This window comes from Aliiroseovarius pelagivivens (assembly GCF_900302485.1).
Classification (GTDB): domain Bacteria; phylum Pseudomonadota; class Alphaproteobacteria; order Rhodobacterales; family Rhodobacteraceae; genus Aliiroseovarius; species Aliiroseovarius pelagivivens.
Genome location: NZ_OMOI01000001.1, coordinates 1,983,244 through 2,444,616, shown reverse-complemented (window position 1 = coordinate 2,444,616; position 461,373 = coordinate 1,983,244). Strand labels below are relative to the sequence as shown.

The window sequence follows — 461,373 nt, the reverse complement described above, 5'->3', positions numbered from 1 at the left end:
GGCGGCTATACAATTCTCATGGGCAAGACAGATATGCAGCAATTCAGCGGGTTTCTGACGGACCGGGGATCGAAATATGCGGTCTCGGGCGGGCCGGTGAACAGCCGCGCCGATGTGAAAGCATTTCTGAAGACCCTGACCCGCGACAAACGCTATGCCAAGGCCACGCACAACACTTGGGCGGCGATCCTGCCAGAAGAGGGCGGTGTGAAGGGCGACGATGGCGAGGCCGGCGCGGGAATGGTCATTTTGCGGATGCTGGAACGTGAAGGCGTTACGGGACACATCATCGTGGTAACCCGCTGGTTTGGAGGCACCAAGCTGGGCGGCGATCGGTTTCGCCGGGTGCAGGACTCAGTGCATCACTACCTCGAAAACGCGACGCTTGAGGGCGACACATGCTGAAGAAGCATCTGCATCGTTTCTGGATGACGTGCGTGTGGTCCTGGGCCGGATGGCGCGCCGCATGGCGGACAGAAGCGTCGTTGCGGCAATGGACGGTCGTCTGCCTGATCTCGTGTTCCACGGCGCTGTGGTTGGATCTGAGCCGCGGAGAAACCGCGCTGTTGCTGGCACTCAGCTTGCTGGTCGTTGCGTCCGAGCTGATCAACACGGCAATCGAACGCACCGTGGATCTGGTCACCCGAGAAGAACATGACCTTGCGCGCGAAGCCAAGGACACAGGCAGCGCCTTTGTCGGGCTGACGGCGATTGCGTGTGGAGTTGCGTGGCTGGTGATCTTGTTGGGGTGATCAGTCCTAGCCGATCTCGGTTTCTTCTTCCAGATGCAGCTTCATGTCGATCAGAACATGCTGAAGCGCCAGTGTTTCACGCAAAAGGCGCTTGGCCTCATTGATCGTGATGATGCCGTCTTCGATGGACTGCTGGTATTCAGCCATCAACATCGCAAAGCGCTGTGATAGGGCAATCACGTCGCTGTTTACCCCGCCTTCGGGCGAGTTCTTGCGGTCGGAATCATATGAAAGAGTGATCCCCCGAAGCTCGGACAAAGCGCTGGTGACGTGCGGATAGCGCGCGGCCTCTTCCAGTGCGGCAACGGCGTCGATGGGCATGAAGCGATCTGCGTGCTCGTCGCTGTCGGAATAGTAACGTCCCAGAGTGGCCTTGGATTTGCCCGTGGCAGCACAGGCGGCTTCCAACCCGACGTCTTTGACGAGGGCCTCTGTATGTTTCTTTAGATAGCTTCCAACACCAGCCATACTCTTATTCCTTTGTCTTCCCTGCATACGTGTGGGGAATTCCACACCTCTTTTCCCATTATTTTTGCGGTAAGGGAATGGCTTATTTCAGAAGTGTAGCGAGTTATCTTTTGCTGTTTGCGAGTAAGAGAGTTTTGACAAGTGCCCGATGCCACGTGCGTCGGTAGGAAAAGACCCGCAGTGCTAGCGCTGCGGGATGCAGGCCAATCGCCTGCAAGAGAAAGCTGGATGTGTCGGTTTACGATTGTAACGGTCAATTCCATCCCCGGGCTATGCCCTCTGACCATGTGTGTGTTCGCGTCCGCTTTCTCCTTTTCTATGCTCTCCACGATAACATGTAAGGTTTCACTGCTACGGCTGATTGTAGGTGAAACGAACGGTTGAACCGTGTCCCGTGGGCGCGTAATTCAGAGATATGGCAAAGCTCTATTTTCACTATTCGACCATGAACGCGGGGAAATCGACCCTGCTTCTTCAGGCCAGCTATAACTATCACGAGCGGGGGATGCAGACCTATCTGATTACCGCGCAGCTTGATAATCGCGTAGGCGAGGCACGAATTGGCAGCCGGATCGGGATCGGCACGGAGGCAGACACATTCGCCGAGGGCGAGGATCTGTTCGACAAGATCGCGCGCCGGCAGGCAGAAGGCCCCTGTGCCTGTGTGTTCATTGACGAAGCGCAGTTTCTCAGCCGCGAGCAAGTCTGGCAATTGGCCCGCGCCGTGGATGATCTGAGAGTGCCGGTCATGTGTTATGGGCTGCGGGTGGATTTTCAGGGCAATCTGTTTCCGGGGTCCGCCGCGCTGTTGGCCCTTGCAGACGAGATGCGCGAAGTGCGCACGATCTGTCACTGCGGAAAAAAGGCCACGATGGTCGTACGGCAAGACGATCAGGGGCGCGCTTTGACTGATGGCGATCAGGTGCAGATCGGCGGGAACGAGACCTATGTGTCCCTGTGCCGCCGCCACTGGCGCGAGGCGACCGGGGGCTGAGTTTTCCAGTAAGATTATGAGATCAGACGGGTGTCGGCAGCGTCTTTCCGTTTGCGTAAGCGTCGACATTGTCCATCGCCAGCATGCCCATATCCGTTCGTACTTCGAGCGTTGCAGTGCCCAGATGGGGCAGCAGCGTCACGTCTTCGCGGTCGGTCAGGGCTTTGGGCACTTTGGGTTCGAACTCGTAGACGTCTAGACCGGCGCCCGCGATCTGGCCCGTTTCCAGGGCGTCGATCAGGGCGGCCTCATTGACGATCTCGCCGCGCGCAATGTTGATCAGGAGTGCATGGGGCTGCATCGCGTCGAACGTGCTTTTGTCGATCAGGTGGCGCGTATCGGCCCCACCCGGAACGGCGATGACAAGGATGTCTGCCACATGGGCGACGTCCTCGATGCTGGCCAATTGCTGCGCGGGCAGGTCCGGCGTTTTGGGGGAGCGGTTATAGAACACCACGTTCATGCCGAAACCGAAATGACAGCGTTTGGCGATGGCCTGACCAATGCGGCCCATACCGATGATGCCGACGGTTTTGCCGGACACGTGCATGCCCAGCAGCTGAGTTGGGTGCCAGCCTTCCCACGCGCCGCTACGTAGCATCCGTTCGCCTTCGCCTGCGCGCCGGGCGGTCATCAGGATGAGCGTCATGGCGGTGTCAGCGGTGGCGTCGGTGACGGCGCCGGGGGTGTTGGTCACCTGAAGGCCGTGCGCTTTGGCCGCGTCCACGTCGATATGGTTGTAGCCCACGCCGAAATTCGCCAGCAGCCGGGTGCGGATGTTTCCCGCATCGGCGAAGATGTCGGCCGTATAGAGGTCGCCCAATGTCGGCAAGACGATGTCATAGTCCTGTAGGCCTGCAATCATCTCGTCCCGCGTCATCGGGGTCGTGATGTCGCGCACCGTGGTGTCATAGGCGTCGAGGGCGCGGGTCAGAACCGGATCGGGCAGAGGGCGCGAGATGAAAAGCTTCATCAGAACATTCGCGCGCCGTTGGGGACGGATTTGTCGGGGGTCAGAAGCACGACTTCGCCGTCCGGGTCGGGCAGACCCAGAACCAGAACCTCGCTGCGCATCGGGCCGATCTGGCGGGGCGGGAAGTTCACCACGGCCAAGACCTCTTTCCCGATCAACGCTTCGGGGTCGTAATGCGCGGTGATCTGGGCCGAGCTTTTCTTTTCACCAATCTCGTCCCCGAAATCGACCCACAGCTTGATGGCGGGCTTGCGGGCCTCGGGGAAGGGTTCGGCGCGCACAATGGTGCCCTTGCGGATATCGACTTTCATGAAGTCATCAAACGAGATCTCAGCCATTGGCAAGCTCCTTGGAACGGTCGGCGGCGGCTTTTACCGCGCGGGTTAGAAGGTCGGGAAAGCCCATGTTTTCGTCCATTAGGACAGATAGGGCCGCAGCGGTGGTGCCGCCCGGGCTGGTGACATTGATGCGCAGTTGGGCGGGGTCGTCATCAGCTTCTTCCGCCAAAGCCCCAGCGCCGCCCACGGTGGCTTTTGCCAATTGCATGGAGAGCTCTTCGGACAGGCCCTGTTTGACGCCTGCGGCGGCCAGCGTCTCGATTAGATGGAACACATAGGCGGGGCCAGAGCCAGAGACCGCTGTGACGGCGTCCATCTGATGCTCTCCGTCCAGACGGACGACTTGCCCGACTGCGGACAGCAGCGCTTGGGCCAGATCCATGTCGACTGCAGATGCATGATCATTGCCGCAAATCGCGGTGATTCCGCGCCCGATGGCGGCAGGGGTGTTGGGCATGGCGCGGATGATCGGGGTCTGGTCGCCCAGCATATCTTGATAGGTGGAGATCGGCGTCCCCGCGGCGACCGACAGGAACAGGGTTGTTCCGTTGCCAAGGGCTTTCAAGGACGGCAGTGCCTCGGCCATCATTTGCGGTTTCACGGCAATCAAAACGATGGCGGGGTTTTCGGGAAGCTGCGTGTTCAGGTTCAGCCCGTCCAGCGATTGTAGCCAGTCCGACGGGTAGGGGTCGTTTACCCAGACCGAGCTTGTGGGCAGTCCGTCCGACAGCCAGCCTTCCAGCATGGCCGATCCCATCTTGCCGCAGCCCAGCAGCACCAGACCGCGCGATTTTACCTGATCCATCATGTTGATGCCCCATCCCGTTTCCTACTTGGATGCGAGATTAGAGCGCAGCACGGTCGGCGCAAGCCGAAACCGCGCCGGTAGGCGCGGCTGGCATAGTGAGTGGTGGGGTTAGGCTCGGCCGTAAGCCTCGGCGATGGCGACCTGCAGGGCGTCTTCGACGCTGCGGTCAGTCCATGCGACCAGCTGAAACGCGGGATAGTAGCGTTCCGAAGCCGACACAGCCGAGGCGATCAGGCGGTCGATCTGCTCGGGGCCCGCAAACTGTCCGCCAGTCAGGGGCAGACCGTAACGCCAGACCATCAGGCGCTGCTCTTCCCAATAGGTGAAGGCACCAGTCCAGCATTGGTCATTGATGCGGTTCAGGACATCATAGATGCGCGGCAGGCTGTCTTCGGGCGGCTCCATTTCGAAGGTGCAGATCAGGCGTAGGGTTTCATCGTATGGCGACCAAGCCAACGTGATCGAGTATGTACGCCACTGACCTTCGACGGCCATGGCAATCTGGTCTTCAGCGACACGGTCAAATTCCCATGCGTGGTGTTGCGCGATGGTTTCGACGATGTCGATCGGGTGAAGATCTTCGCTTTCGATGTACTGCTCGGTTGCGGCCATGATATGCCCCCCTTGGTTTCAGCATTTGTGGCGGGTTCGTGGCAGCGACCGTTAATGGCTACAAATGCTTGATGCCTGTACAAGGTTCAGCGTTCTTTGCGCCTTGCCTTACTAGATATGGTGTCACCCGCATTGCTCTCTGTAAAGTGAAACTTTGCCTGTTAAACGAGTTGTCCACAGAAAACTTTTGTTTCTCCACAGGTTAACGGATTGTGGGTGGGGTGGCAGTTTCAGGCCACCTTGGGGGCATGTGCTTGACCTTGTGGGCCAGAACCCCCAGTTTGGCGCAAATCTTACCCCGTCAGGAGCCCCAGTTGCCCAAGCGAACAGCCCCGTTTTCCCGTTTTGAATGGCAGATCGCGTGGCGGTATCTGCGCGCGCGCCGTGCCGAAGGTGGCGTCAGCACGATGACGTGGATCAGCCTGATCGGGATCACGCTGGCAGTCGCTGCGTTGATCATTACGCTGGCTGTGCGTACCGGATTTCGGGACGAATTTGTCGACACCATTCTGGGCGCCAATGCCCATGTCGAGGTCTATGCCCAAAGCCGGATCACTGCGAATGGCGGGTTGGATCGCACCATTTCAAACTATGAAGTCTGGGCTGACCGGATCTTGACGGTTCCGGGGGTTGTCCGTGCTGCGCCTTTGGTCAAGGGGCAGGTCATGGCGAACCGGGGCCAGTATAATGCAGGGGTCGAGGTCTTCGGGATCGCCTATGAGGACATCCTGACCATTCCGCGCATTGTTGAACCGGAAAGCTCGGCGGGCGCGCTATCTGACTTCGAGCGGGGCGTTGCCATCGGGTCGGGTGTTGCCGCTGAGCTGAATGTTGGGATCGGCGACAAGATCAAGATCATCTCGCCCAATGGGGTGAAGACCGCTTTCGGTACCAGCCCGCGCGTGAATGCGTATGAGGTCACCTATATCTTTACCGCTGGTCGCTGGGACATTGACCGCACCCGCGTCTATCTTCCCATCGCCGAGGCACAGAGCTTCTTCAACCGCGAAGGGCTGGCGGACGAGATCGAAGTGATGGTCAAAGATCCGGAAGGCATCGACGAATTGCTGTTGCCGATCATGGAGGCCGTCGAAGACCCCAGTGGTGTCTGGACATGGCGCGACCGGTCGGGCGCCTTCCTGCGGGCACTGGATATGGAGGACAACGTCATGTTCATCATCTTGTCTGTGCTGGTGCTTATTGCCTCGATGAACATCACGTCCGGCCTGATCATGCTGGTGAAGAACAAGGGGCGCGACATCGGTATTCTGCGCACGATGGGGCTGACGGAAGGGTCCATTTTGCGGGTGTTCTTCCTGTGCGGGTCGCTGACGGGAATTGTCGGCACAATCGCGGGCGTGATCCTTGGTTGTCTGTTTGCCCTGAACATCGACACTGTGTTTGCGGTGGTGAACTATTTCTCGGGCGGCGGCGTCTGGGATCCGTCGATCCGGGGCATCTATCACCTGCCCGCAAAGTTGGAGTTCTGGGATGTCGCTTCAGCTGTTGGCCTGTCGCTGACCCTGTCTTTTGTTGTGACCCTGTTCCCGGCGCGAAAAGCCGCGCGGATGAACCCGGTGGAGGCACTGCGCTATGAGTGACACGGTTCTCAGCCTCTCGGGCATCACCAAGACCTATAATGAAGACACGCCCGGAGAAATCCGCGTGCTGCGCGGCGCGAACCTGTCGATTGCCAAGGGCGAGGTTGTGGCGCTGGTTGCGCCCTCGGGGTCCGGCAAATCGACGCTTCTGCATATCGCCGGGCTGCTGGACGCGGCAGATGCGGGCGAGGTGTCGATCAACGGGCAGAAGATGGACGGCCAATCCGACCGTCGCCGCACCGCCACTCGGCGCAACGAAGTGGGCTTTGTCTATCAGTTCCACCACCTACTTCCGGAATTTACCGCGCTGGAAAACATCGTCCTGCCGCAACTGGCGAATGGCGTGGGCGAACGTGCCGCACGCGATCACGCGTTGGAGCTGATGGCCCGCGTCGGCGTAGACACCCGCGCCAGTCACCGCCCCGCCGAACTGTCCGGTGGCGAGCAACAGCGCGTCGCCTTCTGCCGCGCGCTTGCCAACCGGCCAGCGCTGCTTTTGGCGGATGAGCCGACAGGGAACCTGGACCCAGATACTGCGGAAACTGTCTTTTCGGCGTTGATGGAACTGGTGCGTGACACCGGTCTGTCGGCGCTGATCGCAACGCATAACCTTGAGCTCGCCGCGCGTATGGATCGCACCTTGCGTCTTGAAGGCGGCGAAATCCTCTAGCCGCTCGCACCCTCTGACAATCGCGTGAGACCCGATTGCACGCCCGCGCGGGATCGGCAATCTGGCAGGCGTAGTAATGTCCTGCCGGAGCTTCCAATGCGTATCCTGACCGCGACCCTTGCCCTGATCCTGACGGCCTCGATGGCCGCCGCAGGTCCTGTGAATTTCAATTCATGGCGCACGCATTGGTTTGCCTTCTTTTCGAAAGTCACATTCGCCGCGTCCGAGGGCGCGATTGGCGTGACGGCGGATGGATCGGTGTCGATCACCTATGACCGACTGGCCCCCAAGGATTGGGACGCACGCAGGGCCAGTTGGCGTTGGGCGGTGGACAGTTCGGTTCCGGCAACGGATCTGCGCCAGAAGGGCGGCGATGACCGCAACCTTGCACTCTACTTCGCGTTCCTGCCGAAGGCCGAGGCCGAACGTCTTCAAGGCACCCGCAGCCTGCGCAAGCTTCTGAACCATCCCGAGGGCCGCGTGCTGGTCTATGTCTGGGGTGGCGATCACGCGCGCGGGGCCGTGCTTGGCTCGCCCTATTTGGGGTCGCGCGGCAAAACCATCGTGCTACGCCCCTCTGGCACCGGATCGCATTCCGAAAGCGTCGATCTGGCGGCAGATTACCGCCGCGCCTTCGGGTCGAACCCCGAGGCTCTGGTCGCTTTGGCCCTGTCGGCGGACAGCGACGACACGGATGTGGTCATGCAGGGTCAGGTCAGTAATCTCGGTTTACAGTGACCTAGGGTTGCACGTGGGCGCAGGCGTGATAGAATCGCGCCAAAGCAAGCCTTTAGAAAGGCAACAGGGTTCCCAAATGTACCGCGCAGCACCTCTTCTTCTGATCCTTCTCGCTGCTTGTCAGCCCGAAGACATCTTTCGCACCAACCCAAAGCCCGATGTTCAGGACGTGTCCGAACTGACCGGGGCCGAGATCTATGCGGAAAACTGCGCGACCTGCCATGGTGATGACGCCAAAGGCGGCATCTATCCCAGCGCCCCGGGCCTGACCACATTGACCGCCAAACACGGCGGCAGCTTCCCGACCCGCTATGTCATGTCGACCATCGACGGCTATGCCAAAGGCACCCAACGCGGCCCCATGCCCGAGTTCGGCGCGCTTCTGGAAAGCGAGATGGAGGTCTGGGTGGATGAGAAGGGCGTGATGACGCCGACGCCGGCTGCGCTGGTAAGACTGGCGGAGTATTTGGAGAGCGTGCAGGGGTGACCTGCGCGTGGCTTAGCCTAAACACGCACCCTTCCGCTTGCATGTCATGTCAAACAGAGGGCCACGCCCGACCCTGGGTGGGTACTCAGGGTGGCGAGTTCAGTAACACGCGGATTGGTGCTTGACGAATTTGCTTCTCTATCAGAGGTTGCCTCCAATTGGAGGTAATTCTATTGAGTCAAGTTCAAATTCGCTTCGACGTACCAAGGCACTATGTAAGTGTTGATGCGTTTGTAGCATCTGCCAAGGCAACCCAGCGCACTCTTAACGCTCTTAACCAAGAGCTATTCGATAACCGGCTTGACTTAGAGCTGGTAGTCTTCGCGCCCGAGGCTGGAAGCGTCCGTCAGATACTGAAGGTCGTAGTGAAAGGAGCTGCTTACACGTATGGATTCCTTTGGTCCATCGTACAGGTGTTGGAAACGGATCTAGCAAAGGACGTAACCAAAGAACTCACAGGTAAGTACCCCTCTGAGTTAGTGTCGGAAATTGCTAGAGACTATAAAATGAAACTGGCTGCTGCTAACAGTGAAAGAGAACGCAAAGAGATCGAGGCGGAAGCTGTGGAAATCATGTGTTCTCAAGTATCGGGAGTTCTTGCCGATGCGTCGGCGTCTGCTTTGGTTGCCTCCCGCAGAACGCTCGAGAAGTTACCAATGTCGGATCAAGCCAAATTTGAACTAATTGATTCTCAAGCAGAACTTTTTGAAAAAGCAATATCCGATCAATCTATCTCGGCCATTGAAATTGAGGAGAGAGATCTGACTCCTGTAACGAGGAATGCTTTTCCTGAAAGAGCTATTCGCCCGCGGCGACCAAAAACTGAGCCTGAGGATATCAAACGTTGGCGTGTTGCAACGGATACTTTCACCGTGACCTCTCCTCAATTGGAAGAAGAAGATCAGAAGGCGCGTAAGTGGAAGGGTAAGAACTCAGCAGACAAAGTGGTCCTGTTCACAGTGGATGACAAAGAGTTCTGGTATCGTTTCCATCGAGGCGAAATCAGTTTTGGAGAAAACACTACTCTTACAGTTCAAGCTGCCACGCTGGTTGTCGATGGAAAGGTTCGGAGTACAACTGTATTGCGCGTTCTAAGTTTTGAGGGGCAGAAACTTGCAGAACCAATTGATGAAAGCGGACTTAAGGCTATCCTCGGTAGTCTTGACGAACAAGCAAGCGCCTCCGATTCCCGATCACTTTTCGACTAATATCTAAACATCCAACTCCTCCACGAACTTCGCGTTCTCCTGAATATATTGGAAACGAAGTTCGGGTTTTTTGCCCATCAGTTGCTCGACCAAGGCGGCGGTTTCGCCGGGTTCGTCCTCGTCAATTGTCACGCGGATCAGCTTGCGGGTCGCGGGGTCCATGGTGGTTTCTTTCAGGTCTTTTGCGTCCATCTCGCCCAGACCTTTAAAGCGACTGACGTCGATTTTGCCTTTTCCGCCCAAACCTTTTTCCAGCCACTCGTCGCGCTCTGCCTCGTCCAGACAATAGACACGGCGCGCGCCCTGTGTCAGGCGGAACAGGGGCGGGCAGGCCAGATACAGGTGGCCACCGTCGATCAGCGGGCGCATCTGGGTGAAGAAGAATGTCATCAGAAGCGAGGCGATATGCGCCCCGTCGACATCCGCATCGGTCATGATGATGATCTTGTCATAGCGCAGGTCATCCAGATTGAACTTGGTGCCGGTGCCGACGCCCAATGCCTCGCAAAGGTCGCGGATTTCGGCGTTGGTGCCGATCTTGTTCGAGGCGGCCCCCAGCACGTTCAGAATTTTACCCTTGAGCGGCAACAGCGCCTGATTTTTGCGGTTGCGCGCGCCCTTGCCCGAGCCACCCGCCGAGTCACCCTCGACGATGAACAGTTCAGTGCCTGCGCGGTCCTTCGAGGTGCAGTCGGTCAGCTTGCCGGGTAGGCGCAGCTTCTTGGTGGCGGTCTTGCGTTGGGTCTCTTTTTCCTGACGGCGGCGCAGGCGTTCTTCGGCACGCAGGACAAGGAAGTCGAGGATCGCACCGGCGGATTTCGTGTCCGCAGCCAGCCAGTTGTCAAAGTGATCGCGCACCGATTGTTCGACCATCTTGGCGGCGGCCTCGGTCGACAGGCGGTCCTTGGTTTGGCCAACGAACGCAGGGTCCGCGATGAAACAGGACACCAGCGCGCAGCCACCCGTCAGAAGGTCGTCGCGGGTGATGTTCGCGGCCTTCTTGTTTCCCACAAGCTCGCCATGCGCCTTGATGCCTTTCAGGATCGCGGCCCAGAAACCGGTGACGTGCGTGCCGCCTTCGGGCGTGGGAACGGTGTTACAATAGGACTGGATGTAGCCATCGCGCGACGGGGTCCAGTTGATCGCCCATTCGACATAGCCGGGTTCGTTGAAGCGGTCGCGAAATTCGACTTTTCCAGCGAAAGGCTGGTCGGCATAGATCGACGCGCTGCCCAGCGTTTCCTTCAGATAGTCCGCCAGACCGCCCGGGAAGTGGAACGTGGCCTCGGTCGGGGTTTCGCCATCTTCGATATGCGATTTCCAACGGATCTCGACGCCCGAGAACAGATAGGCTTTCGAACGCACCAGCGTGAACAACCGCTTGGGTTTGAAGCGGTGCTTGCCGAAAATCTGTTCGTCGACATGGAAGGTTACTTCGGTGCCGCGCCGGTTGGGGGCTGCGCCGATTTTCTCGACCGGTCCCAGCGGGATGCCGCGCGAAAAGCTCTGTTCGAACAGCTCTTTGTTCTTGGCAACCCTTACCACCATCGAATCCGACAGCGCGTTCACGACCGACGAGCCAACACCGTGCAGGCCGCCCGAGGTCTGATATGCCTTGCCCGAGAACTTACCGCCCGCGTGGAGCGTACACAGGATGACCTCAAGCGCGGATTTGTCGGGAAATTTAGGGTGCGGATCAATCGGAATACCGCGCCCGTTATCGGTGATGGTCACGGAATAATCCGCGTTCAGCGTGACCTCGATACGGTTGGCGAAACCCGCGACGGCTTCGTCCATCGAGTTGTCCAGGATCTCGGCGACCATGTGGTGCAGCGCGCGTTCGTCGGTGCCGCCGATATACATGCCGGGACGTTGACGCACGGGCTCCAGCCCTTCCAGCACCTCGATTGAGGAGGCGTCATAGTCGTCGGGGCCTTGGCCGGCCAGAAGGTCGTTGCTCATGTATTCGGTCGCCTTGAACGCTGCTCGGATTTCTTTTTGTTGGGGCATTATGTCAGAGCCGTCGGGAAGGGGGAAGAGCACGCTTTCCATTCGGGCAGAATTGGATGGGCGGAAGGCGATTGTGAAAGGCCCGCGCGATGACCAACTGCGCTTGGTTCCGGCAAAGAACGGCGCGATGGACCTGACAGACGGGATCGACCGCGATCACCAATCACCGCACACGTGATCACAACGTTTTCAGGCCTTCGCAGATGTCGCCAAAGCGGCTTAGCTTTTGAAAGGATCCGTTGGATAGCCGACGCCAGCCAAGTAAAGCCCTTGGGGTGGGCTGACCGGACCGCACGCCGAACGGTCACGCGCGCCCAACGCTTTTGTCACATCATCCGGTGACCATGACCCAGCCCCAACCTGTTCCAACGTGCCGATAAAACTGCGTACTTGATTGTGCAGAAACGATCTTGCCCGCACATGAAAGCGAAACTCTGTTCCATTGGGCAGTTCGATTTCTTCCACACGCAATTCATCAAGCGATTTCACCGGGCTTTCAGCTTGGCAAATGGTGGACCGGAAGGTGGTGAAGTCGTGCCGGCCGAGCAATCTGTCTGCACCAGCCTGCATCGCACCCGCATCCAGCTTGCGCTTCACATGCCACGCCAACCCGCGTTCGTGGGTCAACGGTGCGCGGCGCGAGATTAGCCGAAACAAATACCGCCGTTCGCGCGCAGAGAAACGGGCGTGGAAATCGTCCCCGGCAACGACGCACTGGTTGATGGCGATACGATGATTGCGCAGATGGTAATTCAGTGCTTCAGACAGGCGAAAGGGTTGCCAGTCCTGCGTCAGATCGACATGCGCAACTTGCGCCAGCCCATGCACGCCTGCATCGGTGCGCCCGGCGGCGACAATCGTGTGCTCGGCTGGCTCTAGCTTCGCCAAGGCAGCCTCAATCGCGCCCTGAATGGACGGGTGTTCCTTCTGGCGCTGCCATCCGACAAAGCCAGCTCCGTGGTATTCAACTTTTAACGCATATCTGGGCATGACCCCGCATACCCCGCTGCTCTCGCACAGACAAGTTCTCTCCGCGTGCATTATCTTGCCTGGAATATTCTTGGGTGAGGCCGCAGGCCGAGGGGCAACGCCCCCTACCACGGGGATAATCTGCCCAAACCTCCCCTCTGGCGAAATGCGCCCTGCGAACCTATCTTTAAGTCGAGCAGTGAAGGAGACAGCCGTGGGGCTTGGCGATATTGCAGACAGTGTCACCCGCCAGATCGAGGCGATTGGCGACGCCACAAGCGAGGCGCTTTTCGAGCCGGTGATCCGGCTGGGCGTAACGGGGCTGTCGCGGGCGGGCAAAACCGTGTTCATCTCGTCTTTGGTGGCCAACCTGATGGACCGTGCGCGGATGCCGGGTCTGGTTGCGGCGTCGGAAGGGCGCATTCAAAGTGCGTTCCTGCAGCCTCAGCCTGACGACACGGTGCCGCGTTTTGACTATGAAACACACCTGTCGGCCATGACCGGCCCCGCGCCGCATTGGCCTGACAGCACCCGCGCCATTTCCGAGCTGCGTTTGTCGTTCCGCGTCCAGCCTTCGGGCCTGCTGGGTGGCCTACGCTCGGCGCGCACGGTGCATTTGGATATCGTGGATTATCCCGGCGAATGGCTTTTGGATCTGGCACTGCTGGACCTCAGTTATTCCGATTGGGCCGCACAGGTCTTGGATCGCATCGATACCCGCGAACAAGCGCAGGGCTTTCTGGCGAAAGCTCGCACCGCGGATCCGACCGAGAAGCTGGATGAAGTGCAAGCCAAGGATCTGGCCGCCTCTTTTGCTGATTACCTGAAAGCCGCGCGCGAGGATGGCTATAGCGACTGCACCCCCGGGCGTTTCCTTCTGCCCGGCGACCTCGAGGGCAGCCCCGCGCTGACCTTTGCACCCCTGCCGAAACCCGACACGATCCCCCGCCGCAGCCTGTGGCGCGAGATGGAGCGCCGGTTCGAGGCCTATAAATCCCGCGTGGTGAAACCCTTCTTCCGCGACCACTTCTCGCGTATCGACAGGCAGGTTGTGCTGGTGGATGTGCTGGGCGCGATCCATTCCGGTCCTGCGGCGCTCGAAGACCTGCGCCGTGCCATGGCAGAAATCCTGACCGCCTTCCGTCCCGGCACGAACGGGTTCCTCAGCACACTTTTGCTGGGCCGTCGGATCGAGCGAATTCTGTTTGCCGCGACCAAGGCCGACCACCTGCACCACAGCCAGCATCCCCGCTTGACCGCCATCACCGAGGCTCTTTTGCGCGATGCCCGCGATCGCGCCGACTTTGCCGGAGCGAAAACCGCCGCAATGTCGCTGGCTGCTTTGCGCACGACGACCGAAGAGCGTTTGGACCATGATGGGCAGAGCCTGGATTGCGTGCGTGGGCAGCTATTGGATAGTGGCAAGACGGCGGCGTTCTATCCCGGAGCACTTCCCGAAGACCCAGCACAGCTTTTGAAACCCGCGCGCAGCGGCGACACGAAATGGCTAGAGGCCGATTACCAGATCATGCGCTTCGCCCCGGCGGCGATCTCGCTGAAACCTGGTGAGGGCCCGCCGCATATCCGACTGGACAAGGCCGCCGAGTTCTTGCTGGGGGATCGGTTGTGATCATCGCACCGGCCAATACATCTGACGTGCCCGCCATCGCCAACATCCTGACAGGCTGGAACGCATCGACGCATTGGATGCCCCGTGTGCATTCGCGCGCCAGTGAAAAGGGGTTTGCGCAAATGCTGGTGGACAATGGATGGACTTTGGTCGCGCGGAATGATGAACGCCTTCTGGGTTTTCTGTCGCGCGATAAGCGGAAAATTCACGCGCTCTATGTGTCTGTACATGCACGTGGAGGCGGCGTTGGAAAAGCTTTGCTGGATCAGGCTAAACAGGCCAGTGACAGCCTGTCGCTTTACACGTTTCAGGACAACGATGGCGCGCAAAGGTTTTATCTGCGCGAAGGGTTTTCGGAAGTTTTCCGTACCGATGGCGCGGGCAATGACGAAGGCCTGCCAGACATCTGCTATGAATGGAGGCGCGCGTGACAAGCGACCGCAAACAAGGCCCCGTGTTGATCGAGCTTGAAGACGGCCCGACGACATCTCCGGCAGAAGCCCCGCCCGTGCCCGATGTGACCGGGCCGAACGCGTCGGGTACCGCAATGCAAGGTGCGATTGCCATGGCCGGGCGCAAGCCGTCGCGGTTAATGCGGTGGTTTTGGTCGCTGCTTTTGTCGATTCTTGGCTTTGTTCTTTCGGTCGCGGCCTATGATTTCGTCACCGGACTGATCACGCGGAATTCCTATCTGGGCTATGCGGCTTTGGGCCTGACCGGAGCTTTCCTACTGGTGCTACTGATCATTGCTCTGCGCGAATGGATTGCCTTTGCGCGGATGCGTCGGGTTGATGCATTGCACCATGCCGCCGAACAAGCCCGCGCACATGATGACCTGACCGAGGCGCGTGACGTCATGATCCGTTTGAAGCGGTTGTATTATGGGCGCGACGACATGCGCTGGGCACTAGAACGCTTCCACGAACGTGAGGACGAGGTGTTCGATACAGACACACTGTTCACCTTGGCCGAGGCCGAGCTGATGGCCCCGCTGGACCAAGCCGCGTTGAAAGAAGTCGAGGCCGCCGCCCGCCAAGTCGCCACCGTCACCGCCATCGTACCGCTGGCGCTGGCCGATGTGGCCACCGCCCTGACCGCCAATATCCGCATGATCCGCCGCGTGGCCGAGATCTATGGCGGGCGCTCTGGCGCGCTGGGCAGCTGGCGGTTGACCCGTGCAGTGATGGCTCATCTTGTTGCTACCGGGGCGGTTGCGGTGGGCGACGACATGCTGGGGTCTTTGGCGGGGGGTGGAATGCTGTCCAAACTCTCGCGTCGCTTTGGCGAAGGTGTGGTGAACGGTGCCCTGACGGCCCGCGTCGGCGTCGCAGCACTTGAGGTCTGTCGTCCGCTGCCCTTTGGCGACGGTAAACGCCCCGGCGTCACGGGAATTGTCAAACGCGCGTTGGCGGGATTGTTCGGGAAATAGGTGCGTTAGCCCAAACTTGGCACGTCACTGGTTGGCCGCGTCATATCCTCGACCCCCATGCGCAATCCGCGCCCGATCCGGTGGACCAGCGCAATCCATGCGCGGGCGGTGTCTGCGGGCAGGGTCTGGGTGGCGACCTCCTCAAACAGGGCAATCCACGGGTCGAAATGCTCGGGTCGGACGTTGCCGGCCTGCATGTGGGCGCGCATCGGATTTCCGTCATAGCCCGGTTCGCGCAGGATCGCGCCGCGCCAGAAACGGGTGATCAGGGCAATATGTGTGTCCCATTCCGCGTCCGTTGTCCCGACATGCCCGTTGAAGATCGGCCCAAGTTGGGGGTGGACCCGGATGCGTGCATAAAACCGCGCCATAACCGCATCGATTTGCGCAGGCGAGATATCGAAAAGTTGCAGCGGGTTGGGCGTGTGGGACATGGGAACCTCTTTCCTGACCGAAATAGTCGGTTCACCCGTCCGAGCCAAGCCCTCAAACGCGGAAAATTCAGCGCAGCCTGCCTGTCCTTCATGGCTTTACGCCACGCCCCCACGGGCCTATAACGCGCCCATGATGCACGCCAAAGCGATCATTATTCGAATTATATGCCCGGCGCTCTGATCCAGACGAGCCGCCGGGACAAGGCGCATGAACCTGCGCGCCGCCCCCTCTTCGACATTGACGACTTATCCTGAAAAGGACCGGACACATGTGTGCCGATACACCCGAATACAAAGATACGCTGACCCTTCCCGTGACCGATTTTCCGATGCGCGCGGGCCTTCCCAAGCGCGAGCCTGAATGGCTGGCCCGGTGGGAGAAAATTGGCGTTTATGACCGCCTGCGCGAAACCGCTGGCGACCGCGAGCCGTTCATCCTGCATGACGGCCCCCCCTATGCGAACGGCCACCTGCATATCGGTCACGCGCTGAACAAGACCATCAAGGACATGATCGTGCGCTCGCACCAGATGATGGGCCATGATGCACGTTATGTTCCCGGCTGGGACTGCCACGGTCTTCCCATCGAATGGAAAATCGAAGAGCAGTATCGCAAGAAGGGCAAGAACAAGGACGACGTCGATGTCGTCGACTTCCGTCAGGAATGCCGCAAGTTCGCCGAAGGCTGGATCGATATCCAGCGCGACGAGTTCAAACGTCTGGGCATCACCGGCAAATGGGAAAACCCGTATCTGACGATGGATTTCCACGCCGAGCGCGTGATCGCCGAGGAATTCATGAAGTTCCTGATGAACGGCACGCTGTATCAGGGCTCGAAGCCCGTGATGTGGTCGCCGGTTGAAAAGACCGCACTGGCCGAGGCCGAGATCGAGTATCACGACCACAAGTCGCACACGATCTGGGTGCCGTTCTCGTTTGCCAACGCGACGGGTGATCTGGCCGAGGCGCGTGTCGTGATCTGGACGACGACTCCTTGGACGATCCCGTCGAACAAGGCGGTCGCGTATAACAACAAGATTGCCTATGGCCTTTATCGTGTTGATGCGACCGAGGAAGAAAGCTGGACCGCAGCCGGTCAGCTCTACATCTTCGCCGACGCACTGGCCGAAGACGCGCTGGGCAAATCCCGCGTAACCGAATTCTCGCGCGTGCGCGACGTGGCTGCAAGCGAGCTGGCTGGCCTGATCTGTAAGCACCCGTTCAACGGTGCCGACGGCGCTGACGGCTTCTGGGACTACGACGTTCCGATGATCGACGGCGATCACGTGACCGATGACGCGGGTACGGGTTTCGTGCACACCGCGCCAAGCCACGGTGCCGACGACTATGAAGCGTTCGTCGCCCGCAACTGGATCGACCGCATGACCCACAATGTGGGCGAGGAAAGCGAATTCCTGCCGCATGTGCCGTTCTTCGCGGGCCTTCAGGTCTTTGACCGCAAGGGCAAGGAAGGCAAAGCCAACAACGCCGTGATCGCCAAATTGGTCGAGGCCGGCGGCATCATCGCGCGTGGCCGCGTGACGCACTCTTACCCACACTCGTGGCGCTCGAAAGCGCCGATCGTGTTCCGCAACACGCCGCAGTGGTTTGCATCCGTCGATAAAGAAGTCGGCGACGGGCAGGACGAGATGGGCAAGACCATCCGTGAACGTGCCCTGAACTCGATCGACCAACTGGTGCAGTGGTGGCCGCAGACCGGTCGTAACCGCCTGTATTCGATGATTGAGGCACGCCCGGATTGGGTTCTGTCGCGTCAACGTGCTTGGGGCGTTCCACTAACCTGTTTCACCAAGAAAGGTCTTCTGCCGACCGACGAAGGTTTCCTTCTGCGCGATCCCGCCGTGAATGCGCGCATCGCCGAGGCATTCGAGGCTGAAGGCGCAGATGCGTGGTATGCTGACGGTGCAAAAGAGCGTTTCTTGGGCAACGATCACAACGCGGATGAGTGGGAGCAGATCTTTGACGTGCTCGACGTGTGGTTTGACTCTGGCTCGACCCACTCGTTCGTGCTTCGTGACCGTGAAGATGGCACGCCGGACGGCATCGCGGATGTCTACATGGAAGGCACCGACCAGCACCGCGGGTGGTTCCACTCGTCGCTGTTGCAGGCCTGCGGTACCAAGGGTCGTGCGCCCTACAAGAACGTCGTAACCCACGGTTTCACGCTGGATGAGAAGGGCATGAAAATGTCCAAGTCGCTGGGCAACACCATCGTGCCCGAAGCTGTCGTGAAGCAGTACGGCGCTGACATCCTGCGTCTGTGGGTTGCCCAGACGGATTACACGGTCGATCAGCGGATCGGGCCGGAAATCTTGAAAGGTGTGGCGGACAGCTATCGCCGTCTGCGCAACACGATGCGCTTCATGCTGGGCAACTTGCATGAGTTTGACGAGGCCGAGCGTGTGGACGTGGCAGACATGCCCGAGCTGGAACGCTGGGTGTTGCACCGTCTGGCAGAGTTGGATCACGTCGTCCGCGACGGCTATCGCAAGTTTGACTTCCAGGGCGTGTTCTCGGCTGTGTTCAACTTCGCGACCGTGGACTTGTCGAGCTTCTATTTCGACATCCGCAAGGACGCGCTGTATTGCGATGGGGCCGACAGCCTGAACCGCCGCGCCGCGCGCACCGTGCTGGACATCTTGTTCCACCGCCTGACCACATGGCTTGCCCCGGTTCTGGTCTTCACCATGGAAGACGTCTGGCTAGAGCGCTTCCCGGGCGACGAAAGCTCGGTCCATCTGGTGGACTTCGCCGACACGCCCGCCGATTGGCTGGACGAACCGCTGGCCGCGAAATGGGCCGGCATCCGTCAGGTGCGCCGCGTGGTTACCGCCGCGTTGGAAATCCAGCGTCGTGACAAGGTGATCGGCGCGTCTCTGGAAGCCGCTCCTGTTGTGCATGTGCGCGACAAGGACGTGCTGGCGACGTTGAAGTCTGTAAACTTCGCGGACGTGTCCATCACAAGCCAAGTGCAGCTGACCAACGACCCGCTGCCCGCCGAAGCTTTCCGCGTGCCGGAAGTCGAAGGCGTGGGCGTTGTGTTCGAAAAAGCCTCGGGCGAGAAATGCCAGCGTTGTTGGAAGATCCTGCCGGATGTGGGCAGCCACGATCACGCAGGCACCTGTGGCCGTTGTGACGACGCGCTGTCCTGATCGACCCGAAACAGCATGAAACGGAACGCCCCGGCCATTGTGCTGGGGCGTTTTCTTTTGCACCATGCCGACATGAATATTGCGGTGGTGGATAGCCCGGTTGGGCGTTTGGGAGTTGTGGAAGAGGGCGGCAGTATTGTCCGGCTGGTTTGGGATGCTGAGCCTGAAGGCGAGCAAACGCCGGTGCTGACTGAAGCGCAATCTCAGCTCACCGCGTATTTCGAAGGTCGACTGACCAAGTTTAACTTGCCGACTTTGGTTCATGGCAGTGATTTTCAGCGCGCGGTTTGTGATGCCATGTCTGCCATTCCCTTCGGTGAAACGCTGACATACGGCGACATCGCGAAACTGACGGGCAATTCGGCTCAGGCGGTCGGCAACGCTTGTGGCGCGAACCCGATACCGATCATTATCCCCTGTCATCGGGTGATGGGGGCAGGCGGTAAACTGGTCGGGTTCTCCGGTGCTGGTGGGGTCGAGACGAAAGTTCAGCTGCTGCGCCTTGAAGGTGCCGCAGGTTTGCTTATCTGAGAAGTTCTGCCTGCTGGTCATTGCTGGAAAAACAAGGCAAACAGGCAGCGACACTGGGGGACAACATGGCAACCATCCTAAACGTCAGCGGCGTGACCAAGACCTATGAAGGCGGGCACCAAGCGCTGAAAGGCGTCGATCTTGAGATCGACGAGGGCGAGATCCTTGCCCTTCTCGGTCCGAACGGAGCCGGGAAAACAACTCTAATATCAATTATTTGTGGGATTTCGACGCTCACCTCAGGGTCGATCACTGTCGCGGGCTTCGACCACATGAAAGACTTCCGCGAAGCGCGCAACCTGATCGGGTTGGTGCCACAGGAAATCAATCTGGAGCCGTTCGAGACGGTCATGAACTCGGTTCGCTTTTCGCGTGGTCTCTTTGGTAAGCCACGCGACGATGCGCGGATTGAGGAAATCCTGAAGCTTCTCAGCTTGCATGATAAGAAAGACAACCGGATCATGACGCTGTCGGGCGGGATGAAGCGGCGCGTGCTGATCGCCAAAGCGCTGTGCCATGACCCCAAAATTCTGTTTCTGGATGAACCCACGGCGGGCGTTGACGTCGAGTTGCGTAAAGATATGTGGGAGATCGTCGGCCAGCTGAAAGAGGCTGGTGTAACGGTCATCCTGACCACCCACTATATCGAAGAAGCCGAGGCGATGGCGGACCGGATCGGTGTGATCTCGAATGGGGAAATCCTGTTGATTGAAGAGAAAGACGCGCTGATCAAACGGCTTGGCCAGAAAGAACTTCTGATCGAGTTGGATGCGCCGATTGAAGCCGTGCCTGAAGCATTGGCGGACTATCCGTTGACTGTCTCGGATGGCGGTGGGCTGGTTTACACCTATGATGCGCAGGCGGGCAGCACCGGGATCACTGGATTGCTGGCAGACCTGCGCGAAGCGGGGCTGCATCTGGCGGACCTATCGACACGCCAAAGCTCGCTTGAAGACATCTTTGTCGATCTGGTGAAGGAGGACGTGGCATGAACTGGAATGCCATTGCGGCCATCTATCGTTTCGAAATGGCACGCACCTTCCGCACGTTGGTGCAGTCGGTCATCTCGCCTGTGCTGTCGACTTCGCTTTATTTCATCGTGTTCGGCGCGGCCATTGGATCGCGCATCGATCAGGTCGAGGGCGTAAGCTATGGCGCGTTCATCGTGCCGGGCCTGATCATGCTGACGGTGCTGACGCAAAGTACCTCGAACGCGTCTTTCGGGATCTATTTCCCCAAGTTCATCGGCACGGTTTACGAATTGCTTTCGGCGCCAATCTCGTTCTTCGAAATCGTCATTGGCTATGTCGGCGCGGCGGCAACAAAGGCGTTCATGATCGGTATGATCATCCTTGTGACCGCGCATTTCTTCGTCGACTTGACCATCGCGCATCCGGTCTGGATGCTGCTGTTTCTGGTTCTGACCTGTATCAGTTTCGCCCTTCTGGGCTTCATCATCGGGATCTGGGCGGGCAATTTCGAACAACTGCAGCTGGTGCCGATGCTGGTGATCACGCCACTCGTGTTCCTTGGAGGCTCGTTCTATTCGATCTCGATGCTGCCACCTGTGTGGCAGACGATCACGTTGTTCAACCCAGTGGTCTATCTGATCTCGGGCTTCCGCTGGGCGTTCTTTGGGCAAGCCGATGTGGCGCTGGGGTGGTCCTTTGCAGCGATCATTCTGTTTATGTCGGCCTGTCTGTTCACCATCGGCTGGATCTTCCGGTCGGGATACAAATTGCGCAGTTGATGCGCAGAGATGCCACAGGTGGGAAAAAGCGTGATCGCGTCACCCTTGTTTGAAGTGAATGGGCCATCTACATGACAGCCATGATCGAACATCTACCTTTTGTGAAGAAGTCACCCACGGTGGCCGTCATACGCTTGTCGGGTGTGATTGCCACCGGCACACGCGGACAGTTGAATGATGCCGCGATGGCCCCGGCCATCGAACGCGCCTTTCGCAAAGGCAAACCGTCTGCGGTGGCTTTGGTGATCAACTCGCCCGGCGGAAGCCCGGTGCAATCCAGCTTGATCGCCGCGCGCATTCGCCGTCTGGCCGCCGAAAAAGAGATCCCTGTCTATGGGTTCGTCGAGGATGTGGCCGCCTCGGGCGGATATTGGCTGGCGACGGCAGCAGACGAGATTTATGCAGACGAAAGCTCGATCCTTGGGTCGATCGGCGTGATTTCGGCCGGGTTTGGCTTGACCGGATTGATGGAGAAGGTCGGGGTCGAGCGTCGCGTGCACACGGCAGGCAAGTCGAAATCGATGATGGATCCGTTCCAGCCCGAAAAACCCGATGATGTGAAGCGCCTGAAAGCCTTGCAAGAAGACATTCACACAGCCTTCAAAACGCAGGTCGAATCCCGTCGCGCTGGCAAGCTGCCCGAGGGCGAAGATCTGTTTACCGGCGATATCTGGTTGGGGCGTGCAGCCATCGAAAAAGGGTTGGCCGACGGGATTGGGCATCTGGTGCCGACTATGAAAGATAAATACGGCGACAAGGTACGTTTCCGTGTCTACGGCCCGCGTCGGGGGTTGCTTGGACGGTTCGGGATGCGTCTTGTTTCTGACACCCTGCTTGGCATCGAGGAGCGCGCGGAATACGCCCGTTTTGGTCTCTAATGGTCATCAAGATTGTTGTTCTTTTTCTGGTCGGGATGGGTGTGCTGGCCATGTTTGGCAAGTTGCGCTATCCCGGTCAGCAACGCATCGAAGCGATGAAATGCCCCCGTTGCGGGCGCTATAAGCTGGGGAAATCCCCATGTGACTGCAAGGGAAAGGGCTGAGCCTTGGATCTGATTTTTGCCTCGCTTGGCCTTGTGATCCTATTGCTTGCGGGCGACAGCCTTGTGCGCGGTGCCGTGAACATGTCGCTGCGCCTTGGTGTGCCTGCGATGATCGTGTCTTTGACCATCGTGGCGTTTGGTACGTCGGCGCCCGAGCTGCTGATCTCGATCCAGTCGATTGCCGAGGGCGTGCCCGGGTTGGCGATGGGGAACGTGGTCGGATCGAACACAGCCAACATCCTGTTGGTTCTGGGTGTGCCCGCCTTGCTTGCTGGGCTGTCCACCAAAACTTGTGACAGCCGGAAAAGCTATCTTCAGATGATGGGGGCCACCCTTCTGTTCATGGTCCTTGCCTTTGGCGGCGAGATCTCGTGGCCTCAGGGGCTGGCGTTGCTGGCAGCATTGGGTCTGATCCTTGGGTCCGCCTTCAAAGAGGCGATGCGCCACCGGTGCGCGGTCAAGGCCGGGCTGGAAGAGGATTGCGACGACGACGAAGATGTCGAGGGCGCCGACCCCGACATGCCTTGGTGGAAAGTCATCATGTTCCTGTTGCTGGGGTTGATCGGTTTGCCGCTGGGTGCGGACCTATTGGTGGATTCTGCCACCAGTATCGCCCGCCACTATGGCATCTCGGAGACGGTAATCGGTCTGACGCTTGTCGCGCTGGGGACCTCGCTGCCCGAGCTTGCAACCACGGTTATGGCCGCGTTGCGCAAGCAGGCTGAGGTGGCCTTGGGCAACGTGATCGGGTCGAACATGTTCAACCTGCTGGCCATTATCGGTATAGCCTCGCTTGTCGGCCCGATCCCGGTCGAGCCGGGTATCCTGCAGTTTGATCTGTGGGTCATGCTGGGGGCGTCGTTGCTGTTGGCACCCTTCGTCTTCTGGAAATGGCATATGGGCCGCGTCTGGGGCATTCTTTTGGCGGCGCTTTATATCGTCTATGTATTGATTGTTCTGGGGAGCGCCTAATGCAGGTCAAACGCGCATTGGTAACCGGGGCAGGGGCGCGACTTGGGCGTGCGATGGCCGTCGAACTTGCCCGCCATGGCTTTGATGTTGCTGTGCATTACAGCAGCTCGGCTGAGGGTGCCGCGCAGACCGTGGCCGAGGTCGAAGCTCTGGGCCAGCGCGCCGTTGCCCTTCAGGCGGACTTCCTGAAGCTGAACGAAGTTCAGGCGCTGGTGTCGCGCGCTGCCGAGGCTTTGGGCGGCCCGTTGTCTGTTCTGGTGAACAACGCCTCGATTTTTGAGTATGACCGCATCGGCACCGTGTCGGGTGACAGTTGGGATCGCCATATGGCATCGAACCTACGCGCGCCCCTGTTTCTGATGCAGGAGTTTTCTCAGCAGGCCCCAAAGGCCGCGACCGACGAAAAGGGCGAACAGTTGTCACAAGCCCTTATCGTCAACATGTTGGACCAGCGCGTACAAAAGCTGACGCCCGAGTTTATGACCTATAGCCTTGCGAAGCACGGGCTGTGGACATTGACGCGCACGGCGGCTCAGGCTCTGGCTCCGCATGTGCGGGTCAATGGGATTGCGCCGGGGTCCACGATGATCGGGGAACGACAAACGCAGGACCATTTTGACGCGCAGCGCTCGGGTTCAATTTTGAAGCGCGGACCCAACCCCGAGGACATCACCGCTGCCTTGTCCTATCTTCTTACTGCACCTGCTGTGACCGGACAGATGATAGCCGTGGATGGCGGGCAACACCTTGGCTGGCAGACCCCGGATGTCATAGGAAAACCCAGCTAAACCTGACCTTTCGTCGGGGATTACCAGCCTGCCCTAGCGGAAGTTGTGCACCTGTGAAGCAATTCCATCCCTAGATCTGTATTTTTCGCAATGATTTCACATGTTTACAGAAAGTACATATTTCTTTTGTTTGAAAACAAAGGGTTATGGGTGTGCCTAAAAAATAGGCAGTTCGAGGAAAGCGGCTAAAAACAACGAAAAATCCCATGAGCAGACAACATGTCCTCAGACTTATCCACAGATTCTGTGGGCATGTTTTCTCTTGTATCCGAAACGATAAGATTGCAGCGGGATAGAGAATCAAGAAAGATGCCCCATGACGCGCGATAAGCAGGACACATCTCAGGTTGAGACGCCGGTTCAGACCGGACACGAGGTGATCCAGTCTTACCTGAAAACGCTTGATAATTCGCCCGGCGTTTATCGGATGCTCGATGCCAAGGGGCGGGTTCTGTATGTCGGAAAGGCACGCAGTCTGAAAAAGCGTGTGTCGAACTATGCCAAGCCGACGGGGCATAGCGCGCGGATTGCGCGGATGATCAGCCAGACAGCCTCGATGATGTTTCTGACCACGCGGACTGAAACCGAGGCGCTGCTGCTTGAACAAAACCTGATCAAGCAATTGAAGCCGCATTTCAACGTTCTTCTGCGCGACGATAAGAGCTTCCCGAATATCCTTCTGACCGGGCATGAATTTCCACAGATCAAGAAGCACCGCGGCGCGCGCAAAGAGAAAGGTCAGTATTTTGGCCCCTTTGCCAGCGCGGACGCGGTGAACCGGACGCTGAACCAGCTGCAGAAAGTATTCCTGCTGCGCAATTGTACGGATGCCACGTTCGACGCGCGCTCGCGCCCATGTTTGCAGTATCAGATCAAACGCTGCGCGGGACCGTGTGTGGGCAAGATTGATGCCGAAGGCTATGGCACGCTGGTGCAGGACGCGGTGGATTTTCTATCGGGGCGCACGACAAAGATGCAGGAAAACCTTGCGTCCGAGATGCAGGCGGCCTCGGAATCGATGGAGTTCGAAAAGGCCGCCGTCTTGCGTGACCGGATCCGCGCGTTGACGCAGGTTCAGCAAAGCCAGGGGATCAACCCGCGCGGCGTGACCGAGGCCGATGTGATCGCGCTTCATATGGAGGGCGGTCAGGCCTGTGTGCAGGTCTTCTTCATCCGCGCCAATCAGAATTGGGGCAACCGTGATTTCTATCCGCGCACCGGCGCGGGGGCCGGGACGGGCGAAGTGTTGCAGGCCTTCGTCGGGCAGTTCTATGACCAGAAAGACCCTCCGCGGTTGATCCTTCTGTCGGACCCGTTGGATGAATTGGACCTGATGGCCGAGGCGCTGACCGAGAAGCTGGGACGCAAAGTGGAACTGTCGGTCCCCCAACGCGGCGAGAAGTCCGAGCTGGTCGCCAATGCCCAACGCAACGCGCGCGAGAGTCTTGCCCGCAAAATGGCGGAAACCGCGACGCAGGCGCGGCTTCTGGATGGCATGGCCGAGGCATTCGGTCTGGATGGACCGCCCCATAGGGTCGAGGTCTATGACAACTCGCATATTCAAGGCGCACATGCGGTCGGAGCGATGATCGTGGCTGGTCCCGAAGGGTACATGAAAAGCCAGTATCGCAAGTTCAACATCAAGGGCGATGACCTGACGCCGGGCGACGATTTCGGGATGATGAAAGAGGTTCTGACCCGCCGCTTCAAACGTTTGTTGAAAGAAGATCCCGACCGCGAAGGCGAGCAGTGGCCCGGCCTTCTGTTGATCGACGGCGGCGCCGGGCAGGTCAGCGCCGTACACGAGATCATGGAAGAACTGGGGGTCACCGATATTCCGATGATCGGCGTCGCCAAGGGTGTGGACCGCGATCATGGTAAGGAAGAGTTCCACCGTCGTGGCCAGCGCCCCTTTGCGCTGAAGCGTAATGATCCAGTGTTGTACTTCGTGCAGCGCCTGCGTGACGAAGCGCACCGCTTTGCCATCGGCACCCACCGCGCCAAGCGCGCCAAAGCTCAGGGAGCGACCCCGTTGGACGAAGTACCAGGCGTCGGCGCCACCCGCAAACGCGCCCTGCTACAGCATTTCGGATCGGCCAAGGCTGTTGGACGCGCCGGGCTTGAAGATTTGAAGGCGGTAGATGGGATTTCAGAAACTCTTGCAGAAACCATCTATGGCTTCTTCCATGACAAGGCCTGACACGGTATTGAAAACACTATGAAATGGACTTTGCCTAATATCCTGACCCTGTCGCGGTTAATTGCAGCCCCGGCCGTGGCGATCATGTTCCTGTATTTTTCGCGGCCTCTGGCGGATTGGCTTGCGCTAATCTTGTTCCTGACGGCGGCGGCAACGGATTGGCTGGATGGCTATCTGGCGCGCAAATGGAAGCAGGAAAGCAAGATGGGCGCGATGCTCGATCCCATTGCCGACAAGGCGATGGTTGTGATCGCGCTGATGGTGATCGTCGGCTACTCGGATGTCTATTGGACGCCTTGGCTTGTGCTGCCTGCCACGGTGATTCTGTTTCGCGAGGTTTTTGTCTCGGGGTTGCGCGAGTTCTTGGGGGATACGGCGGGCACGTTGAAAGTGACCAAGCTGGCCAAGTGGAAAACCACCGCGCAGATGGTGGCAATCGCGGTCTTGTTCTCGCGCGGGATATTCGAACATCATTTTGGCATGGGATCGTTCGGAATGGACGCGGATCTGGTCAATCAAATCTTGATGGGCGAGGTTGAAGACGTGAATGGGCTTCGTGGCTATTTCCATGCAACCATCTGGTCAGGACGAATTGGTCTGTGGCTGTTGTGGATTGCAGGCCTGCTGACGCTGATCACCGGCTGGGACTATTTCCGTAAGGCACAGCCCCACCTGAAAGAGGACAATTCATGATTGACGTGATGTACTTCGCTTGGGTGCGTGAACGGATTGGCGAGCCGCGCGAACGGGTTGAAACTTCTGCGACAACGGTTGCCGAACTGATCGACGAACTGCGTGCCCGCGAGCCCCGCTATGCCGCGGCCTTCGAAGACTTGTCGGCGTTGCGCGTTGCTTTGGATCAGGAGCTTTCGGAATTCGATGCTCCGCTCGACGGCGTGCGCGAGGTGGCGTTTTTCCCACCGATGACAGGTGGTTAAGATGACCGTTCGCGTTCAAACTGACAGTTTCGATCAGGGGGCAGAGCTTAACGGCTTTGCGCAGGGTCGCAGCGATCTGGGCGCGGTTGTCAGCTTTACCGGCGTGGTTCGGGACGAGGCCGGCACGCTGGATCGGATGGAAATCGAGCACTATCCCGGCATGACGGAAAAGGCGATAGCGACCATCGTGGACGAGGCCACGCGCCGCTGGTCATTGGCGGATTGTCTTGTGATCCACCGCCACGGCCCGCTACGACCCGGTGATCAGATCATGATGGTGGTCACAGCCTCGGCGCACCGTGTGGCGGCCTTTGAAGCGGCAGAGTTTCTGATGGATTATCTGAAGTCCCGCGCGCCATTCTGGAAAAAAGAATTCACCAAGGATGGCGAAACCGATTGGGTTGACGCCAAAGTAAACGACGAAGAAGCCCTGAAGCGCTGGAAAGAGTGAAACGTGTTTCACATCCGGCAGGGTATTGCGCAGCAATGCCCGAGAGGTTGAAAGAGTGAAACGTGTTTCACGTCCGGCAGGGTATTGCTTAGCCGCTTAGGCTTTTTCTGGAATGATCTGCTGCGCGATCCCTGCTCCCAGCAGGTAGATCGACGTTACAACCAATCCCCAATGCGCCCAGCTTTCCGGGTGGAAATCGACCCAAGCCGCCCAGCCTGCAAAACCAGTCCACGCCAAGGCCATCGGTAGGCTGACAGAGCGCCAGCGCTCGGTGCGCACGGGGTGGATGAACTTCAGGGGCAGGAACATGGCGATCGCAATGGCGGTCACCAGCGCGGTCATGACCCAGAAATTAGGCTCGGTCGCGAACAGCACCAAGATGACCATGTTCCAGCAGCCGGGGAAGCCCGAGAAGCTGTTATCTTTGGTCTTCATCCGCGTATCTGCGAAGTACACGACGCTGGCAAAGGTGATCACGATGATCGCGAACCAGCCGGTCCACCCGTGCATGAGGCCGGACTTGAAAAGCGCATAGGCGGGGATGAACACATACGTCAGATAGTCGATGATCAGGTCCATCAACACGCCGTCATATTGCGGCGCGTTGACCTTGACCTGATACCTGCGTGCCAAGGGGCCGTCGATACCGTCTACGATGAAGGCAACCACAAGCCACAGGAACATCAGTCCCCATTTCTCGTCTACGGCGGCCAGCATTGCCAGCATGGCGAAAACGGCTCCGGTAGCGGTCAGCAGATGGACGAGCAGGGCTTTGGTCTGGATATTCATCCGCGCTTTGTGCCGGAAAACCGCTCAGGTGGAAAGGCGAAAAACTGTGGCGTGTCTGGGCGTGTGTCAGGCGCGAGGATGGGCGGCGTTATAAACTTCGACCAGCTTCGATGTATCAAGCGCCGTATAGCCCTGCGTGGTTGACAGGCTGGCATGGCCTAGAAGCTCTTGAATGGCGCGTAGATCTCCGCCCGAGGCCAACAGATGCGTGGCAAAGCTGTGGCGCAGCGCATGGGGCGTGGCGGTGGCCGGCAGCCCCAATTGCAGGCGCACCTGCTGCATCATCAACTGCACCTGTCGCGGGTTCAAAGCCCCGCCGCGCACGCCTCGAAACAGCGGAAGTTCCGGGGCTTCGGGGTGGGGGCAAAGAGTGCGATATGCCTCGACCGCGTCGCGGGCCGCAGGCAAAACGGGCACCAGCCGTTCCTTGTTGCCCTTGCCGCGAATGCGCAGAACCTCGTTCAGGGGCGCGTCGGCACCCGTCAGGCTCAGAGCTTCGGATATGCGAAGTCCACAACCATAAAGAAGGGTCACGACCGCAAGGTCTCGTGCGCCGACCCAGTCGTGTCTCGATTGCAAGGGGGCGATATCACGCACGGCCTGTGCGGCGTCCGGCGAAAGTGGGCGGGGCAGTTTCTTTGCAAATTTAGGGCTTCGTGTGGACAGGACGGCTGTTGCGTCAAACCCATCTTGTTCGCTTAGCCAGCTATAGAAGCTTTTGACCGCGGACAAAGCCCGGGCCAAACTGCGCGTGCTGACGCCGCGACCGCGTTCGGATGCCATCCATGCCCGCATGTCGCTGATCGACACACGCGCTAACGCGCCGCGCCCGGCCTCGCCGTCCAGATGGGTGGCCATAAAGGCTAGAAATCCACCGATATCGGCTCGATAGGCTTTGATCGTGTTCTCGGACGCTGCATCAAGTGCCCGCTTCTGGTCCAGAAACAGGATCAGCGCGTCCCGTGTTCCGGGGGGGATATGCAACGAGCCCCCGCCACTCATGACAGCCAGCGGCGCATCGAGCGTTCAAAGACGCCACCGAAAAATTCCAGCAGATCCGTGCCTTGTCCGGGGCGAAATTGGGTCAAGTCTTCGGTGCCCATGACCAGCATGCCGGGCAGTCGGCCTTCGCCCAGATCCAAGACGATGCAGGCTTCGGACCGAATCCAGAAACCGCAATCGCCGTAGATATCGGGGTCTTTTTCTTGCACTTGTCTTAGGAAGACTTTGCGCCGGTCAGGGCCGGCCGCTTGCCCCAGATAGTCTTCGATAAACCCAGCAGGTGTGGTGGAAATGACGGGCCCCAGTCGGCTGAGCGCGGCATCCGTCGCATCCTGCACGGTTTCCAAAACAAGGCGTATGCAATCGAGTTTCAGGGTCTCGGTAACATCGCCATCAAGATCTTGCATGAAGGCAGCAAAGTCGGCGGGGTCCAGCATGCGCAACACGGCACGGTGGATCAGCGCCACACCCGAGACATTTTCATAAGCCGCCGCGATAACCGAGCGGTGCGTGTCTTCAAGTCGGTCCAGCCGATTGCTCAGCCGGTCCATGGCCGCGCCGCGCAGGTCGACGATATTCGTGCCCATCTGACGTTCATGCGCGGTGACCAAGGCGTTCATGATGTCTTGGTCGTTCAAAATAATCTCGGGTTGCGCGATCAGATGCGCGCGCAGATCGTCATCCAGTGCCGGGGAACTGCTCATGGCTGCCTCGATGTTTCTTTTCGTTTTGTCGATATTACATCAATCGGCCGCGCAATGGGCGAAAATTGGACCTGCGGCAGAAATAGAAAAGGGGGCCGTGGCCCCCTCGTCACATGCATATGTGCAAGACCTGCTTACAGGATCTTGATGTCTGCGGCTTTGATGTCGGCCAGGAAAGCGTCCAGACCATTGTCGGTCAGGACGTGTTTCGCCATCGCCTGAATGACCGAGGGCGGAGCCGTAGCAACGTCCGCGCCAACCAAAGCGGCGTCTTTCATGTGGTTCACGTTGCGGATCGAGGCGGCCAGGATCTGCGTGTCGAACAGGTAGTTGTCATAGATGGTGCGGATGTCTTCGATCAGCTCCATGCCATCAAGGTTGATGTCGTCCAGACGGCCGATGAAGGGCGAGATGAAGGTCGCGCCAGCTTTCGCTGCCAGCAGCGCTTGGTTGGCCGAGAAGCACAGGGTCACATTCACCATGGTGCCTTCATCCGACAGGGTTTTACAGGCTTTCAGGCCATCCCATGTCAGCGGCACTTTGACGGCGATGTTGTCGGCGATCTTGGCCAGCTTGCGGCCTTCAGCGATCATCGTTTCGGCGTCGATGGCGGTGACTTCAGCCGAGACGGGACCGTCTACGATGTCACAGATCTCTTTCGTGACCTCGATGATGTCGCGGCCCGATTTTTTGATGATCGAGGGGTTGGTGGTCACACCGTCTACCATGCCAAGGTCGTTCAGTTCCTTGATGGCGTTGATGTCGGCGGTATCTGCAAAGAATTTCATGTGCGCGTATCCTGCGGAAGTTTGCGTTTGCGCTCTCTTACCCCATGGGCGCGCGAGCAGAAAGCCCTTATGCTAAGTCCGACGACTGGGAATCTGACCTTATGAGTGACATCGAGCAGTTTCCAGCAGGTGCAAGGGTCGGCGTGCTGACCGCCCAGCCGCTGGACCGAATCCTGACATATCGCGCGCCCGAAGGGGGCTGCGTGCAGGGCGACTATGTCGAAGTGCCGCTTGGCCCGCGCAAAGTGTTGGGTGTCGTCTGGGGACCGGGCGAGGGGGGCTTTGACGCCTCAAAGCTACGCGCCGTGATCCGGGTGCTGGACGTCGCACCCATGCGATCCGAGATGGCCGAGTTCCTGACCCGTGTGGGCGACTATACCCTGACCCCGATGGCGCAAATGCTGCGCCTTGCGACCCGCGCGCCGGGGCTGTCTGACCCGCCCTCGATGCGCAAGGTGCTGAAGGCCTCGGGTCATCGTCCCAACCGCCTGACCGATGCACGCGCCAAGGTGATGGACGTGCTGATGGACCAGCCCGGCGTTGGGTTCACGCAGAAAGAGCTGGCCGATCTGGCGGGCGTCAGCGGGTCCGTTGTGAAAGGCTTGGTTAAGCTGGGCGCGATCCGCGAAGAAGATACGCCGCGCGATATGCCTTATCCGCGGCTTGACCCCTCACTCCCCAGTAAAGAACTGACCGAAGATCAGGCCGCCGCGGCCAAACAGCTGACCGATGGGGTCCGGGGAGGACGCTATGGAACCACGCTTCTGCGTGGCGTCACCGGCGCGGGTAAGACAGAGGTCTATCTGGAAGCCGTTGCCGCCTGCCTGCGCAAAGGCCGGCAAGCACTGGTGCTTCTGCCCGAGATTGCCCTGACCGCCGAGTTCTTGAAACGGGTCGAGGAACGCTTTGGCGCCCGCCCCGCCGAATGGCATTCCGGCGTCACTATGACGGAACGCCGCCGTTGCTGGCGGATGGTCGGACAAGGGGACGCCTCGCTTGTGGTTGGCGCGCGGTCTGCGCTCTATCTGCCGTTCCGCGACCTTGGGCTGGTGATCGTCGACGAAGAACATGACAGTTCATACAAACAGGAAGACGGGGTGCTATATTCCGCGCGGGATATGGCGGTGATGCGGGCATCCATTTGCCATGCGCAGGTGGTGCTGGCCTCGGCAACGCCGTCGCTGGAGACTTGGGCTAATTGCGAGGCGGGTAAGTATAAACGCATCGAGTTGACCAGCCGCTATGGTCCCGCCGTCATGCCTGACATGCGCGCGATTGACATGCGGCAGGAAGATCTACCGTCGCAAAGCTGGATCTCACCTACGCTGAAAGCAGCCGTGAATTTGCGCATTGCAAAGGGAGAGCAATCGCTTCTGTTCATCAACCGTCGCGGCTATGCGCCCGTCACCATCTGCCGTGCCTGCGGACACCAGATAGGGTGCGATCACTGCGACGCACGCATGGTGGAACATCGGTTCCAAAAACGTCTGGTCTGCCACCAATGCGGCGAGACGAAACCGATGCCAGACGCCTGCCCAGAATGCGAAGTCGAGGGCAAGCTCGCCCCTGTTGGTCCCGGCGTTGAACGTCTGGCCGAAGAGGTTCGTGAAAGCTTCCCCGATGCTCGTGTCGCGGTGTTGTCATCGGACCTGTTCGGGTCCGCGCGGGCCTTGAAAGCGCAGATCGAGCTGATCGCCGAGGGCGGGGCCGACATCATCATCGGCACGCAGCTGGTTGCCAAGGGGCACAACTTCCCCAAGCTAACCTTGGTCGGGGTGATCGACGCCGACCTTGGCCTGCAAGGATCAGACCTGCGTGCCGCCGAACGTACCTTCCAATTGATCCGGCAAGTCGCGGGACGGGCAGGGCGGGCGGAAACGCCGGGCGTGGCGCTTCTGCAAACCTTCCAGCCCGAACACCCGGTGATCCGCGCCATCTTGGCGGGAGAAGAAGAGCGGTTCTGGCGCGCTGAGGCCAGCGAACGCCAAGCCGCTGGCGTGCCGCCTTACGGTCGTCTTGCGGGGATCGTCCTGTCCTCGCCCGATATCCAAGCCGTGTTTGATCTGGGGGCCGAGATGGCCCGAAGGTCCGAGCCGCTTCACCAAATCGGCGCGCAGCTTTTCGGACCCGCCCCAGCCCCTATCGCGCGTGTCCGTGGCCGCCACCGCGTGCGTTTGCTTGTGAAGGCCGAGAAAACCGCCCCCATCCAAGCTGCGCTTAAACGCTGGCTCGCTCAGTTCCAGATCAAGGGCGATATGCGGGTGTCGGTGGATATCGATCCGCAGAGTTTTTATTGAGCCACGCTGTGCGTTTTCCTTGCGGAAGGGCAATTTCACCGCGCGATAACGTGAAACATGATGGGCACCATGGGCAGCGTCACGATATACGGCACCACGAATGCAAAAATGCAGAGCCAGGCTTTCCCGTACTCGCCGGGTCTTGGCGCCTTTACGATCAGGGTGACGCCGCTTGCTGCAAAAAGCAGGCCCGGCAGAAAAAGCAGAAAAAGGGCGTCCTTATCAAATGGCATACTGAGAGCAGGCTGAAGCAGCATACCTCCCAGAACGAATTGTATCAGTGCAGCGCCTACGGCGATTGGGCTTTTCATTCTGGAAGTACATGCGACTGGCAATACCTGTGTCAAGAATGGCACTGCCCAGTGGATGAACGGAGCGCTGGTTAAGCTCTGCCTACCTCCCCAGCTAATCCCTCCAAGTTCGCCTCAATCACTTTGCCCATCATCGGCTTCATCATCAGCTGCCCAAGCAGCCAGCCCAGAGGGCCGTATTTGACCCTAAAATCGGTGGACCAGACGACTTTGGTCCCACCATTTGCGGTCGGCTCGATCCTGATCTCGGCTTCCAGCGCTTGCAGGGGTATTGGGTCCAGTTCTGATCCGGTGACGCTATAGCCCTTGCCGGGTGTCCAGCTTGTCACCTCTTCCACCATCGCGCCGCCATTGTCGAAATGACAGCGACGTCGGGCGCCTATACCAATACTGCCGGCTGTCAGGGCGTCCACACGCGTAACGGCTGGCGCGATTTCGTCGATATGCATGAAGCGGCCGAGCATGGTCCAGATGGCCTCGGGGGTGGCGTTGATGTCGCGGGTGCGTTCTACGTGTAGCATGTTGGCTCTCCCTCTGATGTTTGAGGCAGTTTACCGGAGGGCTCCTGACAGCATCATGTCAGGAGGATTGGCAGGATCGCATGTTGTACACGTCGATGGCGGCATCTCTCAGGCGGAGCGGTTCTTGATCAAACGGAGTATGCGGGTGTCGGTGGATATCGACCCGCAGAATTTTACGGAGTGAAAGCTAAGCTCAAGTGCTGAAATTCGGTGATTTGGCGGATGGATGATACACTCCCCGTATTTCATTATGGTGAGAGGGAATATGTCGATACATCTGATTGGTTTAGCGCTGCTCATGGGCGCAATTATTTCTATTTATCTTCCGATGATTACACAAACTGCAAGAATTCTGGGGTCCGGGCCGATGGCCAATGTCCCATTCTTCGCAATTGCGCTGGCGTCGTCGATTGCCATCGCCGTTGCAACGGGAAGCCGGGCCGAGCAGTTTCAGAAAATTGGCACCTTGCCCCTTTGGCTGCTGACCGCTGGGGTAATGAGCGCGGGTATGATCATTGGATCAAGCTACCTTATTCCGAAGATCGGGATCGGCGCGTTTTTTGTCCTACTTGTCTCGGGGCAAGTTTTGGCAGGAATGGTGTTTGGCTATTTCGGTATGTTCGGCGTGCCCGCAAGTGCGCTGACATGGGGAAAGGTCTTGGGCGCACTGCTTGTGATTACGGGCGTGTATCTGGTGACCTTTCGCTAAGCCTTTTGGGCTTCGCACATATACGAATGGCATCATCAGGCCAGCTGCTTGAAGCTGGCCTGTACGGCATTATTCCGCAGCCACTCCAACTGCTCCGCGTTGATCCACCAACGCATCTGTCACCATTGCCCCAATCCACATGCACAAAAGCGCAAGCCATGCAGTGCCGACGAAGATGGAGCCTCCGGTGACGCCGGCGCCGATTGCGCAGCCACCGGCCAGCATCGCGCCGAACCCCATCAGGACCGCACCTGTCATCGAGCGGCGCATGTTTGCCTCGTTCTCGAACCCCTGGAACTTGAATTCCTTGGTCAGCCAGCTGGCGGCGAAGGCCCCGATCACCACACCGGGTACAAGGCCCACGTCGAATTCAAGAACTGGGTTTGAGACAAGGAAGAACATCAGTGTGTTTGCGGACGGACCCGAGAATGTGGCCGAAGTCACAGAAACTGGCTCGAATGCGGCAAGTGACAGTTGATAGGTCAGGACCCAGCCAAGGGCGACGGCAAAACCGACACCCGACCCAAAGATCAGGCGGCGCGGGCCAAGACCTGCCTTGCGGGCAATCACAAGGGCCAAAACAGCAGTGAGAAGTCCAAGGGCCAGACCGGCCCAGTCAGGTGCGCCGACCATGGTCAGCAAGTTCACATTCGCCCCGCCATCGGTCATCCATAGGCGGGCAAGATAGTCGCGCGTCGGCGCCAGCCAGCCATGTAGGCTCATCTGGGCGACTACGGCGAAGATCAGGCCGGATACGACGGACCGCAGGTTTCCCGTTGCCGCCAGAACCAGCAGTCGACCTGAACAGCCGCGCGCCAGAACCATGCCGACACCAAACAACAAGCCGCCGATGATCGCGCCCGACCAGCTGCCGGTGACAGCCATCATACGCGCGTCCTCGGGGCGCATCAGGCCCAGCATCGTTGCACCCTGCACCCAGACAAGCGCGGTCGAGAAGGTCAGAAGCCACACCGCGACCGAGCTGTCCATCATGCGCCGTGCGAATTCGACCGCGGCGGCGCGCAGGCAAAAGCGCGAGCGCTGGGCCGAAACGCCAAACACGATGCCTGTGATCAGGCCGAACAATGCGGCGGTCGGGTTCTCTCCGATGCGGTCGATCAGGGGGACGATGTCCATTGGGGGCTCCTTCAAGTTGGCGCAGTTTTAGCGTCATCGGCGCGCGCCACCTTGACCTATGTCAGAAACGCATCTGCATGCGTGAATACGTTTATCACTCGCAAAACCCCAAGTTCAGGCGTAAGGCAGGCTTATGAGACACGTAATTATGCCCCTTGCCGATGCCCGCGATTTGCCGATCTGGCGTCGCCCCATCTTTCTTTTGATGCTGATGGCAGCCGGGATGCCGATTGCGTTCTTCACGTGGTCGGCCCTTCTGAACAACTTCGTGATCGAGGCCGCCGATTTCACGGGTGTCGAGATCGGTTGGCTGCACACCGTTCGCGAGATACCGGGCTTTCTGGCCATCGGCGTCATTGCCCTGTTGATGCTGTTTCGCGAACAGGTGCTTGGCGTTGTGTCTTTGGGCATGCTGGGCGCGGCGACCGCGATCACGGCCTGGTTTCCAAGTTTTGGCGGTATTCTGACCGTCACCATGCTCAGCTCGATCGGGTTTCACTATTACGAAACGGTGAACCAGTCGCTTCAATTGCAGTGGATCGACAAGAAAAAAGCCCCGCAGATGCTGGGCTGGATCATGTCCATCGGGTCGGCGGCGGCGCTGGTCAGCTATGGTCTTTTGGTGCTGACGTGGAAGACCTTCGATCTGAGCTATAACCTTGTCTATATGATCGCAGGTGGCACCACGCTTGCCATCGCAGTCTTTGCCTTCTTCGCCTATCCGCAGTTCGAAAGTCCCGAGCCTCAGCTGAAGCAGTTCGTGTTGCGGCGCCGGTACTGGCTGTACTATGCGCTGCAATTCATGGCTGGCGCACGGCGTCAGATCTTCATTGTTTTCGCCGCCTTCATGATGGTCGAGCGTTTCGGCTTTGAAGTGCACGAAGTGACGGCGCTGTTCCTGATCAACTATGTCGCGAACATTTTCTTTGCTCCCCTCATGGGCAAGGCCGTGGCCAAATGGGGCGAACGTCGCGCGTTGGCGTTCGAATATGTCGGCCTGATCTGCGTGTTCCTGGCCTATGGCGGGATTTACTATTTCGGTTGGGGAGTGGTTTTGGCCGCGACGCTTTACGTGCTGGATCATTTGTTCTTCGCGCTGGCCTTCGCCCTGAAGACCTATTTCCAGAAGATCGCAGATCCGCAAGATATCGCCCCCACGGCGGCGGTTGCCTTTACCATCAACCATATTGCGGCGGTCTTCCTGCCAGCGCTTCTTGGATATCTATGGGTGGTATCACCCGGTGCGGTGTTCGGGCTGGCAGCAGCAATGGCGAGTGTTTCGCTTGCCTTGGCCCTCTTGATCCCGCGCCACCCCGAAAAAGGCAATGAAACGATTCTGACCCAAAGGTTGGCGCGCGCACCGGGATAAGCGGGAAACTGCGTGTCCTGACAGGGTCGGATTTTCCTTACTCGCCGGATCATCTGCAATCTGACACAGTGATCGCGTTCGCCTTATGGTGGGCGTTGGTTTTGTATCCTGTTTTTATTCAAGAGATCTGATTTGAGCACCAATCTAGAGTTTTACTCGCGTTTCGATGCGATCGACATCGACTATGCCCTGCGCGCTCTTTCTGCTGAACGGCGGCGGCGCGCAGATGGGTGGGGCAGGCAGGTCAGAACGATTATCCTGATCGCCGCGTTCGTGGGTATTTCAGCCATTGTCGCGTTCGCCAGTGATGCAAGCATGTGGACCTTTCTGTCCTTCATGTTGCTGATGGGCGCCGGACTGCTTGTTATCCGGCACAGCCAGAAGTCATATCAGAAGACACTCAGCAGATCGCGCATGCGCGAAGGGGTCGCACGGATCGTAGTGTCTCCGCTGGGGATGCGTGTTTCGCATCCGGGCTACGAGGTGCTGATCTCGTGGAGCCATATGGAAGGCGTGCTTGTGACCGACCAAGGTATGCTGCTGTTGATCGACGCCTATGATTATTGTCCGATCGAGAAAACGGCCTTCAACAGCGACGCACATATGAAAGAGGTCGCCGCCCAGATCGAGGCATGGCGCAGCACGGCAAGTGCAGACGCGCCACTGCCCGACGCTTGACCCGCCTAGATCAGGGCGCTAGGGCACAAGGGCTTGTTTGAAAGGACACAACATGCCCACCTGGACCGCTTTGACCACCCTTGATGGACAAGATGCCGCCGAAGCCCTTGGGGCCGCGATGGAAAACCTTGTGCCGGAACCCACGGGCGTAGGTGTGTTCGAAATTGAAGATGACAGCGGCATTTGGGAGGTCGGGGGCTACTTCGTCGAAGAACCCGATGCGGCAGGTCTTGCGCTTTTGGCGGCCATGCATGGTGCCAATGATTTCACCGTGTCCGAGTTGCCCGAGGTCGATTGGGTCGCGCATGTCAAACGCGAACTGGCTCCGGTCGAGGCAGGACGCTTTTTCGTTTATGGCAGCCACGACGCTGCATCCCTGCCAGACGACAAGATCGGGCTGCTGATTGATGCGGCGATGGCTTTCGGAACCGGGCATCACGGCACCACTTTGGGCTGTCTGCGCGCTTTGGATCATCTGGTGCAGGACGGCTTTGAGGGTGAAAACGTAGCGGATATTGGCTGCGGCACGGCCGTTCTTGCTATGGCGGCGGCCAAAATTTGGCCCAATCCCGTGATCGCAAGCGACATTGACGAGGTTGCTGTGGATGTTGCCCGCGCCAATGTGTCGGCCAATGCGCTTGAAGACCGTGTGGCTTGTATTGAAGCTGCAGGGTTTGGAGCAGACGATATTTCATCGAAGGCTCCGTTCGATCTTGTTTTCGCCAATATTTTGAAAGGCCCCTTGATCGGATTGGCTCCGGATATGGGGCAAAACATCGGTCAAAATGGTTATGCGATCCTATCGGGGATTCTTAATCCTCAGGCTGATGAAGTGCTTGAGAGCTACAATCAAAACGGGTTCGATCTTGTGAAACGTGATGAGATTGGGGACTGGACCACATTGATTTTGCGGAAAAAGTGATGAAATTGTGGCGGGAAACAATAGGTTTCCTAGCATTTGCCACAAATTTGCTTTAATCTGACAATTGCTGCTTAATTATTAATGGGCTCTGCAACTAGGGGAAGTTGACCATGGCCGAAACTCAAGTAAGAGATTTTCGAAAACGCGTACGGCAAATTGATCGCCGTCATACTAAACTAGCTCGGGGCTATGTCCACTTGGTGGAACGTGACGGGCTTCTGGTTCCACAGGAAACACATTTGAAAAGTCACAGCTTTCCGCTGCGTGCGATTCTGCTCGTTCTTGTCGGATTTGTTCTGTTCAAAGGGATACTTGTCAGTCAGGTCGGTCTTTCAAGCTACACGACGCGGCTGGAAAGCCTCGCCGAAGGTGGCGCGATCGAGAAAGCTGGCGCCTGGCTGATGCAGATTGATCCGTTCACGCTGGCTGTTGCCGAATTCGTCGTGGGTCTATTCTGAACGAACCAATTGGTTCCTTCTAATCAAGTTGAAAACCCATCCGGAGAGCTCCGGGTGGGTTTGCTTTTGTGCCCTTATCCGGGCTTGTAAGAGCCTCGCGACATTTTTCGCCGCTTTTAGGCTCGAAAAAAGGCGACATCGTTGTTATCTGGTCTGTCGAATGAACAGCCGTAAGCTGTGCGACCGGTGGGAAGCCCGCCGTGCCGTGCGCGACACGCCAGAAAGGAAGAGGCCACATGGCGAAGATCACCTATATCGAGCACAACGGAACCGAACATGTCGTGGACGTTGCCCCCGGCCTGACCGTCATGGAAGGCGCCCGCGACAACAACGTCCCCGGCATCGAAGCAGATTGCGGCGGCGCCTGCGCCTGCTCGACCTGCCATGTCTATGTAGACAACGCTTGGATCGAAAAAATCCCTGCGAAGGATGCCATGGAAGAAGACATGCTGGATTTCGCGTTCGAGCCCGACGCGGCGCGTTCACGTCTGACTTGCCAGATCAAAGTTACCGATGAACTTGATGGCCTTGTCGTTCATATGCCTGAAAAACAGATCTGATGCGCGGCGTTAAAGCCGCTCTCATTTCCTTCTGTCTGGCCGCACCCGCTGCGGCCGACATTGCCTCCGCGCGCTATACCGAACCGACGGACCGCTATGGGCATGGTGCTGTGCCCGGCGGAGAGCACGGCGCGCTTGAAGTCACGCTGAACGACGGTACCCGTGTTTTGGCGCGCGTTTCCGGAGGCGTCTTCGAAGACACAACCCCACGCCTGCACGACTTTGACGGCGATGGCGCCCCTGAAGTCGTGACGGTTTTCAGTGGTGACAACACCGGCGCGATGGTCCGCATCTACGGGTTGCACGACGGTTCACTGACCATGCTTGGCAGCAACGCCCCAATTGGCACCCGCCACCGCTGGCTGGCCGTGGCCGGGATTGCCGATTTCAATGGCGATGGAGAAGCCGAGATCGCCTATGTTGACCGCCCCCACCTTGCGCGTCGTTTGCGGCTGGTGACCGTGGATGCGACACAAACGCCGTTCACCTTCAAAGAAATCGCGTCTGTGGGGGGGCTGACCAATCACAAATATGGCAGCCCCGACATCGAAGGCGGCGTGCGCATCTGCCCTGACCAAGCGCCCGTGGTCGTCACCGCCAGCGCCAACTGGTCTCGCGTGATGGAAGCGCGCCTGATCGATGGAGAGTTCGAGATCGCCCCGATCGGCAAGTACAACGATCCAAGCAGCCTAGCCGCAGCACTTCGCTGCGACTGACCTAATTTTCTTACCAGAAATATCCTGGGGGAACGTGTCCCCGATAGGGGCGCGTGGGGGCAAAGCCCCCTACAAGCTCACGACTCGAACCAAACGCCGCAATATTAAAGCGCGCGCCAGCCAATGTCCGAGCGGTTGAAGCCCTCTGGCCAGTCAATGCCCTCGATCATCGCATAGGCCCGGTCGCGGGCTTCTTGCAGGCTGTCGCCGCGTGCAGTGACGTTTAGAACGCGCCCACCCGAGGCAGTAATCTTGCCGTCTACTTCGGTCGTGCCCGCATGGAACACCATGTTTTTCGAATCTTCCGGCAGACCATCCAACCCGTTGATCACCGAGCCCTTTTCATAAGATCCCGGATAGCCATTCGCGGCCATCACAACGGTGATCGCATGATCGTCGGCCCAGTTCACCTGCGCTTCATGCAGACGCTCCTCTGCACAGGCCAGCATCAGGTCCAGCGCCTGTGCGCCAAGACGCATCATCAGAACCTGACATTCCGGATCGCCGAAGCGCACATTGTATTCGACCAGCCGTGCTTGTCCGTCCTTGATCATGAAACCTGCATAAAGCACGCCCTGATATGGCGTTCCGCGTTTGGCCATTTCGTCCACGGTTGGCTGCACAATTTCGCGCATGGCGCGGGCCGCGATCTCGTCCGTCAGAACCGGGGCGGGCGAATAGGCACCCATGCCGCCGGTGTTCGGTCCCGTATCACCATCCCCCACGCGCTTGTGGTCTTGCGCAGTGCCGATGGGCAGCGCGGTCTTGCCGTCGCAGAGGATGAAGTACGAGGCCTCTTCGCCCTCCATGAACTCTTCAATCACCACTTCCGCGCCCGCACCGCCGAAGGCACCGCCAAACATGTCGTCAATCGCATCCAGTGCGGTTTCAACGTCCATCGCGACAATCACGCCTTTGCCTGCGGCCAGACCATCGGCCTTAACCACGATGGGTGCACCCTGTTCGCGGATGTAAGCCTTGGCGGCATCGGCGTCGGTGAAGTGGCCGTAAGCTGCGGTGGGCGCATTCGCCGCGTCACAGATTTCTTTGGTGAAGCTTTTCGAGGCTTCCAGCTTTGCGGCCTCGGCAGACGGTCCAAACACCTTGATGCCCGCCTCGCGCAAACGATCCGCCACGCCCTTCGCCAAAGGCGCTTCGGGGCCGATGATTACGAAATCGATGGTGTTTTCCTGTGCGAAGGTCGCGACAGCGCCGCCATCCTCGATATCCAGTTTTGCGCATTCCGCGATTTGGGCCATGCCCGCGTTGCCCGGCGCAACGATCAGCCGGTCGCATTTCGGGTTCTGCATCACCGCCCATGCTAGCGCATGTTCGCGCCCGCCACTGCCGAGAATGAGGATGTTCATGGATGCTCTCCCTATGCTAGTTGTGAGGGAAATACAGAAGCAGTGAGGCAACGACAAGCATGCAGAGCGAAAACCTTTGGCGCGCCATCCAAGCCCATCAGTTTGACGTCCCCGGTGCCGATCTTCCATTTTCCCGAAAACTGGCAATAGCCGAGAAATGGAGCGACGAATTCACCCTTGGTGCGATCGAAGAATACCGCCGGTTTTTGTTTCTGTCGCAGCTCTCGGATAAACCTGTCACGCCGTCTGAAGTGGTCGATAAAGTTTGGCATTTGCACATGACCTATACGCGCGACTATTGGGACGTGCTGTGCAAGACGGTTCTGGGTAAGCCACTTCATCACGAGCCGGGTATGCAAAGCACGGACAGCGCGCGTTTCGCCGATCAGTTCAGCCATACCAAGGCGCTCTATCATGCGACGTTCGGAAACCCGGCTCCGGACGCGTATTGGGCGCCACCGCCCCCGCCGGGCGCGTCGAAGTTCCGCATTGCTATGGCGAGTTTGGTTTCAGCAGGGGTGGCTTTAGCTGGCGTCATAACCGGCGACCCTGTTTATATCACCATGAGCTTGGTCTTCGCTTTTTGCGCGTGGTTCTATATTTCTGGCGTTCTTATCGCGGGCAAACCGATTGCTGCTCATATGAAAACGGGGAACAACCCGACTGGTTGCGCAACAAGCTGCGGAGACGGCGGATGTGGAGGAGACTGAGATGGACCTGATCGACGATCCCCAGCCGGGTGAAAATGCACCGGAGTTTACCGTTTCCGAAATCTCCGGCGCGGTGAAAAAAACCATCGAGGGTGCGTTCGGTCGCGTCCGGGTACGCGGCGAAGTCGGCCGTGTGATGTTGGCGCGTTCGGGTCACTTGTATTTCGACGTGAAGGACGACCGCTCGGTCATTGCCGCGGTCAGTTGGAAGGGCCAAGTCAGCCGCCTGTCGATCATGCCGGAAGAGGGCATGGAGGTCATCGTCTCGGGCAAGATCACCACTTTTGGCAACCAGTCAAAGTACCAGATCAACGTGGATGACGTCGTCGTCGCGGGCGAAGGCGCGTTGATGGCGATGTTGGAAAAGCGCAAGAAAGCGTTGGCGGCCGAGGGTCTTTTTGCGCCTGAACGCAAGAAAAAGATCCCTTACCTGCCCGAAGTGATCGGGGTTGTGACCTCGCCTTCTGGGGCTGTTATCCGCGATATTCTGCACCGGTTGCGTGACCGCTTTCCCCGTAAAGTGCTGATCTGGCCCGTCGCGGTGCAAGGTGATGCCTGTGCACCGCAAGTTGCGGCGGCCATTGAAGGTTTCAATCGCATGACGCCGGGCGGAGCACTGCCACGCCCCGATTTGTTGATCGTTGCGCGCGGCGGTGGCTCGATCGAGGATCTGTGGGGCTTTAACGAAGAGAGTGTCGCGCGGGCTGTGGCGGCCTCGGACATTCCGTTGATTTCAGCAGTGGGACACGAAACCGACACGACGCTGATCGACTTCGTGTCCGACTTGCGTGCACCGACGCCCACGGCTGCTGCGGAACACGCTGTACCGGTGCGGCTGGAGCTTTTGGCGTGGACGGAAGAACAAGGCACCCGCCTGACCCGCGCGTTAGAGCAGGGCGTCAATCAACGCAGCCAGCGCCTGCGTGACCTGTCTCGCGCGTTACCCCGCGCGGATAGCTTGCTGGATGGACCGCGCCAGCGACTGGATACGGCGGGTCTTAAGTTGCCTGTTGCGCTGACCCAGATGACACAAGCGCGGCGGGTGAAGCTAAGCGAAGCTTCTGCCGGTCTACGTCCGCGGGCATTGACTGCACGTCTTGCGCCGCTGCGGGATCGGTTGAACATGGCGACCACGCGCCTTGGCCCGGGGTTGTCGCGTGGTACAGCGCAGCATCGACGCGACCTCGACCGCTTGGTCGCGCGTTTGGATGCTGGGCGCATTGCACAGGCCAATCAGCAGCGAAATCAAGCGCTTCAGGACGCATCTGCCCGGCTGGACAATGCCTATCTGTCAGCGGTGTCGCGTCAGAAAGACCGGCTGGCAGCACTTGAGCGGATGCGCCAGACACTCGGTTATACCGAGACCCTGAAGCGCGGTTACGCAGTCGTGCGTGGCGACGGCGATGTGGTGACGACACAGGTCGCGGCCAGCAAAGCCTCGGCGCTAGAGATCGAGTTCGCGGATGGCCGTTTGACGCTGGATGGATCCGCGTCGGCCCCTGTCACAACAGCTCCGACAGCCAAACCTGTCCGCAAAGCAAAGCCCAAGAAAGACGCCCCGGATCAAGGGTCACTTTTCTAAGCTCTAAGTCTTATTTCTTGCGTGGACCCGGTCGGCCTTGTGGTTTGCCGCCCGCGTTCCAGTCGCGTGACCCGCTGCCACCAAAGCTTTTGCCAGTCGGGCGTTGCCCGGGTTTCCCGCCGGGTTTCCCACCAGAACGCCCAGTGCCCTTGAATGCGGGCTTGGCGCCCGGTTTGCTGCCATGTTTCCCGCGCGGTATTTCAGCACGCTTGCGTACCGGGGTTTTCTCTGGTGCTTCCATGCCCAGCTGTTCACGCACGACACGCTGGCGAATCTCTTCAACCTCGCCGGACTTCAATTCGCCCAGTTGGAACGGGCCATAGCTGACGCGCAGCAGGCGGTTCACCGACAGGCCGATGGCTTCCATCGCGCGGCGAATCTCGCGGTTTTTGCCTTCACGAATACTGATGGTCAGCCACGCATTCGCCCCTTGTTGCCGATCCAGAGAAACCGACATGGGTTGGAACCGTTCACCATCAACGGTGATTCCCTTGCGCACGGGCGACAGCATGTCGTCCGTTGGCTTGCCCTTTACCCGTACGCGGTATTTGCGGGTCCACCCGGTCGAGGGCAGTTCCAGCTTGCGCTTTACGCCGCCGTCATTGGTCAGAAGCAACAGCCCTTCCGAGTTCAAATCGAGCCGCCCAATGCTCATCACACGCGGCATGTCTTCGGGCAGTTTGTCGAAAACGGTCTCGCGGCCCTTTTCGTCCTTCGCCGTGGTCACCAGCCCGGTCGGCTTGTGATAGAGCCAGATGCGCGGCGGCTCGGGCTCGGCCACGGGTTTGTCGTCCACAAGGATCTTGTCCTTGGGCGTCACGTTCAGGGCTGGGCTGTCGATCACCTTGCCGTTTACGCTGACGCGTCCGGCTTCGATCATGCGTTCGGCTTCGCGGCGGCTGGCAATGCCTGCACGCGAGAGAACCTTGGCGATCCGGTCGCCAGCTGGGGTGGGTTTATCCGTCATACCCCCGCATACCTTGCGCCGTCGGAAAGGGGAAGCCTTGGCAATCGCAGGCGGGCCGGGCATGAAGGGGCATGACACGTTTTAAAAGCCATATGGAGACGGCCTTGGCCGAGGCCCGCGCCGCCGCCACACGCGGCGAGGTGCCTGTGGGGGCCGTGTTGGTCTCGCCTGAAGGTGAGGTGATTGCGCAGGCCGGAAACCGCACCCGTGAGCTGAACGATCCCACCGCACACGCCGAGATCCTTGTGATCCGCGCGGGCTGTGCCAAAGCGGGATCCGAACGCTTGCCGGGCTATGACCTTTACGTCACGCTTGAGCCCTGTCCGATGTGCGCCACAGCCATTTCGGCGGCGCGGATCAGGCGGGTGTATTATGGCGCGGCGGACCCGAAATCGGGCGGAGTGGCGCAAGGCCCGCGCATCTTCAGTCATCCGCAATGCCATCACGTACCGGAAGTCTATGACGGCCTTGCCGCCGAGGAATCCGAGGTGCTTTTGAAAACCTTCTTTGCAGCAAAGCGGGATTGAGCCCCGCCAATGGCCCGCACGGCTTGCAGCCTGACGCCCCGCGCGATAAATGACGAGGCAACGCGCAACGGCGCACACACATCCGGAGACACCTTATGTCGATTGATATCGAAACCGCGCGCAAGGTTGCGCATCTGGCCCGCATCAAGGTCGAAGACGACCGCCTGCCGGAGCTGGCCGAGAATTTCAATGCGATCCTTGGGTTCATCGAGCAATTGAATGAAGTAGACGTGGAAGGTGTCGAGCCGATGACCTCGGTCACACCGATGCGTCTGAAGCGCCGTGAGGATGTGGTGACGGATGGCGGTATGCCGGAAAAAATCCTGTCCAACGCACCGGATGCCCGCGAAGGCTTTTTCGCGGTTCCCAAAGTTGTCGAATAAGGGGGCAGGGATATGACTGAGCTGAACAAACTGACGATTGCCGATGCCCGTGACGCGCTGCGGAAGGGTGATGTGACCTCGACCGAAATCACCGAGGCCTGCCTGACCGAAATCGAAGGCGCCGGTGCGCTGGGTGCTTTCGTGCACAACACCCCGGATCTGGCGCGCGAGCAGGCGAAAGCCGCTGATGCGCGTCTTCAGGCTGGCGACGCGCCCGCCATGTGCGGCATCCCGCTGGGCATCAAGGATCTGTTCTGCACCAAAGGTGTGCCTTCGCAGGCGGCTTCTAAAATCCTTGATGGGTTTAAGCCGGAGTACGAATCGACCGTCAGCCAGAACCTGCTGGATGCGGGCACTGTGATGCTGGGCAAGTTGAACATGGACGAATTCGCCATGGGCTCGTCCAATGAAACCTCGGTTTACGGCAACGCTGTGAACCCGTGGAAAGTGGATGACCGCGACCTGACACCGGGTGGCTCGTCGGGTGGCTCGGCTTCGGCTGTTGCGGCTGACCTGTGTTTGGCGGCAACTGGCACGGACACCGGCGGCTCGATCCGCCAGCCTGCAGCCTTCACCGGCATTACCGGCATCAAGCCCACCTATGGGCGTTGCTCGCGCTGGGGCATCGTGGCCTTCGCATCCTCGCTGGATCAGGCCGGCCCGATGACCAAGTCGGTGCGCGACGCGGCGATCATGCTTGAGGCCATGTGCGGACATGACGCGAAAGATTCGACGTCTGCCGATATTCCGGTTCCGGATTTCGAAGCCATGCTGACCGGCGACATCAAGGGCAAGAAAATCGGGATCCCGAAAGAATACCACATGGAGGGCATCCCCGCAGAGATCGAAAAGCTCTGGGCCGATGGTGCTGACATGCTGCGCGACGCAGGTGCCGAGATCGTCGATATCTCGCTGCCGCACACGAAATACGCGTTGCCGGCTTACTATGTGATTGCGCCTGCTGAAGCCTCGTCGAACCTCGCCCGCTACGATGGTGTGAAATACGGCCACCGCGCCAAGCTGGACGCCGGTGACGGCATTGACGAAATGTACGCTAAAACCCGCGCTGAAGGCTTCGGCGACGAGGTGCAGCGCCGCGTAATGGTCGGTACCTATGTGCTGTCGGCGGGTTTCTACGACGCATACTATAACCGCGCTCGCCGTGTGCGCGCGCTGATCAAGAAAGACTTCGACGATGTGTTTGCTGCGGGTGTGGACGCGATCCTGACCCCGGCCACGCCGTCTGCGGCCTTTGGTCTGGGTGAAATGAAGGACGCAGATCCCGTGAAGATGTATCTGAACGACGTCTTTACTGTGACCGTGAACCTTGCTGGTCTGCCGGGCATTTCGATCCCCGCTGGTCTGGATGCTCAGGGTCTGCCCCTTGGACTGCAGCTGATTGGCCGTCCGTGGGAAGAAGGCGACCTGCTGAATATCGCCCACGAAATCGAGGCACGCGCCGGCTTTGTGGCGAAGCCCTCGAAATGGTGGTAAAACGCGCCTGATTGGCGTGACATCAACCCTAAGGAGCCTGCGATGCGCATCACTGTTGGACTTGCCCTTCTTGGCCTGATGGCGGGGTGTGTGTCGCCTCTGCCGGATAGCCGGTCACCGGATGGTTTGGCGGGGCGGGCTGCTGCGGTGAATGCCGACGGGCAACCCCTGTCAGCCTTCGGGGACGGCAGCTCGGTAGATACAACGCCAACCATGGCATCCGAAGCCGCCGGGATTTCCGATGAACAGGATTTCGCAGCCGTGTCCGCGCGTGAAAGCATCGAAAGCGATGCCGCGCGTTTGGAAGGGTATCGCGCGAACTACCAGCAGGTACAGCCCGAGGCCGTTCCGGATCGGCCGTCCGGGAATTCGGCTTCGATCGTGCAGTTTGCTTTGTCTACGACCAACTCGGTCGGGCAGCCTTTGTATCAACGCTCGGGGCTGTCGGGTGATGCGCGTGCGCGACGGAATTGCTCGCGCTATACCTCGGCAGACTTTGCCCAGATTGCGTTTCTCGAGAGCGGCGGCCCAAAGCGGGACCGCTATGGAATTGACCCAGACGGCGACGGTTTCGCCTGTGCATGGGATCCGGCACCGTTCCGGGCCGCGCGCGGAGTGGCCGCGACGCCAACCGTGACGACCGAAAGCGTAAGTGCAGCCGAGCTGGAAGCAATCGGCATCACAACAGAACCGGCCACCGTGCCGGCTCCGACGCAACCAGCACCGGTCGCGCCTCCCGCTCCTGCGCAACCTGTTCCTTTGCCCGGTAATACGCTGAACATCTCGACCGAGTGATGCAGCCTATTTCGCACCCGTCCCCGAATTTCGGCCCGCGCCGGGATGGGCTGATGCCGTCTTTGATCGTTCTGCACTATACGGCTATGCCGGACCCGCAAGAGGCCTTGGAGCGCCTGTGCAGCCCCGAATACGAGGTGTCTGCGCATTATCTGATCCATCGCGACGGGCGGCTGTTTCAGATGGTTCAGGAAGACATGCGCGCCTGGCATGCGGGGGCAGGGTCTTGGGGCGGTCACGAGGACATCAATTCCCGCTCCATTGGGATCGAGATGGACAATGACGGGGCATCCCCGTTTTCCGAACCCCAAATGGCGACGCTTGAGGCGCTGCTGCCGGGGATCATGACGCGGTGGACAATTGATTCTACTGGAGTGATTGGTCACAGCGATATGGCCCCTTCGCGGAAATCTGATCCCGGACGGCGGTTTGACTGGGCACGTTTGGCGCGGCAGGGATTGGCGGTCTGGCCTGAAGGCGGGGCTGACGAGGTGAACCCAGAACGGTTTCTGAAGCTGCTTTCGCAATTTGGCTATCCCGTCGCCGATGGGGTGGACCCGTTGCTGGAAGCCTTCCGTCTGCGTTTCCGCCCTTGGCATCACGGGCCTCTGGATGCCTGTGACATGGGGATTGCAGCTGACCTTTCCCGACGCTTCCCCGTTGACCGGCCCGGTCTCATCGCCTAAGTCCGATTCTGCGCGGATGGCTGGATGACCGCGGGTGACTGTTGGGGCGTGCCCCTTCGTGACGCGAGGAAAGTCCGGACTCCACAAGGCAACGGTGCCGGGTAACGCCCGGCCGGGGAAACCCGAGGGAAAGCGCCACAGAGAACAGACAGCCTGCGCATGCGCGGGTTATGGTGAAACGGTGGGGTAAGAGCCCACCGCGCTTCTGGCAACAGCGGCGGCACGGCAAGCCCCACCGGGAGCAATGCCTAATAGGGATCGCGCGGGGGTAACCCCAGGGGTGTCTTGCCCCGAGCAGATCCGGGTTGGCAGCTTGAACCTGTTGGTAACAGCAGGTCTAGAGGAATGGTCATCCATGGTGGCAACACCGGGACAGAATCCGGCTTACAGGCCATCCGCGCGTATTAATTCTTCGGCCAAACGGGTTTTTCGCCCCAAGCAGGAGTTTAGCAGCAAGAAAATCGTATGGGCTGGGGGATTCCTCTGCTTTGCGGTTGACTCGGGTTGGAATGGCGCTAAAAGGCGGGTTCCAGAGATTTACGCCGGGCGGCATGCGCCCGCCCGATAGGAGCTGTTGTTATGGCGAAGCCGACCACAATCAAAATCCGCCTGAACTCGACTGCGGATACCGGCCACTTCTATGTGACCAAGAAAAACGCACGCACCATGACCGAGAAAATGGTTGTCAAAAAGTACGACCCGGTTGTGCGCAAGCACGTTGAATACAAAGAAGGCAAGATCAAGTAAGATCGCCATTCTTTGGGTAAAGAGCCGTCCCTTTGGGGCGGCTTTTTTCGTTTGTAGCTACCTGTGCAGGATTTGCGCTGCCACTTTGCGGCCTAGAAGGTAATAAGCATTCGGTCCCGGGTGGAACCCGTCTGCGGCCATCATCTCGGGCGTCAGCGGCACATCGAAGGGCATGTAGTCCACCCCCATGGATGCCGCTTGCTCGGCAAGTGCGTGGTCAAAACGGCGGGCTTGGAGCCCTAGAACCCAGCGCAGTGGGTTGGGAAGCAGCGGGAAGCGATCGATCGGAGGAATTCCGGTGGCGATCACGCGCTTCGCACCCCATTTTTCGAAAAGAAGTGTGTAAAGTTCGGCCCGGCAGGCCAGCAACCGATACAGCGGCATTTGGCTAGTCACGTCGTTCACGCCTAGAACCACCAGCACGATATCGGTCTGCTCGGGCTTTTGAGATTTCAACAGGGGCAGGGTGGTGCGGGTCGTCGATCCTGTCCGGGCCAGCAGGCGCCACCTGACGTGATACGAGGTGCCAAGCGCACTGACGAGCTGCCCTGATAGGGCCTCGGTCTGATGGGGGGCACCAACCCCTGAGGCAGAGCTGTCGCCTACGATCATGAGCGACAGGTTGGGACCGGTCCCCTGCGCCCCGAAGCGATGTCCGGGCGGCTCGGGAAGCGTGGTTGCTGTCTTCCGTACCTTCAGCGCCTGCGCGGTCAGCAGCGGGCTTAGGATGAGCTTCGCAATGTTTTCAAACAACCAGTTCATAGGCTTACCTTAGCGCAACAAAAAAGGGCCGGTCACTAGGACCGGCCCTGAAAGCACGTCAACGTGTTCCGATTACTCGCGGTTACCAAGGAACTGCAGCAGGAACATGAACAGGTTGATGAAGTCCAGGTACAGGCTGAGTGCGCCCATGATCGCGGATTTCGCCAGCCATTCGCTGTCCATAGCGTGGGCGTGTGCGATGTAGTCGGTCTTGATTTTCTGGGTGTCATAAGCGGTCAGGCCAGCAAAGATCAGAACACCGATCACCGAGATGGCGAAGTGGATCATCGACGAGCCGATGAAGATGTTCACGATCGACGCGACGATGATGCCGATCAGACCCATGATCAGGAAAGCACCCATCGGTCCAAGGTCGCGCTTGGTCGTGTAGCCATAAAGGCTGAGACCCGCGAAGGCGATGGCGGTGACCAGGAAGGTCTGTGCGATGGAAACACCGGTGAAGATCACGAAGATATAGGCCAGCGACACACCCATCACAGCCGAGAAGGTATAGAAGAACAGCTGAGCGCCAGCGGCGGACAGGCGGCTGATCATTGCGCCAAAGGCGAAGACCATGATCAGCGGGGCAAACATCACGATGTAACGGGTAAAGCCGGTGAACAGCGTTTCCATCATCGCGGCATTGTTGCCAACAGCCCATGCGGCGGCGAAGGTCAGAAGCAGACCCACCGACATGGTGCCGTATACTTTGTTCATGTGGGCGCGCAGCCCTTCGTCGATCGCGGCGCGTGTACCCGCACCTGCGCGAATCGTGTCAAACTCAGCCATTGAGACCTCCAAGCAAACTTATTGATGCGGAATCCCAAAAGAAAACCGCCCTTGACCGATATATTGGCAAGGGCGGCGCAATTTTCAAGTGTTTAACAGCGTGAATTGATCACTGTTGCCAATGCGAAGGCACATCCCAGATCGGGCGGCTGGCTTCGCGTTGCGCCTGTTCACGTGTCAGGCCCAGATCATCCAAGCGATGGGCGTCCAGCTGCGACAGAGCTGCACGTTCGCGGCGGATTTCCACAGCGGTCACAATCCATGTCAGTAGCGAGAAGTTGCGTTTCGCAACGGGGGCATTGGTACAGGTTACAGCGGTCATCTCGTCTCTCCTTCGTGATTGCGATGAATGATGTGTGTTGCATCAAATTTCGTGATTGTTATGGTTGATCGTGAGGGATAAGTAAAATGAATGATTTTGTAATGAATCATCACAGGAGTTGATATGCCGCGTAATCTTGATCTGACCGCATTGCGCAGTTTTGCGACCGTCGCAGATGCCGGTGGTGTCACCCGTGCAGCCGGACTTTTGCATCTGACGCAATCAGCGGTGTCCATGCAGCTGAAACGTCTCGAGGAAAGTCTGGGGCGTCCGTTGCTGGACAGATCTGGGCGGGGCGTGTCCCTGACCGCAGATGGCGAGCAGCTGCTGGGATATGCGCGCCGCATCTTGCGTCTGAATGACGAGGTTTACGCGCGCCTGACCGATCAGGCATTTGAGGGCGAGGTCGTTCTGGGGGTGCCCGCCGACGTCGTCTATCCAGCGATTCCCAAGGTTTTGCGCCAGTTCCACGCGGCCTATCCACGGATGCGGGTTCAGCTGATCTCGTCTTATACCAGCCGGTTGAAGGCGATGTTCGCGCGGGGGGAATGTGACGCTATCCTGACCACGGAAGAGGACATGGATGCTGGTGGCGAGACCCTAACGGCCCTTCCATTGGTTTGGGTTGGTGCACCGGGGGGGCAGGCGTGGCGTCAACGCCCATTGCGCCTGGCATTCGAGCACAACTGCATCTTCCGCAAAGGGGTGCAGCAGGCGTTGGACGAGGCAGGCATCGCGTGGGAAATGGGGGTCGAAAGCGATTCGACCCGTACCATCGAAGCGTCACTGTCTGCGGACCTCGCCGTTCATGCGGTGATCGAAGGCACAGTGCGCAGTGATCTGGATTTGGTCGATCATGGCGGCGCGCTGCCGGACCTCGCGGTGACGCAAGTGAACATGTACGCCGCCAAAAGCAGCAATCAGGCGATGGACGATCTTCTGATCATGATCCGGCGTGCCTTTGACGAACTGTAAGGCCCTCGGTGGGGCCTAGCTGTTCGGCCCCATCGTGACCACGACCTTGCCGGTGGATTTGCGACTGCGCAAAAGCTCTAGCGCATCCTCGGCCTGTTCAAGCGGCAGGGTGTGACTGACATGAGGGTTGATCTTGCCCTGCGCATACCAGTCCAGAAGCTGGCGCAAACTATCGGTCAGAACCTCAGGTTTGAACTTCAAATAGCCACCCCAGTACAGCCCGATTGTGGTGATGTTCTTCACCAGCATGTGGTTTGGCTTCAGGTTAGGCATGTTGCCTGAGGCGAACCCGATAAACAGAAACCGCCCATCGGGTTTCGTGGCGCGGAACGCAGCCTCGCCTTGTTCGCCACCTACAGCGTCATAGACCACATCTGCACCGCCAAGGGCCTTCACGGCCTCGCGGATGTCTTCGGCGGTGCTGTCTATGACGTGATCCGCCCCTGCACGTTTGCAGATCTCAAGCTTGTCAGCCCCGCGTGCGCAGGCAATGACCCGTGCGCCCATCACTTTGCCGATCTCGACAGCCGTCAAGCCGACGCCGCCCGCGGCGCCGAGCACCAGCAAGGTCTCGCCGGGCTGAAGGCGTGCTTTGTAATCCAGCGCAACATGGCTTGTGCCATAAGCGATCTGGAACGCAGCGGCGTCTTCAAAGCTCATGTTGTCGGGCAAAGGAAGGCACCGATCCGCAGGAAACACGCCTTCGTCGGCCAGCCCATCTTTGCCTGAGAACACGACAACGCGCGTGCCGGCGGCAGGGCCATCAGTATCTGGTCCAAGTTCGGTCACGATGCCTGCAGGCTCCATCCCAAGAGAAAACGGGACGTCCGGCGTGTCCTGATAGCTTCCTTTGGTCATCAGAAGGTCGGCAAAGTTTAAGCCGCAGGCGCGGATATCCACGCGCGCCTGACCGGGGTCGATGGGCAAGGGCTGCATGTCTGTCAATGCAGGGCGTTTGCCCAGTTCTGTAACGCGAAATGTTCTCATGGGGCCTCCTGATGGTGATGTAGCGCGGTAATAAGGAAAAATCGAGAGGGTCACAGCCGCAACTTTGCCCAAGCCGATTAACGGGTTAAATTGCAATGCTTTCTTGAATATGTTAGGGAGCACTTGTGCGCGGGCTATGCGGGGTTTCACCCGCAAGGGTGGTGAGCGGCTTTCTGCACTCGCCGTCCCTTCTTGTCTCTAGTGCTCGATTGTATCTTTTTCATTCGCTGACGCGGCGAGTGTTGCGTAGGAATTATGTAAGGCTGCTTTGCAGCTTGTTAACGAGGAGTTGTTGGATGAAGCATCCTGTGGATATCCATGTAGGCAAACGAGTACGCCATCGGCGTTGGATGGTGGGCATGACCCAGCATCAATTGGCCGAGAAAGTCGGCATCAAGTTCCAACAAATTCAGAAATACGAGACCGGCATGAACCGTGTGTCGGCGTCTCGACTTTGGGACATGGCTGCAGCCTTGTCCGTGCCCGTCAACTTCTTCTTCGAAGGGTTGGAAAACCACGCGAATGAAGTGGATGATGGCGCCGTGCCGAGCGATATCCTTGCCGACAAGGAAGCGCTGGAGCTGGTGCGCAGCTATTACGCTATTCCAGAAAACCAACGCCGCCGCTTGTTTGAACTGGCGCGCGTATTGTCAGATGTCGCCTGACGCTTGACGTGACTTGGGCATCGCTGGTACCGCGCTTATGACAGCATAGGGGATCGGCGATGCAGACGTTGGACGCACACACTCAGACTGACCTTATTCGCGTTGCAAACGCTTTGGCAGATGCAGCGCGTGAGGCGGTTCTGCCATTCTTCCGATCATCAGATCTGACGGCGGACAACAAGCTTGCAGAAGGCTTTGATCCGGTCACGGAAGGGGATCGGGCGGCCGAGAAAGTCATGCGTGAACTTCTGGCGGAGCTGCGCCCCGAGGATGCGATCTTTGGCGAAGAGTTCGGTGCGAAAGAGGGCACCAGTGGCCTGACGTGGGTGTTGGACCCGATTGACGGCACGCGTGGCTTTCTGTCCGGCACGCCCACATGGGGCGTGTTGATTGCTGTCGGGCCAGACACCGGCCCGCAGCTGGGCATCATCGACCAACCCTATATCAAAGAACGTTTCCTTGGCGGCTTCGGTGAAGCATGGGTCGAAGGGCCACTGGGTCGGCGCGATTTGAAGACCCGTACAACCTCGGACCTGTCTGATGCGATCCTGTTCACCACATTCCCAGAAGTCGGCACCGCCGAAGAAGGCGAGGCGTTTCATGCAGTGTCGCACCGGGCCAAGCTGACGCGCTATGGCATGGATTGTTACGCCTATGGGCTGGTCGCCGCCGGACAGATCGACATGGTGATCGAAGCAGGTTTGCAGTCCTACGACGTTCAGGCTCCGATTGCAGTGATCGAGGCCGCAGGTGGGATCGTGACCGACTGGCAGGGCGGTCCGGTGCATCAGGGTGGCCGTGTTGTGGCTGCCGCCAATGCAGACCTTCACGCGCAGGCGCTTGAGGTGCTGTCGAAGGTCTGAGGCCAGACCGTCCAGACAGATGCTTACCTGATTTTCTTGCCCCCGGCCCAGACCGCTGCAATTGCCCGGTCGTCTCCCATCATGATGGTTGGGAAGACTGCTTCCCAAATGCTTTCGGCCCGCGCTGCGCGTTGGGCGATCCCGGGGGTTGATGCCAGATCGACCGCGATGATGTCGGCCTCGTATCCCGGGGTCAGGCGGCCAATCTTGTCCTCCAGATGGATCGCCGCGGCAGACCCTGCGGTTGCCAGCCACCACAATTGCGCCGGATGCAGCGCTGTGCCTGAGAGTTGCCCGACCTCATAAGCTGCGGCCATGGTGCGCAGCATCGAGAAGCTGGACCCGCCACCGGTGTCAGTCGCCAGTCCGATCCGATGCCCCTGAGCCATCAGCCCCTGCATGTCAAATAGCCCTGACCCGATGAACGTGTTTGACGTCGGGCAGTGAATAAGGCTGGCGTCCAGTTCACGAATCCGGTCGCGTTCGCGTTCGGTCAGGTGGATCGCATGACCCAGCAGTGCACCTTTGCGGACCAGCCCGAATTTTTCGTACACATCCAGATAATCCCGCGCATCAGGGAAGAGATCCGCAACCCACGCGATTTCCTCGTGCTGTTCGCTGATATGGGTCTGCATCAGCAGGTCTGGACGCTCGGCCCAGAGCGCCCCCAATGCCTCCAGTTGTTCTGGGGTCGAGGTCGGCGCAAAGCGCGGCGTGATCACGTAGGACAGCCGGTCTTGCCCGTGCCAGCGTTCAAGCAGGGCTTTGCTGTCGTCATAGGCCGTCTGTGCGGTGTCTTGCAGATTGTCCGGAGCGTTGCGATCCATGCAGGTCTTGCCGCCAAGCACCCGCAGCCCGCGTGTCTGGGCTGCCGTGAAATAGGCGTCAACGCTTTCGGGATGAATTGTGCAATAGCTGACCGTCGTGGTGGTGCCTGCTGCTGTCACAAGATCAAAATAGGTCTCGGCGATCTGGGTGGCGTGGCTTGCGTCGCCAAACCGGCTTTCCTCGGGAAAGGTATAGCTGTTCAGCCAATCGATCAGCCGTTTACCCCAAGACGCAATAATGGCGGTCTGGGGATAATGAACATGCGTGTCGACGAAGCCGGGCGACAACAGCGCATCACCCATATCGGTCACACTGGCATCGGGGTGCTGGGCGCGCAGGGCGTCTGCTTCGCCTACATCTGCAATCACACCATCCTTCACCAACACAGCGCCGCGCTGGATATGCGTCGCCGCATCCTCGGGGCGCCCCTGAAACGGAGTATCGTTGAATTGAAGAACCTGTCCCAAAAGCAGTTCCATAGGAACCTCCTTGATCGCCGCCGTTTACGGTAGGCTGCGAAAATCCCCGGTTCAATGCCTTTCTGCTGGTTCACTTGCGGGATGGCTTGGCCTATGGTCAGCCCAAACATCGGACGGAGGGCGCGCGATGCTGGATGATCAACATAACGATAACGCGCCCGAAGAAGGCGACTACGAACTCGATCGCGAGATTTTTGGCCCGGTCCGAAACGCGTTGGCCGCTGAAGACGGTCCAGCGCTTCTGGCCATTCTGGATCCACTTCACGCCGCTGACATCGCCGACCTTGTCGAGCAGCTTCCAGAAGACGAGCGCGACACATTCGTGCGCCTCTATGGCGACAAGTTTGATGGCGAAGTGCTGTCTGAATTGGACGAGCGCCTGCGCGAGGATGTTGTCCACGCCATGGAACCCGCTGTTCTGGCCGAGGCCGTGCGTGTTCTTGAAACGGATGACGTTGTTGACCTGATCGAGGATCTGGACGACCCGCAGACCGAAGCCGTTCTCGAGGCGCTGGACGACGACGACCGGGTGGTGGTCGAACAGTCGCTTTCCTACCCCGAGGAATCAGCTGGCCGTCTGATGCAGCGCGAGCTGGTCGTGGCGCCCGATCACTGGAACGTTGGTCAAACCATTGATTTCCTAAGGTCTCAGGACGATCTTCCAGAACAGTTCTATCACGTGATCTTGGTCGATCCGCGCATGCGCCCGACGGGCTATGTCACGCTGGGCCGCCTGATGGGCAGCGCGCGTGAGGTGCCGTTGACCGACATTACTGAAGAAAGCTTCCGCACGATCCCCGTCCTGCAGGACGAAGGCGAGGTCGCCTATGCCTTCAACCAGTACCACCTTATTTCGGCCCCTGTTGTGGACGCGGATGAACGTCTGGTCGGTGTGATCACCATCGACGACGCGATGGCCATTTTGGATGAAGAGCACGAAGAAGACATCCTGCGACTGGCGGGTGTGGACGAAGAAAGCTCGTTGTCGGACAAGATTGTGGACACCACCAAGCGGCGCTTCCCGTGGTTGGCGGTGAACCTGGTAACGTCAATCTTGGCGTCGCTGGTGATTGCCCAATTTGACGAAGTCATTGCCCAATTTGTCGCTTTGGCAGTGCTGATGCCGATCGTTGCTTCGATGGGCGGCAATGCGGGTACGCAATCCCTGACCGTAGCCGTGCGCGCGATTGCCACCAAAGACCTTACATCCGCGAACTTGTGGCGGGTGATCTGGCGTGAAGCCGCCGTTGGGTTGGTCAACGGGATCATCTTTGCTGTGGTCATGGGGGTCGTCGGTGTCATTTGGTTCAGCACACCGCTTCTTGGTGTCGTGATCGCCGTGGCGATGGTCGTGAACCTTGTGATCGCGGGGCTGGCAGGCGTTATTATCCCAGTGGTGCTGGACCGAATGGATATCGACCCGGCACTGGCCTCGGGTGCGTTCGTGACCACGGTGACGGATGTCGTGGGGTTCTTCGCCTTCCTTGGCCTTGCCGCCGTATTGCTGATCTGACGACCCTGACTGGATCCCGACATGACCGACCTGACTGCAGTGAAAGCGGCCGCCCGCAAGGCGGCTTTTGCCCGCCGGAAAGAGGCTCATTCCGAAGCGCGTTCTGCGCTGGGCGTGGCCCATCTGATTTCGGTGCTGAGCGACCACAAAGGCAAAGTGATGACGGGCTATATGCCCATCCGGACCGAGATCAATCCGCTGCCCGCGATGGCAGCCATGGCGGCGTGGTCTTCGATTGGCGTGCCTTACATCGAGAGTCAAGGGCTGCCCCTGAAATTCGCCAGCTGGCGTCCGGACAGCGACATGGTGGACGGTCCGTTTGGTGCGCAAGTGCCAGCTAAGCTTGAGTTCATCACACCCGAGGTGGTCGTCGTCCCGCTGGTGGCGTTTGATCGCAAGGGTGGGCGTCTGGGCTACGGTGGCGGTTTCTATGATCGCACGTTGGAGGGGCTGCGGGCCCAACGGCCAACTTTGGCCATCGGATATGCCTATGGCGCGCAACAGGCCGAGGATTTGCCCCTAGAGCCTACGGACCAACCGTTGGACGCGATTGTGACCGACGAGGGTGTGATCTGGTTCTGACCCCTCCGTGACTGCAGGGTAGTTTGCGCCAAACGCTTGCCCTTGGGACGAAAGCCGCCTAGGGCTACGTCCCATGAAAATACTCTTTCTTGGTGACATCATGGGGCGCGCTGGACGGCGCGCGGTGACGGAGCGGCTGAAGACGCTGCGGAATGACTGGAAGCTCGATTTCGTCGTGGCAAATGGCGAAAACGCTACCAGCGGGCATGGGCTGAATGCCGGACATGCGAAAACGATTCTTGATGCGGGCGTGGACGTGATCACCCTTGGGGATCATGCGTTCGATCAACGCGATATGCTGAGCTTCTGCGAGCAGGAAAAGCGTATCATCCGCCCCTTGAACTTTGCAAAAGATTGTCCCGGTGTTGGCGCGCGGGTTTTTACAGATGTGCGCGGACGCAAAATCCTGGTCACGCAGGTGCTGGGACAGGTCTTTATGAAGCGGGCTTTTGACGATCCGTTCTCGGCCGTTGATCTGGTTCTGAAGCGTCACACTCTGGGTGGGGCGGTGCAGGCGTCTTTGGTTGATATCCATTGCGAAGCGACCTCCGAGAAGATGGCCATCGGTCATTGGTGCGACGGACGCGCCAGTGTGGTTGTGGGCACGCATACGCATATCCCGACAGGTGACGCGCAGATTCTGTCCAAAGGTACGGCGTTTATGGCGGATGCCGGGATGTGTGGCGATTACAACAGTGTGATCGGCATGCAGAAGGAAGAACCTATGCGCCGGTTTGTGACTGGCATGGCAAAGGGTCGCTTCACCCCCGCCGAAGGCGAAGCCACGTTGTCGGGGCTGTACATCGAAACTGATGATCGCACGGGCAAGGCCACGCGGGTTCAAATGGTGCGCAACGGCGGACGGCTTCAGAACGCATCCCCCTTGGATGCCGGTTAAGACTTTCGTCAAATTCCGGCTGATCGAAAAACCGTGCTTGCCCATGTCACATGCGCAGGGCAAAACTGGTCCAAGCGATTAAACGGGGACATTGCATGGGTTTATTCGAGTTCAGCGCCACCACACAGGCGGTGATTGCCCTGATGACAGTGGGCGGGATGTTCATCCTGTTCTTGCGAGAAAGCTTCCCAACCGAGGTCGTCGCCATTGGCGGTGTCTCGATCATGCTGGTCATGGGCATTCTGGACTATGAAAGCGCGCTCGAGGTGCTGTCGAACCCAGCCCCATGGACCATCGCAGCGATGTTCATCGTGATGGGCGCGCTGGTACGGACCGGAGCGCTTCAGTGGTTCACACAGATTGCCGAGAAGCAGGCTGAACACAGCCCGATGCTGGCGTTGTCGTCCCTTATGGGTTTCGTCGTGATCTCGTCCGCTGTTGTGTCTAACACACCAGTGGTCGTGGTGATGATCCCAGTCTTTATTCAGCTGGCCAAGAAGATCGGCAAATCGGCCTCGAAACTGCTGATCCCGCTCAGCTATGGGGCCATTCTGGGGGGCACACTGACGCTGATCGGGACCTCGACCAACCTTCTGGTGGATGGTGTGGCGCGTGAAGGTGGCCTTGAGCCGTTCACGATCTTCGAGGTCACTCCTTTGGGTATCGTTCTGGTCATCTGGGGCATGTTTTACCTGCGTTTCATCGCGCCGAAGATCCTTCCGGACCGCGACAGCATGGCCACGCTTCTGTCTGACAGATCCCGCAAGAAGTTCTTTACCGAGGCGGTGATCCCGCCGGAATCCAACCTGATCGGGCGCGAGGTGAACGGTGTGCAGCTGTTCAAGCGCGAAGGCGTGCGGTTGGTCGACGTGGTGCGCGGCGATACTTCGCTTCGCCGCAACCTTGAAGGCGTCACTCTTCAGGTCGGTGACCGCGTCGTTTTGCGGACAGCAATGACCGAGCTTCTTAGCCTTCAGCGCGACAAGAGCCTGAAGCGCGTTGATCAGGTGTCTGCGGTAGAAACGACCACGGTCGAAGTGCTGATCTCGCCTGGATGCAAAATGGTCGGCAAGCAATTGGGCAAGCTGCGTCTGCGTCGCCGTTATGGTGTTTATCCGCTGGCGGTGCACCGCAAGAACCAGAACATTGGCCGTCAGTTGGATGAACTGGTGGTGCGTGTGGGCGATACACTTCTGCTTGAGGGTGCCCCCGAAGACATCCAACGTCTGGCTCAAGACATGGATCTGGTCGATGTGACCGCACCGTCGGATCGTGAATATCGTCGAGGCCATGCGCCGATCGCTGTGGCCGTTTTGATCGGACTTGTGGCGCTGGCGGGATTTGGCGTTGCTCCGATTTTCCTGTTGGCCGTCTTGGCTGTGGCCGTGGTGCTGCTGACGCGGTGTATCGATGCGGACGAGGCATTCGGGGCCGTGGATGGGCGTCTTCTGGTGCTGATTTTCGCTATGCTGGGCATCGGGGCTGCGCTGGAGAACTCGGGCGCGGTGGCATTGATAGCCGAAGGCATTGCGCCACTGTTGGGCAAACTGCCGCCCTTCCTGATCGTCTGGGCGATCTATCTGCTAACCTCTGTCCTGACCGAGCTTGTGTCGAACAACGCCGTGGCGGTGGTGGTCACACCCATCGCTATTGGGCTGGCAACCGCGCTGGGCTTGGACCCGCGCCCTCTGGTCGTGGCGGTGATGGTGGCGGCGTCAGCCAGTTTTGCGACCCCGATTGGCTATCAGACCAACACGCTTGTCTACGGGCCGGGCGGGTACAAGTTCTCGGACTTCCTGAAGGTGGGCATTCCCTTGAACCTGTCGGTTGGCATTCTGGCCTCGGCCCTGATCCCGTTCTTCTGGCCGCTGTAAGTGGCGGCAGCCTTTCCAGAACGCGCGACCCTGCTGTTGCTGGGGCGTTGGGCGCTGAACTTCGATCTGGATGGTCAGGCGCAGGACTGGGCGGACCAGGTTCTGTCTTGGGCGGCGACGGTTGAGGCAGGCGCTCCGTTTCAGGTCGTCGCAGCGCGCGCCATCGAAAGCGGCGCGCTCTATACGCTGTCCAGCTTGCCCAGCCCAGCCCATTGGGGCGAGTTGTCTGACTTGATCCGGGACGCAGTGCGGGATTTACACCTGTCCACACCGGACACTCCAGACAGTGCCACACGTTGGCTGGCGCGGGTGCATCTGGGGGATGTTTTGGCCGCCGGGGGTGATGATTTCGATGCGCTGAAAAAGGTCTCGCGCCTGTGGTTTGATCATGGGACGCCCGATCTGCACCAGTTCTACCTGTTCAAACACGCGATCCGTGACGTGATGCGGGATGGACAGCAATCCCACATTCCGGGCCTGACCCGGGACAGTTGGCAGGGCGATCTGGTCCGGACCATCACGCGCTGGATGCAAGAGACCCCAGCGCCCAACCTGTTTTCCGATCCGCTATAGCGGCCAGAACACCAAGATCGCGGGGATCGACACGGCCACGACGAGGATCTCGAGCGGTAGACCCATGCGCCAGTAATCTCCGAACTTATAGCCGCCAGGGCCAAGAATCAGTGTGTTGTTCTTGTGCCCAATGGGGGTCAGGAAGGCGCAAGAGGCGGCGATGGCCACGGCCATCAGGAACGGATCGGGATTTTTATCCAACGCCTGTGCCATCTGAATGCCGACGGGGGCTGCGACGATGGTGGTGGCAGTGTTGTTCAGAACGTCTGACAGGGTCATGGTCACGATCATCAGCACGGTCAGGACCGCCCACGCGGGCAATCCTTCGGTGATCCCCACCAGTGCCCCTGCAATCAGCTCAGTCCCGCCAGAGCTATCCAGTGCGGCCCCCAAGGGAATCATGGACCCCAATAGGACCACCACCGGCCATTCGATGTGGGTGTAAAGCTCGGACAGAGGGATGATCTTGGCCAGCACGTACCCGATCACGACAAGTCCCAGGGCCACCGGCAGATAGATAAGACCAAAGCTTGCGGCAGCGACGGCAGCCGCGAACAGGCCGATGGCCAGCCAGACCTTTTCGTCTCGTGTGACGGTCAACCCGCGTTCCGCCAAGGGCAGGCAGCCCAGCCATTCGGTGACGTCCGCCTCGTTGCCCTGCGGGACCAGAAGCAGCAGGATGTCACCCGGATGAACCTCGGTCTTGCGGACCTGCTTGGTGATTTTCTGACCGGCACGCGAGATGCCCATCAGGACCGAGCTTTGTCGCCAGTTTAATCCGATCGATTGCGCGGTCCGACCAGCAATCCGGGCGTTCTCGGGGACGACGACCTCGATCTTTGACAGGCCTTCGCCTTCGGCTTTCAGCTTCTCTTCGCGATGCTCTTCCGCAAAGGCCAAGCCAAGTGCCGCACGGAATTCGTCCAGCGCCTCGGGCGTGGCTTCCAGTACCAGAGCGTCATGGGCCTGAAGCATGGTGCCGCGCTGGGTGCCATAGCGGCGCGAACCGTCACGCACCAGACCAAGGATGGCGACATCGTTCTTCTCGGCGTCCTCCAGAAGTTCCTTCAGGCGCTTGCCAATATGCTTGGAGCCTTCGGGCACGGTCAGCTCGGCCACGTATTGGCTGAACTCGTCCATTGGGTTGGATCCGTTTTTATCCGCGTCTGGTTGCGGGATCAGGCGCCAGCCAATCATGGCCACGAAGATCAGCCCTGCGATCGCGGTGACGCCGCCCACGGGGGCAAAGTCGAACATCTTGAAGGGTTCGCCCAAGGCGTCTTCGCGGATCGAGGCGATGATGATATTGGGGGGCGTGCCGATCAGCGTGACCATGCCGCCAAGGATCGTGGCAAAGGACAGCGGCATCAGGCTGAGACCCACGGGGCGCGCGGCTTTGCGAGCGGTCTGGATGTCGACGGGCATTAGAAGGGCAAGGGCGGCGACGTTGTTCATGAAAGCGGACAGCACGCCGCCGATGGCGCCCATTAGCGCGATATGCGCGCCTAACGACCGCGAGGCGTCGACCAGTGTGCGCGTGATCAGAAAAACTGCTCCGGATCTGACCAGACCTGCTGACACTACCAACACCAGTGCGACGACCAATGTGGCCGGGTGCCCGAAGCCAGAAAACGCCTCTTTCGTGGGGACAACGCCAAGGACGACCCCCAACATGAGGGCGGAAAACGCCACAATATCATATCGAAAGCGGCCCCATAGCAGCAGCCCGAACACAGCACCGAAAAGCGAAAAGAGAATGATCTGATCTGTCGTCATGCCCAAGGAGTAACCCGTGGGCGGGGTCGCGTCACCCGTAGATTACGGGGAAAAGCGTGGCAACAAGCAGCAGAGCCATGGTGATGTTAAAGGCACGCAGCCGTGCGGGGTTGGTCAGGATCACGCGGATTTTCTGCCCCAGAACGGTCCAAGTGGACACCGAGGGCAAGTTCACCGCGCCAAAGATCACGGCCACCATCAAGACGGCCCCCATGTCGCGCGTCGGAGCGTAAACACTGATCGCGGTCAGGGCCATCGCCCAGGCCTTCGGGTTCACCCATTGAAAGGCCGAAGCTTGCAGGAAGGTCATCGGCGTGCCGCCCGCCTTACCCGTACCCGGCTCGGACGCGCGGACGATTTTCCACGCGAGCCACAAAAGGTAGGCCACGCTACCCGCTTTTAGAATTGTGTAGCTGACAGGATAGAGATCAAACAGCTGCATCAGCCCCGCGCCAACCAGCACGACCATCAGTGTGAATCCCAGCGCCACGCCCAGCATATGCGGGATGGTGCGGGCAAAACCGAAATTGGCACCCGATGCCATCAGCATCAGATTGTTCGGTCCCGGCGTGATGGACGAGACGAAAGCGAAAGCGACAAGCGCAAGGATGAGGTCATAGGTCATTGCGGGATTATTGCTTAAGCTTTGCGACGAGTGATTGCAAAGTTGCGCATAAATAGGATAACTCTGCAATTAATGATGAAGCATGACCAAATAAATCAGAGAATATTGCGTGAATTGTCGAAAGACGGTCGTCTGCCCAATACCGAGCTGGCCGAGCGGGTAGGGCTGTCACCCTCGGCCTGTCTGCGACGCGTGCAAGAACTGGAGCGGCAGGGCGTGATCACCGGCTATCGGGCTGTGCTTAACCCGGTCGCGATGGGCGTGGGTTTTGTGGCGTATGTCACGGTAGGCCTGAAGGACCACACCAAAGAGGCGCAGGAAGGGTTCGAACGGGCCGTTGCGCTGTTTGATGAAGTGCGTGAGTGTCACAACATCACCGGCACCGTCGAATACCTGCTGAGGGTCGAAGCCGAAGACCTGATTGCTTACAAACGTTTCCACACCGACAAGCTGGGCACGCTGCCGCAGGTGCATCAACTGGTGACACATGTGGTGATGGGCTCGCCCAAGGACGAACGGGCTTAGCGCGCGTCGCTAAATCCATCAATGACGCGCTTCATTAATGCAATGAGTTGGGTTTGCTCGTCTGGTGTGAGCACAGCCAGCGCCTGAGTGTTGCTTGCCTTTGCTGCGGCCTGTGCGGGCACGCGCAAGGCCTTGGCTTTTTCGGTCAGCCAAATCTGTTGCGCCCGTCCATCACTTGGATCCTTAACCCGGCGCACGAGCCCGTCGCGCTCCATCCGGTTCAGTGTGTTGGCAACAGTGGCTTGTTCCAAATCCAGCCGCGTCACCAGCTCTTTTTGCGTGCGTCCGTCTTTTTCCCATAGCTCAATCAGGATGGGGAACTGGCCCCATGTCAGACCCAGATCGGTAATGTTGCTCTGAAGGGTTTTGGCGAACAGCCGAGCCATATGATTAACGAGAAAACCGGCGGAGGTGTTTTTGCTGAAGTCCATACCGAAGATTACACTTGTATAGCGAGCTATGCAATAATATATAGTAAGCTATATAAAATAGAATCAGGAAAGGAAACGCCATGAAAACGAAAATCCATGCCGCCGCAGGAAGCATCGCCTTTCTGTGTGTTCTCAGCTTTTGGACCAGCTCTGTCACGGTAGAGGTGTTTGGCAGCCACGCCGCGATTGCGATGGTCAAGCAGATGATCGTCTACGCTCTGATCGTGATGGTGCCCGCGATGGCCATAGTCGGCGCAACCGGGATGTCGTTGGGGGCCAAACGCAAAGGCGCGTTGATCGAGGCGAAGAAAAAACGCATGCCAATCATCGCGGGCGCGGGCTTGTTGGTACTGGTGCCAGCTGCGCTTTATCTGAACTACAAGGCCAGCAACGGCGCGTTTGATACGATGTTTTATGTGGTTCAGGGCATCGAGCTTGTTGCTGGCGCCATGAATCTGTCTCTGCTGGGGCTGAACATCCGTGACGGACTGAAGATGACCGCCAAGCGTCGTCAGATGAAGGCACGTGCCTGAATTCGAACTGAATGGGCCACGTTTCCATCCAGCTTGCCTTGCCACCTTGAACCTCCGGGCTGCCTTGCGGTATTGAACATGGCAACTGACAGATAGAACCGACACAGCAGACGGAGGTCGCCATGGCTGGCCACTCAAAATGGGCAAACATCCAGCACCGCAAAGGTCGCCAGGATAAACTGCGCTCGAAGCTCTTTTCGAAACTCGCAAAAGAGATCACTGTAGCCGCCAAAATGGGCGACCCTGATCCCGACAAGAACCCGCGTTTGCGCCTGGCTGTGAAAGAAGCCAAGTCGCAATCGGTTCCGAAGGACGTAATCGAACGCGCGATCAAGAAGTCTATGGGTGGTGACGCCGAAAACTACGACGAGATCCGCTATGAGGGTTATGGCCCCAACGGTGTGGCCGTCATCGTCGAAACCATGACCGACAACAAAAACCGCACCGCGTCGACTGTGCGTTCGACTTTCTCGAAGAACGGCGGAAATCTGGGTGAAACCGGATCGGTGGGCTTCATGTTCGACCGCAAAGGCGAGGTGATCTATGGCGCCGATGCCGGTGACGCTGACACGGTGATGGAAGCGGCGATCGACGCAGGCGCCGAAGATTGCGAAAGCGATGAGAATGGCCACCGCATCACCTGTGCCGACACCGATCTGAACGATGTGTCGACCGCGCTGGAAACCGCATTGGGTGAAAGTGAATCGACCAAGCTGATCTGGCAACCGAACATCACGACCGAGCTGGACCTTGAGAACATGCAAAAGCTGATGAAGCTGCTGGATGCGCTTGAGGATGATGACGACGTACAACGTGTCACCACCAATTTCGAAGCCTCGGACGAGGTGATGGCGCAGCTGTAAGCGCGACGTCAGAAAGAATTCAGACCCCGGTGCAGTCTCTCTGCGCCGGGGTCTCTTGTTTTTGGATCCAATCCGGTGTCTTGTCGCCAAATGAGCAGCGTACAGACATCACAACACCGCCCCGGGCACGGGATCGCTTGGATGTTGGCCGCAGGCCTGTTCTTCGTGATGATGAACGCGCTGGTGAAATATGTCGGGCAAGAGCTGCCATCCTCGCAGGCTGCGTTTCTGCGCTATGTTTTCGGATTGATCTTTGTTCTGCCTGCGCTTGGTCAGCTTGCCAAAGCGCGGTTCTCGGCGCACGTTTGGCAGCTTTTTCTAGCGCGCGGCGTGGTGCATACCGGGGCCGTACTGTGCTGGTTTTACGCGATGACCCAAATCACCGTGGCCGAGGTCGTGGCGATGAACTACCTCACCCCGATCTATGTGATGCTGGGGGCCGCGGTTTTTCTGGGCGAAAGCTTCTCGACCCGTCGGATGCTGGCGGTTGCTGCGGCATTTCTTGGGGTGCTGATCATCCTGCGTCCGGGTCTGCGCGAACTGGGGGCGGGACACATCTCGATGGTGTTCACAGCAATCTTTCTGGGGATTTCGTATTTGATTGCCAAACGGTTGGCCCAAGACGCATCAGCGGGAGTTGTGGTGGCAATGATGTCGATCACGGCAACCATCGGTTTGGTGCCTGCCGCGATCATGGTTTGGGTGCCGCCCAGCTTGGTGCAGATGGCATGGCTGGCCGTGGTCGCATTCTTTGCGACGGCCGGCCACTATTCCATGTCCCGTGCGTTTGCCGAAGCCCCGGTATCGGTCACCCAGCCTGTGACCTTCCTGCAAATCATCTGGGCCGCCGCGACCGGCGCAATCTTCTTTGCCGAACCGGTCGATTTCTGGGTGGTTGTCGGCGCCGGTGTGATCATGGCGGCGGTCACCTACATCACGTGGCGCGAGACAATTTTGAAACGCCGCGTGACGCCAAATCCGAACGAGCCGAAAACGTAATAGGGCGCCCGCTACGGACGCCCTTTCACTGTGCGTTTAGGTCTGGTTAGTCTGACCAGCTGACCCCTGTCAGATCATTTGCCTGCGTGGGCGCATTTTCCCACAGACCATTGATCTTCGCATTTGCCACACCGGTTTTCGCCAGCTGGAACAAATACCCGTTCACATAGTCATCCGCGATGACCTGCTGAGCTTCCTTGTTCAGCTCGGTACGCATGGCCGGATCTGATGTGACCGAGAGTTTCTCGATCAGCGCTTGGAAACCTGCGTTGTCATACTGGAAATAGTATTCCGGGCGGGCGTAGATATTGATGTCTGCGGGTTCGGTATGGCTGACGATGGTCAGGTCAAAGTCCTTGCCCTTGAACACCTGTTCGATCCACTGGGCCCATTCAAGGTTCGAGATCTCGGTATTGATCCCCACATTACGCAGCTGAGCAGCAATGATTTCGCCCCCGCGGCGGGCATAGGCGGGGGGCGGCAGCATCAGGCGCAGGGTTAGGTCCGTCGCTCCGGCCTCGGCCAGCAGCGCTTTCGACATTTCGGGATCAAAACCGGATTGGCCGGTCAGATCCACATAGTCCGGATTGTGCGGGGCGAAATGGGTGCCGATGGGCGTGCCATATCCGTGCATCGCGCCGTCAATGATGTCCTGACGGTCGATTGCATGAGCGATGGCTTTGCGCACACGGACATCTGCCAGCGGGCCGGATTTGTTGTTGGTGGACAGAATCGTCTCGCCCTCGGTAGAGCCAACGATCACGTTGAAACGTGGGTCCGCTTCGAACTGGGCCAGCGTTTCAGGCGCAGGGAAGTTCGGGAAAGCGTCCACGTCTCCTGCCATCATGGCCGCAAAGGCTGCGTTCGGGTCCGAGATGAACTTGAACGTGGCATTGGCCAGCGCGGGCGCGTCGCCCCAATATGCGTCGTTGCGTGCGATCGTCACGTGGTCGCCCTTGGCCCATTCCACAAAGGAAAACGGGCCGGTGCCTACGGGGGCGGTCGCTGCAGTGTCGATGCTTTCAGGCGCGACAATCACGGCATCGCCCCATGCCATGTTGAAGGCGAAATTGCCGTTGGGGGCAGACAGCTTCACCGCGACCGAAGTCGGGCTTAGGGCAGTTACGCTTTCAATATCCTTGAACAGCGCTTTCTGCGCGTTGGTCGAGTCTTCCGCGCGCGCACGATCCAGCGAGAAGACAACGTCGTCGGCATCCATCGTGGTGCCATCATGGAAGGTCACGCCCTCGCGCAGGGTGAAGGTATAGGTCAGGCCGTCGTCGCTGACGTCCCAAGCGCTGGCCAATCCGGGCAGCACCGCACCATCCGGGCCGAAACGGGTCAGGCCTTCGTAGATGTTGGCATAGACCACTTCGTCAATGGCAGCAGCTGCCCCGGCAGTGGGGTCAAGATTTGGCGGCTCAAGCACCATGCCGAGCGTGATCGCGTCGCTTCCAGCCAGCGCGGTCGTTGCCATCAGCGCCCAAGCGCCTGCGGTAAGTTTCAGGTTGGTCATCTTGATCCTCCTTACCCGTTTCGCGGGATACTGCGCCATGAAACGCGGGATTGCGGATCAAGGCAAGGGAAAGACGTCCCGTCATTCCCCTTTGATTTTTCTGCGCCGCAGCAATATATTCACCCCTAGCGAAGAGGATCAGGGAGGGGAAACCATGAGCGCCTCAGCAAAAATCAAGACGCTGACACCGTCAGAAGTACGTGCCCGCAAAGGGGGCACGCCGCTGGTCGTGCTGACGGCCTATGCGACACCAACCGCACAGATGATGGACGCGCATTGCGACATCGTTCTGGTGGGGGACAGCGTCGGCATGGTCGTACACGGATTGCCGGATACTCTGGGTGTCACGATGGAGATGATGTGCCTGCACGGTGCCGCCGTGAAGCGTGGCTTGGAGCAGGCCATGATGGTCGTCGACATGCCATTTGGCTCGTACGAAGAAAGTCCGGAACAAGCTTTCCGCAGCGCCGCACGCTTGATGCGTGAAACCGGGGCTGCGGCAGTTAAATTGGAAGGCGGCGTGTCGATGGAAGAAACCATCCGCTTCCTGACCAGCCGCTCGATCCCGGTCATGGCCCATGTTGGCTTGACCCCGCAGGCGATCAACACGCTGGGCGGCTATGCTGTGCAAGGCCGTGGCGAGGATCGCGACCGTGTGATGGCTGACGCCAAAGCGGTGGAAGATGCTGGCGCGTTCTCGGTTGTGCTCGAGAAAGTGCCGGAAAGCCTGGCGAACGAAATCACCGACGCTGTGTCGATCCCGACCATCGGCATCGGGGCGTCGGCGCAATGTGACGGTCAGGTTTTGGTCGTAGACGACATGCTGGGCTTGTTCACAGCCTTCAAACCGAAATTCGCCAAACGCTATGCGACGTTGGGCGTGGACGGCGAGAAAGCCATTGCCAAATATGCCCAAGAGGTGCGAGACCGCAGTTTCCCGGCGCCAGAGCACGTCTTTGCAGATGAGGTCAAAAAGAAATGAAGATCATTCGTTCCAAGGACGATCTGCGCACGTTGCGCCGCAGCTGGATTTTTAAAGGCGAACGGGTGGCTGTCGTGCCGACCATGGGCGCGCTTCATGCCGGCCATCTGTCCTTGGTGGACGAGGCGAAGAAACATGCAGATCGCGTGATCGTCACGATCTTCGTGAACCCCAAACAGTTCAACAACCCGGAAGATCTGGACAAGTATCCCCGCACGGAAGAGGACGACGCTGAAAAGCTGGCGCCTTACGGGATTGATGCGATCTATGTGCCTACGCCGGATCAAATCTATCCTGATGGGTTTGCCACCAATGTGCGCGTGACGGGTCTGACCGAAGACCTTGAGGGCGCACATCGCCCGGGTCATTTCGATGGCGTGGCAACCGTGGTGTCCAAGCTGTTCCTGCAATCGCGCGCGGATGTGGCCTGCTTTGGTCAGAAGGACTATCAGCAGATGCTTTTGGTGCGTCGTCTGTCCGAGGATCTGGACATCGAGACCGAGGTGATCGGCTGCCCCACAGTGCGCGAAGATGACGGGCTAGCCATGTCGTCGCGCAACGTGCGCCTGACCAAGGAAGAGCGCGCCATTGCGCCCGCATTGAAAGCCGAGATGGACCGCGCGGCGGACGCCATTCGCCGGGGTGCCGAGCCGCGTGTAGTTCTGGACAGCGCCAAGGCGCAGATTGAACGGGCGGGTTATAACACGGTCGAATATCTCGAGCTGCGCGACGCCGAGACCTTGCAGCCTGTCAAAGACCTCTCCCGTCCTACGCGCCTTCTGGCCGCGGCGATGCTGGGGGATGTGCGGTTGATCGACAATATCGCGGTCTAAGACGCGTCGACCTTAGACAGGTAGCGACAAGCAAAAAGGGCGGCCTGAAGGCCGCCCTTTTGTAAATTGTCTGCGCTGATTAAAGCTGGCGCTCGACCATCATTTTCTTGATCGACGCGATTGCCTTGGCCGGGTTCAGGCCTTTCGGGCAAGTCTTCGAGCAGTTCATGATCGTGTGGCAGCGATACAGCTTGAAGGGGTCTTCCAGCTGGTCCAGACGCTCACCCGTGGCTTCGTCGCGTGAATCAATGATCCAGCGATAAGCGTGCAGCAGCGCGGCCGGTCCAAGATACCGATCGCCGTTCCACCAATAGCTCGGGCACGAGGTCGAGCAGCTGGCGCACATAACGCATTCATACAGACCATCAAGCTTCTTGCGGTCCTCAATAGACTGCTTCCACTCTTTCGCGGGGCGGTTGGTCTTGGTTTCCAGCCACGGCATGATCGAGGCGTGCTGCGCATAGAAATGCGTCAGGTCCGGGATCAGGTCTTTCACCACCGGCATGTGCGGCAGCGGATAGATCTTCACGTCGCCCTTGATCTCGTCCATGCCATAGATACAGGCCAGCGTGTTGATCCCGTCGATGTTCATCGCGCACGATCCACAGATGCCTTCACGGCACGAGCGGCGGAAGGTCAGCGTCGGATCAATCTCGTTCTTGATCTTGATCAGCGCGTCCAGAACCATCGGGCCGCACTTGTCCATGTCCAGGAAATAGGTGTCCACACGGGGGTTTTCGCCATCATCCGGGTTCCAGCGATAGATCTGGAACTTGCGGACATTGCTGGCGCCCTCGGGCTTGGGCCATGTCTTGCCGACGCGAACGGTCGAGTTCTTAGGGAGCTTGAATTGTACCATCTTCTCGTCTCCTTAGAACGTCCGCGCTTTGGGCGCGATTTTCTTGAGGTTGATGCCGCCTTCTGCCTCGGTGGACAGCGGTTCGGTGACAACCGGGCGATAGCTAAGATCAACCTTATTGCCTTCAACGCGGCTGACAGTGTGGACACGCCACTTCTTGTCGTCGCGTTCTGGGAAGTCCTCGTGCGCGTGGGCGCCGCGGCTTTCTTCGCGGGCTTCTGCGCCGTGGATTGTCGCCAGAGCGTTCGGCATCAGGTTCGCCAGTTCCAGCGTTTCCATCAGGTCCGAGTTCCAGATCAGCGAGCGATCGGTCACTGCCAGGTCGTCCATCTTGGCGGCCACGGCGGTCATCTTCTCGACGCCTTCTTTCATGGTCTTGGCGGTACGGAACACGGCGGCGTCAGCCTGCATCGTTTTCTGCATTTCCAGACGCAGATCGGCGGTCGGGACCGCGCCACTTGCGTTGCGCAGACCGTCGAAGCGATCAAAGGCTGCATCAACCGATGCTTGGTTCAGAACCGGGTTGGCGCTGTCTGCGTCTACAACCTTGCCAGCGCGGATCGCGGCGGCACGGCCGAAGACCACAAGGTCAATCAGCGAGTTCGAGCCAAGGCGGTTTGCACCGTGTACCGACGCACAACCAGCTTCCCCCACGGCCATCAGGCCAGGCACGACGCCAGTCGGATCATCTTTGGTCGGGTTCAGCACTTCGCCCCAATAGTTGGTCGGGATGCCACCCATGTTGTAGTGAACGGTCGGCAGAACCGGGATCGGCTCTTTGTTCACATCAACGCCGGCGAAAATTTTGGCGCTTTCCGAAATGCCGGGCAGGCGTTCGGCCAGAGCCTCGGCAGGCAGGTGGTCAAGGTGCAGGAAGATGTGATCCCCTTCTGCGCCAACACCGCGGCCTTCGCGAATTTCCATCGTCATCGAGCGGGAAACATAGTCGCGCGGGGCAAGGTCTTTATACTGGGGCGCATAACGCTCCATGAAGCGCTCACCTTCCGAGTTGACCAGATAGCCACCTTCGCCACGAGCACCTTCGGTGATCAGGCAGCCCGAACCGTAGATGCCGGTCGGGTGGAACTGAACGAACTCCATATCCTGCAGGGCAAGACCCGCACGGGCCACCATGCCACCACCGTCGCCGGTGCAGGTGTGGGCCGAGGTGGCCGAGAAATACGCGCGGCCATAGCCGCCCGTGGCCAGCACAACCATCTTCGCGTTGAAGACGTGCATGGTGCCATCGTCGAGTTTCCAGCAGACAACACCCTGACACTCACCGTCTTCCGACATGATCAGATCGATGGCGAAGTATTCAACGTAGAATTCAGCGTTGTTCTTCAGCGACTGGCCGTAAAGCGTGTGCAGGATCGCGTGACCGGTACGGTCAGCGGCGGCGCAGGTACGCTGTACCGCGGGGCCTTCACCGAATTCGGTGGTGTGGCCGCCGAACGGGCGCTGATAGATCTTACCTTCTTCGGTACGCGAGAAGGGAACGCCGTAATGCTCCAGCTCGTACACCGCTTTGGGTGCCTCGCGGGCCAGGTATTCCATCGCATCCGTGTCGCCCAGCCAGTCCGAGCCCTTGACGGTATCGTACATGTGCCACTGCCAGTTGTCCGGGCCCATGTTGGACAGGGACGCGGCGATGCCGCCCTGTGCCGCAACAGTGTGCGAGCGGGTCGGGAAAACTTTGGTCACACAAGCGGTGCGCAGACCCTGTTCGGCCATGCCAAGCGTGGCCCGCAGACCAGCGCCACCGGCGCCGACCACGACCACGTCATATTCGTGTGTTTCGTATTCGTAAGCTGCCATTTTGGTTGCTCTCCGGTCTTAAAAGGCGATGCGGCCAAGGCCATAAAGGCCAAATGCCAGAACTGTGTAGGCCAGCGCGGTGCAAGCGATTACCAAAACCTTCTTGGTAACGCCGCGCGAGTAATCCTCGATCACGACCTGAATGCCATGACGGAAGTGAACCATGGCGGTCACGAAGGTCATTGCGGCAATGATCGCGGGGAAGGGGCGCTGGTAATAGGCGATTGCTTCTTCATAGGGCAGGCCAAGGGCGCAGCCAAATGTCAGAGCGAACAGCGGCATCAGGATCAGAAGACCAACGGCCGAGATAGCCTGTCCCCAGAAGTGTTCCGTGCCAGAACCCGAAGAGCCTTTGCCCACGGCGCGTTTGCGGTCGGTCATATAATGCATAACGGGCTCCTTACACGATCAGGGCGACAAGGATCGCCAGAACGACGGACCCGACGATGACGCCGATGCCCATTTTCTCTGCGGTTTCGACTTCCAGACCAAGACCAATGTCCCAGATCATGTGCCGAAGGCCGGAGAGTGCGTGATAGCAGAGCGCCCAGAGCGCAAGGAACATGATTACGTCCCCGACGAACGAGGTCATCAAACCGTTCACAAAGTTGTAGTAATCTGCACCCAGCGCTGCGGCAAAGAACCACCATGCGACCAAGATCGCAGCACCCAGCAGGGCTACCCCGGTGATCCGGGCGAAGATCGAGGTGATGGAGGTCAGCTGCGGGCGGTAAACTTGCAGATGCGGAGAAAGAGGGCGGTTGCCTCTGTTCACGTCGGCCATGGCGGCCTCCTTCTGTCTGTTTCGACTTTGCGACAGGAATAGCGCCTTTTGCGGCACAGAGTCACGCAAGAAGCGACCGGTAAGTCGGGAATTTTGCGCTAACGGGGGTGTTTTTGAGGGCTTGTGATCACAGTTTTCGGGTATGTGATCACAGATCGGTATGCAATTGTATCCCGACTTTTATAGTCGGGAAATAATCAGCTCGGGTAAGATTCTGACTTGAACGCGATGTCAGAGCGTAACATCTGAAGCCCCAGCATCAAGTGCGCTCTGTGCAAAGCGGTCAAATCTTAACGGTGATGCTGAACGCTTTGCAATGTTGCAGAGGCGGGAAGGTCTTGTTGTATCCCCGCCGTCTGCAGAAGGTTTATTTAGGCATCAGCACCCAATAGTCGAGATCCAGCATGACCTCGGGCAGGTACTTTCCGTCTTCGCCCTTCAGCGCGAATTCAGGCGCACCATGCTTGACCGCAACCAGACGCAGACGCACTGCGCCAACGCCCGGGGCATCGGTGTCGGCCTTGTCCAGAACTTCGGACCACGCACGGATTGTGTCGCCTGAGAAGCAGGGGTTTGCGTGCGCCCCGCCGTTCAGACCAACGATCATCTGGGCGTTGGCCAGCCCGTTGAACGACAACGCGCGCGCCATCGAGATCACGTGACCACCATAGATCAGGCGCTGTCCGTCCGGGCGGAAAGTGGCGTCGAAATGCACTTTCGCGGTGTTCTGCCACAGGCGGGTGGCCAACATGTGTTCGGCTTCTTCGACCGTGACGCCATCGACGTGGTCGATTTTCTCGCCCACCTCATAGTCACCCCAGCGATGCGGTTCGCCGGCCAGCGTGAAGTCGTACTCCTCGAACGACAGACCTTCGGGGATCGACAGGTCGCCCACCTCCAGCACGCCTTTCAGCTCGGGGATCACGGTTTCGGGCGCGGGGGCGTCCAGATCGCCTTTGCGCACCATCACCCAGCGGACATATTCCATCACCGGCTCGTCCATCTGGTTGAACCCGCGCGTGCGCACCCAGACCACGCCCGATTTCCCGTTCGAGTTCTGTTTCAGCCCGATCACCTCGGATTGCGAGCGCAACGTGTCGCCGGGATAGACCGGCTTCAGCCAGCGTCCCTCGGCATAGCCAAGGTTGGCCACCGCGTTCAGCGAGATGTCCGGCACGGTCTTGCCAAACACAACGTGGAAGGCGATCAGATCGTCAATGGGCGAGCCTTCCAGACCGCAGGCCCCGGCAAATTCGTCCGAGGAATAGAGCGCATGGCGGGCAGGATAGAGCGCGTGATAGAGCGCGCGTTCGCCCTCGGCCACGGTGCGTGGCACGGCATGGTCGATCACGTCGCCCAATTTGTAGTCTTCAAAGAAGCGTCCGGGATTGGTTTTGGCCATCAAAGCTCTCCAAATGTCGGGGCGGGCGCAGAGCTGGCCCGCCGGTGGTCTGTAGGCCCGTTCGTGCGGGCAAATGGGTTACCCGCCGAACGGGGTCGGGCCGATCAGCCCGTGGATATATCCGATGATCGCCAACAGAACGATCGAGGCCACAAAGAACATCGCGTCCTTGGCGATGGTGCCTTTCGGGTTCGGTTGCCAGTCGGGTTCCGCGCGGTTGATCACAATGATTTCCAGTACGGCCCAGATTGACAGAGCCCCGAACAGGATCATCGAAGCAAGATCCGGGTTCACGACGATGTGCGCCACGGCCCAGATGATGAAGCCGGTCAGCATCGGGTGGCGCATCTTGTAAAAGAGCGCGCCTTTTGATGGGCCGGGGCTGGTGAAATAGAGCGCGAACAGCACCATCAGGTTGTTCACGTGTCGCAACGCCGGCGGATAGTCGAGAAGGTCATGGCTTTCCATCACGCGATATCCGATCACCATGAACACGATGCCGATCAGGATTAGAAGTGCCGAGACCCCCTTGGCCCGCGAGCCCATAGTTTCATGGGCGCGGGGAAGGGCGCGTTTCCAGAAATGTCCGACATACCACAGGGCTAGACCGGCGATGAGCAACGTCATGGCGAGGTTCCTTTAAATGGGCCTCAGCCCTCCATCGCGGCGATGGCGTCGGCTTTGGCGAGAATGGATTTTGCCGTCTCAACATGCAGGTTTTCGACGATCTTACCATCTACAACTGCGACGCCCTGACCGGAAGCTTCGGCTTCCTCGAACGCAGCGATCTGACGTTTGGCCAGATCGATCTCGGCCTCAGAGGGGGCGAAGGCGGCGTTTGCGATGTCAAGCTGGGCGGGGTGGATCAGCGTTTTGCCGTCCATACCCATGTCTCGGCCTTGATCGCATTCGGCTTTCAGACCTTCGTCGTCTTTGAACGCGTTATAGACGCCGTCAACGATCACGACCCCGTGGGCCTTGGCGGCGATCAGGCACATATGCAGGCCGCCCATCATCGGCAGGCGATCGGCGCGGAAGCGGGTGTTCAGCTCTTTCGCCAGATCATTGGTGCCCATGACAAAGCCCTTCAGGCGGGGGTGGGCAGCGATCTCGGCGGCGTTCAGCGTGCCGATGGGGGTTTCCATCATCGCCCACAGATCCACGTCGGGGATCAGCGCGGCCAGCTCGTCCAATTGGGCGGCAGAGCCAACTTTCGGCATCAGGATCGCGTCAATATCTGCGCCCACGAAGGCAGCAACATCGTCTTTGCCCCATTCGGTGTCGAACCCGTTGATGCGGACGATCTTGGCACGGTTGCCATAGCCGCCTTTGTCAAGCTCGGCTTTCAGGATGGCGCGTGCCTCGACTTTGGCGTCGGGGGCAACGGCATCTTCCAGGTCGAAAATGATCGCGTCAGCGGCAAGGCCGCGGGCCTTTTCCAGCGCACGCTCTTTCGAGCCGGGGATGTAGAGGACGGAACGATAGGGGCGTGTGGTCATGATTCTGTGTCTCCGCAATATTGTTGCGCAAGGGATCACATTTGCGCACCAATTCGCAAGGCATACTTTGCCGCGATGCAGAAAATTTACACTTGCTTCATGGCTGCGCCGGTGTTTGCGCGGCGCGTTAACCAGTTCTTTGGCCTCAATGCGCAGGCTTTTCACTGAGATGCCGAATGACGGGAGGGCCCACGGTTGGCCACTGACGCAATGGGATGCAGATCGGCACCAGAGAAAACACGGCCCTGATGCCGCCGGTGCGCCGGTTGGCCCGGCAGAGCGGCCCAATTGAAAGGACAGATCCATGAAACAGGACATTCTGGCCCTTGGACTTGGTGTCGGCGCGATCCTTCTGTCAGCTGGACAATTGCAGGCGCAGGGCACGGCCCGTTGCGCCGAACGCGACGCTGTGGTGCAGCGCCTAGCCGAATCCTATGGCGAAACGCGACAATCTATCGGGCTTGCCTCGGATCGTCAGGTGGTCGAGGTCTATGCATCGCCTGAAACCGGAAGCTGGACGATTACGGTGACGATGGCGAATGGTATGACCTGTCTGGTTGCCGCTGGACGTGGATTTGAGCGTTTGGATGAAGAATTGACGCCAGCCCGTCTGGGCGATCGGGTTTAGGTTAACCCTTCCCAGATCAGCTTGGTTCCAGTCAGGATCAGGAACAGATAGGTGAAGCCAAAAAACAGGCGTTCGGACATCTTGTGGTGCAGATGTACCCCGATCCAGACGCCCAGCACGGCAAAGGGGATCAGCAAAAGATCTGCCTTTGCCGTTTGCCAGGTGAAGATCCCTAAAGCGAAATAGGGGAAAAACTTCATCAGATTGATCGCCCAGAAACAGATCACGGTGGTGGACTGAAACGTGGTTTTGTCCAGCCGTCGGGACAGAAGGTACACCGCTGCCGGGGGCCCACCCGCATGGCTGATGAAACTAGTGAAACCTGCGATCATCCCCCAGAACGCGCCCAACTGGCGCGACATGGGATGTGCCGCCGGGGCGATCAACCCGTTCGCGCGTGCCAGCTGGAATGCGACAAACCCCACAGCGATCACTCCGATCAACAATCGAAACACATCCGGGTTGGCAATCGAATACAGCGCCGCCCCAATGGCGACGCCGGGCACTGCGCCTAGAACCAATGCCCAGGCAGAGGGCGCGTCCCACTTGCGCCAATAGGGCTTCAGTGCGGTCACATCCATCAGCATCAGAAGCGGTAACATCAGGCCAATGGCCGCCCCGGGTTCCAGAATCAGCGCAAGCAATGGGGTTGCCGCAAAGGCGGCTCCAGACCCGAAGCCACCCTTGGAAATTCCGGCAAAGATCACTGCTGGAATGGCAAAGGCAAAGAAAGTGAGGTCTAGAACCTCGGGCATGTGACATCCTTCAAAAGGCTGGAAAATGGGCGCTTTAGCGCTATCGCGTGTCGCATTCTGTTGCAAGTCATCTGTGTCGCCGCAGCGCAGCGCCCTTGCGCGAAAGGCACTTTCAGACTAGGCATGCGCCCGAAAACAACTGATCGGAGATCACACTCATGGCCAGAACCAAGATTGCGCTTATCGGTAGCGGCATGATCGGGGGCACCCTTGCTCACCTTGCTGCACTGAAAGAAATGGGCGACGTTGTCCTTTTCGATATCGCGGACGGCATCCCCCAGGGCAAAGCACTCGACATCGCGGAAAGCGGCCCCGTTGAAGGGTTCGACGCTGCTCTTTCGGGCACCACGTCCTACGAAGACATTGCTGGTGCAGACGTCTGCATCGTCACCGCCGGTGTTCCGCGCAAGCCGGGCATGAGCCGCGATGACCTGCTGGGTATCAACCTGAAAGTCATGAAATCGGTTGGCGAAGGCATCAAAGAGCACGCTCCGAACGCATTCGTGATCTGTATCACCAACCCGCTGGACGCCATGGTTTGGGCGCTGCGCGAGTTCTCGGGCCTGCCGCACAACAAAGTTGTTGGTATGGCTGGCGTTCTGGACTCGGCACGCTTCCGTCACTTCCTGTCGGTCGAATTCGACGTATCCATGCGCGACGTCACCGCCTTCGTTCTGGGCGGCCACGGCGATACCATGGTTCCGCTGACCCGCTACTCGACCGTTGGCGGCATCCCGCTGCCGGATCTGGTGAAGATGGGTTGGACCAGCCAAGAGAAACTGGACGCCATCGTTCAGCGCACCCGTGACGGTGGCGCCGAGATCGTTGGCCTGCTGAAAACCGGTTCGGCTTACTATGCCCCGGCTGCTTCGGCGATCGAAATGGCTCAGGCTTACCTGAACGACCAGAAACGCGTTCTGCCTGCTGCTGCCTACGTTGATGGCGCTTACGGCCTTGACGGTTTCTATGTGGGTGTTCCGACTGTCATCGGTGCCAACGGCATCGAAAAAGTCATCGACATCGAGCTGAGCAAAGACGAGCAAGCCATGTTCGACAAATCAGTTGATGCGGTGAAGGGTCTTGTCGAAGCCTGTAAAGGCATTGACAGCTCGCTGGCATAAGGCCAGAAATCATACCGTTCGATTACAAGTTGCGCCGTTCAAATTGAGCGGCGCAATTTTTTTGGAGTAGGAGCGCATCGTGTCAGACCCCCAAGGAAATGGCTTCATCTTTGCCGCAACCGGCGAAACATATGTCAATCTTGCGCGCCGCGCTGTCCGCAGTTTGCGTCAGGTGATGCCGGATGCTCAGGTGGATTTGTTTACCGACGCTGATCTTGTCGACCCGGCCTTTGATCGCATCCACAAGCTATCCGACAGCTATTTTCGTCCGAAAATGGAGGCACTACGACGTTCGCGATTTGAACGGACGGTCTATCTGGACTGTGACATCGTGGTGTTGATGGATGTGTCCGAACTGTTTCACTTGCTGGATCGGTTTGATCTGGCATCGTCCTATGCGTTCGCGCGTGATGGTCGACGGCTTGTTCAGGACGGAACGATGCCACGCAGCTACGGTCTGCTAAATGCGGGCGTTGTTGCCATCCGAACGAACGAAAAGACCAAGGAACTTGTTGCGGATTGGGACAGAACCGTCCGCGAACGCGACGCCAACATGGATCAACCGACCTTTCGTGAACTGCTGTGGAAGTCGGATGTGTCAGTGTTTGTACTGCCACCGGAATACAATCTGATCGCGATTTGGACGCTAGACAGCTGGAAGCCCAAACAGGGTGCCCCTCGCATTCTGCACAGCCAGAGACTTCACAAGATCGCGCTGGGAGATCCGGAAACGCCTTTCACGCTGAAAGAAGCCTTGAAGCACGACCGGCATCGTAAGCACCTAGAGCTTTTGCTGGAATGCGATAGCGGGGTCGGGACGCGAGAAGTAGGCAGGTTGCCCACACCAGCAGAAGCAATGGCTGAAGAACTGCTTGAATTGAAGGCAAGGCGGAGCACGCTGACTTCTTTGCTTCGCAAGTTTCGCGCTTGGTTCCGAGGCTAGTTGAAGCGACGCGTCTGATTGCGGATTTTGCCAATTGTCTCATCAAGGGCGCTTGCGAGATACGCATCAAACCGTTCTGCTGAGAAGTCGGTTGTCCGGCCCGGCGCATGTGCGGCGACGGAAGCACCCAGATCAAGTTGGCAGGTCAAAAGGGCGCCTTGTGCGTCCAACATCTCGCGCTGTTTGTCGGAAAGATGAAAGATCTCGTTGTGAAGCGCCAACCCTTCGGTCAGCGGGTCAGGCGCATCCATCACACGTTCTATGCCCGCCCTGCGCCGGTTGTGAAGCGATTGAAGCAGCGCCTTGCCTTGTGCCGCATAGCGAAGCGACTTTAGCAGCCAATGACGGGCCGTCATTCCATCAAAGTGCAGGATACACGCATTTGCTGTGGTGTGGCCGGGTGAAACTTCGCCCCCGAATTCTTCTTTGACGGCGTGGATGGCGATGAACTTTCGGTCTGAAAGTCGCGCCATGGCTTTCCCGGATGTATGGCCCGAAAGGCCGCTTTGAAGATACCGGCGCGCGGGGCCATAGATGCGTTCGATTGATGAGGTTGAAAGGCCAGATGCGCGAAACACCCCGTCGAATATCCCAGCTTCGGGCGCTATCCACGCCCGTTCCAGATTTGGGATGTGCAGCCATGCCCCGGCGCGCGCAAGATCTCTTTCGATCCCATAAGGCGCCCACAGAAACTCATCGGCGTCCACGTGCAGCAGCCAGTCGGTGCGTTGTTGTTGCGCGATGAAGTTGGCATTCAACGTCTGCCGACGCGTTTGCCATGCGGGGCGATCTGGCTGACCCAACGCCGTCCAATGGGCAGAGTCACAAAGGGTGACGTCCACACCGGGAATGGATTTCATGACCTCTGCCGCTGGATCTGTAGGGTCGTCAAAGAAAAGGTGAACCGTCTTTGCGCCCATACTCAGGTGATGACAGGCAAAGGCCAGAACAAGCGAAAGCGGTTCGCGCACGGTTGAAACAACGGACCAGTTGGGAACAGGCATTCAGGAATACTCGGTGCAAAGGACGTCCAATTCTATCATCGTGGCCAAGTTACCAGCAATGGCAAAGCGTTGAGAGACGGGTGATTGCTGCCGAGATGGGATTGGACTAAAGCGGGGGCATACTGTCCAAGCTTTCGTAAGGAGCCTTACGTGACCCTACTTTTCCCAATGACCGCCGATGACGGATTTGTCTTTGCTGCGACCGGTGCTCAATATCGTGGGCTGGCTCAGCGGGCGGCACGGTCGCTTCGGGCGGTGATGGGGGATGATATCCAGATCGACCTTTTCGCGGATGCGGCGGTGGACGATCCTGTGTTCAATCAGGTCCACATTCTGAAATATGTCGGCACCCGTCCGAAAATGGAGGCGCTGCGCGAAAGCCGCTTTGCCCACACGGTCTATTTGGATTGTGACGTGGTCGCGGTGGCGGATTGCTCGGACATGTTCGCGCTGCTCAGGCAGTTCGATTGTATCGGGGCGCATGATCAATACGGCAATGGCACGGTGCCAATGCATCAGCCAACACAGGATCTGCCCACCGGATTTCGCCAGATCAACAGCGGAGTTATGGGGATCCGAAAGTCTGACAAGACGCAGAATTTTCTGCGCAGCTGGGAACAGCGCATGACAGGCGAGGGCGAACGTTGGGACCAACCGGTCCTGCGAGAGCTTCTGTGGAACAGTGATTTGCGCGTCTGGATCCTGCCGCCAGAATACAACCTGATGCACACGGGTTATATGCCGGCGATGGGCAAGCGGATGGCTGCTCCGCGCCTTCTGCACATTACCACCTTGCACGAAATCATCGGCATCGAAGAGAAGACGGACCAGCCCTTTGATTTGACCGAACTGTTGGGGAAAGGTGCGTTGACGGCGCTGCATGACCTGCTGGGCCGAGATCGCACTTTGGGGGCCGCCCCATCCGCGCGTGACCGGATCGGAGACCTGCTGCGCCGCTATCCGAAGGTCGAAAAACGGGCACGCTCGATCTGGCGTCGCTTGCGATAGATCAAGATTCGCAAACAGGCTGATTTGCCGAATGTTAATGATTTGTGATCACACATTTTGAGGTGTGATCACAAATATAGCGACTTCACCAAAAATTCGCCCGATTTTGCAAAAAACGTTTTTGCCTAGCGCTTCACCTGTGCATTTTGTCCAAGACCCAATGGACCAACTGGATAGGATGATTTCATGAACATTCATGAATACCAGGCGAAGGCCCTTCTGAAATCCTACGGCGCCCCCGTTTCGGACGGCCGCGTAGTATTGAAAGCAGAAGATGCCAAGACCGCCGCAGGTGAACTCGACGGACCGCTTTGGGTGGTCAAAGCCCAAATTCACGCAGGTGGCCGCGGCAAAGGTTCCTTTAAGGAAGCTGACGCTGGCGAAAAAGGCGGCGTACGTCTGACCAAATCGGTCGAGGAAGCCGCTGAAGAAGCCAAGAAGATGCTGGGCCGCACCCTTGTGACCCACCAGACCGGCCCCGCCGGCAAACAGGTTAACCGCATCTACATCGAAGCCGGTTCCGGCATCGAGCGCGAGCTTTACCTTGCTCTGCTGGTAGATCGCCAAACCTCGCGCATTTCGTTCGTATGTTCGACCGAAGGCGGCATGGACATCGAGGAAGTGGCAGCCGCCACTCCCGAAAAGATCCTGAGCTTCTCGGTTGATCCGGCAACGGGCTACCAAGGTTTCCACGGCCGCCGCATCGCATTTGCGCTGGGCCTGGAAGGCGCACAGGTTAAGCAGTGTGTTGCTCTTATGGGCAAGCTCTATAAAGCCTTCACCGAGAAGGACATGGAGATGCTCGAGATCAACCCGCTGATCATCTCGGACAGCGGCGACATCAAAGTTCTGGACGCCAAAGTTGGCTTCGACGGAAACGCCATCTATCGCCACCCGGACATCGCCGAGCTGCGCGACACCACCGAAGAAGACCCGAAAGAGCTGGAAGCGTCGAAATACGACCTGAACTACATCGCTCTGGACGGTGAAATCGGCTGCATGGTGAACGGTGCTGGTCTGGCAATGGCCACCATGGACATCATCAAGCTGTACGGCGCTGAACCGGCCAACTTCCTTGACGTAGGTGGCGGCGCCACCAAAGAGAAAGTGACCGAAGCCTTCAAGATCATCACCTCGGACCCCAACGTGAAGGGCATCCTTGTGAACATCTTCGGCGGCATCATGCGCTGTGACGTCATCGCCGAAGGCGTGGTTGCAGCCGTGAAAGAAGTGGGCCTGCAGGTTCCGCTGGTCGTACGTCTGGAAGGCACCAACGTGGAAGCCGGTAAAGACATCATCAACAACTCGGATGTTGATGTGATCGCTGCCGACAACCTGTCGGATGGCGCAGAGAAAATCGTGAAAGCGGTGAAAGGCTAAGACAATGGCAGTTCTTATTGACGAAAATACCAAGGTCATCTGTCAGGGTCTGACCGGCTCGCAGGGTACCTTTCACTCGGAACAGGCCATTGCATATGGCACCAAAATGGTCGGTGGTGTTACGCCGGGCAAAGGTGGCCAGACGCATCTGGACCTGCCGATCTTCAACTCGGTTCACGAAGCCAAGCACGTCACCGAAGCCAACGCTTCCGTGATCTACGTGCCGCCCCCGTTTGCTGCTGACTCGATCCTGGAAGCGATCGACGCAGAGATGGAACTGATCGTCTGCATCACCGAAGGCATTCCGGTGCTGGACATGATGCGCGTTCAGCGTGCTCTGGAAGGCTCGGCCTCGCGTCTTGTGGGCCCGAACTGCCCCGGCGTGATCACCCCCGGCGCCTGTAAAATCGGCATCATGCCCGGCCACATCCACCAGCGCGGCAGCGTTGGTGTTGTGTCGCGCTCGGGTACGCTGACTTATGAAGCTGTGAAACAGACCACCGATATCGGTCTGGGCCAGTCGACTGCAGTTGGCATCGGCGGCGACCCCATCAAGGGCACCGAGCACATCGACGTGTTGGACATGTTCCTGGACGACGATGAAACTCAGTCGATCATCATGATCGGCGAGATCGGTGGTTCGGCAGAAGAAGAAGCTGCTGAATTCCTGGCCGAACAGAAGAAAAAAGGCCGCTGGAAGCCGGTTGCTGGCTTCATCGCTGGCCGTACGGCACCTCCGGGACGCCGCATGGGCCACGCTGGCGCGATTGTTGCCGGTGGTAAAGGTGGCGCGGAAGACAAGATCGAAGCCATGCGTGCTGCTGGCATTGTGGTGGCAGACAGCCCCGCGACGCTGGGCGAGGCCGTGCTGGAAGCGATCGGCAAGTAAGACTTCTCTCGCGCGCCCCAAACCCTTGGGGCGCGCGTTTTCAATTTCTCAGGTGACCCAATGAACGACCAGAGCCCCAACGACATCTTCCATGCATCAAGCTTCATGCAAGGCCACAATGCCGAGTATCTGGAGCAGCTCTACGCCCAGTATGTGAAAGATCCCAGCGCGGTTGACGCCGCTTGGCACGCATTTTTCGCAGAGCTTGGGGATGATGCCCGTGACGTAACCGCCGAGGCCGCTGGTCCCAGCTGGGCACGTGGTGATTGGCCCCCGATGCCGGATGGTGACCGGGTTCATGCGCTGGACGGTCAATGGCCAGAAGCCCCTGCCGAAGAAGGCAAGGCTGCTGCCAAGAAGATCGAGGCGAAGGCTGCAGAGAAGGGCGTGAGTCTATCCGATGATCAGATGAAGCGCGCTGTTCTGGACTCGATCCGCGCCCTGATGCTGATCCGCGCCTATCGTATTCGTGGTCACCTTGTTGCGGATCTGGATCCGTTGGGCATGCAGAAGCCCACACCTCATCCCGAACTGGATCCCGCATCCTATGGCTTCACCGAAGCTGACATGGATCGCCCGATCTTTATCGACAATGTTCTTGGGCTTGAGGTCGCGTCGATCCGTCAGATCCTCGACATCGTGAAGCGCACCTATTGCGGCACCTTTGCACTGCAGTACATGCACATCTCGAACCCCGAAGAGGCCGGCTGGCTGAAAGAACGTATCGAAGGGTTCGACAAGGAAATCCGGTTCACGCAGGAAGGTCGTAAGGCAATCCTGAACAAGCTGGTCGAGGCCGAGGGCTTCGAGAAATTCCTGCACGTCAAATATATGGGTACCAAGCGTTTCGGCCTTGATGGCGGTGAAGCCCTGATCCCGGCGATGGAACAGATCATCAAGCGCGGCGGACAGCTGGGTTTGAAAGACGTGGTGATCGGCATGCCGCACCGTGGTCGTCTGTCAGTTCTGGCCAACGTGATGCAGAAGCCGTACCGCGCGATCTTCAACGAATTCCAGGGCGGCAGCTTTAAACCCCAAGACGTTGATGGCTCGGGCGATGTGAAATACCACCTTGGTGCTTCGTCGGACCGCGAGTTTGATGACAACAAGGTACACCTGTCGCTGACCGCGAACCCCTCGCACCTTGAGGCCGTGAACCCGGTTGTGCTGGGTAAGGTCCGCGCCAAGCAAGAACAGATGAACGACGTGGATCGCGATCAGGTTCTGCCGATCCTTCTGCACGGCGATGCGGCCTTTGCAGGTCAGGGTGTTGTCGCTGAAGGCTTCGGTCTGTCGGGCCTTGTTGGTCACAAGACCGGTGGCACGATGCATATCGTGGTGAACAACCAGATCGGCTTCACCACCGCACCGCATTTCAGCCGTTCGTCGCCCTATCCGACGGATATTGCCCTGATGGTGGAAGCGCCGATCTTCCACGTGAATGGCGATGACCCGGAAGCCGTGGTGCACGCTGCCCGCGTTGCGACCGAGTTCCGTCAGAAATTCCACAAAGACGTGGTTCTGGACATCTTCTGCTATCGCCGGTTTGGTCACAACGAAGGCGACGAGCCGATGTTCACCAACCCGATGATGTACAAGAACATCAAGAAGCATAAGACGACGCTGCAGCTTTATACTGAACGTCTGGTCAAGGATGGCCTGATCCCGGAAGGTGAAATCGAGGACATGAAAGCGGCCTTCCAGGCCCACATGAACGCCGAATTTGAAGCCGGGAAAGACTATAAGCCCAACAAGGCTGACTGGCTGGATGGGCGTTGGTCGCACCTTGATCGCAACCGCGACGAATACCAGCGCGGCAAGACTGAGATTTCGACTGAAACCTTCACCGAGGTTGGCAAAGCTCTGTCGACTGCGCCGGACAACTTCCCGATGCACAAGACCGTTGGGCGTCTTTTGGACACCAAAGCCAAGATGTTTGAAAACGGCACCGGTTTTGACTGGGCGACCGCAGAAGCATTGGCCTTTGGCTCGCTTCTGACCGAAGGCTTTCCAGTGCGCCTGTCTGGCCAAGACTGTACGCGCGGTACGTTCTCGCAGCGTCACTCGGGTCTGATCAATCAGGACAACGAGGAACGCTACTATCCGCTGAACAACATCCGCGAGGGCCAGGCCCACTACGAAGTTATCGACTCGATGCTGTCGGAATACGCGGTGCTGGGCTTTGAGTATGGCTATTCGCTGGCCGAACCCAACGCGCTGGTGATGTGGGAAGCCCAGTTTGGCGACTTCGCCAACGGTGCTCAGATCATGTTCGACCAGTTCATCTCATCGGGTGAATCGAAATGGCTGCGTATGTCCGGTCTGACCGTTCTTCTGCCGCACGGTTTCGAAGGGCAGGGACCGGAACACAGCTCGGCCCGTCTGGAGCGTTTCCTGCAGATGTGTGGTGGCGACAACTGGATCGTGGCGAACTGCTCGACTCCGGCCAACTATTTCCACATCCTGCGCCGTCAGCTGCATCGCGGCTATCGTAAGCCTCTGATCATGATGACGCCGAAATCGCTTCTGCGCCACAAGCTCTGCGTGTCGGACGCCAAGGACTTCACCGAAGGTTCCAGTTTCCACCGCGTGCTGTGGGATGATGGCGACCGTGACAATGGCACCGGTCGCTCCGAGGCCAAGCTGGTCAAGGACGACAAGATCAAGCGCGTCGTGATGTGCTCGGGAAAGGTCTACTACGACCTGCTGGAAGAGCGCGACAAGCGCGGCATCAACGACGTCTATATCCTGCGTCTTGAGCAGTTCTACCCGTTCCCGGCCATGTCCTGTGTCAAGGAACTGGAGCGCTTCAAGCAGGCGGAAATCGTCTGGTGTCAGGAAGAACCGAAAAACCAAGGTTCGTGGACTTTCGTCGAACCGAATATTGAATGGGTGCTGACCCGCATTGGCTCGAAGCACACGCGTCCGGTCTATGCTGGTCGTCCGGCTGCGGCCTCACCTGCAACGGGTCTGGCATCGACCCACAAAGCACAACAAGAAGCGCTGGTTGATGCTGCGCTGACTATTGAAGGGAAATAAACCATGAGCATTGAAGTACGTGTCCCCACGCTGGGCGAAAGCGTGACCGAAGCCACGGTCGCAACATGGTTCAAGAAACCCGGCGACGCCGTTGCTGTTGACGAAATGCTCTGCGAGCTGGAAACCGACAAGGTAACTGTCGAAGTGCCGTCGCCTGCCGCTGGCGTGATGGGCGAAATCGTTGCCGCAGAAGGTGAAACCGTTGGCGTTGACGCGCTGCTGGCCATGATTGGTGAAGGCGAAGGGGCGGCTCCTGCTCCTGCCGCTGCTGAGGCAGCTCCGGCTGCCGCACCTGCTGGTGACGCAGGTCAGGCTGTGGACGTGATGGTGCCTGCGCTGGGCGAAAGCGTATCGGAAGCCACTGTATCGACTTGGTTCAAACAGGTTGGTGATGCAGTTCAGCAGGACGAAATGCTGTGCGAGCTGGAAACCGACAAAGTATCCGTCGAAGTACCTGCACCTGCCGCTGGCGTTCTGGCCGAGATCCTGGCCCCGGAAGGCACCACTGTTGACGCCTCGGCCAAACTGGCTGTTCTGTCCTCGGGCGGCGCTGTAGCTGCTGCGCCTGCTGCGGCCCCGGCTGCTGCGGCTGCCCCTGCGGCGGCTGGCAAGGACGTGGAAGACGCACCGTCGGCCAAGAAAGCCATGACCGAAGCTGGTCTGAACCCTGCTGACGTTCAGGGCACTGGTCGCGATGGCCGCGTGATGAAGCACGACGTTGCTGCCGCTCTGGCCGCACCGAAGGCTGCAGCCCCCGCTGCTGCTCCGGCTGCCCCGCGCGCTGCTGGCGATCCCGCCCGCGAAGAGCGTGTGAAGATGACACGTCTGCGCCAGACCATCGCGCGCCGTCTGAAAGACAGCCAGAACACCGCCGCCATGCTGACCACCTATAACGAGGTGGACATGACCGAGACGATGGCTCTGCGTAAGGAATACAAAGACCTGTTCGAGAAGAAGCACGGCGTCCGTCTGGGCTTCATGTCCTTCTTCACCAAGGCATGCTGTCACGCCCTGAAAGAAGTTCCGGAAGTGAACGCCGAAATCGACGGCACCGACATCGTTTACAAGAACTATGTAAACATGGGTGTCGCGGCAGGCACGCCCACGGGCCTTGTCGTTCCGGTGATCAATGATGCGGATGCGATGTCCTTCGCCGAGATCGAGAAAGCCATTGCTGAAAAGGGCCGTAAAGCCCGCGACGGCAAGCTGTCGATGGACGAAATGCAGGGCGGTACCTTCACCCTCTCGAATGGTGGTGTCTATGGCTCGCTGATGTCCTCGCCGATCCTGAACCCGCCGCAGTCGGGTATCCTTGGCATGCACAAGATCCAAGACCGCCCGATGGCGATCAACGGTCAGGTGGTAATCCGCCCGATGATGTATCTGGCGCTGAGCTATGACCACCGCATCGTCGACGGCAAAGGCGCCGTGACCTTCCTGGTACGTGTGAAAGAAGCACTGGAAGATCCGCGCCGCCTGTTGATGGATCTGTAATGGACCTTGGCGCACCCGAAACCGGCCTGACAGATCAGGCTGCGGTTCGAGTGCGCCACCTTCCAGATTCTGGCGAACGCAACAAGTTTACGACCTGCCCGCTTCAGCGTGCTTTAGTCACCATTCACAAAGGGAGTTTCTGAGCATGGCAACCCATATTCTCTGGCAAGCCGATGTAGCGGATTTCGACGCGTGGTACACGGTTTTCAAGAAAGACCGTTTCAACCGGAAAGCAGTCGGTATCCGCGAGCTTCATGTTTGGCGTGATCCAGCACAAGACAACCACGCGGTTGCACTTTTTCAGGTCCTTGATCTTAAGCGGGCCCGCGCGTTCTTCGAGTCAGAAGAACTTGCCATGCATATGGAGCGTGATGGCGTGATCAATGTGAGTGTGAAACTGCTGACGCCGGTTTAACGGCGAACCGCGGCGGTTTTAAGCTTCAATTCGAATACGCAAGTTGCGCAGATACGGCAGTCGGCCAGCGCATGGCGAAGAAAGAAGGATAAAGAGATATGGCAGACTATGACGTAATCGTAATTGGCGGTGGCCCGGGTGGCTATGTATGCGCCATCCGTTGCGCTCAGCTGGGCCTGAAAACTGCTTGTGTCGAAGGGCGCGAGACGCTGGGCGGCACTTGCCTGAACGTGGGCTGTATCCCCTCGAAAGCGCTGCTGCACGCGTCGCACAGCCTGCACGAGGCCGAGCATAACTTCGCCAAGATGGGCCTGAAGGGCAAAAGCCCCTCGGTCGATTGGAAAGAGATGCTGGCCTATAAGGACGACGTCATTGGTCAGAACACCAAAGGCATCGAGTTCCTGTTCAAGAAGAACAAAGTTGATTGGCTGAAAGGCTGGGGCTCGATCCCTGCCGCTGGTCAGGTCAAGGTGGGTGACGAGGTGCACAACGCCAAGCACATCGTGATCGCTTCTGGTTCTGAACCGTCGAGCCTGCCGGGTGTTGAGGTCGATGAGAAAGTCGTCGTGACTTCGACTGGTGCACTTGAACTGCCGAAGATCCCTCGCAAGATGATCGTGATCGGTGCGGGCGTGATCGGTCTGGAAATGGGCTCGGTCTATGCGCGTCTGGGGTCGGAAGTGACCGTGGTCGAATTCCTCGACGACATCACCCCCGGCATGGACAAAGACATCCAGAAGACCTTCCAGCGCACGCTGAAAAAGCAGGGTCTGAACTTCATCATGGGTGCCGCCGTTCAGAACGTGGATGCCAAGAAGACCAAGGCGACCGTGAACTACAAGCTTCGCAAGGATGACAGCGAACATGCGATCGACGCCGACGTGGTGCTGGTTGCCACTGGCCGCCGTCCCTTCGTGGATGGTCTAGGTCTGGAAGCCGCTGGCGTCAAAATGACCGAGCGCGGTCAGATTGCCACCGACCACTGGAAAACCAGCGTTCCCGGCATCTGGGCCATTGGCGACGTGACCGAAGGTCCGATGCTGGCCCACAAAGCCGAAGACGAAGGCATGGCGGCTGCGGAAAGCATCGCCGGTCAGGCTGGCCACGTGAACTATGACGTGATCCCCGGCGTGATCTACACCTCGCCCGAGGTTGCTTCGGTTGGCAAGACTGAACAAGAGCTGAAAGAAGCTGGCGTTGACTATAAGGTCGGCAAGTTCAGCTTCATGGGCAATGGTCGTGCAAAGGCCGTGTTCATGGGCGACGGGTTCGTGAAGATCCTGGCCGATAAAGCGACTGACCGCGTACTGGGTGTCCACATCATGGGCCCAACCGCAGGCGAGCTGATCCACGAAGCCTGTGTGCTGATGGAATACGGCGGATCGGCTGAAGATCTGGCCCGCACCTGCCACGCCCACCCGACCTTCTCGGAAGCGGTACGTGAGGCGGCATTGGCCTGCGGTGACGGCGCGATCCACGCGTAAAATCCGCCCCTATGACGATTTAAGAAAGCGCCCTTTGCGGGGCGCTTTTTTCTTTCCGACAGAAATAATCGGAAAAGTGATCCTGAAGTGTGATGCGTTCGTACCTATCTTAGCGAAAGGTGCATCAACAGGAAAATCACATGAAAAAAGTACTAGGTCTCGACCCAACTCTTGCGGCCGGCATTACGCTTGCCATGGCTGCGTTGGCCGGGCTCATTTTCGAAAACACCCCAGTTCTGCAACCGATCTACGATTCAATGCTAACGACGAAAGCCACGTGGGCAATCGGAGAGCTTGCGGTCTCGAAGCCACTGATCCTTTGGATCAATGACGGGCTTATGGCGGTGTTTTTTCTGCTTGTTGCGCTAGAGATCAAACGAGAGATTAAAGAGGGAAGCCTGTCGAGTTGGCAACAGGCATCGCTTCCCGTTTACGGCGCCATTGGCGGCATTACGGTGCCCGCTTTGATCTTCCTAGGGGTCGTGGGGATCGAAAGTATCGAGGCGAAAGGCTGGGCTATCCCTGCTGCGACCGATATCGCCTTTGCGCTTGGGGTGCTGAGCCTTTTTGGTGATCGCGTTCCCGCGCACCTGAAGACGTTCCTTCTGACATTGGCTGTGGTCGATGACCTTGCCGCGATCGTGATCATCGCACTGTTCTATACATCGAACCTGTCGGTCTTCGCGCTGTCCATTGCAGCGCTCTGTCTAAGCGCTTTGGCCGTCATGAACCTGCGTGGCGCGTCCAACCTGACAGCTTACCTTCTGGTGGGGTTCGTGTTGTGGTTGGCCGTTCTGAAATCAGGCGTGCACGCGACCTTGGCGGGTGTTGCTCTGGGTTTTGCAATTCCCTTGGCCCCGAACGCGAAAGGCAAGTCGCTGGCAAGAAGCCTTGAGCATGACCTGCACCCGATTGTGAGTTTTGCAATCTTGCCGCTTTTTGCCTTCGGCAACGCCGGCGTGCCGCTGACAGGGCTGTCATTGGAAACACTCATGGCGCCGTTGACGCTGGCCGTTGCTGCTGGGCTGTTCTTCGGCAATCAAATCGGGATTGTCGGAGTGGTATTCCTGGCCGAGCGGATCGGTCTGTCAAAACGGGCCGAGGGGGTCACTTGGCCCATGCTGTATGGCATCGCATGCCTTGCAGGGATCGGCTTTACCATGTCGCTATTTATCGGGGGGCTCGCCTTCGACACGCTCGAGCAGCAAAATATGGTGCGCCTGGGTGTTCTGAGCGGCTCGCTGATGTCTGCGCTCTATGGCTCATTTGTGCTGTACAGTGCGACGGCTGCGTCTGCTACCCGACAAGCATCTTAAGGCCCTGTGTCACATCCGTGCGGACGGCCAGACGCAGGGCAGGCTCGTCCCCGGCTGCGAGGGCAGACAGGATCATGCGGTGATGGCGTTGCAGGTCGGTGCGCTGGCCGCTTGCGTAGAGCGCGCGCATGGTGGGTCCAAGTTGCAGCCAGACGGTCTCTGCCATGGCCAGAATGGCCGGAGCCTGTGCCCGCAAATAGATCGTCCGGTGAAATTCCAGATTTGTCCGCAGATAGCCGCTCGCATCCTGATTGGCGACGCATTCCGACACACGGGCGTTGATTGCGCGCAGGCGGTCGATCAGGGTCATATGGGCACGGGGCAGGGCGCGTGCGGCCAGTTCAGGTTCTAGAAGCGCGCGCAGCGCGGTCAGTTCCTCGATCCGCTCGGCTGACAGATCCGGCGCGGTCACCCGGCCTGAACTGGACAACGTCAACGCACCTTCGGCCGCAAGCCTGCGCACCGCCTCTCGTGCCGGTGTCATCGACACGTCGTAGTCGGCTCCGATGCCACGGATGGTCAGGCTTTCTCCCGGATCCAGCTCGCCATGCATGATGCGCGAACGTAGGTGGCGATAGACACGTTCGTGCGCGCTGGTGTTGTCTGGCGTAGGGCGGATCTGGCTTTGCATGAGGATAATTGTGATCACAAAATGCAGAAGCGTCAATCGCGAAAGCGATACCGATGCAATTCTGTCCCGTGATCCTTCAACCATTTCCGCGGGGCTTGGTAGTTCGGAAAGATCGCTTCGACTTGTGCCCAGAACAAGCGGGAATGATCCATGTGAACAAGGTGCGACACTTCGTGTGCGGCGACATAGTCAAGAACCTGTGGAGGCGCCATGATCAGGCGCCAGGAATAGCTAAGATTGCCGCGCGAACTGCACGACCCCCAGCGTGAACGAGTATCCCGCAAAGTGATGCGCCCATAAGGTCGCCCAACCTTAGCGGCATAGGTGTCGCTGGCGGCAACAAGTGCCGCACGCGCTGTTTCCTTCAGAAACATCTCAGCCCGGATCGCATCGCGCTCGGGTGACTGCGGAGGCAGCAACATGCTGTCGCCTGAAATCTCGACCACCCGGGCCTTGCCACGCTCCAGCGTCAGAGGCGCGCCGCGAAAGGGAAGGGTGGATCCAACGCCCGGAACCTCACTGGGCGCGGTCTGTGCCAGATGGCTCCGGATCCAGTCTAGCCGTTCGGTGGCAAACTGAAGCGCCTCGTCCTTGTTGGCACCAAAGGGGGCTGTCAGCGTCACGCGTCCGTCCAGCCGGGATACGCGCAACGACAGCCTGCGCGCGCGTTTCGACGCCCGAAGCTCGATCACTACAGGTTCGGCCGCCCCCAAAGTCAGGGTCGTGTTCTCTGTCAGCCGACTGCGTGAATTTCGAAACAACATGCCCTTCATTGAGGCCTGATTGCGCCCAAGGTCAACCCTTCGCTGCAAAAGGCTTTGACACCCTTGCAGCATTGTGGCAGTTGCCTGAAATCTCAGATGAGTCAGTATGAACGGAAAGGGTTTCAAATGCCCAAAGCTGAATGGGGCGTCAAGCGTATATGCCCGACGACCGGAAAACGCTTTTACGACCTGAACGCCGATCCGGCGGTTAGCCCCTATACGGGTGATGTCGTGAACCTGGAGACCGGTAAAGGGTCGCGCACAATGGTTGCCGACAAAGAAGACAAAGCTGTCATGAAGGACGATCTGGTCGACGACGCAGATGCCGTTCTGGAAGATGACGACGCATCCGATGTCGATCTGGGCGATGATGTTCTGGACGACGATGATGACGAAGAAGTGTCGCTGGAAGAAATCGCGGATATGCCCGCGGAAGAAGACGAGTAAGCTTCAATAATTTTTTGCAAAGGCGCGTTTTTTGGGTTGAACCCCTTCGCGCCTTTGCATAAATACCGCGCACAGACAGCAGCTTTGTTGTCACGGATGGGGCCTTAGCTCAGTTGGTAGAGCGCTTGCATGGCATGCAAGAGGTCAGCGGTTCGACCCCGCTAGGCTCCACCAAATCTCATTCCCAGATTTGATAATGGTTTGAAACGGTTGCGTGGTATCCGCCTACCGTTCGCGCATTGTGTCACCAGTTTGCATGCAGTCCTGTGTCACCCCTGTGTCACTCGATTGGGTGGGCAACGGGCTGGTTATAGCCCAAGAGCGATCAGAATAATACTTGGGCTGAGTTCGTGAGATGGTTGCTCACGGCCCATACCGGACATTCGTTTTGGTATATGACGCCGCAGCGCAGCTTCACTGAACCAGTCATTCGCTGCGGATGTTCTTTCGGGAGGTGGCATGCTCAGGACTTGCGGGACAAAGCCGACATCCGCGTCTAAACGACGAACGTCCGCTCCTGAAGTCACTTGAAAAATGGACAGGCCTCATTGAGTAGTCGACGCGATCAGTGCCTCTGCCAAGGCGACCTCTAACGCAGAAACAAGGTCAGTCGCATCATCGAGAACTCCCACATCAGAATTGATCTGAAAGGCGATGGTGAGGTCATGGTCGGCGTAGTGCCTGACGCTCGAGACGTAGCCCGGAATCCAGCCGCCATGCCCAAAGACTGGGCCATGTGGCGTATCTTGATAGATGGCAACACCACTGCCGTAAATTATTCCGGGCGCGTCCGGGTGAACCGGAACACCGTCAAGCAATCGGTCAAGATACTCGGACTCCATGGCTGCCCCATAAAACAGGGCGTGCCCCCATTTGGCGAGGTCTGCCGAGGTCGATGCAAAGCCTCCACCCGTCCATTCTATGGCTGGGTTCCAAACCAGACTCCCACTCTCGTCCATCGTGCGCGGCGCAAGGCCGAACGGATTGCTTTCCTCCGTGTAGCCGACGGCCAGACCCTCGATCCTTGGAGCGCTGGACGGGTTCGTTCCTGTCAAATCCAGCGGTATGAGGAATCTCTTGCGGGCAAGGTCGAATACGTCCTCGCCAGTCGCCGCCTCGATCACCAAGCCAAGCAAAAGATAGCCAGTATCGGTGTAAGCCCATGCCGACCCTGCCTCGAATAGCGGGGGTTCGTCCAGAATGAATGCGATGATCTCGTCCGGCTCAAAGGGCGTTCGCAACCCCAGGGCAATCAGCGAAGCAGCGACATCTTCCATATGAACGTGGTCCGGCAGGCCGGCACTGTGGGTCAAGAGTTGACCGACGGTCATGGTATCCGCATTTGGGAGGCGATCAAACCACGGAAGATGGCCGAGGTGGTCAGAGACAAGATCGGCACGGCTTAGCGCTCCTTCCGATTCAAGCGAGAGCGCCAAAGCCCCCCAGATCGTCTTTCCGATGCTCGCCGCCAGCATTCGGCTTTCTGTCGTCATCGGGACACCGGCCTCGACGTCCGAAAGGCCGATGGCAAGCGTCTCAATGTGGCCATCCGCCTGTGAGAACGCGACAGTTGCGCCGGGGAAGCCGTAAGTCTGTTGGAAGTCTTCAAGCAGACCCTGGACCCTTTTGCGTGTGTTGTTTTCTGTTGCGCTTACCGGAAGGGAGATCACGAAAGGCAGGACGAAAAGCGTGACGATTTGTAATAGAAGGCGTTTCATTGACTCGCTCCCCCATTGTCAGGAATGACCTCCGTCACAGAACCGGCACGGTGAAGCATGGTCTCTCGATTCCACCACACCACGACGACAGTGACCGCAACCAAAATCCAGGTATCAAAAGGTTGTGCATCCGGCCAAATTGGAAGGATCAACTGCCAATGGAACAGCATCGGCCAGAGAAGGCTGCCGCGGGACATGTTGAAGATTGGTGTGACAAGAACTGCAAGGGTGATGTTGCCGACGAGAAAGGGAAAGAAGTTCCACCCGGCAAAGACGGTGCCGGACAGAAAAAACGCTGGCAGGTGCCAGATCCCCCAAAGCGTGCCGATGATCACACCGGCCCAGAGCGGTGCCATGCGCCGTTGCAGAATTGGCTGTGCAATCCCCCGCCAGCCAAATTCCTCGATTGGTCCGAGAAAGAGCATCATCAGAGTGAGCGCGCCGACGGCGCCGACCCCTTCTGGTGGGAGCGGCGCAAAAAACGGCCCGCCTTTCATCAACGACCCCATCATGAAGACAAGCGGTATGCCGATCAGGATAAAGACCACCCAAGGCGGCGACCCCCGCCACATGAAGAGCCGTGACAGAAAGGCTTTAAGGCCCACCAATCCCCCAAAAAAGAGAACAACTGCAAAGGCTGAGATAGCCGGCGCCCATGTAGCAAGAAAGAAGAACGGGTGTGATCCGCTGATCTCGCCGAAAGTTGCAGCGGCCCAGTCAGGCGCAAGGATGTAGCCACCAACGAGCCCCCAGGTAATCGCGAACGTCAGAGCGTAGAAACCGATGATCGCGCGGGATGGCACCTGAACGGTGTGAGTTTGTGAGGCAATATCTGCCATGGGAATTTCCCCCGTGATAGAGTTGAAGCAGGGCAAGCCGGGGCGCTTTTGGCCCTCGAATTGCAAATAAGAACAGCCTTCCGATCCGCAGGATGCGGCACTGGAAAACCTTGAGTGTTTCTTTGCTCATGCCTCTACTCCACGGTCCGGATCGGATTCATGAAGTCAAAACTCCCCGGCTTGGCGCCGAGTGCTTTTTCTATGATTGTTTGCATCACCAAGCGCCTTGCACGGAGTTCGGTCTCGGAGAACCCAAACATGCTGCCGTCGGTCAGGAACTGCGCACCAGTGAAAAGAAATTGGATCGTTTCAAGTGGCCTATCGACCTCGAAAACACTTTCACCAACCCCCTGTTCGACGATCTGCGCCAGAATCGGTGAGAGTTGGAGAACGGTCTGAATGTTGGTGAGTTCGTGAAGCTCGCGGTTCTCTGGAAGGTGCAGCATTTCGGCGACTTCAAGGCTGCCGTCGTCGCCGATGTGGCTGTTTCCCAAGAGAGCTTCCATCTTCTGCATTGCTGTCAGTGAGGGTTCGTCAGCAATGCCTTTGGCAGACTCGACAATTTGGGCGAGGGTTTTGTCAACGATTGCTTCGAGGATGTCCGGCTTGGACTTGAAATAGTAATAGAAGGTCCCTTTTGCGACGCCGATCTCGCGAATGATCATCTCCACCGAGCATTTGGCATAGCCATGCTCGCGAAACAGCCGATCCGCTGTTTCGACGATTTCGGCGCGCCGTTCTTCAGGGGCTTTGACGATTCGTGCCATTATGATCCTCCGTTGGTCACTTGTTACTGACCGACCGTCAGTCAGTCAAGAGCAAGCTTAACTTCGAAGACTGCGATCTGACGCAGAATGGTCGTTCAGATTGTCGGTTGTATTCGTGAATCGGGCTCTGAGTTGGCTTGCGGCATTGCAGAGCAAGACTGGGCAGAGACGTCGCCTGAATGTCGACTTCCAACTCTACGGCACGTTGAAAACGCATGCAGCGACGGAACGGGGCCGGGCGCGCGTGCGGCAATTGTAGGCACTTGGTTTTGGTCGTCAGTGGACCAACGGTCTTGGCCGCTTTGGGTTATGGGAGCGTCATGGAATGCGTCTCGGAGAGGGGGCGCTGCTACACGCCGCCAATTGATCGAATGTGGTTCCAGACCTCATTGACCCCCTCGCGGATCTTTAAGTTGGTGAATTGCGTGGGCAGGTTTGGGCGCATCCGGGCCGCGTCGCGGTCCATCACCTCAAGGCTTGCGCCGACATGTGGGGCCAGGTCTGTTTTGTTGATCACAAGGATGTCCGAGCGCGTCACGGCGGGTCCACCTTTGCGGGGGATTTCCTCGCCCGCGGCCACGTCAATCACATAGATCGTGAGATCGGCAAGTTCTGGGCTGAACGTGGCGGACAAGTTGTCTCCGCCGCTTTCAATCAGCACGATTTCCACATCCGGATGCCGCTCAACCATTTCTGCCACGGCCGCCAAATTGATCGAGGCATCCTCGCGGATCGCTGTATGCGGACAGCCTCCGGTCTCGACCCCGATGATCCGGTCCGAGGGCAGGACCTGCATTCGCACCAAGGCCTCGGCATCTTCCTGCGTGTAGATGTCATTGGTGATGACACCGATCGAATGTGTATCCCGCAGCATTTCGGACAACGCAGCGGTTAAGGTGGTCTTGCCGGCACCCACTGGGCCGCCGATGCCGATGCGAAGTGGGCCGTTCGGGCTGGTCATGAGCGAAAGATCCTTGAGTACTGGGTTTCGTGTTTCATCGCGGCGATGTCAGACAGGAAGGCGGTTGCGCCGAGGTGATCCAGATCGCCATGCGCGGTTTCTTGGGCAAGGTCGGGCAGGGTGAGGGACAAGCGGCGCAGCATGGCTTGGCCAGCTGTTTGGCCAACGGGCAACAGCCGCTGACCAGCCGCGACCAAATTGGACAGAAAGGCCTGCAGATACATTGTTTGGGTTAGCGCAAGTGGCAATCCGTTCCGTGACGAGGCCGCCCCAAGCGCAACAGGATAGGTAAGACCGGACAGGTCACCGCCCCAGATGCCACTTGTAATCAAGGCAAAGCTTGCACCTTGCTGGGTCGTTTCCAAGAGGCGCTCCTTGGACGCCGCGAAGGCGCGCGCGATCTCGTCAATCTCGGCGATCATATCGGCGGTTTTTGCTCGCCAGGCGGCTGCCAGAATAAGGGTGTCGGACCGTCCTGCGCCGTGCCACATCACGCCTTCCAGCCAAGCCTCAAGACTGGGCGCATCCGTGACCCAGCCTTGACCGGCGGCGGCTTCAAGCCCATGCGAATAGGCAAACGACCCCACGGGATAGGCCGGGGACAGCCACTGTGTGAGGGTTAGGAATTGCGTCTCAGTGGGCGTGGCCATGGGTCCGTCCGTGGCCATAAGCGCCGCCTTCGGGCGTGAAAGGCTCGACGACGTCACGCAGGGTCGCGCCGAGCTGCTCCAGCATGTCGCGCAGGACGTGATCATGTTGGATCAGCAGGCGACCGTCTTCGATCTGGCAGGGGGTGTGGCGATTACCGATGTGCCACGCCATACGGGTCAGATCGCCCGTGACTTCCATCAGTGCTTCGCTGGCCGGGACAATCTCGATCAGGCGGCCGTCATCCAGTTGGAACGCATCACCACGGTTCAAGGAGGCCGTCTGGTCCAGATCGACAAGAAACTGGATACCGCCATTGCTGGTCAGCACTTTGCGGCGCAGGAACCGGGCATCATAGTCCAGCGTCACATGGTCGTCGCCATGATGGCTTTGCGTCACGGTGCGGGTGGTGGGAAATTGCATCAATTGCTCCTTAGAACATGAAATAGCGCTGGGCCATGGGCAGCACTTCGGCGGGTTGGCAGGTCAACAATTCACCGTCCGCGCGCACCTCGTAGGTTTCGGGGTTTACCTCCATCACCGGCGTGGCATCGTTCAGAAGAAGATCCTGTTTGCCGATGTTGCGCGTGTTCGTGACGGCAACTGTCTGCTTCGCTAGGCCCAGCGTTGACCGAATGTCGGCGCTTTGTGCCGCCTCACTAACGAAAGCCACTGCCGAATGCTCAACCGCGCGGCCATACGCGCCGAACATGGGACGGGAATAGACCGGTTGGGGCGTTGGGATCGAGGCATTCGGGTCACCCATCTGGGCCATCACAATAGTTCCTGACATCAGGACCATTTCCGGTTTCACGCCGAAGAACGCCGGATCCCACAGTACCAGATCGGCTCGTTTTCCTTCGGTGATCGACCCGATTTCGTGGCTGATCCCGTGCGCGATGGCCGGGTTGATCGTGTATTTCGCGATATAGCGGCGGACACGGAAGTTGTCGTTGTCGCCAGTTTCCTCGGCCAGCCGACCGCGTTGCTTCTTCATCTTGTCGGCGGTCTGCCAGGTGCGGATCAACACTTCACCGACGCGGCCCATCGCTTGGCTGTCGCTGGCAATGATCGAAAAGGCACCCATATCGTGCAGAATGTCCTCGGCGGCGATGGTCTCGCGTCGGATACGGCTTTCGGCGAAGGCGACGTCCTCGGGGATGGATTTGTCCAGATGGTGACAGACCATCAGCATATCCAGGTGCTCTTCCAACGTGTTCACCGTGAAGGGGCGGGTGGGATTGGTCGAGCTGGGAAGCACGTGGTCTTGACCGCAAATCTTGATGATGTCTGGCGCATGGCCACCGCCCGCACCTTCGGTGTGGAACGCGTGGATGGTGCGGCCTTTCATTGCCTTTACGGTGTGTTCGACGAACCCACTTTCGTTCAGCGTATCGGTGTGGATCATCACCTGCACGTCCATCGCATCGGCCACCGACAGGCAGCAATCGATGGCGGCGGGCGTTGTGCCCCAATCCTCGTGCAGTTTCAAGGCGCAAGCGCCGCCCAATACCTGTTCCTCAAGCGCGGCGGGCAACGAGGCGTTGCCCTTGCCCGCGAAGGCCAAGTTCATGGGGAACGCGTCGGCGGCCTGCAGCATCCGCCCGATATGCCAAGGGCCGGGCGTGCATGTGGTGGCCAGCGTTCCATGAGCTGGGCCGGTCCCACCGCCCAGCATCGTGGTTAGGCCGGAATGCAGCGCATCATCAATCTGCTGTGGGCAGATGTAATGAATATGGCTGTCGAAACCACCAGCGCTCAGGATGCGGCCTTCGCCTGCGATGGCCTCGGTGCCGGGGCCGATGATGATGTCGACACTGGGCTGCGTGTCCGGATTGCCCGCCTTGCCAATCTTGTGGATGCGCCCGTCCTTCAATCCCACATCCGCTTTGTAAATGCCCGAATGGTCCACGATCAGCGCATTGGTGATGACGGTGTCTACGGCGCCCTCTGCCCGTGTGGCTTGGGATTGTCCCATCCCGTCGCGGATCACTTTACCACCGCCGAATTTAACCTCTTCGCCATAACTGGTCAGGTCGCGTTCGACCTCGATCACAAGGTCGGTATCAGCCAGTCGAAGCCGGTCGCCCGTAGTGGGACCGAACATAGCGGCATAGTCTTGGCGTGAGATTGTGGCGGGCATGGTGGGTTAGTCCTTGGATTTGGCTTTCGAGGTGAATTCGGGCACCTCGGGTTTTGATGGCGCGCGCGAGCGGCGGGATTGGCTTGGCTTGCTGTCGCTCGCGGCAGCTTTTGCGGTCGGTTTCCGCTTGGAGGGGGCAGCATTGGATTTGGTTTTGTGTGTAGCCACCTTCGCTTTGGGTGCTGATGGCTTGGCCTTGCGGGCGACGGTTTTGGACGCGGGCGCAGGGGCTTTGGTTGCCTCAGCTTCAGTTTTGACTACGGGCGCTTTCGTTTTAGGAGTCACAGGTTTCTTCGCGGGCGCAGTCACCTTTGCCTTTCGCGGCACAGGTTTGGCGAGAGGGGGCGTCACCATTGCTTCGGGCGCCAACAAATGGATCATCGGGTTGGCATTAAGCATTGTGAAGTAAGCTGCCTTTAGCGCCTTTTCTTGGCGGGCCAGAACCGATTGCGTAAAATAGAGGGCCTCGAACGTGGCACCTACTGAAATTGCTGCGATATTCATTGTGGTCTCCATTGGTCGATTGGTGGTTACAGATCTCCCATGATCTGTTGGTTGAAGCCGAAGACGCGGCGATCTCCGGCCATTGGAACAAGTTGCACTTCGCGCCGTTGGCCCGGCTCGAAGCGAACTGCGGTGCCGGCGGCGATGTCCAAACGATGGCCGCGCGCCGCCTGTCGATCAAAGTCCAGCGCGGGGTTTGCTTCGGCGAAGTGATAATGCGAGCCGACCTGCACTGGGCGGTCGCCTGTGTTGGCCACCATCAGGGTGATCGAAGATCGATTGGCGTTCAGGGTTAATGCGCCCTCGGCAGGGAAAAGTTCGCCGGGGATCATGACAGTTTCCAGACGACTGCAATCAACAGGACTGACAGTACAAGGCCCAGCAGGTCCGCGGCGTGAAAATGAAGAAAGTCATCGCTGTGGGCGAGGGCCGGCGTGGCGACGAGACTAAGGGGAAGAGCATATTTCATCGTGTGCTCCTTTCAACGGATTGGGTTGTGAACGGTCACCAGCTTGGTGCCGTCGGGAAAGGTCGCCTCGACCTGAACGTCGTGGATCATCTCGGGGATGCCTTCCATGCATTGGTCGCGGGTGACCACATGGGCGCCTTCCTCCATCATGTCGGCGACCGAGCGGCCATCGCGGGCCCCTTCGACCACGGCGTCGGTGATCAGGGCGATTGCCTCGGGATGGTTCAGCTTAACGCCGCGCGCCAACCGTTTGCGGGCGACCTCGGCTGCCAGCGCAACCAGTAGCTTGTCTTTTTCTCGGGGGGTCAGGTTCATCTTAGATCATCCAGCATCTGGGCAGTTGGTTGTGTGTCAGGCGGTTTAGGATCGGGATCAGACTTTGCCGCAGCTTGTGGCTGTCGGTGGCAAGGATACGGCACACTAGAAGGTCGTCCCCGATCACGGTTGCGCCGGCGTGGTCAGGCAGCATTGCGCGCAAAGGATCGATCTGCCCCTGCGCGTCGGGCGCGACATAGGCCAAGAAAGCCATCGCGCGCGCGCCATTTGCGATATGAGGGCGATCCAGATGCGCGGCCATATGCCCGTCAAATCGGGTGGCATCCAGAAACAAGGGCTGGTCATCGCGCCGGAGCTCGATGCGATCACGCAGGCGCAGGTCTTTCAGCTCTTCACCCATTGCCTGGCGACCGAACACGATCGGCTCGACAACAAGTGCCTTCGCGCCATGGGCCAGATTGACCGAGAGCTTGCGATCCAGAGCACTGCGGTCAAACACGATGGTCTCTTGCGGGACCCAATTGAGACATGCGCCGGGCGCGACCTGCAGATCCGTCCGCATCCGCCCGAATTCTGTCGGCTGGGCGCGATAGGCCCGTTCCGAGGCTTGGGTGGTCAGCGTCAGACTGCATCCCAGTGCAACTTCAGCTGAGATCTGGAAGCTGTCACCGCCGGTGATTCCGCCCGCTGTGTTTACGACGACGGCCTCTAACACATCAGATTTGGGGCGCGGGAACAGGCAGCGCAGAGACCCTGACTGGCGCAGACCGTCCAAGACGGACCCGCGTGGTCCCGGCTTGACCGACAGGGACACACGACCAATTGCGCGCGGTTGAACCGGCTTGGCCGTCGGGGTGGATATAGGTGTGGACAGGGTTATAGCGGGCCTCATGTGGCTGGCGCCGGTATTGGCGCTTCCCCACTTTCTTCCGAAGGGCGCGCGCGCGATTCCACAAAAATCCGCTGACGCTGCACTGCAAAACTACAATTGCCCGGTTTTTAATGTTCTCTGCCGTGCTCAGCCAAAAAATTAAGCAGTCGCATGCAGGGCACGGAAAAATCATGGCCTAGGGATTGCGTTTTTCGCCGCAGCGCAGAATCGCTATTCATGTCCGCCGAGAGCGATCTTGGGAAACGGGTGTGTGACGACCAGACGAATTGCAGCTCGGAAAGGTCGCCACACGGGTGCAACAGAAGTTGCGGGGACTGGGTACGGAAAGATGCGCGTTGACGCAAGCACCCCCGACCCCCTCCGCCTGGAGAAATACATGACTATTCTGAGAACCACACTGACGACCACTGCCGCAGTTGCCGCGATGACCGTTGCGGCCCAAGCCGCCGACTGCCCGGTCAAGGTCGGAGTTTTGCATTCGCTGTCGGGCACGATGGCAATTTCGGAAACGACGCTGAAAGACACGATGCTGATGCTGATCGAGCAGCAGAACGCCAAGGGTGGCGTGCTGGGGTGCGAGATCGAGCCGGTCGTCGTAGACCCCGCCTCGGACTGGCCGCTGTTTGCCGAAAAGGCGCGTGAGCTTCTGACCGTGCATGATGTCGACGTGATCTTTGGCAACTGGACATCGGTGTCGCGCAAATCCGTGCTGCCAGTGATCGAAGAGCTGAATGGCCTGCTGTTCTACCCGGTTCAGTACGAGGGCGAGGAAAGTTCGAAAAACGTGTTCTACACCGGTGCAGCTCCGAACCAGCAGGCTATCCCTGCAACCGACTATTTCCTGGAGGAACTGGGGGTCGAGAAATTTGCTCTGCTTGGCACAGACTATGTCTACCCCAGGACCACCAACAATATTCTAGAAAGCTATCTGCAGGATAAGGGCATTGCTGCTGACGATATCTTCGTCAATTACACCCCGTTTGGCCATTCCGACTGGTCGAAGATTGTGTCCGATGTGGTTGCATTGGGCGCGGACGGAAAGAAAGTCGGCGTAATCAGTACTATCAACGGCGATGCCAACATCGGCTTCTATAAAGAATTGGCCGCGGCCGGCATCTCGGCGGATGACATCCCGGTCGTCGCGTTCTCGGTCGGCGAGGAAGAGCTATCGGGTCTGGATACCTCAAACCTGGTCGGCCACCTGGCCGCGTGGAACTATTTCCAATCCGCTGAAAGTGACGCCAACACCGAATGGGTCGCCGCATGGAAGGCGCGCATGGGCGAAGAACGTGTCACCAACGATCCTATGGAAGCACACTTTATCGGCTTTAACATGTGGGTGAATGCGGCCGAAGCCGCTGGCACCACAGATGTGGATGCTGTGCGCGGCGCCATGTACGGGCAGGAATTCCCGAACTTGACCGGCGGCACTGCTGTCATGCTACCCAACCACCATCTGGCTAAACCGGTTCTGATTGGCGAAATCCTGGAAGATGGTCAGTTTGACATCATCAGCCAGACCGAAGAAGTGCCGGGCGATGCCTGGACCGACTTCCTGCCTGAATCCGCCGTTCTCAAGTCCGATTGGAAAGAGCTTGGCTGCGGGATGTACAACACCGAGACCGCAAGCTGCGTTCAGATGAACTCGAACTATTGATCGCAACTGTCCCGGAGGGGTTCTCTCCTCCGGGGCCTTGAGGCATGAGCATTATGAAACGTCCCCTCCTAGCTGGGCTTCTGGTCCTGCTGACCACTCTGTCCGCCTGGGCGCAGAGCACACCGGTGCAGGATATCCTGCAGCAGCACAGTGACTTGATCGTGAAAAGCTCGCGCAAGACGATTGAGCCCGCGATCCAAAGCGTCGCCGCCAGTGGCCTTCCACAAGCACAAGATGTGATGCAGGCCTGGCAGGCAAAGAAGATGTGGATGCGCACCTCTGACGGGCTGTTCTTTCGCGCAGATAAGCTGGATGCAACGACATATCGTCTGTTCGATTTCGATACGGGGGCCGTGGTTGGGGACAGTCCGAAATCGGACCTGAAACAGATCAAACCCAACAGTGGTGTCCGCGCATTGATCGCAACTGCGCTGGTGCGGTTCCAGCTGATGGATCCGGACCCGGTGCTGCGCGCCGAGGCATTGTCGGCCATTGAGCGTGCGCCAGACGGAAAGCTTCTGGAGCCCTTGCGTGCCTCGATCGACAGCGAGAGAGATATGGTCTTGCAAGCCCGAAAGATCAGGATCGAAAGACTTCTGACGATTGCCTATGACCAAGATGAACCGACCCGGATTGCCGCAATTAACGAAGTGTCAGACGACCTTGGCCTTGATGTGCGCGCGACCCTGAACCCGCTGGTCACTACAAAGCTGACAGCCTTTGCCGGGGATATCCCGGACACTGTGAATGTCGCACGCATAATAGAGCCAGGACAGGATGCCTTGTCTCTGGACGTCGCCTATGGGCTGCTGGTCGCGGAGGGTATGGCCCCTGCGCAGGTAATGCGGGATGACATCCGCGCCGCCCTGTTAGAACACAGTAATGGCACCCGCGTCGGAGGCATGCCGGTCGCACAGTTGGATACTGATGCTGCCCGGTCCCGCGCGTATACGGCCTTGATTAACGCCGGTCTTGTTCCGCCATTGGTCAGTGACACCGATGTTGCGACAAGCCTTGCCGCCCATAGATTTGCCGAGATCTATGACGAACCCTCTGCCGCGATCACCACCGCGGCCCAGGACGCTCTGGATCGCATCACCACACGGGTCGCTGCGGGTCAGGCCATTGATCTGACACTAGACGCGCTGTCGCTTGCCTCGATCTATTTTCTGGCTGCAATCGGCCTTGCGATCACCTTCGGCGTGATGGGGGTCATCAACATGGCCCATGGCGAGTTTATCATGATGGGCGCTTACACGGGCTACGTTGTGCAGCAAATGGTTCCGAACCACACCGTGTCAATCCTGCTGGCCGTGCCTTTGGCATTCGCCGTGACCTTCGTGGCCGGTGTCGCGATGGAGCGCCTTGTCATTCGATGGCTTTATAACCGCCCGCTGGAAACGCTGCTGGCGACCTTCGGCATCTCGATTGCGCTGCAACAGTTGGCCAAGAACATTTTTGGGACACAGGCCCGTCCGCTGACCGCGCCGGGTTGGCTGGATGGGGCATGGGTGCTGAACGACGTGGTGTCGATCAGCTATATCCGTATCGCGATCTTCGTTCTGGCGCTGATCTTCCTTGGCGTTTTCCTGTTCATCATGCGCCGCACGCGCTTGGGTCTGGAAACCCGCGCCGTGACGCAGAACCGGTCGATGGCGGCCTCGATGGGAATCAACCCGGAACGCGTGAATATGCTGACCTTCGGCCTTGGATCGGGCATTGCAGGTATTGCAGGCGTGGCTATCGGCTTGTTCGCCAAGGTCACCTCGGAACTGGGCAGCGACTATATTGTGCAAAGCTTCATGACGGTTGTTGTCGGCGGGGTCGGCAATATCTGGGGCACGCTGGCCGGGGCCACAATGATCGGCTTCTTTCAGAAAGGGGTCGAGTGGTTGAATCCCTCGAACACGCTGGCCGCTCAGACCTACATGATCGTCTTTATCATCATCTTCATCCAGTTCCGCCCACGGGGCATCATCGCCCTTAAGGGCCGCGCGGCGGGGGACTAAGCCATGCCGAATACCTTTCTGACACGCACCCCCTCGAACATCATCTTCCTGATCGTGCTTGCCGTGTTCGCGCTGGGCGTGACCGTTCTGGCCGAGGGCTCGGGTATCGGGTTCATCTCGACCAGTTTCGTGAAAACTCTGGGCAAGACACTGTGCCTTGCGCTTGTCGCCGTGGCGATGGATCTGGTCTGGGGTTACACCGGCATCCTGTCCCTGGGGCACTTCGCGTTCTTCGGGCTGGGGGGCTATATGATTGGCATGTGGCTGATGTATGCCCGCACGCATGGGATCGTCGTCAGCTCGATGGCCGATGCGCCAATCCCACCCACCGAGAACGAGATCGTCGATGCCATCGGCAACCAGATCTTTGGCGTGGTCGGGTCCAGCGAGTTTCCTTTGGTTTGGGCCTTTGCCGACAGCTTCGCGATCCAGATTGTTCTGGTGGTCGCCGTGCCCGGATTGCTTGCACTTGTCTTCGGATGGCTCGCTTTCCGGTCGCGCGTGACCGGCGTCTATCTGTCGATCCTGACCCAAGCGATGACCTTGGCGCTGGCGCTGTATCTGTTCCAGAACGACAGTGGGCTGCGGGGCAATAACGGCTTGTCCGGGCTGCAGAACCTTCCGGGACTGGATCATGTGCCGCAAGCCCAGATCTCGATCTGGTTCTTCTGGGCCTCGGCCGTGGCACTGGCGCTGGGCTATGTGTTCGCGGCGTGGCTGGTCTCGGGCAAGTTCGGATCGGTCATGCGCGGCATCCGGGACAACGAAGCGCGAGTGCGCTTTCTGGGCTACTCGGTCGAAGGATATAAGCTGTTCGTCTTCACGGCCACCGCGATGATCGCAGGCGTGGCCGGCGCGCTCTACTATCCGCAAGCGGGTATCATCAATCCCGCCGAGATCGCACCCATCGCATCCATCTATCTGGCCGTTTGGGTCGCCATTGGCGGGCGCGGGCGGCTTTATGGAGCTGCCATCGGCGCGGTGTTTGTCAGCCTTGTGTCTTCGTGGTTCACGGGTGGACAGGCGCCTGATCTGAACCTTGGATTTTATACGCTGAAATGGGTCGATTGGTGGCTGATCGTACTGGGATTCAGCTTCGTGCTTGTGACGCTCTTTGCGCCAAAGGGGGTCGGAGGACTGGTCGATCTGTGGACGGATCGCAAAAGCCCCGACCGTCACGGGGCCGATCTGGGCCCCGATGCTGGTGCACTACGAGAACAGGAGGCCAGCCAATGAGCCGTCTTCTTGAAGTCTCGGGCGTGTCGGTCAGCTTCGACGGGTTCAAAGCGATCAACAATCTTAGCTTTGCCATCGGTGACGCGGAAATGCGTGCCATCATCGGGCCGAACGGCGCGGGCAAGACCACCTTCATGGACATCGTCACTGGTAAAACGCGACCGGACGAAGGGCGCGTGACCTGGGGCGAGCGTAATATCTCGCTTCTGGGAATGTCCGAAGCCCGGATTGCCCGCGAAGGGGTAGGGCGCAAGTTTCAGAAACCGACTGTGTTCGAGGATCAGACCGTGAAGGAAAACCTGCTGATGGCGCTTCAGGCCAATCGCAGCCCCTTCACCGTAATGTTCTATCGCGCAAGCGCTCGGGATCTGGCCCGCGTCGATGAACTGGCCGAGGAAATCGGCCTTTCAGATGCGTTGAGCCGAAAATCGGGAGAGCTGAGCCACGGACAGAAGCAATGGCTGGAGATCGGGATGCTACTGGCGCAAGAGCCGCGCTTGTTGCTGGTCGATGAACCGGCCGCAGGTATGACGCCTGCAGAGCGCGAGCATACGACTGAAATTCTGGTTGAAGCGGCCAAGACCCGGGCTGTGGTCGTGGTGGAGCATGACATGGAGTTCGTGCGCCGTCTGAACTGCCGCGTCACTGTGCTGCATGAAGGGTCGGTGCTGGCCGAAGGCAGTTTGGATCACGTGACCGCGAACCAGCAGGTCATCGACGTTTATCTGGGGCGCTAATCATGTTGAATATCGAAGATTTCACTCTGCACTATGGCCATTCGCAAATTCTGCACGGCGTGTCCTTGGACGCACAGGCCGGGGCCGTTACCTGTGTCATGGGCACGAACGGCGTGGGGAAGACCAGTCTGATCCGCGCGATCTGCGGGATGCATGCCCGGTCTGGGGGGCGCATGGTTCTGGACGGGGAAGACCTGCCGCCAATGTCTGCCCACGCTCTGGCCAAGAAGGGTGTCGCCGTGGTGCCGCAGGGGCGCGAAATCTTTCCGCTTCTAACCGTGCGGGAGAACCTCGAAACCGGGTTTTCGTGCCTGCCCGCCGCTGATCATCGCATCCCGGACGAGGTGTTCGACCTGTTCCCGATCCTCAAGGATTTTCTGGACCGGCGCGGCGGCGATCTGTCCGGCGGGCAACAGCAGCAACTGGCCATCGCGCGGGCAATCATCACCCGTCCGAAGCTTCTGTTGCTGGATGAACCGACCGAAGGCATCCAGCCCAATATCATCCAGCAGATCGGCGATGTCATTCGCCTGTTGCGGGGCAAAGGGGACATGGCGATCGTGCTGGTCGAACAGTATTTCGATTTTGCCTATGACCTTGCTGACAGCATCGTCGTGCTGCGTCGCGGAGAGGTCGTATTCTCGGGCCGCAAATCCGACACGAGCCGGGCGGAACTGTTGCCGCAAGTGTCCGTCTAACCTCTGCTCAATCAACAGGCAAACCCGTTACAAATGCGTCGTTTGCAATGTTTTTTTTACCAATCGGTCTAAAAATAATGGGGCGCGTCTGGACCCCGATCTCGGATGCTCAACAATGGGCAAAACCCTATGTGAAATCACAGGAGATCAATGTGTTTCTAAGAACTGTTGCTGCCATCGGTGCAAGCCTTGTCCTCAGCGCCACGGCTCAAGCCGAGACGCCCCTTCCGTTTGCGTTGGATTGGAAATTCGAAGGTCCGGCTGCCCCCTATTTCGTCGCGATCGACAAAGGCTATTTTGCTGACGCTGACCTGTCGGTCGAAATCACTGCCGGATCCGGGTCGCTGGATGCGATCCCAAAGGTGGCAACGGGTGCGTTTCCGGTTGGTTTTGCGGATATCAACAGCCTGATCAAGTTTCTTGATCAGAACCCCGGCGCGCCGGTGACCGCTGTGATGATGGTCTATGACAAGCCGCCCTTTGCCGTGATCGGCCGGAAGTCATTGGGCGTCGAAGCGCCTGCGGACCTCGCGGGCAAAGTGCTGGGCGCTCCTCCCCCCGATGGGGCTTGGGCACAATTTCCTATCTTTGCGGCTGAAAACGGTCTGGATATGGATGCGATCACGGTCGAGCCCGTGGGCTTCCCGACCCGCGAACCCATGCTGGCAGGAGGCAACGTGGCCGCGATCACCGGATTCAGTTTCTCGTCTTTCCTGAACCTTGTCCGTCTGGACGTGCCCGAGGACGACATCTCGACCATCCTGATGGCGGACTACGGCGTAGACCTTTATGGTAATGCGGTCATCGTGAACACCGAATATGCCGCCGCGCACCCAGACGAGATCAAAGGATTTCTGGGCGCGATCGCCAAGGGGTGGATGGATGCCATCGCGGATCCCGCTGGCGCGATCACCAGCCTAATAGAACGCAACCCGGCTGCCGACCCCGCGTTGGAACAACGTCGTCTGCAACTGGCAATCGATGCGAATGTTGTGACCGATTACACGATGGCAAACGGTATGGGCGGCGTGGATAGCGCGCGGTTTGCCAGTGCGCTGGACCAGATCGCCACGACGTATGAATTCCAGTCTGCCCCCGAAGCGGCATTGTATTTCACCGATGCATACCTGCCCGAGGGTGGTTTTCCGCTGCAATGACTGGAGCGGGCCGCGCGGGGGAACCCGCGCGGTCCACCATTGAAGGCAAGCTTATGTATCCCATGATCAAGATTGAAGGTGTGCGCCACGCCTATCAGACACCCACGGGGCCATTGCCGGTGCTCGACGGGTTAGAGATGTCGCTGGACGAAGGCGGGTTTGTTGCCGTGGTCGGCCCGTCAGGTTGCGGCAAGTCCACACTGACCCGGTTGGTGTCAGGCCTTATGAAACCCGACGAAGGCCGCGTGATGCTGCATGGCGAGGTCGTGGCCGGACCACGGTCCACCGTGGGCATGGCGTTTCAGAACCCGGTCCTGTTGGAATGGCGCTCGATCCTGCAAAACGTGATGCTACCACTGGAGATCGTGTCGAATTCGCTGTCGAAATCTGACCGGGTCGAACGCGCGCGCTATCTGTTGTCCTTGGTCGGCCTTGAGGGGTTCGAGGACAAGCGCCCCTCGGAACTGTCTGGCGGGATGCGGCAGCGGGCTTCGTTGTGTCGGGCGCTTGTGCACAAGCCCGAGGTGCTGATCTTGGACGAACCCTTCGGGGCACTTGATGCGTTCACGCGCGAGGATCTGTGGCAGACCATGCACAAGGTCAAGGAACAAGAGCCCTTCACCGGGGTGTTGATTACCCACGACCTGCGCGAGGCGATATTCCTTGCCAATCAGGTCATCGTGCTGTCGGGGCGGCCCGCGCGCACGCAATACGTCCTTGATGTACCAGATACCGGCCCGCGGGATCTGGAACATCTTTACACACCCGAAGCCGCCGAGATGCTGGCCACCTTGCGCCACCAGATCGAGATCGCGCAAGGTCGCGCATCATTGGATCAGGAGGTCGCGTGATGTCACTGCGCAGTGCATTTGTCCCCGCTACGGCTTTGATCGTATTCCTTCTGTTGTGGGAGGGGCTGGTCTGGGTCAACGGTTGGCCCAACTATAAGATGGCCTCGCCGTCAGATTTGAGCCCAGCCTTCACCAAGCATTGGGACTTGTTCCTTGTCATGAGCTGGCAAACCCTATGGCGGACCGTGGTCGGGCTGCTTTTGGCCATTATCGTCGGTACCGGGCTGGGAATGCTGATGGGGTTCTCTCGCCTGATGCGCGATGCGCTTTATCCCTTGTTGGTTGGGTTCAACGCCATCCCGAAAGCAACTGTGGTGCCAATCGTTGCGTTGATGTTCGTGGGTCAACATGACTTCAACACGGTGCTGATCGCCTTCATGATCAGCTTCTTCCCAATCGCCGTATCGGTCTCGATTGGATTGTCGACGCTGGAACCTGAATACCGCGACATCCTGCGGTCGCTTGGGGCCAGTCAGGCCACGATCTTTTGGAAAATCGCGCTGCCGAAAACCTTGCCCGAGTTCTTCGGTGCGTTAAAAGTTGCAGTCACCTTGGCCTTCATCGGTACCAACCTGATGGAGATCGTAAGCCCCCACGGTCGTGGCTTAGGCGCGCTGTTCGATAGCGGCAAGACAAACTCGGATTATCCGCTTATGTTCGCGGTGCTGGTCATGTTGGCGTTCTTGGGAATTGTGCTGTTCTATGTGGTCGTTTTCCTTGAGCGAATTTTTGCAGGCTGGGCAGATAGGTAGCGGAAATTCTAGCGCAAGTTTTGGGTGCTGGTTTTTCAGAAGCGCTGAGTTTCCAATTCTATCATCGGTCACAATTGTCTCGCACATTTGGAGCTGAACCTGTCCGATCTTTGACCGCCGATGGCAAACTATGAATTGTCACCCTCCGGTCACCACTTCCAAACTCAAAGACTTCCGACAAAACTGCATGAAAGTGCACCTTTCGTTAGTTTCGCCAAACTTCCAGTGAGCCTTAACTTTGGTTCAATTCCGTCCACTTCCCTTCAACCACCTCAACTGGCCTGACAAACCAATCTCGCCCATGGCATGCAAGAGGTCAGCGGTTCGAGCCCGTTAGGCTCCACCAAAACGCTCTCCTAGATTTTATAATGGTTTGAACCGGTTAGACGGTATCCGTCTACCGTTCGCGCATTGTGTCACCATTTCGCATGCAATCCTGTGTCACCTCTGTGTCACTCATTTGGGGGCCCTCGAGCTGGTGCAGCTTCGAGACGTGACACTTGAATGACCAAGGATTTCATGTTCGCGTGGTGACAGTGCTCGCACGATGTAGCCGGTTACCTCGATAAGGTCTCAGGATTCCTTCGAAGAGTGTTCGAGTGAGATCGTGGATTTCTTGCAAGGCTATCGGAGCTTCAAAGACGCCAAGCAAGAGGTCAATTCTTGACGGTTAAAGAGGGAGGCGTATTCGCTGAGCCGGCAGGAAGCGGGCGCACCTGTACATGCTCGCGAAGGATCACGGTCTTTCGAAGCGCGAAGATTTCAAGTTGAGCCGCACCGTCGTTTTTACAGCGTGGCGCAGATTCTGCGCTAGATATGGGGCAGTCATTCTAGCCTAACTGAGAGAAGTTCGAATTAGTCCGGCGGCACAATTCAATCCGCCAACCCGGAGAAGCGGAGACCCAAGTTCGGTGTGTAAGACAATCCGTGACCTTCAGGGCTATAACCCAGAGTTCGCAATGGCCGGTCGGGCAGATTGCCATTCATTGCATCCCAATCCACATATTTGTCGAAATCCGCCATGCGCTCGCGCAGTTCTTCTAGTGCAAAATCCGATCGCATGCCTCTCAACATGTCGCCTGGGTCAAGGATATGTCGTTGCATCTGGGGTGCCAGGTGCGCAAATTCGGGCTTCAGGACAATGACCATACCGTCGTCCAGCGGGACCACCTCCAGTGCGTTGGCCGAATTGGGATTGGTCGATGGTCGGAACCCGAAATTGTCCGCTTTCAGGTCACTCACAACGATCCCTTTGGCATTGAGAGGTCTGACGAAACTGTTCAGGGCCGCTTTGCGTTCTGCACCAATTCCCTGTCCGGCCGCTTCTAAAGCGTTGGCAGTATCGTTGAAGGAGTCTGGCCCACGTTCCAAGACGCTCAATCGGCCACCCGACAGAGGCATTTCTCCATTCAGTTGGGATCCGGGGGCGATGGAATACCGTTTGTGCAGCTCTGGAATTGGAACGACGCCGGACATGCGTTCGCGGCCAAGATCGTCAAGGTGATTTGCGACGGGATCCCATTGACTTGTTTTAAGAACATTGGGCTTCTGATCCGCCCCAAATACCGTTGAAGTTGCTCCCTGACCGATCTGTGCCTTACTCGGCACCTCAACTTGGCGACCGCCATGTTGGAAAAGATAATTACCGTCCGCATTGCGGGAGATGTGAACTGGCTGTGGATCGGTGGGGACAATTGCTGGTCTGGGCGAGCCTTGCAGTGAGCGGGCGAGCTCTTCCGGCGACAATCGTGCGGTGGCGTCTTCCGTTGCGCCTGCCCCCGGTAGAGTAGTTCGCGCGGGTTGGGGCGCTAGGGGTGTTTCACCAACGGCGGAAGGCTGCGCTGCAGTGCGTACTTCTGTAAGCGTCTTGATCAGCGGTGCCTCGGCTCCGGCCATTTCCTCGGGCGTAAACTTTTGCGTGGCTGGCGCGCTTTTCGAGGCTGCAGGCGGTGTGGCCTGTGCCGCAGCCAATTCCTCTGGAGTAAATTGTTGAGTGGGCGCGCGTTTGGTTTCGGCTGCTTGCTGGGCCGCCTTTTCAGCTGCCGTCATCCGAACGGTTGGTGCTTCGGGCGAAGGCAAGCTATCGGGTGACATACGTGCCGTTGGAGCTGTCTTTGCAGGCAAGGATTGGTTTGGGGTCGGTGATAGCGGTGCCTCGGCCCCGGCCATTTCTTCGGGGGTGAATTTTTGCGTGGCAGCGGGATCTTTGCCCGTAATTGATTGCGCAGCAGCAACGTCTTCCGGTGTGTAGCGCTGCGTTTTCGCAAGGGGATCGGCCTGTGCTGCGCCATCTGCGGCCAGTCTCTTGTCAAGCTCCGCACGACTGTAGCGACCGGCTTGTCCACGCTGTCGCGGTTGCGTGGCGAGCTCCGCCGGGTTCATGGGCGCTTCAGACGCGAGGGCATTCGCTTGTGCACCGCCAGCATCGGGCGCACGGGGGGGCGTAGGGGAGGCGGTGGCCGCGCTGGGCGGTGGCTGATTCATGTAGCGATCGATGGCGGCGGCCCGGTTTTCCGGAGGCACGCCCATTTCTGCGAAATAGTTGTTGAGCCCCTTGCGCAGACCTTCTTGGTTGATCGCCCCGTTTTCATAGAGCTTTGCGGGATTGACCCCCGATTCAAAAGCGCCAGCGGCGATTGCTGCATCCTTGTCGCGCGCAGCAGCACGTGAACCGAAAACGCGCGCCAAATGCGGGTCGACGCCTGCAGCTTCCAGTGCGTCCTGAGCCTGACGTGATGGCGATGCTGTTCTAAACTTTGGTGGTTCGCCCGGAGGCAACGGGCTGGCGCCAGATGTTGGAGGAACATGGGTGGTCGTTTTGGATGGGTCCAAGGGCGGGGGCTGCGTTGCGTCGACGGAAACGATGCCTTGATCCGGATTGGTTGTCGTCTTGAGCGCATCACCACTTGCATCGGCCCCGTCATCCAAAAGCCGACCGGCAGTACCAACTTCATCAGATGCGCTGCTTGCAGTGCGCCCGAGGTCACCGGTAGTCTCTGACAGTCGCGCAGCATCAGCAGCGGTGTTTCCCTGTCGCGCAAGATCACCAACTGTGTCGGCAGCGCGGGTTGCATCACCGGCTTTGTCGAGCACCCCTAGCCCTCGCGCGGCTTGACCCGCACGGGCGAGGCCTTGGATAACGACTGCCTCACCGCCCACGATCATCGTGCCTCCTTTGGCGCCAAGTCGCGTCGCTTCGCGCATGCCGCGTTCACCTTGACCGGCAAGGTTTTCGAATTTGCGCCCCAGTTGATCGCTTCCGGTTTCAGAGAGTTTCTCTAGGTTTTCATTGAAGTTTTCGAAATAGCCCCGCTCGTTCAGTCGATCATCGGCGCCACGTGTTCCCAAATCCTCGATCTTGTCTCCAAACCTGGAAATCTTTTCGGTTGTATCGCCCTCGAACCCATCAAACCCGTAGAATTCGGCATTGAGGTCAATGGCTCCTTTGCCGATGTCATATGCGCCGCGCAGCCCTTCCTCGACCGCTTGGCCAATGCCTTTGGCGGCGGATGGGCCGTATTTGATTATGTTCTCAAGCTGCTCTTCGTCTGACATTGTGAGGACGTCAGTGAAAGCTTCACCAGCTATCTCGCCAAGCGAAGGCTCTTTGGCGATGTTGCCACTTAAAGTGCGCGCATCTTTTTCAGCTTGGCTTTGGTTTTGTGCTTCCTGAGGCTCGCGGGCGAATTGTTGATCCGGAAATCTGGCCCTAATCACCTCATCAGGATCTCCGCCTGCGGCGATAATCTGGTCGTCCAGCTCGCCCTCATTTGTCGGACCAATGCCATCCTTGCGGTTCTGTTCAAAAGCGCGGTTGTGGTCTTTCCAGCGGTTATGCTTGATCGCGACCATACGCTCGAGCCAGGTATCATACGCATAAAGATACCGATCGCGGTCTTCTTTCAGTTTGGCGATTTTGTCGGCTTTGTCGGGATCGTCACCCGCCTGAAGCGCGGCTATCTCGTCGTCGTATCTCTTGAGGTTCTTTTCATAGGCCAGCATTCCTTTTTGAATTTTCTCATCCTGCTTGACCCACGCAGCGGCTGTGTCGATTGCCGCTTCGCGACGGCGTTTTTCTTCTGCGGCCAACAGCTTCGGATCTGACTTGATCGCGTCCATATGGCGCTTGTGCTGCGCGCCGGCGAGCTTGTCTAATTCGGCGTCATAGTCGTCTTTCGCGCGGCGATGGGCGCGCGATATCGCTTTCAACTCGCGATCACAGGTTCCTTTCGCGTTCTTCAGATTGTTGAGATGTTCGTCCGCTCTGAAAAACTGGGCGACGACATCAAGAACACCGCCGTTTGCATTTATCCGTTCCTGCGTTTTGATTTTCGCAGCCACTCGATTGCACTCGGTCTTTTTGTCTCGCAATGCATTGGCTGTGCGTGCAACCAGATCTGCTTTTTGCACGAACGGAATACACGCCCGCGGAAGCGTGGCGCCATCTGTAATCGGAGGTGCGATGAATGTATCATCTTCACCGCGCACATTGAGGGGGATCGTGTATCCTGCCCCCCCCGCCATCAGTTGCGAAAGGGCAGGGCCAGTCACTTGAAACGGCGGCGATTTGCGTAGTGCTTCAAGGTTGCTTCGCATTGTGCCTTCTACGCGTTTGGCATCAGCGGCGCTAAGCGCTTTCGATGACTGGTAGTCCGGGCGACCAACAGGAACTGTGTGGATCTCTGGAGGGTTCCCGGGTCTTAGAAGCCTGCGAAGCGGTACGGTCGCGGTCACTTTCGCATCTGCAATGGACCTAGTGCTTTCAGCCTCAGGGTCGGCGACCTTGTCGGCTTCGGTACTATTTCCCAGCAGAACAAGACCGTTGTCAGATGTGTCGCGGTTCGGATCGATCGTTTTTTCTAGGGTCTGGAAGCCCGGCTCGCCTGCTTGTTCACTGGGCGTAAAAGGCATCAGCTCCGCGTCCAATGACTTTATGGGCTCGGTTACATTGCATGCCAACGCTCCCGTTATGCCGCCGCCGCTGCATGGGTTGTCCGCGGGTCCGCCATTGGTCCAGTCATTGGACAGGTCGATGTTTTCCATGGACGCTGTCCTGCTATCAGATGCAAGGCCAGGTTTTACTTTGGCGTCGTTGACCACATAGGTTAGCGATGCAGGCCCGAGATCGATAAAGCCACCGATCAAGTTGCAATCTGGCGCGGGTGAGTTTTGTGATGCGGCAGGTGCACCAATCAGAGATATCAGCAGCGCCGTAGCAAGCGTGTGGCGTTCGGACGTGAACAACCGAGACACCAAACGGCGATCACGTTCGTGTGGTGCGTCACATGCTTGTCCCATCTGCTTTCCTCTCTCTAAGTCTGAGCTATGCCCTAGCTTGCACTGCCACGAGATCATCTACTGAAATGAAACCTCTCCGAAACGAACCCTGCTTTCAAATGCGAAGGGGGAATGATGAAGGGGGAAGCTGATCGTCCAGGCATTTGTTGGCTCGCCATCCACATCCTTTGTTTCGAAGAATACGTCCAGAACAGCATCCGTTGCGCTTATATCTGCAGTCTTGCCGGAATATGCGTGGATCCCATTGGACAGGGTGCCGACGAACTCAAGCGGATGGGCGTCAGTCCCATTTCTGAATTCCACTTTCTTGATCATCTGAATGGCCCCGCCTTCGGCATTTGCCTGAATCATTTCAGGATCGCGCGCAATTATTGCCCCCAATTCACCCTCAGTATGCCCGGTTGCCTGTACAGAGATTCCGAACAGAACGCTCTGTGATTCAGGTTCGATTTGAATGCGAAGGTCAACAAGGCCCAAAGCCCAAACTTGCCATGTATCCGCGGCATCGATTTTGAAAGGCTGCATGAACATGCGTCGCATCGCATTGCCGGTATAAGGACCGGGATCATAGTAACCGCTTGTCGTGGCGACCCGTCGGTAGGCCAGATAGTTCTGGACGCCCGGCTCGGACTGTACGTCGCGGAGCGCGGTATCGACCCATTGATCCGGCGCTGGATCAAACAGCCGACTATAGATGAAGGGAATGTCCAAGCTTAAATTCTGTTCGGCTGCGATGGCGAGATCTTGAGACGCAAAATGCCAAGGAAGTGGAAAGACCTCTGAACCATTGAAAAGCGTGGTTTCGACCAGGTCCAACGCGCCGGCTTCGAGGTGGCAATTTGACATTCCCGACGACAAAGCTGTTGAAGCCCACCAATTCGGACGAATGTGGTCTATCCAAACCGCATACTGCAGAAACTCGTTGTAGATACGATCGAGAAGATCAGGGTCCGGAGACCTGCCACTCAGCGCCTGACAGACCATTTCGGTCATCTCAGAAAAGTTGTACTCTCTTCCACTCTTAAGGAAAAAACCAAGAAGCTCGGACGGATCGCGAAGTGCCGGAGCGAGTTCCATCAGGTAGTAACTGTTGACCTGAATTGGAAATGAAAGCGCGTGAGGAGATGTCGACTGCCCGGTCGCTGCGTAAAAAAGCGCCTCGTCGATTGCGTCATCTAGCTGGACATGAACAGAAGAAGGTTGGCGGTCTTTTCCTTCAAGGTATCTAATTTTCTCTTCGCGATAAGCCGCAACGATTTTCAGAGATAAATCATGAAGGTCAGGACTGCCGAACCGTAGCAATGTTGAAAAGGCCCGCGACTTGTCCCATTCATCAAACGAAGGCGAGAAGTCATCCGTTGGTAAAGCATACAAGAGAGCCTCTAAAGCCGGCCGGTACCCTTTCGCGGCGAGTTCATTGACAACAAAGGGGTACAGATCGCCATCCGCACCATTCATGTATTGATCGAACAGGGCGGCCGATCGGCCTGTCGCAAGGGTGTTTAGCCGCGCTTCGATCACAATGGCGGTCTTGGCCAACGGTCTCCATGCGTAGGTCACGCCTTTTTCTTCAAGTGAAGCTGCCTTGGTGAGAAGCATCTCGGCATCATCCAACGTTCCAATCGCCGCTAATCCATCGAGCGCTGGCTCCAGAACCCGCAACGTCAGACTGATTGTATGAGACCGCACATCACGGTCTAATTCCTTGAGGTTTTTTCCATCCAGGAGCGTCACGATTTCACTGTAAGTGCGATTTGCGATCTGCCGGAGCTCTTCAAGCGCTTCCGCTCTGTCTTCGGAGGTTAGCCCGGGCCGAGACACTGCAATGACTTCTTCGTCGTGGTAATAGGGCCAGCGCGACAGCAGCATTGAAGAGATTTCGTCAGGCGCGCGCAGTTCGAAACCGTCGGTGCGATAGTGTTGCTCATCCTTGGTGAAAACCCCGAACGGTCCCGGTTTGTAGGCCGCGGTTAGATAGGCCTTCGGTTCGTCTGCGGTCAGTTCAATCGTTTCGCGATCCCCATTCGCTCTTTCAAGTACATACGAGCCAAAGCCTAGATCCATCGGCAGATCGGCAGCAGTAAGCTCTATCATCCATTCGACTTCGCCTGACGACTTGTCTAGTCGCCCCAAGTCACCCAGAGCGACAGAAGGAGCAGGCAACACAACAGCCCCCACTTTTCGGCCAAGCAAATCAAGGCCAGACTGAGCTTGCGCAATCGTGCTTGTGGTTAGAAAGGTTACCAACAGGCCGAAAAATAGCTTCATATCGCCGTTCCAAATGAGTGAAGTATCCAAGAAAAGTAGCTGAGGCCGGGGAAATTGTCACCAAAATTGGGGCGCGAAGCACCACTACACTGGCACTGCTAGGGGGGCATTGCACATGTTGCGGGGGGCTAAGGGCGAGACTGGAAATTGCTCGAGGCCGAAAAACGCGTTAGGGTCACAACTATCAACAACACTTCCCGAAGGCTCTTATTTTGACGCGACCTGCGAAGTTTTCGATATTCTCGGTGACACGCCTACTGGCGATTTCGATCTTGTTTTCGACCAATGCATCGGCACAGGTCACCGACTGTTCCACGCTGAGTCAAACCGGTTGTCTAACCTCTACAGAGTGTATTCTTGCGCAAGATTTGCCTGGAAAGGCGTATCAGTGCAAAGCACCCTGGGACACCTGCCAAATTGGATTTGCGCAGGAAGTGCTCGATGATAGCGGCCATTTCGCCCTTCCAAATTCTTGGAGAATTGCTTCTGAGCAGTGCGAAGCGCGCGAAGGGTGCACATACGTTTCTTCGGGGGCTTGCTATTGTCCACCGGGCCTCTCGTGCATTTGCGGAGGCGGTCCACCGCCGGACTGCAGAACGACGGGGTCAACCTCGCTAACCCCGCCCTCAGGTGAATTTGTCATTGTGGACATTCGATCGGTAGCTGGTGTCGCAACGACACAGATTCAGACACCTGAAGCGATCGGAAAAACCATACGTCTGGGCGCCGACGCCCTTTCGATGGACGGGCTTGGATGCGACGAATGGAAAATCGAAACCATAGCATCACCGATGAATATGTGGGATCCGCTTCTGGCCGATGTCCTGCTTGGCCCCGCAGACGACAAAGTTCTTGATTGGGACAAGCGGACCCTGAACGGGTGGAGTTATGTCTGCGAGGGTGAGCGCTTTTTGGAACTCCTTGAAGTCGACAGCCGGGTTTTGGTGATTTCCTGGGCAAACGGCTCGCTGAACTTGATTGCCGAAAAGGCACTGAAGCCCGAGCAAATTGAACAGATACAAAAGGCCCTGATAGACGCGAAACTCTATTCGTCGGACCCTTCAGGAGTTCTGGACAAGGAGACACAAGACGCCATCAGCCGCTGGGCTGAAGGTCACATGTCCTCTGATGCTCCTTACCGCTTCTTCAGAACGACGATTACCGAAAACCTGCTTCACCTTATGGGGGTGCCTGATGAGTAGTCGATCCGTGTCAGAAAAATCGGTTTGAGACGGGCAGGGTGATGAACGCAACCGGAGCATCATTTGGCGAGCTGACCGCGATCGGCGGCAGTATAGCGCCGCGCTATTGGTCGGAAGAAGGCCTGGGCTGAGAAGCGCATTCGCCCTAATCGCCACCCTTTCTGGAAATCCACAACTTGGTTCAAATTCGTCCACTTCCCTTCCGTCACCTCAACTGGCCTGACAAACGTATCTCGCACATGGCATGCAAGAGGCCAGCGGTTCGACCCCGAGGTACTGAATGCTGCAGCTTGCATGAAGGGCAGAAGGAACGATGTGAAAACCGCTCTCTGGATCATCTTGGTTTTGCTTTGATGAAACGGGTTGGCGGCGGTTGGTCTTTGATGTTCTGAGGCAAGACCCGTGCCGTCAAATCAGGCGCCGATCAGTCGTATCTCGGCGGCACGGGCGTGGCCTTCCATCCCCTCCATGCGGCTAATACGGGCCGTCCGCTGCGCCAGTTCATGTGATGCTTCGGTGTTGCAACGTTGCCAGGTCACCGTCTTGGTGAATTTGTGAACCGACAGCCCGCCGGTATAGCGCGCAGCACCGCTTGTCGGCAGCACATGGTTCGGCCCCGAAGTTTTGTCGCCGAATGAGACCGTCGTTTCTTCACCTAGGAACAGGGATCCGTAGGCGCTGAGCTTGTTCAGCCACCAGTCAAGATCGTCCGCTTGAACCTGAAGATGCTCGGGTGCGTAGCGGTCAGCGATGGCGGCGGCCTCTTCCCGGGTGTCGCACAGGATAACTTCGGCCCGGTCTTCCCAGGACGTCCGGGCAGCCGAAGCGTTGGGTTCGGGCAATTCGGCGATCAACGCGTGCACCCGTTCAAGAACGCCATTCGCCAAATCGCGCTCGGTGGCGATCAGCCAAACCGGGCTATCGACACCATGTTCGGCCTGACTGACCAGATCCCAGGCCACGGTTTCGACAGAGGCGGTGTGATCGGCGATCACCAGAGAGTCTGTCGGCCCGGCGAACATGTCGATGCCAACTTCACCAAACAACATGCGCTTGGCTTCGGCGACATAGGAATTGCCTGGACCGACCAGAATATCAGCGGGTTTTCCGCCAAACAGCCCTTGCGCCATTGCGGCAATGCCTTGCACTCCACCAAGGTTCAGGATCAGATCGGCGCCAGACAGATCCATCGCATAAACAATGGCATCCGGGATGCCGCCTTCGCGCGGCGGCGAAGCGGCGGTGATATGTGGAACTCCGGCAACCTTGGCCGTGGTGATCGTCATCAAGGCACTGGCGATGTGGCTGTAGCGTCCACCAGGCACATAACACCCTGCACTGGATACGGGGATCTGCTTCTGCCCTGCAATCAGTCCCGGAATAACCTCGATCTCGCATTCCTGAATGGTTGCCTGCTGTGCTTGTGCGAAGCGTCGTATGTTGTTGTGCGCAAACTGAATGTCCGCCTTCAGATCTTCTGGCACCCGGGCGCAAGCGGCGGCGCGGTCCGCGTCGGACAGGACGATGTCACCTTCCCAACGGTCGAGGTCCTTGGCATAGCGGCGCACGGCCTCTTCGCCGTCGCGTGCGATGTTGGTCAACATTATTCTGACGATATCGCGGATATCGTTGTTTTCCGTTGCAGGACGAGGGGCAGCTTTCTTCAAGTATGTGACGGTCACAGGGGTACCTCGTTTGCAGTGGTATGGTCATGGATCGCATCCGCCAATACGTCGACAGTGTCGATAATTGGAAAGTCTTTCGGCAGATCGCGTGCGATAAGAGAAAATTCAGAACAGGCGACAAACAAGAGCGTCGCACCTTTGGTGGTAAGTTCATGGGCGGCCTCGCCGAGGGTTTGGCGTGCCTGCGCGGTCGGACCCTTTGCTTTGATCTCGCGAATGATCGAAAGCATCCGTTGGCCATCTTCGGGCCAGACGGCCTGCATACTGGCTTTGTTGAGCGCTTCGTCGAAAACCCCCGCAGATTGCACGGCCGGAGAGGCAAGAAATCCAATGCTCTGCCCGGGTTGCATACGCGACGCGGCTTTCACAACAGAAAGGTCAACCATGTTCAGAAATGGGATCGACACCGCCGAGGTCACGGCTTGCGCATAGTGATGGGCCGTATTGCAGGGCATGGCCAGTGCTGTTGCTCCTGCCGCTTCAAGGCGTTGCGCCATCGCGCCAATGCACGGACCGGGGTCCTCTCCGGTTTGTTCGATCAAATGGGCGATGCGCGACGGAACATGCGGGTTCATGTCGATCAGCAACGGCAGGTGATCAGAATCATCTGTGGCCTCGACCGTTGCCAGAACGCGCTGTTGTAACAAGATCGTCGCTTCTGGTCCCATACCGCCAAGAATGCCGACCACGCGTTTTGCTTTCGATCGGTTCATGCGGCCACCGTTTCGGCAACGTTGCCGAGGATCGAGGCAACCAAGGCGCAGTCCTCTGTCGAAAAAGTCAAAGGCAGGCGCATGTCAAACAGCGTGGCCAGTACTGCATCCGTGCGTGGCAAGTTCTGTGGCGTGACGTAACGCCAGCTGCCATGGGCCGAAGTGAAGCCTGATGGGTCTTGTCCACCGAACCACTTTAGGTCGACCCCGCGCGCGGCGGATTCAGCTAGCAGGGTCTGGCACTGTGCATCGGTGAAATCGGGTACGCGGAACTGGATCGACGACCCGACCGGCTGTTCCTGGATTGGTCGCGTGATCGGCGTGATGCCTGGGGCGCCGCGCAGGCCGCGTTCAACAATCTGGTAGCGTTCGTTCCAGCGCGTGATCGACTGATCCAGCACCGCCAGCTGCGGGCGCAGGATGGCGGCGCGCAGTGCGTCCATGCGGGCCGAGCAATTGGGCATGTCCAAACGGGCGGCGGCAAACGCCTCTGCGTCCGGACCTGCGCCGTGGCGTTCATACTGCATATAGCTGCCCGACAGGATTGTCGCCCGTGCCGCAAGGGCTGCGTCATCGGTTGTTAGCAACCCGCCCTCACCGGAATTCATATGTTTATAGGTCTGGGTCGAGAAACAGGCCATCTTGCCGAAATTGCCCGACCGCCTGCCATTCCAGCTTGCCCCCATCGTATGAGCGCAATCCTCGATCACGAGAACCTTGCGGGCGTCACAGATCTGCACAAGGCGATCCATGTCACAGAGATGCCCACGCATATGCGACAAGAGCAAAACCCGAGCCCCGCTTGCCTCGATCTTCTGCTCCAGATCGTCAAAGTCCAGTCGTAGGTCTTCGGTGATTTCCACAAGAACCGGTTTGCCACCAACAGCGGCAATCGCACCCGGGACAGGGGCCAGAGTGAAAGCATTTGTCAAAACGGGATCGCCCGCAGACACACCACAGGCGCGTAAGGCGATTTGCATGGCCTGACCACCGGATGTGACCGCCAGACAAAATCCACAACCCTGCCAATCGCGATACTCGGATTCCAGCGCTGAAACCTCTCCGATTTCGTCTTCGGTAAGATTATAGCGATGCAGCCGACCAGTCTGCAAAACGGCCACCGCGGCATCCACAGCACCGGCAGGAAGAGCTTCCTGCTGCGTGAACGAGCCTGTGAATTGAGATGCCACGGTGACCATATTCTTACAGGCTGACCCAGCGATTTGTGTTGTCGAAAGCAAAATCGTAACCGCCCAGAGCAGCCGCTCCGCCGGTGTGCAGGAACACGATCCGTTCGCCATCAAATGCGCCCTTACGGGCAAGGTCGATCAGACCAGCTGCCCCCTTGGCCGAGTAACAGGGATCCAGCAAGATGCCTTCAAGCTCGGCGAACATCCGGATCGCCTCGATGCCGCTTTCGGTGGGAAGGCCATAGCCTTCACCAACATAATCGGTGTTGGCCATGACATCCTCGCGCGACACGACGCCCGGACAGCCCAGTTTTTCCGCAGTCTTGCAGGCCAGATCAAAAACCATCTGTTCCTGCTTTTCTTGCGGCGCACGGGTGCCGATGCCCAAAACAGGAATCTGTGCATTCATTGCGCACATGCCCGTCACCAGCCCAGCTTGTGTGCCGGACGATCCGGTTGCATGAACCACGCGATCAATCTTCATTCCGGCGTCATTGGCCTGTGAGACCAGCTCGAACGCACAGTTCACATATCCAAGCGCGCCGGTCGAGTTGGACCCGCCGCCAGGAATGACATAGACTTTGTGCCCCTTGGCGCGCATCGTCTCGGCGGCGCGCTCCATCTCGGCGGGCATATCGTGGCCACCGGGGAATTTCTCGGTCGTGGCGCCGTGCAGGTGGTCCAGCAGGACGTTGCCGTTGGTGTTGTAGTTTCCATCCTGATAGCCGGTCCGATCTTCCAGCAGGATATGGCATTTCAGACCCAGCTTTGCTGCAAAGGCTGCGGTTTGACGCCCATGGTTGGTCTGCGTTGCCCCTTGGGTCATCACCATGTCAGCGCCCTGTTCCAGCGCCTCGGCCATTAAGAATTCAAGCTTGCGGGTCTTGTTGCCGCCGGTTGACATGCCGGTGCAGTCATCGCGTTTGATCCAAAGATCAACGCCCAACTCTTTGGATAGACGCTTCATCGGTTCGAGCGGTGTGGACAAGTGGGCGAGGTGGACGCGCGGGAAGCGGGACAGGTGCATTTTGAGTTCCTTGAGTGTGTGTCACGGATTTGTCTTGAGTGGCTGTTGCTTAGCTTCGCATCAGTGCGAAGCTGGGGTCGTAGGGCGACGGCGTTATGACAGTAGCCGTGACGCGATCTCCGCACAGGTCCAGATCCATGGTGCTGCCTTCCGCTGCGAACGACGGCTCGACGAAAGCATAGGCAAGGTTCATGCCCACACGATGGCCCCAGTCGCCCGAGGTGATGGTGCCGACCACCTTGTCGCCTTGCATCAACGAGGCGCCGCCATGTGCTGGGGCGTGGGTCGTGTCGATCTTAAGGGACACCAGCTTCCGGTTCGGGCCAGAGGCATGACGCTTTTGCAGGGCCTCTTTGCCGATGAAATCCGCGTCCTTGTCCAGCTTTACGAAACGATCCAGCGCAGTCTCAAACGGATCGAACTCGGTCAGCAGGTCCGCTTTCCAGTGCATGAAGCCCTTTTCCATACGCATCGAGTCAACCGCGCGGGCGCCGAACAGTTTCAGACCGTATTCTTCGCCCGCAGCCCGCAGGGTCAGATACGCGGCATAGAGCGAGGCATTCGGAACGTGGATTTCATAGGCCAATTCGCCCGAGAAGCTGACGCCCATGACGGTGGCAGGCGAGAATCCGATAAAGCACTCGCGCACCGACAGCCACGGGAAGGCATCTTTGGACCAGTCTCCGCGCGCGCAGGCGGACAGGACTTTGCGGGCATTGGGGCCCGCCAGAACAAGAATAGTCTGGTCATTGGTCAGCGATTTGATCTGAACGTCTTCGTCCGCGTTTACATGCTGGGTCAGCCAATCCATGTCGTGGAATTCGGCGGCAGCGGCCGACCCAAACCAGATACGCTCGGGCCCTCGATCGCTTTTGGGCAGGTTGGCAACGGTGGCTTCGCCTTTGACCATGCCGTGATCGTTCAGCATGTAGCCAAGACCAACCCGGCCGTCGCGTTTGGTCACGTTTCCGCAGAACATGCGGTCAAGGAAGCTGTGGCGATCCGCACCGGTGATTTCAAATCGGTTGAAGCCGTTGACCTCGCACAGGCCGACATTTTCCTGAACGTTTTTGACTTCTGCCCCAACGATGTCAAAAGCTTCGTCAAAGTTGAACGACAGTGTCGGGTGAAAGTCGGAAGTGGGCTTGATGTAGTCCATCCGCTCCCAACCGTTGACCACGGTGAATTCCGCGCCTTCGGCGGCAAGGATCGGGGTTAACGGCGTGGTTTTCGCGGGGCGACCGGCGGGGCGGTGTTCATGAGGGAAGTGGAAGCGGAACTCGTTCTGGTAATCCTCGATCGCTTTCAGCGACGTCAGCTCGACATTCGTATGGCCGGTAAAGCGGCGCGGGTCGATGCACCACGTGTCATAGCAGGCTTCCCCATGGACGATCTGTTGCGCCAGCAGCCAGCCATGACCGCCGCCTTCGCCGAGGCCCGCGCGCAATCCGATGATGCAGAATGCGTTGCGTTTGCCGGGGATCGGGCCAACCAGCGGGGCGCCGTCGATCGTATAGGTGATCGGGCCGTTGACGATGGCGCGGATACCGGTTTCTTCCAGCGCAGGCATACGTTCGAAGGCGCCGGCCAGAACGTCCATGACGCGGTCCAGATCGTCGGGGCAGAGCGCGTTTACGAAATTTGGGTCGATCCCGTCCATACCCCAAGTCTTGCAATCCTGTTCGTAGAACCCGACCAGCAAACCGCCTTTTTCCTGACGGCTGTAATAATCCGAGATCGGGCAGCGCAGCAGCGGCATGCGGTGGCCAGCCTCGGCAATGGCCGGAATGTCCTCAGTCAGAAAGTACTGGTGCTCCATCGAGGCAACGGGGTGGTGAACACCCATCATCGCACCGACTTCATTCACACGATACCCGCAGGCATTCACAACGATGTCACAGTCGATATCGCCATGTTCAGTGTGCACGGTCCACGTGTCATCCTTGTGCTGGGTTAGGGCGGTGACGGGCGTGTTGCGATAAACCTCGGCCCCGGCCTTGCGGGCGTGGAAGGCCAGCGCCTGACACAGCTGCGCAGGGTCGATGTCACCATCCAGCGGATCCCAGAGTCCCCCCAGAAGGTTGGTGGTGGAAATTAACGGGTGGCGGCGGGCACATTCTTCGGCGTCGATCACCTCGAGATCTACGCCCATGCCGCGGGCCATGGACGAGAAATGGCGGTAGCCCTGCATCTGCTCTTCGGTGTTGGCCAAACGGATTCCACCATCAGCGTGGTGATAGTTGATCGGGTAGTCCGGGTTCTCGGACAGCTTTTTATAGAGGTTGATCGAATGCGTCTTCAGCCCGACCATTGTCTGGTTTCCGCCGAAGTTTGTGACCTGTGCAGCCGAGTGCCAAGTGGTGCCGCTGGTTAGCTCGTTACGTTCGACCAGAACGACATCGCTCCAGCCTTCTTGCGTCAAGTGATAGAGGGTAGAGCAACCAGCAATGCCGCCGCCAATAACTACAACCTTGGTCCGCGATTTCATACCAGGAGCCTCCAAATTCTCGGAGCTCCATTGGATAGGACGATTGCGGAATTTCACAATCCGGTAGTAACTAATCCCATAAAATCGAAACCAATATTTGAATGCATCAGTCTCTTGTCGGCGGCGGCTTTGCCACTGGCCCAAAGCCTGGCAACTAACTAGATATGCTCAGGCCTCTGTTATCATTGCTAAAAGCAGGTTTTGAGTTTCACTTTCATCCTGTGTACAAGCTGGAATGCGGCTTCCATCAGACCAGATTTCCAAGTTGCTAGGGTTTTCAGATTTGTTCGTCTGCATCGGTTAACAACTGAAAATCATGTAGCAGCCAGGGCGTGCTGGCTGTGACCTGCTCAACGACATGACGTGACAAGAGCCGGCGGATCGTATCCGCGATCAGAGTGGCCAATTCATGGGGGTAGAACTCTGTCGTATAAAGCGAAATCGTACGTGCGAAGTTTTTCCTTGGAAATGGAAGAAGTGTTATCCGGTCGTGAAACCGTTTGGCACGTACATATTGAGACGGAGTGGTGATCGCCCAGCCGATTTCCTCAGCAATCATGCCCATTATTGACTGGTTGCTTTCCAGTTCAAACCGGTTCTCCAGCGAAACCTTGCTGCGCCGTAGGTGGGTTTCGATCAGGTTTCCGATAATCTGTTCTCGTGAATAGCGCAAAAAGGGCAATCCGGACCCGTCTTGCAGCAAATCCTCGGCGGGGGTTTTGTTCGATTTTGGCACGGCCAGAACAAACGGATCGCGCAGCAGTGGGTATTCAATCAGCCCGGGCAGGTCGTGGGGGGGGCGTGTCGCCACACCGGCATCCAGATTCTGTTTCTGAAGCAGCTCAAGAATTTCGAGACTTGGACGCGTATAATGTTTGAAGATACATTTGGGCATTGCCCTCATCAAAAACTGCATCAACTCGGGTGCGACTTCGCTTTCAAAGTCGTCTACAATTCCAAGGCGCAGATTTTGAGCTTCGATCAAATTGCCCGACGCCAGTTCTATTTCCCCTCGACGGATCAGTCGCAAACCTCCGTCAATATAGCGAAGAAATATAGTTCCAACTGGTGTAAGGACCATCGGGCGGCGTGTATGATCCAGAAGGCTGACACCAAGATCGTCCTCTAAGCGGCGCAAATGGTGTGAAACGGTGCTGATAGAAAGCCCAGTGTCAGCAGCAACTTTGCGGACAGACCCGGACTTGGCAACAAGTTGAAAAATTTCGAGGCCCCGAAGGCTCAGTTTCGTTAGTTGCATGATCGGCCTTTCGAAGTTGATTTTAGGCGAAGCTAGCAATTCGAATAATTAGAAACTACAATTTAATTATCTTGGAGAAGATCTCTTTTCAGAGATTTGCGACGAAAACTATAGTGAAGTACGCGCGTCCAACTAAATAAAATGCGCCCGCCACAAAGACGGGCCAGTCAAAAAACCAACCGGGAGAAAATCATGAAATCTAGATCCATTCGGAAAGCCGTGGCCGCTCTGGCTGCCGGAACCGCAATACTGACGGCGTCACATGCCAGTGCCGACGAAATCACCGTGGCGTATTTCCTCGAATGGCCGATGCCGTTTGAATACGCCAAGCAAATGGGCACTTATGACGAGGCGCTGGGCGTTAAGGTCAACTGGGTCAGCTTTGAATCGGGCGTGAAAATGTCCGCCGCCATGGCTTCGGGCGATGTGCATCTTTCGGTCAGCCAAGGTCTGCCGCCCTTCGTGGTTGCTACCTCGGCTGGGCAGGACCTGCAAATCCTCGACGTGGCTGTCAGCTATGCCGACAACGACAACTGCGTTGTGCGTTCGGAACTGGAAGTCGACAAGACGAATGCGGGAGAATTGGCCGGCAAAAAAGTTGCCGTGCCGCTTGGCACCGCAGCACACTATGGCTTCCTTAAGCAGATGAGCCACTTTGGCGTGGACGTTGGCAGCATGGAAGTTGTCGACATGGATCCGCCAGATGCTGCGGCTGCGATTGCCCAAGGCTCGATCGACATGTTCTGCGGCTGGGGCGGTTCGCTGCGCCGCGCGCTGGAACATGGCAACGTGCTGCTGACCGGTGACGAGAAAACCGAACTGGGCATTTTGGTGTTTGACGTGACCTCGGGCCCGGCGGGCTGGGTTGCCGAGAATGGCGATCTGGTGTCGAAATTCCTTAAGGTGACCGCGGACGCCAACGCCATGTGGGCGGACGAAGCCAACCGCGCTGAGATGCTGCCGGTGATCGCCAAGGATGCGGGTATGGACGAAGACGCCACTATGGCGACCATCTCGACCTTTAGCTTCCCGACCGTGGAAGACCAGCTGAGCGAAGCTTGGCTCGGAGGCAATGCCCAGACCTTTATGAAAGGCGTGGCCGACGTGTTTGTAGAGGCGAAAAGCATCGACAGTGCGCTCGGAAGCTATGACGGTGCCGTCAATACCGGCCCGCTGGCAGCCGCTGGTGGAATGTAAGACATAACTATTGCGCGGCCCGGGATCATCCGGGCCGCTGCGCATCTTCGCAGCCGTTCTTCCATCCTATCTCGTGGCCTCTCGGGGCGCACACCAAAAGGAGCGATGAGCAGTCAGTGCAAAGCAATTTTCAATCAGGAAAGGCAGGCCATGTCGGGACTGTCCATCGAAAACGTCTCAATGCGTTTCGACCTGCCCAACGGCAGCTCGGTGCAGGCATTGAAAGACGTATCACTACACCTCAACGAGGGCGAGCTGTTGAGCGTGCTTGGCCCATCGGGCTGTGGCAAGACTACGCTTCTTAATATCGTGGCCGGGTTTCTGGCCCCCACCGAAGGCGCGGTGGTGATGAACGGCCATACCTGCATCGGGCCCGATGCCGAACGCGGCATGGTGTTCCAGCAGGGCGCGCTGTTTGAATGGATGGATGTGCGCGAGAATGTCAGCTTCGGCCCACGTATGAAGGGCCAGAAAGAGGCGCAGTGGGGTGAGCATGTCGATCATCTGCTTGATGTCACCGGCTTGGGGGACTTCAAGGACAAAGCGATCTACGAATTGTCAGGCGGCATGCAACAACGTGTCGCCTTGGCGCGCTGTCTCGCCAATGACCCCGATGTCATCTTGATGGATGAACCTTTGGGCGCACTTGACGCGCTGACCCGCGAAAAGATGCAAGGCCTGGTTTTGAAGCTCTGGAAAGAGACCGGCAAGACCATCATCCTGATCACCCACTCGGTGGAAGAAGCGCTGCTTCTGGGTGAAAGGTTGCTGGTTATGGCCCCCCGTCCGGGGCGCATCCACAAGGAATACCGGCTACCCTTTGCCGATATGGGCGTCGGCGCCGACCTGCGCGAAGTCAAGAAACACCCTGAGTATGGCCCAACCCGCGAGGAGATCCTCGAAATGATCTGGGACATGGAAGAGGAAATCATGGGACGCACGGAGGACAACCAATGACCGGCATCATCATTCTTCTCGTCTATGTCGCGATCTTTGTAGGGTCGTTCTTTTTCATCAAGTTTGTCGTGCGACGCGCACGGGCGGACTACACATCACTTAAAACCGTCACCTTTGGCGATGAAAGCGCGGTCGTCTCGAACCGGTGGGCCAGCGTCATTTCGGTGGTCACGATCTTTCTGATCTGGGGTGCCTTTACCGGCTCACAATGGGTGCCTGGTTTCTTGCAGGCGCCGTCACCGTTTGTTGGCGAAACCACGTTTGACTACACGCTTGATGATGGCAACGGCAATCGCGATGACGCCACCGTCTTTGTCCAGGTATTCAATTTCGGCGACGACGTGGTGAAATTCCAGGTCGAACCTGGCGACGGGTTCGCAAAGGACGATGCCGTGGCCATGACCGCGTCGCGTACTCAAACGGTTTTGTTCGACCAAAATGACGAGGCCAAGCGCAAAGAAGGCGCATCGGTTGTTGCCATCGAAGGCGAACCGATTTCCGCAGGCATGGTTGTCACCAACGACAAGGGCCGCTTTGCCCTTACCGACAAGGGTGCGATCAGTTTCACGCCGCCTAAGGGCCTGCAGATGGACCCGGTATATCTTCCCCCGCCCGAGGCGGTGTTAGACCGAGTTGTCGAGATTGGCAGCGAAGGCTATCGCGGCAGCACGCTTGCCGTGCATCTTGGCTATTCGCTTTTCCGAGTCATTGCAGGCTTCGTTGCTGGGGCGCTGGTTGGCATCCCACTGGGCTATGCGATGGGTCTTAATGGCTGGTTCCGCGGCTGGTTCGACCCGATTGTCGAATTCATGCGGCCGGTGCCGCCACTGGCGTTGATCCCACTGATCATCATCTGGTTTGGTATCGGCGAGACGGGCAAGATCATCCTATTGTTCCTGGCCGCGCTCTGGATCATGGCCATTGCCGCACGCTCCGGCGTATCGGGTGTGAATATCTCCAAGGTGCACGCCGCCTATTCGCTGGGTGCTAGTAAATGGCAGATCATGCGTCATGTGATTGTGCCCAACTCGCTGCCCGAGATTTTCACCGGCGCCCGCGTGGCGATGGGGGTCTGTTGGGGCACGGTTGTGGCCGCCGAACTTGTGGCCGCATCCGAGGGTGCGGGGATGATGATCATGGTCGCTTCCAAATTCACCCTGACCGACATCGTTTTGATGGGGATTATCCTGATTGGCGTGATCGGCTTTGGTATCGATATCCTGATGCGCAAGGCCGAGAGCATCCTGGTGCCGTGGAAAGGCAAACACTAAAGGCTTTCCACCACCCCTGAAAACTGAAGCGCGCCGGCCTCACAGGCCCGGCGCGCTTCTTTATTGTCTGACTGGCTGACATCGACAGTCCTTGGTCGTTCTTCTGTCACCAGCATCTCACTTTACAGCTTTCAACCAAACTCCACGAATCTGAGCTTTTGCCTTGGCCGCCTTGGGTTCGTTCTCGTGAAATCTGCATCCATGGTATATTTCGATCTGAACGCTCGTTAATGTATCGTTCCACACGAATTGATTGAGAACGCCAATGGACAAACTCTCTGTCATGAACGCCTTCCGCCGCATCGTCGAGCGCGGCAGCTTTGCGCGTGCCGCGGAGGATCTCGGGGTCTCGCCCGCGCTTTTGAGCCGCGAGGTTAAGTTGCTTGAGGAAAGCTTGGGTGCCGTATTGCTCACCCGCACGACACGTTCGATGTCTCTGACCGATGCAGGACAGCTTTACTACGACGAAGCAAGCGGCATCCTTGATGCCGTGTCCCAGATCGAGACGCGCATTCGTGACGGCGCCGGAGCAGTTCGCGGTCATCTTAAAGTGAATGCCTCCAGCTCTTTCGGGCAGACGGTTATCGCACCGATCCTGCCGGAATTTCTCGACGCTTATCCTGACCTGCGATTAACGCTGTCGATGGATGACCGGGTGGTCGACATGGTGGAAGGTGGTTTCGATGTCTCGATCCGTATCCGTACAGCCATGCCGGATTCTGCGCTTGTGGCACGCAAGCTGGGGGTCGTACGGCAACAGATTTTTGCCGCGCCGGCCTACTTGGATCGGGTTGGCATTCCGCAGTCGCCGCAGGACGTTCTGAACCACCGTGTGATTGGCTTCCTGTTGGCAGATCACCTTACTGGCTGGACCCTTCACGGTCCGTCTGAAACGGTGACTTTGGATCTCGATCCAACCATCCGGGTCGGCAACAGCCTTGTCTTGCGCGATCTGCTGATTTCGGGCCAAGGCATCGGCACCTTGCCGGAATTCGTTTCAAAGGATGCGGTCGCGCGCGGCGAACTGGTCTGCGTTCTTCCCGATTGGGAGCTGCCCGCGCCCGAGATCTTTGCTGTGACGGCTTCGCGACTTGGGATGGACGCGAAAGTGACGGCGTTTCTCGATCATTTGAGCTTGGCGCTGCAACCCTGACATTCTTCAACAGGCGTAAAGAATGAAGTGAAAGCGCGCCGGTTATTCCCGGCGGCCTCATCCCCCATCCTCTCAGGCAACGAAACCCAATGCCTTGAGAGGTTCCCATGACCCGTGTTCTTGTTCTTTATTATTCCAGCTACGGACATGTCCGTGCGCTTGCCGAAGCCGAAGCCGAAGGCGCGCGCTCTGTGCCCGGTACACACGTCGATCTGCGGCGCGTTCCTGAAACCGTGCCTGCTGAAGTCCGGCAAAACGCCGGATTCGCTCTGGATGATACCCCTGTGGCCAGTCCCGCCGACCTAGAGGCCTATGATGCTGTCATTTTCGGCACCCCGACACTTTTCGGCATGATGGCCGGTCAAATGAAGTGCTTTCTGGATCAGGCCGGTGGGCTTTGGGCGCGGAATGCGCTGGTCGGCAAGGTCGGGGCCGTGTTCGCCTCTACTGGGTCTCAGCATGGCGGACACGAAGCGACACTTCTGTCCACTCAAATCCCGCTGCAGCATTTCGGCATGGTGATCGCCGGAATGCCTTACACCTTTGCCGGTCAGACCACGGGCGAGGAAATCGTAGGCGGCGCACCTTATGGCGCTGGCACAATCGCTGGTGCGGACGGATCTCGCACACCATCCGAGACCGATCTTGCGGGCGCGCGGTTCCAAGGCGCACATGTCGCCCGGATTGCGGCAAGCCTTGCGGGTACCAATTGGCAAGAGGAGGCCGCGTGATGGCCTCTCTTACCATCGTCTTTTTCCATGACGTCGTGTGCTGCTGGTGTTTCAACATCTCATCGCGCATGCGCGATCTGGCAGACGAGTTCGATCTCGACATTCGTCACCGGACTTTCGTCCTTCAAGCCAGCCGTGCCGAAATGGCCTCGCGGTGGGGGACACCCGAAGATGCCCGCAACACGATCCTTGGCCACTGGGCGGTCTGCCGTCAGGCCAGCGACCGGCCCGGGCTGGTCGATATCGATGCGATGCGCGCCGCGCGTTTCGACTACCCCCACGGGATGATCGCCGCGCTTGGCTGCAAAGCCGCCGAACGGATTGGCGGACAGGCCGCGCACTGGGACATGTTCGACCGTCTGCAACGCGCGCATCTCAGCGAAGCTCGCAACGTTGCCGACCGCATGACCGTGCTGGCCGTAGCACAGGATCTTGGCCTTGAAGCTGCTGCTTTTGCCAGTGCCTTGGACGACCCAATGACCGCTCAGGCAGTCGAGGCTGACCGGCAATGGGCCCGGAAGCTTCAGGTCCGCTCGATCCCCACACTCATTGTCCGGCAGACAGGCGCGCGCCTCGTCAACGGACCGCGCGAGGATTTGGCTGCTCAACTGCGCGCAGCCCTCCGACGTGTCGCCTGAAAGGACACCCACATGCTTTTGCCCCGGCTTTCTTTACGCACCCGACGCGATCGCCGCAGATCACGCAATTTCACCCATGACCTCTCGACGCATATGCGGCGGGATATCGGACTTGATTCCTGCCACATACCACCCCGGCTACCCGTTCACCTGCTCTGGTGATCCCCGAACGAAGGATAAGATGATGTCACGCAACAGCGATATTATTCTGACGGCACTTGCTCCGGCGATCTGGGGCAGCACTTACCTTGTTACGACCGAAGCCTTGCCCGCGGGTTATCCAGTGACAATCGCAGCGCTGCGGGCGCTGCCTGCAGGCCTTCTTCTGCTCGCGCTCACTCGCTGCTTGCCACCGCGCGCATGGCTAGGCCGCACTTTCCTGCTGGGCAGTTTCAACTTCGCCCTTTTTTGGGTTCTTTTGTTTGTCGCCGCTTACCGGCTTCCCGGTGGGGTCGCGGCGACGCTTGGATCGTTGCAAGCGATGATGGTCATTCTTATGGCGCGCGGTTGGCTTGGCACGCCGATCAAGGCAGGCGCTGTCGTTGCGGCGACTATGGGTATCCTCGGCGTCGGGTTGTTGTTGATCGGGCCGGAAGCCAATCTTGATCCCATAGGAATTGCCGCCGGTCTGGGCGGTGCGGCTTCCATGGCGGCGGGCACGGTGCTTAGCCGCAAATGGCAACCACCAGTCTCGGCCCTTAGCTTCACCGCATGGCAGCTGACCGCCGGAGGGCTGATCTTGTTGCCGCTTGCCCTGATTGTCGAGCCACCCTTGCCGCCGCTGTCAGCGACCAATTTCGCCGGGCTGATCTGGCTGAGCCTTATCGGTGCTGCCGCAACCTATGCGCTTTGGTTCCGGGGTGTCGCGCGGATCGAACCCGGTGCGGTTTCCATGCTTGGCATGATGAGCCCCGTGACAGCGGTTCTGCTGGGCTGGGTGGTGCTTGGGCAATCTCTCTCACCCTTGCAGGCCCTCGGCGCGGTCATTGTCCTCGTCTCAGTGTGGGCTGGGCAGCGCGCGAACCGACCCAGCATTAAAGCTGCAACCGCAGGGCACATGACACCACGCGCACGAAACGCCTGACCACCTCACAAGAAAGGATCGATGCAATGCCCAATTCAACTCTCACACCCGACCTTGCGCGCAAGGCGCGGTTCGCCGGAATGCTCTATCTTGTGATCATCATCACAGGCCTTGGTGCGGAACTTGGCTTGCGCGCGCCTTTGATCGATCTCGGGAATGCTGATGCCACAGCTAACGCGATCCTGGCCGCACCGGGGCAGTTTCGTCTGGCCATCGCCGCCGACCTTGTGATGGCGCTTAGTGATGCGGGGCTGGCCATTCTGCTCTATCTGATCTTCCGGGCAAAAGCGCCGGGCCTTGCGCTATCGGCCATGGTTTTCCGCCTGATCCAGACCGTATTGATTGCCGCCAGCCTTTTGAGCCTGCTGACTGGCTGGCTGGTTTTGTCGCGTGCTGATGCCCTCTCTGATGCGCCGACGCTTGCGCTGGTGTTCTTCGACTTGCATGCACATGGCTATGATCTTGGCCTCGTGTTCTTTGGCGTGAACAGCCTGATCATGGGGCTTCTGGTCTGGAGGTCAGGCCTCTTTGCACGGGTATTCGGCGCGGGACTTGCGCTTGCCGGGCTGGTCTATCTTGCTGGCAGTGCTTTGCGTTTCTTTGCACCCGAGCTGACCTTGGTATTCGCGCCTGCCTACGGATTGACGATCCTTGCCGAGACGGCATTTTGCCTAAGGTTGCTTGTTCAAAGACGTGCCAACGCGGCTGAGACCGGGGCACATGTTTCCGCCGCATGATGAAAGAAAGGAGAAGTTCAATGGCTCAACGAGGTTTCACTGTCCGCGCCCTTGGCGACACCGTGTTTTTCCGGATCGCCGAAGTCTTCTTGGGCCAGCGCTAAGATACCTTTCAGCATCACAAGACGCGGTTGCCGGTATGCGCGCCAACTTCCTTGCGAACTTTGCTGTGCCAGCGGCGCAGCTGCGCATTGGTCAGTTCGGAGACGAGGAAGGGCCCTAGCATCTCCAAGAGCTTGGTGTCGTGCTTTGGCTTCTCGCCACTCGGGGCATCGTGGACCTGCTCCTGCGGGGTGTCTTGCGGCTGCGGCCCCACGATCACCTTGAACAACGGCCCGTAGATGAGGTGAGGTTATAGAACTTCCGAGGAACCTTCGTGAAAGTGGAACATGTTAGTCGGAAAAAAGCACTCTACTCAGCTGCTTAGCCGCATTTTGGATCAAATCCACCTGAGATACCAATAGGTCGATAGACAACCTTTGGGTTGGGCCGTGCATAGCGATTGATGCGACAAACCGACCATTGGCATCTGTGACCGGGACCGCCAAAGCGATCATTCCGTCTAGGAACTCTTCGCTGTCCAGAGAGTACTTCTGTTTACGAATATCGGCCAATTCCTCTAACAACGTGTCCGCAGAAATGTGCGTTTGCCCCGTCATGGCACTAAGGTTCAAATTCTCGACCAGGCTTTGCTGTTGTCTTGCGGGCAGGCTTGCCAAGAAACACTTGCCGCTCGCGGTGCAATGAAATGGCACATTCGTTCCGATGGGCAACTGAATGCGGAAGGCCCAATCGGTTTCGACCCGGTCAAGGTATCGCATGCCGTCATCCTCTGGGACAACGTAGTTGACGGTTTCCCCCACACTGTTTGCGAGATCCTTGAGAATCTGACGTCTAACTATGTGGTCTCTTGAATTGTGCAGAAGCCCTGATCCAAGTTCGCGTAGCCGCCTTGCAACTTGATACTTTTTCGAGCTCCCAATCCGCGCAATGAAGCCGTTTTGTTCAAGTGTCGCACACAGACGATGCACAGTTTGTTTGGGCAAGCCGAGCACATCATTAATTTCTGTGGCGGTCATAGGCTGATCACTTCGCCCTAACACCTCAAGAATATGCAGCGTCCGAAGGTTTGTCGGAAGCCGATCTGACGCAGCCATAGCAGGCCCTCCAAAAAAGAATATTGCGTTTATTCCGAATCATCGTAGGCTCTTTCGTTACGAAAAACGAGACTAAAAGTCTCATTTTTTGATAATTTGGAGGATAAATGGAGTTTGACTTCATCGTTGTCGGGGCAGGGTCCGCTGGATGCGCACTTGCCAACCGTCTTTCCGAAAGCGGAAAGTACTCGGTCGCGCTGCTTGAGGCGGGGCCGAAAGACAGCAATCCATGGATCCATATTCCGGTTGGGTATTTCCGCACGATGGACAATCCGCGCAGCGATTGGCGCTACAATACTCAAGCAGATCCGGGAATCGCAGGACGCTCCATTCCTTGGCCGCGCGGTCGTGTCTTGGGGGGATCAAGCTCGATCAATGGATTGCTCTACGTTCGCGGCCAACCAGAGGACTACAATGGCTGGGCACAGATGGGCTGCTCGGGCTGGGGCTGGGATGACGTCTTGCCCTTCTTCAAGCGCTCTGAAAGCTGGGAAGGTGAAGACAGCACGGGCTTGCGTGGCAAATCCGGACCGCTTTCTGTTCAGCATTCGAGATTGAAACGAGACATCGTTGATACGTGGCTGGATGCTGCTGTCGCGGCAGGTTACCCGCGCAACCCAGACTACAATGGCGAAGACCAAGAAGGCGTCGGGCATTTCCAACTGACGATGAAGGGCGGCCGGCGCTGTTCGTCTGCTGCCGCGTATCTGACGCCCTACCGTGACCGGAAGAATTTGCATGTCATCACCGATATCCAAACTGAAAAGGTCCTGATCAAAGACGCGCGTGCAGTTGGTGTGCGCGCCCGTCAGAATGGAAAGATGCAAGAGCTTAAAGCGCGGCGCGAGGTGATCCTCAGCGCTGGTGCAATTGGGTCGCCACAGATCCTGATGCTTTCAGGCATTGGCGATGCTGACGAACTGAAGTCACTCGGGATTGAGGTGAAAGTCGACCTTAAGGGAGTGGGCAAGAACCTGCAGGACCACTTGCAGGCGCGCCCTGTTTTTAAGACAAATCTCAGCACGATCAACACCGAGACAAGCAATATCTTCAAGCAAGCCATGATCGGCATCCAATATTTGCTGACGCAGCGCGGTCCGATGACTATGGCAGCCAGCCTCGGCACCGGGTTTCTGAAAACAGAAGACCACCTTGCGACGCCCGATATTCAGTTTCACATTCAGCCTTGGAGCGCAGACAAGCCCGCCGACGGGCCACACAAGTTCTCGGCCTTTACAGCTTCAGTCTTGCAGCTGCGCCCTGAAAGTGCGGGTCATCTGACGCTGACCTCGGACAACATGGATGACCATCCGGAAATCCATCCGAATTACCTGTCGACCGAAACAGATTGCAGGACAATCGTGAAGGGCATTCAGATCGCGCGTAAAATTGCGCAGACCGAACCGCTTAGATCACATGTCACCGAAGAGCACGCGCCGGGCGCGCACGTTGCGTTTGACGATGAAGAGGCGACCTTGGATTGGGCGCGTCGTTCATCTGTGACGATCTATCATCCAACCGGAACCTGTAAGATGGGCGTCGACCCGATGGCAGTTCTGGACCCTGACCTTCGGGTCAAAGGGGTACAGGGCCTGCGCGTGGCCGATGCCTCGATCATGCCGCAGATCGTCAGCGGCAACACCAATGCACCAGCCATAATGATTGGAGAGAAAGCCAGTGACCTTGTTCTGAGGGATGCGAGCTTATGAGCAATTCAATCAAGAAACTAAGACCTTTTGGCATGCGGATGCACGCATCAGCTTTGCCAACCGACAACTGCCAGGATCATGCCTTCGCCTTTGGCAGCAATGAAAACAAACGTGAAGGCAATACAACTAGGGAGGAACAGCAATGTTCAAACTAAAACATGTAGCAGTCAGCGCTGCAGCATTGGCACTTTCCGTGTCCGCTGCGATGGCTGAAAAAGTGCTGCGCATTCAATCGGTTCTGCCGAACACAGCTGACGAAGTCTTTATGCTGAACGAATTTGGTAAAGACGTCGCCGCATTGACCAACGGGTCGCTGACCATCGAGGTTTTACCAGCAGGTGCCGTCGTCGGTCCGCGTGACATCATGGACGCGGTTGACGCCGGTCTTGTTGAAGGTGGCTTTGCCTGGACGCATTATTGGGGCGGCAAGCATGTTGCAGCCAACCTCTTTGGTGCACCGGTCGCGGGTGCTGGTGTTGGCCTCGACAACATCGCGTTCCTGAGCTGGTTCCAATATGGCGGAGGCCGTGAGCTGTACGACCGCCTTTGGGATGAAATGGGCGTGAACGTTAAAGCCTTCATGCTGCAGCCAGTTGGCCCCGAAGCTCTGGGTTGGTTCCCGAAGCCAATCGAGTCTATGGATGACTTCCGCCAGATGCGTTTCCGCGCACCTCCCGGAATGGTTGGTGCAGCCTATGCTGACATCGGCGTTCCTGCCGTTGCCATGGGTGGCGGTGACATCCTGCCAGCACTGGAAAAAGGCACGATCGATGCGGCTGAATGGTGCTGCCCGAAGCCTGACTCTGTCTTTGGTTTCCAGAAAGTGCTCAAGCACTACTACCTGCAGGGTCTGCACCAGGTTGTTGTGAACGCCGACATGTATGTGAACGGCGATTTCTATGACTCGCTCACTGATCTTGAAAAGAAAGCTCTGGAAGTTGCGGCAAACGCCTCGCTGTCCAAGTCCATGTCCTACCGCATCTATGAAAACGGTAAGGCGCTGAAGGATCTGACCGACAACCACGGTGTTATCCTTGAGGACACTCCAGCCGACTACTTCACCGAGTACATGGCGGCTGCCAAGAACGCGCTGCAAGCCGCTGCGGATGAAAACGAGTTCTTCGCAGAAGTTTGGCAGTCTCAGAAGGATTTCGCGGACATCGCGGTTCCATTCTGGGCCGGCGCACAAGCTTCGAACGCAAGCTTGGGTAAAGCTCACGCCGACACGCTGAAGTAACACCAGCCTTTTGTGCGGGGCCTCTGTGGCCCCGCGCTTCATTTTCGACAAGGGCCACGGCCTTTTTCAAAAATGAAGACCCAAAATGGGCATCGACAACAAGGGAGAGCGGGAATGGCCGCAGATGAGGTTAACCCCGAAGAGCTCGAAATAGCTGACGAGCTTATCGCGGAACGACGGGCCGAAGCGCCCGGCGAAACGCCTGAGGATATGACGCCGTGGCAGCGCCCGATCACGGCTGCAATTGACGTGATCAACTACCGCGCAGGTCAACTCATCGCGCTGTTGATGGTGCCGTTGATTGTCGTGGTGGTGTTCGAGGTCTTCTCGCGCAACTCATTCGCGATCCTGCAAAACGCAGGCTTTGCCGATTTTGCGCGCTCGATTGGACTTGGCCCTACGCTTTGGGTCTATGACACCAGTCGTATGATCGCAGGTGTGCTCTTTATGGCAGGCGCAGGGTACGGCCTGATGCGCGGCGTGCACATCCGTGCAGATTTCCTTTACCGCAACTGGTCCGACAAGACGCAGGCCACAGTCGATGCGACGCTATATCTGTGCTTCTTTATGCCTTCGATGATCTTCTTCACCGTGGTCGCCTCTGAATTCTGGTGGCTTGCATTTTCAAGAGGCGAAACCATGCAAATCGACAGCGCGTGGGGGCCGCTTTTGTGGCCAGCGCGTATCGCGATGCCGATCGGTGGCTTCCTTCTGATGCTGCAAGGCATACCAGAAATTTTCCGCGCCTTTCACAAGATGGGGAAAGAGCGTGAACGTTGGTTTGTTCGTGCATTGCCCATCTATCTGATCGCGCTGATCTGGCTTGTCTTGGCAGTGTTCCAGCCAGATTTGGTTCCAGGTGGTGAGTGGTTCTCGGACGTGATGGCGGCGCGTCCCAATCTGTCAAAACCCACTATCGGTTTGATCATGCTTGGTGCGATGCTTTTCGTAATCTTCATCGGTTTTCCGATCTCGTTTACGCTTATCTTTTTGGCCTTCGTGTTTGGCATCTGGGGCGCCAATTTCAAACTGACGACCCTGCTTCTGACGCTGAACACAAACTCAACAATGCTGAACGACCAGTTGATGGCTGTTCCGCTGTTCGTGCTGATGGGGATCGTCATGGAGGCCGCCGGTCTGATGGAACGCTTGTTCGCGTCCATCCAGATGATCATGGCGCGCGTGCGCGGTGCGCTGTTCATCGCGGTGTTGATCGTCTCGACAATCTTCGCTGCAGCAACCGGGATCGTAGGCGCATCTGTGACGCTTCTGGGCATCATGGCGGGCGCCACGATGAGCCGGTCTGGTTATAACGTCCAGCTGGCCGCAGGTACGATTACCGCAGGGGGCACATTGGGCATTCTGATCCCGCCCTCGATCATGTTGATCGTGATGGGGCCGGTTCTGGAAGTGTCCACGCTGGACCTTTTCCGTGGAGCATTCATCCCCGGCGCGCTTTTGGCGACGCTCTATCTGCTCTACACGCTCGGGCGGTGCTGGCTGAACCCAGAGCTCGGCCCGATCTTGGCGGAAGAAGATCAGCCAGATACGTCGAACTTCTATGGCGCTGAAGTGGCCTTGATCTGCTTGGGTGTCCTGACTGTGTGTCGTGTGTTTGGCCTGAGCATCGGCGGAGCCTTTGGCGGGATCATTCCGTTCGGCGGGTTGATCGTCTTGGTCGCGACACTGTTCGTCGCCTATCAGGCCTATCGGAAACTGAGCATCCTGCGGATCGTTCTGCCGATCGCGGTGCTGTTTCACATCTACATGATCTTTGCGAACATGGGTGACGGTGGCGGCTTGCCAATCTGGTCGACAGTGTTGGCGGCCTTCATCCTTCTTTTGGCATTCCTCGCGCGCCCAATTTACAACCCAGAGGCCGAAGGCAGCTTCTATTTCTCGGACCTGTGGGACGAGTTCTTCGCCGGGCTGATGCCCCCCACTATCCTGATTTCCTTCGCTCTGGGCTCAATCTTGCTTGGCCTTGCAACACCTGCAGAGGCCGCAGCGATGGGTGCCTTTGGTGCGATCTTGCTATCCATCGGGTATCGCAAGTTCACGATCCCAAGTTTCTTCGACAGCCTGATCAAAGCGCTAGAGATCACTGTACTGATCATGTTCCTCGTCGCAGCCTCCAACTTTTTTGGGGCGGAATTCAGCGCACTTGGAACGCCCAAGATGATGACCGAGCTTCTGCTTGGACTGGATATGTCTCCGTATCTGATTTTGCTTTTGGTCATGGCCTTGATCTTCCTATTGGGCTGGCCGTTGGAGTGGGTTCCTATCGTGTTGATCGTAGTTCCTATCCTACTGCCCACCGTGGAAGCTTTGGATGTCCATGGCTTGGAACGCTACGACATGATGGTCTGGTTCGGCATTCTGGTTGCGGTGAACCTGCAAACCGCTTGGTTATCACCACCTGTCGCACTTTCGGCCTACTTCCTTAAGGGCGTCGTACCCAACTGGGATCTCAAGGACATCTACCTTGGCATGATGCAGTTCATGCTGGTCCAGCTCTTGGGCCTGATCCTTCTGTTCATCTTCCCTCAGCTGGTGCTTTGGCTGCCAGCGGCAATGTCAGGAAACTAGACCATGAGTGAGCAACGTAGTTCTCTTTCCTATCTGAAATGGCCACTGATCACGACTGTCATCGGCTTGGGTTTGACCGGTTGGTTAGGGTGGGCGACTGAAGGCAATATGTCCGGAGTCCTGTCTTTCCTAATGGTTGGAACGGTGCTGGCGGCGCTTGAGATTGCCCTGTCTTTCGACAACGCAATCGTTAACGCCAATAAGCTGGAAGAGATGACACCGGTGTGGCGGCAACGCTTTCTGACCTGGGGTATCCTTATTGCGGTCTTCGGAATGCGGATTGTCTTTCCGCTGGCCATCGTTGCCATTTTCGCATGGATCAATCCGTTTGCAGCCATGCATTTGGCGCTTGCCGATCCTGACGAGTATTCGCGGATCATCGGTCATGCTCATGGGCCAATTTCGGCCTTTGGCGGCACCTTCCTGATGATGGTGGCACTGAAGTTCTTCATTGACGAAGACAAGTCGATTGACTGGATTGAGATGCTCGAAAAACGTCTGCGCGTTTGGGGATCGATCCGCGGCTTCGAGATCGCATTGGTTCTGGTGATCGTGTTGCTGATTTCGCGGTCCTTACCCGGACCTGAGGTCGCACCGTTCCTGACTTCAGCTGTCATGGGCTTGCTGGTATTCACCATGGTGGACGGGCTTGGGACCTATTTGGACAACGTGGCAGGTTCGACCGCTGCGATCGGAGCTAAAGGCGGTCTGGGGGCTTTTCTATATCTCGAAGTGCTCGATGCCAGTTTTTCTTTTGACGGCGTGATTGGTGCCTTTGCACTGACGACCAACATCCTTCTGATTGCGATCGGCTTGGGCATTGGCGCGATGTATGTGCGTTCGATGACAATCATGTTGGTCGAGCGGGGCACGTTGGCCGAATTCCGTTACTTGGAGCACGGCGCGTTCTACTCGATCTTTGCTCTGTCTGTCGTGATGTTCCTACAATCCCTCGTACACGTTCACGAACTCATAACCGGTGGTATCGGCATGGCGTTGATCGCCTTGGCCTTCTACGCCTCCATTATTCACAACAAGCGCGAAGCATAGTCTCTCGCTAGCCAACAGGACCTCCAGTTATGACACGTGAATACTTGAAAAAGGCAATCCTCACTTCTCGCTCGGACGAAGGCGAGACGGCAAAGACCGTCAGACAGATCCTCTCAGATATTGAAATCGGCGGCGAGGCTTCAGCGCTGGAGTATGCAAAGAAGTTCGACAAATACGACGGGAACGTGCGGCTTACCCCCGACGAAATCGAAGAGGCAAGCGCGCTGGTTCCGCAGAAACTAAAAGATGACATACTATTCGCGCATGACAATGTGCGACGGTTTGCGGAAGTGCAAAAGGCGACGGTTGCAGATGTGGAATACGAGATCAATCCGGGCTTGATTGCTGGCCAAAAGGCAATTCCGGTCACGGCCGCTGGATGCTACGTCCCTGCTGGTCGCTATCGCCACATCGCCAGTGCGATCATGACCGTAACAACCGCCAAGGTCGCTGGCTGCGAGCACATTACTGTCTGTTCGGCACCTCAACCCGGCGTAGGTCTGTATCCCGCAATCGTATATGCGGCCCACGCGTGCGGGGCTGACAAGATTATGGCAATCGGGGGGGTGCAGGGCATTGCCTCTATGGCGTTTGGTTTGTTCGAGCAACCCAAGGCCAACATCATCGTCGGACCGGGAAACCAGTTCGTTGCCGAGGCCAAACGCACCCTTTATGGGCGTGTTGGCATCGACATGATCGCGGGCCCGACAGACAGCCTGATCCTTGCAGACAAGGGGGCTGACCCACACATCGTCGCGACCGATCTCGTGAGCCAAGCAGAGCATGGGTATAATTCTCCAGTGTGGCTGGTGACGGATCATCGGCCTTTGGCTGAAGATGTGCTGGCTCGGGTGCCGGGGTTGATCGCGGACCTGCCTGAATTGAACCGGGAAAACGCCGAGGCCGCATGGCGCGACTATGCAGAGGTGATGGTGTGCTCGGATCGCGAGGAAATGGCGGCCACGTCCGACGAGTATGCGCCGGAGCATCTGACCGTTCAGGCCGATGACTTGGATTGGTGGTTGGGGCGGTTGCGCTGCTACGGATCGCTGTTCTTGGGTGAAGAGACAACTGTTTCCTATGGCGACAAAGCAGCAGGAACCAACCACGTTCTACCCACGTCAGGTGCGGCGAGCTACACGGGTGGCTTGAGCGTGCACAAATACATGAAGATCGTCACATGGCAGCGCGCCACCCGCGAAGGGTCGAAAGCGGTCGCCGAAGCAACGGCCCGTATTTCACGTCTTGAGGGCATGGAAGGGCACGCACGAGCGGCGGACGTCCGTTTGGAGAAATACTTCCCCGACGAAACCTTCGATTTGACCGCAAATGGATGATCCGCGATCTCTATTTGACCTGACGGGTAAGGTCGCCTGCATCACCGGGGCCAGTTCTGGTCTTGGTCGGCGGGCGGCGATTGCTTTGTCTGCGGCAGGTGCGCGAGTCGTATCCGTTGCGCGGCGTAAAGATGCGCTTCAAAGCCTGACCGCCGAGATCGGGGGAGATGCTGCCTGTGTGGCGGCGGACGTCGCGGACCGGGAAAACCTTGGTTCCCTGTGTGGCGCTATATCAGCACCGTTTGGATCGCCAGATATCTTGATCCATGCGGCTGGGGTGAACACGCGTCAGCCAGCGGATGAGGTTACACCTGAAGGATGGGATCAGACGTTGGCCCTGAACCTCTCGACCCCGTTTTTTCTAAGCCAAGCGCTCGTTCCGGCGATGAAGAAGAAAAGCTGGGGCCGCATCGTGAATTTTGCATCTTTGCAGACCACACGTGCCTTTCCTGGCGGCATTGCCTATGGCGCGAGCAAAGCGGGGGTCGGCCAATTGACCCGCGCGACGGCCGAAGCTTGGTCGCCCTATGGCATCACCGCCAATGCAATAGGTCCGGGGTTCTTCCCGACCGAACTGACACAGGCGATTTTCGATGATGATGACCGTGCAAATCGCAACGCCGCCCAGACCTGTATCGGGCGCAATGGGCGGCTTGAGGATTTGGACGGTCCGCTTCTCTTCCTGTGCTCGGACGCGTCATCCTTTGTGACGGGGCAGGTCCTGATGGTAGACGGAGGGTTCACAGCGAAATGAAAGCTCTGGTTTGCGAAGGTATTGAAACGCTCGGGTATCGCGATGTCCCCAAGGCTGAAGCGAGAGAGGGTGAACACCTGATCCGCATCATGGCGTCGGGGATTTGCGGCTCCGACATGCATGCCTATCTGGGGCATGATGACCGGCGACCGGCGCCGCTGATCCTTGGGCACGAAGCTGCAGGCATCATCGAAGGCGGCCCGCAAGACGGCCGCCGCGTGACCATCAATCCGCTTGTGACCTGCGGAACCTGCGCGGCTTGTGTCGCTGGGCGCGAGAACCTTTGCGGGGACCGCCAGATTATCTCGATGCCGCCGCGCGAAGGGGCGTTTGCACAATACGTGGCGATGCCGGACAGCAATCTTGTGACCGTCCCGGACACCGTACCTTTGTCCAAGGCCGCGTTGGCCGAGCCGCTTGCAGTGAGCTGGCACGCAGCGCGTTTGGCGCTGGACGCGATACATCCAAAGATGAAGCGTACGGCGCTTGTCATCGGTGGTGGAGCGATCGGATTGGCAGCGGCGCTTGCGCTGCGCGCCATGGGCGTGGATGACATCACGATCGTCGAACCGAATGAAAAGCGCCGCGTGTTCCTTGCCGAGCGTTGCGATCAAACCGTGATGGACAATGCCACCAAACATGCCTCAATTGTTATCGATGCGGTCGGATATGCCGCCACACGCGCCCTTGCGTCCGCAATCGCAGTTCCCGGCGGAGTGATCGCGCATGTAGGATTGGGGGAAGACACCGACGGCCTCGATATCCGACGAATGACACTGCAAGAGATCACGTTCATCGGAACCTACACCTACACGTCGCAAGACTTCCGCGACGCAGCTCATGCCATATTTGATGGGCGCTTAGGAATGCTTGACTGGATTGAAAAACGCGGGCTGTCTGACGGGGCAGAAGCCTTTCGCGATCTGCGCAGTGGCGCGGTCGCCTCGCCTAAAATCGTGCTCGATCCATGGTCATAACGTGATGAGCCTGAAAGGACTAAACCATGTATAAAAAGATACTCGTACCGATGGCCCTTGATCATGGGATTTCCCAGCACACGCTGGAAATTGCCCGCGCACTTTGTGCGTCTGGGGGTCAGATCACGGCCCTACATGTGTATGAAGTGCCCAAGGGATCGGTCAGCACTTACATCGGTGAAGACACCGTGCGCCGTGGATATGAACGTGCCAACGAGATCCTTCAGGAAAAGGTGGCCGGGCTTGACGATGTGAATGCGCAGATCACGCGCGGACAAGCACATCGGGCCATAATCGAATATGCTGTGACCCATGATTTCGACTGCATCGTGATCGGATCACACAAACCCGGTCTTACCGACTACCTTATTGGGTCCACAGCCGCGCGGGTGGTGCGTCACGCCCCTTGTGCGGTGCACGTGCACCGAGACAGCTAGAATTCACTCAAACAGGACGCCTACTTATGAACATCGACAAAAAGATCGCGGATGATCTCGTCGCCAATGACGTCTCTTTCATCACTACTGTACCCTGCAAGCAGCTGGCCGGGGTAATTGAAGAAGTCGATCAACGCGACGACATTTTCCATATCCCGTCCAACAAAGAAGACGAAGGCATGGGCCTGTGCGCAGGTGCATGGATGGGGGGCAAGCGCCCGGCAATCATCATGCAAAACACAGCCATCGGCGTGACCATCAACACATTGGCCACGCTAACCCAGTTCTACCGGATGCCTCTGCCGATGCTGATTTCGTATCGTGGCGAACTGCGCGAACCCGTGGCCTGTCAGGTTGAAATGGCAGTGCATACCAAGGCGCTTTTGGCGCAGCTCAACATCCCGACCTATCACTTCCACAAGCAAAGCGATGTCGAGGAATTTGACAACATTCTGAAATACACCTTCATGTGCAACAAACCCGTGGCGATCCTCACCGATGCCAACTTCTGGGGAGGCTACGGCGACCAATGATCCGTTCTGAAATCCTGCGCGAGATCGCGCCCATTCTTCGTGACCAACTTGTCGTTTGTAACATTGGCATTCCCAGCCAGGAACTGCATGCCATCGACGATCAGCCGTCAAACTTCTACATGCTCGGCACCATGGGGCTTGCGTCCTCAATCGGACTTGGCCTTGCCTTGGCACAACCAAAGATCGTGATCGTGATTGACGGCGACGGGTCGGTTCTGACCAATCTTGGCACACTGCCCACGATCGGCAACAACGCTCCGGACAACTATATCTTGATGATCATCGACAACGGCTCCTATGGGTCTACAGGCGATCAACCCACTTACACCGGCAAGAAAACTGATCTTGCTGGCATGGCAAGCGCCGCGGGCTGCGACAACGTCGTGGTGGTGCAGGATGTGGATACGGGCACAGCGCTGCAAGAGGCGATTGATGGCGGCAAATCCACCGTGATGGTGGTGAAATGCGACAGCGGAAACGCCAAGATGCCGGTCATCACCATGGACCCCGTGATCATCCGTGATCGCTTTATGAAAGCGGTCGCTAGCTGATGGGTGCAAGTGCCATCCACTGCGCTGAAGATGCCCGTCGCCTTGCGCGACGCAGGCTTCCGTGGATGGTGTTTGATTATATCGACGGCTCTGCTGGTCGAGAAACAGGGGCGGTACGAAGTCGGGCCGCCCTTGATGCAGTTACTCTGCGTCCCCGTATCTTGAAGGATGTTAGCCAGAAGTCATTGGCCACAGAAGTATTCGGTGCTCCTGCGGGTCGCCCCTTTGGCATCGCGCCCATGGGGATGTGCAACCTGTCGCGCCCCGGTGCGGACCTGATGCTTGCCCGGTTGGCTGCGCAGTACAGTGTGCCACATGGTGTCTCGACAGTCGCCTCGACCCCGTTGGAGAAGATCATCGAAACTGCCAATGGTCATGCGTGGTTTCAGCTTTATTTTAGCGGTGACGGTGTTGGTACGTTCAAGCTGGTCGAGCGGGCAAAAGCGGCGGGATATACAACCCTGGTCCTAACCGTGGACGTACCCGAAGTTGGTCGACGTCCACGCGAGTTGCGCCATGGCTTCACAATGCCGTTCCGCATTGGCCCAAGCCAGTTCATCGATTTTGCCCTACATCCACAATGGTCCTTGGCCACGCTGTTCGCGGGCAAGCCACAGATGGCGAACTTCGAAATGGACGGGTTCGAGTTTGATCGCACTGCAACACGGGCCAATGTCACATGGGACACGCTTGCCCAGCTTCGTGATGCATGGCCTGGTAAGTTGGTGGTCAAAGGCGTTTTAGATGTCGAAGATGCCACGCAGCTTGTCAGCGCAGGTGTTGACGCCATTCAGGTGTCCAGCCACGGCGCACGTCAGTTGGAAAGCGCACCTGCCCCAATCGACATGCTGGTGAAAATCCGAGCCGAACTCGGATCAAATTTCCCCATATTCTACGATAGCGGCATTCGATCAGGGGAAGATGTCCTTAAAGCACTGAGCTTAGGTGCCGATTTCACGTTCGTTGGCCGCGTTCTACAATACGCTATCGCCGCAGCAGGTGAGGCTGGGCTTGAAAGAATGTGGGAAGTTCTTAGTGAAGAGTTGAGCAATGCGATGGCTCAAACAGGCATGACGACAACGTCTAGTCGGGGGTAGCCCTTATTCACTCTCTGCTTTCATCGCCGCCAAGGTATGCGCCAAACCGTTGCGAATATGCTCTTCAAGCAGCTGTTTGGCTTTGCTCGCGTCTCTTGCAAGCGCTGCGTCAAACATTGCCTTGTGCTCGACCACTGCATCCTCGCCGCGATACGTCAGAACCAGCATCTGGTAGCGCAGGTATTTGTCGTAAAGTGTCGTGTGGAGCGAGAGCAAATTCTTGGAGTTACACGCCTCGATCATGGCCAGGTGGAATTCCCAGTCATAACGTTTCCACATCTCTTTCTCGGAATGATCGCCGGCAAGCATGCGTTGTTCCATCAGGTGTAGCTTGTGATGGGCTGCGACCAGATTGCCTTCCCAGTCGGTGTCCCCGTTCTTGATCGACTGCTCCAGCGCATGACATTCCAACAGCACACGCAGCTCGGTGATTTCGATCAGGTCTTCACGAGAGACGGGGGTCACGAAGAAACCGCGTTGTTCGGGCGCTTCGACGAACCCTTCGCTAGCGAGACGATTAAGGGTTTCGCGAAGCGTCGATGAGCTGGCCGAGTAGCGCTGCTTTAGCGCCTCGAGCTTCAGTTTCGCGCCCGGGATCAATTCGCCGAAAATGATGTCGTGCTTGATGCGCTGATAGGTGCTCGATCCGACAGTGGCGAATTGTTTGTTCATTTTTTTATCCGGTTTTTTCTGCTTTTCCATTTTTTGTACCATTTTGACGATACGGTCACAATAACTCAATAAATCCGCTAAAACAAAAAATATCAGACATTATTGCAAATTGCGTTGGCCGCGCCTAGGGTGAGGTGACGACGCCGGCGACTCTGTCGGTTAACGAAAATCAAGGCGCTCCTGTGCCTCTAGGGGGGACTGTCCCAGTGGAGACTGTTCAAATTGCAATCGCTGGGGTGGGCTTGGTTGGTCGACGTCACGCGGATGCCATCAACCAACTGAAACATGTGACCCTGTCCGGTGTGGTGGATCCCAGCGACGAAGGGCGTGCGTACGCACAAGACAGGGGTGTTCCTTGTTTTGACACGCTCGAAGACCTGTTTGCAGCGCAAAAGCCGGATGGGCTGGTTCTGGCAACGCCCACTCCGCTTCATGTCGAGCAAGGACTTGAAGCTGTTCGACACGGTTGCCCGGTCTTGGTCGAGAAGCCTTTGGCGACCTCTGCCAGTGAGGCGCGGACGCTTGTTGATCAGGCTGAAGCCAATAGCGTACCGATTCTTGTCGGCCATCACCGACGTCACAACCCGCTTATCCGCAAGGCGCACGAGGTTGTCTCGGCGGGGGGGATCGGCGAGGTGCGCGCGGTGCATGTCAATTGCTGGTTCTACAAGCCAGACCACTATTTTGATGAAGCGCCATGGCGCAAAAAGGCCGGAGCTGGGCCGATTTCGGTGAACTTGGCGCATGACGTGGATCTGATCCGGCACCTGTGCGGCGAGGTTCAAAGCGTACAGGCGCAGTCCGCACCGTCGATGCGCGGGTTCGAGAACGAGGACGTCGCCGCTGCGGTCCTGCGTTTCGAAAATGGCGCGATCGGAACCATCACGGTGTCCGACAGTATCGTCGCACCCTGGAGCTGGGAGCTGACCTCGAACGAATACCCGATTTACCCGCCGACGCCCGAGAGTTGCTACATGATTGGGGGCGCGCATGGATCATTGTCGGTCCCCGATTTGCGGCTATGGACGCACCAAGATGGAATGCGCGATTGGTGGACGCCAATCGCGGCGACAACACTGATACGCGAGGCGTCGGATCCGCTGGTCAATCAGATGCATCATTTCGCCGATGTCATTGCGGGGCGGGCCGATCCCTTGGTGTCCGGACGCGAGGGATTGCGCACCTTGAAGGTGCTTGAAGCCATCCAGGCGGCCTGCAAAACAGGTAAAATCGTCGAAATTCACCCCGGTCAAGATATTGAAACTGAAGGGGAATATGCGGCTGCAGGATAAAATATCAGATATTTTGCAAAAAATATTGCAAAATATCCAAAATCAGGCAAAGCTTTCAATCGAGCTGATCAATGCGATATTCAGGGAGGAAAATCATGATCACCAAACTAACACGCCGCGCGGCGATTTCTGCCATCGTGGCAGCGGGCGTTGTCGCTGGCACATCGGGTGCCAGCTTCGCGGCCGACAAAATCCAACTGCGTCTGGCAACTTCGGGTTCGGAAACGGACCAACGTTCGGTCGCAATGGCCGAAGTCTTTGGGCCGATGGTTGCAGACTTCGCTGACTATCAACCCAGCTATAACGGTACGATCTTCGCCCAAGGCACCGAGCTTGACGCGATCTCGCGCGGGAACCTTGAGATGTCGATCGCCTCGGCACAGGAACTGGCACAGTTCTTCCCCGAGTTCTCGATCTTCGCGACCGGCTATGTCCATCAGGACGCTGCCCACCAGGTTGCCGTGTTCAACGATCCGCTGATGGATCCGTTCAAAGCCAAGGTGGAAGACGAGCTGGGCATCAAGCTGCTGTCGGTCATGTATCTTGGCCGTCGTCAGGTGAACCTGCGCCAGTCGAAAGACGAACTGACAGTCATGAAGCCGGAAGATCTGGCTGGCGTGAACCTGCGTATGCCGGGCACGGATGCATGGCAGTTCCTGGGCGCCGCTCTGGGTGCCGCCCCGACGCCGATGGCATTCTCGGAAGTTTACACCGGTCTGTCGACCGGCGCCGTTGATGGTCAGGACAACCCGCTGCCGACCGTTGTGGACAAAAAGTTCTACGAGGTGACCAAACAGATCGTTCTGACGTCGCACCTTGTTGACCTGAACTACATCGCGATGTCGAAAGCTGTTTGGGATGGCATGTCGGCCGACCAGCAGGCCACCGTTCAGAAAGCCGCCGATGCTGCTGCCGAAAGCGGTCGCGCCAAGCAGCTTGAACTGGAAGGAAGCCTTGTGTCCTTCTTGGAAGAACAAGGCATGTCGGTTTACGAACCTGATCTGGAAGCCTTCCGCACCCACGTGCAGGCACAGTATGTTGGATCCGAGTTCGCAGCCAGCTGGCCTGAAGGCGTGCTTGAGAAAATCAACGCGCTGGGCAACTAAGCCTGCCTGATAAGAGGGAGAACGACCATGGAGAAAGCCTTCAAGTGGTTCTCCCGTCTTGCAGAAGCGATTGCCGGCGGCTTGCTGGCGGCAATCTTCCTGACCTTTCTTCTACAGATCGCGCTGAGATACCTGTTCACGCCCGCCGGATGGACGTTGGAGTTGATTGGTATCCTGTGGGTCTGGGTGATCTTCTTCAGCTGTGCCTTCGTAGTGCGCGAACAGGATCACGTGAAATTCGACATCATCTATCTGTCTGTCCCGCGCCGGGTTCGAAAAATCATGTCCCTAATTGCCGCCGCAGCAATTGTGATAGCGATGCTTTATACGTTCCTGCCCACTTGGGACTACATCGAGTGGATGAAAATCCGAAAGACCTCGACCGTGCGCAATCCGTTTACGGGCAACAAAATCCCACTGCGCGATGTCTTCTCGGTCTACGCGGTCTTCATGATCGCCGTCGCTGCCCGTTATGCGTGGCTATTCGTTGACGTCCTACGCAACGGCCCCCCGAAGACCGAACTTGAAATGGTTGTCGAAGAGATGGCCGAACACGAGAGCGATGACGGAGACGCATCATGACATTCGAACTTCTGTCTTGTTTGCTGACGCTTTTCGTGTTGGCCGGTATCGGTACGCCAATCGGCTATTCGATCCTTTTGGCCTCGATCGTCTATCTGGGCTTTGCTGGCCTTGATGTGGCACTTGCAGGTGAGAAGATCCTGCAAGGTTTCTATCGCAGCACGATCCTTCTGGCCGTGCCGCTGTTCATCGTCGCAGCGAACATTATGAATGCGGGCACGATTACCGACCGATTGCTGAATTTCTGTGTTGCGGCCGTGGGGCGCTTCAAAGGCGGGCTGGGCCATGTGAACGTGGTCGCCTCGCTTATCTTCTCGGGCATGTCCGGGTCTGCGGTCGCGGATGCGGCGGGCATTGGAAAGATCATCATCGAGATGATGACCAAGGACGGTCGCTATAGCCGCGGCTATGCGGCGGCGATCACTGCGGCCTCGGCCACCATCGGTCCGATCATCCCGCCCTCGATCCCTATGGTGCTGTATGCGCTGGTCTCAAAAGCCTCAATCGGTTCGCTGTTCCTTGCTGGCATTCTGCCCGGCCTGATCATGGGCGTGGTTCTGATGGCGATGAACTATTACCTCGCCGGCAAACGCAACTTTGCGCTTGAAGATCCCATTCCGTTGAAGGAACTGCCGCGCAAAACAGCCAACGCATTCCCGGCACTTCTGATGCCCGCAATCCTGCTGTACGGTATCTATGGCGGCGTCACCACGCCGACCGAAGCCGCTGCGGTTGCCGCCTTTTACGCCCTGCTTCTGGCCGCGCTCTTCTATCGCGCCCTGTCGTTCAAAGCACTCTATCAGGTCTTCGTCGACAGCGCCCGGTCGTCGGCTTCAGTTGGGGTCGTCATCGGTGGCGCGTTCATCCTGAACTTCATCGTCATTCAAGAGCAGATCCCGCAGTCGATCTCGGCCCTGTTGCAAGGCGCTGACGTCAGCCCGATCATGTTCCTGATCGCGATCAACGTGCTGATCCTGCTGCTGGGCTGTGTGTTGGACGCGACGACGATCATCCTTGTAATCGTGCCGCTGTTCATCCCGACCTGCGAAGCGCTGGGCATCGACCTTGTCCACTTCGGCGTGCTGGTCGTGGTGAACTCGATGATCGGTCTGATCACGCCACCTTACGGCATCCTTCTTTTCGTCATCAACGCGGTGACAGACATCCCGCTGCGCGAGATCATCGCAGAAATATGGGCTTTCCTGGCCGTGCTGGTTCTGGCTCTGCTTCTGTTGCTCTTCTCGCCTGATCTGGTTCTGTGGCTGCCGAGGCTCTTCGGATACCAAGGCTAATGTCACTTGCAATTTCGACCACGTCGATCCCCGGTGACCTCGAGGAAAAACTCTCGGTCATCGCGGATGCGGGATTTACCGCTGTGGAGCTGCACGAGCCGGATTTCACCGGGTTTCACGGGTCCGCTGAAGACGTCGCACAGATGGCGCAGGGATTGGGACTGTCGATCAACCTGCTGAAGCCTTTCAACGATCTCGAAGGGTGGGGCGGGGAAGAACGCACCCGCGCTTTTGATCGGCTCGAGCGTAAATTCGACCTGATGGGCGCGCTGGGCACCGATATTCTGCTGATTGGTGCCTCCAGTCGGGAAGTGTCGATTGAACAGGCCACAACAGACCTTGCAGATGCTGCCGCCCGTGCGAAAGCGCGTGGGATGCGTCTGGCCTATCTTGCGTTGCCGTGGGCGGGTTCAGCTCAAACCGATGCGCAAGCATTGGACCTGATAAGTCGGATCAACAGCCCCAATCTGGGCCTCGCGCTGAACAGCTACTTCTCGCTGGCAGATGGTGCGAAGCCTGCCCAGTTGCGCGACCTTCCGGGGGACCGTGTGTTTCATGTTCAGCTTTCGGACGCGCCACGCGCACAGGGTGCCATTCGCAGCCTGAAACGACATTTCGGCATGCTGCCCGGTCTGGGGTCGTTGAACCTTGCGGGGTTCGTGAAGGTGCTGTCGCGGGCGGGTTACAATGGCGCGTGGTCGGTCGCGCGCGTGAACGAGCACAGTCCGCGCCCGGGTGGCCGCACATTGGCACAAGATGGCTATCGGGCACTGGTGAACCTGCTGGACGAGGTGTCCCGCAGCGATCCTGATCTGCGGTTCGACATCCCCGACCTTCCGCCGCCTGTTTACACTTCGGGGTTTGAGTTTATCGAGTTCGCGGCGGATGCGACCAGCGGCAAGGAGCTGACCGACATGCTGTCGGCCATGTGTTTCCGGATGGAGCGTAAACACGTCTCAAAATCCGTCGAGCTGTGGCGACAGGGTGCGATCAACATCGTCGTGAACACCGATACAGAGGGCTTCGCGCATTCGGCCTTCATCGGCCATGGTCCGTCCGTCTGTGACATGGGGTTGCGGGTGAAAGATGCAGACCAGACTGTCGCGCGCGCAACCGCGCTTGGCACGCCGAAGTTCTCGCAACCCGTTGGTACGGGCGAATTGGACATTCCTGCGATCCGGGGCGTCGGCGGCAACGTGGTGCATTTCATTGACGAGAAATCCGACCTGCACCGCGTCTGGGATATCGAGTTCGAACCCGTCGCCAAAACCGAAGCAACGCAACCCGCGGGCCTGCGCCGTGTCGACCACGTGGCCCAGACCATGCGCTACGAGGAAATGCAAAGCTGGCTGCTCTACTACACCTCGACCTTTGAGATGGCGAAATCTCCGATTGTCGACGTGGCGGACCCTGCAGGTGTGGTGCACAGTCAAGCGATCGAAAGCCCGGAAGGCGAAGTGCGGCTGAATTTGAACGGTGCCGAAGGGCATCGTACCTTTGCGGCTTCGTTCCTAGCCGACAAGTTCGGGGCAGGGGTCCAGCATATTGCCTTCCTGAGCGACGACATCTTTGAAACCTCAGCGCAGCTTGCCGTACATGGCTTCCCGCGATTGGAAATATCGCCCAATTACTACGACGATCTACAGGCGCAATTCGGGTTGGAAGACGACCTGATCGCGCGGTTGCGCGCTGGCAATATCCTTTACGACCAGCAGGGAGACACGGCCTATTTCCAGATTTACAGCCAGCCGATCTTTCAAGGTTTTTTCTTCGAGATCGTCCAGCGCACCCGCAGCTATGCAGGCTACGGCGCACGCAACGCGTCCGCCCGTTTGGCTGCGCAAATGAAACACCAACGACCAGCAGGGATACCGCGCACATGAAAGCCGCGCTGATTGGACAGAATATTGGGGGTTCTTTAACCCCGGACATGCATATGGCCGAGGCGAAAGCTCAGGGCATTTCGTATGACTATTGCCGGTTTGATACCGCAACAGCGCCGTATGACGCGATGCCCTTGAAGGACATCCTGCGACAAGCCGAGGCCGACGGCATGGCCGGCGTGAACGTGACCCATCCGTTCAAAGTAGACGCCGCCGGGCTGATGCACGACCTCTCTGAGACCGCGCAGGCGCTTGGGGCTGTGAACACGGTCCTGTTCGAAAACGGTCGCAGGATTGGCCACAACACCGATTATGTCGGGTTCCGGTCGGCGCTGCGCAGCGAGATGCCCATGGCCTCGATTGCGAAGGTCATGCTGGTTGGGGCAGGGGGCGCGGGCGGTGCCGTTGCGCTGGCCTTGATTGATCAAGGTTGCGGAACGCTTTGCGTAACCGACTTGTCCACCGATCGTGCCGAGGCACTCGCCACGCGGCTGAAGGCGGCGCGACCTCGGGCGGATATTCAGGTCGCACGCGACTTTGAAAGCGCTGAACCCACCAGCCTAAGCGGTGTGGTTAATGCGACCCCCGTTGGGATGGACGCTCATCCGGGCGTGTCGTTTGACCCAGACCGCCTTGCCCCTGCCTGCTGGGTCGCTGACATCATCTATTTCCCGCGTCAGACCGAGCTGCTTAAGCGCTCAGCGTCGCGGCGCCTGCGCACGATGGACGGGTCTGGCATGGCGATCTTTCAGGCGGCGGCCGCGTTTCACTTGATAACCGGACAAACTGCCTCGCCCGAACGGATGACCGCGCAGTTCAAGCATCTTGTGTCTCAGGAACGGAAGGAAATGGCATGACCAATGACCGTTCAGATGCAGACGCCATGCGCCATTGGTGGCGCACCTCGATTATCGATATGGAACCGGGCAAGATCGCGTTTCGCGGCCATCCGATTCAGGACCTGATCGGCAATGTGTCCTTCCCCCAGATGATCTGGTTGATGGTGCGCGGTGACAAGCCAAGCGCTGACGAAGCCGCGCTGTTCGAAGCCGCTTTGGTTGCAGGCGTGGACCATGGGCCGCAAGCGCCCTCGATCGCCGCCGCACGCATGGCGGCGACCTGCGGGGTTGGGCTGAACAACGCGATGGCGACGGCTGTGAACATGCTGGGCGATGTGCATGGCGGCGCAGGCGAACAATGCGCCGAGCTTTACTATGGCATCTCGGACAAGCTGCGCGCGGGGCAGGGGCTGAGCGAGGCCGTGACAAGCGGGTTGGACGACTGGCGTGCTGAACACGGAAAGATTGTCTCGGGGTTCGGGCACAGGTTTCATAAACCCGTCGATCCACGCGCGCCACGGCTGATGCAGCTGGTGCGCGAGGCCGCGGCTAAGGGCACCGTGTCCGGGCGGTTTGCCGATATTGGCGAAGAGGTACAGGCCGAGCTTGGCCGCCAGCGTGGCGGGCGCCCGATCGCGATGAACATCGACGGCGCGACCGCAGTGATTTTCTGCGAACTTGGCTTCCCTGCGCCCCTATCGCGGGGCCTTTTCTGCTTGTCCCGATCCGTCGGAGTGCTGGCGCATGCTTGGGAGCAAATGAATCAGGGCGGTCGGAACAAAGGTCCGATGCCGCCCAGCTATTTACCACTTTATGAAGCGAAAGAAGATGACCGGTGATGCACCGAAAACCTTCCGGGTCGGCCTTGTTGGATGTGGCCGAATAAGTGACATCTATCTGACGACACTTGCGAACTTCTCAGAAGTCGAGGTCGTGGCCTGCGCCAGCCTTGATCTGGAGGAAAGCCGGGCAAAGGCCGCGCAACACGGGATCGCGCGTGCCTGTTCCGTGGACGAGGTGATCGCCGATACGCAGATCGACTGCATCCTCAACCTGACCATTCCGGCAGCCCATGCTGATATCACGCGGCGGGCGCTTCTGGCGGACAAACATGTCTACTCGGAAAAACCCTTCGTGACGGGCATGGACGAGGGGCGCGAGCTGCTGGAATTGGCCGAGGCGCGCGGGCTGAAGCTGGGCAATGCGCCCGATACTTTCCTTGGTGGGCGCTGGCAGACCGTGCGCCGCCTGATCGACGAAGGCGCGATTGGGCGTCCGACCGGTGTGTTTGCCCATGTGGGCACCCACGGCACGGAACGGCACCATCCAAATCCGGATTTCTATTATCAGGCAGGAGGCGGGCCGCTTCTGGACCTTGGGCCTTACTACCTGACTGCCATGGTGTTCTGCCTTGGCCCCATCGCGCGCGTGGCCGGCATGGCAAACCGCGCCTTTGATCGTCGCCAGATCGAAAACGGCCCCCGCTATGGGGAATGGATGGATGTGCAGATCGACACCCATTCGCTCAGCATGATCGAGTTCGAAACTGGGGCCATCGGTTCGATGACCATGAGCTTCGACATCTGGGACAGCGAAACCCCTCGGTTCGAGATTTACGGCGAGACCGGCGTGATTTCGATCCCCGATCCCGACCCTGTACATGGCGCGAATGATTTTCACGGGCCGGTCTGGCTGCGCACGCAAGACACGTCGCGCTGGTCGCACCAACCCCGCCCGAAAGCGCGCGAGGATTGGCAGGTGGTGATGAACCACCACGGCTTCAACGAAAACAGCCGGGGTTTGGGCTTGCTCGATCTGGCCTTGGCCGTGCGGGACGACCGACCCGTTCGGGCAAGCGGTGCGCTGTCGTTCCACGTGTTCGAGGTAATGGATGCCATCGCCCGCGCCCCACAGGAAGGGCTTTACCAGCGTATAGAAAGCACGTGTCCCGTGCCCGAACCGCTTCCCGAAACCTTCCCTGCCAGCGAAACCATCAGGGCTCATGAGGCCGCCAATGCCCATTGAAATCGTCACCATTGCCGAGCCGTTTTTCGGCATGTGCCACGTCACGGACGAGGCCCAGTATGAAGTCGCCGACCGCGCGATTGTGGTGAACGTCGCCGACCGGCCAATATACATCGAGGGCCAGACCCTCGCCCCACTGCAATCGGCCATCTTTGCCAATATCACCATGCGCGATGTAGATCGCGCCATTGTGGTAGAGAGGTTCGACGCTCATGCCGATGACGCAGACCTTTGCATTGACGTGCGTAAGGCGTGGCCGACGGCTTTTGAGTTGCGCGGCGAAGAACGGCTGCGCGGAGTTGAACACTACATGTCGCCCAAGGTTTTCGTCGGCAATATCGGCCTGACCATGTATCATTCGGCCTCGGTGCCGCTGAATGTCGGCCTGCACAAGGACCACCCGTTCTGCCCAGTTCCGGGCTTTCGCGAGGTACACACCCAGATTGTCGGGTTCGGCAAGATGCAGCAATGCCGCGAACGCGACCCTGCCACGCTGTATCTGGAAGAACCAATGGCGCCGGGCATGACGCATCGTCCGATGTATGACGACCAAGGCAACTATCCTTGGCACCAATATGAAACCACAACGCCCAGCATCTTCATGGCGCTGGAAATCCTGCCCGAGGGGGCAGAGATCCCGAAACTGGGAGGATAAATTGACCGAGAGACTTTTGCCCGAGACCTTGGATTTCAATAGGCCGTTCCCGGCGCTCTCGCGCCGCCTGCGTCTTGGTGTTGTTGGGGGCGGGCGCATTTCGGCGACGCAGGCCACCGCGGCACGGATGACCGACCGGTGGGAGGTTGTCGCGGGGGCGCTGTCGTCCGACCCAGAGCGGGCGAAGGCGCGGGGCGCGGAATGGTTCATGGATCCAGATCGCTGCTATGCCTCGTTCATAGAGATGGCGCAGGTCGAGGCCACTCGTCCCGATGGCGTGGACGCGGTGATGATCACCACGCCGAACAACTTGCATTTCCCCGCGGCCAAGGCGTTTCTGGAAGCGGGCATCGACGTGATCTGCGACAAGCCACTGACCAACGAGGTCGACGAGGCCACGGCGCTGATCGACCTGACCGCGCAAACCGGGCGGGTGTTCGGCGTGGGCTATGTCATGTCCTGCTTTCCAATGATCCGTCAGGCGCGCGAAATCGTGGCCGAGGGGCGCATTGGCAACATCAACCAGATCCATGTGGAGTTCCTGCAGGACTGGATGACCCCCGACGACGCGGCCGACGCGCCGCATGTGAAATGGCGGCTCGACCCTAAGATTTCGGGCCCGACCAGTTGTGTGGGCGACATCGGCACCCACGCGGCGCATCTGGCGAGCTTTGTTAGCGGGCTTGGAATGACGGATCTGCGAGCGGAGTTCCATGTCTGCGGTGCGCCAAAGCCGCTTGAAGACACGGTGTTCATGTTCACGCGTTTCCAAAATGATGTGCCCGGTACGCTGATGGCGACCCGTCTTGCACCGGGCAATCGCGGCGGGTTGCGGCTCCGGATCTACGGGTCCGAGGGTGGTCTGGAATGGGATTTGGAAAACGCCGAGCAACTGAAATTCTATCGCTTTGGCGAGGCGGATCGTGTGATCAGCCGTGGTCATGGTCACGGGGTCAGCACGGTAACTGAGCGGCTGGTGCGCACTGGCCGCGGCTTTTCAGAAGGGTTCATTGAGGCTTGGGCCAATCTCTATACCGAGTTTGCCATGGCTGTGGCGGCGCGGCGCGACGAAGTGGCGTTGCCGGATGATTGGCTGAGCTTTCCAAAAGTGGCTGAAGGTGCCGCCGGGGTGCAGTTCATCGCGGCCTCGGTGCGGTCAAATGAGAAAGGTGGGGAGTGGGTCGCGATCTGACCCGAACCGGGCAGGAAACCGGGGTCGAAATCAGTAATTGATATTATCAAAAATATCAGATATTTTAGATTGCGTAGGATAAACCTGCGACTCGCTGATTTCGTCCGGAGCCCGTTCCATGCCCGACACTGCCCATCAGGCCGATGAAACATCGCTGTATTCATTGGCGCATCTGACCCTGATCGGGGCGTCACCGCCCGAGCTGGTCTATATCGCTGCACGCGCGGGCTATGACGCCGTCAGCCCGCGCTTCATCCCGATGAAAGTCCCGGGGGAGTTCACGGAAGCCCCCGTAGACAAGGCGCAGGTACAGGCCACGAAGACGGCCTTGGCGTCGACCGGGTTAAAGGTGCTGGATGTCGAGCTGGCCCGCATCACCGAAGACGTCGATCCACGCAGCTTCGAACGCGCCTTGGAACTAGGTGGCGAACTGGGTGCCAAGCGGATGATCATGTCGGCCTGGACGCCGACCCGCGACGACCGCAATTTTCTGGTCGATGTCTATGGCGAAACCTGCGATTTGGCCGTGCCCTACGGCATCACGGTCGACCTTGAATTTCCGTCCTTCTCGCGCTTACGCACACTGGACGAAGCACTGGACATCGTTCGTGCTGCGGACCGTCCCAATGGCGGCATTCTGGTGGACACGCTCTATCTCCACCTCAGCCGCGTCGATCTGGGCGAGCTTCTGCACGTCCCGTCCGAGCTGTTTCACTTCCTGCACATCTCTGACTGCTTGCCGGGCATTGCCGACACGCGTGAGGGGATGATCCAGCTTGCCCGCGATGCGCGGCTGTATCCGGGCGAGGGCTGGATTGATTTTGCGGGCATCATCGAGCGGATGCCCCCGGTGGATTACTCGATCGAACTGCCCAACCAAAGCCGTGTGGCGGAACTGGGATACGAAGAACATGCGCGGCGTTGCTTGCAACACGCGAAACGAACCTTCGGCGAGGCGCGCTCTCAGCGCCGGATGCCGGATGCAGCTACTCTCCAACACAATGAGGATCATCATGAGCAAAGAGCTCACTGACGCGGACCGCCAGCTGGCGGCTGACATGCTGGCGCGTGCGCGTGCAGCCATGGCTGAAATCGAAGACTGGTCGCAGGAGCGCCTGGACCGCCTGTCACAGGCGATCGCTTGGTATGCGGGCAACGAGAAGACATTCACCCGTCTTGCGGAACAGGGCGTGGATGAAAGTGGCATCGGTGACCGCGCAGGTCGTCCCGGCAAACGCTTCAAGATCCAGATGGTGCTGCGCGATGTGTTGCGTACGCCGTCGACGGGTGTGGTAGAGGTGGATGAGGAAAAAGGGTTGGTGAAATACGCCAAGCCAGCGGGTGTCATTGCCTCGCTTATCCCGATGACCAATCCGGCCATGACGCCACCCGTGACCGGTGTGTCCTCGGCCAACGCACGCAACGCGGTGATCTTCTCGCCGCACCCGCGCACGGCCCAAACCACATGGGAAATGACCGAAGTGATGCGCGCGGCCTGTCGCGCTGCGGGCGCCCCGGAAGATCTGTTCCAAGCGATCCGCAAACCGTCCATCCCGCTGACCCAGCACCTGATGGAGATCTGCGATCTAACACTGGCCACCGGCGGCAAGCCGATGGTGAAAGCGGCCTACAGCTCGGGCCGTCCGGCTTATGGCGTGGGCGCGGGCAACAGCTCGATTGTCATCGACGAGACCGCAGATCTGGACATCGCCGCGCAGAACACCCGGATTTCCAAAACCTCGGATTTCGGGTCGGGCTGCTCGGCAGATGGCAACATCATCATCCAGAAGTCGATCTATGACGATATGGTCAAGGCGCTTGAGGCCGAAGGCGGCTACCTGTGTTCTGCGGAAGAAAAGGACATGCTCGAGGCCGCGATGTGGGACGAAAAGGGCAACCGCACCTTCCCGACCATCGCCTGCCGTCCACAACAGACCGCCGAGGTTGCCGGGTTTTCGATCCCCGAGGATCGCAAGTTCCTGATGGTGGAAAACCAAGGCCGGATCGGGCCAGAGCACAAGTTCTCGAAGGAAAAACTGACCACGCTGATGGCGCTGTATCACTTCGAGACCTTTGACGATGCGCTGGACACGGTCAGCAAGATTTACGCCACCGGCGGCATTGGCCATTCCTGCGGCATCTATTCGCATAATGACGAAAACATCGACCGTCTGGCCCGTCTGGCACCGGTCAGCCGCATGATGGTGCGCCAGCCGCAATCCAAGGCCAACGCGGGCGCTTGGACCAACGGTATGCCGATGACCAGCTCGCTGGGGTGCGGCATCTGGGGCGGCAACATCACCAATGAAAACGTCACCATGAAACACATGATGAACTACACATGGGTTAGCCGGCCCATCGCCGAAGATCGCCCCTCGGAAGAGGAGCTGTTTGGCGAGTTCTACGGACAGGAGGTCGCGTGATGGATGGATCGAAAGTAGACGGCAAAACGGTTGCCGAACATATCGTCGATTTTCTGGAACGGCGCGAGGTCGAGCACGTGTTTGGCCTCTGCGGTCACACCAATATCTCGGTGCTGGCGGCGCTGGCCGAAAGCCCGATCGACTTCATCACCGTGCGTCATGAACAGATCGCCAGCCACGCGGCGGACGCCTATGCGCGCGTGACCGGCAAGGCCTCGGTGGTATTGTCGCACCTATCTCCCGGTTTGACGAACTGCGCCACCGGGGTCGCAAATGCGGCGCTTGATTGTATCCCGATGGTGGTGATCGCGGGCGACATTCCGACCCACTATTATGGCAAGCACCCGCACCAAGAGGTCAACCTGCACGCGGATGCCGCCCAGTGGGAAATCTATCGCCCCTTCGTGAAACGCGCTTGGCGCGTGGACCGGGCGGACCTGATGGCAGAGATTCTGGAAAAGGCGTTCCACTTGGCTGAAAGCGGTCAGCCCGGTCCGGTTCTGGTCAACGTGCCGATGGACATCTTCTCGGAGGTGATCACGCCAGATAGCTTTGACCGCATCATCGACAACACCCGCGCGCTGAAGAAGCCGTCGATCGACGACGAAACCGCGCGCGAGATCGTCGAAAAATTGGCGCAGGCTGAAAGCCCCGTGGCCTATGTGGGTGGCGGCATTCTGTTGGCGAAGGCCAGCGAAGAGCTGCGCGAATTTGTTGAGCATATGGGCTTGCCGGTTGCGCATTCCCTGATGGGCAAGGGCGCATTGCGCGATGATCACCCGTTGGTCATGGGCATGACCGGGTTCTGGGGCACCGAACTGGTGAACCAATCCTGCCTGAATGCGGACTACGTCTTTGCCGTAGGGACCCGCTTTAAAGAGGCTGATTGCTCCAGTTGGTATCCCGGCTACACGTTCAATATTGGCGGAAAAGACGACAAAACCAAAGTCATCCACATCGATATCGAACCGCAGGAGATCGGGCGCAACTATCCGACCGAAATCGGTGTGGTGGCAGATGCGAAAGCCGCGTTGCGCGTGCTGACACGGGTTGCAAAAGAGATGTACCCCAACGGCTTCCCGCGCACGGAAAAGAAGGCCGAGATCGCCGATTTCCGCACCAAGTTCAAAGCCTCAAACACCGAAATGCAGACCTCGTCTGCTTTCCCGATGATGCCGGAACGTATTCTGGCCGATGCGCGCAAAGCGCTGCCCGAAGACGCGATCATCACCACCGACGTGGGCTGGAACAAGAACGGGGTCGGGCAGCAGTTCGATATCCTGACCCCCGGCTCGATCCTGACGCCCGGCGGCTTTGCCACGATGGGCTTTGGCCCACCCGGTGCGCTGGGCGCAAAGCTGGCCGCGCCGGATCGGGTGGTGATCAGCCTTGTGGGTGACGGCGGCTTTGGTCAGAACCCGTCGATGCTGGCAACTGCGGTCGAACTGGATCTGGGCATCATCTGGCTTGTGATGAACAACAACGCCTTTGGCACCATCGCGGGTCTTCAGAAAGCCCACTATGGGCTGACCTATGGCACGACCTTCCCGGGCACTGCTGCCGCGCCCACCAACGGACCGGGCTATGCCGAGATTGCGCAGGCCTATGGCGCAGTCGGGGTGCGGATTTCATCTGCGGACGAGTTGCTCCCAGCGCTTGAAGCGGCGATTGCCAGTGACAAGCCCACGGTGCTGGACGTTCCGATGATCAATAACCCGACGCCTACGACCGGGCATTGGAATATCCTCGATATCTATTCGCCGGACAAGGACGTGTCCCACGTTGCAACCTAAAACCAGCCGCCGGGGCCACGTGCCCCGGCCTTTAATTGGGTGATCACCATGTTCAATACCATCCTCGTTCCCGTCGCTTTGGATCACATCGAAACGCTTACGCGAAAACTGGACGTCGCCCGACAGTTGCGGGCGCCAGAAGGCCGTATCATTGCGGTCTCTGTGTTCGAGGACATTCCGTCCTACGTTGCCGAATACGCGATGGTAAAGCCCGACCGGAAGAAGATGGTGCAAGAGATCAAGAAAGCCTTTGACGATGCTTTGGTCGGTCACGATGACGTTGAACGGGTAACTCTTGCAGGCAAGCCCGGCGTGGTGATCGCGACCTATGCCGAAGAGATCGGCGCAGACCTGATCGTCACAGCAGCAAGCCGCCCTGGAAGCGAGGGCTACGCGTTGGGGTCAACCGCATCCAGGCTGGCAAGACGCGCGCCGTGCTCGGTTTTCGTGATTAGGTGACCTCTAAAGTTGGCAATCGGGCTGGTGCGAATTCAAGAAGTGACACCTGAATGACCAAGGGTTTCATTTTCGCGTGGTGGCAATGCCTTCACGAGGCAACCGATTACCTTGAACACGGCTCTGGAAACTTTCGAAAAGTATTCTCGGGCAACCGCAGGTTTCATGCCATTCAATCAGAGCTTCATAGACGCCAAGTAAGAGGGCGGTATGCGCGAAATAGCGGTTAGCTTGCATCCTTACCTTCTTGTAGCCGCGGGACAGACACTAGAATGGTGGCGATCTTCCTTCATTGACCCAAAAACCACATATGGCGCTCAAGAATTCTGATAGCTGTTCAAAACAACACGTGTGTCGGGGGCTTGGCCTGCAGCCCAAATCAAGGGCATCTTCATAGGATCTTCTTGCTGCCCTAACTGCAAATTCGAAAGAAAGTGATCCGGATTTCACAGTTCTGCGTAACTAGTTTATGTTGACACAAACACTAGATATCCCAAGCTGCGCGAAGAGCATCTGCACGAGAACTCGCAAGGAAAGAGAAGCTGTGTCGCAAAGTCGAACCGATTACTCGCAACAGACCCAGTGGATGCTTGCCGTCCGGGACAAGCGCGATCGTCATGCCTTCGTGGCACTGTTTGATTACTTTGCGCCGCGACTGAAGGGTTTCATTATCCGTTCAGGAGCTTCGCCGCATCAGGCCGAGGAGATCGTGCAAGACGTCATGCTGACGATTTGGCGCAAGGCGGCGTCGTTTGACCCGCACCGTGCACAGGTGTCCGCTTGGATCTATCAGATTGCCCGTAACCGCCATATCGACATTGCACGGAAAGAAAACCGTCCGATGCCGGAAGAGTTGAAGGAAGAGCCCGGCATTGAACCGGATGCCAGCCAGATACTTGGACTGGAGCAAGAGGCCGGTCAGCTCAGACAGGCGCTTGCCAATCTCAAGCCAGAACAGCGCGAGATTATCGAGAAAGCCTATTTGGGCGAGCTGACACATCAAGAGATCAGCAGCCAGACCGGGCTGCCATTAGGAACCATTAAGTCTCGTATCCGGCTTGGGCTGGAACGATTGAGACACGAGTTGAAGGACCTCAAGCAATGAGTGCCATAAACCATCACACCCCCGACGCCATGTTGGCGGCCTATGCAGCCGGCACGCTTCCGCATGCTTTTGCCGTTGCTGTGGCCAGCCATGTGTCGTTGTGCGCAAAGTGCCGCGTGGCGCTTGAGGCGCATCAAGCAGTCGGTGGAGCCGTATTGGAAGACACAAGTGCTGTGGCTGTGTCGTCTTCGCTAAAAGACAGCATCCTTGCGCAACTGGACGATCCTTTTACGCCGGAACCTGTCTATGACCGGAACGGGATCTATCCGGGACCGATCATGGAAGTCATGAAAGGGCGCGCACCCAAGTGGAAGAAACTGGGTATGGGCGTGCGACAGGATATCCTGACAGAGGACGCTTTTGGCTCGGTCAGGCTTCTGTACATCCCCTCTGGACAAGCGGTTCCAGATCACAGCCACAATGGGCTAGAGATGACACTTGTCTTGCAAGGCAGCTTCAGTGACGAAACGGGTCGCTTCGGGGTAGGGGACATTGAGATCGCGGATGAGACATTGGAGCATACGCCAATCGCGGATCCGGGCGATGCATGTATCTGCCTTGCTGCGACCGATGCTCGGCTGCGATTTAACGCACTGATCCCACGACTTTTACAGCCTTTGTTCCGCATCTGAAACCAAGCTGAATTTTTGACTGAATAAACCACCGGATTTCCGGTGGTTTATTTTTTGTTTACAGCTAGTTAGATCACAAAAACGTGAGTGATTGGTCCAACGGGACTGCTGCGCCGTAACACTTGTACGAACACGAAATCAAATCGAGCGACACGCTCTCACCGACATGGAGTTCCTACAATGAAATCGAAATTCAAAACCGCATTCGCCGCCGCTGCACTTAGCCTTTCTGCTGTTGCTGCCCATGCAGACAACATCGTTGAAATTGCTGCTGCTGATGACCGCTTCTCGACCCTGGTTGCCGCTGTGACGGCGGCTGGTCTGGCCGAGACCCTGTCGGGCCCGGGTCCGTTTACCGTTTACGCCCCCGTGAATGATGCCTTCGCGGCGCTGCCGGAGGGCACGGTTGAAACGCTGCTGAAGCCCGAGAACAAACAACAACTGACCAACGTGCTGCTTTACCACGTTGATGACCGCAAGCTGATGGCCGGCATGATCCCCGCCGGGTCGAACTACTTCAAGCCAATCCTCGCAAGCGAGCGTCTGTGCATCACCGCTGGTTCGGATGGTGTGATGATTGCTGATGGTACAGGCGCGATGGCCAACGTGATCATCGCTGACATTCAAGCCGACAATGGCGTGATCCATGTGGTCGACAAAGTCCTGCTGCCCGGTACACGCCCGGCTTGCCACTAACCCCCCCAGCTCCGGCCGCAAAGCCGGAGCCTTTCCCCAAGGGTCGACGCTATTCAGTCTGAAATGCGTCGGCCCTTTTTTGTGTTTGAAGGTAGAGAAGTCTGCGGTTGCAGAAGGGGTGCGCCGTTACTTGCCTCGATAAACGAGGATGTCCGGCGCATAGGATAAGCAGCGGATGGCCCAGGAAAATGGGGCCGGGAAATCCGTGCGGAACCGGCGCTTTTTCATCGCCGATAGCACACGCTCGGCGGCGGCCTCGGGTGTCATCAGCATCGGCATGCGAAAACTGTTTTTCTCGGTCAGGCGTGTCTTGATGAAGCCAGGATTGACCAAGCGCACGGTCACACCGCTTCCTTTCAAATCGGATCGCATGGTCTCGGCAAGGCTGACAAGCGCCGCTTTGCTGGCACCGTATCCGATCGCGGCAGGCAAGCCGCGATATCCTGCAAGCGACCCAACCAACGTAATGTCGCCGTGAGCCTTGCTGACAAACTCTGGCACAACCTCACCCAGCACACGTAGAGCGCCGGTGAAATTGACATCGCTCATCCTTAAGGCTGCATCGCTGTCCCAGTCAGTTGCGCGCATCGGCTCGTAGGCGCCAGCGTTGTAGATCACGCCATCCAACGGGCCGACAGATGCGGCGGCGGTCCGAACGGCGTCTATGTCGGTGACGTCCAGCGGCACCACTTGGCCGTTTCGCAACTCACCGCGCAACTGTTCAAGCCGTTCTGCATTGCGTGCAGACAGGATCACATGCGCGCCTTCTTCATCCAGACGTTTTGCAAGCGCACGTCCTAAGCCTTCGCTGGCACCGACCAGCCAATAGGTTTTGCCGGAAAATTCGGTCATTCGCCGGCTCCGTGCAAATCGTGCCCGTCGCTGATTAGCTGTTCGGGTGGTTTCTGCTTTTTCAGGAACGGCGCGCGTTTCAAATACAGGATTGCGGCTTGCCAATGGATCAAGGCCAGAACTCTGGCCGCCCCCAATGGTCGCCGGATCGCAGCCCATGCCAGTGACCTGCTGGTTGCAGGCTGACGTTGGCCAGCCAAGGTGGCCAAAACACCGTGATCGCCGTTCTTGAAGGTAATGCGAATGTCGACATTGTCTTCGGTCAGGCCGAAATTGAACGCGTAGTGCCCCGCGATTTTCTGGAAAGGAGAAACGTGCATCAGTTTCTCGGCGATCAGGGTGTCGCTTTTTTGGATCGGAGCAAACCCGTCCCGCGCGCAGAAATAGCAATGCCGCTGCCCGAAGGTGCTGTTGACCTCGGCGACAAAGGCGCGGGGTGTGCCATCCACAACGGCGATCCAGAAGCTAACCGGGTTGAAATGGAACCACAGGAAACTTGGTTGTGTCAGCAGCAAAAGCTGTGCGTTCTCGGTTGGCATCCCACGTTCTTCAAGGACGGATCGGAACCATTCCACGCCGTGCCCAGCATCGCGCGCACCGCCATGTCTGTGATCCCAGATGGACCACAGATTAAAGCGATTGCGAGAGATCAGAAGGGGGGCCGCTGAACCAAGATCCGTCAGCACATAGTCCACGCCATAGGTGAACGCGTTCTTCAGCGCGCCGCGTCGGGCGTGATGGGTTTGGGCTTGAATGTGTTCCAGCTTCATACAGGGTCTACGCGCGTGATGGGTGTCTGGATCACTTTAGGTGAAAGATTTCCAAACAAAAATGATCCGAATGCCAAAGCCTTACGTAATCGCTTCATACCATTCTAAAGGCGAGGACAGCATGTACGATCAAACCCACGGCCCCCGCAAACGGATCGCCATCGTCGGCGGCGGCATTTCAGGCCTTTCTGCCGCATATTATCTGGCTCCTTTTCACGACGTGACCCTGTACGAAGCCGCTCCTCGCTTGGGTGGCCACGCACGCACCGTGATGGCGGGAAAAAACGGCGATCAGCCGGTCGACACGGGTTTCATCGTTTTCAATTACGTGACTTATCCCAATCTGACACGTCTGTTTCGCGACCTCGACGTACCGGTGATCAAAAGCGAGATGAGCTTTGGCGCCAGTATCAATGACGGGCAGCTGGAATACGGTCTCAACACGTTCAAAGCAATTACGGCGCAAAAGGGCAACCTGCTGCGGCCGCAGTTCTTCAAGATGATTTCTGACATTGTCCGGTTCGGAAAACGTGCCGAAGAGGCCGCCAAAGATGACGAAAAAACCATTGGAGAGCTGGTGGACGAACTGGGTCTGGGGAACTGGTTTCGCAACAACTATCTGATGCCCATGTGCGGCGCGATCTGGTCGACGCCTGTCGCGGAAGTGGACCAGTTCCCGGCGAAATCGCTGGTACAGTTCTTCCGCAATCATGCGCTGCTGGCGGGGTCGGGCGAGCATCAATGGTGGACCGTTAAAGGCGGCAGCATTGAATATGTCCGCAGGCTCGAGGCCGCGTTGGTTGCACGTGGTTGCGACATTCGTACAGGCACGCCGGTTGAGCATGTACAGCGTGACGAGTTTGGCGTTCACATCCATACCGGTGACTCTGACATTGCCACCTTTGACGAACTGATCCTCGCGTGTCACTCTGACCAAACTCTGAAGATTTTGGGCGAGAATGCCACCGAAGCCGAGGCCGCGGCGCTGGGCAGCATTCGCTATCAGCCCAACAAAGCTGTGCTTCATTGCGACACCGGGCAGATGCCGCGTCGCAAGGCCTGCTGGTCAAGCTGGTCTTATCGGTCTCAGGACGGCGATATCGGGGTCACCTATTGGATGAACAAGCTTCAGAACATCCCTGAAAGCGATCCGCTGTTCGTTACGTTGAACCCGTCAAAGCCCATCCCGCAGGATGCGATCTATGACGAGGTTCAGTTTCACCACCCGGTGTTCGACAAGCCCGCGCTGAAGGCCCAGCAGGACATCCGTCAGATGCAAGGCCAGAACCACACGTGGTTCGCCGGTGCGTGGAACCGGCACGGGTTCCACGAAGATGGCATTGCCAGCGCAATGCGCATCGTCCGCGCACTTACCAACACTCACCAACTCAAAGGAATGGATCATGCGTTTCACGAACAAAGCCCTGAAGTCGAACTTCCTGTCGACATGCGAGCGACTGCGTGAGGGACAGCTGACCCTGCGTACGCCTGAAGGCGAACGCTATCAGTTCGGAACGTCCGGTCCCGAGGCGGAAATGGTCATTCGTGACTGGTCCGCCGTATCCGCCATGGCGGCGCATGGGCAAGTTGGCCTGGGCGAGACCTATGTTCAGGGGATGTGGGACACGCCCTCGATCGAAGGGTTGATGGCTTTGGCGATGAAAAATCGCGACCATCTGGGCGCCTTTGATCAGGCAAGCCCATTCAACAAGGCCAAGTTTCGTCTGGTCGATACAGTGATGCGTGCGAATTCACGTCGTGGGTCGCGCAAGAATATCCGGTCTCACTACGACGTCGGCAACGAGTTCTATGCGCTGTGGTTGGATGACGGCATGACCTATTCGTCGGGGCTGTTTGACAATGGGGACACCGATTTGGCGCGTGCGCAGGCCCGCAAGAACGACCGCGCTTTGTCGCGGATCGGCGATGGCGAGCGGGTGTTGGAAATTGGCTGCGGCTGGGGCGGTTTTGCGGAACACGCCAGCCAGGAAGGTCGGGATGTCACCGGTGTCACAATCTCGCGCAATCAGCACAGCTATGCCGAATGCCGCCTTGATGGGAGGGCCGACATTCAGTTGCGGGACTATCGCGACATCGATGGCAAGTATGACAACATTGTCTCGATCGAGATGATCGAGGCCGTGGGTGCGCGCTATTGGCCAAGCTACTTCTCGACCCTCAAACGCAACCTTGCTGAAGGCGGGCGTGTGCTGTTGCAGGCAATCACCGTCAAGGACAGCTTCTTTGAGACCTATAAGACCTCGTCCGACTATATCCGCCAATACGTCTTCCCCGGCGGCATGTTGCTGTCGGATAGCATGATTGCGAAACAAGCCAACGATGCGGGTTTTGCGGTCCGTGACAACTTCGCTTTCGGTCAGGACTATGCCCAAACCTGTCGGCTCTGGGCCGAACGCCTGAACGCCCAGAAACGTCGGATTGCCGAAATGGGTTACAACGAGAGCTTTTTCCGCAACTGGCAATACTATCTCGAAATCTGTGCCGCCTCGTTCGCCGTAGGCCACACCAATGTGGTCCAAGTGGAGCTGGCCCATGCGTAGATACGTTGCTCTGCTCTGGTTGTTGCTGATCCCGGTAAGCGCGCAGGCGAATACCGTTGCATCGGTGTTGCCAGATGCAGAGCTGCGGGGCGCTGCGACTTATCGGTTCCTTGGGTTCCCGCTGTACAAGGCACGCTTGTTCACCCCGTCTGGCGCACCGTTGGACTGGAGCAAGGATTTCGGGCTGGAGCTTCAATACATGCGCAACCTGACCCAGTATGATCTGGTTGAAGGCACGATGCGCGAATTCGCGCGGGTGGGGGCACCTTTGCCGGTTCGCGATCAGTTGACGACCTGCTTCAATGATGTGCGCAAAGGGGACCGCTATACGGCGATCTCAAACGGTCAGAACAAGATCTCGTTTCTGTTGAATGGCCGACGCACATGCACACTTTCGCATCCGCAGATCAAATCTCGCTTCATGGGGATCTTTCTGGGTGACAACACGCGGTCGAACTCCTTCACCCGCAAGCTGAAGGGTGAATGATGCTGTATCCGCGCGTCAGTCTCTATGCCTTGATGTTGGCTGCGGCGGGCATCCCGCTGTACATCCATCTGCCGCGCTTCGCGTCTCTGAATCTTGGGATCGGGCTGGGCACGGTGGGTGCAATCCTTCTGTTGATCCGGCTTGTAGATCTTGTTCAGGATCCGCTGATTGGTTGGGCCATTGATCGCTGGCCGCGCGCTCAGAGCAGCTTTGCGGTTACGGCAGCATTTGGACTTGCGATAGGTTTCCCACTGCTCTTTTCCCTGAAGGCCGGCCCGAATGTCGTAGTCCAGATTATCGTGATCCTTGTGCTGCTTTTTTCGTCCTACAGCTTGGGCATGATCCTGCTATACGCCCGCAGTGCAACGCTCGCAGCCACGCCGACGCCGCGTGCGTTGATGACGATGGCAGCCTTTCGTGAGGGTGGGATGCTGACAGGTGTGGTCATTGCATCAATCGTACCGACGATCTTCGTCGCCTTAGGGGCAAGCGCACAGGGCTACCCAGCATTTGGACTGTTCCTTGGTGCGCTTGCGGTGGCCTGTGCTGTCCTTTCGTTCCCCATTTGGCAGCGCAAACCGATCCCGGGTCAGCCCTTGTCGCTTGCGGGTCTCAGCCAATCCGGTGCGATGCGGCTTTTGGTGCTGGCACTGGTCAACAGCCTGCCGGTCGCCATCACATCAACCCTGTTTCTGTTCTTTGTCGAAGATCGCCTGCAACTTTCGGGCAAGGCTGGTCCGCTGTTGATCCTTTTCTTCCTCAGCGCAGGCGTAAGCCTTCCGCTTTGGACGCGGTTAAGCCATCGTACCGGGCCGAAAGTCACCCTGCTGATTGCGATGCCACTTGCCATCCTTGGCTTCGTCGGGGCCGCGTTCCTTGCGCCCGGAAACCTTGCTGGGTTCGCCGTGGTCTGCATCGCGTCCGGGGCTGCGCTGGGGGCGGATATGGTGATCCTGCCTGCCATGTTTTCGGTGGCTCTGAATCGGGCAGGGCTTGAGCCATCCCTTGCCTTTGGCATCTGGTCATTCGCTGGAAAACTGGGCCTTGCGCTGGCCGCGTTCCTTGTCCTGCCCATGCTTGAGCGCAGCGGGTTCACGCCCGGAGGTTCGAACAGCGCTGACGCCCTCACCACGCTGAACCTCTCATACGCCGTCATTCCCTGCATCCTAAAACTTGGCGCAATGGCCCTTGTCCTTGCGCTCCCGTCAGAAGGTCAAACCTCATGAAGATTCTTACCGTCATTTCCCTGCTGGTGGTCTGTGCCATGATCGCAAAATCAATGTTCCTAAGCTTTCGCGCGCAGGATCCCGACGACTATGCCGGAACTGGCCCAGAGTTTGCGCTTAAGACGCATCTGTCTGGCCCGATCCTGTCCGAAGGGCTGATCTATGGGCCGACGGGTAAAATGACCAACAGCTTTGTCGCCAAGATGGTTGGCGAATGGGACGGGAATACCGGAACCCTGAGCGAAGAGTTCACCTATTCTAATGGCAAGCAGCAGAGCCGGAAGTGGTATCTGACGCTGGGCGAGGGCAATACCTTCACGGCCACGGCGGATGACATCGTCGGAGAGGCGCGCGGCACGGTCTCGGGCTCGACCATCAAGATGGTATACCAGATTGTTCTGCCCGAAGATGCAGGCGGTCACACGCTGTCGGTGACGGACTGGCTGTATCTCACCCAGAACGGCGTGATCATGAACAAGTCAGAGATGCGCAAGTTCGGCATCAAGGTTGCCGAGCTCGTTGCCACAATGCGCCCTGACGCTGCTGCACAGCAATGAACACGGTACACCCAAACACGAAAGATCAACCGGAATGACAAGGAACATCCCACTTCTCGCAATTGCAGTTGCCCTGGCGACGGTGGCCTTCGCACTGTCCCCTTTCGTAACCCGCGAGTTTGCAGGCTATCGGCCAGAGCAGTTTCCTGTGGTGCTGGACTTCTGGCCTGTTCAACCCGCTGGCTGGGCGTTTAGCATCTGGGGCGTGATATACATTTGGCTGATCGCAGGTGCGGTTTGGGGCTGGTTCAACGCACCGCGTGACCGCCAGTGGCAGAAGATGCGCGCGCCGTTGTTGATCAGCCTTGGCCTTGGCATTTTCTGGATTGCCGCTGCAAACGCCGCCCCGATCCTGGCAACGGTCATGATCTTTGCCATGGCAGTCTTTGCCATCATTGCAATGCTGCGCGCCGGGGATGATGCCCGAGCTTGGCAGGTCCGTCCGGTCGCGCTTTACGCGGGGTGGCTGACGGCAGCGACTGGGGTTGGAACGGGTGTTGTCCTAAGCGGATATGGCGTTCTAACCGCACAGCAAGCAGCTTTGGCCATGCTTGCGATGGTTTTGCTGGTCGCACTTGCGATCCAGTCCCGCAGACCAGCCGAGTGGGCCTATCCGGCGGCGATCATCTGGGCCCTTACCGGAGTGATTGCAGCAAACGTCCCCGCAGGAAATTGGCCGGTGATCGCACTGTCAGCGATTGGCGTTGCGGCGCTGACCATTGTCTTCGTTTTGCGACGACAGGCGGGTGTGCCACGCCGCACATCATAGAGGCGCAGTTTCGGATCCTGCCCAGCGACCAACCGCTCGAATGAACGAGCCACGAACAAAGGAAACAGACCATGAAAAAGACACTCGCTCTACTCGCACTGCTTGTCCTGTCTGCATGTTCGGGAGCACCGGATTTGGATGACGACGTTCTGTCCGAACGCACATTCAACCTCGAAGAATTCTTTGAAGGTGAAACGGTTGCCCGTGGTCAGTTTCAAGACAGGTTCGGTACTGTCCAACGCCGGTTCGACGTTCAGATCACGGGTGAATGGGATGGCCGGACACTGACGTTGGTCGAGGATTTTACTTATGACGATGGTGAAACCGAACAGCGTATCTGGACACTTGAAAAGACTGGCGAAGACACGTGGAAGGGTACGGCGCCGGGAGTGCTAGGTACTGCTGCTGGCCGCGAGAAAGGCGATACATTCAATTGGGCATATCGCATTGATCTGCCCGTCAGAAAGGGCACGATGCGTGTCGATTTTGATGACTGGATGTGGCTGCTTGATGACGACCGCGTGCTCAATCGCGCTTACGTGTCGCGATACGGCGTACGCATCGGTGAAGCGATCATCGTTTTTGAAAAATCATGAGGGATGCATTGCGCAGTCGAACAGTCGTAACTAGGTGAGGGCCGAAAGCGGATCAATCCCGCCAGGCCCCACCAACTCTCTTTCCCAGACTTTATAATGGTTTGAACCAGTTGCATGGCAACCTCTTACCATTCGAGCATTTTGGCGCCAGCTGCCTGCACGCCGCTTCTAGAAGATGAGTACCCCCAAGCCCGCCGCGATCAGCACGGTCCAGATTTCACCTTTTTTCAGATACATCAGTATGAAGCAGGACAGGCCGAAAATGGATGCCGGTGCCAAGAGGTTTGGCGCCTCACTGGCGATCCCTATCAGCAGCGAGACTGCCGCCGAGATGATCAATCCGAACACTGCCGTACGAATGCCAGCTTGTGCAGCTTTGAAACGCGACAAGTGACGGAAACGCTGTAACTGGTGCGAGGCCAGAATGGTCAGAGCAGCTGGAGGCATGAAGATTGCAATCGTCGCAATCACAGCGCCGGCGAGCCCCGCGACTTTATACCCGATGAATGTTGCGCTGATTAGAATGGGTCCGGGCGTTACCTGCCCGAGCGCAATACTTGCTGCGAAATCCTCGATGGTCAGCCAACCGTGAGTATTCACGACGGCCTCTTGGATCATCGGGATAAAGATATACCCGCCCCCAAAGAGCAGCAGGCTCATGCCGGAAAACACCGAAAACAACTGCACAAGGATCGATGTGATATTCAACTGAGGCAAAAACAGGAACAGGCCGATACACATCGCCAAGAACAACGCGATGGCACGTGACCCACGTCCAAAGGTTGGTTGATGGCGCGTTTCTTCGGCGGGAGTATCCGCATCGGCCGTCTGATGTCGCAGGATCCCCACGACCGCCGCGACGGCGAATATGCAGATCACGATCCAGATGCCACCGACGGTCAAAAGCAGGACGGCCGCAATTACTGCCATAGCAATGTCGATTGGTCCCTGAAGGGCTTTCTCACGCATCTGCAGGCCCGCATTCAGGATAATGGCGGCAATCGCGGGCAGAACGCCAGCCAGCGCCTTGTCCGCGACAACCATCGTTCCCCACGACAGGTAAAGGGCCGCGAAGCCTACCATCAGAAGGAATGACGGAAGGATCACCGCCACGGCGCACACCGCACCGCCAAGCGGGCCGCGGATCTTGTCGCCGACATATGCGACGACATTCACCGCGACCGGTCCCGGAAGTAGCATCGCCAGGGCAACACCGTCCATGATATCGTCATCCTCAAGCAAACGGTGCTTCCCAACGATCTCGGACCGAACAACCGAGATCAGTGCCATATATCCGCCCCACGAGATGCACCCAATTTTGAAGAAAATTAGAAACAATTGGGTGAGCGAGATTTCCCCGGCGTGGGCGCTGACAGATTTATGCGACATGGCGTTTTGTGTTGCTGTTGGCGAGACGTTCCTTGATCCCTTGCATCACCGAAGACTGAGCCTTTCGTTTCTGCAAGTCATCGGGGTTCGCGTTTTCGAGAGCTTGCACCTTAAGGCGCTGGTTCTCATCGTCAAAATCGCTCATCAATGGGTAGCCCATCTTGGTCAGAGTATCGCCCGCGACGGCTTCGAACACCGCGATGTCATGCGGGCTCATCTCGCGCATGAACTTGTTTGTGTTCTGCGACATGACCGGTTTTTGCACATTAGACCACATCTGCCCGGCCACCGACGTGCTCGCGGCTTCGCGGGATTTATGGAACTCTAACATGTCGGGATAGAACTGGATGTTCATGAAGTCGCACAACCGACGCAGCTCGGTTTCTGGACGCGTGATCAGATCGGAATACGCGACCGATATGAAGCGGTCGGCTGGTAGTTTCCGACCAAGTTCCAGTGCTTTCTCCTGTTCTGCACGCCACTGCTTTGCGATGTGATAGAACGACTTTTCGCCGACGATCGCCTTGCGGAACGACAGTGCTGCATCCCGGCCGTCACGATGCAGGTGGATGAACTTGGCGTTCTCGCCACCAAAGCGGTCAATCTCATCCGCGAGGTGAACATTCGCTAGGGATTTGCACACCCAGTCCGTTGCCATGTTGTGGCGCGTCAGCAGGTTGTGGATCTCAAAATAGACGGCGACGAGTGAATTCTCTGAGCAAGCTTGCTCCAAGGCGGTGCGATCAATCTGGCCCAGTTTCCAACTGACCGGGTTGGTCTCGACAAGCAGACAAACATCATCAACCAAGCGCGAAAACGCCCGTGGATCCTGCAAGTCGCCATATTCAACCAACAACGGCCAGAGTCGTTCAAGAATATGTGGTGGGTGAGGGGCAACAAGTTCGGGTGATTGATTCAACATGATACGCAGTAGGTTCGAACCAGACCTTTGCGTCCCGATCATAAAATATGGCATCTTCAGCGCTCCGTTTTGGGCCACCTTCTCTGATGTTTCAGGATTGCGGTGGTAGCTTCGATGCTCAACTAAAGCGTGTAAATTATTTACGTTTCGTTAACGCAAATGAAAGTCCCATTAACCTCAAGAGCCTCATCTCTGTGTGGCGTGAAATTGGGAAAACCATCTGCGTAGTGAAAATATTAAGCAATCTTCCCCAATCTCTGAAATCGAACTCGCAAATGCATCGGCAGAGATGTTGATCGACTACCGACGACGTCCAAAGGGGCACACATGATCAGACATATACTTCACTCAACTATTGGTGGCATATTTGGCGTGATTGCCGTGCTGTGGCTAAACGCATCGCCGCTAAGCGCGCAGACCTATACATTCGGCATCGTTCCGCAATTCGAAGCGCGAAAGCTCGCACGGATTTGGGAGCCGATCATCAGCGAAATCGAAAAGCGCACTGGCTATGACTTCGAGATTGTGGGCTCGCCCCGGATACCAGAATTTGAAACCAGCTTCATGAACGGTGAATTCGATTTCGCCTACATGAACCCGTACCACGCGATCATCGCCGCCCAAACGCAAGGGTATCAGCCGCTCTTACGGGATGGCGGGCGTGAATTGTTCGGCATTCTGGTTGTACGCGATGATAGTAACTATCAATCGGTTGAAGACCTTGAAGGTCAAACCATCGCGTTCCCGGCGCCAAATGCACTTGGTGCTTCGCTGTTAATCCGTTCCGACTTGACCAATCAACGCGATGTCGAGTTTTCGCCGATGTACGTGTCAACACACGGGTCGGCATACCTAAATGTTATTCTGAACCAAGCTGCGGCAGCTGGTGGGGTGATGGGAACGTTCCGTTCGCAGCCGATTGAAATATCCGAACAGCTGCGCGTCCTCTACAAAACCACCCGTGTTCCGCCGCATCCCATTGCCGCTCATCCACGTGTTCCTGAGGAAGTACAAAGACAGGTGACGCAGGCCTTTCTTGACCTTTGGAAAACTGGATATGGTCGTGAATTGCTTGAACGCGTTCCGATCCGCGAGGTGATCGAAACAAGTCTGGAAGACTACACCGAATTGCAAGGAATGGGTCTGGATGCGTTCTTTGTTGAGTGACCCACCACTATTGGCGTCTGCCAAAGCGGCCACTACCTCGGCTTTGGCGCGCGTACGCTTCAAACTGCGCAGCCGCTTCGTGGCGCTGCTTGCCTGCATGATGTGCATATGTGTGCTGGGGCTGTCCTATATTTGGGAGCCGCGTCTGACTCGAGAGATGACAGTTTCGCAGGTCCGAAATCTGGATCAGAACGTCGAAATTCTGTCAGATGCGCTTATCCCGTTTCTATTGCAAAACCAGATTGGTGCGGTCTTCGAGACTCTTAGCAGCATGCAGGGACGATACCAGAATTGGGAAACCGTTATTCTTACAACGCCTGATGGCACACGTCTGTATCCCTTGTCTAAGGCCGACCCGGTGGCCAAGCCTGACATAATTCAGACATCGCGGGTTATCACGTTTGAAGGCAAAGAATTGGCGGTGCTTTCTGTTCGTGTTGATATCTCCGACGATCTTGGTCAGATCCGCCGGCAAGTTCGATATCTTACAATCCTGATCGCGGTTTTCTTCCTTGGGGCGCTTGTTGTGGTCGGCGTTCTTCTGGAGCATTGGGTTGTGAAACGAGCTGCCCTGCTAGCCTCGGCGGCTCAGCAGCTAGCCCAAGGCAACTATCAAGCGAAAATCCCGCCCAGCTCAAACGATGAAATTGGCGATCTGACCAATAGTTTTTCAACGATGCGGACAACCATCAAGGAAAACGAACAAAGTCTGATTGCATCCCGCGACGAAGCTCAGGCGGCAGCAGAGGCAAAATCACGTTTTCTGGCCACCATGAGCCACGAGATCCGCACACCCTTGAATGGGGTAATACCGATTGCCGAACTTCTGCTGGAACAAGAGTTACCGAAAGAGCAGGCACAGCTTATTGAAACAATACAGGAATCCGGAAAAGCGCTTAAGTCTATTATTGATGACATCCTGGACATCACAAAGATGGACGAGGGCAAATTTGTGCTCCACAGCGATGAATTCTCTATCTATAGCTTGGTTCAGAACGTCGTTGGTATTTTTCAGGTCGCGGCACAAAACAAGGGAATTAGCCTTGATTTTTCGGTGCCGGAGACATGCCCAAAGACCGTTATTGGCGATGCTAATAGATTGCGTCAGGTTCTGATTAACCTCGTCGGGAATGCCATCAAGTTCACTTCAGAAGGTGGCGTTACACTGAGTGTTTCCGCTGTCGCTGACACCAAGTCGCCAAACTGCACAATTTGCTTTGAGGCTTCTGATACCGGAATTGGAATCTCGGAACAGGATCAGGCACATGTCTTCGAACGGTTTGTTCAGGTGGATAATCGAAGCAATCGCGAATACCAAGGCACGGGTCTTGGATTGTCTATCTGCAATATGCTGGTGGCAGAAATGGGTGGCGCGCTGTCTGTAGACAGTCGAGAGGGCGAAGGCAGCCGTTTCTATTTTTCTTTGCCGTTCAAACCTGTGGAGGTTGATCGGGAGTCTAAAGCAAATCTTGAGACCGACCAGAAAGTTGTATCGCATCTTCATCGGCCCCCCACCAAACCGTCCCATGTGCTGGTGGTCGATGACAGCAAAACAAATCTTAAGATCGCCAAGGTCATTCTACGTTCTCTTGCACATGAAGTAACGACCGCCGAAAGCGGCAAAAGTGCTATCAATTTGATGCGAGAAGAACGGTTCGACTTGGTGCTGATGGACGTCAATATGCCGGGAATTGACGGGCTGGAAACAACGCGCCGAATTCGGGACGGATCCAAACAAATGATCCAAACTCCAATAATCGGTTTGAGCGCGAGTGCCTTCTCAGAAGATATCGAAAACTGTTTAGAAGCTGGCATGAACGGCTTTCTAGCCAAGCCTCTATCGAAAATTGACTTGGTTGAGACGCTATCTGAACATCTAACTCAAACTTGCAGGGCGTGATTGTCCATCATCAACTCTTAACAGGGCGCTGAGCCGACCTCGAATGCGGCGCAGTATCAACCTGAGGTGGCCGCTCGAACTACCTGGCAAATCCCTTGCGCGGAGGTCTGGCAGGGTAAACCTTTTTGTGTCTGACGTCAGCGGCAATGGGTCTAAATTGCGGTATTCGAAAAGTGGGTTTCTTGGCTCGTCTTGACCATTGAGGGGTAGACGAAACTTGACGTCGATTTCTTTGCCATGCCGGATCGTCTTAATCCTGCGACGGTCCGCATGAACGGGCAGCTGATCTATTCTGGGAAGGTCTGGTTGGATGCTTGGGGCACGCCGCATAAGAAGACCGATCTGAATCGGCCCGACAGTGCGACAGGTGACAATTCAACGGATCGGCAACGGGTCAACCAACCTCGATACATCCAGTTTGATCAGTAGACGACGTTCAGCATTACAAGCGAAACGACAAGAAACAAAACAGTCATGATCGAGCCGGATCTAACGAAGTCTTTCACTTTGTAGCCAGCCGGCCCCATGATCAATGCGTTTACCTGATGCGTTGGGATGATAAACGAATTTGAGGTCGAAATCGCAACGGTCAAAGCGAATATCGCGGGATCGCCCCCGGCGGCCAAGGCGATAGAGACCGCAAGCGGTACAAGTAAAACAGTTGCACCAACATTCGACATCACCAGCGAAAAAGCGGTCGCCAACACGGCTACGCCGGCTTGCAGCGACCAAATTGGCCAGCCATCCAAAACCTTCAGAATGTTCTGCGCAATCCATTCCGCAGTTCCGGTGTTTTGCACTGCCTGTCCTAAGGGGATCAAACAGGCCAGCAGAAACACAGTGTTCCACCCGACCGCGCCGTAAGCCTCATCAATGCTCAGTACCCGCGACAGCAGCATGCCGACAGCCCCGGTCAGCAGACATAGCGACAGACGCACATCCGTAAACAGGATCATGGACAGCGAAATTGCGAAGAAAAACAGCGCCCAGCCTACCTTGTGTGGGCGCAATTCCTCTTGTGGGAAATCTGAGGTCACGATGACGAAATCGCGGTTATTCTTCAGCCGAGTGAGGTTGTCCCATTTGGTGTGCGCAACCAGCATGTCACCCGCATTAAACACTTCCAGCCCGATCTGAGTGGAGTCATGGTCTTCGGTTTCCACATGGCTCATCGTGTCCTCGCCACGATGGATGGCCAACAGGGACATGCCATAGGTCTTTCGGAACAACAGGTCGCGCGGGCACTTGCCAATCACCTTGCTGTCCGGCGGAATCACAACTTCGGCGATCCCGGCATTGGTCGAGGCAAACTCCTCTACGAACACGTCCAGTTCCGGCAGAACAGTCAAGCCAAACTTTGCAGCAAACTCGTTGACCGCAGCCTCGCGGCCAATGATTGCCAACCGACATGGGGCTGCGATTTCTGCTGTTAGCACCTGCAACATCGACGTCTTGCCGCGATAAAACGTCGAGATGATGTAGAGATGGTTTTCGTGGTTGATGTCGGCCAGGATCTTACCAACCAATGGACTTTCGGCTGGAACCTCAACTTCAAATACATCCGCTTGCAGACCGTAGACGCGCTTGAGGTACTCTTGGGTCCCTTGTCCTGTTCCAGTGCTTTCAGCCTCACTGGCGCTTGGAAGCACCCACCGACCTAGCAGTAGAAAGTACAGTATGCCGGTCAGGATCAGAGCCGCCCCAATCGGGGTGACGGAAAACAGGCTGAACATCTCCATCTTTTGATCGTCTGGCAGGCTTGTGTTGGCGGTGAGGATCAAGTCATTCAGCAGGATCAGAGGGGAGGAGCCAACCATAGTCATGGTCCCGCCAAGGATGGCGCAAAACCCCATCGGCATAAGCAGGCGGCTTAAGGGGATGCCGGACCGTGTGGAAATCCGGCTGACAACCGGCAGAAACAAGGCCGCAGCCCCGACGTTCTGCAAAAAGGATGAGATGAACCCGACGGTCCCCGAGACGATGGGCAGCACCCTTGCTTCGGTAGAGCCACCATGTTTCAGGATGACTGCTGCAACCTTGTTCATGATCCCGGTTTTATCAAGCCCAGCCCCGACGATCATGACCGCGATGATCGAAATGACAGCATTCGATGCAAAGCCATCAAACAAGTGGTTCACATCTGCCAATCGATCAAGGCCGGGAAGATAACTAAGGATCCCGATAATTACCAAGACTAGTATAGCGGCCAAATCAATTCTTATGATCTCTGAAACAAACAAGAAGATGGTGAAAGCCAGTGTCGCCATTACGACACCCATCTCGAAAGAAAACGCTATTGTTTGAATCATTTTGGCTCGCTCGCGTATTGAGACGCGTTCCGTAATGGAAAGGTCAGTAATCAAGGTTAGGCCTGCAGACCGCGATGTGGCAAGCTTATGCGACACAAATGCCAGTCCCTTACCTGCGATCGGGCGAGCTGGAGCCCTAACGAGATTGCGTTTCTTTGGCCCCCCAATCCTTTCGCTGAAGTGTTTGTACGTGAAGTTCGGGATCTTTATGGCATGGCATTTACCGAGCTCCCGCCAATTGGCTCAATTCCCCAACGACTGCAGTGCACCGACGCGGACCTGCCAGCTTTCGGTCCAAAGCGATACTTCGTGATCATTGTGGCCAACCTTCGGGTCGAGACCGTTCTATTGGTGAAGCTCCACAAGGGAAATTCCCTTGATGTATATCATTGCGGGCGTGCTCAGTTTGCGGTGACCATCATCGCGCCAGTGGTAGGGCGCTGATTGAAAATCTTACGCCTCACATTTCTGGATATACTTTCAATTCGATCAGACACAGCGGCTCGTCGTGTCTGAAGTTTTCGAAATGGATCGGACTGAATAAAGACAACCCGCTCCAGCGGATAATTATACAAAGAAAAGGGTGTTTCATGGCGAACTGGCATAGAGGATCATTGAAAAGCGTTTTGGATGATCTGGACAGTTCGACCGAAGGGCTTACGACAGAAGACGCGGATAGGCGCTTGGCGCAAGTCGGTCGCAACGAGCTGAAGGTTTCGAAAGACACCCCGGAAATTTTGAAGTTCCTTTTGCAGTTTAAGAACTTCTTTGCGTTGCTCTTGATTGTCGGCGGTGCTCTGGCGATGACGGCCGAGCAAATGGACCCAGGCCAGGGCAACCTCTACATCGCTATCGCCCTGATTGCTGTGGTGCTGCTTAACGCTGCTTTCACCTATTTTCAGGAACACCAGAGCGAGCGGATCATGGACAGCTTCAAAAGCATGCTGCCCTCTATGATCACAGCGTTTCGAGACGGCAGCCCGCAGGAAGTCGCCGCTGGGGACCTTGTGCCCGGTGACGTAATTATTCTGAACGAGGGCGATCGAGTGCCTGCCGACGGACGGTTGATCGAGGCCAAGGAGCTGAAGGTCGACAATTCCAGCCTTACCGGTGAAAGCGAGCCACAGCTTCTGGACGAAGGGAAACAAGCGGATGCGGTGCTGGAAAGCCCGAACATGGTGTTCTCGGGCTCGCTTGTGCAGAACGGCGAAGGAAAGGTCGTACTGGTTGAAACGGGTATGAATACCCAGATTGGCGGCATCGTTGAACTGACGAAATCCACGGATGCTCACGAGACTCCGATTCACAAAGAGCTTAGCTATTTCATCAAAGTCATCAGCTTCATTGCGATCTTCCTTGGTGTAAGCTTTTTCGTCGTTTCCGTCGCCATCGGAAACAGTTGGATCGGCAGTTTGATCTTTGCCATCGGCATTATTGTGGCCAATGTCCCGGAAGGGTTGCTGCCGACCGTGACGCTCAGCCTCACCATGGCTAGTCGCCGGATGGCGCAAAAGAACGCGTTGATCAAGAATTTGGAAAGTGTCGAAACACTGGGATCGACGACTGTCATTTGCACCGACAAGACCGGGACGCTGACTCAGAATCAGCTGGGTGTGAACACTGTCGTTCTGAATGGGGAAGAATATGCGGCCACCGATCATCTGATAAAGGGAACGCCGTCTTTCGATCGTTTGCTGAAAGTTATGTGCGTCTGCAACAACGCATATTTGACCGAGGACGGTTTTTCCGGCGATGCGACAGAGGGTGCGCTGCTGGTATACGCGCGCGAACATGCCGACGTGGCCGCGCTGCGAGAGGTGGAAGAACTTGCAGAGCAACCCTTCAATTCCACCAGCAAACGCATGATCATTGTGACCGATGCTGGCGACGGCCCTCAGGCTTACTTGAAAGGTGCTCCTGAGGTTGTGTTGGCGATGTGTGATCGCATCGTATCAAACGGCAAAGAATACCCCCTTAACAAAGAACGTCAGGACGAGGTTATCCAACAATACCGCGTGCTGGCAGGCCGGGGTGAACGCGGTCTTGCCTTCGCGGCCCGATCCTGTGGCAAAGGTGACGTCCCGGAAGATGGCTATGTGTTCCTAGGGCTTTCCGGGATGATCGATCCGCCGCGACCGGAAGTTCCGGATGCTCTTGCGCGCTGCCACTCGGCCGGTATCCGGGTGATCATGTTGACCGGTGATTTCGGTTTGACGGCAAAAACAATTGCCTGCCAGATCGGCTTGATGGGCCCCAATGGCCGTGTTGTTCAAGGGGACGAGCTTTCCTCGATGGAAGACGCAGAATTGTTGCAGGTTTTGCGTGACGAGCCCGAGATCATTTTTGCCCGAATTGCGCCTGCCCAGAAGCTGCAGGTCGTGCAGGCGCTGCAATCGCTTGGGGAAATCGTCACGGTGACTGGGGACGGTGTAAATGACGCCCCCGCGCTGAAACATGCGGATATGGGCGTGGCTATGGGAGTCGGCGGTACCGAGGTCGCAAAAGAAGCATCGAATATGGTGCTGATGGACGATAATTTCGCCACCATCGTCTCGGCCGTCGAGGAAGGGCGGACCATCTTTGACAATATCAAGAAGTTCATTGCGTATATTCTGACGTCCAACATCCCAGAAATCCTGCCTTTCGTGGCGTTCGTTCTGCTGGATATTCCCTTGCCCCTGACGGTTATTCTGATCCTGTCGATTGACCTGGGAACGGATATTCTGCCGGCACTTGGGTTGGGCGCGGAAAAGCCGGAAACCGACGTTATGAAGCGCAAACCACGGCCACGGGGTGAACGGCTGCTCAGCCGGAACCTGCTTTTGATGAGCTACGGTATCGTTGGAATGATTCAGGCCGCGGCGGGTTTCTTTACCTATTTCACCATTCTGTACAGCGGAGGGTGGGAGTGGGGACAGGACCTTGCCAATAGTGACCCGTTGTATCGAACCGCCATCACTGGTTTCTTTGCATCGATCATTATCTGTCAGGTCGCGGATGTGATCATCTGCAGAACGCGAACCCAGAGCCTATTCACGGTTGGCCTGTTCTCCAATCCGCTTGTGTTGGTGGGCATCTCGTTCGAGCTGCTTCTATTGGCGGGCATCAGCTATGTCCCGGCTTTCAATACATTCTTCGGAACCGCACCGTTGGAAATGTGGCATTTGGCGCTCTCGCTTCCCTTTGCGTTTGCGATCCTATTGGGTGACGAAATTCGCAGGGTGTTCGTGCGTCGGGATAATCCCTTCGTGCTCCGCTGGCTGACTTGGTGATTTGCCTCATAGCTCTTGGCGTCGGCCTTTGACCTAGGGCGCTCAGAGATATGCGCGCAAACCCAAAGAGGCGTTATACCTTTCAGCCCGGTTGGGTTTGATGGTTGCGCGCTAAGCCAGATTGCAGTTCCAAACGACACGCGAGCATCTAACCGGCCAGTCTTCCCCTTGGAAGCATTTGCCTTCCTTACTGCGCCCATTCCGAGCAGGGGATGCCGCCGTTCAGACGGAAAGCGATCGCCTGTAAGATGACGCCATTGGTGTTGACATCGCTGTAAGCCTGATCCGATTTGCCGGTCACCGAGAACACGCCGGGACTGAACCCAAGTTCACTTGTCGCGGCTTTTTCGCGCACTTGATTGACCAAGCGATCCGTATAGTCATTTGGCCGGTGGGCATTCCAGAGGAATGCACCTTTGCTGTTCAGCATATCGACAGCCCGAACAAATCCTTTGGTCTGGAAACGCGGGGACGGGTCAAGGGTCTCGGCGGTCCATTTCCCCCCGTCATCGGCGATCTGATAGCCTTGGTACACGAACCACGGCTCTCGGTTTACGGGGCCTTCTGAGACGCAGACCAGCTTCCCTGTTGCGCGGTATTCATCGATTTGCGCTGCGAACAGAGCCTCGGCAGCAGTGTGTGCCAGAGGAGAGGCGCCAAGCTCCACTGCTTCGAGAAGATGCGGTTCTGTGCCGATAGGGCCGAACTGCGCTACTTCATGCAGAATTTGAACCCCTTGATCGAAACGAGATCCGGGTCTGGGGTCCGTGTAGGGCGACGTCACCGGATAGCCCCAAAGACCAAAGCCGCGCGCGATGTATCCTGCGTAGTTGGATTGATAGGCAGACACCAGTTTGCTGCCGCGCACTGTCATTGGGGTTCCGTCTTGAATGGTTTTCTCTAAGTCCCACCCACGAACGATGTCGCCGATCCCCAAATCCTGTTTGGCATAGGATTGGACCAGATGAAGCGAGGTCAGCAGCCTTGCGGTGTCGCTTGCATTGTAGTCGTCGTCGCCCTTGGCTTTTCCATCTGTCGACGTCAGTCCCTTGGGCAGCCGCAACCCGTTGAACGTACCGGTCGAAAGCCCATCCAAGGCTTTCTTCAAGCGCAGTTCAAACGCGTCGTCGTCCAAGATGCCGATGCTATGCGCACTCACGATCGCCAACAGAAGGGTTCCCGTGTCCCACATCGTGCTGAACCGATAGGTTTCAATCTGATTGTCTTCAACCCAAGCTGTCGCAGGCACCAACCCTGTGTCGGGATCCGTCAGACCGTCGAAATAGGACCAAGCCATCTTGGCGTCTTCAAACAATCGCGCACGCTCATTCGGTTCCATGTCCGCGTTGGTGATGCGTGCTGGCCAGCGGCTGGCGGATCGAAGAAGCCGTGCAGGTTCGCTTTTTGTCGTAACGGCTTTGAAAAACTGTTGAAGGTCCAAGACACGAAACTGGTCTGACTGCGCCAATTCGACAAGGCTGTTGACCAACGCGTGCGCGTCTTCAGGCTGCGTGAAGGCGCTTTCTTTGATCCGCAGCGTGACGTCTTCACTGGACGGGATGGTTTGCAGCAAATCTTCCAGAAGTTTCTGCGCAGATACAGGCGTGTCGATCACCACTGATGTTCTCAGACGAAGCGCGCCCTGAGCATCAAATCCGATGTCACCCTTTTCGGTTTCCGCAGTGTCGAGAATAACTTCAAAGCCCGCGAGGGCAGGGGCGTCTGGGGCCCCGTCCCCTGCGCGATCAAGCGCGATACAGTGTACGGGCTCGTCTGTGCCGGTGGTGCTTGTCTCGAACGCTGGATTCCTGATGTCTTGCCAATCGTCCATGTCAGAGTTTGAGACCATGAGGCATTGGTGGGCCCCGGTTTCAGTCAGGCCGTTTGCGATACTCTCTGCCCGCGCGGCCGGCAAAAGCGCGGTGAAGGGCACATTCGCGGCGGCGAGTTGCGACCTGAGGCTATCGCTTGTTTTGTCGGACCCGTCCGCTTCGACGCAGAGAACCATGTTGCGGGCGAAAGCGGTGCCGGAACGAAACCTGAGTTCCGATGGCAAAATGAAATAGTTGCGACTGGAAGTCAGATTGCGTCGAAAGGCGTCTCCAAGAATGGCACCCTGATCAAAGAAAGCGTCTTCTTCCTGTGTGTTGTCGTCAGGAAAAGACGCGACAAACACCAAAGGCCCATCTTGGGATGTCGCTTGAGCAAATGTGTTTGCGATCTGATCAGAGGTAGGCGAGGGGGGAAGACGCCATCCCCCGTTAACTTGCTGCGTACCATCAGCATTTCGCCAAACCGTCGGTGCGCGCCCGCTTTCCGGGATCAGGAACGAGGTCAGAAAGCCAGTGCTCCGAAGCCCTTCAAGGGTCGGAGGCTCGCCATCTTGCATGTCGGTGATCACCGTTTGCGGTGCGTAGGTACCATTGGCTTTAACCATCGCGTGTTGGAACCTGTTGCGGGCTTCGCTTGCGCTTCGCATACGCAAATAGGGAAGTTCACTTGCAAGTCCCGGCAGCTCGATCGCCAAATCGACCAGACCGGGATAGTCGATGGTCAGCCTTTGCAGTGCTTCCATCAGACTGGCGTTCTGGTCTGCATTTTCCCAGTCCTCGGGGCCAAACTTAACCGCGATGCAAACGGGCAGGTTCTGCGAAGTGATCGGGTCTAGGAAAGACACGAGTGCGGACGCCGAACTGCGTGGGGTAACGTTTCTGACAATCAGAAGACTTGGGTGTGTGGCTGCGGCATGCGCCATTTGCCATGACGAAGTGAATGCAACCGCCCCTCCGGCCATGGTGCGAGAGAGAAAAGTCCGACGATCCATCACCACTCCTTACTATTGCCGCCCCGTTCACCATTGCAGCTTTAGGCTTTGCGGCCAACAACCAAGACGTCACACCCTGCAAGCCTGCGACCATATACGCGTTCCTTCAGCCTGCTGGCTGTGACAGACTGAGGGTAACACCAAAGCATTACGGGACGCGACACAGGTAGCTGACTTGAAAAGCCCGAAAGACAAAAAGAACAAGCCCAAGACGAAGCCAGTGTTCTTCGATCCGACGTCCCATCGGTTCGTCTTCTTCAGCGTGTTGTCCGGCGTATTCCTGGTGTTTGTGGCGGTTTGGTTTGTTTCGTTCATGGTCCATCTTCATCAGTCCGAACTGCCGTCTCAGAATTGGGATGCTGTCTCAAACGAAGCGGCCAATTCCGGTGCCGCCGGATCACCACGCGTTTCTGGGATTGAGGGCGAGGGCGCAACGACGTCGTCTTCGCAGCTTTGGACCGATGCATTAGAAGGTGCTGTTGCGCCTGACGAAACCTACGCCGTTCAGAAAACCAAAGTGCATGCCTTTGTGCCGTCATGGTCGTTGGCGGGCGTCGTAGAGGCCCGAACAAATATCGAAGCGATTGATGTGTTGCTGTCCGACTGGGTTACGATTGATGGTGCAACCGGATCTGTCACGAACCACCCATCGCCCTATCGAGATAAGCTTCTGAATCTGTGGGAGGTGAACAAAGGCCGCGTTGGCTTCCTTCCCATTGCTCGGATTGAGGTTCCCCAAGAAACTGCACAGTCGAATTTATTTACGTCTGTTGCGCTGCAAACCGATCTGATTGCCGCGCTGAAGTCCTTGGCCGTTTCGGAAGGTGCCGACGGGCTTTGTGTGGACCTTTCGGGTGCCTTCAGAATTGCGGCTCAAGACCTGACAGGATTTGCGACAGCTTTGCGGGCTGGTCTTAATAAGGTCGGTAAAGACAGCTGTCTCATCGCGGGTGTGGATCATGCGCTTTGGGATCAGCCCAATGCGGCTGATCTGGCGGACAAAATGATCGTGCTTGCCTTCAATGAACCGGGACCCTTCAGCGGACCCGAGCCGCTTGCGCCGCAGGCATGGTTTGAAGAGAAGGTATCTAAGTTGCTGGCTGATCTGCCTGCCGACAAAGTGGTCATCGCCATTGGTGGGTTTGGAATGGACTGGATCAGCGCCAGATCCGAACCGTCCTATCTAAACTATTTCGATGTCACAGAGGCAGTGCTGAGCCATGGCGGCACCATACGCATCGATAATGACGCCTTGAACACCGAGGTGCGCTTTCTGGATGACAAGGGGCAGCGGCATCACATCTGGCTTTTGGATGCACTGAGCGCCCATAACCAGCTCTCGCGGCTTCCGCTCAGCGAACTGGATGGGGTTGCGCTTTGGCCCGTTACAGGCGGAGACCCCGGAGTTTGGAAGATTGTCTCGCCAGGTTTGCCGGAACCTGAGGTTGCGCTGGGCCTGCTGCAAAGGATCAGTGCTGCCCCATATGTAAGATATGTCGGCGCGGGCCCGTTTCTGACTGGGAATAACTCGGCAGCGACTGGAAGGCGTGTTTTGCAGTTGGATCAGGAGCGCGGCTTGATCGTCGAAGCGACCTATCTGGACCTTCCACGGGCGTTTACGGTGACCCAAAGTGGCGACATGCCGGATCGGTCGGTGATACTAACCTTCGATGACGGCCCCAGCGCGAAATACACACCAGCGATCTTGGACATTCTCAAAGAGCACGATGTTCCGGCGGTTTTCTTTGTGATTGGAACGCGGGTTCAGCAGCACCCAGAGATCGCACGCCGTATTGTCGATGAGGGGCATGAACTGGGTGTCCACACGTTTTTCCACCCCAATATCGCGGAGATATCGGACTTCCGCCTCAAGCTCGAACTTCATGCCTCGCAAGAACTGATCGAAAGCGTTTCCGGGAAAAGCACAAATCTGTTTCGCGCGCCCTATGGGTTTGATGAAAATCCTGAAACACCGAAAGAAGCGCGGGTTCTCAGCCTATTGTCGGACGAGAACTATGTCGTCGTCGGGATCGAGATTGACTCGACCGATTGGATGCGTCCGGGTGCTGAAGAGATTGTCGGAACTGTGACGTCCCGTGCCGAGGCAGATCAAGGCAACGTTGTGCTGTTACACGATGCAGGTGGTGATCGAGAACAAACGGTCAAGGCGCTGCCCAAGATCATTCAGTCGCTCAAGGACGCCGGGATATCCATCGTGTCGGTTGCCAGCGTCGCAAGCCATGACAGCAGCATCCAGCCGGGCAGGGTGGTGGAAGATGGCGATCAGATGAGCGGCCTTTCGTTCTTGCTGATCCGCAGTCTGAAATCCGCCGTTACAGCCGCGTTTTTTGTACTGATTACTGCGGGCGTATTTCGGTCTCTGACCGTCTTGGTGTTGGCGCTGATCAAGGAGCGGCGTGTCCACAAGGGCGGCGAACCGATCTTGCCGGTCTCGGTTCTTATCCCGGCTTATTGCGAAGAAACAGTGATCGTGAAGTCGATTACATCGGTGCTTCAGTCGACCTACCCGATTGCTCAGGTGATCGTGATTGATGACGGCTCGACCGATGACACGGCTCAAGTGGTCAGTGACCACTTTGGTGCCGACCCACGCATTCGCCTGATCCGCCAAGACAATCAGGGCAAGGCCGAGGCGCTGAATACTGGCATTCGACATATCGACACACCTGTCTTTGTTGCCATTGATGCAGATACGATCATCGCGCCCGAAGCGATCGGAGAGCTGGTCAAGCATTTCAACGACCCTGAAATCGGTGCGGTTGCGGGGAATGTTAAAGTTGGAAACCGACGCAATCTTTTGACCCGTCTTCAGGCGATCGAATACATTTCTGCGCAGAATCTGGACCGTCGTGCTTACGAGGTTTTGAACGGGATCATGGTGGTGCCGGGCTCGATCGGGGCATGGCGCACAGAAGCCGTGATCACCTCTGGCGGCTATACGACCCAAACACTTGTCGAGGACGCGGACCTGACTGTCTCGGTCATTCGCAATGATTTCAGGGTGGTCTACGAACCTGCAGCCCATGCGTTCACAGAAGCTCCGGAAACCATCCGGCAATGGATGCGACAAAGGTTGCGCTGGCATTTCGGAATGCTGCAAATCGCCTGGAAACACAAAGGCGCGTTTTTAGAGCGGCGTGCGGTTGGCTTGGTGTCGATCCCCGATCTGTTCTTGTTCGGCGCCGTGTTTTCCCTGTTTGCGCCCATTGCAGACCTTGTCATGATCTTCAATCTGTTCGCGCTATTCGAGCTTCTGTCAGACGGTTCCCGGGCAGCACTTCAAAGTTCGTCTATACTGGTCGCGATTGGGTATGTGGCTTACCTGCTTTCGGACCTCGTTCTGGCCACCATTGCATTCGGGCTTGAGCCCAAAGAGGACAAGCGCCTGTTGCCTTGGGTTTTAACGCAAAGGTTTTTCTATCGTCAGATCTACTGGATGGTGGCCTTGCGCTCGATCGCGCGCGCCGTCACTGGGCGCTTTACAGGGTGGCGTAAAATCACGCGTACGTCGTCGATTGATCTGAAAAGTGCGCTTGAGCTTTCAAGGGCTCAAGCACGTGTTGTTCATGTTGATAAGGTCGCAGAGGATCCCCGCGGACAGGCTTAGCTGCACACCTGAAAATTAACGGTGCCCGAGCCTGATCCAAAGCGTCCCATCGTGAACTTCTCGATGTCGATCAAATAACCGTCGCCGCCAAGGTTCTTTGTGCAGCAGCCGTTGCAGTCGGAATCGGCACAAAGGTCCAGCACTTGAACAACGATCTCGCGGTTGCCCTGACGCAAACGCAGGTGTTTCCCACCAAGACGGCTCCAGTGCTTTTGGTGAACAGCAGCGATATTTTTGCTGGCCACCCAGCTTTCGGACTTCTTGCCACTGACACCATAGAACTGACCTGCCCATTTGCAGCCATTGTACTTGACGCACTCGACACTTCCCGGATCGGGATAGCTTTCATAGTTGGTCAAAGCCGCACTCTGCCAGTCGCCTTTACAAGTCACATCCGCCATTGCCATTGGTGCGATGAACGAGAGTATCAAAAGGAGAAGGGGCTTCAGCGTTTTCGGCAATGTCATACTTCTCTCCTTAAAGTGGCGTCGGGGCGATGGGCTGGCACTTAGGTACGTTTTCAGTTTTTTCAACAGATTGGACCGTATAGGCACATGCTTTTAGATGTGAATTCGAGCAATAATATGTTCATATCGCAAAATCTATATGTGTCTATGGCGCACGCGATTTCTTGCCCATGGCCTGCAAGAGGTCAACGGTTCGACCCCGTTCGGTATTCACCAAATCTGTTTTCCTGATCTGCAAATGGCTTGAATGGTTGCACCGTAACCGCTTCCCGTTCGCGTATCTTTTCGCCAGTTTTCACAGAGTGCAGTATTCCCTCTGTGTCACTCGATGGGGGTGATAAATGTGGGACATCCCAAGAATAGTCAGATCGTCATTCGAGACGAGTTCGTGAGCTGGCAGCCATCGGACCATAGCTGTCAACAAACGGGGGGAGTCGTGGCCGCAACGCCGCCTGCCATCGCGAAACTTGTTTGTGCTATTGAAGTCAGGGCTTGAGACAACTCAATCGGGCAATGCGAAGTTGGTATGATCACTGGCCAGCCGCACGTTTCCTGAGGCGATGCGACCAAGCCAGATTTTTGCAGGTGTTAGCGGTTTTCGCGCGTCGACAACGGACCAAACTCACATGTGCTGGTGAAACGACAGCCCCATCCGGACTCGGCGTCCGGAAAGCTTAGCGTTGGCATGGGCATGGCCTGCGCGGCGGTGGGCGTCGCAACAATTCCAAGACCAATCGTGGATACGGCAATTGCGATTTTAAGGGATTGGGTGAACATTTTCATTTTTGAAACTCCTTTTATCTGATGTCTGGATGATGCCGTGGACCAGAGGTGTGTTTCATGAGGAGTATTACCCATATCGCTTTGGGTACCTTTGCTCATGCGGGTCCTACGTGCGCAATGCCAGGTTCGAAACATCAGCAAACGACGCGCTGAACAACTAAGCGTCGAGGATGTTTCGAAGGAGAAATTTTATGAAAACCCTTACAGCTCTCGCATTTATAGCTTCGACCGGCGCCGCTTTTGCCGGTGGAGCGTCCTACGATGTCAGCGGGTCGACCGTTGGCAAATCCGAGAACAAATACATGCCGCTTGGCGAGACGCATGTCTTTGTCGACCTCAAATCGATGTACACACTGCCCCAAAGTGGATCCCCCCTTGATGGAATGACCGGGGAATGCCTGGGCAGCATGCAGATCGCCCTTGGCTCTGGTGCGTCCGGTATGGGCGTTTGTATTTGGTCCGACGCAGATGGAGACGCTTGGTTTGGCCCCTGGAATGTCACTGGTATGACCCCGGATAGAGCCTCGGTTGGCACGTGGTATGTCTCGGGTGGAACCGGCAAGTTCGCCAATGCAACTGGCGGTGGCACCTTCACCACAGCGACCAATCCCGAGACTGGGGAGTCGAAGCTCGATGTTCTTGGTTCGGTCGTCGTGAACTAAAGGGATATTTCGCGTGAATTGAAATGCGTTGAGGCGCTTCGGTCTGCGAAATCTGAGTTCGGCGTTCTACAAAAGGCGCCGAGCTTTTGTTGGGCGACTATGGAGGCATCCGAGAAGCCTTTGTGGTTTGTGCAATCCGCGGTCTCAAGTGACCCGAGGTTGTTGTTCTCCGAACAAATACGGGTCTTCTGAATCAAACATTGCGCCGACCGCCCGAAACACGGACAGCGCATCTGACAGTTCGCGGTTCGAAGCGACACCGACCTTGTCATACACTGATTGAATTTGGTTCCGGATCGTCTTCTCTGCCCGACCCAGTTCGACCGAGATCTGCATCGGCGTTTGCCCAGACGCCAAAGCGTTACAAATCGTCGCCTCGCGGGGGGTTAGTTGGAAAACATCCTGCAACAGACCAGAGTTTATCGAGTGTGTACCGTGTGCCCCGACAAATATTGCTAGCAGTTGGTCTTTATCAAAAACGTCCTTCTCCGCCTGCAGATGGGTGACCATGGAAGGGTGGAATGGCGCGACGCAAAGTGAAATAACGCCATCCGCCTGCTCCAGACGCAAGCCGCGTGCATCGTTATCTATTTCGACATCAAGCAGGATTTTGCGAAACGCGTTGAAATCATGCACATCCACCAACGACAGACTCCCGTTCTGGGACAGCCGAAATAAGTCTCCTCGGTCCAACAGGCGCTGCCCTGCAGAGTTCGCAGTTTGCAAGGTCCGACCGCTATCCGTGATCAAAAGCGGGATGGCTATCGCATCCAAAAATCCTTTGTAAGTTTCAGCGACTTCCTTCGCCATATAAATCGCCCGTGCAATTCTTGTTGCACGCACCACATGTGGCGAAATGAGCTCCAGAATTTGGCGGAGCCCGGCGAAGTCTTTTTCAAGCGCTTCTTCTTCGTTCTCAAAAAACATGAGGGCTGCCAGACGCGTACCATTCAAAGCGAAAACAAGAGTTGTCCAATGACCGGTTCTGACGGGCTTCATGAAAATCCGATTGAATGCCGTGTTGCGATACTCTTCATCAGAATACCAATCCCGCGAGCTACGGACCCGGCCCAAAGTCGGCGGATCGCGCCGAAGCGCTGCTGCGCGCTCGTCGGCATAAGCCGTCTGGTCACCGATAAAATGCCCATCGTCCCAGCGGGCTTCATACATTGACTTGAATTGTTCGGTCATAAAGCCTGAAGGGGAATACCCTCCAAGGAAATGGCCTCCGTCAAAAGTACCTGTCAATGCCATGTGACCGGGGAACATCTCGCAAATCTTTTGAAGCAGCCTCTCCCATTGGTTCGGCTCCAGAGCGGAATCATAAATAAGTCCAATGAGTTCGCTTAATTCTTGTGCTGCTCTAATTTCAGAGCTGGCCACGATTGACCTCCCCACTCCAGTCAATGTCTTCGATAAGTCATGTAGCAACTTCAATACTTCACACTGAAAGCAATTCCGTCAAGGCTGGGGATTTTACAGGCTACACAGGTTTTCGATCTTCGAAGTCTAGGACGGAGAGCGTTGTAGAGCTGCCCGTTTCCTAGCCGGGCAAAGCCCAATGAGCGTTGTCTTTGACGTTGGCTCGTCAGGAGATTCCAGTTTTTTGACGGTCTGAATGTGCGCGTCCGCGGTATCTGCTCGCCGGCTTCTGGGATGCAGCAAATGTCCACGATCCGCCCACTATGACCGATGCGCACGGAGGCATATAGGCTGCACCGGATTCTATCTTCCGGCCCACGAGAGGGTGCGTGGAGCGCCCTGAGTTATGGGCACGCTATCTGTTCCTCCGGGCAGGTTGGGCAGGCCTCCCCGGGGCTCTGTCAGATCAGGCCCCGCTTGCGGTTCGATAGGCATGATCCAGGACGGCCAAGGCCTCTGTGCCGCGCCGTATGATGGGCCGCATAACGCACATCATCGTCATGCCTTTTCTCTGAATATCAGGATCAAGTGCCACTCAGGCGGCTGGATTTATGGCGACGTCACTGCGCTGTCACCACACCATAATTCTGTGGTTTTGAACCCTCATGTTGAGTTCAGCAAAGAGCATGAATGACCGCTGGCAGAAGGGTCTTGATACGTCAGTTCACATAAACGGTCGTCAATTGCGTTGGATGAGCAAGCGCGCGGAAACGCCCGCAGCAGTGTCTTCAAATGTCAGAGTGCCACCATGCAACTTCGCAATGGTGGAAACGATCGTCAGTCCCAGCCCATGTCCATCAATCGTTGTCGTGTTTTCACCGCGTTGAAACGGGGCAAGCAGATCTTCGATTTCTGCGGCGGTACTATCTGAGCCTTCGTCTTCGATAATCACAGTTGCGGATTGTGCGTCAGCTAACAGGGAAATGGTCGCTCTTCGGCCATACTTCAGTGCGTTTTCGATTAAGTTTGTGATCGCGCGCTCTAGCGACACAGGCCGTCCAAAGACAACTGTATCGCGGTCGTTGGAAACCACGCCGTAGCCTTGGCGGGACATGAAGATGGATTGCCCGCCTTGAACAATCACGTCTTTGGCCGGGCGAAGTGTGACCGGGCGACCCATGTCTTGATAATTGACAACAATAGCATCGATGAGCGACGTCAGCGAAAGTTTGCGAGGCTCTTCAGCGCCCATTTCTGCATGGGTATATGTCAGCACGCTCTCGATGATGGCTGTCATGCTGTCGATGTCGGCTTCGAACTTCTGGCGAAGTTCAGGATCTTGGACAAACGCAGCCCGCAATCTTAGGCGCGCAGCGGGGGTGCCCAGATCGTGGCTGACGCCAGACAGAACCGCAGCGCGACCTGCCAATTGTTCGCGTTCGATTTCCAGATAGCTGTTCACCGCGCCGATGATCGACTGCAGCTCTTGCGGTCCTTCAGGTTCATAACGCGTCGGCCCGCCAACGCGGCGGCGGTTCCGAAGCTGTTCGGCAAAAGTCAAAAAGGACGCTGACAGGTTTAGGGAGAGCGTCATCAGGATACTGGTTGTAACCACTGCAAGCAGCGTCACCAAAATGCGCAGATCTGCTGGCGCCGCCGCGCATCCCCAAACGGGATTGCCATCAACACGCAGCCAGTCCCCATCTCCCATGCGAACAACAACCACCGGATCGCTGCAAAAGGTCGCCATTTTACGGGTGATCGCGCCCATGGTTTCCGCAGCCGTTTGACCATCGCGGTGCGGCAGGTCGGCAAGGCTGTAGGTCAGGTCCGGCGACAGGATGGCCATTGTGACGGCGGCCCCGGTAATTTGGTTGGCGGCATCCGGCAAGATCGGGACAATGGTGATGCGCGCAGCAGGCGGGGTTCCTGCGATTTGGCGAAACGACCCCGCTGTTGCATGGCCCTGATCGACTGGCGGTAGCGAAGTCAAAGTCACGCCCTCGGGCGGAGCGGTCCCGTTCTGGAGCGCATAGTACAGCGTTACCCCCGCATCAAAAGCCGCGCCACCATGGGCGCGCCAATCAGAGGTCGACTTCGCCCATACCCACACCGTACCAGCGCCTGTCACAAGCGCGGCAAGCACCAAGGCGGGTCCGAGTATGCGCAGGCTGTTGAGTGGTTTTTTCACCCGTCCAACTCCGTAACATCAACGGCAAATACATAACCGACGCCGCGTTCTGTCTTTAGGATTTGGGGGTCTTTGGGGTTGGATTCAATTTTGTTGCGCAAGCGGCCAACCAAGACATCAATAGCACGGCCTGATGCTTCGGTTGTGGGCGCGGCCTCGCCTGTCACATCAAGGTTGGCCGCGATCTCTTCGCGAGTCAGGGGGATGTGTGGATTGGCCAACAGGACTTGCAGCAACGTGGTTTCTCGCCGTGACAGGGCGACCTGAATATTAGCAGGAGAGAGAACCTCGCTGGATTTGGCGTCATAGGTCCAGCCGTCAAACTGGAAGGTCTTCGTGTTGCGCCGATGAACAAGCGAGGCTGACCGCCGAGTACGCGACAGTACCGCTTTGATCCGCGCCAGCAGTAGATCGGGGTTAAACGGCTTGGCGATATAGTCGTCCGCGCCCACAGCATAGCCTTCCATGCGTTGGTGATCTGCTGATAGGGCAGAGACCATGATGATCGGCACATCCTGTTCACGCCGCAGACGTCTGCAGATCTCCAAACCGTTCTCATCCCCCAGCATGACATCGAGAATGATTAGATCAACACGGCCACCTTCGATATGGTTATCCACTTCACCCTCGTTGGCGGCGGGCAAAGCGATTGACCCGTTTTGACGCAAGAACTGTGTCATCATTTGGCGCATGTCGGGGTCATCATCGACCACTAATATACGTGGAATCGCCATCGTCATTTACCTCCAGCGCAATGGGCGGCTTCCTCCGATCCGCACCTGCGTGTCATTGTTATGTAACAAAATGCAACAGAATCGAGCCTAACGTAACAGCGTGTAACAGGGGGACGAAATTTCTGCATGCGCCGCAGGAATACCTGTCATGTGCGATTGCGCGGAGGCGGTGTAGGCAGCAACACTAAGGTCATTCGAGCCGCGAGGAGCGGTTTTTCTGGGAGGAAATCGAAAATGAATACTCATGTTACGGGCGCCGTGTCCGGTTTGGCCATTTTCGCAGCGACAGCTGTTTTCGCCGAGCCACAGGCAGAAGTTTTGCATTACTGGACATCGGGCGGCGAAGCGAAATCCGTGGCCGTTCTGCAAGAAGAATTCGCAGCCAATGGCGGCACATGGACCGATATGCCAGTCGCTGGCGGCGGTGGTGATGCAGCAGGCACTGCTCTGCGTGCACGTGTTTTGGCGGGCAACGCACCAACCGCAGCGCAGATCAAAGGCCCAGCCATTCAGGAATGGTATGAAGAAGGCGTATTGGCTGACATCTCTGCTGTTGCCGAAGCCAACAACTGGGCTGACGTTCTGCCGGCCTCAATTGCCGGTCACATGCAGTGTGACGGCACATGGTGTGCTGCCCCTGTAAACGTTCACCGCGTTGACTGGATCTGGGCAAACGCCGACGTTCTGGAGGCAAACGGCATCGGCATGCCAACCTCATGGGCCGAATTCAATACCGCCGCTGAAAAACTGATGGCTGCAGGTATCATCCCATTGGCGCACGGTGGTCAGGCATGGCAGGACGCGACAGTGTTTGAAGCCGTTGCTTTGGGAATTTTGGGGCCAGACGGTTACCACAAAGCGTTCGTTGAGCTGGACACAGACACGCTTACATCGGACGAGATGGTTGCCGTGTTCGACCAGATGCGCGTCATGCGCGGTTTCGTCGACAGCAACTTTTCCGGCCGCGATTGGAACCTTGCCACAGCGATGGTCATGAACGGTGAAGCAGCGTTCCAGATCATGGGCGATTGGGCCAAGGGCGAATTCATGGCCGCAGGCCAGGTCCCGGGCGAAGACTTCCTCTGCGCCTCTACACCGGGTGATGGCTTCCTGTACAACGTTGACAGTTTCGCGATGTTCGAAGTGAGCGGCGAAGAGAAACAGCAAGGTCAGGCGCTGTTGGCAGAGCTGGTTGTTGGCCAGAAATTCCAAGAGGTGTTCAACCTCAACAAAGGGTCTATCCCAGCGCGTACAGATGTGTCCTTGGATGCGTTTGACAGCTGCGCAATCCTGTCCGCCAAGGACATGGCTGCCAGCAACGAAGGTGGCTCACTGTTGCCATCCTACGCTCACGGCATGGCCCTGCGCGGTGCGCAATCCGGTGCCATCACAGACGTTGTGACTGCACACTTCAATTCTGACATGTCGTCAGAAGACGCTGTTCAGCAGCTTGCCGCTGCCATCGCAAACAGCCTTTAATGCACGTTCCTCAGCCCCGGTTATCGCGGGGCTGAGGACCATTAGGAATTTGTCCCATGACCAAATGGCTTGAAGAAAATACGCCAAAATTGGTACTGGCCCCATCGTTCATCATTGTCCTGATTTTCGTCTATGGCTTTATTGCCTGGACTGCTTGGGTGTCTTTGACGCGGTCGCGCCTTCTGCCAAAATACGAAATCGAAGGGTTTATCCAGTACGACAGGTTGTTCGACTCCCCCCGTTGGGACACGGCGTTTGGCAACCTGTTTGTGTTTGGTTTCTTGTTTATCGTGATCTCGATGATCCTTGGGCTGATACTGGCGATCTTGCTGGATCAAAACATCCGCACCGAAGGCGCGATCCGTACAATCTACCTTTACCCAATGGCCCTTTCGATGATCGTCACAGGGACGGCGTGGAAATGGATATTGAACCCCGGATTGGGGCTTGAGGCCACAGTACGCGGTTGGGGGTTCGAGACATTCTCGTTTGACTGGCTCGTGAATCCCGACATGGCAATCTACACTATTGTCATCGCCGCGATCTGGCAAAGCTCTGGTTTTGTTATGGCGCTGTTTCTGGCAGGTCTTCGATCTGTGGATCAGGAAATCATCAAGGCCGCGCAGATCGATGGAATCCCCACATGGCGCGTTTATACCGCCATTATCCTTCCTTCGATGACCCCGATATTTTTGTCTGCCTTCATCGTGCTGTCGCACCTGGCAATCAAGAGCTTCGATTTGGTCATTGCGCTCACTGGGGGCGGCCCCGGGTATGCGACTGATCTGCCCGCGACCTACATGTACGCCATGGCGTTCTCGCGTGGTGACATCGGTCAGGCGGCCAGCTCTGCAATGGTGATGATGATGGTCGTCTTCGCGATTGTCGTTCCCTACCTCTATTCAGAACTGAGGTCCAAAAATGACTGATATGTCCTACACACCCGCTGCATCAGGGAGCAACGCAGGTAAAATCGCCTTGCGATGGGGGTTGTACCTGATGCTTGGCCTGTTCGCCTTGTTCTATCTGACACCGCTGTTCGTCATGATCACCACCTCGTTCAAAAGCCTCGACGAAATCCGAACTGGCGATCTGATCTCGCTTCCGCGTGAGGCGACGTTAGATGCATGGCGCACCGCGTGGTCTCAGGCCTGCACAGGCATCCAATGTGAAGGCGTACGCCCGTTCTTTTGGAACTCGGTCTTAATTGCGATCCCTGCGGTCTTTATCTCGACCCTGATTGGCGCATTGAACGGATTTGTCGTGGCGCAGTGGCGGTTCAAAGGCGCTAACCTGTTTTTCGCGCTGATGCTGTTTGGCTGTTTCATCCCGTTCCAGGTTGTTCTGCTGCCGATGGCACGGATGTTGGGACTTATGGGCCTTGCGGGAACCATCCCCGGCCTGATCTTTGTCCATGTCGTCTACGGTCTTGGGTTCACCACGTTGTTTTTCCGAAACTACTATGTGTCGATCCCATCCGAACTGACGAAGGCTGCAAAAGTCGACGGCGCCGGGTTCTTCCGCATCTTTTGGTCGATCTTTTTGCCACTGTCGTTGCCCATCATCGTGGTGACAGTCATCTGGCAGTTCACCCAAATCTGGAACGACTTCTTGTTTGGCATTTCGTTCAGTCAGGCGGGTACACAGCCTGTGACTGTCGCCCTGAATAACATCGTGAATTCAACCACCGGCATCAAAGCCTACAACGTAGATATGGCCGCAGCGATCATCGCCGCTCTGCCCACACTGTTTGTCTATGTCGTCGCTGGTAAATACTTCGTCCGCGGTCTGACCGCTGGATCTGTGAAAGGATAATCACATGGCCCCCATCCTCGAAATCAACAACCTGTTCAAGAACTACGGGTCTGTTGAAATCCTCAAAGACATCAACGTGGCCATCGAACAGGGTGATTTCCTTGTGCTTGTCGGCCCCTCTGGTTGCGGTAAATCCACGCTTTTGAACTGCATTGCAGGGTTGGAACCAATCACAAGTGGGAACATGGCGATTGGCGGTCAGGACATGACCAATGTCAGCCCCAAAGACCGCGACATCGCGATGGTGTTCCAATCATACGCGCTGTACCCGACCATGACTGTGGCCAAGAACATCACGTTCGGAATGAAGGTGCGTGGCATTGATCCAGCCACTCAGGCCGAGAAGCTGGCCTATGTGGCACAGCAGCTGCAAATCGAACCGTTGTTGAACCGCAAACCGGGGCAGCTGTCGGGCGGTCAACGCCAACGCGTCGCCATGGGCCGAGCCTTGGTGCGAGATCCGAAACTGTTCCTGTTCGACGAACCCCTTTCCAATCTTGATGCCAAATTGCGGGTCGAGATGCGCACCGAAATCAAGGCGCTGCATCAACGTCTAGGTGCGTCGATGGTTTACGTGACCCACGACCAGATTGAAGCCATGACACTGGCGACCAAAATCGTCGTGATGAAAGGTGGTGTAATCCAGCAAATCGGCACGCCCGCGGAAATCTATAACCGTCCTGCCAACCTGTTTGTGGCCGATTTCATGGGCAGCCCTGCGATGAACCTGATCCCCGCCAAAGCAAAGGCGAACGGCAACGACATGCAGATAGAGATCGCGCGAAACGATGGGGGACCGATTGTGTTGACGGACACACGCAATATGGATTTGCCCGAAAACGTGATCCTCGGAGTGCGTCCAGAAGATATCGTAGACTCCGCCCTTGCCCGCGCAGGCGACACACAAGAGGCAGAGTGCGTGATCGATATTGTCGAGCCCGCGGGCGCCGATACATTCGCTGTGATGCAGCTGGGTGGTAAACACGTAACAGCGCGTTTGCATGCAGAGACCACGGCAACTGCGGGTGTCGCGCAACGTTTGGCGTTTGATCTTGGCAAAGTGTCCTATTTCGAACCGGACACCGGCCTGCGCCTGAACTGATCTTTTGCGCCCGGTGGCCGATATTGGGGGGACGAATGCGCGTTTGGCATTGACCGAACAAGGCGTGATCGTCCCCCGCACCGCGCGTAGACTTACCAATGACGATTGGCCTGACTTTCACGATATGTAGGGCGCATACTTGATAGACCAATCGGACCCGGCCTCAAAAGTGCTTTGTGAAAACCAGCTTGAGATAGTTCATCACTTGGCGCTCAGCATTGGTGCGCAGGAACGTATCTGGGTACATGAGCATGTTTAACCAAAACCCGTCGAACATGCCTTCCAATGTCTCAGCGACCTGCTTGGCATCGGCATTCATGTATTGCCCATCTGCGATAATGGTTTCCAACAGTTCTGCACAAAGCTCTTGTCGCTCCATGTCGATTTGGGATGAGATCGACCGATAGGTCTTTCGATAACTTGCCTCTCCAAAGAAGGCGAACCAAACCGCCAGCTTCTTTCGGCTGCAGATGCGGGGGTGGAATTGCGCCGACACGATGGAGAGCAGCTTGTCTGTGTCCGACAGATCGTCGCGCATTGCATCTTGTTGCCACATATCGCGATGCTCTGCCGCCAAGTGTTTCAGCGTTTCAGAGAGCAGAGCATCCTTGCTCTTGAAGTGGAAATTAGCCAGCCCCAAGGAGAGCCCCGCCTCGGCGGCGATGGCGCTTAGAGTTGTTCCCGAAATGCCCTTGCGGGCGATGCAGGAGATGGTCGCATCAATCAGCTGTTTGCGCCGGACCTCTGGGGGCGCTGTGCGCGATTTCTTAGAGCTTTTGGTCGAAGTCATGAAGAACCTATTGAATGGTTGTTCAATCAATAGGTTGATTTGCGACGCCGGTCAATTGTAGGATTTGATCAAAATTACGATTCGCACTGGAAGGACATCCCGATGGCTAAGACGCTTCCCACACACGCGCAGACGGTAATCATCGGGGGTGGGTCCATTGGCTGTAACACCGCCTACCATCTGACCAAGCTCGGCATGACGGATGTTGTCGTGCTGGAACGTGACCAGCTGACTTCAGGCACCACATGGCATGCGGCGGGTCTGATCGTGGCGGGTCTTCTGCAATCGGAAGCCGAATGCGAGATCTATACCCACGGGCGGGACCTATATGCCAATCTTGAGCAGGAAACTGGTGTTCCGACAGGGTTTCGTGACGTTGGCTATCTGCAGATTGCGAACAACGAGGAACGCGTGCACGAAATGCGTCGGCTTGCGCCTTTCATGCGCCGACACGGCATCAATATCTATGAAATCTCCCCCAAGGAAACGGCGGATCTGTTTCCCATCGGAGACCTCAGCGATGTACTGGCGGGTTTCTATATCCCCGAAGATGGGCGTGCCAATCCCGTTGATGTCACCATGTCCTTGGCCAAGGGTGCGAAAATGGGGGGCGCAAAGATACACGAGGGGGTCACGGTCTCGGAAATCTTGGCTAAGAACGGCACCGCGACGGGGGTGCGTACTGCCGATGGTCAGACCATCACAGCCGAAAACGTGGTGATCTGCGGCGGCATGTGGTCTCGGCAACTTGGGGCGAAAGCTGGGATCAATCTGCCGCTGCAAGCCGCCGAGCACTATTATCTGATCACCGAGAATATTGACGGTCTCAGCCGCGATCTGCCCGTGCTGGAAGACCCCTCGACTTACACCTATTACCGAGAGGAAGTCGGTGGGTTGATGCTCGGTTTGTTCGAGCCCGGCGCGGCACCTTGGAAGCTGGATGGGATCCCAGACAACTTTACCTTTGGTGAAATCGAGCCTGATTGGGATCGCGTTGGCCCACACCTTGAAAAAGCATACTCCCGCGTCCCTGACGCCCTGAACGTGGGTGTACGCAAGCTGTTCTGCGGCCCTGAAAGCTTCACCCCCGACCTTGCCCCGCTGGTTGGCGAAACACCCGAACTGCGCAACTGTTTCGTGGCCTGCGGTATGAATTCTCTTGGTATTCTGAATGGTGCTGGCACAGGGAAGGTGCTGGCTGAATGGATTGTCAGCGGTCATCCGCAGATCGATGTCACCGGCATCAATGTCAACCGCTTTACCCGTCACGAGGCGACCCGCGCCTTCCGCCGCGACCGCGGGCCGGAGTTGCTGGGCAAAATGTTCGGCCAGCACTTCCACAATGAAGGCTTTCACACCGCCCGCGACCTTAAGCGTTCCGTCCTGCACGATCGACTAGCCGCGAATGGCGCTTACTTCGCCGAGGGGCATGGCTGGGAAATGCCCGACTGGTTCGCGCCCACCGCTGAGCAGGCAAAGATCGAAGAATATAGCTGGTCCCGTCAAAACTGGTTCGATTGGCACGCTGAAGAACATCGTGCCGCCCGCGAGGATGTGATCATCATGGACATGTCAACTATGTCCAAGTTCCAGGTCGAAGGCCCCGATGCGCTGGCGCTGATGAGCCGCCTGTCTTGCAACGAAGTCGATATAGAGCCGGGGCGGCTGGTTTATACAGCGTGGGTTAACGAGAAAGGCGGGTTTGAAGCTGACCTGACCGTGACGCGGTTGGCCGAAGATCGCTTCATGGTCGTCGTCGGCGAAAACAGCCATGGGCACACACTTATGCGAATGAAGCGCCACATTCACGAGGGCGAAGTTGTTGTGATAACCGAGCTCACACCCGCCATCACGCAGATCAACATCCATGGTCCGAAAGCACGCATGTTGATGGAAAAGGTGACGTCGGCGGACATGTCGAACGAAGCGTTTCCCTTTATGACTTGGCAAGACATTGATGTCGGATATTGGGTCGTCAAAGCCTTCCGGGTCACTTTCGTTGGTGAGCTGGGCTGGGAACTTCAAGTGCCGTCATATGCCGCCGTGCAGGTTTATGATCTGTTGAAGGAAGTAGGCCAAGAATTCGGTCTACGTGACGCCGGGATGCAGACCCTCAACTCGTTGCGACTGGAAAAAGCCTATCGCGATTTCGGGTTGGACGTGGACAATACTGACAATCCTATTGAGGCCGGGCTTGGCTTTGCGGTTAAGCTTGAGAAACCCGGCGGATTTATCGGACGCGATGCACTTGCTGAAATAAAGGCGCGTGGCATTCCGAACAACCGGATGCTTCAGTTCCTTCTTCATGACCCCGAGCCACTTCTTTATGGCAATGAGTGTATCTATCTGAACGGGGTCGAGGTCGGTCACCTGCAAGTCGGGGGGTATGGCCACAGCCTTGGCGGCGCTGTCGGTATTGGCTTTGCCGAACTGGACGAGCCGCTGACCGCCTCTATTGTCGCCGAAGGTAGCTGGGAAGTCGAAGTGGCAGGCGCGCGCGTTAAGGCCACTGCGTCGCTGAAGCCCTTGTTTGATCCGGGAATGCTGAAAGTGAAATCGTAGATCGATCTGCCCGTAGTACGACAGGGAACAGCTTTCCAAAGGATGGATGGCCTACGCCGTCTTTGGGGGCAGGGACCAGTGTTGGGCATACCGAACACGCAGAGCCTGCCATCCAGACGCGGGCAGGTAAAGCGCTACCCAGACAGCGGGTGACTGTGCATCCGTCGATTGGGGGGGAGTGCCTCACCTTAACAGTTCAATCGAGGTATGGACGAGGATTGCCCGAAGGAGTTGGGGCTATGTATCCTTGTTGTCGATCAAAGGACTGGGCTTGGCGAAGTTAACCAATTCAGTTTGATTCTTGATCTCAATCGTACTGCCGTCGACAAGAACCCCGTAAGGTTTCAAAGACTTGAAGGCGCGGCTTAGGTTTTCGGGGGTCATGCCCAGATAAGAAGCCAGCCGGCGTTTCTCGGATTCCAACTCGAACACGCTCCCTCCGCCTGCTCTGATTTGCTGACGAAGAAGATAATTGGCGAGACGCTCCAACGATGTGCGGAGCTTGAGCTCTTTCGTTTGCTTAACAACCGACCGGTAACAACGCGCAAGTTCGGTTACGATGGCCCGTGCGAACTGATGGTCTATTTCAAAGATACCGCGAACATCTTGGCTGGGGATCATCACAATTCGGCTCTTCCCTAGCGTACGCGCGGACATCAGATACGGCGCGTCTTTGATGGTTGCAGCCAGAATGAAGGTCGAGATTGGTCGAACCGTGGCGACGCTGGTCTCTCGCCCGTTCAAATTTGAGAACAGCTCTACCGAGCCATTGAGGACGATGTGAAGGAAATCACTGGCCTCACCTTCGGTAATAAGTTCAATTTGCGGTGGAAAATTCTGCACATAGCCAGCACGCATCAACGAGTGGAAGTTCGCTTCATCCATGTGGGCAAACAGGTCCAGTTTGCGAATTTCGGTATAGTGCGACTCGGGCATGACTGTCTCGTTTACCAGCAAAGAAGACCGACCATATGGCTAATAATTGATAATTGTCAATTGAACTCTTGCAGAAATGATAGCGCTCTCTTGATCTGTCGATGCGCGCGATCTGATGAACTTGGGGTCCAAGTTTATTTCGTACGCAGGTTTCCAAATTCTTGATTTGGATCAAACCCAAGAGTCTCACCCCGGCAGAGGTTGCATTCATCGAAATACCTCTGGAGCCAATTCTAGCGCCAAAAGGCGGGACGGCATCAGAGGAGTTAAGGGGACAGAGTAATGGATATCCAAAACAAGGCGACAAGCCTTTGGAGTAACTTCTTCAACGTCCGAATGGTGCAAATCAGAACTTTCCACATGACGTGGTTTGCGTTCTTCTCCTGCTTCTTTGCATGGTTCGGTATCGCGCCCTTGATGATCATCGTGCGCGATGAGCTTGGGTTCACGAAATCGCAGGTTGGCTGGACGATCATCGCCTCGGTGGCGATGACGATTGTCGGGCGATTCTTTATTGGTTGGCTGTGTGACCGGATCGGTCCGAGGCTGGCCTATACATGGCTGCTGATCCTCGGCGCCTTCCCGGTGGCCGGGATTGGACTGGCCGACAGTTTCGAAAGCTTTCTGCTGTTCCGACTGATGATCGGTTTCATCGGTGCGTCGTTCGTTATTACCCAATACCATACGTCAGTGATGTTCGCGCCCAACGTGGTGGGAACCGCCAACGCAACCAGTGCAGGCTGGGGTAACCTGGGTGGCGGTGTAACGCAGTTCGCCATGCCGTTGATCTTCTCGATCTTCATCACGCTTGGCTTCACGGACGCCGCAAGCTGGCGTTTCTCGATGGTGGTAGTTGGGTGTGTGATCTTCGTGGTCGGCATTGCCTACTTCTTCCTTACACAAGATGCGCCGGACGGAAACTTCAAAGAACTTCGTGAAAAAGGCCAACTTGAGAAGAAAGAAAAGGTTACCGGTACGTATTTCAAAGCGATGGCAGATTATCGCGTTTGGGTACTGTTCTTCATCTATGCTGCTTGCTTCGGCATCGAGCTGACCGTCAACAACGTCGCCGCGCTGTACTTCTATGACTACTTCGATGGCATTACCCTTGTTACGGCCGGTTTGATTGCAGCATCGTTTGGTCTGATGAACATCTTTGCCCGTACTTTGGGCGGGATCTTCGGGGACAACTTCGCCTCACTCTGGGGCCTAAGGGGTCGTTCGTACTGGCTGTTCATTGTGCTTCTGGGCGAAGGCCTTGCGCTGATGCTGTTTAGCCGCATGGACGTACTGTTCCTGGCCATCCCAATGCTGATTATCTTCTCGCTGTTCACGCAGATGTCCGAGGGCGCCACCTATTCGGTCGTTCCCTTCGTCAACAAAAAGGCACTGGGCGCTGTGGCTGGTATCGTAGGTGCTGGTGGTAACGCCGGTGCGGTTGCCGCAGGCTTCTTGTTCAAAAGCGAGATGCCTTGGAACAACGCATTCCTCGTTATCGGCATCATGGTCTGCTGTGCTTCGGTCCTGGCTCTGTTCGTCCGCTTCTCGCCCGAGAAAGAAGCCGAAGAGAAGGCATTGTTCGAGAAGGCTCAACTTGAAGGGCTCGAGCTTCGCGCTGCCCGTGCTGTGAACGCCGTGAACAATTCGCGCTCTGTGGTGGATGAGTACAACCGCACCCACGCCGAAAAAATCTAATCGAAGAAAATTAGCGAGCCGCCCGTCCCGGTGGCTCGCCCGTCAAAATTCCTGAGGAGGGATCATTGTGGGACAAGATCTAAGAAACTGGACACCGGATGACGAGGCCTTCTGGGCTTCCACCGGCAAGTCCATCGCCAACCGAAATCTGTGGATTTCCATTCCCAGCCTGCTGTGTGGCTTCGCCGTTTGGCTGTACTGGGGCATCATCACAGTTCAGATGATCAACCTTGGCTTTGGCTTTGCCAAATCCGACCTGTTCACGCTGGGTGCGATTGCTGGCCTGACCGGCGCGACTTTGCGTATTCCGTCGACCTTCTTCATCCGTATTGCGGGGGGGCGAAACACCATTGTGTTTACCACCGCACTTTTGATGATCCCGGCCATCGGCGCTGGTCTGGCACTGCAAAACCCAGATACGCCGCTGTGGTACTTCCAAATCCTGGCCTTCCTGTCGGGTATCGGCGGCGGTAACTTCTCGTCCTCGATGTCCAACATCAGCTTCTTCTATCCGAAGAAAATTCAGGGCTATGCACTGGGTATGAACGCAGGTCTGGGCAACTTTGGTGTGACCACCATGCAGATCCTGATCCCGCTGGCCATGACTATGGGCATCTTCGGCGGTGAAAGCCGTACGCTGGTTAATACCTCGGGTACGCTGATCGGTAAGATCCCTGCTGGCACTGAAACTTACATCCAGAACGCGGGCTTGATCTGGCTGGTGTTCCTAGTCCCGCTGGCCATCATCGGCTGGATGGGGATGAACAACATCCGTGATGAACATGTGTCTCCGAACATCCCCGGTCCGCTTGGCGCCTTCGCTACGATCTCGGGCATGTTGCTGATCGGGTTCCTGACCGCTGCTTTCGGCCTGTGGCTGCTGCTGCCGGGCACCGAAGCCGGTCTGCCGACCTCGGGTCTGGGCGTGTCCAAGTGGATCGTACTGCCCATCGTTATCGCTTTGACTGTGCTGGGTCTGAAAATGATCCCCGGCGCTGTGGGGCAAAACCTGAGCCGTCAGTACAAGATCTTCGGAAACAAGCACACTTGGGCGATGACCGTGATCTACACCATGACCTTTGGTTCGTTCATCGGCTACTCGGCCGCGCTGGCACTGACCATCAAAGTTGTGTTCGGCTTCAGCCACATTGAAGTCGACGGTGTGATGACCCACGACATGGTAAACCCCAACGGCCCGTCGGCCCTGATGTTTGCCTGGATGGGCCCGTTCATCGGCGCTCTGATCCGCCCGCTGGGTGGTATGTGGGCTGACAAAGCTGGTGGCGCGAAAGTGACCCAGATCATCTCGGTCGTCATGGTCGCCTCGGCCTTGGGTGTCGCCTACTTCATCCAGCAGGCCTACTCGTCGGCAACCCCGGAACAATACTTCTACCCGTTCCTGGGTCTGTTCCTGATCCTGTTTGCCGCCACTGGCATTGGTAACGGTTCGACTTTCCGCACCATCGCGATGGTCTTCAACAAAGAGCAGGCTGGCCCTGCACTGGGTTGGACTGCTGCGGTTGCGGCTTACGGCGCCTTCATCATCCCCAAAGTGTTTGGTGAACAGCTGAAAGCCGGGACGCCTGAGTATGCGCTCTATGGTTTTGCGATCTTCTATGCGGTCTGCATCGCCATCAACTGGTGGTTCTATCTGCGCCCCGGCGCTTACGTGAAGAACCCCTGATACGTCTGCCCGCCTATCCCGGCACATGCCGGGGTAGGCCAGCCAACCTAGGAGAAATCAGATGAGCCACCTGCTCGACAGACTGAACTTCTTCCAGTCAAAAGAACTGGAACAGTTTTCAAACGGTCACGGCCAAGTGACCAACGAAAACCGCGACTGGGAGGACACCTATCGGAATCGCTGGCGCCACGACAAAGTTGTGCGCTCGACCCATGGTGTGAACTGTACCGGATCGTGTTCGTGGAAAATCTACGTGAAGTCGGGGATCGTAACCTGGGAAACCCAGCAAACCGATTACCCACGCACCCGCCCCGATCTACCCAACCACGAACCGCGCGGTTGCGCCCGTGGCGCGTCCTACAGCTGGTATCTGTATTCCGCAAACCGCGTGAAGAACCCGCTGGTACGTGGCCGCCTAATGAAAGTATGGCGCCGGATGCGCCAGACCATGTCGCCGATCGAGGCCTGGACCGCAATCCAGAGCGACCCGATCCTGCGCGACTCGTATGTGAAGACCCGCGGTAAGGGTGGCTTTGTCCGCGCAAGCTGGGACGAAGCAACCGAGATTACCGCCGCCGCCAACGCCTATACGGCTAAGAAACACGGCCCTGACCGCATTATTGGCTTCTCGCCGATCCCGGCGATGTCGATGATCTCATACGCTGCTGGCGCGCGTTACCTCAGCCTGATTGGTGGGGTCTGCGGATCCTTCTATGACTGGTATTGTGACCTTCCGCCGGCCTCGCCCATGACGTGGGGCGAACAGACCGACGTGCCGGAATCGGCCGACTGGTATAATGCTGGCTACCTGCTGCTCTGGGGCTCCAACGTGCCGCAGACCCGGACGCCGGATGCGCACTTCTATACCGAAGCCCGTTATCGCGGCACCAAGTCCGCCGTCATCTGCCCCGACTATTCGGAAGCTGCCAAGTTTGGCGACGTTTGGCTGAACGTCAAACAGGGTACCGACGCGGCGCTGGCGATGGCCTTTGGTCACGTGATCTTGCGTGAATTCCACTTGGACAACCAAGTTGAGTATTTCGAGGACTACTGCCGCAAGTATTCCGACTTCCCGATGCTGGTGAAGCTGGAAGACAAAAACGGCAAACTGGTTCCCGGCCGCTTCCTGCGTGCTGACGATCTGGACGGCAAGCTGGGTGAAGACAACAACCCGGAATGGAAGACCGTTGCTCTGGACGAGAAATCCGGTGGTCTGGTCGCGCCCAATGGCTCGATCGGGTATCGCTGGGGCGAAGACGGGGAATGGAACCTCGAAGAACGCGCCCAAGAGGCCGACACAGATCTGAAAATGACGCTGATCGGCGATGGCGACCATGATCGTGTTGCTGGCGTGGACTTCCCGTATTTCGGTGGCGACGCGACCGAACAGTTCTCGACCGGTGATGATCGTCCCGACGTTCTGACCCGCAACATCCCTGTACGCGAGATCCAGACCAAAGAAGGTGTGATCCGTGTAACCACCGTCTTCGATCTGTTCTGCGCCAACTACGGCCTTGATCGTGGTCTGGGCGGCGACTGGGTTGCCAAGGACTATAACGAAGACGTGCCGGGCACACCTGCTTGGGCCGAGAAGATCACCGGCGTGTCCGCCGACAAGATCGTCCACGTCGCCCGTGAATTCGCGCAAAACGCCGAGAAGACCAACGGCAAGTCGATGATCATCATCGGTGCTGCGATGAACCACTGGTACCACATGGACATGAACTATCGCGGCGTGATCAACATGCTGATCATGTGCGGTTGTGTCGGTCAGTCCGGCGGTGGTTGGGCGCACTACGTGGGTCAGGAAAAACTGCGCCCGCAGACCGGTTGGTTGCCGCTGGCCTTTGCGCTGGATTGGAACCGCCCACCGCGTCACATGAACTCGACCTCGATGTGGTATGCGCATTCGGATCAGTGGCGCTACGAGACACTGACCGCCAGCGAGATCATCTCGCCCACTGCACCGGAAGGTGACTGGGATGCGTCGATGATCGACTATAACATCCGTGCTGAACGGATGGGCTGGTTGCCATCGGCACCGCAGCTGAAAACCAACCCGCTGGACGTGGCAAAACAGGCCAAAGACGCCGGGATGGAAATCCCCGCCTATGTAGCCCAACAGCTAAAATCCGGCGATCTGGAAATGTCCTGCGAGGACCCGGATGCACCCGAAAACTGGCCGCGCAACCTGTTTGTCTGGCGCTCGAACCTGTTGGGTTCGTCGGGCAAGGGGCACGAGTACTTCCTGAAGCACCTTCTGGGCACCGATCACGGTGTTCTGGGTAAGGATCTTGGGGAAGAAGGCGGACAGCTTCCGAAAGAAGCCAAGTGGCATGACGAAGCCCCGCGCGGCAAGTTGGACCTGCTGGTTACGCTGGACTTCCGTATGTCGACCACCTGTGTCTATTCGGACATCGTTCTGCCCACGGCCTCTTGGTACGAAAAGAACGATCTGAACACCTCGGACATGCACCCGTTCATCCACCCGCTACAGGCGGCTGTGGATCCGGCATATGAAAGCAAGTCGGACTGGGAGATCTTCAAAGCGATTGCCCACAAGTTCCAGGAAGTTGCCCCGGAAATTCTGGGCGTGGAAACGGACATCGTTCAGGTACCGCTTCTGCATGATACCCCGGGCGAGCTGGCTCAAGATCAGGTGCGTGACTGGAAGAAGGACGAATGTGACCTAATTCCGGGCAAGACCGCGCCGAACTATGTGGCGGTGGAACGTGACTATACTGCAGTCTACGACCACTTCGTTTCGCTTGGTCCGCTTCTGGACAAGCTGGGCAATGGCGGCAAAGGCATTATGGTTGATGCCAAGCACGAAGTTCAGCACCTTCGCGAGTTGAATGGCGTGCACGAGGAAGGCCCCGCCAAAGGTCAGCCCAAGATCGTGACCGACATTGATGCGACCGAGGTCGTGTTGATGCTGGCGCCGGAAACCAACGGCGAAGTTGCTGTAAAAGCATGGGAGTCTCTGTCCAAAGCAACGGGCCGCGACCACACCCATCTGGCCAAACCTAAGGAAGACGAAAAGATCCGCTTCCGCGATATCGCGGCACAGCCACGCAAGATCATCTCGTCCCCGACATGGTCTGGTCTGGAAAGCGAAGATGTCTGCTATAACGCGGGCTACACCAACGTGCACGAGCTGATCCCATGGCGGACCCTGACCGGTCGTCAACAGACCTATCAGGATCACAAGTGGATGCTGGCCTTTGGTGAAGGCTTCCTGTCCTATCGTCCTCCGGTCGATCTGAAAACTATCACCGACGATGTTCACAGCGAGAAAGACTGGCCGCATGTGGTGTTGAACTTCATCACGCCGCACCAGAAATGGGGCATCCACTCGACCTATTCCGACAACCTTCACATGCTGACGCTGAACCGCGGTGGCCCGGTGATCTGGATCTCGGAAAACGACGCCAAATCGGCAGGTATTGTCGATAACGACTGGGTCGAGCTTTACAACTCGAACGGGGCACTTACGGCCCGTGCGATTGTGAGCCAGCGGATGAAGGACGGAACGACCTTCATGTATCACGCGCAAGAGAAAATCGTGAATACGCCCGGGTCTGAGAAGACCGGTAAACGTGGCGGCATTCACAACTCGGTCACGCGTACGACGCTGAAGCCCACCCACATGATCGGCGGCTATGCCCAGCAATCTTACGGTTTCAACTACTACGGAACTGTTGGTGCGAACCGCGATGAATTCGTTGTGGTGCGCAAGATGAAGAAGGTTGACTGGCTCGACCGTGAAGCGACCCCGAATAAGGAGGCAGCAGAATGAAGGTACGTGCTCAAATCGGCATGGTGTTGAACCTTGATAAATGTATCGGGTGCCACACCTGCTCTGTGACGTGTAAGAACGTCTGGACCTCGCGCGATGGTGTTGAATACGCATGGTTCAACAACGTGGAAAGCAAACCGGGCACCGGCTATCCGACCGACTGGGAAAACCAGGCGCGTTGGAACGGTGGCTGGGAACGCACCAAATCGGGCAAGTTGCAGCCCAAACAGGGGTCGAAATGGCGGATCTTGGCGAACATCTTCGCCAACCCCGACCTGCCCGAGATCGACGACTACTATGAGCCGTTCGATTTCGACTATGACCACCTGAAGTCGGCCCCTGAAATGGAGGCCTTCCCGACCGCGCGCCCGCGTTCCAAGATCACTGGCGAGCGGATGGAGAAGATCGAGAAGGGACCGAACTGGGAAGAGATCCTGGGTGGTGAATTCTCGAAGCGTGGTGAGGACTACAACTTCGAAGGCATCCAAAAGCAGATCTACGGGGAATACGAGAACACCTTCATGATGTATCTCCCCCGTCTGTGCGAACACTGCCTGAACCCGGCTTGTGCCGCGTCCTGCCCATCGGGCGCGATCTATAAGCGTGAAGAAGACGGCATCGTTCTGATCGACCAAGAGAAATGTCGTGGTTGGCGGATGTGTGTCTCGGGCTGTCCTTACAAAAAGGTCTACTATAACTGGTCGACCGGTAAGTCCGAGAAATGCACCCTGTGCTATCCGCGCATCGAAAGCGGCAACCCGACCGTATGTTCGGAAACCTGCGTTGGCCGGATCCGCTATCTGGGTGTGATGCTCTATGACGCCGACAAGATCGAGGAAGCCGCGAATGCGGAAGCCACCACCGATCTTTACGATGCGCAGCTGGGTGTCTTCCTTGACCCGAGCGATCCCGAGGTGATTGCCGCCGCAGCACGCGACGGTGTCCCGCAGGATTGGATCAAGGCAGCTCAGGAAAGCCCGATCTGGAAGATGGCGATGGAATGGAAAGTGGCGTTCCCGCTGCACCCCGAATATCGCACCCTTCCGATGGTCTGGTATATCCCGCCACTTAGCCCGATCCAGAACGCAGCCGAAGCCGGCGCAATCGGCACAGACGGCGCAATGCCCGACGTGAAGAACCTGCGTATCCCGGTCAAATATCTGGCCAACATGCTGACCGCTGGGGACGAAGCCCCCGTTGTCACGGCTCTGGAGCGGATGCTTGGTATGCGGGCCTATATGCGCTCGAAAACCATCGAAGGTGTTACCGATGAAGGTCTAGCAGAACGCGTTGGTCTGACCGGTCGGATGATCGAGGACATGTATAAAATCATGGCCTTGGCTGACTACGAAGACCGTTTCGTGATCCCAACCACGCACCGTGAGCAAGTCGAAGATGCTTACGATCTACGCGGCGGCTGCGGCTTCACTGACACCAATGGCTGTTCCGGTGGAACGTCGAAAGCATCGCTCTTTGGCGGTGCCAAGAAAGCCCTGAAAATGCCGTCGGAGGTGATGTAATGGACCGTTCGTTAAAAGCTATCTCGCTGGTTCTAAGCTACCCCACTCGCGAACTGCAGCAGGCCATGCCGGAAATCGGCGCGGTGCTGGCTTCGGACAGCCGTCTTACGGCGGCTGCCCGTCGCGACCTGCGCCCCTTGGTTGACGCCTTGGGTGCGCAGGACATCTATGATCTGGAAGAGCGGTATGTACTGCTCTTCGACCGCTCGCGCACTTTGTCGCTGAACTTGTTTGAACATGTTCACGGCGAAAGCCGCGATCGGGGCGGCGCGATGGTGTCGCTGGTCGAAATGTATCGCGAGGCCGGCTTCGATCCGGTGTCGAGCGAGCTGCCCGATCACCTGCCTGTTCTATTGGAATTCCTGTCCACGCGTCCCTATGCCGAGGTACAGGATACCCTGGCGGACGCGGCGCATATTCTGGAAGCGTTGAGCGAACGACTGGTTCGACGCGAAAGCCCATATGCTGCCGTGTTCGCCGCTTTGCTACAGCTGACAGGCGTAGAAGCCGACAAAGCGGCCGTGGCAGAGCTTCTGGAACAGCCCGAGGTCGATCCCAATGACCTCGATGCACTGGATGAGATCTGGGAGGAAAGCGAAGTCCGCTTCGGCCCCGATCCCAATGCCGGATGCCCACAAGTGCGCGACATGCTTTCGCGCATGGATGAACCCAAATCAGACACAGCAGCCCGCGCCCCTGGCGTGGCTGCGGAATGATGGAGGCAGAGATGCATAATTTTCTGTTCGGAATCTTCCCCTATATCGCCCTTGGCGTGGGGATCATGGGAAGCATCGCGCGCTATGACCGCGATCCCTTCACCTGGAAAACCTCGTCATCCCAAATGCTGCGACGCAAGCAGTTGGTGATGGGGTCCATCCTGTTCCATGTCGGTGTTCTGGTCATCTTCTTTGGCCACCTTGTCGGTCTTCTGACCCCGATCTGGATCTTTGACGCCATGGGCATCAGCCACGGCGCGAAACAGATTCTGGCCGTTGTGGCCGGTGGTATTGCAGGCGTCATGGCGCTGGTGGGCGGCGGTATGCTGTTCCACCGTCGCTGGACTGATCCGCGGATCCGCCAGACATCAAGCTTCTGGGATATTGCCATTCTTGGCATGTTGCTGGCGCAGCTGGTGCTTGGGATCTGCACGATCTTTGTCTCGCTGGGTCACCTAGACGGGCACGAGATGGTCAAGTTCATGTCGTGGGCACAAGGGATCTTCACATTTGATGGGGCTGCCGCCAGCTACATCTCGGATGTGTCGCTGATCTTCAAACTGCACCTGTTCCTTGGGCTGACAATCATCCTTGTCTTCCCGTTCACGCGCCTTGTGCACATGCTGTCGGCCCCTGTGCGCTATATCTGGCGTCCCGGCTATCAGGTGGTGCGTTCGCGCCGTCAGAAACCAGCGAACCCTGCGGAGTAAAGACCATGAATGCGGCCCTGTTCCCCGATCTCGTCGTCAATGGTGAAACCGTGCCTCATGCGGTGGTTGCCGCTGAAGCACAGAACCATGACGCCCCTACCGGCAAGCCCGGCATTGCCTGGCGCAAGGCAGCCAATGCTGTGGCGGTGCGGACCCTTCTTTTGCAAGAAGCCCGCCGTCGCCAGATCCCGGCCGAACCGGCCGAGGTCGCACCGGGCCGCTTTGAAACAGACGAGGAGGCCCTGATCCGGGGCCTTCTCGAAACCGAAGTCGAGGTCGCTTCGCCCAGCGAAGACGCCATTCACACCGAATGGTCCCGCGACCCATCCCGTTTTCGCGCACCGCCCTTGTGGGAGGTCTCGCACATCCTGATCGCTTGCGACCCGCGCGACACGGATGAAACAACTGCAGCAAAGGCCCGCGCCGATCACGTGCTGGCTGCTGTGACTGCAAACCCACGCAAGTTCGGCCACATCGCCGAAGAACACAGCGATTGCGGTTCGAAATCCTCAGCCGGGGCGCTGGGCCAGCTTGGGCCGGGCGACACAGTCCCCGAGTTCGAAAAGGTACTGCGTGGATTGGCCAGCGGAGCCGTCACGACTGAACCGGTTCTGACCCGCCATGGCTGGCACATCATCCGCATGGACGCTGCCGAAGAGGGGGCCGAACTGCCGTATGACAGCGTGAAACCCCGCATTGCCGACGCAATGGAAAAAGCCGCATGGGCCAAAGGCGCGCGCGCCTTTGTAGCCGAGCTTGCCGCCAAGGCCGAGATCTCGGGTGCGGATCTGAAACCGGTGACGTGATCCAACGGGACCGGGGCTAGGGAAAGGATTGAGAAATGAAGATTGCCTTCACGATGGCCTCGGGCCGCGGCGATACCGATGAACTCTTGCTTGAATTGGCAAGCCGGCTGACCTCTTTCGGGTGGCGTCTGGGCGGCATCGTCCAGATCAACACTGAACGGAGTTATGACGGTCCGTGTGACATGGACGTCAAAGTGCTTCCCGAAGGTCCTGTCCTGCGTATCTCGCAAAACCTTGGTCAAAACTCGCGCGGGTGTCGACTTGATGCAGGCGCGCTTGAAGCCTCGGTGGGATTGGCCGAAGCTGAACTGGCCAAGGGCATTGATTGCCTGATCATCAACAAATTCGGCAAGCAAGAGGCCGAAGGGCGCGGGTTTCGTGATGTGATCGCCAAGGCGCTTGCGGATGATATCCCCGTTCTGGTCGGGCTTAATCACCTGAACCAAGAAGCCTTCGAAGCGTATACAGCAGGCTTGGCCGTGCAGCTTGATGGCAATCTTGCCGCGCTTGAAAGCTGGTTCCTTGAGCATTCCTCGGACTTGAAATGCGCTTAAGGGTCGCGCTCTGAAATAGCGGCAACTTGAACGGATCGCAGAAACTGCGGTTTGTGATTAGACGCCGCCATTCGCTGCACTTGTCATGCATGAGCTCAGCGGTTCGAGCCCGCTGGGTTCTGCTGAATCCCTTTCCAAAATTTTGCAATGTTTCTAGACTGTTGCGCGGTAATCTCTTGCCAACCGCCGCTGCGGCACACGCCTCGACGAGCGGATTCCCTGATGCTAGGTTGCACGAAGATAGGGCAGGTCTATCGGACGGTGACCAGGGAAGCGGCTTATGGAAGATCGAAATTCGGACGAAAACGGCTGGGCCAGTGCTGCGCAATCCTGGATCAAGATCATGGATAGCTCGGACCACTTTGTGCGTCAGCACGTAATTGATCCCCTGATTGATGAACGGTTTCGCGCACTTGCACCAAAGACCGTTTTGGATGTTGGGTGCGGAGAGGGTCGCTATTGTCGCATGTTGCGCGATCTTGGGGGCGACGTGACAGGGCTGGATCCCGTGGATGCGTTGGTGGACGCCGCCCGTGAACGTGATCCGTCGGGCAGTTATGTGGCTGGGTTTTCTGAATCCCTACCGTTTGACGACAACAGCTTCGATCTGGTGCTCTGTGCAATGGTGTTGGGTACTGTGAACGACCTGAGTGCTGCGATTGCCCAAATGGCACGGGTTGTGAAGTCGGGGGGGCATATCCTGTTTGTCGACCGCACAAGCTTTGCCACCGCAAGTCACGCAGCCAACACGCCCAAATGCCAAGACACCGGGCGCAATTTGAACGTCGTGTCGAACTATCTGAAACCCCGGCAATACGACTTTCAATGGGGCGAGTTGCAAACCCGAAATTGGCATCGCCCTTTGTCCCATTACATGCAGGCATTTCTGGCCACCGGACTGACCCTGAAACGTTTTGACGAACCGCGCCCTAAGACGGGGCCGACGGACGCGTTCTGGAACTACATGAATTTGCCGTCGATCATGACAATGGAGTGGAGAAAACACTAGACAAGAAGCTTTTCAGTCTGGCAGAAAAAACTTGTTCTGGATTGGGTGAAATCCGCACTTATTGATTGAAATTGAGGAGTTACGCCCCCTGTCGCCCACATGTCGGCGACGAGGCGTGCAAACGAATGACTGTCATCCAATCCAATTCGGATTCAATGAAGCAAGCGGGATCTATCGGTACGGTCTTCATGGCACATGTGCTGGCCGATCCAGATGCGCCGTTCTTCATTCAGGGTGACACTCAAATCTCGCGCGGTGATTTCCTGCGCCAGGTCGTAGGGGTTCGCGCGTTCTTCAGTGCTCAGGGCATTGCTGCGGGTGCGGTGGTCGGATTGGCCAACACAGATCAGATACGAAGCTTTGCGGCGATGTTCGCGTTGTGGTCGCTTGGGGCCGCGCCGTTGGTGTTGGATTATCGGATCTCGCAGGCGGAGCGGCAGCATGTTGCACAGGCGGCTGGAGTCTCGGCCATCTTTAGCGACTTCAAAGGGCTTTCGGCACAGAGTGGCTGTCACAGTCTGCCTCGTGATTTGCCGCTGTCCGATGACATCATGGCGCTTACTTTCCCAAGCGATCCTGACGCTATCGTTGATTTTCGACAAAGCTCGGGCACGACGGCGCTGCCCAAATTGCAGCCCATCAGTGCCCAAACCCTATTTGACATGACCGAGAAACGCTGTGATCCACCCAGCCATGTCACGCAGGGAAACATCGTTTCGTGCTTGAATTTGGCCTTCGCGGGAACACGATATCTGTGGTTCCGCAATGCCTATCTGGGACGCGCGATTATTAGCGTTCCCTTGTTCTTCACACCCGCCCAACTGGACACGGCGATGCGCCACCCCTTAGCAGAAGAGGCGACACTTCCCCCGGTGATCATGAAGCGGCTGGTGGAGTATGTAGACGCGTTGGATGGCCAGCCCGCACACCCGCGTTATCCCAACCTCAGTAAACTGCAAAGTATTGGGGGGCCGTTGACCGGGCAGATGCTTTTGGATGTGCAACGGCTGCTGTCGGACCGGATCAGTACCACCTATTCCTTCTCTGAGGCGGGCGTGGTTTCGCGCCTTTATGGCGATGATATTGCCCGAAATCCCACCGCCGCTGGGCGTGTCCTGTCGGGCGTCACGGTTGCAACCGAAGACCAAGACGGAGAGCCCCTGCCAGCCCATATGCCCGGCAGCCTTGTTGTAACCAAGGATGGTGAAACTTTTCGCCCCGGTGATCATGGATATCTGTCGGACGAGGGGCTTCTGTACATCACCGGGCGAAGTGCCGAACGGTTCTGCCGCAACAGCGTAACCTTCACCGCATCCGACGTGGCGGAACGTATCCGCAGCTTGGATACGGTCACGGATTGCTGTGTTTTTGCGGCTCCCGGCCAACTGGACGGCGAGGACATCGTCGTCGCCGCCATCGAAAGCGATCCGGCAAACCAAGTCGACATTGCGTCAACTCTGCGCTCTCTGATGCTTGCCGAGATACGTCCTGACCATATCCGTTGCTATCCCGCCCTTCCACGCGGTTCGGCGATGAAAGTGTCTATCCAAGACCTTAAGCAACACCACTTACAGGAACCTGAAAAGTACCATGACCTCTGACTCGAACCATTCTGCCGAGACTTTAATGCCGATCATTCTGGATGCGTTTCGGGGATGCTTTCCGGGGCAAGAGATTTCGCCCGAAGAAGACTTCTTCAATCTGGGAGGTGACTCTTTGAAAGCGCAAGAATTTTGTCTCGCACTCGAAAAGCACCTGTCCGGTGAAATACACCCTTCGCTTTTGTTCGAAGCGTCCTCGCCAGACGAGATTGCAGAGTTTCTTGCCAGCACCCTTCCTGCCGCATGAAACGCCTTAGATTGTTGGCCAGTTGGTCGACATGTCCGGGGTCAAAGTATTGCCCGTGTGTACAGTGCAATCGGGCTTGTTCCCAGTTGGCGTAGAAACGGGCATTCACCTCGAGCGGATCGGGGGTATTGCCTCCGAACGATGCATCTTCCTTCCAGTCGATGCCAAAATTCAGAAGTAGCGGCAGTTGGACCTCGACCCAGGGCCGCGCATCAACCACAGCGGCGCACCCGACATCGTGACCACGTTCAAGCAGCCCATTTGCGATCCACAGCGCAATAGGTGCGCCTTGGCAGTTTCCGGCAACCAACTGCACATTGTTGGGAAGGGTCTGTGCAAGCTGATTTGCATAGTAGGCCGCTAAATGCTCGGCGCTGTCATAACGGTCCGAAGAGGCGCGCTGGATTTGGTTCAAAGATCTGAGAATGACGAGCGGCTGATCCTTCCCCAAGGCATGGGCCAGTTGTCGCGGTTCGTGCGCTGCGTTGAACACCCACACGATGGGGGGACGATCGCCTTCCGCGTTCAAAATTCGAATGACGCCGTGATCATCAAGCGGTTCGCCGGGCCAATGCCGGGTCAACTTGGACAGGGATTTCAGCGTTTTATGCAAGGCTGCTTCATTCATGATGTTTGTCTAGAACATCTTGCATTCTCCGCCAAGCTATGTGGAAAGAATACGACCTAAAGGTGAGTTGGCGATGAAATGGTTGCTTGCGTGGTACAGTTCTTAAATGCTCAAACAGGCAGGTCACAGTTTCGAAAATCAAGGAAGTAGCATGGAATTTCGTGCGCTCCCCCGGGGGGCAATCATACTGGATAACGTGTCAATTCCAGGCTGCATCATTGGAAGACCCGAGGATTTTGTTCTGGCCAAAGTTCCTTTGGGTAGCTGTGTGCCGGATCAGGAAGACGCGCCAGTTATCGACATGCAGGGGGCCATGGCCCTTCCTGCCTTTGTCGACATGCACACTCATTTGGACAGCGCGCAGACTTGGCCACGCTTGCCTACAGGAGAGGTGTCGCGTGACGGTGCCTTTAAAACCCTGACAAGCGATCATGCACACTGGACGCGTGACGACCTGATGCGCCGCATCGACTTTGCCCTGCGCTGTGCCTTTGCTCACGGCACATGCGCGATGCGGAGTCATATCGATGTGTCGAACCCTCAGCTGGATCTGGTCTTGTCAGTGCTCGACGAGATGCGCACCACATGGGGCGGGCGCATCGCCCTGCAAGCCAGCAGCTTAACGGCGCTGGGCCGGTTTGATGCGGATGAGAGAGACGCGCAGATTGCTAGTCGCTTCGCGGGTATGGGCGGGGCGCTGGGAGCTATCCTCGATCCGATCCACGATCTTCGTCCACGGCTAAAGGCGTTTCTGAGATTGGCAGCCTTGCATGGGCTGCCTGTTGATTTCCACGCCGATGAAACGCTTGTCGCAACCTCGGAATGTCTGCGTGTTCTTGCCGAGACGGTTACCGAAATCGGGTTTGACCTACCTGTCACCGTGAGCCACGCCTGCGCGCTGTCGGCACAGTCCGAGGCACGCGCCGTGCAGACCTTGGACCTTGTCGCCAAGGCCGGATTGCACGTCGTGTCGTTGCCCTTGGTCAATTTGCACCTGCAAGATCACCAGCCGGGCCGCACCCCACGCCGTCGCGGTATGACCTTGGTGCAGGAAATGCAGGCCCGTGGCATTCCGGTCAGTTTTGCCTCTGACAACATGCGCGATGCGTATTACCCGTTCGGGGATCTGGATATGTTTGACGTCCTACGCGATGCGACCCGCATTGCGCATCTGAACCACGCGGGGACGGATTGGCCGAAATCTGTTTCTCAAACACCCGCGCAGGCCTGTGGGTTTGATTTACCCGATCTGTTGGGTGGCGCACCGGATATGGTGATCTTCAACGCGCGCAATTGGTCCGAGCTTTTCGCCCGCCCGCAATCGGATCGCATCGTGGTCCGCAGCGGCCAAGCCATCACACGTAGTATTCCGCAGTTTCAAGAGCTTGATGACCTGTACGGCAGGCGATAACACCTTGGTATCGACAGATACGGCCGGTATGGAGCCCCCTATGTCCGACGCAATAAATAACCGGGTTCTCGTCGTGTTTTGTCACCCGTCACCCGAAAGCTTCAACGCCTCGGTAAAAGAGGCGGTGCTGGATACGATCCAAGAAGCCGGGGCCGAGGTCCGCGTCAACGACCTTTATGCGCGCGAATTCAATCCAGTGATGGAAGCGGATGAGCTGCGCAACTATCTGGATACCGGGCGCAACCGTCGTGGGCTCGAGGAAGATGTCGAGAGCATCTTGTGGTGCAATGCACTGGTCTTCATTTATCCCACTTGGTGCTATGGCGCGCCTGCGATGCTGAAAGGTTGGCTGGAACGCTGTCTTTTACCCGGCGTGGCTTTTGATCCAACGCTTGGGGACAGTGACACGATCCCGCGTGGGCTGGCACATATCACCCGCCTTGGCGTTTTCACCACCTGCGGCGCCAGCCTTGCGTTGACACATATGATGGGATCCCCCGGCAAAAACACGTTCCTACGCGGCGTGCGCGCACTGCTGGCACTGCGCTGCAAAACCAGCTTTGTGGCACATTACGCGATGGACAAATCCACCCCGACCAGCCGCGCTGCACACCTGCGGAAGGTCCGCTCGAAGATGCGCACCCTGCTTACATAATCGACGCGTGGGGGGCTGGAAACGCAGCCGTCGTCTGATGGACGGAAACGGGCAGTAGTCATTATCCGGGACGGTAAGGTTTGCAGGTTGACTATTTGTGGGTAACATCGCTGTCATATTCCACCCGAAATGCGAGCGTACCGCCTTTGGGTGACACCGATGCGGCTTCACCTGTTTTTGGGTCAGCCGCCATCAACAAAAAGGAACGATCCATGGCCAAGACCCCCAACAAAAACCCTTTTGATCCCAGTGAAATGTTCAAGATGTTCGACTTGGAGAAGTTACAGGAAATGTTCGATCCCCAAGCCCTGATGGACCAAATGCCAGATATGGGCGCACAAGGGGGCGACGTTTCAGACGCTATGGGGCGAAACAAACGCAACTTCGATGCTATGGTTGCAGCGAACAAATCTGCGGCAGAAACCTATCAGTCGCTGATGGCCCGCCAAATGGAAATCTTTAATCAACTGACCGCTGCTGCACAGGACTATGCACAGAACGTTGACACTTCAACTGAGGCCGCCAGCAAGAACGCGACGGCCTATTCCGAAACGATGGAAAAAGCATTTGGCCTGATGCAAGAGATGGCCGAGGCCACCCGTGACGCCAATGAAAAGGTCTATGAAGACACAAAGGCACAGGTTGGTAAGGTTCTGGATGAATTGAAGAAAAGCTGAACGGAAGTCAGCGGACCTCGCAATAAAGACAGGCACTCCTGACTTAGTCAGGGGTGCCTGAAAATACCTGCAGCTCGTTTGGTGTGTTGGGCGTTCATTGCCTCAGTCACTTAGATTGGAAATGGTTTGATATCCGGCCTCTGGGCTCGTGCGAAACCAGCCCTTTGCAAACCCCCGGCCACCAGTGCCAAAATTGATGCGCACCAAGCTCCAAAGCGTGAGAACAGAAAGCGCATCGCTTAAGAGCTTCTACCGGCCCCTTTTCACCACAATGCCCCACAATTGCTGCGCCGCTTCAGGCAATGCTTGACACAGGCAATCGCTTCTCGCCTTCTGATCCGAAAGGCGCAATTTGCGCGACGAACACCAGATATGAGGTCCCGATGAAACGTATTGTTGCAACTTGCCTGTTTGTTACCACGCTCCCCATGATCGCGCAGGCGCAAGAGGCGCGGAATTGGCAAGAACAGTGCATATCTGCAGTTCGCGGGGGCACGCTGGTGTGCCGTGCAACACAAACCGTGGTGGACGCGCAGAGCGGTGCGCCCATCGTGCGCAGCACCGTGGTCACGTCAGAAGAACTTGATCTTCCAGGCCATGCGCTTTTGTCCGTTGAATTGCCTGTCGGTGTGCACATCCCGTCTGGCGTAACTCTTGGCAATATCACCTTGGCGCTGGAAACCTGTGACACCGCCGCTTGCTATGCGCGCACGCCGTTCTCGGGCGAGGTTTCGGACATGTTTCTATCCGGAGGCACCCAGCCCCTCACATTCCGGATGTCGCCTGATCAGGACGTCAGCTTTACCCTTCAGCTTGATGGATTTGCACAAAGCTTCGACGCGATCAAACTTGCTGAATAAGCCGATTTAGAACGCGTGTTCGAACCGGAAACCGACGCTGTTTGACGTCGATTTGCCAAGCCAGCGACGCTCGGCCACGATCTCGGCCGAGGTTTGCGGTGCGAACTCTATTCCGACGGATGCTTCTACCGCCCAGCTGTCCTCCAACGCATCCGTTACGGTAAACGGGTCGGATCCTGCCGGGCTGGCAATGAACCGGCCTGTGGCGCTGGCCGAGCGGTTGCCCAGATAGGTTTGACGCGACAGTTTCAACCCACCGATGACCGAGCTGCAACGCGCGCGGCAGCCGTCTTGGACCGGACCATCAAAGCCCAGTTCGACGGAGGGCGTAAAGACCACGAACCAGTCCGCGCTTTGTTCCAATGTCAGACCCAGATCTCCGCCGCGTTCACGGGTTGCTTGTGATGAAGTCTTACCGATGCTCAAATGCGCGCCCGGACGGACGAACAGGCCATGTGCCAGATCAAACTGTTTTTCGGCCCCAAGGGACAGGGCAATACTAGAGGTGGTCAGTGTCCCCTCGGTCGAGCCGCCAATGAATGGGTGACGCTTGATATCCGAGCTGGCTTGCCCTGCGACCAACCCAAAGGTCCAATCAATTCCATATCTCGCCACATCATAGCTAAGCCCCAACATTGTGTGCTGCCCCGAGGCGCTGGCTCCGGCATTCATATGGCTGGTGCTGTGCGAGCCGAAATCTAGCCCGAACCCCAGTCGTGCGCCATTGTCCAACACACTTGCTGCACTTAGCTGCGCAGATGCACGAGAGGTCGCCTGGTCCTGATGTTCGAAATCCCCGGTGCGACGGCTCTTTTCGCTCGCAAAGCTGAACGTGAGGCAGCTGGATTGCACCTCAGACAGATCACAGCGACCAAACCGTTCCGAGAAGCCCAGTAGACCTAGGTGATCACTCGCTTTGCGGGCGGCATAGACGTCGGCGTTCATGCTGTCATAGAGCAGCGGAAGATAGCTTGCATCCGGCACAGAAAACAGAGCTGCCGAGAGGCCCTGCAATCCAGTTGGGGCGCCCCCTTTGAAGGCCGAGTTCAGATGATCGCCAAGCGATGTCTGGTTGCGGTTGAAATTGGCGTCTTCGGGCGCAAAATCCACGTCCCATTCCACGGCAAGTCGGGTCGCAGACAGTGCCGCAATCCGATAGTCGACGATTGCGCTGGGCGCGATATCAAGGCTTAGCCCACCCATATCCGCACCTTCAGATGCCGTCGAGAAACGGGCACGCGAAATGCCAGACCGCAAATGCGTCGAGTTATAGGTCAGGACGGACAGCGTTCCATCCCAGTTCGCGTATCCCGTGTTGATCAGGTGATCTGCGGTGCGGGTTCCGAAATCCAGGTCGATGAATGTGGTCCCGACTGCTGCCTGCTGGAAATCTCCGGTCAGATGCAGGTCGTCCAACGTCGCAGGTCTTTGCGCGGGGTCAAACGCGGCCAGACGCGCTGCGTAATTCAAATAGCCGGTGTCGCCAAACGACAGCTCGCCTGCATTCATCAAAAGCCCCGACGCGCCCGCGCTGCCATCATGCAGATAGGACCGCTCGCCAAGAAGCATCAGACCGCCATCTTGGTTGTCGAACAGGTTCTGCCCGGCCCCAAGATCGAACGTGCCTACGAAAATTCCCGCGTTGGTGATCACGTCATTGCCGCTTTGGGCTTCGATTACGGTGGCGTCCAACCCGCCGGAGGACTGCAGCTGCCCTTCGTTGTTCAGCGTGTTGTCGGTGCCGCCTACCAGAGACACGGTGGCAGTGTCCGTTCCGCCGGTGACGGTCGATCCTTTGCCGATGCCGATCTCGACCCGGTTTGCCGGACCACCGATGGCAGTAGTTTGCGCAATGATCGCATGGGCATTTTCACCCAGAACAGTAATGTCGCCCGTATAGTTGACGGTCACGTTGCCAGAGGGTGCCCCAGCGCCATCAAGCGAAGTGGCGAAGATACCGTGTGCGCCGTCCCCGGCGGTGATGATCGTGCCCGTGTGATCCACAACCACATTGCCCGCTGTACCGATGGCACCTGTGCTGCCGACAAGCCCAGTTCCTTGGCCGATCTTGCCAAGAACGCCGCCGCCGCCGCCAACCGATTGTGCGAAAATCGCCGTTGCGCCGTCACCCAGCGTGACAATGGCACCCCGGCTGACAACGGTGACGTCGCCGCCATTGCCGCCAGCTCCGCCCGAGGCACCAAATGCCAAAGCGTCGGTGTTTTCCTCGCCATGTACGCCACGATCCACATTGCCGCCCATTCCGCCGCCACCGCCAATGGATTGCGCGAAAATGCCATAGCCTGCGGTTCCAGCGGTTAGGATAAGGCCTTCATTCGTGACCCGAACATTCCCGCCATTGCCGCCAGCACCACCCGAGCCACCAAGCCCGATGGTGCCAGTCTCGCCCACGGCGCCGTAGCCGCCAAGGCCACCACCGCCACCGACGGATTGTGCAAAGACACCAATGGCCCCTTCGCCCAACGCCATCACATTGCCGCGGTTGGTCACGGTTACCAGACCGCCATCACCACTGGCACCGCCGCGACCGCCGACGGCAATCTCAAACCGGCTTACACCATCCTCTTCCTCGTCCGCTTCAGGGGGCTCGGGGGCGGTGGGGGCATCGGGTGCAGGCGGAAGACCCGGGACATCCGGTGCTTCGGGAAGATCCGCGACCACTGGCAGCCCAGGCAGCGCGGGCAAACCCGGAAGTCCGGGCACAGTCGCGCCATTCAACCCGGGCAGGCTGCCCAGATCCTTCAGGCTTGGCAGGTCAGGCAAGCTGGTAAGGTTTGGCAGGCTGGGAAGACCGGGAAGACCCGTCGCGCCGGGCAAGCCGGGCAGGGATCCCAGCGACGGGAACGCTGGTAGGGCAGGGAGGGTCGGCAGGTTCGCGACCAGATCGCCCCCGATAGCCACCAGTTCATCTATGGTGGGTTTGCCGTGTTCACCATGGCCGCCGACACCGCCGCCGCCGCCAACCGATTGCGCCATGACGCCGAACGCATTCGCGCCATAGGTCACAATCCAGCTGTCATTTTCAACGGTCACATCGCCGCCATTGCCAGCCGCGCCGCCGTCGCCGCCCATGGTCAGAACACGCGAGCGGTTCTGCGGCCCGTTGGGCTGGTTCGTGTCAGCGGTTCCCGCAAAGATCGTCACGGCCTTGGAATTCCCGCCTGAACCGCCGCCGCCGCCGATGGATTGTGCCATGACACCGTGCGAGTTCAGGCCGAATGTGTTCACGATCCCGTCGATATCCACGGTCACGGTGCCTCCGTGTGCGCCGGTGCCTCCTTGGCCGCCAATTCCAACGGCAACCGCAAGGTTGCGTGCGGGATCGCCACTCTGGCCGGTCGCAGGCGTTGTTGCGCGCGTCATCGCAAGGGCAGAGCCGCCCGCGCCGCCACCGCCGCCAATTGACTGCGCCAGAACACCTTCCGAGAACGCTCCGGTGGTCAACAGATAGCCAGAATGGGTCACACTGACCGCGCCGCCGATATTGCCGTCGCCGCCCGCGCCACCGATCGAGAACGCATATTGGGTGGTGTCACCACCGCGTCCCAAAGCAGCGCTGCCGGTGAAGCCACCTGCACCACCACCGCCACCGATGGATTGGGCCTGAATACCTCGGCTGAGAACACCTTGGGTGTAAAGCGCGGCACTGTTGGTGACAGCGACCTGATCGGCATAGCCGCCCGTTCCGCCGTCGCCACCAAGCGACAAGCCGAAGGCTGTGCTGTCCGCGCCCGAAAAGCCGATCGATAGCGCTTGATTGGCAGTGCCGCCACCGCCGCCGATCGATTGGGCGAGGATCGCGTGGGAGTTGCCAGCCAGCGTTGTGATGCCAGCGTGGTTTTGAACATCGACAGCACCCGCGTGGTTTCCGTCTCCTCCGGAACCGCCAAGTGCCACATAGAACTGGTTTGCGCCCGAGCCGGCTTTTTTCGCAATGATGCTACCTGCCACGGCTTGTCCGCCGTTGCCGCCACCACCACCGATGGATTGGGCTGTGATGCCATGGCTGCGCGTGCCACCTGTTGCGATCGAGGCCATATTGGTGACCGTAACCCCTGAGGCATAGCCACCCGTTACGCCTGATCCACCGTTGGCCAGCGCCAGCTGTGTCGCTTCGTTGTCTAGGGCGAAGTTGAAGGCCATTGCGCCGCCGCCCGAGCCACCGCCGCCACCCAGCGACAACGCGCTGATGCCTGTCGCATCGGCGCCGCGTGTCAGGATGGCGCCGTTCGACGTCACGTCCACTGTGCCACCAAAATGACCAACGCCACCATTGCCGCCCAGCTGCAGGCTCAGCGTTTTGCCATCCGAGAACGATCCGGCAAATGCTCCGGCAAAGCCGCCGGTGCCGCCACCGCCGCCAATCGCGTGTGCCATGATGCCGCCGCTGCCATCCGAGGCTGTGTCGATCACGCTACCGGACACCACCGTGACTGCGCCGGAATGTCCGCCGCTGCCGCCCGTGCCGCCCAGCGTGACGGCAACCCCGTTGGATTTCGAGGAAAGGGCCAGGCCGGCATTTACACCGGCATTGCCGCCGCCGCCGCCCAGTGACCGCGCGATGATACCCGCTGCATTCACGCCCTGTGTGATCACCTGCCCATTGGACACAATCCGCACGTCACCCGCACGCGATCCGGTGCCACCATCTGCACCCAGTTGCAGTGACAGAGCGTTCGATTTCGAGAATGCGCCCGACAGATGCACGTTCGCCGAGCCGCCACCGCCACCGATGCTTTCCGCCGAAATGCCAGCACTGCCTGCGCCCGCCGTGTAGATATTGGCGTGCAGTTGCTCCAATGTGACCGCGCTGCCTGCGCCGCCAGATCCACCGCGACCACCCATGGTCAGGCTCAGACCGGCACCGCTTGTCCCCTGTGCAGCCATCGTGAAGCTGCCGTTGCCGCCGCCTCCGCCGATGGACTGCGCGCGGATCGCTGCTGCGTCATCGCCATGCGTATAAACATTGATCAAAGCGCCGGCCGCACCAACTTGCCCGGTGACCGTGCCACCGTTGCCACCTGCGCCGCCGCTGGACCCTATGGACAGGCTGCCGCCAAACCCTTTGTTGCCACCGCCCGCAATAATGTAAGAGCCATTGCCGCCACCGCCGCCGATGGATTGCAGCAGCATGGCCTCTGCTCCTTGGCCACGTGTCTGCAGCACGGTACCGCCACCTGCCAGCCCGGTTTGGGTCAGGTCCACAGTGCCGCCCGAGCCACCGATGCCGCCACTGGCGCCGATGGTCAGGCTGGCCGATGCCGCGCCCGCTGCCCGCAAGGACAAGGTGCCGCCCGCAGTACCGCCGCCGCCGCCGATGGACTGTGCCAAAAGCGCTTGGGCGCCTTCGCCAACTGTCGATACGGTGCCGGAATTGGCTACGGTCACAGCGCTGCTATTGCCGCCGTTGCCGCCGTTGCCGCCAAGCGCAAGCGTCAATGCATTGCCCGAGGTTATCGACAAGCTGCCAGCGGATCCGGCCGCACCACCGCCACCGCCAATGGATTGCGCCACCAGCCCTGCCGAGCGGTCGCCCAGTGTAAACAGATCTCCGGAGTTGTTGACGGTCACCGTACCGCCCCGCCCGCCGCTGCCGGCGTTGCCACCAAGGCTGACGGTCGCCGCGCGACCCGAACTGGCTGTGCCGCCAAGCGAGAAGCCGCCATTGCCGCCTCCACCGCCGATGGACTGGGCCCGGATCGCGGCGCTGTCATCACCTTGGGTCAGGATCATTGCAGTTTGCGTCACGTTGACCGCGCCGCCATTGGCGCCGCCTGACCCGCTGCCGCCCAGTCGAAGCGAAGCAGAATTCCCGCCACCAGCCAGACCTGCAGACAAGCCGCCCGTGCCGCCGCCGCCGCCAATCGATTGTGCCAGCAACCCGTCTGACTGCGCACCACCCGTCGTGATGGCGCCAGTGTTCGTAACTTCGACCGTTCCGCCGTGCACGGCTCCTGCGCCCGATCCACCGATGGTCACGCCAAGGCTGGCGGACCTGGCCAGCGTGCCGCCGATGGTAAAGCCACCATTGCCGCCCCCGCCGCCAATAGACTGTGCTGCAAGGCCGATGGAGTAGTCACCCGCAGTATTGATTGTGGCTGCATTGGTCACACGCACAGTGCCACCGGCACCACCGGAACTGCCACGACCACCAATGCTCACCCGGGCCGAGGCTGTTCTGCTGAACCCGCCGGTGATCGCCATGCCGCCATTGCCGCCACCGCCGCCGATGGATTGTGCCAGAATTCCGGCCGAGTGATCTCCGGTCGTTTGCAGTTGGCCTTCGGCGCTGACTGTCACTGCCCCAGCTGAACCGCCGGACGCGCCGCGTCCGCCAAGGGTAAATCCGCCATTTGCAGTTGTGGACACACCTGCCGAAGCCGAGAAGCCGCCGTTACCGCCGCCGCCACCGATTGATTGCGCAAGGATCGCACCCGAGAAGCGACCCGCAGTGACGATATCGTCGTAGCTTGCCAGAATAACGTTGCTGCCCGCGCCACCTGCGCCGCCTGCGCCGCCCAGTGCGACGTTAAGCGCTGCGGTGCCTGCGTTCAGTCCGCCCGAGACGGCAAAGCCGCCATTGCCGCCGCCACCGCCGATCGACTGTGCTGAAAGACCTGTGGCGTGATCGCCAAGCGTGCTGACTGTGGCGCGATTGGTCAAAGAGACCGTGTTGCCATTTCCGCCCGTGCCGCCAAATCCGCCCATGGAAAGTCCGGCTGTAAATGCGCTGTTCGAGGCATCTGCCCCAATCGCGAAGCCGCCATTTCCGCCGCCACCGCCGATGGATTGCGCCAAGACACCGACAGAGCCGTCTCCTTCGGTGTGCACCCATGTGTCAAAGGCCGTGGTGCCCAGCGAGACTGTCACCGCGCCGCCATACTGACCGTTGCCGCCGGTTCCGCCCATCGCCAGGGTGGCCCGGTTACCGCCGAAGCCACCGGATAGGGCGAAGCCGCCATTTCCGCCGCCGCCGCCAATAGACTGCGCCACCAGACCATGGGACAGATCCCCTTTGGTCAGGATGCTCTCGGTTACGCTGGCGGTTACATAGCCACCGCGTCCGCCGATGCTGGCAGAGCCGCCGAAGGCCATCGTGGCGCTGCCGGTGCCTGCGTTCGCGCTGGAGGCCGTAAAGCCACCATTACCGCCGCCGCCACCAATGGACTGTGCCAGAACCGCCGTCGAATTGTGGCCATAGGTTTCGATGTTGCGGTCCGGGATGGCCGAATTGTTGACGACAACGTCAACCCGGCCGCCGTGTCCGCCAATGCCACCAGCTCCGCCGAACCCCAGCCCGACCGAGCCCGTAGCCGCAAAGCTGCCAGAGCTGGACATTCCGCCATTGCCACCACCGCCGCCGATGGACTGTGCCACCAGTGCATTTGCGTTGTCGCCAAAGGTCCACGCCCCGTTCGAGGCGCGCAGATCTACCCGTGCGCCATTGCCGCCGAGGCCGCCTGTTCCGCCGATGCTGGCTGTTGCGCTGGCAGTGAAGCTGGCAGATGCGCTGATCGCCATGCCACCGTCTCCGCCGCCGCCGCCGATGGACTGTGCTAGAACGCCGGTCGCACCGTCGCCCTGTGTCAGAACCAGCCCGGCCGCATTGGCCCAAACCTGTCCACCGTGACCGCCGCTGCCACCTTTGCCGCCAAGGGAAAGGCTGCCTGATGCGGACCCGGACAGTGCGCCGGCAATCGTCATGCCGCCACGCCCGCCACCGCCGCCGATAGATTGCGCCACAAGGCCAGAGGACATGTCGCCTGCGGTGACGATGGCTCCGTTTGCGGTCACCGAGACGCGCTGGGCATAGCCACCATTGCCGCCTGCGCCCCCAAGCGAAACAGACAGCGCCCCTTTGCCCGAGGCACCTGCGGCAAGGCTCATTCCGCCATTGCCACCACCGCCGCCAAGAGATTGCGCCAGAATGCCTGTGGCATGGTCGCCTTGGGTGCCGATCCGATCATATGTGGTTACCGTGACGGTACGCCCGCCGCCACCACCACCGGCAGCGCCGCCCACGGCCACCGACAGGGCACCCCCGCCACTGGCCGAGCCCGCAATGGCGAATCCGCCATTTCCGCCGCCGCCACCGATGGATTGTGCAACGATCCCGTGGGCCCCATCACCCGATGTGTCGATCTGACCACGCGACGTGACCGAGACCTGCCCGGCATAAGTGCCCAGCGACCCGCTGCCGCCCAAGGCCAACGATCCTGCGCCAACGCCGCCAAAGCTCTGCGCCATCGAGTGGCCGCCGTTGCCGCCACCGCCGCCGATGGATTGCGCAACGATGCCCGAGGACATCAGCCCGCGTGTCGCGATATTTCCGTGACTGTCGACAGCCACGTTCGCACCGCCGCCGCCTCGTGCGCCGTCGCCGCCCAAGGCGAAGCTCAGGCTTCCGACGCCGCTCATCGCGCCTGCGAAAGCGAACCCGCCATTGCCGCCACCGCCGCCGATGGATTGCGCAAGGATCGCAGACGAGCGATCTCCACGTGTGGTAAGGTTATGATATGTCGTGACATTCACGCTCTGTGCCTGTCCGCCAGTTTCACCAGATCCGCCGAGCGCGAAGCCAAGAGCGCCGGTCGTTGAGGCCGATCCTGAGATTGCATAGCCCCCATTGCCACCACCGCCGCCCAAGGACTGGGCGCGTACCGCATTGGACCAGTCGCCCCCGGTCCAGATCGCGCCGCGATAGGCAACGTTCACACTGCCAGCGCCGCCTCCGACGCCACCATTGGCACCGATGGCAAACGCCGCCGAAAATCCAACGCCGAACGAGCTGGCCATCGCAGCCCCGCCATTGCCGCCGCCGCCACCGATGGATTGCGCCAGAATGCCGTCCGCGAATCTTCCGCGTGTTGTGATGTTGGCAGATCCGTTGAAGCCGCCCGTATTGGTGACGCTCACCGAGGCCCCAACGCCGCCAAATCCGCCGCTTCCACCCAGTGCGAACGAGGCAAATGGCCCGGACGACACCGCCGATCCCCCCGTGCCACCGCCTCCACCAATGGATTGTGCTGAAATCCCGGCCGCGTAGTTGCCCCTCGTGGAAATGTGCCCACTGTTGCGCACGATGGCGAAATGGGCGTTGCCGCCAAACCCGCCACGCCCACCGATTGCGGCCATACCATTGGCGTTGCCGCCATGACCGCCACCGCCGCCGATGGACTGCACGAAGATGCCGATTGCGTCCCGTCCGGCCGTATAGATCGCCCCAGAGTTTTCGACGATGGCTTGACCCGAAGACCCGGCCGAATTGCCGTTGCCGCCCAGAGCACCCGCGCCCGAGGCATTGCCGCCGACGCCGCCGCCACCACCAATGGATTGCGCCAAAATGCCGTGGCTGCGCAGACCCCAATGGGTGTTGATCGTGCCGCGATTGGTGACCTGAAGCCCGGAGCTGTCGCCGCCAAGGCCGCCTGTGCCGCCAATGGCATAGAAACCATCCGCTGCGCCACCCGCACCGCCGCCACCGCCGATGCTTTGTGCCAAAATACCCACGGCATCATAAGCGCCATAGGTGTCGATTGAGGCATTGTTGGTCACGAAGACACCGCCGCCGTTGCCACCGGACCGTCCGTTTCCGCCCGCCGAGAACAAATAGCCCCCGGATCCGGCTGTTCCGGCAAATCCGCCAATGGATTGCGCTAGAATACCGTTTGCACCGGCACCGCGCGTGACGATGCTGGCCCAATTCTGGTTGGTCACTTGAACGATGTCCCCACGCGAGGCTGAACCACCTGCACCGCCGGATCCAGACACCCAGCCGCCATTGCCGCCCAGACCGCCTCCGCCGCCCAACGATTGCGCCACGATGCCCGAGGACCGGTACCCAAATGTATTGATCGAGGCCATGTTATTCAGGACAACATATTCTCCGTGACCGCCGACGCCGCCAGACCCCCCCGAGCCAAACACGGTACCATTGTGTCCATTGCCGCCATTGCCGCCCAGACTGCGCATCAAGATCCCGGCCGCATCGTTGCCATAGGTGGTGATATAGCCCTGAACGATACCGCCAAGCGTTCCGCCCCGGCCACCCGGTCCCCCGTATGTACGGTCGCTTGACCCACCGGACCCGTGGCCACCCGCGCTGGCCATGACAACGCCATGTCCACGGTGACCGGTTGTCACCATCGAGAAGGCATTGCCCGCGGCCCAGTTTGCGTATTGGGCATTGGTTCGATCATGGCCGAAGTCATGCAGAGTGTTGTCGAAATAGATCGCCCCGTCACCGGCAGTACGGCTTGGGAACGAGTTGTCGATCCGTAAAGACAAATCGCTGCCAGAAAAGCCGAAGCGCTCATCAAGGTATGGGAAGTTCACATCCCCTTGCATCAAGAACGCGCCATACGAACTGAGCTCAACCGCAGAAGCCCCGACACCGTTGGCACCTATGTATCGTCCGGCCCCATCCGGCAGAAGCCGCGCCTCGAAGTCATGGCCGTAGTCCAGATAGGGCTGTGCATAGGTAAGTAAGCGAATGGCCGAGATGTTGTTGGTGACAATCGGGCCGTCCAGATAGGCGATCTCGATCTCAGAGAATGTGTTTGGATTGAATGGATTGACCAGATGCCACCCGGCCATGGGAACATAGGTGAATTTTGGAAAGTGAACGCCGTCGGATTGGTCGCCTTCGCAGAAGACCTCGACGATCGCGCCAGAGACGACGCCCCCATTGTCCTCGATACAGGGATCATTGGCCCATGCGGGCGCCCCAGCCAACACATTAAGGCCAGCCAAAAGACCGAGTCTAGAAACGTAACAGGTTAATTTTTTAGCGACACCCCAGCCACCCCGGGACACGCTCAACCATCGAAAAATCATCTATATATTACACAGAGCGCCGTGGCAGTTTTCCTGCACTTTCGGTCACCCTTCCCCCAACTACATGACGCGAGGTTAGAGACGCGGATTTCCCCTGTCAATAAGCCTAAAAATCGACACAAAATTGACAGTTTTTCGAGTGGAGGACGGGCCACGTTCGGGGCAATTCTTTGCCGAAAAACAGCTATAAGCGCCGCGATTGAAACGGCCAAATCCGCCCCAAGTGCACCGTGCAGAAATTGTCGTTCTGGCGCGGTCAGCAGCGCCGGGAAAAGCAGCCTTATTCAGACGCAGGTTGGAGCGTTTCCGCATAGGCCTTTGAGAGCGGGTGCGATGCGTCCTGAGAGAAGCGGCGCATCGGGAGGTCTTCGACAATACGGGTCTCATCCAGAACGAGAACACGGTCGGCCAGTTGCCGAAGGGGTGCCAGATCGTGACTGACGATGAGCATGGCCAGACCGGATTCGGCATGAATTTCACGCAACACTGAAATTGTGCTGACCTGTGTGGCCAGATCCAGCGAAGACAGTGGTTCATCAAGGATGAGCACTTGCGGTGCGGCGGCAAGCGCACGGGCAAGCGCGACGCGTTGGTTTTGTCCACCAGACAGTGCGTGCGGACGGCGTTCGTGCATCGATTGGGGTATGCCCAGCGAGTTCAGAAGTTCTATTGCCCGAGTGTTTCTTGCCTGCGAAGTGCCCACGCCAAACCCCGACAGGGTTTCCATCACAGCCCCCTTGGCGGTGAGGTAAGGGCTAAGGGATTGGGTCGGGTCTTGCCACAGATACTGGATGTTTTGGCGCGCAGCGCCTTCGCCCGGTGTAATTGGCGCACCGTCCAACAGGATCTCGCCTCTTTCAGCCCGTTCCAGACCCACAAGGCAGCGCGCAAGGGTAGATTTCCCCGCGCCGGAATGGCCAATCAACCCGACGACTTCACCTGCCGCTATGTTCAGGTCAATGTCGCTAAGCACATCCCGTCCGTGGAACCGCTTGGAGAGGCCACGAACCGTCAGCATGCGGCTTGCAGCGCATCGGCGGCCTTTGCAAGTTGGCGCGCAGCCGGTGCCTTTGATTGCGCGAGTTCAGCGATTGGGGCGTCCTCTACAAGGCGCCCGTTTTCCATGACAAGTGTGCGGCTGGCCACTTCGGCAACTGCGCGCAGGTCATGGCTGATGAACAAAAGTGCGGCACCAGTTTCGTCGGCCATGGTATTGAGCGCCGCAAGAACATCGCGTTCAGTAAGAACATCAAGCCCGGTCGTCGGCTCGTCTGCGATCAGAATGTTTGGGCGCAAGATCAGCGCCATGGCGATCAGCACCCGTTGCTTCATGCCGCCGGACAATTGATAGGGGAAGAACCCCGCCACATGAGGGGCGAGTGAAACAGTTTCCAGAGCACGTTCAACTGCTGTCCCCGATGTGTCGCCAGCGATGCGTGCCGCCTCGGCGAGTTGTGGCCCGATGCGGCGTGTGGGTGTCAGGGCGGTGCTGGGGCTTTGAAATATCTGGAAAATTCTGCGCCCACGGTGCATGCGCCATACGCGTGGGGAGGCATCGCCAATGTCTTGTCCGTCGATCCGGATCGTGCCGTGTGTAAGCGCAAGCGGTGGCCGTAGCAGCCCGGTAAGCGCCGCGGCTGCCAAAGACTTGCCGCAACCACTTGCACCGACGAGGCCGACACGTTCTCCAGACCGTATCGAGAACTCCAACCCGTTCAGCAATGGCTTGGTGCCGGGGGTGGACACGGTAAGGTCGCTTACCTGCAACGCATTTACCATTGGTATGGCTCCCTTTTGTCGAGCAGCGATTGCAGGCCTTCACCCACTAGGTTGAAGGCAAGGACCGCGAGCGTCACCGCGAGACCCGGCGCGATAAGCATATGTGGGGCCTGTGCGAAAAAGGGACGCGCTTCGTTCAACATCGCGCCCCATTCCGGGGTCGGGGGCTGGGCTCCGATGCCGAGAAAGCTGAGCGATGACAGCGCCAGCAGCACCGAGGCTGTTTCCAGCGAAATGATCACGGCCAGCGGCGGAAGGATCTGAGGGAAGACGTGGCGCAGCACGACGCGCAGGCGCGAGGCGCCGGACAGATAGGCGGCACGAACGAAATCGCGGTGGCTGGCCGAAAGTACAAGGGCGCGAACCAGTCGTGCATTGGATGGCCACCAGGCGGCGGCTACCCCAAGGATCGATGCTTCAAGCGATGCGCCCATGAAGCCGATGATGGCCAGCGCCAGCACCAGCATCGGAAACGCCATGATGATGTCGGCAAGTCGCATCATCACGGCATCGGTGCGCCCACCTGCCAATGCGGCAATGACGCCCCACGGCAGGGAAATGGCCAGGATTGCCGCCATCGCCGACAGTGCCGCCCCAAGGGACACAGGCACTGCACCCATCAAGCGGGCGAGCACGTCACGCCCCAGATGATCCGTGCCCAGCGGATGCGCGGCAGTGGGGCCAGACAACCGGGCGCGCAGGTCCATATGTTCGGGTGACGGCAAGTCGAGGACAGCAGGCAACAGCCCAAGCAATGCAAAGCCCACAAGCAGCGAGATCCCGAGGCCAAGGCCAAGTGGAGTGCGGCTTGCACTGGCCAGCCATCTTAGGCGTGGAAAAATCCGCAAGGCGGGGACGCGCAGGCTTTGATCACTCATCTGAGAACCTCCTGCGCAGTTGTGGATCAGACAGGATCACGGCGAGGTCGGCGATCAAACTGGTGGCGAAGAAGATCAGCCCCATGAACACAAGATAGGCTTGGATCACCGGGAAATCCCGTTGTGCGATGGCCTCGAGAATGAGCTGACCCAGCCCGGGCCAGCCAAAAATGCTTTCGACAATAACCGTCCCGCCCAAAAGCCCGCCAAACGCATTGGCCCATGCCGTTGCCAAAGGTCCGATGATGCGCGGCGCGACGTGGCCGACAAGGATTTGTAAGGGGCCCAAGCCCTTGGCAATGGCGAGCCGGACATGGTCCTCGCTCATTTCCGACCGAATGCGTTCATAGACCATACGTCCAAGCGCGGCACCGACGGCAAGGCTGAGGGTCACGGCTGGCAAAACAAGGTCGGACAGGGAACCATCCCCCACCAAACGCGCCCAGCCAAGTTTAAGCACAAAGATGTAAATCAGCAGCAAGGCAAGCCAGAACGATGGCACCGAGACCAGCAAGACTGTCATCCCCCGCAGGCCTGCACCAGTGAAGCGCCCGGCCATCACGGCAAGGCTGCCTAATGTCAGCGATATAAAGATGGCGCCGATCAGTGCGCTGACTGCAAGCGCCAACGTGGCGGGCAGGTGGATCATGATCTCGGCCATGACCGTGCGGCCTGTGGCAACCGAGGTGCCAAACTCGAACCGTGCAGCGCGGCCGAGCCAGTCGAAATAGCGTGCGAAGAATGGCTTATCGAGCCCGTATTCGGCCTGAATGGCGGCGATGTCTTCGGGATTGGGCACGACGCCCATGGCGCGTAGTTCCATCATCACCGGATCACCCGGCGCAAGGGCCACGATGGCGAATGCCACAAAGGACATGCCCAACAACGTGGGCAGCGCAGCAGCAAGGCGAATTAAGGTGAAACGTAACATGAGGGTATCCGTACGGCAGAGCCCCGAGGGGCCCTGCCTTTTCAAAAGGACAGCTTAGTTGGTGAAGGTCGTATGACCGTATTCGATCCAATCCGCGTATTCCGACATCTGCACGTCGATACCGGGGCGCGACAGGACGAAATTGGGCACGGTCAGGACCGGGATGGTCGAGACATGCTCGTCGATCACTGCGCGATAGGCCTGACGCACAAGCTCGATCACCTCTTCGCGGCTTTTGGCAACCCGCGAGGCGGCAGCCAGTTCATCGACATTGCCGCCCGGCGACGTCACCGCATACCCCCATGGGCTCATGGTCGTGAAGACGTTGTAGAGCAGATAGGTCGGGTCGGTGTTGTTGTTGGACGCGTATTCCAGATAGATGTCCGCTTCACCCGTCTTGAAGTAGTTGTCGTAATAGACGCCGCTGTCTTCGATCTCGATATTCTCGATATCTACGCCGATGGCCGCGAACATCTGGTCCAGCATTTCCGGCATCGGCTTCACGGTCGAGACATTGGGATAGGCTGACACCATGCGCAGGGCGAGCTTGCGCCCGTCTTTTTCGCGCACACCGTCTGCGCCCATGACCCAGCCAGCCTCGTCCAGAAGCGCATTGGCGCGACCGAGGTCGTAGGAGAACCCCTTGGCATGGTCATCGCCCATGTTAAACATCCAGCCGGGAAGGATCGTCTTGGCGGGCTGACCGCGACCATCCCAAAGCACCTGAGCCAGCGTGGCGCGGTCAATCGCATAGGCCAGCGCCTGACGGACTTTCACATCGCTTGCGATGTCAAAGGGTGCCTTGCCCTGCATGTTGAACATCAGAGCGGCATAGCGGATCGGGCGGCTTTCGTGCAGCACAACCGATCCGTCTTTCGGCATCGACAGCATCATCTGTGGTGTCACCTCGCCGATCACATCCACTTCGCCGTTCTGCAGTGCCAGCAGGCGGACATTGTCGTCGCCGATGAAGCGGAAAGTCATGCGGTCCACATTGGGTGCTTCACCCCAGTAATCAGGGTTGCGCACAACGGTGATTTGCTGCTTGGGATCGTAGCTATCCAGCAGATAAGGGCCGGTGCCAATCGGGTTTTCCGCCATATCGTCGCTTGGCAGGAACAGCGAGGTGCCACGGTGAGTCATGTTCTCGATCACCAGCGCCGAGTCGACCTCAGACCGGAACGAGATCTGATGCTCGCCCAGCTTTGTAAAACTTTCCTGATCCAGCTGAAGGAAGTCAGATTTGTTCTGGTCATACTGTTTGAATGACGCAATGGCGCTGTCGGCGTTCCAAGGTGTGCCATCCGAGAACTTCACACCGTCCTGCAGGGAGACGGTATAGATGCCGTCCGCATAGCTCCAATCCTTGAACAACAGCGGGCTTGGGTTGAAGTTGGCGTCGGGTCGCACCGCAGGCTCTGCGATCTGGGCCGCCGGTCGACGGGTGGTGAACGTGAACTTGTCTTCCTTGACGCTATAGCGGTCGGATTTCACGGCAATGGTAAGAGAGGTTTCGGCATGCACCGGGGCAAGCGTCAGCGGCAGGGCCAACGTAGCAGCCGCAGCAATCTGCGCGGCCTTGATCAAGAGAGTCATGGGTTTGATCCTTGTGAGTTGATTTCGGATTTGGTCGAAGTCAGCTCACAAGCGGGGGTGCGCGTGGCGCGTTGGATGTTTTTGTGGTTTGCCCGATGAAGCGGTGGGCATGGGGCAATGACACCACGCGGGTGGCTTTGGCATCGGTCGGTACCGAATACGGTGTCGTCGCCAGAAGGGCCCCGATCTGTGCCGCGAAGAAATCGCACCCGAGGTCAATTTCCTCTTGTGTATCACCATCAAGCGCGATGGTGACGGGTTCCATATCGCTGCCACTACAGATCTCGTAGGTGATCGTATCACCATCGAGCACCAGCATTGTGCCGGGTGGGCGCAGGAACACACTGACGAGGATCGTCAGGGCCAAAAGCAGCCGTATGACAATCTTCCCGTTCATTGGTCCCCCGGTGGTTTCGCGCAGGCCAACGCTATCGTTGCACATGCGGCAGCGCCATGGACATTGTGTCGCAGCCCGCACCTGTGAGCTGAGCTAAGCGGTGTTTGGTTGAGCGTTCCAGGGGATGGGCATACACTTGAACCTGTTTCAAACCGGGGAATGACATGTCGCGTGAAAGAGGCAGCGAGCGGCCCGCCAAGGCCGTATCCCTTGGCCACTGGATCAGATTGGCCGTGGTGTATCTTTTAATCCCGCTGGTGTTGTTGATATGCGGCGGGGATCCCAAGTGGTGGCAGGCGTGGCTCTATTCCCTTCTGATCGTTGCAGCAGGGTTTGGTGGGCGGTTGTGGGCGGAACAACATCACCCCGGACTAACGGCCGAGCGTCAAAACACCAAAACCATCCAAAACGCAAAACCTTGGGACAAAGTGCTCGCACCCCTTATGGCGCTGAGTATTTCGTACCCTGTGGTCATGGTTGCAGGGCTTGATCACCGGTTTGATTGGTCGCTCGAATTCCCGCTCTGGCTAAACGTCATTGGGTTCGCCTTGATCTCGCTCGGGTACGCTTTCGCGGCATGGGCATTTGCAGAGAACCGCTTTTTTTACAGCGTGGTAATCATCCAAACGGATCGAGGGCACGTGGTATGTGACAGTGGTCCCTACAGATTTGTGCGACATCCGGGATATGCCGGAAACATCTTTTCCCTGTTCGGAGTTGTTTGTGCTCTAGGCTCGGTGTGGACACTTGTCCCGGTGGCGATCGCAGTCATCATTTCAGTTCTTAGAACGGCACTGGAAGACCGGACGTTGCTGGAAGAGTTGCCGGGCTATCCGGACTATGCGTATAGGGTTCGTTTCAGACTGGTTCCATATGTCTGGTGAGATCAAATCGCTATGATCGAAGTGTTCTCATGTGGATGGTGAAACCTTCTCAGCCGTCAACTCGGCCTGACCCGATGGTCGCAACCTTCACCCCCCAAAGCAGAAGCAGCCCCAGATTTGGGACTGCTTCGTGTTGTGTGCAATCTGCCAGAACGTGGCATTGCCTGTTGGGTTGGCTTAGGTCCTGAACACCCGATAAATCGCGGGGATGACCAGAACCGTCAGCAGGGTCGAGCTGAGCAAGCCGAAGAGCAGCGACAAGGCAAGCCCTTGGAAGATCGGGTCGGCCAAGATGACCGCAGCACCAATCATCGCCGCAATGGCGGTCAAAAGGATCGGCTTGAAGCGGATGGCGCCGGCCTCGATCAGCGTTTCCACCTTGTCCTTCGCGGGATCGGCATGCCGGATGAAATCCACCAGCAGGATCGAGTTCCGCACGATGATACCCGCCAAGGCAATGAACCCGATCATTGACGGTGCCGAGAACGGCGCGTTGAACAGCCAGTGTCCACCCATGATCCCAACGAACGTCAACGGGATGGGCGTCAGGATCACCAACGGTAGTTTGAATGAGCCAAACTGCATAACCACAAGGATGTAGATCCCAAGAAGCGCCACGGCAAAGGCGGCCCCCATGTCGCGGAAGGTGACCCAGGTGACTTCCCATTCGCCGTCCCACAGCAGGGAGACGATGCTTTCATCCTCGGGTTGGCCGTTCATGCGGATTTCGGGCTTTGTGCCCTCTTCCCACTCCATCGCGTCCAACTGTTCGGCAACGGCGATCATGCCATAGACCGGGGCCTCGAACTCTCCGGCGACTTCGGCGGTGACCATTTCTGCCGTGCGTCCGTTGTGACGGAAGATTGGGTACGAGGCCTTCTCTTCGGTGATCTCGATCACGTCGCCAAGTTCGACCACGCCACGGGCACCGGGTAGGGCGTTCGCGGGAATAGGCGTGGACAAGAAGCGTTCGTCCAGCACCCGGTCGGCCTTGTCACGTTCCACGATGATAGGGACCGGATAGCGGCCCTCACCCCGGTGCGAATACCCAACGGTCTGCCCGTGGTTCAGAAGCGCGAGCGTCGAGAAGACGTCCTGCTCCTGCACCCCGAAGAATTCCAGCTGGTCCTGCGAGATCGTGATGCGCAGACGGCGCGGTTGTTCCCCGAAGCTGTCATCGACGTCGACGACGAAGGGCACGCTGTCGAACGCGGCACGGATCTTACTGGCAGCCTCGCGCCGGGTCTCGGCATCGGGGCCGTAAACCTCGGCCAGCAAGGTTGCCATAACCGGCGGACCGGGGGGCGGCTCGACCGTTTTCACGTTGGTGCCAGCAGGCAGGTCAAGTTGGTTCAAGCGGTCACGCAGCTCCAGCGCAATCTCGTGGCTGGTGCGTTCGCGATGTTCCTTGTGGTCCAGCAGGATCTGCACATCGCCAAGATGCGGCTGCGTACGCAGATAATAGTGCCGGACAAGACCGTTGAAGTTGAAGGGCGCGGCGGCCCCGGCATGGGTCTGTGCGGACACGACCTCGTGCATTTGCAGAGCTTCCCGTGCCACGGCCTGAGCCACAGCATCGGTCGCCTCGATCGAGGATCCTTCTGGCAGGTCGATAACGACCGACAGCTCGGACTTGTTGTCGAAGGGCAGAAGTTTGACCGTCACGTCCTTGGTATAGATCAGCGCAAGCGACCCGAACGAGATCGCGGCGGCGACCAGCAAGAACGTCAGGCTGATGGTCTTGGTCTTCAGCAAAGGTCGTGCGACCGAGGCATAGATCCGCCCCAGAGCGCCGCCATGATGTCCTTCGTCGTCATGGTCATGTGCAGGTGCTTTTCCAGCAATCTTGATCATCAGCCAAGGCGTGATGATCACAGCCACAAAGAACGAAAAGATCATCGCAGCCGAAGCGTTTGCCGGGATCGGGCTCATATACGGCCCCATCAGGCCGGATACGAACAGCATCGGCAGAAGGGCGGCCACAACGGTCAAGGTGGCGACAATCGTCGGGTTGCCCACCTCGGCGACGGCGCGAATGGCCTTGGATACGCGATCCGCCTTGTCGGGCATGCCCCAATGGCGGGCGATGTTCTCGATGACAACGATCGCGTCATCCACAAGGATCCCGATCGAGAAGATCAACGCGAACAGCGACACGCGGTTCAAGGTGTAGCCCATCACCCAAGCCGCAAAGAGCGTCAGCAGGATGGTGACCGGGATCACCACCGCCACCACGATGGACTCGCGCCAGCCGATGGTGAACAGCACCAGCGCCACGATCGAGACCGTCGCCAGGCCCAGATGGAACAGAAGCTCGTTGGCTTTTTCGTCTGCCGTTTCCCCATAGTCGCGGGTGACGTCGATCTGAATGGTGTCAGGGATCAGGTCGTGTTCCAGCATGTGGACGCGGTGGAGGATTTCCTCAGCGACGACCACGGCGTTGGCACCAGCACGTTTGGCGACCGCCAGCGTGATCGCGGGTGTGCGGAGGATCTCGCCATTTTCGCCGCGTGTGACGTTAGCGACGATCTTGTCCGAAGTGTCGGGCACGAAGCTGACATTGGCCACGTCACGGACGTAAACCGGACGGTTGTCGCGCGTGGTCAGAAGCAGGTTGGCCACATCAGAAGACGACTGAAGTGTCTGACCTGTTGCCAGCAAAATCTGCTGACCACCATCGCGCACATATCCGTTGTTGAACGCGCGGTTGGCACCTTGGACCTTGCCCACCAGCTGCTGCAGGGTCACGCCATACAGCGCCAGACGCTCGGGGTCAGGGGCGATGCGGATCGCTTCGGGGCTTTCGCCCACCAGATAGGTCAGACCCACATCTTGGATCTTTGCGACTTCAACCTGCAGCTTGCGTGCAATGCGGGTCAGGTCGTTTGCGGTAGTTTGGTCCGCCGCAGGTTTGGCCGACAGCGTCAGCGATACAATGGCCACGTCGTCAATTCCACGACCAACGATCAAGGGCTCGTTTATCCCGACCGGGATGCGATCCATGTTCGCGCGGACCTTGTCGTGTACTCGCAAGATCGCGGTATCTGCCGATGTACCGACCAGAAATCTAGCCATCACAAGGGCATAGTCATCGCTGGTCTGCGAATAAACGTGTTCAACACCGTTGATGCCCTGCACGATGGATTCCATCGGTTCGGTCACCAGTTTTGCGGCGTCTTCCGCCTTCAGGCCCGGCGCTTGGATATGGATATCCACCATCGGAACCGAGATTTGCGGTTCTTCTTCGCGCGGCAAGCTGATCAGCGCCACGAGGCCGACGGCAAGGGCCGCTAAAATCATCAGAGGGGTCAGCGCCGAGCCGATGAACGCTTTGGTCAGCCCGCCCGCGATGCCCAGAGAAGTTGTGTGTGGTTGATCACTCATGATTGGCCACCAATTGCTCGCCTTCGGACAGACCCGACAGGATTTCAATCATCTCGTGGCCGTCTGCTTGGCGTGATCCGCCGGTGACGACGGTACGCTGCGTCTCAGTGCCGTCAGCCGCTAGGACAGTGACGAAATCCAGCCCCATGCGGGTGGACACAGATGCAGCAGGCACCAGCAACGCGGTTGATTTGCCAACCGGCAGGCGCACCAGAACGCGCGCGTCCACGAAATCTGTAGCCATGCCCGCGAACTCGACGTCTACGATCACACGACCGTTTTCGATCTGAGGGTATAGCTTGGCCAGAACGCCGGTGGTCTCGCCTTCGTCGCCGCCAATACGAATTTCCGAACCTTCTTGCAGGTAGCCGGCATGACGTTCAGGCACAGCGAGCCGAAGGAAGAATCCGCCGCCACCAATCTCGGCGACACTTTCGCCGGGCATGATGACAGATCCCTCGGTGACCGGCACCTGAAGAACAGTGCCACCGATTGGGGCAAGCACAGCCCCTTCAGTTTCCAGCTGTTTAAGAACACTCCGTTCAGCCTGAGCTGTCCCGATATGTCCCTTGATCACATCCACCTGCGTCCGCAACTGATCCAGCTGCTGTGCGGTGGCGACGCCGCGTTTCAGCAGGTCTTCGCCGCGCTGAAGATCGGCCAAAGCCGTTTCCAGCTGAGATTCCAACGAGGTCAACGTCGCATCAATCGCATTCAGCTGCAGGGTCAGTTTCTCGTCGGTGATGCTGGCGATTTGCTGGCCCTTCTCAACTTTGGATCCCTCGGAGACGGCGATTGAGATGATCGTTCCTCCAAGCCGTGATCGCGCCTGAACACGGTCACGCGCTTCAATCCGACCGAAGACGGCTTTCCATTCGGTAACGTCAACGTTGTTTGCGACGAAGGGCTCTTCAGCCATGGTCGCAAACGGGAACAAGGCAACCAATAGGGGCAAGACGATTCTACGCATCGCAATCTCCTTTGCGGTGAGTGGCCCAAACCATGTCCGTTGCTTTCAGATGCAACACGTCCAGTGCCAGATTGTTTCATGAACATACACAAGTCGCCGGGTGGAAACTTGATCAAGATCATATATTCAAATTAGTGAATATAAAAGCCCAAAACAAGAGGCCCGATGTCGATACGCCACCATGAAAGAGCGGTGGCAGGCTGCACTATGTATCTAGTTTTCAGGATTGCCGCGTTTTCAGTACGATACCGCCCATGTCAGCGTCAGGGTAACCGTCTGGCGTAGGGCAGGGCAGGGCATGGTGAAGCCCGCAAACGGGTTGCGGGCTTCAAATCAATCTGGATCAGGCCGTGGCAAGAAGCGTTGCTTCGTGGCGCTTTGCGACGCGGCGCGCGATAGAATCTAGGCCTGCGTGGCTCGTCAGTTCAGAGGGCAGGTTTAGAAGTTCCTCGACGGCTTCTTCAGGCAGCGCTTTCACGCTTTCCGGCCCGACATACAGGCTTTCGGTTAGCTCGCCAGAGGCATATGCTGGGAACTTGCAGCAATTCGGCCTGTGTGTAGGAAACCGTTTTGCAGCGCCTCGGAAAGCACTGCGCCCTCATATGCCTTCAACACAGGCGCAGCAGTTTGGTCACTCCACATTTCGGCGTGATCTTCCCGCGGGAACTTCGCTTCGATCTCGGCCAGAGCGTCATCCGACAGCATGGTCTGCGCTTGATCCCCAAGGAACAGGCTTTCCGCCGGGGCGCCATTGGCGATCAGCATGTCATGCTTGTCCAGCAGGATGTGGAAATACTTGACCTCGGCAGGGCGTTTCTTGCCCTTGGCAAGATCACCAAAGTCCAGATGCTTCGCGGCTACCAGTACTTCAGGTACGCCAAACAGTGTTTCGGCTAGATAGCCCTGGACAAGAACACGGTGCTGAGGCGAGACCCAAAGGTCAGTGGTGGGTGTGCCATTGCCAAGTGCGCCAGCAGGGATACACACCGGACGGGCGCTAGCGGTCAACATCAAGTCTACCAACGAGAATGTGCGCGACCCGATCCATTGAATTGTTGCGGTCTGCCCAGATTCGAGCACGACGCGGTCTCCGTTCGCCAAGCTTTCGACAGCAACGATTCCAGAATTAGTTCTGATCAAAGTTCCATTGCAGAAGCAAACAGGAGTCGGATCGGTATCAAGATTATCAAGCGTGATGTTCCCGTTTCCGAATTGTGCCCAAGTCGCCGCAGAAATGGAGCCATCAGGAGCAAAAATAATCTTAAGCTCTGTCGGGAATCCTACGACCTCGATCTTTACAACAGTAGTGCCCTGAACGGCTCCCGGGACCTTGCCGTCGACCGGAAGTTCTCCTACGCCCTCTACAATAAATTCGTATGCAACACCATTAATGACAACCATGGTATCGGGATCAGAGGCGCCACCATTTGCTTCCAGAATAAGATCACCTGAGGCATCTTCAACGCCATCCAGATCGCCGTCAGTGATGAAATGGAAGGTGAAGTAGTCAGGGTATAGGTTCAAAACATTGTTGCCAGCATCAAATTTATTTTCGCGGCCATCATAAGTTTGGCTTTGTGCCATTCGAAATCTCCAGCTGACCTATACATTGTACCAAGACATGTCTCGGTAATCTATAGCAGGTCAAATTCATGATCCAAGTTCTAAGTTCTTCGCAAATGAATCGCGAAACATACCGTTGCGTAAAGTTTAAATATGGCGCCTTTGAGGCGTTTCACTTGAAACCCAGAAAACACAGCCAATGGGCGAATTCAATCGGTTCAATTGACGAGATTGGGTAGGGCGCAGAGCGCGTTGTGGAGCCGCCGAGACCCTCGTTCTGTACGTTGATCAATCGGCCATTCCTTTGCCGCGCGATGTCGTTGAATGTAGTGTGCTGGGCTGGTTCCTGACAAAACGCTGACAAAGCTTTTCAGGCTGTTGAAATAATAGGTGTGCTATCAGGAGTTGAGGCGCAAAATTACAAGGCGCTGAGAACATCAATAAAGGACAGAGCAAATGACCAAAGAAGACAACAAGGTATACTCACGGCGCAAGGCGCTTACTCGCATTGGTGGGCTTGCATTGGCCGCTTATTCCGTGCCTGCACTGACAACGCTGTCGGCTGCTCACGCATCTTCATCACCGTCGCCTGCCAGCGCTCCGTCGCCGGCTAGCGCACCGTCGCCAGCCAGTGCACCGTCGCCGGCCAGCGCACCTTCGGCGTCCAGCTCGCCTTCATCGTCCAGCTCGCCTTCGTCGGCTAGCGGCGTATCCGGGCCCAGCTCGTCCAGCGGCCCCAGCGGTCCCCGCGTTGTGACGGCTGATGAATGCGAAAGCGGCGGCGGAACCGTTGTGACTCGTGAAGACGGTGTTAAAGTCTGCCGCTAATAGAGTGATCCGGGTGATCCCCACCTGATCAACGGCCTGCCCGCGATTTACTGTGGGCAGGTCGACTTGCGTTGACGCATAGGGGGAAATCGCTGGTATGATCAGCGACAAATGGGAGCGGAACGTGGTGGAACCGCAATATGTGCAACTTGATGGATTGGAGCATCCCGTCGCGTTGGAAAACGCGGACGAGATCGCGGCTATGTTGCCCGCCGCCCTGTCTTCCTGGCCGCACCGCATTCTATCGACACCGCCGCCCGAACCGCCCTTCATAACCGTCCGCCCCGCCGGACAAGACCGTTGGAATGTGCTCCATGCGGACCAGCCCGATGCACCCCGCATCTGGGATGGGGTCAACACCGTCTGCGACATTGTGGCCGAGATGGCGTGGGAGCGCTTGCGTTCGGATCCTGATCTGTTCTGTCTGCACGCTGCGGCCATCGACTTTAACGGGCGTCTTGTGGCGATGCCTAACGCCAGACGTGCCGGCAAAAGCACATTGGCTATTGCCTTGGCGCGCCTGGGTAGGCCCTTGTACTCCGACGATTTTTTGCCGGTGCGTGTGGACGCCGAGACTCAGACTTGTGAAGGCATCGCGAATGGCATTCAACCGCGCCTGCGTCTGCCCCTGCCTGAAGGTTTCAGCGACGCCTTCCATGCCGAGGTCGCGCAGGATCCCGGCCCGTCGAACCGCCAGTACAAGTACCTTTCCAATGCGCCAGTTGCCACGTGGGGCGAAACGCTGCCACTGGGCGCGATGGTAATGCTTGAGCGTTGCGAAGAGCCGCGACCGCCGTGTCTGAGCACCATGGCGCGCGAGGACGCGCTGGCCAGCCTGATTACTCAGAACTTCGCCCGCACACGTCATGCGGGGGCGATTCTGCGTTCGATCGATCTTCTATCCCGAAACCTGCCAATTTTCCGGCTGAGTTATCATTGTGCCGAAGAGGCTGCAGAATACCTATCAGCCCATCCTGATCTTGCGACCCTCCCCGCCGCCCAACTGACTGAGTTTGCACAGGATGATCGCCAAGCTCCGCTGGACCAACTTGCGCGCCCTGCCGCAAATTTCGTCAAGGAACTTCGCTATGAACAGGCCGCAGGCGTGACCGAAAGCGCGGTGGGCGACGAGTGTTTTCTGGCCGATGGATCAGGGATCGGCATTTTCCGTCTGAACCCGGTGTCGGCAGCAATCTGGACCCTTTTGGAGGAACCGACCGATCATGGCGAGGTTGTCGAAATCCTGACAGCAGCCTTTCCCGATGTGGCCGTCGAACAGATCGCTGCGGATTGCGAAAACTTGATGCGTGGCTTGGCCCGAGCGCATCTGATCGTCCCCAGATCCCAGGATATGGCTGCGCAATGAGCGACGGAAAACGCATATCACGTCGCGCTGCCCTGCTCCGGTTAGGATTGGGGGCCGCTGGAGCCTATATGGCACCCAGTCTGGTTGGATTGAGCCAGGCGAGGGCTTCGTCGACCGCCTCTCCTGCCAGCGCAGCGTCGCCTGCCAGCCCGGCCTCCGCACCTAGCCCGGCTTCTGCACCCAGTCCGGCGTCCAGACCCTCGGCGGCCAGCCCTCCCAGCGGACCGAGCGGCCCAACCGATCCGAGAGGCTCGGGCAAAGGGACGCCGACCGGCCCCAGCGGCCCCAGCGGACCGGGGACATGCCGAAGCTCTTCGATATCGGGGAACGCTCAGATTTCGCGCCAAGACTACAAACGCGCGCAGCGTGCGATTGCACGCGGAGACGCGCGGCCGTTGAAAGAAGTCCTGAAGAAAGTTCAGACCAAGCAGCCAGGGAAGTTGCTGCAAGTCGGATTCTCTGACAAAGGACAGCGATCGACCTATCGGGTTCTGATCGTTGACCAATCCGGCGCGGTCGTTTCGGTCACGGTCGATGCAGGTTCGGGCCAGATCACAAGCATGCGGAAGTGTTGAATGCGTATCCTGATCGTCGAAGATGAACACAAGATTGCCGAGCTGATCGCGGATGTTCTGGAAGGCGAGGGGCTGATCCCCGAAATCGCCCACGATGGCGAAGAAGGCTGGTTTTTGGGAAGCACCGAAAGCTACGCAGCTGCGATCCTCGACATCGGCTTGCCTAAGCGCGACGGCCTTTCGGTGCTGCGCAAATGGCGGGACGAGGGGCTGGACCTGCCGGTAATTCTGCTGACGGCACGCGCGAACTGGAACGAACGGGTCGAAGGGATCGACGCGGGTGCAGATGACTATCTGGGCAAACCGTTTCAGATGGAGGAGCTGGTCGCGCGTCTGCGTGCCCTGTTGCGCCGGTCCAGTGGACAGAAGGCCACGATCCTCGAGGCCGGGCCGCTCAGGGTCGATCTGCGTCAGATGCGCGTCTCGGTCGATGGTCGCCCGCTGAAGATCACACCGCTGGAATATCGGCTGCTGAACTACCTGATGCACCATCGTGGACAGGTAGTGACTCAGGAAGAGCTGGTCGAGAACATCTATTACCGAGATCAAGAACCTGACAGCAACGCGGTCGAGGTTCTGGTTGGGCGTCTTCGCCGCAAAATTGGCGGTGGCCTGATCGAAACACGTCGCGGTTTTGGATATATGATCGCCGGAGAAGACGCATGAAGATGTCGCTGAGCCTGCGCCTGTTGCTGGCCGCGGCCATGACAACAGCGATTGCCTTGGTGGCGACTGCCATTGTGTTCAACTTCCTGTTCCGCCTCTATTTTGAGGATCGTGCACGGGACGAACTTGAGACTTACCTGATCCTTCTAAGCGGGAATGTCTCGATGAATAGCGCGGGTGAGGTCGAGATCGTCCCGATCCCCGATCCGCGATTCAATCAGGCGCTGTCGGGATACTATTGGCAAGTGCAGGTGGATGACACCGACCCGCTGTTGTCACCGTCCTTCTGGGCGGCACCGTTGGAGCTGGTCCGTCCGCAGACAGCGGGCTTGATAGTTTTTGCCGATGTGATCACCGGCACAGGTGAGCCGGTTGCTGCCGCCAGCTGGGTCATCACAATGGGCGACGGAGAGAGCCGACGCGAGGTCTTCCTGACGGTGGCAATCGACCGGGCCGGCTTGGATATTTCGGTATCCCGCTTCACCATGAACTCGGTCTTTTGGCTGGCGGTTCTGGGACTGTTTTTGTTGGTTGCAAGCTGGTTTCAGGTCCGCTTGGGGCTTGGTCCGCTGCAGAAGGTTAGATCCGAAGTCGCCGGTGTCTCGCAAACTCCAAACGGACGGCTGTCTTCGGATTATCCGACCGAAGTCCTGCCGCTGGTTGAAGAGGTGAACCAGTTGCTGAATGCCAACGCCGAGGCGCTGGAACGCGCCCGATCGCGCGCGGGTGACTTGGCCCATGGCCTGAAGACACCACTGACGATCATGCATGGAATCGAGCGCAAAGTGCGGCGGGCCGGTCATGATGATCTGGCAGAAGATCTTGTGACAGAGATCACCAGCATCCAGCACATCGTTGAACGCGAACTGGCATCAAGCCGCGACAGCCAACAGATCCTGCGCCAATGCGATGCTGGCCCGATCATTGAACGCTTGCACAAGGCGCTTGGCCGCCAACCCGGCGCCGAGCACATCCAATGGGAAATCGATTTACCCGGTACACTGCTTCTTCCGTTCGACGAGTTCGACCTGACCGAGCTGTTGGGCAACCTTCTGGACAACGCGGTGAAATGGTCGGAAGGCAGGATTGCTGTACGCGGCGGACGCGATGACGCACAGGTGTTCCTGAGCGTTGAAGATGACGGCCCAGGTATCCCGCAAACCGAACACGACGCAGTGCTTGCGCGTGGAACCCGACTGGACCCGGAACAGCCGGGCACGGGTTTGGGTCTGAGCATCGCGCAGCGTATGGCCCAGACCCATGGCTGCACCCTTTCACTTGAGCAATCTCCGCTGGGAGGTTTGAAAGTGTGTCTGACATGGGCTGCCGCCCGGTCTGCCTGAAACGTCTGATCAGCCTCCCACTTATATCAGCAGTTCTAATATGCAGGGGACGGTGTGTCGCTGCCGCAGGCATGTTGCGTTGTGAAGATCGTGAGGGATGCTCGGGTGGCTCTGGCGTTGAGAGATGCGGGGTAGGGTGCGTCAGGTTTTCTTGAACTCAAGCCCCTTCTGGTCCAACCTCACTCTATATTTAGTTTTGTCGCGGTTTTGCTTGGAGGATTGGGGAATGATGAGAAAACTCGTGGGAAGTATTTCAATTGTAGTCGGCCTTATGGTGGCGACCATAGGATCGGCGGAGGAAGCAGGCACAGCTTCACTTACCGTTGATGGCACCGAATACCAATTCAAGCTGAACGCCATGCAGAGCGATTGGTCGGGGTCCGAGAGCTACGCAAGCCTGAACATTTGGTTGAGCGGAGCCGACGATGACACCAGAAAAACGTTTCCCGGAATGACACTGGGCTTTGAGTATGTTGGAGGTCAGCCCAACGCCGTCGAAATGCGGTTGATGAAATACGAAGGTGGGAAAACACAACGGTTGTACGGCAATCCGGACACCAGCGCGTTGGTTCTGGATCAGGCTTCCGTTGTGATCGACGGAAACGAGATCTCGCTTTCTGGCACATTCAGCTCGTCTTTCGGCACCAGCGGCGACTTCGGAAGGACGATTGATTATAGCTCTGGCATTTCCGCTGAAGGATCATTCAGTGTGACGCTTGGGCCGGTTTAACGGTGTGCGTTTCATATGTGCACAAGACTGCTTCACTTTTGGATGAAAAGGTCGATCTCGTCAGGCGCAACGCTCTTCTCTCCTAAAGAACGGTTTTCTTCCTGCATTGGGTGTGTTTTCGACGCCAAGTGCACAGATATCTGGGCGCACTAGACCTATACAAACCCCTTTGCACCCGATAGACGGCAGTCTTAACCTAGGACAAGGCACAGGCAGCGGGCTTGCGCCAGCCAGGAAACACAAAGAACCTTACTCGTGAAAAAAACCATCGCAGATGCGCTTGCCCGTAAGGGCTATGACACTTTAACCCCTGTCCAGCAGGCGGTCACCACATCGGATTTGGAAGGTCGCGACCTGTTGGTTTCGGCCCAGACCGGATCGGGCAAGACGATTGGGTTCGGGCTGGCCATCGCGCCGACATTGCTTGGGGACGAAGACAAATTCGGTTCGTCTGGTGCGCCGCTTGCGTTGGTCATCGCCCCGACGCGTGAACTGGCGATGCAGGTCAAACGTGAACTTAGCTGGCTCTATGCCGATGCGGGCGCATTTCTGGCATCCTGCGTAGGTGGTATGGATATGCGCGACGAACGTCGCGCCTTGGCACGGGGCGCACATGTCGTTGTCGCCACGCCGGGACGCCTGCGTGACCATATCATGCGCGGATCCATCGACCTGACACAAATCCGGGCCGTTGTGCTGGACGAAGCCGACGAGATGCTGGATCTGGGGTTCCGCGAAGATCTTGAATTCATCCTTGAGGAAACGCCGTCTGACCGTCAGACGCTGCTGTTCTCGGCCACGGTTCCCAACGCCATCACCAAGCTTGCCAAAAGCTATCAACGCGACGCCGAACGCGTCTCGACTGTTGGTGAACAGAAACAACACAGCGATATCGAATATCGCGCCATGGCGGTCGCTTCCCAAGACAATGAACACGCGATCATCAATGTGCTGCGCTATTACGAAGCGCCGAACTCGATCGTGTTCTGCAACACCCGCGCGATGGTTTCGCGGCTGACTGCGCGGCTGTCAAACCGTGGCTTTGCGGTTGTGGCCCTGTCTGGCGAATTGACCCAGAGCGAACGCTCCAACGCGCTTCAAGCGATGCGCGACGGGCGCGCGCGCGTTTGTGTGGCGACCGATGTGGCTGCACGCGGGATCGACCTGCCCAACTTGGATCTTGTGGTTCATGCCGAACTGCCAAGCAGCCACGAAACCCTTCTGCACCGCTCGGGCCGGACCGGACGGGCCGGACGCAAGGGCGTGAGTGCTCTGGTTGTTGTGCCGTCGGCGCGCAAGAAGGCCGAACGCATTTTGAAATTTGCCAAACTGAACGCTGAATGGGGCTCTGCCCCCTCGGCCGAGGATGTGCATGGGCGCGACGAGCAGCGGATGCTTGCCTCGGATGACTGGACGGTCGAGATCGCCGATAGCGAACAATCCGCCGTTGCGCAGCTTGTTGAAAAGTTCACGCCGGAGCAGTTGGCTGCGGCCTATCTGCGGCAATACAAGATACGCCACTCGGCCCCCGAGGAATTGCAGACGGTTACGGATCAGAAACGGAAGCCCAAAGCGGCGTTCGGCCCCAGTGTGTGGTTCTCGATCTCGGAAGGACGCAACCAAAATGCGTCGCCACGTCATTTGCTGCCAATGATCTGCAAGGCGGGCAAGATCACGAAAGACGAAATCGGCGCTATTCGCATCGCGGATGAACAGTCCTATATCGAAATCCGTGAAAGCGCTGTGGACGGCTTTGTATCGGCAATCGGGTCGGGCATGCGGATCGAGAAAACAAAGGAACTTGTGCGGCTTGACGGTGCACCCAATGTACCCGAGTTTAAACGGCCGAAGCGCGACTTTGACAAACCTGGAAAGCCGCGTCACCGTAAGGGTAACACCCCCCCGGTCGAGTGGAATGACGACCCCGCGCCCAAGCGCCGCAAACCCAAACCCGAAGATCGCAAACCGCGTTACAAAGGGGCAAAGGATCATACCGCTGATGACGGCGCACATGGCGCTGTGGCCCCGCGTCGGCCCGCGGGCGACAAGCCCAAAGGCAAGCCCAAAGCGGGTGCCGGAGGGTCTGAACGCGGCCCGGCTAAACCTCGTAGGGAAGGCCCCAAAGGCCCACCGCCGCCGAAGAGCAAGCCGAGCAGCAAGAAAAACCGCGCACGCGCTGCGGTCGCTCGTGCTGGAAGCGACACACCAAAGCGGCGCAAATAATCGACGCCGCGAGGTCTTGGCACTTGTGCCATGATGAACGGCACTGCCCACTGGTATGACGTGGAACCAGAGGGGTTCGAAGGCAAAGCCAGAGTCCAGTGCTTGAAACACGAAGCCCCGCGAACGAGAGCGTTCGCGGGGCTTCGCTTTTGGTGACGAAGAAACACTTCCGTCACGGATTTCGTCTCGGGTCAGTCGTCGTGCTTTCCTACCGGGTAATCACCTTCGTCGGCGAGCTTGCCCCACAGCGATTTGAAGACCCGTAGGGATGTTCGGTCACCCCAAAGCCACCCGAGGTCGGCCGCTCGCTTCGACCATCACGGTGCATTCAATGAACACATTCTGCCCTTCAACTTGCGCGGACCGAATATCGCGTTCTGAAACAATGTTGATATCATCAGCACCCGCAGCTTTTGCCGCGTCTTTAGAGACTGTGCGCAGATGGTCTTCCAAGACGGTCATAGCCTTTTCGGCTTCATTGTAATCCTGTGGCCCAGTCTCGAGGTGAACACGAAATTTCCCCTCGGCGGGCGATGTCACGGTGCCTGACCTGCGAAACGTCACACGGCCGACAACGGCGCCGACGGCATTGGCGACACCCGCATGTTCTGGTAGCCGCATCTGGCAATGCAAACGCTCGCCAACGGCGGGGTAATAGCTTGACGCGGAAGCGCCCAAGCCAACAACTTCAACATTCAGTGCAGCATCTAGTGCCAGCAGGCCCCGATGATTGGCGAGGCCTCGTTGGGTCAGAACATGCTTTGCCAGAACCGCGGCGGGAAGCCCGAAATCTTCGTCATCCTCGGCAAAGGCGGTTTCGAGCAGCGTCAGGGCCGTCTGTTCGGTCATCTGGTCAATGATCTTCTGCGCCATCTCTTCCGGGGTGGTTGCCAAGCGTGCCCCGCTGCCGATGCGCTTGCGCGAAAACAGCTCTAACCCTTTCTGCGCAGCGTCCGCGTCCCACGTGTCAAGTCGCCCCAAAACGTGGCTGGCATCGGATGGGGTCACGCCAGACACCTGGACGATGCCGCGATCAACCAATCGAGTCAGCGCACTGCTTTCCAGTCTGGTTTGCAAAAGCTTGTTCAGTGCGATGACATCATCGCCAAGTCGCTTCAACAAGGTTTCAGCGCGCGCATCGATGCCGTCGGTCGGCACGTTCGGAACACGGCGCGCGAAGCGGGCATCATGCTCGCCCGGTGCGGTTGAGCGCAATTGCTCGTCGAGCGCGGCGTGGACAGCTTCCGGTGCCTCGGCGGCGATCAAGGACACGGGAAGCACGCGGCGCGGTCCCAGAGTGACGCCGCCGCCTAGGCCTTCGGTTACGGGATGGACCTGACTGTCGCCACCCAGCCCATGGGTGCGCATGGCCACGGCCTCGACCATGGTGCGAAACCCGCCGACCTGTGCGCCGTCGGGGTCGATCATGGGCTTTCCGTTGCGGATCAGCGCAATGTCGGTGGTGGTTCCGCCAATGTCCGAGACCAGCGCATCCTCGACATTGGTCAACCAGCGTGCACCTACAATCGAGGCGGCTGGGCCGCTGAGGATGGTTTCAATCGGACGTTCACGCGCTTGTTCGGCGCTCATCAAAGCCCCGTCGCCCCGCACGACCATCATGGGCGCATCAATGCCTATGTCACGTAGCGCATCCTGTGCCCTGCCTATCAGCCGGTCAATCATCCCAATCAGCCGTGCATTCAGAACAGCGGTCACTGCGCGCTTAGGACCATTCAGTTTCGAGGACAGCTGATGAGAGCAGGTCACAGGCGCGCCGGTGACCTCGGAAATGACCTTTGCCACCTCAAGCTCATGCGCGGGATTGCGGGTGGCGAATTGCGCCGCGACAGCAAAGCCGGAGATCCCCTCATGCGTCCCCAGAAATTCCTTGAGCGCATCGAGATCCAGTTCCGCCGCCACCCCTCCGGCGTGGTTGTGCCCGCCAGAGATCACCAAGGCAGGATCCCCTTTCAGGGCGTCGTGCAAACCATGCTTGTCGAGATCACTTTCGCGAAAGCCAATGTAGATGAGCGCGACGCGCCCGCCCTGGCCTTCGACCAATGCGTTCGTCGCCAGTGTTGTGGACAGCGATGCCATCGCGATATCGGCAGGTGCGACAGCGGCATTTTCCAAAACAGCCTGAATGGCTTTCCCCACACCAATGGCCAAGTCTGTGCGGGTTGTGAGCGATTTCGCACTGGCGATGACTTCGGTTTCGTCCCGGATCAACACCGCATCGGTATAGGTTCCGCCGGTGTCCACACCCAAAGATAATACCATTTCCACGCCCTCATTCAAAAAGCCCTAACCTGCCAGTGTCAGGGAATCGTCGGTTTTAGTGAACTCTAATTGGACCAGTTTCTAGCGAAAGAGCGGCACATTCCTGACGTTTTCTGCGTCTGATTTCAAATTGGCGTGTCCTCAAGCCGTTTCCCCGATTCCTCGAGGTCGAACTTGGCACCCAGCACAGGCATTTCTCAACGGATTGGTTGCATTGAAAAAGTACGCTCTGGTCATCTCTCCGGGCCGATCTGCATTGCTGATTGTGGCCTCAAGACCACGAAAACACAGGGAAATGCTTCTGACCCTGCGTCACCTTTGCGAGAACACATATAAAAATTGATATATATCAAAATTAAATCAAGCCAAGCGCGATACGTTGAAATTGTGTGCACGTAAGGGGTGACGTGTTGGGTCGTTTTGAAGAAGCGAAGGGAAGACAATGAAATCGGGAAAATTTTATCTAAGCACAGTTGCACCAGCAGCCTTGTTGCTAACTTGTGCGCCGCTGTTGGCAGACACTTTGGGCGACAACTTTTTCGTTGGGACCTTCGGTGATGGACTGATCTACGTCGATACAGAGGAAGGCGTTCTGGAGCCGGGAATGAAGGTCGTTACCTTCACGCGTACGCGCGAAGATGATGGCTCGTTCGTCGATCCGTACGAAGTAATTATTACAGACTTCACCGGCCTGACTTCGCGCGGCGAGGTTACCAACTGTCTGATGGCCAGCAACCCCGGCGTCTACTGTGATTCCGAAAGCGGAGCGGGCAAGCGGATCAAAACCCAGCTGACGGGTCCGAACCCCTTCGGCATCACGATGCAGACAACGGCGAGCGATGACTATCCGTCGGTCGACTATTTCACGTTCGGCAAAACCTCGAATTTCACAGGTGCCCGCATGATCGGCTTCTCGGTCGAACTGATCGATGAAAACGGCAATTCAATGGGTGCGCTGACCCCAGAGAACGCGGTTCTGTTCAATCTTGATGCAACCGCCATTGGGCTGGGCGCCAAGATGCCCGAAGGCCTTTTTGGTGAAGGTGGTCACGAAGGCGAAACCGGATTTTTCTCGGATACGAAGGCGGGGTTGACGCCGGTTTCTCTGACCGAAGACGCCTTGGTGTTTGGGGCGCTTACCAACCCTGATTTCACAACGCATTTCGGGACGGCTTTGCTGGACAACACCATGACGCCTGATGGGCTGTTCTGGGATGACAACGGGGATCCCAGCGATGAATCCGCGTTGGTTGCCTGGAACAATCTGGCTGGGGGTGGCTGGACCTATGGCACCTTGGCTTTGCCCGCAAATGAAAGCGCAAGACTGGCCGAACTTGCAGACGCCTTGGGCGTCGACGTGGCTGACCTGGGCTATGCGCCGGGTGGTCTTGTTCCCGATGAAATCGTTGCAGCTGCTGAAGCCAACGGTTTGTTCGAAACAGCCGAGATTGAAGACATTCGCAACGCGAACCTGAACTTCACGATGACGGTTGGAAGCCTGGACGGGGGCGAGTTTACGTTGTTGTTCACCCCGACCTTTGCCCCGATTGTCGAGCAAGCGACAACACCCTATCAGTTCAAAGTCGCTGGGCATCTGGATGCTGCAGCCAATGTTCCGTACATGGATCTTGGAAATGCCGCTGCCTATGGAACTGCAATCGCAGACCTCATGGGGATGAGCGACGCGGACCGCGCTGAGGCTTTGGAAAGAACTGGTTTCAGCTTCTTGCCTGCGTTCTCAAGTCTTGCATTCGATTTCTCGCGCAGCCAGATCAACACGATCACTGGCGTCCTTCCGCAAGCGGCCGATTCTGAAGTTGTCGTGTCGAGCGCTGGCGCCGCCAGCAGCTGGGGACTGGGGGAAGATACCAATTGGCTTCTCAACGTTGGGGGCGGCCAGTCATCCTTCGAGACCAACCCAAACAACATTGGCTATGATACCGAATTCACCTCGTATTCTGTGGGTGCAGAGAAGCAGTTGGATGACGGACGTTCGTTCGGTTTCTTGATCGGAAGCGCAAGTGGTTCGGCTGATGCCTATAAATCTCGGGGTAGCATCGATTCCGACGGCGTGTCTGTGGCCGCATTTGGTCGCGCCAAAATTGGCGAGAACGGCATGATCCATGGTGTCATTGGCTATCAGGATCTGTCCTTTGACTCGACACGCCGCGTGATGGGGCAAACTGCCAAAGGCAGCACCGATGGATCGCAAGTGTTCGCTGCGATCAAAGGCGAATACATGTACAAGCAGGGCAACCTGAATTTCGGCCCGACAGCGTCCATGGAATATTACAACCTGTCCATTGATGCCTTCAAAGAAAAGGGTGCCGGGATCTGGAACCTTGCTGTTGGCGAGCAGTCGGGAAGCATGCTGCTTGGCTCGCTGGGTGTTCGCGGTGACTATATGATGCCCAATGGTGCGGGAAATACCCTGCTGACCGGAAGCTTGGCCTATACGATGGCTGGTGGAAGCGACATGTTGGTCGAAAGCGGTTTTGTTGGTCTACCCGGAGCCGTTCATCCTGTCGCAGCTGTCGACGGAAACTGGGTGGACGTCCAAGTTGGCTTTGAGACCGTTCTTGCCGAAAGCGGCAGCTCGCGCACCACATTGGCAGGCGGCTATTTCGGTTCGTTTGGCAGCGGATATGAGAGCCATAAGATCCAGATTGGTCTCAACGCGACTTTCTAAAATACACGTTTAATTGACGTGATTGAAACGGCCCCGAAAGGGGCCGTTTTTTGTTTGCGAATAGTGCCTCTCAGCTCGGCGGATTTATGCGTATTAACCTTATTTTAAAGGGCATCGCGTCTATATGCCACGGAGACAAATCAGACAATTTGTGGTTGAGAATAGTTGACGCAAGTCGAAAGAAACGCGCGCACAATTGAGGAGTTAAGAATGATCAAAACAGGTATACTAAGTGCTGTTGCTGTTGCCGCTTGTTTGGCGATGCCTCTTCAGGCAGCAACAAAGACCTTGTCCCCCGAGGCCGAGGCAGCGCTTCTTGAGGCACTCAATGACGAATATCACGCACAGGCTTTCTATGCCGCTTTGGTAGACGAATACGGTGCCAACACACCTTTCACCAATATCATGGAAGCCGAAGCAAAACACGCCGAGAAACTGATTGCGCTTCTAGAAAAGTACGGTGTTGAAGTGCCGGAAAACGGCTATCTTGATGGCAGTTTGCCCTTGGCACCAATTCCTCCGACGCTCGCCGACGCATATGCGACGGGCGTACGGGGCGAGATCGACAACATCGCCATGTATGAAGAAAGCCTTTTGCCCGACGTCGTGGGCTATAAAGACATCACACGTGTCTTTACGTCGTTGAAAACGGCATCTGAAACCCAGCACCTTCCCACCTTTGAGCGGTGCAGTGCAGGTGATTGTCAAACGGTCGCCTCGAATTCCGGTAGCGGTGCTGGCAAACAAACCGGCAAGGTCGCTAAGGGGACTTCCTCTCAGAAAGGGAAGGGCCAAAAGGAACGACAGAGAAAGGGCCAAGGGAAGCAAAAAGGACGCGGCAATAGCTGAACGTTCACACAGCTTCGTAAGGTTCCCTGAGTGAGCAACCTACATATATGCCTGGTCCCAGTGCGTTGGGGCCAGGTTTTTTAATCTCGTGCGGGCGAGTTGGCTATGTCGCTGGCGGCGAAGGTTTCGACAGATAACAAGCGGACTTCATAAGGCCGCGCCAATTTGACGTGGTTCCTGTTTCAGCAAAACGCTCGCGAAGACCTGCAAATACTTAGATCGTTCTGACCGAACTGATTGTTTTCAGTGTTTTCCGGCACCGGGCAGCTGGCAATCAATCCCGAACTTCGTTCGCAAAGGTCAGATCAATCTTTCCCAACAGATCAAGGCAAAGGGACAGTTGGTCGAGCGAAAGGAACTCATCTGCCTTGTGGGCCTGTTCGATGCTACCGGGTCCGCAAACAACCACATCCATGCCAAGCTGTTGAAAGATGCCGGCCTCGGTCCCGAAGGGGACGACATCTGCCGAATTGGCCCCGGTCAGTTCGGACAGAATGCGCTTGGCTTCATTGCCCTCGACAGGGATCAGGCCTGCGACCTCGCCGACGATCTCGGTTTCAATGGTGGCACCCGGATGAACGGCCTGCATGGCGGGCAGAAGCGTGTCATTGCAGTAGGTGGCGATGGATTGCTTGACGAAAGCTGCATCCGAGTTCTGCACCGGCCGCATCTCCCAATCGATCTGCGCTTTGGGGGCGATGACATTATGCACGCTGCCGCCATGAAGCGCGCCCACGTTCATCGTCGTCCATGGCGGATCAAAGGGGCTGTCCTTCGGGGCCATTCCCTTCAACTGCTCGCGCAGTTCCAACAGCCGCGCCACATAGCGCACCGCGTATTCCACCGCGTTCACGCCAAGATCCGGGGCTGATCCGTGCCCTTCCAGCCCCTGTAACCGAGTCGTGTACTCAAAGCACCCCTTGTGACCTTCGATGATGCGCATCATCGTGGGCTCGCCAATGATGGCCATGGAGGGGCGCAGGCCACGTTCGGTCAGGGATTGGGCCAGATGCCCCGCCCCGATACATCCGGTTTCTTCGTCATAGGTGAAGGCAAAGTGGATCGGTGATGTACGCGGAGTTTGTGCGAAGTGGGGGGCCATCGCCAATGTCGCAGCGATGAACCCTTTCATGTCGCATGTCCCGCGCCCGTATAGGCGCCCATCACGTTCAACCATCTCGAACGGGTCCGAGGACCAGTCCTGATCCGTGACAGGGACCACGTCGCTATGCCCGGACAAGACCAGCCCGCCATCGGTATCCGGACCCAGTGTGGCAAAAAGATTGGCTTTCTGCCCGGTCGGATCGTGGAAGACCTCGACCCGCGCGCCACAGGCTTCGAGGTGATCGGCCATATAGCCAATCATCGCAAGATTGCTGTCCGCCGAGACCGTCGGAAAGGCGATCAGGTCTTTCAGAATGCGCTTGGCTTCGTCCAGCATGGGTTAGCCTTTCACAAAGAGCTTGCGGTCGATGCTGCACATCGGCTCGGCCGCGCCGTTGTCTCGGATCAGGATGGTCTCGGTTGTTTCAAGTCCCCAGCTGTCCATCCAGAGCGCGGGCATGAAGTGAAAGACCATACCGGGTTTCAGAACTGTTTCATCCTCGCTGCGGATTGATGCGGTGCGTTCACCCCAATCGGGCGGATAGCTCAGACCGATGGAATAGCCCATGCGGCCAGACCGCTCGATCCCGTGTTTGGCAAGGACATCCATGAATGCATTGGCGATGTCGCAAGTGCGATTGCCCGCACGCGCGGCGTTCAATCCTGCTTCGATGCCTTCCAGCTGCGCCCCTTCAGCGCGCAGCATCTCGTCCGAGGGTTTGCCAAGAAATACGGTTCGGCAGAGCGGCGCGTGATAGCGGCGATAACAGCCCGACAGTTCAAAAAACGTCGCTTCGCCTTCGCGCATTGGGGCACCGTTCCATGTCAAGTGGGCCGCCGTTGCGTCCAGACCAGAGGGCGTCAGCGGAACAATGGCGGGATAGTCGCCCCAATCGTCCCCGACCCCGGTGATGCCTGCATGCATGATGTCGGCCACCAGATCGTTCTTGCGCACCCCCGGTTCGGCGCGGTCAATTGCGGTCTGGACCACCTTGTCGGAAATGCGTGCGGCCTTGCGAATGAAGCTGATCTCGTCTTCGGATTTGACCAGCCTCTGCCAGTTGACCAAGGCTGTCGCGTCCACCAGCGTGGCCTCTGACATCTCTTCGGTCAGAACCGCATGTGCCTTGGCCGAGTAATAGTAGTTCTCCATCTCGACGCCGATGCGAGCTTTGTCCAACCCGCGCGCTTTCAGATGAAGGGCGAGATCCTGCATCGGGTGTATCTCGGTCGATTGAACGAAGTGGTCGCCATAGCCAAGGATGTTGTCGTGATCCATCCAGCAGGTGCGACGCCCGCCCATCATGTCCATATAGCGACCCCACCAGATCGGTTCTCCCTCCATAGTCAGGATGACGCCTTGATGAACATAGAAAGACCAGCCGTCATAGCCCGTCAGCCAGGCTTGGTTTGACGGATCCGTGACAAAGATCGCATCCAGGTCGGCCTGCGCCATAGCGCTGCGGGTGAGGGCGAGCCTGCGTTGGTATTCCGCTTGGCTGAAGGGTGCGTTGCTGTGTGTCATTGAAACCTCCTTACCCCAGAACCGCGTGAACGGCCCGCGCGGTTGCGTCCACGATCTGATCCACTTCTGCTTTAGTCAGGCAGAAGGGCGGGGCCATTCCCAAAATGTCCCCCTGCGGCATGGCACGGGCGATGATGTTGTCTTGCTCCAGCAGCCTGGCCGCGATCTGCGGGCCAATTTTGTCGCTGGCATCGAAGAAGCTGCGGCTGTCCTTGTTGGCCACGAACTCGACCGCGCAAAGCATACCTTCGCCGCGGACTTCGCCCACATTGGCGTGTTGCCCCAATGCGTCCTGCATGGCCGCATTCAGATAGGCGCCTACGGACCCGGCGTTTTCGACCAGTCCCAGATCATCGATGAGCTTCAGGTTCGCGACCCCCGCCGCCGCGCCGATGGGATGAGCAGAGTAAGTCCAGCCGTGGCCGATCGGGCCGTTCTCATCCGTTCCCTGTTCCAGCACTTTCCACATCTTGTCCGAAACGATGGTCCCAGACAGCGGCGCATAGGCTGATGTCAGCCCCTTTGCGATGGTGATCAGGTCCGGGCGAAGGCCATAATGCTCGGACCCGAACATCGTCCCCAATCGGCCAAACCCGGTGACGACCTCATCCGCGACCAGAAGGATGTCGTGTTTCTCAAGCACCGCTTGGATGGCCTCCCAGTAACCCGCAGGCGGCGGCACGATACCGCCCGTGCCCAGCACCGGCTCGCCGATGAAGGCGGCGATGGTGTCGGCACCTTCGCGTGCAATCAGCGCCTCCAACTCGGCCACGCAATGAGCCACGAACTGGGCCTCGGTTTGCGCCAGATCCGGGCGGCGGAAATAATAGGGTGCTTCGGTGTGGATCACCTGCGCCAAAGGCAGGTCGAACTTGTTGTGAAACAGCTCGAGCCCGGTCAGCGATCCGGTCATCAGCCCGGACCCATGATACCCCCGCCAGCGCGAGATGATCTTCTTCTTTTCAGGCCGGCCAAGGATGTTGTTGTAGTACCAGATCAGCTTGATGTTGGTCTCATTCGCATCCGACCCGGATAGACCGAAATAGACTTTCGACATGTGGTCTGGCGCCCGATCAAGGATCATCTTGGATAACGTGATCGAGGCCTCGGTCCCATGCCCGACATAGGAATGGTAATAGGCCAGTTCGCGGGCCTGATCGGCGATGGCGTCGGCGATCTCGGGGCGGCCATAGCCCACATTTACACAGTAAAGACCGGCGAATGCGTCCAGCAGCCGGTTGCCGTCGCGGTCTTCGATGTGGCAGCCCGTACCGCCGGTGATGACGCGATGAGGCACGTTGCCTCGCGCAAACTCGGCCAGATGTGTCGAGGGGTGAAAGAAGTTTTCACGGTCCCATTTTTCAAGTTGATCGTTGTGAAGCATGGTTAGCCCTTCAGGTTCAGGCGGCGCGCCGCCGGTTGTCATGAAAGGAGCCGTGTGCACGCATCAAACCGAATTGGTTCAACCAGAGCAGACGGGCTCCGCTCACCCGGACAGCAGCGCGCAATGCCTTTATTGCCAGAGCACGGTGATGGAAGCACAAAATAGCTTGGCGCGGCAAATGAAATCGGCATGCCCTCTGCTTGCTTCAGGGGCGTGCGGATTTGATTTGGGCCGGAAGTTACCGTTGGGGGCAAGACAGACCCTGTTTCATGTCACCCGATCAGGACGGCAAAACCGCACGTGCATGCGAGATCTGTGGCATCTTGACGGCTATATGAGGCCATATGGCGCATTCTGTTAGTCCAAGTTTTGAGGTAGTTGAGTGAGTGTGCGATGGCATTTCGAAAAGCATTGTCGGTGGGGTGCCGACAAAGCCTAAATGGGGCCTTTTTAACGGCCATTTTAGCTGAAAACGTTGGAATAGCCTAAGCGCGGATTTAAGGGGTGGGATATGACAAATTTAGAGGCTGACGCTATTCAGGTATTGGTCACACATCGAGATCCTCCTTCTTGGTATGAGGAGTTCAGCTCGGCGGTTACCTATGCTGATCACATCATCCTGTCTGGAAACATCCGTGACCTGTATCCTTCCTTTACTGGGCAAGGAGATCCGTTCCCAGATTTTGAAGAGACGCTGTGGGATCTGTTGCATGCTCAGGGCGTCAGGGTGCTTTTGCTTTATGACCCTGTCTCTGGTCTGAAAATTCACAAAGCAAGCTCTGACAAGGACGCCGCGGTTCTGAAAAAGACCGACCTTCTTTCGGGCAAGGCGGATGGGAAGACTGATGACATCAGGGATATTCATGCCGCTGTCGCAGACTTCGAAGAGTTTCCGATTGCGCTGTTGCTCGATTATGCTTCGCATTTCCGCACCCATGACGAAGTGGCGTATGATGACTGCATGGTCGCCATCGACCGCAAGTCACGAGAACGCAGATATGCGAATTCAGGTGCGCATCTAAATCCTACCATCTGGGTTGCAGACCATCCCGCCGATTTGCCTGACTGGTTTGTTCTGCAGAATGCCTCGGTGCGCGAGATTCAACTCGAACTTCCAAACCTTGAAGATCGATACTTCTTTGGCAGACATCTTGCCGAGCAGAGCCGCTGGACCAGTTCAGATCCTACGCCTGATCAGGAAAGGCTGTTGCAGCAGTTTGCATTTGAATGCGACGGCGGTCCGCTGCGGGCCATGCAGTGCATCCGAACGGTTGCTCAGGAAGAGGGATTCCATCTTACCCACATATCTGATGCGGTCAGAGTGTTCAGAACGGGTGCGAGAAGAAACCCTTGGGCCTCGCCGGTTTTGCGTGAGCGGATGAAACGAGCGAACGAGATTCTGGAAACACGCATCAAGGGGCAGCATCACGCCTTGGAGCGGACACTTGATATTCTGGCACGGTCCATTCTTGGCCTGTCAGGTGCCCAATCAGGGTCCATGCACACACGTCCAAGGGGCGCGCTCTTTCTGGTCGGTCCCACAGGCGTTGGTAAAACCGAACTTGCCAAGGCGATTACCGAACTTCTTTTCGGCGATGAAACGGCCTGTCACCGCTTTGATATGTCAGAATTTATGGAAGAAAGCTCTGTCGCTAGACTGATTGGAGCGCCGCCCGGACATCACGATCACGAAAAGGGCGGGCAGCTTATCAATGCTGCGAATAGGCGGCCTTTCAGCGTGTTTCTTTTCGATGAAGTCGAAAAGGCCCACCCGCGGGTTCTCGACCTCTTTCTTCAGATCCTTGATGAGGGGCGCCTTGCCGACGCGCGCGGCTCTACCGCCTATTTCTCAGAGGCGCTGATCATCTTCACGTCCAATATTGGCATCGTGCAGGATTCACGTGCAAGCAACATGGGAATGAATGTTCTGCCTTCAGATTCCTATTCGCAGCTGTCTGCGAAGATCATGAAAGCTGTTGAAGAGCACTTCAGAAATGATCTGAAACGACCTGAGCTTCTGAACCGTATCGGTCAGAATGTCGTCGCTTTCGATTTCCTTAAGCCAAGTGGGATGGCCGCAATTTTTGAAACGATCCTGGAAAGGGTTCTGAAGACCGTTGAGCAGGAACATGGCGTGAGGATTTCGTTAACCGACGCCGCCTACTACAAGCTTAAGCAGGTTTGCACACAAGACTATTTCTACGGTGGCCGGGGTATTGCCAATCGGATTGAGGCGCATTTCATCAACCCGCTTGCTCGACAGTTCTTCGAGTCAGGAATTGCAGCGAGTCTTCAGATTGTGGATGTGCATGTCCTTGAGGATAAGACGACCTTGGAGATTGAGGGCGACAGCTCCAGCGCTTTTGTTGGAACATCGGTTTCTGCACCCCACGGATCAGATCACCAGAGACACAAAACACGCCTCCGACGACCGGCAGAGCTTCATGTTCCCCAACGCAAAAGGACTGGCGGCGAGTAGCTATCGCTTAGTTCGCTGGCGCAACGGGTGCTTCCCCGCGCGATATCGCCCTTAGCCCCTGAAAAGTGATCTGGTGCCTGCAAACAGTTGTGGCCGCCGTCAGCCAATTTGCTTGCTTCGTTTTCGTCGTGGGATAATGCCTGCTCTGCCAACGATGTTGATTCAGATCATTTGTTTTGCTGCGTCGCTGCGTACATTTGCGCAGTTCGGCAAGGGTCGCGGACTGCTCTCGACAGCCACGTTTTGATGAATATCAGGCAGTAGTTTCACGAACAAATACCACCCAAAAAGCGCGTGCCTGAATGCTGTCGAGTTTTAAGTGGTTTCTTCGACGGAAACCCAAGCTGAACCCGTTTAACGAACGTAGAACAGCGCGTTTGAGCGCGACACGAACTGGAGAGCATCAGATGCCGACGTCCAACGATGATATTTCTGACAAGATTGGCCTCAATCAAAAGAGCAGCCGTTCTTGGTTGTGGATTGGCGTGGCCGCATTGGCGATTGGTGCAGGCGGGTACTTTTTTCTGGCCAATGGTGATGCTGCTGGGGGCTCTTTAACCTACAGCACCGAAGCGGTGGTACGTACGGATCTGGATGTTGCGGTTTCCGCCGTGGGTTCGATCGAGCCTACCGATTTGTTCGATATTTCGTCTGAACTCTCGGGGACTGTCAGCGAGGTTCTGGTCGACTACAATGACGTCGTGACCAAAGGCAGCGTCCTTGCGCGTCTTGATGCGACCAAGCTTGAAGCGCAACTGGCGGTTCAGCAGGCGTCGGTCGATAACGCTGCTGCCAAGGTCGAACTGGCCGAAGCAACGCTGGAGGAAGCCCGCGAAAATTATGAAATCGGGCAGCAGCTAATCAAGCGTGGCGTGGAATCTGAGACTGCGTTCATCGCGCAAGAGGCTGCATACCGACGCGCTGGTGCTGATCTGAAATCGGCACAAGCATCGCTGCATCTTGCCGAGGCAAATCTGAAACTGGTGCAGGTGGATCTGGAAAAGGCCTGTATCTGCAGCCCCGTCGATGGCGTCGTTCTGGATCGCGACATTGATCCGGGTCAGATCGTGGCGGCTTCGTTTTCGGCCCCAACGCTGTTCACCGTTGCCGAAGATCTGACCCGGATGGAACTTCGCGTTGATGTGGACGAGGCCGACATCGGCATGGTGCGCGTCGGCCAAAGTGCCAGCTTTACCGTTGATGCCTATGACGCACGTTCTTTCCCAGCCGAGATCTTTCAAGTGCGCTATGCCAGTGAAACCGTGGATGGCGTGGTGACCTACAAAGCCATCCTGAGTGTCGAGAACGCGGACATGTCGCTGCGCCCGGGCATGACAGCGTCGGCGGACATCACCGTGGCCTCAGTTGATGATGCTTTGGTCGTGCCGAATGCCGCCCTGCGCTATACGCCGTCGTCCGAAAAAGAAGAGATCACCGCAGGTGGGGGTGGGTCTGGTCTTGTCGGTATGATCATGCCGAGCCGTGCCGATGGTGAGGACGCAGTTCAGAACGTCGGCAAGGCTGTCTACATCTTGCGTAACGGGGCACCTGTGCGTGTCCCCGTGCAAGTGGGGGAAAGCGATGGATCGGTCACCGAGGTCATCTCGGACAACCTGTCCGAAGGCGATCTGGTGGTTACGGATGAATTCGATGGCTGATGATCCGCTTATCCGCCTGACCGATATCACGCGCTATTATGGCACTGGTGAAGCCGAAGTGCGCGCCTTGGATGGGGTGTCGTTCGACATTTATCCCGGAGAGTTTGTTTCCGTCATGGGGCCGTCAGGTTCTGGTAAATCCACGGCGATGAACGTGTTGGGGTGTCTCGATAGTCCAAGTTCTGGAGAATACCTTTTCAACGGGGTCGACGTGACCGGGCTAAACCTTGATCAACGTGCGCTTCTGCGCCGCCACTATCTTGGGTTCATCTTTCAGGGCTACAACCTTCTGCCCCGGACCACAGCGCTGCAGAACGTCGAATTGCCGTTGATCTACAAAGGTATTGGCCGCGAAGAGCGAGAAGCCCGTGCGCATGCCGCGCTGGATAAAGTTGGGCTTGCCTCGCGCGCCCATCACGATCCGTCAGCCCTGTCGGGCGGACAGCAGCAGCGCGTGGCCATTGCCCGCGCCCTTGCCGGCGATCCGCAGGTGATCTTGGCGGATGAACCGACCGGGAACCTTGATACCAAGCGTTCGGTCGAGATCATGGAGCTGATGGTGGACCTGAACCAGCAGGACGGGATCACCATTGTGATGGTCACTCATGAAGAAGACATGGCCGAGTTCGGCAAACGGTTGATCTGGATGGTTGACGGCAAGGTCGAATACGACCGCCCGACAAAGAGGGCTGCGTGATGATCTGGGAAACATTCAAGCTCGCCCTGCAATCGATCTTGCGAAATCCGATGCGCAGCTTTCTGACCGTTCTGGGCGTCGTGATCGGCGTGGCCTCGGTTATTGCAATGGTCACGGTGGGCAATGGCTCGACCGCGCAGGTCACGGCGGATGTGGAAAGCCTTGGCGCCAATCTTTTGACACTGCAGCCGGGGCAGGACCGGATGGGGCCGGGCAATGATGGTGGCGGTGCCGCGCGCCCCTTTGATATGGACGATGTGGATACGATCCTGAAACAGGTGAACTCTATTTCTGTCGCGGTGCCAACAGGATCGCGGCAAGCTGTGGCGATCTATGAAGGCGAAAATTATCAGACCAGCATCACTGGTACGATGAACGGATACTTTGATGCCACCGACTGGCCGCTTTCCGACGGCCGCCTGTTTTCCAGTGCCGAGGAAAAAGGACGCTCGGTCTGCATCATCGGCGAGACGGTTCGAGAAGAGCTTATGGGGCAAGCCGATCCGATCGGGCAAAAGATTCGTATTGAAAGCCTGAATTGCACGGTGGTTGGACTGCTGGAGGCCAAGGGCGCAAACACATTCGGTATGGATCAGGATGACATTGTCCTGATGCCGTTCACAACCTTCGCGCGTCGTATTGCCGGATCAGATGACGTTTCTTCGATTACCCTGTCCGTGCGCGAAGGCTATTCCACTGATCGCGCGATCGATGACCTGACCGATCTGATGCGCGAGGTGCGCCGGATTGATGACGGCGAAGAAGACGACTTCTCTATTCGCGATACAGAGCAGTTGGCGAACATGCTGGGCAGCATTACATCGGTTCTCACCGGCCTGTTGTCGGCGGTGGCAGCGGTAAGCCTGCTTGTTGGTGGGATCGGGATCATGAACATTATGCTGGTTTCCGTCACCGAACGCACGCGCGAGATTGGCATTCGCATGGCTGTCGGGGCACAAGCCAGCCAAGTGCTGTTGCAGTTTCTGGTCGAGGCCATTGTGCTTTCAGCCTTGGGCGGACTTCTTGGGATCGCTTTGGGGCTTGGAATGGGCGCCGTTGGGGCGTCGATGTTGAATGTGCCATTCGCACCGCAACCCGGTGTGATTGCACTCGCCTTCGGGTTTTCGGCGGTGGTCGGTGTCGTCTTCGGGTACTTCCCGGCGCGCGCTGCTGCGCGGCTTGACCCAATCGAGGCGTTGCGACACGGGTGACGATGGTGTCTGGCCGATCAAGGTTGCTTGCGGTTGCCGTGAAGGTGACGTGGGCAACGGCGCATGTTCTTGGCTAGAGCCCCAGAGATACCCACAGCACTTTCGCATCTTCTTCGCTGGTCGAGATCAGACCATGCCCCATGCGGGCGTCGTAGTAGACTGAATCACCCGGACCCATCTCGAGCGGTCGATAGTGTTCCGTCACCAGCGTCAGTTCGCCTGACAGGACGAACATGAACTCTTCGCCATTGTGGCGCACCCAATCGTCATACTCGGACACGTCGCGCGCCGTGACGGTCGAGATATAGGGCACCATACTTTTCGAGGTCAGCTCGTTACACAGCAGTTCGTGCGTATAGGTCGGCGTTTGCTTGATCTCGCCTTCGCCTGCACGGGTGTAATCACGGCGCCCCGAAATGTCCGATTTCGCGGATTGCAGGAACAGTTGCGGGGTCTCAAGCTCCAGCGTCTGCATCAGGCGGCGTATGATGTCGAAGCTGGGCCGGGTCTGGTTGTTTTCGATCTTTGATAGGGTCGAGCGGCCAATGCCCGCGGCTCTGGCTGTGTCTTCCAGCGTCAGCCCTTTGGCTTTTCTTGCCTCTCGAATCATGCGGCCCATGGCTTCGCCATCCGGTGCTTCAGCAGCATCATTTCCTATTTGCGAAGCGCTATTCGTGTCGGTCTCCAAGTTGTTCTCCCGCAATTTCCCCTTGTTCCCTCGAAGCTTAGTAACCTCCTTGGAAGCTGTCAAAGTATCCCTCGGCACACAATTCTTGCAAATCCCCCAAAAGTTTCCTATAAGAAACAAGAAATCCCGAATAGGAAACTATTCCACAAAGATACGCATTTTTGAATGTAAGCGGGAGCGGAGGACCAGATGTTTGACCTTATCGTGATCGGAGCCGGCCCCGGTGGCTATGTCGCCGCCATCCGTGCCGCACAGCTGGGACTAAAGGTTGCCTGTGTCGAAGGCCGTGGGTCCTTGGGTGGCACCTGTCTGAACGTGGGCTGCATCCCCTCAAAAGCGCTTCTGACCTCTTCGGGTAAATATGACGAGCTGTCGCATCTGGCGGCACATGGGATCGCCGTCGAGGGCGCCTCGCTGGATCTGGGTGCCATGATGGCGCGCAAAGATAAGGTCGTAGGCGATCTGACCAAAGGCATCGCCTTCCTGTTCAAAAAGAACGGGGTAGAGCTGATCGAGGGCTGGGCGACCATTCCCGCTGCTGGTCAGGTCAAGGTGGGCGACACGGTTCACGAAACAAAGAACATCTTGATCGCAACCGGGTCTGAGCCGACCCCTCTTCCGGGCGTCGAGATTGACGAGGTAGACGTGCTCAGCTCGACCGGCGCACTGGCGCTGGATGCCGTGCCCGAGCATCTGGTGGTGATCGGCGCTGGCGTCATCGGTCTGGAACTGGGGCAAGTCTGGGCGCGTCTGGGGGCCAAGGTGACCGTGGTCGAATATCTCGACCGCATCCTGCCCGGCATTGACGGCGAGATCGCGAAGCTGGCGCAGCGCGCCCTGTCAAAGCGCGGGCTGAAATTCCAACTAGGCCGCGCGGTGAAAGCTGTTGATGCGGGCGAGGGTGGCTTGTCCCTGACCGTTGAACGCGTCGGCAAAGACACATTGGACACCATTGAGGCCGACAAGGTTCTGGTCGCCATTGGCCGTCGCCCCGTCACCCGCGGTCTGGGGTTGGAAGCGCTGGGCGTTGAGGTCAACGAGCGCGGTTTCATCCCGGTGGATGGCACATTCCAAAGCTCGGTCCCCGGCATCTATGCGATCGGCGATTGCGTGCCCGGCCCGATGCTGGCGCATAAAGCGGAAGAAGACGGCGTGGCCTGCGTTGAAACTCTGGCTGGTCTGAAAGGCCACGTGGATTACGGCAAAGTACCGGGCGTTGTTTACACCGATCCCGAGGTCGCCTCGGTCGGGGTGACGGAAGAAGCTCTGAAAGACGCGGGCACCGACTATATCAGCGGCAAGTTTACCTTCATGGCGAACTCGCGCGCGCGCTCGACCGGGGAAACGGACGGCGCGGTCAAGGTTCTGGCTAGTCCGGACGGCGTGCTACTGGGCGCACATATTTGCGGTGCCCATGGCGGCGATCTGATCGCCGAGCTGGTCTTGGCGATGACGAAGGGTGCGACACTCACGGACGTGGCGGCCAGCTGCCACGCGCACCCCTCGATGGCCGAAGCCGTTAAAGAAGCCTGTCTGGACGCGCTGGGCCGCGCCATTCACGCGTAAGGGGGCGACGATGAACCAGATCCCCCGCCTGCGTCACCCCGAAAAGGCGCACAAGCCCGACAGCGCGATCCCGCGTAAACCCAGCTGGATTCGCAAAAAGAAGATCGAAAGCGCCGAGTATTACGAGACCCGTCGCCTGATGCGCGACCATGATCTGGTCACCGTCTGCGAAGAGGCCGCGTGCCCCAATGTGGGCGAATGCTGGTCCAAGCGTCACGCCACCATGATGATCATGGGCGAGATCTGTACCCGAGGGTGCAGCTTCTGCAACGTCTCGACTGGTCGTCCGGATGCGCTGGATGCGTTCGAGCCCGGTCGCGTCGCGGTAGCAGTCAAGAAACTGGGTCTGCGCCATGTGGTGATTACCTCGGTTGACCGCGATGATCTGGCCGATGGCGGGGCAGGGCATATCGCCCAGACCATCCGCGCCGTACGTCACCAAAATCCCGGCACCACAGTTGAAGTGCTGACCCCGGATTTTCTTGGCAAGGGCGACGCGGCGGATCAGGTGTTCGACGCTGCCCCCGACGTGTTCAACCACAATCTGGAAACCGTGCCGCGGCTTTACGCAACGGTGCGCCCCGGCGCGCGCTATTATCAATCGCTGCGCCTTCTGGACGACGCCAAGCGCGCCAATCCCGGCATTTTCACCAAGTCCGGCCTGATGGTCGGGCTGGGCGAGACGATGGCCGAGGTGAAGCAGGTCATGGACGACCTGCGCGCAGCCAATGTCGATTTCCTGACCGTGGGGCAGTACCTGCAACCCACCGCAAAACATCACAAGATCGACCGGTTCTGGACACCGGAAGAATTCGAAAGCCTGGAACAGGCCGCCCGCGCCAAGGGTTTCCTTGGGGTCTCGGCCACTCCGCTCACACGATCATCGTTCCACGCTGACGAAGATTTTGCCGCCTTGAAGCACGTGCGCGAAGCCGCGCTTGCGACGGGGGCATAACCGAAACGCGCAGGCCCACTCCGGGCCGAATTCACTGGGAGGAAACCATGGAAGCGTTAAACAACATCGTAGGAGCCATCAATGGCGTCGTATGGGGGCCGCTGATGCTGGTCCTTATTCTTGGCGTAGGCTTCTTTTTGCAGGTCGGCCTGAAGTTCATGCCGATCCTGAAACTGGGCACAGGCTTTGGTCTGCTGTTCCAAGGCCGTTACAGCCAAGGCGAAGGCCAGATCAGCCCGTTCAACGCGCTGATGACCTCGCTGTCGGCGACCATCGGTACGGGTAACATTGCCGGTGTGGCCACTGCTGTCTTCCTAGGCGGTCCGGGCGCATTGTTCTGGATGTGGATGACCGCTTTGGTAGGCATGGCCACCAAATACGGCGAAGCCGTTTTGGCCGTGAAATATCGCGAGCAAGACGAGTTGGGCAACTATGTTGGCGGCCCGATGTACTACATCAAAAACGGCCTTGGCGCGAAATGGGCTTGGCTGGGCGTTGCATTCGCTCTGTTCGGTGCAATCGCAGCCTTCGGCATCGGCAACGGTGTGCAGGCCAATGGTGTTGCACAGGTTCTGGAAGCAAACTTCGGCCTGAACACCTCGGTCACCGGCGTTATTTTGATGATCCTGACCGCTGCCGTTATTCTGGGTGGCATCACCCGTATTGGCGCAGTTGCTGGTAAACTGGTTCCGTTCATGGCCGTGGCTTACATCGTCGCCGGTCTGCTGGTTCTGCTGATCAACATCGGCAACATCGGTTCGGCCCTGTCGCTGGTCTTCTCCCACGCCTTCACCCCGTCGGCTGCCGAAGGTGGCTTTGCAGGTGCGGCTGTCTGGATGGCAATCCGTTTTGGTGTGGCGCGTGGCGTCTTCTCGAACGAAGCCGGTCTGGGATCGGCCCCGATCGCACACGCTGCTGCATCGACCAAAGGCCCGGTAAACCAAGGTTTGATCGCCATGCTGGGCACGTTCATCGACACCATCATCGTGTGCTCGATTACTGGTCTGGCCATCATCTCGTCGGGTGCTTGGACATCGGGCGAAAGCGGTGCGGCGCTGACCTCGCTGGCATTCGAAACCTCGCTGCCGGGCATCGGCGGCTATCTGATCGCCATCGCTCTGTCGATCTTCGCCTTCACCACCATCCTTGGCTGGTCCTTCTATGGTGAAAAATGCGTGGGCTTTCTGGCGGGTCACAAGATCCTGCCGGTCTACCGTATCGCATGGATCGTGATGATCTATTTCGGGGCAACCGCCGATCTGGGCTTCATCTGGCTGCTGGCTGACACGCTGAACGCCATGATGGCCATTCCGAACCTGATCGCCTTGGCCCTGCTGAGCCCGGTCATCTTCAAGCTGACGAAAGAGTTCTTCGCCAGCAATGGAGCTTCGGAAGAAGGTGGCACAACGCCTGCCGAATAAGTTTGATCCCGGGGGCGGCGCGGGTCGCCCCCGGACCCTCCAATTCCTTTCGTTAGGAGAGAGACCATGACAAGCAAGATCCTGCTTCCCATTGATCACACGGATGATCGTTCGTGGAAGAAAGCCCTGCCGTTTGCACTGGAACAGGCGAAATTTTATGGGGCCGAGTTGCACGCCGTGTCGGTCATCCCCGAGATCATCCTGCTGCCCAACCTGCCTGCAAACTATGGCGCAGGGGCCAAGGACCACGTGTCAGGCGCCGTGAAGGCGATCCTCGAGGCAGGTGGTGCTTCTGACGTGCCTGTTCACATTGAAGAAGGCAGCGTTTACCGTGAGATTCTGAAGCTCGCCCACAAAGAAGGCTTTGATCACATCATCATGTCTTCCGCGAAGGGTGACTTCCCGAATTTCGAGATCGGTCCGAACCTCGCACGCGTCGTGCGCAATGCGCATTGCACCGTGACAGTCGTTCGCGACTGAACCAGAAAAACAAACTGACAGGAGGCGCGGCCATGACCGACACCCCCAAACGCACACCGCTTTACGACCTGCACGTCGAACTTGGCGGCAAGATGGTAGATTTCGCCGGCTGGGAAATGCCCGTTCAATACCCGATGGGGATCATGGGCGAGCACAAACACTGCCGCGAGAAAGCCGCGCTTTTTGACGTCAGCCACATGGGTCAGGTGATCCTGAAGGGCGACAATATCGGCGAAAAGCTGGAAGCCATCTGTCCGCAGGCCTATGCCTCGCTGAAAGAAGGCAAGGCACGCTATGGCTTCTTCACCAACGAAGACGGTGGCATCATGGATGACCTGATCGTCTCGAACGCCGGTGATCATTTCTTTGTCGTGGTGAACGCGTCCATGCGTCATCAGGACATCCCCCACATGGCCGCCAATCTGGACGGCGTCGAAGTGATCGAGATCTTCGACCGTGCGCTGGTTGCTGTTCAAGGCCCCAAGGCCGAAGACGTGGTAGGCGAACTTTGCCCTGCTGCCCGTGGCCTGACCTTCATGGAAACCACCGTGGCGGACATCAACGGCGTCGAATGTCGCATCTCGCTTTTTTTTTTCAAGCAGAAGACGGCATACGAGATTTCGATCCCCGAAGATCAGGCCGATGCCGTAGCACGCGCCTTCCTGGCCCATGACGATTGCGAACCCGCTGGTCTTGGCGCCCGCGACAGCCTGCGTCTGGAAGCTGGTCTTTGCCTGTATGGCAATGACATCGACCAGACGACCTCGCCGATTGAGGCAAGCCTGAACTGGGCCATCCAGAAACGCCGCAAGGAAGAAGGCGGGTTCCCGGGTGCAGACCGCATCCAGCGTGAGCTGGCCGAAGGTGCCGCGAAAAAGCTGGTGGGCATCAAGCCCGAAGGCCGCGCGCCCGCCCGTCAGCACGTGGAAATCCAATGTGCCGAAGGCAACACCATCGGCGAGATCACCTCGGGCAGCTTTGGCCCGACCGTCGGCGGCCCGGTTGCCATGGGCTATGTGGCCAAGGGCCACGGCGAGGTTGGCGAGAAAGTGAACCTTATCATTCGCGGCAAGGCCCAGCCTGCCGAAATCGTATCGCTGCCCTTCGTGCAGCAGAACTACAAACGCTAAGACAGGGGACTTCCTGAAATGACAACTTATTACTCGGAAGAGCACGAATGGATCACCGTTGAGGGCGATATCGCCACCATCGGCATCACCCAACACGCCGCTGACCAGCTGGGCGAAATCGTCTTTGTTGAACAGCGCGAAAAAGGCGACGAATTCGAAAAGGGCGACGAAATCGGCGTGATCGAAAGCGTGAAAGCCGCGTCCGAAATCTACGCTCCGGTTGACGGCGAAGTGGTCGAGGCCAACGGCGCGTTGGAAGACACCCCCGGTGCGTTGAACGAAAACCCCGAAGGCGACGCTTGGATCTATAAGGTCAAGCTGGCAGACGCTTCGCAGCTGGACGATCTGATGGATCTGGACGGCTATAAAGCCCTGATCGGCTAAGAACAGACCGCCCGCCGGGCAACCGGCGGGCCACTTCCCCCCTGCACGAGGATCACACCATGGCTTTTAAGCTTACCGATTACGAAGCCTATGACTTCGCCAACCGCCGCCATATCGGTCCGTCTCCGCGCGAGATGGCAGACATGCTGAAGGTGATCGGCTTCACGACGCTTGATGAACTGATCGACGCAACAGTTCCGCCCGCAATCCGTCAGGAAGAGGCTCTGGACTGGGGCCCTGCCATGTCGGAACGCGACGCGCTTTTCCACATGAAACAGGTCGCGTCCAAGAACAAGGTTCTGACCTCGCTGATCGGGCAGGGGTATTACGGCACCACGACGCCTGCGCCCATCCTGCGCAACATTCTGGAAAACCCGGCGTGGTACACGGCTTATACGCCCTATCAGCCTGAGATTTCGCAAGGCCGTCTTGAGGCGCTTCTGAACTATCAGACCATGGTCTCGGATATGACCGGTCTGGAAGTGGCCAACGCATCGCTGCTGGACGAAGCCACCGCCGCCGCCGAAGCCATGACCATGGCGCATCGCGGGTCGCGCTCGAAAGCCAACAACGCCGCGTTCTTTGTCGATAAGAACTGTCACCCGCAGACCATCGCCGTGATCAAAACCCGCGCCGAGCCTCTGGGCATCGACGTGCAGGTAGCCGATCCCGATGCGCTGGATGCTGGCGCCGTGTTTGGTGCGATCTTCCAGTATCCGGGCACCGAAGGTCACGTGCGTGATTTCACCAAAGAAATCGAAGCCCTGCACGAGCACAAAGCGATTGCTGTTGTGGCCGCTGATATTCTGGCACTGGCGCTGCTGAAGTCGCCGGGTGAAATGGGCGCCGACATCGCCGTGGGTTCGACCCAGCGTTTCGGAGTTCCGATGGGCTATGGCGGCCCGCACGCTGCCTATATGGCGACGACCGACAAGCTGAAGCGCGCCATGCCGGGCCGTATCATCGGTGTCTCGATCGACGCGCGTGGCAACAAGGCTTACCGTCTTGCCCTGCAAACTCGCGAACAGCACATCCGTCGCGAAAAAGCGAACTCGAACGTCTGTACCGCACAGGCTCTGCTGGCCGTTATTGCCTCGATGTACGCTGTGTATCACGGCCCCGATGGGATCAAGGCTATCGCGCAGTCGGTGCACCGCAAAACCTCGCGTATGGCTGCTGGTCTGGAAGAGGCTGGATTCTCTGTCGAGCCAGAAGTGTTCTTCGACACCATCACCGTCGAAGTCGGTCAGCTGCAGAAGACCGTCATGGAAGCTGCCGTCGCACGCGGGGTGAACCTGCGCAAAGTGGGCGAAACCAAAGTTGGTATCAGCCTTGACGAACAGACCCGCCCCGAAACGATCGAGGCCGTCTGGGGTGCCTTTGGCATCGACCGCAAGGATGACAGCTCGAACGTGGACTATCGTCTGCCCGACTATGCGCTGCGTGAAAGTGCCTATCTGACCCACCCGATCTTCCATCTGAACCGTGCAGAGGCCGAGATCACGCGGTATATGCGTCGTCTGGCTGACCGCGATTTGGCGCTGGACCGTGCGATGATCCCGCTGGGGTCGTGCACCATGAAGCTGAACGCCACGATCGAGATGATCCCGGTCACCTGGCCGGAATTCGGCAACCTGCACCCGTTCTGCCCGGAAGATCAGGCCCAAGGCTATCACGAGATGATCGCCGACTTGAACGACAAGTTGTGCCAGATCACCGGCTATGACGCGATCAGCCAGCAGCCCAACTCTGGTGCGCAGGGTGAATATGCGGGTCTTCTGACCATCCGCAATTATCACGCGGCACGGGGTGAAGCGCACCGCAACATCTGTCTGATCCCAACTTCGGCGCACGGCACCAACCCGGCGTCCGCACAGATGGTGGGTTATAAGGTTGTTCCGGTGAAATCGGATGACGATGGCAACATCGATCTGGAAGATTTCCGTTCGAAGGCGATCCAGCACTCGGATGATCTTGCGGCCTGCATGATCACCTATCCCTCGACCCACGGTGTGTTCGAAGAAACCGTGCAGGAAGTCTGCCAGATCACCCATGATCACGGCGGTCAGGTCTATATCGATGGTGCGAACATGAACGCGATGGTCGGCCTTGCCCGTCCGGGCGACGTGGGCGGCGACGTCAGCCACCTGAACCTGCACAAGACCTTCTGCATTCCGCATGGCGGGGGCGGCCCCGGCATGGGTCCGATCGGTGTGAAGGCACACCTGACCGAGCATCTTCCGGGTCACCCGGAATACGGCACTGCCGTTGGTCCGGTTTCGGCAGCACCCTTCGGCTCGCCTTCGATCCTGCCGGTCAGCTGGGCTTATGTCCTCCTGATGGGCGGTGCGGGTCTGACCCAAGCCACCAAGGTTGCGATCCTGAACGCCAACTACATCGCGGCACGTCTGCAGGATGGGTACAACATTCTGTACACGTCCAAGACTGGCCGTGTGGCGCACGAGTGTATCCTCGACACCCGCCCGCTGGCGGACGAGGGCAACGTGACTGTGGATGATGTGGCCAAGCGCCTTGTGGACAGTGGCTTCCACGCGCCGACCATGTCGTGGCCAGTTGCTGGCACGCTGATGGTCGAGCCGACGGAATCCGAACCCAAGGCCGAGCTGGATCGCTTCTGCGACGCCATGCTGTCCATCCGGGCCGAGGCTCAGGACATCATCGACGGCAAGATCGATCCCGAAAACAACCCGCTGAAACACGCCCCCCACACGGTGCGTGATCTGGTGGGCGATTGGGATCGTCCCTACACCCGCGAACAGGCGTGCTTCCCTCCGGGCAACCTTGGCGTGGACAAGTACTGGCCGGTCGTGAACCGCGTGGACAACGCATACGGCGACCGCAACTTGATCTGCACCTGCCCGCCGATGGACGCCTACGAAGACGAGGCATAAATACTTCCTCCGCCCGATCCTAATGGGGTCGGGCGGGGTCTCATAATGTCTACCAGATAACGGGATGCATCTATGAATATTCAGAACACACTTATGACCCCGATGAATGACCTGTCGGCCATTGGCCCCATTCAGGGCATCACAATCATTGTGCCGGATCGCAGCCATGTGGCCTTGGCCAGCGTCTTTCGCGACTTCTTCATCTCGCTTGATCAGTTCACCAACGCGGAAACACCGCGCGACCTGTCTGTCTATACGCTGGATAGCTGCCCGTCGCATGATCAGGCATATTGGCGCAACCGCACCGTGGTGTTCTGGGCCGATTTCCACGCGCGTTGGCAGTTGGACCAGAAACAGCTTGGCCGCGCCCACCAGATTCTGCGCCTTAGCCGTCAATGCGTGTTGGTGGGCGGCGGCGTGTTCGTCCTGTGCAAATCGGTCTTTGCCAGCCGCACCGCCTTGGCCGTGCATTCCAACCTGCGCTTCGTGGCGGAAGAAGAGGGGCTGTTCTGCATCGACACCGGCGCGCCCTTTGCCATTGATGGGCGCATCTGCAGTGCCACCAGTATCTTCGCGGCCCTGCGCCTGTTCTTAAGGTTGCTCGAAGCCGAGATGGGCGGGTTTTCCGCCGCCACCTTCGGCGACTATGTCGGGCTTGAGGTCTCGGGCGAGCCGTTCCACGGCAAGCAAGAACACCTCATCAAACGCTATTCCGGTGGCGACAGGATCATCGGCGACTGCGTGGCCGTGATGCTAGAGCATCTGGAGTACACCCTGTCGATCGTCCAAATCGCCCGGATCATGAACGTGTCGTCACGCCAATTGCAGCGCCGGTTTGCTACTCAGCTGGGGGTCAGCCCCCTGACGATCTATCGCAGCTTGCGGTTGGAACGTGCCAGCCAGCTGGTGCAGCAGACCAGCTATTCCATGCATGAGATTGCAGCGGCCACCGGGTTTGGGACTCGCTCCAGCCTTGTGCGATCCTTCAAGAAACAGTTCGGCATGTCGCCGACGGATGCCCGCGCGAAGATGTTTTAAGGCTTACGCTAACTCGGCGCAGGCCTTCACCAACTCAGCCACGCGCGCGGCATTGTCCTGTGCAACGGACCCGTCCGCGTGCTGGCGCGAGTTCTCGAATCCGATCCGGCACTTCCCACCAGCCTGAACCGCTCGCACAAGGGCGGGGGTTTCGCTTGGACCAAAGGCGCAGACGGCCCAGTCGGGTGTCAGGCCTGTTGATGTCAGCCACGCCAGAAACGGGTCCAGATCCTTCGGGTCGGATTTCTGCCCGACGGCATAGCGCCCCAGCACGAAGATCAGTTGAAGCTCCGGCGCGGTCAGAAGACGTTCATCCAATACGCGTGTCAGAAGTTTCGCGTCTTCAACGTCGTACAGGATATGCTGCACGGCAATGCCGCATTGATCGCAGTCGTTGTAAAACGCCCGCGTTACATCGTGATCATCGCGGCACAGCTCGCGCACGGAAGCCGAGACCATGTCCGCACCCGAGTTCAACGCGATATGCCTTTGATGGGCGGGTTCGTACATTCCGACCGCCTCGGTCGTGATTTGTACCGGAAAACCGGGCATCTCGGAGCGAAACAGCTTCAGAGCGCCGGAATAAGCGTCAGCATCCAGAAGATGCTTCCCATCTTGATCTCGCAAATGCAGATGTAACCCATCTACGCCCAACGCCTGACAGGCTTGCGTGGTGTCCAGAATCTCTTCCGGGATCATCGGCAGGGCAGGGTGGTCGGCCTTGGTCAAACGCGCCCCGTTTGGGGCCAGCATGATCTTGGGAAGTGGCGTCACAGAACTTGCTCCAAGGACATGGACAGCTTGCCCACCAGCTCGTCAATCTGATCATCCGAAATGATGAAGGGTGGGGCCAGAAGCACGTGGTCCCCGGTCTGCCCGTCAATCGTACCGCTCATTGGATAGCAGATCAGGCCATTCTCAAACGCCTGCTTCTTCAGGCGACCCGCGATGCCACGGGATGGGTCAAAGGGCGCTTTGCTGTCGCGATCCGCCACGATCTCCAACCCGCGAAACATGCCGCGTCCGCGGATGTCACCGATATGGGGATGCTGGCCAAACTCGGCGTGGAGCGCATCGTTCAGTCGTTCGCCCATCTTGGCCGCGCGCGCGACCATGCCGCCTTCGGTCAGTTTGCGAACGACCGCATCTGCGGCGGCAGAGGCCACCGGGTGCCCGATATAGGTGTGCCCATGCTGAAAGAACCCGCTGCCCTGTGCGATCGCTTCATAGATCGCGCCCGCGCACAGCATTGCGCCGATCGGCTGATAACCAGCCCCAAGCCCCTTGGCGATGGTGATGATATCGGGCGAAATCTCGTCTTGCTCGCAGGCGAACAGGGTGCCGGTACGGCCCATGCCGCACATGACCTCGTCAAGGATCAGAAGGACCCCGTATTGGTCACAGATTTCGCGGATGCGTTTGAAATAGCCTTTGACGGCGGGCACCGCCCCCGACGTAGCACCGACCACTGGTTCGGCAAGAAAGCCGATCACGCTCTCGGGTCCGACGCGCAGGATTTCGTCTTCCAAGGCATTCGCAGCACGCAGTCCGTATTCTTCTTCGGTCTCACCTTCTTGGCGCAGGCGGTATTCATAGCATGGGTCGATATGGCTGGCTGACATCATCAGCGGGTCAAAGGGTTCGCGCCGCCACATGTTGCCGCCGGTTCCCAAAGCACCCAGCGTGTTGCCGTGGTAGCTTTGCTTGCGGGCAATGAAACGGGTGCGTTGGGTCTGCCCAATTTCGATCATGTATTGGCGCGCCAGCTTCAGCGCTGCCTCGACAGCTTCCGAGCCGCCAGAGACAAGATACACCCGTTCGATTCCCTCGGGCGCGTGCGCGATCAAACGGTCCGCGAGTGATTCTGCCGGTTCCGAGGTCAGGAATCCGGTATGGGCAAAGCTGAGTCTGTCGATCTGATCATGCATGGCCTGGGCCACGTCCGGGTCCGAATGACCAAGGCAAGACACCGCTGCACCACCCGACCCATCAAGGTACCTTTTTCCTTCAGAATCAATCAGGTAAATACCATCTCCGCGTGTTGCGACAGGTGGAGCTGATTTGCAGTGACGCGGGAAAATATGTGACATGGTGTCCCCTCGCATGTCCCGTTAATACTGTTGGCATTGAAACAAAAAATACCAGAATTGACAATATGTGAAACAAAAGGAACACTGGACCAGTCCAAGCAGGGAGGCATCTGGACGTGAACACGAGTGAAAGCTTCGAAAAGAGGCTGGCTGTGGCCTACGGTGATCTAAGTGGTGCGCTGCGTGCTGCGGCGGATTACCTTGTGGCCAATCCATTGGATGCCGTGTCGCGCCCTTTGCGGACCGTGTCGGCACAAACCGGCGTGTCACCTGCCACGTTCTCGCGACTTGCCCGTGCACTGGAGTATTCCAACTTCGATGAGCTGCGGGACGAGATGCGCGACAAGATCGATCGGAAAGTGAACAACTTTGCGGATCGTGCGGGGCAGCTTCAGAAGGCGCATGGTGACGGGAAATCTGACTTCGTGCAGGACCATTTCGCCGCATGCGAGAACAACCTGAGGCAGACGATGGCCGGTCTGGACACGGACGCGATTCGTGACGTTGCAGACCGTTTGGCCAAGTCACGAAAAGTGCTTTTGCTGGGTGCATTGGGGTCAACCGGTGTCGTCGAATACCTGTCTTATATGGCGAATTTCTGCGCAGATAACTGGATTCTGGCCAATCGAATGGGGGCTTCCCTAGGGGGAGCCTTGTCAGGGCTCGATGAACGTGATGCACTACTTATAGTTACCAAGCCGCCATTTGCTGTCTCAGTGATCAAAGCAGCCAGGCTTGCGCGTGAGTTAGGGGTTTTCGTTGTGGTGATCACCGATACACATACGTGTCCAGCGTTGGAATTTGCGTCGGCGGGGTTCACCGTGTCGACCGATAGCCCTCATTTCTATTCGTCTTATGTCTCGACGATGTTTCTTCTGGAAACCATCGTCGGAATGGTGGTCGGACGCGCAGGCGTTGCGGCCCAAGAACGAATTGCCGAAGTCGAGCTTCACAACCGGCAATTGGCCGAAGTGTGGAGCGAATAAACAAACATCAACAAGGGAGAAATCTGATGTTTAAAGGGTTCAAGATTGCATTAGCAGGGGTTGCTGCCACCGCAGTGATGGCGCCAGCTGCGTTTGCAGAAGAGTTCATCACCATCGGTACCGGCGGCGTGACCGGCGTGTACTATCCGACAGGTGGCGCCATCTGCCGTCTGGTAAACAAAGGTCGCAAAGACCACGGCGTTCGCTGCTCGGTCGAGTCGACCGGTGGTTCGGTCTACAACATCAACACCATCCGCGAAGGCGAGCTGGAATTTGGTGTGGCCCAGTCGGACTGGCAGTACCACGCCTATAACGGCACCTCGAAATTCGAAGATGCCGGCAAGTTCGAAGGCCTGCGCGCTGTGTTCTCGGTCCACCCCGAGCCCTTCACCGTCGTGGCGCGTGCTGACAGCGGCATCAAGACCTTCGCAGACCTCAAAGGCAAACGCGTAAACATCGGCAACCCCGGTTCCGGTCAGCGCGGAACCATGGAAGTTCTGCTGGAAGCGCTTGGCTGGACCACCGATGACTTCGCCTTGGCAACCGAGCTGAAAGCTTCGGAACAGTCGGCAGCGCTCTGCGACAACCAGATCGACGCCATGGTTTACACCGTTGGTCACCCCTCGGGTTCGATCCAGGAAGCTACCACCGCGTGTGACTCGGTGCTGGTCGAAGTCTCGGGCGAGGCAGTTGAAAAACTGGTTGCCGACAACTCGTTCTACCGTACCGCAACCATTCCGGGCGGCATGTATCGCGGCAACGACGCTGACACCGCCACCTTCGGTGTGGGCGCAACCTTCGTCAGCTCGGACGCTGTGTCGGAAGACGCTGTGTATGCGGTTGTGTCGTCGGTGATGAAAAATATCGAAGACTTCAAAGGTCTGCACCCGGCATTCGCCAACCTTGATCCCAAGGAAATGGCAACCGCTGGTCTGTCGGCTCCGCTGCACCCGGGTGCTGCGAAATACTACAAAGAGGCTGGTATTATCGAGTAATCTGTAACCAGTAAGCCTTTTGATCGGGGGGCGGTCTTACGTCCCCCGATCATTTGACCCGGCAGAAGATCGGGCATGTATTCAAGTACACTAGTGCGGTCGCTTGGAGACCGAGGGAGAGACAAGATGTCCACGAAAGAGGAACGCGCACTTAGCGAAGAAGAGCTTCAAGAGCTCGTCGCCGCCAGTGACACCGGCGCGCGAAATCCGCAGGGCGCGGTCGGGCTGATGATTGCCGCCGTCGCCCTGATATGGTCGATTTTTCAGGTTCTTCTGGCCTCGCCGGTTGCGCCTTACGTTCTGCCTGGAGACCTGATTAACAACTCGCGCCAGTTCCATCTGGCCTTTGCGATATTCCTGGCCGCGATGGCTTATCCATTGTTCAAGTCCAGCCCGCGCAACTATATTCCGTGGTATGACTGGGTGCTTGGGGTCGGTGGGGCGTTTTTGGCGCTCTACGGTTATTTCTTCTACGAAAAGATCGTTTCAAATGGTGGTCTGGCTGACCAATCTGACGCGTATTTCGCGCTTGCGGGCCTGACCTTCCTGTTCATTGCAGCCTATCGTACCCTTGGCCCCGTCATGGTGGCCTTGGCGGTCGTTTTTCTGTTTTACGTCTTCTTCGGATCATCCGAAGTGATCCCCGACCAGATCCGCTGGGCAGGTGCGTCGCTTCGTAAAGCGATGAGCCACATGTGGATCACCTCGGAGGGTGTGTTCGGCATCGCGCTGGGCGTGTCCACCAAGTTTGTCTTCCTGTTTGTTCTGTTCGGCGCGCTTCTGGATCGCGCTGGCGCAGGCAACTACTTCATCAAGATGGCGTTTGGCGCGCTTGGTCACCTGCGTGGCGGCCCCGCAAAAGCTGCGGTCGTCGGCTCGGCGGCCACTGGCCTGATCTCGGGCTCGTCGATTGCCAATGTTGTGACCACTGGTACCTTCACCATTCCTCTGATGAAGCGTGTTGGCTTCTCGGCCGAAAAAGCGGGCGCGGTTGAAGTTGCGTCGTCTGTGAACGGTCAGATCATGCCGCCTGTTATGGGCGCCGCTGCGTTCCTGATGGTGGAGTATGTGGGTATCTCGTACGTCGAGGTCATCACCCACGCGTTCCTGCCTGCAATTATCTCTTACATTGCGCTGGTGTATATCGTGCATCTTGAAGCGGTGAAAACCAAGATGCCGACCATTGGTAACAAAGTTGTCTCGATGGGCAAAACCATTGGTGGAATGTTTGCGTTCTTCGCAAGCTTTGCGCTCTTGTGTTATGCGACTCAGTATCCTGTTGGATGGATCACATCTCTGTTCCCTTCGGGTTCAGGTTGGATCCTGTCTCTGCTGCTGTTCGCACTCTACATTGCCCTGATTTATATTGCAGCTCAGGTACCTGATCTGGAACCCGATGATCCGAACGCAGAGGTGGTTGAACTGCCTGACGTGGCCAAGATCTATAAGTCGGGCCTGTACTACCTGCTGCCGATCATCGTGCTGGTTTACTTCCTGATGATCGAGCGCAAATCACCCGGCCTGTCGGCTTTTTGGGCCACGTTCCTTCTGTTCGGCATCCTTCTGACCCAGAAGGCGCTGAAAGCGCTGTTCCGGGGGGAAACCAACCCGGTTGGCCGTCTGCGCGATGGTCTGATGGACCTGATCGAAGGTATGATCGACGGGTCGCGCAACATGATCGGCATCGGTCTGGCCACGGCCACCGCGGGCATCATCGTGGGCACCGTATCGCTGACCGGGATCGGTCAGGTGATGGCGGACTTTGTCGAGTTCCTGTCCGGCGGCAACCTGATCCTGATGCTGATCTTTGTGGCGATCCTATCGCTGATCCTTGGGATGGGCCTGCCGACCACGGCGAACTATATCGTTGTGTCCTCGCTGATGGTGGGCGTTGTCGTTGAACTTGGCGCGCAGTCCGGCCTTGTTGTGCCGCTGATCGCGGTTCACCTCTTCGTCTTCTATTTCGGGATCATGGCGGATGTGACGCCCCCGGTGGGGCTGGCAAGTTTCGCGGCAGCGGCTGTGTCTGGTGGCGACGCCATCCGCACCGGTTTCACCGCGTTCTTCTATAGCCTGCGCACCGTTGCCTTGCCGTTTGTCTTCATCTTCAACACGGATCTTCTGTTGATTGATGTGACGATCACGCAAGGGGTCATTGTCTTCGTGGTGGCGACCATCGGTATCCTTGTCTTTACGGCGGGCACCATGGGTTTCTTCCTGACGAAGTCGCGCATCTGGGAAACTGTTGCCCTTCTGGTCGTGGCCTTTGCGCTGTTCCGTCCGGGCTTCTTTATGAACCAGATCCAACCGCCGTTTACGCAGATCGCGCCTGCTCAGATCGAGCAAGCCATTGGTGAAGCGGTTCCCGGTGCTCCGCTGCGCGTGGTGATTTCGGGGCCGGACTTTGACACGCTCGAGGTCAAGGACCTGACGGTTGTGCTGAACGTCCCCGAAGCCGAAGGAGGCGCGGCCCGACTGGATGCAGCTGGGATCATGCTGATGCCGGAAGGTGATGTGATGCGGATTGACGAGCCGATGTTCGGCACGCCGTTGTCCGATCAGCTGTCGACCTTCGATTTCTACGGGGATGATCCCGTGCAGATCTCGTCGGTACAGGCGCCTTCGAACCAATTGCCGAAAGAACTGATCTTCATCCCGGCGCTATTGCTTCTGGGCCTCGTGGCCTTCCTGCAATCGCGTCGCGCCAAGGAAGAAGAGATGATGGAAGGAGAAGCGGCATGACCCAGACCATCCTTTGTGCAGTCGATATCAACCGCGTTGACGCTGAAAACTCTGTTCTGAAAACCGCGTCCGAGCTTGCAACTATGCGTGATGCGCAGTTGGACGTGATTACCGTTGTGCCAGATTTCGGCATGTCGGTGGTCGGGGCGTATTTTCAGGACCACCACGTCAAATCGGCACAGAACGACGCCAGTGAACTTTTGAAGGCAATGACCCTGAAAACCTTGGGGGAAGAGGCCGACAGCAAAGTGCGTCACATTGTGGCGATCGGCTCGGTCTATGAAGAGGTGCTGCGCGCCGCCGAGCTTAGCAAAGCCGATCTGATTGTTCTTGGGGCGCACCGGCCTGACCTGAAAGACTATCTTTTGGGGCCGAACGCTGCGCGGGTGGTGCGCCACTCGACCTGTTCGGTCTATGTGGTGCGCGGCTGACGCCACTGATTGGAACGACATCGAAACGGGCGCGGTGCAGATCGCGCCCGTTTTCTGTTGGGCTTTCCCTTGGCGGGGTGGGCTTCTACAAAGGGCGCAGGCTATCGCCAAGAAAAGGGCAGCAAGACGCCATGCGGTTTCGGCAAGACATGCAAAGCACCGTCCACTTTCCGGATGAGGGCGCGCCCGAACAGGCGCGACGCGCGGCGCGCGCTGTGCAGCTTTTAGCGAATGGATTGCGCGACGGGGCTAGTATCCGTGCGCGTCAAGTGACGGGCGATCCGATCGAGGTCTGGCAGGCCGATGATGGGCAGCAGGTGCTGCAATGCCAAAGCTCTGGATCCAGCGGTGCCCCAAAGACCATCCAGCGTCGCCCAGAAAGCTGGATCGCCAGTTTTGAAATCACCCGCCGCCAGTTTGGTGCCGGGGCAGACACACCCTATGCCGTGCTTGGCGATCCCGGGCATTCCTTGGTGCTGTTTGCCATCATCGAGGCGTTTCATCTGGGGGCGGATCTATCCGTGCTCGCGGGCCTGTCGCCCCGTACCCAGCTGCTGGGACTTAAGCGTGACAAGGTACACGTGCTCTATGCCACACCGGCGCAGTTGCGCCTGCTTTTGAAAGCGGACACCAGCCCTCTGCCAGATATGCGGCAGGTCTTTTCTGGTGGTGGAAAACTGGACCAAGATACGGCAACAGCGCTCGCCTGTCTGTTTCCCAATGCCGAACTGCACGAGTTCTTCGGCGCGTCAGAAACCAGTTTCATGAGTATTGCCCCAACAGGTACGCCGGTCGGCTCGGTCGGTCGCGCCTATCCGGGCGTGCAGATTGATCTGCGAGACAGCGATGGGCAACCGGTCGCGCAGGGGGCAGGAGAGTTGTGGGTGAAAAGCCCCTATCTGTTTGATGGCTATGTGGAAGGCGACAGCGTCGATACCAGATGGCAGGACGGCTTCCTGACTGTTGGCGAGATGGCGCGCCTAGACCCAAACGGCTTTCTGTATCTTCTGGGCCGCAAGTCGCGCATGGTCACAGTGGCGGATCAAAATGTCTTCCCGGAAGTGATCGAGACCGTGTTCCACCGTGTAATGCCACGCGCACGTTGTGTGGTGGTGCCGGTGGACGACGCGCTACGAGGGCAGGTGCTTGTCGCCGTGGTGGAAGGGGCTGCACAGCCTGATCTGACGCGCGCGGCCTTGAAGCTATGCCACGATGAGTTGGGCGCACATTCGGTCCCGCGTCAGGTGAGATATATACAAGAGTTGCCGATGTTGCCCGCAGGCAAGCCGGATCTTGTGCGTCTGGGGAAGATAGTAGGAGCGGGACATGAATAACGCTTGGATCGTTGGCGCAAAACGCAGCCCGGTTATCCCGCATGGTGGGGCGTTCGCTGCGCTGGACATCCATGACCTTGCCGCTCCGGTCATTCGTGCGCTTCTGGACAGCGCCGGCATGACTACCGATCAGGTCGGCGAGCTGATCCTTGCAAACGCACTGGGCGCAGGCGGCAATCCGGCGCGGGTGGCTGCACTGGCTGCGGGCCTGCCGGAAACCGTCGGGGGCCTGAGCATAGATCGCCAATGCTGCGGCGGGCTTGATGCAGTGATGCTGGCGCAGTCTATGGTATTGTCTGGCCAGCATGATGTGGTGATCGCGGGCGGGGCCGAGAGCTACTCGCGCAGGCCCTTGCGATACCGAACCTTCGCGGATGGACGTGCGCCGGAACCCTATGACCAAGCGCAGTTCACCCCGTGGCCGGGCCGTGATCCGGACATGGCCGAAGCCGCCGAAGCGTTGGCGCAGACATTGGGGATCACGCGACAGGCGCAGGATGAGTGGGCCGTCGCAAGTCATCAAGCAGCTTTGCAGGCGGACCTCTCGGGGCAGATCGTCACGCTAGAGGGGCAGGACAGAGACGCCTTCACCCGCAACTTGAACGCGCGCCTTTGCGCACGCGCGCCGGTGGTGGCGGGCAGCGTGACTGCCGCCAACATGGCTGTCGCCGCAGATGGTGCGGCGTTCGTGCTTGTCGTGTCGGATCGCGTGGCGCGGACGCTTTCAGCGCCGAAAATCCGGATCGAGGCTGGATCAAGCCTTGGCGGAGCACCCGATCTGCCTGGCATCGCCCCGGTGGTCGCGATCAAGGCCGCATTGGACCGCGCAGGGCGGACGGTTGACAGTCTGACCGTCGCCGAAGTCATGGAGGCGTTCGCCGTTCAGGCCATTGCCTGTCAGGAGGGTGCGGATCTGCCGCGAGATATTGTGAACCCGAATGGAGGCGCTTTGGCTCGTGGGCACCCAATTGGCGCATCCGGTGCGATCGTAGCGGTCGGGCTTTATCATCAGCTTGTACAAAAGGGTGGGGCTGGCGTGGCCGCGATAGCAGCAGCGGGCGGATTGGGCAGCGCGTTGGTTCTTTCTGCCGTTTAATCGTCAAAGCCGTGAAAACTGGTGAACACGTCCAAAGCATCGCGTTCGGTGCGGAACTGGTTCACAGGCGCGGCCTCGTCCTTTTTGCCGATGGCAATGCCACAAACGACCAACTCGTCTTCGGGCAGTTTCATATGGTCATGCACCACATGGGCATAGTTGGCCAACGCCCCAATCCCCGTCGCGCCATAGCCCAGATCCTCGGCCGCCAGCAAAAGCGTCATCAGCGACATGCCCAAATCCATGAAGCACCCCTTGCCCATGCGTCGGTCAATGGTCGCCACCACGCCCACGGGTGCGTCAAAGAAGGCATAGTTGCGCGCAAATTGCGCCCGTCGCCCTGCTACGTCGCGCTTTGCAATCTCCAGCGCCTGATAAAGCGCGTATCCGGCCGCACGCTGCCGGGCTTTCAGGTCAGCCGGCATCGGGATTGGGAAATAGGAATACTCGCTGACAGGCTGTTCGTTGCGATCTAACGCGTCGTGTAAGGCGCCTGTCAGCTCGTCCAGCGCCGGGCCTGTTAGAACGTGGAACTTGCCGGGCTGCAAATTGGCCCCGCTGGGCGCTTTTCGTGCCGCCTGACAGATCTGTTCCAGATCGGTTCTGGGTACCGGATCTTTGGTGAAGGCACGTACCGAATGGCGTCGGGACAGAAGGTCTTGGAATGGGCTTTGCATGATCTGGGATGTGCCTTGCGCCACCGCAGCCTGTCAAGCGCGGGGTGAATCGTTTGAGGATCATTTCACATCCAATAGTTCCGCATTGATGTGTTGTTTTCACCCTTAACGCTTAAAAATGATGCGTTGGGGAAGGTCCGCACGAACAGGTGAAACTGTCAAGATTTTACATTTTTGACCAAGGGTATTTACAAAAATAGTTAGTAATTATAAGTACTTGATGTGGTGAATAAGTACAAAATAACAGTTTACATCGCGTCAGTTAAACAAATTTACACAAAATCTGTTGTTTAGATGTGATTAATCCTCCAGTTTTCAAGGCAAGTTTGGGAATAATCCTATTTGGTGATTTCCCAGCCCGCGCGCTCCGGTCGCGTTTGGAGGAATATCTGGGAGGAACCTGAATGTCGTCGCAAGCTACGGCTGATAAGACCTATGCTCCGTCTGAGGAGTTTGTCTCGAATGCACATATCGATGCTGCAAAATATCAAGAGATGTATGCCGCATCCGTAAATGACCCTGAAGCATTCTGGGCCGAGCAAATGACGCGTCTGTCTTGGACAAAGACGCCGACCAAAATCAAGAACACAACTTTTGCGCACCCCGATGTGTCGATCAAATGGTTCGAAGATGGCGAATTGAACGTCTCGGCCAACTGTATCGACCGCCACCTCGAGACCCGTGGTGACCAGGTCGCAATCATCTGGGAATCGGACGATCCGAACCTCGATAAGAAGATCACGTATAACGAGCTCCACCAGCAGGTGTCGAAGCTTGCCAACGTGATGAAGGGCATGGGCGTCAAGAAAGGCGACCGCGTCGTTCTTTATCTTCCGATGATCCCGGAAGCAGCTTATTCGATGCTGGCTTGTGCCCGCATTGGTGCCATCCACTCGATCGTCTTTGCTGGCTTCTCGCCCGAGGCTTTGGCCGCACGTGTTGAAGGCTGTGGCGCATCGCTGGTGATTACTGCAGACGAAGCCCCCCGCGGTGGACGTAACACCCCGCTGAAAACCAACGTTGATGCCGCTTTGGCTCACGGTGATCTGGGATCGACCCCGGTTCTGGTGGTCGAGCGTACCGGTGGCGACGTGCCGATGGTGGATGGTCGTGACCATTCCTATGCCGCGCTGATGGCTGATGCCTCTGCTGATTGCGCACCTGAGGTCATGAACTCGGAAGATCCGCTGTTCATCCTTTATACCTCGGGGTCGACCGGCCAGCCGAAAGGTGTTGAGCACTGCAGCGGCGGCTACCTGCTTTGGGCAGCAATGACCCAAGAATACGTGTTCGATTATCACGAAGGTGACATCTATTGGTGTACCGCTGACGTGGGCTGGGTCACTGGCCACAGCTATATCGTCTATGGTCCGCTGGCCAATGGTGCGACCACAGTGATGTTCGAAGGTGTGCCGACCTATCCGGATGCAGGCCGTTTCTGGGCCGTGTGCGAAAAGCACAAGGTGAACCAGTTCTATACTGCTCCGACCGCGATCCGTGCCCTGATGGCACGCGGTAACGAATTCGTTGAAAACTATGACCTTTCGGACCTGAAAGTACTGGGTACCGTGGGCGAACCGATCAACCCGGAAGCCTGGAACTGGTACAACGACGTTATCGGAAAAGGTAAATGCCCGATCGTGGATACCTGGTGGCAGACCGAGACTGGTGGTCACCTGTTGACCCCGCTGCCCGGCGCGACTGCGACCAAACCCGGTTCGGCTACCACTCCGTTCTTCGGTGTGCAGCCTGTGATCCTCGAGCCGACCACCGGCGAAGAAATCCACGAGACCGAAGCCGAAGGCGTTCTTTGCATGAAAGACAGCTGGCCCGGCCAGATGCGCACCGTCTATGGCGATCACGAGCGTTTCGTAGCGACCTATTTTGCCGACTACAAAGGCTACTACTTCACCGGTGACGGCTGCCGCCGTGACGCGGATGGCTACTACTGGATCACCGGCCGTGTGGACGACGTGATCAACGTATCGGGTCACCGTATGGGCACCGCCGAGGTGGAAAGCGCTCTGGTCGCTCACGCCAAGGTCTCCGAGGCTGCCGTTGTTGGCTTCCCGCACGACATCAAGGGGCAAGGCATCTATTGCTACGTCACTCTGATGGACGGCGAAGAATATACCGACGAGCTGAAGGTCGAGCTGCGCAATTGGGTTCGTCAAGAGATTGGCCCGATCGCAAGCCCCGACCACATTCAGTGGGCGCCGGGTCTGCCGAAAACACGTTCAGGCAAAATCATGCGCCGTATCCTGCGCAAAATTGCCGAAGACGATTTCGGCGCGCTGGGCGATACTTCGACACTGGCTGATCCTTCGGTCGTTGACGATCTGATCGACAACCGCATGACCAAAGGTAACGCATGATGGACGGCGCAACGACAACCGCCGCGCCCGTTCTGATCCTTCTCGGCCCTCCGGGCGCCGGGAAGGGCACTCAGGCCCGGATGCTGGAAGACAAGTTCGGACTTGTTCAGCTTTCGACCGGAGATCTTTTACGCGCAGCCGTAGCAGCAGGGACCGAAGCCGGCCTTGCTGCAAAAGCCGTTATGGAAGCAGGTGAACTGGTCTCGGACGAGATCGTGATCAACATCCTGCGTGACCGTCTGGCAGATGCCGATTGCGCCAAGGGCGTAATTCTTGACGGTTTCCCCCGCACCACCGTTCAGGCCGAGGCGCTCGACGCCCTGCTGGCGGAAAGCGGACAGAAAATCAACGCAGCCATCAGCCTCGAGGTCGATGACGCTGCAATGGTGACCCGCATCTCGGGCCGTTACACCTGTGGCGGTTGCGGTGAAGGTTACCACGACGAGTTTAAGCAGCCCGCCAAAGACGGCGTCTGCGACAAATGCGGCGGCACGGACATGAAACGCCGGGCCGACGATAACGCCGAAACTGTGGGAAGCCGCCTTGTGGCCTACCACGCACAAACGGCACCGCTCATTGCCTACTACGGGGGCAAGGGCAGCTTGCAGAAGGTCGATGCCATGAAGGCTATCGATACCATTGCAGGTGACCTTAATGAGATCGTTCAGGAAGCGGTCGCATAAGAAAGGGAAGGGCGGGGCCGCATAAGCGCCCCCGTTGGAGGAACTTCAGAGGGAGGAGGCTTCATGGCCGACAACTCACAAAACGACGCATATTGGTCCGCCAACTTGCGCATCATTAAGATCAGCCTAGTGATTTGGGCGATCGTATCATTCGGATTCGGCATTCTGCTGCGCCCGATGCTGTCTGGCATCGCCGTTGGCGGAACCGATCTTGGTTTCTGGTTCGCTCAGCAGGGGTCGATCATTGTCTTCTTGATTTTGATCTTCAACTACGCGTTCCGCATGAACAAACTCGACCGTGAACACGGCGTAGACGAAGAATAAAGGGGCCAGAAACAGATGGATCAGTTTACGATCAACCTGCTGTTTGTGGGTGCGAGCTTCGCACTTTACATCGGCATCGCAATCTGGGCCCGTGCGGGCTCTACATCAGAATTCTACGCCGCTGGGCGTGGTGTTCACCCGGTCACCAACGGTATGGCGACTGCTGCTGACTGGATGTCGGCTGCATCGTTCATTTCGATGGCTGGCCTTATCGCCTTCACCGGCTACGACAACAGCTCGTTCCTTATGGGCTGGACCGGCGGCTATGTGCTGCTGGCACTGCTGCTTGCGCCTTACCTGCGTAAGTTCGGCAAGTTCACGGTGTCGGAATTCATCGGCGACCGCTTCTACAGCCAGACAGCACGTATCGTTGCTGTTGTATGTCTGATCGTTGCGTCGACTACCTACGTTATTGGTCAGATGACCGGCGTTGGTGTTGCATTTGGTCGCTTCCTTGAAGTGGACAACACAACCGGTCTGTTCATCGGTGCTGCAGTTGTTTTCGCTTACGCAGTTTTCGGCGGTATGAAGGGTGTTACATACACTCAGGTTGCTCAGTACGTTGTGCTGATCATGGCCTACACCATCCCGGCGATCTTCATCTCGCTGCAGCTGACTGGCAACCCGATCCCGGCCCTGGGCCTGTTCGGCGAGCACGCTGCTTCGGGTGAGCCTCTGCTGGCGAAACTGGATGCTATCGTAACGGAACTGGGCTTCAACGAGTACACAGCACACCATGCTGACACGTTGAACATGGTTCTGTTCACTCTGTCGCTGATGATCGGTACTGCGGGTCTGCCGCACGTCATCATGCGCTTCTTCACCGTTCCCAAAGTGTCCGACGCTCGTTGGTCCGCTGGTTGGGCGCTGGTGTTCATCGCACTGCTTTACCTGACCGCTCCGGCTGTTGGTGCAATGGCGCGTCTGAACATCTCGGAAATGATGTGGCCGAATGGTGGCATCAACGGTGGTGCTGTGACTGTACAGCAGATCGAAGAAGAGCAGCGTTATGACTGGATGGCCACGTGGCAGAAAACTGGTCTTCTGAATTGGGAAGACAAGAACGGCGACGGCAAAATCCAGTACTACAACGACAAGTCGACTGCTATGCAGGCTATGGCTGCTGAAAAAGGCTGGACCGGTAACGAGCTGACCAAGTTCAACCGCGACATCCTGGTTCTGGCTAACCCCGAGATTGCTAACCTTCCGGGTTGGGTCATCGGTCTGGTTGCTGCTGGTGGTCTTGCCGCTGCGCTGTCAACCGCTGCTGGTCTGCTTCTGGCGATCTCGTCGGCTGTATCGCACGACCTTATCAAAGGTGCGATCAACCCGCAGATCTCGGAAAAAGGCGAACTTCTGTCGGCACGTGTGGCGATGGCAGTAGCAATTGTTGTAGCTACCTATCTGGGTCTCAACCCTCCGGGCTTCGCAGCACAAACCGTGGCACTTGCCTTCGGTCTGGCCGCCGCGTCGATCTTCCCGGCTCTGATGATGGGTATCTTCTCGACCAAAGTGAACAACACTGGTGCCGTTGCAGGCATGATCGCGGGTATCACTGTAACCCTGATCTACATCTTCCTGCACAAAGGCTGGTTCTTTGTTCCGGGTACCAACAGCTTCACCGATGCTGATCCGCTTCTGGGCACAATTAAGTCGACCTCGTTCGGCGCAATTGGCGCAGCGATCAACTTCACCGTTGCTTACGTTGTCTCGGGCATGACCAAGCCGCTTCCGGCAGAGATCAAAGAGCTGGTAGAGTCGGTTCGCGTTCCGCGCGGCGCCGGTTCGGCTCAGGATCACTAAGTTGGTTCTGGCGGGTGGCCCACTGCGGCGACCCGCCCCCTTTTAAATTTGTCCCGTCCGGTGTCATATCGGGCGGGACTAACTTTTGAAGAAGGCAACTAAATATGCCCCTGAGCCAAGATCAGATCTTCCGATTTCTGAAATCCGTTCACCCCTATGACGCCCTGACAGCCGATGTAGTCGAGAAACTGGTGCCGACGCTTCAAGCGCGGGCCGTGTCCGCAGGCGAAAGCATCTATGCATTCGGCGATGATCTGCCCGGCGTGTTCATCATCTACGAAGGTGAAGTCGAGGTCAGTGACGAGAACGGTTCGGTCATGTCGCATCTGGGGCTTCGAAATTCCTTTGGCGAACGTGGGCTGTTGCGGGGCGGCAAGGCCGTGACCACGGCTCAAGCGGTAACAGAGGCAAAGCTTCTGGTCCTGCCAGTGGATCAATTCCACGCCCTGATTGCTGCCGAAGACACTGTTAAACGCTTCTTTGACCGATCGCGTGCGGATCGGGTTTCCAAGCAGGATACTCAAGATCTGGCGACCATTCAGGTGGACACACTGATGGCGGCCAATCCCGTGACCTGCCCGCCCACGACCTCGGTGCAAGAGGCCGCAGTCCTGATGCGCGACCGTCGCGTGTCGTCACTTTGTGTCACTGACGGCGATGCCCTGACGGGTATCCTGACCACCCGCGACATGTCGGGCAAGGTGCTGGCAGTCGCGCTGCCCGTAGAGACCCCCGTGTCGCAGATCATGACGTCGAACCCGATCACGCTTGCCCCGTCCGCCATTGGCTCGGATGTGCTGCACGTGATGATGGAGCGCCGCATTGGCCATGTTCCGATCGTCGAAGGCGGCAAACTGGTTGGTATCGTCAGCCAAACGGATCTGACCCGCTTTCAGGCCGTCAGCTCGGCCGAACTGGTACGCGAGATTGCGCAGGCCGAAACGCCTGAAGAAATGCGTGAGGTTACGGCCCGTATTCCACAGCTTCTGGTGCAGCTGGTCGCCGGAGGGCGCCCGCATCAGGTGGTCACACGCCTGATCACCGACATTGCCGACACCTGTACCCGCCGCCTTCTTGCGCTTGGCGAGGCCAAGCTGGGCCCCGCGCCGGTGCCATACCTTTGGGCCGCCTGTGGATCACAGGGCCGTCAAGAACAAACCGGCGTGTCCGATCAGGACAACTGTCTGATTTTGCACGATGATGTCACTGATGCAGATCGCGACGGATACTTTACCGAGCTTGCTAAGTTCGTCTGTGACGGTCTGGACGTCTGCGGTTATTTCTATTGCCCAGGTGACATGATGGCGACAAACCCGCGTTGGTGTCAGCCCCTTGCGGTTTGGAAAGACTATTTCGACGGCTGGATCGCCAAAGCAAGTCCCGAAGCGCAGATGCTGGCTTCGGTCATGTTTGATTTGCGGGCCATTGCCGGAGATGAAAGTCTCTTCGAAGGCATGCAGAAAGACACGCTGGCGTTGGCAGCTAAGAACTCGATTTTCGTGGCGCATATGGTGTCGAATTCGCTGAAGCACACGCCGCCCCTTGGTCTTCTGCGCGGGTTCGCAACCATCCGTTCGGGCGAGCACAAGAACCAGCTGGATATGAAACATAACGGTGTTGTGCCCATCGTCGATCTGGGTCGTGTCTATGCGCTTCAAGGTGAGCTGAAAGAAGCGAACACTCGCGCTCGGCTCGAGGCTGCGATCCACGCAGGTGGGCTGAGCCAATCGGGTGGGCAGGATCTATTGGATGCTTATGACCTGATTGCCGACACGCGTCTGGAGCATCAGGTCGCCGAAGTCAAAGCTGGCGGTAAGCCGGACAACTATCTGTCGCCCTCGGATCTGTCCGAGTTCGAACGCAGTCACCTACGCGATGCGTTCGTGGTGGTAAAATCCATGCAAAGCGCCATCGGGCATGGCCGTGGAATGCTGGGATAATGCGCGTGCGCAATACGGGAGAAAAGCATGTTCTTTGAAATGGTAGCGACACTTGTTGCAGGCTTTGCAGGGGCAGGGGTCGCACTTCTACTGAACAAACTGACACGGGGTCGCATGCCGAAATGGGCGATGCCGGCAGGGGCGGCCTTGGCCATGATCGTTGCCACGGCTGCGAACGAATATGGCTGGTATGATCGGACGCAGCAAACCTTGCCCGAAGGGTTCAAGATCGTCCAAACGGTTGAAAACCAATCCTTCTATCGTCCGTGGACCTATATCAATCCATTCGTTGAACGGTTCATCGCCGTGGATGAACCGTCACTGCGGACCCACGATGACAAACCAGCCCTGCGCATGGTTGATACCTATTTTCTGGGCCGCTGGTCAGCGCCCGAAAAGATGGTGGTGTTGGCGGACTGTGCCACGGGCAGGCGTGCCCCTTTGATCGACGGCGTGTCTTTCAACGCTGGTGGAGATATTAGCGGAATCGACTGGTTCGCGCCGGGTGAGGGGGATCCGCTGGTCACAGCAATCTGTAATCTGGAGGGATCTTAATGCAAATCCTGACGAAACTGTCTTTGCGCTTTCGGATATTCCTGTTCTTTGCCTTTTTGGGCGCGGCCGCAGTGCTGTTGGTCATTGGGGCGCTTCTGGTGGGTGCCGGGCGTGCCACGCCGGAAGACATCGTCTCGGGCTTTGTGTTTGCGGGGGTTTTGTCCAGTTTTGGTCTGTTGGCGCTGGTTGCTGGCGTGTGGTTCCTGTTTGACGAAAACGTCGCGCGCCCGATTGAGCGTCTGGCATCAGGTTTGCGGTCACGGGCCCACGCGGGAAGCGGTGGCGTAGATACCCATAGCGCGCGTTTTCTGGGCGATCTGGCACCTGCTGCGGAAGCAGTTTCCGAGCAGTTGATGAAGTCCACCATGGATCAGGCCAGCATTGTCGCGGCCGAAACCCGGCGCCTGTCCGACGACAAGGCGCGTCTGACCGCGCTTTTGTCTGAGATCCCGGTCGCTATGGTGCTGATCAACCCGGCCCATCAAATCGTTTTGTATGACCAACAGGCAGCTTCGGTTCTGTCACAAGTCAGTCCCGCCCGCCTGAATGCCTCGATCTTCGACTATTTCCAACGCGGTCCGTTTATGGCGGCGTATGAGAAAATGATTTCGTCGGGGTTGGAGCAAAGCTTTTCTGATTTGTCTGCAGCCAATGGGCTCGAGTTCGATGCTCGTCTGAAACCCCTTGCGCCGGGCGAAGGCTATCTGCTGATGATCGACGAGGCCCATACCACCATCGCGCCCGACGAAGGGCGCCCGGTTGTGTTCGATTTCGACCTGATGGAGGGGCAGGCCACCGATGATTTGATGCAGATGAGCCTGCGTGATCTGATCTATGTGGTGTTTGACACGGAAACCACGGGGCTTTTGCCGCACAAGGACGAGATTGTTCAAATCGGCGCGGTACGCGTGGTGAAAGAAAAGATCGTCCCCGGCGAAGTGATCGACCAGCTTGTTGATCCTGAAATGCCGATCCCGCCGGCCTCGACCAAGGTGCATCATGTGTCCGATATGATGGTGGCAGGGAAACCGACCATTCGCGAAGCTGGCAAGACCTTGCATGATTTCTCGCGCGGGGCTGTTCTGGTGGCCCACAATGCGCCGTTCGACATGGCGTTCCTGCGTCGTCACGCGGATGACTGTGGTGTGGATTGGACCCATCCCATTCTGGATACGGTTCTTCTGTCTGCTGTTCTATACGGCACGACCGAGGTGCATACGCTGGACGCGCTCTGTGACCGTCTTGGCGTGGTGATCCCGCCCGAGCTGCGCCACACGGCGCTTGGCGACGCCCATGCGACCGCCGAAGTTCTGTGCAAGATGCTCGCTATGCTGCATTCCAAGGGGATCGAGACACTGGGCGGCGCGATTGCCGAGGCGAAAAAGCACAAGCGTTTGTTGGAAGACCTGAATTAACGCACGGGGCTAGCGGCTTTCATCCGCCCCCATGCGTCGTTCCAGCCAGCGCACACCGGCCGAGATGATCAGGACCAGCACCAGATATTCTAGGATCAACAGCGTATAGATCTCGAGCGGACGGTATTCCGTCACCACAAGTTCGTTCGCGCGCCGGGTCAGTTCCTGCATCCCGATGACGGATGCAAAGGCCGACATTTTCACGATGTAGATGAACTGGTTGGCCAGCGGCGGCAGGATGCGCCGTACCGCTTGCGGCAGGATGACATAACGCATTGCCTTGGCACGGCTCAGTCCGATGGTCTGGGCGGCCTCGGCCTGACCGCGGGGGACAGCCTGAATACCCGCACGGAAGATCTCGGCGGTGAAGGCGCTGTCAGACAAGGCCAGAGTGATCACAGCCCCCCAGAATGGGTCGATCGAGATACTGATCCCCATACCGCGCATCACGACAGGCAAGCCGTAAAAGACCCAAAACAGCATCGGCAACAGCGGGATTGCACGGATGAACTCGACATAGATTCTATTGGGAAGGCGCAACCAGCGGTTCTGCGCAAAGGCGGGAAGCGCCACCAGAAGCCCGATAATGATCGACGCCACCGCCGCCAGAAGCGAAACTTGGATGGTCGACGTAAATCCTCGCATCAGAAAGCGGATATTGGTCCATCCGGTGTCTGTTGTGGGATCAAGAATATACCAGCCCCACGTTCCGGGCGCAGCCGAGCAGGCGGATAGAAGTAAGATCGGCGCGAGAAGAGCGATTGTTCGAAAAGTCATATCAGCCCCCTCAATGCTTAAGAATTTTGTCTAAGAAAAGTGCGAAACGTTCAGATTTGGGTGCTTTAAACACCTGCTCTGGCGCCCCTACCTCGACGATCTCGCCCCCGTCCATAAAGGCAATCCGATCCGCGACGCGCCGCGCGAAGCCCATCTCGTGCGTTACACAGATCATCGTCATTCCATCGGCGGCCAGATCCTCCATGACCTCCAAGACTTCTGCAATCATCTCGGGATCCAGCGCAGATGTCGGTTCGTCGAACAGCATTAGCTTGGGTTCCATGCACAAAGCACGTGCGATGGCGACACGCTGTTGCTGGCCGCCAGACAGTTGGGATGGGCGTTTATCGGCCTGTTCTGGGATGCGTACCCGATCCAGATACCGCCGTGCGCGGTCCTCGGCCTTGGCGCGTGACAAGCCAAGTGCCTTCACCGGTCCAAGCGTCAGATTATCCAGAACCGATAGATGTGGAAACAGGTTAAAGCTTTGAAACACCATACCAATATCGCCAGGCTTCTGCGCGTTCATCGTTCCACCCTGCAAGTGGATATCGCCTTCCTGATGAGCTTCCAACCCGGCAAGCAAACGCACAACAGTAGATTTTCCGGATCCGGACGGACCGCAAATAACCAGTTTCTCGCCGACATCAACGGTCAGTGAAATATCCCGCAGCACCTGAAAGTCGTCATACCATTTTGAGACGCCCGTCATCTGAACAGCGATGTTTGTCTGTTTCATGTTCTGCACTTGTTCCACGCGCTGTTTTTTGTTCAACTCATTGTGACCGATGATCCATTCCGGATACGATCCCGTAATCTATATGAATGAAAACTCGTATTTATAACCACCAAAAGGACAAGGTGTGATGAACTTTTTGAGAACTCTCGGTGCAGGGCTGCTGGCTTTGACAACACTGACCGGCGCCGCCTCGGCACAATCCGCGTTGAACGAAGTCCTTTCGGGCGGAGTTCTGAAGGTGGGGACGACGGGTGATTGGAACCCGATGTCGGTGCGTGATCCGGCGACCGAGAGCTATAAGGGGTATGACATCGACGTCATGACCGAACTTGCCAAAGACCTTGATGTTGAACTGGAGTTCGTACCGACCGACTGGAAAACGCTGGTGAATGGCATTGTTGCCGGGAACTATCATATGACGGGGTCTGCCTCGATCTCGCCCTCGCGGATGAAAGTTGCTGGGTATTCGGACCCGTATATCTCGGTCCAGATCATGCCGTTTACCACGAACGACAAGTTGGCTGGCTTTGATGGCTGGGATGCAATCAACAAGCCTGAAGTGAAAGTGGCGACCACGCTGGGCACGTCGTTTGAGAAGATGGTGAAAGAGTGGTTCCCGGACGCGGATATCAAGGTGGTTGAGGCCCCGGCGCGTGGCTATCAAGAAGTACTCTCGGGCCGTGCAGATGTCTTCATCACCTCGAACATCGAAGGGGCGACGCTGACACAGAAGTTCCCGCAAGTGACAGCCATTCCGGTGGCCACGCCGCGTGCACCGACCCCGATTGCGATGCTGTTGCCGCAGAACGATCAGGTCTGGATCAACTATGTAAACAGCTGGATCAAGCTGAAGCAGGAAAAGGGTTTCTTCGACGAAACTGCTGCGAAATGGGGCCTGAAGTAATCAGGCCTTCATAAATAAAAAAGGCCGGGGTGACCCGGCCTTTTTTCATCGAAGCGGTGCAGTTTGGTACAGCTTCACCTTGGTCCCGCCATGATCGATAGGGGGGCCGGGGGGCAGAAACGGCAGGCCCGTCGCCTTGGCCAATCCACCATCCGAGGTAATGATCGCCACGCGCCACCCTTTGAACCGCTCCAGAAATACTTTGCCCATCGTGCCATAGAGCGCGAAGAGCAGTTTCTTGTTGCCGATCCGCGCCCCGTAAGGCGGGTTCACGATGATCAGGCCGGGTTCGGTGTCGGGACGTTCAATGTCGCTGATCGATGCTTCGGTGAACTGACATACGGCCGCCACACCGGCGCTTTCGGCATTCTTTCGGCTGTTGGCAATGGCACCGGCATTCCGGTCGGACCCGAAAAAACGAACATTTTCCGGCAAACCTGGTGCATCTGAACCTTTCAAGTTCTGAAAAGCTCTAGCATCAAAGCTTGCAAGCTTTTCAAAGGCAAAGCTGCGATCACGACCTGGCAGAATTCCAGCCGACATCTCTGCGGCCTCAATCAAAAAAGTACCCGATCCGCACATTGGGTCCAGAACCGGCGTTTCCCCGTCAAAGCCTGCGGCACGCAGGAACAACGCCGCCAAATTCTCGCGCATCGGCGCCTTGCCGGTCGCAGTTTTGTGGCCGCGCTTGTGCAGGCTTTCGCCCGAGCTGTCCAAACTGATGGTCACAAGGTTGTCGTCGATCCGAACTTTAATCACCAACGCTGCATCTTTGCTGATCGGTGCGCCGAGAGTTTCGGAAATCGCGCGTTCGACCCGCTGGGCAGCACCTTTGTGGTGATAAATCTTCGAGCGTTTGCAGACGGCCTCGACGCGTACGGGTTCGTCAGGGCGCAGAACGTCGCCCCACGGAAACTTGCGTGCACGTTTATCAAGCTGTGCCATATGGAACGCGCGAAACTCGCCCAGTCGGACAAGTACGCGGGTCGCGCCGCGCAACGTCAGGTTGGCGCGCCAGACCTCGGACCAGTTACCACGCGTCGTGACGCCGCCGGGGCTGACCGTGGGTGTGGGAAAGCCAGCTGCGCGGGCCTCGTCCGCCAAGACCGGCTCCAAACCGGGGGGGGCGACAAGGAAAATCTCAAGATTATCGGTATTCATGGGGCCTTCTAGCCCAAAGGCCGCGGTGCGGCGAGCGAAATGCGCAGGCCACTTATCGCAGCTCGTCCGTGGGAATAAGCGGAAAGAACTGCCCGTCGGACCAGACGCCAAACCATGATGCGCCATCGTGATCTTCGGCCACGCCTTGTTCAATCAGACGATAGAAGGTCTTGCGATCAATCAAAGCCTCAAGCCCGGCGCGGACTTCGACATAGGGGCAGGGGGTCTCGAACGTGCACCCCAGTCGCAAGGGGTGATCCGGGCCAGCGGTCACGCCGTCGCCCACATGCGTGGTAAAGGTCAGTCGCTGATCTCGCCCTTCGCCGGTCACGGTCATGTCGGTGGCCACAAAGGGCGCGTCTTCGACGGTGATGCCCCATTTTTCGACCGGCGTTACAAGGAAATACTTCCCGTCTTCCAATTTCAGGATGGATGAAAATAACCGTACCAGAGCTTCGCGACGAATTTCGCCGCCTTCGTGAAACCAAGTGCCATCGCGGGCGATGCGGATGTCAATTTCGCCGCTGTACTCCGGTGTCCAGAGATGCACTGGAGGCAGTGATTTCCCAGCCTCAGACCCGATGGCTTTCGACAGGGCATCGGCGTCAAAGGGCCGAGTTCCCGCTGCTTTTCCAGAGCTTGGCGAATTTGTCATTTGGTCCCCATCTGAATCTGGCCTTTAATGTACTTAGTGTTCACGCAAAGGAATTGCCATGCAGACGGATGATTTACTGGGCGATGTGGAAGACCTTGGCAGCAAACTTGCCGAGGCGCGCAAGATGGTTGGTCGCAAAATTATGGGCCAGGATCGTGTTGTGGATCTGACGCTAGCTGCCATTTTGGCCGGTGGGCATGCTTTGCTGATTGGTTTGCCGGGGCTGGGCAAGACCCGACTGGTCGAGACCTTGGGGACGGTCATGGGGCTGCATGACGGGCGCATCCAGTTCACGCCGGATTTGATGCCCTCTGACATTCTGGGGGCCGAAGTGTTGGAGGAAAGCGACAGCGGCGCGCGGTCGTTCCGTTTCATCAAAGGTCCGGTGTTTTGCGAACTTCTGCTAGCTGACGAGATCAACCGCGCCAGCCCACGCACCCAGTCGGCGTTGCTTCAGGCGATGCAGGAACACGAGGTTTCGGTCGCGGGGCATACCCATGATCTGGGCGAGGTGTTCCACGTGCTGGCCACGCAAAACCCACTAGAGCAAGAGGGTACCTATCCTTTGCCCGAGGCGCAGCTGGACCGGTTTCTGGTGCAGATTGATGTGGATTATCCGGATCGTGATGCCGAACGGGACATTCTGTTGGCCACGACAGGGACCGAGGACGCAAGCGTTTCGCCTATCTTCAGTCGCGCCGAGTTGATCGCCGCGCAGACGCTTTTGCGCCGAATGCCCGTGGGCGAAAGCGTCGTTGAGGCTATCTTGGATTTGGTCCGTGCCTGTCGCCCCGATGATCCCAGCGCGCCGCAGATTGTGCGCGACAATGTCAGTTGGGGGCCGGGCCCTCGTGCCACGCAGGCGCTGATGTTGCTAGCACGGGCGCGAGCGCTCTTGGATGGGCGCTTGGCACCGGGGATCGACGACATTCACGCGCTGGCGGCTCCGGTTCTTAGTCATCGTATGGCCTTGGGCTATGCCGCACGGGCCGAGGGGATAGACCTGCCTGATGTCATCGGGCAAACGGTTGCTTCTGTACTTCAAACAGAGGTCGCGGCGTGACCGCCCAAGGCGCTCCGGTCCAGCTTCGGTCCCGTGCCGAAGCCTTGGCGGCGCGCCTTCCGCCCCTACTTGTGGCGGCGCAGCGCTTGGCGCAGTCGGTCGAAATGGGCGAGCATGGGCGGCGACAATCCGGGCAGGGCGAGGCATTCTGGCAGTTTCGTCGCGCGCAGCCGGGGGATCCGTCCCACCGCATTGATTGGCGTCGCTCGGCGCGATCCGACCGGCACTATGTTCAGGAAAAGGAATGGCAGGCAGCACATTCAGTTCAGATCTGGGTGGACCCGTCCCCGTCGCTTGAATTTACTTCAGACGCGAAGCTGCCTGAAAAACGCGATCAGGCGCAGATGATCGCGCTTGCGTTGGCGTCCCTGTTGCTGCGTGGCGGGGAACGGGTCGGTCTTCTGGGCAGCGGACACGCGCCGGGACGTGGGCAGATGGCTCTGTCGCGCATAGCCGATCAGGTGTTGCGCGCAGATGCCCCCTTGAAGGATGCCTTCGCAGTGCCCCGCGCACGGCAGGTCGTGTTCTCAGACTTTCTAGCCCCCCTAGACGCCACACGCGCTTTCGTTCGCGCCGCGCAAGATCGGGGCCAGAAGGGGGTTTTGTTTCAGGTGTTAGACCCGATGGAAGAGGTGTTTCCCTTTCATGGCCGGGTTCTGTTTCAGGATGTGGGTGGCGCAATACGTCATGACACGCGCGAGGCGGCGGATCTGCGTGCCCGCTATCTGGACCGACTGGCACGACGCAAGGCCGAGCTTTCCGAACTGGCGAAATATGCAGGGTGGCGGTTTCACAGCTATCACACACAAGACCCGGCAAGCGCGGCCCTACTTTGGCTGTGGAATGCTATCGGAGGACCAAAGTGAGCGTTCTCGGCATAGGTTTTACCGCGCCCTTGCTTTTTCTGGGGCTGATCGCACTGCCGGTGATCTGGTGGCTGCTGCGTGCCGTGCCACCTTCGCCCCGCAAGCAGGTTTTCCCGGCTGTCACGTTGCTTTTGGGGCTGGAAGACAAGACGGCTCAGGCGGATCGTACCCCGTGGTGGCTTTTACTTTTACGACTTTTGGCGGTGGCTGCGATGATCATCGGATTTGCTGGGCCTGTTCTTAATCCGGATGACACGCCGGGCAGGTCTGGACGGCTTTTGATCTTTGTCGATGACTTCTGGCCCGCTGCATCGGACTGGTCTGAGCGAGTGCAAGTGATCGAGACCCGGCTTGAGAAAGCGCAGGCTTCTGCACGTCCAGTAGCGATCCTTATGGCAAGTTCTGTTGGGCGTACCGATGTCGATCAAAGCACCGTTTGGCAGGCTGCGGATGCATGGCGATCCTCGTTGCCGGGACTGTCTCCGGTGGCGTGGGATGCGGAGTACGCTGGGGATGAAGATTGGTCACAGGCGTTGGGCCGCACAGATATTTTGTGGGTTTCAGACGGTGTTCAACGTGTGGGACGCCCTGAGCTGATTTCACATTTCGAACAAGTGGGCCAACTCGAAGTCTTAGAACCGGCCTCGGCTCGGCTTGGCCTTCTGCCCGCTACATTGGATGGCGGGGATGTGGTGCTTCCGGTCCTGAGTTCCGGTCCCGGCCCCATCGACGCACTTACGATAGAAGCGCTTGGTCCTGACCCGGAAGGGGTCGAGCGTGTGTTGCTGTCAGTCCCTGTGACGTTCGAAAGCGAGGCTGGCAGGGCCGACCTTCGGATGACCGTCCCAAGCGAATTGCGCAACCGGATCGACCGTCTGCAGATTGCGGATCATCGGGCTGCCGGGGCTGTGACCCTTGCCGATGACAGCCTGCGCCGCCGCCGGGTTGCGCTGTTGAATACAGTAGGTGAGCGCGAAGGGTTAGAGCTTCTGTCGCCGCTTCATTACCTGCGCGAGGCGTTGGCGACTACCGCCGAAACGGTCGAGCTGCCCGCATTGTCTGAACTGATCAAGGCGGGCCCTGATGTAATCGTCCTGCCGGATGTGGCGAGCTTTTCGGATGCGGATCGAGATGCCCTGACCGATTGGGTTACCCAAGGTGGGCTGCTGTTGCGGTTTGCGGGGCCACAACTGGCGTCTGCGGATCTGGGGCAGGGGCTGGAAGACACCCTACTGCCGGTGCGGTTGCGTGCTGGCGGGCGGGTGGTCGGTGGCGCGATGAGCTGGGGCGACCCGCGCGCGCTGGCGCCGTTCCCGGAAAACTCGCCCTTCTTTGGACTGCCCGTCCCGAATGATGTGCAGATCGAGGCGCAGATACTGGCCCAGCCCGGCCCGGATCTGGCCGAGCGTACGATTGCCACCCTGTCTGACGGTACCCCGATCGTAACCCGACGTGCGCTGGGTGCAGGGCAGGTGGTGTTGTTCCATGTCTCGGCCAATGCAGAGTGGTCCTCGTTACCGTTCTCGGGGCTGTTCGTGCAGATGCTGGAGAGATTGGCGGTGTCGTCTCAAGGCAGCGCGCGTGATGGTGTCGCGCTGGAAGGAAGCACTTGGGTGGCGACACATGTTTTGGACGGGTTCGGGCAGGTGTCACCGCAAGATGCTGCGGCAGGTGTGCCGGGGCCAAAATTGGCGGATCCCGCCGGACCTGACCTTGCGCCGGGGCTGTATGCAGATGGTGATCGGGTGCAGGCGGTGAATGTGCTGCGATCTGACAGCGTGCTGGAGCGCGCCGAGTGGCCCACGCATATTACGCCGCGCTGGCAGATCGAGGATACCCGGAAAGAGTTCGGCCCGTGGCTGTTGGCGTTGGCGCTTATGTTGGGCGCGCTGGATGTTCTGCTGACGCTTTGGCTGGCCGGTCGCCTGCTGCCAGCCGCGCGGAAGGTCGCGACGGGGGCGATTGTGGGGCTTTCCATGCTTGCCATGCCGCATTTGGCTGACGCGCAGACCGACACCTCGCCCAGCGTGTTGGACGCGGCCAGCATTGTCACATTGGCCTATGTGCAAAGTGGTGATCCTGCTGTGGATCAGGTGGCGCAGGCCGGTTTGCTGGGCCTGTCCGACCAGCTTTTTCTGCGCACCTCGGTCGAGCCTGCGCGCCCTGTGGGGATCGATATCGAGGTTGATGACCTCTCGGTCTATCCGATGCTTTACTGGCCCCTCATCGACACGACACCGATCCCCAGCCCCGATGCGATCCTGCGCCTGAAGCGTTATCTGGCAGCCGGGGGTTTGATCTTGTTTGACACACGCGATGCTGGCACCGGGGGGGACTCTGCTGCCAGTCGCCGCCTGCGCGCGGTGGCGCTGCCGCTGAATTTGCCGCTGTTGGATCAGGTGCCGAGCGATCACGTATTAACCCGCAGCTTCTATCTGTTACAGGAATTTCCCGGCCGCAATCGCGGCCCTGTCTGGGCGGAAGCCCCGCCTCTTGATGCCGAACGGGCCGAAGGCATGCCCTTTCGCAATCTGAATGATGGCGTGACGCCGGTGATCGTTGGCGGCAATGACTGGGCTGGGGCCTGGGCTATCCGCGACGACGGGCGGCCAATGTTCCCTGTCGGACGCGGGCAGGCGGGTGAAAGGCAGCGCGAAATGGCGGTGCGGTTCGGCATCAACCTTGTGATGCATGTGCTGACCGGAAATTACAAATCCGATCAGGTCCATGTGCCCGCGCTTTTAGAAAGGCTCGGGGAATGAGTGCGCTGTCGCTTCAGTTCGCGCCCGGCCTGCCGTGGCTGGTGATCGCCATACTGGCCGTGCTGGCAAGCGCGTCGCTTGTGGTGGCTTTGTGGCGTGGACTGCCCGGTTGGGCGCTGCGCGCGGTGGCTGCGCTTGTGCTTCTGGCGGCACTGTGTGGGCCGTCACTTCAGCAAGAAGAACGCGATCCGCTGACAGATATTCTGTTGGTGCTCGAGGATGACAGCGCCTCGCAATCCTTGTCAGACCGCTCAGCGCAGAGCCTTCAGACGCGCGAGGGAATGATGGCGCAGATCGCTGCAAGGTCATCACTTGAACCAGTATTGCGCAGCCTTTCAGACCTTGCGCCTGAAGGCGACGGTGCGGATGAGGGGACGCGTCTTATGACCGCCTTGAAGAAAGCTGTGGCTGAGCTTCCAGCGAACCGTTTGGCGGGTGTGGTTCTGATCACGGATGGTGTTGTGCATGATGTACAGAATACGCCCGGATTGTCTGTCCCGCTGCATGCCATGATTTCGGGTCGTGCAACGGACTGGGATCGGCGGCTAAGCGCGGTGGATGCGCCAGCCTTTGCCATTCTGGGCGAAGAAATCGAGTTGCGCCTGAGGGTCGAGACCCTTGGCAACACCCCAGACGCGCTTCCCCCTGCGTTTCTTTCCGTGTCGCATGATGGTGCGCCAATTGCTGACGTGCCTGTGATCGAGGGGCAGGACATCGTGGTGCCGCTAACGTTGGAATATGCGGGCCGAAATCTGATCCATGTGACCCTGCCTGTGGAAGAAGGTGAACTGACCGGGCGTAACAACGAAGTGGTGATCGAACTGAATGGCGTGCGGGATCGTCTGCAGGTGCTTTTGATCTCGGGAACGCCACATCCAGGCACGCGCACTTGGCGCAATCTTTTGAAGTCTGACAGCGCCGTGGATCTGGTGCATTTCACAATTCTGCGCCCACCGGACAAACAAGATGGTGTGCCGGTGAGCGAGCTGAGCCTGATCGCATTTCCCACGCAGGAACTGTTTATCGAGAAGATCGATGAGTTCGATCTGATCATCTTTGACCGCTACCAACTGCGTGGCATTCTTCCCGGAGGCTATCTGACCAGCGTGCGCGATTACGTACGACGCGGCGGGGCGGTATTGATCGCGGCAGGGCCATCATTGGCCAGCGCCGATAGCATCGCACGCACTGGGCTTTCTGATATCCTGCCTGCCATGCCCACAGGGCGTCTGTTCGAGGTTCCGTTCCAGCCTGATGTGACCGAAGACGGGCAGCGCCATCCTGTGACCCGCGAGCTGTCCCAGCACGCACCTGAAGGGGGGTGGGGGCCGTGGATGCGCCATGTCGAAGTTACACCACACCGCGGCCACGTCATTCTGTCGGCTGCGGACGATGCGCCTCTTCTGGTGGTCGACCGCAGCGACGAGGGGCGCGTGGCCTTGCTTGCCTCGGACCACGCATGGCTTTGGGCGCGAGGGCATCAGGGCGGAGGGCCGCAGCTGGAATTGTTGCGCAGGTTGGCCCATTGGCTGATGCGCGAACCCGAGCTGGAAGAAGAAGCGCTGTCCGCTGTTGCAACCGATGAGGGGCTTTTGATCAGGCGCAACACGATGCTGTCCGATTTGCCCGAGGTGACTGTGACCACCCCAGCCGGAGAGGACGTGGCCGCGACGTTGACCCAAGGGACACCGGGGGTGTTTGAAGCGCCCTTTATCACCGACGCGACCGGGCTTTTCAGTGTGACTCAGGGCGAATTATCAACCGTTGTAGTCCGAGGCGCGGCGACCTCGGTCGAGTTCAGCAATCCCCTCGCGCGCAGCGACGTGATACAACCCGTATTGGCCAATACCGGTGGGACCGCGAAGCGGATTGAAAATGGTCTGCCCAGCTTGCGGGCCGTGCGTACTGGTCAGCCAGCCTCGGGGAATGGGTGGCTGGGCTATACCCCCCGCGAGGCCTATGTCACCACAGCGATCCGCTTGCGCCCCTTGGCACCTCAGTGGGCCATGTTGCTTTTGGCCGCCGTGGCTCTGGTTTTTGCATGGCTTTGGGAAGGTCGTGGTGGTGCGGTACGACGCGACATCTGAACTGATTAGGCGTCAGGCTGCATCAGCACTGAGCGCGATTGGGACGCAAACTCGCGACGCCACAAAACCGCAAATGTAAACAGGGTTGCGCCGATCAGGCTGACTGGTCCGACCAGCCAAGCCAATGCAGCCATCGAAAAGTATACCGAACGTAGACCTCGATTGAAACTACGTGCTGCAGTGATGTTGATCTCGCCAGCCTTTTGCGCGCGGGGCAGGGCGGTCGGGTCGGCTTCATCATTGGGCACAGAAGCCATGACCACAGCGCAATACCCAAAAAGACGGTGCGACCAGACAAATTTCAGAAACGCGTTGGCCAGAAACAGGATGACCAGAAGGATTTTCACCTCCCACACCAATTCTGGCGCACTGGTTTGGGTCAGGTCGTGCGCGACACCGCGCAACCGCTCGGTATTGCCAAGCAGGGCCAGCCCGCCGCCCGTGGCGATCATTGTGGCAGAGGCGAAGAAACTTGCCCCTTGCCGCAAGCTGGACAGGATCGCGCTGTCAAAAATGCGCGGTTGGCGCGTGACGAACTGTACCATCCAGTCGCGCCGATACTGGGCCACAATTTTTGACACTGATTGTTTTTCACCCGTGGCACTTTCAATGCGCCACCCGATCGCGACCCAAGCCAGCAAGATCAAAGCGACAGCGGCCAGATCAAGCATCGAAAACAGTGTGAAACGGTCAGCAAAGGTCATGTTTCACGCATAAGCCGTTCCTAACGGTTGCTAAAGTGGAAAATTGGTTATATTTTCTTACCAATTCAGAGTCGCGGAGATATTCCATGCAGATGCCCGAACCGAACGCCAGCATTTTGTCGCGCAAAGATCATATCGTCGCGCGGCTGCAATCTGTGTTGCCGCAGGGGGCTGTCGTGCATGATCCGATCCAGACACGAGCTTATGAATGCGATGCGCTGACGGCCTATAAATGCCCGCCACTTTGCGCGGTGTTGCCGGCCTCGACCGACGAGGTGTCGGCGGTAATGCGCATCTGTCATGAAGAAGGCGTGCCCGTGGTGCCGCGTGGGGCAGGGACGTCGCTTGCGGGTGGTGCATTGCCCACCGCTGATAGCGTGATCCTTGGCGTGGCGCGTCTGAATGATGTGCTGGAAACCGACTATGACAACCGGTTCATCCGGGTGCAGTCGGGACGTACCAATCTGTCCGTGACGGGTGCCGTCGAAGAGGACGGGTTCTTCTATGCTCCTGATCCCTCGTCTCAGCTGGCTTGTGCGATTGCTGGAAACATCGCGATGAACTCGGGCGGAGCGCATTGCTTGAAATACGGCGTGACCACCAACAATCTGATGGGCGTAACCATGGTTATGGCCGATGGCGAGGTGGTCGAAATCGGTGGCGCGCATCTGGATTCCGGCGGGTTGGACCTGCTTGGACTGATTTGCGGATCCGAGGGGCAGCTTGGCATCGTGACCGAAGCCACTTTACGCATTCTGGCCAAACCCGAAGGGGCACGACCTGTTCTGGTTGGGTTCGATAGTAACGAAGTTGCGGGCCACTGCGTGTCCGACATCATCAAATCCGGCATTCTGCCCGTCGCGATCGAGTTTATGGATCGCCCCTGTATTCGTGCGACCGAGGCCTTTGCAGGTGCAGGCTATCCCGATTGCGAAGCGCTGTTGATCATCGAGGTCGAAGGATCGGACACCGAGATTGACGACCAACTATCGCGCATTGTTGAAATTGCCAAACGTCACAACCCGGTGGAAGTGCGTGAAAGTAACTCGGCCGAGGAAAGTGCGAAGATCTGGCTGGGCCGCAAATCTGCTTTTGGCGCGATGGGGCAGATCAACGACTATATGTGCCTGGACGGCACCATCCCGGTGTCCGAGCTACCCTTGGTGCTGCGCCGAATTGGCGAGATGAGCGCAGACTATGGGCTGGATGTGGGCAACGTGTTCCACGCGGGTGACGGAAACATGCACCCACTGATCCTATTCGATGCCAACAAACCCGGTGACCTCGAGAAATGCGAAGCCTTTGGCGCAGACATTCTGCGTCTGTGCGTCGAGGTCGGTGGTTGCCTGACCGGTGAACACGGTGTGGGCGTCGAGAAACGCGACTTGATGGTGTCGCAATATGATGATGCCGATCTGGAAATCCAGTTGCAGGTCAAGGACGTGTTCGATCCCAATTGGCTTCTGAACCCGGCCAAGGTTTTCCCGCTGGACGCCACTGAAACCCGACGCGCCGGATAAGGGCTCTGCGCCTCCGCCGAGATATTTGAGACGAGAACATGAGCAATACTCCGACAAGCGAACAAAACCTGTCCGACTTGATTCAAGCGGCAGAGGGACCGATCCGGATCTTGGGGGGCGGTACACGTGATATTGGCGCGCCGGTTGATGGAACGCTGGTTTCCACGGCTGGTCTGTCGGGTGTGACACTCTATGAACCGGGCGCGCTGACTCTTGTGGCGCAAAGCGGAACGCCGCTGGAAGAAATATCCACGCTTCTGGTCAAGGAAGGCCAGCGGCTGTCTTTCGAGCCTTCCGATCTGCGCGGGCTTTTGGGCACCTCAGGTGCATCGACCATCGGAGGGGTGGTAGCGACCAATGCCTCAGGCCCGCGTCGCGTTCAGGTCGGGGCCGCGCGGGATTTCTGCTTGGGTGTGCGCTTTGTCGACGGCGCTGGGCGCGTGTTGAAAAACGGCGGCCGCGTCATGAAAAACGTGACGGGCTATGATCTGGTCAAGCTCATGGCCGGTAGCTGGGGCACGCTGGGCGTGATGACCGAGGTTAGCCTGAAAGTGATGGCCATTCCTGAAACCGAAACCACGTTGGTCGGCGAAGGTCAGACAGCTACGCAAGCCGTGGAAAGCCTGTCGGCAGCGCTGGGATCGCCCTTCGATGTGACCGGCGCTGCTTTCGCCGAAGGGAAGACCTTTGTTCGGATTGAGGGGCTTGAGGCCTCGGTTTCCTATCGCACTGCAGAGCTAGCCAACGGCGTGCTGGCCGGGTTCCAGCCTGTGTCAGGCGCTGCGTCGTCCGACATTTGGGCGCGGATCCGGGATGTCAGTTCTTTCGCAGATCGTGATGGTGCAGTCTGGCGAATCTCGGTCAAACCCTCGGATGGCCCTCGTTTGGTGGCTACGCTGGAAGACCTTGCGCCCGACGCGATCTATGACTGGGGCGGTGGCCTTGTCTGGCTGCACGTTGCGGATCAGGCTGATGCCGGGGCCGCGCGTGTGCGGGCCGAGCTGGCAAAGCTGGGTGGTCATGCGACCTTGGTCCGTGCCCCTGCAGAGGTGCGCGCGGCCATCCCCGTGTTCCAACCCGAACCCGCCCCGATTGCCGCCCTGACCCGCGGTCTTCGTCAGAAATTCGACCCGCGCGGGATCCTTAATCCCGGCCTGATGGGAGCCTAAGCCATGCAGACCCATTTCACGCCCGAGCAGTTGAAAGACCCTGCTATCAAACGCGCGAACGAGATCTTGCGGTCTTGTGTTCATTGCGGGTTTTGCACCGCAACCTGCCCCAGCTATCAAGTGCTGGGCGACGAGCTGGACAGCCCTCGGGGGCGGATCTATCTGATCAAGGATATGCTAGAGGCCGGGCGCCCTGCCGACAAGAAAACGGTCGAGCATGTGGACAAGTGCCTGTCCTGTCTGGCCTGCATGTCGACCTGCCCGTCGGGCGTGCACTACATGCACCTGATCGACCATGCCCGCGCGCATATCGAAAAGACGTATAAGCGGCCTCTGTTTGACCGGCTACTGCGCTGGACGCTGGCGCAAGTGATCCCCTATCCAGGTCGGTTCCGGCTGGCGATGCACGGCGCACGACTGGCGCGCCCCTTGCGCAAGTTCATGCCTGATCCCCGTCTGGAAGCGATGCTGGAAATGGCTCCGCCGAAACTGCCGCGCAAATCCGCCAACGACGCGCCGCAGGTGTTCCCCGCGAAAGGGGAGCGCAAGAAACGTGTGGCTCTGCTGACGGGCTGTGCTCAGAAGGCGCTGGATACGGACATCAACGATGCCACGATCCGCCTTTTGACCCGGCTCGGCTGTGAGGTCGTCGTGGCCAAGGGTATGGGCTGCTGTGGAGCTTTGACGCATCACATGGGCAAAGAAGATCAAAGCCACGCGCAGGCGGCGGCGAATATCAACGCGTGGATGCGCGAAAAACGCGGCGAGGGGCTGGATGCCATCGTGATCAACACCTCGGGCTGCGGCACCACGGTGAAGGACTATGGCTTCATGTTCCGCAATGACGCGCTGGCAGAAGACGCGGTGGCTGTGTCGGGCATGGCGAAAGATATCAGCGAGCTTTTGATGACGCTGGATCTGCCTGAGGCGAAGATGGAACTTCGGGTGGCCTATCACTCGGCCTGTAGCCTGCAGCACGGGCAGCAGGTGAAAACCCACCCAAAAACGCTGCTGAAACAAGCGGGGTTCGAGGTGGTCGAGCCTGCCGACCCGCATCTCTGCTGTGGCTCGGCAGGGACGTATAACCTGATGCAGCCCGAAATTTCGAAAGAGCTGCAGAAGCGCAAGGTGGCCAATCTGGAAGCCAAAACGCCGCAGATTATCGCGGCGGGCAATATTGGTTGCATGATGCAGATCGGATCGGGCACGGACATCCCCGTGGTGCACACGGTCGAGCTGCTGGACTGGGCAACCGGCGGCCCAAAACCGCGCAAAATACAACCGGCAGCGCATTAATCCTTTCGTAACTGACTGTTTTCGCCTTACATATAGCGCAAAGGGCAGAAAAACTGCCCCGACTAGGCAGTAAACTATGAAGTATCTTGTGGCATTCCTGTTGGCCGCATTCTTGCTGGCCGGACCTTTGGGGGCATCCGATCCCTCGCCTTTGCGTACCCTGATGACAGGGGATGACAGCAAGGGTTGGGAAGCCGTGGGGCGGTTGAATATCGGCGGCGGAAGCTTTTGTACCGGGTCTTTGATCGACGAGAACCTCGTTTTGACGGCTGCGCATTGTCTCTATGACCGGGACAGCGGAGAACGCTTTAAACTATCTGAAATCGAGTTTCTGGCCGGTTGGCGTGGTGGGCGGGCCTCGGCCTATCGCGGTGTGCGTCGCGCTGTCGTACACCCGGATTTCGAATTCACCCCATCAAGAGGCCCAACACGTGTGGCAAATGATTTGGCGCTGCTCGAGCTGGATACGCCGATCCGAAATATGTCGGTCAAACCTTTCAAGACCTTCTCGCGTCCACGCAAAGGGGCCGAGGTCGGCGTTGTGTCCTATGCGCATGATCGCATGGAAAGCCCATCGCTGCAGGAAACCTGCAAGGTGCTGGCCCGTCAGAGTGGTACTCTGGTTCTGAGTTGCACCGTTGATTTCGGCTCGTCAGGCGCGCCGGTGTTCATCATCGAAGGCGGCGAGCCGCGTATCGTTTCGGTGATCTCGGCCAAGGCGATGGTACGGGATATTCCGGTGTCCTTGGGGACCGATCTGGAAACGCCTCTTGCCGAAATGTACGAGATGCTGGCGACGGACAATGGGGTGTTCACGCGAGTTGAAACCGTAAGACCCCCAACGGTGCGCCAATTTGGCTCCGGCGCGGCTGGACCCGGAGGGGCCAAATTCGTGCGCCCGTGACCTTAAAGCCCATGAAACATGTTCTTGCCCTTTTTGCTGGGCTTCTGCTTTTGACACAGCCGGTTGAGGCACAGGAAAGTGGGTCGCTGAAACGGCTTACCCTGCGCAGCGATCTTCTGGGGTTCGAGGCAGTGGGGCGGTTGGACATACCCGGCGGGTTCTGTTCTGGCGCATTGATTGCCAGTGATCTTGTCCTGACGGCGGCCCATTGTCTGGAAGATGCCGTCGCGGCTGGATCGCTTGACAAGGTGACATTCTTCGCTGGTTTGCGTGACGGAGAGTTCGTCGAAACAAGCGCGGCCAAGCTGGCTGTGATGCATCCAAAGTATGACACAGGCTCAGACGCAGATTTTCGAAACATTCGATACGATATCGGTCTTGTGGTCCTTGAATCGCCAATCGCGACGGCCACCGCGGCCCCGTTTGCAGTCGAAGCGCTGTCCCGGAGTGAACAAGAAATTTCGGTTGTCAGTTATGCCCAGGGCCGGGCCGAAGCTTTGTCTCGGGAAGGTCGCTGTTCCGTGATCGATCGAGATCGCGATCTGATCGCATTCGATTGCGATATCTGGTTCGGATCTTCAGGCGCGCCGGTGTTCAATACCTCGGGTCGGCGTCCGCGGATCGTGTCCGTGGTGTCTGCCGTAACCAATTACCGGGGGCAGAAAGCCGGGCTTGGCATGATGCTGCCCGCGCGTCTGGCCGAAGTAAAACAGGCGCTTCGCGCGGGGCGAGGTGTGGTTGGCGGAACCGAAGTGAACTCGCGGCGCATCGGTGTCGGAGACCGTACCAATTCCGGGGCCCGTTTCGTCAAACCCTGAGGGGCTTGAACAGACCAAATCCAGACATATCTTTAGTCTACGGATGCCGCCGGGCGGGTCCGTGAACTGCCTGTCCCAACTGGGAAGGCCCCACATATGTCGCTTTGTGAAAGGACACCAAATGCGTAATTTTGATATGTCGCCCCTGTACCGCGCCACCGTTGGCTTTGACCAGATTGCCGACCTGATGGACCGGGTTCTGACCAATGATGTCAGCCGCGACAGCTATCCCCCGTATAACATCGAGAAAACAGACGAAGACGCTTGGCGCATCTCGGTCGCCGTGGCTGGGTTCACCGAAGACGAGCTCTCGGTCGAGCTGCGCGACAAAGCGCTGTTTGTCTCGGCCAAGAAGGCCAACGAAGAAGAACGCACCTATCTGCACCGTGGCATTGCCACCCGCGCGTTTGAGCGTCGCTTCCATCTTGCCGATCACGTCCGTGTCTCGGGTGCGGTCCACGAAAACGGAATGCTGCATATCGACCTGCTGCGCGAAGTGCCCGAAGCACTGAAACCGCGCCGGATCGAGATTGCCGGAAAAAATGATGTCGAGGCGAAGGCGATCGAAGCCTAATTCGACAGACCACTTACAACGAAGGGCGCGGCATGTTCCGCGCCCTTCTTTTGTTTAGGCCGCTTGGCGTCGCTCTTGCTCAAGTAGCCAAAAACTGGCCGCCATGATGATCGCTGTGCCGATCCACATGGACCCGGTGGGCAGGAACCCAAACACTACGAACCCCAGCACCACGTTGAACACCAGTTTCAGGTGATCAAACGGCTGCAAGAAGGCCGCATCCGCCAAGGAGTAGGCGCGGGCAAGCACGTGTTGCGCAAAGGCCGTCAAAAGCCCAGCACCCACCACCAGCCAGATCGCGTTCGATGGCAATGTGAACCCGGTGCTCAGCGCCAGCCCGGCGTTGATGGGGCTGAGGAGCAGCAGCAGATAGATGGTGATCGTCTCGGTGCTGTCGCGATGGGTCAGGAACTTCGTCACGACCGAGCTGGACGCCCACAGCGCCGCCGCGCCTACAGGCAGAAGGGCGGTAAGTTGGAAATGGTCGGACCAAGGCTCCAAGATGATCGCGCCGCCGATGATGCCGAGCAAGACCGCGCCCCAACGGTGGACCGAGACATGCTCGCGCAGCACAAGTCCTGCGCCCAAAGTCACAAAGAACGGCGACAACAAGATCAGCGCAATCGCCTGCCAGATCGGCACATGCGCAAGGCCAAGCGTCCAAAGCTGCACACCGCCTGCCGCCAAGGCGACGCGCAGAACGTGCAGCCAGACTTGCCCGGTTTTCATCACCGCCGCACGGTGGCGAAACACCCATGGCAGGTAAAAGCCAAGCGCAATCAGATATTGCCAGAAGGTGACGGCAGGGGCGGATGCGCCCTTGCCCATGGTTGCCGATTGCAACCCGGTATTGACCAGCGCAAACGTCGCGCCCGCCAAGACCATAAGCCCGGCGGCTTTCACCGGCTGGGTCAGAAATGTGTTATGAGTCATGCGAGTTGTCCTTTCTTCCTTACGCAGTGACCCAAGGCAGAAGGACAGGGCACACGGATCCCGTGCACCCCAACCCATTCTCTTCCATCCGGACTTTAACCGTCGGCTCCGGAGTTACACCGGATCTGCTGTCACCCCACAAAGAGGCCGCTCGCGGGCTTTGTTTTTTGTGCGGCTCAACGGCCTCGCAATTCAAACTAAGTGTGTTTGATTTGCGAGACACACAGATGTGACTCCGCAAAAAAACTTACCGCCGGTGGGGAATTTCACCCCGCCCTGAGAATGTCACCACCCCGGCTGGGGCAGCGATGGGGAACGTAGGGTGGGGGAGGGGGAGGGTCAAGAGCGCACACGACAAGCTAAGTTTCGGTGCCTTTGTCGGTTGCGCTTGAGTCACGTTTCAATCAACTTAACCGGGCAAGAACTCAGCGCCGAGCAAACAAGGACGCCAAGTGTATAAGACTAAAACTAATTGGATTTACGTCGTCGCAATACCGATGATCGCGCTCGGCATCATGATGTTCAAAGGTGCCGTTGATCAACAGACGCTCTTTCCATTGAAAAGGGACGCGTTTAGTGCCGGGCTTTTGTATTCTGGCTTGATCGTCGTTTTCAGTGCACTTGTTTTCGATTCGAAGAACATCGCATCCGCTTGGGTGGTAAACGCAATAGCGCTGTTGCTGCTATCTATTACAGCGGTGGATATGTCTGGATTTGATGGACTAGCTGACTTTTGGGCCGATGCTGGGCTTAAGACCTACGGATATTTGATCTTCCTAGGTTTTGTGATCAGGATTGCCCTTTATTACGACAAATCAGAATAGAAAACGGAGGGTCGCCCCTCCGTTTTCCTGTTCATCCTGCAGGTCAGATCAGACCGACATGCAGATGTATTTCATCTCAAGGAAATCCTCGATCCCGTGGCGCGAGCCTTCGCGGCCAAGGCCCGACTGTTTCACGCCGCCGAACGGTGCGGTCTCGGTCGAGATGATGCCGGTGTTCACACCGACGATGCCGTATTCCAGCGCCTCGGCCACTTTGTAAACGCGGCTTAGGTTGTTGGCGTAGAAATAGGATGCCAGACCGAAGATCGTGTCATTCGCCTGCGCAATCACGTCGTCTTCGTCCTTGAATTTGAACAGCGGCGCCATCGGGCCAAAGGTCTCGTCCGTGGCGACGTCCATGTCGCGGGTGGCGTTCTTGATGATGGTGGGCTCAAAAAACAGACCGCCTTTTTCGTGCTCTTTACCACCAAGGATAACCTCGCCACCTTTCGAGGTCGCATCGGCCACATGCTCGCGCACTTTGTCGACGGCAGCATCTGAAATCAGCGGGCCAAGGGCGATGCCTTCGTTCAGGCCGTCACCAACGGGCAGGGCAGATACGGCTTTGGCGAAACGTGCGGCGAAATCGTCATAGACGCCTTCCTGCACATAGATCCGGTTGGCACAAACGCAGGTCTGGCCGTTGTTGCGGAACTTACAGGCAATCGCGCCTTCAACGGCAGCATCCAGATCGGCGTCGTCAAACACGATGAAGGGTGCGTTGCCGCCCAGCTCCATCGAGCATTTCAGCACCTGATCAGCGGCCTGACGCAGCAGGATACGACCCACGTTGGTCGAACCAGTGAAGGTCAGTTTGCGCACCAGCGGGTTCTCGCAGAACTCTTTACCAATGTCCGAGCTGCGCGAGCTGGGCACGATGTTGAAGACACCCGCCGGAATTCCCGCGCGTTCGGCCAGAACCGCAAGGGCGGTGGCGGACAAGGGGGTCAGCTCTGCAGGGCGACCAACAAAGCCACAGCCTGCTGCAATCGCAGGACCACATTTGCGGGTGATCATCGCGTTGGGGAAGTTCCAGGGCGTGATCGAGGCAACAACCCCGATCGGCTGACGGATCACCATCAGACGCTTGTCGGGCTGGTGGCCAGGAATGGTCTCACCATAGATGCGTTTGGCTTCTTCACCGAACCACTCGATGAAGCTGGCACCATAGGCGATCTCTCCAGTGGCTTCGGCCAGGGGCTTGCCCATTTCAGCGGTCAGGATGGTGGCAAGATCGCCCTGGTTTTCCATCATTAGGTTGAACCACTTGCGCATGATGTTGGCGCGGTCTTTCGCGGTGCGTTTGGCCCATTCGCGGCCAGCCTTGTCAGCCGCTTCGATCGCACGGGCAACTTCTGTGCGGGACAAGTCCGCAACTTGTGCGATCACATCACCGCGCGCCGGATTGGTCACTTCAAATGTTGCGCCGTCATCAGCGTCGACCCATTCGCCGTTCACATAGGCGCGGGTTTCGACCAGCGACGGGTCTTTAAGAAGCTTCTTCAGCTCGGTTGCATTTGCGGCCATGTTTGTGTCTCCCAAGTCGTGTCTTGCTAGGTAATCCATTGCATGATCACCAGTTAGTTAACAAGGCAATAAATTTCAGAGGGTGTAAACCCCGGCTTCGACTCGGGCATAGCCCAAAGGCGTGTGAAATTCATCCCGTTTGGTGTCTGGATTTGATCATTTTTGGAAACTGGCTGTATAGGAGCGTCATTCCCGCGCAACATTCTTCCAAAAAGGAGGGAGTGGGCAGGGAATCTGCCCACTTCCGTGGTTGCTTACGCAAGGATCAGCGCCCGAAATCTTCCAGCCCGCGATGATCGATTTCGGCCAGAACGGATTTCATCGTTTCCACATCCGCACCCGAGGCCTGGATTAGGATCCGCCCATCCACGATACCCGACAATTCACCATCTTGGTTGAGGTATTTCAGACGCCCCACACGCTCCAGTTTTATGCCCATCAAGCTGGCATTGGCCATCATGCCGGACAGCGCACCCACCATGGGATTGTCCGCCATAATGGTGATCGTGAAGCTTTCAGTGTCGTTGCTATAGGTCGCTTCGGATCCTGACCCGCCGCCAAAGATCGACATGCCGGTGCTGACATCGTTCGAGATCTCTCGTGTCCAGCCATCGGGCGCCTCAGGCAGGAACTTTTCCAGATCAGCGGTCTTCATTTCCTGCATTAGCTGCTTGGCAAATTCCAACTCTTCCAGCGCATAGGACAGGTCGCCTTCTTCGTAAGCACTGAGGGCGGATTTAAGCGTGTCGGTAACCTCGTCTGCATGGGCAAACCCCGGGGTCAGAAGTGTGGCGGCAAGCGCCAATGTACGAAAATAGGACATGCGTCCCTCCTTATCGAAATGGGCAAAGCCCGTCATGAAAACTTGTCTGCCCAAGTAGGCAAGGTGTCACCCGGATGGGGACGCGCCGCATGAACGCCGCGGGCCACAGCACGGGCCAGACAGGTGGCGGCGGCATGGCCCAGTCTGAGCGCATCAAAGCCCGGATCGGACAAGGCGATTTTCCCTGTGGACGCCGCAAAGATCAGATCTCCGTCAAACGGCGTGTGGCTGGGGTGAATTGCCCGCGCCATGCCGTCATGGGCGGCCGTCGCCAGCCGTGTGGCTTGCGCCTGATCCAGATCCGCATCTGTGGCGATGATCGCGATGGTCGTGTTCTCGCCCAGTTGCGCTTCGGGACGCGGTTCAAAGCTGGGGTCATGCGTCCCCATACCACGCGCGCCGAACTCACCGCCCATCTCCCACGGGGCGGCCCAGAACGCGGGCCCGTCGCCCATCGTGACCGACCCCAAAGCGTTCACGGCCACCAAAGCGCCCACGGTTACGCCATTATCCAAAACCAGTGAGGCCGACCCAATCCCACCCTTCAGCCCGGCCGTCGTCGCGCCGAACCCGGCACCATGGCTGCCAATCTCGAACGCATCCGACGCGGCCGAATAGGCGGCACGTCCAAGTCCCTTGTAAGGGTTTTCAGCCCAGCCCTTGTCACCGCCGTTCAGAAGGTCAAACAGGATGGCGCCTGATACGATGGGCACATGCTGATCCCCCACTTGGAACCCGCGCCCTTGCTCGCGCAGTGCATCCGCCACACCAGATGCCGCATCCAGCCCAAAGGCCGACCCACCTGATAAAACCAAGGCATCCACCTGCTGTACCAGCTTGTCCGGCGCCAAAAGATCTGTTTCACGCGTACCGGGCGCACCTCCCATGACGTGTACGCCTGCAGTGAAGGGCGCGTCTCCGACCAACACGGTCGCGCCGGTCTTGATCACAGCGTCATCGGCATTGCCCACACGCAGTCCAGTTACATCTGTGATCAGGTTCTTCGGTCCCGGTTTCATCGCACCCTCATTTTCTTACCAAAAAATATCCCACGGGGGTTTGGGGGTGTGAAACCCCCAATTGATACGTCAAATACAGCGCCCGCCATCCACTTCCATGGCGACGCCGGTCACCATGCTGGCCTCATCCGAGCACAGGAAACAGGCGGCATTTCCCATATCCTCGGGCGTGGAAAACCGGCCAATGGGAATGGACGCGATAAACTTCGCGCGCATCTCTGGCGTGTCTTCGCCCATGAAGCTGGACAGTAGTGGGGTTTCGCCCGCGACCGGACAAATGGCGTTCACGCGCACCCCATGCGGGGCCAGCTCGACCGCCATGGCCTTCGTCGCGGTGATCATCCACCCCTTCGAGGCATTGTACCAGTTCAGGTTCGGGCGCGGGCTGAGGCCTGCGGTCGAGGCCACGTTCAACACCGCCCCCGTGCCCGCCGCCTTCATCCCCGGAACGAAATAGCGGGCGGTCAGATAGACGGATTTGGCATTCACGGCCAACACGCGGTCAAACTCGCCCTCATCGACCTCTTCCATCGGTTTGGGTAGATGGGTGATGCCTGCGTTGTTCACCACGATGTCCACGTGGCCCCACAGCTCATGCGCCGCGCGCGCCATCTGGGCCACGCTGTCACCCGAGGAGACATCCACATGATGCGCCACCCCGTTGACGTCTGCGGCGACCTCGCGGGCCAATTCGTCGTTCAGATCAGCGACCATCACCCGCGCGCCCTCGGCCGCGAATTTGCGTACGATCCCAGCACCAAAGCCCGATGCGCCGCCGGTTACGATGGCTGTTTTGTCTTGAAGCCGCATGTCCATCTCCTGATTGCAGGATCAGCTTGCGCCCATTTCCGGCCATGCGCAAGTCAGGCGCGCGCCACCTGCCATGTGGTCGCAGACAGCCCAGCGAACTTTGCGAAACGTGTAAGCTCGGCATCCAGTTTGGCGTGACGTGCGGCGCCCCAGCGTGTGCCCGGTTCAGGCCAGAAACCGATGACGGACAATTCGCCCGCCTTGCGATCCGCCTTAAGCTCGATCCGACCCACGAAGCGGTCACCCTCCAACAGCGGATAGACGTAATAACCCCAACGGCGCTTGGCCTTCGGCACGAACATCTCGTTGCGGTAATCAAAACCGAAGAGCTTTTCGAGCCGCGCGCGATCTCGTATCGCGGGGTCAAACGGGTTCAGGATACGCAGGCGCGAGGTGGGAGCGTCCAAGGCGGCCAACCGTGTCTCGATATCTTGTGGAGCGAGGGCTGCATAGCTTCCGCCATTCGCTGTGCCGACCTCGACTGGAATCAGTGATGCGTCCTCGCACCACGCCTTTGCCTCGCGCGCGGTCATGGCGTCCCAGAAGCGGCCGATTTCACCCGTTGTGCCGAAGGATAGCCGGTCCAACGCACCACGACACAGCCAGTCGACGGCCTGCGCCTCCGAGGCCGGGTCATGTGAGGGAAACACCCGCTCGCCCAGATCATAGAACTTAACGAAATTCTTGCGGTGGCAGGTGGCCAATTCCCCCGCATACCACATCTGGTCCAATGCCTTTTTGTGCGGAGGCCGCGCCCACATTTCGCGCTTGTCGACCTTGGTGTCGAAAGCATGGGTAGACAGGGCGCCTTCGCGTGCGATCCGATCACGGATCTCGGCGATTTGCGCTTTTCCAAGCCCGGATTGGTACCATTCCGACCGCCCCATATATTCGCCCAAGCGGTCGAACTGACGTCGCCAATAGGGCAGTACGCGCACGTCGATCAAACTGGCATCATGGGTGAAATGCTCGAACAACGCACGGTCGGACAACTGCGTCCAGATCGCGCCCTCGCGGATGTTTTGATTGCGGCTCCACAGGATGTGGTTGTGCGCGCGGGTGACGTTGCGGATCGTGTCGATCTGCACGAAGCCCAGTCGCCAGATCATGTCCTGCAGATCAACCGCACCGGTCGGCGTGGCCGCCAACAGGTTGGTGGACAGCCAGAGATGCCGCGCCTGCCGGTTCGGGATCCTCAGCGCGGCCCCCATTCAGACCTCGACCAGAAAGGCTTGCATTTGGGCCTTCAGATCTTCGTCGATCACAGTGGCCTTGCGGGCCTCAAGATCCATCAAAACGCATTTTGCAGTCACGTCGAACAGCAGCTCGTCATCCGTGCCGCGATACATCCAGTGTTGGAAGGTCGCGGAGCGGCGGCCAACCTCTGCGATGCCGGAACGCATATAAACCCATTCGCCCGCCAAAACCTCGCGGTGATAGGTGGCGTCGGAATGGACCATGGCGAAGGCCTGACGGCGCCCGCCGGTCAGTTGGTCATGTCCCAACCCAAAGGCCGTCATCAGGCCCAGACCCGCATCCGAGACGCAGCCGAAATAGCGGCTGATGTTCATATGCCCCAGCATGTCGCAATCAGTTGGGTCGATCACCCGGCGGAAGGTTTCGATGATGGCCATTGGGCCTCCTGTCAGTCGTGTTTGGCGGCGACGGTTTTCAATTGTGAAAATCCGTAAAGCGCTTCGAACCCCTTTTCGCGCCCGTGGCCCGATTTGCCAACCCCGCCGAAAGGCAATTCGACGCCGCCCCCTGCACCGTAATTGTTGATAAAGACCTGACCGGCCCGCAGCCGTTTTGCCAACCGCATCTGGCGCGCACCATTGGCGGTCCAGATGCTGGCCACCAGACCATAGTCTGTGGAATTGGCGATCTGGGCAGCCTCGTCTTCCGTATCGAAGGGGATGATGACCTGCACCGGGCCGAAGACCTCGTCGCGTGCCAGTGGGTGGTCGGGCGGTACGTCGGCGAAGAGGGTGGGGGCCACATAGTGCCCGCCCGTCGGCACATCGGTGATCTGGCCGCGCCCGGCGACTTTCAAATCCGAACCTTGCGCCAAAAAACCGCTCACAATCTCTTTCTGCCGACCCGAAATCAGAGGTCCCACATTCAGGTCCGCCTCGGCAGGTCCCACGCGTAGCAAGTCATAGGCCGCGCCCATCCGCGCCACCACCTGATCATAAACCCCACGCTGCACCAAGATGCGCGAACTGGCCGAGCACGTCTGACCCGCGTTCTGAATGCAGGCGCCCACAAGGAAGGGCAGGGCGGCGTCTAGATCGGCGTCGTCAAAGACCAGCTGGGGCGACTTGCCCCCAAGCTCCAACGTGACGGGCACCACGTTCTGGGCCGCTGCAGCCTGCACCAGCCCGCCCACGGGGACCGAGCCGGTGAAGCTGATGTGATCCACATCGGGATGGGTGGACAGGGCGGCGCCCGCTTCCTCGCCCAACCCGGTCACGACATTCAACGCACCTTTGGGCAGGCCAGCTTCTTCCGCCAGTCGCGCGAAGGCGAGCGCGGTCAGGCAGGCCTCTTCTGCAGGTTTCAAGACGCAGGCATTGCCCATCGCCAAAGCCGCCCCGACCGAGCGCCCGATGATCTGCATGGGATAGTTCCACGGGACGATGTGGCCCGTGACGCCATGCGGTTCGCGCAGGGTATAGACGGTGTAGCCGTCCAGATAGGGGATGGTTTCGCCCATCACCTTGTCCGCCGCGCCGCCGTAGAATTCCATATAGCGCGCCAGTGCAATAGCGTCATTGCGGGCTTGCGTCAGAGGTTTTCCGACATCTCGGGCCTCAAGCGCGGTCAGTTCGTCGATGCGCGTCTGCACCAACTGCCCGATGCGGGTCAGGATGCGCCCGCGTTCGACCGCGGTCATGCGTCCCCAGTCACCGTCCAGAGCAGCGCGAGCGGCCGCGACCGCCGTATCCACGTCTTGCGCCGTGCCGCGCCCGATACGTGCGAATTCCTTGCCGGTCGATGGATCTTCGACGGGGAGCGTGCCCTTCGTGGCACGCCAATTGCCGCCGATTAGGATTTCCGTGGGATCGAACCAAAGCGCGTCCATTAAGCCGTCCTCCACGCGGGCGGAATGGCCGGCGCCGCGTTTATCAGGTTTCGTGTGTAGTCATGTTGCGGGTGGGTGAAGACCGCCTCGGTTTCACCCTCTTCCACGATCTGTCCCGCGCGCATCACCAGCACGCGGTCGGTGACGTTGCGCACGACGCCAAGGTCGTGGCTGATGAACAGATAGGCCAGCCCATGTTTGGCCTGCAGGTCGGCCAGCAGATCCAGAATATCCGCGCGGATCGAGACGTCGAGCGCCGATACGGCCTCGTCCAGCAGGATCAGTTCGGGGCGCAGGATCAAGGCGCGCGCGATGGCGATGCGCTGGCGCTGACCGCCGGAAAACTCGTGCGGATAGCGGGTCATGGCCTCTGCATCTAGCCCAACTTCGGCTAACGCATGGCGCACGCGATCACGCCAATCCTCGGGTCGTTGGCCCAAAAGATGGAAGGGTTCTGCGACCAATTTTTCAACCGTCCAGCGCGGGTTGAAGCTGCCATAGGGGTCTTGGAACACAACCTGAAGTCCGGCGCGGCGGGTGGGGTCCATGTCGGGCGTGATGGGCATTCCATTCAACAGGATCTCTCCGCCTTGCAGCGGTTCCAGCCCCAGAATGGCGCGGCTGAGCGTAGATTTCCCGCAGCCACTTTCGCCCACCAGCCCAAGGCTTTCGCCCTTGTTCAGCGCGAAGCTGACACCATCCACCGCGCGAAATTGCGGGGCGGGACCAAAAAGACGAGTACGGGGCAGGGGATAGTCGCGCGCGGCAGAGCGGACTTGCAGAAGGGATGCTGTGCTGGGCAGTGCGGTGCCATCTGGCGCGTGGCTCGAGGCCTCGAGCAACTGGCGCGTATAGGGGTGCGACATGGTGCGGAAGAGCGTCTCGGTCTCGCCCTGTTCAACAATCTCGCCCTTGCGCATGACCGCGACGTGATCCGCCATCCCGGCGACAACGGCCAGATCGTGGGTAATCAGAAGCAATCCCATACCTTCCTCGGCGACGAGTTCCTTCAGCAGATCGAGGATCTGTGCCTGTGTGGTCACATCCAGCGCGGTTGTGGGTTCGTCCGCGATCAGAAGGTCAGGGTGAAGTGCAATGGCCATAGCGATGCAGACCCGCTGACGTTGGCCGCCGGACAGTTCGTGCGGATAGCGATCCAGCGGGAAGCGATCTTGCGGCAGGCCCACGCGGGCCAGCTTTTCGGCGGCGATGCGCAGGGCGTCTTCGCGGGACGTGTCGGTGTGGATCAGTAGGGTCTCGGCCACTTGATCGCCGATGGTTTTGACCGGGTTTAGGGCGGTCATCGGCTCCTGAAAGATCATCGAAATCCGCCGCCCGCGAATGTCGCAGAGCGCGGGTTCGTCCAGCTTGGCAAGGTCTGTGTCGTCGAGCATCACTTGACCCGAGACCTCGGACCCGCTTGGTAGCAGTCCCATCAACGCCAAGGCTGTCATCGACTTTCCTGACCCGCTTTCGCCCACCAGTCCTACGACCTGACCTGGCGCAATAGTCAGGTCCACGTCACGCAGGATGAGCGTGTCGTGGATGGTCAGGGAAAGATTACGAATGTCGATCATTCGCGCGCCCTTCTGATCCGGGGATCCAGCAGATCACGCAGCCCGTCACCCATCAGGTTCAGCCCCAGAACCATGACAACAATCGCCAGACCCGGCGCGATGGCAAGACGTGGCGTGGTGTAGATCATGGTCTGTGCGTCCGCGAGCATCCGTCCCCAACTGGGGGTGGGCGGCTGCGCGCCAAGGCCGACATAGCTCAGCCCCGCTTCGGCCAGAATGCCCAGCGAGAACTGGATGGTTCCCTGCACGATCAACAGGTTGGCGATGTTGGGCAGAATATGTTCGACACTGATGCGGGCTTTGCCCTTACCGGCGACGCGCGCGGCCATGATGAACTCGCGCGTCCAGATGGTCAGCGCGCCACCGCGGGCGACACGGGCGAAAACGGGGATGTTGAAGATGCCAATGGCGATGATCGCGTTGGTGGCAGAGGGGCCGAAGGTGGCGGTGATCAGGATCGCGATGACCAGCGAGGGGAAGGCGAAGATCAAGTCATTGCCGCGCATGATGACCTCGTCCATCCAGCCACCACGATTGGCCGCTGCCATCAGCCCCAAAGGCACGCCGATGCCCATGCCGATACCCACGGCCAAGACGGCGACGGCGATCGAGATTCGCCCGCCCTCCATCAACATGGACAAGAGGTCTCGGCCAAAGTGATCGGTGCCCAGCAGGTAGTCTGCCGAGGGGGCTTTAAGCTTGTCCGAAATGTTCAGCGCAGTGACGTCATAGGGCGTCCACAAAAACGAGATCAGCGCGGCGGCCAGTAGCACGACGCTAAGCACGGCACCGATCCAAAGCTGGGCGGGAAGGCGGGTCATGCGCGCCTCCGCAGTCTTGGGTCGGCCACGGCATAAGCAACATCCACAAGAAAGGTCACAAGGATGACGGCGAAGACCAAAAGCATCACCACGCTTTCCACAACAACAAGGTCACGCTGGGTGATGGCCTGAAAAATCAGCCGCCCCAAACCGGGCAGGAAGAACACGTTTTCGATGATAATCGCGCCCGCCAACAGGAAGCTGAACTGAAGCCCGATGATGGTCAGAACCGGGATCATGGCATTGCGCAGAGCGTGGCGGCGGGTGGCTTGTGCGACGCTCAGCCCCTTGGCGCGGGCAGTGCGCATATAGTCCTGATGCAGTACATCCAGTAGGGATGACCGCATGACCCGTGCAAGGATCGAGGCCTGAGGAAGAGCCAAGGCGATGGCGGGCAGGGTGAGAGCTTTCAACGCCGGGCCAATCCCTGCGTCCCACCCGGGAAAACCCCCAGCCGAGAACCAGCGCAGTTGCACGGCGAAGACCAGCACCAGCAACATGGCAAACCAGAAATTTGGAACCGCGATGCCCGTCTGGGTGACGCCCATGACGGTATAGTCCGTCATCTGTCCGCGCCGTGCCGCTGCAATCAGCCCCACTGGGATGGCGATCAGAGTGGACAGCAGTAGGGCAAACAGGGCCAAGGGCAAAGACACCTGAAGGCGCTCGAGAACCAGTTCGGACACTGGGACACGATAGGTGTAGGACGTGCCGAAATCCCCGACCAGCAGCCCACCGATCCAGTTGAAATAGCGGGTGCTCAGGGATCCGTTCAGCCCCAGATCATCGCGCAGGGCAGCCACAGTATCGGGCGAGGCATTCAGCCCCAGCATGAACGAGGCCGGGTCGCCGGGGATCACCTCGATCATGGCGAAGATCACCAAAGAGGCCACGATCAGGCTAAGGCCAAGCGACAGGGCGCGGGTGATCACGAAACGCAACATGGGCCGAGCCTAGCCCCCGAGAATGTCGGCGGAAAGGGAATTCCGCCCCATACGTGCCAGCGTCAGATCTTAACTTCGACACCCGGCAGGTTCAGGGCCTTCATCAGCTCGCGCAATTCCTGACGGGCAGCGACATTCGAGATGTTCATCTGCCCCAGAACCCCAATGTCACGCAGGTCCAAAAGGGTCAGGCCGCGGGTGAATAGCTCGCGGAAGATGACACGCTCGTTGAAGCCGGGGGCCACACGGAACCCGATACGGCGCGACAGTTCGTCGATCGCATCACCCATCTTTTTCTTGTTGTGCATCATCTGGGCGCCCAGACGATTGCGGACAACGACCCAATCCATCGGCTTCAGCCCGGCCTTCGCGCGCAGCTGGCGGGCGTTCCAGACCATTTCCGAATAGACAGACGGGCCGGTAACTTTGCTCGAGGTTGGGTCGATATGCGCCAACAGGTCGAAGTCCACGAAACTGTCATTCAGCGGGGTCACCAGCGTGTCGGCAAGCGAATGTGCGACTTGGCTGAGGCGCGTGTGCGAACCGGGGCAGTCGATCAGGATGAAGTCCTGGCTGTGCTCAAGCGATGCGATGGCCATGGCCAGCCGGCGGTCATAAGGGTTTTCGCCGTCTTTCAGTTCCGCAGGATCAACATCAGGCAGGTCATGGTATTCTGGGGTGGGGAGGTCTTTGCCTTCCCGCTCCATCGTGACCTTTCGGTTCTCGATGAACCGGCCAAAGGTTTGCTGACGCAGGTCCAGATCCAACACGCCGACGCGATGCCCTAAGCGCGACAACGACGTCGCCACGTGCATCGACACGGTCGACTTGCCCGCACCGCCCTTTTCGTTCCCGACAACAATAATATGTGCCACGCCACTATCCCCGGTATCTTGAGTGTTTTTTTGTTGCAGCCACTATATGTCGCATCAATCGCAGGGGGAAGGGGCGCAAATCCAATTTGTACAACTCTTTCGCGAGAGCGTTTCATATTTGTCCAACGGGTGCATCACGCTTAGACATTTCCCATCAATTTGACGTTGGCAGAGTTTCTGGACGTGCACTGGACAGATGCCACTCCAGAAACATCTTAGCTGGCCCTATGATCACAGCGCGGCTGCGGTAAGCATGGTCAAAACCCAAGGAGACGACATGGAAAAGAAGCGTGTACTTGTTGAATTTGGCATGGGCACATCGCTACGCCGCGAAGACTATACCGAAGCCGCCGCCCGCGCGATCCGCGACGCACTGTGGCACAACTCGGTCAATATGGCCGAGCTGTTTGGGTTCGAGAAAACCGACATGATCGTGGATGTCGAGATTGCGGTGCAGCAGCCCGATCAAGTCGACACCAGTCAGCTTGCCAAGGACTTTCCCTATGGCAATATCTCGTTTGCTGTGATGCATGGTGGCTTGGATATCGACAAACCACAGGGCGGCAAGACCGTGATTGCCAATGTCGCCATCGCCGTCTCATTTATGATGGAGGCCGCGTGATGGGCGAAAAACGCATGATCCTTGAGATGGGGATGGGCAATGACCTCTATGGTCAGGACTACACCAAAGCCGCCTGCCGCGCGGTGCAGGACGCGCTGCACCATTCGTCGATCACTTTGTTTTCAACTCTGGGGCTGGATCACCAAGACATGCGCGTGTCCGTGACCATCGGCGTGGCCGAACCGGACCGCGTGGATCTGGAAGTCATTCGCGCCGAACTGCCCCGCGGTCGGGCCGAGGTGCGCGCTGTGAAGGGTGGCATGAACACCGAAAGCGCCGGGCAGGTGCATGTGGTGGCGACAGCCGCAATTGAGGCATGGTTGCCGGATCAGGCGGGAAAGTGGCGGTTGGGAAAAATTGCTGAATCTTGAGCACGATGAGCGCTATTCAACGATCAATCTGTCGACTAAAGCTTTGAGGTTTTGCAGCTGTTGCAGATTTCGTTTGGATAGTTTGCTTACGCCACTTTGATCAAGTGCTTCGGCACGCTCAATGTCATCCCGAATTTTCTCGACATTAGCTGAGTTCCATTCGCCGTCATTCGAGGCCACTAGAAGCGCAATTTGTGCGCGATAAACGAAGTACTTGCTGCGTGGCTTATCTTTCGTCAACAGGATCGCTTGGGTCATATCGTTAACTGCGCTTTGGCTTGGTCCAATTCGCTGAACTGATGACTTCGCGCGGGCGTACCAAGCCGATGGGTTCTGGGGTGAGAGCAGAACTAGGGCCTCGTAATCCTGATGCGCCTCTTCCCAGCGTTTCAGCGTTTCAGCGCTTCAAAGTGCCAAGCACGAGACTGAAGAGCCGCGGCCTTCCCCTCGTCGTTGCGTTCAATAAGGATGGTACACGCGTCGATCTGATCGGTCAGCGAGTAGTCCACGCGCTCTTCGGTTTCGCCCTCAATGCAAACTCGCATCAACGGGTCTTCGTTCCCGGTGGCCGAGATGTCGATGACGTGCGCGGTCTGAGCGAGTGCGCAGATAGTAAAAGCGGAGAGCGGAATAATATGCTTCAAATTCATGCCGGCGTTGAAACACACCTATAAGTAGCGAGCAACAAAAAACGCCGCTTCGAATGAAGCGGCGTTTCTATCTCGAAAGAGGCGTGGTTTAGAAACCAAAGCCTTCGTATTTCGATTTGAACTTCGACACGCGGCCACCGGTGTCCAGAAGGCGGGTGCTGCCGCCGTTCCATGCCGGGTGCGCCGAAGGGTCGATGTCCAGCGACAGGGTGTCGCCTTCGTTGCCCCAGGTCGATTTCATCTGAACGATGGTACCGTCGGTCATTTTGACGTCGATCAGGTGGTAGTCGGGATGCAGATCTTTTTTCATATCGGCGCTCCTTAAGCTTTCTTGGCTTTGTATGTGGTGTCTTCAGCGATACGTGCCGATTTACCACGACGCGAACGCAGGTAGTACAGTTTGGCGCGACGTACGCGGCCACGACGAACTACGGTGATCGAGTCAATGTTGGTCGAGTGCAGCGGGAAAACACGTTCCACGCCTTCACCGAAGGAAATCTTACGTACGGTGAACGAGCCAGCAATGCCGACACCGTTTTTACGGCTGATGCATACGCCTTCGTAGTTCTGCACACGGGTGCGCGAGCCTTCGGTCACCTTAAAGCCAACGCGAATGGTGTCGCCGGCTTTGAAATCGGGGATGTCTTTCCCCAGGGCGGCAACTTGTTCCGCCTCTAGCTGTGCGATCAGGTCCATCTGATCATCTCCTATCTGCTTGCGGTTGTTCCGCAAAGTTGGTGCCGTCCAAGAGCTCCGCGTCTTCATCGGGTCCGTTTTTCACGCCCGCGGGAGGGTAGTCCGTCGTTTCTTTGTCTGTTTCCCGCGTGCTGATTGGATGCCGAAGAAAGGCAACAGCCCAAAAGGAAAAGGCCCGTGCGACTCGGAAGAGTGCCAGACGGGTGGTGTATAGGGGGGACAGGACAGCAGATCAAGGGGGTCTCGAACCTGAAACCCCCTTATTTCGCACGCGATCAGGCGTCTTTCTTGATTTCCACCGAATGCGGATAGGGGATCGAGATGCCGCCAGCATCAAACGCTTCTTTCACGGCCTTGGTCAGCTCGAATTTCACATTCCAGTACTCGGCATTGTCGCACCAGATACGGGTGGTCAAGTCGACGCTGCTGTCGCCAAGGTTGGTCACGCGGACCCAAGGGGCAGGATCGGTATGGACGCGCGGATCAGCTTCAGCAAGGTCGGTGATGATTTGCATCGCCTTGTCGATGTCATCGGCATAGTCGATGCCAAAGACCATATCGACGCGGCGCGTGTCGTGGTGCGAGAAGTTGCGGATGATCGAGCCCCAGGCCTGACCATTGGGCACAATCACCTGCACATTGTCGGGGGTCACCAGCTCGGTCACGAACAGGTTCAGGTCTTTCACCGTGCCTGCGGTGCCGCCAATGTCGACGAACTGCCCCAGTTTATAAGGACGAAACACGGTCAGCATGAAGCCCGCGGCAATGTCGCTGAGCGTACCCTGAAGCGCCAGACCAATGGCCAGCGTGGCCGCGCTGAGCATGGCGACAAGGCTGGTCGCCTGAATGCCGAAGATGCTGAGAACGGCGGCCAACACCATCAGCAGGATTACCCATTTCACCATCGAGGCAATGAAGTTGCCAAGGGTCGGGTCAATTTCGGGCGTGTTGTTGACCTTGCGCCGGGCCATGGAGCCCGCAGTGCTGGCGACGATCCAGCCAATGACCAGCGTGGCAAATGCTTTTGCAACATTCAGCACCAAGGGTCCATAGTTTTGGACCTGTTCAAGAAGGGTTTCCATCGTGGTGTAACCTTTAGAAAATCAGAGGGGGCGTGATCAGTTCTCGTCCTGATCGCGCGACAGGTTCTCCCACAGGTCGGGCCTGCGTTCACGGGTAAATTTCTCGCTCATTTCCCTCCGCCATTCAGCGACTTTGCCGTGATGGCCCGAGGTCAAAACGTCCGGGATCGTACGGCCGCGCCATTCGGCGGGGCGGGTGTATTGCGGGTGTTCCAGAAGTCCGGCCGAGAAACTCTCTTCTTCGGTCGAGGCTTCATTGCCCAGAACGCCGGGCAGCAGACGGACGGTCGCGTCCAGCATGGCCTGCGCGGCAATCTCGCCGCCAGTCAGGACGAAATCGCCAAGGCTGACCTCTTCGATGTCGTATTCTTCCAGCACGCGTTCATCGACGCCTTCAAAGCGGCCGCACAGGATGGTCATGCCAGCGCAATCAGCAAAGCGGCGCGCGGTGGCCTGATCCATCGGCTTGCCGCGGGGCGACATATAGACGATCGGCCATTTCGCGCGATCCTTCGGCACACCACGCTGCGCCATGTCGATGGCGCGGCCCAGAATATCGGCGCGCAGGACCATACCCGCGCCGCCACCGGCGGGCGTGTCATCCACGTTGCGGTGCTTGCCTTCACCAAAGATGCGCAGGTCGATGGGTTCCAAAGCCCAGCCCCCGTCTTTCAAAGCCTTCCCGGTCAGGCTTTCGCCCAACACGCCGGGGAAGGCACCGGGGAACAGCGTGATCACCTTGGCAGTCCACGTGCCCGCAATACGCGGCGTGTTTGTCATTAGCTCGCGCGGTTTGAGCGAGGCCGACACGGCAATGCGGCCATGGGAACGGGGTTTTTTCTCGGGCGTATCAGTCATGATGCAGGCTTATCCGTATGGGCCAGGTTTGCCCAGTCCCAAAGGGGCACCGGTCATTCCGGAAACACACCTTCAGGCGGGTCTGCGATGATCCGGCCCGACGCCAGATCGACAGTCGGCACCGCATCCAGCGTGAAAGGCAAAAGCGCGGTGGCAGAGCTTCCGGGCAGCCTGATCTCAAGCACATCGGACGCGCCGTGATTATGCACGGCATGGACCTTCCCCAGCTCTTCTCCGCCTGTGTCCAGCACCGTCAGGCCAACCAGATCGGTGTGATAGTATTCGTCATCCGGCAAAGCAGGCAGTGTGTCACGGTTCACGTAAAGCTTCACACCTTTCAGTGCATCAGCCTCTTCCTTGGTGGTTACGCCGTCGATCCGAACAGCAAAACCGTTCTTGATCGGGCGCAAAAGCGTTAGGGAAACGGTATGCTTGCCATCTTCCGATGCCAGAGGGCCATAGTCAGCAATCGCGGTGGGTTCCGCACAAAAGCTTTTGATGCGCGCATCGCCCTGAACGCCATATGCGCCACCAATGCTTCCCACACAAATTCGGTCGTCACTCATTTTGCACCTATGCAGACAGCTTGTTCCATTTTGCCACCCCGGGCCTCGCATTTGTCGCCCAGAACACCGCGTTCATAGACGATGCCTGCGGTAAATCCTGCGCTGAGAAGTATGATCAACTTCACTGGATGAAAAAGCAAACCCATTTGGCGTCACCTTATGTCGACGGGAAGCGAGCCGCGGCGGCTTTCCCACCCGGCCTTTTCCAGCTCGGGACTGTCGGTGGCTTCTTCGGGCCAGCCAAGGCAGAAATAGCCCACAAGGCTCCAGTCCTTGGGCACGTCCAGATCGCGGCACAGTTGGTCGGGGTCAAGGATCGACACCCAGCCCAGCCCCAAGCCCCGAGACCGCACCGCCAGCCAAAACAGCATGATCGCCGAGACCACCGAATAACGCCGCATCTCGGGCATGGTTTTTGCCCCAAGACCTGCACCCTTGTCAGTCGCCTCGTCACAGAAAATCGCCAGTTGAACAGGCGCGTTTTCCATGCCGGACAGTTTCAGGCCGGAATACAGCTGCGCCTTGTCACCGGAGTACCCAGACAACGCATCTGCATTGGCAGCTTTGAAATTTGTAAGCGCGGCAGCGCGTGCATCGTCGCTTTGGATACGCACCACCCGCCACGGTTCGGACAGCCCCACCGAGGGGGCCATCAGAAACGCGTCGAGGCACTGCGTCAGCAATGCCTCGTCCACAGGATCCGTGCGGAAGCGGCGCACATCGCGCCGCCAACGCATCAGATCTTCAAGATCCGACTGAAACTCGTCTGAAAAGGCGTGCATGTCAGATCCAGTCCGAAGGATTTATTCCTCGGCAGCAGCTTCTTCAGCCGGAGCGGCAGCAGCTTCAGCAGCGGCAGCAGCTTTTTCAGCTTTTTCTTCTGCACGGTCCTTGGCTTTCTGGCCCGGCTCGGCTTTTTTCATGTTGGCGCGCTCTTTTTTCTCAAGAACACCAGCGGCTTCCAGGAAGCGCGATACGCGGTCCGACGGCTGAGCGCCTTGGTCCAGCCAGTACTGAACGCGTTCCATGTCCAGCTTTACGCGCTCTTCCGAATCTTTCGGCAGCAGCGGGTTGTAGGTGCCCAGCTTCTCGATGAAACGGCCGTCGCGCGGCATGCGGCTGTCAGCAGCTACAACGCGATAGAAGGGACGTTTTTTCGAGCCACCACGGGCGAGACGAATTTTCATAGCCATGAGAGTTTTCCTTTTTTCTAGCTATTTGAGGGGCTTTGGCCCCGTCATTCCTGATGTTGTTTGTGATGCCTGATGACCTCATCAATGATGAAGTTCAGGAATTTCTTGGCGAATTCCGGATCCAGATTGGCGCGGGTGGCCAGATCTTCCAGACGTTCGATCTGGCGGGCTTCCCGGTTCGGATCGGACGGCGGCAGGGCGTGTTCTGCTTTCAGCTTGCCCACGGCCTGCGTGTGCTTGAAGCGCTCGCCCAGCGTATAAACAAGGATCGCGTCCAGTCGGTCGATCGACTCGCGGTGTTCTTTCAGAAGATCCGCAGCGCGGGTGGATGCGTCGGTCATGCGTAAGCCTCCGGGTTGCCGTCTGTGTCAGGGGCCGGGTGGCGCCAGACGTCATAGCTGTCGTCTTCGTCTTCAAAACGCGGAGCGTCGGCGTCGATCACGCAGCCCAACCGTTTGGCCAAGGCGGCCGAGGGGGCGTTGTCGCGATCCACGTAGCTGACGAAGCTTTGGATGTCGGTGTTGGTATAGGCCCAGTCGAGGGCGGCCACGGCGGCCTCGTGCGCGAAGCCTTTGCCTTCATGGGCGTCGGACCAGATCGACCAAGCGATCTCGGGTTCCGGCCAGCCTTCGGGGCACCACGGGCCGACCCAGCCGATGGGCTGGCTGTTGGATTTATCCACCAAAATGAAGGGGCCGTAGTCCTTCAAGACCCAGTGGCCTACGGCATGTCCGAAAGCGCGCCAGACGGTGCGCCGTGTGTTGTCGCTGCCCGGTCCGCCACCAACGAACTCCGCGCGCGGGCTGTCCATCAGGAAATCGCGAAACGCGTCCCAATCGCCAGCTTCTGGCGGGCGCAGCACAAGGCGCGGTGTGGTGATATGATCGAAGGGCAGTTTCACGGGACGCTTACTTTTTCTTCCCGAAACCGGACAGGCCGGGGGGCAGGCCACCGCCGCCCAAACCGGGCAGACCACCGGGCAGCTTGCCGCCCATTGCCTTTGCCGCTTGTTCCAGCGCTTTCGGGTCCATCTGCGACGGATCCATGCCGCCCATATCGGGCATGCCACCGCCTTTGCCGAACATGCCACCCATGGCTTGTTTCAGCATCTTGCCTTTGCCCATCTTGCCCATCTTCTTCATCATGTCGCCCATCTGGCGCTGCATTTTGAGAAGCTTGTTCAGGTCGGACACTTCCATGCCCGCACCGGCAGCGATACGCTTTTTACGGCTGGCTTGCAGGATCTGCGGGTTGGCGCGTTCGCGTTTGGTCATCGACTGGATCAGCGCGATCTGCTGTTTCAGGACCTTATCGTCCATGCCGGCGTCTTCGGCCTGTTTGGCCATTTTCTTCATGCCCGGCATCATTCCCATGATCCCCTGCATACCGCCCATCTTGATCATCTGTTCCAGCTGCATCTTCAGGTCGTTCATGTTGAACTGACCCTTCTGGAAGCGCTTCATCATGCGCTCGGCTTGCTGGGCCTCGATGGTCTCTTGGGCTTTCTCGACCAGAGCAACGATGTCGCCCATACCCAGGATACGGCCAGCGATCCGGTCGGGCTCGAAGGTTTCCAGCGCGTCCATCTTCTCGCCAAGGCCGACGAATTTGATCGGCTTGCCGGTCACGGCGCGCATCGACAACGCCGCACCACCGCGTCCGTCGCCGTCCATACGGGTCAGGACCACGCCCGAGATGCCGACCTTGTCGTCAAATTCCTGTGCGACTTCGACGGCGACCTGACCGGTCAGGCCGTCAACCACCAGCAAGGTTTCGCGCGGGTTTACAACGGCCGAGACTTCCTCGACCTCGCCCATCAGGACTTCGTCGATGTGCAAACGACCGGCAGTGTCGAGCATATAGACGTCATAGCCGCCCATCGTTGCCTGTTGCTTGGCACGCTTGGCGATGTCGACGGGTTTCTGGCCGGGAACGATCGGCAGGGTGTCCACACCGATCTGCGTGCCCAGAACCGCCAACTGATCCATCGCGGCCGGGCGATAGATGTCGAGCGAGGCCATCAGAACCCGCTTGCCTTCTTTTTCCGTCAGTCGCTTGGCCAGCTTCGCGGTGGTCGTGGTCTTACCACCACCTTGCAGACCGACCATCAGGATCGGGGCAGGGGGGCTGTCGACCTTCAGCGCGCCGGGTTCGCCTTCGCCAGTCAAAACATCGACCAGTGCGTCATGAACGATCTTCACGACCTGCTGGCCGGGGGTCACGGATTTCGTAACCGACTGACCGGTCGCCTGTTCCTGCACCTTTTTCACAAAGTCGCGGGCGACGGGCAGCGAGACATCAGCCTCAAGCAGCGCCACGCGCACCTCGCGCAGGGCGGTTTTTACATCATCTTCGGACAGCGCACCCTGTTTCGTCAGACGGTCAAAGACGCCAGACAGGCGATCTGAGAGGCTCTCGAACATATCTCGGCTCCTTTGCCGTTTCGTTTCCCCCTAGATAGGGGCGGGTTTGCGCTTTTCCAAACGCCCAAACCATGATGGCCCCTGTGGGCGTAACACGCTGACAGGGGGCGATCCCGGCATTGGGCCATGGGACCGGAAGTTTCGCACTTCCGAGATTTGGGGTGGGATTACGGCTTTGACGGGTCAGAGTCAAGCTGCATTGGGGTAGATCGCGTTTCCAGCCACCGATTGACGGCCTCGGTCGTGCGGCGTGGGCCGGACCCGTTGGTGTAATAAGACACCACAGGCAGATTCGGCTGCCCGGTCATCACCAAAACCGGGCGATACATGCTGGATCCATCCCGGCGGGTTTCCTCAAGCTCGGCCCCGCAGAGCGCGTCCAGCGGATAGACATCCTGTGCGTATCCGAAAAAGGACCGTTTGCGTTTCACGATCTGCCCGGCGCGTGCGTCAAAGATCAATTGGACCCGCTTGGAAAAGGCCAGAAAGCAGCCCCCCCACGCTAGGGTGCCAATGCCCGAAAACATGACGCCGAACAGTATTTCACCCTGCATCAGGGCATTTGTCCCGATCCCCAGAAAAATCAGAAGACCCGCAAGCATGCTGAGCGACAAGATCCATGGCTTGTGGTCCAGAACCAGTAAATCGGGCGTGTTTGTCAGCGGTTTCATGGCAACAGCGTAGAAAGGAAAGCCCGACAAGAAAAGAGGGGTATTTGACCTGAGTCATATTCCCCGGATCGTTCGCGCGTTACGTATTGATCAAGACGAATTGAAGCCCATGAAGGAGCTGACTCATGTATAAAAACATTCTTGTGCCGATCGCGCTTGACCACGACCGTAACACCTCCGAAGCGCTTGCTATCGCCAACGCCATTTCCGAAGATGGCGCGAAAATCACTGCACTCCACGTGATGGAGGAAGTGCCTGCCTATGTCGCCCAGTATTTGCCGGAAGGGCAGTTGGAAGACAATGTGAACGAGCTGGAGCGCCGCCTGCAGGACGAGCTGAAGGACGCTTCGAATGTCTCGATTGCCGTGATCTCGGGTCATGCGGGCCATGCCATTGTGGATTATGCCAAGGACAACAAGGTCGATTGCATCGTTGTCGCCTCGCACCGTCCGGGCCTGACAGACTTTTTCCTGGGATCGACAGCCGCGCGTGTTGTACGCCATGCGCCCTGTGCGGTTCACGTGTCGCGCTGACCTCTCTCCCTTCTTGCGTGACTGAATGGCGGGCCCCTTGTGGCCCGCTTTTTCGTGCCTACATGATCCTCAATACAGGAGGATCCATGATGAAATGTCCGGTAGACGGAACCGAGCTTTTGATGACCGAACGCCAAGGGGTCGAGATCGATTATTGCCCCAAATGCCGTGGTGTCTGGCTGGATCGCGGTGAGTTGGACAAGATCATCGAGAAAACGACTCCTGCGGTGGAACTGGACGACCCGGATCCGTATGTCGCGCCCCCTCCGCCCCCCTCCGAGCCCGTATATCAAGGTGAACCCCGCCACATGCGCCCCCGAGAAGAGATGGAGCGTGGGGCCGGGATGAAGCCCGGATCGTCGCGCAAGCGACCGTACGACGATGATGATGACGATGACGAATATCGCCGTGCCAAACGCTATAAGAAAAAGCGCCGCAAATCGGTCCTGTCCGAGCTTTTTGACATTTTTGACTGACCCTGTGGCAAGATCACATATTCATATGTGATCCAAATGCGGCTAGGCTTCTTCTATCAAGGAGGAAGCCATGCCCAAAATCAGCAAAGCCCCCGACTATCAAACCGTTATCACCACGTTCGAGATGACACCCGGCACCTGTCAGGATCTTCTGGACGCGCTGTCGGATGCCTACGAGAGCTTCATCTCGAAGCAGCCGGGTTTCGTCGGCGCTGGGCTTCATGTGAATGATGCCCAGACGCGGATTGCCAATTACAGCCAATGGACCCGGCGCGAGGATTTCCAGGCCATGCTGCGCACCGAAGAAATGCGCGAGCGTAACCGGAAGATCGCTACCCTCTGCAAAAGCTTTGAGCCCGTCATGTATGACGTGTTCGAAACCTTCAATTGATCCGACAGCAGGAGCTGACATGAAACCCTTCCTGACCGCAGCGGCTATTGCCCTGATTACTACCCCTATATTCGCCGACGTGAACATCACTCGGGATATGCCGTGGGTGACCGTCCCAACTGAGAATGGCGAGGTCGAAATCTCGCGCATTGATGATCCTGCGCACGAGCTGTCGGGAGAATGGGCACGGACCTCGCGCGATTGCCCGAATTTCTGTGTGCAGCCGATGGTGCCGGCACCCGGTGTCACCCCCATTGGCGAGCTAGAGCTTCTGAACATGCTGCAAGATCCCGACGCGATCGTGGTCGACAGCCGTGTCGCGGCGGATCACGAAACCGGAACCATTCCGGGCGCAATCTCGATTCCCTACAACGAAGCTACGGACCGTTTGGACGAACTGGGCTGCGAGCTTGATTTCGATGGGTTTGACTGCGAAGCGGCCAAGCCGGTCGCGCTGTTTTGCAACGGCAACTGGTGTGGTCAGTCCCCGACCGCCGCCCGCCGCATGATTGAAGCAGGCTATCCCGCCGACAAGATCCACTACTATCGCGGCGGTATGCACGCATGGCGGATGCTGGGTCTGACGGTGACGGGTGACAGTTAAGCAACGGTCAGGTCAGCCACCATTGACCTTGGGAAGCGCCATCCCCATTCTTTAGGCACGCCGCTTGTCGGCTTGTGTTTAAGGGATGGGCCATGCGTCATCGCATTCAACTGCTGAAAACTGCCGCTTTGGCGCTGGGCGTGGCCTTCGCGTCGCAGTCAGCCGTGGCGCAAGAACAAGTTGGGTCCTTTACAGTCTTCGTTGGCAAATCTGATCTGACAAATGCCAATGGGAAAGCGTTGGTCGAGCCGTGGAAAGTCCTGAGCAGGGATCGGGCGAATTACCACCGCTTTGGAGTAAGTCAGCCCGGCGATGAATGGGATCCGTTTTTTGGCACCAACAAAAGCCGGAAGGGTATTCAGGCGCTGGTCGCACGTGGGAACGTCGGACCCAAGGCGGCGAAACGTTTGAGAAATGGTGGGACAATCCTGATCCGTGTCTTTGGGCAGGGTGGCAAACCCACTGCGATCAAGATTTCAGTTCCCAACTAAGGGCAACGGACACACCTTTTCGATAAACAAGTCGCGCTTACTCTGGATACGCACGAATACACGCCGCACGAGCGGTCGCTGCGGCGGGAGCAAGCTTGGTGCGTTGCGCCTTTAACCGCGCCAGTTTCTCACGCGTGTCGTCTATGTCCACCGACACAGGCGTTTCAATCGTGTGAAACCGCGTGGTGGGGCAGGGGACATAGCGCTTTCCCTTGACGTGACAGATGCGTGTCTTGGTATAGGGGACCGTCTGTCGGTGCAGCGCGTATCCGCGGGCCAGCGTTTCTTCCAGCTCTTCAATCTGTGCTGAAATCGCCCGATATTCTGCCGTTTCACGCGCAATGCACTGTTTTTGCGGCGTGGCGCAGGCCCCAAGCAATATCAGGGCAATCCCGACAGCAGGCAGACGTAGTTTGGATGCATTCAACATGATACGCGCTCCGATACTCGATATTCGTATCTGTCCAGCATAGCGGGAACACGTCCCGGACAAAAGCACGTCTGCGTGACGGCGTTTGCGGCAAATATTCAATGTTGCTTGTGTGTATTGGGTGGTTTCGGTATCCGTGCACCAAAGGAGCAGATCACATGGCAAGACAGGCAGGTGCGTCCAGCGTCGAGATGGACGAACGCGAGAAATCCAAACGTATTGGTGCGCTGTCGGGTCTGTGGCCTTTCATGCGGCCCCACAAAGCGTGGATGCTGGCGGCCTTTGTTGCGCTGGTGTTCACCGCCGGGATTTCTCTGGTCTTGCCGATCGCAGTGCGCCGCGTGGTCGACGGGTTTGGCGAAGCCACGCCCGAGCTTCTGGACAAGTATTTTCTTGCGGCCCTTGCGGTGGCGTCGCTGCTCGCGCTGGGCACGGGGCTTCGGTATTATCTGGTCACCCGGCTGGGCGAGCGGATCGTGTCGGACATTCGTAAAGCGGTCTTTGATCGCGTCGTCGGGATGAGCCCGGCCTTCTATGAAAGAGTCATGACTGGCGAGGTGCTGTCGCGCATCACCACCGACACCACACTGATCCTGTCGGTGATCGGGTCGTCTGTTTCGGTGGCGCTGCGCAATGTGTTCATCTTCATCGGCGGGATGATCCTGATGCTGTTCACCTCGGCGAAACTGACCGGGTTAGTGCTGTTGATCGTGCCGGTCGTCATTGTGCCGATCATCGTGCTGGGCCGCCGTTTGCGCGTGCTGGGGCGTGAAAATCAGGAATGGATCGCAAAAAGCTCGGGCAATGCCTCTGAGGCTTTGCTGTCAGTGCAAACCGTGCAGGCCTTCACGCATGAAGACCGTAGCCGCAGTGAGTTTTCCCGCCTGACCGAAGAAAGCTTCCTGTCAGCGAAGCGCAGGATCTCTACTCGTGCGATCATGACCGTGATTGTGATCTCTCTGATCTTCTCGGGTGTAGTCGGGGTTCTGTGGATCGGTATGCGTGATGTAACAGCGGGCGAGGTTTCCATTGGGGCGCTGGTCCAGTTCGTGATCTATTCGGTCATGGTCGCCGGTGCCGTTGGTGCCCTGTCCGAAATCTGGAGCGAACTTCAGCGTGCCGCAGGTGCCACTGAGCGTCTGGTCGAGCTTTTGAACACCGAAGATCAGGTCAAAGACCCCGCGCAGCCTGTCGCGATCACCACACGCCCGACCGGGGCGCTGACGTTTGATGATGTCACCTTCCACTATCCTGCGCGCCCCAATCAGGCGGCGCTGGAAGGGATTAGCCTAGACGTAGCGGCGGGTGAAACCGTTGCGCTTGTTGGCCCCTCGGGGGCGGGTAAGACCACCATCGTTCAACTGATCCAACGGTTCTATGACCCGGAAAGCGGGGCGGTGAAGCTGGATGGTGTCGATCTGCGTGATATGCGCCGCGATGAGTTCCGTAAATATGTCGCCCTTGTCCCGCAAGACGCGGTGATCTTTGCGGCATCCGCGCGCGACAACATCCGCTTTGGTCGCCCCGATGCCAGTGATGCCGAGGTCGAGGCCGCCGCCAAGGCCGCCGCCGCCCACGACTTCCTGTCGCGCCTGCCGGAAGGCTATGACACCTATGTTGGTGAACGCGGTGTGATGCTGTCGGGTGGTCAGAAACAACGTATTGCTATTGCCCGTGCCATCCTGCGCGACGCGCCGATCCTGCTGCTAGACGAAGCCACCTCGGCCCTTGATGCGGAAAGCGAACGTCTGGTTCAGGGCGCTGTGGATGAACTGGCGCAAGGCCGCACCACCTTGATCGTGGCGCACCGTCTGGCGACTGTGAAGAAAGCCGACCGGATCGTGGTCTTTGACGAAGGTCGGATCGTGGCCCAAGGCACACATGACGAACTGGTCGCACAAGACGGTCTTTATGCCCGTCTGGCACGACTTCAGTTCACCGAGGGCCAGATTTAAGCTTTCCCTGCCTGAAAACGGGGCCATCCTTGGCGACGCTTACCTTCCGTAAACGTCAATTCCACGTCACGTCAGACTTGCGAGCAATGGCGTTTACGCCCATTCTCAGCTTCCAAACAGGCCCGAAAAATGGGCGTAGGGAGGATGTAGGATGTTTGAATTTGGCTCGATGCAAGATCGGGATGCTGTCGAAGCAGAAATGAGCTGGGAGGCGCGGGATAAACCCAGCACCCTATACCAGATGCTTGAGCGCACTGCGCGTGCCTTCCCCGACCGTCCTGCTGCCTCGTTCCAGATCACGTCTGGCCCAACGGATCCCAAGGAAACCGTGACGTGGCAGCAGATGCTTGACCGCTCGTGTCAGGCGGCGAACCTATTTCGGTCGTTGGGCATTGGGGAAAACGACGTGGTGGCATTTCTGCTGCCGAACTCGAACGAGACGATCTATACCCTGATGGGCGGCGGCATCGCCGGGATCGTAAACCCGATCAATCCGCTGTTGGATGCCGAACAAGTCGCAGGGATCCTGAAGGAAACCGGGGCCAAGGTTCTTGTGACCCTGAGGGCGTTCCCCAAATCCGAGGTCGCCCAGCTGGCGAACGAGGCCGTCGCCATGGCCCCGAACGTCAAGACCGTGCTTGAGATCGACCTGAACAAATATCTGAAGCCGCCCAAAAGCTGGATTGTGCCTCTGGTACGTCCGAAGAACCCGGTGAAGCACAATGCCAAAGTTCTGGATTTCGTGGCCGAGATGAAGCGCCAGAACACCACGCTGGACTTCGAGGACAAAACCGACGACCGCGTGGCGGCGTATTTCCACACAGGTGGCACCACTGGCACGCCCAAGGTTGCACAGCACAAGTATTCTGGCTTGGTCTATAATGGCTGGTTGGGCGCGAACCTTCTATTTGACGAAGAAGATGTGATTATCTGCCCTCTGCCGCTGTTCCACGTCTTTGCGGTCCACGTGATCTGGATGGCCTGCCTGATGTCAGGCGCGCATTTCGTGCATCCCACCCCGGCGGGCTATCGCGGCGACGGCGTCTTCGACAATTTCTGGAAGCTGATCGAACGCTACAAGGTCAGCTTTATGATTTCGGTTCCGACGGCCTTTGCCGCTTTGATGCAACGCCCTGTAGATGCGGATGTTTCATCGTTGAAAACGGCGTTCTCGGGCTCGGCCCCGTTGCCGATCGAGCTATACAACCGCTTTGTCGAAGCGACCGGCGTGAACATTGTCGAAGGCTATGGCCTGACCGAGGCCACCTGTCTGGTGTCCTGCAACCCGCCCACCGGCGCGAAAAAGGTCGGGTCGGTTGGTGTTCCGTTCCCCTATACCGATGTTAAAATCCTGACCTGTGACGACGCGGGAACTGTTCTGAAAGAGCACGGTGTCGATGAGGTGGGCGAGATTTGCCTGACCAACCCCGGTGTTGTCACAGGCGCGACCTATACCGAAGAGGCCAAAAACAATGGGCTTTTCGCGCAAGGCACGCATTTGCGCACGGGCGATCTGGGGCGTCTCGATGAAGACGGCTATCTGTGGATCACCGGCCGCGCCAAGGATCTGATTATCCGTGGTGGCCACAACATCGACCCAGCCGAGATCGAAGAAGTTCTAGCCGGGCACGAGGCTGTCGCCATGGTTGGCGCAATCGGTCAGCCCGACAGCTATGCGGGCGAACTGCCCTGTGCCTATGTCGAACTTGTTGGCGGGGCTCAGGTGACATCGGAAGAACTGATGGCCTTTGCCAAAGAGAATATTCACGAAAAGGCTGCTCTGCCCAAGCATATCGAGATCCTGGACGAGCTGCCGAAGACGGCCGTCGGCAAGGTGTTCAAACCCGATCTGCGCAAATCCGCAATCGCGCGCATCTATGACAAAGCGCTTACTGAAGCAGGTCATGCGGCGTATGTGGCCGAGGTTCTCGACGACAAGAAGCGCGGTCTGGTGGCGCGTCTCCAAGCGACGGGCGAAGTCGATCATAACGCGGTCAAGCAATGTCTGGGCGAGTTCACACGCCCCTTCGAATGGATGGACTGATCTGATCCGACTGAACGAAGAAATGGGCGGCCAAACGGTCGCCCTTTTTTTTGACGGCCAATGAAAAACCGGTCGCCAGTCAAATCGTCCTAGGCTGGCTCATCTGCTCATCAGTGGCAGGAAACAGAAACACTGCACTGATCTGACGCATTGTATCAAACCGCATCGTGCGTCAAATCTAGAGGGTGAATGATATCGGCACAGGAAGATGAATGGAACCTGATCGGGCAGTGAACCAAGTGACCGGCCTAACGGACGTCGAGGCGCAAGATCGCTTGCGCATCCATGGTCCGAATGTTGTCGGAGAAGCGAACGCCACACCTGCCTGGACCATCCTCGTGCGCCAATTTACCGGGATATTGGTGGTACTTCTGATCATTGCAGGACTGGTGGCATTGGCCCTTGGCGAACGGGTCGACAGCATTGCCATCGGTCTGGTTGTTGTTCTGAACGGCGCATTGGGTTTTGTTCAGGAATGGCGCGCTGAAACCTCGCTTGCAGCATTGCGCGAGATGTTGTCGCCGAAAGCCCGGGTGGTTCGCGACGGCATTCCGATCGAAATTCCCAGCCGCGATCTTGTACCGGGCGATCTTCTTTTGCTCGAGGCCGGTGACCAAGTCCCTGCTGATGCGCAAGTGGTCTCGGCTGTTGCATTGCGCATTGATGAGAGCGTGCTGACAGGCGAGTCCGTTTCCGTCGCTAAATCTACAAAGGAAGAAGGTGACCGTAACAAGGTGATGATGGGAACCTATGTCGTTGCTGGTCGCGCCGAGGGGATTGTCAGTGCTACCGGGGCGTCGACGGCGTTTGGAAAAATTGCCACCTTGACCGTTTCTGTTGAAGACAAGGGTACCAACCTCTCGCGGCAGCTTGGGCGATTGGGACGCCAGTTGGGCATTGCTGCATTAGGACTTGGCGCTGCCATCGCGATATTAGGAATAATGGTGGGGCGCGATGCGCTAGAGATGGTCATGACGGGTATGTCCATGGCCGTTGCCATTATTCCCGAAGGCCTGCCCGCAGTGGTGACCATTAGTCTGGCCTTGGGGGCAGGCGCGATGGCGCGGCGCAACGCCTTGGTGCGCCGCCTACAAGCCATTGAAAGCGTTGGGGCAGCCTCGGTCATCTGTACGGACAAGACCGGTACCTTGACGGAAAACATGATGACAAGCGAGCTGCTGTGGGTCGCTGGGCAGGACTATACCGCTGTCGGCACCGGATACGATCCCGCAGGCCGGATCCTGCACGGCGACACTCCGATCCGGTACGGCGAAAGCGCCGACCTTGATGCGGCGTTAGACGTCATGATCGGATGCAGCCATGCCAGCCTGCACCGCGAAGGGGACAGTTGGCGCATGGTGGGGGATCCAACCGAAGGGGCATTGGTGACCTTTGCTTACAAAGCTTGGACCCCCATGCCATCGGCAGCCGCGTTGGCGGAAATCCCGTTTTCCTCGGAACGCAAACGCATGAGCATGGTGCGCGAAAGCGAAGGCGGGTTGATGCTGTTGGCGAAGGGCGCGCCCGAGCAGATGTTGGAAGTCTGCGTGACATGGCTCGGACCGGACGGCAGTGTGCCGCTGGATCAGGTAGCCCGCGACCAGATTGAACAGAAATACGCGGATATGGCGGCCAAGGGGCTTCGGGTCATTGCTTTGGCGCGTCGTCAGGTGGCCGATCAGCGGGTCGGGGATTCCGATTTAGAGTTCATCGGGCTCGTCGGCATGATCGACCCGCCGCGCCCCGAAGTTCGGGACGCCATTCAAACCTGTCTACGCGCCGGTATGCGGATCATCATGATCACCGGCGACGGCCCTCTGACGGCGCGTGCGATTGCAGACGCCCTTGGCCTGCCGGTTAGCAAAGTGATGACCGGAAGCGAGCTGGAGGGCGTTGACGACGCGGCGCTGAGCGACATCCTCAGCGAACCTACGCTGTTTGCGCGCACCTCTCCTGAACACAAGATGCGGCTGGTGAAGGTTTTGCAGGCGCAGGGCCATATCGTTGCGATGACAGGTGATGGGGTGAACGATGCTCCGGCGCTGAAGCAGGCAGATATCGGTGTCGCGATGGGGATCCGGGGCACGGATGTCGCCAAAAGCGCTGCAGATCTTGTATTGCTGGACGACAATTTCGCCACGCTGAAAGGCGCGGTCAGCGAAGGGCGGCGACAGTTTGCGAATATCCAACGGTTCGTGCGCTACCTGCTGGCCTCGAACGCGGGCGAGGTCGTGGCAATCCTGACAAACTTGGCGCTGGGCGGGCCATTGATCTATCTGCCCACGCAAATCTTGTGGATGAACCTTGTGACCGACGGGGTGACCGCCTTGGCGCTGGGGCTGGAACCGGGCACCTCGGATCAGATGAGCGACCCGCCGCGCCGCCCCGAGGCCGGCATTCTGGACCGCAAAGCGCTGGGCATGATCTTGGCGTTTGGCACCTATACGGGCGCGGCCAGCCTGTATCTTTTCTATACCTTCATGCCCGACGGCGTCGTCGTGGCGCGGACGGCAGCCTTCAGCGGGATGGTGATCTTCGAGAAGATGAGCGTCTTTGCCTTCCGGTCCTTCTCGCAACCTTGCTGGCGGTTGGGGTGGTTCTCGAACCCCAAACTGATCATTGCGCTGGTTGCAATGGTGTCCCTGCAAGTGGTCGCGATTTACTGGTATCCGCTTCAGCAATTGCTGCGGGTTGCCCCATTGGACTGGGCACATTGGCAGGCGATCATTCTGTTCGCGCTGCCCTTGATTGTGGTGCCTGAGCTGATCAAATCCCTGCGGATGAAGAAGGACTAGCGGCGGCTAGTCCGATCTTTCACCCTCGGCGCTTGCGACGTTGCTTTTCACGGCGAAGAAGCTGTCCGGCGTGACCGAGATCGTATCGATCCCGGCTTGCACAAGTAGTTTCGCGAACTCGGGGTCGTTGCTGGGGGCCTGCCCGCACAGCCCGACCTTACGACCCGCATCGTGCGCCTTGGAAATGACCGTATTGATCATCCACAAAACAGCCGGATCGCGTTCGTTAAACAGATGCGCCAAGGCCTCGGAATCGCGGTCCACCCCAAGGGTCAGCTGGGTCAGGTCGTTCGACCCGATCGAGAACCCGTCAAACCGTTCGGCAAAAGCTTCGGCCTCGATCACGTTCGACGGGACCTCGCACATGACATAGACCTGAAGCCCGTTCTTTCCACGCTCAAGGCCGTGATCCGCCATGGTCGCCAGCACGCGGTCGGCTTCTTCGACTGTGCGGCAGAAGGGGATCATGACGATGACATTGTCAAAGCCCATTACCTCGCGCAGATGCCGGATTGCTTTGCACTCCAACGCGAACCCGTCCTGATACGCATCATCATAGTACCGCGACGCCCCCCGGAACCCGATCATCGGGTTTTCCTCGTTGGGCTCGAACTGACGCCCGCCAAGCAGGTCGGCATATTCGTTGGTTTTGAAGTCGCTCATGCGGATGATGGTGGGGTTGGGATACCACGTCGCAGCGATCCGCGAGAGGCCCATCGCCAGTTTCTCGACGAAATAGTCGGCCCTGTTGTCATAGCCCCGTGTCAGGCGGTCGATCTCGGCCCGCACATCCGCGTCGGTCAGCGTGTCATAGCGTGTAAGCGCCAAGGGATGCACCCGAACCTCGTTGTTGATCACGAACTCCATACGAGCAAGCCCGACACCATCCACGGGCAGACGCCACCAGCGCAAAGCGGCGGCTGGGTTGGCGAGGTTTAGCATGACTTTGGTCTGCGTAGACGGGATTTGATCCAGCTGCTGTTCCTCGACCGTCACCTTGGCTTCTCCGGCATAGATCACCCCCGTCTCACCTTCAGCGCAGGACACGGTGATGTGCTGTCCGCTATGCAAGATCTCGGTGGCATTCGACGTCCCGACAATCGCCGGCACGCCCAGTTCGCGACTGACGATGGCAGCGTGGGATGTGCGGCCCCCGTGGTCGGTCACGATGGCGGCGGCGCGTTTCATGATCGGCACCCAGTCCGGGTCGGTGTTCGACGTGACAAGGATTGACCCGTCCACAAACTGGTCCAGATCCGTCACGTCATGGATCATGCAGACTTCGCCCGTGGCGACCGAGCTTCCGACGCTAAGGCCGGTTAGCAACGCCTCGCCCGTATCGTGCAGCGTATAGGTTTGGAAAGCGCCAGCAGCTAGATTGGACTGCACGGTTTCGGGGCGGGCCTGCACCACATAGAGCAATCCGGTTTCCCCATCCTTGGCCCATTCGATGTCCATCGCGGTGCCGTAGTGCGCCTCGATCTTGACCGCGGCACGGGCCAGTTCAAGAATTTCGGCATCAGACAGCACGAAGCCTGCACGCTCGACCTTCGAGGTCGGGACATTCCGCGTAGGCGCGCCTTGTTCGCGGCCATAAATCATTTTGATTTCTTTGGCACCAAGCGCTTTGTGAACGATCGGGGTCAGCGCGTCTTGGTCAAGAAACGGCTTGTAGACTTGGTATTCGTCCGGGTCGACGTGACCCTGAACCACGTTTTCACCAAGTCCCCAGGCCGCGTTGATCAGGACGATCTTGTCAAACCCGCTTTCCGTGTCGATCGAGAACATGACGCCCGAGCCGGAAAGGTCCGAGCGGATCATGTGCTGCACACCGACGGACAGGGCGACCTCGAGATGATCAAAGCCCTTGATCTGGCGATAGGTGATGGCCCGGTCGGTAAACAGCGAGGCCAGACAAGCCTTACAGGCGTCAAGAAGGGCGTCTTCACCACGTATGTTCAGAAAGGTTTCCTGCTGCCCGGCAAAACTTGCGTCAGGCAGGTCTTCGGCGGTGGCCGACGACCGCACGGCGACAGCGGGATCAGGCTTTCCGACGCGTGCGCTCAGCTCGCGATAGGCCGCGCGGATGTCCCGTTCGGCATCGTCGGGCCAAACCCCTTCGGTGATGGCGGCTCGGATCGTCTTGCCTGCCGTGGCCAGCGTGATCCGTTTGGCGTCAAGTTTGGGCAGAACATCCCGAAGCACACGGTCCAGACCATTGTCCGAGATGAAGCTGCGATAGGCGTCAGACGTGGTGGCAAATCCGGGGGGTACACGGATCCCGCTTTCGGAAAGTGACTGAAGCATCTCACCCAAAGAGGCGTTCTTCCCCCCAACTTTGGCGATGTCCGTACGCGAAAGATCGTCCAGCCAAATCAGCGTCGGCGACGTCGTCTTCAAAGCATCTGTCATGCAACCCTCCCTGAGTTCATCGCCTATTTGTAAGCCTTCTGGCATAAATACGCGTTGATCCCGGTCAAGGTGGACAGTGTGGTTGATATGCTTATCAACCGGCAATGTGGGGACGGCCCTTTTGAAGGTCAGGGCTTGGACAGCAACCTTAGAAGCCCTTGTGTTGACGGGTCTTTGCTGTTCGCAGATGCGCCTTTGATCATTGGCACAAGAGCATTGGCCAGTTCCTTACCCAGCTCTACGCCCCATTGATCGAACGAGTTGATCCCCCAGATAGCGCCTTCCACGAATACGCGGTGCTCGTACAGTGCAATGATCTGCCCAAGTGTGAATGGTGTCAGCTGTGGATAGACCAAAGTCATTGACGGGCGGTTGCCCGGAAAGGTTCGGTGCTGGGCCTGGATGCGTTGCGCGTCACCTTCAAACCCGAGAGTTGTGGCAATCTTTTGCGCCTGTTCGAAGGTGCGGCCGATCATCAGGGCTTCGGATTGCGCTAGGCAATTGGCCTTGAGCAGATCGTGATGCGCGCGCAGCTCTGGCTCGTGACTTGTCGATGCAATCAGAAATTCCGAGGGCACGATGTCGGTGCCCTGATGCAAAAGCTGGTAAAACGCATGTTGTCCGTTGGTGCCGGGCTCTCCCCAGACGACCGGCCCCGATGCACGCGCCAAGGTGTCGCCATTGATGGCAACCCGTTTCCCGTTGCTCTCCATATCAAGCTGCTGAAGATACGCGGGCAGACGGGCTAGACGCTGATCGTACGGCAAGATCGCACGGGTGGGATAGTCACAGATATTGCGATGCCATATCCCGACCAGTCCCATCAGAAGTGGCACATTCTCTGGGGCAGGGGCGGTTTGGAAATGCTCATCCATGGCATGTGCGCCGGATAGGAAGTCGTGGAATCCTTCCGGGCCAATTGCCAGCATGATCGCAAGGCCGACGGGCCCCCAAAGTGAATATCGTCCACCGACCCAATCCGAAAAACCAAACACCCGATCCGGTGCGATTCCCATATCGGCCGTCTTGTCGCGTGCAGTTGAGACGGCTGCGAGATGATCACTTGCGCGATCTCCCAATGCAGCATGCAGCCATGTGATAGCTGTATCTGCGTTGGTCATGGTTTCGATCGTGGTAAAGGTCTTCGAGGCAATGATGACCAATGTTGACCGGGGATCGAGCATTCGCAACGTGTCTGAAATCTGGGCGCCATCAACATTGGACACGAAGTGACAGCGGGGCCCATTGTGATAGGGGGCCAGTGCCTGCACCGCCATGGCCGGTCCCAAGTCCGAGCCGCCAATGCCGATATTGATCACATCAGTAAATGCCCCGCCTTGTGCGGTTTTGATATGGCCCGAACGGATGTCACGTGCGAACTGTTCCATCGCCTGCAGGGTTTCTGCAACTGCTGGTCGGACATCCTCTCCATCAACAGACAGCGGATTGCTGCCCCCGTCCCGCAGAGCGGTGTGTAAAACAGCCCGGTTTTCTGTGGCGTTGATACGGTCTCCGCGGAACATGGCGTCCCGATACGTAAAGACACCTTGTTCGGAGGCCAGATCGATCAGCAGGCTCAGCGCTTCGCGATCGATATTTGTTTTCGAGAAGTCCAGAAACACCCCGTCTGCCCCGGCAGAGAAATCATCAAAACGATCAGGATCTTCAAACAGCGAGAGGATAGGCCGCTCTCTTGCCGTGTCGTGGTTGTCTTGCAGCTTGTTCCAGATATCGGTCATTTGCTTTTCCTCAGCTGTGAGGCCCGTTTGGCAAGTGAACAGATGCCGTGGGTTTGTTTGAGTGCATCCTGTGGGCGGAGCGTCATGAAGTACTCTCCAATTTCATGCTCCGAATGCTGCCATCGGCAGCTTTGGTATGAGTTTGACCCATGCAGTTCAGATACGCGCGCGTTGGACCTTTGGATGTGGCGGGCCAAACACGGTGCAGACCAGTCGAGCGGAGCTTCCGGCTGCGGGCAATGATGGGGTCTGTTACCCGCAGGACCGTTTCGTGCGGCTTGATCATGGTCAGGCCATGATCTCGCGCCAGCGCCGCCCTTCGCGGTGTAGCAGCATCAGGGCGTCCTCGGGGCCCGAGCCACCGGGGTCATAAGGCGCAGGTGTGCGACCCGCATCTTGCCAACCTTCAATAAGGGGATCGGCCCAAGCCCAAGCAGCCTCGACCTCGTCACCGCGCATGAACAGGGTTTGGTCTCCGCGTATCACATCCATGATAAGCCGCTCATACGCGTCCTGAGGTTCGGCGTGCTGGTCCAAAGCATCGGCGAATGTCATGTCCATCGATACTTCGGTAAGCCGGAAGCCACCGGGGCCAGGCTCTTTGATGGTGTTGCGCAGCGTGATCCCTTCGTCCGGTTGCAGACGGATAATCATGGCATTGCCGCGCCGTCCCTCCATCTTTGGGAAGATCATGTGCGGAGGGTCACGGAACACGATGGCGATCTCGGAACTGCGCGCCCGAAGCTTTTTTCCTGTACGCAGATAGAACGGTGTTCCAGCCCAACGCCAGTTCCCGATGTTTACTTTGATTGCGACAAAGCTTTCGGTGCGGCTTTGGGGGTTTCCCGAGTGGTCGTGATAGCTGCCCTCTTCGCCCTGCGCCCTGTACTGGCCGCGCACAATGTCGGATTGGTCTACGGGCTCAAGCGCCTCGATCACTTTGACCTTCTCGTCGCGCACTGCGTCGGGCGTAAACCTCGACGGAGGCTCCATTGCGGTCAGGCAGAGAAGTTGCATCAAGTGGTTCTGCACCATGTCCCGCATGGCGCCGGACCGATCATAGTATTCCCCACGGCCTTCAACCCCAAGGCTCTCGGCCACAGTGATCTGGACGTGGTCAACGTGGGTGGAATTCCACAGCGGTTCCCACAAGGAATTGGCAAAGCGCAGCGCCATCAGGTTCTGCACGGTTTCCTTCCCAAGATAGTGGTCAATCCGATAGATCTGATGCTCTTCGAAGTTCCCGCGCAGATCAGCATTCAAAGCTTTGGCCGATTCCAAATCATGCCCAAAAGGCTTCTCCACAACGATGCGGCTTTGAGGGGTGGCGATCCCGTGGTTGTTCAGTTTGTGTGCAATCGGTCCAAACAGGGAAGGCGAGACAGACAGATAGAACGCGCGCACCATGTCCGGGCGTAAAGCTTTGGAAAGCGCGTCCCAGCCGTCTTGCCCAGCCGCATCGACCTGGACGTAGTCGATGGTTTGCAGGAAGCTTTCCAGCGCGCTGCTGTTCTCTTTTGCCGCAGAGGCGAATTTGAGAAGGCTAGACCGCGTCAGTTCAATGAATGCAGCCCTGTCCATAGCGCTTCGCGCCGTGCAAATGATCCGGGCATCTTGTGGCATCTGCCCCACCGCAAATCGGTGGAAGAGCCCAGGCAGGATCTTACGACGCGCAAGATCACCTGTGCCCCCGAATAGAACAAGATCGAACGGATCAACTGGTATGACACGAGAGACCATCGCTTCAGCTCGCCAGCTTCAGGGAGCCTGAGGCGCGAAGCAGTTCACCGATCCGTCGGCCAGTGTCGATCATCCGGTTGGAAAAACCCCATTCGTTGTCATACCAGCTGGCCACACGCACCATGCCGTCTTCGGTCACAGTGGTTTGGGCCGCGGCAAAACAGGACGAATGTGGGTCGTGGTTGAAGTCGATCGACACAAGCGGATCTTCCTCATAGGACAGAACGCCCTTCAGTTGACCTTGGGCAGCCTCGGCAATGGCGGCGTTAATCTCGTCACGGGTAACCGGAGTTTCGGGCATGAAGCACAGATCGACCAGCGATACATTTGGGGTCGGCACACGTACCGCCGAGCCTTCCAGCTTGCCTTCGAGATCAGGCAGCACCAGAGAGATCGCCCGCGCGGCCCCGGTCGAGGTCGGTACCATCGACATCGACGCCGCGCGGCCCCGGTAGAGGTCTTTGTGGTTCGTATCATGGCTGGGCTGGTCGCCTGTAAAGGCGTGGATGGTGGTCATGTACCCGGTCTTGATGCCGAAGGCGCGGTGCAGCACCATCGCCACAGGGGCAAGGCAGTTGGTGGTGCAGGACGCGTTCGATACGATCTGGTCGTCGGCAGTAAGGTCGTTGTGGTTCACACCATAGACCACTGTCCGGTCAGCATCCTTGCCAGGTGCCGAGATCAACACCCGCTTCGAGCCGTTCTGTAGCAGGCGAGCAGCCTGATCGCGGGCCGTGAACAACCCGGTGCATTCGTAGGCAATGTCGACATCGCCCCACGGAAGCTCTTCGGGATTGCGAAGTGCGGTTAGCCGGATACGGCGCTGCCCAACGACAAGCGTTTCGCCGTCGACAGCAACTGACTCGCGCAGGCGCCCATGAATACTGTCATACTTGAGCAGATGGGCGATGTTCTCGGGCGGGGCCAGATCGTTGATGGCAACGACCTCGATATCTTGAGATTCCTGTTCGATCAGGGCGCGCAAGACGCCGCGGCCGATACGTCCGAAACCGTTGATGGCAATCCTGAGTGTCATGGTCTTATCCTCTTCACGGTGTGGATCAGCAAGTGATAGCGCTAACATGTTGGTGTGTCTTTAGCGACAATTGAGCGGCGTGTCAAAGCTCCCATGCTCAGGGCGGGTTTGCACCCGCGCGCGAAACGGTGACGGCGGCTACTTTGGCGCCGCATTTCATTGCCTGCTGCAAGGTGTCAGCCGACATGGTTTCCAACTGCGGTCCAGCGAGGCATTGCAACTCGTACAGCTTGGCCAGAAAGCCTGTGTTGAATGTGTCCCCGGCATTGACCTGAACCACAGACCTGTCCGCAAGGAAACCGGTTGCCCTTTCTCCGCCGCGCGTCAGGATCAGGACAGAAGGGCCTCGTTCCAACAACGCGGTATAGGCCTCGGCGGCAGCTTCCAGCATGCTGCCCACAGAGTATTCGTCAAAGAAGCATTAAGTTGCGTGCCGTTCAGAAGGCCGTTGTAGAGGGTGGGATCCTGTCGATCAAAACTTCACCGCAACAAAGGAACGCGGGTTTCCTATGGTTGTTCGGCCGTCATCGGCATGACATCCCATTTACTGACTAGTTTTGACGGTCCAATTGTTGAAACCAAAGATTCGTTTCAACAATTAGCCTATCAAACCGTCAGCCCAACCACTTGCTGTAGTCGCTGACCAATAGATGCGTGGGCACCTCATCTTCTTCGACCTCGGCAAACCGGCCAATGGGCGCGCGGAAGATATTGTCGGTCTCGTCGTCGTTGACGGTCGAAACCTCGCCGATCAGAACGTCGCCACCTTCGCCCCAGAAGGCATGCCAATCACCGGGCATCAGGGTCACGCTTTCACCGGGGGCGAGCTTCAGCTTCTCTCCTGGTGCGAATTCGCGCTGGAGTCCGTCGCAATAGACCGTGCCGCCACGATCCTCGGCGAAATTGCCTGCATCGTCCGAGCCGTAAAGCTCGATCACCAGCGTCGCACCGCCCCGGTTGATGATGTCCTCGGCCTTGATGACATGGGTGTGCATCGGGCTAAGCTGGTCCTGCCGCGAGATCAGCAGTTTCTCGGCATAGCACATGCCTCCGCCGCGCTGCAGATCGGTAAGCCGTCCATTGCGCAGGGTGAACAGGAACAGTCCCATCTCGTCAAACCTTCCATCCCCGTAATCGGTGATGTCCCAGCCGCACCGCGCGTTGATCACGTTTCTGGCGACCTCGCGCTTGGCCTTGAATTCATCGGGCGTCCAATAGGCAAATGGCGGTAAAACGAAGCCATACTGGCGGATCATCTCGTCCGCTTCTGCCATGATTTGGTTAATTCGAGAGCGTTTCATATAAAGACCCGGATGCTGTGAGCCGCCGCAGGGCGAAACGCGGAGACTGTTGCCTGACTAGATTCTGAATAGTGTTAGGTTGGCAAGCCTAGTCAACCGAGCGATGGCTTAGATTGTTCTATAACATCGGTTCAGGCTGAGACGCCGGGTGTATTTTAACTAGAGCTTCGCGCTTGATGATTGACGGTCTGCAGTCCTGTTAGCCAGCTCCACGACAGCACAACCAAAGCCGTTGGAATGCGCCGCGTCGCAGCAAGCCAAATCATTGAGTTTGAAGTGGTGCCCGGGGGCGGAATCGAACCACCGACACGAGGATTTTCAACCGGGTTGTCCGTCTTAGAATTCAGAGACTTAACCGACACGAGAATAATTGATCCTCTGGTCGGTGACTCATAACCATCTGAACAGGCTCAGAAATAATTTTGTCTCGCAGCAAACAACATTCTTGAGACAACAATGAGTCAAAATCCACGACCTAAGTTAGCTCGATACAGCCAGCCGTGGTAGACTGTTGCTATTACCAAATAACCACAATTTTTATGATGCGAGCAAAAATGCGTGTCCTTTCTGTGGAAGAACAAAAAGGGTCAGATGAAGAGATAATGGGTGAGATTCTGAAAATGACGGCAGTCTCCAAAAGTGAGGGTTACGACGAGACTGGCGACGACGAGAACAACACTTATGCCAAGTGGTCCCCGTCTGCGTCATTCGAGATTGATATTCGTAACCCCAACTTGTTTGGAAAGTTTGTGGTCGACCAAGAGTTCTATGTCGACTTCACTCTTGCCGATTAGGCAATCCGAAAACTATTCTTGCATCCGGCCAGGTTCATCCCTGGCCGTTCGCTTTCTCCAAAGTCGCCCACTACGTGACCAAACAATATCATCGCCGCTAATCTTCTTAAACTTGTCCAGTACCTTCTTGTCGATTGCCGGGTTTCCGTTGGCATTGTCGTAGGTAAATTGCTTCCCAAACTTCTTCATTATCGTCCAGACAGCATCATCTTGGTATAACTCACCTGAGAGAGATTGCTGCTGCATCCACTCTGCGACGTCATCTGTTGTAGGTTGGCTGTTATTCATTGCTGTCGTCCTCCACGAGAACTAGAGACGCAGGTGGAAAATATCCACTTTCAAGTTTTCGGCCTCCAAACCACTGACACTGTACGTCGTTGTCCCCAAATGTGGTTTCCGCTTTTTTTACAGTCATTTCCGGTCCACCTGACTTAAGCATCACCACTTCGCCAACTTCAAAATCTCTTGCCATCTATTCATCCCTAAATTGCTGAATTACTCGATCACTCGCAACTTAGGTGTCACTTGTGCCTACTTCAAGAAAATCCACAACATTTTGCGGCAAAGGACCAAAAAGAACAAAATATGAACCTGAGACAAACGCGAGACAAAGTGTCTGCGAGACAAATCTAAAACCAGCTAACTCTTTGATTTAAATGGTGCCCGGGGGCGGAATCGAACCACCGACACGAGGATTTTCAATCCACTGCTCTACCCCTGAGCTACCCGGGCACGGGTGAACGTTTCATCGTTCGGGTGGGCGGGTTTTAGACGCGGGGTGCGGCGGTGTCCAGAGGGAAAAGGTGGTTTTTCGAAGGTTTTTCAGTGCGGCTTGAAAGTTTCGTGTGAAAGGGCCTGAGACATCGCATCGGCAGCTTCGTCCAGGTCCTCGGGGCTGTCTGCAGGGACAGCGTAAGAGCCGTTCAGCCAGCGGCCCAGATCCACATCTGCGCAGCGGCGCGAGCAGAACGGACGGTATTTGGGGTCGGTGTCTTTTTTGCAGATTGGACAAGCCATTAGCGGTCCTCGAGACAGCGCGACAGGGGCAGGCGTTCGCGTTTGCGTTGCAGTTCGAACAGGCCCAGCTGTGTCCAGCCCACCATTGCGGTTTCGATGCCCTCGGCCTTTAAGGCGGCGCGCAAAACCTGCTCTAACTGGCGGCGGTCTTTCTTGGGGCAGGGGGCGAAATCAATGACGATCTGTCCGCCCAGTCCTCGGCATCTCAGCGCGGCGGGCAAGGCGCGGGCAACCGCGATATTGGCCTTCAGGCCCGCCGCTGGGCTGGTGTCTCCGCCGGTATTGACGTCCACGGCGATCAGCGCGCGGGTCGGCTCAATGAACATCGAAGCGCCGCCTGAAAGGCGCTCAAACGCGCCTCGTGCGGCGTCGATCATTTCATGCACGTTGTGACGCTCGAACGCATCTTCACGGTCGTCCAGCAGATCTGGTTCGGACCACTCGCGCCAAGCAAGCTCATGCGGATCGGGGCCGTCGACCAAAAGCTCGGCGTCGCCGTCCTGATCTGCCAACACTGCGCGGCTGAGGTCGAGCATGGCGGCGATATCGGCGGCAATATCATCGTCCGACCCATTTTCCGCGACCGAACGGATGATCAGGCCTTCTTCGGCGTCTCCCATCACCTCGTGCGCGATTTCCAACAGGCGCACGCGCACCTCGTCATCGCGAATCGCACGGCTGACATTGATGCCGGGCGCGCCGGGGGTGACGATGGCATAGCGGCTTTTGAAGAGCACTTTCTGGGTAACGGGAACGGCCTTGCCGTCTTCGCCAAACCCGGTGACCTGCACCAGAATACGTTCGCCCGGTTTCAGACCTTTGCCGAGCCGCAAAAAGCCAGACTGACCTTCGGGCAGGCGCAACATCATGCCGCCTTGGCCTTTCAGTGGGCGGTCGCAAATGGCGCGGAAAATGGCCCCAGGCAGCACGACGCCCTCGGGCGGTTCGATCAGCAGATCGGTCAGCTTTCCGTCCACGATCTGAGCCGCGGCCATGCGGCCCTTATAGGTATCAAGCGCGATAGTGCTGCCCTTCATGGCTGCTCTCCGTATAGGGGGAAGCCGGCGGCCTTAAGCAGCCCGGCTGTTTCGGCCACGGGCAGGCCAACGACGGCGGTATAGCTGCCCTGAATCCATGGGATGAATGCACCTGCTGGGCCCTGGATGGCATAGCCACCTGCCTTACCCTGCCAGTCGTCCGTGGCCAGATAGCCATTCAGTTCTTCATTGGACAGGCGCTTCATTTTAACATCGGTTACCACATCGCGCGCCCATGTGTTCGTGGCGTTGCGCACCACGACCGAGGTGATGACGCGGTGACGCCGCCCAGATAGGGACATCAGGAATTCGGCGGCTTGTGCGGCGTCTTCGGGCTTGCCCATGATGCGGCGGCCAAGGGCGACGGTGGTGTCGGCGCACAGGACGATCTCGTCCGCGGCCACGGTCATCGCGGCAGCTTTGGCCGCAGCAATCCGTCGGCAATAAACCAGCGGCAACTCGCCCTTCTTGGGCGTCTCATCCACATCCGGTGGGCGGATATCGTCAGCAACAAGGCCGAGTTGCCCTAGCAACTCGGCCCGTCTTGGGCTTCCAGAGCCCAGAATCAGTTTGGGACGCGTCATGCGCGATAGCGCTTACTTGAAGCGATAGTTGATCCGACCTTTGGTCAGATCATAGGGGGTCATTTCGACCTGCACCTTGTCGCCAGCCAGAACGCGGATGCGGTTCTTACGCATCTTACCTGCCGTATGAGCGATGATCTTATGGCCGTTTTCCAGCTCGACCAGAAATGTCGCGTTCGGCAGGAGTTCCTTAACGACACCGGGAAATTCGAGCAGTTCTTCCTTGGCCATGTTCACTCCTGTGTTTTTACCCACCTATCGTGGGCGCCTACTAAATGGGGTGAAACTTCCCGGTTTTCAAGGGAATTCGGCAGAGAAGCAAGAATTGCTGCCTGTACAGTGGAGTGGCAGCTTCACGCCGGGGTGGCATCCCGCGTTGGCGCCCCAAATCGTTGGATGATCCTGTCCCGAATCTGATCCCGCGCTTGTCGGTAGCTGGCCAGCTTTTCATCCCGCCGTGTGCCAAGTCCTGTTGGATCCAGGATCGGCCAATATTCAACATCCAGATGGAACACTCGTGTCAGCTCTAACGCGCGCCTTTGGCTGGCTGGAGACAGCGCAATGATCAAATCGAAGCTCGAGAGATCATCCCCCCATTCTTCCATCTGGTCGAAACTACGCACCCGGTGACCCGATAGCTCTATCCCCAACTCGTCGCAAACGGCGATCGAGAACCCGTCAATGTCCAGTTCGCTATGAACGCCGGCGGATTGCACATAGATGTCGTGCCCATAGAACGACTTCATCATCCCTTCTGCCATAGGTGACCGGACCGAATTGTGGTCGCAGCAGAACAGCACGGATTGGGGACGATCAGCGCTCAAGCTCACCCCCAGTGCAACACGCAGATCAGGGTAAATAGGCGGCGGGCCGTATCGATGTCGATGTCGGCTTTGCCCTCAAGACGTTCCTGCAGCACGCGCGCGCCTTCGTTGTGAATGCCGCGGCGTGCCATGTCGATTGCCTCGATCTGGCTGGGGGGCAGTTTCTTCACCGCATCGAAATAGCTTTCGCAGATGGCGAAATAGTCTTTCACAACCTGACGAAACGGTCCTAGCGACAGGTGAAACTCGCCCGCCGGTTCGCCTGCTTCAGTCTTGGCGTCGACCACCAGACGTTTTTCACGGATTGCCAGCCCCAGATGATAGGGGCCGTCCGGAACAGGCTGATCGCCACGCGGGGCCAGATCAAAGCTGTTGTCTTCCAAAAGATCAAAGATGGCGACCTTGCGCTCCTGCTCGATTTCGGGCGTGGGGGCGGCAAGGCCGGTGTCGTCAATCTCGATATGGGTGATGTGGTTCGTTGTCATTGGCACTATCTGAGGGTCAATCGTTAAGGGCGTCAAGTCTTGCGCGCACGGACAGGCCGTGGGCTTCAAGACTTTCGGAAATGGCAAGGGTTTCAGCGGCGGGGCCGATGGCGGCCAGCGCGCCGGGCGTCATACGCGCCAGCGTGGTGCGTTTCAGGAAATCCATCACCGACAATCCCGAGCTAAAGCGGGCCGACCGCGCGGTCGGAAGCACGTGGTTCGGGCCGCCGACATAATCGCCGATGGCTTCGGGGGTGAACTGTCCAAGGAAGATCGCGCCTGCGTGGACGCATTTGTCGGACAGGGCTTCGGGGTCAGCCACGCACAGCTCAAGGTGCTCGGGTGCGATGCGATTCGACAGGGTGGCAGCCTCGTCCAGATCACGCACGGTGATGATCGCACCATAATCGCGCCAGCTGGCGCCTGCGATGTCGCGACGCTCCAAAGTTTCAAGGCGCGCGGTGACGGCATCGGCCACTTTATGGCCGAACGCCTCGTCGGTGGTGATCAGGATCGATTGGGCGCTTTCATCGTGTTCGGCTTGGCTCATCAAATCCAAGGCCAGCCAATCCGGCTCATTGTCTGCGTCCGCGATAACCAGAATTTCGGATGGGCCAGCGATCATGTCGATGCCCACTTTGCCGAAGACCCGGCGTTTCGCAGCCGCCACAAAGGCGTTGCCCGGACCGGTGATTTTGTCGACGGGCACGATTGTATCGGTGCCATAGGCCAGTGCGGCCACCGCTTGTGCCCCGCCAATACGATAGATTTCGTCCACGCCTGCGATGCGCGCAGCCAGCAGAACCAGGGGATTCGCGATCCCGCCCGGCGTGGGCACGGTGATGGCCAGACGCTCAACGCCTGCAACCTTCGCAGGGATCGCGTTCATCAGAACAGAAGACGGATAGCTGGCCAGTCCACCCGGCACATAGAGGCCCGCGGCAGACACGGCGCTCCAACGCCAACCCAGATCGGCACCGCTTTCGTCCGTCCAGCGCTGATCCTCGGGCATCTGGCGCGAGTGATAGGCGCGAATGCGATCTGCGGCCAATTCCAGCGCTGCGCGATCCGCATCCGAGACCTTGGCGCATTCCGCTTCAATCTCGGCCTCCGAAAACCGCAACGTGGCCGGGGTCAGGTCCATGCGATCGAATTTCGAGGTCAGGTCGATCACCGCCTGATCCCCTCGCGCACGCACATCTGCGATAATCTCGGCCACTGCGGCATCCACATCCGGGCTGTCTTCGCGCTTCATCGACAGAAGCTCGGTGAAACGGGCCTCGAAATCGGCGGATGTGCTGTTCAGAAACTGGGGCATGGCGCTCTCCTTTGCGCCGTTTTAGCTGCGGCGCGGCATGGCTTCAAGCTGCGCTTGGGCGCAGATTACTTGGACAGGTCATGTTTGGGGGCATGTTTTGAGGGCGCTAGATAGGGGCGTGTGACATCTTGCAGCGTCACATCAAGCGTCTCGACGTCCAAAGCGATGGCTCCATCGCCCGCCAGAACCAGCTCGATCCGGCCCATTCCGTCATCCCCGGGGGTAAAGGACAGGGACAAAAGCGACAAGATCATGTCCTTGTCCCCCTTCGCAATCCCCTGACTTTGCACTTTTAGAACATCCGAGACGGACAGCACTGACTGCACGCGTTCCATCGGGCGACCCCGGGCCTCGGCGGCAGGCTTATCTTCCCAACGGAAGCGGTTGATCAGCAACGCAAAGCGCCGCTGCGTTGGCGACCAAGAAATTTCGGACGCTGGAAACACCGCGTCTTGTGCCAACGCCGACAGAACCTTCAGGTCATCGGTGTCCAATGCGACCAGTTTCAGCGGGCGTTCGCTGCCATCTTCAAATCGGGCATCTTGCATGTCGGTCACTCCTTCACGCGCTCGATCTTGGCCCCAATCGAGGACAACTTACGCACAACTTTCTCGTACCCACGGTCAAGGTGATAGACGCGGTTCACCACGGTTTCACCTTCGGCCGCAAGACCCGCGAGGATCAGCGAGACCGAGGCGCGCAGGTCGGTGGCCATCACAGGCGCACCTTTCAGCTTCTCAACACCATGTACCGTGGCCGTGCCGCCGTGCACCTCGATGTTCGCGCCCATCCGCATCAGTTCAGGCGCGTGCATGAAGCGGTTTTCAAAGATCGTCTCGTGCAGGGTCGAAGTGCCCTCGGCCGTACACAGCATTGCCATCATCTGCGCCTGCAGATCGGTCGGGAAGCCGGGGAAGGGTTCGGTCGTGACATCTACGGCGGACACGCGGCCATTACGGCGTGCAACCTTCAGACCCTTGTCGGTCTCTTCCACATGAATGCCAGCGGCATCCAGTTTCTCGCAGAAGCTTTCCACCAGCGAGATCTTCCCGCCCAGACATTCGACTTCGCCGCCCGCGATGGCCGGGGCCAGCATATAGGTGCCAAGTTCAATCCGGTCGGTGACGACGGGGTGAGTCGCGCCGTGCAGGCGATCGACGCCCTGAATGACGATTTCCGATGTGCCGTCGCCTTCGATCTGGGCACCCATCTTGCGCAGGCAATCAGCCAAGTCGACAATTTCCGGCTCGCGCGCTGCGTTACGGATAACGGTGGTGCCTTTCGCCAGGGTCGAGGCCATCAGAATGTTCTCGGTCGCGCCGACGGATGCAAAGGCTAGATCGATCTCGGCGCCTTTCAGGCCACGCGGGGCCTTGGCGTGCAGATAGCCGTCTTTCAGCTCGATCTCGGCGCCCAGCTTTTCCAGCCCAAAGATGTGCAGGTCCATAGGGCGTGCGCCAATGGCGCAACCGCCGGGCAGAGACACAACCGCATGACCAAGGCGTGCCAGCATCGGCCCCAGCACAAGGTTCGAGGCGCGCATTTTGCGCACGATGTCATAGTCTGCCACGTGATTATCAAGGTCGTGGCTGGATAGGGTTAGAACCTGACCGTCCTGCATCGACGCGGCCTCGGCCCCAAGGCTTTCCAGAAGCTGTGTCATCGTCTTGATGTCGGACAGGCGCGGGGCATTGGTCAGGGTCAGAGGCTCCTCCGACAGAATCGTCGCGGGCATCAGTGTCAGGCAGGCGTTTTTCGCTCCTGCAATTGGAATTTCGCCGCGAAGTTCGCTGCCGCCGGTCACTACAATCGAATCCATTTACCTGCCTTACCTTTAATCTTGTTCATTTTTTGCCGTGTCACTATCTGACACAGCCCGTGCACGGGCCTGTGCTTTACGCCGACCCATATTAGCTTTTAACGCCGCTTTCAGCCGCGCTTCGCGATCTGCCCCTTTTTTTGTGGGCTTTTGAGATGTGTTCTTCTGCTCCATGGGCTCTTCTGTAACGCGGAATGAAAAAAGGGTCCAGAATACGCTTGCGTCCATCTGCGAATAGGTCTAATCACCCGCCCACGATAGGATGCTGTGGTAGCTCAGTGGTAGAGCGCGTCATTGGTAATGACGAGGTCGGGAGTTCAATCCTCCCTCACAGCACCATCGTAAAACTCCCCGAGAAAATGACCCTGAAACTGCGATCCGCGGGCGTTCTTGGCTTGTGATTGATGCCCAAACAGAAACGCGCGGACTGATTGCCGCGCGTGACCTTGTTCTTAACGGTGTGGACGCTTCGGTTAGCCGACGATCAGTTGCTTTAACTGCAAGGCTTCATGCTCGACCTCGTTCAATCGGTGCGTAATGACATCGCCGATGGTGACCATGCCAATCGGTCCGACCTCACCCATCACGGGCATGTGGCGGAAGCGGCCGTCGCTCATCCGTTTCAGGACGGACACCAGAGGGTCGTCCGTGCTGCAGGTCTGAACCTCTTTGGTCATGACGTCTTCGACCAGCTGGGGCAGGGTCTGGCCCGGCGCATCGGCCAATTTCCGCACAATATCGCGCTCCGACAGGATTCCGCACAATGCGCCAGTGCTGTCGGTAACGACCAGCGCACCGATTCGCTTGTCGCGCAGAATCTCGACCGCGCGGCCCAAGGTTTCGCCGGGGCGAATGGAAATCACATCGCCGTCCTTGTTTTTCAGGACATCCCCAACCACGGCTGTTTTGGTCTTGAGATTGCTGGATGGATCCTGGCTTTGGCTTTGCGATCCCTTGCGATCTTTACGCATAGGAGCCTGATACGACGTGGGCATGTTTTGCTGTCCTCCCTGAACTGATTGCGGTTCGCACTCATAGGAAGCATAACCCAGCCAATCGATTTCAGGAGATAAAAAATGTCGCAGCTTGCACTTTCGTCCCCGGTCGCGACGGTGATCTTCGTGATGGCCTGCTTTTGCGGCTATCAATATCGGCGGGTTTGGAAGACCGAAGGCCCACGCTATTTGCTGTGGATCTACGGCGTTCTGACGGCCGCTGGACTGCTTGTGTTGGGATTTGTCCCGTTGGCCGGGGCAGGGTAGGGCGCGCGGTTTAGCTTTCGGCCTGCGCGCGCTCCATCATCTTACGTTTGCGCGGGCACCCCTGCAGGCGGTCGCGCAGGGGGCTGTTGGGATCAATTTCCTTGCTGCACACAAGGCATTGATCCGCATCGCTGATCGCATTCAGGCCACCACAGCTGCCTTTGATCGACTTGCCTGCCATGATCACGCCAAGGGCCATGCCCAGCATGATGACAAGTAATGCGCCGAAGGTCAGAAGGAAGGTGGCCATGAAGCTGCTCCGGTTGTTACGCGGTCAGGCGTGTGAAGGCGTCGCTTGCGGACGATTTGAACTGCAGGCTCGAGGCCTCGGTATCACGTTCAACGAACAGGACAGCGACGTCATGCTGAGCGGCGATTTCCAGACCGCGTTCGCGGCCAAGGATCAGCATCGCGGTTGCCCAAGCATCTGCCATCATTGAGTTTTCTGCCAATACGGTGGCCGAAGCGGTACGGTGTGTGATCGGCTGGCCTGTGGCCGGGTCGATCACGTGCGAATAGCGCTGACCGTCTTGTTCGAAATAGTTGCGATAGTCGCCGGACGAGGCCAGACCCAGACCCGAGATGCCAACCACGTCGAAGACGCCGTTGTTCAGGGATGCGGGGGTCTCGATCCCGATCTGCCAGGGCAGACCATCGGGGTTACGGCCCGAAGCGTACAGGTCGCCACCGATCTCGACCAAGTAATCGGTGATACCAAAGGATTCCAGCGCCTGACCCACGCGGTCAGCGCCATAGCCTTTGCCGATGGCGGCCAGATAGACCTGCGCATCGGATTGTTTCTTCTGCAGCGCGTCTGCACCGACGCTGATGGTGTTGTGGTGACCCACAGCTGCCAGAGCGTTGTCAATTTCGGCCTGTTGCGGCATCGGGCGTTTGCCCGGAGCACCGAAGCCCCACAGTTCGATCAGCGGGCCCATCGTGGTGTCGAAGCGGCCTTCGCTGGCTGTATATACAGTGTCAGCAGCTTTCATAACGTGGGCAAGTTCGGGCGAGACCTGAACCGGAGCGGTGTTCGCTGCTGCGTTGAAGCGCGAGATCTCGGATTTGGGATCCCAGTTCGACATCTGCTGGTTCACTTCCGCCAGCGCGCCGGTGATGGCGGCTTTCACGTCTGCTTCGTTCACGCTCTTCGATCCATCGATCGCGACAACATTATATGTGGTGCCCATTGTCAGGCCCGACAGGTTGAAGACACGAGCGGCGGACCCTTTGCACGCGGCCAAAGCCAGCGGCATGAACAGGATGGAACGGCGTGAGAATTTGATCATGTCGGGCACTGGAGAACCTCTTTCAGTCGCGAACGGGTCGTATTTGAATGTTCAGTGAGGCTTGTCTTAGACAATAATGCGCATTTCAACAAGAAAATGACCTAAACAATGTAAAAAGACCCTTTCGACCTCGCCCCACATATTGCATATAGCTGCAAGTCAATCTGAAGAGGTGAACACTGTGCAGCGGTATAGGCTACGCAAAGGATTGAATATTCCGATCTCTGGTGCGCCCAAAGCGGGCGTTGAACAAGGGCCGAATCCGCAGTCGGTTGCCATTCTTGGTGACGATTACATCGGGTGGAAGCCACGAATCTCGGTCGCCGAAGGTGACGTGGTTGGTGCAGGCACTCCGATTCTTATCAGCAAAGACATGCCGGACGTTCAGGTCGTGTCTCCTGTTGCGGGTACGGTCAAAGCGATCAACCGCGGCGCGCGTCGCAAGCTGATCAGCGTTGTGATCGAGGTGAACGAGGGCGCTGCGCCATCCGTTGACTTCTCGTCCGTCGGTGACGTGACCACGCCCGAGGGTCTGACCCAGCGCTTGTGCGCGGCCGGTCTTTGGACCTCGTTCCGCACACGGCCCTATTCCAAGGTGCCCGATCCGGCGACCCGTCCGGCTGCGATCTATGTGAACGCCATGGATACCGAGCCGCTGGCCGCTGATCCTGCGGTGATCATCGCGGAAGATGCCGAGGCCTTTGCCAAGGGTCTGGAAGCTGTTGCATCGCTGAGCGAAGGTAAGACCTATCTGTGTCAGGCCGAAGGTGTGACACTGCCGGGTCAAGACATCGCCAGTGTGGAAGCTGCCGCATTCGAAGGCCCGCATCCCGCTGGCCTGTCCGGCACACATATGCATTTCCTTGAACCGCCCCGCGCGGACAAGACTGTTTGGACCATCAACTATCAAGATGTGATCGTCATTGGACGTTTGCTGGAATCCGGCACCTATGATGCGTCCTGCATCATTTCGCTGGCTGGTCCGGCATGTGCCAACCCGCGCTTGATCCGCACCATTGCCGGGGCCTCGATGGCCGACCTGTCTGCAGGTGACGTGCCAAGCGATCTGCCGGTGCGCATGATCTCGGGTTCGGTCCTGAGCGGCCGGGCAGGCGAGGGCGCGGATGGCTATCTTGGCCGCTACGCGCGCCAGATCACTCTGATTGAAGAAGATCAAAAGCAGATCCCGATGGGTTGGATCCGCCCGATGTTCGCAAAATACGCGGTGCAGCCGGTTCTGGGTTCGGCATTTGCCAAGCGCGAGTTCCCGCTGACCTCGAACATGAACGGTGGCCGCCGCGCGATGGTGCCGACTGGTACATTTGAAGAGCTGATGCCGCAGGATTTCCTGCCCACCCAGCTTTTGCGCGCACTTCTGGTGATGGACACCGATCAGGCACAGGCGCTGGGTGCGCTTGAATTGGACGAAGAAGACCTCGGTCTTGTCGCCTTTGCCTGTCCCGCGAAATATGAGTATGGGCTGGCGCTGCGCGACAGCCTGACGAAGATCGAGAAAGAGGGGTAGACCTTTGGGCTTGCGTAATTTTTTCGATCGGATCGAACCGAACTTCGAAAAGGGCGGTAAATGGGAAAAGTACTTCCCCATCTACGAGATGGTGGAAAGCTTCCTGTATACGCCGAAGTCGGTAACGACCGCTGCGCCTCATGCGCGGTCTTACGTCGATATGAAGCGGATCATGACCTATGTGGTCATCGCGACGATCCCCTGTATCCTGATGGCGCTGTATAACACCGGCTTTCAGACCAACATGGCAATTGCCGAGTTCGGTGCCTCGGGCTGGCGTGCGGCCATCATCGAGGCCTTGGGTATCGGGTTCAACCCGGCCAGCGCCTTTGCCAATATGGCGCACGGGCTTCTGTACTTCCTGCCGATTTACATCGTTACGCTGGTCGCGGGCGGTATTTTCGAAGTGATCTTCGCCACCGTGCGTAAGCACGAGGTAAACGAAGGGTTCCTTGTATCCTCAATGCTTTACGCACTGATCGTGCCCGCAACGACGCCCCTGTGGCAGGTCGCGCTGGGCATCATCTTCGGTGTGGTCATCGGCAAAGAGGTCTTCGGCGGTACCGGTAAGAACTTCCTGAACCCGGCTCTGACGGGTCGTGCGTTCCTGTACTTCGCCTATCCTGCACAGCTGTCGGGTGACAGTGTCTGGGTTCCGGTGGACGGCTTTACCGGCGCAACCGCTCTGGCAGTTTCGGCGTCGGATGGCGTTCAGGCACTGGCCGCACGCGGCATCACCTGGTGGGACAGCTTCTATGGCTTCATTCCCGGCTCGATGGGCGAGACCTCGACCCTGGCCTGTATCCTTGGTCTGATCTTCCTTCTGGTCACCAAGATCGCCAACTACCGCATGGTGGTGGGCTGTCTGGCGGGGATGATCGGTTTCTCGCTTCTGCTGAACGCCATTGGTTCCGACACCAACCCGATGTTCGCCATGCCATGGTATTGGCACCTTGTGCTGGGTGGTTATGCTTTCGGTCTGGTCTTCATGGTGACCGAGCCTGTTTCAGGCGCACACACCAACACGGGCCGCTATATCTATGGCGCGCTGATCGGCTTCATGGTCGTGATGATCCGCGTTATCAACCCGGCTTTCCCGGAAGGCATGATGCTGGCGATCCTGTTCGGCAACGTCTTCGCTCCGCTGATCGACTATTTCGTCGTTCAGGCCAACATCAAACGCAGGGCAAAACGCCATGTCTGATAACGATCTGAACACCAAAAAAGGCCCCATCCGCCGTTTCCTTGATGCGCCTGCCGACTCGGTTGGCAAAACGGTCTTCGTGGCTGTCGCGCTGTGCCTTGTGGCCTCGATGATCGTGTCGGCCGCAGCTGTCGCCCTGCGCCCGCTGCAAGAGGTCAACGCGCTGAAAGACAAGCAGATCAACATTCTGCAGGTCGCGGGCATCTATGATCCCGACCAAGATGTGGTCGAAAGCTTCCAAGCGTTCGAACCGCGCATTCTGGAATTGGAAACCGGCGCCTTCACCGACGCCTTCGATCCTGCCAGCTTTGATGATCGCGACGCGGCGGATGATCCCGCAACTTCGGTCGCACTGGACGAAGACCCAGCAGGCATCGTGCGTCAGGGCAAATTCGTCACCGTCTATCTGCTGCGCGACGATGCAGGCGAGATCGACAAGGTGATCCTGCCGATCCACGGTTATGGCCTGTGGTCGACGCTTTACGGTTTCATTGCACTGGAAGAGAACGGCAACGACATCTTCGCACTGCAATTTTATGAACACGCCGAGACCCCGGGTCTGGGTGCCGAGGTTGATAACCCGCGCTGGAAGTCCTTGTGGAACGGCAAGAAACTGGCCGATGAAAGTGGGCAGCTTCAGATCAGCGTGACCAAAACCGCGCCTGCGGCGGGTGCTGATTATCACATCGACGCGCTGGCTGGGGCGACCCTGACCACGGCGGGTGTGCATAACCTTCTGAATTTCTGGATGGGTGAAAGCGGTTATGCGCCCTTCCTGGCAAATCTGAAAGCGGGGGATATCTAATGGCCCATAAACGCAGAGAGATGCTGATCGACCCGTTGGTCGACAACAACCCGATCACCCTTCAGGTGTTGGGGATCTGTTCGGCGCTGGCGGTGACCTCGTCGCTTCAGGTGGCTTTCGTCATGGCCATCGCGGTGACCTTGGTGACAGCGTTCTCGTCCATGTTCATTTCGATGATCCGCAGCCAGATCCCCGGATCGATCCGGATTATCGTTCAGATGGTGATCATCGCCTCGCTGGTTATTCTGGTGGATCAGGTGCTGAAAGCCTTCGCATATGAGATATCGAAAACCCTGTCGGTCTTCGTGGGCCTGATCATCACCAACTGTATCGTGATGGGCCGCGCCGAGGCCTTCGCCATGAAGAACGGCCCCATCGACAGCTTCATTGACGGCGTCGGCAACGGGCTGGGCTATGGTCTGATCCTGATGCTGGTCGGCGTGATCCGCGAGCTTTTCGGCTCGGGCAGCCTGTTTGGTGTGACCATTCTGGAAACCGTGAACAACGGTGGCTGGTACGTGCCCAACGGCTTGCTGCTGCTGCCCCCGTCGGCGTTCTTCATCATTGGTCTGATCATCTGGGCCTTCCGTACATGGAAACCCGGTCAGGTCGAAGAACGTGAATACAAAATTCAAACGGTCGAGGCCCACTGATGGAAGCGCTCCTTTCCCTCGCCGTGAAGGCGATCTTCGTTGAAAACCTGGCCCTGTCCTTCTTTCTTGGCATGTGTACCTTCATCGCCGTCTCGAAGAAGATCTCGACCGCGATTGGTCTGGGCATCTCGGTCATGGTCGTGCAGTCGATCACCGTACCGGCCAACAACTTGATCCTGACCTACCTGCTGGCGCCCGGTGCGCTCAGCTGGGCAGGGTTCGCGGATGTGGACCTGACATTCCTCGGCCTGATTTCCTATATCGGCGTGATCGCCGCGCTGGTGCAGATCCTCGAGATGGTTTTGGATAAGTACTTCCCGCCGCTTTACAACGCGCTGGGTGTGTTCCTGCCGCTGATTACGGTGAACTGCGCCATCTTGGGTGGCTCGCTGTTCATGGTCGAACGCAGCTATGACTTCGCAGAATCAGTGACCTACGGCATCTCGTCGGGCTTCGGCTGGGCACTGGCCATCACCGCGATGGCAGGTGTGCGCGAAAAGCTGAAATATTCGGATATCCCGGATGGCCTGCAAGGGCTGGGGATCACCTTCATCACCGCAGGACTGATGGCAATGGCCTTCATGTCCTTCTCTGGCGTGAAACTCTGAGGGGATAGAGATTATGGCAACCTTTAGCCTTGGCATTATCCTTTTCACCCTGATCGTACTGGCGTTGGTCTCGATCATTCTGGCCGCGCGGTCCAAGCTGGTGTCCACGGGTAACGTAAATATCGTTGTGAACGGCGAGAAGACCATCTCGGTCCCAGCCGGCGGCAAGCTGTTGCAGACACTGGCAGAACAACAGCTGTTCGTGCCCTCGGCCTGTGGCGGTGGCGGTACCTGTGCACAGTGCCGCGTGAAAATCCATTCCGGTGGCGGCTCGATCCTGCCGACCGAGGAAAGCCACATCACCAAGCGTGAAGCGGCGTGTGGCGACCGCCTGTCCTGTCAGGTGGCCGTGAAGCAGGACATGGAAATTGAAGTCCCGGAAGAGGTCTTCGGCGTTAAGAAGTGGGAATGTACAGTACGTTCCAACGAGAACGTCGCAACCTTCATCAAAGCGCTGGTTCTGGACCTGCCCGAAGGCGAAGACGTAAACTTCCGCGCTGGTGGCTACATCCAGATCGAAGCTCCGGCCCACCAAGTCAATTACACTGACTTTGACGTGGAGAACGAGTACCGCGAAGATTGGGACAAGTTCAATCTGTGGCAATACAAGTCGGTCGTGACCGAGCCGATTGAACGTGCATATTCGATGGCGAACTATCCGGACGAGAAAGGCATGATCATGCTGAACGTCCGTGTGGCCTCGCCTCCTCCGGGTTCCGAGGGCATTCCGCCGGGCCAGATGTCGTCTTATATCTTCAACCTGAAGCCGGGCGACAAGGTTACTATTTCCGGTCCGTTTGGCGAATTTTTCGCCCGTGAGACCGAAAAAGAAATGGTGTTCGTCGGCGGTGGGGCTGGCATGGCGCCGATGCGTAGCCACATCTTCGATCAGCTGAAGCGCTTGAAGAACAAAGATCGCAAGATTACGTTCTGGTACGGCGCACGCTCGAAGCGCGAGATGTTCTTTGTTGAAGATTTCGACGAACTGGCAAAAGAGTTCCCGAACTTCACATGGCATGTCGCCCTGTCAGATGCTCTGCCCGAGGACGATTGGGGCGGCTATACCGGCTTCATCCACAACGTCCTTTACGATGAGTATCTGAAGAACCACCCGGCACCTGAAGATTGTGAATACTACATGTGTGGCCCGCCCATCATGAACCAGTCTGTGATCAACATGCTGGTGGAAATGGGCGTCGATCGCGAAGACATCATGTTGGATGATTTCGGCGGGTAACAACCCGACTGCCAGATGAGAAACATAAAAATGCCCCGAGCTTTGCTTGCTCGGGGCATTTTTCGTTTGCATGGCTGACACGTGATAGTTGATCGGTTGCGACCGGCAATCGGTTGACCTTGTAACGTCTATGCCTAATCTGGGATGACCTTATGTTGGGGATTTCATGGTTCTAAGTTCTCTTGGCGCCGGGGCGCTGGATCGGCTGCGTCAGCGCGGACACGCCCGCAACTACAAGAAAAAAGATGTTGTGTTTCGCTTTGGCGATCCCGGCCTGACGCTTTTAATCGTCTCGTCCGGCACGGCCGAGGTCAGTGTGACCACTGCGTTGGGGCAAAAATCCATTCTGGGCGTGGCCACGGCGGGCGATGTGCTTGGTGATATCGCGTGTCTGGATGGCGGCCCGCGCAGCGCAGATGTGGTCGCCTTGGAGCCGTTGGAAGCTGTCGAGGTGCAACGCCAAGACGTATTGCAATTGTTCCGTGAGGATCCAGACAGCGCCATCCTGGTCATTGAAGCCCTGTGCCAGAAAGCCCGCAATGCATCCGAGATGTTCGAGGTCCAGACCATGCAAAGTGGTCAGGCGCGTCTTGCGGCCTGTCTGCTTAGGCTATTGCCAACCGCGGTGCAGACCGAAACGGGGCAGGCCGCAGTGAAGGTCAGCCAAAGCTGGCTTGGGGCCTATGCAGGCCTGACGCGTGAAAATGTGAACAGACAGTTGAAGGTCTGGGCGCGAGACGAGGTTGCCCGATTTGAAAAAGGTTTTGTCGTCATCGAGGATCAGGATCGCTTGCAGGAATTGGCTCAGGGCGGCGACTATTAAGTCTTCCTTAAGGTCGCACCAATAGGTTGAAATGATAGAAAATTCGGCAGATTTTATTCAATCTGTGACGTGCGTCACAGGTGCGGCATTTGGCGCATGCTATTCAAAAGGAGAAGACGCTGAAAGCTTTTGGGGAAAGTTATTTTAGCACGCTTAGATAGATGGAGCTCGCTTTGGGTGGCGCTGGCAACGGCGTTTTGGAGTGAGAATTATGCCCGGCTTCCGGGGCGCCTAAGTGTCTTCCCCCGTCAGATGACGGACGGGGTTTGGTTGTGCCATTATTGGCTGCCGTGAGTGGTGAGGCGCTACGTCAACTCTGGGTTCTCAGGTCCAGAGGCGCCGACACACCAAAACACTATGCCAGTTCTGTTCGGATTTCGCGGATGGAACTGTCCCACTCGTGTTCGCCCGTTGTTTCAGACAATTGTTCTGCCTGATCCAACAGCGTTTGCGCTGCTTCCAGATCTCCGTTTGTCAAAAGAGCCTTTGCAAGGGCAGCTTTATAGAAAGGGGCGTTCAAATCCGCACCTATCATGCTGGCCTGTCCGGTCAGCATTTCTAATGCGCCGGGGGCCTCGGTCGTGTTGCCCTGATAGATTTGAACGATGGTCATCCAGACGCGCCCGATCAAAGACCAGAACTGCGCTTGTTGCTCGTCAGCGATCTCGATCCCTGCCTCGACTTCACGGGCCGCAAGATCCAGATGACCGCCAGCCAACAGGGCTTGTCCTCCGAAAATGTGGATCCACGGAATTTGCGCAATGGCCCCGATGGTCTTCAGGTGCTCTTGCGCCTGTGACATCGCTGCGAGTGCGCCGTCCAGATCCCCCCTGCGGCTTGCGACATGGGCATCTGCCGAAAGAACCGACGCCAGCGGGTCTGCGCCCAGTTCCAGGAACAAGCGACCGTGATCCTCGACTCGATAGATGGATTTTAGTTGCGCACTTCTGTCGGCGGCCTGATCAAACTGTCCCGAATACAGCGCGTGGGCGGTTTCATTCACCAGCCACATGACCTTCAGCTCGTCATCGCCATCGCGCGCCAATTTCTCCATCATCTCGACATACTCGCCGCTTTCACGCACGCGCCCGTTGATGATGCGATGTGCAAACAGGCCATAAAGCGCGGTCATTCGCATGCGGTCCGTTCCCTCGGCATAGGCGATGGCGTCTTCCAGCAACTGATACCGCTCCAGCACCACCGGGTGCGAGAACCCCATGCGCTGGACCGTGGCGCTGGCCAGAAGCGAGAGCACCGGAAGGTATTCCGGGCGCGCAACCTGATCGGGCGCGGCTTGATCTTCCATATCTGTGCGCGCGTGATCGAGATATGTCATGGACTGATCAAAGTTTACGGCCATCAGCATGTGAATGCCTGCCGCGATACATGCCCCCGGAAGGTTCTCGTGATCGCGTGCAGCCATGCGGTGATCGGCCATCAGATGTGGGTAAGCGGCACAATAGGCCGGATCGTGCGTCTGCATAGCGTCCGCAAAACTCTTGTGCAAAGCGCGTCGACGCTTGCCGGGGATCATCTCGTAAGCCGCATCGCGCAGAAGGATGTGATCGAAGAACAATGCGCCATCACCATACGGATTGAAGATCCCTCGGATGGTCAAGACGCGGAGTTCGTCTTCAAGGTTAGGACGCGTTGGCAGAAGGTGTGCCACACGTTCCGGCTGGAAATCACGTCCAAGGATCGCGGCGCATTGGATCACGTCGCGCAGTGCGCCGAACCCATTGATAATAGCCTGAAAGGTGGCCTCGATTGTCTGGGGCAGCTGTTGCGATCCATCGGCGTCACCGAATTGACGCGCATGGGTGGCGAGAGCGGAAAGGAACAGGGGGTTGCCCTCGGCCGCTTCAATGATCCGCGCGCGTTTGGCGTCGTCCAGTTCGGCATAGGTGGACAGGGCTTCTTTTGCGGCTTCATCGGACAGAGGGGCCAGATGGACCGGCGTGACCGGGGCGCTTTCCAGCAGCGCATCGATTTTCTCGGACGGTCGGCTGGTGACAACGATGCGGGGCGGTGTGCCCTCGGCCAGCATCAGCGCCTGAAGCACCGCAATCGTGCCTTCATCGAACCAGTGCAGGTCATCGAAGGTCAAAGCTGCGGTTCGGGTCTGCGCCAATCCGGCCAGCGCGTGGGTGGCCAATGTGATCCTGCGCGATTGAAGCTGTTCAGGCGTCAGAAGAACGGGCAGGGCGACTTGCAGGCCAAGTAGGCCGGCCATCACCATCACGTCCTGATCTGTCAGCGCCACCCCGATGGATTGAAACTGCGTCGCCAAGTCAGCCAGTGAGGATTGCGCATGCAGATCCAGCTCGCGCCGCAGGGTTTCCACGACCGGGAATAACGCGGACTGCTGAAGGTTTGCGCGGGCGTCAATCCTGACGATGCCTGCGTTCTTCTGAGTGCGGCTGAAAGCATCCAGCAGAACAGTTTTCCCGATGCCCGCTGGGCCAATAATTGCGTGTGCACGGCTGGTGTCGCTCTGCAGAAGGGCGAGTTCTTTGTCGCGCTCCAGCAGGTCGGACACTTCGGTGTGATCCTCTTGAAACTGAAAGCCAGCCACTTCGATCAGCTCGACCGGCTGGTCGATGCCTTTCAGAAGACGTGTGTCATGCGAGGCTTCGTCAAGCCGTGCCAGACGCGACAGGAACGATTTGGTTTGGCCCGAGATCACGACTCCGCCCGTGGGGGCCTGTTCCTGCAAACGCGCGGCGCGGTTAACATGCAGCCCGGTCAGCTGCGGAAATAGGGCACCCTGTTGGCCGACGCGACACATGATCTGGCCAGTATCGATCCCCACGCGCACCTGTAACCCATTCACGCGCTCGGGCATGGCCTTGGCGATCGACAAGCCCGAGGCAATGGCAGACAGTGCCGAATCCTCGCCGTCATGGTCCAGCCCGAAGCAGGACAGCACCCCGTCGCCATAGCGCTGCAGCACCCTGCCGCGATAGGTCTCGACTGTTTCGTTCACCTGCTGATGAAATGCGGCAATGGTGTCGTCATAGGTCTCAAGCTCGGTCGAGTTCGCAAAGGCGGTCGAACCGACAAGGTCGATGAACTGAATGGTTAGGATGCGTAGCTCGGGATTGTCGTCCAAGGCCAAAACCTCGGTTCCGCAATGGCTGCAAAACCGCGCCCCTTCATGCAGCGGTTCCGCGCATGACATACAACTCATAGCCAGCATATTCACCTCATCGACCTCTGACGCACCCACTCTCGTGCCATGGCTGCGTGACGCACCCGCTTGCTGTCCAGCGGGTTGGTCATCGCCCATGAGCACCACACCCGGAATGCTCCGGGAAGGCGTTCACCAGTTTGCAACTGAAGCGGGGCGGCGTCAAACGAAGTTGTTGGAAAACCGTTAGGATCCGGGTCTTTAACTTCAATTTGGGCAGACACCGGGGCGACATAAGCACGGTCCAATTGTAGGTCGAAGGCGTTGTAGAACAGACGTCCCGAGGCATTGCGCGTCACGAAGGTCATGTTCAACAGATTCGAGATCGCCCCCTGTGCCGGATGACCGGGCAGGGGATCGGGGTCCATATGCTGTTGGAAGGTGGCCTCGATCTTCATCCCGCGTGCGCCGGTTGCGGTGAAACGCGTGTTTTCCAGTTTGATGTCGGACCAAACCTTCGGCATCGCATAGAACACCTTGCCGGCCATGATGGCGGACTTGCTGTTCACATACAGCCTGCGCGGATAGAGAAGCGGCGCCTGCCGTGCTTCGGCGGTGCGGGTATAGGGGATGGCAAAGGTGGCCTCGCCATAAGGGGACATCGCCATGAAGTCCGGAATAAACGACCCCCGCACATTGTGATAGCTACAGAACGACATGCCAACAGGGTGATACCCCGGCCGGGTCAGGGGGCTTGGTCCCAGCTCGATCCCGGGCGGCAACATGGCCTGAACCTCGGCACGGGGCACTTCGTAGAAAAGGAAGACGCCGGTCATCTCGCCTCGGGCAAAGAACGGTGTCAGCGGCCATTTCGTGCCCGAGATCGAGTTCGTCTGGAACATCGCCTTTTCTGATACGGTTTCCTCGCGGGCGATGTCCTCGGCCCCGACATTCAACAGCTTTTCACCCGTGACAGCGGACGCACAGGCGATCCCCGACATGGTTGCACCCTCGACGCAGCCTGCATTCATCCCGCAGCGCGTCCAGTCACCCGCAAGATACAGGTTGGCAAAGCCGCTTTGGGACGGAGCCAGCCGGTGATAGACGCTGTTGGTCACCGACAGCACATAGCGTTCCGAGCCGTACATGTTCACGCGGGAATAGATTCCTGCCTCTTCGTTCTCGTGCAGAAGGCTGCGATCAAACTTGCCGTCCTTTTCCGCCCCTGGCCAAAGCTTGACCAGATCCTTGTCCATCCAGCGACCAAAGTTTTCGCGGAAATCTGGAAGATCTTCGCCATCCGGCGCGGGTGAGCAGAAATAGGCGATGGACTTGGGTTTGTCGGTGCCCCAATCCTCGTGTGGGATCAGGTGGGACATGTCCGCCCAGGTGTCCAGCGGCTCGGAAAAGCCGGTGATGACCGTCCGCATCGGGGACGAGGGCAGCGACTTTTGCGAGTTATGCGCCTTTACCAGTTTTTCCCACCCCATCTGTTTCGGGGTTTTGTTCATCCAAAGCTGCATCGCATGGGTCGGGACAGTCTTGACCCGGTCCAGCATGTTGCGCCAGCGCTCGGACGCGATGGACAGCTCTTGCGACATATAGGGAAGCGACCCGATCGAGGCGCCAAGGATCACAAGGTCGAAATCTTCGCCCCGTTTTAGGGTATAGGCCTCGCCCTTGGGTGGCGTGCGCTCGCTTTCGAAATCGACGCCACTGTCTTTTAGATGCGCGCCGTCTTCCAGCTGATCCCAAAGGGGTTCCGATGGCCAGCAGGGCAGGCCATCCACGTCGACCAGCGGGTCATATGTGCCGGATTTCACCTTGGCCTGCCGCACCATGCTGATGCGGTCGATATGGGTGCGATCTTCGTCCAAATGCAGGTTTCGGGCGGCGTTGAAGAACTCAAACTTCACGCCCAGCTCTTTCAGAACCTGATAATATGGTCCAAAGATCGTGTCGCCCATCCCGGCTTGCATCTTGTGAAAGATCGCCCCGGAATAGGTGAAGATCAGCCGCGTCATCGCGCGCAGGGCTGTACCTGCGCCAGTGTCGCCCTGACGTTCGGTGTTACCCATGGGAAAGCCGAACACGAAGTCATAGCAGCCCCGGATCGACACCCATTTCAGCGCCTGATCGCTGACGCCATTCATGCGCAGCCAGTCAGAGAACTCCCACTGGTCCAGCACGTCATAGCCGTTTGTGAACGTGTCCGAGCTGACCACTCCGTGCATATAGCCCAGCCCGATATCCATCAGGTTTAAGCCCCGGCGCACGCTGTCGCGCGCCATGTTTTCGGGCGTCTGCTGGCTGTGCACCTCGGCCTGTGCGTCTTCGATGATCTCAAGCAGCAGGTCCGAGTTGTGCGGCCCCACGGGAAGGCCGGCCCCTGGCAGAGCTTTCAGGTGTGACAGGATGCTTTCATGGCGGCCCAGCAGGCCATCCGGCACCTCGATCCCCAGTGGTCCATCCGCGCCGCCTTCAAGTTCGCCACGGCGCAGGAATTCGATCATGATCTGCAAAATCCGCATCATCATTTCGAAAGGCGAGGGAACCTCGGTCTCGTCGCCCGGCACGTCGTCATATTCGGGTAGATCAATTACCCAAGGACGCCACGGGTTTCCGTCCGGGTCATCGGTTGGCACGTTTTCTGCCAGAAATAGATGTGACAGTGGCTTAAACGCTTTGTCCATCGTGCCAAGCGGGTCGCTTTTCTTGCGCAATCCCAGTTCGACCATCTGTTCATAGCAAAGGCGCATGTTGCGAAAGGCGTTCTGATAGAACCCAGCCCAGACATGCAGGCCATGTTCTTCGATCCGTTGACCAAACTTAGCATTGCGCCCGCTGGCGCCCTTGCCGCCTGTCCGCCAGCCCAGCTGATAGACGGTAATGTCGTATTTCTTGTCCCAATCCGCGGTTTGCGTGATCGCATAAATGGCCGTCATGGCCCCGACTCCGCCACCAATCACGGCGATCTTCTGCTTCTCCATTTTATGTCCCCAATAAACTGATGCTGTCGAAAGTGATCATTTCAAACTATTGATCTTGGTTAAGTATTGTTAACCATTGCTGATGAGGACTGATCCGCCAACATTGTTCGTGCTGAAATGCAGGCGGAAAGCGAATATTTTTCGCAGCACGGCAACTCAAGGTAGAAGAATATCGCACCTCGCACGTGTTGCATGTGAAATTTGACCTGAAAGACTCTACTTTTGAGCAGTAATGCCGCCCCGTCCACAGCCATAACAAATCGTCGGGCACGGGTGCCCGGAAACGACCTAGGGGAGATGCGTGGGGCTAAAATGCTGTCGCGAGTTGCCAGTATTTAGTCTGCCCGGAAAGTGGCTGCCAAGCGATGAACGCATCACTATGGAAGACACGGCAGTTGCTTGGCAAATAATGGAGGCGAGTACCGGAATCGAACCGGTGTACACGGATTTGCAAGACTAAGCATGCTGCTGAAAGCAATGCACAATCGGTTTAGAGCAACGTGCAAAATTGGCAGAACGTTTGGCGAATGTTTAGACGCCTGCTGAATGTGACCCACTCGAGACCACAACGACGAAAATCTCTCTTTTCAGATTGCCACTTGCCCTTTTTTATTTGGCCTCATACGTTCCCTATTGATGGAGATTGTACGAATGAATTCAAATTATAGGTGTAATATGAGAAGCGTTGTAGGCGGTATGCTGTTGGTAGTATTGACTGGTTGTATGGCACCGACCACTCCGATGGCAGAATATGCTTCTGAGAATGCAATTTCCATACGCTACAGCGCCTATGATACAGTTCCTACGCTGACGGCTGAGGCACAGGACATGGCGGTTAAGCACTGTGCAAAGTATGGGAAGTTCGCGAACTACCGCGGTGGCAATGCGGCCAACGCACTTACAACCGAGGAAATTCATAGATTTGCCTGCGAACGTCGAAAGACGGATGATGGTTCCGTAATCGCTGGCCAGTCGCGCCGTCCTGGTTACGTGATTATTAACTGAATCTCTGAAATGGGATGCAACAACAGATAACGGCCCTGAACGGACATTCGTGCTTAATGCATCTAACGCCTGCTCCCAGCCCAAAGCAGACATTGCATAAGTACACCTCGGGCAGCGAAGTTACCTTCGCTGCCCGCACGCGCTTTTGACAGGCTTTGCACACAAGCGGACCTTCATAGTTTGACAATTCAAAACTCGGCGGAATGGTGGGAATATTTACTTTGCAAATCTGAATTTGGAAAAGTGGCCGGAGAACGCTAACTGACTTTTGGATCCCAACTACGCTATCACGGTGACTGACGTAGCCGCGCAAAAGTGGCATTGCCCTCCGTGACCTTGTCAAAGTCTTGTAATTTAGGGACATTAGACCCAAAGGCGTTGATGCGAATCTACTAGTGACACGCACGAGCAATAACGGGCTCAAATGTAGCGGGATCTAAGAATTACAGGAATAAACAGGCATGTCATCATTACTATTCAACGACGAGACAAACGATGAGTTGCCATTTGAAGAGAATTTCATCGAACAAGCCGAATATATTGGTCGCGAGAAATTTCTTTTGCTCGCAGCTGATCATCCACGCGAAGCCAGCATTCTGAAGAAACTTGTCGGCGGCGGTGCTAAGCTTCTGATCGGTCCAAGGGGGTGTGGTAAAAGCACGCTCATGCGTAAAGCGTATTACGGTGCTTTAGACGGTGGTGTCTCAGGTGTATTTCCAATCTACGTCAACTTCAAACTGGCGCTCAAATTGGAGCCCTTCTATGTGAACGGGCCAAATGCTTCGTACTGGTTTAAGAAGTGGCTTGTTCTAAAGGTCCTTCAGTCGGCTTTAGAAGCAATCAACGAGTCTGATGGGCTCGTGAAGCCTTCGCGCTTTCCCTCAAAGAAGAAATTAACACAAGAAATCAATAATTTAGAAGCAAATCGATCCGATGGTGAAGCCGGCGAAGAATATACAGTAAGCCTTCTCATTGAGTTAGTTGAGGAAATTATTTCTGAGAATGACCTGACACGTTCCGTGATACTGATTGATGACGCAGCACATTCCTTTTCGGAAAAGCAGCAGGAGGACTTCTTTGATTTCTTCCGAGCCATAAAGACACGTTTGTTGTCGCCAAAAGCCGCTATTTACCCTGGTATCACATCTAACTCTGCTAGCTTTCATATTGGACACGATGCAGAGCAAATCGACGCATGGGTCCGCCCGGCGGGCACAGAGTACGAAGAGTTCATGATTTCTCTTGCTACTAAGCGCCTTGAGGGAACGGGAGCGAATTTTATCTCAGATAATGAAGAAGACATACGCTTTCTTGCATATGCGTCCTTTGGCGTGCCGCGAGGCTTTCTGGGAATGCTTCGAGCAATTTATAACTCACCAGACGCATATCTGAATTCGGATGGTAGCCTAAACAAAGCTAAAGTACTTCGGCTATCGCGTGCAGGAAGAGACATGTCACATGCAGTTTTTGACTCACTAACTGCAAAACTGCCTTCGTACGAAAGCTACGTCGAAAATGGGTCTAAGCTATACCAATCAATTCTTTCCGAATTAAAGGCGTTCAATAAAGGGAAGGTGACATCCAAGCAAGGCATTCAATTCGCGATAAAGACGCCACTGGGAGCAGATCTGGACAAAGTTTTTGGATTTCTTCAATATGCGGGCCTCATCATGCCTGCAGGGCAAGTTCTCAAAGGAGAAAAAGGGACCTTCAAGATTTTTGACGTCCACATTGGGGATCTCACTGCAGAGAACACCATCGTGGGGAAGCGAACAAAATCTATTCCAAGCTTCTTGGAAGTGATCAGAGCAACTCGACACAATGCGTGGCCACGCCTTAGCACTAATAGTCTTTTTGAGGCGGCGAACGTGAATACCGACACCTTTACGCTTTCACTTCCTCTCTGTCATTCTTGCGATACACCTAGGGATAATCCGGAAGCGAAATTTTGTTCAAATTGCGGGGCCCAGTTGAAACCGTCGTCCACCTATGAAGCCCTCGTCCAGAAAGATATCTCCGTTCTCCCTATTTCTAGTGCGATGCTAAAACGGATCAAATCTAATTCACATATCCGAAAGGTGCGTGATATCTTGATCGATGCAAGCCGTGAAACTCTTTTAGGGATTAATTATATTGGAAAAGTCCGTGCGACCAGAATTGTGGCACTTGCTGAAGAGCATGTATCATGAGCCTGAAGGTAGCAGATTTTGTTAATGAGGCTCCGCCATCTGGTAGTATTGGATCGATAGATTCAGTTTTAACGGAAGTAGACCTCAAGTCTCCGATAGACGAGTATATCAAGAGCTCAAGAAGCCTTCTTTCCTATGGAACCGTTGATAGGTTGTCTCAAAATGGGCATTTGGGAGGTCTTCTTGTTCTCGGATCGGTTTCTGCTGCGGAAGCTTACTTCCGGTCAATATTGTCATTAAGCCTCGAAGGTTGCCCGATTTGTCGTGAGACCGCTGCAGAAAAAAGTATTAATTTAGGTGGGGTTCTATGGCACGGTCATTCTGAGTTTAGGAGAAGTGCATTTGAACACATGTCCTTCAGCTCTAGAGCTGAGCTAAAAAAGGCATCTCAAGGCTACCTTGGTTTTGAACTGAAGGACGCCAAGTTTAGCGGCCCGCTAAAAGAGTTTGATATTGCATGTCATTTGCGGCATGGGCTTGTGCACAACGGTGGAATTTTACCGGGTAGAAACGCTGTTCAGCTAGGTGCGCAAAGGTATCGTAAGCCAGTTAGGATTGCCGTTGATTTTTCAATGCTGCAGCGAACTGTTGCTGCGGTCGACACGCTTGTCCTCACGTTTAACAGAGAACTCTTCGACGAAATGTGCCACCGTTGGGCAGAGAAGTGGCGCAGGCGAGCCGATTGGGACCCCAGCAAGGAAGGCGAGACTTTTCGAAAGTTATGGAAGAACTTCTCCTGCAATGAATTGCACCAGACACGGAATGGCCGTTCCAGCATATCTAGAGGAAAGTGCTTAGCAGAGGTTAAGGCCAAATATAACTTGTAAGAGTTTAATTGCCCTGTCCCTAAGCAACGCGTAGGTATCACTTGTGCCGAAAAAGGAAATTCACATGCAAACATGTATACCGTGGCATGTCGAGGGAACGGCGAACATCCGCTATGAAAAATATGCTGAGCAGCGTGGATTGATCTACACTTTGATATAAGATTTGCTCAACTTTTGAAGATGCACGCTGACGCGAACGGGCCCAATTACTGAAGCCAAACCAATAGTGTGACCAAAGCGCTGGAAGCCAAGCGACTATCGTCTGCATGGCCAAAACTGCAATGAGGTGGCGACGTTTATTACGAACGATAGATATTGATTGTCAGCGAGACTTTGCAAAGTGCGCTTTCTGCGCATAGCCGACCTTGGTTAAGACCGCAGCGAATGTCCGCTCTCCGCCCTATGTTTCGGCGTCACCGAGCGCCAAAAGCAACAGCACGGCAAGAACCGGGCTTATCAGGATTGCGATCAGTACCCATAGGGTCGCGTTCCTATTTCGAGAGTTCGCCATATTGCTCGGCAGAATGAAATACAGCCATATGAGAAAGGCTAAGGCTACAATAATAAATACGAGGTAAAATAGTTGATCCATATTAGTTCTTCGATTTCATGTGGTTTGAGCGTCTTCTTTGGGCCTCTTTTGCCCTGGTCATTTGACGAGTTTTTTTGGTGTAATGCAGAACCATAGCCGGGCTCTGTCCTGTAACCGCCGCAACCAGATCATCGCTGCAACCCGCTTCAACTAGCTCGCAGGCCGCATTATACCGCCAGCTATGAATGTCGTAGTCTAGCGCACCGATCTGCTTCCTTACGTTTCTGACGGCCTGTGAAGCTCCGCGATATGACCAGCGGTTCGTTCCCCTCTCATTGGTCAGGATGAATACTGAATGACGGTTTGCAGCTTCAAGGGACGTCAGTAGTTCATGCAAGATCGGAACCCAAAGCTCTTTTCCGGTCTTGTTTTGCTTCACAACAAAGCCGCCATCTTGAATATCTGACCATCGCATTTCGAGCACGTCACCAATTCGCTGACCGGTGCCAACACAAAGCTCCATGAGAAGCCTTTCTCTTGTGCCAGGTGGACATGCTGCACGATAGGCGGCGAGCAGGTCTCTCGGCCATGGCTCGCGTTCTTTCCTTTCGGCTTTCAGTTCCGAAACGCCTTTCGCTGGATTTGCATCCCGCCAACCGAGGTCGACACAGTGTTCCATGAGTACACGAAGGACGCGCAGCGAGTAGTTAGCAAAGTATATTTTGTCAGCGTTGGCGTCTCGAAGACGTATTACATCTTTCCGCTTCATGATCGCTGGATTTGCGGTACCCATCCGTGCTCGAAAGAATTCTAGATACTTGTCGTAATCCAACGCGGTGCGAGGTTTGAGACGAACGTAACGTGGAGATTGCCGATAGCTCTTTATCAAAGCTTCGAAATCGCGCTTTGTCACGCGCGCTACTGGCGCATCGCCGTTCAGAATATCTGCGTATTCTTGCCAGAATTCGGGGCTTCCAAATTCGTTCACAAACTTCCGAGAAGGCCAGCCACGGCGCTGAAAGTACAGCCCGTTTCTTTGGCGGTAGACGTGTTTTGGTAACTCACGTTTTGCCATGGCGCATATCTATCCTCGCAAATTCATCGCGTTCCTTGGGCTTCGAGAGCACAATCTCAATTTTGCGTCCTTCAATAGTGACTCGACTTACCGTCTTACCCGCGCGCTCAAAGGTGTTGAGCAAGCCGAGCGCCTTTTTCTCGATAGGTGTCGCAGTCATTCCAAATCCAATCCCAAGATCTGACGGTTCTATGTGTTTGCGCATCTTTCAGCTGAATGCGAGTGAGCCACGCATGCAAACGCCGATAGGCAGATTCTAGATGGGGGTGGATTCGGCGGCAACACCACGAGTTCATTTTGACAATCAGAACCTCTGAACTTGTCGCTAAACGCATACAGGGATTTGTGGTTTTTTGGGCACTATCTGGATTATTGCGCCCCAAAATCTTCGAGGCATTGTGGATACTTCTTGACGTAAAGTGGCTGCCTTTCGGCGGTGGAAGTAGTTTTTAGTTGGTTATGGAATTCAGCGGCTTTCGGATGAGCGCCGGAATACTACTCTACTTGTCTCTAAATGCATACAGGATCAAGGATGTGTATTGCCGAACGCCCCGACCCTCCTCCGATAGATGAAGTCTACGGAGTCTCGGGGCTGTGTTTCACGTTCTAGCGGATCTTCTCGATCTTGATCTTGTGCGAATTGGGTGAACTTGTCTTCGATTGCTCAGAAATTAGGCTGTGTCAGAAGCAGCTAGGTCTTCGGAGTAGGGTCAAGGAACAGGGAGTTGGAGGAGTGCTAGGTGTACGGAACAAAAACAGAATGTTTAGACATTTGTTTAGACGCCAATGTGCCCCTTGGGGCGTGCGTTCCGTAAGTCATTGAAAAGATATGGAGGCGAGTACCGGAATCGAACCGGTGTACACGGATTTGCAATCCGCTGCGTCACCACTCCGCCAACTCGCCATCCGTGGTGTGGGGGTTCTCTAGCGCCAATCTTGGGGGGATGTCCAGCCCGGTTTCGCGGTTGGATGTGTGATTTTCTGGCACAGGTTTCATAAATTGCCAGATCGGGCGATCAATACGGTCCCACCACCTTGCAGGATTGCAGCCACAGGCATAACTGTGGCAATAGAAAACAAAGATCCCAGAAACATAGGCCCGCCATGACAGATTTCGCCGCACGCCGCACCACGATGGTCGACACGCAGGTGCGTCCATCGGATGTTACAAAGTTCCCGATCATTGATGCGATGTTGACCGTCGCGCGCGAGGAATACGTGCCAGACGGCAAGCGCGAGGCTGCCTATGTCGGTGAAAACATCGACTTGGACGACGGGCGCGTGATGCTTGAGCCGCGCACGCTGGCCAAAATGCTGGATGCGTTGAGCGTACAGCCGGACGAGCTGGTTTTGGATCTTGGGTGTGGGCTGGGCTACAGCGCAGCCATTTTGGCACGGCTGGCGGATTTCGTGATTGCCGTAGAAGACACCGAAGAGCGCGCCAACGAGGCGCAGGGTATTCTGTCATCGCAGGGCGTGGACAACGTCGCCGTGGTGGCTGGTCCGCTTGCTGAAGGCAATGAAAAGAATGGCCCTTATGATGTGATCATGGTGCAAGGTGCGGTGGAAACTGTGCCGACGGCATTGCTGGATCAGCTTAAGGAAGGTGGCCGTATCGCCTGTATCTTTGCCGAGGGGATGTTGGGCACCGCAAAAATCGGGTATAAGATTGACGGGGACATGGTCTGGCGACCGAATTTCAGCGCCGGTGCCCCGGTTGTGGCAGGATTTGAAACGCCACGTGAATTCGCGCTGTAAACATCGGGTCAAACCCGCATAGGCCAATATGAGGCAGGAGAGTGAAATGCGTACTGGGTTCAAATCAAAGTTGACGGGAATGGCCATTGCGGCGGCCTGTGCCATCGTAGCGGCCCCTGCAGCCTATGCTGAAAGCCTTTCTGACGCGATGGCGTCGGCCTATAAGACCAGCGGTCTTCTGGAACAGAACCGCGCCACTCTGCGCGCAGCCGATGAAGATGTTGCCATCGCCCGTTCTGCGCTTCGCCCGACACTGACCTATGCGCTAAACCAGACCTTTTCGGACCCGGACACTGGTATCGTAAATAATACTGGATGGCGCACGTCTGCGACCCTTACCGCCAGCATTCTGGTGTTTGACTTCGGGCGCAGCAAGAAGGCGATCGAGCTTCAGAAACAACTGGTGCTGGCTACCCGTGACAATCTTGTAGGAATTGAGCAGCAAGTGCTTCTGCGTGCGGTACAAGCCTATCTGAATGTCCGTTCAGCGGTCGAGAACGCCCAACTGCAAAGCAACTCGGTTCGGGTTTTGACGCAAGAACTTCGCGCGGCGAATGATCGTTTCGAAGTGGGTGAAGTTACCCAGACCGACGTGGCTTTGGCCCGTGCGCGTCTGGCCGCTGCCCGTGCCAACGAAGCCTCTGCGCGTGGAGGTCTTGAGATTGCCCGCGAAGAATACAAAGCGGTGACCGGGTACTACCCGCACACGCTTACCGCTCCACCCGCGCCGCCCATGACCGCGAAGACGGTCGAAGCGGCACAGGCTGTTGCACGGGATCGTCACCCGAATATCTTGGCGGCCCAGCACAACGTAGACGCGGCGGATCTGGGTGTTGCGATCTCGAAAGACAGCATGAAGCCAATGATTGTGGGGCAGGCCCAGTCGCAATGGGTGAAGGATGCTCCGATCTCGACGGGGCCTTTTACCCCACCGAATATTCGTGATCAGGTTTCCCACTCTGTCGGCGTATCACTTCAGGGCACCATCTATGCTGGTGGCCGTTTGTCTGCTGAATACCGCAAAGCCATCGCACAGTCCGAAGCTGCCCGAGCAGGCCTGCATCAGACCCGTATTGCTGTTGATCAGGGCGTGGCCAATGCGTGGGCGCAGCTGGCGATTGCATCAGCATCGCTTGAAGCCACGGATCGCCAGATTCGCGCCAGTCGCGTAGCACTACGCGGCGCACGTGAAGAGGCCTCTCTTGGATCGCGCACCACGTTGGATGTTCTGAACGCGGAACAGGAACTGCTGAATGCGGAAGCTGCCCGGATTACGGCACAGTCCAATCAGTACTTCGCCGTCTACTCGCTGTTGTCGTCGATGGGTCTTCTGACTGCCGAGCATCTGAACCTTGGTGTCGTTACCTATGATCCCGAGGCCTATTACAACACCGTCCAGTCTGCCCCGGTTTACCGCGTCAGCCCGCAGGGCGAGCGTCTTGACCTCGTGCTCGAAGCTTTGGGTAAGAAATAACACACTTTCCGGGACTTGCGCGGCGTGTGAGATTTGTCTCGATGCCGTAGTTTCCACTTATGGCTGTTGTCTGGTTCGACTGAACTGGCTAGTCTGACATGAAATGTACCGGGAATCCGGTTGCATGTCGTAGTTGAACAGGAAGTGCCCTATGTCGGATCCGGTGTCGAATGCTGATATCGAAGATGTTCTGTCTTCGATTCGCCGTCTAATTTCTGCCGGTCAGCCCGAACAGAAGGACACGGGAGAATCTTCGGACGCCAAGGACAACAAGTTGATCCTGACGCCAGCATTCCGCGTCTTCGCGGGCGACACGACCGAGGCCACGAAAGCCAATGGGCAAAGTGTACCAGCAACCCCGCCCACAGGCCGCGATATTCCGGTGGAATTGCTAGAGCAAGGCGATCTGTCAGCGACAGATGCAGCGGAAGATGCTGTGGACGCTGATGAAGCTAAACTTGTGCCGCCGCTTGTCCTGTCTTTCGACACGAACATTGCCGAACCCGGATTGAATAGCTCACCCGATATGCCGATGCCACCTGCCGAGTTGCAGGTTGATTTCGAAGACAACTGGGATAGCGATGCTTTGGGTGAAACCGCTCAGGTGGCCTTTTTGCATGAACGTATGACACGCGCGGCAGAGGAAGCATCGTCCGAAACTGCCGAGGCCGAAGAAGAAGCGGTTGCTGTCGAAGCTGTTGAACCCGTGATCGCGGCCGAGGTCGAAGAGCCTGCGCAAGACGACACACCCGAGGAAGATAGCGCTCTTGAGCTAACATCTGAGCAGGATGAGATTGCAGACGCCGATCTGCCAGCCGACGACGACGAGGTCACTCAGGCCGGTTCGGACATAATCCCGGAGGGTGAGGTCGAAGACCAAACGATTGAGGATGAAGTTGAGGCAGATGATCTGTCAGGTGAAGTGGCTAATGAAGGCGACGACACCGAAACGCTTGTTGCGACAGTGGATGACGCCCCGATGGCAGAAATCATCGAAGATGACAGCGATTTCATCGACGAAGATCACCTTCAAGAGATTGTCTCGCAGATTGTGCGCGAAGAACTGAAAGGCGAGATGGGGGTAAAGATCACCCAAGCCGTCCGCCGAATGGTGCGCCGCGAAGTGACTCGCGCTCTTTCCTTGGAAAAGTTTGACTAAAGCTTTCCGCCTTTACCCGAAATCTAGAGCCACACCACTGTTCCGAGAGCGCCGAAGGCGTGCCAGGGTATTCGTGTCTTATGGTACAGGCGGAATACTCTAGGGCTTAGCGGGCCAGGGCCAGCAGGGCGTCCAAATCCAGATGCGTTTCCAGATGATCGGCCAGCGCATCCAGGCTGGTTTCAATTTGTACGTCAAAGCTGACCTCTGACGTCTTCGCACCTAACCCATTCAGGAAATGCCGCCGGAATCCGTCCGCAGCAAAGAGCCCGTGCAGATAGCACCCCAGAATACGTCCATCTACGCTGCTGGCTCCTTCTGGGCGGCCCTGCACAGACAACCACGCTTTGTCGCAATCTGGGCCTTCGCTACGTCCCAGATGGATCTCGTACCCCTCGACCGACTGGCCCGATGGCAGGTGTGTTGCTTGCGTCAGGGCCAGAGTCTTCCGCGGCTCGAGATGCGTGACCACATCCAGATGACCAAGCCCTGCCACACGGCCCGCTGGACCTTCAATGCCGTCAGCGTCGATGATCTCGGCCCCCAGCATCTGATAGCCACCACAGATGCCCAGAACGTGCCCACCGCGCCGGATATGGGCTGTCAGGTCAATGTCCCAGCCCTGCGCCCGGAAATCCGCCAGATCGGCGATGGTGGACTTCGATCCGGGGATCAGCACCAGATCTGCGTCACCGGGCAGGGGGCGACCCGGCTCGATGATCTCGACCGTGATGTCGGGTTCATTCACCAGCGGATCAAGGTCGTCGAAATTGGCAATCCGGTTCAGACGCGGCACCGCAATTTTGAACGCACCGCCTTTGCGGGTCGCGATGTCCATCACATCTTCGGCCGGCAAGCGCCAGGCATCCGCAAACCAGGGCAGGGTGCCAAGATCGCGCCAGCCGGTCAGGCGCGCGATTTCAGCCGCGCCATCGGCGAACAGAGTCGGGTCCCCGCGAAATTTGTTGACCAGAAACGCTTTGATCCGCGCGCGATCATCATCCGGCAACACAGCATGTGTGCCAACCAGTTGGGCAATCACGCCGCCCCGGTCAATGTCGCCGGCCAGCACGACCGGCAGGTCAGCGGCCTCGGCGAAGCCCATGTTGGCAATGTCGCCCTTGCGCAGGTTGACCTCGGCAGGGCTGCCTGCGCCCTCGACCAGCACCAGATCGCGGCCCTCGCCCAGACGGTGAAAGCTTTCCAATACGCGTGGCATCAACTCGGCCTTGGCCTTGCCATAGTCGCGCGCTTTCATGGTGGCAAAGCGTTTGCCCTGTACGATGACCTGCGCACCGGTGTCTGTTTCAGGCTTCAAAAGAACTGGGTTCATGTCCACGATGGGATCAAGCCCACATGCGCGTGCCTGAAGCGCTTGTGCGCGTCCGATCTCTCCGCCATCCACGGTGACGGCTGCGTTGTTTGACATGTTTTGTGGTTTGAACGGGGCTACATTCAGTCCGCGTTTTACCGCTGCCCGCGCGATCCCTGCCACCAGCAGGGATTTCCCAACATTCGAGCCTGCGCCCTGGATCATAATCGCTTTAGTCATGCCAATGACTTAGGCGCTTTTGACCGCGCGGCCTAGCCCCGTTCCGACATCGGAAAGGGCTGTAACGAAAAACGCGCCCCGGATGGGACGCGCATTTCATGGAGTATTCTGTGTTTGTGCCTTAGGCGGCTTCTGCCGTTGCAGCGTTGCGACGCTCGCTTTCCTCGCGGCTCAAAGCCACCGAGGTGCGGATGCCTTTGGACACAAAGTCCATCAGGCCGCTGACGACACGCTCGTTCGGGTCGATGCCAGCACAGCTCAACACTTCGCGCCCATCGCGCGAACGGGCCCAGCGGGCAATCTGATCAGGGCCGTTGCCGTATTTTTTATCATCAGCAATGGCGTCGTCCAAAGCAGCCAGCACGACAGCAGCAAACAATTTGCGCGCGCGGTTGCCTTGTTCGTTATTGAAAGCGGTACCGTCTACGGAGTCCAGCATGGTCGTCCTTTGTTATTCTTGCTCTTGCGGTTTCTGGCGTAGCGGCCAATATGGCGTTTTCTGAGTGATTCGGTATCCCCCGGATCACATGCCAGCCATGCGCCTGTTGCATAGCTGTTACATTTGGTCGTTTCACCTGCGCTTGCCACAGTCAAGCCCGCAAGATATAGGGTCGGACCAAGAAATTTCAACCTTTTGTGAAGGTTTCAGGATATGCCCAAGATCAACGGAAACGAAATTCGCCCCGGAAACGTGCTTGAACACAATGACGGCCTGTGGGCTGCAGTGAAGGTCGACCACGTCAAACCCGGCAAAGGCGGCGCATTTGCTCAGGTCGAGATGAAGAACCTGCGCAATGGTTCCAAACTGAATGAACGCTTCCGTTCGGCAGATAAAGTCGAGCGTGTTCGTCTGGAGCAGAAGGACCAGCAGTTCCTGTATGAAGATGACGGGATGCTGATCTTTATGGACACCGAGACATATGAGCAGAACCAGATCCCTGCCGATCTGTTGGGCGAACGCCGCCCCTTCCTGCAAGACGGCATGACCATCGTGGTTGAATTCTATGATACCGAAGCCCTGAACGCCAAGCTGCCGCAGAAAGTGACCTGCGTCATCGAGGAAACAGAGCCGGTGGTAAAAGGCCAGACAGCGGCCAACAGCTTCAAACCTGCCGTACTGGACAATGGTGTTCGTATCTCGGTACCGCCTTTCGTCGGGCAAGGTGAAGCCATCGTGGTTAACACCGAAACCATGGAATATTCCGAACGCGCCTAAGCGCCTCGGTGAGATCCCCAAAAGGGCAGGGCACGCGCTCTGCCCTTTGTGTTTAAGGCTCAAATGACCACGATCCTCTTCAACAAACCCTTCAATGTGCTGTCGCAATTCACTGATCGAGGCAATGAAGGCAGCGACCGACAAACCCTGTCGGACTATATTGACCTGCCCGGAGTGTATGCGGCGGGACGGCTGGATCGGGATAGCGAAGGGCTTTTGGTGCTGACGGATGACGGCAAGCTTCAGGCTAAGCTTGCAAATCCGAAGCATAAACTTGCAAAAACATACTGGGTGCAAGTGGAAGGCATTCCGGATGAGGTTGCCCTTCAAGCGCTGCGCGATGGTGTCGACTTGAAGGACGGACGTACCCGTCCCGCCAAAGTGCGTCGGATCGACGAACCCGCCGGGCTATGGCAGCGCAATCCGCCCATCCGCGTACGCCCATCCGTTCCGGATTGCTGGATCGAACTCAAGATCACCGAAGGCAAGAACCGTCAGGTGCGACGCATGACCGCCGCAGTGGGCCATCCAACGCTGCGCCTTATCCGCTATTGCGTGGGGGCATATACGCTTGATGGGATCGGCCATGGAAAATGGCGCCACGCCTGACGCCCATCACGCATTTTCTTACTGAAAATATCCCGGGGGAGCATGACTTTCAGCAGGAAATTCATGCGGGGGCAGAGCCCCTTAGCCGTCCCAGCCGACCACAGCATCCCCAGCTTGCATACCGGATCCAGCCCGATCAAAGCGTAGATAGGCAATTGCCTGACCACCTGATTGGGTAAACAAAGTCCCCACAGGTTTTCCGTCCAGCGTGATTGCCGTACCAACAGGGGCCTCACCTTGAATTGACACCGTCGCCAAGCCCTTCTTCAGCTCGGTCTTGTGCTTCATCCGCGCAGTCACTTCCTGTCCGACGTAGCAGCCCTTGCGGAAGTCTACACCATTCAACCGCTCGAACCCGGCCTCCAACAGATAGCTATCCCCGGTTAGCTCCACCCCGGTTTCCGGGATGCAGTGCGCGACGCGAATGGCGTCCCACTCCACGCCCGCTTCGCTGTCGCGCCCATCATAGGCGCGCCACCCAAGTTCTGGGTGGCGTGGATCAGCATAGGCACCGTCAGGCGCCACTCCCAGCCCTCGGGCTGGGATGATGCCGGTTGCCTCGATCGTGACATCTGCACGCAACTTGTACATCGTTAGGCGCTGCGCCAGCGGGCGCGCCAGATCCGTGGCCACATCGATCAGAATGGCATCTGCTGCGGGAACCATCAGGAAATCAGCCAAATACTTGCCCTGCGGCGTCAGAATGGCAGCGTAAACCAACCCGTCTTTCAATCGGTTAACGTCATTTGACACCAACCCCTGCAGAAAGCTGACGTGATCGTTGCCTGCGATCTTCAACACCGTGCGGTCTGTCATGTTGCTCTCCTGTGTTTCCAAGGGTCAGTCCTTGCGCTTGCGCCATAAGCTGCCCGACAGAATGCCTCGGAACGACCAGCGAGGCGGTTCCTTGGTTTCCTTGGGCAGATAGACTTTGTCTTTGCGCGTGGTTGATTTGTTTGGTGCGTCGCCGTTGCCATCCTGAAACTGCAGGTTATAGAGCTGCGCATATAGACCGCCGCGATCCAGCAGTTCGTCATGCGTGCCCTGATCGATAACGCGGCCCTGATCCATCACAACGATCTTGTCGGCATCGCGTACAGTGGACAGACGGTGTGCAATGACCAGCGTCGTGCGCCCTTTGGACAGCGTGTCCAGCGCCTGTTGCACCAGTTTCTCGGATTTGGTGTCCAGCGCCGAGGTCGCCTCGTCCAGAAGGAGCACCGGCGCATCACGCAGCACTGCACGCGCAATGGCAATCCTCTGGCGCTGCCCGCCGGACAGGTTCGATCCACGCGGTCCCGCCTGACTGTCCAGCCCGTTTTCGAGCCGCGGAAGGAAGTCTGAGACGTGTGCTGTGTCCAGCGCGTGTTTCATCGCTTTCTCGTCCACGCCCTCGCGCCCCATCAGGATGTTGTCGCGCAGGGTTTCGTCGAACAGAAGTGCCTCTTGGCTGACCACGGAAAAAAGCCCGCGCAGTTGGTCCAGCGGCAGGGCCGTCACGTCCGCATCCCCGATCTTGACCTTGCCAGTTTTAGCGTCCGCAAGTCGGGTCAGCAGGTTGAACACGGTGCTTTTCCCGGCACCAGATGCGCCGACCAATGCCGTGGTCTTTCCTGCTTCGGCGATGAAACTTGCACCGCGCAAAATGGGGGTTTCACCATAGGAAAAATTCACGTTGTCGAGCACGATATCGGCCTGTGCAGCTTTGCTTGGAATGGCCGCGGGCTTGGCAGGGGACAGGATTGACGGATGCTGGGCAAACACGTCGCGAATGCGCGTCAGGCTGGCCTTGGCCGCTTGCCAGCCGCCCGAGACCTTGCCCAGATTGCGCAACGGATCAAAGACAAGCGCCATGGCGGTGAAGAAGCTCATGAACTCGCCCACGGTTTTTACACCCGCATTGATCTGCAATCCGCCATAGACCAGCACGCCGAAAAAGCCGACGGCAGCGATGATGTCGATCAAGGCGACGATGGCACCCTGATTGGCTTGGCTTTGCAGGTGGGTCTTGGCAAATACGTCGATTTCGCGGTCGACGCGGGATTGTTCGTGACGCTCTGTGCCGGACAGTTTGATCGAGTTGATGCCATGAAAGATTTCGTCCAACCGGGTCGAGATCTGCGCCGCAGCTCCACGACTGTCGGTCGTGGTTTTGCGTACGCGTCTTTGCAGGATGCCCATCGGATAGGTCAGCACCGGGGCGGCAGCCACTGCCACCACGACCCAGAGCCAATCAATCGACATGGCAACGCCCAGAAGTGCCAGCAGCGACACCACGTCGCGCGCCACGGCGGCTAGAACGACCTCCCAGATCGTGGCGATGGCCTGCGCGTCTCCGCGCACACGCTCCATCAACGTTCCGGGCGAGTTGTCGCGGAAATAGCTGCTGTCCAGCGACAGCATGTGCGCCACCATATCCGACTGTAGTTTGGCCGCGACGCGTTGGCCCACATGGACCATTAGAACGCGGTGGCCGAAGGCGGCAAAAGCTCGGGTTACGAAGATGCCTGCGACGATCAAAGCCACGACCACGATGGCCTGCGTCGAACCTGACGAAAACGCCACGTCGAACATTGGCTTGATCATGTAGCTCAAGCCACCCAGCGCCAGCCCTTCGATCAGCATCAGAAGCATCGCCAACGCAAGCGGCAACCGATAGGCGCGCATATAGCCGCGCCACATCCAGCGGATCATCTCTTTTTGGTCGGTTTGGGCGGTCTCAGAACTCATTACTTTTTCCGTTTGGCCTGAAAGGCTTGGGTGATTGCCTCGGGGTCATAGTGCTGTTCAAGCCAGTCTCGGATCGAGATCGGATCATTCTTGTGATACTCAGCATAGGCTTCAATCATGGCATCCAGAATACCCGCTTTCGACCAGCGTTGGTGCGCATATTTCAGCGACAGTTGCGCGCGAGCCTCGTCAATACTCGCGCCGCATTGGTCCAACAGATACAGCGCCGCTGCAATGCCTGTTCGGTCCGCGCCCGATTTACAGTGGATTAGAAACGGCTTTTCCGCCTGCTCCATGATGTCGAGCAGTTCGAGATAGCGTTCTCGTTCTTTCAGAAAACGCGCTCTCATCTTGTGATTGATCAGCGTCATTCCGAAGTCGTGACAGGCTTCGACCTCGAACAGGTAATACGAGTAGATATCCTCGCCCCGCAGATTGATCACCGTCTTGATACCCGCTGCCTGAAGCGCCGGAAAATGCACTGGGTCGGGCTGGTTTGACCGCCAAGCATCCGGCGACAACTGATAGCGGTTCGGCAAGATTCGACGAAGGAAAGCGTGGTCCACAAGGTTGTTGTGGCGCCGCGCGGCGCGCCGGCCTTCAGGCGTCGAAATATCCATCCCGAACCCGTTTTTCCACGCCCGTTCTCGGCGTTTGATCTTGGCGTACAAGGTCTTGAACATGCGGTTCCGGTCCAGTTTTAATAATCTGCCCAAAGGGGTACTTACGGGATGTATATTGTCCGTGCGTCACAAACAAGCACAGGGCCGTTTCATGCCCGTGGACGCTTGGCGTTGAAGGTCCGCTTCAAATGAACGTGGACGACCCAGCGCTTCGCTCGAATGCTGTGACCTTGTTGCATATTGGTGCACCGCGTTGCGCCGATTTGCGTACTTGGACCGAGCGAAATACCGGCGCTCTTGGCAGTGGTCTTGGCATCCCGACGCTAGATGACCCGAAAGGCGACGGGTTCTTCCGTCTGGACCACATAGGGCATGTGAACGCACCGGTGGTGATGTGCGCGCTGTCCGCTTTTCATCTGGGCCTAACAGTGCTGGGCATCCAGCACGGCGAGGGTGCGTTGCCCGCCGCCGCCGAGATCCTCGTAGAAGTTTAGGCGCGGGCTGCGGCCAGTGCTTTGGGCAGGACGGCCGCGAACACATCCAGTTCTTCCGGTTGTCCCGCTGAAATGCGGATGCACCGGTTTTGCGGGGTCGCAAAGGGCATACGCACGAACATATCCTGCGCGATCAATTGATCCAGAACAGCCTTTGCAAATTCGGCATCCCGTCCGCAATCTACCGCCACGAAATTGGTCGCCGAGGGCAGGGTGGTCAGGCCGTTGTCCTGTGCGATCTGGTCGATCCGGGCACGCGCATCCGCAACATTCGCGACGACCTGCGCCAGATAAGGTTGATCCTTCAACGCGGCCAGCGCACCAGCCTGACTGATGCGGCACATGCCGAAATGGTTGCGGATTTTGTTGAAGGCGGTAATCAGCTCGGCCTGCCCAATCGCATAACCAACTCGTGCGCCAGCCATGCCATATGCCTTAGAAAATGTACGCATCCGGATCACACGCGGGTCATCCGTGTTCAGAGTGGGCGCGGTCCCTTCCGGGGCAAATTCGATATAGGCTTCGTCCAGCACCAACAGGCAACCTTCGGGCACTGCGTCGATCATGCGCTGGATCGTCTCGGCATCATGCCACGTCCCCATCGGGTTGTCCGGATTGGCGATATAGACCAACTTGGCCCCAACTTCGGTCGCCTTGGCAATCAGCGCTTCGGGATCCTCGTGATCGTCCTGATAGGGCACTGTCTCCAACACGCCGCCAAAGCCGGCAACGTGATAGTTGAAGGTCGGATACGCGCCCTGCGAGGTCACGACCTTGTCGCCCGGTCCAATGATCAGCCGCACCAGATATCCAAGGATTCCATCGATCCCTTCGCCGACCAGTATGGTCTCGGGCGCGATGCCGTGATGGTCAGCCAGCGCGTGGCGCAGATCGAAGTTCTCGGGATCGCCGTACATCCAGGCGCCGCCCGCGGCTTCGGACATCGCCGCAATCACCTTGGGCGAGGGGCCAAACGTGTTCTCATTTGCGCCAAGTCGGGCGGCAAACGCACGGCCACGGGCGCGTTCCTGCGTTTCAGGACCGACAAAGGGCACGGTTGAGGGCAGGCTGTCGGCAAGCGGCGTCAGGCGGGCATAGGTCTTGGTCATATGCAGGTTAGAGCAGGGCAGGCGCGGTCCGGCAAGGTTGAAATTGCGTGGATCGTTGTTAGTTAAGAATGGTTCTTAATAAGTGGAGGACGCCTTATGTCCGGGATGAACCGTCGAACCTTTCTTGCCTCTGCCGCTGCTGCTGGGGCCGCCACACGGCTTCCTCAGGTGGCTGTGCAAGCCGCAAAAACACCGCCGATGCGCCGAGTTTTGACGTTGGTCTATGACAAATCCATGGGGATGATGCGCGCGGTCGAGCGGCTGGTGCCGTAGCCGCCCACAAAAAGAAAAGGCCGGGTTGCCCCGGCCTGTCCCTTAGATTTCTTTCAAACGGGCGAGGGCGCCGTTCAGCGTCGCCTCTTCCTCTTCGCGGGCGGCTAGGTTCGCCTGCGTCTCGGCCAATACCTCGGCCGGAGCGTTTTCCGCGAATTTCGGGTTCTTCAGACGCCCGCGCAGGCCACCCAGTTCCTTGGCCAGTTTGCCCAGTGTCTTCTCAAGCCGCGCGATTTCCTCGTCCACGTCGATGATCTCGGCCAGCGGCAGAGCAAAGATGCCACCAGCGACCGCAACGGTGATGCAGCCCTTGGGCAACTCGGCCATTTCCGTGATCGAGTCGACACGTGCCATGCGCATCACCAGCGCTTGGTTGTTTTCCAAAGCGGTGCGGCCAGCCGCGTCCAGTTCCTGCTGGATCACCGGGATTTTCAGACCGGCGGGGACGTGCATCTGCGAGCGGGCGCTACGGATGTTTTCGATCAGCGAAATCACCCAGTTCATCTCGCGCGCAGCGTCTTCGTCCAACAGTTCATCGCCATACTCCGGCCAATCAGCGTGGATCAGCATCTTCGGACGTTCGGCGATCTGGCCCCACAGCTCTTCGGTCACGAAGGGCATGATCGGGTGCAGCATGATCAGGCATTGGTCGATGACCCAAGCCATGGTGGCGCGGGTCTCGGCCAACACAGCCTCGTCTTCCGAGTTCAGAAGCGGTTTTGAGAATTCGACATACCAGTCGCAGACTTTGCCCCAGACATAGGCGTAAAGCCCATGCGCGGCGTCGTTGAAACGATAGGCGGTCAGGGCGGCATCCACATCCTCGCGGATTTTCGCGGTTTCCGAGACGATCCAGCGGTTCACCGTCTGCGTCGGGCTTGTGGGGTCGAAATCAGCGACCGGTTTGCAGTCGTTCATTTCCGCAAATCTTGCAGCGTTCCAAAGTTTGGTGCCGAAATTCCGGTATCCAGCCACACGATCCTTGGACATTTTCAACACGCCCCCGATCGAAGCCATGGCAGTGTTGGTAAACCGCAAAGCGTCCGCACCGTATTCGTCAATGATCTCGAGAGGGTCGATCACATTGCCCGTGGTCTTGGACATTTTCTTGCCCTTCTCGTCACGGACCAGCCCGTGCAGATAGACCGTGTGGAACGGGTTTTTGTGGCACACGGCCTGAGACATCATCATCATCCGGGCGACCCAGAAGAACAGGATGTCCTGACCGGTGATCAGCACGTCACCCGGGAAGAAGCGGTTCAGCTCGTCCGTGTCCTGCGGCCAGCCCAAAGTGCCAAACGGCCACAGACCCGACGAGAACCATGTGTCCAGCACGTCGGGGTCGCGCCATACCGGGTAAACCAGCTTGGTCGGATCCTGCGAGGTCTCATAGGTTGCAAGGGTTTCGGCCAACATGTGCGTCGCTTCGGCGCGGGTGGCCACTTCGACCACGCGGGCGTGGTTCAGCGGTGCGGGCAGCGTCACCAGAACTTCGTCGAAATGCGGCGCGACGGCGTCGAAGTCGTGGGCGCAGTGGCTGTGCTCGTGACCGGGCAGAAGATCTTGGTCCAGAAGCAGGCGGCCCATTTCGACCAGATCCAGCTCGCTGTTGTTCTCGTCGTCCTTGAAGCCCTTGCCAGACAGATCAAGGCCATACCAAACCGGCACCTGGTGTCCCCACCATAGCTGGCGCGAGATACACCACGGCTCGATGTTGTCGAGCCAGTGATAGAAGGTCTTCTCGCCGCTTTCCGGCATGATCTTCACGTCGCCATTGCGCACAGCGTCCAGCGCCGGGCCGGCGATCTTCTCGGCATCCACGAACCACTGGTCGGTCAGCATCGGCTCGATGACAACGCCCGAGCGGTCGCCGAAGGGCTGCATGATCGGTTTGTTTTCAACGTAGGGCACGGTGCCGGTGACGTCCTCGCCGTCGACGTCGACGGTTTTGGTGATCATCACGGCCAGACCCTCGGCGGTGATCTGATCGACCACCAGCTTACGGGCCTCGAAACGATCCAGCCCACGGAATTCATCCGGGACAAGGTTCATCGCGGCGATCTTCGCCTCGTCAAACCCTTCTTCGCCGTTTGCGATGCGCTGGGCGGTTGCGGCTTCGTCTGCGTAGGGCAGGCCATCGGCCCGCATCGCACCGCGGGTATCCATCAGCGAATACATCGGGATGCCACCGCGCTTGGCGACCTGATAGTCGTTGAAGTCATGTGCGCCGGTGATCTTCACGGCACCAGACCCGAAGGTCATGTCCGGGTATTCGTCAGTGATGATCGGGATCAGACGGCGATGCTCTTTCGGGCCAACCGGGATCTCGCACAGCTTGCCGACGATAGGCGCATAGCGTTCGTCTTCGGGGTGCACGGCAACAGCGCCGTCGCCCAGCATGGTTTCCGGGCGGGTCGTGGCGATCGAGATATAGTCACGCTCTTCTTCCAGCGTGATGTTCCCGTCTTCGTCCTTCTCGACATAGGTGTAGGTCGCGCCACCGGCCAGCGGGTATTTGAAGTGCCACATGTGGCCGGGGGTCTCGATGTTCTCGACCTCGAGATCCGAAATCGCGGTTTCGAAATGCGGGTCCCAATTGACCAGACGCTTGCCGCGATAGATCAGGCCCTTGTTATGCATGTCCACGAAGACCTTCAGAACGGCATCGTGGAAATCGGCCGAGTTCTCGTGCCCGACGCGCGGGTCACCCGGCGCACCGGCCATGGTGAAGGCGTTGCGTGACCAGTCGCAGGTCGAGCCAAGGCGTTTCAACTGTTCGATGATGGTCGAGCCGTATTCGCCCTTCCATTCCCAGACCTTATCCAGAAAGGCTTCGCGGCCCAGTTCACGACGGCCCGGCTGGCCCGTCTCGGCCAGCATCTTTTCGACCTGCAACTGCGTGGCGATGCCCGCGTGGTCCTGACCGGGTTGCCACAGAGTGTCGAAGCCGCGCATGCGGTGCCAGCGGATCAGGATGTCTTGCAGCGTATTGTTGAACGCATGGCCAAGGTGCAGCGCGCCCGTCACGTTGGGCGGCGGGATCATGATGGTGAAGCTATCGGCGCCGGGCTTGGCGTTTGCGCCAGCCTTGAAGGCGCCAGCGTCTTCCCAAGTCTTATAGATGCGTGCTTCGGCAGCTGCCGCGTCGAAGGTCTTGTCCATGGCCATGGTGGTCGTCCTAAATCTCATAAATTAAAGACCGTTTACCCAAGTGGGCAGCAAAGGGAAACCCCGCCCGCACTTGCGGGATAGGTGAATGGTGAAATTGTCTGAAAAGACCGTGAAATCGGGGCATCCAAAAAATGGTTAACATTGGTAACGGTTGGAAGGGGTTTCGACAAAATGATGCCATATTCAACCCGTAGCAGTTCTGCCCACGCGACGGATCAATCTATGCTGTCTGACGGAAACCCGGATCAACAGGCGAACACTAATGAAAAAAGCACTTCTTCTTCTGGCCCTCACCCCGACTATGGCTTTGGCGCAAGAACAGACCTTCAACTGCGAGGTTCCGAACGGGAAAATGCCCGAAATGACCGTGACCTTGGTGGCCATTGATGGCGGAAAAGATGGTCATCTGATGATGGGTGGTGAAAAGAAGACCGCCAGTGTCTATCCGGGGCTCGACTCGGTCACCTATCTGATGTTCAGCGACGACTACAGCTATACGCTGCACTACAACGTAAACCTGAAAGACGGTCACTTTGACTTCTCGGCTTCGGGCGCCAAATCTGGCTGGGGTCGCGGTACGTGCACCGAAGTGACAGGGTAGTCACCCCTTCGGTTTGAAAGAGAAAACGCCCGGCATAGTGCTGGGCGTTTTGTGTATCTGAGTATGTCAGAGTTGGTGTTTCCGCTCAGCTGACAACATCCGGTCCCGTGCGACCTAGCAACTTTTGAATGCCTGCCACCTGCGATGTGGCGGCAACAACATTTGACAGGGCCTCTTGCGTGTCGCGGATCAGGTTGCCGTCAGGGGCGGTGTATTGCTCCAGATAAACGCGCAGTGTTGCGCCCTCGGTTCCGGTGCCTGACAGACGCAGCATTGCGCGCGCGCCGCCTGCATAGGTCAGGATAACGCCTTGTCCCGTGGCGACAGAGCCGTCAATCGGGTCGGTATAGGCAAAATCTTCTGCGGCGATCACGTTTAGCCCTGCGGCCGTCTGGCCGGGCAGGGTGGGCAGCTTGTCTTTCAGCTCGGCCATTAACGCGTTCGCAGCGTCCGTGTCCAACCCCTCGTAATCATGCCGGGAATAGTAATCGCGACCATAGGTCTGCCAGTGGTCCAGAAGAATGTCGGCCACACTTTCACCGCGAACTGCAAGGATGTTCAGCCACAACAGCACCGCCCACAGCCCGTCTTTTTCGCGCACATGATCCGAGCCCGTGCCCGCGCTTTCCTCGCCACATAGAGTGGCGCGGCCTGCGTCCAGCAGGGTGCCAAAGAACTTCCAGCCCGTCGGAGTTTGGAACGCTTCAATCCCCAGTTTTTCTGCCACGCGGTCCGACGCCGCCGAGGTCGGCATCGATCGCGCAACGCCTGCAATCCCATGCGCATAACCGGGGGCGAGATGTGCGTTTGCCGCCAATACGGCTAAGCTGTCGGATGGCGCGACATAGATGTCTTTCCCGACGATCATGTTGCGGTCACCATCCCCGTCCGAGGCTGCTCCGAAGTCCGGCGCGTCCGGTCCGTGCATGTGATCGAACAGGTCTTTGGCCCAAACCGGGTTGGGGTCCGGATGCCCGCCGCCGAAATCCAACAGGGGGATAGCATTCACAACCGAGCCCGTGGTCGCACCAAGCCGGCGCTCCAAAATCTCGATGGCATAAGGTCCTGTGACCGCGTGCATGGCATCAAAGCGCAGCGTGAATCCAGAACTGATCATCTTGCGGATCGCATCGAAGTCGAACAGGTCTTCCATCAACGCGGCATAGTCATCGACCGGATCGACGACCTCGATCTCCATGTCATCGACGGTATAGCTGCCCAGATCGCTTAGGGTTTTAAGCGTTTCGGGCAGGTCGCCCGAGATCCGGTATTCCGAGATCGTCTCGGCACAGGCAACGATCTTGTCGGTGATCGATTCCGGGGCGGGGCCACCATTGGCGGTGTTGTACTTCAGCCCAAAATCGCCGTTCGGTCCGCCCGGATTATGGCTGGCTGACAGGATGAATCCCCCATCCGCTCCACGTTTGCGGATCAGGTGGCTGACCGCCGGGGTCGACAGGATGCCATTTTGGCCGAGGATGATTTTTGTTACCCCATTGGCAGCGGCCATGCGCAGGATCGTGACGATGGCCTCGCTGTTGAAAAAGCGTCCGTCGCCGCCCAGAACATAGGTCTTTCCCGCGGGGTCAATCGCGTTGAAAATCGCCTGTGTGTAGGTCTCCAGATAACCCGGTTCGGAAAATACCGCGACTTTCTTGCGCAGCCCGGACGTCCCCGGTTTCTGACCCTCAATCGGAGCGGTGCGATGGGTCTTAAAGTCTTTAAAATCCACGGTATTTTCCTTGAAAGGTTTTAATCTATTGCGGTGATCCTAACCCAACCTGTCGATCCGCGTCGAGAGGTGGATCAGACTTTCCGACCCCTTCACCCCATCAATTTCACCGATCGCGTCCAGCACCTCGTCCAGCAAAGCAGTCGATGGTGCCGCCAGTTGCAGCACCATGTCCCAGCGACCGGACGCTGTGTGGGCGGCTTCGACCTGAGTCAGGGTTTTCAGACGCGCCAATACCGCCGGGGTCGAGCGTGGTTCGATCGAGATCAACACCGTCGCGCGGATGCGATCCCCGCGCGCCGCGTCCCCCAATCGAAGCGCATAGCCGGCAATAATGCCTTTCTCTTCAAGGCGTTCGATCCGCGCCTGCACGGTCGATCGTGCCAGCCCTAGGCGTCGTGCCAGAGTTGCTACCGGCAGTCGTGCGTTGCCTTCGAGCTGGGCCAAAAGTTCGCGGTCTGTATCGTCCATTTGTCAGATCTTTCCTTCAATATGACGACATTAAAGCGACAAATCGCCCGGAGTGCCACTGGAAATCGACGGCGCGACTTGTGATTCTAAGGTTAGCGTCAACAGGATCCCGGAAATAAGACCATGAGCAGACAACCCTCGATTTGGCTGACCCCCTTGTCCCACCTTAAAACCGAGCGCCCAATGCAGCCGGTCATGTACTTCGCGCCAGCCGTGTTGCAGGCGACGGCGCGCCGCTTCATCGCAGGCTTCGATGGGCTGGTGACCTATGCGGTCAAAGCCAACGATACACCTGTGGTGTTGGAGAACCTCGTGACTGCAGGCCTGCAGGCCTTCGATGTGGCCAGCCCGGCCGAGATGCTGGCGCTTCGTGCTGTATCTCGTGATGTCGAGATGCACTATAACAATCCCGTCCGTTCGCGCGCCGAGATCGCTCAGGCCGTCGCCCTGAACGTACAATCCTATTCCGTGGACAGTGCGCGCGAGCTGGATAAGCTGATCGCACAGGTTCCCCCAGAGGGTGTTGAAGTTTCGGTACGTCTGGCGCTTCCCGTCGAAGGAGCGGCCTATAATTTCGGCGCGAAGTTTGGTGCTGACCCTGATCTGGCGGTCGCCCTTCTTACGCACGCAAAGTCGGCGGGTTTCATCCCCTCCATGACCTTTCACCCCGGTACGCAATGCGCAGACCCGTCAGCATGGGTGGCGTATGTGTCGCAATGTGCCGATGTGGCAAAACGTGCGGGCATTCGCCTGCATCGGCTGAATGTGGGCGGCGGTTTTGCCGCCAATCGCGGTATCGCCCCGGATCTCGAGGCGATCTTTCACGCCATTCACGCCGCTGTGGTGGTGGAGTTTGGCGAAGACGCGCCCGAACTGGTGTGCGAGCCTGGCCGCGCCATGGTGGCCGAGGCGTTCAGCCTTGCCACCTGTGTAAAAGCCATCCGCGAAGACGGTGCCGTCTATTTGAATGACGGGATTTATGGCGCATTGTCGGAAGCGCCGTCCATTGGGGTGCCGGATCGGTTGAAAACTGTGCGCGCCGATGGCGACTTGCACACAGGCGCGTTGGAAAAGCGCGTTGTGTTCGGGCCGACCTGCGATTCCATCGACCAGTTGCCTGATCCGCTACGGCTTCCTGACGATTTGGCCGAAGAAGACTATCTTCTGATCGCGGGCATGGGGGCTTACAGCTTTGCGACCGTCACGCGGTTCAACGGCTATGGCGCGATTGAAACAGTGACGGTGCAGTCGCTGGCGCTCTAGGCAACTTTCATGATGATACATGTGGTCGAGCCGGTGGCATACAGCTTGCCATCCTCGACGCCCCGAATCTCGCCATTGGAAATCCCGGTCGAGCGTCCCGCGTGCTGCACCTGACCCGTGGCCTCGATCAACATGCCGGGTGGGATCGGGCGCAGGATATTCACCTTGTATTCCAAAGTGGTATAGACCGATCCCTTCGGAACGCGGGTCATCACTGCACAGGCCATGGCGCTGTCTAGAAGCGTGCCGTACCAGCCACCATGAACGGTGCCCATCGGGTTGCAATGCTCGAAGTTCGGGGTGCCGTGGAACGTGACTTTTCCATCTTCGACCGCATGCAGGTGATAGTTCAGCGGCTTGCCAATCGGCGGCGCGGGCAAGGTGCCGTTCAGGACACTTTGCATGAACTCTAGCCCTGACATCGAGGCCGTGACGTCAAGGGTTGGCAATTGGTCAAACGAGGTCGCATTCAGCATGAAAAAGCCTTTCCGAAGGGGTCTTCAGAAAGGCTAGGTCGTGTTCATATAGGCGCAAGTCTTACGCTGGGTCACAGTGTTTGTGACGTCGTGGTGTCCCGTGTCAGGCTACGTTTGCCAGGCTGATCTGCGGTGTGACCCCCAGAGCATGCGCAACATCGCGGGTCAGGCCGGGCTTGTTCAGCGTGTAGAAATGCAGGTCTTCAACGCCGCCCTCGATCAGATCCGAACACAGCTCGGTGCAGATCGCTGTGGCCAGAAGGTCGGTGCGGTTGTCGCGTTCAGCCTTATGGAAGGCATCATCCAACCAAGTTGGTACCGTTGCACCGCAACGCTCGGCGAACTTACGCACGCCCTTCCAGTTTTCGATGGGCAGAATGCCCGGAATGATCGGCACGTCGATCCCGGCCTTCTCGCATTTGTCGCGGAAGCGGAAGAACGTGTCAGCTTCAAAGAAGAACTGCGTGATGGCCGAGCCTGCGCCCGCATCGACCTTGCGCTTCAGCCATGCGACGTCGGCATCCAGATCCGATGCTTCTGGGTGCGGGTCGGGATAGGCACCCACGCGGATGTGGAAATCACTGGTGTTTGCAAGGGCTTCGATCAGCTCGACCGAGTTTTCGAAACCATCTTCGCGGGGGGCGAAATGGTCAGTTCCTTTCGGAGCGTCGCCGCGTAGGGCAACGATTTCCGTTACGCCAACTTCGGCATAGCTTTTCGCAATGGCCAGGGTTTCTTCGCGGCTGGCATCTACGCAAGTGAGGTGCGCCGCGACGTTCAGGCCATAATGTTTATGGATCGTGCCGACCGCATCATGGGTCAGTTCACGCGTGGTGCCACCTGCGCCGTAGGTGACCGAGACAAAGTTGGGATCCAGCGGCGCCAGCTGACGCACGGTTTCCCAAAGACGGAACGAGGCGTCCAGCGATTGCGGGGGAAAGAACTCGAACGAGATATTGGGCGTAATCATAGTATCCTCGGCGTCAGTTTTGCGGCGTTGTCCTCTTGTGCCTCATTGGCGATTGTGAGACAAATTCATAATTCTCAAAAAGAACATGAGGATCATGCATGTACATCGAGTTTCGCCATCTGCGCACCATCCGGGCCATTTACCAATCCGGATCTCTGGCCCGTGCGGCAGATATCCTGCACATTACGCAATCCGCGTTAAGTCACCAGATCAAGGGGCTGGAAGATCAAGTCGGGATGGAGCTGTTTCATCGTCGCACCAAGCCGATGCGCCTTAGCCCGGCGGGGATGAAGCTTTTACGGTTAGCAGAACAGGTGCTGCCCGAGATCGACCGCCTAGAAGAAGAGTTCCGGGCGCTGCAGTCCGGACGTTCTGGCCGTTTACACATCGCGATTGAGTGCCACGCCTGTTTCGACTGGTTGTTTCCAGTGCTCGACAAGCTGCGCCATGCTTGGCCGGAGGTGGATCTGGATATCCGCCAGCGCCTTGCCTTTGATGCGATCGAAGCCCTGCGGCGCGAGGAAGTCGACTTTGTCATTTCCTCGGACCCAGTTGCTATGGCGGGCATCACCTTCTCTCCGCTTTTTGCTTACGAGCCGCGTTTTGTGGCACCGGCAGGGCACCGATTGGCGGATGAGGACTATATTGTTGCCGAGGATTTCGAGCAGGAGCTTTTGCTGACCTATCCGGTGGATCGTTCGAAAATTGATGTTTTTACGGGCTTGTTGACCCCGGAAAGGATCGAGCCGCGCGGCACCCGACAGGTTGAGATGACCGAGGTGATCTTGATGCTTGTCGCGGCAGGACGCGGGGTCGCGGTTCTGCCAGATTGGGTGTTGGGGGATGTAAAGCGCAATCCAGATTTCGTCACGAAACCGCTGACAGAAGGTGGTCTGCGCAAGCAGATGTACGCCGCAACACGGGACGAAGACACGATGGTACCGTTCATGGCACACATGATCCGATTGTGCCGCTCGGAACCGGTAAAACTTCAACGCGGCTGACGTCCTTTCAGGCTTGGCAAACAAGGCTTACAGGCGTATACGCGCCGTTTGAAACCTCAGGAGTCCTTTCGATGCAAGGCAGTGCAAATCTGAACGTAATGATTAAAGCGGCCCGCTTGGCTGGCCGCAGCCTTGTGAAAGACTTTCGCGAGGTCGAGAACCTGCAGGTCTCGATGAAGGGTGCAGGCGACTTTGTGTCGAAGGCGGATATCTCTGCCGAGAAGATCATTCGCGATGAATTGATGGAAGCGCGCCCCAACTATGGCTGGTTGGCAGAAGAGGGCGGAGCCGCTGAAGGCAAAGATCCGACCCGCCGCTGGATCGTCGATCCGCTGGACGGCACGACCAACTTCCTGCACGGTTTGCCCCATTGGGCGATTTCGATTGCGCTGGAGCACAAGGGCGAGATCGTCGCCGGTGTTGTTTACGATGCCGCCAAGGACGAAATGTTCTATGCCGAAAAAGGCGAAGGCGCGTGGCTGAACCAAAGCCGCCTGCGTGTATCTGGCCGTTCAAGCATGATCGAGTGCATTTTCGCCACGGGCCTACCGTTCGGTGGACGCTCTGATTTGCCTGAAACGCTTCAGGATCTGGCCCGCATTCTACCCTCTTGCGCAGGTGTTCGCCGCTTTGGATCTGCGGCTCTGGATTTGGCCTATGTCGCCGCTGGGCGCTATGATGGCTATTGGGAGCGGAGCTTGAACGCTTGGGATATCGCGGCCGGTCTGCTGATCGTGCGCGAGGCTGGCGGTATGGTCGGTCCGGTTGAAGGTGAATCGATTCTGGACAGCGGCAGCATTGTTGCTAGCAACGAGCCAATCTTCGATAAATTCAATAAATTGGTGAAAAACACCTAAATTTATTGCGCCCTGAGGTGGAAAAGAAAGCGGCACGACACATTTGTGCCGCAAACGTAGCCAATAAAATAGACTATGACTATGTTGCCGCTCAGATCACATAAGCTCGCTCGCTTTGCGCGTTGCGAAGATGGCGCCGTTACCGTTGATTGGGTCGCGCTGACTGCAGCTGTCCTGATGATTGGTCTGTTCGCCGGGTTTACCGTTAGCTCAAGCGTTCCAAGTCTTGCAAATAAGATTAGCGAAGTCGTTTCGAAGCAGTCCGTAGGCGGGAACTAGGGCGCGCACGGGATTTTCGCTTGGCTGGGCGCGTCTCACCGACCCCTTTTCTACATATTTAACGCTTGTGTCGCCGGGTCCGCGGAATGCTGGACCGGGACAGTTTGTATTTCGCCTCGGGGTGATCGGGGTGGCCATCTGTGCGCGACCAGAAGCGTTGCGCACCAAGCCGCAGCCAAAGGGGCGTAATCAAGGCGAGTCCGGCGATAAATCCCCCTGCATGGGCCCAGTGGGCGACGCCGTCGCCGTCCATCCCAAAGGATGCCACGCCATTGAACAGCTGAAGGCCGAACCAGACCAGTAGGGCCGCCCATGCCGGGATGGGTATGATCTTGAAGATGATCACGATGATGAACAGAACATCGATCTTGGCCTTGGGAAACAGCAACAGGTAGCCTCCCATCACGCCCGCGATCGCACCTGAAGCGCCGATCATTGGAATAGTGCTGCTGGGGTCCGTGGTATATTGCAGAAGTGCTGCGGCAATTCCGGTGGCCAGATAGAACAGCAGGAAACGGACATGGCCCAGCATGTCTTCCAGATTGTCTCCGAAGATCCAAAGAAACAGCATGTTGCCCGCGAAATGCATGAAGCCACCATGCAGGAACATCGAGGTGATAAGCGTTTCCGGGCTCAACCCAAGTGATAAACGCTGCGGGATCATGCCGTAGTCTATGAACACCTGAGAGGCTTCGGCGCTTCCATAGAGCGGCCACATATACAGAAAGATCACCGTGTTCACCGCCAGTAAGGCAAAGGTGATAAACGGGCGGCGTTCTGATGGGTTGTGGTCGCGAATTGGGAACATAGGCTGACTTGACCCGATGCGTGCCACCGGGTCAAGTCACCGGCCGTTCAGGCCTTGGTTTGGGCTAGCATCAGTAGCTCGGCATTGCCGCCAGATGCTGTTGTGTCGACGCAGAGATGACGTTCATGGGTCACCGTTTCTGCCGTTGGTGCGCCGGTGATCAGGGGCAGGATGGCCCCCGTGCGTTTGGCCAGCGCGGTGGCGATTTGGCGCGCCATATCGTCCGCGCCCCAGAAGACCACGCCACCGATACCGGCGATTTCTTCAAGGGTGTCCGATCCCAAGTTAGGGGCCAGAACGGCGGTGCCGCCTAGTGCCTCAATCGCGGATTTCTGTGCCTGCGCCGCGGCAGTTCCCGGTCCCACGCATAAAAAAGGTTCGCGAGGGTGAACGGACAGTTGGTTCAGCTCTCCGGTCGGGCCGGGCAGGCGGGAGGACGAGAGCGTCTCGTCGCTGCGCGCCTTGGCAATCAAATCGGCCAGCGCGTCCTGGGTTGGTGCAACACCGCCATCATCTTCATGCCGATCGGCCAAAGCCGCTTGGCAAAAACGATCCATGTACATCGGGCCACCCGCTTTCGGGCCGGTACCCGACAGGCCTTCACCGCCGAAGGGCTGCGAGCCGACGATGGCACCGATCTGGTTGCGGTTCACATAGGCGTTGCCCACATGCATCCGGTCACAGACATGCTGCACCCGGTCGTCAATTCGGGTGTGCAGTCCGAAGGTCAGGCCATAGCCGGTGGCGTTGATCGCGTCGATCACCTGATCCAGTTCGCTCGCCTTGAAGGTGGCAATGTGCAGAACCGGGCCAAAGATCTCGCGTTTCATATCCTCGATCCCATTTACGCGGATCAGGGTCGGGGCAATAAAGAAGCCGCCTTCGGGTGCGGTCAGCTCGTGCGCGATGCGGCCCTCGGTACGGGCGGCGTCTATATAGGTCTTGATGCCCTGATATGCCTCGTTATCGATCACCGGTCCAAGGTCGGTGTGCAGGTGCCACGGGTCATCCTGTTTTAGCTCGATCATTGCGCCGACCAGCATGTCCGTCATAGCGTCGGCCACGTCCTCTTGCACGTAAAGGCAGCGCAGGGCCGAACAACGTTGGCCTGCGGATTGGAAGCTTGAGGCGACAATGTCGCGCACGGCTTGCTCGGGTAGGGCGGTCGAGTCCACGATCATCGCATTCAAGCCGCCGGTTTCGGCAATCAGAGGGGCCGATGGCGCCATGTTGGCGGCCATGGCGCGTCGGATAATCTGGGCGGTTTCGGTCGAGCCGGTGAAGGCCACGCCGCCGATCCGCGCATCAGATGTCAAAGCCGCGCCGACCGTCGCACCGTCACCCGGCAAAAGCTGCAGAACCTCGCGTGGCACGCCCGCTTGATGAAGCAGTTTCACAGCCTCATAGGCGACCAACCCGGTTTGCTCGGCGGGTTTGGCCAGCACGCCATTGCCCACGGCCAAAGCCCCGGCGATCTGGCCGGAGAAGATGGCCAGCGGGAAATTCCACGGCGAAATACAGGTGAACACGCCGACGGGTGCGCGGGCGTGATCCTCTACGCGGCTGGCGTAATACCGCAGAAAATCAACGGCTTCGCGCAGTTCGCCCATGCAATCCAGCCAAATTTTCCCCGCCTCGCGCGAAAGCAAAGCGAAGAAGGTGCCAAGGTTTTCCTCATAAAGATCCGCAGCGCGGTTCAGGACCTTAGCGCGTTCCGCAGCGCTGGCATCCCAAGCTTTGGCAGAGGCCAAGGCAGTTTCGACGTCTTCAGCGCTCGCCCATGTGATCTGGCCGATTGGCGCATGGGTCGACGGGTTCTTGACCATCACGACGGGTCCACCTTTGGGTGTGCCTGCGATCAACGGAGCGCCGGTGAAGTCCGTATCGGCATACGTCCCGCGTGCGACCTCGATCTGAGCCAGATGCGGATCATAGGTCAGGTCCAGACCCATCGAGTTCTTGCGTGCCCCGAAAATCTCGGGGCCGGTGGGAACATGCGGCGCGTCAATGGCGAGGGCATCGAACGGGCAGGCGGCGACCTCTTCGGGTGTGACGCTTTCATCGACGATCTGGTTCACAAATGAACTGTTCGCACCGTTTTCCAGCAGACGCCGCACCAGATAGGCCAGCAGGTCGCGATGCGCACCTACGGGCGCATAGATACGACAGCGTGTCTTGTTCCCGTCCATGATGATCTGGTGCAGGCTCTCGCCCATGCCATGCAGGCGCTGGAACTCATATGCCTGCGTGTCAACGCCCGAAGTCTGCGCAATGTCTAGAATGGCGGCTGCCGTGTGGGCGTTGTGGGTGGCGAACTGCGGATAGATGCGGTCGGTCAGACCCAAGAGCTTCTTAGCGTTGGCGATATAGCTGACGTCGGTCGCAACCTTGCGGGTGAAGACGGGAAATCCTTCCAGCCCTTCGACCTGCGCGCGCTTGATCTCGCTGTCCCAATAAGCACCTTTAACCAGACGAACCATGATCTTGCGGTCCAAACGCTCGGCGGTTTCATGCAGCCAGTCGATCACGGCACCTGCGCGGTGGCCATAGGCCTGGACCACAACGCCAAACCCGTCCCATCCGGCCAGTGCGGGGTCTTCCAAAACCTTCTCGATCACGTCCAGAGAGATCTGCAGGCGGTCGGCCTCTTCCGCGTCGATGTTGAAGCCCATTCCTGCCGATTTCGCCAGCTGTGCTAGCGCCGACACGCGCGGGACGAGGGTTTCCATCACACGTTTCTGCTGGCCACGTTCGTAGCGGGCAAAGAGTGCAGACAGCTTGACCGAAATGCCGGGGTTCGACCGGATGTCGTCTGATGTGCAGGCGTCCGCAATTTCAGAAATCGCCTTGGCATAGGCCATCTGATACCGGCGTGCGTCGCTGTCTGTCAGCGCGGCTTCGCCCAGCATGTCATAAGAATAGGTAAAGCCCTTTTCCTCCATCTTGGATCCGCGTTTCATCGCGGCCCCGATGGTTTCGCCCAACACGAATTGGCTGCCCATTTCCTTCATGGCGCGACCAACTGCGGTGCGGATGACGGGTTCACCTAGACGTTTCACGGCCCCGCGCAACGCGCCGGCGATGCCTGGTTCACGGTCCTCAAGAACTTTGCCGGTCAACAGCAGCGCCCAGGTCGAGGCGTTCACAAGCGACGAAGACGAGCGGCCCAGATGCTTGCCCCAATCCGACGGCGCGATCTTGTCTTCGATCAGCGCATCAATGGTCTCCGCATCAGGTACGCGCAGCAAAGCCTCGGCCAAACACATCAGCGCGATGCCTTCGTCAGTGGACAGGCCGTATTCGGCCAAGAAGACCTCCATCAAGCCGGGATCCGAGCTTTCACGGATGCCTCGCACCAGCTTCGCGCCACTGGCTGCAATCCGCGCGCGGTCGGCGTCGGACAGATTTGCGGCGTCCACAAGGCCAGCAATATGGCGTTCCTCATCCGTGTAGGCGAGGTCATCAATCAATCTGCGCAGATCGGTGGTCATGCGGATCTCCTTACTTGTCGTTGTGACTATCATATCTCAAAATGGCTGGTCAAAATGACTGAAAATATGCTAGGTATGGAAAAGAATATCTGAAAGGTGTGAGAATTGCAGGACGAATGGAAAGTCGAGTTTGATCGCTTCGATCGTTTGATTCTGGATATTCTGTCGACAGACGGGCGGATTTCGATCACCGATCTGGCGGGGAAGATTGGCTTGTCGAAATCGCCGACGCAGGCGCGTTTGAAGAAGCTTGAGAAAACCGGCGTGATCACCGGCTATCGCGCCCAGATCGATCCGATCCGTATGGGTCGCGACCATGTCGCCTTTGTCGAGGTCAAGCTGTCAGACACGCGCGAGGCCGCGCTGAGAGCCTTTAACGAAGGGGTCGCCGCCATTCCCGAGGTCGAGGAGTGCTATATGCTCGCCGCCCATTTCGACTATCTCTTGAAGGTACGCACGCAGGACATGCGCGATTATCGCCGGGTTCTGGGGGAAAAGATCAGCTCTCTGCCACATGTGGCGCAAAGCTCGACGCATGTGGCGATGCAAGCGGTGAAGGAAGATGGCACTTCGCTGTGATCTGCCGTTGCCCCTTCCGATCTTTGGCGCTAGGAAAAAGAGCGCTGTGCGGGCGTGATGGAATGGTAGACATATCGGACTTAAAATCCGAAGGCCTTGTGCCGTGTGGGTTCGAGTCCCACCGCCCGTACCAGCGACATTTTCGGCCGGTCTAAGGCTTGAATAGAAAAACGGCGCACCCGATAGGATGCGCCGTTTTCGGTTTTATATCAGGGAATTACTTCAGTGCGGCATCGGTGATGGCACTGGTCCATGCCCCTTCAGGCGCCTTGGTGATTACCGGATCCGAGCCACCGCCCAACAGCGTTTCGACAGTGCGTTGGTATGCAGCTTCGTCCAGCGATCCGTTCGACCCGGCGGTTAGCTTGCCGATTTCGCCAATCATGCGGATCTGGTGGGTCTCGGTCTGGGCGCCGGTTTCGTCATAGTCCAGAATGATCCCGGCTGCGGCCTCGGCGTTATCTTCGGCCCATTTCCAACCCTTCATCGAGGCGCGCACGAAACGTTCCATCTTATCGGTGAAGGCGGCATCCGACAGGTTCTCTTCCAGAACATACAGACCGTCTTCCAGCGTCGCGACGCCTTGGTCTTCATACTTGAAGGTCACCAGTTCGTCCGGGCTGACACCTGCATCAATGACCTGCCAGTATTCGTTATAGGCCATGGTCGAAATACAGTCGGCCTGACGCTGCAACAGCGCGTCCACGTTGAACGCTTGCTTCAGCACTTCAACCCCAGTTTCGCTTTTGCCATCGGTGGACAGGCCTAGCTTGGACATCCAGTTCATGAAGGGGAATTCATTGCCGAAGAACCAGACGCCAAGGGTGCGGTTGGCCAGATCGGCGGGCGAGGAAATACCAACGTCCCCCCAGCAAGTCAGCATCATGCCCGATGACGCAAAGGGTTGGGCGATGTTCACCAGCGGAAGACCTTTTTCGCGTGCTGCAAGGGCTGCGGGCATCCATTCAACGACAACATCCGCGCTGCCACCTGCAATCACCTGCGTGGGGGCAATATCGGGGCCGCCGGGCAGGATGGTGACGTTCAGGTCTTCTTCTGCGTAATAGCCATTCTCAAGCGCCACATAATAGCCAGCGAACTGGCCCTGTGTGACCCATTTCAGCTGCAGTGTGACATCATCTGCCGCAGTCGCCGCACTTGCGCTGACGGCAAGGGCTGCTGCGCCGATCATTGATTTAAGTTTCATGTCTCTCTCCTTGTTGAATTCTTTTTTTGTTTGGTTTTCGGGTTGATTTACTCAGCCTCTTTGTGACGGGTGCCAGAAGGTCACCTTCTTTTCTATGAATGCGACGATGCCGTAAAAGGCAGTGCCTGCCAATGCGGCGACGACGATCTCGGCCCAGACCAGATCAATCGACAGGCTGCCGACACCCGTTGAAATCCGGAACCCCATGCCGCGGGTAGGGGATCCAAAGTATTCAGCCACAATTGCACCGATCAGGGCAAGCGTCGCGGCGACTTTCAGCCCGTTGAAGATAAAGGGCATGGCGGCGGGAATGCGCAGTTTGAGCAGCGTTTTGAAGTATCCAGCCGCATAGGTCTTCATCAGGTCGCGCAGCATGGCGTCGGTTTCGCGCAACCCCTGTACGGTGTTCACCAGCACAGGGAAGAACACCATTACAACCACCACGGCGGCCTTAGAGTGCCAGTCAAACCCGAACCAGCTGACCAGAATGGGGGCAACGCCGACGATGGGCAGAGCCGCCACGAAGTTCCCGATGGGTAGAAGCCCTCGTGTCAGGAAGGGAGATCGGTCGATCAAGACCGCCACCACAAACCCCGCGAGCACACCCATCAGATAGCCGCGTAGCGCGCCTTTCAGGACGGTCTGGACGAAATCTTCCCACAACATGCCGGTCGAGTTCGCGAAGCGCTCGGCCACGGCTGAGGGGGCGGGCAAAATGGCGGGTGAGATTGCGAAGCTGTGGACCACGGCCTCCCACAGCACAACGATGGTGAGGCCAAACAGGATCGGCACAGTGTATTTTACCGCTGTCGTGTCCGACAGCCGCGAGCGGACAAGGGCGATATTGGCGCCCCAGGCACCTATCCAGAAGACAAAGGCGAAGATCATCCAGCTCATGTGCGCATCCCCATCTTGCGCAACAAGACATGCTGCGTTCGGTCTAGAAGCGTGACCAGTACACCGGCCAAAATGGCGGCAGCGAACAAGGCCGACCAGATCGCCAAGGGTGTACCGAACTGATCTCCGATCAAGATCCGTGCGCCCAACCCGCTGATCGCACCAGTCGGCAACTCTCCAACGATGGCGCCTACAAGGGCCGCAGCGACGCCGATCTTAAGCGACGTGAACAGATAGGGCAGGGACGCTGGAACCCGCAGTTTCAAGAACTGCTGCTGACCCGAGGCCGAGTAGGTCTTCAAAAGGTCCAACTGCTCGGCGTTGGGCGCGCGCAGCCCCTTGATCATGCCGACCATGACCGGGAAAAAACACAGGTAGGACGAGATCAGCGCTTTGGGAAACCCGCGCCCTTCAATCCCCGCCTGAGATGACAGGACGATGATCATCGGGGCCAGGGCCACGATGGGCACGGCTTGCGAGATGATGGCCCAAGGGACCAATGACATCTCAAGCACGCGAGATTTCACGACCAGAACGGCGCCCAAGATGCCGACCGAGGTGCCCAGCAAAAAGCCCCAGAAGGTTGATTGCAGGGTGATCCAGCCGTGATAAATCAGCGACCGTTTCGACCAAGTGCGCCCTTTCAGGATCATTGCGCCTGTGGTCTTCCACAATTCTTGCCCCACCTGTGCAGGTGTCGGCAGGCGCGGCCGATCAAGGTCATAGCCCCCAGCGATATACGCACGATTATTGGCCATCAGTGACAGAACCGAGGCCTCGCGCCGCTCTAGTGCGGTGGTCGGAGTGACGTCCGCGCCAGCACGTGCGGCCTGATCCAACGTGACGCGGATGTTCATCGGCGCCACCGCCAGAAACCAGATCACCAGAATGCCGAAAAGCACGGTCAGGACAGGGAATAGCGTTCTAGTCATAGGAATGTCCTGCGCGAAGTCCTTCACGAACACGATGTGCCACGTCCAGAAACTCTTGCGTGTCGCGGATGTCCAACGGTCGTTCAGCTGGCAGAGGGCAGTCGATCACGTCGGAAATCCGGCCCGGGCGCGGCGACATGACAACGATCTTGGTCGATAGATACACGGCCTCGGGGATCGAGTGGGTGACGAAGCAGATGGTTTTCTGCGTCTTGGCCCAAAGCTTCAGAAGCTGCTCGTTCAGGTGATCACGCACAATCTCGTCCAGCGCGCCAAAGGGTTCATCCATCAGCAGGATATCCGCGTCGAACGCCAGCGCACGTGCGATCGAGGCACGTTGTTGCATCCCACCGGACAGCTGCCACGGGAACTTCTTTTCAAACCCCTCCAGATCGACCAGCTCAAGCACGCGCTTGATCCGCTCGTCTTGTTCAGCCTTGGGATAGCCCATGATTTCCAACGGCAGGCGCACATTGCGCCCGATGGTCCGCCATGGGTAAAGCCCCGCGTGTTGAAACACATAGCCATAGGCGCGGGATTGGCGTGCCTCGTGCGGGGTCACGCCGTTGACCGTAATCTTACCGCCCGTGGGGGCTTCCAGATCCGCCATGCAGCGCAGAAAGGTGGTTTTGCCGCAGCCCGAGGGGCCGATGAAGCTGACAAAATCACCCTTCTTGATGTCCAGCGACACGTCTTTTAGCGCATGTACTGGCCCGTCATTGGTCTGAAAGGTCAGATCAAGATTTTCTGCCTTGATTACCGTATCCGAAGTCACGTGCATCAAACTCCCGTTGCAGGAATGCCTGTCCGTTTGACAGGCTGGGGTGCGGTCAGTTCTTTCCATTTGGAAAGCGCGGTGTTGACGGTGGCGTTAGGCTCGCGGGCGACAAACTCGCCGTGGCCTTCCTGTGTGCGAATGTCTCCGTCATGCACCGCGACCTGACCACGTGTCAGGGTGAAGCGCGGCAGGCCTTTGACCTCGTGTCCTTCGAAAACGTTGTAGTCGATCGAGGATTGCTGACTACCAGCCGCGATGGTCTTGGACTTCTCAGGATCCCAGACCACAAGGTCAGCATCTGCGCCGACCAGAACAGCACCCTTGCGCGGGTAACAGTTCAGGATTTTCGCGATATTGGTCGAGGTCACGGCGACGAATTCGTTCATCGTCAGACGGCCCGTAGCGACACCGTTTGTCCAGAGCATCGGCATCCGATCTTCAAGCCCGCCGGTGCCGTTGGGGATCTTCGTGAAGTCGCCCACGCCATAGCGTTTCTGCTCGGTCGTGAAGGCGCAGTGGTCGGTGGCCACAACGCTCAGAGAGCCTGACTGCAGACCAGCCCACAGGCTGTCTTGGTGCTTCTTGTTGCGGAACGGGGGCGACATGACGCGACGCGCGGCGTGGTCCCAATCTTTGTTGAAATACTCGCTTTCATCCAGCGTCAGATGCTGGATCAGCGGCTCGCCCCAAACGCGCTTGCCCTGCATGCGCGCGCGGCGGATGGCTTCGTGGCTTTCCTCGCAAGAGACATGCACGACGTAAAGCGGTGCACCGGCCATATCGGCAATCATAATAGCGCGGTTGGTGGCCTCGCCTTCGACCTGAGAGGGGCGGGAATAGGCGTGCGCTTCAGGTCCGGTGTTGCCTTGGGCCAGCAGTTTAGCGGACAGCTCGGCAATCACGTCGCCGTTTTCGGCGTGCACCATGGGGGTCGCGCCCAGTTCGGCCAGACGGTTGAATGAGGAGTAGAGCTCGTCATCATTCACCATCAGCGCGCCCTTATAGGCAAGGAAGTGCTTGAAGGTGTTGATGCCGCGCTCCTGCACGACGGTCTGCATGTCGTTAAACACCTGCTCGCCCCACCATGTCACGGCCATGTGGAAGGAATAGTCGCAGTTCGCGCGGGTCGATTTGTTGTCCCAACGCTTCAGCGCATCCAGCAGGCTTTCACCTTGGTTGGGCAGGCAGAAGTCGACCACCATCGTGGTGCCGCCCGCCAGACCGGCGCGCGTGCCACTTTCGAAATCGTCTGAGGAATAGGTGCCCATAAAAGGCATTTCGAGGTGCACATGCGGGTCGATCCCGCCGGGCATGACATAGCAGCCAGTGGCGTCGAGGACCTCGTCGCCCTTCAGATCTGGGCCGATCTCGATGATCTTTCCATGGTCGACCAAGACGTCTGCCTTATAGGTCAGGTCGGCTGTCACAACGGTTCCGTTTTTGATGACTTTGGTCATGTTTTTATTCTCCTTGTCGGTTCGGCCGCACGTTCTTCGATACTAAGAAACGCGTCTTTGACCGGCCAGATTTGCCCAACGGCCTCTTCCAAATTTGTGATAAGAAGGTAAGCTAAGCTCCAATCCTCTTCATGTGTTCTCCAATATTCTTTGGGAACACGAAGGACTTGCGCGAAAAGATCACCCTCCATCTGGCGTCCAAAAATCACGGGATTATTCGAAAGTATCTCGAGTGCTTTAGGGACGAGGTAAGTGAGTGCGTCAGGCTCGTTTCTGAGCAGTGCTACAATATCTGATGGAGTGAGATCCCTTAGTGGCTTCATGCACGCGCGTTCACAACATTCGATCAAAAACGTCTCATAGGGAGGGAGATTGCTTTCCCTCTCTAAAAATTGATTGATTGATTCTGAGGTGTCGTGCGGTTTCATCTCACTCCACAATCTCCGCCGTTTCCAATACAGCATGCATCAACACATCCGTGCCGGCCGCCGCCCATTCCTTGGAAATGTCCTCGGCCTCGTTATGGCTCAGGCCATCCACACAGGGGCACATGATCATAGCGGTCGGATAGATCTCGTTGATCCAGCAGGCGTCGTGGCCCGCGCCGGACACGATGTCCATATGGCTATAGCCTAGCTCTTGCGCCGCATCGCGCACGGCTTTCACACAGCCCTCATCAAAGGCGGGCGGGTCGAAGGTGCCGACCATTTCCCAGCTCATCTCGACGCCAATGTCAGCACAAAGCTTCGGCGCGCGCTCGTCAAACTCCGCGATCATCGCGTCGATCACCTCTTGCAGGTGCGAGCGGAAATCGACCGTGCAGACGACCTTGCCGGGGATGATGTTGCGCGAGTTCGGATAGACGTCGACATGACCGATGGCCCCAACCGCGTTGGGCTGGTGCTTCATGGCGATCTCGTGGACCAGTTCGGTGATCAGCGCCAAGCCCCGGCCCGCGTTGATCCGCATGGGCATGGGGGTCGAGCCCGTGTGGCTTTCCTTGCCGATGATGGTCACTTCCAGCCAGTTCAGCCCTTGGCCGTGGGTGACGACACCGATGTCTTTGCCTTCGGCCTCCAGAATGGGGCCTTGTTCGATGTGCAGTTCAAACATCGCATGCATCTTGCGGGCGCCGACTTCCTCGTCGCCGACCCAGCCAATGCGTTTCAGCTCGTCGCCGAACTTTTTGCCCTCGGCATCTTCGCGGTCATAGGCCCAGTCCTGCGTGTGCTTGCCAGCAAACACGCCCGAGGCCAGCATGGCGGGGGCAAAACGCGTGCCTTCTTCGTTGGTCCAGTTGGCAACGACGATCGGGTGCTTCGTTTTGACGTTCAGGTCATTCATCGTGCGGACTGCTTCCAATCCGCCAAGCACGCCAAGCACGCCGTCATATTTGCCACCGGTGGGCTGCGTATCCAGGTGCGAGCCCATATAGACGGGCAGGGCGTCGGGGTCTTCGCCGGGGCGGGTGGCAAACATGTTGCCCATCGTGTCGACGCCCATGGTCATGCCGGCGGCTTCGCACCATGTTTGGAACAGCGCGCGCCCTTCGGCGTCTTCATCGGTCAGTGTTTGGCGATTGTTGCCGCCTGCGATGCCCGGGCCGATCTTGGCCATCTCCATCAAACTGTCCCACAGCCGATCCGCATCGATGCGCAGGTTTTTCCTGTTGGTCATATTCATCTCCCTTTGGGTACACATGAATGTGTATGCGGAATTTAGATTCCGTCTTGTCATCAGGCTGGATGATTTCTGCACGATCGGTCAACATTTTTCTGAACGATCGTGCGAATTGTTCTGTTTTCTGAGGAAATCTCGTGCGAAAAGGTAAAGAACTGCGCGAAAGTTACGCAGAATTAAGGTGTGAAGTGTTGACGTAAGTATGGCGACAAAAGGCATTCAAAGCCGCAATCGGCAGGAAATCACGGCGCGGATTCTAACCGCTGCTGAACGCGTGTTCGCCGAGTTCGGGTACGCAGGCGCCTCGATCAGCCGGATCGCGGCACAGGCGGGCATTCCGAAATCCAACGTGGTCTATTACTTCGAAACCAAGGAACTTCTTTATCGTCGCGTCGTGGGCGAGATCTTTGACATCTGGCGCGCGGCGGCAGACAGCATCACCGTCGACAACGATCCGATCAGGGCGCTGGGCGACTATATCGACACCAAGCTCGATCTGGCGCGAACGCGGCCCTATGGCTCGAAGGTCTGGGCCAATGAGATCATTCAGCGCGCGCCGATTGTGCAAGACTATTTGGAAGACGAGCTGCGGTCCTGGACGGAAGACCGGATCATCGTGATCGAGGCGTGGATCGAACACGGGCAAATCCGCCCGATCAGTGCGCGCCATCTGCTGTATGCGATCTGGGCGACTACCCAGCATTATGCGGATTTTACCCATCAGATCACCACGCTGAACGAAGGGGTCGAGCTGACGAACCGGCAGTGGGACGACACGAAAACGGCGGTGAAAGACCTGCTTCTGCGTGGCGTTGAAAAGCATGGTGGCGCGTAATGGCGCGGGCGGGAACAACAGCGCGTAAGACGCGCAATCAGATGGAAAAGCGGCAGGCGATCTTCGAAGCCGCACTGGATGTTTTCTCGGAAAAAGGCTTGCGTGGCGCGACGTTAGAGCAGGTGGCGAAGGCCGCCGGGTTGTCCAAGCAGAACGTGGTCTATTACTTCGCCGGCAAGGATGAGATCTATGCCGAGCTTCTGGAAAGCCTGCTTCAGAAATGGGTGCAGCCGTTGCATGATCTGACGGCGGATGGCGACCCGATGGACGAGATCCTGACCTATGTCTCGCGCAAGGTGCAGATGTCGCGCAATATGCCCCGCGAAAGCCGCTTGTTCGCGACGGAAATCCTGCATGGCGCCCCGCGCCTGGGAGAGGTTCTGCCCACCGATCTGAAAACTCTGGTCGACGAAAAAGCCGCCATCATTCAGGGCTGGATGGACGCGGGTAAGCTTGCGCCATTAGACCCGCATCACCTGATTTTTTCGATCTGGGCGATGACGCAGCACTATGCGGATTTCGACGTTCAGGTGCGCTCGGTTCTGGGACCGGATCGGTCAGCAACGCGGTTCGAGGATGCAGAAGCCTTCATCAAGGATATGTTGATCAGGACGCTTCGGCCTTAAGCAGCATCAGAAGCGCCAGAAGGGTAGCAAAGACACCCAAAAGCAGCATCAGCGGCTGTGTTTTTCCGTGCAGCAGAAGATCCCATAGGACCACCCAGCTGGGCACCAGGTAGGTATAAGCCATGACCTTGCCCGCTGGCAGGCGCTGGGCTGCATATTGCAGCAGGAAAAAAGACCCGGCTGTGGCTGCAACCGCCAGATAGATGATCACCAGCCAGACTGCCGGACGTAGGGCAGCATAATCCGTCGCAATCAGGTCCGGCGCGCCGTAGATCGCCGTGACAATCAGTGCGCCTAGGATGGTCCCGAGCGATGTCTGGACGGGTTTCACATCGTGGGCCAGCTTGCGGGCGAGGGCTGGCACCATCGCATGGGCGAAAGCGCCCAGTGTGAACAGGGCCTCGCCGAAGCCGATCTCGAACCGCAGAAGCGCGTTTAGATCAGCGCGGAAGATCACCCAGACTGCCCCCACAGCGCCTATGGTTAGGGCGATCAAGGTCCAGCGACTGGCGTACTGGCGGGCAATGACATAGCCGAACCCCGCAGCCATCAGAGGTGTCAGGGTGAAGACAGCGGCGGTCGACACGGCAGAGGTGACGCGCAGAGCTTCGAACATCGTGATGAAATAGACGGCCATCAGACCGCCCATCAGGCCGAAACGCCAGAAGCGGTGGAACACTGGGGCAAGCGGCACTCGCATCGCCTTTGCGACAGCCATCAGCAGCAACGCGGCCAAGGCAAAGCGTACGGTGCTCAGTGCCGCAGGGGCCATGTCGCGCGCTACGATATGTCCAAAGGTGAAGGACAGCGATACCAGCATTGAAAAGCTGAGCATCGCCAAATGGCCCTGCCACGTGGGCGGCAGGGCCGAAGGGTTTTTACTCCGCAGCGGCTGAGCTGGGGTTGTTGGGGTGGGTTGTCCAGTTCGCATACTCATCCGCAACAGGCTTTCCGGTCCGTTCATCCATGGCGCCGGGCGCGATGGTTTCCATCGTGATGCAGCCTTCGACGGGGCAGACATTGACGCACAGGTTGCAAGCAACGCATTCATCGTCTTTCACATCAAAGACACGGTCTTCGGACATGGTGATTGCCTGATGCGAGGTATCTTCGCAAGCGGCAAAGCAGCGACCGCATTTGATGCAATCGTCCTGATTGATCCGCGCCTTGGTGACGTGGTTCAGGTTCAGATACTGCCAGTCCGTCACATTGGGAACAGCGCGACCTACAATTTCATCAATCGAATTGTAGCCCTGTTCGTCCATCCATTGGCTGAGGCCCGAGATCATCTCTTGCACCACTTTGAAGCCATAGGTCATGGCCGCGGTACAGACCTGTACGTTACCTGCGCCAAGCGCCATAAACTCGGCTGCGTCACGCCATGTGGTTACGCCGCCGATGCCTGAAATGGGCAGGCCATGCGTGCTAGGATTGCGTGCAATCTCGGCCACCATGTTCAACGCGATGGGTTTCACCGCCGGGCCGCAATAGCCACCATGCGTGCCTTTGCCATCGATCATCGGTTCGGGCGACATGGCGTCCAGATTAACGGACGTGATCGAGTTGATCGTGTTGATCAGGCTGACCGCATCCGCGCCACCATCTTTTGCCGCCTGAGCAGGCATCAGAATGTTGGTGATGTTGGGCGTCAGTTTCACGATCACCGGCAGGTCAGTGGCTTCTTTACACCACCGGGTGACCATCTCGATATATTCGGGAACTTGGCCAACAGCCGATCCCATACCGCGTTCGGCCATGCCATGCGGGCAACCAAAGTTCAGCTCAAACCCGTCACAACCGGTTTCTGCGATGCGTGGAATGATCTCTTTCCACGCGGCTTCTTCGCAAGGCACCATGACCGAGGCGATCAGCGCGTGATCAGGATAATCCTTCTTCACGCGGGTCATCTCGTCCAGATTGACCTGAAGCGGGCGGTCGGTAATCAGTTCGATGTTGTTCAGGCCAAGCAACCGTCGATCGGCGCCGTGGATCGCGCCATAGCGCGGACCATTCACGTTGACGACGGGCGGTCCTTCCTCTCCGAGGGTTTTCCAGACCACGCCGCCCCAGCCAGCCTCGAACGCACGACGGACATTGTATTCTTTGTCCGTCGGCGGGGCCGAGGCCAGCCAGAACGGGTTGGGAGATGAAATTCCTAGGAAGTTTGATGTCAGATCGGCCATTAGCTTGCTCCCATCAATGAGGTGTGGATGTCCATGGCCGCATCGCGACCTTCGGCAACGGCGGTAACAGTCAGGTCATCTCCGCCCGAGGCACAGTCGCCCCCGGCCCAGACACCTGTTGCGCTTGTGCGCTGGGCGTCGTCGACCTTGATCTTGCCGCCATCCAAGGCCAGCGCGTCGGGTGTGTTGCCCAGCTTCTGACCGATGGCTTTAAACAGTTGATCGGCGGGCAAGGTAAATGTCTCGTCCAGCGTAACCAGCTTGCCGTTTTGGGTTTCGGTATACGCAAAGGTGACGCCGGTTAGCGACCCGTTGCCTTCAACGCCCACAGGGGTCGCATTGCAGATCAGGGTCACGCCCTTCTGCTGCGCAAGCTCCTGTTCGAAACTCGAGGCGGCCATCGCCTCTTGTCCGCGGCGATACACGATTGTGACCTCTTCCGCGCCCAGCAATTTGGCCTGCACGCCCGCATCAATCGCGGTCATACCGCCACCGATAACGACAACGCGGCGACCGACGGGCAGGGAGGTCAGATCAGACGCCTGACGCAGTTCTGCGATGAAATCAACGGCGTCCGAGACGTTGCCCTTGTCCTCGCCGTCCATTCCCAATGCGTTCACGGCCGACAATCCCATACCAAGGAACACTGCATCAAAATCGCTTTGCAGCGCGTCCAGCGTGATCCCGTCCCCAAGCGATTGGCCATAGCGGATCTCGATCCCGCCGATGGAGAGAAGCCAGTCTAGCTCGCGCTGGGCGAAGTCGTTGGTGGATTTGTAGGCGGCGATGCCGAACTCGTTCAGGCCACCACCTTTGGGGCGGCTTTCAAACATCACGACGTCATGGCCCAGCATGGCCAGACGGTGGGCGCAGGACAGGCCTGCGGGGCCAGCGCCAACGACGGCAACCGATTTTCCGGTTTTGTCTGCGCGGGTGAAAGGATGCGTGTTTGATGCCATCAGCGTGTCGGTCGCAAAGCGCTGTAGACGTCCGATCTCGACCGGCTTGCCTTCTGCGGTTTCCCGCACGCAAACCTCTTCGCACAAGGTCTCGGTCGGGCAGACACGAGCGCACATGCCGCCGAGGATGTTCTGGTTGAGAATGGTCTTCGCCGCGGCCTCGGGTGTGCCGGTGGCGATCTGCCGGATGAACAACGGAATGTCGATCGAGGTTGGGCAGGCGGTCATGCATGGTGCGTCGTGGCAGAAATAGCAGCGATCCGCTGCGACCAATGCCTCGTGCCCATCATATTCCGGGTGAAGATCTGTAAAGTTGTCGGCTACTTGCGTCGGGTCTAACCGCCCGGCTGCAACGCCGTTTTCCCTGTTGATATGTGCCATAGCTGGTTCCTTGGATTGGCTTTGGTGCAATCAGTAGGGCATAGAATCAAAAGTTTTACCAGATGGTAAAATTAATTTCTGTTGGCGGGGAAATTAATCTCCGCACGGGAACGCGGGGCGCGGACACGTGCACGCCACCAGAAACAGAAAAAGCCGCGACGAGCGGTCGCGGCTTTAGTTGTTTGGAATCTAAGTAAGATTAGGCGTTAAACAGGAAGTGCAGCACGTCGCCATCTTTAACCATATAGCTCTTGCCTTCGGCCCGCATCTTACCCGCTTCTTTCGCGGGGCCTTCACCGCCCAGTTCGACATAATCGTCATAGGCGATGGTCTCGGCCCGGATGAAACCACGCTCGAAATCGCCGTGAATCACGCCGGCTGCCTGCGGAGCCATGGTGCCCTCGCGGATGGTCCAGGCGCGGGCCTCTTTCGGGCCGACGGTGAAGTAGGTTTCCAGATGCAGAAGCTCGTAACCGGCACGGATCAGGCGATCCAGACCAGCTTCGGTCAGGCCGAGCTCTTCCAGAAACATTTCCATGTCATCGTCTTCCAGCTGGCTGATCTCTTCTTCGATCTTGGCGGAAATCACGACGGATGCAGCACCCTGCGCCGCCGCCATGTCTTCGACTGCTTTCGAATACGCATTGCCGGTGGCCGCGTCGCCTTCGTCTACGTTGCAGACATAGAGGATCTTCTTGGTGGTCAGAAGCTGCAGCAGATTCCACGCTTTCTTGTCTTCTTCATCCACGTCGACCGTGCGGGCGGGTTGGCCGTTTTCAAGCACTTCCTGTGCGGCGGCCAGAAGACGATCCTGCTGTTGGGCGTCTTTGTCGTTGCCCTTGAGCTTGCGCACCAGGCCCGCGCGGCGTTTTTCGATGCTTTCTAGATCGGCCAGCATCAGCTCGGTCTCGATCACTTCGGCGTCTTCGACCGGGTTCACGCGCCCATCGACGTGGGTCACATCGCCATCATCAAAGCAGCGCAGAACGTGGGCAATCGCGTCGGTTTCGCGAATGTTGGCCAGAAACTGGTTGCCCAGCCCTTCGCCCTTCGAGGCACCTTTCACCAGACCTGCAATGTCCACAAAGGTCATGCGGGTGGGGATGATCTCTTTCGACGATGCGATCGCAGCCAGTTTATCAAGGCGCGCATCGGGCACGTTCACTTCGCCCGTATTGGGCTCGATGGTGCAGAAAGGGAAGTTGGCAGCCTGTGCGGCAGCCGTTTTGGTCAGTGCGTTGAACAGGGTCGATTTGCCCACATTCGGCAGACCCACGATACCCATCTTGAAACCCATCACGGCCTCCGTCGTTGAAATACTCGCGCGTTCTAGGGCTTTGACAGGCTGGGCGCAAGCATGGTGGAGTGGGAAGGCATGAAATGGAGGAGGATGACTGATGCAACCTATTCCCTATGTTTTTTTCAAAGACCAAGCACGCGCTGCCATGACCCGCTATGGCGAGGTTTTCGGAACGGCGCCCGAGATCATGTCATTCAAGGACATGCCAGACGAAGATCGTGCCCAAATGCCCGGTGTTCCGGATGATGCGGTGATGCACGCCGGATTGGCCATCGGAGACGGCTGGCTGTTTGCCAGCGATGATCCCTCGGGCGAGACACCCGAGATGGCGGGCTGCAATGTCTGCGTGTCGCTTGCGGGTGACGACGAAACGCGTCGCGTGTTCGATGCCTTGGCAGAAGGTGGCGAGGTGCGTATGCCGCTTGCACCGATGTTCTGGACATCACTTTTTGGCACGCTGACCGACAAGTTCGGCGTGCGTTGGATGATTATGGCGGACAGCGATTACCAGTGAGGCATTGATTTTCCCGTCCCGCTTGGGCAAACCGGGCTGGACCAAGAAGGGGATCACGCATGACTCGCATCGACGCCAAGTTTGCCGCGCTTAAGGAAAAGGGCCAGAAAGCCTTTGTTGCTTACATCATGGGCGGTGATCCCGATGTGGAAACCTCGCTTGAGGTCATGAAGGGACTGCCTGCGGCGGGTGTCGACGTGATCGAACTTGGCATTCCTTTCACCGATCCGATGGCGGATGGTCCAACCATTCAGCTGGCGGGACAGCGCGCGCTTGGTGCAGGTGTGACGCTGCAAAAGACGCTGGATATGGCGGCTGAGTTTCGCAAAGAAGATGACACCACACCAATCGTGCTGATGGGCTATTACAACCCTATCTACAATCGCGGCGTGGACAAATTTCTGGTCGATGCGAAGGCAGCTGGCATTGATGGCCTGATCGTCGTGGATCTGCCGCCGGAAGAGGATGACGAACTGTGCATCCCGGCGCAAAAAGCTGGGTTGAACTTCATTCGTCTTGCGACCCCGACTACTGACGATAAACGTCTGCCGAAGGTTCTGCAGAACACCTCGGGCTTTGTTTATTATGTATCGGTGACCGGCGTGACCGGTTCGGCCGAGGCGCAAACCGGAGACGTCGGACCGGAAGTGGCGCGTATCAAAGCCGCAACCGATATTCCGGTGATCGTTGGCTTCGGCGTAAACACACCCGAAAAGGCCGAGGCGATTGCTAGCGTGGCCGACGGCACCGTTGTTGGGTCAGCCATCGTGTCGAAGATCGGCGCAGGCGAGTCCGTCGACGATATCTTGTCGTTCGTCAAAACGCTGGCTGACGGCGCGCACCGAGGGTGAAGCGCGGCTGATCAGATTACGGCGCTCTCGCCAAAGGGGGTGCCAGTGACGATCCGCTCGTATCCAAACGGCGACAAGACCATGGTGCGATAGCTGCCATGGACGATAAGCTCGGCCAATCCGCGTCCCATGGCGGGGGCCTGTTGCAGTCCGTGACCCGAGAACCCGTTGATAAAATGGAAGTTTTCCAGCTCGGGGTGCGGGCCAAGAATGGCGTTCTGATCCAACGTGTTATAGGCATAATGCCCCGCCCATTCGGTGACGATTTTCAGCGCCTCGAACTGCGGGATGCGGGTGGCGATATGCGGCCAGACATGGGTTTCCCAGATGCTGTGATCCATGTGGAAATCATCCGGCGCGACAGCGATGTCGTCATGGGGTGCTGCGCCGACCATATAGGTCTCGGGGCCGTCCTGACGAAAATGGATTCCGCTGGGGTCGACGGTCAGGGGTAGGGGGCGGTCCAGCGGGTTAGCCGCGCTGAAGACCCAAGTGAAGCGTTTACGCGGTTCGATCGGGACGTCCAGCCCGGCCATTTTCGACAGGAACGCCGCGCGCGGCCCGGCGGCGTTGACCAGGTGGCCGCATCCGATCTGTGTGCCGTCGGAGAGTGTGACGGAAGTCGCGCGTCCGCCCTCGGTCTGAACGCCCGTGACCTCGCCCGACAGGTATTCGACACCCGCCTCGATGGCCTTGCGGCGGAACCAGTCAAACAGTGCGCCACCGTCCCAATAACCTTCATCGACCGCCCCGTGGCTGCCCAGAATGATGTCGTCCAGATCATAGAACGGATAGGCCTCGGCCAGTTCATCGCGGGTCAGTATGCGGGTGCCAGCACCTAGGGCCACTTGCATGGCTTGGGCGGCCTTCAATTCCTCGGCCCGCGCGTCATTGTCTGCCAGATAAAGGTATCCGAAATCTTGCACGCCGATGTTCTCGATCCGCGCATCGCCGCCCATGTTGGCACGCAGGTCTTTGATGAACTGAAGTGTGAATTGTGAAACTTTTACGTTCAAAGCTTCGGAAAACTGCTGGCGAATACAGGAATTTGTATGGGCGGTTGAACATTGCGCAAAGCTGGGATCACGCTCGATCACCAGAACACGCCCGTTGAAATCCGTGTCTTGCGACAGCCACCACGCGACCGAAGATCCCATGATCGCGCCCCCAACAATCACGACGTCATAGCTGCTGTGTTCGGGTTGGGTGCGGAAAGACCGTTGGCTCACGGAAGGCTCCTGTCGATGGGATGGGGTCGGCGTGGCACGCCACGAGTCAGCGCAGGTTAGCGCCGGGTCACGCATGAGGAAAGATCCTGTGACGGGAAATTGTCGTGGAACGTCAGGTCATTGGCGTCCGGTTGCCGAAAGCGCCCAATTCAACACGGCGTCATGTTCGGGCGTGATTTCTTCCGCCTCGCCCACGAAGGCCATGAACGCATCGCGCGATCCTTCGCTTAGGCCGATGATGGCGGGGATGTCTTGTGCCAGCGCTTGCCCCACCGCTTCGCGGAAACCACGCCCTTCGGCCTCTTGCTTGCCGAACTTGTTGACGATCAGAAGATCCGCGCCATCGCGTAGGCGTTCCTCGGTTTGGCCCACGGCGGTTTCCAGCGCCTCGGGGTTCAGCTTGCAGCCACGGGCATTGGCGCCAAGATACTGGCTGATGCGAATTTTAGGCCCGTCCGGCAGCACCAACACATCCATGTCGCAGTGGTGTTCTTCGGCCCGTTCGGTGTCCAGCTGGACAGTCCCGCACAGGGTCACACCTTTGTCGGCCAAAGCCTGCGCTACACCCGCCAGCAGAAGGTTCGTCGTACCCCGACCGGGCGCAATTACATAAGCAAGTTTCATCGGTAATCCCTTCGCCACTGACTTGGCAATCTTGCAAGGGCTTGTCAATTGCTTGGGCCACGTGTCTTGATGCGATCAGACAATCGGAGTGCTTTTATGAAACCCCAGATCCCATCACATGCGCCGCCCGCAGATGCCGATGCCCGCAAAGCAGTGAAGCCCGTCATTTGCTATCCGGTGGACAGTCTGACCGCACCGGCTCTGGAGTTGTACCAGCGCGCCCGTGCGACGGCGCAGAAGGTCGATGAGGTTCTGATCCCGGCCCGTGACGCGCGCACGTTCAGCGTGCCTGCCGGACAGTTCTTCCGCATCTCTTCAGTTGAAGGGTCGCAGGTGGGGGACTTGAACTTGTGGAACGCAGATGACCTGAACGAGCGGTTCTATTCCGGCAAGACCCGTGCCTTGCATGGCACGCATTTGTCTGTCTCTGACCGGATGTGGACCAGCTTCCCCGCCATGCGCCCGATGGCGACGATCATCGACGACACGCTGGATTGGTATGGCTTCGATGAATTTGGCGGCTCGGTCCATGATGTGATCGGTACGCGCTGCGATCCGTACACGAACAACCTGCTGTCCGGCGGGCAGTATCATCATTGCTGCCATTCCAACCTGACCCGTGCGTTGGCCGACCATCTGGGGTGTACGCTGGACGCGGCACAGCCGCATGTGCATGACGTGCTGAACGTCTTCATGTGCACCGGGTTCACCCGCGACACAGGACAATACTTCATGAAAGCCAGCCCCGTCCGTCCCGGAGATTACCTTGAATTCTTTGCTGAAATTAACCTTCTGGGCGCACTTAGCGCTTGTCCCGGCGGCGATTGTTCAGACGAACACAGCTCGGACAGCGCGGCTTGCCACCCGCTGTTGGTCGAGGTGTTCGCACCAGAGAACGGCGCGCTGGGTGAATGGCGGTCCCCGCATGTGAACGGCTATGACCAAAGCCACGGACGCTAAGGAAAACCGCAACTTGAATGTCGCGTCTCAACCCATAGTGTAGAGTAGTGCAGTAAAAGGAGTATGCCATGCGATCCCTCGGCTGGCGGTTTATTATTGTGGGCGTTCTTTGCCTTGTGATGTTCATCCCTCTGATGATGGTGTCGGACATCGTGAATTCTCGACGTCACTATTCCGAAGATACGATCCGGTCAGTTGGTCAGGAATGGGGCGGACAGCAAACGATCTCGGGGCCAAGCGTGGTCATTCCGGTCAAGGCCCGCGTGACTGTGACCGAGCTTCACAATGTGATCGACGAGGCCACTGGCCTGGTCATGCGCGACAAGGAAACTGGCGAGAACCTACAAAAACTGGTCGAGGTTGAGCGGATCGAAAGCCGGCAAGCGCTTTATGTTTATCCGGATGTGTTCGACGTCAAAATCACGACCGAAACCCAGATGCGCCACCGCGGCATCTTCCAAGTGCCTGTCTATCAGGCGCAGGCCAACATCGCGACCGAGTACCCGTTTGACCGAGTTGAGGCTCAGCTGGACGAGAATGAATTTGCTGTCTGGGACGAAGCAAGCCTACGTCTGACCGTCAGCTCGAACCGCGCGTTGCGCGGCGAAGCACGTCTTACATCGGGTGCGGACGAAATCCTGATGGAGCCCTTGGGCGATGCCGCGGGTTTGACGGCGCTGTTGCCTGGCGGCAAAGACCAAACGAAGTTTGATTTGGTTCTGGGGCTGAACGGTGCTGCCGAGTTGCGCGTGGCCCCGGTGGGGCGGATCTCGACGGTTGAGATGAACAGCGACTGGCCGGATCCCAGCTTTGGTGGTGCATTTCTGCCCGACGGGTCCGAGATTTCCGAGACAGGGTTCCAAGCCAAATGGACAATCCCTCATTTGGCACGCAGCCTGCCGCAAATCTCGCGACAGGATTACGAGCAGAGCGCGCGGCGGGACACGTCTTTTGGTGTCAGCTTCTATCAGCCCAATGACTTCTATCAGAAAGCGTGGCGCGCGGCGCGCTATGGCATCCTGTTCGTGTCGCTGACCTTCCTGACGGTGCTTCTGATGGATATGCAAAGCAAGAAACCAGTGCATCCGGTCCAATACCTTCTGATCGGTCTGTCACAGGCCGTGTTTACGCTTCTGATGCTGGCCTATGCCGAGCAGGTGGGCTTTACCGTTGCCTACATCGGGTCGGCGGCGGCCTTGATCCTGTTGCTTTTGATGTTTGGGCGCTTCGCATTGAAGCTTGGAAGCCGGACGTGGGTTTTGGGGGGCATGTTGGTGCTGCTTTACGCAGTGCTCTATCTGATCCTCTATTCGACCGACTATGCACTTCTGGCGGGCGCCACGCTGGCCTTCGTGGCGATCGGGGCGACCATGTACGCCACGCGGAACGAAGAGTGGTACGGCGAAGATGGACCGGGGCCTGGATTGTTTGCCCGACGTACGGCAAAAAAGGCAGTGGCACGGTCTAGCCCCGTAGCGACACCAAATTCTGAGGGACCGTGGCGTGCATCACCTTCGGATGACACGCCGAAAGAGGACCAATAACGAATAAAAGAGGCGCCGAAAGGCGCCTCTTTCGCATTCAGGATGATCGTGTGCGGTCAGGCGAAGGCGGCCTCAAGTGCAATCTCAACCATATCTCCAAAGGTCTTCTCGCGTTGGTCCGAGGGCAACGCCTCTCCGGTTTGCAAGTGATCAGAAACCGTCATGATCCCCAAAGCCCGTACGCCATAGCGGTTGGCCAGCGTGTAAAGTTCGGCGGCTTCCATCTCGACCCCCAGAATGCCGTGGCGGGTCATCTCTTTGTTCAGGTCTGGGCGTTCGTCATAGAACGTGTCCGAACTGTAGATCCCACCCACATGCACGCCGACATCGCGGCCACGTGCGGCTGCAACAGCGGCTTCCAAAAGACCGTAATCAGCGCAGGGCGAGTAGTTCAGCTCTCGAAAAATGGTGTTCGACGGCGTGCCCACGGTTGTGCAGGTCATCGCGATCACGACGTCACGAACTTTCACATGAGGCTGCATGCCCCCGCAAGACCCGATGCGGATCAGCGTCTTCGCACCGTAATCGCGGATCAGCTCGTTCGCATAGATCGAGATCGACGGCATTCCCATCCCAGATCCCTGAATGGTCACGCGGTTGCCCTTGTAGGTGCCGGTAAAGCCCAGCATCCCGCGCACTTCGTTGACCAGTTCTGCCCCTTCAAGAAAGGTTTCAGCGGCCCAGCGCGCCCGATAGGGGTCGCCCGGCATCAGAACGGTTTCTGCGATTTGGCCCTGTTCGGCCCCGATATGGACGGTCATGTCACACTCCAATCTTTGTTTGAGGTGACGGTAGCGCGAAGTCCTGAAAAGGAAAAGGCACCTGCCGCGCGGGCGACAGGTGCCGTTTGAATTTAAGTGGGCTTGTTGGCTTACTCAGCCGCGACCGAGCTGGGGGCCACAAGCGTCACGATGTCTTCCATGATCGTGTTCAGCTCGAAATCTTTCGGCGTATAGACCTTGGCCACGCCCATTGCGCGCAGACGCTCGGCGTCGTCGTCGGGAATGATGCCACCGGCCACGACAGGAACGTCGCCCAGACCAGCGTCTTTCATCCGTTCGATCAGCTCTTCCAGAAGCGGAATGTGGCTGCCCGACAGGATCGACAGGCCGACCACGTGGGCTTTGGTTTCCAGCGCCGAGGCCACCAGCTCTTCAGGCGTCAGGCGGATGCCTTCATAGGTGATATCCATGCCACAGTCGCGGGCGCGGGCGGCGATTTGTTCGGCACCGTTGGAGTGTCCGTCCAACCCCGGTTTGCCCACAAGGAAGTTCAGGCGACGACCAAGCGCGTCTGACACGGCGTCGACGCGGCTACGGATTTCATCCAGACCTTCAGTGCGGTTCGAGGGGTTCTTCGACACGCCGGTGGGTGCGCGATACTGGCCAAACGTCTGGCGCATCACTTCGCCCCATTCGCCGGTGGTCACGCCCGCTTTCGCGGCAGCGATGGACGAGTGCATGATGTTCTCGCCGGACTTGGCGGCGGCGCGCAGGGCGCTCAAAGCGTCATTCACGGCGGCGTCGTCACGATCAGCACGCCACTGTTCCAGACGCGCGATCTGGTCAGCTTCGGCTTCTTTATCGGCAACCATAATGGCGCCGTCACCCGCAGTAAGCGGGCTTTCGGTGGTTTCGAGCCATTTGTTCACGCCAACGACGGTGGTCTCACCAACCTCGATTTTGCCGATGCGGGCAGCGTTGGAGTCCACCAGACGCGACTTCATGTATTCGATGGCTGCAACCGCGCCACCCATGCCGTCGATCTGGGCCAGCTCGGCGCGGGCACCGTCTTTCAGTTCGGCCACTTTGCGTTCCACGGCGGGGTTTTCGTCAAAGAGGTCGTCGAATTCCAGAAGGTCGGTCTCATAGGCCAAGATCTGTTGCATACGCAGGGACCACTGCTGGTCCCACGGGCGGGGCAGGCCAAGAGCTTCGTTCCATGCAGGCAGCTGCACGGCACGTGCGCGGGCGTTTTTAGACAGGGTAACGGCCAGCATCTCGATCAGGATGCGGTAGACGTTGTTTTCCGGCTGCTGCTCGGTCAGGCCAAGGCTGTTCACCTGAACGCCATAGCGGAAGCGACGGAACTTGGGGTCTTCGACGCCGTATCGCTCGCGGGTGATCTCGTCCCACAGCTCGACGAAGGCGCGCATTTTGCACAGCTCGGTAACGAAGCGGATGCCGGCGTTCACGAAGAACGAAATACGGCCAACCATGGCGGGGAAGGCCTCGGCGGGCACTTTTTCCTTCAGGTCGTCCAGAACGGCGATGGCGGTGGCCAGTGCGAACGCCAGCTCCTCCTCTGGCGTCGCACCGGCTTCCTGCAGGTGATAGGAACAGACATTCATCGGGTTCCATTTCGGCAGGTGTTCGCGCGTGTAGGCAGCAACGTCGGTGATCATGCGCAGCGACGGCTTCGGCGGACATACATATGTACCGCGCGACAGATATTCTTTGATGATGTCGTTCTGAACGGTGCCCTGAAGCTTTGAGATGTCCGCGCCCTGTTCCTCGGCGGCGGCAATATAAAGCGACAACAGCCAAGGCGCCGTGGCGTTGATCGTCATCGAGGTGTTCATCTGCTCAAGCGGGATGTTGTCAAACAGCGCGCGCATGTCGCCCAGATGGCTGAGCGGAACGCCAACCTTGCCTACTTCTCCGCGCGACAGCTTATGGTCACTGTCATAACCCGTCTGGGTCGGCAAATCGAAGGCGACCGACAGACCCGTCTGACCTTTGGCCAGATTGGTGCGGTACAGCTCGTTCGAGGCCTTTGCGGTCGAGTGACCCGCATAGGTGCGGAAAAGCCAGGGGCGGATGGTATTCGAGGACATGGCAGAGACTCACCTTATGTTGCGCTGCAGCATTTTTAGTTGCGCAAGAAAATTACGCAAGGGGTAAAATCACGGGAAGAAAGTTACGTGGAGTGCCGGTACTGTATCAGCTGTTTCGGCTGCGAACAGGAATACTAAGGACACTTGGCGCGACGAGTGTCTCGCAACACTTTACCTTTGTGACATTTGGTGAGACAGGTTTTACATGACGCGCGTAGTGGAACTTCCTCTTTGGTTACTAGTGTTGATCCTGGCTTTCGCCACGGTGACGTTTGCCTCGCATTTCCTGTTCCCATCGGTGCGCTGGTTCTTTCGTAAGCGGCTTGAGCGCGCTGTCGCGCAGCTGAACGAAAGGCTGGAGCGTCCGATCGAGCCGTTCAAGCTGGCGCGGCGTTACGACATGGTACAGCGGCTGTCTTATGACCCGGAAGTGGCCAAAGCGATCGTCGAACACGCGCGCAAGGCAGGCATCCCAGAGCAGGTCGCATTCGAAAAAGCCCAGCGTTACGCGCGCGAGATCGTACCACGTTTTTCGGCCACCGCGTATTTTGGCTTCGGGATCCGGCTGGCGAAACTTCTGTCGCGCGCTTTCTATCGTGTGCGTCTTGGTGCGTTTGATGCGGCGCGGCTTAGCGAGATCGATCCCGATGCCACTGTGATTTTCGTGATGAACCACCGATCCAACATGGATTATGTGCTGGTGACTTGGCTGGCCGCCGAACGGTCACACCTGTCCTATGCAGTAGGGGAGTGGGCGCGGGTTTGGCCTTTGCGCACGTTGATCCGGTCGATGGGGGCTTACTTCATCCGTCGCAAAAGCCGCAACAACCTCTACCGCAAGGTGCTTTCACGTTATGTACGCATGGCAACGGACGGCGGCGTGACGCAGGCCATGTTCCCGGAAGGCGGGCTGAGCCTGAACGGCGAGGTCGGCGCGCCCAAGCTGGGGCTGCTCAGCTATATCGTGCAGGACTTCGTGCCAGGCGAAAGCCGCAACGTCGTCTTTATTCCGGTTGCCATGAACTATGACCGGGTGCTGGAAGATCGCGTGCTGGTGTCTGCGGATATCAAGGGAACCCGCCGTTTCGGGCTTCGGTTCAAATATGTGGCGCGACATGTGGGGCGGCATTTTTGGCAACGGATGACCGGGCGTTTCTATCGTTTTGGGTATGCGTCTGTCTCTTTCGGTGATCCGGTGTCGCTGATCGATTATCTGGGCGGCAACCCACCTGAAGACATGTTGGAGTCTTTGGGCGATACGCTGATGACGCGGATCCGCGACGTGGTTCCTGTGCTGCCAGTGCCGGTGGTATCGGCGATCTTGCTGAAGTATGATGGGCAGACACAGGAAGAGATTGCAGCGCGGTTTCAAAGCTTGGTGCAGGATATGGAGACGCGCGGCGCGCATGTTCATATCCCACGTAGCGACAACGCTTATGCGACCGAAGTCGGCCTACGCGAGCTTTTGCTGCGTAAACTGATCATCAAGACAGGCGATGGGGCAGGGGCGACTTATCAGGTTCATAAGCCAGATCGTCTGATTCTGGCCTACTATGCGAACTCGATTGCGCATCTTAGCGACGAGATCGAGCCGATCCATATCTCGAGCCTGACGCCAGCAGAAGTGGCGGATGCGGCAATCTTGCCCTAAAGTCAGGTTTGCCGCGACATAAAATTACAAAATGTTGCTGATTGTGGTTGCAATCTTACTTAGTGATCCGTAATGCTGCAGGTGCAGCCGCAATTCCGCACTGCGGCAATAGAATCAAATAACGCGCAAGATCAGGAGGCCGCCATGGCTTTGGACACACAAACCGGCATCGCCGAATACGATGCCCCGAAAAAAGATCTTTACGAGATTGGTGAAATGCCCCCGCTGGGTCATGTTCCCGCACAGATGTACGCGTGGGCAATCCGCCGCGATCGTCAGGGTGAACCCAATCAGGCCATGCAGGTCGAGGTCGTAGAGACCCCCACGCTGGACAGCCACGAAGTGCTGGTGATGGTGATGGCCGCTGGCGTGAACTACAACGGCATTTGGGCTGGCCTTGGTGTGCCGGTCAGCATGTTCGACGTACACAAGCAGGACTATCACGTCGCAGGGTCGGATGCCGCAGGTATCGTTTGGGCCGTCGGCGACAAGGTGAAAAGCTGGAAAGTGGGCGACGAAGTGGTTGTCCATTGTAACCAGGACGATGGTGATGACGAGGAATGCAACGGTGGCGACCCGATGTTCTCGCCCAGCCAGCGGATCTGGGGCTATGAAACCCCCGATGGGTCGTTCGCACAGTTCACCCGCGTACAGGCACAGCAGCTGCTGCACCGTCCCAAGCACCTGACTTGGGAAGAGAGCGCCTGCTACACGCTGACGCTGGCCACCGCATACCGCATGCTGTTCGGTCACCACCCGCACGAACTGAAGCCCGGTCAGAACGTTCTGGTTTGGGGTGCGTCGGGCGGTCTGGGGTCCTATGCGATCCAGCTGATCAACGCTGCAGGCGGCAACGCCGTCGGTGTGATCTCTGACGAAGACAAGCGTGACTTTGTGATGGGTCTGGGCGCCAAAGGCGTTATCAACCGCAAGGACTTCACCTGCTGGGGCCAACTGCCCACAGTGAACACGCCGGAATACGATGTCTGGTTCAAGGAAGCACGCCGCTTTGGTAAAGCCATCTGGGACATCACCGGCAAGGGCAACAATGTGGACATCGTGTTCGAACACCCCGGTGAATCGACCTTCCCCGTGTCGAACCTTGTCTGTAAAAAAGGCGGCATGGTTGTGATCTGCGCCGGTACCACCGGTTTCAACTGTACCTTCGACGTGCGCTATACTTGGATGCACCAGAAGCGTCTGCAGGGCTCGCACTTTGCGCACCTGAAGCAGGCCGCTTCGGCCAACAAGCTGATGATCGAGCGTCGCATCGACCCCTACATGTCGGAAGTGTTCCCGTGGGCGGAAATTCCTGACGCGCACATGAAGATGTACCGCAACGAGCACAAGCCGGGCAACATGTCGGTTCTGGTTCAGGCCCCCACTACCGGGCTGCGCACCTTCGAAGATGCACTGGAAGCCGGCCCCAAATAAGCCGCACTTTCAACCTAATTAAACTTGCCCGCTGCCTTATCAAAGGCGGCGGGCATTTTCGTTTGCCCTGCGAATCACCCTGCCGGAATGGCGGGTCTTTAGTGGTTTCCGCTACGGAAGGTGAGTTTTCGGCCTTTCGCGACCTCGCTATTTTTGGGGAGTTTCATTCCGCGAGTTAGAAGTCCTTATTACACATGCTAAAGTTGCTAAAAGAGCTAATGTTCGAGGGTTTTGCCGTGTCTGACAAATGGATTATTGATGTACTTACCGACCTCATGGCCTATGCTGAGAAAAACGGTCTGAGTGTGACGGCAGAACAGCTTGATGATGCACGACTCATCGCTTTGACCGAGATTTCAAAGACGTCTCGCGAGCGGAAGGAGGTCGCGCGAACCTATGACCAATCGGCTCGAAGACCTTCTCTCTACCTTGCAAGCGGCGGCCACGCTTGAAGACCTGCAAGCGGTGCTTGAAGCGCTGCGCGATCACTACGGAGTCGAGCATACAGTTTACCACTGGGTAAACTCGGTCGGGGAGCGCTATGGGGCCGGTACCTATTCTGCCGAGTGGGTTGATCGGTATCTCGAAAAAGAATACCTGCGAATGGATCCCGTTATTTTCGGCTGTTTTCAGCGGTTTACACCCGTTTCATGGAAAGAACTGGATTGGTCATCAAAGCCTGCGCGTGAAATGTGGCAGGATGCTTTGAACCACGGGTTGGGCAATCAGGGCTATACGATCCCCATTCGTGGACCGAACGGACAGTTTGCATTGTTCACGCTCAACGCCTCTCTCAGCGACGAGGATTGGGCTCATTTCATTGACGAGAACGCCCGAGATCTGATGATCTTGGGACATGAGTTCAACAAAAAAGCACTGGATTTTGAGAAGTGGGGCGACGATGGCAACGGCCCAGCGTTGTCTCCGCGAGAGCTGGCATCGATGAGCTGTCTTGCGCGCGGAATGAGCCGCGCACAGGCCGCAGCCGAGCTAAATATCTCGGAACATACGCTGCGCGTTTACATCGAAAGCTCGCGTCACAAGCTGGGCGCAATGAATACAACCCACGCGGTGGCGAGGGCACTTTCGACGGGCATCATCATAATTTAAACACAGTTCTACCTCACGATGTATTTGCCATACGTTAACTAAGAGGCGACCATTGTCCTATTAATCACTCGGACAAAGGAGCTCCACTCATGCTGCGTTACCTCTATGGCAATGATCTTTCGAAATTCCCTCTGCTGGCTGAGACCATGTTCAAGGATCGGGCGGAACAATTCTCGCACCGACTTGGTTGGGATGTCTCGGTAGACGTTAACGGTTTCGAGCGCGACGAATATGACGACTTGAACCCGCTATACGTTATCTGGGAACAGGCCGATGGCCGCCATGGCGGATCCATGCGCTTTCTACCTACGGTCGGACAAACGATGGTGAATGACCACTTCAGCCATCTGACCGACGGTGTTCATATCGAAAGCCCGCTGATCTGGGAATGTACTCGTTTCTGCCTGTCCCCAACAGCAGATCGTCGTGCATCGGCGGCACTTGCGCTGGGCGCAGGTGAAATCATGGATACGTTCAAGCTGGAACATTATGTCGGCGTTTTCGATCCCCGGATGGAGCGTATCTATCGTCTGATGGGCCTCGAGCCGGATGTGATCGGTATGGGCGGCGAAGGTCGTGACCGCATCGGTGTTGGTCTTTGGTCAATGGATAAAAGCGCGTTCGAACCGACCCTGAAAAAGGTTGGTGTATCGCGCGAAGTCAGCCAGGGCTGGATGCGTTATTCACTGTTCACGGTCAATCGCGATCCGGCACCACAGTCGCTGCCACGCAGCGCCTAATTAAATCCTGAGAAAAATCGGCGACCAGCGCTTTCGGGCGCTGGTGCTGCCCATGTCCGCGCGATAGGGTCGCGGCATGACCCAACATTCCCCCGTTACATTTTCAGAAGACCAAGCCGAGGCGCATGACCGCGTGTCCGAGATGCTGCGCCTGTCGGGCGTCAATCTGGATGATGCGCTTTTAACGCCCGTTGCTGACGGCAAGTCGCAGGTAATGGCTGTGGTCGGCAAAGCAGGGTCGGGCAAGACGCTGTTGCTGGCCGAGCTATACCGCGCCTTGGAAGATGCAGGTGTCGATGTAATCTCGGGCGATTGGGAGGGTAAACGCCGCAAGGAGCGCCGCACCTTGGCCATCTTGGCACCGACCAACAAGGCGGCGAGCGTGTTGCGCAACCGTGGTGTGCCTGCGACGACCATTCACAGGATCCTCTACACACCGGTTTACGACCCCGAATATGAAAAGATTGCTGAATGGCTGGCCGGAAACGGCGAGCGGCCGGAAATCGAAGGCCTGACGGACGAAGCACTGGATCGTGCCTATGCGTTCTATCAGGCCCAGAAATCTGTACCCGGCGCGCTGGCGGCTGCGGGGCTTCGTGGCTCGGACTTCATTACCGGTTGGAAGCGGCGTGACGATCCCTTGGACATTGGCTTTGTCGACGAAAGCTCGATGCTGGACGAAAAGCAGTTCGAGGATCTGTGCGAGATTTTCCCAACCTTGGTCCTGTTCGGAGACCCCGCTCAGCTGGCCCCGGTCGGGCAGTCCGGCAAGATGATCTTTGACGATATCAAGGGCCCGCGAAAGCAGGTTCTGCATCGCATCCACCGTCAGGAAGAAGACAATCCCATTTTGGATCTGGCGCATGCTCTGGCCGACGAGGCGCTGGATTTCGATGGTTTCGAGCGGATGATCCATCAAGCTGCTGCACGGGATGACCGCGTGGTGGTGGCCCCGCGTGCCAATGCGGATCTGATGGCGCGCTCGCCCGTTCTGGTGTGGCGCAACAAAACCCGGGTACGGTTGATACAAGCGTTCAGGTCCGCCTTTCACGCGCCCGAGACCGAACTATTGTCCGGTGAACCCCTGATCTGCGACGGAATTGAACTGCCGCTGAAGCATCGCAAGAAACGCATTGATCTAGAGGCCCGTGGGCTGATCAAAGGCGCGCAATGTGTCTATCTGGGGCCGGGCAAGCGCCCCGGGTTTTCGCGGTTGCATGTGTTGGGGGCCGAGGATCCTCAGGTATCCGCTGCATCCATTGTGAAGATCGAAAAGCCAGACGAGGAAGAGCCGTTCATTCCTTTCGCTGCCCGTATGGGGGCCACGTTCTTGCATGGTGCCGCGGTGACCATTCACAAAGCGCAGGGCTCGCAATGGCCCGAGGTGCAGGTCTTCGCACCCGACATCGCCGCAGCGGCATGGGCTGGACGCAGCGAGGCAGGGCTGCCGCTGTGGAAACGGTTGGCCTATGTGGCGATCACACGGGCGGAAACGCGGCTACACTGGGTGACGCGCTATGCGATGGCGCGTCCGCATGCCGAACTATCGACGGCCGATTTGCCCGCGAAACCCACCGCCCTGACACTGGAAGCACAAGGAGCACCCGATGCCTAGCATACTGATCACCGGAGCCAGCGCCGGCATTGGCCGCGCCGTGGCCGAGCTGTTCATGGCCAAAGGTTGGACGGTCGGTCTGCTGGCGCGACGCAAAGAGGTGCTGGAGGAGATTGCCGAAGGGCAGGACAGGGCGCATGTGCTGGTCGCGGACGTCTCGGATCCACAAGCCGTGAGTGCTGCGTTTGATCGGTTCGCTGCGAAGGCAGGCCGTCTGGACGTACTTTTCAACAACGCGGGGCTTTTCACGCCCGCCGCGCCAATTGACGAAGTGTCGGTCGAGGACTGGACCCGCGCCGTGTCGGTCAACCTGACAGGCATGTTCCTGTGTGCCCGCGCCGCGTTTGCCCAAATGCGGGCGCAGTCCCCGCAAGGGGGGCGGATTATCAACAACGGCTCGATCAGCGCCCATGTCCCACGCGAAGGTGCAGTGACCTATACGGTCACGAAACACGGGATCACGGGCCTGACCCGGCAACTAAGTCTTGATGGCCGCCCGTTTGACATTGCCTGCGGGCAAATCGACATCGGCAACGCGCGGACCGATCTATTGCAGGGCATCATCGACGCAGCCGTCGCTGAGGGCGACGTGCCGCCCCCGTCCATGGATGTGGGTGAAGTGGCAAGATCCGTCTTGCATATGGCGCAGCTGCCGCCCGAGGCGAATGTGCAGTTCATGACCGTGATGGCGACCAAGATGCGCTATATCGGGCGCGGGTAACGCACAGGCGTCGGCGGCTTTTGAAGGCGCCTTCGAACACCCCAAGGTATCCAGACAACAGAACGAAGTTAGTTGCGCAGGATCATGCGGAAGGCAGCCGACGCACCCCAACCTGCAGCGATGGCAATCACCAGGGATAGCAGGCCATAGATCAAAGGCTTCTCATGGGCCAAGTTGAAGATCCAGCGCTCTAGTCCGACCTTTTGGACGTTGATGACGGTTTCATATTCCGAAGTCACCTGACCGCCGCGCGTCAATAGGATACGCGTGCGATAGTCGCCTTCGGTCAGGTTGGCGGGCAAGGCAATTCGCGTTTCGAAAAGCGTGTCCTGAGCCAACTTGACGGTATTCTCTAAACGTTTGTAGAGGCCGGATTTCTCGCGGATGCGGATTAGGGCATCTGTGAACTCGCGCGGGTCGTTGATGTTGAACGGATTGTCCGAGATGTGGATTGAACGTTCGACTGAGATCAGGTGCCGGAAGTCGTCCAGCTTCGAGATGGTGTTGTCCAACGTGTCCGAGGTGGCGATGGCATAGAAACTGGGGGCTGCGGCCAGTTCCATCGCTTCTGTATTGATCCAGATGCCAAAACGTTTGTCTTTCTTGCGAACCGTGATCGGCGAGCTGGGCCCTTCGACCACCACCACGACCTCAAGCGGGGCGTCTTGTGGGGGCGGGCTATCACGTTTCACCGCTCCAAAAATCAGGATCTCCGAGCCGACAAAGGTTGCTGTGATCGACACGCGGTTTTGACTAAGACCCGCGACGATTTCTTCTGCCCGGAGGGGCAGGGCCGACAGCAGGAACAAAGCGATGATGGACAGAATACGCAGCATCAGTGACCCCCTGCCGCGCCAAGTTCGAACAGTTCAGAAGGTTGGATCAACAGATCGAGGCCAAGTTTGCCGCAGACCGCCAGCACCATAAAGGCCAGTAGTACGCGCAATTGTTCGGCCTTAAGACGCACGCCGATCCGGGCGCCGATCTGGGCACCGATAACGCCACCGACCAACAGCAAAACAGCAAGGCCCATGTCCACCGTGAAGTTGGTGGTGGCATGCAGTAGCGTGGTGAAGGCGGTTACGAAAATAATTTGAAACAGAGACGTCCCAACGACGACTTTTGTTGGCATTCCAAGCAGATAGATCATGGCGGGTACCATGATGAAGCCCCCCCCCACGCCCATGATGGCCGCAAGGATGCCAACCAGTACGCCGACCAGAATGGGCGGAATGACCGAGATATAAAGCCCCGAGGTACGGAACTTCATCTTGAAGGGCAGGTTATGGACCCAAGTGTGTTTGCGTCGTTTGGGGACGCTGTGGCCGCCACGTGACTTCATCAAAGCACGCAGGCTCTCAACAAACATCAAGGACCCGATGATGCCCAGAAACAGCACGTAGGACAGTTTGACCAGCAGATCGACCTGCCCGATGGCCTTCAACGCGTTAAATAGCTGCACCCCAAGGGCTGCACCTATTAAGCCACCCACAAGCAGCACACAGCCCATTCGGAGGTCTACTGTCTTTCGCTTCAGATGTGCCAGCACGCCTGAAAACGAGCTTGCGACAATCTGGTTTGCTTCGGTTGCAACGGCGACAGCAGGCGGGATGCCGATGAAAAACAGAAGAGGTGTCATCAAAAAGCCGCCACCGACACCGAACATACCGGACAGGATGCCCACTATGCCGCCAAGGCCCAGCAGAAGGAACGCGTTTACGGACACTTCGGCAATTGGCAGGTAAATCTGCATAGGGCGTGATACTCTGTATTAGCGGTCTTGGGGTTGGCCCATTATTGGCCCAAATCAGGCGGCGTCGTCACCTGTTAAGTAGCGTCGAACCAGTTTTTCGAGCTTTTGAGCGCCAAGTGGAGCCATTTTCTTGGTGTGTTCGTGGCTGATGGCCTCGTCCGACAGGCCTTGGGCCATGTTGGTGATGGTTGAAAAGCCCGCAACGCGCAGACCAAGGAAGCGCGCCAGAATCACCTCGGGCACGGTGGACATGCCAACTGCGTCTGCCCCGAGGGTGTGAATTGCGCGAATTTCGGCAGGGGTTTCGAAGGACGGGCCGGAATACCACGCATAGGTGCCTTGCTGCAGGACGACGTCTTCCTCTTGCGCGATGCGCTGGAATTCGGCCGTCATTTCTGGGTCATACGCGCCGCCCATCGGCACAAAACGCGCATCGGTCTTCTCGCCGATCAGGGGGTTCAGGCCTGAAAAATTGATGTGATCCGTAATTTGCATCAGATCACCCGGCGGGATGTCCGGACGCATGGATCCGGCGGCATTGGTCAGGATCAGACGATCGGCGCCCAGCTCTTGCAGAACCTCAAGCGGCAGGCGCATCGCGTCGGAACGACCGTTTTCGTAGTAGTGCTCGCGCCCACCAAAGACCGCCACACGGGTAGTGCCCAGCGTGCCGATGGCAAGGTTCGGGTTGTGACCCGAGACCCCGGCGTGGGGAAAGCCCTCAAGCCGACCGTAAGGGATGGCAACGCCGTCCACCGCCTCGGCCAGGTGGCCAAGGCCTGATCCAAGAACCAGCCCAACTTCGACGGGGGCGTCGCCGGCAACGGCGCGGATCTGATCCGCGAGCGCCTTAGCGTTCTTTGACATAGGGTTGCCCCCCGGCCTTGGGGGCGACAGATTTGCCGACAAAGCCTGCAAGGATTACCACGGTCAGGATATAGGGCAGGGCTTGCATGAACTGGACCGGGATGACGATGCCGCCAAGGTCAATGTTCTGATACCGGTTTGCGATGGCTTCCAAGAGGCCAAAGAGGAAGGTCGCCCCCAAAGCGGGCACCGGTTTCCACTTGGCAAAAATCAGGGCCGCCAGCGCGATATAGCCACGCCCAGCCGACATTTCCTTGATGAATCCCGCACCAAGACCCGTGGCCAGATAGACGCCAGACAGACCGCAAAGGGTGCCTGCGATGGCCATCGAGGCATAGCGCAACTTGATCACGGACACGCCAGCGGTATCCACAGCCGCCGGGTTCTCACCCACCGCTCTCAGACGCAGCCCGAAACGGGTGCGGAACAGGACAAACCACGACAGAGGGACCATCAGAAGGGCGACATAGACAAGGATCGTATGCCCCGAGATGAACTCGGAATAGACCTGCTGGATCGGGTTGGCTTGATCAATCAGCACGCGCAAAGGAACGCCAGCGGCCTCGGCATCGGACCTGCCAAGGGCGAAGGGCAGTTCGATGGGCAGAAAGCGGCCTGCGCCCATCAGAGGGGGCGTGCGCCCACCCTGGCTGAACCAAGCTTGTGCTGCCAGTACCGTGATGCCGGAGGCTAGGAAGTTCAGCGCAACGCCTGAAATCAGCTGATTGCCCCGGAAGGTGATCGAGGCAACACCATGCACGGCCGAAAAGCTGATCGACGCAAAGACACCGCACAGAAGACCGATCCAAGCCGATCCAGTGACGGACGCAATGGCGGCTGCCATGAAGGCTGACACAAGGATCTTGCCCTCAAGACCGATGTCAAAAATGCCGGCGCGTTCAGAAAACAAGCCCGCCAGACATGCAAAAAGCAGGGGGGTCGCAAGGCGCAGCGCCGAGTCGGCAATCTGGATGATCGTAAGGAAATCCATCTTACGCGTCCTTTCGCTTGGCTGCGGCAATGAACATGCGTTCGACCGGCATACGGACCATGTTATCAAGCGCGCCCGTGAACAGGATCACCAAACCCTGGATAACGACAATAAGTTCGCGTGGGATTTTCGTCCACAGCGACAGCTCGCTGCCTCCTTGATAAAGAAAACCAAATAGAAGCGCTGCCAATAGAACCCCGAACGGGTGGTTGCGACCCATCAGGGCCACCGCGATGCCGATAAAGCCCGCGCCTTCGACGGCGTTCAGGATCAGGCGTTCATGCTGACCCATCGTGGCGTTGATCGCCAGCAGACCCGAAATCGCGCCCGACAGCATCATGGCGACGATGATGATTTTTGTGGGCGAGATACCCGCATAGACCGACGCAGTTGGGCTTTCCCCAAAGGCGCGGATCTCATAGCCCAGTCGCGAGCGGTTCATCAGCAGATAGACCACCACACACATTGCTAGCGCGACGAACAGCGACACGTTGGCGGGTGCGGATTTCGAAAAACTGATGCCCAGCGGGGCCAGAATTTCGTGCAGGGTGGGCAGGTTGGTCACATCCGGGAAGCTGGCCGAGGCACTTTCCTGCGCGCCTTTCAGCTTGAGCGGTTTGATCAGCAGATAGCCCATCAGCGCAGTGGCGATAAAGTTGAACATGATCGTGGTAATCACGACGTGGCTGCCCCGCTTGGCCTGCAAATAGGCCGGGATCAGCGCCCAGCCAGCCCCAAACAAGCCGCCTGCGATCATCGCAAAGACCAGAGCGATGGACCAATGGGGCATCAGGGCGGTTGGAATAAAGAGACAGGCCAGTCCCACACCCAGACCACCAATCATCGCCTGACCCTCACCGCCAATGTTGAACATGGCAGCTTTAAACGCGATGGACACAGCCAGACCAGTGAAGATGAAGTTTGTGGTGTAGTAGAGCGTATAGCCCCAGCCATACGTCGATCCGAAGGCACCGTCGATCATCGTCATCAGCGCCTTGAAGGGATTTTCACCGATGGCGAAGATGACCAGGCCCGACAAAACGAAGGCGATCAGCAGGTTTAGAAAAGGAATAAGGGCGATGTCAGCCCATTTCGGCATCTTGTCCATCAGCTGTCTCCTTCACCGGTGACACCGGCCATCAGAAGGCCAAGTTCACGTTCGTCAGTCTGATCAGGCAGACGCTCACCCATGATATGCCCGTCAAACATCACGGCAATTCGGTCGGACAAAGACAGGATTTCTTCCAGCTCGACCGAAACCAACAGCACTGCTTTGCCTTGATCGCGCAAGCCAATGATCTGCCTATGAATGAACTCGATCGCGCCAATGTCCACGCCGCGGGTAGGTTGGCCGACCAGCAGAAGGTCGGGATTGCGTTCGATTTCGCGCGCCACAACAATCTTCTGTTGGTTGCCGCCGGAAAAGCTCTTTGCATTCAGGTGCGGATGCGGAGGCCGTACGTCGAACCGGTCCATCTTGTCCTGCGCAACTTCGACCATCTTGGCATTATCCATCAGAAGCTTGTTCTTCTGGTACTCGGGTTCGTGATGGTATCCGAACACCATGTTCTGCCATGCAGGGAAGTTCATGATCAGCCCATGTTCTTGCCGGTCCTCGGGTACATGTGCGATGCCGCGTTCGCGGCGCGACCGGCCGTCAGAGTATTTTCCAGTCAGATCAATGGGATCATCGTTGATCCGGATCTCGCCGGTGGCCGAAGCATAGCCGCCCAAAACCTCAAGAAGCTGGGTCTGTCCGTTGCCGGATACGCCAGCAATGCCCAAAATTTCACCCGCGCGGACGTTCAGATTGATGCCCTTCAGGCGCTCGACCCCGTGATCGTCAACCATGTGCAGGTCTGTGACTTCCAGAACCTTCTCGCCCGGTTGGGCCGGCACCTTGTCAACGCGCAAAAGCACTTTACGCCCAACCATCAACTCGGCCAGCTCTTCTGGGTTTGTGTCCTTGGTTTTGACCGTTGCGGTCATTTGTCCACGGCGCATGACCGACACGGTGTCGGTGATCTCCATGATCTCGCGCAGCTTGTGGGTGATCAGGACGATGGTTTTGCCTTGATCACGCAGCCCGTTCAGAATGCGGAACAGGTGGTCGGCTTCGGCGGGTGTCAGAACGCCGGTGGGTTCGTCCAAAATCAGAATATCAGCTTCGCGATACAGCGCCTTAAGGATCTCAACACGTTGCTGCGTTCCGACGCCCAGATTTTCGATCAGGGCTTCGGGATCAACGTGGAGCTCGTACTCGTCTGCGAGCGATTTCAGCGACTTGCGTGCCTTGGCCAGTGACGGGCGCAGCATCGGGCCGTCCTCGACCCCAAGGATCACATTTTCAAGCACCGAGAAATTTTCGACCAGTTTGAAGTGCTGGAACACCATCCCGATACCGGCGCGAATGGCGGCCTGACTGTCGGGGATCTGGGTTTCTTTTCCATGGATGAAGATCTGGCCTTCATCCGCTTTGTAGAACCCATACAGAATGGACATCAGCGTGGACTTGCCCGCACCGTTTTCGCCGATGATCCCGTGGATCGTTCCCGGCTGTACGGAAATCGAGATGTCCTTGTTCGCCTGCACCGGCCCAAAGGCCTTCGAGATGCCGCGAAGTTCGATGGCGGGGGCAACAGTTGCCTGTTGCCCCTCGGTTTTTATGCCAGCCATGGTCGGCTCAGAAGTCCAGAACCGGGCAGCTGTCGTCGGACATATAGTCGTGAACGACCAGTTCGCCCGAGATGATCTTGGCAGCAGCGGCGTCCACAGCGGCTTTCATTTCGTCCGAGACCAGAGCTGCGTTGTGCTCGTCCAGCGCGTAACCAACACCTTCGGCAGCCAGGTTCATGACCTGAACGCCCGGCTTGATGTCAGCACCCATTGTCATGGCTTCGTAAACAGCCACATCAACGCGCTTCAGCATCGAGGTCAGAACTTTACCCGACTGCAGGTGGTTCTGGTTCGAGTCCACGCCGATCGACAGAATGCCTTCGTCGGCTGCGGTCTGCAGAACACCCAGACCGGTACCGCCAGCGGCAGCGTACACAATGTCAGCACCTTGGCTGATCTGTGCTTTGGTCAGCTCGCCGCCCTTTACCGGGTCGTTCCAAGCAGATGGGGTGGTGCCAGTCATGTTGGCAATCACGGTTGCATCCGGGTTCACGGCCAGCACGCCTTCGGCATAACCACAGGCGAATTTACGGATCAGCGGGATGTCCATGCCGCCGATAAAGCCGACAGTACCCGACTTCGAGGCGGTCGCGGCCATCATGCCGACCAGATACGAACCTTCGTGTTCCGAGAAGGCCACGTTCAGCACGTTCGGGGCATCCGACCAGCCGTCGATGGTGACGAAGGTGGTGTCCGGATAGTCAGGGGCCACTTCCGAGATCGGTGTCGACATGGCAAAGCCCATGGTGATTACCGGGTTGGCACCGGTTTCAGCAAAGCGACGCAGCGCCTGTTCACGCTGAGCTTCCGACTGTAGTTCGACTTCAAGATACGAACCGCCAGTTTCCTTGGCCCATTTCTCGGCACCATTGAATCCAGCTTCGTTGAAGGATTTGTCAAATTTGCCGCCCAAGTCGAAAATAATTGCGGGCTCGGCCAGCGCGGCACCTGCGGTCAGGGCCAGCGACGCGGCTGCGCCTAGAAAGCTTTTCATCAGGGTCATCTCAATTCTCCCGGTTGTTGTTGTGGGGTCGCACAGACCGCATGCCCGGCGATTCCCCAAAAGTCTGCGAGCAGATCGCTGCAAAGGATCATCCGGGATTTTCATCAGAGGGCAAGGGGAGATACCGAAATTTGTTCGCCGCAGCGCCGCAAAATTCGGGGAAAATCAGAAGGTTCACCTTAGGTAAGGTGCTTCTCCATCAGGATTGCATCGCAGGTCGAGCCGTCGGGCCGCGTGTAATATGCAGGCCTTTGGCCACAGGTTGACCAGTTCGCGCGTTGGTAAAGCGCCATGGCTGCGGTGTTGTCTGTGGCCACTTCCAGAAAAGCGCGGGTGGCGCCCCGTTGGGCTGCGGTTTGTTCGAAATCCAGCAAAAGCTTTGCTCCGATTCCGCGACCTTGCGCTGCCGGGGCAACGGCAACGGTCAGAAGCTCGGCTTCGTCGACCACGACGCGCCCCAAGGCAAAGCCATCTGGGCAGGTGACAGTGAAGATATGCGGGGACGCCTGTAGCTGTGCGATCTCTTCTACGCTCCAACCACGCGACGCCATGAACGCTGCAACGTGGATGGCGGAAAGGGCTTCTGCGGTTGCCTCAGACATAACGGATCAGGGCAAAATAACCGGAGCCGGATCGCGCGGAGGCGCTGCGTCGGCAGAGCGGATATAGAGAGGCGCAGGGCGTTCGGCCGTCTCACCGGCGCGCAGGCGTTCGACCGCGATCCGGGCTATGGCAGGTGCAGGGCTTGTTGTGACCTCGGGTCCAACGCGATCACCGGCCAAAGCATCCACTTCGGCACCTGCGATCAAGCTTGGCGGATTGCTGCCCTCGTCAGCGAACTGTTGCGCATAAAAGTGATCTCGTCGCGCATCCACCAAAGACCAGACGGGGCGGGGGGTGCCATACGCTTGGGTTTCAAGGGATGACACACCAATGGCGGGGATGCCCAAGGACAAGGCCAAGCCACGCGCCGCCGAGACCGAGATGCGGATGCCGGTGAAGTTGCCGGGGCCAATGCCTACGCCAATTCCGGTTAGGTCGGACCATGCGACGTTGGCTTCGGCAAGAACCTCTTCCATCAACGGAAACAGCCGTTCGGCCTGTCCCTTCGCCATATCCTCGTGCTTCTGGGCGACAATGTCGCCGCCGCACAGCAAAGCGGCCGCGCAATGCGCGGCCGATGTGTCAAATGCCAAGATCATAGGATCAGGCTGCAACAGGGCGCACCTCGACCACTTCGGGGATATAATGCTTCAGCAGGTTCTCGATCCCCATTTTCAACGTCAGGGTCGAGGAGGGGCAGCCAGCGCAAGCACCCTGCATGTGCAGATACACAATGCCGCGATCAAAGCCGTGGAAGGTGATGTCACCACCATCTTGTGCAACGGCCGGACGCACGCGGGTGTCCAGAAGTTCTTTGATCTGTTCGACGATCTCGCCGTCTTCACCAGTATGTTCAGCATGGCCCGAGGCAGCTGCTTCGCCCGCCATGACCGCTTGGCCCGACTGGAAATGCTCCATGATCGCACCAAGAATGGCGGGCTTGATGTGATCCCATTCTACTGCGTCGCTCTTGGTGACGGTGACGAAATCCGCGCCAAAGAACACGCCGGTCACGCCGCTTACCTTGAATACGCGCGCGGCCAGCGCCGAGCCTTCAGCGGCTTCAGCAGTTGGGAAGTCAGCGGTTCCGGCCCCCAAGACGTCCTGCCCGGGCAGGAATTTCAGCGTTGCGGGGTTCGGAGTGGATTCAGTCTGAATGAACATGGGCGCACCTTTTCTGTCAGGTTTGATATGGGCCTCGTGCCGTCAGGTGTCAACCATGTCACGTGTCCGTAACGCTGATCCGCCGGAGCGTGAAACTGCATGCCAGAACCAATACCATTGCGAAAAGAACGGCTTGAAGAGCGTAGTCTGGCACCGCAAAGGCGGTATCCCAGATGTCAGCACAATCGAGTGAAGCGAGCCAAAGGCCGAAGGCGGACAAAGCAAGACACAGGCAGAAGATAGTCAGTTCAATGCGCGTATAGGGAAGCTTCACACGAAAAGCGCGGATCATCGCCGGAATAACAAGCGTGACGAAAATCACAACAACCGCATCGTCGTCGCCGCCACTGCTTTTGAGGTTACGGCAGAGGAACTCTCCTCCGCTAGCGTGAAAGCCATTGGAAAGCGAGTCCCACATCAAACCGATCACCGAAATGGTAATCAGCGCAGCGAGATAAAGCAGGTTAAAGGCTGTCTTCACGTGATCGCTTCAAGACGATCCTTGGTCATTGTCCCGGGCACGATGGTAATCGGGATCGGCAGATCGGCCGAGGCGCGCGTCATCTGCGTCACCAGCGGGCCGGGGCCTTTCTTGTCATCGCCTGCGCCCAGAACCAGCACACCCACATCAGGATTTTCACGCACATGGGCCAGAATTTCTGGCACGGCCTCGCCTTCGCGGATTACCAATTCGGGTTCGACATTTTGCCGATCCCGCATCCACTTGGCGAACACTTCATAATGCACGGTGATCCGTTCGCGCTCTTCTTCGCGCATCAATTCACCCACACCGATCCAGTGATTAAACTCGTCTGGTGGGATGATCGACAGAACTGTGACACCACCGCCCGTGTGGGCCGCACGCATGGCGGCGAACCGCATCGCGTTCAGGCATTCGCGGCTGTCATCCAGAATAACGAGAAACTTGCGCATAGATGTCCTCCGAAACGGGATTACTCTGCCCGAGCAACCCGGGAGTGTCTATCGTTTTTCTGCACGCCCCGGGGTTAGTCCTTCCCGGAAAGCGCCCAGTCCCAATAGAGCTCGCGTACGCGCTGGGTTACAGGCCCTACGTTATACTGCGTTTCATCAAAGGCGCTGACCGGTGTGACTTTGGACATGTTACCCGAAGAAAACACCTCGTCCGCGTTGTGGAAATCGTCATAGCCCAGAACGGTTTCATGCACGGTATAGCCGTCTGCGCGCAGGTTCTTGATGTGACGTGCACGGGTGATTCCAGCCAGGAAGCAGCCATTGGCGATCGGAGTGAAAATCTCGCCGTCCCGAACCATAAAGATGTTCGCTGTCGCGGTTT

Annotated in this window: 429 protein-coding genes, 5 tRNA genes, 1 other RNA gene, 1 pseudogene and 1 riboswitch (1 of these 437 only partly in view); of the genes and pseudogenes, 242 read left to right on the top strand and 194 right to left on the bottom strand. The window is 57.9% G+C overall.

Features of this window, described 5'->3' with window-relative positions:
- The first annotated feature begins 18 nt into the window (after positions 1-18).
- The gene (locus tag ALP8811_RS11825; RefSeq protein WP_370738896.1) at positions 19-405 is read left to right on the top strand and encodes a YigZ family protein; all 387 of its coding nucleotides are present in this window, start codon (positions 19-21) and stop codon (positions 403-405) included.
- Entirely contained in the window at positions 399-752 is a 354-nt protein-coding gene (locus tag ALP8811_RS11820; RefSeq protein ID WP_245924629.1) for a diacylglycerol kinase, read from the top strand. The genes ALP8811_RS11825 and ALP8811_RS11820 overlap by 7 nt, the downstream gene beginning before the upstream one ends.
- A gap of 6 nt (positions 753-758) precedes the next feature.
- Here ALP8811_RS11820 and ALP8811_RS11815 read toward each other — a convergent pair whose 3' ends face one another.
- Complete coding sequence (locus ALP8811_RS11815) at positions 759-1,220, bottom strand: hypothetical protein (protein ID WP_108857297.1); 462 nt, start codon at positions 1,218-1,220, stop codon at positions 759-761.
- A 415-nt stretch (positions 1,221-1,635) separates the two neighbouring features.
- Here ALP8811_RS11815 and ALP8811_RS11810 point away from each other — a divergent pair, with 415 nt between their 5' ends.
- On the top strand, positions 1,636-2,214 hold the full coding sequence (locus tag ALP8811_RS11810; RefSeq protein ID WP_108857296.1) for a thymidine kinase: 579 nt from the start codon (positions 1,636-1,638) through the stop codon (positions 2,212-2,214).
- A 22-nt stretch (positions 2,215-2,236) separates the two neighbouring features.
- Here the strand turns inward: ALP8811_RS11810 and ALP8811_RS11805 are convergent, their stop codons facing one another.
- From ALP8811_RS11805 to ALP8811_RS11790, 4 genes are all read right to left on the bottom strand, one after another.
- A complete protein-coding gene (locus ALP8811_RS11805) occupies positions 2,237-3,187 on the bottom strand; it encodes a 2-hydroxyacid dehydrogenase (protein WP_108857295.1) in 951 nt (316 codons plus the stop codon).
- Positions 3,187-3,525, bottom strand: a complete 339-nt coding sequence (locus tag ALP8811_RS11800) for a tRNA-binding protein (RefSeq protein ID WP_108857294.1) — start codon at positions 3,523-3,525, stop codon at positions 3,187-3,189. Before ALP8811_RS11800 ends, ALP8811_RS11805 begins: the two co-directional genes overlap by 1 nt.
- A complete protein-coding gene (gene proC / locus ALP8811_RS11795) occupies positions 3,518-4,333 on the bottom strand; it encodes a pyrroline-5-carboxylate reductase (protein WP_108857293.1) in 816 nt (271 codons plus the stop codon). Before proC ends, ALP8811_RS11800 begins: the two co-directional genes overlap by 8 nt.
- A 108-nt stretch (positions 4,334-4,441) precedes the next feature.
- Positions 4,442-4,945, bottom strand: coding sequence for a type III secretion system chaperone family protein (locus tag ALP8811_RS11790; RefSeq protein ID WP_108857292.1), 504 nt, complete (start codon positions 4,943-4,945; stop codon positions 4,442-4,444).
- Between the two features lie 314 nt (positions 4,946-5,259).
- Between ALP8811_RS11790 and ALP8811_RS11785 the strand changes: the two genes are divergently transcribed.
- From ALP8811_RS11785 to ALP8811_RS11765, 5 genes are all read left to right on the top strand, one after another.
- Positions 5,260-6,546, top strand: a complete 1,287-nt coding sequence (locus tag ALP8811_RS11785; protein ID WP_245924628.1) for a lipoprotein-releasing ABC transporter permease subunit — start codon at positions 5,260-5,262, stop codon at positions 6,544-6,546.
- On the top strand, positions 6,539-7,216 hold the full coding sequence (locus ALP8811_RS11780) for an ABC transporter ATP-binding protein (RefSeq protein WP_108857290.1): 678 nt from the start codon (positions 6,539-6,541) through the stop codon (positions 7,214-7,216). The genes ALP8811_RS11785 and ALP8811_RS11780 overlap by 8 nt, the downstream gene beginning before the upstream one ends.
- A 96-nt stretch (positions 7,217-7,312) precedes the next feature.
- On the top strand, positions 7,313-7,954 hold the full coding sequence (locus tag ALP8811_RS11775) for a DUF3047 domain-containing protein (protein ID WP_108857289.1): 642 nt from the start codon (positions 7,313-7,315) through the stop codon (positions 7,952-7,954).
- Positions 7,955-8,030: 76 nt separating this feature from the next.
- A complete protein-coding gene (locus ALP8811_RS11770; protein WP_181363747.1) occupies positions 8,031-8,441 on the top strand; it encodes a c-type cytochrome in 411 nt (136 codons plus the stop codon).
- Between the two features lie 173 nt (positions 8,442-8,614).
- Positions 8,615-9,649: a hypothetical protein gene (locus ALP8811_RS11765; RefSeq protein ID WP_108857287.1), complete on the top strand. Its 1,035-nt coding sequence runs from the start codon at positions 8,615-8,617 to the stop codon at positions 9,647-9,649.
- Positions 9,650-9,652: 3 nt separating this feature from the next.
- Here ALP8811_RS11765 and parE read toward each other — a convergent pair whose 3' ends face one another.
- Positions 9,653-11,611 (bottom strand): DNA topoisomerase IV subunit B, encoded by a 1,959-nt coding sequence (gene parE, locus ALP8811_RS11760; RefSeq protein WP_108857286.1) that lies wholly within the window; start codon positions 11,609-11,611, stop codon positions 9,653-9,655.
- Between the two features lie 49 nt (positions 11,612-11,660).
- On the opposite strand from parE, the gene ALP8811_RS16380 reads away from it, so the two are divergent.
- The gene (locus ALP8811_RS16380; RefSeq protein ID WP_181363746.1) at positions 11,661-11,837 is read left to right on the top strand and encodes a hypothetical protein; all 177 of its coding nucleotides are present in this window, start codon (positions 11,661-11,663) and stop codon (positions 11,835-11,837) included.
- A gap of 41 nt (positions 11,838-11,878) precedes the next feature.
- Here ALP8811_RS16380 and truA read toward each other — a convergent pair whose 3' ends face one another.
- Positions 11,879-12,649: a tRNA pseudouridine(38-40) synthase TruA gene (gene truA, locus ALP8811_RS11750; RefSeq protein ID WP_108857284.1), complete on the bottom strand. Its 771-nt coding sequence runs from the start codon at positions 12,647-12,649 to the stop codon at positions 11,879-11,881.
- Between the two features lie 193 nt (positions 12,650-12,842).
- On the opposite strand from truA, the gene ALP8811_RS11745 reads away from it, so the two are divergent.
- The 3 genes from ALP8811_RS11745 to ALP8811_RS11735 are packed head-to-tail and all read left to right on the top strand — an operon-like array spanning position 12,843 to position 15,687.
- The gene (locus ALP8811_RS11745) at positions 12,843-14,258 is read left to right on the top strand and encodes a YcjX family GTP-binding protein (protein WP_181363761.1); all 1,416 of its coding nucleotides are present in this window, start codon (positions 12,843-12,845) and stop codon (positions 14,256-14,258) included.
- On the top strand, positions 14,255-14,689 hold the full coding sequence (locus tag ALP8811_RS11740; protein WP_245924627.1) for a GNAT family N-acetyltransferase: 435 nt from the start codon (positions 14,255-14,257) through the stop codon (positions 14,687-14,689). The genes ALP8811_RS11745 and ALP8811_RS11740 overlap by 4 nt, the downstream gene beginning before the upstream one ends.
- Positions 14,674-15,687: a YcjF family protein gene (locus tag ALP8811_RS11735; RefSeq protein ID WP_108857282.1), complete on the top strand. Its 1,014-nt coding sequence runs from the start codon at positions 14,674-14,676 to the stop codon at positions 15,685-15,687. Before ALP8811_RS11740 ends, ALP8811_RS11735 begins: the two co-directional genes overlap by 16 nt.
- 5 nt (positions 15,688-15,692) lie before the next feature.
- Here the strand turns inward: ALP8811_RS11735 and ALP8811_RS11730 are convergent, their stop codons facing one another.
- Positions 15,693-16,121, bottom strand: a complete 429-nt coding sequence (locus ALP8811_RS11730) for a group III truncated hemoglobin (RefSeq protein WP_108857281.1) — start codon at positions 16,119-16,121, stop codon at positions 15,693-15,695.
- 269 nt (positions 16,122-16,390) lie between these two features.
- On the opposite strand from ALP8811_RS11730, the gene ileS reads away from it, so the two are divergent.
- From ileS to ALP8811_RS11675, 12 genes are all read left to right on the top strand, one after another.
- Positions 16,391-19,294: an isoleucine--tRNA ligase gene (gene ileS / locus ALP8811_RS11725; RefSeq protein WP_108857280.1), complete on the top strand. Its 2,904-nt coding sequence runs from the start codon at positions 16,391-16,393 to the stop codon at positions 19,292-19,294.
- A gap of 72 nt (positions 19,295-19,366) precedes the next feature.
- Complete coding sequence (locus tag ALP8811_RS11720) at positions 19,367-19,825, top strand: methylated-DNA--[protein]-cysteine S-methyltransferase (protein ID WP_108857525.1); 459 nt, start codon at positions 19,367-19,369, stop codon at positions 19,823-19,825.
- A gap of 65 nt (positions 19,826-19,890) precedes the next feature.
- Positions 19,891-20,817: an ABC transporter ATP-binding protein gene (locus tag ALP8811_RS11715; protein ID WP_108857524.1), complete on the top strand. Its 927-nt coding sequence runs from the start codon at positions 19,891-19,893 to the stop codon at positions 20,815-20,817.
- The gene (locus ALP8811_RS11710; protein WP_108857279.1) at positions 20,814-21,575 is read left to right on the top strand and encodes an ABC transporter permease; all 762 of its coding nucleotides are present in this window, start codon (positions 20,814-20,816) and stop codon (positions 21,573-21,575) included. The genes ALP8811_RS11715 and ALP8811_RS11710 overlap by 4 nt, the downstream gene beginning before the upstream one ends.
- A gap of 80 nt (positions 21,576-21,655) precedes the next feature.
- On the top strand, positions 21,656-22,453 hold the full coding sequence (locus ALP8811_RS11705; RefSeq protein ID WP_108857523.1) for a S49 family peptidase: 798 nt from the start codon (positions 21,656-21,658) through the stop codon (positions 22,451-22,453).
- Positions 22,453-22,617, top strand: a complete 165-nt coding sequence (locus ALP8811_RS16375; protein ID WP_181363744.1) for a hypothetical protein — start codon at positions 22,453-22,455, stop codon at positions 22,615-22,617. The genes ALP8811_RS11705 and ALP8811_RS16375 overlap by 1 nt, the downstream gene beginning before the upstream one ends.
- A gap of 3 nt (positions 22,618-22,620) precedes the next feature.
- The gene (locus tag ALP8811_RS11700) at positions 22,621-23,589 is read left to right on the top strand and encodes a calcium/sodium antiporter (protein ID WP_108857278.1); all 969 of its coding nucleotides are present in this window, start codon (positions 22,621-22,623) and stop codon (positions 23,587-23,589) included.
- Positions 23,589-24,377 (top strand): SDR family oxidoreductase, encoded by a 789-nt coding sequence (locus ALP8811_RS11695; protein ID WP_108857277.1) that lies wholly within the window; start codon positions 23,589-23,591, stop codon positions 24,375-24,377. Before ALP8811_RS11700 ends, ALP8811_RS11695 begins: the two co-directional genes overlap by 1 nt.
- Positions 24,378-24,693: 316 nt before the next feature.
- Positions 24,694-26,577, top strand: a complete 1,884-nt coding sequence (uvrC, locus tag ALP8811_RS11690; protein ID WP_108857276.1) for an excinuclease ABC subunit UvrC — start codon at positions 24,694-24,696, stop codon at positions 26,575-26,577.
- A gap of 18 nt (positions 26,578-26,595) precedes the next feature.
- Complete coding sequence (gene pgsA / locus ALP8811_RS11685; RefSeq protein ID WP_108857275.1) at positions 26,596-27,270, top strand: CDP-diacylglycerol--glycerol-3-phosphate 3-phosphatidyltransferase; 675 nt, start codon at positions 26,596-26,598, stop codon at positions 27,268-27,270.
- Complete coding sequence (moaD, locus tag ALP8811_RS11680; protein ID WP_108857274.1) at positions 27,267-27,515, top strand: molybdopterin converting factor subunit 1; 249 nt, start codon at positions 27,267-27,269, stop codon at positions 27,513-27,515. The genes pgsA and moaD overlap by 4 nt, the downstream gene beginning before the upstream one ends.
- Before the next feature lies 1 nt (position 27,516).
- Positions 27,517-27,966, top strand: coding sequence for a molybdenum cofactor biosynthesis protein MoaE (locus ALP8811_RS11675; protein WP_108857273.1), 450 nt, complete (start codon positions 27,517-27,519; stop codon positions 27,964-27,966).
- 96 nt (positions 27,967-28,062) lie between these two features.
- Here the strand turns inward: ALP8811_RS11675 and ALP8811_RS11670 are convergent, their stop codons facing one another.
- The 4 genes from ALP8811_RS11670 to fsa all read right to left on the bottom strand — a co-directional run bounded on the left by ALP8811_RS11670 (position 28,063) and on the right by fsa (position 31,249).
- On the bottom strand, positions 28,063-28,755 hold the full coding sequence (locus ALP8811_RS11670; protein WP_108857272.1) for a CDP-alcohol phosphatidyltransferase family protein: 693 nt from the start codon (positions 28,753-28,755) through the stop codon (positions 28,063-28,065).
- Positions 28,756-28,821: 66 nt separating this feature from the next.
- Entirely contained in the window at positions 28,822-29,757 is a 936-nt protein-coding gene (locus ALP8811_RS11665) for a tyrosine recombinase XerC (RefSeq protein WP_108857271.1), read from the bottom strand.
- Complete coding sequence (locus ALP8811_RS11660; protein ID WP_108857270.1) at positions 29,754-30,461, bottom strand: DUF484 family protein; 708 nt, start codon at positions 30,459-30,461, stop codon at positions 29,754-29,756. The genes ALP8811_RS11665 and ALP8811_RS11660 overlap by 4 nt, the downstream gene beginning before the upstream one ends.
- Positions 30,462-30,595: 134 nt before the next feature.
- Positions 30,596-31,249 carry a fructose-6-phosphate aldolase gene (gene fsa / locus ALP8811_RS11655; protein ID WP_108857269.1) on the bottom strand — a complete coding sequence of 218 codons (654 nt, stop codon included), beginning with the start codon at positions 31,247-31,249 and terminating at the stop codon, positions 30,596-30,598.
- A gap of 101 nt (positions 31,250-31,350) precedes the next feature.
- On the opposite strand from fsa, the gene ALP8811_RS11650 reads away from it, so the two are divergent.
- Positions 31,351-33,546 (top strand): primosomal protein N', encoded by a 2,196-nt coding sequence (locus ALP8811_RS11650; RefSeq protein ID WP_108857268.1) that lies wholly within the window; start codon positions 31,351-31,353, stop codon positions 33,544-33,546.
- Positions 33,547-33,581: 35 nt separating this feature from the next.
- Here the strand turns inward: ALP8811_RS11650 and ALP8811_RS11645 are convergent, their stop codons facing one another.
- Together ALP8811_RS11645 and ALP8811_RS11640 are read right to left on the bottom strand one after the other, a co-directional pair.
- On the bottom strand, positions 33,582-33,857 hold the full coding sequence (locus ALP8811_RS11645; protein ID WP_108857267.1) for a hypothetical protein: 276 nt from the start codon (positions 33,855-33,857) through the stop codon (positions 33,582-33,584).
- 71 nt (positions 33,858-33,928) lie between these two features.
- The gene (locus ALP8811_RS11640; protein WP_108857266.1) at positions 33,929-34,378 is read right to left on the bottom strand and encodes an SRPBCC family protein; all 450 of its coding nucleotides are present in this window, start codon (positions 34,376-34,378) and stop codon (positions 33,929-33,931) included.
- A 226-nt stretch (positions 34,379-34,604) separates the two neighbouring features.
- Here ALP8811_RS11640 and ALP8811_RS11630 point away from each other — a divergent pair, with 226 nt between their 5' ends.
- Positions 34,605-35,087: a DMT family transporter gene (locus ALP8811_RS11630; RefSeq protein ID WP_108857264.1), complete on the top strand. Its 483-nt coding sequence runs from the start codon at positions 34,605-34,607 to the stop codon at positions 35,085-35,087.
- A 69-nt stretch (positions 35,088-35,156) separates the two neighbouring features.
- On the opposite strand, the gene ALP8811_RS11625 is transcribed toward ALP8811_RS11630, so the two are convergent.
- The gene (locus tag ALP8811_RS11625; RefSeq protein WP_108857263.1) at positions 35,157-36,224 is read right to left on the bottom strand and encodes a YeeE/YedE family protein; all 1,068 of its coding nucleotides are present in this window, start codon (positions 36,222-36,224) and stop codon (positions 35,157-35,159) included.
- 133 nt (positions 36,225-36,357) lie between these two features.
- Between ALP8811_RS11625 and ALP8811_RS11620 the strand changes: the two genes are divergently transcribed.
- From ALP8811_RS11620 to ALP8811_RS11595, 6 genes are all read left to right on the top strand, one after another.
- Positions 36,358-37,593: an MFS transporter gene (locus tag ALP8811_RS11620; RefSeq protein ID WP_108857262.1), complete on the top strand. Its 1,236-nt coding sequence runs from the start codon at positions 36,358-36,360 to the stop codon at positions 37,591-37,593.
- A gap of 132 nt (positions 37,594-37,725) precedes the next feature.
- Positions 37,726-38,271, top strand: coding sequence for a YcxB family protein (locus ALP8811_RS11615; protein ID WP_108857261.1), 546 nt, complete (start codon positions 37,726-37,728; stop codon positions 38,269-38,271).
- A gap of 52 nt (positions 38,272-38,323) precedes the next feature.
- Positions 38,324-39,193: a 50S ribosomal protein L11 methyltransferase gene (locus ALP8811_RS11610; RefSeq protein ID WP_108857260.1), complete on the top strand. Its 870-nt coding sequence runs from the start codon at positions 38,324-38,326 to the stop codon at positions 39,191-39,193.
- 239 nt (positions 39,194-39,432) lie between these two features.
- A complete protein-coding gene (locus ALP8811_RS11605) occupies positions 39,433-39,651 on the top strand; it encodes a hypothetical protein (protein WP_108857259.1) in 219 nt (72 codons plus the stop codon).
- A gap of 236 nt (positions 39,652-39,887) precedes the next feature.
- Complete coding sequence (locus ALP8811_RS11600; RefSeq protein ID WP_108857258.1) at positions 39,888-40,211, top strand: 2Fe-2S iron-sulfur cluster-binding protein; 324 nt, start codon at positions 39,888-39,890, stop codon at positions 40,209-40,211.
- Complete coding sequence (locus ALP8811_RS11595) at positions 40,211-40,927, top strand: FG-GAP repeat domain-containing protein (protein WP_108857257.1); 717 nt, start codon at positions 40,211-40,213, stop codon at positions 40,925-40,927. The genes ALP8811_RS11600 and ALP8811_RS11595 overlap by 1 nt, the downstream gene beginning before the upstream one ends.
- A 104-nt stretch (positions 40,928-41,031) precedes the next feature.
- On the opposite strand, the gene purD is transcribed toward ALP8811_RS11595, so the two are convergent.
- Positions 41,032-42,294: a phosphoribosylamine--glycine ligase gene (purD, locus tag ALP8811_RS11590; protein ID WP_108857256.1), complete on the bottom strand. Its 1,263-nt coding sequence runs from the start codon at positions 42,292-42,294 to the stop codon at positions 41,032-41,034.
- Between the two features lie 59 nt (positions 42,295-42,353).
- Here purD and ALP8811_RS11585 point away from each other — a divergent pair, with 59 nt between their 5' ends.
- Positions 42,354-43,004 carry a glycine-rich domain-containing protein gene (locus tag ALP8811_RS11585; RefSeq protein WP_108857255.1) on the top strand — a complete coding sequence of 217 codons (651 nt, stop codon included), beginning with the start codon at positions 42,354-42,356 and terminating at the stop codon, positions 43,002-43,004.
- 1 nt (position 43,005) lies between these two features.
- Entirely contained in the window at positions 43,006-44,586 is a 1,581-nt protein-coding gene (gene xseA / locus ALP8811_RS11580; protein ID WP_108857254.1) for an exodeoxyribonuclease VII large subunit, read from the top strand.
- A 10-nt stretch (positions 44,587-44,596) separates the two neighbouring features.
- On the opposite strand, the gene ALP8811_RS11575 is transcribed toward xseA, so the two are convergent.
- Positions 44,597-45,553 (bottom strand): pseudouridine synthase, encoded by a 957-nt coding sequence (locus ALP8811_RS11575; RefSeq protein WP_108857253.1) that lies wholly within the window; start codon positions 45,551-45,553, stop codon positions 44,597-44,599.
- Positions 45,554-45,624: 71 nt separating this feature from the next.
- On the opposite strand from ALP8811_RS11575, the gene ALP8811_RS11570 reads away from it, so the two are divergent.
- The 7 genes from ALP8811_RS11570 (at position 45,625) to rpmG (ending at position 50,185) form a co-directional block, all read left to right on the top strand.
- Complete coding sequence (locus tag ALP8811_RS11570; protein ID WP_108857252.1) at positions 45,625-46,080, top strand: nucleoside deaminase; 456 nt, start codon at positions 45,625-45,627, stop codon at positions 46,078-46,080.
- Between the two features lie 95 nt (positions 46,081-46,175).
- Positions 46,176-46,463, top strand: coding sequence for an Asp-tRNA(Asn)/Glu-tRNA(Gln) amidotransferase subunit GatC (gene gatC, locus ALP8811_RS11565; protein ID WP_108857251.1), 288 nt, complete (start codon positions 46,176-46,178; stop codon positions 46,461-46,463).
- A 12-nt stretch (positions 46,464-46,475) separates the two neighbouring features.
- Positions 46,476-47,957 (top strand): Asp-tRNA(Asn)/Glu-tRNA(Gln) amidotransferase subunit GatA, encoded by a 1,482-nt coding sequence (gene gatA / locus ALP8811_RS11560; protein WP_108857250.1) that lies wholly within the window; start codon positions 46,476-46,478, stop codon positions 47,955-47,957.
- A 42-nt stretch (positions 47,958-47,999) separates the two neighbouring features.
- Positions 48,000-48,752 carry a hypothetical protein gene (locus ALP8811_RS11555; RefSeq protein ID WP_181363743.1) on the top strand — a complete coding sequence of 251 codons (753 nt, stop codon included), beginning with the start codon at positions 48,000-48,002 and terminating at the stop codon, positions 48,750-48,752.
- Positions 48,752-49,438 (top strand): N-acetylmuramoyl-L-alanine amidase, encoded by a 687-nt coding sequence (locus ALP8811_RS11550; protein WP_108857249.1) that lies wholly within the window; start codon positions 48,752-48,754, stop codon positions 49,436-49,438. The genes ALP8811_RS11555 and ALP8811_RS11550 overlap by 1 nt, the downstream gene beginning before the upstream one ends.
- 12 nt (positions 49,439-49,450) lie before the next feature.
- Positions 49,451-49,841, top strand: an RNA gene (rnpB, locus tag ALP8811_RS11545) — RNase P RNA component class A.
- A gap of 176 nt (positions 49,842-50,017) precedes the next feature.
- Positions 50,018-50,185, top strand: a complete 168-nt coding sequence (rpmG, locus tag ALP8811_RS11540) for a 50S ribosomal protein L33 (RefSeq protein ID WP_008034579.1) — start codon at positions 50,018-50,020, stop codon at positions 50,183-50,185.
- A gap of 57 nt (positions 50,186-50,242) precedes the next feature.
- On the opposite strand, the gene ALP8811_RS11535 is transcribed toward rpmG, so the two are convergent.
- The 3 genes from ALP8811_RS11535 to ALP8811_RS11525 all read right to left on the bottom strand — a co-directional run bounded on the left by ALP8811_RS11535 (position 50,243) and on the right by ALP8811_RS11525 (position 52,058).
- Positions 50,243-50,947: an SGNH/GDSL hydrolase family protein gene (locus ALP8811_RS11535; protein ID WP_108857248.1), complete on the bottom strand. Its 705-nt coding sequence runs from the start codon at positions 50,945-50,947 to the stop codon at positions 50,243-50,245.
- 72 nt (positions 50,948-51,019) lie between these two features.
- Entirely contained in the window at positions 51,020-51,736 is a 717-nt protein-coding gene (locus ALP8811_RS11530) for a Bax inhibitor-1/YccA family protein (RefSeq protein WP_108857247.1), read from the bottom strand.
- A 109-nt stretch (positions 51,737-51,845) separates the two neighbouring features.
- A complete protein-coding gene (locus ALP8811_RS11525) occupies positions 51,846-52,058 on the bottom strand; it encodes a DUF1127 domain-containing protein (protein ID WP_245924625.1) in 213 nt (70 codons plus the stop codon).
- Between the two features lie 123 nt (positions 52,059-52,181).
- Between ALP8811_RS11525 and ALP8811_RS11520 the strand changes: the two genes are divergently transcribed.
- Positions 52,182-53,033: a LysR family transcriptional regulator gene (locus ALP8811_RS11520; RefSeq protein ID WP_108857246.1), complete on the top strand. Its 852-nt coding sequence runs from the start codon at positions 52,182-52,184 to the stop codon at positions 53,031-53,033.
- Between the two features lie 15 nt (positions 53,034-53,048).
- Here the strand turns inward: ALP8811_RS11520 and ALP8811_RS11515 are convergent, their stop codons facing one another.
- Positions 53,049-54,020 (bottom strand): NADPH:quinone oxidoreductase family protein, encoded by a 972-nt coding sequence (locus ALP8811_RS11515; RefSeq protein ID WP_108857245.1) that lies wholly within the window; start codon positions 54,018-54,020, stop codon positions 53,049-53,051.
- 296 nt (positions 54,021-54,316) lie between these two features.
- Between ALP8811_RS11515 and ALP8811_RS11510 the strand changes: the two genes are divergently transcribed.
- A complete protein-coding gene (locus ALP8811_RS11510; protein WP_108857244.1) occupies positions 54,317-54,685 on the top strand; it encodes a helix-turn-helix domain-containing protein in 369 nt (122 codons plus the stop codon).
- 59 nt (positions 54,686-54,744) lie between these two features.
- Complete coding sequence (gene hisN, locus ALP8811_RS11505; protein ID WP_108857243.1) at positions 54,745-55,548, top strand: histidinol-phosphatase; 804 nt, start codon at positions 54,745-54,747, stop codon at positions 55,546-55,548.
- Positions 55,549-55,571: 23 nt separating this feature from the next.
- Here hisN and guaD read toward each other — a convergent pair whose 3' ends face one another.
- Complete coding sequence (guaD, locus tag ALP8811_RS11500) at positions 55,572-56,855, bottom strand: guanine deaminase (RefSeq protein WP_108857242.1); 1,284 nt, start codon at positions 56,853-56,855, stop codon at positions 55,572-55,574.
- A gap of 127 nt (positions 56,856-56,982) precedes the next feature.
- Here guaD and mgtE point away from each other — a divergent pair, with 127 nt between their 5' ends.
- The 5 genes from mgtE to ALP8811_RS11475 all read left to right on the top strand — a co-directional run bounded on the left by mgtE (position 56,983) and on the right by ALP8811_RS11475 (position 62,295).
- Positions 56,983-58,368, top strand: coding sequence for a magnesium transporter (gene mgtE / locus ALP8811_RS11495; RefSeq protein WP_108857241.1), 1,386 nt, complete (start codon positions 56,983-56,985; stop codon positions 58,366-58,368).
- 21 nt (positions 58,369-58,389) lie between these two features.
- Positions 58,390-58,950, top strand: a complete 561-nt coding sequence (locus tag ALP8811_RS11490) for a 5-formyltetrahydrofolate cyclo-ligase (RefSeq protein ID WP_108857240.1) — start codon at positions 58,390-58,392, stop codon at positions 58,948-58,950.
- Positions 58,951-59,023: 73 nt separating this feature from the next.
- Positions 59,024-59,848, top strand: coding sequence for a TIGR00282 family metallophosphoesterase (locus ALP8811_RS11485; RefSeq protein ID WP_108857239.1), 825 nt, complete (start codon positions 59,024-59,026; stop codon positions 59,846-59,848).
- 95 nt (positions 59,849-59,943) lie between these two features.
- Positions 59,944-61,722, top strand: a complete 1,779-nt coding sequence (locus ALP8811_RS11480) for an SLC13 family permease (protein WP_108857238.1) — start codon at positions 59,944-59,946, stop codon at positions 61,720-61,722.
- Positions 61,723-62,295, top strand: a complete 573-nt coding sequence (locus ALP8811_RS11475; protein ID WP_108857237.1) for a hypothetical protein — start codon at positions 61,723-61,725, stop codon at positions 62,293-62,295. It begins immediately after the preceding gene.
- Here the strand turns inward: ALP8811_RS11475 and ALP8811_RS11470 are convergent.
- Complete coding sequence (locus ALP8811_RS11470) at positions 62,290-64,071, bottom strand: SLC13 family permease (protein WP_108857236.1); 1,782 nt, start codon at positions 64,069-64,071, stop codon at positions 62,290-62,292. The genes ALP8811_RS11475 and ALP8811_RS11470 overlap by 6 nt on opposite strands.
- Positions 64,072-64,102: 31 nt before the next feature.
- Entirely contained in the window at positions 64,103-64,696 is a 594-nt protein-coding gene (locus ALP8811_RS11465; RefSeq protein ID WP_108857235.1) for a LysE family translocator, read from the bottom strand.
- Positions 64,697-64,768: 72 nt separating this feature from the next.
- Here ALP8811_RS11465 and ALP8811_RS11460 point away from each other — a divergent pair, with 72 nt between their 5' ends.
- Entirely contained in the window at positions 64,769-65,221 is a 453-nt protein-coding gene (locus ALP8811_RS11460; RefSeq protein WP_108857234.1) for an Lrp/AsnC family transcriptional regulator, read from the top strand.
- On the opposite strand, the gene ALP8811_RS11455 is transcribed toward ALP8811_RS11460, so the two are convergent.
- A complete protein-coding gene (locus tag ALP8811_RS11455) occupies positions 65,218-65,652 on the bottom strand; it encodes a MarR family winged helix-turn-helix transcriptional regulator (protein ID WP_108857233.1) in 435 nt (144 codons plus the stop codon). The genes ALP8811_RS11460 and ALP8811_RS11455 overlap by 4 nt on opposite strands.
- Positions 65,653-65,732: 80 nt before the next feature.
- Here ALP8811_RS11455 and ALP8811_RS11450 point away from each other — a divergent pair, with 80 nt between their 5' ends.
- The 3 genes from ALP8811_RS11450 to ALP8811_RS11440 all read left to right on the top strand — a co-directional run bounded on the left by ALP8811_RS11450 (position 65,733) and on the right by ALP8811_RS11440 (position 68,047).
- Positions 65,733-66,185, top strand: a complete 453-nt coding sequence (locus tag ALP8811_RS11450) for a hypothetical protein (RefSeq protein WP_108857232.1) — start codon at positions 65,733-65,735, stop codon at positions 66,183-66,185.
- Positions 66,186-66,307: 122 nt separating this feature from the next.
- Positions 66,308-67,048: a YebC/PmpR family DNA-binding transcriptional regulator gene (locus ALP8811_RS11445; RefSeq protein ID WP_108857231.1), complete on the top strand. Its 741-nt coding sequence runs from the start codon at positions 66,308-66,310 to the stop codon at positions 67,046-67,048.
- Between the two features lie 90 nt (positions 67,049-67,138).
- Complete coding sequence (locus tag ALP8811_RS11440; RefSeq protein WP_108857230.1) at positions 67,139-68,047, top strand: DMT family transporter; 909 nt, start codon at positions 67,139-67,141, stop codon at positions 68,045-68,047.
- A gap of 46 nt (positions 68,048-68,093) precedes the next feature.
- On the opposite strand, the gene ALP8811_RS11435 is transcribed toward ALP8811_RS11440, so the two are convergent.
- A complete protein-coding gene (locus ALP8811_RS11435) occupies positions 68,094-69,563 on the bottom strand; it encodes an ABC transporter substrate-binding protein (protein ID WP_108857229.1) in 1,470 nt (489 codons plus the stop codon).
- 154 nt (positions 69,564-69,717) lie between these two features.
- Here ALP8811_RS11435 and panB point away from each other — a divergent pair, with 154 nt between their 5' ends.
- Positions 69,718-70,545 carry a 3-methyl-2-oxobutanoate hydroxymethyltransferase gene (panB, locus tag ALP8811_RS11430; protein WP_108857521.1) on the top strand — a complete coding sequence of 276 codons (828 nt, stop codon included), beginning with the start codon at positions 69,718-69,720 and terminating at the stop codon, positions 70,543-70,545.
- Complete coding sequence (gene panC / locus ALP8811_RS11425; RefSeq protein ID WP_108857228.1) at positions 70,542-71,378, top strand: pantoate--beta-alanine ligase; 837 nt, start codon at positions 70,542-70,544, stop codon at positions 71,376-71,378. Before panB ends, panC begins: the two co-directional genes overlap by 4 nt.
- 79 nt (positions 71,379-71,457) lie before the next feature.
- Here panC and ALP8811_RS11420 read toward each other — a convergent pair whose 3' ends face one another.
- The 7 genes from ALP8811_RS11420 to ALP8811_RS11390 form a co-directional block, all read right to left on the bottom strand.
- Complete coding sequence (locus ALP8811_RS11420; protein WP_108857227.1) at positions 71,458-72,237, bottom strand: succinate dehydrogenase iron-sulfur subunit; 780 nt, start codon at positions 72,235-72,237, stop codon at positions 71,458-71,460.
- A 12-nt stretch (positions 72,238-72,249) separates the two neighbouring features.
- Positions 72,250-74,055 carry a succinate dehydrogenase flavoprotein subunit gene (gene sdhA / locus ALP8811_RS11415; RefSeq protein ID WP_108857226.1) on the bottom strand — a complete coding sequence of 602 codons (1,806 nt, stop codon included), beginning with the start codon at positions 74,053-74,055 and terminating at the stop codon, positions 72,250-72,252.
- Positions 74,056-74,073: 18 nt separating this feature from the next.
- Complete coding sequence (gene sdhD / locus ALP8811_RS11410; protein WP_108857225.1) at positions 74,074-74,445, bottom strand: succinate dehydrogenase, hydrophobic membrane anchor protein; 372 nt, start codon at positions 74,443-74,445, stop codon at positions 74,074-74,076.
- Between the two features lie 10 nt (positions 74,446-74,455).
- Complete coding sequence (sdhC, locus tag ALP8811_RS11405) at positions 74,456-74,839, bottom strand: succinate dehydrogenase, cytochrome b556 subunit (protein WP_108857224.1); 384 nt, start codon at positions 74,837-74,839, stop codon at positions 74,456-74,458.
- Between the two features lie 367 nt (positions 74,840-75,206).
- On the bottom strand, positions 75,207-76,241 hold the full coding sequence (locus ALP8811_RS11400) for a MaoC family dehydratase (protein WP_108857223.1): 1,035 nt from the start codon (positions 76,239-76,241) through the stop codon (positions 75,207-75,209).
- Positions 76,242-76,319: 78 nt separating this feature from the next.
- On the bottom strand, positions 76,320-76,868 hold the full coding sequence (locus ALP8811_RS11395) for an NnrU family protein (RefSeq protein WP_108857222.1): 549 nt from the start codon (positions 76,866-76,868) through the stop codon (positions 76,320-76,322).
- Positions 76,869-76,891: 23 nt separating this feature from the next.
- Positions 76,892-77,740: an HpcH/HpaI aldolase/citrate lyase family protein gene (locus tag ALP8811_RS11390; RefSeq protein WP_108857221.1), complete on the bottom strand. Its 849-nt coding sequence runs from the start codon at positions 77,738-77,740 to the stop codon at positions 76,892-76,894.
- A 304-nt stretch (positions 77,741-78,044) separates the two neighbouring features.
- On the opposite strand from ALP8811_RS11390, the gene ALP8811_RS11385 reads away from it, so the two are divergent.
- Complete coding sequence (locus tag ALP8811_RS11385) at positions 78,045-78,368, top strand: hypothetical protein (RefSeq protein WP_108857220.1); 324 nt, start codon at positions 78,045-78,047, stop codon at positions 78,366-78,368.
- Here ALP8811_RS11385 and ALP8811_RS11380 read toward each other — a convergent pair.
- The gene (locus ALP8811_RS11380; protein ID WP_108857219.1) at positions 78,365-79,123 is read right to left on the bottom strand and encodes a sulfite exporter TauE/SafE family protein; all 759 of its coding nucleotides are present in this window, start codon (positions 79,121-79,123) and stop codon (positions 78,365-78,367) included. The two genes, ALP8811_RS11385 and ALP8811_RS11380, sit on opposite strands and share 4 nt — an antisense overlap.
- Before the next feature lie 158 nt (positions 79,124-79,281).
- Here ALP8811_RS11380 and mdh point away from each other — a divergent pair, with 158 nt between their 5' ends.
- Together mdh and ALP8811_RS11370 are read left to right on the top strand one after the other, a co-directional pair.
- Positions 79,282-80,244 (top strand): malate dehydrogenase, encoded by a 963-nt coding sequence (mdh, locus tag ALP8811_RS11375; protein ID WP_108857218.1) that lies wholly within the window; start codon positions 79,282-79,284, stop codon positions 80,242-80,244.
- A gap of 79 nt (positions 80,245-80,323) precedes the next feature.
- Entirely contained in the window at positions 80,324-81,187 is an 864-nt protein-coding gene (locus tag ALP8811_RS11370) for a putative nucleotide-diphospho-sugar transferase (protein WP_108857217.1), read from the top strand.
- Here the strand turns inward: ALP8811_RS11370 and ALP8811_RS11365 are convergent.
- Complete coding sequence (locus ALP8811_RS11365; RefSeq protein WP_108857216.1) at positions 81,184-82,191, bottom strand: glycosyltransferase family 2 protein; 1,008 nt, start codon at positions 82,189-82,191, stop codon at positions 81,184-81,186. The two genes, ALP8811_RS11370 and ALP8811_RS11365, sit on opposite strands and share 4 nt — an antisense overlap.
- Positions 82,192-82,341: 150 nt before the next feature.
- Between ALP8811_RS11365 and ALP8811_RS11360 the strand changes: the two genes are divergently transcribed.
- From ALP8811_RS11360 to nhaA, 8 genes are all read left to right on the top strand, one after another.
- Entirely contained in the window at positions 82,342-83,199 is an 858-nt protein-coding gene (locus ALP8811_RS11360; protein ID WP_146184020.1) for a putative nucleotide-diphospho-sugar transferase, read from the top strand.
- Between the two features lie 186 nt (positions 83,200-83,385).
- On the top strand, positions 83,386-84,579 hold the full coding sequence (sucC, locus tag ALP8811_RS11355) for an ADP-forming succinate--CoA ligase subunit beta (protein WP_108857214.1): 1,194 nt from the start codon (positions 83,386-83,388) through the stop codon (positions 84,577-84,579).
- 4 nt (positions 84,580-84,583) lie between these two features.
- Positions 84,584-85,468 (top strand): succinate--CoA ligase subunit alpha, encoded by an 885-nt coding sequence (sucD, locus tag ALP8811_RS11350; protein ID WP_108857213.1) that lies wholly within the window; start codon positions 84,584-84,586, stop codon positions 85,466-85,468.
- A 60-nt stretch (positions 85,469-85,528) separates the two neighbouring features.
- Positions 85,529-88,507, top strand: coding sequence for a 2-oxoglutarate dehydrogenase E1 component (locus ALP8811_RS11345; RefSeq protein ID WP_108857212.1), 2,979 nt, complete (start codon positions 85,529-85,531; stop codon positions 88,505-88,507).
- A gap of 3 nt (positions 88,508-88,510) precedes the next feature.
- Positions 88,511-90,001 (top strand): 2-oxoglutarate dehydrogenase complex dihydrolipoyllysine-residue succinyltransferase, encoded by a 1,491-nt coding sequence (gene odhB, locus ALP8811_RS11340; RefSeq protein WP_108857211.1) that lies wholly within the window; start codon positions 88,511-88,513, stop codon positions 89,999-90,001.
- A gap of 145 nt (positions 90,002-90,146) precedes the next feature.
- On the top strand, positions 90,147-90,416 hold the full coding sequence (locus tag ALP8811_RS11335; RefSeq protein WP_108857210.1) for a hypothetical protein: 270 nt from the start codon (positions 90,147-90,149) through the stop codon (positions 90,414-90,416).
- A 98-nt stretch (positions 90,417-90,514) separates the two neighbouring features.
- A complete protein-coding gene (gene lpdA / locus ALP8811_RS11330) occupies positions 90,515-91,900 on the top strand; it encodes a dihydrolipoyl dehydrogenase (RefSeq protein ID WP_108857209.1) in 1,386 nt (461 codons plus the stop codon).
- 140 nt (positions 91,901-92,040) lie between these two features.
- Positions 92,041-93,216, top strand: coding sequence for a Na+/H+ antiporter NhaA (gene nhaA / locus ALP8811_RS11325; RefSeq protein ID WP_108857208.1), 1,176 nt, complete (start codon positions 92,041-92,043; stop codon positions 93,214-93,216).
- Here the strand turns inward: nhaA and ALP8811_RS11320 are convergent.
- Positions 93,197-93,847 carry a GntR family transcriptional regulator gene (locus tag ALP8811_RS11320; protein WP_108857520.1) on the bottom strand — a complete coding sequence of 217 codons (651 nt, stop codon included), beginning with the start codon at positions 93,845-93,847 and terminating at the stop codon, positions 93,197-93,199. The two genes, nhaA and ALP8811_RS11320, sit on opposite strands and share 20 nt — an antisense overlap.
- A 32-nt stretch (positions 93,848-93,879) precedes the next feature.
- A complete protein-coding gene (locus ALP8811_RS11315) occupies positions 93,880-94,611 on the bottom strand; it encodes a M48 family metallopeptidase (RefSeq protein WP_108857207.1) in 732 nt (243 codons plus the stop codon).
- A 126-nt stretch (positions 94,612-94,737) separates the two neighbouring features.
- Between ALP8811_RS11315 and ALP8811_RS11310 the strand changes: the two genes are divergently transcribed.
- Positions 94,738-95,058, top strand: coding sequence for a TIGR02300 family protein (locus ALP8811_RS11310; RefSeq protein ID WP_108857206.1), 321 nt, complete (start codon positions 94,738-94,740; stop codon positions 95,056-95,058).
- A gap of 98 nt (positions 95,059-95,156) precedes the next feature.
- Positions 95,157-95,232, top strand: a tRNA-Ala gene (locus tag ALP8811_RS11305).
- A 371-nt stretch (positions 95,233-95,603) separates the two neighbouring features.
- On the opposite strand, the gene ALP8811_RS11300 is transcribed toward ALP8811_RS11305, so the two are convergent.
- The 12 genes from ALP8811_RS11300 to ALP8811_RS11250 all read right to left on the bottom strand — a co-directional run bounded on the left by ALP8811_RS11300 (position 95,604) and on the right by ALP8811_RS11250 (position 104,275).
- Positions 95,604-96,776, bottom strand: a complete 1,173-nt coding sequence (locus tag ALP8811_RS11300; RefSeq protein WP_108857205.1) for a serine hydrolase domain-containing protein — start codon at positions 96,774-96,776, stop codon at positions 95,604-95,606.
- Positions 96,773-97,615 (bottom strand): CPBP family intramembrane glutamic endopeptidase, encoded by an 843-nt coding sequence (locus ALP8811_RS11295; RefSeq protein ID WP_108857204.1) that lies wholly within the window; start codon positions 97,613-97,615, stop codon positions 96,773-96,775. The genes ALP8811_RS11300 and ALP8811_RS11295 overlap by 4 nt, the downstream gene beginning before the upstream one ends.
- Positions 97,616-97,749: 134 nt before the next feature.
- Complete coding sequence (locus ALP8811_RS11290; protein ID WP_108857203.1) at positions 97,750-98,382, bottom strand: TetR/AcrR family transcriptional regulator; 633 nt, start codon at positions 98,380-98,382, stop codon at positions 97,750-97,752.
- A gap of 349 nt (positions 98,383-98,731) precedes the next feature.
- Positions 98,732-99,343, bottom strand: coding sequence for an urease accessory protein UreG (gene ureG / locus ALP8811_RS11285; protein WP_108857202.1), 612 nt, complete (start codon positions 99,341-99,343; stop codon positions 98,732-98,734).
- Positions 99,340-99,993 (bottom strand): urease accessory protein UreF, encoded by a 654-nt coding sequence (locus ALP8811_RS11280; protein WP_245924624.1) that lies wholly within the window; start codon positions 99,991-99,993, stop codon positions 99,340-99,342. The genes ureG and ALP8811_RS11280 overlap by 4 nt, the downstream gene beginning before the upstream one ends.
- Positions 99,977-100,414: an urease accessory protein UreE gene (locus ALP8811_RS11275; RefSeq protein WP_108857200.1), complete on the bottom strand. Its 438-nt coding sequence runs from the start codon at positions 100,412-100,414 to the stop codon at positions 99,977-99,979. The genes ALP8811_RS11280 and ALP8811_RS11275 overlap by 17 nt, the downstream gene beginning before the upstream one ends.
- Before the next feature lie 10 nt (positions 100,415-100,424).
- Entirely contained in the window at positions 100,425-102,134 is a 1,710-nt protein-coding gene (gene ureC / locus ALP8811_RS11270; RefSeq protein WP_108857199.1) for an urease subunit alpha, read from the bottom strand.
- 6 nt (positions 102,135-102,140) lie between these two features.
- A complete protein-coding gene (locus tag ALP8811_RS11265; RefSeq protein ID WP_108857198.1) occupies positions 102,141-102,638 on the bottom strand; it encodes a hypothetical protein in 498 nt (165 codons plus the stop codon).
- A gap of 26 nt (positions 102,639-102,664) precedes the next feature.
- Complete coding sequence (locus tag ALP8811_RS11260; protein WP_108857197.1) at positions 102,665-102,970, bottom strand: urease subunit beta; 306 nt, start codon at positions 102,968-102,970, stop codon at positions 102,665-102,667.
- Positions 102,967-103,107, bottom strand: coding sequence for a hypothetical protein (locus tag ALP8811_RS16370; protein ID WP_181363742.1), 141 nt, complete (start codon positions 103,105-103,107; stop codon positions 102,967-102,969). The genes ALP8811_RS11260 and ALP8811_RS16370 overlap by 4 nt, the downstream gene beginning before the upstream one ends.
- A 12-nt stretch (positions 103,108-103,119) precedes the next feature.
- Positions 103,120-103,422 (bottom strand): urease subunit gamma, encoded by a 303-nt coding sequence (locus tag ALP8811_RS11255; protein WP_108857196.1) that lies wholly within the window; start codon positions 103,420-103,422, stop codon positions 103,120-103,122.
- 1 nt (position 103,423) lies between these two features.
- On the bottom strand, positions 103,424-104,275 hold the full coding sequence (locus ALP8811_RS11250) for an urease accessory protein UreD (RefSeq protein WP_108857195.1): 852 nt from the start codon (positions 104,273-104,275) through the stop codon (positions 103,424-103,426).
- Positions 104,276-104,651: 376 nt separating this feature from the next.
- Between ALP8811_RS11250 and urtA the strand changes: the two genes are divergently transcribed.
- The 8 genes from urtA to ALP8811_RS11210 all read left to right on the top strand — a co-directional run bounded on the left by urtA (position 104,652) and on the right by ALP8811_RS11210 (position 113,372).
- Complete coding sequence (gene urtA / locus ALP8811_RS11245; protein WP_108857519.1) at positions 104,652-105,932, top strand: urea ABC transporter substrate-binding protein; 1,281 nt, start codon at positions 104,652-104,654, stop codon at positions 105,930-105,932.
- Positions 105,933-105,985: 53 nt separating this feature from the next.
- Complete coding sequence (gene urtB / locus ALP8811_RS11240) at positions 105,986-107,941, top strand: urea ABC transporter permease subunit UrtB (protein WP_108857194.1); 1,956 nt, start codon at positions 105,986-105,988, stop codon at positions 107,939-107,941.
- Between the two features lie 3 nt (positions 107,942-107,944).
- Positions 107,945-109,177, top strand: coding sequence for an urea ABC transporter permease subunit UrtC (gene urtC / locus ALP8811_RS11235; protein ID WP_108857193.1), 1,233 nt, complete (start codon positions 107,945-107,947; stop codon positions 109,175-109,177).
- A complete protein-coding gene (urtD, locus tag ALP8811_RS11230) occupies positions 109,174-109,914 on the top strand; it encodes an urea ABC transporter ATP-binding protein UrtD (RefSeq protein WP_108857192.1) in 741 nt (246 codons plus the stop codon). Before urtC ends, urtD begins: the two co-directional genes overlap by 4 nt.
- A gap of 2 nt (positions 109,915-109,916) precedes the next feature.
- Complete coding sequence (gene urtE, locus ALP8811_RS11225; protein WP_108857191.1) at positions 109,917-110,612, top strand: urea ABC transporter ATP-binding subunit UrtE; 696 nt, start codon at positions 109,917-109,919, stop codon at positions 110,610-110,612.
- Between the two features lie 77 nt (positions 110,613-110,689).
- Complete coding sequence (locus ALP8811_RS11220; RefSeq protein WP_108857190.1) at positions 110,690-111,769, top strand: ABC transporter substrate-binding protein; 1,080 nt, start codon at positions 110,690-110,692, stop codon at positions 111,767-111,769.
- Between the two features lie 53 nt (positions 111,770-111,822).
- Positions 111,823-112,620: an ABC transporter ATP-binding protein gene (locus tag ALP8811_RS11215; RefSeq protein ID WP_108857189.1), complete on the top strand. Its 798-nt coding sequence runs from the start codon at positions 111,823-111,825 to the stop codon at positions 112,618-112,620.
- The gene (locus tag ALP8811_RS11210) at positions 112,620-113,372 is read left to right on the top strand and encodes an ABC transporter permease (RefSeq protein ID WP_108857188.1); all 753 of its coding nucleotides are present in this window, start codon (positions 112,620-112,622) and stop codon (positions 113,370-113,372) included. Before ALP8811_RS11215 ends, ALP8811_RS11210 begins: the two co-directional genes overlap by 1 nt.
- Positions 113,373-114,245: 873 nt before the next feature.
- Here ALP8811_RS11210 and ALP8811_RS11205 read toward each other — a convergent pair.
- Positions 114,246-118,415: a hypothetical protein gene (locus ALP8811_RS11205; protein ID WP_146184019.1), complete on the bottom strand. Its 4,170-nt coding sequence runs from the start codon at positions 118,413-118,415 to the stop codon at positions 114,246-114,248.
- A 312-nt stretch (positions 118,416-118,727) separates the two neighbouring features.
- Positions 118,728-120,968: a hypothetical protein gene (locus ALP8811_RS11200; RefSeq protein WP_146184018.1), complete on the bottom strand. Its 2,241-nt coding sequence runs from the start codon at positions 120,966-120,968 to the stop codon at positions 118,728-118,730.
- Positions 120,969-121,183: 215 nt separating this feature from the next.
- Here ALP8811_RS11200 and ALP8811_RS16270 point away from each other — a divergent pair, with 215 nt between their 5' ends.
- The gene (locus tag ALP8811_RS16270; protein ID WP_146184017.1) at positions 121,184-122,140 is read left to right on the top strand and encodes a hypothetical protein; all 957 of its coding nucleotides are present in this window, start codon (positions 121,184-121,186) and stop codon (positions 122,138-122,140) included.
- A 413-nt stretch (positions 122,141-122,553) separates the two neighbouring features.
- On the opposite strand, the gene hisD (ALP8811_RS11190) is transcribed toward ALP8811_RS16270, so the two are convergent.
- The 6 genes from hisD (ALP8811_RS11190) to ALP8811_RS11165 form a co-directional block, all read right to left on the bottom strand.
- The gene (gene hisD, locus ALP8811_RS11190; protein WP_108857184.1) at positions 122,554-123,822 is read right to left on the bottom strand and encodes a histidinol dehydrogenase; all 1,269 of its coding nucleotides are present in this window, start codon (positions 123,820-123,822) and stop codon (positions 122,554-122,556) included.
- Positions 123,819-124,538 (bottom strand): cysteate racemase, encoded by a 720-nt coding sequence (cuyB, locus tag ALP8811_RS11185; RefSeq protein WP_108857183.1) that lies wholly within the window; start codon positions 124,536-124,538, stop codon positions 123,819-123,821. Before cuyB ends, hisD (ALP8811_RS11190) begins: the two co-directional genes overlap by 4 nt.
- A complete protein-coding gene (locus ALP8811_RS11180) occupies positions 124,535-125,728 on the bottom strand; it encodes a DegT/DnrJ/EryC1/StrS family aminotransferase (protein ID WP_219928726.1) in 1,194 nt (397 codons plus the stop codon). Before ALP8811_RS11180 ends, cuyB begins: the two co-directional genes overlap by 4 nt.
- 13 nt (positions 125,729-125,741) lie before the next feature.
- Positions 125,742-126,755 carry a D-cysteate sulfo-lyase gene (gene cuyA / locus ALP8811_RS11175; RefSeq protein ID WP_108857181.1) on the bottom strand — a complete coding sequence of 338 codons (1,014 nt, stop codon included), beginning with the start codon at positions 126,753-126,755 and terminating at the stop codon, positions 125,742-125,744.
- 49 nt (positions 126,756-126,804) lie between these two features.
- Positions 126,805-129,243, bottom strand: coding sequence for a GcvT family protein (locus ALP8811_RS11170; protein ID WP_108857180.1), 2,439 nt, complete (start codon positions 129,241-129,243; stop codon positions 126,805-126,807).
- A gap of 277 nt (positions 129,244-129,520) precedes the next feature.
- Entirely contained in the window at positions 129,521-130,540 is a 1,020-nt protein-coding gene (locus ALP8811_RS11165; RefSeq protein ID WP_245924623.1) for a LysR family transcriptional regulator, read from the bottom strand.
- A 153-nt stretch (positions 130,541-130,693) separates the two neighbouring features.
- Between ALP8811_RS11165 and ALP8811_RS11160 the strand changes: the two genes are divergently transcribed.
- The 8 genes from ALP8811_RS11160 to ALP8811_RS11125 all read left to right on the top strand — a co-directional run bounded on the left by ALP8811_RS11160 (position 130,694) and on the right by ALP8811_RS11125 (position 138,269).
- Positions 130,694-131,698 (top strand): taurine ABC transporter substrate-binding protein, encoded by a 1,005-nt coding sequence (locus ALP8811_RS11160; RefSeq protein WP_108857178.1) that lies wholly within the window; start codon positions 130,694-130,696, stop codon positions 131,696-131,698.
- A gap of 150 nt (positions 131,699-131,848) precedes the next feature.
- The gene (locus tag ALP8811_RS11155) at positions 131,849-132,655 is read left to right on the top strand and encodes an ABC transporter ATP-binding protein (RefSeq protein WP_108857518.1); all 807 of its coding nucleotides are present in this window, start codon (positions 131,849-131,851) and stop codon (positions 132,653-132,655) included.
- Between the two features lie 5 nt (positions 132,656-132,660).
- Positions 132,661-133,926, top strand: a complete 1,266-nt coding sequence (locus tag ALP8811_RS11150; protein ID WP_108857517.1) for an ABC transporter permease — start codon at positions 132,661-132,663, stop codon at positions 133,924-133,926.
- Positions 133,927-134,191: 265 nt separating this feature from the next.
- Entirely contained in the window at positions 134,192-135,079 is an 888-nt protein-coding gene (locus ALP8811_RS11145) for a LysR family transcriptional regulator (protein WP_108857177.1), read from the top strand.
- Positions 135,080-135,186: 107 nt separating this feature from the next.
- Positions 135,187-135,810 (top strand): NAD(P)H:quinone oxidoreductase, encoded by a 624-nt coding sequence (gene wrbA / locus ALP8811_RS11140; RefSeq protein WP_108857176.1) that lies wholly within the window; start codon positions 135,187-135,189, stop codon positions 135,808-135,810.
- Complete coding sequence (locus ALP8811_RS11135) at positions 135,810-136,448, top strand: DsbA family oxidoreductase (protein WP_108857175.1); 639 nt, start codon at positions 135,810-135,812, stop codon at positions 136,446-136,448. Before wrbA ends, ALP8811_RS11135 begins: the two co-directional genes overlap by 1 nt.
- Before the next feature lie 184 nt (positions 136,449-136,632).
- Positions 136,633-137,532: an EamA family transporter gene (locus ALP8811_RS11130; RefSeq protein WP_108857174.1), complete on the top strand. Its 900-nt coding sequence runs from the start codon at positions 136,633-136,635 to the stop codon at positions 137,530-137,532.
- Positions 137,533-137,558: 26 nt separating this feature from the next.
- Positions 137,559-138,269: a DUF4386 domain-containing protein gene (locus ALP8811_RS11125; RefSeq protein WP_108857173.1), complete on the top strand. Its 711-nt coding sequence runs from the start codon at positions 137,559-137,561 to the stop codon at positions 138,267-138,269.
- 118 nt (positions 138,270-138,387) lie between these two features.
- On the opposite strand, the gene ALP8811_RS11120 is transcribed toward ALP8811_RS11125, so the two are convergent.
- Together ALP8811_RS11120 and ALP8811_RS11115 are read right to left on the bottom strand one after the other, a co-directional pair.
- Complete coding sequence (locus tag ALP8811_RS11120; protein ID WP_108857172.1) at positions 138,388-138,600, bottom strand: hypothetical protein; 213 nt, start codon at positions 138,598-138,600, stop codon at positions 138,388-138,390.
- Between the two features lie 61 nt (positions 138,601-138,661).
- Positions 138,662-139,426: an IclR family transcriptional regulator gene (locus tag ALP8811_RS11115; RefSeq protein ID WP_108857171.1), complete on the bottom strand. Its 765-nt coding sequence runs from the start codon at positions 139,424-139,426 to the stop codon at positions 138,662-138,664.
- Between the two features lie 107 nt (positions 139,427-139,533).
- Between ALP8811_RS11115 and ALP8811_RS11110 the strand changes: the two genes are divergently transcribed.
- The 12 genes from ALP8811_RS11110 to ALP8811_RS11060 all read left to right on the top strand — a co-directional run bounded on the left by ALP8811_RS11110 (position 139,534) and on the right by ALP8811_RS11060 (position 151,697).
- Positions 139,534-141,135, top strand: a complete 1,602-nt coding sequence (locus ALP8811_RS11110) for a GMC family oxidoreductase (RefSeq protein ID WP_108857170.1) — start codon at positions 139,534-139,536, stop codon at positions 141,133-141,135.
- Positions 141,132-141,290, top strand: a complete 159-nt coding sequence (locus ALP8811_RS16365) for a hypothetical protein (protein ID WP_181363741.1) — start codon at positions 141,132-141,134, stop codon at positions 141,288-141,290. Before ALP8811_RS11110 ends, ALP8811_RS16365 begins: the two co-directional genes overlap by 4 nt.
- Complete coding sequence (locus tag ALP8811_RS11105) at positions 141,278-142,372, top strand: TRAP transporter substrate-binding protein (RefSeq protein ID WP_108857169.1); 1,095 nt, start codon at positions 141,278-141,280, stop codon at positions 142,370-142,372. Before ALP8811_RS16365 ends, ALP8811_RS11105 begins: the two co-directional genes overlap by 13 nt.
- Positions 142,373-142,486: 114 nt before the next feature.
- The gene (locus ALP8811_RS11100) at positions 142,487-144,961 is read left to right on the top strand and encodes a TRAP transporter large permease subunit (RefSeq protein WP_108857168.1); all 2,475 of its coding nucleotides are present in this window, start codon (positions 142,487-142,489) and stop codon (positions 144,959-144,961) included.
- Between the two features lie 3 nt (positions 144,962-144,964).
- Positions 144,965-146,011, top strand: coding sequence for a DUF475 domain-containing protein (locus ALP8811_RS11095; RefSeq protein WP_108857167.1), 1,047 nt, complete (start codon positions 144,965-144,967; stop codon positions 146,009-146,011).
- A gap of 29 nt (positions 146,012-146,040) precedes the next feature.
- Entirely contained in the window at positions 146,041-147,348 is a 1,308-nt protein-coding gene (gene hisD, locus ALP8811_RS11090) for a histidinol dehydrogenase (protein ID WP_108857166.1), read from the top strand.
- Positions 147,341-148,102: an SDR family NAD(P)-dependent oxidoreductase gene (locus ALP8811_RS11085; RefSeq protein ID WP_108857165.1), complete on the top strand. Its 762-nt coding sequence runs from the start codon at positions 147,341-147,343 to the stop codon at positions 148,100-148,102. The genes hisD (ALP8811_RS11090) and ALP8811_RS11085 overlap by 8 nt, the downstream gene beginning before the upstream one ends.
- Positions 148,099-149,079 (top strand): alcohol dehydrogenase catalytic domain-containing protein, encoded by a 981-nt coding sequence (locus ALP8811_RS11080; RefSeq protein ID WP_108857164.1) that lies wholly within the window; start codon positions 148,099-148,101, stop codon positions 149,077-149,079. Before ALP8811_RS11085 ends, ALP8811_RS11080 begins: the two co-directional genes overlap by 4 nt.
- Positions 149,080-149,105: 26 nt before the next feature.
- The gene (locus ALP8811_RS11075) at positions 149,106-149,516 is read left to right on the top strand and encodes a universal stress protein (RefSeq protein WP_108857163.1); all 411 of its coding nucleotides are present in this window, start codon (positions 149,106-149,108) and stop codon (positions 149,514-149,516) included.
- Between the two features lie 26 nt (positions 149,517-149,542).
- Complete coding sequence (gene comD, locus ALP8811_RS11070; RefSeq protein ID WP_108857162.1) at positions 149,543-150,049, top strand: sulfopyruvate decarboxylase subunit alpha; 507 nt, start codon at positions 149,543-149,545, stop codon at positions 150,047-150,049.
- Positions 150,046-150,600 carry a sulfopyruvate decarboxylase subunit beta gene (gene comE / locus ALP8811_RS11065; protein ID WP_108857161.1) on the top strand — a complete coding sequence of 185 codons (555 nt, stop codon included), beginning with the start codon at positions 150,046-150,048 and terminating at the stop codon, positions 150,598-150,600. Before comD ends, comE begins: the two co-directional genes overlap by 4 nt.
- On the top strand, positions 150,600-151,697 hold the full coding sequence (locus ALP8811_RS11060; protein WP_108857160.1) for an alpha-hydroxy acid oxidase: 1,098 nt from the start codon (positions 150,600-150,602) through the stop codon (positions 151,695-151,697). The genes comE and ALP8811_RS11060 overlap by 1 nt, the downstream gene beginning before the upstream one ends.
- 3 nt (positions 151,698-151,700) lie before the next feature.
- On the opposite strand, the gene ALP8811_RS11055 is transcribed toward ALP8811_RS11060, so the two are convergent.
- Positions 151,701-152,369 carry a GntR family transcriptional regulator gene (locus tag ALP8811_RS11055; protein WP_108857516.1) on the bottom strand — a complete coding sequence of 223 codons (669 nt, stop codon included), beginning with the start codon at positions 152,367-152,369 and terminating at the stop codon, positions 151,701-151,703.
- A gap of 206 nt (positions 152,370-152,575) precedes the next feature.
- Here ALP8811_RS11055 and ALP8811_RS11050 point away from each other — a divergent pair, with 206 nt between their 5' ends.
- The 17 genes from ALP8811_RS11050 to ALP8811_RS10970 all read left to right on the top strand — a co-directional run bounded on the left by ALP8811_RS11050 (position 152,576) and on the right by ALP8811_RS10970 (position 170,340).
- Positions 152,576-153,661 (top strand): Gfo/Idh/MocA family protein, encoded by a 1,086-nt coding sequence (locus ALP8811_RS11050; protein ID WP_245924621.1) that lies wholly within the window; start codon positions 152,576-152,578, stop codon positions 153,659-153,661.
- Between the two features lie 95 nt (positions 153,662-153,756).
- A complete protein-coding gene (dctP, locus tag ALP8811_RS11045) occupies positions 153,757-154,767 on the top strand; it encodes a TRAP transporter substrate-binding protein DctP (RefSeq protein ID WP_108857159.1) in 1,011 nt (336 codons plus the stop codon).
- Positions 154,768-154,794: 27 nt separating this feature from the next.
- Positions 154,795-155,349, top strand: coding sequence for a TRAP transporter small permease (locus ALP8811_RS11040; protein WP_108857158.1), 555 nt, complete (start codon positions 154,795-154,797; stop codon positions 155,347-155,349).
- Positions 155,346-156,641, top strand: coding sequence for a TRAP transporter large permease (locus ALP8811_RS11035; RefSeq protein WP_108857157.1), 1,296 nt, complete (start codon positions 155,346-155,348; stop codon positions 156,639-156,641). The genes ALP8811_RS11040 and ALP8811_RS11035 overlap by 4 nt, the downstream gene beginning before the upstream one ends.
- The gene (locus tag ALP8811_RS11030) at positions 156,641-158,524 is read left to right on the top strand and encodes a bifunctional sugar phosphate isomerase/epimerase/4-hydroxyphenylpyruvate dioxygenase family protein (RefSeq protein ID WP_108857156.1); all 1,884 of its coding nucleotides are present in this window, start codon (positions 156,641-156,643) and stop codon (positions 158,522-158,524) included. The genes ALP8811_RS11035 and ALP8811_RS11030 overlap by 1 nt, the downstream gene beginning before the upstream one ends.
- Complete coding sequence (locus ALP8811_RS11025; RefSeq protein ID WP_108857155.1) at positions 158,521-159,381, top strand: shikimate dehydrogenase; 861 nt, start codon at positions 158,521-158,523, stop codon at positions 159,379-159,381. The genes ALP8811_RS11030 and ALP8811_RS11025 overlap by 4 nt, the downstream gene beginning before the upstream one ends.
- Positions 159,378-160,202 (top strand): citryl-CoA lyase, encoded by an 825-nt coding sequence (locus ALP8811_RS11020; RefSeq protein ID WP_108857154.1) that lies wholly within the window; start codon positions 159,378-159,380, stop codon positions 160,200-160,202. The genes ALP8811_RS11025 and ALP8811_RS11020 overlap by 4 nt, the downstream gene beginning before the upstream one ends.
- Entirely contained in the window at positions 160,192-161,388 is a 1,197-nt protein-coding gene (locus ALP8811_RS11015; RefSeq protein WP_108857153.1) for a Gfo/Idh/MocA family protein, read from the top strand. Before ALP8811_RS11020 ends, ALP8811_RS11015 begins: the two co-directional genes overlap by 11 nt.
- Positions 161,378-162,043 (top strand): hypothetical protein, encoded by a 666-nt coding sequence (locus tag ALP8811_RS11010; RefSeq protein ID WP_108857152.1) that lies wholly within the window; start codon positions 161,378-161,380, stop codon positions 162,041-162,043. The genes ALP8811_RS11015 and ALP8811_RS11010 overlap by 11 nt, the downstream gene beginning before the upstream one ends.
- Position 162,044: 1 nt before the next feature.
- Positions 162,045-163,235 carry a Gfo/Idh/MocA family protein gene (locus ALP8811_RS11005; protein WP_108857151.1) on the top strand — a complete coding sequence of 397 codons (1,191 nt, stop codon included), beginning with the start codon at positions 162,045-162,047 and terminating at the stop codon, positions 163,233-163,235.
- Positions 163,236-163,353: 118 nt separating this feature from the next.
- Entirely contained in the window at positions 163,354-164,268 is a 915-nt protein-coding gene (locus ALP8811_RS11000; protein WP_108857150.1) for a sugar phosphate isomerase/epimerase family protein, read from the top strand.
- Entirely contained in the window at positions 164,249-165,658 is a 1,410-nt protein-coding gene (locus ALP8811_RS10995) for an aldehyde dehydrogenase family protein (RefSeq protein WP_108857149.1), read from the top strand. The genes ALP8811_RS11000 and ALP8811_RS10995 overlap by 20 nt, the downstream gene beginning before the upstream one ends.
- Positions 165,658-167,451: a thiamine pyrophosphate-binding protein gene (locus tag ALP8811_RS10990; protein WP_108857148.1), complete on the top strand. Its 1,794-nt coding sequence runs from the start codon at positions 165,658-165,660 to the stop codon at positions 167,449-167,451. The genes ALP8811_RS10995 and ALP8811_RS10990 overlap by 1 nt, the downstream gene beginning before the upstream one ends.
- Positions 167,452-167,499: 48 nt before the next feature.
- The gene (locus tag ALP8811_RS10985) at positions 167,500-167,910 is read left to right on the top strand and encodes a universal stress protein (RefSeq protein WP_108857147.1); all 411 of its coding nucleotides are present in this window, start codon (positions 167,500-167,502) and stop codon (positions 167,908-167,910) included.
- Between the two features lie 466 nt (positions 167,911-168,376).
- The gene (locus ALP8811_RS10980) at positions 168,377-169,012 is read left to right on the top strand and encodes a sigma-70 family RNA polymerase sigma factor (RefSeq protein WP_108857146.1); all 636 of its coding nucleotides are present in this window, start codon (positions 168,377-168,379) and stop codon (positions 169,010-169,012) included.
- The gene (locus tag ALP8811_RS10975) at positions 169,009-169,644 is read left to right on the top strand and encodes a ChrR family anti-sigma-E factor (RefSeq protein WP_108857145.1); all 636 of its coding nucleotides are present in this window, start codon (positions 169,009-169,011) and stop codon (positions 169,642-169,644) included. The genes ALP8811_RS10980 and ALP8811_RS10975 overlap by 4 nt, the downstream gene beginning before the upstream one ends.
- Positions 169,645-169,824: 180 nt before the next feature.
- Positions 169,825-170,340: a fasciclin domain-containing protein gene (locus ALP8811_RS10970; protein WP_108857144.1), complete on the top strand. Its 516-nt coding sequence runs from the start codon at positions 169,825-169,827 to the stop codon at positions 170,338-170,340.
- A 126-nt stretch (positions 170,341-170,466) separates the two neighbouring features.
- Here the strand turns inward: ALP8811_RS10970 and ALP8811_RS10965 are convergent, their stop codons facing one another.
- Positions 170,467-171,192, bottom strand: coding sequence for an SDR family NAD(P)-dependent oxidoreductase (locus tag ALP8811_RS10965; protein WP_108857143.1), 726 nt, complete (start codon positions 171,190-171,192; stop codon positions 170,467-170,469).
- Positions 171,189-171,962 carry a DUF1365 domain-containing protein gene (locus tag ALP8811_RS10960; RefSeq protein WP_108857142.1) on the bottom strand — a complete coding sequence of 258 codons (774 nt, stop codon included), beginning with the start codon at positions 171,960-171,962 and terminating at the stop codon, positions 171,189-171,191. Before ALP8811_RS10960 ends, ALP8811_RS10965 begins: the two co-directional genes overlap by 4 nt.
- Before the next feature lie 121 nt (positions 171,963-172,083).
- On the opposite strand from ALP8811_RS10960, the gene ALP8811_RS10955 reads away from it, so the two are divergent.
- The 7 genes from ALP8811_RS10955 (at position 172,084) to ALP8811_RS10925 (ending at position 178,158) form a co-directional block, all read left to right on the top strand.
- Complete coding sequence (locus ALP8811_RS10955; protein WP_108857141.1) at positions 172,084-173,427, top strand: NAD(P)/FAD-dependent oxidoreductase; 1,344 nt, start codon at positions 172,084-172,086, stop codon at positions 173,425-173,427.
- Positions 173,366-174,523 (top strand): SAM-dependent methyltransferase, encoded by a 1,158-nt coding sequence (locus tag ALP8811_RS10950; RefSeq protein WP_108857140.1) that lies wholly within the window; start codon positions 173,366-173,368, stop codon positions 174,521-174,523. The genes ALP8811_RS10955 and ALP8811_RS10950 overlap by 62 nt, the downstream gene beginning before the upstream one ends.
- Positions 174,516-175,010, top strand: coding sequence for a chalcone isomerase family protein (locus tag ALP8811_RS10945; RefSeq protein ID WP_108857139.1), 495 nt, complete (start codon positions 174,516-174,518; stop codon positions 175,008-175,010). The genes ALP8811_RS10950 and ALP8811_RS10945 overlap by 8 nt, the downstream gene beginning before the upstream one ends.
- Entirely contained in the window at positions 175,010-176,236 is a 1,227-nt protein-coding gene (locus ALP8811_RS10940; protein WP_108857138.1) for an MFS transporter, read from the top strand. The genes ALP8811_RS10945 and ALP8811_RS10940 overlap by 1 nt, the downstream gene beginning before the upstream one ends.
- Positions 176,233-176,793: a DUF3833 domain-containing protein gene (locus tag ALP8811_RS10935; RefSeq protein WP_108857137.1), complete on the top strand. Its 561-nt coding sequence runs from the start codon at positions 176,233-176,235 to the stop codon at positions 176,791-176,793. Before ALP8811_RS10940 ends, ALP8811_RS10935 begins: the two co-directional genes overlap by 4 nt.
- A gap of 34 nt (positions 176,794-176,827) precedes the next feature.
- A complete protein-coding gene (locus ALP8811_RS10930) occupies positions 176,828-177,562 on the top strand; it encodes a TspO-related membrane protein (protein ID WP_108857136.1) in 735 nt (244 codons plus the stop codon).
- Positions 177,563-177,633: 71 nt separating this feature from the next.
- The gene (locus tag ALP8811_RS10925) at positions 177,634-178,158 is read left to right on the top strand and encodes a DUF3833 family protein (protein WP_108857135.1); all 525 of its coding nucleotides are present in this window, start codon (positions 177,634-177,636) and stop codon (positions 178,156-178,158) included.
- A gap of 168 nt (positions 178,159-178,326) precedes the next feature.
- Here ALP8811_RS10925 and chrA read toward each other — a convergent pair whose 3' ends face one another.
- On the bottom strand, positions 178,327-179,547 hold the full coding sequence (gene chrA, locus ALP8811_RS10920) for a chromate efflux transporter (RefSeq protein ID WP_108857134.1): 1,221 nt from the start codon (positions 179,545-179,547) through the stop codon (positions 178,327-178,329).
- Complete coding sequence (locus ALP8811_RS10915; RefSeq protein WP_219928725.1) at positions 179,537-180,511, bottom strand: sulfotransferase family protein; 975 nt, start codon at positions 180,509-180,511, stop codon at positions 179,537-179,539. The genes chrA and ALP8811_RS10915 overlap by 11 nt, the downstream gene beginning before the upstream one ends.
- 285 nt (positions 180,512-180,796) lie before the next feature.
- Between ALP8811_RS10915 and ALP8811_RS10910 the strand changes: the two genes are divergently transcribed.
- The 3 genes from ALP8811_RS10910 to ALP8811_RS10900 all read left to right on the top strand — a co-directional run bounded on the left by ALP8811_RS10910 (position 180,797) and on the right by ALP8811_RS10900 (position 183,965).
- Entirely contained in the window at positions 180,797-181,636 is an 840-nt protein-coding gene (locus ALP8811_RS10910; RefSeq protein ID WP_108857132.1) for a phosphate/phosphite/phosphonate ABC transporter substrate-binding protein, read from the top strand.
- A complete protein-coding gene (locus ALP8811_RS10905; RefSeq protein WP_108857131.1) occupies positions 181,617-183,536 on the top strand; it encodes an ATP-binding protein in 1,920 nt (639 codons plus the stop codon). Before ALP8811_RS10910 ends, ALP8811_RS10905 begins: the two co-directional genes overlap by 20 nt.
- Positions 183,537-183,773: 237 nt before the next feature.
- The gene (locus tag ALP8811_RS10900) at positions 183,774-183,965 is read left to right on the top strand and encodes a hypothetical protein (RefSeq protein ID WP_108857130.1); all 192 of its coding nucleotides are present in this window, start codon (positions 183,774-183,776) and stop codon (positions 183,963-183,965) included.
- On the opposite strand, the gene ALP8811_RS10895 is transcribed toward ALP8811_RS10900, so the two are convergent.
- Positions 183,959-185,845 (bottom strand): SLC13 family permease, encoded by a 1,887-nt coding sequence (locus ALP8811_RS10895; protein ID WP_108857129.1) that lies wholly within the window; start codon positions 185,843-185,845, stop codon positions 183,959-183,961. The genes ALP8811_RS10900 and ALP8811_RS10895 overlap by 7 nt on opposite strands.
- Positions 185,846-186,435: 590 nt before the next feature.
- On the opposite strand from ALP8811_RS10895, the gene ALP8811_RS10885 reads away from it, so the two are divergent.
- Positions 186,436-189,117, top strand: coding sequence for a cation-translocating P-type ATPase (locus tag ALP8811_RS10885; protein ID WP_108857127.1), 2,682 nt, complete (start codon positions 186,436-186,438; stop codon positions 189,115-189,117).
- Between the two features lie 187 nt (positions 189,118-189,304).
- On the opposite strand, the gene ALP8811_RS10880 is transcribed toward ALP8811_RS10885, so the two are convergent.
- Positions 189,305-191,941 carry a DUF3131 domain-containing protein gene (locus tag ALP8811_RS10880; protein WP_108857126.1) on the bottom strand — a complete coding sequence of 879 codons (2,637 nt, stop codon included), beginning with the start codon at positions 191,939-191,941 and terminating at the stop codon, positions 189,305-189,307.
- Positions 191,942-192,116: 175 nt separating this feature from the next.
- On the opposite strand from ALP8811_RS10880, the gene ALP8811_RS10875 reads away from it, so the two are divergent.
- Positions 192,117-195,569, top strand: coding sequence for a polysaccharide deacetylase family protein (locus ALP8811_RS10875; RefSeq protein WP_108857125.1), 3,453 nt, complete (start codon positions 192,117-192,119; stop codon positions 195,567-195,569).
- Here ALP8811_RS10875 and ALP8811_RS10870 read toward each other — a convergent pair.
- Complete coding sequence (locus ALP8811_RS10870) at positions 195,566-196,036, bottom strand: hypothetical protein (protein ID WP_108857124.1); 471 nt, start codon at positions 196,034-196,036, stop codon at positions 195,566-195,568. The two genes, ALP8811_RS10875 and ALP8811_RS10870, sit on opposite strands and share 4 nt — an antisense overlap.
- Before the next feature lie 588 nt (positions 196,037-196,624).
- On the bottom strand, positions 196,625-196,819 hold the full coding sequence (locus ALP8811_RS10865) for a hypothetical protein (protein WP_108857123.1): 195 nt from the start codon (positions 196,817-196,819) through the stop codon (positions 196,625-196,627).
- Between the two features lie 191 nt (positions 196,820-197,010).
- Between ALP8811_RS10865 and ALP8811_RS10860 the strand changes: the two genes are divergently transcribed.
- Entirely contained in the window at positions 197,011-197,481 is a 471-nt protein-coding gene (locus tag ALP8811_RS10860; protein ID WP_108857122.1) for a hypothetical protein, read from the top strand.
- Positions 197,482-197,625: 144 nt separating this feature from the next.
- Here the strand turns inward: ALP8811_RS10860 and ALP8811_RS10855 are convergent, their stop codons facing one another.
- The 3 genes from ALP8811_RS10855 to ALP8811_RS10845 all read right to left on the bottom strand — a co-directional run bounded on the left by ALP8811_RS10855 (position 197,626) and on the right by ALP8811_RS10845 (position 201,768).
- The gene (locus ALP8811_RS10855) at positions 197,626-198,864 is read right to left on the bottom strand and encodes a helix-turn-helix transcriptional regulator (protein ID WP_146184016.1); all 1,239 of its coding nucleotides are present in this window, start codon (positions 198,862-198,864) and stop codon (positions 197,626-197,628) included.
- A 718-nt stretch (positions 198,865-199,582) separates the two neighbouring features.
- Positions 199,583-201,034 carry a sensor histidine kinase gene (locus ALP8811_RS10850; RefSeq protein ID WP_245924619.1) on the bottom strand — a complete coding sequence of 484 codons (1,452 nt, stop codon included), beginning with the start codon at positions 201,032-201,034 and terminating at the stop codon, positions 199,583-199,585.
- Positions 201,031-201,768 (bottom strand): response regulator transcription factor, encoded by a 738-nt coding sequence (locus ALP8811_RS10845; RefSeq protein WP_108857513.1) that lies wholly within the window; start codon positions 201,766-201,768, stop codon positions 201,031-201,033. The genes ALP8811_RS10850 and ALP8811_RS10845 overlap by 4 nt, the downstream gene beginning before the upstream one ends.
- Positions 201,769-202,002: 234 nt before the next feature.
- On the opposite strand from ALP8811_RS10845, the gene ALP8811_RS10840 reads away from it, so the two are divergent.
- Genes ALP8811_RS10840 through ALP8811_RS10825 form a run of 4 tightly spaced genes read left to right on the top strand, consistent with a single transcriptional unit; the run spans position 202,003 to position 206,164 of the window.
- Positions 202,003-203,247, top strand: coding sequence for an ABC transporter substrate-binding protein (locus tag ALP8811_RS10840; RefSeq protein ID WP_108857120.1), 1,245 nt, complete (start codon positions 202,003-202,005; stop codon positions 203,245-203,247).
- 56 nt (positions 203,248-203,303) lie between these two features.
- Positions 203,304-204,176: a carbohydrate ABC transporter permease gene (locus ALP8811_RS10835; protein WP_108857119.1), complete on the top strand. Its 873-nt coding sequence runs from the start codon at positions 203,304-203,306 to the stop codon at positions 204,174-204,176.
- A complete protein-coding gene (locus tag ALP8811_RS10830; protein WP_108857118.1) occupies positions 204,169-205,062 on the top strand; it encodes a carbohydrate ABC transporter permease in 894 nt (297 codons plus the stop codon). The genes ALP8811_RS10835 and ALP8811_RS10830 overlap by 8 nt, the downstream gene beginning before the upstream one ends.
- 4 nt (positions 205,063-205,066) lie before the next feature.
- Positions 205,067-206,164: an ABC transporter ATP-binding protein gene (locus tag ALP8811_RS10825; protein WP_108857117.1), complete on the top strand. Its 1,098-nt coding sequence runs from the start codon at positions 205,067-205,069 to the stop codon at positions 206,162-206,164.
- 163 nt (positions 206,165-206,327) lie between these two features.
- Here the strand turns inward: ALP8811_RS10825 and ALP8811_RS10820 are convergent, their stop codons facing one another.
- Positions 206,328-206,954, bottom strand: a complete 627-nt coding sequence (locus tag ALP8811_RS10820; protein ID WP_108857116.1) for a TetR/AcrR family transcriptional regulator — start codon at positions 206,952-206,954, stop codon at positions 206,328-206,330.
- Between the two features lie 102 nt (positions 206,955-207,056).
- Between ALP8811_RS10820 and ALP8811_RS10815 the strand changes: the two genes are divergently transcribed.
- Entirely contained in the window at positions 207,057-209,516 is a 2,460-nt protein-coding gene (locus tag ALP8811_RS10815) for a GcvT family protein (RefSeq protein WP_108857115.1), read from the top strand.
- A 237-nt stretch (positions 209,517-209,753) separates the two neighbouring features.
- On the opposite strand, the gene ALP8811_RS10810 is transcribed toward ALP8811_RS10815, so the two are convergent.
- The gene (locus ALP8811_RS10810; protein WP_108857114.1) at positions 209,754-210,452 is read right to left on the bottom strand and encodes a cyclic nucleotide-binding domain-containing protein; all 699 of its coding nucleotides are present in this window, start codon (positions 210,450-210,452) and stop codon (positions 209,754-209,756) included.
- Positions 210,453-210,734: 282 nt separating this feature from the next.
- Between ALP8811_RS10810 and ALP8811_RS10805 the strand changes: the two genes are divergently transcribed.
- The 11 genes and pseudogenes from ALP8811_RS10805 to ALP8811_RS16565 form a co-directional block, all read left to right on the top strand.
- On the top strand, positions 210,735-212,147 hold the full coding sequence (locus ALP8811_RS10805) for an MFS transporter (RefSeq protein WP_108857113.1): 1,413 nt from the start codon (positions 210,735-210,737) through the stop codon (positions 212,145-212,147).
- 67 nt (positions 212,148-212,214) lie between these two features.
- A complete protein-coding gene (locus ALP8811_RS10800; protein ID WP_108857112.1) occupies positions 212,215-213,831 on the top strand; it encodes an MFS transporter in 1,617 nt (538 codons plus the stop codon).
- A gap of 61 nt (positions 213,832-213,892) precedes the next feature.
- Complete coding sequence (locus tag ALP8811_RS10795) at positions 213,893-217,630, top strand: nitrate reductase subunit alpha (RefSeq protein ID WP_108857111.1); 3,738 nt, start codon at positions 213,893-213,895, stop codon at positions 217,628-217,630.
- Positions 217,627-219,150 (top strand): nitrate reductase subunit beta, encoded by a 1,524-nt coding sequence (narH, locus tag ALP8811_RS10790; RefSeq protein WP_108857110.1) that lies wholly within the window; start codon positions 217,627-217,629, stop codon positions 219,148-219,150. Before ALP8811_RS10795 ends, narH begins: the two co-directional genes overlap by 4 nt.
- Entirely contained in the window at positions 219,150-219,866 is a 717-nt protein-coding gene (gene narJ, locus ALP8811_RS10785; RefSeq protein ID WP_108857109.1) for a nitrate reductase molybdenum cofactor assembly chaperone, read from the top strand. The genes narH and narJ overlap by 1 nt, the downstream gene beginning before the upstream one ends.
- 11 nt (positions 219,867-219,877) lie before the next feature.
- Positions 219,878-220,576, top strand: coding sequence for a respiratory nitrate reductase subunit gamma (gene narI, locus ALP8811_RS10780; RefSeq protein ID WP_108857108.1), 699 nt, complete (start codon positions 219,878-219,880; stop codon positions 220,574-220,576).
- Between the two features lie 5 nt (positions 220,577-220,581).
- Positions 220,582-221,382 (top strand): peptidylprolyl isomerase, encoded by an 801-nt coding sequence (locus ALP8811_RS10775; protein WP_108857107.1) that lies wholly within the window; start codon positions 220,582-220,584, stop codon positions 221,380-221,382.
- Between the two features lie 35 nt (positions 221,383-221,417).
- Positions 221,418-221,936 carry a DUF2478 domain-containing protein gene (locus ALP8811_RS10770; protein WP_108857106.1) on the top strand — a complete coding sequence of 173 codons (519 nt, stop codon included), beginning with the start codon at positions 221,418-221,420 and terminating at the stop codon, positions 221,934-221,936.
- Positions 221,937-222,216: 280 nt separating this feature from the next.
- Entirely contained in the window at positions 222,217-222,945 is a 729-nt protein-coding gene (locus ALP8811_RS10765; protein WP_108857105.1) for a class I SAM-dependent methyltransferase, read from the top strand.
- A 155-nt stretch (positions 222,946-223,100) separates the two neighbouring features.
- Positions 223,101-224,546 carry an AMP-binding protein gene (locus ALP8811_RS10760; RefSeq protein ID WP_181363740.1) on the top strand — a complete coding sequence of 482 codons (1,446 nt, stop codon included), beginning with the start codon at positions 223,101-223,103 and terminating at the stop codon, positions 224,544-224,546.
- Positions 224,536-224,709 (top strand): annotated as a pseudogene (locus ALP8811_RS16565) (acyl carrier protein); the annotation flags it as partial. The gene ALP8811_RS10760 and the pseudogene ALP8811_RS16565, both read left to right, overlap by 11 nt.
- Here ALP8811_RS16565 and ALP8811_RS10750 read toward each other — a convergent pair.
- Positions 224,642-225,421, bottom strand: a complete 780-nt coding sequence (locus ALP8811_RS10750) for a thioesterase domain-containing protein (protein WP_108857102.1) — start codon at positions 225,419-225,421, stop codon at positions 224,642-224,644. The pseudogene ALP8811_RS16565 and the gene ALP8811_RS10750 overlap by 68 nt on opposite strands.
- 196 nt (positions 225,422-225,617) lie before the next feature.
- On the opposite strand from ALP8811_RS10750, the gene ALP8811_RS10745 reads away from it, so the two are divergent.
- Positions 225,618-226,832, top strand: a complete 1,215-nt coding sequence (locus ALP8811_RS10745; RefSeq protein ID WP_245924618.1) for a cytosine deaminase — start codon at positions 225,618-225,620, stop codon at positions 226,830-226,832.
- Positions 226,833-226,872: 40 nt separating this feature from the next.
- Positions 226,873-227,487, top strand: coding sequence for an NAD(P)H-dependent oxidoreductase (locus ALP8811_RS10740; protein WP_108857100.1), 615 nt, complete (start codon positions 226,873-226,875; stop codon positions 227,485-227,487).
- A gap of 91 nt (positions 227,488-227,578) precedes the next feature.
- Here the strand turns inward: ALP8811_RS10740 and ALP8811_RS16505 are convergent, their stop codons facing one another.
- Positions 227,579-227,701, bottom strand: a complete 123-nt coding sequence (locus tag ALP8811_RS16505; RefSeq protein ID WP_281260711.1) for a hypothetical protein — start codon at positions 227,699-227,701, stop codon at positions 227,579-227,581.
- On the opposite strand from ALP8811_RS16505, the gene ALP8811_RS10735 reads away from it, so the two are divergent.
- Positions 227,700-228,164: a phasin family protein gene (locus tag ALP8811_RS10735; protein WP_108857099.1), complete on the top strand. Its 465-nt coding sequence runs from the start codon at positions 227,700-227,702 to the stop codon at positions 228,162-228,164. The genes ALP8811_RS16505 and ALP8811_RS10735 overlap by 2 nt on opposite strands.
- 383 nt (positions 228,165-228,547) lie before the next feature.
- The gene (locus ALP8811_RS10730; RefSeq protein ID WP_181363737.1) at positions 228,548-229,024 is read left to right on the top strand and encodes an invasion associated locus B family protein; all 477 of its coding nucleotides are present in this window, start codon (positions 228,548-228,550) and stop codon (positions 229,022-229,024) included.
- 6 nt (positions 229,025-229,030) lie between these two features.
- On the opposite strand, the gene ALP8811_RS10725 is transcribed toward ALP8811_RS10730, so the two are convergent.
- The 7 genes from ALP8811_RS10725 to ALP8811_RS10695 form a co-directional block, all read right to left on the bottom strand.
- Positions 229,031-239,779 (bottom strand): hypothetical protein, encoded by a 10,749-nt coding sequence (locus ALP8811_RS10725; protein ID WP_146184015.1) that lies wholly within the window; start codon positions 239,777-239,779, stop codon positions 229,031-229,033.
- A gap of 382 nt (positions 239,780-240,161) precedes the next feature.
- Entirely contained in the window at positions 240,162-240,899 is a 738-nt protein-coding gene (locus ALP8811_RS10720; RefSeq protein ID WP_108857096.1) for an ABC transporter ATP-binding protein, read from the bottom strand.
- Positions 240,893-241,660, bottom strand: coding sequence for an ATP-binding cassette domain-containing protein (locus tag ALP8811_RS10715; protein WP_108857095.1), 768 nt, complete (start codon positions 241,658-241,660; stop codon positions 240,893-240,895). The genes ALP8811_RS10720 and ALP8811_RS10715 overlap by 7 nt, the downstream gene beginning before the upstream one ends.
- The gene (locus ALP8811_RS10710) at positions 241,654-242,538 is read right to left on the bottom strand and encodes an ABC transporter permease (RefSeq protein WP_108857094.1); all 885 of its coding nucleotides are present in this window, start codon (positions 242,536-242,538) and stop codon (positions 241,654-241,656) included. Before ALP8811_RS10710 ends, ALP8811_RS10715 begins: the two co-directional genes overlap by 7 nt.
- Complete coding sequence (locus ALP8811_RS10705; RefSeq protein ID WP_108857093.1) at positions 242,531-243,469, bottom strand: ABC transporter permease; 939 nt, start codon at positions 243,467-243,469, stop codon at positions 242,531-242,533. The genes ALP8811_RS10710 and ALP8811_RS10705 overlap by 8 nt, the downstream gene beginning before the upstream one ends.
- A 54-nt stretch (positions 243,470-243,523) precedes the next feature.
- Positions 243,524-245,065 carry an ABC transporter substrate-binding protein gene (locus tag ALP8811_RS10700; RefSeq protein ID WP_108857092.1) on the bottom strand — a complete coding sequence of 514 codons (1,542 nt, stop codon included), beginning with the start codon at positions 245,063-245,065 and terminating at the stop codon, positions 243,524-243,526.
- Between the two features lie 40 nt (positions 245,066-245,105).
- Positions 245,106-245,507: a hypothetical protein gene (locus ALP8811_RS10695; RefSeq protein WP_108857091.1), complete on the bottom strand. Its 402-nt coding sequence runs from the start codon at positions 245,505-245,507 to the stop codon at positions 245,106-245,108.
- Positions 245,508-245,626: 119 nt separating this feature from the next.
- Between ALP8811_RS10695 and ALP8811_RS10690 the strand changes: the two genes are divergently transcribed.
- Positions 245,627-246,346: a methyltransferase family protein gene (locus ALP8811_RS10690; RefSeq protein WP_108857090.1), complete on the top strand. Its 720-nt coding sequence runs from the start codon at positions 245,627-245,629 to the stop codon at positions 246,344-246,346.
- 177 nt (positions 246,347-246,523) lie between these two features.
- On the opposite strand, the gene ALP8811_RS10685 is transcribed toward ALP8811_RS10690, so the two are convergent.
- The 3 genes from ALP8811_RS10685 to ALP8811_RS10675 all read right to left on the bottom strand — a co-directional run bounded on the left by ALP8811_RS10685 (position 246,524) and on the right by ALP8811_RS10675 (position 252,284).
- Positions 246,524-249,730, bottom strand: a complete 3,207-nt coding sequence (locus tag ALP8811_RS10685; protein WP_108857089.1) for an efflux RND transporter permease subunit — start codon at positions 249,728-249,730, stop codon at positions 246,524-246,526.
- Entirely contained in the window at positions 249,723-250,700 is a 978-nt protein-coding gene (locus tag ALP8811_RS10680; RefSeq protein ID WP_108857088.1) for an efflux RND transporter periplasmic adaptor subunit, read from the bottom strand. Before ALP8811_RS10680 ends, ALP8811_RS10685 begins: the two co-directional genes overlap by 8 nt.
- Before the next feature lie 507 nt (positions 250,701-251,207).
- Positions 251,208-252,284 carry a Hint domain-containing protein gene (locus tag ALP8811_RS10675; protein ID WP_108857087.1) on the bottom strand — a complete coding sequence of 359 codons (1,077 nt, stop codon included), beginning with the start codon at positions 252,282-252,284 and terminating at the stop codon, positions 251,208-251,210.
- 435 nt (positions 252,285-252,719) lie between these two features.
- On the opposite strand from ALP8811_RS10675, the gene ALP8811_RS16265 reads away from it, so the two are divergent.
- Positions 252,720-253,091, top strand: a complete 372-nt coding sequence (locus ALP8811_RS16265; protein ID WP_146184014.1) for a hypothetical protein — start codon at positions 252,720-252,722, stop codon at positions 253,089-253,091.
- A gap of 97 nt (positions 253,092-253,188) precedes the next feature.
- Positions 253,189-254,457, top strand: coding sequence for a PqqD family protein (locus tag ALP8811_RS10670; protein WP_108857086.1), 1,269 nt, complete (start codon positions 253,189-253,191; stop codon positions 254,455-254,457).
- A 64-nt stretch (positions 254,458-254,521) separates the two neighbouring features.
- On the opposite strand, the gene ALP8811_RS10665 is transcribed toward ALP8811_RS10670, so the two are convergent.
- Positions 254,522-254,716 (bottom strand): hypothetical protein, encoded by a 195-nt coding sequence (locus tag ALP8811_RS10665; RefSeq protein WP_108857085.1) that lies wholly within the window; start codon positions 254,714-254,716, stop codon positions 254,522-254,524.
- A gap of 316 nt (positions 254,717-255,032) precedes the next feature.
- Between ALP8811_RS10665 and ALP8811_RS10655 the strand changes: the two genes are divergently transcribed.
- The 4 genes from ALP8811_RS10655 to ALP8811_RS10640 all read left to right on the top strand — a co-directional run bounded on the left by ALP8811_RS10655 (position 255,033) and on the right by ALP8811_RS10640 (position 259,994).
- Entirely contained in the window at positions 255,033-255,698 is a 666-nt protein-coding gene (locus ALP8811_RS10655; protein ID WP_108857083.1) for a response regulator transcription factor, read from the top strand.
- A complete protein-coding gene (locus ALP8811_RS10650) occupies positions 255,695-257,041 on the top strand; it encodes a sensor histidine kinase (RefSeq protein ID WP_108857082.1) in 1,347 nt (448 codons plus the stop codon). The genes ALP8811_RS10655 and ALP8811_RS10650 overlap by 4 nt, the downstream gene beginning before the upstream one ends.
- 226 nt (positions 257,042-257,267) lie before the next feature.
- Positions 257,268-257,771, top strand: coding sequence for a hypothetical protein (locus ALP8811_RS10645; RefSeq protein WP_146184013.1), 504 nt, complete (start codon positions 257,268-257,270; stop codon positions 257,769-257,771).
- Between the two features lie 255 nt (positions 257,772-258,026).
- Complete coding sequence (locus tag ALP8811_RS10640) at positions 258,027-259,994, top strand: DEAD/DEAH box helicase (protein ID WP_108857080.1); 1,968 nt, start codon at positions 258,027-258,029, stop codon at positions 259,992-259,994.
- Positions 259,995-260,270: 276 nt separating this feature from the next.
- Here ALP8811_RS10640 and ALP8811_RS10635 read toward each other — a convergent pair whose 3' ends face one another.
- A complete protein-coding gene (locus tag ALP8811_RS10635) occupies positions 260,271-262,274 on the bottom strand; it encodes a hydantoinase/oxoprolinase N-terminal domain-containing protein (RefSeq protein ID WP_108857079.1) in 2,004 nt (667 codons plus the stop codon).
- A gap of 442 nt (positions 262,275-262,716) precedes the next feature.
- Here ALP8811_RS10635 and ALP8811_RS10630 point away from each other — a divergent pair, with 442 nt between their 5' ends.
- Positions 262,717-264,963, top strand: coding sequence for a choice-of-anchor F family protein (locus tag ALP8811_RS10630; RefSeq protein WP_108857078.1), 2,247 nt, complete (start codon positions 262,717-262,719; stop codon positions 264,961-264,963).
- Positions 264,964-265,128: 165 nt separating this feature from the next.
- Positions 265,129-265,812 carry a ferritin-like domain-containing protein gene (locus ALP8811_RS10625; protein ID WP_146184012.1) on the top strand — a complete coding sequence of 228 codons (684 nt, stop codon included), beginning with the start codon at positions 265,129-265,131 and terminating at the stop codon, positions 265,810-265,812.
- Positions 265,813-266,086: 274 nt separating this feature from the next.
- Here ALP8811_RS10625 and argE read toward each other — a convergent pair whose 3' ends face one another.
- Genes argE through ALP8811_RS10610 form a run of 3 tightly spaced genes read right to left on the bottom strand, consistent with a single transcriptional unit; the run spans position 266,087 to position 269,825 of the window.
- On the bottom strand, positions 266,087-267,253 hold the full coding sequence (gene argE, locus ALP8811_RS10620) for an acetylornithine deacetylase (RefSeq protein ID WP_108857076.1): 1,167 nt from the start codon (positions 267,251-267,253) through the stop codon (positions 266,087-266,089).
- Between the two features lie 3 nt (positions 267,254-267,256).
- Positions 267,257-268,441, bottom strand: coding sequence for a M24 family metallopeptidase (locus tag ALP8811_RS10615; protein WP_108857075.1), 1,185 nt, complete (start codon positions 268,439-268,441; stop codon positions 267,257-267,259).
- Positions 268,442-268,451: 10 nt separating this feature from the next.
- Complete coding sequence (locus tag ALP8811_RS10610) at positions 268,452-269,825, bottom strand: aspartate aminotransferase family protein (protein WP_108857512.1); 1,374 nt, start codon at positions 269,823-269,825, stop codon at positions 268,452-268,454.
- Between the two features lie 511 nt (positions 269,826-270,336).
- Between ALP8811_RS10610 and ALP8811_RS10605 the strand changes: the two genes are divergently transcribed.
- From ALP8811_RS10605 to ALP8811_RS10590, 4 genes are all read left to right on the top strand, one after another.
- A complete protein-coding gene (locus ALP8811_RS10605) occupies positions 270,337-272,304 on the top strand; it encodes an AAA family ATPase (RefSeq protein WP_108857074.1) in 1,968 nt (655 codons plus the stop codon).
- 407 nt (positions 272,305-272,711) lie between these two features.
- Positions 272,712-273,962, top strand: a complete 1,251-nt coding sequence (locus ALP8811_RS10600) for an efflux RND transporter periplasmic adaptor subunit (RefSeq protein WP_108857073.1) — start codon at positions 272,712-272,714, stop codon at positions 273,960-273,962.
- Positions 273,955-274,659, top strand: a complete 705-nt coding sequence (locus tag ALP8811_RS10595) for an ABC transporter ATP-binding protein (protein WP_108857072.1) — start codon at positions 273,955-273,957, stop codon at positions 274,657-274,659. The genes ALP8811_RS10600 and ALP8811_RS10595 overlap by 8 nt, the downstream gene beginning before the upstream one ends.
- Positions 274,659-275,870, top strand: coding sequence for an ABC transporter permease (locus tag ALP8811_RS10590; RefSeq protein ID WP_108857071.1), 1,212 nt, complete (start codon positions 274,659-274,661; stop codon positions 275,868-275,870). The genes ALP8811_RS10595 and ALP8811_RS10590 overlap by 1 nt, the downstream gene beginning before the upstream one ends.
- A gap of 73 nt (positions 275,871-275,943) precedes the next feature.
- Here the strand turns inward: ALP8811_RS10590 and ALP8811_RS10585 are convergent, their stop codons facing one another.
- On the bottom strand, positions 275,944-276,480 hold the full coding sequence (locus ALP8811_RS10585; RefSeq protein WP_108857511.1) for a helix-turn-helix domain-containing protein: 537 nt from the start codon (positions 276,478-276,480) through the stop codon (positions 275,944-275,946).
- 267 nt (positions 276,481-276,747) lie between these two features.
- On the opposite strand from ALP8811_RS10585, the gene lpdA (ALP8811_RS10580) reads away from it, so the two are divergent.
- The 8 genes from lpdA (ALP8811_RS10580) (at position 276,748) to ALP8811_RS10545 (ending at position 286,444) form a co-directional block, all read left to right on the top strand.
- Positions 276,748-278,124, top strand: coding sequence for a dihydrolipoyl dehydrogenase (gene lpdA, locus ALP8811_RS10580; protein ID WP_108857070.1), 1,377 nt, complete (start codon positions 276,748-276,750; stop codon positions 278,122-278,124).
- Between the two features lie 10 nt (positions 278,125-278,134).
- Positions 278,135-279,079 carry a lipoyl synthase gene (gene lipA / locus ALP8811_RS10575; RefSeq protein ID WP_108857069.1) on the top strand — a complete coding sequence of 315 codons (945 nt, stop codon included), beginning with the start codon at positions 278,135-278,137 and terminating at the stop codon, positions 279,077-279,079.
- A 47-nt stretch (positions 279,080-279,126) separates the two neighbouring features.
- The gene (locus ALP8811_RS10570; protein ID WP_108857068.1) at positions 279,127-280,500 is read left to right on the top strand and encodes an alanine/glycine:cation symporter family protein; all 1,374 of its coding nucleotides are present in this window, start codon (positions 279,127-279,129) and stop codon (positions 280,498-280,500) included.
- Between the two features lie 66 nt (positions 280,501-280,566).
- Complete coding sequence (locus tag ALP8811_RS10565) at positions 280,567-280,980, top strand: universal stress protein (protein WP_108857067.1); 414 nt, start codon at positions 280,567-280,569, stop codon at positions 280,978-280,980.
- Positions 280,981-281,012: 32 nt separating this feature from the next.
- Positions 281,013-282,110, top strand: a complete 1,098-nt coding sequence (gcvT, locus tag ALP8811_RS16580) for a glycine cleavage system aminomethyltransferase GcvT (protein WP_108857066.1) — start codon at positions 281,013-281,015, stop codon at positions 282,108-282,110.
- A gap of 18 nt (positions 282,111-282,128) precedes the next feature.
- Positions 282,129-282,494 carry a glycine cleavage system protein GcvH gene (gene gcvH, locus ALP8811_RS10555; protein WP_108857065.1) on the top strand — a complete coding sequence of 122 codons (366 nt, stop codon included), beginning with the start codon at positions 282,129-282,131 and terminating at the stop codon, positions 282,492-282,494.
- 59 nt (positions 282,495-282,553) lie between these two features.
- A complete protein-coding gene (gene gcvP / locus ALP8811_RS10550; protein WP_108857064.1) occupies positions 282,554-285,406 on the top strand; it encodes an aminomethyl-transferring glycine dehydrogenase in 2,853 nt (950 codons plus the stop codon).
- Positions 285,407-285,478: 72 nt separating this feature from the next.
- A complete protein-coding gene (locus ALP8811_RS10545) occupies positions 285,479-286,444 on the top strand; it encodes a helix-turn-helix domain-containing protein (protein ID WP_108857063.1) in 966 nt (321 codons plus the stop codon).
- Between the two features lie 3 nt (positions 286,445-286,447).
- Here ALP8811_RS10545 and ALP8811_RS10540 read toward each other — a convergent pair whose 3' ends face one another.
- Both ALP8811_RS10540 and ALP8811_RS10535 read right to left on the bottom strand, forming a co-directional pair.
- A complete protein-coding gene (locus tag ALP8811_RS10540) occupies positions 286,448-287,218 on the bottom strand; it encodes a 3-keto-5-aminohexanoate cleavage protein (RefSeq protein ID WP_108857062.1) in 771 nt (256 codons plus the stop codon).
- Complete coding sequence (locus ALP8811_RS10535) at positions 287,215-288,534, bottom strand: aspartate aminotransferase family protein (RefSeq protein ID WP_108857061.1); 1,320 nt, start codon at positions 288,532-288,534, stop codon at positions 287,215-287,217. The genes ALP8811_RS10540 and ALP8811_RS10535 overlap by 4 nt, the downstream gene beginning before the upstream one ends.
- Positions 288,535-288,650: 116 nt before the next feature.
- Between ALP8811_RS10535 and ALP8811_RS10530 the strand changes: the two genes are divergently transcribed.
- The 6 genes from ALP8811_RS10530 to ALP8811_RS10505 all read left to right on the top strand — a co-directional run bounded on the left by ALP8811_RS10530 (position 288,651) and on the right by ALP8811_RS10505 (position 296,118).
- Positions 288,651-289,520, top strand: coding sequence for a MurR/RpiR family transcriptional regulator (locus ALP8811_RS10530; protein ID WP_245924617.1), 870 nt, complete (start codon positions 288,651-288,653; stop codon positions 289,518-289,520).
- Between the two features lie 26 nt (positions 289,521-289,546).
- On the top strand, positions 289,547-290,515 hold the full coding sequence (locus ALP8811_RS10525; protein ID WP_108857060.1) for a TAXI family TRAP transporter solute-binding subunit: 969 nt from the start codon (positions 289,547-289,549) through the stop codon (positions 290,513-290,515).
- A gap of 126 nt (positions 290,516-290,641) precedes the next feature.
- Positions 290,642-293,257, top strand: coding sequence for a TRAP transporter permease (locus ALP8811_RS10520; RefSeq protein WP_108857059.1), 2,616 nt, complete (start codon positions 290,642-290,644; stop codon positions 293,255-293,257).
- A complete protein-coding gene (locus ALP8811_RS10515) occupies positions 293,254-293,688 on the top strand; it encodes a universal stress protein (protein ID WP_108857058.1) in 435 nt (144 codons plus the stop codon). Before ALP8811_RS10520 ends, ALP8811_RS10515 begins: the two co-directional genes overlap by 4 nt.
- 131 nt (positions 293,689-293,819) lie before the next feature.
- Positions 293,820-295,022, top strand: a complete 1,203-nt coding sequence (locus ALP8811_RS10510; RefSeq protein ID WP_108857057.1) for an AMP-binding protein — start codon at positions 293,820-293,822, stop codon at positions 295,020-295,022.
- Positions 295,015-296,118, top strand: a complete 1,104-nt coding sequence (locus ALP8811_RS10505) for a thiolase family protein (protein WP_108857056.1) — start codon at positions 295,015-295,017, stop codon at positions 296,116-296,118. The genes ALP8811_RS10510 and ALP8811_RS10505 overlap by 8 nt, the downstream gene beginning before the upstream one ends.
- Here the strand turns inward: ALP8811_RS10505 and ALP8811_RS10500 are convergent.
- Positions 296,115-296,795, bottom strand: coding sequence for a nitroreductase (locus tag ALP8811_RS10500; protein WP_108857055.1), 681 nt, complete (start codon positions 296,793-296,795; stop codon positions 296,115-296,117). The two genes, ALP8811_RS10505 and ALP8811_RS10500, sit on opposite strands and share 4 nt — an antisense overlap.
- A gap of 404 nt (positions 296,796-297,199) precedes the next feature.
- Between ALP8811_RS10500 and acs the strand changes: the two genes are divergently transcribed.
- The 7 genes from acs (at position 297,200) to ALP8811_RS10465 (ending at position 305,890) form a co-directional block, all read left to right on the top strand.
- Positions 297,200-299,170 carry an acetate--CoA ligase gene (acs, locus tag ALP8811_RS10495; RefSeq protein ID WP_108857054.1) on the top strand — a complete coding sequence of 657 codons (1,971 nt, stop codon included), beginning with the start codon at positions 297,200-297,202 and terminating at the stop codon, positions 299,168-299,170.
- Positions 299,170-299,853: an adenylate kinase gene (locus ALP8811_RS10490; protein WP_108857053.1), complete on the top strand. Its 684-nt coding sequence runs from the start codon at positions 299,170-299,172 to the stop codon at positions 299,851-299,853. Before acs ends, ALP8811_RS10490 begins: the two co-directional genes overlap by 1 nt.
- A gap of 63 nt (positions 299,854-299,916) precedes the next feature.
- On the top strand, positions 299,917-300,177 hold the full coding sequence (locus tag ALP8811_RS10485; RefSeq protein ID WP_108857052.1) for a DUF4212 domain-containing protein: 261 nt from the start codon (positions 299,917-299,919) through the stop codon (positions 300,175-300,177).
- Between the two features lie 15 nt (positions 300,178-300,192).
- Positions 300,193-301,980: a sodium:solute symporter family protein gene (locus ALP8811_RS10480; RefSeq protein ID WP_108857051.1), complete on the top strand. Its 1,788-nt coding sequence runs from the start codon at positions 300,193-300,195 to the stop codon at positions 301,978-301,980.
- Between the two features lie 104 nt (positions 301,981-302,084).
- Positions 302,085-303,920, top strand: coding sequence for a putative nucleotidyltransferase substrate binding domain-containing protein (locus ALP8811_RS10475; RefSeq protein ID WP_108857050.1), 1,836 nt, complete (start codon positions 302,085-302,087; stop codon positions 303,918-303,920).
- A 27-nt stretch (positions 303,921-303,947) separates the two neighbouring features.
- Complete coding sequence (locus tag ALP8811_RS10470) at positions 303,948-304,475, top strand: hypothetical protein (RefSeq protein ID WP_108857049.1); 528 nt, start codon at positions 303,948-303,950, stop codon at positions 304,473-304,475.
- Positions 304,475-305,890 carry a 3'-5' exonuclease gene (locus tag ALP8811_RS10465; RefSeq protein WP_306418713.1) on the top strand — a complete coding sequence of 472 codons (1,416 nt, stop codon included), beginning with the start codon at positions 304,475-304,477 and terminating at the stop codon, positions 305,888-305,890. Before ALP8811_RS10470 ends, ALP8811_RS10465 begins: the two co-directional genes overlap by 1 nt.
- 9 nt (positions 305,891-305,899) lie before the next feature.
- Here ALP8811_RS10465 and ALP8811_RS10460 read toward each other — a convergent pair whose 3' ends face one another.
- Positions 305,900-306,667: an amino acid ABC transporter permease gene (locus ALP8811_RS10460; RefSeq protein WP_108857048.1), complete on the bottom strand. Its 768-nt coding sequence runs from the start codon at positions 306,665-306,667 to the stop codon at positions 305,900-305,902.
- 10 nt (positions 306,668-306,677) lie between these two features.
- Positions 306,678-307,406, bottom strand: coding sequence for an amino acid ABC transporter ATP-binding protein (locus ALP8811_RS10455; RefSeq protein ID WP_108857508.1), 729 nt, complete (start codon positions 307,404-307,406; stop codon positions 306,678-306,680).
- 127 nt (positions 307,407-307,533) lie between these two features.
- Here ALP8811_RS10455 and ALP8811_RS10450 point away from each other — a divergent pair, with 127 nt between their 5' ends.
- A complete protein-coding gene (locus tag ALP8811_RS10450; RefSeq protein WP_108857047.1) occupies positions 307,534-308,310 on the top strand; it encodes a transporter substrate-binding domain-containing protein in 777 nt (258 codons plus the stop codon).
- 45 nt (positions 308,311-308,355) lie between these two features.
- Here the strand turns inward: ALP8811_RS10450 and ALP8811_RS10445 are convergent, their stop codons facing one another.
- Positions 308,356-309,471, bottom strand: a complete 1,116-nt coding sequence (locus tag ALP8811_RS10445; RefSeq protein ID WP_108857046.1) for a THUMP domain-containing class I SAM-dependent RNA methyltransferase — start codon at positions 309,469-309,471, stop codon at positions 308,356-308,358.
- Positions 309,472-309,523: 52 nt separating this feature from the next.
- Complete coding sequence (locus ALP8811_RS10440) at positions 309,524-310,126, bottom strand: DUF1285 domain-containing protein (RefSeq protein WP_108857045.1); 603 nt, start codon at positions 310,124-310,126, stop codon at positions 309,524-309,526.
- A 58-nt stretch (positions 310,127-310,184) separates the two neighbouring features.
- Here ALP8811_RS10440 and ALP8811_RS10435 point away from each other — a divergent pair, with 58 nt between their 5' ends.
- The 4 genes from ALP8811_RS10435 to ALP8811_RS10420 are packed head-to-tail and all read left to right on the top strand — an operon-like array spanning position 310,185 to position 316,904.
- Positions 310,185-311,189 carry an AAA family ATPase gene (locus ALP8811_RS10435; protein ID WP_108857044.1) on the top strand — a complete coding sequence of 335 codons (1,005 nt, stop codon included), beginning with the start codon at positions 310,185-310,187 and terminating at the stop codon, positions 311,187-311,189.
- Positions 311,186-312,055 (top strand): DUF58 domain-containing protein, encoded by an 870-nt coding sequence (locus ALP8811_RS10430; protein WP_245924616.1) that lies wholly within the window; start codon positions 311,186-311,188, stop codon positions 312,053-312,055. The genes ALP8811_RS10435 and ALP8811_RS10430 overlap by 4 nt, the downstream gene beginning before the upstream one ends.
- Positions 312,052-314,817 (top strand): DUF4159 domain-containing protein, encoded by a 2,766-nt coding sequence (locus ALP8811_RS10425; protein WP_108857043.1) that lies wholly within the window; start codon positions 312,052-312,054, stop codon positions 314,815-314,817. Before ALP8811_RS10430 ends, ALP8811_RS10425 begins: the two co-directional genes overlap by 4 nt.
- Positions 314,814-316,904: a DUF7408 domain-containing protein gene (locus ALP8811_RS10420; RefSeq protein ID WP_108857042.1), complete on the top strand. Its 2,091-nt coding sequence runs from the start codon at positions 314,814-314,816 to the stop codon at positions 316,902-316,904. The genes ALP8811_RS10425 and ALP8811_RS10420 overlap by 4 nt, the downstream gene beginning before the upstream one ends.
- 5 nt (positions 316,905-316,909) lie before the next feature.
- Here the strand turns inward: ALP8811_RS10420 and ALP8811_RS10415 are convergent, their stop codons facing one another.
- A complete protein-coding gene (locus tag ALP8811_RS10415; RefSeq protein ID WP_108857041.1) occupies positions 316,910-317,608 on the bottom strand; it encodes a DUF599 domain-containing protein in 699 nt (232 codons plus the stop codon).
- 86 nt (positions 317,609-317,694) lie between these two features.
- Between ALP8811_RS10415 and ALP8811_RS10410 the strand changes: the two genes are divergently transcribed.
- The 6 genes from ALP8811_RS10410 to ALP8811_RS10385 all read left to right on the top strand — a co-directional run bounded on the left by ALP8811_RS10410 (position 317,695) and on the right by ALP8811_RS10385 (position 323,889).
- On the top strand, positions 317,695-319,128 hold the full coding sequence (locus tag ALP8811_RS10410) for an FAD-linked oxidase C-terminal domain-containing protein (RefSeq protein ID WP_108857040.1): 1,434 nt from the start codon (positions 317,695-317,697) through the stop codon (positions 319,126-319,128).
- A gap of 38 nt (positions 319,129-319,166) precedes the next feature.
- Positions 319,167-320,297 carry a glycolate oxidase subunit GlcE gene (glcE, locus tag ALP8811_RS10405; protein ID WP_108857039.1) on the top strand — a complete coding sequence of 377 codons (1,131 nt, stop codon included), beginning with the start codon at positions 319,167-319,169 and terminating at the stop codon, positions 320,295-320,297.
- A gap of 3 nt (positions 320,298-320,300) precedes the next feature.
- Positions 320,301-321,593, top strand: coding sequence for a glycolate oxidase subunit GlcF (gene glcF, locus ALP8811_RS10400; protein ID WP_108857038.1), 1,293 nt, complete (start codon positions 320,301-320,303; stop codon positions 321,591-321,593).
- Between the two features lie 76 nt (positions 321,594-321,669).
- Entirely contained in the window at positions 321,670-322,497 is an 828-nt protein-coding gene (locus tag ALP8811_RS10395) for a trypsin-like serine peptidase (RefSeq protein ID WP_108857037.1), read from the top strand.
- Positions 322,498-322,508: 11 nt separating this feature from the next.
- On the top strand, positions 322,509-323,315 hold the full coding sequence (locus ALP8811_RS10390) for a trypsin-like serine peptidase (protein ID WP_108857036.1): 807 nt from the start codon (positions 322,509-322,511) through the stop codon (positions 323,313-323,315).
- Between the two features lie 121 nt (positions 323,316-323,436).
- A complete protein-coding gene (locus ALP8811_RS10385) occupies positions 323,437-323,889 on the top strand; it encodes an Hsp20 family protein (protein WP_108857035.1) in 453 nt (150 codons plus the stop codon).
- 54 nt (positions 323,890-323,943) lie between these two features.
- Here the strand turns inward: ALP8811_RS10385 and ALP8811_RS10380 are convergent, their stop codons facing one another.
- Positions 323,944-324,822, bottom strand: a complete 879-nt coding sequence (locus ALP8811_RS10380; RefSeq protein ID WP_108857034.1) for a DMT family transporter — start codon at positions 324,820-324,822, stop codon at positions 323,944-323,946.
- A 72-nt stretch (positions 324,823-324,894) separates the two neighbouring features.
- A riboswitch (FMN riboswitch) is annotated at positions 324,895-325,110 on the bottom strand.
- A gap of 164 nt (positions 325,111-325,274) precedes the next feature.
- On the opposite strand from ALP8811_RS10380, the gene ALP8811_RS10375 reads away from it, so the two are divergent.
- The gene (locus ALP8811_RS10375) at positions 325,275-325,646 is read left to right on the top strand and encodes a hypothetical protein (protein ID WP_108857033.1); all 372 of its coding nucleotides are present in this window, start codon (positions 325,275-325,277) and stop codon (positions 325,644-325,646) included.
- A gap of 48 nt (positions 325,647-325,694) precedes the next feature.
- Here ALP8811_RS10375 and ALP8811_RS10370 read toward each other — a convergent pair whose 3' ends face one another.
- The 11 genes from ALP8811_RS10370 to ALP8811_RS10320 form a co-directional block, all read right to left on the bottom strand.
- Complete coding sequence (locus tag ALP8811_RS10370) at positions 325,695-327,173, bottom strand: NAD-dependent succinate-semialdehyde dehydrogenase (protein WP_108857032.1); 1,479 nt, start codon at positions 327,171-327,173, stop codon at positions 325,695-325,697.
- A gap of 265 nt (positions 327,174-327,438) precedes the next feature.
- Positions 327,439-327,996, bottom strand: coding sequence for a hypothetical protein (locus ALP8811_RS10365; protein ID WP_108857031.1), 558 nt, complete (start codon positions 327,994-327,996; stop codon positions 327,439-327,441).
- A 32-nt stretch (positions 327,997-328,028) separates the two neighbouring features.
- Entirely contained in the window at positions 328,029-329,015 is a 987-nt protein-coding gene (locus ALP8811_RS10360; protein ID WP_108857030.1) for a P1 family peptidase, read from the bottom strand.
- A 69-nt stretch (positions 329,016-329,084) separates the two neighbouring features.
- On the bottom strand, positions 329,085-329,825 hold the full coding sequence (locus ALP8811_RS10355; RefSeq protein WP_108857029.1) for an SDR family oxidoreductase: 741 nt from the start codon (positions 329,823-329,825) through the stop codon (positions 329,085-329,087).
- A 53-nt stretch (positions 329,826-329,878) separates the two neighbouring features.
- Positions 329,879-331,036 carry a winged helix-turn-helix domain-containing protein gene (locus tag ALP8811_RS10350; protein WP_108857028.1) on the bottom strand — a complete coding sequence of 386 codons (1,158 nt, stop codon included), beginning with the start codon at positions 331,034-331,036 and terminating at the stop codon, positions 329,879-329,881.
- Positions 331,037-331,459 (bottom strand): acyl-CoA thioesterase, encoded by a 423-nt coding sequence (locus tag ALP8811_RS10345; protein ID WP_108857027.1) that lies wholly within the window; start codon positions 331,457-331,459, stop codon positions 331,037-331,039.
- 11 nt (positions 331,460-331,470) lie between these two features.
- Positions 331,471-332,910, bottom strand: coding sequence for an aldehyde dehydrogenase family protein (locus tag ALP8811_RS10340; RefSeq protein ID WP_108857026.1), 1,440 nt, complete (start codon positions 332,908-332,910; stop codon positions 331,471-331,473).
- A complete protein-coding gene (locus ALP8811_RS10335) occupies positions 332,910-334,487 on the bottom strand; it encodes an ABC transporter ATP-binding protein (RefSeq protein WP_108857025.1) in 1,578 nt (525 codons plus the stop codon). The genes ALP8811_RS10340 and ALP8811_RS10335 overlap by 1 nt, the downstream gene beginning before the upstream one ends.
- Positions 334,484-335,308 carry an ABC transporter permease gene (locus ALP8811_RS10330; protein ID WP_108857024.1) on the bottom strand — a complete coding sequence of 275 codons (825 nt, stop codon included), beginning with the start codon at positions 335,306-335,308 and terminating at the stop codon, positions 334,484-334,486. Before ALP8811_RS10330 ends, ALP8811_RS10335 begins: the two co-directional genes overlap by 4 nt.
- Complete coding sequence (locus ALP8811_RS10325; RefSeq protein ID WP_108857023.1) at positions 335,305-336,252, bottom strand: ABC transporter permease; 948 nt, start codon at positions 336,250-336,252, stop codon at positions 335,305-335,307. Before ALP8811_RS10325 ends, ALP8811_RS10330 begins: the two co-directional genes overlap by 4 nt.
- A gap of 62 nt (positions 336,253-336,314) precedes the next feature.
- Entirely contained in the window at positions 336,315-337,127 is an 813-nt protein-coding gene (locus ALP8811_RS10320; RefSeq protein ID WP_108857022.1) for a division plane positioning ATPase MipZ, read from the bottom strand.
- Positions 337,128-337,404: 277 nt separating this feature from the next.
- Here ALP8811_RS10320 and ALP8811_RS10315 point away from each other — a divergent pair, with 277 nt between their 5' ends.
- Together ALP8811_RS10315 and ALP8811_RS10310 are read left to right on the top strand one after the other, a co-directional pair.
- A complete protein-coding gene (locus ALP8811_RS10315) occupies positions 337,405-337,749 on the top strand; it encodes a Lin0512 family protein (protein ID WP_108857021.1) in 345 nt (114 codons plus the stop codon).
- The gene (locus ALP8811_RS10310; RefSeq protein ID WP_108857020.1) at positions 337,749-338,120 is read left to right on the top strand and encodes a Lin0512 family protein; all 372 of its coding nucleotides are present in this window, start codon (positions 337,749-337,751) and stop codon (positions 338,118-338,120) included. The genes ALP8811_RS10315 and ALP8811_RS10310 overlap by 1 nt, the downstream gene beginning before the upstream one ends.
- Before the next feature lie 12 nt (positions 338,121-338,132).
- Here the strand turns inward: ALP8811_RS10310 and ALP8811_RS10305 are convergent, their stop codons facing one another.
- The 14 genes from ALP8811_RS10305 to ALP8811_RS10245 form a co-directional block, all read right to left on the bottom strand.
- Positions 338,133-338,378, bottom strand: coding sequence for a hypothetical protein (locus tag ALP8811_RS10305; RefSeq protein WP_108857019.1), 246 nt, complete (start codon positions 338,376-338,378; stop codon positions 338,133-338,135).
- 131 nt (positions 338,379-338,509) lie between these two features.
- Complete coding sequence (locus tag ALP8811_RS10300; protein ID WP_108857018.1) at positions 338,510-338,770, bottom strand: hypothetical protein; 261 nt, start codon at positions 338,768-338,770, stop codon at positions 338,510-338,512.
- A gap of 88 nt (positions 338,771-338,858) precedes the next feature.
- Positions 338,859-339,080: a 50S ribosomal protein L31 gene (gene rpmE / locus ALP8811_RS10295; RefSeq protein ID WP_108857017.1), complete on the bottom strand. Its 222-nt coding sequence runs from the start codon at positions 339,078-339,080 to the stop codon at positions 338,859-338,861.
- Positions 339,081-339,091: 11 nt separating this feature from the next.
- The gene (gene rplS / locus ALP8811_RS10290) at positions 339,092-339,466 is read right to left on the bottom strand and encodes a 50S ribosomal protein L19 (RefSeq protein ID WP_108857016.1); all 375 of its coding nucleotides are present in this window, start codon (positions 339,464-339,466) and stop codon (positions 339,092-339,094) included.
- A 275-nt stretch (positions 339,467-339,741) separates the two neighbouring features.
- On the bottom strand, positions 339,742-340,548 hold the full coding sequence (locus tag ALP8811_RS10285; protein WP_108857015.1) for a mechanosensitive ion channel family protein: 807 nt from the start codon (positions 340,546-340,548) through the stop codon (positions 339,742-339,744).
- Between the two features lie 36 nt (positions 340,549-340,584).
- Positions 340,585-341,406, bottom strand: coding sequence for a tRNA (guanosine(37)-N1)-methyltransferase TrmD (gene trmD, locus ALP8811_RS10280; RefSeq protein WP_108857014.1), 822 nt, complete (start codon positions 341,404-341,406; stop codon positions 340,585-340,587).
- Positions 341,407-341,459: 53 nt separating this feature from the next.
- Entirely contained in the window at positions 341,460-341,972 is a 513-nt protein-coding gene (rimM, locus tag ALP8811_RS10275) for a ribosome maturation factor RimM (protein ID WP_108857013.1), read from the bottom strand.
- The gene (locus ALP8811_RS16360) at positions 341,969-342,118 is read right to left on the bottom strand and encodes a hypothetical protein (RefSeq protein WP_181363736.1); all 150 of its coding nucleotides are present in this window, start codon (positions 342,116-342,118) and stop codon (positions 341,969-341,971) included. The genes rimM and ALP8811_RS16360 overlap by 4 nt, the downstream gene beginning before the upstream one ends.
- A 6-nt stretch (positions 342,119-342,124) precedes the next feature.
- A complete protein-coding gene (bluB, locus tag ALP8811_RS10270) occupies positions 342,125-342,754 on the bottom strand; it encodes a 5,6-dimethylbenzimidazole synthase (protein WP_108857012.1) in 630 nt (209 codons plus the stop codon).
- A gap of 21 nt (positions 342,755-342,775) precedes the next feature.
- Positions 342,776-343,165, bottom strand: coding sequence for a 30S ribosomal protein S16 (gene rpsP / locus ALP8811_RS10265; protein ID WP_108857011.1), 390 nt, complete (start codon positions 343,163-343,165; stop codon positions 342,776-342,778).
- Between the two features lie 44 nt (positions 343,166-343,209).
- Positions 343,210-343,506 carry a chorismate mutase gene (locus tag ALP8811_RS10260; protein WP_108857010.1) on the bottom strand — a complete coding sequence of 99 codons (297 nt, stop codon included), beginning with the start codon at positions 343,504-343,506 and terminating at the stop codon, positions 343,210-343,212.
- Complete coding sequence (locus ALP8811_RS10255; protein WP_108857009.1) at positions 343,503-344,066, bottom strand: GNAT family N-acetyltransferase; 564 nt, start codon at positions 344,064-344,066, stop codon at positions 343,503-343,505. Before ALP8811_RS10255 ends, ALP8811_RS10260 begins: the two co-directional genes overlap by 4 nt.
- Before the next feature lie 7 nt (positions 344,067-344,073).
- Positions 344,074-345,588: a signal recognition particle protein gene (gene ffh / locus ALP8811_RS10250; protein ID WP_108857008.1), complete on the bottom strand. Its 1,515-nt coding sequence runs from the start codon at positions 345,586-345,588 to the stop codon at positions 344,074-344,076.
- Positions 345,589-345,755: 167 nt separating this feature from the next.
- Positions 345,756-346,259: a hypothetical protein gene (locus ALP8811_RS10245; RefSeq protein ID WP_146184011.1), complete on the bottom strand. Its 504-nt coding sequence runs from the start codon at positions 346,257-346,259 to the stop codon at positions 345,756-345,758.
- Between the two features lie 125 nt (positions 346,260-346,384).
- On the opposite strand from ALP8811_RS10245, the gene ALP8811_RS10240 reads away from it, so the two are divergent.
- The 5 genes from ALP8811_RS10240 (at position 346,385) to ALP8811_RS10220 (ending at position 348,754) form a co-directional block, all read left to right on the top strand.
- Entirely contained in the window at positions 346,385-346,792 is a 408-nt protein-coding gene (locus tag ALP8811_RS10240; protein ID WP_108857006.1) for a universal stress protein, read from the top strand.
- 89 nt (positions 346,793-346,881) lie between these two features.
- On the top strand, positions 346,882-347,268 hold the full coding sequence (locus ALP8811_RS10235) for a TFIIB-type zinc ribbon-containing protein (protein ID WP_108857506.1): 387 nt from the start codon (positions 346,882-346,884) through the stop codon (positions 347,266-347,268).
- Positions 347,269-347,338: 70 nt separating this feature from the next.
- Positions 347,339-347,659, top strand: a complete 321-nt coding sequence (locus ALP8811_RS10230) for an antibiotic biosynthesis monooxygenase family protein (RefSeq protein WP_108857005.1) — start codon at positions 347,339-347,341, stop codon at positions 347,657-347,659.
- A 19-nt stretch (positions 347,660-347,678) separates the two neighbouring features.
- Positions 347,679-348,263: a rhodanese-like domain-containing protein gene (locus ALP8811_RS10225; RefSeq protein ID WP_108857004.1), complete on the top strand. Its 585-nt coding sequence runs from the start codon at positions 347,679-347,681 to the stop codon at positions 348,261-348,263.
- A gap of 92 nt (positions 348,264-348,355) precedes the next feature.
- Positions 348,356-348,754, top strand: coding sequence for a hypothetical protein (locus tag ALP8811_RS10220; protein WP_245924615.1), 399 nt, complete (start codon positions 348,356-348,358; stop codon positions 348,752-348,754).
- 37 nt (positions 348,755-348,791) lie between these two features.
- Here ALP8811_RS10220 and ALP8811_RS10215 read toward each other — a convergent pair whose 3' ends face one another.
- Positions 348,792-349,184 carry a hypothetical protein gene (locus tag ALP8811_RS10215; protein WP_108857003.1) on the bottom strand — a complete coding sequence of 131 codons (393 nt, stop codon included), beginning with the start codon at positions 349,182-349,184 and terminating at the stop codon, positions 348,792-348,794.
- A 158-nt stretch (positions 349,185-349,342) separates the two neighbouring features.
- Between ALP8811_RS10215 and ALP8811_RS10210 the strand changes: the two genes are divergently transcribed.
- The 3 genes from ALP8811_RS10210 to ALP8811_RS10200 all read left to right on the top strand — a co-directional run bounded on the left by ALP8811_RS10210 (position 349,343) and on the right by ALP8811_RS10200 (position 355,978).
- Positions 349,343-351,139 carry an ABC transporter transmembrane domain-containing protein gene (locus ALP8811_RS10210; protein WP_108857002.1) on the top strand — a complete coding sequence of 599 codons (1,797 nt, stop codon included), beginning with the start codon at positions 349,343-349,345 and terminating at the stop codon, positions 351,137-351,139.
- A gap of 151 nt (positions 351,140-351,290) precedes the next feature.
- On the top strand, positions 351,291-353,183 hold the full coding sequence (locus ALP8811_RS10205) for an acyl-CoA synthetase (RefSeq protein WP_245924614.1): 1,893 nt from the start codon (positions 351,291-351,293) through the stop codon (positions 353,181-353,183).
- A 212-nt stretch (positions 353,184-353,395) separates the two neighbouring features.
- Positions 353,396-355,978: a cation-translocating P-type ATPase gene (locus ALP8811_RS10200; RefSeq protein ID WP_108857001.1), complete on the top strand. Its 2,583-nt coding sequence runs from the start codon at positions 353,396-353,398 to the stop codon at positions 355,976-355,978.
- A 6-nt stretch (positions 355,979-355,984) separates the two neighbouring features.
- Here the strand turns inward: ALP8811_RS10200 and ppsA are convergent, their stop codons facing one another.
- The 6 genes from ppsA to ALP8811_RS10170 all read right to left on the bottom strand — a co-directional run bounded on the left by ppsA (position 355,985) and on the right by ALP8811_RS10170 (position 364,206).
- Entirely contained in the window at positions 355,985-358,390 is a 2,406-nt protein-coding gene (ppsA, locus tag ALP8811_RS10195; protein WP_108857000.1) for a phosphoenolpyruvate synthase, read from the bottom strand.
- A gap of 128 nt (positions 358,391-358,518) precedes the next feature.
- Positions 358,519-360,129, bottom strand: a complete 1,611-nt coding sequence (gene pgi, locus ALP8811_RS10190) for a glucose-6-phosphate isomerase (protein ID WP_108856999.1) — start codon at positions 360,127-360,129, stop codon at positions 358,519-358,521.
- A gap of 288 nt (positions 360,130-360,417) precedes the next feature.
- Positions 360,418-361,869 (bottom strand): glucose-6-phosphate dehydrogenase, encoded by a 1,452-nt coding sequence (zwf, locus tag ALP8811_RS10185; protein WP_108856998.1) that lies wholly within the window; start codon positions 361,867-361,869, stop codon positions 360,418-360,420.
- Positions 361,870-361,873: 4 nt separating this feature from the next.
- Positions 361,874-362,905, bottom strand: a complete 1,032-nt coding sequence (gene gap, locus ALP8811_RS10180; protein ID WP_108856997.1) for a type I glyceraldehyde-3-phosphate dehydrogenase — start codon at positions 362,903-362,905, stop codon at positions 361,874-361,876.
- Between the two features lie 97 nt (positions 362,906-363,002).
- Complete coding sequence (locus ALP8811_RS10175; RefSeq protein WP_108856996.1) at positions 363,003-363,296, bottom strand: hypothetical protein; 294 nt, start codon at positions 363,294-363,296, stop codon at positions 363,003-363,005.
- 223 nt (positions 363,297-363,519) lie between these two features.
- The gene (locus ALP8811_RS10170; protein WP_108856995.1) at positions 363,520-364,206 is read right to left on the bottom strand and encodes a D-lyxose/D-mannose family sugar isomerase; all 687 of its coding nucleotides are present in this window, start codon (positions 364,204-364,206) and stop codon (positions 363,520-363,522) included.
- Positions 364,207-364,826: 620 nt separating this feature from the next.
- Here ALP8811_RS10170 and ALP8811_RS10165 point away from each other — a divergent pair.
- Positions 364,827-365,000, top strand: a complete 174-nt coding sequence (locus ALP8811_RS10165) for a hypothetical protein (protein ID WP_219928724.1) — start codon at positions 364,827-364,829, stop codon at positions 364,998-365,000.
- Between the two features lie 12 nt (positions 365,001-365,012).
- Here the strand turns inward: ALP8811_RS10165 and ALP8811_RS10160 are convergent, their stop codons facing one another.
- The 13 genes from ALP8811_RS10160 to ALP8811_RS16355 form a co-directional block, all read right to left on the bottom strand.
- Positions 365,013-365,288, bottom strand: a complete 276-nt coding sequence (locus ALP8811_RS10160; protein WP_108856994.1) for a DUF6953 family protein — start codon at positions 365,286-365,288, stop codon at positions 365,013-365,015.
- Positions 365,281-365,472, bottom strand: a complete 192-nt coding sequence (locus ALP8811_RS10155) for a YodC family protein (RefSeq protein ID WP_108856993.1) — start codon at positions 365,470-365,472, stop codon at positions 365,281-365,283. Before ALP8811_RS10155 ends, ALP8811_RS10160 begins: the two co-directional genes overlap by 8 nt.
- 185 nt (positions 365,473-365,657) lie before the next feature.
- Positions 365,658-365,732, bottom strand: a tRNA-Phe gene (locus tag ALP8811_RS10150).
- 90 nt (positions 365,733-365,822) lie between these two features.
- Positions 365,823-366,017, bottom strand: coding sequence for a DNA gyrase inhibitor YacG (locus tag ALP8811_RS10145; protein WP_108856992.1), 195 nt, complete (start codon positions 366,015-366,017; stop codon positions 365,823-365,825).
- The gene (locus ALP8811_RS10140; protein WP_108856991.1) at positions 366,017-367,054 is read right to left on the bottom strand and encodes a ribonuclease E/G; all 1,038 of its coding nucleotides are present in this window, start codon (positions 367,052-367,054) and stop codon (positions 366,017-366,019) included. Before ALP8811_RS10140 ends, ALP8811_RS10145 begins: the two co-directional genes overlap by 1 nt.
- The gene (locus ALP8811_RS10135; RefSeq protein ID WP_108856990.1) at positions 367,051-367,638 is read right to left on the bottom strand and encodes a Maf family protein; all 588 of its coding nucleotides are present in this window, start codon (positions 367,636-367,638) and stop codon (positions 367,051-367,053) included. The genes ALP8811_RS10140 and ALP8811_RS10135 overlap by 4 nt, the downstream gene beginning before the upstream one ends.
- A gap of 12 nt (positions 367,639-367,650) precedes the next feature.
- Positions 367,651-367,869 (bottom strand): translation initiation factor IF-1, encoded by a 219-nt coding sequence (gene infA, locus ALP8811_RS10130; RefSeq protein ID WP_108856989.1) that lies wholly within the window; start codon positions 367,867-367,869, stop codon positions 367,651-367,653.
- A 122-nt stretch (positions 367,870-367,991) separates the two neighbouring features.
- The gene (locus ALP8811_RS10125) at positions 367,992-368,462 is read right to left on the bottom strand and encodes an arsenate-mycothiol transferase ArsC (RefSeq protein ID WP_108856988.1); all 471 of its coding nucleotides are present in this window, start codon (positions 368,460-368,462) and stop codon (positions 367,992-367,994) included.
- 2 nt (positions 368,463-368,464) lie between these two features.
- The gene (locus ALP8811_RS10120) at positions 368,465-368,947 is read right to left on the bottom strand and encodes a UPF0262 family protein (protein ID WP_108856987.1); all 483 of its coding nucleotides are present in this window, start codon (positions 368,945-368,947) and stop codon (positions 368,465-368,467) included.
- A 16-nt stretch (positions 368,948-368,963) separates the two neighbouring features.
- Entirely contained in the window at positions 368,964-370,265 is a 1,302-nt protein-coding gene (hisD, locus tag ALP8811_RS10115; protein WP_108856986.1) for a histidinol dehydrogenase, read from the bottom strand.
- A 65-nt stretch (positions 370,266-370,330) separates the two neighbouring features.
- On the bottom strand, positions 370,331-370,813 hold the full coding sequence (locus tag ALP8811_RS10110) for a DUF2948 family protein (RefSeq protein ID WP_108856985.1): 483 nt from the start codon (positions 370,811-370,813) through the stop codon (positions 370,331-370,333).
- A gap of 5 nt (positions 370,814-370,818) precedes the next feature.
- Positions 370,819-372,084, bottom strand: coding sequence for a UDP-N-acetylglucosamine 1-carboxyvinyltransferase (gene murA / locus ALP8811_RS10105; protein ID WP_108856984.1), 1,266 nt, complete (start codon positions 372,082-372,084; stop codon positions 370,819-370,821).
- 15 nt (positions 372,085-372,099) lie between these two features.
- Complete coding sequence (locus tag ALP8811_RS16355; protein WP_181363735.1) at positions 372,100-372,258, bottom strand: hypothetical protein; 159 nt, start codon at positions 372,256-372,258, stop codon at positions 372,100-372,102.
- A gap of 90 nt (positions 372,259-372,348) precedes the next feature.
- Between ALP8811_RS16355 and ALP8811_RS10100 the strand changes: the two genes are divergently transcribed.
- Positions 372,349-372,423: transfer RNA gene (locus ALP8811_RS10100), tRNA-Thr, on the top strand.
- Between the two features lie 134 nt (positions 372,424-372,557).
- Here the strand turns inward: ALP8811_RS10100 and ALP8811_RS10095 are convergent.
- Positions 372,558-373,079 carry a CBS domain-containing protein gene (locus ALP8811_RS10095; protein WP_108856983.1) on the bottom strand — a complete coding sequence of 174 codons (522 nt, stop codon included), beginning with the start codon at positions 373,077-373,079 and terminating at the stop codon, positions 372,558-372,560.
- Positions 373,080-373,160: 81 nt separating this feature from the next.
- Here ALP8811_RS10095 and ALP8811_RS10090 point away from each other — a divergent pair, with 81 nt between their 5' ends.
- Positions 373,161-373,346 (top strand): hypothetical protein, encoded by a 186-nt coding sequence (locus ALP8811_RS10090; RefSeq protein WP_108856982.1) that lies wholly within the window; start codon positions 373,161-373,163, stop codon positions 373,344-373,346.
- A gap of 10 nt (positions 373,347-373,356) precedes the next feature.
- Here ALP8811_RS10090 and nqrM read toward each other — a convergent pair whose 3' ends face one another.
- Both nqrM and ALP8811_RS10080 read right to left on the bottom strand, forming a co-directional pair.
- Positions 373,357-373,596, bottom strand: a complete 240-nt coding sequence (gene nqrM, locus ALP8811_RS10085; RefSeq protein WP_108856981.1) for a (Na+)-NQR maturation NqrM — start codon at positions 373,594-373,596, stop codon at positions 373,357-373,359.
- A gap of 16 nt (positions 373,597-373,612) precedes the next feature.
- Positions 373,613-374,635, bottom strand: coding sequence for an FAD:protein FMN transferase (locus ALP8811_RS10080; protein WP_245924613.1), 1,023 nt, complete (start codon positions 374,633-374,635; stop codon positions 373,613-373,615).
- A 181-nt stretch (positions 374,636-374,816) separates the two neighbouring features.
- Here ALP8811_RS10080 and ALP8811_RS10075 point away from each other — a divergent pair, with 181 nt between their 5' ends.
- The 7 genes from ALP8811_RS10075 to ALP8811_RS10045 all read left to right on the top strand — a co-directional run bounded on the left by ALP8811_RS10075 (position 374,817) and on the right by ALP8811_RS10045 (position 381,490).
- Positions 374,817-376,160, top strand: a complete 1,344-nt coding sequence (locus ALP8811_RS10075) for a Na(+)-translocating NADH-quinone reductase subunit A (RefSeq protein ID WP_108856980.1) — start codon at positions 374,817-374,819, stop codon at positions 376,158-376,160.
- A 4-nt stretch (positions 376,161-376,164) separates the two neighbouring features.
- A complete protein-coding gene (locus tag ALP8811_RS10070; RefSeq protein ID WP_108856979.1) occupies positions 376,165-377,364 on the top strand; it encodes an NADH:ubiquinone reductase (Na(+)-transporting) subunit B in 1,200 nt (399 codons plus the stop codon).
- Positions 377,357-378,169, top strand: a complete 813-nt coding sequence (locus tag ALP8811_RS10065; protein ID WP_108856978.1) for a Na(+)-translocating NADH-quinone reductase subunit C — start codon at positions 377,357-377,359, stop codon at positions 378,167-378,169. The genes ALP8811_RS10070 and ALP8811_RS10065 overlap by 8 nt, the downstream gene beginning before the upstream one ends.
- Entirely contained in the window at positions 378,169-378,822 is a 654-nt protein-coding gene (locus ALP8811_RS10060) for an NADH:ubiquinone reductase (Na(+)-transporting) subunit D (protein WP_108856977.1), read from the top strand. Before ALP8811_RS10065 ends, ALP8811_RS10060 begins: the two co-directional genes overlap by 1 nt.
- Positions 378,822-379,430: an NADH:ubiquinone reductase (Na(+)-transporting) subunit E gene (gene nqrE, locus ALP8811_RS10055; protein ID WP_108856976.1), complete on the top strand. Its 609-nt coding sequence runs from the start codon at positions 378,822-378,824 to the stop codon at positions 379,428-379,430. Before ALP8811_RS10060 ends, nqrE begins: the two co-directional genes overlap by 1 nt.
- Positions 379,431-379,443: 13 nt before the next feature.
- Positions 379,444-380,667 (top strand): NADH:ubiquinone reductase (Na(+)-transporting) subunit F, encoded by a 1,224-nt coding sequence (nqrF, locus tag ALP8811_RS10050; RefSeq protein WP_108856975.1) that lies wholly within the window; start codon positions 379,444-379,446, stop codon positions 380,665-380,667.
- A gap of 166 nt (positions 380,668-380,833) precedes the next feature.
- Entirely contained in the window at positions 380,834-381,490 is a 657-nt protein-coding gene (locus tag ALP8811_RS10045; RefSeq protein WP_108856974.1) for a Crp/Fnr family transcriptional regulator, read from the top strand.
- A gap of 355 nt (positions 381,491-381,845) precedes the next feature.
- On the opposite strand, the gene ALP8811_RS16260 is transcribed toward ALP8811_RS10045, so the two are convergent.
- The gene (locus tag ALP8811_RS16260; protein WP_181363734.1) at positions 381,846-384,680 is read right to left on the bottom strand and encodes an AAA family ATPase; all 2,835 of its coding nucleotides are present in this window, start codon (positions 384,678-384,680) and stop codon (positions 381,846-381,848) included.
- 11 nt (positions 384,681-384,691) lie between these two features.
- Positions 384,692-387,610: an acetoacetate decarboxylase family protein gene (locus ALP8811_RS10020; RefSeq protein ID WP_108856970.1), complete on the bottom strand. Its 2,919-nt coding sequence runs from the start codon at positions 387,608-387,610 to the stop codon at positions 384,692-384,694.
- 723 nt (positions 387,611-388,333) lie between these two features.
- Here ALP8811_RS10020 and ALP8811_RS10015 point away from each other — a divergent pair.
- The 3 genes from ALP8811_RS10015 to ALP8811_RS16255 all read left to right on the top strand — a co-directional run bounded on the left by ALP8811_RS10015 (position 388,334) and on the right by ALP8811_RS16255 (position 391,631).
- A complete protein-coding gene (locus ALP8811_RS10015) occupies positions 388,334-388,615 on the top strand; it encodes a hypothetical protein (protein WP_146184009.1) in 282 nt (93 codons plus the stop codon).
- 461 nt (positions 388,616-389,076) lie between these two features.
- The gene (locus tag ALP8811_RS10010; protein WP_108856968.1) at positions 389,077-390,804 is read left to right on the top strand and encodes a hypothetical protein; all 1,728 of its coding nucleotides are present in this window, start codon (positions 389,077-389,079) and stop codon (positions 390,802-390,804) included.
- Entirely contained in the window at positions 390,801-391,631 is an 831-nt protein-coding gene (locus tag ALP8811_RS16255) for a hypothetical protein (RefSeq protein ID WP_146184008.1), read from the top strand. The genes ALP8811_RS10010 and ALP8811_RS16255 overlap by 4 nt, the downstream gene beginning before the upstream one ends.
- Positions 391,632-392,224: 593 nt before the next feature.
- On the opposite strand, the gene ALP8811_RS09995 is transcribed toward ALP8811_RS16255, so the two are convergent.
- The 3 genes from ALP8811_RS09995 to ALP8811_RS09990 form a co-directional block, all read right to left on the bottom strand.
- The gene (locus tag ALP8811_RS09995; RefSeq protein ID WP_108856965.1) at positions 392,225-393,238 is read right to left on the bottom strand and encodes a tyrosine-type recombinase/integrase; all 1,014 of its coding nucleotides are present in this window, start codon (positions 393,236-393,238) and stop codon (positions 392,225-392,227) included.
- Complete coding sequence (locus tag ALP8811_RS16250) at positions 393,225-393,443, bottom strand: hypothetical protein (RefSeq protein WP_146184007.1); 219 nt, start codon at positions 393,441-393,443, stop codon at positions 393,225-393,227. Before ALP8811_RS16250 ends, ALP8811_RS09995 begins: the two co-directional genes overlap by 14 nt.
- A 625-nt stretch (positions 393,444-394,068) precedes the next feature.
- Positions 394,069-394,142 (bottom strand) — tRNA-Cys (locus ALP8811_RS09990).
- A gap of 200 nt (positions 394,143-394,342) precedes the next feature.
- Here ALP8811_RS09990 and ALP8811_RS09985 point away from each other — a divergent pair.
- The 3 genes from ALP8811_RS09985 (at position 394,343) to ALP8811_RS09975 (ending at position 397,629) form a co-directional block, all read left to right on the top strand.
- Positions 394,343-394,996 (top strand): protein-L-isoaspartate O-methyltransferase family protein, encoded by a 654-nt coding sequence (locus tag ALP8811_RS09985; RefSeq protein WP_108856964.1) that lies wholly within the window; start codon positions 394,343-394,345, stop codon positions 394,994-394,996.
- A gap of 46 nt (positions 394,997-395,042) precedes the next feature.
- Positions 395,043-396,470, top strand: a complete 1,428-nt coding sequence (locus ALP8811_RS09980) for a TolC family outer membrane protein (protein WP_108856963.1) — start codon at positions 395,043-395,045, stop codon at positions 396,468-396,470.
- 151 nt (positions 396,471-396,621) lie between these two features.
- Positions 396,622-397,629: a hypothetical protein gene (locus tag ALP8811_RS09975; protein WP_108856962.1), complete on the top strand. Its 1,008-nt coding sequence runs from the start codon at positions 396,622-396,624 to the stop codon at positions 397,627-397,629.
- A gap of 106 nt (positions 397,630-397,735) precedes the next feature.
- Here the strand turns inward: ALP8811_RS09975 and ALP8811_RS09970 are convergent, their stop codons facing one another.
- Both ALP8811_RS09970 and ALP8811_RS09965 read right to left on the bottom strand, forming a co-directional pair.
- Positions 397,736-399,181, bottom strand: coding sequence for a cobyric acid synthase (locus tag ALP8811_RS09970; protein WP_108856961.1), 1,446 nt, complete (start codon positions 399,179-399,181; stop codon positions 397,736-397,738).
- A 121-nt stretch (positions 399,182-399,302) separates the two neighbouring features.
- Positions 399,303-399,620: a DUF6280 family protein gene (locus ALP8811_RS09965; RefSeq protein WP_108856960.1), complete on the bottom strand. Its 318-nt coding sequence runs from the start codon at positions 399,618-399,620 to the stop codon at positions 399,303-399,305.
- Positions 399,621-399,833: 213 nt separating this feature from the next.
- On the opposite strand from ALP8811_RS09965, the gene efp reads away from it, so the two are divergent.
- Together efp and ALP8811_RS09955 are read left to right on the top strand one after the other, a co-directional pair.
- A complete protein-coding gene (gene efp / locus ALP8811_RS09960) occupies positions 399,834-400,397 on the top strand; it encodes an elongation factor P (protein WP_108856959.1) in 564 nt (187 codons plus the stop codon).
- Between the two features lie 63 nt (positions 400,398-400,460).
- A complete protein-coding gene (locus ALP8811_RS09955) occupies positions 400,461-401,006 on the top strand; it encodes a pseudouridine synthase (RefSeq protein WP_108856958.1) in 546 nt (181 codons plus the stop codon).
- Positions 401,007-401,087: 81 nt separating this feature from the next.
- Here ALP8811_RS09955 and ygfZ read toward each other — a convergent pair whose 3' ends face one another.
- Genes ygfZ through ALP8811_RS09940 form a run of 3 tightly spaced genes read right to left on the bottom strand, consistent with a single transcriptional unit; the run spans position 401,088 to position 404,419 of the window.
- Positions 401,088-401,822: a CAF17-like 4Fe-4S cluster assembly/insertion protein YgfZ gene (gene ygfZ / locus ALP8811_RS09950; protein WP_108856957.1), complete on the bottom strand. Its 735-nt coding sequence runs from the start codon at positions 401,820-401,822 to the stop codon at positions 401,088-401,090.
- Positions 401,823-401,846: 24 nt separating this feature from the next.
- Positions 401,847-403,736 carry an ABC transporter ATP-binding protein gene (locus ALP8811_RS09945; protein WP_245924612.1) on the bottom strand — a complete coding sequence of 630 codons (1,890 nt, stop codon included), beginning with the start codon at positions 403,734-403,736 and terminating at the stop codon, positions 401,847-401,849.
- Positions 403,736-404,419, bottom strand: a complete 684-nt coding sequence (locus tag ALP8811_RS09940; RefSeq protein WP_108856956.1) for a tyrosine-protein phosphatase — start codon at positions 404,417-404,419, stop codon at positions 403,736-403,738. The genes ALP8811_RS09945 and ALP8811_RS09940 overlap by 1 nt, the downstream gene beginning before the upstream one ends.
- A gap of 128 nt (positions 404,420-404,547) precedes the next feature.
- Between ALP8811_RS09940 and ALP8811_RS09935 the strand changes: the two genes are divergently transcribed.
- Positions 404,548-404,853, top strand: coding sequence for a pyridoxal-phosphate-dependent aminotransferase family protein (locus tag ALP8811_RS09935; protein WP_108856955.1), 306 nt, complete (start codon positions 404,548-404,550; stop codon positions 404,851-404,853).
- On the opposite strand, the gene ALP8811_RS09930 is transcribed toward ALP8811_RS09935, so the two are convergent.
- On the bottom strand, positions 404,850-405,962 hold the full coding sequence (locus tag ALP8811_RS09930; RefSeq protein ID WP_108856954.1) for a pyridoxal phosphate-dependent aminotransferase: 1,113 nt from the start codon (positions 405,960-405,962) through the stop codon (positions 404,850-404,852). The genes ALP8811_RS09935 and ALP8811_RS09930 overlap by 4 nt on opposite strands.
- A 96-nt stretch (positions 405,963-406,058) precedes the next feature.
- Here ALP8811_RS09930 and ALP8811_RS09925 point away from each other — a divergent pair, with 96 nt between their 5' ends.
- On the top strand, positions 406,059-406,235 hold the full coding sequence (locus ALP8811_RS09925; protein WP_108856953.1) for a twin-arginine translocation signal domain-containing protein: 177 nt from the start codon (positions 406,059-406,061) through the stop codon (positions 406,233-406,235).
- 42 nt (positions 406,236-406,277) lie between these two features.
- Here the strand turns inward: ALP8811_RS09925 and ALP8811_RS09920 are convergent, their stop codons facing one another.
- Positions 406,278-409,403, bottom strand: coding sequence for a valine--tRNA ligase (locus tag ALP8811_RS09920; RefSeq protein ID WP_108856952.1), 3,126 nt, complete (start codon positions 409,401-409,403; stop codon positions 406,278-406,280).
- A gap of 265 nt (positions 409,404-409,668) precedes the next feature.
- Between ALP8811_RS09920 and ALP8811_RS09915 the strand changes: the two genes are divergently transcribed.
- The gene (locus ALP8811_RS09915; RefSeq protein WP_108856951.1) at positions 409,669-410,007 is read left to right on the top strand and encodes a hypothetical protein; all 339 of its coding nucleotides are present in this window, start codon (positions 409,669-409,671) and stop codon (positions 410,005-410,007) included.
- Positions 410,008-410,092: 85 nt separating this feature from the next.
- On the opposite strand, the gene ALP8811_RS09910 is transcribed toward ALP8811_RS09915, so the two are convergent.
- Positions 410,093-411,739 carry an alpha-D-glucose phosphate-specific phosphoglucomutase gene (locus ALP8811_RS09910; RefSeq protein WP_108856950.1) on the bottom strand — a complete coding sequence of 549 codons (1,647 nt, stop codon included), beginning with the start codon at positions 411,737-411,739 and terminating at the stop codon, positions 410,093-410,095.
- Between the two features lie 39 nt (positions 411,740-411,778).
- A complete protein-coding gene (locus ALP8811_RS09905; protein ID WP_108856949.1) occupies positions 411,779-412,210 on the bottom strand; it encodes an Lrp/AsnC family transcriptional regulator in 432 nt (143 codons plus the stop codon).
- 123 nt (positions 412,211-412,333) lie between these two features.
- Here ALP8811_RS09905 and ALP8811_RS09900 point away from each other — a divergent pair, with 123 nt between their 5' ends.
- Positions 412,334-413,473, top strand: a complete 1,140-nt coding sequence (locus tag ALP8811_RS09900) for a type III PLP-dependent enzyme (RefSeq protein WP_108856948.1) — start codon at positions 412,334-412,336, stop codon at positions 413,471-413,473.
- On the opposite strand, the gene ALP8811_RS09895 is transcribed toward ALP8811_RS09900, so the two are convergent.
- Both ALP8811_RS09895 and metF read right to left on the bottom strand, forming a co-directional pair.
- Entirely contained in the window at positions 413,470-413,949 is a 480-nt protein-coding gene (locus ALP8811_RS09895) for a PaaI family thioesterase (protein ID WP_108856947.1), read from the bottom strand. The genes ALP8811_RS09900 and ALP8811_RS09895 overlap by 4 nt on opposite strands.
- A gap of 103 nt (positions 413,950-414,052) precedes the next feature.
- Positions 414,053-414,919: a methylenetetrahydrofolate reductase [NAD(P)H] gene (metF, locus tag ALP8811_RS09890; RefSeq protein ID WP_108856946.1), complete on the bottom strand. Its 867-nt coding sequence runs from the start codon at positions 414,917-414,919 to the stop codon at positions 414,053-414,055.
- Positions 414,920-415,017: 98 nt separating this feature from the next.
- Here metF and ALP8811_RS09885 point away from each other — a divergent pair, with 98 nt between their 5' ends.
- Both ALP8811_RS09885 and ALP8811_RS09880 read left to right on the top strand, forming a co-directional pair.
- The gene (locus tag ALP8811_RS09885) at positions 415,018-415,923 is read left to right on the top strand and encodes a LysR family transcriptional regulator (protein ID WP_108856945.1); all 906 of its coding nucleotides are present in this window, start codon (positions 415,018-415,020) and stop codon (positions 415,921-415,923) included.
- A gap of 71 nt (positions 415,924-415,994) precedes the next feature.
- Positions 415,995-416,780, top strand: a complete 786-nt coding sequence (locus tag ALP8811_RS09880; protein WP_108856944.1) for an inositol monophosphatase family protein — start codon at positions 415,995-415,997, stop codon at positions 416,778-416,780.
- Positions 416,781-417,117: 337 nt separating this feature from the next.
- Here the strand turns inward: ALP8811_RS09880 and ALP8811_RS09870 are convergent, their stop codons facing one another.
- Together ALP8811_RS09870 and putA are read right to left on the bottom strand one after the other, a co-directional pair.
- Positions 417,118-417,867 carry a rhomboid family intramembrane serine protease gene (locus ALP8811_RS09870; protein WP_108856942.1) on the bottom strand — a complete coding sequence of 250 codons (750 nt, stop codon included), beginning with the start codon at positions 417,865-417,867 and terminating at the stop codon, positions 417,118-417,120.
- Positions 417,868-417,914: 47 nt separating this feature from the next.
- A complete protein-coding gene (gene putA / locus ALP8811_RS09865) occupies positions 417,915-421,358 on the bottom strand; it encodes a bifunctional proline dehydrogenase/L-glutamate gamma-semialdehyde dehydrogenase PutA (RefSeq protein WP_108856941.1) in 3,444 nt (1,147 codons plus the stop codon).
- 105 nt (positions 421,359-421,463) lie between these two features.
- Between putA and ALP8811_RS09860 the strand changes: the two genes are divergently transcribed.
- Entirely contained in the window at positions 421,464-421,937 is a 474-nt protein-coding gene (locus ALP8811_RS09860; RefSeq protein WP_108856940.1) for an Lrp/AsnC family transcriptional regulator, read from the top strand.
- A gap of 48 nt (positions 421,938-421,985) precedes the next feature.
- Positions 421,986-422,070: transfer RNA gene (locus ALP8811_RS09855), tRNA-Leu, on the top strand.
- Positions 422,071-422,154: 84 nt separating this feature from the next.
- On the opposite strand, the gene ALP8811_RS09850 is transcribed toward ALP8811_RS09855, so the two are convergent.
- The 7 genes from ALP8811_RS09850 to ALP8811_RS09820 are packed head-to-tail and all read right to left on the bottom strand — an operon-like array spanning position 422,155 to position 428,885.
- Positions 422,155-423,144 carry an ABC transporter substrate-binding protein gene (locus tag ALP8811_RS09850; RefSeq protein ID WP_108856939.1) on the bottom strand — a complete coding sequence of 330 codons (990 nt, stop codon included), beginning with the start codon at positions 423,142-423,144 and terminating at the stop codon, positions 422,155-422,157.
- Positions 423,145-423,195: 51 nt separating this feature from the next.
- On the bottom strand, positions 423,196-424,041 hold the full coding sequence (locus tag ALP8811_RS09845) for an ABC transporter permease (RefSeq protein WP_108856938.1): 846 nt from the start codon (positions 424,039-424,041) through the stop codon (positions 423,196-423,198).
- A complete protein-coding gene (locus tag ALP8811_RS09840; RefSeq protein ID WP_108856937.1) occupies positions 424,038-424,973 on the bottom strand; it encodes an ABC transporter permease in 936 nt (311 codons plus the stop codon). Before ALP8811_RS09840 ends, ALP8811_RS09845 begins: the two co-directional genes overlap by 4 nt.
- The gene (locus ALP8811_RS09835) at positions 424,966-425,754 is read right to left on the bottom strand and encodes an ABC transporter ATP-binding protein (RefSeq protein WP_108856936.1); all 789 of its coding nucleotides are present in this window, start codon (positions 425,752-425,754) and stop codon (positions 424,966-424,968) included. Before ALP8811_RS09835 ends, ALP8811_RS09840 begins: the two co-directional genes overlap by 8 nt.
- Entirely contained in the window at positions 425,754-427,208 is a 1,455-nt protein-coding gene (gene hydA / locus ALP8811_RS09830; protein WP_108856935.1) for a dihydropyrimidinase, read from the bottom strand. The genes ALP8811_RS09835 and hydA overlap by 1 nt, the downstream gene beginning before the upstream one ends.
- The gene (locus ALP8811_RS09825) at positions 427,205-427,636 is read right to left on the bottom strand and encodes a contact-dependent growth inhibition system immunity protein (RefSeq protein WP_108856934.1); all 432 of its coding nucleotides are present in this window, start codon (positions 427,634-427,636) and stop codon (positions 427,205-427,207) included. The genes hydA and ALP8811_RS09825 overlap by 4 nt, the downstream gene beginning before the upstream one ends.
- 1 nt (position 427,637) lies before the next feature.
- Entirely contained in the window at positions 427,638-428,885 is a 1,248-nt protein-coding gene (locus tag ALP8811_RS09820; RefSeq protein WP_108856933.1) for a Zn-dependent hydrolase, read from the bottom strand.
- A gap of 205 nt (positions 428,886-429,090) precedes the next feature.
- Between ALP8811_RS09820 and ALP8811_RS09815 the strand changes: the two genes are divergently transcribed.
- Both ALP8811_RS09815 and ALP8811_RS09810 read left to right on the top strand, forming a co-directional pair.
- Positions 429,091-429,723: a TetR family transcriptional regulator C-terminal domain-containing protein gene (locus ALP8811_RS09815; RefSeq protein WP_108856932.1), complete on the top strand. Its 633-nt coding sequence runs from the start codon at positions 429,091-429,093 to the stop codon at positions 429,721-429,723.
- Entirely contained in the window at positions 429,723-430,349 is a 627-nt protein-coding gene (locus ALP8811_RS09810; RefSeq protein ID WP_108856931.1) for a TetR family transcriptional regulator C-terminal domain-containing protein, read from the top strand. Before ALP8811_RS09815 ends, ALP8811_RS09810 begins: the two co-directional genes overlap by 1 nt.
- Here the strand turns inward: ALP8811_RS09810 and ALP8811_RS09805 are convergent.
- The 4 genes from ALP8811_RS09805 to ychF form a co-directional block, all read right to left on the bottom strand.
- Positions 430,330-431,184 (bottom strand): DMT family transporter, encoded by an 855-nt coding sequence (locus ALP8811_RS09805; protein ID WP_108856930.1) that lies wholly within the window; start codon positions 431,182-431,184, stop codon positions 430,330-430,332. The genes ALP8811_RS09810 and ALP8811_RS09805 overlap by 20 nt on opposite strands.
- Positions 431,185-431,227: 43 nt before the next feature.
- A complete protein-coding gene (gene preA, locus ALP8811_RS09800; protein WP_108856929.1) occupies positions 431,228-432,532 on the bottom strand; it encodes an NAD-dependent dihydropyrimidine dehydrogenase subunit PreA in 1,305 nt (434 codons plus the stop codon).
- Positions 432,532-433,872, bottom strand: coding sequence for an NAD(P)-dependent oxidoreductase (locus tag ALP8811_RS09795; protein WP_108856928.1), 1,341 nt, complete (start codon positions 433,870-433,872; stop codon positions 432,532-432,534). Before ALP8811_RS09795 ends, preA begins: the two co-directional genes overlap by 1 nt.
- Before the next feature lie 199 nt (positions 433,873-434,071).
- Complete coding sequence (ychF, locus tag ALP8811_RS09790) at positions 434,072-435,169, bottom strand: redox-regulated ATPase YchF (protein ID WP_108856927.1); 1,098 nt, start codon at positions 435,167-435,169, stop codon at positions 434,072-434,074.
- 100 nt (positions 435,170-435,269) lie between these two features.
- Between ychF and ALP8811_RS09785 the strand changes: the two genes are divergently transcribed.
- Both ALP8811_RS09785 and trpA read left to right on the top strand, forming a co-directional pair.
- Positions 435,270-435,686 (top strand): VOC family protein, encoded by a 417-nt coding sequence (locus tag ALP8811_RS09785; protein ID WP_108856926.1) that lies wholly within the window; start codon positions 435,270-435,272, stop codon positions 435,684-435,686.
- A 59-nt stretch (positions 435,687-435,745) separates the two neighbouring features.
- The gene (trpA, locus tag ALP8811_RS09780) at positions 435,746-436,537 is read left to right on the top strand and encodes a tryptophan synthase subunit alpha (RefSeq protein ID WP_108856925.1); all 792 of its coding nucleotides are present in this window, start codon (positions 435,746-435,748) and stop codon (positions 436,535-436,537) included.
- 11 nt (positions 436,538-436,548) lie between these two features.
- Here the strand turns inward: trpA and ALP8811_RS09775 are convergent, their stop codons facing one another.
- The gene (locus ALP8811_RS09775; RefSeq protein WP_281260705.1) at positions 436,549-437,766 is read right to left on the bottom strand and encodes an NAD(P)/FAD-dependent oxidoreductase; all 1,218 of its coding nucleotides are present in this window, start codon (positions 437,764-437,766) and stop codon (positions 436,549-436,551) included.
- Between the two features lie 117 nt (positions 437,767-437,883).
- Entirely contained in the window at positions 437,884-438,390 is a 507-nt protein-coding gene (locus ALP8811_RS09770; protein WP_108856923.1) for a DUF2478 domain-containing protein, read from the bottom strand.
- 96 nt (positions 438,391-438,486) lie between these two features.
- Here ALP8811_RS09770 and ALP8811_RS09765 point away from each other — a divergent pair, with 96 nt between their 5' ends.
- Both ALP8811_RS09765 and creD read left to right on the top strand, forming a co-directional pair.
- Positions 438,487-439,350, top strand: a complete 864-nt coding sequence (locus ALP8811_RS09765) for an urea carboxylase-associated family protein (protein WP_219928723.1) — start codon at positions 438,487-438,489, stop codon at positions 439,348-439,350.
- Positions 439,351-439,418: 68 nt separating this feature from the next.
- Positions 439,419-440,894 (top strand): cell envelope integrity protein CreD, encoded by a 1,476-nt coding sequence (creD, locus tag ALP8811_RS09760; protein ID WP_108856922.1) that lies wholly within the window; start codon positions 439,419-439,421, stop codon positions 440,892-440,894.
- A 56-nt stretch (positions 440,895-440,950) separates the two neighbouring features.
- Here the strand turns inward: creD and deoD are convergent, their stop codons facing one another.
- Both deoD and ALP8811_RS09750 read right to left on the bottom strand, forming a co-directional pair.
- Positions 440,951-441,655 carry a purine-nucleoside phosphorylase gene (deoD, locus tag ALP8811_RS09755; RefSeq protein ID WP_108856921.1) on the bottom strand — a complete coding sequence of 235 codons (705 nt, stop codon included), beginning with the start codon at positions 441,653-441,655 and terminating at the stop codon, positions 440,951-440,953.
- Between the two features lie 110 nt (positions 441,656-441,765).
- Positions 441,766-443,730 carry an ethylmalonyl-CoA mutase gene (locus tag ALP8811_RS09750; RefSeq protein ID WP_108856920.1) on the bottom strand — a complete coding sequence of 655 codons (1,965 nt, stop codon included), beginning with the start codon at positions 443,728-443,730 and terminating at the stop codon, positions 441,766-441,768.
- Between the two features lie 205 nt (positions 443,731-443,935).
- On the opposite strand from ALP8811_RS09750, the gene ALP8811_RS09745 reads away from it, so the two are divergent.
- The 7 genes from ALP8811_RS09745 to ALP8811_RS09715 all read left to right on the top strand — a co-directional run bounded on the left by ALP8811_RS09745 (position 443,936) and on the right by ALP8811_RS09715 (position 451,001).
- Positions 443,936-445,381 (top strand): 1-acyl-sn-glycerol-3-phosphate acyltransferase, encoded by a 1,446-nt coding sequence (locus tag ALP8811_RS09745; protein WP_108856919.1) that lies wholly within the window; start codon positions 443,936-443,938, stop codon positions 445,379-445,381.
- 144 nt (positions 445,382-445,525) lie between these two features.
- Positions 445,526-446,815: a crotonyl-CoA carboxylase/reductase gene (gene ccrA / locus ALP8811_RS09740; protein WP_108856918.1), complete on the top strand. Its 1,290-nt coding sequence runs from the start codon at positions 445,526-445,528 to the stop codon at positions 446,813-446,815.
- A gap of 194 nt (positions 446,816-447,009) precedes the next feature.
- A complete protein-coding gene (locus tag ALP8811_RS09735) occupies positions 447,010-447,267 on the top strand; it encodes a hypothetical protein (protein ID WP_108856917.1) in 258 nt (85 codons plus the stop codon).
- A complete protein-coding gene (locus tag ALP8811_RS09730) occupies positions 447,212-447,925 on the top strand; it encodes a helix-turn-helix transcriptional regulator (protein ID WP_108856916.1) in 714 nt (237 codons plus the stop codon). The genes ALP8811_RS09735 and ALP8811_RS09730 overlap by 56 nt, the downstream gene beginning before the upstream one ends.
- A gap of 89 nt (positions 447,926-448,014) precedes the next feature.
- Positions 448,015-448,665 (top strand): acyl-homoserine-lactone synthase, encoded by a 651-nt coding sequence (locus ALP8811_RS09725; RefSeq protein ID WP_108856915.1) that lies wholly within the window; start codon positions 448,015-448,017, stop codon positions 448,663-448,665.
- A gap of 76 nt (positions 448,666-448,741) precedes the next feature.
- Positions 448,742-450,280, top strand: coding sequence for an ATP-dependent DNA helicase (locus ALP8811_RS09720; RefSeq protein WP_108856914.1), 1,539 nt, complete (start codon positions 448,742-448,744; stop codon positions 450,278-450,280).
- Positions 450,273-451,001, top strand: a complete 729-nt coding sequence (locus ALP8811_RS09715) for an SDR family oxidoreductase (RefSeq protein WP_108856913.1) — start codon at positions 450,273-450,275, stop codon at positions 450,999-451,001. Before ALP8811_RS09720 ends, ALP8811_RS09715 begins: the two co-directional genes overlap by 8 nt.
- 68 nt (positions 451,002-451,069) lie before the next feature.
- Here the strand turns inward: ALP8811_RS09715 and ALP8811_RS09710 are convergent, their stop codons facing one another.
- The 13 genes from ALP8811_RS09710 to ALP8811_RS09650 all read right to left on the bottom strand — a co-directional run.
- A complete protein-coding gene (locus ALP8811_RS09710) occupies positions 451,070-451,837 on the bottom strand; it encodes a TIGR02186 family protein (RefSeq protein WP_108856912.1) in 768 nt (255 codons plus the stop codon).
- Positions 451,837-452,754, bottom strand: a complete 918-nt coding sequence (locus ALP8811_RS09705) for a sulfite exporter TauE/SafE family protein (protein ID WP_108856911.1) — start codon at positions 452,752-452,754, stop codon at positions 451,837-451,839. Before ALP8811_RS09705 ends, ALP8811_RS09710 begins: the two co-directional genes overlap by 1 nt.
- 54 nt (positions 452,755-452,808) lie before the next feature.
- Positions 452,809-453,621 carry a purine-nucleoside phosphorylase gene (locus tag ALP8811_RS09700; protein WP_108856910.1) on the bottom strand — a complete coding sequence of 271 codons (813 nt, stop codon included), beginning with the start codon at positions 453,619-453,621 and terminating at the stop codon, positions 452,809-452,811.
- Entirely contained in the window at positions 453,605-454,612 is a 1,008-nt protein-coding gene (locus tag ALP8811_RS09695; RefSeq protein WP_108856909.1) for an ABC transporter permease, read from the bottom strand. The genes ALP8811_RS09700 and ALP8811_RS09695 overlap by 17 nt, the downstream gene beginning before the upstream one ends.
- A gap of 1 nt (position 454,613) precedes the next feature.
- Positions 454,614-455,720 (bottom strand): ABC transporter permease, encoded by a 1,107-nt coding sequence (locus ALP8811_RS09690; protein ID WP_108856908.1) that lies wholly within the window; start codon positions 455,718-455,720, stop codon positions 454,614-454,616.
- Positions 455,720-457,288 (bottom strand): ABC transporter ATP-binding protein, encoded by a 1,569-nt coding sequence (locus tag ALP8811_RS09685; protein WP_108856907.1) that lies wholly within the window; start codon positions 457,286-457,288, stop codon positions 455,720-455,722. The genes ALP8811_RS09690 and ALP8811_RS09685 overlap by 1 nt, the downstream gene beginning before the upstream one ends.
- Before the next feature lie 7 nt (positions 457,289-457,295).
- On the bottom strand, positions 457,296-458,291 hold the full coding sequence (locus tag ALP8811_RS09680; protein WP_108856906.1) for a BMP family lipoprotein: 996 nt from the start codon (positions 458,289-458,291) through the stop codon (positions 457,296-457,298).
- Positions 458,292-458,470: 179 nt separating this feature from the next.
- The gene (locus ALP8811_RS09675; RefSeq protein WP_108856905.1) at positions 458,471-458,893 is read right to left on the bottom strand and encodes a GNAT family N-acetyltransferase; all 423 of its coding nucleotides are present in this window, start codon (positions 458,891-458,893) and stop codon (positions 458,471-458,473) included.
- Positions 458,894-458,899: 6 nt separating this feature from the next.
- Positions 458,900-459,508 carry a tRNA (adenosine(37)-N6)-threonylcarbamoyltransferase complex dimerization subunit type 1 TsaB gene (gene tsaB, locus ALP8811_RS09670; RefSeq protein ID WP_181363733.1) on the bottom strand — a complete coding sequence of 203 codons (609 nt, stop codon included), beginning with the start codon at positions 459,506-459,508 and terminating at the stop codon, positions 458,900-458,902.
- A complete protein-coding gene (locus ALP8811_RS09665) occupies positions 459,498-460,058 on the bottom strand; it encodes a NifU family protein (RefSeq protein ID WP_108856903.1) in 561 nt (186 codons plus the stop codon). Before ALP8811_RS09665 ends, tsaB begins: the two co-directional genes overlap by 11 nt.
- A gap of 58 nt (positions 460,059-460,116) precedes the next feature.
- A complete protein-coding gene (locus tag ALP8811_RS09660) occupies positions 460,117-460,539 on the bottom strand; it encodes a hypothetical protein (RefSeq protein ID WP_108856902.1) in 423 nt (140 codons plus the stop codon).
- Entirely contained in the window at positions 460,536-460,991 is a 456-nt protein-coding gene (locus tag ALP8811_RS09655) for a universal stress protein (protein WP_108856901.1), read from the bottom strand. The genes ALP8811_RS09660 and ALP8811_RS09655 overlap by 4 nt, the downstream gene beginning before the upstream one ends.
- Positions 460,992-461,065: 74 nt before the next feature.
- Positions 461,066-461,373: the 3' portion of a branched-chain amino acid aminotransferase gene (locus ALP8811_RS09650; RefSeq protein WP_108856900.1), read on the bottom strand. The gene runs 559 nt beyond the window's last position; 308 of the gene's 867 nt are visible here — the last part of the coding sequence; its start codon lies beyond the right edge, outside the window; it ends in the stop codon at positions 461,066-461,068.

Coding starts and splice junctions, on each gene's coding strand:
- ALP8811_RS10615 (WP_108857075.1), bottom strand. CDS start 268,441: ATGACACACAGCAACGCACCCTTCAGCCAAGCGGAATACCAACGCAGG.
- ALP8811_RS09845 (WP_108856938.1), bottom strand. CDS start 424,041: ATGAGCTGGATGATCTTCGCCTTTGTCTTCTGGATAGGTGCCTGGGGC.
- ALP8811_RS10610 (WP_108857512.1), bottom strand. CDS start 269,825: ATGCTTCACAACGATCAACTTGAAAAATGGGACCGTGAAAACTTCTTT.
- ALP8811_RS09730 (WP_108856916.1), top strand. CDS start 447,212: ATGACCAATCGGCTCGAAGACCTTCTCTCTACCTTGCAAGCGGCGGCC.
- ALP8811_RS11735 (WP_108857282.1), top strand. CDS start 14,674: ATGGAGGCGCGCGTGACAAGCGACCGCAAACAAGGCCCCGTGTTGATC.
- ALP8811_RS09965 (WP_108856960.1), bottom strand. CDS start 399,620: ATGCTGGACTCCGTAGACGGTACCGCTTTCAATAACGAACAAGGCAAC.
- narI (WP_108857108.1), top strand. CDS start 219,878: ATGCATAATTTTCTGTTCGGAATCTTCCCCTATATCGCCCTTGGCGTG.
- ALP8811_RS11660 (WP_108857270.1), bottom strand. CDS start 30,461: ATGAGCAGTTCCCCGGCACTGGATGACGATCTGCGCGCGCATCTGATC.
- ALP8811_RS09955 (WP_108856958.1), top strand. CDS start 400,461: ATGACCACGATCCTCTTCAACAAACCCTTCAATGTGCTGTCGCAATTC.
- ALP8811_RS10135 (WP_108856990.1), bottom strand. CDS start 367,638: ATGACGCGTCCCAAACTGATTCTGGGCTCTGGAAGCCCAAGACGGGCC.
- uvrC (WP_108857276.1), top strand. CDS start 24,694: ATGACGCGCGATAAGCAGGACACATCTCAGGTTGAGACGCCGGTTCAG.
- ALP8811_RS10570 (WP_108857068.1), top strand. CDS start 279,127: ATGGAAGCGTTAAACAACATCGTAGGAGCCATCAATGGCGTCGTATGG.
- ALP8811_RS09820 (WP_108856933.1), bottom strand. CDS start 428,885: ATGACCAACAGGAAAAACCTGCGCATCGATGCGGATCGGCTGTGGGAC.
- ALP8811_RS09675 (WP_108856905.1), bottom strand. CDS start 458,893: ATGTCTGAGGCAACCGCAGAAGCCCTTTCCGCCATCCACGTTGCAGCG.
- ALP8811_RS09980 (WP_108856963.1), top strand. CDS start 395,043: ATGCGTACTGGGTTCAAATCAAAGTTGACGGGAATGGCCATTGCGGCG.
- ALP8811_RS10865 (WP_108857123.1), bottom strand. CDS start 196,819: ATGAAAATGTTCACCCAATCCCTTAAAATCGCAATTGCCGTATCCACG.
- ALP8811_RS16375 (WP_181363744.1), top strand. CDS start 22,453: ATGGTCATCAAGATTGTTGTTCTTTTTCTGGTCGGGATGGGTGTGCTG.
- ALP8811_RS10985 (WP_108857147.1), top strand. CDS start 167,500: ATGTTCAATACCATCCTCGTTCCCGTCGCTTTGGATCACATCGAAACG.
- ALP8811_RS11530 (WP_108857247.1), bottom strand. CDS start 51,736: ATGGCTGAGTTTGACACGATTCGCGCAGGTGCGGGTACACGCGCCGCG.
- ALP8811_RS10645 (WP_146184013.1), top strand. CDS start 257,268: ATGATGAGAAAACTCGTGGGAAGTATTTCAATTGTAGTCGGCCTTATG.
- rpmE (WP_108857017.1), bottom strand. CDS start 339,080: ATGAAAAAAGATCTGCATCCCGACTACCACCTGATCGACGTCAAAATG.
- ALP8811_RS10945 (WP_108857139.1), top strand. CDS start 174,516: ATGCGTAGATACGTTGCTCTGCTCTGGTTGTTGCTGATCCCGGTAAGC.
- ALP8811_RS10230 (WP_108857005.1), top strand. CDS start 347,339: ATGCCCAAAATCAGCAAAGCCCCCGACTATCAAACCGTTATCACCACG.
- dctP (WP_108857159.1), top strand. CDS start 153,757: ATGATCACCAAACTAACACGCCGCGCGGCGATTTCTGCCATCGTGGCA.
- ALP8811_RS11080 (WP_108857164.1), top strand. CDS start 148,099: ATGAAAGCTCTGGTTTGCGAAGGTATTGAAACGCTCGGGTATCGCGAT.
- ALP8811_RS10360 (WP_108857030.1), bottom strand. CDS start 329,015: ATGAAACCGGGACCGAAGAACCTGATCACAGATGTAACTGGACTGCGT.
- ALP8811_RS11290 (WP_108857203.1), bottom strand. CDS start 98,382: ATGGCACGAATCGTCAAAGCCCCTGAAGAACGGCGCGCCGAAATCGTC.
- truA (WP_108857284.1), bottom strand. CDS start 12,649: ATGCCCAGATATGCGTTAAAAGTTGAATACCACGGAGCTGGCTTTGTC.
- ALP8811_RS10655 (WP_108857083.1), top strand. CDS start 255,033: ATGCGTATCCTGATCGTCGAAGATGAACACAAGATTGCCGAGCTGATC.
- ALP8811_RS09805 (WP_108856930.1), bottom strand. CDS start 431,184: ATGCTCAGCTTTTCAATGCTGGTATCGCTGTCCTTCACCTTTGGACAT.
- ALP8811_RS09935 (WP_108856955.1), top strand. CDS start 404,548: ATGAACGTGGACGACCCAGCGCTTCGCTCGAATGCTGTGACCTTGTTG.
- glcE (WP_108857039.1), top strand. CDS start 319,167: ATGAGCAATACTCCGACAAGCGAACAAAACCTGTCCGACTTGATTCAA.
- nqrF (WP_108856975.1), top strand. CDS start 379,444: ATGGCAACCTTTAGCCTTGGCATTATCCTTTTCACCCTGATCGTACTG.
- ALP8811_RS11800 (WP_108857294.1), bottom strand. CDS start 3,525: ATGGCTGAGATCTCGTTTGATGACTTCATGAAAGTCGATATCCGCAAG.
- gcvH (WP_108857065.1), top strand. CDS start 282,129: ATGACAACTTATTACTCGGAAGAGCACGAATGGATCACCGTTGAGGGC.
- gap (WP_108856997.1), bottom strand. CDS start 362,905: ATGACACTCAGGATTGCCATCAACGGTTTCGGACGTATCGGCCGCGGC.
- ALP8811_RS10440 (WP_108857045.1), bottom strand. CDS start 310,126: ATGACAAATTCGCCAAGCTCTGGAAAAGCAGCGGGAACTCGGCCCTTT.
- putA (WP_108856941.1), bottom strand. CDS start 421,358: ATGACCACCGATCTGCGCAGATTGATTGATGACCTCGCCTACACGGAT.
- ALP8811_RS11575 (WP_108857253.1), bottom strand. CDS start 45,553: ATGACGGATAAACCCACCCCAGCTGGCGACCGGATCGCCAAGGTTCTC.
- ALP8811_RS16255 (WP_146184008.1), top strand. CDS start 390,801: ATGAGCCTGAAGGTAGCAGATTTTGTTAATGAGGCTCCGCCATCTGGT.
- ALP8811_RS10650 (WP_108857082.1), top strand. CDS start 255,695: ATGAAGATGTCGCTGAGCCTGCGCCTGTTGCTGGCCGCGGCCATGACA.
- ALP8811_RS10525 (WP_108857060.1), top strand. CDS start 289,547: ATGTTTAAAGGGTTCAAGATTGCATTAGCAGGGGTTGCTGCCACCGCA.
- ALP8811_RS10680 (WP_108857088.1), bottom strand. CDS start 250,700: ATGCGTAGAATCGTCTTGCCCCTATTGGTTGCCTTGTTCCCGTTTGCG.
- ALP8811_RS11610 (WP_108857260.1), top strand. CDS start 38,324: ATGCCCACCTGGACCGCTTTGACCACCCTTGATGGACAAGATGCCGCC.
- ALP8811_RS10595 (WP_108857072.1), top strand. CDS start 273,955: ATGGCTGATGATCCGCTTATCCGCCTGACCGATATCACGCGCTATTAT.
- ALP8811_RS11585 (WP_108857255.1), top strand. CDS start 42,354: ATGCAGAGCGAAAACCTTTGGCGCGCCATCCAAGCCCATCAGTTTGAC.
- ALP8811_RS11275 (WP_108857200.1), bottom strand. CDS start 100,414: ATGCAATTTCCCACCACCCGCACCGTGACGCAAAGCCATCATGGCGAC.
- ALP8811_RS10365 (WP_108857031.1), bottom strand. CDS start 327,996: ATGTCCTATTTTCGTACATTGGCGCTTGCCGCCACACTTCTGACCCCG.
- ALP8811_RS09985 (WP_108856964.1), top strand. CDS start 394,343: ATGACAGATTTCGCCGCACGCCGCACCACGATGGTCGACACGCAGGTG.
- ALP8811_RS10420 (WP_108857042.1), top strand. CDS start 314,814: ATGAGTGCGCTGTCGCTTCAGTTCGCGCCCGGCCTGCCGTGGCTGGTG.
- sdhD (WP_108857225.1), bottom strand. CDS start 74,445: ATGCATTATATGACCGACCGCAAACGCGCCGTGGGCAAAGGCTCTTCG.
- ALP8811_RS11570 (WP_108857252.1), top strand. CDS start 45,625: ATGACACGTTTTAAAAGCCATATGGAGACGGCCTTGGCCGAGGCCCGC.
- ALP8811_RS11060 (WP_108857160.1), top strand. CDS start 150,600: ATGGGTGCAAGTGCCATCCACTGCGCTGAAGATGCCCGTCGCCTTGCG.
- argE (WP_108857076.1), bottom strand. CDS start 267,253: ATGCTGGACGAAGCCAAGCGCATTCTGAAAGACCTGATCGCCTTTCCG.
- ALP8811_RS09695 (WP_108856909.1), bottom strand. CDS start 454,612: ATGGATTTCCTTACGATCATCCAGATTGCCGACTCGGCGCTGCGCCTT.
- gcvP (WP_108857064.1), top strand. CDS start 282,554: ATGGCTTTTAAGCTTACCGATTACGAAGCCTATGACTTCGCCAACCGC.
- ALP8811_RS10500 (WP_108857055.1), bottom strand. CDS start 296,795: ATGCAAAGCCCATTCCAAGACCTTCTGTCCCGACGCCATTCGGTACGT.
- ALP8811_RS10820 (WP_108857116.1), bottom strand. CDS start 206,954: ATGACTTCGACCAAAAGCTCTAAGAAATCGCGCACAGCGCCCCCAGAG.
- ALP8811_RS10095 (WP_108856983.1), bottom strand. CDS start 373,079: ATGCCCACGTCGTATCAGGCTCCTATGCGTAAAGATCGCAAGGGATCG.
- hisN (WP_108857243.1), top strand. CDS start 54,745: ATGCAGACGTTGGACGCACACACTCAGACTGACCTTATTCGCGTTGCA.
- ALP8811_RS11035 (WP_108857157.1), top strand. CDS start 155,346: ATGACATTCGAACTTCTGTCTTGTTTGCTGACGCTTTTCGTGTTGGCC.
- ALP8811_RS10330 (WP_108857024.1), bottom strand. CDS start 335,308: ATGACCCGCCTTCCCGCCCAGCTTTGGATCGGTGCCGTGCTTAGCGTC.
- ALP8811_RS11510 (WP_108857244.1), top strand. CDS start 54,317: ATGAAGCATCCTGTGGATATCCATGTAGGCAAACGAGTACGCCATCGG.
- ALP8811_RS10545 (WP_108857063.1), top strand. CDS start 285,479: ATGAATATTCAGAACACACTTATGACCCCGATGAATGACCTGTCGGCC.
- ychF (WP_108856927.1), bottom strand. CDS start 435,169: ATGGGTTTCAAGATGGGTATCGTGGGTCTGCCGAATGTGGGCAAATCG.
- narH (WP_108857110.1), top strand. CDS start 217,627: ATGAAGGTACGTGCTCAAATCGGCATGGTGTTGAACCTTGATAAATGT.
- ALP8811_RS09750 (WP_108856920.1), bottom strand. CDS start 443,730: ATGTCCTCGAATACCATCCGCCCCTGGCTTTTCCGCACCTATGCGGGT.
- ALP8811_RS11380 (WP_108857219.1), bottom strand. CDS start 79,123: ATGCCCGAGGTTCTAGACCTCACTTTCTTTGCCTTTGCCATTCCAGCA.
- ALP8811_RS09835 (WP_108856936.1), bottom strand. CDS start 425,754: ATGCACGTGACTTCGGATACGGTAATCAAGGCAGAAAATCTTGATCTG.
- ALP8811_RS09700 (WP_108856910.1), bottom strand. CDS start 453,621: ATGTCAAAGAACGCTAAGGCGCTCGCGGATCAGATCCGCGCCGTTGCC.
- ALP8811_RS11715 (WP_108857524.1), top strand. CDS start 19,891: ATGGCAACCATCCTAAACGTCAGCGGCGTGACCAAGACCTATGAAGGC.
- ALP8811_RS09900 (WP_108856948.1), top strand. CDS start 412,334: ATGAGCAGACAACCCTCGATTTGGCTGACCCCCTTGTCCCACCTTAAA.
- ALP8811_RS11000 (WP_108857150.1), top strand. CDS start 163,354: ATGCCCGACACTGCCCATCAGGCCGATGAAACATCGCTGTATTCATTG.
- ALP8811_RS11210 (WP_108857188.1), top strand. CDS start 112,620: ATGTCACTGCGCAGTGCATTTGTCCCCGCTACGGCTTTGATCGTATTC.
- ALP8811_RS11260 (WP_108857197.1), bottom strand. CDS start 102,970: ATGATCCCCGGCGAACTTTTCCCTGCCGAGGGCGCATTAACCCTGAAC.
- ALP8811_RS10950 (WP_108857140.1), top strand. CDS start 173,366: ATGCGTTTCACGAACAAAGCCCTGAAGTCGAACTTCCTGTCGACATGC.
- ALP8811_RS11520 (WP_108857246.1), top strand. CDS start 52,182: ATGCCGCGTAATCTTGATCTGACCGCATTGCGCAGTTTTGCGACCGTC.
- ALP8811_RS10795 (WP_108857111.1), top strand. CDS start 213,893: ATGAGCCACCTGCTCGACAGACTGAACTTCTTCCAGTCAAAAGAACTG.
- murA (WP_108856984.1), bottom strand. CDS start 372,084: ATGGATTCGATTGTAGTGACCGGCGGCAGCGAACTTCGCGGCGAAATT.
- ALP8811_RS10080 (WP_245924613.1), bottom strand. CDS start 374,635: ATGATCAAATTCTCACGCCGTTCCATCCTGTTCATGCCGCTGGCTTTG.
- ALP8811_RS10020 (WP_108856970.1), bottom strand. CDS start 387,610: ATGGAGAAGCAGAAGATCGCCGTGATTGGTGGCGGAGTCGGGGCCATG.
- creD (WP_108856922.1), top strand. CDS start 439,419: ATGCGATCCCTCGGCTGGCGGTTTATTATTGTGGGCGTTCTTTGCCTT.
- ALP8811_RS10955 (WP_108857141.1), top strand. CDS start 172,084: ATGTACGATCAAACCCACGGCCCCCGCAAACGGATCGCCATCGTCGGC.
- ALP8811_RS09995 (WP_108856965.1), bottom strand. CDS start 393,238: ATGGCAAAACGTGAGTTACCAAAACACGTCTACCGCCAAAGAAACGGG.
- ALP8811_RS09925 (WP_108856953.1), top strand. CDS start 406,059: ATGTCCGGGATGAACCGTCGAACCTTTCTTGCCTCTGCCGCTGCTGCT.
- bluB (WP_108857012.1), bottom strand. CDS start 342,754: ATGCACGCCTTTTCAGACGAGTTTCAGTCGGATCTTGAAGATCTGATG.
- ALP8811_RS10110 (WP_108856985.1), bottom strand. CDS start 370,813: ATGCAAGATGCCCGATTTGAAGATGGCAGCGAACGCCCGCTGAAACTG.
- ALP8811_RS11770 (WP_181363747.1), top strand. CDS start 8,031: ATGTACCGCGCAGCACCTCTTCTTCTGATCCTTCTCGCTGCTTGTCAG.
- ALP8811_RS10140 (WP_108856991.1), bottom strand. CDS start 367,054: ATGAAGGGCAGCACTATCGCGCTTGATACCTATAAGGGCCGCATGGCC.
- ALP8811_RS10175 (WP_108856996.1), bottom strand. CDS start 363,296: ATGCTGGAAGCTGCCGCCGAGGCCTATACCGCGTTGTTGGAACGAGGC.
- ALP8811_RS11675 (WP_108857273.1), top strand. CDS start 27,517: ATGACCGTTCGCGTTCAAACTGACAGTTTCGATCAGGGGGCAGAGCTT.
- ALP8811_RS11470 (WP_108857236.1), bottom strand. CDS start 64,071: ATGACGACAGATCAGATCATTCTCTTTTCGCTTTTCGGTGCTGTGTTC.
- ALP8811_RS09885 (WP_108856945.1), top strand. CDS start 415,018: ATGTACATCGAGTTTCGCCATCTGCGCACCATCCGGGCCATTTACCAA.
- ALP8811_RS16360 (WP_181363736.1), bottom strand. CDS start 342,118: ATGGGTTTGCTTTTTCATCCAGTGAAGTTGATCATACTTCTCAGCGCA.
- ALP8811_RS11555 (WP_181363743.1), top strand. CDS start 48,000: ATGCGCATCACTGTTGGACTTGCCCTTCTTGGCCTGATGGCGGGGTGT.
- ALP8811_RS11710 (WP_108857279.1), top strand. CDS start 20,814: ATGAACTGGAATGCCATTGCGGCCATCTATCGTTTCGAAATGGCACGC.
- ALP8811_RS10975 (WP_108857145.1), top strand. CDS start 169,009: ATGAGTGCCATAAACCATCACACCCCCGACGCCATGTTGGCGGCCTAT.
- ALP8811_RS09895 (WP_108856947.1), bottom strand. CDS start 413,949: ATGCTGAATGCGACCTCGTTTGACCAATTGCCAACCCTTGACGTCACG.
- ALP8811_RS10285 (WP_108857015.1), bottom strand. CDS start 340,548: ATGGAAACCCTTCTTGAACAGGTCCAAAACTATGGACCCTTGGTGCTG.
- ALP8811_RS11775 (WP_108857289.1), top strand. CDS start 7,313: ATGCGTATCCTGACCGCGACCCTTGCCCTGATCCTGACGGCCTCGATG.
- ALP8811_RS09840 (WP_108856937.1), bottom strand. CDS start 424,973: ATGACTAGAACGCTATTCCCTGTCCTGACCGTGCTTTTCGGCATTCTG.
- ALP8811_RS11095 (WP_108857167.1), top strand. CDS start 144,965: ATGAGTGAGCAACGTAGTTCTCTTTCCTATCTGAAATGGCCACTGATC.
- ALP8811_RS10170 (WP_108856995.1), bottom strand. CDS start 364,206: ATGAAACGCTCTCGAATTAACCAAATCATGGCAGAAGCGGACGAGATG.
- ALP8811_RS11435 (WP_108857229.1), bottom strand. CDS start 69,563: ATGACCAACCTGAAACTTACCGCAGGCGCTTGGGCGCTGATGGCAACG.
- ALP8811_RS09655 (WP_108856901.1), bottom strand. CDS start 460,991: ATGCGCAAGTTTCTCGTTATTCTGGATGACAGCCGCGAATGCCTGAAC.
- ALP8811_RS09850 (WP_108856939.1), bottom strand. CDS start 423,144: ATGAAACTTAAATCAATGATCGGCGCAGCAGCCCTTGCCGTCAGCGCA.
- ALP8811_RS10775 (WP_108857107.1), top strand. CDS start 220,582: ATGAATGCGGCCCTGTTCCCCGATCTCGTCGTCAATGGTGAAACCGTG.
- ALP8811_RS10475 (WP_108857050.1), top strand. CDS start 302,085: ATGCCCCTGAGCCAAGATCAGATCTTCCGATTTCTGAAATCCGTTCAC.
- ALP8811_RS10370 (WP_108857032.1), bottom strand. CDS start 327,173: ATGGCCGCAAATGCAACCGAGCTGAAGAAGCTTCTTAAAGACCCGTCG.
- cuyA (WP_108857181.1), bottom strand. CDS start 126,755: ATGCACCTGTCCCGCTTCCCGCGCGTCCACCTCGCCCACTTGTCCACA.
- nhaA (WP_108857208.1), top strand. CDS start 92,041: ATGAAAAAAGTACTAGGTCTCGACCCAACTCTTGCGGCCGGCATTACG.
- panB (WP_108857521.1), top strand. CDS start 69,718: ATGAGCGCCTCAGCAAAAATCAAGACGCTGACACCGTCAGAAGTACGT.
- ALP8811_RS09975 (WP_108856962.1), top strand. CDS start 396,622: ATGTCGGATCCGGTGTCGAATGCTGATATCGAAGATGTTCTGTCTTCG.
- ALP8811_RS10910 (WP_108857132.1), top strand. CDS start 180,797: ATGATCAGACATATACTTCACTCAACTATTGGTGGCATATTTGGCGTG.
- ALP8811_RS11600 (WP_108857258.1), top strand. CDS start 39,888: ATGGCGAAGATCACCTATATCGAGCACAACGGAACCGAACATGTCGTG.
- ALP8811_RS16265 (WP_146184014.1), top strand. CDS start 252,720: ATGACCAAAGAAGACAACAAGGTATACTCACGGCGCAAGGCGCTTACT.
- ALP8811_RS10805 (WP_108857113.1), top strand. CDS start 210,735: ATGGATATCCAAAACAAGGCGACAAGCCTTTGGAGTAACTTCTTCAAC.
- ALP8811_RS10160 (WP_108856994.1), bottom strand. CDS start 365,288: ATGAATAACAGCCAACCTACAACAGATGACGTCGCAGAGTGGATGCAG.
- parE (WP_108857286.1), bottom strand. CDS start 11,611: ATGAGCAACGACCTTCTGGCCGGCCAAGGCCCCGACGACTATGACGCC.
- ALP8811_RS11815 (WP_108857297.1), bottom strand. CDS start 1,220: ATGGCTGGTGTTGGAAGCTATCTAAAGAAACATACAGAGGCCCTCGTC.
- ALP8811_RS10345 (WP_108857027.1), bottom strand. CDS start 331,459: ATGGCCATCATCGAAACCTTCCGCCGGGTGATCGACCCAACTGATTGC.
- ALP8811_RS10450 (WP_108857047.1), top strand. CDS start 307,534: ATGAACTTTTTGAGAACTCTCGGTGCAGGGCTGCTGGCTTTGACAACA.
- ALP8811_RS11720 (WP_108857525.1), top strand. CDS start 19,367: ATGAATATTGCGGTGGTGGATAGCCCGGTTGGGCGTTTGGGAGTTGTG.
- ALP8811_RS11810 (WP_108857296.1), top strand. CDS start 1,636: ATGGCAAAGCTCTATTTTCACTATTCGACCATGAACGCGGGGAAATCG.
- ALP8811_RS11130 (WP_108857174.1), top strand. CDS start 136,633: ATGTCACGCAACAGCGATATTATTCTGACGGCACTTGCTCCGGCGATC.
- ALP8811_RS10840 (WP_108857120.1), top strand. CDS start 202,003: ATGAATACTCATGTTACGGGCGCCGTGTCCGGTTTGGCCATTTTCGCA.
- ALP8811_RS11730 (WP_108857281.1), bottom strand. CDS start 16,121: ATGTCCCACACGCCCAACCCGCTGCAACTTTTCGATATCTCGCCTGCG.
- ALP8811_RS10445 (WP_108857046.1), bottom strand. CDS start 309,471: ATGAATACCGATAATCTTGAGATTTTCCTTGTCGCCCCCCCCGGTTTG.
- ALP8811_RS09880 (WP_108856944.1), top strand. CDS start 415,995: ATGCAAGGCAGTGCAAATCTGAACGTAATGATTAAAGCGGCCCGCTTG.
- ALP8811_RS11155 (WP_108857518.1), top strand. CDS start 131,849: ATGTCGGGACTGTCCATCGAAAACGTCTCAATGCGTTTCGACCTGCCC.
- urtB (WP_108857194.1), top strand. CDS start 105,986: ATGAAACGTCCCCTCCTAGCTGGGCTTCTGGTCCTGCTGACCACTCTG.
- ALP8811_RS10300 (WP_108857018.1), bottom strand. CDS start 338,770: ATGAATTTGAAGCATATTATTCCGCTCTCCGCTTTTACTATCTGCGCA.
- ALP8811_RS11790 (WP_108857292.1), bottom strand. CDS start 4,945: ATGGCCGCAACCGAGCAGTACATCGAAAGCGAAGATCTTCACCCGATC.
- ALP8811_RS11170 (WP_108857180.1), bottom strand. CDS start 129,243: ATGAAATCGCGGACCAAGGTTGTAGTTATTGGCGGCGGCATTGCTGGT.
- rimM (WP_108857013.1), bottom strand. CDS start 341,972: ATGAGTGACGACCGAATTTGTGTGGGAAGCATTGGTGGCGCATATGGC.
- chrA (WP_108857134.1), bottom strand. CDS start 179,547: ATGTCGCATAAATCTGTCAGCGCCCACGCCGGGGAAATCTCGCTCACC.
- ALP8811_RS09770 (WP_108856923.1), bottom strand. CDS start 438,390: ATGAAACTTGCTTATGTAATTGCGCCCGGTCGGGGTACGACGAACCTT.
- ALP8811_RS10505 (WP_108857056.1), top strand. CDS start 295,015: ATGAATAACGCTTGGATCGTTGGCGCAAAACGCAGCCCGGTTATCCCG.
- ALP8811_RS11030 (WP_108857156.1), top strand. CDS start 156,641: ATGTCACTTGCAATTTCGACCACGTCGATCCCCGGTGACCTCGAGGAA.
- ALP8811_RS11480 (WP_108857238.1), top strand. CDS start 59,944: ATGGGTTTATTCGAGTTCAGCGCCACCACACAGGCGGTGATTGCCCTG.
- zwf (WP_108856998.1), bottom strand. CDS start 361,869: ATGGTCTCTCGTGTCATACCAGTTGATCCGTTCGATCTTGTTCTATTC.
- trpA (WP_108856925.1), top strand. CDS start 435,746: ATGACTCGCATCGACGCCAAGTTTGCCGCGCTTAAGGAAAAGGGCCAG.
- ALP8811_RS11705 (WP_108857523.1), top strand. CDS start 21,656: ATGATCGAACATCTACCTTTTGTGAAGAAGTCACCCACGGTGGCCGTC.
- ALP8811_RS11220 (WP_108857190.1), top strand. CDS start 110,690: ATGGGGCGCGTCTGGACCCCGATCTCGGATGCTCAACAATGGGCAAAA.
- infA (WP_108856989.1), bottom strand. CDS start 367,869: ATGGCCAAGGAAGAACTGCTCGAATTTCCCGGTGTCGTTAAGGAACTC.
- ALP8811_RS11820 (WP_245924629.1), top strand. CDS start 399: ATGCTGAAGAAGCATCTGCATCGTTTCTGGATGACGTGCGTGTGGTCC.
- ALP8811_RS11670 (WP_108857272.1), bottom strand. CDS start 28,755: ATGAATATCCAGACCAAAGCCCTGCTCGTCCATCTGCTGACCGCTACC.
- urtD (WP_108857192.1), top strand. CDS start 109,174: ATGAGCCGTCTTCTTGAAGTCTCGGGCGTGTCGGTCAGCTTCGACGGG.
- ALP8811_RS10895 (WP_108857129.1), bottom strand. CDS start 185,845: ATGATTCAAACAATAGCGTTTTCTTTCGAGATGGGTGTCGTAATGGCG.
- ALP8811_RS10165 (WP_219928724.1), top strand. CDS start 364,827: ATGACGGCAGTCTCCAAAAGTGAGGGTTACGACGAGACTGGCGACGAC.
- gatA (WP_108857250.1), top strand. CDS start 46,476: ATGACTGAGCTGAACAAACTGACGATTGCCGATGCCCGTGACGCGCTG.
- ALP8811_RS16365 (WP_181363741.1), top strand. CDS start 141,132: ATGAGCAATTCAATCAAGAAACTAAGACCTTTTGGCATGCGGATGCAC.
- ALP8811_RS11255 (WP_108857196.1), bottom strand. CDS start 103,422: ATGAACCTGACCCCCCGAGAAAAAGACAAGCTACTGGTTGCGCTGGCA.
- ALP8811_RS11445 (WP_108857231.1), top strand. CDS start 66,308: ATGGCTGGCCACTCAAAATGGGCAAACATCCAGCACCGCAAAGGTCGC.
- hisD (WP_108857166.1), top strand. CDS start 146,041: ATGACACGTGAATACTTGAAAAAGGCAATCCTCACTTCTCGCTCGGAC.
- ALP8811_RS10675 (WP_108857087.1), bottom strand. CDS start 252,284: ATGGCACAAAGCCAAACTTATGATGGCCGCGAAAATAAATTTGATGCT.
- mdh (WP_108857218.1), top strand. CDS start 79,282: ATGGCCAGAACCAAGATTGCGCTTATCGGTAGCGGCATGATCGGGGGC.
- ALP8811_RS11825 (WP_370738896.1), top strand. CDS start 19: ATGGGCAAGACAGATATGCAGCAATTCAGCGGGTTTCTGACGGACCGG.
- ALP8811_RS11135 (WP_108857175.1), top strand. CDS start 135,810: ATGGCCTCTCTTACCATCGTCTTTTTCCATGACGTCGTGTGCTGCTGG.
- ALP8811_RS11490 (WP_108857240.1), top strand. CDS start 58,390: ATGACCGACCTGACTGCAGTGAAAGCGGCCGCCCGCAAGGCGGCTTTT.
- ALP8811_RS11125 (WP_108857173.1), top strand. CDS start 137,559: ATGCCCAATTCAACTCTCACACCCGACCTTGCGCGCAAGGCGCGGTTC.
- ALP8811_RS16370 (WP_181363742.1), bottom strand. CDS start 103,107: ATGAAATATGCTCTTCCCCTTAGTCTCGTCGCCACGCCGGCCCTCGCC.
- metF (WP_108856946.1), bottom strand. CDS start 414,919: ATGATTACGCCCAATATCTCGTTCGAGTTCTTTCCCCCGCAATCGCTG.
- ALP8811_RS11440 (WP_108857230.1), top strand. CDS start 67,139: ATGAGCAGCGTACAGACATCACAACACCGCCCCGGGCACGGGATCGCT.
- ALP8811_RS11205 (WP_146184019.1), bottom strand. CDS start 118,415: ATGGAAAACATCGACCTGTCCAATGACTGGACCAATGGCGGACCCGCG.
- ileS (WP_108857280.1), top strand. CDS start 16,391: ATGTGTGCCGATACACCCGAATACAAAGATACGCTGACCCTTCCCGTG.
- ALP8811_RS10585 (WP_108857511.1), bottom strand. CDS start 276,480: ATGATTCGAGAGGCAAGAAAAGCCAAAGGGCTGACGCTGGAAGACACA.
- sucC (WP_108857214.1), top strand. CDS start 83,386: ATGAACATTCATGAATACCAGGCGAAGGCCCTTCTGAAATCCTACGGC.
- ALP8811_RS11300 (WP_108857205.1), bottom strand. CDS start 96,776: ATGAAACGCCTTCTATTACAAATCGTCACGCTTTTCGTCCTGCCTTTC.
- urtA (WP_108857519.1), top strand. CDS start 104,652: ATGACTATTCTGAGAACCACACTGACGACCACTGCCGCAGTTGCCGCG.
- ALP8811_RS09930 (WP_108856954.1), bottom strand. CDS start 405,962: ATGACCAAGACCTATGCCCGCCTGACGCCGCTTGCCGACAGCCTGCCC.
- ALP8811_RS11645 (WP_108857267.1), bottom strand. CDS start 33,857: ATGAAAAGCCCAATCGCCGTAGGCGCTGCACTGATACAATTCGTTCTG.
- ALP8811_RS11640 (WP_108857266.1), bottom strand. CDS start 34,378: ATGCTACACGTAGAACGCACCCGCGACATCAACGCCACCCCCGAGGCC.
- pgsA (WP_108857275.1), top strand. CDS start 26,596: ATGAAATGGACTTTGCCTAATATCCTGACCCTGTCGCGGTTAATTGCA.
- ALP8811_RS11315 (WP_108857207.1), bottom strand. CDS start 94,611: ATGTTGTTTCGAAATTCACGCAGTCGGCTGACAGAGAACACGACCCTG.
- ALP8811_RS11085 (WP_108857165.1), top strand. CDS start 147,341: ATGGATGATCCGCGATCTCTATTTGACCTGACGGGTAAGGTCGCCTGC.
- sdhC (WP_108857224.1), bottom strand. CDS start 74,839: ATGGCCGACGTGAACAGAGGCAACCGCCCTCTTTCTCCGCATCTGCAA.
- ALP8811_RS16250 (WP_146184007.1), bottom strand. CDS start 393,443: ATGCGCAAACACATAGAACCGTCAGATCTTGGGATTGGATTTGGAATG.
- ALP8811_RS11040 (WP_108857158.1), top strand. CDS start 154,795: ATGGAGAAAGCCTTCAAGTGGTTCTCCCGTCTTGCAGAAGCGATTGCC.
- ALP8811_RS10305 (WP_108857019.1), bottom strand. CDS start 338,378: ATGACCCAAGCGATCCTGTTGACGAAAGATAAGCCACGCAGCAAGTAC.
- ALP8811_RS09715 (WP_108856913.1), top strand. CDS start 450,273: ATGCCTAGCATACTGATCACCGGAGCCAGCGCCGGCATTGGCCGCGCC.
- ALP8811_RS10940 (WP_108857138.1), top strand. CDS start 175,010: ATGCTGTATCCGCGCGTCAGTCTCTATGCCTTGATGTTGGCTGCGGCG.
- ALP8811_RS10435 (WP_108857044.1), top strand. CDS start 310,185: ATGCAGACGGATGATTTACTGGGCGATGTGGAAGACCTTGGCAGCAAA.
- ALP8811_RS10520 (WP_108857059.1), top strand. CDS start 290,642: ATGTCCACGAAAGAGGAACGCGCACTTAGCGAAGAAGAGCTTCAAGAG.
- ALP8811_RS11620 (WP_108857262.1), top strand. CDS start 36,358: ATGAGACACGTAATTATGCCCCTTGCCGATGCCCGCGATTTGCCGATC.
- ALP8811_RS11420 (WP_108857227.1), bottom strand. CDS start 72,237: ATGGTACAATTCAAGCTCCCTAAGAACTCGACCGTTCGCGTCGGCAAG.
- ALP8811_RS10490 (WP_108857053.1), top strand. CDS start 299,170: ATGGACGGCGCAACGACAACCGCCGCGCCCGTTCTGATCCTTCTCGGC.
- ALP8811_RS10455 (WP_108857508.1), bottom strand. CDS start 307,406: ATGAAACAGACAAACATCGCTGTTCAGATGACGGGCGTCTCAAAATGG.
- ALP8811_RS09810 (WP_108856931.1), top strand. CDS start 429,723: ATGGCGCGGGCGGGAACAACAGCGCGTAAGACGCGCAATCAGATGGAA.
- ALP8811_RS11395 (WP_108857222.1), bottom strand. CDS start 76,868: ATGACGTTGCTCATCGCCGGTCTAGCCCTGTGGTATGTCGGACATTTC.
- wrbA (WP_108857176.1), top strand. CDS start 135,187: ATGACCCGTGTTCTTGTTCTTTATTATTCCAGCTACGGACATGTCCGT.
- hisD (WP_108856986.1), bottom strand. CDS start 370,265: ATGCCCCAGTTTCTGAACAGCACATCCGCCGATTTCGAGGCCCGTTTC.
- rpsP (WP_108857011.1), bottom strand. CDS start 343,165: ATGGCTATGAAAATTCGTCTCGCCCGTGGTGGCTCGAAAAAACGTCCC.
- gcvT (WP_108857066.1), top strand. CDS start 281,013: ATGACCGACACCCCCAAACGCACACCGCTTTACGACCTGCACGTCGAA.
- nqrE (WP_108856976.1), top strand. CDS start 378,822: ATGGAAGCGCTCCTTTCCCTCGCCGTGAAGGCGATCTTCGTTGAAAAC.
- ALP8811_RS10470 (WP_108857049.1), top strand. CDS start 303,948: ATGTTCTTTGAAATGGTAGCGACACTTGTTGCAGGCTTTGCAGGGGCA.
- ALP8811_RS10925 (WP_108857135.1), top strand. CDS start 177,634: ATGAAAAAGACACTCGCTCTACTCGCACTGCTTGTCCTGTCTGCATGT.
- ALP8811_RS11595 (WP_108857257.1), top strand. CDS start 40,211: ATGCGCGGCGTTAAAGCCGCTCTCATTTCCTTCTGTCTGGCCGCACCC.
- ALP8811_RS11485 (WP_108857239.1), top strand. CDS start 59,024: ATGAAAATACTCTTTCTTGGTGACATCATGGGGCGCGCTGGACGGCGC.
- ALP8811_RS11280 (WP_245924624.1), bottom strand. CDS start 99,993: ATGGCCACGCCCACTGAGACGCAATTCCTAACCCTCACACAGTGGCTG.
- ccrA (WP_108856918.1), top strand. CDS start 445,526: ATGGCTTTGGACACACAAACCGGCATCGCCGAATACGATGCCCCGAAA.
- ALP8811_RS10845 (WP_108857513.1), bottom strand. CDS start 201,768: ATGGCGATTCCACGTATATTAGTGGTCGATGATGACCCCGACATGCGC.
- ALP8811_RS10715 (WP_108857095.1), bottom strand. CDS start 241,660: ATGGTAAATGCGTTGCAGGTAAGCGACCTTACCGTGTCCACCCCCGGC.
- ALP8811_RS11385 (WP_108857220.1), top strand. CDS start 78,045: ATGAAACAGGACATTCTGGCCCTTGGACTTGGTGTCGGCGCGATCCTT.
- ALP8811_RS10385 (WP_108857035.1), top strand. CDS start 323,437: ATGCGTAATTTTGATATGTCGCCCCTGTACCGCGCCACCGTTGGCTTT.
- ALP8811_RS10325 (WP_108857023.1), bottom strand. CDS start 336,252: ATGTTGCGTTTCGTGATCACCCGCGCCCTGTCGCTTGGCCTTAGCCTG.
- ALP8811_RS10515 (WP_108857058.1), top strand. CDS start 293,254: ATGACCCAGACCATCCTTTGTGCAGTCGATATCAACCGCGTTGACGCT.
- ALP8811_RS10825 (WP_108857117.1), top strand. CDS start 205,067: ATGGCCCCCATCCTCGAAATCAACAACCTGTTCAAGAACTACGGGTCT.
- ALP8811_RS11145 (WP_108857177.1), top strand. CDS start 134,192: ATGGACAAACTCTCTGTCATGAACGCCTTCCGCCGCATCGTCGAGCGC.
- ALP8811_RS10690 (WP_108857090.1), top strand. CDS start 245,627: ATGTCGCGTGAAAGAGGCAGCGAGCGGCCCGCCAAGGCCGTATCCCTT.
- ALP8811_RS10960 (WP_108857142.1), bottom strand. CDS start 171,962: ATGAAGCTGGAACACATTCAAGCCCAAACCCATCACGCCCGACGCGGC.
- ALP8811_RS16380 (WP_181363746.1), top strand. CDS start 11,661: ATGTCAGAGCCGTCGGGAAGGGGGAAGAGCACGCTTTCCATTCGGGCA.
- ALP8811_RS10060 (WP_108856977.1), top strand. CDS start 378,169: ATGGCCCATAAACGCAGAGAGATGCTGATCGACCCGTTGGTCGACAAC.
- ALP8811_RS11295 (WP_108857204.1), bottom strand. CDS start 97,615: ATGGCAGATATTGCCTCACAAACTCACACCGTTCAGGTGCCATCCCGC.
- ALP8811_RS11250 (WP_108857195.1), bottom strand. CDS start 104,275: ATGAGGCCCGCTATAACCCTGTCCACACCTATATCCACCCCGACGGCC.
- ALP8811_RS11115 (WP_108857171.1), bottom strand. CDS start 139,426: ATGGCTGCGTCAGATCGGCTTCCGACAAACCTTCGGACGCTGCATATT.
- ALP8811_RS11105 (WP_108857169.1), top strand. CDS start 141,278: ATGTTCAAACTAAAACATGTAGCAGTCAGCGCTGCAGCATTGGCACTT.
- ALP8811_RS09735 (WP_108856917.1), top strand. CDS start 447,010: ATGCTAAAGTTGCTAAAAGAGCTAATGTTCGAGGGTTTTGCCGTGTCT.
- ALP8811_RS11110 (WP_108857170.1), top strand. CDS start 139,534: ATGGAGTTTGACTTCATCGTTGTCGGGGCAGGGTCCGCTGGATGCGCA.
- ALP8811_RS10390 (WP_108857036.1), top strand. CDS start 322,509: ATGAAACATGTTCTTGCCCTTTTTGCTGGGCTTCTGCTTTTGACACAG.
- ALP8811_RS11455 (WP_108857233.1), bottom strand. CDS start 65,652: ATGGACTTCAGCAAAAACACCTCCGCCGGTTTTCTCGTTAATCATATG.
- ALP8811_RS10480 (WP_108857051.1), top strand. CDS start 300,193: ATGGATCAGTTTACGATCAACCTGCTGTTTGTGGGTGCGAGCTTCGCA.
- ALP8811_RS11535 (WP_108857248.1), bottom strand. CDS start 50,947: ATGAACTGGTTGTTTGAAAACATTGCGAAGCTCATCCTAAGCCCGCTG.
- ALP8811_RS10880 (WP_108857126.1), bottom strand. CDS start 191,941: ATGGATCGTCGGACTTTTCTCTCTCGCACCATGGCCGGAGGGGCGGTT.
- ALP8811_RS10090 (WP_108856982.1), top strand. CDS start 373,161: ATGTCGCAGCTTGCACTTTCGTCCCCGGTCGCGACGGTGATCTTCGTG.
- ALP8811_RS09940 (WP_108856956.1), bottom strand. CDS start 404,419: ATGTTCAAGACCTTGTACGCCAAGATCAAACGCCGAGAACGGGCGTGG.
- ALP8811_RS10200 (WP_108857001.1), top strand. CDS start 353,396: ATGGAACCTGATCGGGCAGTGAACCAAGTGACCGGCCTAACGGACGTC.
- ALP8811_RS10885 (WP_108857127.1), top strand. CDS start 186,436: ATGGCGAACTGGCATAGAGGATCATTGAAAAGCGTTTTGGATGATCTG.
- ALP8811_RS10145 (WP_108856992.1), bottom strand. CDS start 366,017: ATGGCTTGTCCAATCTGCAAAAAAGACACCGACCCCAAATACCGTCCG.
- ALP8811_RS11320 (WP_108857520.1), bottom strand. CDS start 93,847: ATGCAAAGCCAGATCCGCCCTACGCCAGACAACACCAGCGCGCACGAA.
- ALP8811_RS10930 (WP_108857136.1), top strand. CDS start 176,828: ATGACAAGGAACATCCCACTTCTCGCAATTGCAGTTGCCCTGGCGACG.
- urtC (WP_108857193.1), top strand. CDS start 107,945: ATGCCGAATACCTTTCTGACACGCACCCCCTCGAACATCATCTTCCTG.
- ALP8811_RS09870 (WP_108856942.1), bottom strand. CDS start 417,867: ATGTTCCCAATTCGCGACCACAACCCATCAGAACGCCGCCCGTTTATC.
- ALP8811_RS10810 (WP_108857114.1), bottom strand. CDS start 210,452: ATGCCCGAGTCGCACTATACCGAAATTCGCAAACTGGACCTGTTTGCC.
- ALP8811_RS09970 (WP_108856961.1), bottom strand. CDS start 399,181: ATGACTAAAGCGATTATGATCCAGGGCGCAGGCTCGAATGTTGGGAAA.
- xseA (WP_108857254.1), top strand. CDS start 43,006: ATGGACCTGATCGACGATCCCCAGCCGGGTGAAAATGCACCGGAGTTT.
- ALP8811_RS10465 (WP_306418713.1), top strand. CDS start 304,475: ATGCAAATCCTGACGAAACTGTCTTTGCGCTTTCGGATATTCCTGTTC.
- ALP8811_RS11055 (WP_108857516.1), bottom strand. CDS start 152,369: ATGAACAAACAATTCGCCACTGTCGGATCGAGCACCTATCAGCGCATC.
- ALP8811_RS10720 (WP_108857096.1), bottom strand. CDS start 240,899: ATGCTGACGGTTCGTGGCCTCTCCAAGCGGTTCCACGGACGGGATGTG.
- purD (WP_108857256.1), bottom strand. CDS start 42,294: ATGAACATCCTCATTCTCGGCAGTGGCGGGCGCGAACATGCGCTAGCA.
- cuyB (WP_108857183.1), bottom strand. CDS start 124,538: ATGAACCGATCGAAAGCAAAACGCGTGGTCGGCATTCTTGGCGGTATG.
- ALP8811_RS10235 (WP_108857506.1), top strand. CDS start 346,882: ATGAAATGTCCGGTAGACGGAACCGAGCTTTTGATGACCGAACGCCAA.
- odhB (WP_108857211.1), top strand. CDS start 88,511: ATGAGCATTGAAGTACGTGTCCCCACGCTGGGCGAAAGCGTGACCGAA.
- ALP8811_RS09945 (WP_245924612.1), bottom strand. CDS start 403,736: ATGAGTTCTGAGACCGCCCAAACCGACCAAAAAGAGATGATCCGCTGG.
- ALP8811_RS10350 (WP_108857028.1), bottom strand. CDS start 331,036: ATGGGGGCCGCGCTGAGGATCCCGAACCGGCAGGCGCGGCATCTCTGG.
- ALP8811_RS10155 (WP_108856993.1), bottom strand. CDS start 365,472: ATGGCAAGAGATTTTGAAGTTGGCGAAGTGGTGATGCTTAAGTCAGGT.
- ALP8811_RS10340 (WP_108857026.1), bottom strand. CDS start 332,910: ATGGACGCGCTTTGGTTCGATCCCACGGAAATCCTAATCGGCGGCAAT.
- ALP8811_RS11665 (WP_108857271.1), bottom strand. CDS start 29,757: ATGAGTGGCGGGGGCTCGTTGCATATCCCCCCCGGAACACGGGACGCG.
- sucD (WP_108857213.1), top strand. CDS start 84,584: ATGGCAGTTCTTATTGACGAAAATACCAAGGTCATCTGTCAGGGTCTG.
- ALP8811_RS10900 (WP_108857130.1), top strand. CDS start 183,774: ATGCCGGATCGTCTTAATCCTGCGACGGTCCGCATGAACGGGCAGCTG.
- ALP8811_RS11025 (WP_108857155.1), top strand. CDS start 158,521: ATGAAAGCCGCGCTGATTGGACAGAATATTGGGGGTTCTTTAACCCCG.
- lpdA (WP_108857070.1), top strand. CDS start 276,748: ATGTTTGACCTTATCGTGATCGGAGCCGGCCCCGGTGGCTATGTCGCC.
- ALP8811_RS10860 (WP_108857122.1), top strand. CDS start 197,011: ATGAAAACCCTTACAGCTCTCGCATTTATAGCTTCGACCGGCGCCGCT.
- ALP8811_RS10965 (WP_108857143.1), bottom strand. CDS start 171,192: ATGACCGAATTTTCCGGCAAAACCTATTGGCTGGTCGGTGCCAGCGAA.
- ffh (WP_108857008.1), bottom strand. CDS start 345,588: ATGTTCGAGAGCCTCTCAGATCGCCTGTCTGGCGTCTTTGACCGTCTG.
- ALP8811_RS11805 (WP_108857295.1), bottom strand. CDS start 3,187: ATGAAGCTTTTCATCTCGCGCCCTCTGCCCGATCCGGTTCTGACCCGC.
- ALP8811_RS16260 (WP_181363734.1), bottom strand. CDS start 384,680: ATGAGTTGTATGTCATGCGCGGAACCGCTGCATGAAGGGGCGCGGTTT.
- ALP8811_RS10750 (WP_108857102.1), bottom strand. CDS start 225,421: ATGAATGAAGCAGCCTTGCATAAAACGCTGAAATCCCTGTCCAAGTTG.
- rpmG (WP_008034579.1), top strand. CDS start 50,018: ATGGCGAAGCCGACCACAATCAAAATCCGCCTGAACTCGACTGCGGAT.
- lipA (WP_108857069.1), top strand. CDS start 278,135: ATGAACCAGATCCCCCGCCTGCGTCACCCCGAAAAGGCGCACAAGCCC.
- ALP8811_RS10935 (WP_108857137.1), top strand. CDS start 176,233: ATGAAGATTCTTACCGTCATTTCCCTGCTGGTGGTCTGTGCCATGATC.
- ALP8811_RS09685 (WP_108856907.1), bottom strand. CDS start 457,288: ATGGCTGGCATAAAAACCGAGGGGCAACAGGCAACTGTTGCCCCCGCC.
- ALP8811_RS10210 (WP_108857002.1), top strand. CDS start 349,343: ATGGCAAGACAGGCAGGTGCGTCCAGCGTCGAGATGGACGAACGCGAG.
- ALP8811_RS11390 (WP_108857221.1), bottom strand. CDS start 77,740: ATGACCACACGCCCCTATCGTTCCGTCCTCTACATCCCCGGCTCGAAA.
- ALP8811_RS10905 (WP_108857131.1), top strand. CDS start 181,617: ATGCGTTCTTTGTTGAGTGACCCACCACTATTGGCGTCTGCCAAAGCG.
- comE (WP_108857161.1), top strand. CDS start 150,046: ATGATCCGTTCTGAAATCCTGCGCGAGATCGCGCCCATTCTTCGTGAC.
- ALP8811_RS10765 (WP_108857105.1), top strand. CDS start 222,217: ATGGAAGATCGAAATTCGGACGAAAACGGCTGGGCCAGTGCTGCGCAA.
- ALP8811_RS10205 (WP_245924614.1), top strand. CDS start 351,291: ATGTTTGAATTTGGCTCGATGCAAGATCGGGATGCTGTCGAAGCAGAA.
- ALP8811_RS10760 (WP_181363740.1), top strand. CDS start 223,101: ATGAAGCAAGCGGGATCTATCGGTACGGTCTTCATGGCACATGTGCTG.
- ALP8811_RS10630 (WP_108857078.1), top strand. CDS start 262,717: ATGAAATCGGGAAAATTTTATCTAAGCACAGTTGCACCAGCAGCCTTG.
- ALP8811_RS09765 (WP_219928723.1), top strand. CDS start 438,487: ATGAAACCCCAGATCCCATCACATGCGCCGCCCGCAGATGCCGATGCC.
- ALP8811_RS09795 (WP_108856928.1), bottom strand. CDS start 433,872: ATGGCACATATCAACAGGGAAAACGGCGTTGCAGCCGGGCGGTTAGAC.
- ALP8811_RS10815 (WP_108857115.1), top strand. CDS start 207,057: ATGGCTAAGACGCTTCCCACACACGCGCAGACGGTAATCATCGGGGGT.
- ALP8811_RS11015 (WP_108857153.1), top strand. CDS start 160,192: ATGACCGGTGATGCACCGAAAACCTTCCGGGTCGGCCTTGTTGGATGT.
- ALP8811_RS09915 (WP_108856951.1), top strand. CDS start 409,669: ATGAAAAAAGCACTTCTTCTTCTGGCCCTCACCCCGACTATGGCTTTG.
- glcF (WP_108857038.1), top strand. CDS start 320,301: ATGCAGACCCATTTCACGCCCGAGCAGTTGAAAGACCCTGCTATCAAA.
- ALP8811_RS11020 (WP_108857154.1), top strand. CDS start 159,378: ATGACCAATGACCGTTCAGATGCAGACGCCATGCGCCATTGGTGGCGC.
- ALP8811_RS09920 (WP_108856952.1), bottom strand. CDS start 409,403: ATGGCCATGGACAAGACCTTCGACGCGGCAGCTGCCGAAGCACGCATC.
- ALP8811_RS11100 (WP_108857168.1), top strand. CDS start 142,487: ATGGCCGCAGATGAGGTTAACCCCGAAGAGCTCGAAATAGCTGACGAG.
- ALP8811_RS11465 (WP_108857235.1), bottom strand. CDS start 64,696: ATGACCTATGACCTCATCCTTGCGCTTGTCGCTTTCGCTTTCGTCTCG.
- guaD (WP_108857242.1), bottom strand. CDS start 56,855: ATGGAACTGCTTTTGGGACAGGTTCTTCAATTCAACGATACTCCGTTT.
- proC (WP_108857293.1), bottom strand. CDS start 4,333: ATGATGGATCAGGTAAAATCGCGCGGTCTGGTGCTGCTGGGCTGCGGC.
- ALP8811_RS10695 (WP_108857091.1), bottom strand. CDS start 245,507: ATGTGCAACGATAGCGTTGGCCTGCGCGAAACCACCGGGGGACCAATG.
- ALP8811_RS10240 (WP_108857006.1), top strand. CDS start 346,385: ATGTATAAAAACATTCTTGTGCCGATCGCGCTTGACCACGACCGTAAC.
- ALP8811_RS10730 (WP_181363737.1), top strand. CDS start 228,548: ATGAAACGTATTGTTGCAACTTGCCTGTTTGTTACCACGCTCCCCATG.
- moaD (WP_108857274.1), top strand. CDS start 27,267: ATGATTGACGTGATGTACTTCGCTTGGGTGCGTGAACGGATTGGCGAG.
- fsa (WP_108857269.1), bottom strand. CDS start 31,249: ATGAAATTCTTTGCAGATACCGCCGACATCAACGCCATCAAGGAACTG.
- ALP8811_RS10215 (WP_108857003.1), bottom strand. CDS start 349,184: ATGTTGAATGCATCCAAACTACGTCTGCCTGCTGTCGGGATTGCCCTG.
- ALP8811_RS11365 (WP_108857216.1), bottom strand. CDS start 82,191: ATGCCTGTTCCCAACTGGTCCGTTGTTTCAACCGTGCGCGAACCGCTT.
- ALP8811_RS10535 (WP_108857061.1), bottom strand. CDS start 288,534: ATGTCACATATTTTCCCGCGTCACTGCAAATCAGCTCCACCTGTCGCA.
- ALP8811_RS11265 (WP_108857198.1), bottom strand. CDS start 102,638: ATGAATATCGCAGCAATTTCAGTAGGTGCCACGTTCGAGGCCCTCTAT.
- ALP8811_RS10015 (WP_146184009.1), top strand. CDS start 388,334: ATGGCACCGACCACTCCGATGGCAGAATATGCTTCTGAGAATGCAATT.
- ALP8811_RS09680 (WP_108856906.1), bottom strand. CDS start 458,291: ATGACCCTGATGAAAAGCTTTCTAGGCGCAGCCGCGTCGCTGGCCCTG.
- ALP8811_RS09745 (WP_108856919.1), top strand. CDS start 443,936: ATGACGCGCGTAGTGGAACTTCCTCTTTGGTTACTAGTGTTGATCCTG.
- ALP8811_RS11780 (WP_108857290.1), top strand. CDS start 6,539: ATGAGTGACACGGTTCTCAGCCTCTCGGGCATCACCAAGACCTATAAT.
- ALP8811_RS10410 (WP_108857040.1), top strand. CDS start 317,695: ATGCAGATGCCCGAACCGAACGCCAGCATTTTGTCGCGCAAAGATCAT.
- ALP8811_RS10335 (WP_108857025.1), bottom strand. CDS start 334,487: ATGATCGACATTCGTAATCTTTCCCTGACCATCCACGACACGCTCATC.
- ALP8811_RS11650 (WP_108857268.1), top strand. CDS start 31,351: ATGAGTGACATCGAGCAGTTTCCAGCAGGTGCAAGGGTCGGCGTGCTG.
- ALP8811_RS11450 (WP_108857232.1), top strand. CDS start 65,733: ATGAAAACGAAAATCCATGCCGCCGCAGGAAGCATCGCCTTTCTGTGT.
- ALP8811_RS10605 (WP_108857074.1), top strand. CDS start 270,337: ATGACAAATTTAGAGGCTGACGCTATTCAGGTATTGGTCACACATCGA.
- gatC (WP_108857251.1), top strand. CDS start 46,176: ATGTCGATTGATATCGAAACCGCGCGCAAGGTTGCGCATCTGGCCCGC.
- ALP8811_RS10835 (WP_108857119.1), top strand. CDS start 203,304: ATGACCAAATGGCTTGAAGAAAATACGCCAAAATTGGTACTGGCCCCA.
- ALP8811_RS10355 (WP_108857029.1), bottom strand. CDS start 329,825: ATGCGGCTTCAAGACAAAACAGCCATCGTAACCGGCGGCGCATCGGGC.
- ALP8811_RS09710 (WP_108856912.1), bottom strand. CDS start 451,837: ATGCTGCGTATTCTGTCCATCATCGCTTTGTTCCTGCTGTCGGCCCTG.
- ALP8811_RS10380 (WP_108857034.1), bottom strand. CDS start 324,822: ATGACTCATAACACATTTCTGACCCAGCCGGTGAAAGCCGCCGGGCTT.
- ALP8811_RS11345 (WP_108857212.1), top strand. CDS start 85,529: ATGAACGACCAGAGCCCCAACGACATCTTCCATGCATCAAGCTTCATG.
- ALP8811_RS11630 (WP_108857264.1), top strand. CDS start 34,605: ATGATACACTCCCCGTATTTCATTATGGTGAGAGGGAATATGTCGATA.
- preA (WP_108856929.1), bottom strand. CDS start 432,532: ATGGCCGATCTGACATCAAACTTCCTAGGAATTTCATCTCCCAACCCG.
- ALP8811_RS11160 (WP_108857178.1), top strand. CDS start 130,694: ATGAAATCTAGATCCATTCGGAAAGCCGTGGCCGCTCTGGCTGCCGGA.
- panC (WP_108857228.1), top strand. CDS start 70,542: ATGAAGATCATTCGTTCCAAGGACGATCTGCGCACGTTGCGCCGCAGC.
- ALP8811_RS11310 (WP_108857206.1), top strand. CDS start 94,738: ATGCCCAAAGCTGAATGGGGCGTCAAGCGTATATGCCCGACGACCGGA.
- ALP8811_RS10870 (WP_108857124.1), bottom strand. CDS start 196,036: ATGACATTGCCGAAAACGCTGAAGCCCCTTCTCCTTTTGATACTCTCG.
- ALP8811_RS11695 (WP_108857277.1), top strand. CDS start 23,589: ATGCAGGTCAAACGCGCATTGGTAACCGGGGCAGGGGCGCGACTTGGG.
- ALP8811_RS11625 (WP_108857263.1), bottom strand. CDS start 36,224: ATGGACATCGTCCCCCTGATCGACCGCATCGGAGAGAACCCGACCGCC.
- trmD (WP_108857014.1), bottom strand. CDS start 341,406: ATGACTGATACGCCCGAGAAAAAACCCCGTTCCCATGGCCGCATTGCC.
- ALP8811_RS10685 (WP_108857089.1), bottom strand. CDS start 249,730: ATGAGTGATCAACCACACACAACTTCTCTGGGCATCGCGGGCGGGCTG.
- ALP8811_RS10915 (WP_219928725.1), bottom strand. CDS start 180,511: ATGATCGGGACGCAAAGGTCTGGTTCGAACCTACTGCGTATCATGTTG.
- ALP8811_RS09815 (WP_108856932.1), top strand. CDS start 429,091: ATGGCGACAAAAGGCATTCAAAGCCGCAATCGGCAGGAAATCACGGCG.
- ALP8811_RS09725 (WP_108856915.1), top strand. CDS start 448,015: ATGCTGCGTTACCTCTATGGCAATGATCTTTCGAAATTCCCTCTGCTG.
- ALP8811_RS11010 (WP_108857152.1), top strand. CDS start 161,378: ATGCCCATTGAAATCGTCACCATTGCCGAGCCGTTTTTCGGCATGTGC.
- narJ (WP_108857109.1), top strand. CDS start 219,150: ATGGACCGTTCGTTAAAAGCTATCTCGCTGGTTCTAAGCTACCCCACT.
- ALP8811_RS10635 (WP_108857079.1), bottom strand. CDS start 262,274: ATGGTATTATCTTTGGGTGTGGACACCGGCGGAACCTATACCGATGCG.
- sdhA (WP_108857226.1), bottom strand. CDS start 74,055: ATGGCAGCTTACGAATACGAAACACACGAATATGACGTGGTCGTGGTC.
- ureC (WP_108857199.1), bottom strand. CDS start 102,134: ATGCCCGCCACAATCTCACGCCAAGACTATGCCGCTATGTTCGGTCCC.
- ALP8811_RS10225 (WP_108857004.1), top strand. CDS start 347,679: ATGAAACCCTTCCTGACCGCAGCGGCTATTGCCCTGATTACTACCCCT.
- ppsA (WP_108857000.1), bottom strand. CDS start 358,390: ATGACAGATGCTTTGAAGACGACGTCGCCGACGCTGATTTGGCTGGAC.
- ALP8811_RS11215 (WP_108857189.1), top strand. CDS start 111,823: ATGTATCCCATGATCAAGATTGAAGGTGTGCGCCACGCCTATCAGACA.
- comD (WP_108857162.1), top strand. CDS start 149,543: ATGAACATCGACAAAAAGATCGCGGATGATCTCGTCGCCAATGACGTC.
- ALP8811_RS10590 (WP_108857071.1), top strand. CDS start 274,659: ATGATCTGGGAAACATTCAAGCTCGCCCTGCAATCGATCTTGCGAAAT.
- ALP8811_RS10565 (WP_108857067.1), top strand. CDS start 280,567: ATGACAAGCAAGATCCTGCTTCCCATTGATCACACGGATGATCGTTCG.
- pgi (WP_108856999.1), bottom strand. CDS start 360,129: ATGACCGATATCTGGAACAAGCTGCAAGACAACCACGACACGGCAAGA.
- ALP8811_RS10990 (WP_108857148.1), top strand. CDS start 165,658: ATGGATGGATCGAAAGTAGACGGCAAAACGGTTGCCGAACATATCGTC.
- lpdA (WP_108857209.1), top strand. CDS start 90,515: ATGGCAGACTATGACGTAATCGTAATTGGCGGTGGCCCGGGTGGCTAT.
- ALP8811_RS16355 (WP_181363735.1), bottom strand. CDS start 372,258: ATGGAGCAGAAGAACACATCTCAAAAGCCCACAAAAAAAGGGGCAGAT.
- ALP8811_RS10415 (WP_108857041.1), bottom strand. CDS start 317,608: ATGACCTTTGCTGACCGTTTCACACTGTTTTCGATGCTTGATCTGGCC.
- ALP8811_RS10485 (WP_108857052.1), top strand. CDS start 299,917: ATGGCCGACAACTCACAAAACGACGCATATTGGTCCGCCAACTTGCGC.
- ALP8811_RS10310 (WP_108857020.1), top strand. CDS start 337,749: ATGGGCGAAAAACGCATGATCCTTGAGATGGGGATGGGCAATGACCTC.
- ALP8811_RS11335 (WP_108857210.1), top strand. CDS start 90,147: ATGGCAACCCATATTCTCTGGCAAGCCGATGTAGCGGATTTCGACGCG.
- ygfZ (WP_108856957.1), bottom strand. CDS start 401,822: ATGACAGACCGCACGGTGTTGAAGATCGCAGGCAACGATCACGTCAGC.
- ALP8811_RS10735 (WP_108857099.1), top strand. CDS start 227,700: ATGGCCAAGACCCCCAACAAAAACCCTTTTGATCCCAGTGAAATGTTC.
- ALP8811_RS16505 (WP_281260711.1), bottom strand. CDS start 227,701: ATGGATCGTTCCTTTTTGTTGATGGCGGCTGACCCAAAAACAGGTGAA.
- ALP8811_RS10260 (WP_108857010.1), bottom strand. CDS start 343,506: ATGACCGACGCATCCACCCGCGCTGCGGATCTTCTGAAAGAACACCGC.
- efp (WP_108856959.1), top strand. CDS start 399,834: ATGCCCAAGATCAACGGAAACGAAATTCGCCCCGGAAACGTGCTTGAA.
- mgtE (WP_108857241.1), top strand. CDS start 56,983: ATGCTGGATGATCAACATAACGATAACGCGCCCGAAGAAGGCGACTAC.
- ALP8811_RS10995 (WP_108857149.1), top strand. CDS start 164,249: ATGAGCAAAGAGCTCACTGACGCGGACCGCCAGCTGGCGGCTGACATG.
- ALP8811_RS10395 (WP_108857037.1), top strand. CDS start 321,670: ATGAAGTATCTTGTGGCATTCCTGTTGGCCGCATTCTTGCTGGCCGGA.
- ALP8811_RS10980 (WP_108857146.1), top strand. CDS start 168,377: ATGTTGACACAAACACTAGATATCCCAAGCTGCGCGAAGAGCATCTGC.
- ALP8811_RS10315 (WP_108857021.1), top strand. CDS start 337,405: ATGGAAAAGAAGCGTGTACTTGTTGAATTTGGCATGGGCACATCGCTA.
- ALP8811_RS09825 (WP_108856934.1), bottom strand. CDS start 427,636: ATGAAACCGCACGACACCTCAGAATCAATCAATCAATTTTTAGAGAGG.
- hydA (WP_108856935.1), bottom strand. CDS start 427,208: ATGACCAAAGTCATCAAAAACGGAACCGTTGTGACAGCCGACCTGACC.
- ALP8811_RS11400 (WP_108857223.1), bottom strand. CDS start 76,241: ATGGCCAAAACCAATCCCGGACGCTTCTTTGAAGACTACAAATTGGGC.
- ALP8811_RS09720 (WP_108856914.1), top strand. CDS start 448,742: ATGACCCAACATTCCCCCGTTACATTTTCAGAAGACCAAGCCGAGGCG.
- ALP8811_RS10120 (WP_108856987.1), bottom strand. CDS start 368,947: ATGACAACGAACCACATCACCCATATCGAGATTGACGACACCGGCCTT.
- ALP8811_RS10705 (WP_108857093.1), bottom strand. CDS start 243,469: ATGTTACGTTTCACCTTAATTCGCCTTGCTGCTGCGCTGCCCACGTTG.
- urtE (WP_108857191.1), top strand. CDS start 109,917: ATGTTGAATATCGAAGATTTCACTCTGCACTATGGCCATTCGCAAATT.
- ALP8811_RS10600 (WP_108857073.1), top strand. CDS start 272,712: ATGCCGACGTCCAACGATGATATTTCTGACAAGATTGGCCTCAATCAA.
- ALP8811_RS09690 (WP_108856908.1), bottom strand. CDS start 455,720: ATGGACAAGATGCCGAAATGGGCTGACATCGCCCTTATTCCTTTTCTA.
- deoD (WP_108856921.1), bottom strand. CDS start 441,655: ATGACCGTCCATATCGGGGCCGAACAGGGCCAAATCGCAGAAACCGTT.
- ALP8811_RS10460 (WP_108857048.1), bottom strand. CDS start 306,667: ATGACTTTTCGAACAATCGCTCTTCTCGCGCCGATCTTACTTCTATCC.
- ALP8811_RS10510 (WP_108857057.1), top strand. CDS start 293,820: ATGCGGTTTCGGCAAGACATGCAAAGCACCGTCCACTTTCCGGATGAG.
- ALP8811_RS10710 (WP_108857094.1), bottom strand. CDS start 242,538: ATGAGTGATCAAAGCCTGCGCGTCCCCGCCTTGCGGATTTTTCCACGC.
- ALP8811_RS10700 (WP_108857092.1), bottom strand. CDS start 245,065: ATGACTCTCTTGATCAAGGCCGCGCAGATTGCTGCGGCTGCTACGTTG.
- ALP8811_RS11075 (WP_108857163.1), top strand. CDS start 149,106: ATGTATAAAAAGATACTCGTACCGATGGCCCTTGATCATGGGATTTCC.
- ALP8811_RS10770 (WP_108857106.1), top strand. CDS start 221,418: ATGAAGATTGCCTTCACGATGGCCTCGGGCCGCGGCGATACCGATGAA.
- ALP8811_RS10220 (WP_245924615.1), top strand. CDS start 348,356: ATGCGTCATCGCATTCAACTGCTGAAAACTGCCGCTTTGGCGCTGGGC.
- ureG (WP_108857202.1), bottom strand. CDS start 99,343: ATGACCAGCCCGAACGGCCCACTTCGCATCGGCATCGGCGGCCCAGTG.
- ALP8811_RS09665 (WP_108856903.1), bottom strand. CDS start 460,058: ATGTTCATTCAGACTGAATCCACTCCGAACCCCGCAACGCTGAAATTC.
- ALP8811_RS10970 (WP_108857144.1), top strand. CDS start 169,825: ATGAAATCGAAATTCAAAACCGCATTCGCCGCCGCTGCACTTAGCCTT.
- ALP8811_RS09705 (WP_108856911.1), bottom strand. CDS start 452,754: ATGCAGATTTACCTGCCAATTGCCGAAGTGTCCGTAAACGCGTTCCTT.
- ALP8811_RS10670 (WP_108857086.1), top strand. CDS start 253,189: ATGATCAGCGACAAATGGGAGCGGAACGTGGTGGAACCGCAATATGTG.
- ALP8811_RS11515 (WP_108857245.1), bottom strand. CDS start 54,020: ATGAGAACATTTCGCGTTACAGAACTGGGCAAACGCCCTGCATTGACA.
- ALP8811_RS09905 (WP_108856949.1), bottom strand. CDS start 412,210: ATGGACGATACAGACCGCGAACTTTTGGCCCAGCTCGAAGGCAACGCA.
- ALP8811_RS10245 (WP_146184011.1), bottom strand. CDS start 346,259: ATGAAACCGCTGACAAACACGCCCGATTTACTGGTTCTGGACCACAAG.
- nqrM (WP_108856981.1), bottom strand. CDS start 373,596: ATGGCCACCTTCCTTCTGACCTTCGGCGCATTACTTGTCATCATGCTG.
- ALP8811_RS09785 (WP_108856926.1), top strand. CDS start 435,270: ATGCAACCTATTCCCTATGTTTTTTTCAAAGACCAAGCACGCGCTGCC.
- ALP8811_RS10045 (WP_108856974.1), top strand. CDS start 380,834: ATGGTTCTAAGTTCTCTTGGCGCCGGGGCGCTGGATCGGCTGCGTCAG.
- acs (WP_108857054.1), top strand. CDS start 297,200: ATGTCGTCGCAAGCTACGGCTGATAAGACCTATGCTCCGTCTGAGGAG.
- ALP8811_RS10830 (WP_108857118.1), top strand. CDS start 204,169: ATGACTGATATGTCCTACACACCCGCTGCATCAGGGAGCAACGCAGGT.
- ALP8811_RS11525 (WP_245924625.1), bottom strand. CDS start 52,058: ATGACCGCTGTAACCTGTACCAATGCCCCCGTTGCGAAACGCAACTTC.
- rplS (WP_108857016.1), bottom strand. CDS start 339,466: ATGGACCTGATCGCACAGCTAGAGGCGGAACAAGTTGCCGCCCTGGGG.
- ALP8811_RS10740 (WP_108857100.1), top strand. CDS start 226,873: ATGTCCGACGCAATAAATAACCGGGTTCTCGTCGTGTTTTGTCACCCG.
- ALP8811_RS11550 (WP_108857249.1), top strand. CDS start 48,752: ATGCAGCCTATTTCGCACCCGTCCCCGAATTTCGGCCCGCGCCGGGAT.
- ALP8811_RS10010 (WP_108856968.1), top strand. CDS start 389,077: ATGTCATCATTACTATTCAACGACGAGACAAACGATGAGTTGCCATTT.
- ALP8811_RS10065 (WP_108856978.1), top strand. CDS start 377,357: ATGTCTGATAACGATCTGAACACCAAAAAAGGCCCCATCCGCCGTTTC.
- ALP8811_RS11460 (WP_108857234.1), top strand. CDS start 64,769: ATGATGAAGCATGACCAAATAAATCAGAGAATATTGCGTGAATTGTCG.